We start from the raw sequence: 461,373 nt of genomic DNA on the forward strand, positions 1-461,373 counted from the left end.
AACCCAATACGCTCGTGACGTCGTTGACGGCAAGATTATTGCCAACAAGTATCACCGTTTGGCATGCCAACGTCATCTGGACGACCTGGTAAAGTCTGAGCACCCAGACTATCCGTATCAGTTTAACCCTGAGTTGATTGATATAAACGGTAAGGCCTACAGACCTGCACAACGGATTTGCGCCTTCGCCGAGCTTATGCCTCACGTCAAGGGGGATTGGGCGCTGCGAAATGAAACAATCACCCTTGGCGATTGGCAGATATTTTTCTTCGCAGTTGGCTTTGGTTGGGTTGAGAAAGAAACAGGCAAGCGCCGTTTTCGCGTATTTGACCTGGTAGTGCCGCGTAAAAATGGTAAGTCCATGGAAGCGGCCATTGTCGGGCTATATGCGCTTGGGCCTGATTATGAGTTTGGCGCCGAGGTATATAGCGGTGCGACCTCTAAGGGCCAGGCATATGAAGTATTCAGACCTGCATTGCTCATGGTGCGCAGTCTGCAGGAGTATCGCACTGTCTATGGGGCAGTGACGACAAAGTCAAATATTGCCATTCCAGACAAGAACAGCAAGTTTGAGCCGGTGATTGGCAAGCCTGGCGACGGCGCTTCACCCAGCTGCGCGATCGTGGATGAGTATCACGAGCATGATTCGGATGACCAGTATGAAACTATGCTGACCGGTATGGGTGCTCGTTCGCAGCCGATCATGCTGATGATCACGACGGCTGGCGTAAATATCAGCGGGCCATGCTACCAGCATCAGCTCGGCTTGCAGAAGATTCTTGAAGGTGTCATCGAGGATGACCGCCGGTTCGGCATCATATTCACCATTGACGCGGGTGATGACTGGACATCTGAAGATGCGTTGCGGAAGGCCAACCCGAACTTCGATGTTTCGGTAAGTGCAGAATTTTTGAGAAGCCAGCAAAAGGCTGCTATCGAGGATCCGCGCAAACAATCCACATTCAAGACAAAGCACTTGAATGTATGGGTGGCAAGCGCGACCCCGGCCTTCAACCTGGAGAAGCTGCTTAAATGTGGTGATGCGCCGCCCCTTGCCGACTTCCATGGTGAGGCCTGTTGGGCTGGCCTGGACTTAGCCAGCAAGCAAGACATCGCGTCTCGAGTGTTTGAGTTTAAGCGCGAAATCGATGGGAAGATCCATTACTACGTATATAGCAAAAACTACGCCCCCAGCCTGGCCGTGCAAAAGCCTGAGAATGCTCATTACCGTGGCTGGGTGATCAAGAAAGAGCTTGTTGAAACTGACGGGAACATGATCGACCTGGAGTTGATCCAGGATGACTTGCTCCATGACTCTGAGCCGTTTGCTCTTCAGGAAGTTGCAAAGGATCCCTGGGGCGGGCAGCAGCTCGGAGCAAATCTGGAAGCAGAGGGAATTGTCGTTGTCGACGTTCCTCAGCGGGTAGCGTTCCTCAGCGATCCGATGAAGGATATTGCCGCGCTGATTGATGATGGCAGATTCCACCATGATGGCAATGAATCCTTTATCTGGATGATGAGTAATGTCGAGTGTGTTCCCGATAAAAACGAGAATGTGTTCCCGCGTAAACAAAGTCCTGAAAAGAAAATTGACGCCGCTGTGGCGCTGATTATTGCCCATGGTAGAGCCATGCTGGGTGAGCAGGCTGATTCTGATTCACCAGGCATAGTTGTTTTATAAGGATACTCAATGAAACTCTCCTGGCCATGGGCTCGAAAGGAAATGTCCAGCACGCAGGACCTATACAAGGAATTGCTGCTTCAAGCTGGGTCAAAGTCCGGAGTGGCAGTTAATTGGAAAACTGCTTCGCAAGCCTCTGCGGCTATTGCCTGCGCCAGAGTGATTGCAGAAGGTATTGCTCAGGTTCCATTTAAGCTCTATCGCGAGAGGCCTGGTGGTGGCATGGATGCTGCCCGGACCCATGGGCTTTACGATTTGCTGGCATCAAAGCCAAACGACTGGCAAACGTCATTTGAGCTTCGCGAAATGATTGGGTTACATCTGGCATTTATGGGGCGTGCGCATCTGTACAAGGTACGCGGAACCCGAGGTGAAGTTTTGGAATTACTTCCCTTTGAGCCTCAGAATGTCGAGACAATTCGAACGGGCTGGGAAATAAGCTACCGTGTTCGCTTGAATGATGGACGAATGCTAGCAGTAGCCAAAGAAGATATGTGGCATTTGCGCGGCATTTCCTGGGACGGCGTGAATGGGTTGGAAGGTATTAAGCTGGCACGCGAAGCCATTGGGCTATCCCTGGCGATGGAAGAGCACGGCGCCCGGATGTTTAGCAATGGCGCTCGCCCCGCTGGCGCACTGATCGCTGATGGCAACCTAAAGGAAGATCAGATCAAGTTGATCAAACAATCCTGGGAGGATAGCTACGGCGGCAACGCAAATGCATTTAAAACGGCCGTACTCTTCGGCGGACTCAAGTGGAACCCGTTCTCAATGACTGGCGTTGATGCGCAGCATCTTGAGCAGCGGCGATTCCAGGTCGAGGAAATTTGTCGATATTTCCGAGTGCTGCCGAACATGGTAGGGCACTTTGACAAAGGCTCCACTTACGCCAGCTCTGAGCAAAATTTCCTTGCGCATGTCGTGCATACCTTGATGCCATGGTATGCACGCATTGAAGCATCAGCAGACGTCAATCTGCTGGATGATGCGGAGCGCCGAGAAGGCTACTATTTTAAGTTTACGGCCCAAGCGCTTATGCGTGGCGCCAGCAAAGATCGGGCTGAATACTTTGCAAAAGCCTTGGGGTCGGGTGGTAGCCCGGCCTGGATGACACAGGATGAAGTCCGTGCACTTGAGGAAATGAACCCAATGGGCGGCAGCGCAGGTGTGCTTCCCATCCCAACGAACGTAGGCGGTGCGCCATCAAAACCAACTGGAGAACCTGACAATGAAAACCCTGCGTAGCCTCATGGAGTTCAAAGCCCGATCTGAAGCTCAGCATCTGGACTGCGGTCTTCTGGAAGTTAAGCTCGCAGAGCCTGGTGCTGGTAATGAAACAGGCGAAATGCTGTTTAGTGGTTACGGTGCAGTGTTCGGTAACTTGGACAGCTACGGTGACGTGATCCTTAAAGGTGCTTTTCGCGACACACTCCGCGACGCCAAGAAAACTGGTATTTGGCCAGCGATGCTAATGCAGCATGGCGGGTGGGGCATGGGTGCTGATGACATGACTCCCGTTGGTATCTGGACCAGCATGGAAGAGGATGATGTCGGCTTGAAGGTTGAAGGCAAGCTTGCGGAAACCGCACGCGGCAAGGAGGCTTACGGCCTCCTGAAAATGACCCCTCGTCCAGCAATCACCGGCATGTCGATAGGCTACATCGCCAAAGAGTTTGTATTAGGCACCAAGCCAGAAGAGCCGCGACGGACACTCAAGAAAGTTGAATTAGTCGAAGTCTCCCTTGTGACATTCCCGGCCAATGGCAAAGCCAGGATCCAGGATGTTAAAAGCGAGCCTGATATACGAATTGCGGAACAAGCTCTGCGTGATGCTGGGTTTTCCCGTACTGAAGCTAAGGCCATCTTGGCTACAGGCTTTAAATCTTTGCCTCCGCGAGATGCTGACGGCTTGGATGAACTGGCAGCAATCATTACCCGCAATACGGCAATGTTTAGCTCCTAATCATTTTTAAATATCGTTAACCCACAGCCCGCTTACGCGGGCTTTTTATTTTCAGTTAAAGGAAAACACCATGAGCACTACAAGCAAACGCATTGCGCTGATGTTGACTACAGCATTGGCTTTTATCGCAGCACCAGTGGCCTATGCCGCCCAAACTGTTACCACACTCGCGCAAGAGTCTGCCTACGTGGCATTCGAGATGTTGACAAAATACATGGCCAGTGTCGGTTTTATTTTGTTCGACACGCCTCCTGATGAACTCAAGACACTGCTGGTTAAGCAAGGCGAGGCTTTCGAAAAGTTCAAGCAAGCCAACGACCAGCTGATGGCCGCAAAAGCTGAAGGCAAAGCGGTCTCCGATTTGAGTACGACTGTTGAAAAGATCAATGCCGAGATTACCGAGCTGACAAAACAGATGAACGATGTTGTGAAAAAGGCGAATCGTCCAGCCGTAGGTAATACGGAAAATGCTTTGACTGAAGATCAACTGGAACATCGCAATGCCTTTCTCAACTTTCTGCGCAAGGGTGATGCCAGCAGTCTTTCAAGTCTTGAACGTAAAGCATTGCAGCGCGGTAGCGATGTCGACGGCGGCTACTTGGTGCCTGTTGACCTGGCTGCAGAGATTGATCGTGTTGCAGGCACAATCTCTGTGCTTCGCGGACTTTCTGATGTCCGCAGCATTGGAACAAACAAGCATCAGTTTCGCGTAAAAACCAAAGGCCTGGCTGCTCGCTGGGTAGGTGAGGGCGAAACCGGTGGCGAGACAGAAAATGCAAAATACGCCCGCATTGAGATTGACGCCGAAGAGATGGAGGCTGAGCCTCACGTTTTTAACGACACTCTTGAGGATGCCGACTACAACCTGGAGATGGACGTTACCGAAGAAGCAGGCATTGCATTCGGCGAAGCAGAAGGCGCGGCTTTCATCAGTGGTAATGGTGTTAAAAAGCCACGCGGCATTCTGACTTACGACACTGTGGCAAATGGTAACTACGTCTGGGGCAAGCTGGGCTTCGTTGTTTCAGGTGCTGCGGGTGCTTTTGCTGCAGCCAATCCTGGTGACAATATTCTTAACCTGCTGCATTCCCTTCGTGCGCAGTACCGCAATGGCGCTACTTTGCTGATGGCAGATACGACGCTCGCTGAAGTTCGCAAGATTAAGGACGGCAGCGGCAATTTTTACCTGTTCAACCCAGACCCTACAGGCAATTTCGCGGGCTATGTCTTGGGCGCCCCGGTAGAAATCGATGACAACATGCCGGTCATTGGCGCTAACAGCTTCTCGATTGCTTTTGGCAACTTCAAGCGCGGCTACCGAATTGTTGACCGCAGTGGCATTGCCCTCATCCGCGACAACATTACCAGCAAGGGCACTACGAAGTTCAACTTTCGCAAACGTGTCGGCGGTGGCGTGCGTAATTTCGAAGCCATCAAGTTGATGAAATTTGCATAGTTTGTGAACCTGCAGGTTGACTTGAAATACTGAGCCCGATTCGTCGGGCTCATTCATTTACCGGATATTAAGGAGTTCCAAAATGCAAGATTTGCACAACAACATTAACCCCAAGCGGGTTATTTCACCTGTCAGCGTTGCTGACAACACCGCTCAAGTAGGCCAAATCATTGATTGCCAGGGTCACGCCTCCGTTGAGTACCTGATTCTTATTGGCTCAGTAGCCGATGCCGATGCCACCTTTACCGTTCTGCTGGAAGAAAGCGACGAGTCGGATATGACCGGTGCTGTTGCCGTGGCGGATAGCAGCCTGCTTGGCACTGAAACTTTGGCAGGCTTCCAGTTTGACGACGATAATAAAGTTCGCAAGCTGGGTTACAAAGGTTACAAACGTTATACCCGCTTGACCATCACTCCCGTTAACAACGCTAGCGCGGCCTTACTGGCGGCTGTTGCAGTGTTGGGGAGTCCATCCATTGCTCCAACAGTCAACCCACCTGTGTAACTGCAGCCTTTCATACCAAAAGGAAGGCTGGGGCCAATAACCCCAGCCTGATGACCGTATGTACAAAGTGATTAAGGACTTTAATGGCTCTCCAGATGGTGCCAATGTCATTGCGTTTAAGATAGGCGACAGCATGTCAATACAAAAGCACGGCGAAGATTTGATTAACGTCGCCTTGGCTGAAAAGTGGATTGTTGCCGATAAACCGCCTGCATCCCCCAAATCGCCTGAACAACTCAAGGCTGCAGCGCAAAAAAAAGTGGATGGCCTAACAAAGTCACTGAGCAAGGCCAAGCCTGAAAATAAGGCCAAGCTTCAGGAAGAGTTAGATAAAGCAGTCAAAGCCTTGGAGGCCTTCAAGTAATCATGGGGCTTAAGCAAATCACAGCGCCAGCTGTCGAGCCGATCACCCTGGCCGATATCAAGTCACGGGTGAACATGGATGACGACATCACCGAAAAGGATGCTGACATCGAGCAGCTGCTTATTCCTGCAGCACGCGCCCAGGCTGAAAGCCGAACTGGCCGGGCCATGATTACGCAAACTCTGCAGCTGACGCTGGATTGCTTCCCCCGTGCTGCCATCCGCCTGCTGAAGCCTCAGCTCCAGTCGGTTGATTGGATCAAGTACCTTGATGCAGATGGTGTTATACAAACCTTAGCGACATCAGATTATCTGGTCGTCAATGATGAGCTTTATGGCTACGTTGTCCCAGCCTATGGCAAATCCTGGCCAGTTGCCAGGCACCAAGTCAATGCAATCAGCATTCAGTACGTTGCTGGTTACGGTAGCGCTCCCGAGCAGGTCCCAGCTGACCTCCGTCTCTGGATGATGATGGCCGTGGCTACATGGCTGAACAATCCGGAAGCGTTGATTACTGGCATCACTGTTTCCGAGTTGCCTCGTGATTTCTGCCAGGCATTGCTTGACAGCCATATTGTGAACTGGGGTGTGTGATGGCTGGCACCGGATCTGGTCGCGCAAGAAAGAAAATCGATATCGAGCGCTTAGTTACCTCAAAAGGGTCTCAGGGCGGGCAAATTTCAAACTGGGAAGTTTTTCTTCCTAGAATTTGGGCAGGCGTATCCAACCTGTCAGGCAATGAGCGCCGCTCAACTAACTCCGGTGGCGAGGTTGCGGAGGCTCGAACAGAGTTCCGGATACGATACCGGATTGGTATTGATACGACTATGCGGATTCTCTACAGCGGCAAGGTGTATAACATCCGGCACATCAAGGATTATGAAGAAGAGCATAACTGGCTCATCCTAACTGCCGACACCGGCGTGAATGATGGCCGATAAGATAATTGGCTTAACGGATCTGGTCGCTACCTTTAAGGGCATGCGATCCGATGTTCGCGAAAAAGCCGCGCCACGCATTGTGGTCGCGGGTGGCAGGGTACTTGTTCGTGCTGCAAAAACAGAAGCACAACGTCTTGGGCTTCGCAGAACAGGTGCCCTCATCCGTAACCTCGCCATGAAACGCGAGCGAGACGCGCCACAGGGTACAACTGAGTATCACATTGGTGTTCGGCACGGTCGGGCATTGGGTAATGGGAAAAAGGTCAAGAAGTATCTTGCTGTAAGTAAGCAGGGTCGCATCGTGACCAAACGAGAAAATGATCCCTTCTACTGGCGCTTTCTGCAGTTTGGGACAAAGTACCGCAATGCAACGCCATATCTAGAAGCCGGGTTGGCAAAAGATGGTGGCCAGGCTGCAGTGACTGCTATGGAAGTCACTGCAAAAAAACTTCTACTTAAGGAATGATGTGGCTACAGGACAGCTAGGAACGTTTGCCAGCCGTCTTGGCTATATGCGCCTAGGTGCAGTGGAAACGGAAGAGCAGCCGGAGATACCTATGGCAATTGGTCAGGCAGTTTATAACGCGTTGAGCGGAGTGCTGGAAAATTCATGGGCGGTTGAACTCCCGCAAAACCCGACCTGGCCAGCAATTGTTTTTGATATTGAATCTGAGCCTGAGAGTCAGTGGACATTGCTGGCAGGCTATGAGCGCCATACGGTGAACGTGGTTATTCTGGCAAAAACCAAGGAGGAGATCACGACAAAGGTTACTGGTCTCCATGCGCGCATTGAGCAGGCACTTCAGGAGGTCGATGTTTACATGATGGCAGGTGAGCATGGTGATTCTGACTATGAAGACGATGCCAGCGTGTATGCCTATTTTTCAACCCACATTATCCGTACCCGGATCTAGGAGATCTCCATGACGAAAAAGACGCCTCAAGCGGACCATGTAGTAGTGCAGACGTCTGCACAACCTGACGCCACCCACCCAGATGGGCTGATCGAAAGTCTTACGGGTGATCAGTATGCGGGGCAGGGTGGCTCCTATGTTTATAACCCGGAAACGCAAACCCGAACCCGCGCTGAGTAAGGCGCTATCCCCCAGACAAACCCCGCTACATGCGGGGTTTTTTATTTGAAAGGCCTTCATCATGTCTAAGCTGTTCCGCAATACCTTGCTACTCGCGATCATTCAGCCCGTGCCGCTGACTGCTGCCTTACCAACTGCCGCCGATAATGCCATTCTTGCAAGTGTCGCGGATCCCAAGCCTGTGGTTGCTGAAACTGTTGAGCGCAACAACGTGCAACCTTTCCTGGGGAATAAGGGAAAGGTTGTGACTGCCGTTCACAGCGAAGTATCGTTTGAAGTTGAGCTGCAAGGTTCTGGTGTCGCTGGTACAGCCCCGAAGTTTGGGCCGCTGTTAAGGGGTTGTGCTTTGGGTGAAACCATTGTGGCCAGTACTAGCGTAGCTTACTCCCCGGTCACGACAGGTCATGAGGCTCTGACAATACATTGGTACATGGATGGCATCCGCCATCTTATGACAGATGCAAAAGGCACAGTGGCGTTCACCCTGAATGCCAAGGGTATTCCTGTGATGAAGTATACCTTTACCGGTTTGTACAGCACCCCGACTGATACCGCTATGCCATCTGGCGCGAACTTTGCTGGCTTCCTGGATCCTAAACCCGTCAACAAGCAGAACACCACCACATTTTCACTGCATGGCTATACGGCCTCAGTTGAATCGTTTGATCTGGATCTAGCTAACCAGGTGGTTTATACCAATCGACCCAATTCGGAAAGCATCCGTATTACTGAACGTACCTCTACAGGCCGGATCGTGATGGAGCACCCTGACACCATTGCCGCCAAAAACTGGGCGGATTCGGTGGTTAACAACATAGCTGGCGCGCTTTCGATCGTGCATGGTAGTGGCGCCGGAAAAATTGTTGAGTTCTCCGGGCCTAAGTTGATCCCGCGTTCGATGGACTTTTCTGACCAGGATGGCATTGCCATGGTCAGCCTCGACCTGGATGTGATGCCAAACGCTGGCAATGACGAGTTCATTGTCACCTTCAAGTAATCGTTATCTCCACCCCGCTTAGGCGGGGCTTTTTATTCTAGGAAAATGTTATGGCCTTTTGTCTCGCCGTCAATGAGTTTTACTTTCATCCTGTTGTCGTGTTTATGCAGGATGACAAAGGTGGATTTACTCCGTCCAAATTTGTTGTCAAATTCCGCCGTGTACCTCTCCCCGAAATGGAAAGCATCAAAGCGCTGACTGGGAAGGAGCTGGTTCAAAGCGTGGTGATCGGCTGGAAGGATCTGCATGATGAGGAAGGTAATGAAGTTGAGTTCTCGGAAGAGCATCTTGATCAGCTGATCAGTATTGGGCCTGCATTTTCTGCGGTCTATGACGCCTTTTGGGACAGCCAGTTTAAGGCAAAAGCAAAAAACTAGAAGCCGCTGCCCGGTACTGGGCCGGGGAGCGGACTCAACCCGTCGGCAACCTGGACGAGAACGTCGTCCAGGGGCTTATTAGCGCTGGCGCACCAGATGAAGTGATCGAGCTGGCCCGCTCAAAAATAAAGCGTGAGTCAACCGAGGAATTTGAAGTGTTTAAAGAGAACTGGGAAACCGTTCTCTTTTTTTTGGCCTTGAAAGGCCAGTGGCGTGTGATCGCAGGCATGTCCGTGATGTATCAAGACATCGATCACACCGCCATTTTCCACACGATGGAAATGCTGGAAACCCCAAAACGAAAGCGAAAGCAGCTCTTCCTTGATGTGAAGCTGATGGCTGCTGCCGCTCTTGAAATATTGAATGTACGCAAGGATTAACGATGTCCGCACTCGGCTCACTCATTGTCAAGCTCGCCCTGGAGCATGCGGAGTACACCCAAGGGCTCGATAAATCCAGCCAGCAAGCCCTTAAGTATGGGCAAAGTATTCAGCGCAGTGTTGACCAGGCTGAAGCGAAGGTATCGCAGCATTTCAGCAATACGATTCGGGGAGCAGCTGCAGCTACTGCCGCTTATCTTGGGGTTTCCTCTGCCGTTGATGCCTTCAATAACTCGGTCAATGATCTTGCTGCACTGGATGATCTGGCACAGAAGACTGGTGGCACGGTTGAAAATCTGTCGCGCATGCAAAAGGTGGCGGTGCAATTTGGTCAAGACTTTAGTGCCATCGACCCTCTCCTGATCAAATTCGCAAAGAACCTGAATGGTGTAGACGACGAGTCATCCAAAGCAGCCATGGCATTGCAGGCCTTGGGTATTTCTCAGGATTTCGTACGCAAGAATGATCCGTCAGCGGTATTCATCGAAGTTACCAAGCGTCTGCAAAACTATGCAGACGGCGCTCAAAAAGTTGACCTGGTTACCGATTTAATGGGCAAGTCGGCTGCTGATAGCCTCCCATACTTCAATGACCTGGCTGAGAATGTTGATAAATTTACCGGGGTATCAGCAGAGGCTGCGTCGAAAGCGGCAACCTTCCAGGATAATCTTGGAAAATTGAAAGTTGGCACACAGGAGCTGATACAAACTTTCACTATCGGCTTGCTGCCAAAGTTGACCGAAATCATCGACAAGTTGAATGATCTCGGCAATTCCAAAGGCATTCAGTCTGCACTTGTTTTGTATGGAACATCGAGTGAAGACTATGCTGCAAAGCTTGCGGAAACTGAATCTAAACTGCAAAACCTGATTAAGACTCGGGATGAGCTTTCAAAGCCAACTGCGGCCAATAAGATCAACGATTTTCTATTTGGCGATGTGCTGGACCTCAACAATCAAATTAAAGTCGCTCAAGACGTTATTGCTACCTTGAAACCGTTGGTCTCGGCTAAGGACAAGCTGGATACTGCCAGCCCATACGTCACCCCTAATTCTGATAAGCCACAGCTGAATTACGTATCTGCAGAAATTTCAGCACAGCGCCAAGCTGCCGCACAAAAACTTGCTGCATCTTACAATACCTTGATCGGCAAGTCCGGCGATTACATAACTGCGATGCAGTATGAGGCCTCGACCGACGAAAAGGTTACAGCTGGTCAAAAGCAGATTGCGGATCTGCAAACATTCCTCATCCAGAATTACGCCAGCCTTAGTGCAAACCAACGGGCAAAAATTGAAGCCGATATACGTGGAATCGCAACCGAGGATGCACTGGCCATCGTTCAGCAGAATCGATATGACCGGATCGCCCGTATGGCCGAGGTTGACCGTGAGGCGCTGGAGCTGCAGAAGACCCACACCGAAGGCCTGTCCGCCGCGCGTGCAGCCTATGAAGGTTTGGTGACATCTGAAGAAGATCAGATCAAATCCATTCAGGATCAGATCGATGTTCTGACACTGGGCCGTGAAGCTGCAAACAATATGAAAAGCGCTCGCTTGCTGGAAGCTGCTGCTGCGTTTGAGCAGAATGCAGCCTACGCTGAGCAAAACGGAGTCTCAGAAGAGAATATCAAGAGCATGCGCGATCGCGCCCAGGCACTGCGTGATTTAGCCGCTGCGAGAGACACGCTGGTTTCCAAGCAGGTCGAGTTTGACTATCTAACCAAAATCAAAAACTTTGCTGAATCCACATGGGATAGCATCGGTGATGGTCTAACCAACGCACTCTTCCGTGGTTTTGAAGATGGCAAATCATTTGCAGATAACTTCTTCGATACCCTGAAAAACACCGCAAAGACGACCGTGTTGAAATTCACTACGGAATTCATCATGGGGCCCTTAAAGAGTGTCATTACAAGCGCGGTTTTTGCTGCCAGCGGTACGGCGAATGCAGGTGGGTTATTGTCCGGGGTTGCTGGTCCAGATTCTATGGGGGGCAGTTCCAGCAATAGCCTTGGCAGCCTAGTATCGCTTGGAAAAAATCTATACAGCGCATTCACGACCGGCATGGACGGCCTGAATTCAGCCTTTGTTGGCAAGATAGGTGACCTAGGTACATTCCTGGTCGACAAAGGGTTCAACAATCTTGGCGGAATGATCGGGCAGTACAGCTCACAAATTGCCAATGTGTTGCCATACTCGGCCGCCATCTTGAAATTGGCCCAGGGGGATATGAAAGGTGCAGCCATTACTGGTATCACTACGGCTATCGGAAGTATGTGGGGGCCTGCAGGTGGGGCTATAGGCGCCGCGGTGGGCTCGCTCCTAAGTAACGCCTTTGGTAGTCGCAAGAAAAATCCACGTATTGGCGCCGCCACCTATGGCGTCTATGAGGATGGAGAATACACCTCGGCTGGCGCTGATAAAGGTGGCTCCAAAAAGATGGTACAGGCTTACGTCGAGCCTTTGGCAAACCTGAGTGAGCAGTTTGCAACCCAGCTGGGATCTTTTCTTGACTCCATGGGTGTAGCCTCGCGCATCACAACACGAGCCGAATTCGCAACTAAGAATAAGAAAGGCACCATTGCGAGTTTGATTGGTACCGTTAACGGGGTCAGCTTTGGCAATGGTAGTGAGTCATACAGCAAAGATCCATCACAAGCATGGAGCGACTTTGTATCGAATGCACTTGGTAAAACGCTTGTGCAAGCGATCCAGGCTTCCCAGCTGACAGATGGCATTAAGTCGCTCTTTAATGCCATCTCAGATAAAACCCAAGTGGTTAACATGATGAATGCCACTGTTAGCCTCAATACCGCACAGGCGCAACTCTCTGATCGATTCGGCTTGACCGTTGACGCTGCTGCGAAGGTGGCAAAGGCTTCGGACCTCACTGGAGATAGTCTGGTTGAATTTGTTAATAAATTGTCATCGACTGCACTTAGCTTCAAGAGCACAGGAAATGTACTAGTTGAAGCGGTCGAACAGATGCGAGACCGCATCAACGATATTATCGGTGATGTGGCATATCCAATTACTTTGGATCAATTTGACCAGTACCTAAAAAACATTGATACCACTACAAGTGAGGGCATTAAGAAATTTCAGGAGTTGTTCGATTTGCGCGATACATTCACGCAACTCACCACTTCTATCAATAGCATTAAGGATTCTGCCAAGAATGCAATTTATGATCTTCTGCCCGATGACCAGAAGCTTCAGCGCCAGGCGCAGGATATTCAGGATCTGTTCGCAAAGTACAGCTTGAGTGTTCCTACCTCTGCAGAAGAGTTGGTGGCCCTATACGATAGCTTGGATCTAGCCACTGCATCAGGCCTCGACTTAGCTGCAGCAATGCCATCTCTGGTTGAAGCATTCAAGCAAATGCAAGGTAGTGGCAATGAGCTGGTTACGAAGTACAAAGGGTATGCGGAAGAATTGAAAGCATTTGGTCAATCCCTCCTGAGCGGGGCCAATGCAGCGCTTTCGCCGGAAAGTCAGTATTCCTCTGCAAAGGCTGAGTACGAGCGAATCTCAGCGCTAGCTGCTTCAGGAAATGCCGATGCTCTGTCCAGCTTCACAACCGTCGCGCAACAGTTCCTGGATGCTTCAAAGGATTATTTTTCGACAAGCTCCGGCTACTTTGCTGATCTTGAAAATGTAAAACAGGCAACCGGCACTGCAGAGCTGAGTGCGCTCGCCAAATCAGATGTACTGTCGGTCACAGGCATGACGTCGGCGGTGGCTGCAGGCACTGCCCAGGCTAATACAGCTTTGGTGACGGAACTTCGTGCGCAGAATGATCACTTGGCTGCTTTGGTGGCATTACAGCAAGCCGCAAATCAAACCATGATTAAGAAGCTGGACGCAATTGAAGAGGCCTCTAAGGACGCCGCAAGCGCCGCTCAACTACAGGCTTCAGCATGAGCGTCTGGATTATGGATTTAAGCGCACTGGATCCGGATGATGTACCAGTGACTTTGCGGTTTGCTGACGGAGAGTATATCGATGCGGACCACCATTATTATGATCTGCGCCTGCAGCAGTCCGTATTGTTTATCAACCAGGCATTTTCTGGCGCTGTTCTACAGGGGTCTAGGTCGGGTTATGGGCAGGCGGTACTTGTAAATACCGATGGCGGGCTTAACTACTTGGCGGATTATGCTGTTGATGGCAGGGACCTATCAATTAGCCTGGTGGATGATGGGACCATTACACAATATGTACGTGGGACGGTGCAGAAGCTGGTATTTGATGGGACTCTGATCAGGATTATATTGCGTGATCCCCAAGCGATCATTGATGAAGTACATCCCCTTGATGTCTATGCCGGAGACAACGTTCTCCCAGCTGGGTTGGAGGGCACGACGAACGACATCAAGGGATCGAAGAAACCTAAAGTGTTTGGCAAGGTGCGGGCTGCAGCACCCATTCTGGTCAATACCTCAAAGCTGATTTATCAGGTGTCGAGCCTGGACGCGGACATCATCGCCGTTTATGACCGTGGAGCTGCCCTAACTTCAGGCACGGACTACGTTACGCTGAGTGAAATGCAAGCCGTTGCGCCAGCTTCAGGCGAGTATCGGGCTTTTCAAGGCTACTTTAGAGTTGGCTCTGCGCCAGCTGGCACCATTACTTGTGATGTCGATAGCCCAGCGGGTGCAGGGCAGGTATTTACCCAAATTGCTGGGGAGCGATCAATAGCCGTTTCGGTTGGCGATATGGCCGCTGCAGATGCCGTAGGCGAGGTTGGATTGTATGTCCAGGAGGATCTCACCACGGCTGCACTTCTAGACAGTATTGCGACCAGTATCGGCTTTTACTGGTTTTTCGATGTGGCTGGAGTGATCAGGCTGATTGAGCTTGCCGCACCGACTACCATCACTCATGTTTTAAATGACTATGAGGATCTGGAATTCAGTCGATCAGCGACTGGCGCCGGGAGTAATGGCCTGCCGGTTTACCAGGTGCGAATCCTCGCCGACAAGGTGCAGGAGGTGCAAACTGATTTAGCAGGTTCAGTGCCTGCTGAAAATGTTGCACGCCTGGCTTCGCAATATCGTGAGGTCAAATTCACCAATGCTGCTGTAAAGACCAGACACCCATTATCTGAGGAACTGGTAATTGAGTCCTGCCTTCGTCATTTAGCGGACGCACAAGCTGTTGCTGACCGCCTAGGTGCGTTGCTATCAGTCCGCAGGGATCGGCTGCAGGTTACTGCGCGAGTTACAACCCGTGTCGATATCGGTCAGGGCGTGTTGGTGAATGTGAAGCGCCTACTGTATAGCCCGCTTGGCCGACCAACAGTCGTACTTGGTCAAACCTATGATGGCAAGCGCCGTCGTGTCACTTTAGATCTCTGGGGGTAGTGTGTCAGCACAGTTAGGAACATCTGAATGCCGCCTGGGATTAATGCGTTTAGGATCTGTAGGCGAGGCGGAGGTGGTTATACCTCCAATTTCTCAGGAGTCATTGCTCCGAAAGGATGTGGTGACACTATGTTGGCCTAATCGTATCTCATCATCAGTGTTATCCGGAGGGGCCTGGCAACCAACGCTTCCTCTAGAAAATATTGCTAACAAAGTATTTGCCAAAAAGGCCCGATCTCTCAACCTGGAAGAATCGTCAACTCAATTCAGAATTGCCCTGGATAAAGGGCGGCCGATTGCAGTGGTAAGTTTGGCAGCGCACAACTTGAGTCAAGTTGCAGAGATTCGAGTAGTGGCATACGCCAATGTTGATGGGGCGGGCATGGTTTATGACAGTGGTTACCTCCCGGCCTGGCCAGCCTCATATTTGCCAGAAACGCTGGAGTGGGAAGATAACAATTTCTGGTTTGGTGACGCTGATCTTGATGTGGATTCAGAATATACCCCTTTAACGACGGTGTTCTTTGGGGATATTTACAATGCCGAAGCTGTTGATGTATTCATTCGAGATTTAAGCAATGTTGATGGATATGTCGATATTGGCCGTTGCTTTATCTCTGGTGCCTGGCAACCCGAAACCAATATGAGTTATGGCTTGGAATATGGACATTTAATTAAGACTTCGGTGGAAGAGGCCAATGACGGCACGGAATATTTTGATCGTAAGCGCGCCAAGCGCACCGTTTCTGTATCACTTGATTGGTTAACTCAATCTGAAGCTTTCTCACGCATCTATGCCATGCAGCGTGATCAGGGTATTGACCGGGAAATTTTATTCGCGCATGAGTTGAATGCCAGCGATGAGAGTTTTTATCGGACATTCATTGGACGCCTTCAACAGCCAGACCCAATTGCCAACCCGTATTTCGCTACACACACAAACCGAATCAATATCCAGGAGATAATTTAAATGGTGGATACCGTTACATTCCCAGTTGAGCTGGGAGGGGATGGCCAGAAGGTCACGAATGATAATGATTCTGTGACAGGTATGGGGAAGGGTGGCCACCGCAAAAATTTTGTTAGAGCCTGCAATAATGTGGTGGCCATTGCTGGATTGGTGGTCAATGCCACCACAAACCTTGCATCAAAAGCATCCCAGATAGCCCTTGATACTACCAATGCAGCTTTGGCATCCCTAACAACGACGGTCGGCACAAAGGCTGATGCCAGTTCGGTGAGTTCGTCAATCAGCACTATCAATAGCAGCTTGGCGCTGAAGGCTCCAATCAATAACGCAGCTTTTACTGGCACGCCAACGGCGCCAACCCCTGCAGCTGACGACTCATCAACGAAAATTGCTACTACAGCATTCGTCGATGCAAATGGGGTAAAGGTCGGGTCCATTATCATTTTGGGCGGAGAGGATGTGCCGACCGGATATCTTGCAATCCCGACTGCTGCAACGGAGCTGTCCAGGACGACCTACGCACGGTTATTTGCCAAACTCGGGACAAAATGGGGCGCAGGTAATGGTTCCACCACTTTCAATATACCGTTCATCCCACCTGACTATACGGTGCTCCAAGCGGCGGCATCGCTAAATATTGCCACTCAATCTGTAGGTGAAATTCTTGGTCACGCTCACGGAGGCGTTGTAAACGGCGTGCCTAACACGGGCAGCAACTATATAGGTGCTGGCACACCATTCTCTCCATCTTTCGGCAATACCGCGTCTACAGGCGGCTCTGCAAATAAAGCTGCTGGTATGCGTTTCCAATTCGCGATTAAGTATTAAGGATTCCCATGAAAATTTTCCATGTCTTTGACGAAAGCACGCGAGAATACTTGCACGACTACGAAGCTCAAGAGAGCCCTGAGGAGCCAGGCATATATATAAGGCCTACGTGCAGTAGCGACAAACCGCTACCTGATCCAGAGCCCGGTAAATACCGGGCTTTTTCTTTGGAGCTGGATGCTTTTGAGCTGGTCGAGGATCCACGAGGCTTTTGGTATACGCCAGAAGGTGAGCTTGTGAAAGTAGATTCCGTGCTTGAGGATGTCCCGGGCGCCTGGTCCCGCACGCAACCTGCCCCAACAGTTGAGCAGCAGGCAGTTGCAATACGGATTGAGCGTGATGCACGTATTAGTGCGGTCTCCTGGCGCTATGAGCGACACGCTCGTGAGGAACGGCTGGGCATTCCGTTAACTGATGACATTGCCGAGCTGGATGAATATATCCAGGACCTTGCCGAGGTCCCAGAGCAATCAGGCTTTCCGCAGAATGTTGAATGGCCTGACTCCATTTGATCGATTATTAACCCATGACCGCCTAGGCGGTCTTTTTTTTGGAAGTCGAAATGGAAAATATTGCCAATGATTTTACGACCACCCTTAGCTCTGGACTGACTGCGGGGGCGACGACGCTAAGTGTCGTCTCTTCCACGGGCAGTCCAGACGTGAACTTTAGGATCCGCATCGATGATGAGTTGATGCTCGTTACCAATAAAGGCGCTGGCGCTCAGCTTAACTGGACAGTTGAACGCAATATTGAGGGAACAATCCCTGCAGAGCATATAGCCGGTGCTAAGGTTAGCCAATTACTTACCGTAGGTGGATTTAAGCAAATATTGCAAGAGCAGCAATTAAATGATGTTGATCTCTTGGATGGAACTAGCCCAATACCAGGGACAGCATCCCCTAAGCAAATGAAAGATTCTGCTCAGAAGTGGGGAGGTGGCGCTACTGTTTGCAACACCATTGCTGCCTCAGGAGCTTCGCAGGCCTTGGCCTTTGCAACCAGCGGCGATAAAGCCTATGACGTCACACTGAATTCTAATTGCAATTTCACCTTTACTGGCGGGGTTGTTGGTCAGCTTCAAACCATCACCCTGATATTGCGGCAGAATGGATCTGGCGGGTTCATTCCCACTTTCCCGGCTGGGGTGAAATGGCCTGGTGGCGTTGCACCAATCCCCAATACATCCGCAGGTCGAATCGATGTCATCTCCATTCAATCGCCTGATGCAGGTGTGACATTGCTGGGGAGCTACTAACCATGACTTATTCCCAGAATTTTGACAGCCTGACCGCAGGAGCCAATGTAAATACCCTAGCAGGTTGGGTGAATGAAATCGGCTCTGGCCTCACCACATCCAGCTCGCAATTTTTAAGCAGCGGTATTTCGGCAACCGTCATTAGTAATTCGGCAAACAACGGTGATTCGATCATTTATAACGGTCTTGGCTCTCTGACCGATACTAAAATGAGATGTGCATTTTTTATGACGGGAGGGGCTGCAGGATCTATTCGGGCTCGATTTCATCTCCGTTCAAATGGCTCAAACCAATGGTATGAAGCCTTTGTCACGCTTGCACAAACACCATACGTCACCATTCGCAAGCGCCTGGCTGGGGTTGATCAATCCCCATTCACACTGGCCGGGGCAATTGCTCAATCGATAAGTTCTGGCAACTGGTATTACATTGAATGGGAGTGTGTAGGTTCTGGGCCAGTTACTATTCGGGCCAAAGTCTGGCTGGCAAGTGGTACTGAGCCCACAGACTGGGAAGTGGTAGCAACTGATACAAGTGATGTCATTGCAGCGGGCTATCCTGGTATTCGGCTTGAATATTCGACCAGCGCCAATAAGTCTTATGCAGATAATTTCACTGTGACTGATCTGTCAGCGGGCACGCTGGCGGCTGGGGGTGTCTCATTCTCCGGCACTACTTCAAGCGGTACCACAATCACTGCTGCTGCAGCCTCTGGCGGAACTGGCCCATACAACTATCAGTTCCAGCGTGCGCCAGACTCTTCAGGCTCGCCAGGGACTTTCGCCAATATTGGCTCAAATAGCACGGCCACCGTTTACAACGACACTGGCTTAAGCGCTTCGACAAAGTATCACTATCGAGTGATCGTAACGGATACGGTGTCAGCAACTGCAACGGGTGACAGCAATTCCGTCACAACGACTGGCGCTTCTGCTGTTGTAGCTGGAACCGCATCTGTATCTTCGGTTGGTGATACGACAGCATCGGTGACAAGCACTGCCCCTTCTGGCGGTGTTACGACTATCACAAATCAGTGGTATCGGTCCACTGTGCCCAATGTTTTGGGAGCGGCTGTACCAGGTGCAACTAGCCTGACTTTAAACGATACCGGCCTGACAAATGGGGTCGATTACTACTACACGCTGGTTTCGACGGATGGCACCACATCAGCAAATTCGAAACAAATATCTGCTGTACCTGCGAAGACGATTTTTATCGGCATAATTAGTGATAGTTGGGCCACCACTACATGTACTACTGGCTCAACTTCTGCGGCAACAACCACATCTGCAGCTGGAAATATCCTCAACCGTAAGCTTCAGGCCATGTTCAAAGACGGTACTAAGGTCACGGTTCTGAATCGGGGAATAGGCGGAACGAATGGTTCAAACTGGCAGGGAGGCGGTGCTAATTTGACGAATGCATTAGCTGCAATGGCCGCAATTGCCTCGCCCTCGAATTGGGATGTTACTGATCATCTAGGAGTAAACGATAGCTCTATGAGTTACTCAAGTCCGTTAGGAGGAGAGACCAAGGCGCAATACAAAGCTTTTCAACAAAATATTTGCAATGCCGTACTCGCATGGGGGGCAAGGAGAATGATCCTGCATAAACCACCATTTATCGGTGATATCAGCGCAAACCATAATGCACTTGGAATTGCATTGCTTAAGCAGTATGGCGACGCGATTGATGAGCTGGCCGCAGAAAATCCTGGAAAGGTGTTCGTTGGAGCTGATGAATATAAGTACTTCATCAATAACCAAGGTGATCTGGGGGGCGACAAAGTACATCCAACGCCTGCAGATGGAAATGGGGCAGGGGGTGCGCCGAATGTGGCGACCATGTGGGCCGAGGCGATTTACAACATTGTGTCTGGTAAAAAGACCCCGAATGTCCGGTATTAATTACCAGATTTTTTCGTGCTCTTCGATGGGTTCTTTTTCACCCTTGTAGAAGTATTCAAACCAGACAAGGCCGCCAATGATGATGGCAAGTATGGACAGCAGAATGAATTCTGACATTTTAAATCCCCGATTTCCTGACTCAATTATTAATTACGGCTCAATGGCCGTTTTGTGAAGTAATTGTGTCAGGATTATTGGAATTATCAATAGGACTTTGGTACTAGATAAGGAGCAGCAAATGAGAAAATTAACTGGCTTAGTGTTTATATTGATGAGCATTCAAGTGGCAGTAGCGGCGGAGTATGTCACGTGTGTCGGCACCTCTGGAAAAATGATCTATACCAACATGCCATACATGTGCGCAGATGCGGCAATCAAAGCCCAAGAGGCCACTAAGACGGTCTTGGCTGAACAGGAAGCAAATGAAGATGCCGCCAAAGAAGCTATAGCCATCAAAGCGAAAGGCCTGGTTACTGATGCAGTATTTTCTGCATCGAGCTTCTGGTACACGCCTATTCCCAAGGATGCCCAGCTGGCCAGCAACTCGGCTGAATTGGCCAAAGACCTGGTGCGCCAAAAGACGCAATACTATGGCAACGTGACGATCAACACGTCGCAGTACGCCAGCCCGGTATACACCGTAGATAGCGCCACGCCACGCGTGAAGGTCACCCAGTGGGACTGCCAAAAGAAAGGTTATCTGGATAGCGGCCTCAAGAAGCAATGGGCCAGCGTGCCCGTGCCTGCATACGCAAAACCATCTGCCGGCACGGACATGGAAATGACAATCTACTCGCCGTCGACCGATACCGTGTGGGAGTTCTGGAAAGCCCGTCAGGTTGATGGCCAGTGGCAGGCCTGCTGGGGTGGCCAGTTGGAGAATGTGTCAAAGAGCAATGGCGTATTCCCAAAGTTTTACGGAACCACTGCCACCAGTCTGCCTTTCCTGGGTGGTCAAATTACGGCCGAAGAGCTGACGCGAGGTGAGATCAAGCACGCGATCGGGATTGCCTTGGTGGACACGGACCATTGGAATGTCATCTCATGGCCAGCCAATCGCTCAGATGGATACAACCCCAGCAAGCAGCCCAACCGTATCGCTGAAGGTCAGCGCTTTCGCCTGGACCCTGCCATCGATGTCGACGCCCTGAAGATATCCCGCACGGCCAAGATTGTGGCCAAGGCCGCACAGATCTATGGCTTCGTCGTATGGGATAAGGCGGGCTCGGTCTCGCTGCGAGCCCAGAACGCTATGACTTACACCAGCCAAGGGCTGGCAAACCCATACCCAGCATTGTTTGAGAACAAGCCAAACTATGCGGTATTGAATGGCTTCCCTTGGGATCGCGTGCAGTTCCTGCCGATGAATTACGGCAAGCCAGGTAAATAAATCGAACCGCGCATTAAGTAGCACTTATTTCAGCCCGCATTTGCGGGCTTTTTATTTAGGGGAAATCCATGGCCGAGCCATCCACGTCGCTCATTTATTTATTTGGTGCATCCCTTACAGGGGCCATTACTTATATTTTTGCTGTTCAAGACTATGTGATGCTGGCGGCTTTGATGGGGACATTGATGGGGCTGGCGATCAGCCGCACTTCTCCATGGACCGGGTTGTTTCTCATGCTCCCATTTGGCTTGAGTTTGGGAGGTTTTCTAACCCCTTTCGTAATGTCCATGTGGGAGAACCCCGCACTGGAGAGGGCTGCTGGCTTGCTTATTCCACTGATCTGCATTGGCTTCAGGAAACCATTAATTGAAGGCATAACGGCTTTTATCGGTGGGCTTCCGAAATTGATATCGAAGTGGCTGGCTAAGTGGGCTGGAATTTCTGGAGGTGATCTCTAATGATGATTATTGGCGTACTACTAGGCGGTTATGTCTTGATTGAGGGGCTGGTAGCTTGCTGCCTCATGGAGCCTGGCCTTTCCAACTTATGCACAAAGGCAAAATACGTTTCGTCGGCCAGTGCTGCTCCTGCGCTTGCTGGGGTTCTTGTCTATTACACACTCCCGCGCTTTGTTGAGTGGGTCATCCTCCTGGCGCTGGTCGCTCTTGCTTTGTGCGTTTGGCCAAGGATGGTCTACAGGTATCACTCAGTCATGGATGCCATCAAGTTTTACTGGAGGCTCCATTGAAAATTTTTATTGCTCGACAAAAAATGGAGGGCTTCACTCCAGGGCGCCTTTATATCGATGGCGATCTGGAGTGCTTTACGCTTGAAGATCAGTTCCGTGAAAGCGAGGGTTGGTTAATTGATTCCTGGAAGATACATGGAAAGACGGCAATACCACGCGGCACTTACCAGGTTGTCATAACTTACAGTAACCGATTCAAACGCCAACTGCCTTTGCTACTGGACGTTCCGGGCTTTGAAGGTATACGTATTCATACTGGCAATACCACTGCCGATACTGAAGGCTGCATTCTAGTGGGTGCCGATGATGGCAACTGGCAGGATGCCTGGCTCGGCAGCAGCAAGATCGCGTTCAACAAACTGTTTCCGAAGATCCAGATGGCACTCGGTCGTGGTGAAAAAGTATGGCTCACGGTGGAGTAGGCAAATGAAAAAGTACATTTATCCCCTATTTATTGGCCTTCTCGTTGCAGGCCTTATTTTTTTGTATTTCTGGGCCAAAGCGTTCTACACGCCAACACAAATGGCTGAAAAAAAAGAAGCGGTACAGGCTAACCCCTCAACCGCTGTAAAAAATTCAGCCAAGACAGCGACAGCTGTTGCCAAGCCCGTGGTTGTATACAAAGGCGGTGCCGCTCTGAAGGATGGATTGAAGCTGCCGCAGGAAGTGGTGAATAACGAACCTGACCAGGTGCTATCGAGCATTACTGCGCCGGAGTCTGACCACAAGCAAACGGTGACCACGGTATTGAATACCGAGACAGGTGAATCGCAGACCTTTATTCGCCAGGAGTCTTTGCCGTGGGTGGCATTTGATCAGCGCGGCCAGGTGGGCATGTATGCCGGTGTGAAGAATGGCACGCCTACTGCCAGGCTGGAGCTGCAGCAAGGGCTGCTGCAGGTGAAGGCTGTACATATTGGCGCCGTGGCCACCGTGGACCAGCCCATGCAAGGACCGCTGCAGACTGAATATTACGTGGGGGTGGGGGCCTGGTACAGATGGTGAAGACTAGAAAATACCCCCAGTACAACTCAGAACTGGACGGCAATATTTTTGCCTGGATTATGCAGACGTCTGCACGTTTACGTTCAACATCCCTATTTCAACATTCAAAAGAAAAGTTTCTAGAAAAAACTAAGAAGTAATGAGGCAACTGTTGCAATATTAGCGGCATGAGGAAGTAAATTGATCATTGATTCGATTATTTTTTTGTTCGGCTTTTCTCGATTTATTTGCTGTTCAATTGCTTCCAATGAGGATTCATATAGCTCTGGGTCTTCGGGATTTTCAATATTTCGAACAGCCTCCTTCAGTTCTTCGAAGGCTTTTTGAACATTAGAGGCAAGGTTTATGTTGACGGAGTTGTCCGTCGAGTTGTGAAGCACGCGATTATTATCTCCACTAATGTGGTAATGAATCTGCTGCTTTTCGATTTCAAACTGAGCTCTTGAAAGGTTAATCACTTCCATTTGATAGTGAGCTGGAAATCCTCCCATGCGTTCATGGAATCCAGGATCAATGACTTTGTACGTTTGTTCTCCGCCGTTGGACATTTTTCTAATAATTAAATCTCCAGCCTCAATAAGAACATTGGTATTTGTATAGATGCCATTTTTTGTGACGATTGCAGGGATTGATAAAAATTCATACCCATCAGCTTTTTTTACATCTATACGGTCAGTCATTTTTGAGAACATTCCTAACTCCCACTTAATCAAGTGAATTTAAGAAGAGGCGACCAAGTAATGCGTCAACATCACCTGGCCACCTTCATTTCACAGACTAGACCTGTGAGCCGAAAGCCTAGGCCCCTTCACCACGTCGACGCGGCGGATGAAGCCTAGCACAAGATTTATCAACCGTGAAAGGCTCACACCTATGAAAGCACTACCTGTTATCCCCTGGATTGGTGGCAAGCGTCGTCTTGCTGACCGTCTTATTCCCCTGTTCCCACCACATACATGCTATGCCGAGGTATTTGCTGGCGGCGCGGCTTTGTACTTTCTCCGACCGGTCCCTGCAGAAACCGAAGTGCTGAATGATATAAATGGCGACTTGGTCACCCTATACCGTGTGCTAAAGCACCACCTGCAGGAGTTCATCAGGCAGTTTGAATTTGCCCTGACCAGCAGACAGATCTTCGAGTGGGAAAAAATGACCAGGCCGGAGACGCTGACCGATATACAACGCGCTGCGCGATTCTTTTACCTGCAGCATTTAGCATTTGGCGCCAAGGTTTCTGAGCAGAACTATGGCACGAGGGCTGACGGCGCTAACTTTGATATAACCCGCATCGGCGAAAACCTGACTGCAGCCTGGCGCCGTCTGGGCGGGACTAATATTGAAAACCTACCCTGGCGAGAATGCATCGAGCGCTACGATCGAACGCACACGTTTTTCTACATGGACCCACCTTACTGGCAAACCGAGGGCTATGGCGTGCCATTCCCGTTCCAGGAGTATGTTGATATGGCCAGCCTCATGCGCTCAATGAAAGGTAAGGCAATGGTCAGCATCAATGATCATCCGGAGATACGCCAGGCATTTGTAGGATTGCCCATGTTAGAGCTAGACATTAAATATTCTCTGGCCAATGTCAATGAGCACAAGTCGACAGGAGAATTGGTTATTGCAAATTTTGATCTGGGGAAATCCGGAGGTTTGTTTTAAAGCATTGCGTTGAGATGTCCAGCAACCTTATGTAATATTCTGATATAGAAAAACTAAATAAGAGTCAGTATGGAAAACTCAAAAAAACTAGAATTTGCAAAATGGACGCTGGAAAGAAACCTTGCTTGGATAGCTGCAGCAGAAATTAAAGTTGGTTACATTGTTGCAATAAATACCGCTTTGATTTCTGCTTTAGCTTCAATTTACACGAACGATTCCTCTAACCATGGCGCTTGGGCGATTTTATTTGTAAGCATAGCGATATTTATACATCTCCTATCAATAATATACTCTTCTGTTGCCGTTCTTCCTAAAACTGATGGTCCTGAGTCTAATATTTTCTTCGGGAAAATATCAAACATAAGCCGCGCAACTTATGAAAACAAGATGGCGAATATTACAGATGATATGTTGATTACTGATTGTATACATCAGATTCATAGAAATTCAGAGATTTCAAGAGACAAGTTTAAGGCGGTTAGGATTAGTATGGCGTTGGGCTTTTTAGCTCTGCCATTCTGGGTTGCCTCGATCCTAGCAATGATGGTGTAATTATGGGGTTGAGAGATAATTTAATTAATTTTGTTAAATCAATCGTCCTAGATACATGGAATGAAGATTTAGCAAGGGTTGTCCCTACTCCTACCTCTCTTGTGCTTAATGGTAATGATGCAAAATATCTTCCAGATGCAGTCGTGTTGTATGCGGATATTGATAATTCTACAGAGATGGTTGAGTTATATCCGTGGAATTTCTGCGCGGAAGTTTACAAAAACTATCTTCATTGTGCGTCTCAGATTATTAAGTCAGAGGGCGGTGTAATAACTGCTTATGATGGGGATAGGGTTATGGCTATTTATGTAGGTGATAATAGAGACACTCGAGCAGTCAGAACTGCAATGAAAATAAGCTCAGCAGTAAAGAATATAATCAATATCGAGACAGAAAAAATTTATGAAAGTGGATTTAAACTCCGACATAAAGTAGGCATTGATCGAAGTGATTTAAGAGCCGCTAGAGTTGGTGTTAAAGGTGACAATGATATTGTGTGGATTGGAACCGCTGCTAATACTGCTGCGAAATTGTGTGCTCTAAATGAAAAAACTATTTATATCACTGAAAAAGTTTATAAGGCTATGGATGAAGAAACTAAACTTCTTGGCACCATTCCTATGTGGGAAAAAATTACATGGAATGGACGTGTTATCTACCGTACAACATATTCATGGAAGATTCCTAACTAATATGTAGTAATTAGAGATTGCCAGTCTGTAGTATAACCGGGGCTTTTATTTTCCTGCCTCATTGCCCAAGGGGAATGATACCCTTGGGATGCCGGACGTAGCGCGCCATTCCCCATTTTTCTATTAACCGAATCTAAAGCAGCCATAAGCCGGGCCGACTTCCCCGCTTCAGCGGTAAATCCGAACAGGTCATTTTGCTGCCCGCCAGTCGGCACAATTTCCCCCAGCATAACCCCAGCTTTCTGATAACGAAAGCCTGGCTTGTATATACGCTTCAGGATCCAGAGTGCCACTCCGATCAGCTGCATGGTGTCGTCGGTCGGGGAGGGCAGTGGCACTGTCATGCTATTGCTGTACTTCGCGCCATCGCCGAATGGAGAGGTGTGGATGAATAGGTGCAGGGATCCAGCATATCCCTGTTGGGCGCGTAGTTTTTCTGCAGCCCGACTCACATACAGGCTGATTGCTTCAGCTATGCTCTGCTGGTCCGTGACAGGAAAACCAAAGGACCGGCTGGAGATGATCTGCTGCTTGTCGGGTACCACCTCTTCCAACTCCATGCAGGCATGCCCCTGCAGCTCGCGCACGGTCTTTTCCATGACCACGCTGAACTGCTGGCGCATGTACTCCGGATCCTGCCTGCGCAGGTCCAGCGCTGTCTTAATGCCAAGGTCTATCAGCCTGGCTGACAGCTTTCGACCGACGCCCCAGATATCGCTCACTTCGATCCTGGACATGGTTTGCTCCAGGATATCTGCCGGCAGCGCGTTGAAGTCGCACACGCCGCTTTCATCCAGTAGTTTCTTTTTCGCCGTGTGATTGGCCAGCTTGGCCAGCGTCTTGCTGGGGGCTATGCCGACACAAACCGGCAGCCCGGTCCATTGCAGGATCTTCGATCGCATATCTTTGGCGATATCGGCATGTGACTTGGGAAGCCCCGTCATGTCCAGGAAGGATTCATCGATGCTGTAGACCTCTTGCGTGGGGGCATATTGCCCGATGATCTGCATAACGCGGTTGCTCATATCCGCGTACAGGGCGTAATTGCTCGATAGAGCGATGATCTTATGGCGCCTGGCTTCCTCCTTCAGATGGAACCACGGAACCCCCATCTTGATGCCCAGCGCCTTGGCCTCGGCACTGCGGGCTACCACGCATCCGTCGTTATTAGAAAGGACCACCACAACTCGGCCTTTCAGAGCAGGGTTAAACACGCGCTCGCAGGATGCATAGAAGTTATTAACGTCGATCAACGCAATGGCACGCTTCATACAAAGCGGCGCATTGAGCCTGTGACCACGCCAATCACCTCGACAGTCTGGCCGTCCTTGAACTTGATCGGCTGATAGGCTGCATTGGCGGGCAGTAGCTGACCGCGTCCCAGATACTTCACGGTAAATTCCCCATCCACCTCGGCAAGCACGACCTGGCCAAGGCTGGGCTTAATCGAGCGATCGACCACAAGCACATCGCCGTCAAATATTCCGGCCTCGATCATGGAGTCGCCTTTTACGCGCACGAAGTACGTCGCCGTAGGGTTGTGTACCAGGTAATCGTCGGCGCTGAGTCTATCCTCGACGTGATCTGCAGCCGGGCTGGGGAATCCTGCTGCAACGGGGCTGTCGTAGAGAGGCAATGGCGGATAAACGCCTGGGTGATGTGCCATGATGGCGGTGACATTAGCTGGCTGAAGTGGAATTATGCTGGCTATCATGTTTTGTACGTCCGTACAGTTAATGGGCGAATCGTACGTTTTATCAAAGGAAAACGCAATGACAGATCCCGAGGTGCTGATTGAATTGGACCTGCTTACCAAGCGCTGGCAGGCTGCGAAGGTTGAAATGATTACTGCAGAAGACGAACTCGATGCAGAAGTGCGCATGGCGTTAGAGAAGGGCGGGCCCGCTCCGAGCCGCGACCTGCGCGAAAAGATGATGGATTACCGAAATAAAGAGTACGAAGCCCGATCGGCGCTCGATGAATTTATCGCGGAGCAGTTTGGCTGACAGCCATCAGCTCCGCTGGAAATTGCTTAAGGTATTGCCTGCAGTCGTCAGCTGGCGCTGCTAGCCACCCGTCATATTCTTCCTCCTGCAGAATCACCACCATGCGCTTTTCGTCGTCGGGCTTGTGGTAATTGCGCATGAAGGCGTGATCATCTGCATTCACTGTCAACATTGAGAAGCTGCGCAGGATCTCGCCATTTGCTGGATCCTTCCAGCCGGTCCATATACCGGCTATCCCCATCGGTTTTCCATCCGTCCGGATTATCCGGGTGGCCACTGCTTTTCCCGATCGCCAATCAGGCTCGAAGATCGCCTCTGCTGGGATGATGCAATGGCGATTCAGGCGCCATGAATCGCGAAATGCGGGTTTTTCGTGGACCGTTTCTGACCTGGCATTATAGGTCTGTCTGGCAATCTTGGTATCTTTTGACCAATGGGGGATAAGGCCAAAGGATCCAACCATCAATTCCTTGAAGGGTACGGCCTCATCGCCCACGTCGGCATGCTCATGCTTGCGGATAAAAGGCCCGACATAGGTTGGCCATAGGCTGGACTTTAAACCAGGTGGGATATCGTCGACACCGAAATACTGCTTCAGCTTCTTTGCATCGATTAAAGGATCATAGTGGGAACACATGGGACAAAGGTAAAAGCTACTGTGATTCTGGTCAAGATGCACGTGCGATGCCAAAACAGAAGTGGCAAAGCTATCGTCCATGATTGATATGGTAAAATGTACCGGATTTGTAAGGCAGGCCGTCACAGTTCCATGTGGTAAAAAATGTGGTAACTTTTTAAGACTGTTATTATTTAGCCATATAATTCAATACGTTTGGCGGCGAGTTGTAAGTTCACCTCTTCCGCCAAGGATACCCGTCAGCGGTGTTAAATTCATACCGATGCCATTCATTTAATTAAGGATTTAGACATGAGCCAAATCATTGTTGAGCACAACCCAAGCGAAGAAAAACTGAAGCAACTGGGCGTTTCCAGCTGGTCTATCTGGGAAAAAGAAGTTTCCAAGTTTCCACTGGATTTCGGCATCAAGGAAACCGCTTACGTACTGGAAGGTGAAATCATCGTTACTCCTAAGGGTGGCGAGCCAGTGCGTATCGTTCCTGGTGATCTGGTTGTGTTCCCAGCTGGTCTGGACACTAACTGGGAAGTGGTTAAGCCACTGCGCAAGCACTACAAGCACGGTTAATTCCGGCTGTTTTGCCTGTCCTGTAAAACCCGCGCAAGCGGGTTTTTTCTTGCCTATTCCTGCCACTTTTCATTCCATTGTCCAGTTTTGGCTGACAATCCTTCCTTCCAAAACATGCAATCCTGAGATTGAGTTCAGGTCACAATGGCATCTTTACATTAAGGGAATGGTTTTCATGCAACTCGAACTGGATAACAAACTCGCATTGGTAACGGCATCGTCTGGCGGCATTGGGCTGGAAATTTCCCGCAGTCTGGCAGCGGAAGGTGCCAGCGTCATTATTAACGGCCGCAGCGCGGCAGTCGTGGAGAAGGCGATTGCCGAGATTCAGCGTTCCCATCCTGCAGCAAAGCTGCACGCGTTGGTCAGCGACAATGGCACCCAGGCGGGCTGTGAAGCGACGATTGAGCAATTCCCCTCCGTGGATATTCTGGTAAACAACCTGGGAATTTATGAGGCTGTGGGATTTTTCGAGGAAAGTGATGCTGACTGGCAGCGCCTGTTCGAGGTGAATATCATGAGCGGCGTGCGCCTTGCCCGGCATTATCTGGCTGGCATGCTGCAACGCAATCAAGGTCGCATCGTATTTATCTCCAGCGAGTCTGGCCTTTCCCCTGCACCGGAGATGGCGCATTACAGTGCCACGAAAACCATGCAATTGGGTATCTCTCGCTCTCTGGCAGAGCTGACCAAAAATACGGCCGTGACCGTCAATGCCGTATTGCCAGGCCCAACCCGTACCGAAAGCGTAGAGAAATTCATACTGGACGTTTATCCCGGCTTGACTCTGGCAGAGGCCGAAAAGAAGTTCATGGTAGAAAACCGTCCAACCTCATTGATTTCACGCCTGATCAATCCGGCTGAAATTGGCAGTGTGGTGGCCTTTGTGTGCAGCCCGCGTGCGGCGGTGATCAATGGCTCCAATATTCGTGCGGAAGGCGGCTTGGTCAGGACGGCATTTTAAGCTTAGCCATGGAGAGTTTCAGGCTTCTTGTGAGCTTGGGCCTTTTGCGAGTTTTGCAACAAGTGGGTTTGTTACTCAAAAGGCAGGGCAGCTTGCTGATGTGTGGGGTGTTCGCCGTCTTCAATCGGCGTTAGCTGGCTGAGTTTTACGCCAAGCAGGCGTATCTTCTTGGTCAATGGCGCCCGTTTGAGGCATTCTCCTGCCGCTTTACGTATGGCAGCCGCATCGCCCACCGGCAAAGGCAGTGTCAGGTCTCGCGTGATGCTGCTGAAATCCTGATAGCGCAGCTTGATGCCGACGGTGCCTGCCAGGTAACGCTTGATTTTCAGGTCTTGAGCCACGCGCTCACACAGGCTGGTGAATATTTCCCCGAGTCGCGCACGGTCGTGCCTGACATGCAAATCGCGCTCAAAGGTGGTTTCCCGACTAATCGACTTGGGTTCCGAGTGGGTGGTGACCGGGCGATTGTCTTGCCCATTTGCCACATTGAGCAGCCATACGGCATAGCTACGGCCAAATGTGGATTGCAAAAGTCCCACGTCGGCTTGGGCCAGTTCCGCAATGGTACCGATCTGGATGGTTGCCAGTTTGGCGACGGCTTTCGGTCCTATACCATTGATTTTGCTCACTGAGAGTGGCCAGATGCGCGATTGCAGGGAGCTTTCGTCCAGCAGGGTCAGGCCATCCGGTTTATCCAGTTCCGAGCCTATCTTGGCCAGCAGCTTGTTAGGGGCGATGCAAATGGAGCAAGTGAGCCCGGTGGCATTGTAGACAGCATCCTTCAGGCGCTTTGCCAATGCTGGACTGGGCTCGGTGTGTTCGCTTAGATCGATGTATATCTCGTCTATGCCCCGGTCTTCCACATGAGGCGCAACGTCGCGTACGGCTTGCTTGAAAAGCCTGGAGTAATAGCGATAAGCATCAAAATTGGCAGGCAGGATAATCGCATCGGGAGCCTTGGCAGCGGCTTTCATCAAACCCATGGCGGAAAAAACGCCGAGCGCGCGGGCTTCGTACGTGGAGGTGGTCACCACGCCTCGACCCGCATAATCTCCCAGCCTGGCGAACTGCCAGCGGCCATATGCCAGCTGTCGGGGCGTATCAATGGCGCGTCCTCCGACCACGACAGGCAGTCCTTTTAGTTGAGGATAATGCAGCAGCTCCACCCCGGCAAAAAACATGTCCATATCCAGATGGGCAATCCGCCTGGGAGGCGTGGGAGGAAGAATTGTTGTTTCGATAGACACGGAGCAGGGCTGCCCTGATTAAAGCTGACTGCTGAGGTCTTCTTTGAGCTTTTGCAGGGCGTTATCCGTCAGCGGTTGGCCAGACTTGCCTGAGATGAGGAACGTATCTTCCGCACGGTTGCCCAGTGTGTTGATTTTGGCAGTATGCAGATGGATGCCATGGGCAAGGAAGGTATGCGCCAGCTGTGACAGCAATCCTGGTCTGTCGCCCGCCACAATATCCAGCAGGTGATAATTGGATTGTCCTTCGCGCTGCAAATGGATAGTAGCGCTGATGGGCATATGTTTGACTTGGCGATTGAGGCGACCCTGCAGAGGTGTTTCCAGTGGCTGTTCGGGCATCAGTTTCTGGGTCAGTTCATATTCGATGAAGTTGAGCAGGTCACGATAAACCACCGACTTGCTGCTTTGGTCTGCCACCAGAAAGCTATCCAGTGCATAGCCATGGCGGCTGGTATGAATACGGGCTTCCTGAATGTTATAGCTCATGCGGTCAAAAAAGCTGCAAATACGGGCAAACAAGTCATCGCGGTCACGCATGTAAATCATGGTCTGAATGCCATCGCCTGCCGGGCTCAAACGGGCACGGACGATCGGTTTTTCGCTATTGAGATGTGGCAGCAGCAAGCGGCTGTGCCAGGCAATCTCCTGGCTGGTGTGCTTGAGAAAGTAGCTGGGGCCGAGTTGATCCCATAGCGGCTGGTAACTGGGCTTCTTGATGCCGTAATAGCTGAGGGTTTCTTCTGCCTGCTGCTGACGCAGCTTGATCTCGATATTGCAGTCTGCATTGGCGCTGGCGTCCCGCATCAGGCGCTGGGCGGCGGTAAACAGGTTCTCCAGTAGCTTGGCTTTCCAGGCGTTCCATACCGCCGGACTGGTGCCACGGATATCGGCCACGGTGAGCAGGTAGAGGGCGGTCAGGCGACGCTCACTGCCCATCTGACGGGCGAAGTTCTCGATGACCAAGGGGTCGCTAAGGTCCGCTTTTTGGGCGGTGCTGGACATGATGAGATGGGCTTCCACCAGCCATGCTACCAGCTCGCTGTCTTCGCGATTGAGCCCATGTGCCTTGCAGAAGCGCTTGGCATCCACGGCACCCAGGGTTGAGTGGTCCCCGCCACGGCCTTTGGCAATGTCATGAAACAAGGCCCCCAGATAAAGCAGGTAGGGCTTGTCAAACTGCATGAAGAGCTGGCTGCACAGCGGAAACTCGTGCGCCAGCTCTGGCAGGGCAAAGCGGCGCAGATTGCGCAGCACATTCAGGATATGCTCATCCACCGTGTACACATGAAACAGGTCATGCTGCATTTGCCCGACGATGCGGCCAAAGGCGGGAATGTAATTGCCCAGAATGCCGTAGCGATTCATGCGGCGCAGGGCATTGGTTACCCCGTCTGGCTGTTTCAGGATATCCAGAAACAGCTGCTTGTTGACCGGATTTTGCCGGAAGTCGCGATTTACCAGCTTTTTAACCCTATACAGGGTGCGGAGCAGTGTGGGGCTCATGCCCGTTAATTCTGGATGCTGCTCCAGCAGTAAAAAGCTTTCCAGAATAGTGGTCGGATTTTTTTGCAAAAGGGCGCTATAACGCGCATCCAGCAGATTGTTTCTAGCCTCGAAGTGGTCATTGATCGGCAATGCGGGTGTCGCATTCGGGTAAATTTTTTCGCGTAGCAGTTGCAGCAGGATCTCGTTCATCAGGTGAATGAATTTGGCGCTGCGGTAGTAGTTATGCATTAGCTGTTCGCTGGCGCGTTTGCTACGGCTAGTGACATGATTGAGCTGCTTGGCCAGATCATTCTGAAAGTCAAAAATCAATCGGTCTTCGCGGCGCTTGGCAAGATAATGCAGGCGGATACGCAGCATCTGCAGGTATTGCTCGTGTCTGCGTACCTGGCGTGCCTCTTGTGGGCTAATCAGTCCGTGTTTGACCAACGTACTCCAGGCGCTGCCCAGCCCCAGGCTGCGCGTAATCCAGAGGATGGTTTGCAAATCGCGTAATCCGCCCGGACTTTCCTTGATGTTGGGTTCAAGATTGTAGGGCGTGTGATTGAACTTGGCATGTCGCTGGCGTTGCTCCAGCATTTTGGCTTCAAAAAACGCCTGCGTGTTCATGTTGGCGGCAAATGCAGCCTGAAACTGCTCGTAGAGGTCTTTATGGCCAGCCAGCCAACGCGATTCAAGTAGATTGGTCTGGACGGTGACATCCTTGGCTGCTTCGTCGGCACATTCACTGAGGGTTCGTACGCTGTGCCCTACAGCCAGGCCAATATCCCAGAAAGTGCCTACCAGCGCTTCAATCTGGCGATCCAGCGCCTTGTCGTAATGGTCGGGTAGCAGAATCAGCAGATCGACATCGGAATGTGGAAAAAGCTCGCCGCGCCCATAACCGCCGACGGCGATCAGGCAGACGGCATGGTTGAGGCCAGCATCCTGCCAAAGTGCTTGCAGGAGCTGGTCCACAAATCTGGAATGCCCCTTCAACAGGGCGCTGGTATTGCCGGACTGCTCAAAAGCCTGCTGCAGGGCTTGCTGACGCTCATGCAGTTTGTGACGCCAGTCTTTTGCCAGGCTGGCGTAATCAGTTTCCGGCAATGCTTGCGACATAGCTGCTAGATAAAGCTGGGAATGGCGGGCGAGCCGTCAGAAACGGTAAGGACCTCATACCCGGTGTCTGTAACCAGCACGGTGTGTTCCCATTGAGCCGACAGGCTGTGGTCTTTGGTGACGATTGTCCAGCCGTCGCCCAGTTGCTTGATGTCACGCTTGCCGGCATTGATCATGGGCTCAATGGTGAAAATCATGCCTTTTTGCAGCTTGACGCCAGCACCAGGTTTGCCGTAGTGCAATACCTGAGGATCTTCGTGGAATTTTTTGCCTATGCCATGGCCGCAGAATTCACGCACGACACTGTAACCACTTTTTTCAGCATAGACCTGAATGGCATGGCCGATATCGCCCAGCGTTGCACCTGGCTTCACCTGCTGGATTCCAAGCCACATGCACTCATATGTAATATCGCACAGGCGCTTGGCCTGAATGGAAGGCTCACCGACCATGAACATGCGGCTGGTGTCGCCATGGTAGCCATCCTTGATCACGGTGATATCCAGATTCACGATATCGCCGTTTTTCAGGACCTTGGGGCCAGGCACGCCATGGCAGATCTGGTGATTGATCGAGGTGCAAATGGATTTTGGGTAGGGCGTATGCCCATGGGGCGCATAATTGAGGGGCGCTGGGATGGTTTTTTGTTCATTTACCATGTAGTCATGGCAAAGTTTGTCGAGATATTCTGTGGTGACGCCAGCTTGGACATGCGGCGTGATAAAATCAAGCACTTCGGAGGCAAGGCGGCCTGCGATGCGCATTTTCTCGATATCGAGTTCATTCTTGATGGTAATTGCCATATTCACTGCGTTAAGCCGAAGCTTGTTTTTCCTTGAGTTCAGACAGTCGCTTATGTTAACATATTGCACCCGTTTAGCAGCTTAATTGGCTGTTGGCGGCCTTAACCAGCATGCGCTTGAATATTTTACTCGCATGCGAAATCTGCACACATGCCCCGTACAGGGTGTCCGTTATACGGATGTTGGTTGGGCGTGTGGAAGCAATTAACCCTTACTGGAGACTTTTATGTCCGTAACTATGCGTCAAATGCTGGAAGCCGGGGTTCACTTCGGCCATCAAACCCGCTACTGGAACCCCAAGATGGCACCGTTCATCTTCGGTGACCGCAACAAGATTCATATCGTCAACCTGGAAAAAACCCTGCCATTGTTCGAAGATGCACTGAAGTATGTGCGTCAACTGGCTGCTAACAAGGGCCGTATCCTGTTTGTTGGCACTAAACGTCAAGCACGCGACATCATGAAAGAAGAAGCTGACCGTGCTAACTGCGCTTACGTCAACCACCGCTGGCTGGGTGGCATGCTGACCAACTTCAAGACCGTCAAGCAATCCATCAAGCGCCTGAACGACTACGAAACCATGCTGCAAGATGGCAGCCTGGATAAGTTCGGCAAGAAAGAAGCTCTGGGCTACAAGCGTGAAGTTGAAAAGCTGCAACGCTCTATCGGTGGTATCAAGGAAATGGGCGGCCTGCCAGACGCGATTTTCATCGTGGACGTAGGTCACGAAAGCGGCGCTGTTACTGAAGCTGCCAAGCTGGGCATTCCTGTTATTGGTGTGGTTGATACCAACAACTCTCCAGATGGCGTGGCTTATGTTATTCCTGGTAACGATGACTCCAGCCGTGCGATTCGTCTGTATGCCCGCGGTATTGCTGATGCAGTGCTGGAAGGCCGTAGCCAAGCCATCACGGAAATCGTGAAGTCCGCTAGCGAAGAAGAATTCGTCGAGGTTGAAGAAACCGCGGCAGAGTAAGACCCTGATAAAAGGGGGCGAAAGCCCCCTTTTTTATATCTGTTATTTGGCCAAGTCTGGCCGAGATCATCATTGAAGGAGCAAATAATGGCTGAAATTACCGCAGGCATGGTAAAGGAATTGCGTGAGCGCACAGATGCGCCCATGATGGATTGCAAAAAAGCACTGACAGAAGCCGAAGGCGACATGACCCGTGCAGAAGAAATTCTGCGTGTACGTTTCGGTAACAAGGCTAGCAAGGCTGCTGGTCGTGTTGCTGCTGAAGGTACCGTTGGCATCAGCATCAGCGCTGATGGCAAGACCGGCGCCATGGTTGAAGTGAACTCCGAAACTGACTTCTGTGCCAAGAACCAGGATTTCGTTAACTTCGTTAACGAACTGGCATCCGTGATTTCCAGCAACAAGCCAGCCGATATCGCTGAGGTTGCAGGCCTGAAGATGGGTTCTGCCACTGTGGAAGAAAACCGCACTGTGCTGGTTGGCAAGATTGGTGAAAACATCACTCCACGTCGCTTCCTGCGTGCAGATGCACAAGGCAAGCTGTACAGCTATGTTCACGGCAGCAAGATCGGCGTTGTTGTTGATCTGGTTGGCGGTGACGAGACCCTGGGCAAGGATATTGCCATGCACATCGCTGCTGCCAAGCCTAAGTCGCTGGATGCCAGCGGTGTGGATGCAGCTCTGATCGAAGCCGAGCGCCGTGTTGCTATTGAAAAAGCCAAGGAAGCCGGCAAACCGGAAGCCATGCTGGAAAAGATCGCCGACGGTACCGTGCAGAAGTTCCTGAAGGAAGTTACGCTGCTGAGCCAGCCTTTCGTCAAGGATGACAAGCAGACCATCGAGCAATTGCTCAAATCCAAAAACGCCTCCGTTGCTTCTTTCACCATGTATGTAGTGGGTGAGGGTATTGAGAAGGTTGTTACCGACTTCGCAGCTGAAGTCGCTGCTGCAGCCAAGATCTAGGCTGCAGTTTCTCTGGTAGTAAAACCGTGGGGGGCTTCACCCCTGCGGCTGTAATGATGTACTCGCTGCAAAACGATAATGTGATTTAATAACGCATTGTCGTTTTGCACAACTCAGATAGGAGCCCCATGACATCCCCCGCCTTTAAACGCATCCTGCTTAAATTATCTGGTGAAGCCCTCATGGGTGATGATAGTTACGGCATTAATCGTGCGACCATTTCGCGTATCGTGAATGAAATCAAGGAAGTGGTGGATATGGGCGTGCAGGTGGCTGTGGTCATCGGTGGCGGTAATATCTTCCGCGGCGTAGCCCCAGCAGCAGAAGGCATGGACCGGGCAACGGCTGATTATATGGGCATGTTGGCGACGGTGATGAATGCGCTGGCACTGCAGGACGCCATGCGCCATGTAGGCCTAGTCAGTCGGGTGCAATCTGCACTCAATATCGAGCAGGTCGCAGAACCATATATCCGTGGCAAAGCAATCCGCTATCTGGAAGAAGGTCGTGTTGTCATTTTCGGTGCTGGCACCGGTAATCCATTTTTCACCACCGATACTGCAGCGGCATTACGCGGTATGGAAATGAATGCGGATATCGTGCTCAAGGCTACCAAAGTGGATGGTGTTTACACGGACGACCCCAAGACCAATCCGGATGCTATGCGCTATAAAACGCTGACCTTTGATGAGGCCATCATCAAGAATCTCAAGGTGATGGATGCGACGGCACTGACGCTGTGTCGCGATCAGAAATTACCTATTTCCGTATTCAGCATATTCAAGCAAGGCGCCCTCAAGCGTGTGGTGATGGGCGAAGATGAAGGTACACGTGTACTGCCTTAAGGCGTGTGCAAGGTTTAGGAGAGAGTGATGCTCAACGAAGTAAAGAAAAACGCAGAACAAAAGATGCAAAAATCGCTGGAGTCGCTGAAAAGTGACCTTGGCAAAGTTCGTACTGGCCGTGCACATACCGGTCTGCTGGATCATGTCATGGTCGAATACTATGGCTCCATGGTGGCGGTTAACCAAGTGGCTAACGTCACTCTGGGCGATGCGCGCACCATCAACGTGCAGCCTTATGAAAAGAATATGGTGGCCAAGATCGAGAAGGCCATTCGTGATGGCGACCTCGGTCTTAACCCGGCAACCAATGGCGACGTGATTCGTGTGCCGATGCCAATGCTGACTGAAGAACGTCGGCGCGATCTGATCAAGGTCGTGCGTACCGAAGGTGAAAATGCCAAGGTGGCGATTCGTAATGTGCGCCGTGATGCCAACGATCAGCTCAAGAAGCTGACTAAAGACAAAGAAATCAGTGAAGACGATGAGCGCCGCATGCAGGATGAAGTGCAAAAGCTGACTGACCGTTTTGTTACTGAGGTCGACAAGCTTCTGCAAGTCAAAGAAGCCGACCTCATGGCGGTGTAATCTGCCGTGTTTGATTTGTCCTTAGAAACGGAGTCTTGATTGGCGCTTTTTTTTAGCTCCACACAATCCATTCCCGACACCGCCGAGGTGCCACGCCACATTGCCGTCATCATGGACGGTAACGGGCGCTGGGCCAAGAAGCGGTTTTTACCGCGGGTAGCTGGTCACAAACGTGGTGTGGAAGTTGTTCGCGATATCGTCAAGCAATGCGCAAGTATTGGTGTTGAATATCTGACGCTGTTTGCCTTCAGCAGTGAAAATTGGCGCCGTCCGCAGGAGGAGGTTTCCTTCCTGATGGGGCTTTTCATGGAAGCCTTGCAGCAAGAGGTTTCCAAGCTTCACAAGAATAATATTCGCCTGGTGATGATAGGTGACCATGCGCGCTTTGATGCATCCCTGCGTGAGCAGATTGCGCGCGCCGAAGCCCTGACCCGGGATAACACAGGCTTGACCTTGACCATCGCTGCCAATTACGGTGGGCGCTGGGATATTCTGCAGGCGGTCAACCGCTTGCAGGCCGAGCGCCCGGAGCTTGCTGGGAATTACAATGAAGAGCATCTAGCTCCCTATCTTTCCATGCATTACGCCCCTGAACCCGATTTGTTTATTCGCACAGGAGGCGAGCAACGCATCAGCAACTTCCTTCTGTGGCAGCTGGCATATAGCGAGCTCTATTTCACGGATACCTTATGGCCGGATTTCGACTCGGCTGCTTTCGAACTTTCCATTGCATCCTATCGTCAGCGTGAGCGCCGTTTCGGTCGCACCAGCGAACAGTTGCAGCAATAAGCTATGCTAAAAGCGCGCATTCTTACTTCCCTGGTACTCATACCACTTTTTCTGGCTGCGCTGTTCTATCTTCCCGACATGTATTGGGCGTTGCTGATGCTGGTCATCATCACTGTCGGTGCCTCGGAGTGGGCAAGCATGAATCGGCTTGGCGGGGGGCGCTGGCTATATCCAGCCGTGACGTTCGCCATTGGTACGCTGGCTATTGCTGTCACCGATACAAGCTATGTGTTTGTTCAGCAGCATATTTTGTTCTGGGGCTTGCTCGCTTCTGCCATTTTTTGGACGTTCTTTGTACCTATCTGGCTCTCCGGTCGCTTTCGCATTCGAAACCAGGTAGGGGTTGCGATTATTGGGTGGGTGATTCTCATCCCGACCTGGCTGGCATTTGTCAGCCTGCACCGTATTAAGCCTGAGCTTTTGCTGGCCTTGCTGGTCGCGGTATGGATTGCCGATAGTGCAGCTTATTTTGCAGGCAAGCGTTTTGGACGCCACAAACTGGCACCAAAAATCAGCCCAGGCAAAACCTGGGAGGGCGTGCTGGGTGCTTGGCTGGCCGTCAGCGTATATGGACTCATACTTTGTAGCACATTGGGAATCACGCCTTGGATTATCCTGGGGCTTTGGGGGATTACTGTGCTGAGTATCATGGGCGATCTTCTGGAGTCGCTGGTGAAGCGGCATGCGGAAGTAAAAGATAGTGGGCGTTTGTTACCTGGGCATGGCGGCGTACTTGATCGTATCGATGGCTTGACCTCAAGCTTGCCGCTGGCAGCGTTCTTTATTTATTTCCCTTTGTATTTCCACTACGCCTATCCTTTATGGGCAAGTGTTTCCCAATAGCCCTGGGGGCGAAATTTGTTACAGTCATCACCACAAAACATTACCATCCTCGGTGCCACCGGCACCATCGGGCTCAATACGCTGGATGTGATTGCCCGTCACCCTGACAAATACCGTGCATATGCGTTAACGGCCAATGGTCGTGCCGAGGCCTTGTTTGATCTTTGCAAGCAATATCATCCTCGATATGCCGTGATGCTACAGGAAGCTGCGGCTGAGCGCCTTCGTGAGTTGCTTCGCAATGCTGGGGTGGAGACGGAAGTCCTGTTCGGCATGGATGCCCTGGAACAAGTAGCTTCCGCGCCTGAAGTGGATGCCGTGATGGCTGCCATTGTTGGTGCGGCCGGTCTCAGACCTGCCATGGCAGCCGCCCGTGCGGGCAAGCGCATCATGCTGGCCAACAAGGAAACGCTGGTGATGGCGGGCAGCTTGTTCATGCAAGCGGTGGAAGAGAGCGGCGCGACCTTGCTGCCTATTGATAGCGAGCACAATGCCATCTTTCAGGTCATGCCACCCAGAAAATACCCTGACCTTCACAGCGGCGGTGTGCGCAAGATATTGCTGACAGCCTCTGGTGGTCCATTTCGCAATGCAAGTCACGAGCAGTTGCTGCAAGTCACCTCGCAGCAGGCACTGAATCATCCGAATTGGGTCATGGGGCCAAAAATCACCATAGACTCTGCTACCTTGATGAATAAAGGTCTGGAAGTTATTGAGGCAAAATGGCTTTTTGATGCAACGCCTGAGCAGATTGAGGTGGTGGTGCATCCACAGAGCGTCATTCATTCCATGGTGGAGTATGTGGATGGCTCAGTGCTGGCGCAATTGGGCAATCCTGACATGCGCACGCCCATTGCCTATGCGCTGGCTTACCCTGAGCGTATTGATAGCGGGGTCGGCTCGCTCGACTTGTTCAAGATTGCCACATTGAATTTCGAACGTCCTGATACTGGCCGCTTCCCATGTTTGCGCCTAGCATTTGATGTATTGAAGCAAGGGGGAACAGCTCCAGCTATCCTGAATGCGGCCAACGAAGTAGCAGTGGAAGCTTTTCTGCAGTCTCGCATTAGGTTCATGGATATCCCCGCACTCATCGAGCGCGTGCTCTCACAATCCACCATCCAGCCCGTTACCGACATTCCCAACCTGATTGCGGCTGACCAGGCCGCCCGCGAGCTTGCACAGGAGTGGATGGTGCAATCAGCATGATTACCATCATTGCCTTTATCGTGACTCTTGGCATCCTGATTACCATTCATGAGTATGGGCATTTTCAGGTCGCGCGCTGGTGTGGCGTCAAAGTCTTGCGATTCTCACTTGGCTTTGGAACGCCTTTGCTGACAAAGCATATCGGCAAGGACAACACTGAGTTTGTGCTGGCTGCATTTCCTTTGGGTGGCTACGTGAAAATGCTCGATGAGCGTGAAGCTCCGGTGGCTGAGCATGAGTTGCATCGAGCCTTTAATCGGCAAGCCGTATGGAAGCGTATGCTTATCGTGCTGGCTGGGCCGATGGCTAACCTGTTGCTCGCCATCCTGCTTTATTGGGTGCTGTTCATGCATGGTGTCATGGGTATCAAGCCATTATTGGGAGATATCCCTGCGCAAACACCAGCTTCGATTGCCCAAATGCAGTTAGGCGAGCTGATTACCGACATCGCTGGTGAGCCTGTCGCCAGTTGGCAAGACGTGCGCTGGATACTGATGCGCCAGGCGCTCGCTAACTCGCCGGTGTCAGTGGAAGGACAACTGAACGATGTTTCCCTGCACCACAATTTGAATTTATCTGTGTTGGATAAAGATGATTTTGAAAGTGACTTCCTGCCAAAATTAGGCCTCGTACCTTATCGCCCAAGCATGCCACCTGTGGTGGGAGAGGTAATTGCGGGAAGCGCAGCAGAAAAGGCTGGCTTGCTGCCAGGGGATAACATCCGCGCCATCGATGGCGTTGCCATTACAGCGTGGGATCAGGTGGTGGATACCATACGTTTGCATCCACAAAAGCCATTGAAAGTCACTGTCACACGTGATGCTCAAGCTGTGGATTTACAGGTTATTCCCGACAGTGTTCGAGAGAATGGCAGGGAAATAGGTCGAATTGGGGCGGCTTACAAAGCAAACCAAAGCGAGCTGGATAAAATCATGACGACGGTGAGTTACTCGCCAGGTGTGGCAGCTAGTAAGGCGGTCACCAAAACATGGGAAACCTCGGTTTTCAGCCTTCAAATGCTGGGTGGCATGCTGACGGGCGATGTGTCTTGGCGAGGCATGAGTGGGCCAGTGACCATTGCCAGTTACGCTGGGCAAAGTGCGCAGATTGGCTGGAAAGCGTTTTTAGGCTTTCTGGCGCTCGTCAGCATTAGTCTTGGCGTGCTAAATCTGCTTCCTATCCCTGTGTTGGATGGGGGGCATTTGTTGTATTATATTGTTGAGGTTTTCAAGGGCAGCCCGGTTTCCGAGCGCGTCATGGAAATTGGTCAACGCATTGGACTGGCGCTGCTCGGATTGTTAATGGCATGCGCTTTTTATAACGATATAAATCGATTGATAACAGGCTGATCTGAATGAATTTAAGCATCAAGCTTAAGCATATACCGTTTGTGGTATTGGGTATGTATGCAACATCAGCAATGGCATTAGAGCCATTTGTAGTGAAGGATATCCGGGTAGATGGGATACAGCGTACCGAGGCCGGTACGGTATTTAACTACCTGCCGGTCAAAGTCGGTGAGACCATGGATGATGACAAGGCGACCCAAGCGATTAAAGCGCTGTATGGCACCGGATTCTTCAAGGATGTGCGGATTGAAGCTGATCAGGATGTGTTGGTCGTTGTTGTTCAGGAGCGAGCTGCGATAGCCCAGCTGAATTTCAGCGGCAATAAATCGTTCCCTAGTGACAAAATGAAGGAAGGCCTTAAGCAGATTGGTCTGGCAGAAGGCTTGATTTTTGACCGGTCCATGCTCGATCGCGCCGAACAGGAAATCAAACGCCAGTATCTCTCTCAAGGCAAGTACGGCGCCACTGTCAAAGCTGTTGTGACCCCTCTGGAACGAAACCGCGTAGCGGTGCAGTTCAATATTGAGGAAGGTGCCATCTCCAAAATTCGCAGTATTAATATTGTGGGTAATCAGGCATTTGACAGCAAAACCTTGCTTGAAACCATTTCGTTGACGACACCCGGCTGGATGACCTGGTGGAACAAGAACGATCAATACTCCAAACAGAAGCTCACAGCAGATCTGGAAGCCCTTCGTTCCTTTTACATGAATCAAGGCTTTCTCGAGTTCAATATCGAATCGACCCAGGTATCCATTACCCCTGACAAACGAGACATCTACATCACCATCAATATCACTGAAGGTGAAAAGTACACCGTGACCGATATCAAGCTGGCCGGCGAAATGCTGTTAGCTGAGGAGGAGGCACGCAAGCTGATTAGCCTGCAAACAGGTGAATACTTTAATCGTCAAAAAATTACAGAGTCCAGCAAGGCTATTGGTGATCGTCTGGGTAACGACGGTTATGCATTCGCCAATGTCAACGCTGTACCAGATGTCGATAAAGACAAGCATACCGTTGCCTTTACCTTCTTTATTGATCCAGGCCGCCGTGTGTATGTGCGCCGCATTAATTTGACTGGTAATACCCGGACACGTGATGAAGTGTTGCGTCGCGAAATGCGCCAGATGGAGTCTGCCTGGTACGGTGCGGATAAGATCAATCGTTCCAAACAGCGTCTGGAGCGTTTACAGTTCTTCTCGGATGTGAACGTAGAAACGCCTGCGGTGCCAGGAACGAATGATCAGGTGGACCTGAACATCAACGTTACCGAAAAATCGACGGGTAGCGTGATGTTTGGTGCCGGTTTATCCAGTGCTGAAGGCGTGGTATTCGGTGTGACCGTCAATCAGAGCAATTTCCTTGGTACCGGTAATCGTGTATCTGCTCAGGTGAATACCGGTAAGGTAAATACCATTTACTCGCTGAGTTACACTGACCCTTACTTTACGCCGGATGGTGTAAGCCGTACGTTCAATGCCTACCGTCGCGATATTGATACCTCGTATCTGAGTACTGGGAGTTACAAGACTTCTTCCTACGGTACAGGCGTAAGCTTTGGTATGCCGTTGAATGAACGTGACTCGGTAAGTGCTGGTCTTACCTTCGATTTTACGCAGGTAGACCTTACCTCTAGCAGCCCGATTCAATATCGCCGTTATTGTGGTGATGCGAATGCCAATGGTTGTGACAACACCAGCGTCTTGCTAAACCTCGGTTGGGCTCATGATACCCGCGACAATGTATTGTTCCCGAATAAAGGTGTCTACCAGCGGTTGAGCAGCGAAATTGGCTTGCCAGGACTGGACCTTCAGTATTACAAGGTTGAATACAAGCATTCTTGGTACAAGGACATTACACCTAATATTACCTTCATGCTGAATGGTGAAGCCGGGTATGGCGATACATATGGCGACAAGGACTTCCCGTTCTTCAAGAACTTCTATGTGGGTGGTGTAAACTCGGTACGGGGTTATCAGACCAGTTCGATTGGGCCGCGTCTCTATGACACGGTCAATGAACGCGGGTATGCTATTGGCGGTACCAAGCGCCTGCTGGGTAATGCTGAGTTGTATTTCCCCATTCCTGGCATGAAAGATTCCAAGCAGTTGCGTCTGAGCACCTTTATTGACGCAGGTAATGTTTACACGTCAGATGAGCGTATGGATCTGGGTGATTTGCGCTACTCTGCAGGTATTGGCGTGAGCTGGTACTCCCCATTCGGGCCGATCAAACTCGTATTGGCAAAGGCCTTGAATGCACAAAAAGATACCGTGCAGACCGATGGCAAAACGTTGTATAGCGATGACAAAACGCAAATCCTGCAATTCCAGATGGGTTCGCAGTTCTAAGCAGTTTGTATGATTAAGTGTTAAATATTGGAGAATGAATTGAGTAAATTATTGAAAAGCCTGGTCTTGACAGCATTTGCTGCTTTTACACTGAATGTGTCGGCTGCAGAGCTCAAGGTAGGTTACGTACAAGTGGACAAAATTCTGCAGGAAGCCCCACAAACGGCAGAAAGTGGCAAAAAGCTCGAGAAAGAATTCAGTCCTCGCACCCAAGAGCTGGATCGTCTTCAAAAGCAAATCAAAGATATTGAAACATCGTTGGACAAAGATAGCTTGACCTTGTCTGAGACGGATCGCCGCAATAAAGAGCGAGATGCATCCAACCTGAAAATCGAATTTCAGCGTAAACAACGCGAATTGCGTGAAGATGTAAATATGCGCAAGAATGAAGAGCTGGGCGCCTTGCAAGATCGTATCAATAAAGCGGTTACCTCTGTATCTGAAGCGGAAGGTTACGATCTGGTTGTTTACGGCGGCGTAGCTTATGCAAGCAAGAAAATCGATATTACCGACAAGGTACTGAAAGCCCTGGGCAAGAAGTAAACTCTGGTATTTGAAAGCGATCCTGGCCTGATGAAAGCGCAATACTCCTTAACGGAGATCGTATCCAGGCTGGGAGGCGAGCTGGTCGGTGACGGTGATATTGTCATTAGCCGTGTCGCCTCACTGGCCAATGCTCAGAATGGGCATATCAGCTTTATAACTGATTCCAAATATCGCACTCAGCTAGCCGAAACAGCAGCAAGTGCGATTATCATCAGTGAACAGCATCGTGAATTAACGACGCTGCCCCGCATAGTTACCGACAATCCCTATGCCTATTTTGCGCGTGTTTCGGATCTGCTGAATCCGCGAGTGGAGTATGTTCCCGGTATCAGTCCGAACGCCAGTGTGGCCTCGGATGCTATCGTACCTGCCTCGTGCACGATCATGGACTACGCCGTGATAGCTACCGGGGTTGAACTGGGCGAAGGCGTTGTCATAGGGGCAGGGTGTGTCGTTGGCCGAAATGTTCATATTGGAAGCCATACGGTACTGCAAGCGCATGTGACGATCTATGCAGATTGCCAGATAGGTCAGCGTTGCGTCATGGCGGCAGGCGTGGTCATTGGTGCCGATGGTTTCGGTTATGCCAATGATCAGGGGCGCTGGGTTAAAATCCCACAGGTTGGCAGAGTCATCATCGCGGATGATGTGGAAATTGGCGCCAATACCTCGGTCGATAGAGGCGCCTTGGACGATACGATTATTGAGCAGGGGGTTAAGCTTGATAATCTCATACAGATTGGACATAACTGCCGGATAGGCGCACATACTGTGATTGCAGGATGTGTAGGTATTGCCGGTAGCGCAATTGTCGGCAAGCATTGCCGCATAGGGGGTGCCGCCATGATTCTGGGGCATCTCGAGATTGCAGATGGAGTGACCATTTCGCCGGGCAGCATGATTACAAGATCATTGCTGAAATCGGATACTTACACAGCGCTGATGCCGTTCCAGACACATGGCGATTGGCTGAAGACGGCGGCAAACATACGCCGTCTTGGCGATATGTCCGAGCGGGTAAAGCAGTTGGAAAATGAGTTGGCGCAGATCAGGGCGCAGCTGGACATAACAAATAGAAATTGAGGAAATGCCATGAATGATCAGGCTGTTACCAGCATGGATATCCATGAAATATTAGAGCACCTGCCACACCGTTATCCTTTCTTGCTGGTCGACAAGGTATTATCGCTGGAGCTTGGCAAAGAGATCGTGGCTGTCAAAAACGTCAGTATGAACGAGCCATTTTTCCCAGGGCATTTTCCCTATCATCCCGTCATGCCAGGCGTTTTGATCGTTGAAGCCATGGCGCAGGCCGCTGCCATTCTGTCTTTCAAGACAATGGATACCAAGCCGAATGATGAGTCGGTCTATTACTTTGCCGGCATTGATAGTGCGCGTTTCAAAAAGCCGGTATCGCCTGGTGACCAGCTTATCCTGAAAGTAAGCATAGACCGTATCCTGCGCGGCATATGGAAATACAAAGGCCAGGCTCTGGTCGATGATGTGGTTGTGGCAGAGGCCGAAATGATGTGCATACTTAAGGCGATTGAGTAGGCCATCATGACGTCCCAGGTAAAAATCCATCCTACTGCCATTATCGATCCACGCGCTGAACTTGATAGCAGCGTTGAGGTAGGGGCTTATACCAGCATAGGTGCTGACGTTAAGATAGGTGCCGGCACACGGGTTGGTAACAATGTGGTGATTGCCGGACCAACTACCATTGGTCGAAACAATCATTTGTTTCATTTTTCCTCCCTAGGTGAAGCGCCGCAGGATAAAAAATACCGTGATGAGCCCACCAGGCTTGAAATCGGCGATAACAACACCATCCGTGAGTTCTGCACCTTGAATCGGGGGACCATTCAGGATAAAGGTGTAACCCGTATTGGCAACGATAACTGGATCATGGCCTACGTGCATATTGCGCATGATTGTCAGGTAGGCAACCACACCATTCTGGCTAACAACTCCTCCCTGGCTGGGCATGTCGATATGGATGACCATGCTATTCTGGGCGGCTTTACTCTGGTGCATCAATTCTGCAAAATTGGCTCGCATGTCATGACAGCCGTTGGCACTGTTGTATTCAAGGACATTCCTCCTTATGTCACAGCAGCAGGGTATGACGCAAAACCGCATGGGATTAATGCTGAAGGCTTGAAGCGGCGCGGGTTTAGTGCTGATAGCATTACGCGTATCAAGCGTGCTTACAAGACGCTTTATCGTCAGGGACTCACGCTGGAAGAAGCCAAAGAGCAGCTTTCTCAGCAACTTGCTGAATGCCAGGAACTTGGCATTTTGCTGGACTTTTTGAATATATCCACCCGCGGCATTGTCCGTTAAGAAAGACCTGTAGCATGCCCATCATCGGCATTGTGGCCGGAGAGTCGTCCGGCGATCTTCTTGGCAGTCATTTGATCCGAGCCTTGAAAAAACATAGGCCGGATTTGCAGTTTGTCGGTATTGCAGGGCCTAAAATGCAGGCCGAGGGGGCTCGTACCCTGTTCCCCATGGAGCGCTTATCCATTCGTGGCTACCTGGAAGTCTTGCGTCACTTGCCAGGGCTATTGAAGCTGCGCCGTCAACTTGCCCGAGATATTATTGATGCTCGCCCCGAGCTCTTTATAGGCATTGATGCGCCAGACTTCAACTTTGGCCTTGAACGTAAGCTTAAGCGTCGAGGCATCCCAACGGTTCATTATGTGAGCCCATCCATTTGGGCCTGGCGTCGTGGCAAGATGTCAAAAATCAAACGTGCAGTTTCCCATATGCTGGCGTTGTTTCCCTTTGAGCCCGACCTGTATAAACAGGCGGGTGTCCCTGTAAGTTATGTCGGGCATCCCCTGGCCGATATTTTGCCCTTGGAGCCAGACCAGCAGCAGGCGCGGCTAGATCTCAAGCTCAAAACGGGTCAGGTAGTGATTGCCATGTTGCCCGGCAGCCGTCAGAGTGAAGTGCGCCAGTTGGCCTCTCTGTATGTGCAGACTGCCCGAAAGATGTTGGAACAACAGCCAGACATCCAGTTTGTTGTCCCGCTGATCACCCGTGAAACCCGCCTGATTTTTGAGCAGGCCATTTACGATGAAAAAGCGGAAGAACTGCCGATCAAGATTTTGTTTGGGCATGCCCATATGGCCATGGAGGCTGCAGACGCTGTCATTGTGGCATCTGGTACGGCTACCTTGGAAGCAGCCTTGCTCAAGCGTCCCATGGTCATTACCTATCGCATGCCTTGGCTGAGCTGGCAAATCTTGAAGCGCATGCTTTATCTGCCCTATGTGGGGTTGCCCAATGTGCTGGCCGGCCGCTTTGTCGTTCCAGAGTTGCTGCAGCACAATGCTACGCCGGAAAAACTGTCCGAAGCGACACTGGCGATGGTCAACGATAAAACCCAGATGGAAGAAATCAAAGCCGAATTCACGCGCATTCACCATCTGCTGCGGCAAAATACCGAAGAAAAAGCGGCGCGCGCCATTCTGGCTTGCTTGCCATGAGTGAGCTGATCGTTTGTGGGGTGGATGAAGCCGGGCGGGGGCCTCTGGCTGGGGCCGTTTACGCCGCTGCAGTGATTCTGAATCCTGCCAGGCCTATCCCCGGTTTGGCTGACTCCAAAAAACTTTCCGAGAAAAAGCGTGATGCGTTGACGCTGGAAATCAAACAGCATGCGCTTGCCTGGGCGATTGCCAGCAGTACGGTGGAAGAGATCGATAGCATCAATATTCTACAGGCCAGTCTGCTTGCAATGCGGCGGGCGGTCGAGCAGCTTGCCATTCAGCCGCATAAATTACTGGTGGATGGATTGCATTGCCCCAAAGTTTCAATGCTCACAGAAGCAATTGTGGATGGGGACAGCAAGGTCGAGGCGATTTCTGCGGCTTCCATTCTGGCGAAAACCGCTCGTGACAAAGAGCTGTATGCACTTGATCAACAATATCCTCATTATGGATTTGCCAAGCACAAAGGCTATCCCACGGCAATGCATATGGCCATGCTGATTGAGCACGGTGTCTCGCCTGTGCACCGGCGCAGTTATGCGCCCGTCAGAAAACTGCTCTAACGCGCAACGGCAGCCAGCAACAGGAATACCGTAGGCTGACGCTGGATGTCAGGCAATTCTTGCCGTTTCCATTCAGACACTGTTTTGGTGACAATACGTTCACTCGTCAGGCTTATATTGGTAGCGACGCACAGTCTCGTTGTGCCTTGGCAGTGCGCCAGAATATCTTCCAGCATATGTTGATTGCGGTACGGCGTTTCGATGAAGAGCTGTGTCTGCTGACATTTCTGCGACTCCCGCTCCAATTCCTTCAAGCGTAGAACACGCGCGGCCTTATCGCTGGGCAGATAGCCATGAAAACTGAATCGCTGCCCATCGAGCCCGGATGCCATCAGACTCAACAAGATGGACGAAGGACCTACCAGGGGCACAACCCGAATACCTTTGCGGTGGGCAAGCTCAACCAAGCGAGCCCCCGGGTCTGCAATGCCCGGGCAACCGGCTTCTGACATGATGCCCACATGATGGCCTTGCAACAAAGGTTTCAAGAGGTCGGGCAGGGCTTTTTCTTCAGTGTGCTCATTCAGGGTCAATAGCGTCAGTTCGCGTACCGGCTTATCTGTTTTCATCAGGGATAAAAAGCGCCGCGCGGTTTTTTCATTCTCAACCACAAACGTATCCAGCGTTTTAGCAAGCTTGAGTACTTCAGCTGGCAATGCGCTATCCAGCCGGTCATCCCCCAGCGTGACCGGCAATAGATACAGCGTACCCACGGGAGATGATGCGGCTGAGGAAGAGGAGGTTGTGCTCATGTGATCAGTATTTCACCTGGGTGCGATAGGTGAGTACGGCTTGGCCTTCTGCCGGTATTTGTACCTTCCAGGCGTAGAGGTGGCTATTGAGCTTGTTGCCTGCCTGGCTTTCTTTCAGGATTTTCCAGTCACCGGGAATCGGCTCCTGCACGACGACAGTGACAGCTTCTTTTTTTGCATTGCGCAGGACAATTTCGTAAGCACTTTCTGTGGCCCTGCTGCCTTTGCCGGGATTGGGTAACTGCTTGAAGTCAGTTTGCTTCTTGTCCGCGTTGATATCGAACGCATCACCAAGCTTGAGTCTGACGGTTTCATTGCGCGCGGTATGGTCGACATTGTCTTCGCCAACAAACTGGGCGTTGCCCTGGCGGTCTTTTTTGTACACACGCAGCGTACCCTTGGGTAAGGGCATGCCCAGGCGATCTGCTTCCTTGTTGTCAAATTCGATAAAGACACCGACTTTGAGTTTCTGGCCTATTTCATCGAAGTTTGAACCATAGTAATAATCGGCGCCTTTGAGCAATAGCTCCTTGCGCACAGGTACCTGGCTTGCGCTAAGCAGCGCCACTTGCTTCGACTGGTTTTCGGCGAGTGTAGTAGGGCGATCCAGGCTGTAAAGGTGATACTCCAGCAAGGATTCTTCACTCACCGGAGCGGCGGCATCCACCGCCATTTCCGATCGGGCCATCTTCATTAGCATGGGTCTGGCTTGTGGTGCACGGTGCACATCGCCCGCTACCAGCTGCAGCTTGGCATTGCGATAGGTAGCGCCGCTGGTATTGTTAAGCGTGATCCAGGCTGACAGATCCAGCTTGTCTTCGGTGGCATTCAGTTCGGCGACATAGTCGGCTTTCCAGGATAGGCCACCTGTCAGGTAACTGAGCTCCACAGTTTGGTCGCCAGCCTGCTTGTTACTCAGATGCGTGAGCAGGGTGGGGCGATCACGCAGGTTGGCAGGCACATCCGGGTAGACAATCCGTCCAGCAATACCGGTTTCAATCCGGTTACCAATTTTGAGCACCGCACCGTTATTTGCTGACAGCACTTGCGCTTGCTCGCTGGTCTCCACTCCTGTGGCGGGGTTGACCCGTACGAGTTGTACTGTTTTTCCTACATATTTTTCCAGCAGCTTTTCCGGTGTCAGCAAGTCAAAGTCGAAATTCTGTTCAATAACGTTCAATGTATTGGGTGTGTTCAGGCTGCGCAAAAGGGCTGTTTCCGGGCGCAGCTGAGCGCTCACGTCACGCAAGGTCAGCACACTATTGCCTGTAGGAAGCCTGGTTTTTCGCTGGTCTTTGATGAGGGCAAGGTCATCGTTATAAATGGTGACGGCTACTTGGGTTTGATCCTGCAATGTACTTAGTATTTCTTCTGTATCAGCAGCCAGAACCTGACTGGCAAACAGGCTACTCAGACATAGAGCGAGAACACGGTTTTGCATGAAAATCTCCTTGGGGCTGTGCCCACTTAGATAATGGATAAGCCTTCGTTTTGCAGCATGCTGATGAGGCGGATCAATGGTAACCCGATCAGGGCATTCGGGTCTGCGCCCTCCATACGCGCAATGAGTGCAATGCCCAGCCCCTCTGATTTGGCACTACCAGCACAGTTGTATGGCTGCTCTTTGTGCAGATAGTTTTCAATCTGGGCATCGCTCAGCGCTCTGAACTCTACAATGTAAGGCACAACATCAGCTTGGATGGTGCCGGTGGCGGCATTGTATAAACATAGTGCGCTGTGAAAGGTCACTTCGCGCCCGCGCATGCGTTGTAATTGAACCACCGCATTGGCATGGGTGCCGGGCTTGCCAATTTGCAGCCCATCCAGTGTTGCCACCTGATCGCACCCAATAATCAGGGCTTGCGGATATTGCTCGGCGACTTTGCGCGCCTTTTCTTGAGACAACCTTAAAGCGGTTTGTTCTGGCTGCTCATCCGGCAAAGCGGATTCATCAATGTCGGGTGAGCAGCAGATGAACGGAATATCCAGCCTGGCCAGCAAGTCGCGGCGAAAGGGGGAGGAGGATGCGAGAATCAGTTCGACAGGCATAATTCTTTTACCAATAAAAAAGCCGACAGATATGAAAGCTGCCGGCTTGTTATGGATGACGCTGCGGTTAAGCGGGCTGAATTTCCAGCAAGGACTCATCGGGAGTCACGCTGTCACCCTTGACCACGTGAACGGCGACAACAATCCCGGATTTAGGCGCCTGGATTTCATTTTCCATTTTCATCGCCTCAATCACCAGCACTGCATCCCCGGCATTCACCTGGTCACCAGCCTTGACCTTCACTTCAACGATAGTACCCGGCATGGCTGTTGTTACACACCCGACATGGGAGGGGCGAGGACGGCCAGTCGTGTTGTTTGCAGTGCTGGAGGCCTTTTTACGGCCATTGCCGTTTGTGTTGCCATCGCTGACTTCAATTTCACTGAGGGTTTCTACGACAACTTCTTCCGCCACGCCATCTACGGATACATAGAATGGGCGCTGATCTTCACCAGCATGACCGCTACCCGTCAACTTGATGTGGAAGGTTTCACCGTGCAGGGTCACGTTGAATTCATGCGGAGCATAGCGAGCGGCCGAAGTTGAGGCAGCTTCTTTGGTCAGTAGCGCTTCTGGTTTCAGGGTGCCTGCATTACGTTCCTGTAGGAAGGTCTTGGCCAAGTCAGGGAACATGGCGTAGGTCAGCACATCTTCTTCAGTTTTTGCCAAACCTTCGGATTCGGCGCGCAATTTATCCATTTCAGCATTCAGCAGATCGGCAGGGCGGCAGGTAACGACAGCAGCATCACCTACGGCCAGGTGCTTCACATCAGAATTGACGGTGCTAGGTGCTTTACCATATTGGCCCAGCAAATAGTTTTTCACTTCATTAGTGATGGACTTATAACGTGCGCCGGTCATAACATTCAATACGGCCTGGGTACCCACGATTTGCGAGGTTGGCGTGACCAATGGAGGGAAGCCAAGATCTTCACGCACACGCGGAATTTCTGCCAATACTTCGTCCATACGGTCGAGTGCGCCTTGTTCTTTCAGCTGGTTCGAGAGATTGGATATCATGCCGCCTGGCACCTGATTGACCAGTACCCGGGTATCAACCCCAGTGAACGCGCTTTCGAACTGCCAATATTTTTTGCGAACCTCACGGAAGTAAGCGGCAATTTCTTGCAGCTTGCCCAAGTCAAGGCCGGTGTCGTATTCCGTACCTTGCAATGCAGCAACGATGCTTTCGGTTGTTGGCAAACTCGCGCCTTCAGCAAAGGAGGAAATAGCGCCATCCACAATCGCTACGCCGTTATCAACAGCACGCAGGATGGACATGCTGGCCAGGCCGGAAGTGGCGTGGGCATGGAGGTGAATTGGTAAATTGGTGGCAGCACGTAACTCTTTGACCAGTTCGCCGGTGACTTCAGGCGTCAGCAGGCTGGCCATGTCCTTGATGGCAATGGTGTCACAGCCGAAGGAAGCTAATTCTTTTGCCAGCTCAACGAAATAGGGAATGCCATGCACCGGACTGGTGGTGTAACTGATGGTACCTTCGGCATGCTTGCCAACCTTTTTGACGGCTTCGATAGAGGTGCGCAGATTGCGCAGATCATTCATCGCATCAAAAATACGGAAAACATCAACCCCGTTATCTGCAGACTTTTGCACGAACGCACGAACCACGTCGTCCGAATAATGACGGTAACCCAGAAGATTCTGACCGCGCAGCAGCATTTGAATTGGCGTAGATGGCAAGGCCTTGCGCAAGCTCTTCAGGCGCTCCCAAGGGTCTTCTTTCAGATAACGTACGCATGAATCAAACGTCGCGCCGCCCCATGCTTCCAATGACCAGAAGCCAATGGCATCAAGCTGAGGGCAGATGGGCAGCATGTCTTCGGTGCGCATGCGTGTTGCGATCAATGACTGGTGACCATCGCGTAAAACTACATCAGTAACATATACTTTTGCCATATTCTTAACTTATCGCTTCACTATTAATACGGGTTCTATTTAGATGCCTTCGTGCGCTGCAATGGCGGCTGAGATGGCGGCGGCGATCAATTCGCGTGGTAGCTTGGTCTCGTAATTAATCAGCTCAGGATGGGCTTCAACGAAGCTGGTATCAAACTTGCCACTGCGAAAATCAGGATGATTAAGGATCTCCTGATAGTAAGGGATCGTCGTTTTCACGCCATATACCACCATGTCATTCAGCGAGCGACGGCCACGCTCAATCACGCTTTCCCAATTAAGTGCCCACACAGTAAGCTTGGCACACATCGAGTCATAATAGGGAGGGATAACGTAACCACTGTACATCGCTGCATCCATGCGGACACCAGGGCCGCCAGGGGCATAATAACGCGTGATTTTGCCGAAGCTGGGTAAAAAGTCTTTCTTCGGATCTTCAGCATTGATGCGGAACTCCATTGCAAAACCGCGGTAGTGCACATCCTCTTGCTTGTATTGAAGTTTAAGACCATCCGCAATGCGAATCTGTTCCTGCACAATATCAATACCGGTGATAGTTTCGGTCACGGTATGTTCCACTTGCAGGCGGGTATTCATTTCCATGAAATAAAAGCTGTTGTCCGAATCGAGCAAAAACTCCACGGTCCCGGCATTCTTGTAGCCAACTGCCTTGGCTGCCTTGACGGCGAGCTTGCCGATATACTCGCGTTGCGCATTGCTCAACTGGGGAGATGGTGCAATTTCGATCAATTTCTGGTTGCGGCGCTGAATGGAGCAGTCGCGCTCGAACAAATGAATCACATTGCCATGGCTGTCTGCCATGATCTGTACTTCAATATGCTTTGGATTGACCACGCATTTTTCAAGGAATACTTCAGGCTTGCCAAACGCTTTGCTGGCTTCCGAAATGACGCGGTCATAGTTGCTCAGTAATTCCTTTTCGTCATTACAGCGACGAATGCCACGACCGCCACCACCGTTGGTGGCCTTCAGCATGATGGGGTAACCAATCTTGCTGGCGAGGGCGCGAGCTTCTTCAAGATCGGCCAAGTTGCCATTACTGCCTGGCACGCAAGGGATGCCCGCCTTGATCATGGCATTGCGTGCCTGGATCTTGTCACCCATTTGCCGAATGACTTTTGCATCCGGGCCAATGAATTTGATACCACGGCGTGCACATATTTCGGCTAGTTCAGGATTTTCGGACAAAAAGCCATAGCCTGGATGCAAGGCATCACAGCCTGAAGCAACGGCCAGATTAACAATGTTGTGTGCGTTCAAATAACCTACCACCGGGTCTGAGCCAATGTTATAGGCTTCGTCGGCTTTCTTGACATGTAATGCGTGGCGGTCGGCATCAGAGTAGATGGCGACTGACTTGATTCCCATTTCTGAACATGCGCGAACGATGCGGACTGCAATTTCACCGCGATTAGCTATAAGTATTTTTTTGATCACGCTTTGAGACCTGATTTTTTGACACAGAAACATGCAAATTATATCATGCGCCCCTATGGCTGCACAGAACATCATCAATAGCATTGAGTTTGCGCGAAAAGCGCTTGAAATTCATGGTACAATTTCGGTTTCGCAATTTCCGCGCCTCCAAGATGCCTATGCATCGGCTGATGGCGCGCTGAATTGGCGCTTGCTGGGGAATGTTAACGACGGCAAACCAACACTGCAGTTAAAGGTGTCCGGGGATCTGGGTTTAACATGTCAGCGTTGTCTGGAAGCCATGTCATACAACATCGATATTTCGACTTTGTATTATCTGGTGCCGGATGAGGATGCTATTCCGTCAGAAGAAGAGGATCTCGATGACAGGGATTACCTGGTTGCTGAAACGCATATGCAAGTGTCGGAATTGATAGAGGATGAGGTGTTGCTGGCGATGCCGCTGGCACCCAAGCACGAACAAGAGGATTGTGCCGTAAAAGGCGATCGTCTTGAGCTGGGAAAACCTAATCCATTTGCGGTGTTGCAGGGTTTGAAGCCCGGAAAACACCGGGATTAATTAGTTAACAGGAGTAGATCATGGCAGTTCAACAAAACAAGAAGTCCCCATCGAAGCGCGGTATGCATCGCTCACACGATTTTCTGACTAACCCTCCATTGGCTGTTGAGCCAACGACGGGTGAAACTCACCTGCGTCACCACGTAAGCCCTAGCGGTTACTACCGTGGTCGTAAGGTTCTGCCTGCCAAGGGCGAGTAAGTTAGTATCAAACAGATGCGCCGGTTCTGATAAAGAATCGGCGCTTTGTTTTTATATAAAAGCCAATTAGTACATGGATATCACAGTTGCTGTGGATGCCATGGGCGGCGACCACGGCCCTCATGTCACCGTTCCTGCTGCGCTGCAAGCGTTGAAGCAGGATGCTGAAATCAATATCGTTCTGGTTGGATTAGCCGAGGTAATCGAGGCTGAGCTGACTGCGCATCATGCGAAAGTCGGCCCCCGCTTGCGTATTCATCACGCGAGTGAAGTGGTCACCATGGACGAATCCCCGCAAAGCGCGTTGAAGAATAAAAAAGACTCTTCAATGCGTGTTGCCATCAATCTGGTCAAGAGCGGAGAAGCGCATGCTTGCGTAAGTGCTGGCAATACTGGCGCTCTGATGGCAACCGCTCGTTTCGTGCTGAAAACCTTGCCGGGTATCGACAGGCCCGCTATTGCGGCCACTTTGCCCAGTCGCAAAGGCCTCACCTATATGCTGGATCTTGGTGCCAATGCCGACTGTACCCCAGAGCACCTTCTCCAGTTTGCGATCATGGGTGCCATGCTGGTTTCCTGTGTTGAGCACAAGGAGCGGCCTACGGTTGGCCTGCTTAATATCGGGTCCGAGGATATCAAGGGCAATGAGGTGGTCAAACAGGCTGGTGAGTTGCTGCGGGCGAGCCATCTGAATTTTTATGGCAACATCGAAGGCAACGACATCTACAAGGGCACCACAGACTTGGTCGTTTGTGACGGCTTTGTCGGGAATGTGGCCTTGAAAACCTCTGAAGGGCTGGCTCAGATGATGGGTAGTTTCCTCGGGCAGGAATTCAAGCGCAATTGGCTGACCAAGATGATGGCGCTGGCTGCCATGCCAGTATTGAAGGCATTCAGGAAACGGCTGGATCATCGCCGTTACAATGGCGCCAGCTTCCTCGGTCTGCGCGGTATTGTGGTCAAGAGCCACGGCGGTGCTGACACGTTTGCCTTTTTGCATGCCATACAGGTGGCCAGCGAAGAATCCCGTAGTGGCGTATTGAAGCGCATTACCGAACAGCTGGAAATAGAACATATCAAGCCAGCCGCAGCGGCACAGCTACCTGCTGAGACTACGAAAGAATTAGCATGACATATTCCCGTATCGCCGGAACTGGCAGTTATCTGCCCGAGCGCATACTGACCAATGCGGAGCTTGAGCGCATGGTTGATACCAGTGATGAGTGGATTGTGACGCGCACTGGTATACGCCAGCGCCACATTGCCGCCGACGGCCAATTTACCAGTGATCTGGCTTACGAAGCTGCATTGCGTGCAATAGAAGCTGCTAGCATTACCCATGAAGATATCGATCTGGTCATTGTGGCGACGACCACGCCGGATCGCGTATTCCCCAGCACTGCCTGTCTGGTTCAGGCTCGCCTTGGGCTCGGACCTTGTCCTGCATTTGATATTCAGGCAGTGTGCAGCGGCTTTGTCTATGCGCTGGCAACCGCCGACAACTTTATCAAGTCTGGTGCAGCCAAAACCGCCCTGGTGATTGGCGCAGAAACCATGTCGCGTATTACCGACTGGACGGATCGCAGTAATTGCATTTTATGGGGTGACGGCGCAGGTGCTGTGATCCTTCGTGCTTCTGATGAAGTGGGCATCCTCTCTACGCATCTTCACGCAGATGGTCAGCATGCTCGATTGCTGAATGTGCCGACCGGCGTTTCGCAAAAAGAAGGCAGCAAGACCATTCACATGGAAGGCAATGCTGTTTTCAAGGTGGCGGTTAATACACTGGATGCCATCGTCGATGAAACATTGGAGGCCAATGGCCTGCAAAAGTCCGATGTTGACTGGCTGGTGCCGCACCAGGCCAATATCCGCATTCTCCAATCCACCGCCAAAAAGCTTGGCATGGGCATGGAAAAAGTCGTTGTTACCGTTGATCGCCATGGCAATACTTCGGCGGCCTCTATCCCTCTGGCGCTGGACGTGGCAGTGCGGGATGGCCGTATCAAGCGTGGCGAAACCATTCTGATGGAAGCCTTTGGTGGTGGATTCACCTGGGGTTCTGTATTGATGAAGTTCTAAAAGATAACTCACAGAGATAGACATGACATTTGCATTTTTCTTCCCTGGTCAAGGTTCGCAGTCCGTAGGCATGATGCAGGGCTTTGATGGTCTGGCCCTGATACGCGATACCTTTGTAGAAGCTTCCGATATTCTCGGTGAAGACTTCTGGAAAATGGCCACCGAGCCAAATGACCTGCTGAACCAGACTACGCATACGCAACCCTTGATGTTGACTGCCGGGATTGCCACATGGCGTGCCTGGCAGGCTCAGCATGGCCAAATGCCTGCTGTCATGGCAGGGCATAGCCTCGGTGAATATACCGCCTTGGTTGCTGCAGGGGCACTAAGTTTTGATGCGGCATTGCCATTAGTGCGTTATCGCGCCGAGGTTATGCAAAAAGCGGTTGCCGAAGGCGTAGGTGCTATGGCAGCGGTTCTCGGCTTGAGCGATGACGACGTGCGTGCGGCTTGTTCCGAAGCTGCCCAAGGCCAGGTTGTCGAAGCGGTTAACCTCAACTCCCCAGGTCAGGTGGTGATCGCAGGTCACCGCGAGGCAGTAGAGCGTGCCATGGAAGCGGCTAAAGCCAAGGGCGCCAAACGCGCTATTCTGCTGCCCGTCAGCGTGCCATCTCATTGTGCCCTGATGCAGCCAGCGGCGGCTGAGTTGAAAGACTACCTGCAAGATATCAACATTGCCTCATCGTTGACGCCAGTCATTCACAATGCAGATGTTGAATCCCATGACGATGCAGCCAACATCAAGGATGCCTTGGTTCGTCAGTTATACAGCCCGGTTCGCTGGGTGGAGACTGTCCAGAAGATCAGTCAGCAAGGCATCGTCCACAGCGCAGAATGTGGGCCAGGCAAGGTGCTGGCAGGACTCGCCAAGCGTATCGTCCCTGAGTTGGCCTGTGTGGCACTGATCGGTCAAGCCACGATTGACGAAGCTCAATCTCAATTTAAATCATAATTTATTCAGGAGTTGCAGATGCTTCAGAATCAAATCGCGCTGGTCACTGGCGCTAGCCGTGGTATCGGTGCTGCCATTGCCCAGGCCTTGGGCCGCAATGGGGCTGTTGTAATTGGCACCGCTACCAGTGAAGCTGGCGCTGAACAAATCACCAAGGCGCTGCAAGCTGCAGGCATTAAAGGGCAGGGGATAGCGCTGGATGTCAATAACACCGAGCAGATTGATGCCGTGATTGTGCAGATTGCGGCGTCTTATGGTGACGTTGGCATCCTCGTGAATAATGCAGGTATCACGCGTGACACTTTATTGATGCGCATGAAGGAGGATGACTGGAATGCGGTTATCTCCACCAATCTCTCTTCGGTGTATCGCCTCTCGCAAGCCGTGATGCGCCCGATGATGAAGGCCCGTCAAGGCCGCATCATCAGTATTTCATCTATTGTTGGACACACTGGCAATGCCGGCCAAGTGAACTATGCCGCTGCCAAAGCAGGTGTCAGCGGATTCACCAAGTCACTTGCTGCCGAACTTGGCAGTCGTGGTGTTACTGTGAATTGTGTGGCTCCCGGCTTCATTGATACTGACATGACACGCGAACTCCCCGAAAAAGTGCGGGACGATTTGCTGGGCAAGATTCCTTTGGGCAAGCTGGGTCATGTGGATGATATTGCAGCGGCAGTCGTGTTTTTAGCTTCTCCATCAGCGGCTTATATTACGGGCGAAACCTTGCACGTAAATGGCGGCATGTACATGGCGTGATCGCCAGGTTTTTTGTATCAAGCAGTTTTTTGAATTCCTCGGGACTTTTGCTAGAATAGCCCGAGCTTTTGTAAGCAACATAAACTTGAAAGGGGTATTTAGATGTCTGACATCGAACAACGCGTTAAAAAGATCGTTTCTGAGCAATTGGGTGCAAATGAAGCTGATGTAAAGAATGAGTCTTCCTTTGTAGATGACCTGGGTGCTGATTCGCTCGACACCGTTGAACTCGTGATGGCACTTGAAGAAGAATTTGATTGTGAAATTCCTGATGAAGAAGCAGAGAAGATCACAACCGTTCAGCAAGCGATTGACTACGTCAGCGCCAACCTCAAGTAATTTCCCCATCCATTCTTAAATTCTGGAGTTGCTTTTGTCCAAGCACAATCTGCAGAAGCGCAGAGTTGTCGTGACTGGCCTGGGCGTCGTATCACCGGTTGGTGTCGGTGTTCAGGCGTCCTGGTCTGATCTTCTGGCCGGGAAATCCGGCATCACCAGAATCACCAAGTTTGATCCTAGCCCCTTCGCCTCGCAAATTGCGGGTGAGGTTAAAGGATTCGACGTCTCCCAGTACCTGCCTGCCAAAGAAGCGCGTCGTATGGATACCTTTATCCAGTACGGCATGGCAGCGGGTATTGAGGCAGTGCGTGATTCAGGTATTGAAGTGACTGAAGAAAATGCCGAACGTATCGGTGTTTCGATTGGTTCCGGTATCGGCGGCTTGCAGCTTATTGAAGAGACGGATGAGACGTTCCACGCATCCGGTCCAAGAAAAATTTCGCCGTTCTTTATTCCCGGCACGATTATCAACATGATTTCCGGCAATCTCTCCATTATGTACGGCTTTAAGGGCCCGAACGTGGCGATTGTCACTGCCTGTACCACGGGTACGCACTCTATTGGTGATGCAGCCCGCATGATCGAATACGGCGATGCGGACGTCATGATTGCCGGTGGTGCAGAAGCAGCCATTACGCAATTGGGCGTTGGTGGTTTTGCTGCTGCCCGTGCATTGTCTACACGCAATGACGACCCGGCGACCGCAAGCCGTCCATGGGATCGCGATCGCGATGGCTTCGTGATTGGCGAAGGCGCTGGTGTCATGGTGCTGGAAGAGTACGAGTCTGCCAAGAAACGTGGTGCCAGGATCTATGCCGAGTTGGTCGGCTATGGAATGAGTGCCGATGCATATCATATGACCGCACCCAATATGGATGGTCCTCGTCGTTCCATGCGTAACGCATTGAACAATGCCGGCCTTAATCCAGATCAGGTGCAGTTCATTAATGCACACGGTACCTCAACTCCGCTGGGTGATACCAATGAAACGCATGCGATCAAGGCTGCATTTGGTGACCATGCCAAGAACTTGGTGGTGAATTCCACCAAGTCGATGACTGGTCACTTACTGGGTGGTGCCGGTGGCTTGGAATCGGTATTCACGGTTCTTTCCATCCATCATCAGGTATCGCCTCCCACTATTAACATCTTTAATCAGGATCCTGAATGTGATCTCGATTATTGCGCCAATGAGGCGCGTGATCTGAAGATTGATGTGGCGCTGAAAAACAACTTCGGCTTCGGTGGTACCAACGGTTCGCTGGTGTTTGCCAAAATCTGATCTCGCGATCAGGCTTGTATTACGCTCAAAACTGTGCATGGCCTTGATGGTTATGCACAGTTTTGTTGCATTTGACAGTCCCATGACAAAACACAAGACTCGGGATTGTTTTGTTTTTTCAAGTTTTTGATTTTTATACTAAATTTTTTTAGTGCTCTTTTTGAGGCAAAATCAAAAAATCTAATGCCCAGCAGGACTTAGCGGCATTATCCAGCAATCTTCCACAAATCTATCCACAGCTTTTGTGAATGCAAGACTCCTTTGTAATGACGTCAACATGCTTTAGGATAACGGTGTTTTTAACGAGCACATGAGCGCCCGATGACGTATCCCTTGCCGACACTGGTAAATGGTCGGCCCGACGCATTGATATCGCCTGTAGACCGCGGCCTGGCTTATGGCGATGGCGTATTTCGAACCTTGCCTGTTATCCATGGCAAACCTCAGGTATGGGCTTTGCATTATGCCAAGCTTAGCGAAGACTGCTTCCGATTAAGCTTGTCTTGCCCCTCAGCCAGCATTCTGCTGGAGGATATTCAGCAGCTTTATGCTGATCATGGAACTGGCGCTGCGAAAATCATCATCAGTCGTGGGGCAGGGGGGCGGGGCTATGCCATCAATCCCGAGATGCAATCCACCCGTATCGTCATGCGTACCGCCATGCCGACTTACCCGGCACATTATGGGGAAGCTGGGGTTTATCTGACGCTGTGCAACTTGCGCTTGGCCCACCAGCCAAGACTGGCTGGCATAAAGCATCTCAATCGGCTTGAAAATGTACTGGCCCGCATGGAGTGGCAAGACCCAGATATTTTTGACGGTGTGCTCCTTGATCAGCAGGGGTTTGTGATCGAAGGCACCATGTCCAACGTTCTGCTTCGATTTGGCTCCCGCTTGTTGACGCCAGACTTGAGAAACTGTGGGGTAGCGGGCGTCACCCGTGATCGCATTCTGCAATTGGCGCCTTCGCTAGGCATGCAAGCAGGGGTGGCGGACATTTCGCTGGATCAAATGGTGCAAGCGGATGAGATCATCATTTGCAACAGCCTGTTTGGTGCATGGCAAGTAACGCGCTTCAACGGAAAAATCTGGCAGCCTCAGCAACTGGCTGAGCAGTTAAGGTATTTATTGCAGGAACAACATGAAATTGATTAGGACTTTACTGTTACTTGCATGCCTGGGGCTGCTGGCGGCAGGGGCATGGCTATATTTCTACAGCACGACGCCGTTGGAGGCCCGTACCACCACAGAGGATGTCTCTTTGAAGGCGGGCAGCAGCTTGCGTAGCGTCGGGCTTCAACTGGTGCAGCAGGGCGTGCTGCAGGAGCCTTGGAGCTTTGAAGTGCTGGTGCGTCTTTTTGGCAAGGCGGGCGACATCAAGGCCGGAAATTATCAGATTGCGGCGGGTACCACGCCCTATCAATTGCTGGTTACCTTGACTAATGGCAATACCACGCAGGCCAGCATTACCTTTATTGAGGGGTGGACCTTTCAGCAAATGCGGGCAGCGCTCAATGCCCATGAATCCGTGCGCCATATGACCATGGCATTTACCGATCAGCAAATACTGGCTGAAGTTGGCGCCACCGAAGAGATTGCTGAAGGTTTATTCTTCCCGGATACCTACTACTTCACGCCGCAATCGAGTGACAAAGACATCCTCAAGCGGGCTTACACCACCATGCAGCAAAAGCTCGCCACCGCTTGGGTCGGGCGGGACGCGGGTTTACCTTATGCAACGCCATACCAGGCCTTGATCATGGCTTCTATTATTGAAAAGGAAACCGGTCGTGCTGTTGAACGTCCGCAAATTGCGGGCGTTTTTCTCAACCGCCTGCGCCTGGGCATGCGCCTGCAAACCGACCCTACCGTTATTTATGGCGTTGGTGAGCGGTTTGATGGCAATCTGCGTAAAAAAGACTTGCTGCTGGATACCCCATACAATACCTATACACGGGCTGGTTTGCCCCCCACGCCGATTGCCATGCCAGGTCTGGGCGCGATTGAAGCTGCACTGCACCCCATGAAAACACGCGCATTGTATTTCGTCGGCAAGGGCGATGGCAGTCATGCATTTTCTTCCACTCTGGCGGAACACAACCGTGCGGTGGTGCAGTATCAATTGAGGCCCAATCGTGCGCGGTAAATTCATCACACTTGAAGGCATGGATGGTGCGGGCAAAAGCACGCATATCCCGGATATCCTGACGCAATTGCAGGCGCGCGGCGTGGAGGTGGTGTCCACGCGCGAGCCGGGCGGTACAGAGTTGGGCGAGCAGCTGCGTGAAGTCCTGCTGCATACCCCCATGGCGGCTGAAACTGAAAGCCTGCTCATGTTTGCCGCACGTCAGGAGCATCTGTCCACGGTCATCCTGCCTGCGTTGGAACGCGGTGCCTATGTCTTGTCCGACCGCTTTACCGACGCTTCATTTGCATACCAGCATGGTGGCAGAGGGCTGGCCGCCGAACGCATTGCCCAGCTCGAGCAATGGGTGCAACAAGGGTTGCAGCCTGACCTGACCTTGCTGTTTGATGTGCCAGTGGAAGTCAGCGTGCAAAGGCTGGCCGCGGCCCGCACGCCAGATAAGTTTGAACGCGAATCTGCTGATTTTTTCCGGCGTATTCGCAGCGCCTATCTGGCGCGTGCGCAGCAATTTCCACAACGCTTCCGGATCATTGATTCCAACCAGCCGCTGGATCAGGTCAAGCTGGCCGTCAGCGCGGCATTGAGCGGGTTATGAGTCAGGAATCCACGATCTTTCCCTGGCAACAGGCGGTGTGGGCGGGCTTGATCGCCCAGAAGAAAACCCTGCCACATGCCATGCTGCTGCGTGGCCCTGCAGGCATAGGCAAGCTTCAGTTCGCGCAAGCACTGAGCAAGGCCTTGCTGTGCCAGCAGCCGCAAGCAGATGGTCATGCCTGTGGCGTTTGTGCGAGTTGTGGATGGTTTGCCCAAGGCAGCCACCCGGATTTTCGTCTGCTGGCGCCCGAGCAGGATCAAGCTGATGAGGACTCATCAGCGCCTGCCAAGACCACCTCAAAAAAAACACAGATATCCGTCGCACAGGTACGCGAGCTGGGTGGGTTCCTTGAATTATCCAGCCATCACAACGATGGCGTGCGCATCGCGCTGATATGTCCTGCTGAGGGGCTGAATATAGCCTCTGCCAATGCCTTGCTGAAAATGCTGGAAGAGCCGCCACCGGGCGTTGTATTCCTGTTGGTGGCCCATCAGCCCCAACGTTTGCTGCCGACCATTACCAGCCGCTGTCGCAAGGTCGATATGCCCGTGCCGGACATGCAGGGCGCTCTTGCTTGGCTAGGCGGGCAGGGCGTAGAGCAAGCAGTGGTCAGATTGGCATACGCGGGTGGTTCGCCGATGGTGGCACGTGATCAGGCCGAAGGCAGCAAGCCGCTGGAGTTGATACTGAATCAACTGGCCCGCGGGGCTGGTGCCGATGCTTACTCTCTGGTAACCATGCTTAATGCCCTGGGAATGGCGGAAGCCATGCGGGTATTGCAAAAATGGCTTTATGACTTGCTTGCCTGCCGGTTTGCTGTGCAGGCGCGATACCACATCCTGCACAATGCCGCTTTGCAAGGCTTGGCCAAAAGCGTAGACTTGGCTCAAATGCTTGAATTACAGCGTAAACTTGACGATGCCTACCGCAGTGCGACGCATCCATTGAACAATGAGCTGCAACTGGAAAGCCTGATGTTGCAGTATGTGCAGTTATTTTCCGTCAAAACCAGAACATGAGTACTAGCGCGCTCCCTAATGACCCCTTGATCAGCTCCCCCGCCAAGCCCGGGGTGTTGTCACTGGCTATAAAGGAAAAGGCAGCGCTCTACGCCTCGTATATGCCGTTCATCAAAGGCGGTGGCTTGTTCATTCCCACCAATAAACCTTATCGTATCGGGGATGAAGTCTTCATGCTGCTCAGCCTGCTGGATGATCCGATCAAGCTGAAAGTCGTGGGCCATGTGGTATGGATTACACCCGTGACACAAGGTAGCCGCCCGCAAGGAATTGGTGTCCGTTTTAGTGAAAAAGACGGCGGCATTGAGGTCAAGAACAAGATTGAAGGGTTACTGGGTGGTGCCATGAAATCCCCGCGGCCCACTTACACCATGTAGGTTGATGCCAGGTGAAGTGAAACCATATTCACCCTCAACGTATTCGTTTTATGTCGCAGCTTGTCCTGCGTATTGTTGTTAACCCGGCATGTTTGCCGTTATTGTGAATAATCTCCATGCTTGTCGACTCCCACTGCCATATCAATTTTCCTGACCTTGCCCGCAATATGCCCGCGCTGCGTGCCGCGATGGCTGAAAATGCAGTTGGCCATGCCCTGTGTGTTTCCGTCACCTTGAAAGATTTCCCCGCCGTGCTGGCAGTGGCAGAAGCCCATGACAACATCTTCGCATCGGTCGGCGTGCACCCAGACTATGAAGATGAGCCATTTTTCACTGCAGAAGATCTGGTCAGGCTGGCGCAGCACCCCAAGGTGATTGCCATCGGCGAGACCGGGCTGGATTACTTTCGCCTCACTGGCGATCTTGAGTGGCAGCGGGAACGCTTCCGCACCCATATCCGCGCGGCCATCGCCGCGGATCGGCCCTTGATCATCCATACGCGATCTGCGGCTGAAGACACCATACGCATCATGCGGGAAGAGGGCGCTGAGCGTATCGGCGGCGTCATGCATTGCTTTACTGAAAGCCAGGAAGTGGCTGAGCAGGCGATGGCGCTCGGCTTTTATATTTCTTTCTCCGGTATCGTGACTTTCAAGAACGCTGGCGCGCTGAAAGAAGTGGCGCGTCAAATCCCACTTGATCGTGTGCTGGTCGAGACGGACTCGCCTTACCTCGCCCCCATTCCGTTTCGTGGCAAAACCAATCAGCCTGCCTATGTGAAGCATGTGGCAGAAGAGGTGGCACATCTGCGTGGCATCTCGCTGGATGAACTCTCCGAGGCAACCACCCGTAATTTCTTCACCCTGTTCAGGCAGGCGCGTCCATGCAGCTGACCATGCTGGGTGTAGGCTCCAGCGCCGGCACGCCGGTAGTGGGCTGCCAATGTGCGACCTGCCGCTCAAGTGATGTGCGCAACAAGCGCACTCGCTGCTCCTCGGCTATTACCTTTCCTGCAAGTGAAGTGGTGCTGATTGATACCGGGCCGGACCTGCGTTTCCAGGCGCTACGAGAAGGCCTCAATCGCGTGGATGCGGTGCTCTATACGCATACGCATGCGGATCACTTGCACGGCATTGATGATCTGCGTGCGTTCTGCCAGATACAACGAAAACAAATTCCGCTCTACGCCAAAGCAGATGCTCTGACGCATATCGCCGACAAGTTTGGCTATACCATCCGCGAGCCGAGTGATTTCTGGGATTTGCCCGTACTGGGGCTCAATGAAGTAAAAGCACCATTTCAACTCTTCGGTCAGACCGTGACACCGATTCCAGTTAAGCATGGCTATAGCGATATCCTGGGCTTTCGCATCGGTAATCTGGCCTACCTGACCGATGTATCCGAAATCCCGGAAACCTCGCTTGCCTTGCTACAGGGGCTGGAATTTCTTCTGCTCGATTGCCTGCGTTACAAGCCGCACTACACGCATATCAACCTGGAACAAAGCCTCGAATATGCCGCCAGAATTGCGGCGGGCAATACCTATCTGATCCACATGACACACGAAATGGAATATACAGCGGTGACTGCTCTGCTGCCGCCGAATGTGCATGTCGGCTATGACGGTTTGCAATTACAATTTGAATGAACATGTAGTGAAACTATCCTGCTGCATGTGCTGCCTAAAAGTGCGATAATCGCCCCCTCAAACGTGTATCGGAACTCACTATGCAACTGAATACCATGCAATTGAACAAGACTTTTTCTGCCTCTGTGCTGCTGGCTGCGTTACTTGCCGTGGCTGCATTGCCTGCCATGGCTGCTGACACCGCGCCTGCCAAGGCAGCTACTGCAAAAAAAGGTAATTATTCAGAAACCGATTTCTTGCGTGCATTCAGCGGCAAGTCTCGCCAAGTGGTGACAGAGCGCCTGGGCAAGCCCGTGAAAAAAGAACAATCCGTCATGCCATCCAACGCCGGTGGCGTTGTGGGCAAGCAGCTCGATACCTCTAAGCCGGTTAATGTGGAAATGTGGTACTACAACAACCTGGTGGAATACTCCCCTAAAAAGACCTACAAGGTCACCGAGCTTACGTTCGTGAATGACCGTTGCATGAACATCGCTTTCTTCAACAATCGTTGATTTTTGCATGTTCAACAAAAAGGCTGCTTTGAGCAGCCTTTTTTATTGGGCCTTGAAAAGGCATTACAGCGTGGTCGGGAATACCAACTCATTGGCCAGCTGCTCTGCCAGGTAATCAAACACAATACGTACCCGAGGAGCGACCGGCCCACGTTGCGGTCGGTAGACATACAAGGTCCAGGGTTCGACGGTATAGTCCTCCAGCAGGGGGATCAAACGTCCCTCGCGTATGTATGGAATCGCCATACAACTCCCAATCTGGCCTATGCCTATCCCATCCAGCACTGCCTGTATTTCCAGTTGTGAGTCATTGGTCAGCAACACCTGGTTATTGATCTGTAACTGCTGGCCTCGCGCAAACATCCATGGCCAGGCCCGGCCACTGCTGGGGGCAATGAGCCCCGTGGTGGGCATATGGAGCAAATCCTGCGGCGTTAATGGTTTGCCTATGCGTTTAATCAGCGCCGGGGATGCCACATTCCAAAAGGCCACCAGGCTTGCCGCTTTGGCAATAAACCCATTGTCTTTAAGCGTGGCACCCACCCGTATGCCGATGTCGATCTGCTCATCAATGACGTCCGCAATATTGTCTGACAAACGAATATCAAACTGAATGCCGGGATAAGAGGATGAGAGGTCACGCAATAAAGGGAGTATGAAGGTGCGCCCTATACCCATGGGCACCGTGATGCGCACCAGCCCGCCAAATTCACTAGGTTTGCTGCCAGCGCCGGGAGTAAACAGATTATCGACATCGGCTAGCGCTTTTCTGGCTTCAAGAGCAAAGCCACGACCGAACTCGGTGATGCGGATTTGCCGCGTATTGCGGTGGAATAGCAGCTCGCCCAGAGCATACTCAAGATCCTTGATCGCGCGTGTTACCGCTTGCGGCGATATTCCCAGTCGCAAGGCAGCTTCCTTGAAACTGCTGGCATCCGCAGCGCCACAAAATATCCGCATCATTTCCAGTTTGTTCGACATGCGTGAATTCCTGATGGTAATGCTTGGCATTATTCCACAATATGGAATTCTAAAATCATGACTGTGTCATTTATCCTGAAGTCCCAAGCAGGCATAATGAAATTCTTACACGCAAGTTCGTTGTATATCTTGTCTTCACACCTATGCCATTAGCGGGGAGCGCCATGGATAGCGTCGATTTTTCAGTATTCACCACGGCCCTTGAGTGGGCTCGACAAAAGCAGCCATTGTGGCTCATGACCGTGGTTGAAACTTTTGGCTCCAGCCCAAGGCCCATAGGGGCCATGCTGGTTTTACGCGCGGATGGCCTGGTGGTCGGCTCAGTTTCCGGTGGCTGTATCGAAGACGATCTCGCCGATAAGGCGCGCCTCGGTCAACTTTCTCAACATCAGGCAGAAGTGCTCACCTATGGCGTAACGACTGAAGAGGCGCGCCGTTTTGGCTTGCCCTGCGGTGGTGTGCTCAGAGTACTTGCCGAGCCCATACGTGATGATCGCTGGTTGCAGCAAGTCCAGAGCCTGGTGGCTGAGCATCGTCTGGTATCCCGCACCTTGGCGCTGGATACCCTGAATGTGGTGGTGAGCGATGCCGCCCCTGATAGCCGGTTGCAGCTCAATACTACCCACTTGACCACGGTGCACGGCCCCCGCTGGCGCATGCTGATCATTGGCGCCGGGCAAACCTCGGTCTATCTCGCACAAATGGCGCAAGCGCTGGATTACGAAGTGATTGTGTGTGATCCGCGAGAAGAATTCAGGCAGACGTGGGCGGTGCCGGGTACGCACATCATTGGCGATATGCCGGACGATGCCATTTTGACGCAGCAAGTGGATAGCCGTACCGCCGTGATTGCGCTGACCCATGATCCCAAGCTGGATGACATGGCCTTGCTGGAAGCATTGAAGTCGCCGGCATTTTACGTGGGGGCGCTAGGTTCGCACCGCACCAACCAGCAACGCCGCGAGCGTCTGGCTTTGTTTGATCTCACACCTGAAGAAATTGACCGTCTGCATGGGCCGGTGGGTCTCAGCATAGGCAGCCGCACACCGCCGGAGATCGCCGTCGCGATAGTGGCCCACCTGGTGTCCGTTCGTAATCATCCCCAATTCAATGCCGCGTCGTTTGAACAGGCAGCGCTCAAGCAGCATGCCCCAAATCAGCATGCATAAAATCAGCGCGATTGTGTTGGCCGCTGGCATGTCCTCCCGGTTTGGCGGACCCAAGCTGATGCAGCCGCTGACTGGTGAAGGTGACTCCATGTGCTTGCTTTCACATGCTTTGCAGCCATGGCTGGCCAGCTTCTCCAGAGTCCATGTGGTGGTTCCCACCGAGCATATGGCCTTGCAGGCACAGGTCGAGGATGAGCTTGATATAGCCGATCACATTGACTGGCTGGCATGCGATCAGTCAGCTTTAGGCATGGGGCATAGTCTGGCTTTTGGCGTGGCGCAAACTCAGCATGCCAGAGGTTGGCTAATCGGCCTGGGAGATATGCCGGACATACAAGCCAGCACCTTGCAATTACTGGCAGCCAGCCTTGCCAGTGGCAACGCCATGGTCGCGCCTGCGTATGCCGGCAAGCGTGGACACCCCGTCGGGTTTGCTGCGCAGTTCCGCCAGTCGTTAATGGCGTGCATGGGTGATCAGGGCGCCAGAAAGATTTTGCAGGGCCATGCGGACCAACTGGTGACGCTTGATGTCGACGACAGCGGCGTGCTGTTTGATATTGATACCGTGGCTGACTGGCAGCGGCGCATGCTGGCTGTTGCCTCTCCGTAGTATTTGCCCAGAACAGATGTTTAATTTTCCCGCTTTGATTTTTAACTTTAACAAGATGAGGTAACCATGATCACCTTGAATGTAAACGGCGACCAGCACGATCTGGACGTGACCGATGACACCCCCATTCTCTGGGCTTTGCGCGATGTAGTCGGCCTGACTGGCACCAAGTTCGGGTGTGGCATGTCGCTTTGCGGTGCCTGTACCGTGCATCTCGATGGCAAACCCATACGCTCATGCGTAACGCCGTTATCTGCAGCCAGTGGCAAGGAAATCACCACGATTGAAGGCATAGGCGCCAGTGAACTTGGCAAACGCGTGCAGGATGCCTGGATTGAACAGGAAGTGGTGCAATGCGGCTACTGCCAGTCCGGCCAGATCATGTCCGCCGTTGCCTTGCTGAAGGAAAACGCGGCACCATCTGATCAGGACATCGACAATGCCATGTCCGGCAATATCTGCCGCTGCGCCACCTATGCTCGCATTCGTTCTGCCATCAAGCTGGCTGCTGGCCAGCCTGCCGCCAAGGAGGCGTAACATGCACATGCTGCCAGAAACGCAAACAGCCGACACAACCGCACGCGGTGATGTCAGCCGCCGTGATTTTCTTAAACTTTCTTCCGGCCTGGGCATAGGCCTGCTATTGGAATTCAGCCTGCTCGGCACCGCCTGCAGCAAGCTGGGCATTGGCAGCAAGCAGGAATTCACGCCCAATGCCTTTATTCACATCGATCAGGATGGCGTCGTGACCATCGTCGCGCACAAGGTGGAAATGGGGCAGGGGACGTATACCTCCATGCCCATGCTGATCGCCGAAGAGCTTGAAGTCGACGTCAGCAAGGTCAAGCTGCAACACGCACCACCCGATGACAAAGCCTATGGCGATGCTTTGCTGGGCGCGCAGATTACCGGTGGCTCCACCTCCGTGCGCGGTGCCTGGAAGCCCTTGCGTGAAGCAGGCGCCCGTGCACGCATGATGCTGATACAAGTGGCCGCAGATGAATGGAAAGTCCGCCCCGAGACCTGCTATGCCGAAAATGGCGAAGTCGTCCATCAGCCGACGGGGCGTCGCGTGCCGTATGGTGATCTGGTGGAGAAAGCCGCGCGCCTGCCCGCACCCACTGCCGTTACGCTCAAGGACCCCAAGGATTTCAAGATCATCGGCAAGCCTGTGCATCGCCTGGATGCGCCGTCCAAGGTGAATGGTACCGCCGAGTTTGGTATTGACGTCAAAGTGCCGGACATGAAAATCGCCACCGTCAGTGCCAGCCCGGTATTTGGCGGCAAGCTGGTGTCAGTCGATGACAGCGAAGCCAAAAAGATCCAAGGCTTTCAGCAGGTGATCAAGCTGGACAATGCCGTGGCCGTGATTGCCGACCACATGTGGGCTGCCAAGCAGGGTCTGGCTGCGCTGAAAATCACTTGGGATGATGGCGAACACGCCGGTTTCTCCAGCACCAGCCTGCGCGCAGATATTGCCAAGGCATCTGAAGCCAAGGGCGCTGTTGCCAAAAAGACGGGCAATGCCCCTGGCATCATCGCCGCTGCCGACAAGAAGCTGGAAGCGGTTTATGAACTGCCATTCCTGGCGCATGCCACCATGGAACCCATCAATTGCACTGTGCACGTTCAGGACGATGGTTGCGATATCTGGGTAGGCACGCAAGTACCCGTGGTGGCGCAGATGGTGGCTGCCCAATTGACGGGTCTGGCGCAAGACAAGGTGCGCATTCATAACCATCTCCTGGGCGGTGGCTTTGGCCGTCGGCTGGAAGTCGACTCCGTAGCGCAAGCCGTGTTGATTGCCAAGCAAGTCAACTTCCCGGTCAAGGTCGTATGGAGTCGTGAAGAAGATATCCAGCACGATATGTATCGTCCGTATTACTACGACCGTATTTCGGCCGCCATCGATGAGCATGGCAATCCGGAAGCCTGGCAGCATCACATCACCGGCTCATCCATCATGGCGCGCTTCTTCCCCGCAGCCGTGAAGGATGGCGTAGACCCGGATGCCGTCGAGGGCGCGACCGATCTGCAATATGCCGTGCCGAATGTGTATGTCGATTACGTGCGCCACGAGCCCCCCTTGCCAACCGCTTTCTGGCGCGGCGTGGGCCCTACCCATAATATTTTTGTGGTGGAGAGCTTTATTGACGAGCTGGCCGCGCATGCAGGCAAGGATCCGGTGGAGTATCGCCTCGCTTTGCTGAAAAACGCCCCGCGCGCCAAAGCGGTACTGGAGATGGCGGCAGAAAAAGCCAACTGGTTCAGCCCGCTGTCAGCCCCCGCCAAGGGCAAGGCTGGTAAAGGCGTCTCGGTGCTGTTTGCCTTTGGCACCTATATTGCGCAGGTGGTGGAGCTGGAAGTCGATGCCGATCAGCAGGTGCGAGTGAAAAAGGTGGTCTGCGTGGTGGACTGCGGCTACACCGTGAACCCTGACACCGTGCGTGCCCAGATGGAAGGCGGCATCATGTTTGGCATTACCGGTGCGCTGTGGGGTGAAATCCACTTTGATCAGGGCCGTGTGCAGGAAAGCAACTTCCATAACTACCGCATGATGCGCATGAACGAAGCGCCGGTGGTCGAGGTACATCTCGTGCCCAGCCAGGAAAACCCGGGCGGTATCGGCGAGCCAGGCACCTCTGCTGTGATGCCTGCGGTGGCGAATGCCGTGTTTGCCGCTACCGGCAAGCGTGTACGCAAGCTGCCGATTGCCACGGCACTCACCACCGCCTGAGCCCGCAGGCAAGTCTGAATCCCAGGCGTTCCCATTTCATATGGGGCAGCCTGGGTAACCTGGCAGCTTTGCAACTCTGGTGTATGGTCATTGAAGAGGCCGACCTTAACCGGGTCGGCCTTTTTCATGGAGCTTGCTTCAGGGCAGGTAAATTTCTACCATTCCCGTACATCACACTGTACCCATCAAATAGCGCCTGACTGTGCATTGCATAGTGTCATGCTTATCCTTAGGATTTAATTGGAAATTTATCTGGTGTTAGCAGGGTCATATGCCCAGACAGCCAGAAAACCTGAGGATGCATCATGTCAGTATTAGCGTTGGATCTTGCCCGCATACAATTCGGTTTTACCATCTCGTTTCACATCGTGTTTCCCGCCATTACCATCGGCATGGCGAGCTATCTTGCAGTGTTGGAGGGTCTGTGGCTTAAAACCAAACAGGCACATTACTTAGAGCTTTACCGTTACTGGTCGCGGATTTTCGCCCTGACGTTTGGCATGGGTGTGGTATCAGGCCTAGTGATGGCCTATCAGTTTGGCACCAACTGGTCGGGCTTTTCCAACTATGCCGGCAGCGTCACCGGCCCCTTGCTGGCCTATGAAGTACTGACAGCGTTCTTTCTCGAAGCAGGTTTTCTCGGCGTCATGCTCTTTGGCTGGAACAAAGTCGGGCCCGGCCTGCATTTTGTCTCCACACTCATGGTGGCCGTCGGTACCCTGATTTCCGCCACATGGATTCTCGCCTCCAACAGCTGGATGCATACGCCACAGGGTGTTGCCCTGGTGGATGGACGATTGATCCCGGTTGACTGGTGGCAGATTGTGTTCAATCCCTCGTTTCCTTATCGCTTGATGCACATGGTGGTGGCCGCTTATCTGGCAACCGCATTGCTAGTTGTCGCGGTGGGTGCCTGGCATCTGTTGCGGGGTACCGCCACCAAGGCAGTGCGTACCATGTTTTCCATGGGCATGTGGATGGCCTTGCTGGTCGCTCCGGTGCAGGCGGTCATTGGCGACTTCCATGGTCTGAATACGCTGGAATACCAGCCCGCCAAAATCGCGGCGATTGAAGGCCACTGGGAAAACAAACCCGGCGAAGCCACGCCGCTTATCCTGTTTGGCTGGCCTGACATGGCCGCTGAAAAAACGCATTTTGCGCTGGAGATCCCGCATCTGGGCAGCCTGGTCTTGCGCCACTCCTGGGATGCGCCTATACCCGCGCTGAAAGAGTTTGCGCCGGAAGATCGGCCCAATGCCACGATTGTGTTCTGGTCGTTCCGCATCATGGTGGGCTTGGGCATGCTGATGATATTACTAGGTGTTGTTTCTGCCTGGCTGCGCTGGCGCGGTCGTTTGTACGACACCAAGCCCTTTCTGCGCTTTGCCCTCTGTATGGGGCCTGCCGGGGTGCTGGCCATCCTGGCAGGCTGGTATACCACCGAAATAGGCCGTCAGCCCTGGGTGGTATATGGCATGCTGCGCACGGCGGATGCCGTCACGCCGCATAGTGCAGCCGAAGTCGGCCTCACCCTGGTGCTGTTTGTAGTGGTTTACCTGCTGGTGTTTGGCGCTGGTGTAGCTTATCTGCTCAGACTGATGCGCGTTGCACCTCAGCCTGACGAAACTCCGGCAAGCACGCCAGACCTGGAAGAAGATCATGTCTTTACCCTGGCGCCGGAATTCAGTGCCGACAAGCCCGGCTCAACAGAAGGAGGACGCTAGTCATGGAAGCCAATCTACCCCTGATCTGGGCCGGCATTATCCTGTTCGGCATCATGATGTACATCATCATGGATGGATTCGATCTTGGCATCGGGATTCTTTATCCCTTTTTCAGTGACCGGCATGACCGCGACGTGATGATGAATACGGTAGCGCCGGTGTGGGATGGCAATGAAACCTGGCTAGTGCTGGGTGGTGCAGGCTTGCTGGCGGCATTTCCACAAGCCTATTCCATCATCCTCAGCGCCTTGTATCTGCCGCTGATTTTCATGCTGATGGCGCTGATATTCAGAGGCGTCGCCTTCGAGTTTCGCTTCAAGGCGCGCGACCACGAGCGCCATTTCTGGGATAAAGCCTTCATAGGCGGTTCCATGACCGCGACCTTTTTCCAGGGCGTAACCTTGGGCGCCTATATCCGCGGTATTCCCGCGGTGAACGGTGTCTACACGGGTGGTGCGCTGGATTGGCTGACGCCATTTTCGCTGTTTACCGGGGTCGGCCTGCTGGCGACTTATGCCTTACTGGGTAGCACCTGGCTGGTAATGAAAACCTCGGGAGATCTACAGGCGACGTGTTATCGGCTGTCGCGCGTGCTCGGTCTGGTCTTGCTGGCGATTATTGCCATCATCAGCCTGTGGACACCTTTCATCGATAGCCGCATCGCCGCCCGCTGGTTCGGGCCCGATATGTGGACCTTGCTGCCTATTCCGCTACTGGTGCTGTTCTGTTTCTATCAGCTGCAAAGAGCGCTGGCACGCAAGGCCGAGGTATGGCCTTTCGTCTTTACGTTGGGCTTGGTATTTTTGGGCTATGTGGGACTGGGCATTAGCGTGTGGCCAAATATCGTACCGCCTGATATCAGCATACAGGCCGCCTCGGCACCGCCGCAGAGCCAGGGCTTTGCCTTGGTGGGCGCGGTTGTCATTATCCCCATCATCCTGATCTATACCGCCTGGGGCTATTACGTATTTCGCGGCAAAGTGCATGCTGGGGAGGGCTACCATTAATGGCGGAAAAATCTGAAAAGCGCTGGGGACAGCGCCTGGGATGGTTGTTTCTGATCTGGCTGGGCAGTGTGCTGGCACTGGCGGCGGTCAGCCTGCTGCTACGCTTTATCATGCGGGCAGTGGGGCTGACCTTGTAATTGCGCCGGGCGGCGGCTTTGTCTGTTTTGCCTAAGCCCGGCGTCCGGCATGGATATTTATTAATGTACCAATTGGCGGTTAAGCTTCTCCAGCATGCCTTTGCGATGCTTGTGCGCCAGCTCGTAATCGCGCAATCGACGGATTTGCGACAAGCTCAGCGACCCCAGTCGGGAGGTGACTTCCGGAATGGTGAGCCCGGCATACTCCTTGACGGAGAGACCAGGGTTGCTGGCATGGGCATTGGCAGATGTGCTTGCCGATGATGATTTGCTACTGGCTGAAGAGCCACGGCCTCCGGAATTTGCATGACCGCTTGATGAGTCGCTAGAAGACTTGATTTCACCAGCCTCTCTACGTTGTTTGTTCACAATGCGTGCCGCGACTTCCTCTTCACGTCCTGGGTAGCGATGATCATGCTGAAACTGGTGCTTGAGCTTTTCAAACTCATGTTCGCGCTTGGGAGATACGCCTCTAGGCATGATAAGACTCCTTTCATTATCGTAAAGTGAATCATAACAATGCATCTATTACGCATTGTTTATTATCAGGAATTCTCCGTAAGCACGGTAGGAAATAATTGAAGGTTTTGCGGTCATGCATACATGACCATCCCTATTTTAAGGATTAGCAATGGCGACATGGATACAGGGCAAGGTAGTGGAGCACAAACACTGGAATGCCTATCTGCATACCCTATACATTGAGGCAGATCTGGCTCCTTTTGCCGCCGGGCAGTTTGTAAAGCTGGGGCTGGAAATAGAGGGCGAGGTGGTGGCGCATCCCTATTCGCTGGTGAATCCACCGCAGCAGCGACCACTGGAGATTTTTTACATTGAAGTGCCAGATGGCAAGCTGAGCCCGCATCTGGTGCCGCTAAACCCGGGTGATGTCGTCCAGCTATCGCCCACCGCACATGGCTTCATGACGCTGGATGAAATCCCCGCAGCACGTGATCTGTGGCTGATCGCAAGTGGTACCGGCATAGGGCCGTTTCTTTCCATGCTGGGCACTGAGCGGCTGTGGCAGCAATACGAGCATGCCGTGCTGGTGTACTCGGTGCGCTATCAGCATGATCTCGCCTACTTGGAACGCATTCAGCAGTTGATGAAGCTCCATTCCGGCCGACTGCATTTTGTGCCGCTGGTCACGCGTGAAGCCTCCGACATCGGCTTGCCGTGCCGCATACCGCAGGCACTGGAAGATGGCCGCCTGGAAAAGCAAGCCCAGACCAAGCTCAGCCCCGAGCATAGTCAGGTGATCCTGTGCGGCAATCCGCAAATGGTGCAAGAGATGCAAGGCCTGCTTGCCACGCGCGGCCTCAAAAAGCACAGACGCCGCGAGCCCGGCCACATTACCACCGAGACATACTGGTAAATTCGCTCAGGGTGGCCACCCCGACGGCAACTTCCTACAGCGGAATGGCATCACACCTACAGCCACGGAAGAGCTGACGGCGTATGCTTGCTTTGAACGAATCTGCCTGCAGTTGCGGCAAAAGGAGGCTCAATGCACAGACACCATGTCATGCTGGTGAATGGCTACCGCGTCACGCGATACACACTGAGACAGCTGCTCGAAGCCACCGATGATTTCATGGTCACCGAAGCTGCCACCAGCGCAGAGGCAATGGCGCACGCTGACACTATCCCTGACTTGCTGCTGATCGACATCTCAGACCCGGCCAAGAACGGCCTGGAAACCCTCTGCGACCTCATGCACGACTTCCGCGGTTTGCCATGCCTGATAGTAGGCGGCCCGGACGATGACACATTGCGCACCCACTACACGCGCCTGGGTTGCCATACCTATCTTTCACGCGATGCCAGCGATCATGAAATATTGCAGGCGGCATGCAAACTCAGTTCCAGTAAACATGCTTCTGGTAACCATGTCGCTAGTCAGCATCGTCTGACTCGAAACGGCAATGACACCCCACATTTGCCCCACATCGAGCTTTCTGCGCGTGAACGCCAGGTTTTTTTCAAACTCACCTCGGGCAAATCCATTCCCTCTGTCGCGCGCGAACTCCTGATCAGCGCCAGCTCGGTCAGTGTTTTTCGCTGTAAAATTCTGCGCAAAATGCACTGCAGCAATAATGCCGAGCTTATCAGCTACGCGTTCCGCCACCGTCTAGTGAGCAACTGAACTGCTCTCCGGCACCGCCCGCTCGGCAGTTTGCGTCGTGGTGTTTTTCGTTGACCAGCTCAAATAAGGCCGCAATGCGCGCCTTTTCTGATTGATTCTGCGGAATCACGTAGGCCATTACCACATACACCATGACATTTACGATAAGCGCTACTGCCCCCGATGTCAGGCCATATGCCCATGGCAAGTTGCCGTGATACGTCAGCTCCAGTGTCACGGCCACGGCAAAGCCGATGGACATGCTGGCCATGGCGCCGTATTTGTTGCCGCGCTTCCAGAAAATGCCCATGAATTGTGGGACGGCGAGCTGGATAATGCCTTGGTATGCAAGGACAGCCAGCGAGAATAGGGCGGGTAATGCCATGCAGGAGAGCCAGGATGCCAGCAGGGTTAGCAGCAGCATGCCTATTTTGGAGATCACAATCAGTTGCCGGGTACTCAGCGGGAAGTAATTGCCCAGCAGGTCGTTGGCAATCTGCGCCCCTGTCGCCTGGATATTGCCATCGATATGGCCCATGGAGGCGGCCAGCAGCACTGTGCCCGCCAGCCCCAGCAGTATTATTCCCCCAGCCTCTTGCGATGCGATGAACCACACATCATTTGGATGACCGCTGGCCGAGGGCAGTATGCCAGCCAGCATGCCGAAAATCAGCAAGGCAAGACAAAAAATGAAGGATAGAGGAATTGCCAGGCCGGCTGATTTTTTCAGGCTGGTAACACCGTTAGCGGTAAAAAGACGCACAAAAATATAGGGCCAGCACCATCCGCCCAGAGCACCGGTCAATACCAGGCTGAACAGAAACAAAGGCCCTTCCTTGGAGCCAGGGCCCGGGAGCGAAAATCGGGCCGCATCCAGGCTGGAAAAACTGATGCCTTCAACCATGATCAGCCAGACAATCAACCCGATCAGCATAGCAGTGCCGACTATGTAAGCCACCATACCTTGGTAAAAATCGGAGATCACGACGCCACGCATGCCTATGCGCACTGTCCATATTTGCCGGAAGGCGATCACGACCACTCCCAGAATCACGGCCTGCGAAAACGTCAGCGTGCCTAGGGATAGGTAGCGGAACATTTCTCCGAGGGCCTGCATACCCAGGATCAGCCAGGGAATGCCCGAGATAATGCCGATCACGGCGGCAATGGTGCGGATATGGCGCGAGTTGTAACGCAAGGAAAAAAGATCGGGCTGCGTCTTCAGGTCAAAGACCTTGCCCCACATCCATACTGGCTTTGCCATCATGTACATCAGCATCACGGTCAAGAGGCTATAGCTCAGCACATAGAATGAAATAATGCCGCTTGCCGCCGCCATGCCGCCGAAGGCCGTGAACATGGCGCCCGGGTACCAGGTATTGAGAAACGACATGGCCTGGTAGCGTGCGCCAAACGAGCGGTTGCCAACGGCATAGTTGGAAAACGAGCTATCGTCCAGCCTGATACGCTGCAGTATGACAATCAGGCCTGCAAAGAACACCAGCATAATCCCGAACGTCATGATCATGATGTCAGCTCTCCGCTAATGGCATCCTGCCACCACGCATACAAGATACTCAAGGTAATCGAGAGACTGACTCCAGTGAAGTAGACAAAGGTCGCAGGCAGGCCGAGGATCAGTTCACGATGCTCGCTGGCGGCCCAATACAGGGGCGGGTAAAGCGCCACGAATACGTTCAGCAGGAACCAGGCGCGTACCACATAGACATGAATGGATTTTTTGGATGGCATTTTTTCTCCCGTTATCATTTGCCTGCGCGCTTGAGTAAGCATCAAGCTACATCCCTGCCGAAGTATGGCGGCGGACATCGGGCATGAACATCCTGCAAATGCAGGGGGGAGGGTAGGCCTGTTGCATCCTTGGTCATACATTGATTAAGCCCCGGGATTCAGGGATGATCTGCCAGAAGGAAAGGCTTTAACCACCTGCAGAGGGGAGTGTTTGAAGATGGAATTCGCACCTGAGAATACGCTATTGGCAGATTTGTATCAGATGGCCGTGACGGCTGGTCCACAGGTATTTCAGCAAGAGGCGCTCAAGCACTTGGAGCGCGTTATTGGGTTTGACCGCGCCTGGTGGGGCATCATGTCGCCTGGCAAGGCCGGATTCGATTTACTGAGCTCCTACCGCCATGAGCTTCCTCTGGCATTTGAAGAGCACTGGCATGCGGTCAAGAATGACGATGCGCTCGCGCACGATGTCCATATCCAGCCCAGAACCACGGTGCATTTCAATCGACAGGACTTGCACTCCACTCCGGGGCTCGCCGATCTCAATACCGGGCATGACCTCAGCCAGGCCCTTTGTACCTCGGTGTTCTTGCCCGACCGGGCATCCTTTCTGTTTATTTCCCTGTTTCGATCCGGGGTCAATGCCCGCCCATTCGAAGCTGGCGATATCAGACTCAAACAGTTGCTGACACCCCATTTGTATTCCTGCTGGCGCACCAATCTGCTGGCAGATATCGAGCGGACGCGCCTGTCAAACAAATGGCAGGATAAAGCCAGCGCGTTTGTCGATAGCCGGGGCACTATAGTGTATGCCGATGGCGCGTTTGCGGAGTTTGTCAGCCAAGCATGGCCAGCCTGGCGTGGAGGGCGTTTGCCACATGGTTTGATCGACATGCTGGCGAGTAAAGGCGCATCGTCCATCAAGCTTCCAATTGGCTTTTACGTCGACCAGCAGCAGGCAGGCGGCCTGACACGGCTGGATATCGGGCGTCCATCGCCACTGGACAAGCTGACCAAGCGTGAACGCGAGGTTGCACGAGGCTTTGCACAAGCGCATTCCTATAAAGAAATTGCGGCTGAGACTGGCCTGTCGCCCGCCACGGTGCGCCATTATCTGCGGGCAATTTACGCCAAGCTCGCCATTAACGACAAGGCTGAACTAGTGAGGCTGGTGGATAGACATGAGCTGGAGTTTGCGAGCCCGCTACCTGTAAATGGCGCGTTCAGCCATGGGCTGGATGTGGATTATCTGGGGAACGGGTAGGGGTGGCGGAGTAATTAAATAGCGCATAAAAAACCGGCAAATGCCGGTTTTTCTAAAATGTGAAAAGCTTGGATATCCTGAACCTCACTGGCGATAATCCGCTTTGGCTTTGTCCTTGCAGCCGGACTTCACATCGCCTGCGTAGCTATCGCATTTTTTCAGGGCGACTTCATAGTCAGATTCCATTTTCTTTTCAGCGGCTTCCTGACGGGCTTCCAGCGTTTTGCGAGTGGCATCTACATTGGCCATACCGGTGCTACGCTCCGCCTTGGCTTTGGTCAGGCACAGGTCTTTGGCATCGCCGTTGTAATCGTCACATTTTTCCTTGGCCACTTCGTACATGCCTTTGACCTTCTCTTCTTCTGCCGAGATACGGGCATCTAGTGTGCCTTTCAGGTTGGCATCCAGATCAGCCAGGCCCGCTTCACGTTTGGCTTTTGCTTCGGCTTTACAAACGTCTTCCTGATTGCCGGAAAGCTTGCCACAGGCTTTCTTCTCCTGTTCATAAACAGCGTTGACGCGGGTTTTACCATCCTCATATTCGGCTTTGGTAATAACCTGTGCCCAGGCTTGGCTGCTCATTAGCATGGCTAGCAAGCTACCCAATGCCATTTTGTTTGCGATATTCATAGTCGTGCTCCAGTGTTAAGGGATAACGCAATCGTTAGTTGTTGCGAAACTTTTCGATCTGGGCTTCGGCTTCTTCTTTTGAGATGCCGTAGAGTTCTTGCAGCTTGCCTGCAAGCATGTCCTTGTTGCCTTTGATCTCTTCAAGATGATCATCGGTGAGTTTTCCCCATTGCTGACGGACCTTGCCGGTCAGCTGCTTCCAGTTACCTTCGATTTGGTCCCAATTCATGATGATTCCTTTCGTTTATTTGATTTTTTTGCTGTTTTTGGATCAATTGATCACCTGTTCATAGTAGCCAGCGCAGGCGCGTCAGGATGTCCTAAAATGGCTGAAACCAGCGTCAGAATGGGCTGTCAGCGAAAAAAAGCCCCCTTTGAAAGATTTCTCCTACAGGCGATTCAGAAAAATCTGTATGGCAGAAGGGGCAATATGGCCTACACTGGCGGTGTAGTACGTTTTTATTTCATCCCATCGTCATCGTTTGGCGATGTTTTTATCAAGTGCAGGAGACAGCAAATGGCAACAGGTACCGTGAAGTGGTTTAACGATGCAAAAGGTTTTGGCTTTATTACCCCGGACGATGGAGGCGAAGACTTGTTTGCGCACTTCTCGGCCATTGCCAGCAATGGCTTCAAGAGTCTGAAGGAAAACGAGCGCGTGAGTTTCGACATCACGACTGGTCCTAAGGGCAAGCAGGCATCGAACATTCAGAAGGCGTAATAGCCCTGAATTGAGAAACGGCCCTTTCGGGCCGTTTTGCATTTGTAGACCTGTATCATCGCATCCACACGCATGAGTCCTGCATGCGTGAGTTTTGCTATCCACTTTTCCCGTAACAAAATCTCCGCAGTCCTCGGCAGCAAAGGTCGTCAGCACCGTTACCTGGGTGTATCCTTAAGGCAGGCGTCACGCCGTGTCCCATTTGTATGGAAAGTACCATGTCGGAAGCAAATACCCCTTTAACCGAGCTAGATGTCGCGATCGGCGGCATGACCTGCGCCTCATGCGTTGCGCGTGTGGAAAAGGCCATCCTGAAAGTGGAAGGCGTGAGCGCGGCCAGCGTGAACCTGGCAACGGAGCGAGCCCATATCCAATTTTCCACTCCGGCCAATGCCGAACGCCTGATGCAAGCGGTAAGCAAGGCCGGGTATGAGGCGACACTGCTCAAGGCCGAGGCAGCCTTTTCTGCGCCGCCGGAAATCCATAGTGGCTGGAAAGTAGCCACTGCTGCAGTGTTTACCCTGCCTTTGATATTGCCCATGTTGCTGATGGTGGTTGGTGTTCATTTCAATCTCCCCGGCTGGCTGCAATGGCTGCTCGCCACACCGGTGCAGCTCTGGCTGGGGGCATCGTTCTATCGTTCGGCATGGCAGGCGGTGCTCCATCGCAGTGGCAATATGGACCTATTGGTGGCACTGGGCACGACCGCGGCATATGGCTTGTCGGTCTACATGCTGCTGATGGGGCATGAGCATCTTTATTTTGAAGCCGCCAGCGCGGTGATTACGCTGGTATTGCTTGGCAAATGGCTGGAAAGCCGCGCCAAGCGCCAGACCACCGAGGCCATACGTGCTCTGCAGGCTTTGCGGCCAGATACCGCGATTGTGCGGCGCGATGATAAAGAGCTTAGCTTGCCACTGGCGCAGGTTCGCCTTGGCGATCTGGTGATTGTCAGGCCCGGCGAACGCATTGCCGTGGATGGCTTGGTGCAGGAGGGCGAAGGGCAGGTGGATGAAGCCCTGATCACGGGCGAAAGCATGCCTTTGCACAAGCGGGTGGGCGACCATGTGACTGGTGGCGCCTATAACCTGGATGGCCTGCTTTGCGTCAAAACCACGGCGATAGGTGCGGAATCCACTCTGGCGCGGATTATTCGGCTGGTGGAAGACGCCCAGGTGGCCAAACCTGATATTCAACGCCTGGTGGATAAGGTCAGCGCGGTGTTCGTGCCTGTCGTGCTGGTGATCGCGCTTGTTACCTTGCTGGGCTGGCTGCTGGCGGGCGCGAGCGGTGAGCAAGCTATCCTGAATGCGGTGGCGGTACTGGTGATTGCCTGCCCGTGTGCGCTTGGTCTGGCTACGCCGACCACTATCATGGTCGGGACTGGCATTGCCGCCAAACATGGCATTCTGATCAAAGATGCCCAGGTGCTAGAGCTCGCATATCAAATCACGGCGGTAGTGTTTGATAAAACCGGCACCCTGACCGAGGGCAAGCCGCGCTTGATGGCGGCCAAGGCAGTGGATGGCGATGATCCCCAGCACATCCAGGCACTGGTTAGGCTGGCCGCGAGCCTGGAGCAGGGGAGCCGGCATCCGTTAGGGGTTGCCTTGCTGACCGCAGCCGAGGAACAGCAGATCGCCCTGCCGGTGGTCACACAATTACAGGAAAAAGTCGGTCAGGGCTTGCAGGGTGAAGTGGAGGGCCGCACGGTGTATCTCGGCCATGGGCGCTGGATGCAGGCCTTGGGTGTGGATCTCGCACCATTGAAGGCGGGCGCGGATGCCTTGCAGGCACAAGGCCATACCGTATCCTGGCTGGCGACTGGGCATGTGGGACGGGTAGTGTTGCTAGGGCTGGTTGCGTTTGGCGACCAGATCAAAGCTGTCAGCCCGCAGGCGATTGCCAGCCTGCACCGCCTGCATGTCGCCAGCGTATTGCTGACGGGGGATAACCCCCGCAGTGCGCATTACGTGGCGGACCGTGTAGGCATACAAACCGTATTGGCCGAACAGACGCCGGAGACCAAGGCGGCATGCATTGCGGACCTTAAGAAACGCCATGCCGTGGTGGCCATGGTGGGCGATGGCATCAACGATGCGCCCGCGTTGGCAGCTGCGGATATCAGCTTTGCCATGTCCACGGGCACTGATGTGGCTATGCACGCGGCAGGCGTGACCCTGATGCGCGCGGATCCCGCGCTGGTGGCCGATACCATCGACATTTCACGCCGTACCTATGGCAAAATCAGGCAAAACCTGTTCTGGGCATTTATTTATAACGTGATAGGCATTCCGCTGGCGGCGTTTGGTCTGCTGAACCCGGTGATTGCTGGCGCTGCCATGGCGTTCAGCTCGGTGAGTGTCGTCAGCAATGCCCTGCTATTGCGCCGCTGGCGGCCACCGACGCCGCCAGGCCATTAACCCTTGGAAATTTCTGGCATGTATTTTCATACGCAAACCTTTCATGCGACGACCCCTGGACCCCGGCTGATTGTGCTGGGCGCAGTGCACGGCAATGAAACCTGCGGTACCCAGGCGATCCAGCGGGTGCTGGGCGAAATCGCTGCGGGCACCATCGCCATCCTGCGTGGCTCTGTGACCTTTGTGCCCATTACCAATCCTCTGGCATACCAGCATCACCGCCGCAGTGGTGATCGCAACCTCAACCGCAATTTGTTCCCCACCGCCAAGCCAGTAGAGTTTGAAGATCATATTGCCAACTGGCTGTGTCCCTTGCTCGCACAGCATGAGGTATTGCTCGACCTGCATTCGTTTCATACCGATGGCGAGCCGTTTGCCCTGATAGGCCCGCTGAACAATACCGGCCCGCTTGAGCCTTTTGCACATGCAGCAAAAGAAGAAGGGCTGGCACGGCACCTGGGCGTGCAGCGCTTTGTGGATGGCTGGCTGGATACCTATGCGCGTGGTGTGGCGCGTCGGCAAGCCGCCAACCCCCAAGCCACGCCTGCTGTCGAGAGTGATTTGCGCTATGGGGTAGGCACTACGGAGTACATGCGCACCGTGGGCGGCTATGGCTTGACCCTGGAATGCGGGCAGCATGATGACCCGGCAGCGCCTGAGGTGGCCTACCGCGCGATTCTCAATACCCTGGCTTATCTTGAAATATCCGGCGAGAGGCAGCCGCCTGCTGTTACTCAGGCGGAATCATTGCGCATTTACGAGGTCGTAGATCGTGCCAGTGATCAGGATACTTTCGTCAAGGTCTGGCGCAGCTTTGATGCTGTGCAGGCAGGCGAGCTGATTGGTACGCGCGGCGATGGCGAAGACGTGTATGCAGAGGAGGGGGGCTATATTGTGTTCCCCAATCCTGATGCGGCTAGCGGGCAAGAGTGGTTTTATCTGGCCAAGGCGCTAAAGCGTATCTGAAGCACGGTGTCTGATCGCAAGCATTACCCCATTCATCTGGTCGATCGGAGCCTTACATGTCAGTTGTTCACACCCGCTTTAGGTCTGCGCTTTTACCCCTTGCCTTGTTTTCCCTGGCCGCATTTTCACTGCCAGCGCAGGCGGATTGGATACTCAACCCGCAGGCCTCGGAACTTAGTTTTGTTTCCATCAAAAAAAACAGCATCGCCGAAACCCATCACTTCAAAGAGCTCAGCGGCAGCATCAGCGATGCCGGTGCCTTCAGCCTCAGCATCAAGCTAGCCAGCGTCGATACCGGCATCGCGATACGTGACGAACGCATGCGCAACATGCTGTTTGATATCGCCATGTTCCCCAGCGCCTCGGTCAGTGGCAAAACGCCCGCTAATGATTACAGCAGCCTGCCCGCTGGCACCAGCCGCATTGAGAGCCTGAAATTCACACTGGATCTGCATGGCAAGACGGTGGAGCTGAATAGCAAGGTGCGCGTTACCAGCCTCAGCAATAACAAGTTTTTGATCAGCACCGTGCAACCGGTGATTGTGGATGCCGCGAATTTTGAGCTGGTAGCCGGTATAGAAAAACTGCGCGAAGTCGCCCAGCTGCCTGCCATCAGCACCGCGGTACCCGTTACCCTCAATCTGGTGTTTGATCGGCAATAACGAGTAGAATGCCCTGCCGGTGCGGTGAATAAGGCAGTAAGTTTGCATGCGTGCAAACCGATGAGCCGTCATTGACCTAGTGTGACTCTGCCGATATGGATTAGGCGCACCGGCCCTTTTCTCATCGCAACTCATCAAGAGCGAGCCTTCCATGAGCATGGTGATTCCTGAGCCATTAAAACGTCGTCCCCGCCTGTTGATGGCGCTCATCGCGGGCGTTGCCATGGGCCTGTTGCTGCCCTATGACTGGGGTCTGGTGACCCGGCTGCTGGTGACGTGGAATGGCGTGGTGTGGTTTTATCTGATCCTGATCACCTGGCTGATATCGCACACCAGCCACGAAGACATTCGCGGTATTGCCGAGCAGGAAGATAAAGGTGCCATGGCAGTGCTGGCCTTGCTCTGCCTGGGCTCTATACTCAGTCTGGTAGCGATTGGCTTTGAGCTGGCATCTCTGGAGGATGTTACCCGTGCCGAGCGCGTGCTGCATTATGTGCTGACGGCGATCACGATTTTCGGCTCATGGCTGCTGGTCGGCATGGTGTTTACGCTGCATTACGCGCACTCCTATTACCTTTCGGACAAAAAACACAGGCCGCTGAAATTCCCGGATGACGCCGTGGAGCTGAGTTACTGGGATTTTCTTTATTTCGCCAGCACCATCGCCGTGGCGGCGCAAACCTCGGATGTAGCGGTGATGAACACCAGCACCCGTAAGGCCGTTACCGCGCAATCCATGCTCAGCTTCATCTTCAACGTGGCTTTTATCGGCTTGCTGATCAATGTGGCTGGCGGCATGATCAGCGGAAATTAACGCGTATGGCTTGCTGATGGCCCCGGCAAGCTTTTTTACAATGTCTGACTCCCAATTAGGACATGCGCTTATGCCGACATGACGCCTGACTCCCTAAGCTGAACCAACTCTTCTGTTTCGGAGGAGTGTTTTCAATCATCGCTTAAGGAGACACATCATGGCTCAAAACTCCAGCAACCGCGGCTTTGCCGCAATGGACGCCGCTAAACAGCGAGAGATCGCCAGCATGGGAGGCAAGGCTGCTCACCAGAAAGGCTCCGCGCACGAATTTACCTCGCAAGAGGCGCGTCTGGCCGGCCAGAAAGGCGGCCAAGCCGCACACCGCAAGGGCACTGCCCATCAATTTGACTCCCAGTCGGCCCGTGAGGCTGGCCGCAAGGGCGGTCAACATTAATTGACAAGCCTCGCCTTGTCTTCATTATTAACTTGTCCATAAGTTAAATCAGATACTTAACTACGAAACCAGCTATCGACGTTGAAGCTGGTAATTGAAGCCGAGTGTCGTAGAACCCTAACCCTGTGTAGTGAAACCTGTGAGAGAAAAGCAGGGCATATTGCCTTGCTTTTTTCATGTCCGCATAAAGAGAGTCCTACACTTGAATAAGGATTTCCTTATGCAGATGAGCTTGAATAGCGACTAGAGTAAAAGCTGTCTACACAACGTACATACAAGGTCTTATGAAACACATTATCGTCGTGGATGGTTTCTCTGGCACTCGTAAGCTGTTGTGCCAGCTCATCAGCAATACCCAGAAACAATATGCCGTGGATCAGGCCATGAATGTGGTTGATGCCGAGGCCATCATCCGCCAGAAGCGGGTGAATCTGGTGATTCTGGATATTTCCAAGCCCACCAAAAACGGCCTGGAAGCCTTGCTTGATCTCAAGCAGCTGTTTCCAAAGATACCAGTGCTGGTCATCAATGGGCCGGACCATGCCAAATATGCTGACCATTTCATGGATATCCGTTGCGAGGGCTACCTGACCAAGGACGCGGATTATGCCGAGCTGTGCAAGGCGATACAGGCGATTCTGGGTGGGGCCTCGTATTTCCCCTCCATTCGTCAGTCTAGCGCGCAACTGCCTGAAAAATCACGTTACCCCAAGCGCTTGTCGTCGCGCGAAATGCAGATATTTCTCAAGACAATCAAAGGCATGACGACAAAATCCATGTCCAATGAGCTGAAGATCAGTTCCAGCACCGTCAGCGTTACCAAATCGAACATCATGCGGAAAATGCAGTTGCACGACAGGCGTGAGCTGATTATGTATGCCTTGCGGCAAGAGTGGTTGCCACCCAATTATATTTTTCAGCCGCGCTAAGGCTGCACCCCCATATATTCTTACACGGGTTTGACCTGCATCCTGACAGCCAGCGTGGCAAGTCTGCATTAAGCTGAAAACTCCCATTCATTCAGTCAGCAGGAGATTTTGCCATGTCAACACACAAGCAAGCATTACCGGGCTCTCCGGGGCATGATCATCGCAACATGCAGCAGCCCCCGCAGCAACAACACCAGCAGCCAGGCCGTGAAGAGGACATGGAGCCACGTCCTCAGTACATAGACCCTGGCTACAAGGGCAGCGAAAAGCTGAAAGGGAAGGTCGCCATTATTACTGGCGGCGACAGTGGCATAGGGCGCGCAGTGGCGGTGCATTTTGCCGCAGAGGGCGCCAATGTGGCGATCATCTATTACACCGATGCTGAAGAAGACGATGCTTACAAGACACTGGATATCGTGAGCGATTACGGGGTATATGCCGAGGTGTTCCAGGGCGACATCAGCGATGTCAGCTTCTGTAACAACGTGGTGCATGAAGTCGTGAATAAATTCGGTCACCTGGATATTGTGGTCAACAACGCTGCTCAGCAGTTTGAGCAGAAAAGCCTGGTGGATATTGCACCATCGCAACTGGAGCAGACATTCAAGGTTAACGTGTTCGGCATGTTTTACCTGACACAGGCAGCGCTGCCGCACCTTAAGCAAGGCAGCCGTATTATCAACACCGCCTCAGTGACGGCTTACAAAGGCAACCCCGTATTGCTGGATTACTCGGCCACCAAGGGCGCGATCGTGGCCTTCACTCGCTCCTTAGCCCAGCAACTGAGCGAACAAGGGATTACCGTTAATGCTGTCGCTCCAGGCCCGATCTGGACGCCGTTGATTCCAGCCAGCTTCTCTGCAGAAAAGGTCGGAAAGTTTGGTCATGACACCCCGATGGGTCGTCCAGGCCAACCTAGTGAAGTGGCCCCCGCCTATGTATTTTTAGCCTCCAATGACGGCTCGTACATCAGCGGGCAGGTGATCCACCCTAATGGTGGAACTTCCATCAACGGCTGATATCAACTGCGGATCAGCACTGCTAAAATAAATAAAATAAAAGGGGCCATTGCCCCTTTTATTAATTTATAAATATATTATTAATCATATAACTATGATAGTTAGTTAATGTTTTGAATGACATTAATGCGGCGGCTCCTTAAGCGATATTTCCAGTCGTTTACCGGCTTCTAGGTGCTGCTTGAGCATGGGTAAATTCTGACTGGCGAATGCCTTCAACTCCGGATTTTCCACCTTGGCGGCCGCCCTTTCAAACAGCGCCACTTCATCCTGATGCGCTTCCACCGCAATATCCTCGATAAAGGCCAGATCAAACGGTTTGCCGTTCTTGGCAGACATCAGATGCAGCCTTACCTTTTCCACCAAGCTCGGTTCCTCCTGCAGATCCAGTTCCAGCTTCAAGGCCATGCGCTTTAGTCGGTCGCCACACTTTTCATGATCTTTCAACACACGCTGGGCATATGCCTTTACGGCGGGCGTTTTACTATGCACCACCGCTAGGCGATTAAACTCCATCTCCATGACGCTGGCTTTGGCTGCATTCTTGAGGAACATCTCATCCTGCATGGATAAAGTCGCGGAAAAACAGGGGTTTAGCGCCAAGCTAAAAGCCAGCATCGCCATAAAGCGCGTATAACGCATTTTTGGCGCGTGCCTATACATGAGGCTCACCCGGCACGAAATATTTGCCCATTAAAAACACGAAATCAGTGTTCAACCGCATTTTTGATCAAGGCATCGGCTTCAAGGCAACGTTCGGCACATTGGCGGCAAGCAGCGGCGCAATTGTGAAACGTCTCGTTATCCGAATGCTCGATTGCCTGCTGCTCACAGGCGGTAGCACAGGCATCGCAGATTTCAGCGCATACATGGCATGTCATAAAGAAATAGGGTGATTTGCGCGACATGAACTTGATCGCCATGAAACAGCTTTCCGCACAGTCCCGGCACAGTGCCGTCATGTGCGACATGCCCGGCATATCCATCTGTATGCATTCCGTTACACAAAGCTCGCACCAGCGCGCGCAGTGAAAGCAGTCCTCTGTACACGACTTGATGTGCATATCCAATGGATCCGTCTGACCAGATGTGGCTTTACCAAGAATGGAACCTAGCATGATGATGACCTCCGACGTAGATGATTACCTGAAGGATTCAAGCTAAACCACACAGGCCCAAGACGTTATAAGCAAACCTCGCATTGGCGGGTAGGACATCGTTGAGATGTTCATCACATAGCAGCTGCCGCCAAAGGGCAGGGTAGATGCCATGTGCCGGTACAAAAATAAAATTGTTCTTGCATTATGATGACCGTCATATATGATGATCGTCATGAAGAAAACAACGACACCGCGCAATACGATTAATCGCAAAGAAACAACACATAAGCGCATTGTGGAAACCGCAGCCCGTGCCATTCGCCGCAGTGGTTATGATGGAACTGGCGTGGCAGACATCATGAAAGAGGCGGGCCTGACGCATGGCGGCTTTTACGCGCATTTCTCCTCTCGGGATGCCATGCTGGCCGAGGCTGCAGACCTGGCAGGGGCCGACACCATTGCCATTGCTGAACGCATATTCGCAGAAGCACCCCGAGAGCAGGCTTTATTTGCCCTGATGAATGCCTATTTATCGAATGAGCATATGGCCAATATTGAATCAGGCTGCGCTTTAGCCTCCCTAGGCTCGGAAATGCCACGCCAAGCCCCCGAAGTAAGAAAGGCTGCTACGCGGCGCATCAAGGAAATGGTAGCCCTTGTCGAAAGTCGCTTCACTGGCCAGCCAAACGCGCATCAAAAAGCACTGGTCACCATCTCCACCATGGTCGGCACATTACTCTTGGCGCGAGCGGTCGATGAGCCTGAGCTGAGTCAGGAATTTCGCCAGGCAGCGTTAAAGCACCACAAAGCCATTGAATAATGAGTTTTTTAATTAAGCATTTGTTTTTTATGGCCTTTAAATATGACGATTATCATATTTAAAGCATATTGATAGATTTGAAAGGAATGGGGAAACATACATGGAAAAGAAAATCGCAATTGTCACAGGCGCATCATCTGGCATTGGTGAGGCAACAGCAGAGCTGCTCGCCAATTCTGGGTATAAGGTGTATGGCACCAGCCGCAAGGCCGCACAGTTGGCTCATCGTTCATACAAAATGATTGCGCTGGACGTAACCAGCGAGGCCTCCATTGAAGCCGCGCTCAAGCACGTCATGGAAACAGAAGGCCGCATAGATCTGCTGGTGAATAACGCAGGCTTTGGCGTAGCCCCGGGCGGCGCCGAAGAAAGCTCCATCGAACAAACCAAGCAGATATTCGATACCAACTTTTTTGGCATTGTCCGCATGACGCGTGCCGTTGTGCCGCATATGAGAAAACAGGGCGCGGGCCGCATCATCAATATCGGCTCCATCCTGGGGCTGATACCCGCGCCATACATGGCCACTTATGCAGCTACCAAACACGCAGTCGAAGGCTTTTCCGAATCAATCGATCATGAGCTCCGTACCAAAGGCATCCGCGTCTCCGTGATTGAGCCTGCTTACACCAACACGCAATTCGAGGCCAACACCCAGGAGGTCGATTCCAAATTGGAGGAATACAGCACGGCACGTAAAGCCCTCGCCAAACTGATTAAAACTGCCGTAGCCGCGGGGGACGATCCTGAAGTGGTTGCCGATGTTGTGTTAAAAGCAGCCAGCGCCAAAAAACCCAAATTGCGATATGCCGCTGGAAAGATGGCGCGCCAGTTGAGTCTGCTGAGAAGGTTTGCACCTGCAGCATTGGTGGATATGGGGATCCGTAAAGAAATGAAACTAGACTCACTGGACAGCATAGCCAGCCAGGCTTAAGGGATAAGGCTTGCAGTGCCTTGGTGGGCCATGCCAAAAGGACTCATTGAGGCGCGCTATGCCATTTATTGATTTTGCATTTTTATAGTTAAAGGTGTAACGGCTTAGAACCGCAAACATTCAGAGGAATACAGGAATCGTCCCTGACTGTGTACGACGATCGCCAGCAGCCTTTAATTTTTTACCCAACTCAGCTATACGACGTTCCCCCGCTTCAAGTGCCTGCTCATTTGTATGCACAGAGTAGTACCCAAGATGTAGCGGGTACTGGTGGGGTACAGCCGATCCTAAAACAAATACGGCATCTTCTGGACCGCATGCTTGCAAGTTTATGGATGCATCGCTGGAGTCGAAACTAACCATTTCACCAGCTTCGACAACATCTCCTGCATTCAACTTCCCTTGGGCTAGCGCGAGCCATCCAACATGGTGCCCAGCAGGGGGCTGATACGTCCAACTCTCGCCGGGTTTTAAAGTAACAAGCAAATAATTGATGTCCTTAGGCGCAGGCACAGGGCTTTGTACACCTTGATAGTTACCAAGTATGAGATGAAAAAGTTGAGCCTCATTCGCGCCCACTGAATCGAGGTAGCGACTTTCCGGTTCACCGTTTTCTAGCTCCGGCGGCAGCGCGATCCATAGTTGAAATCCCTGAATGCGAGGAACTTCTTCTGCTGTCAGCTCCTTGCCATGCCATATACCTCCGCCGGCCCGCATCCATTCAACGCCACCATAACCAATAGTACCTTCACCATTGTCCGGGTCGTTATAACGCACCCGGCCTTCGGTAAACACAGTCACTGTTGCTATACCCGAATGAGGATGCAGAGGCATATTCGACAACGCATGGATAGCATCGCCACTCACTTCAAAAATGTCGAGGAATACAAAAGGCTTGAGCATTTGTCCCAGATCAGAAGGGCTCATAAGACGTGTAATAGGTCCGTGGCCCTTTGCTCCTCGGGTGGAGTGCACAATACGTCGGGACAAATTCGCATCAGGACTGGTTGAGGATGTAGTCATCGTTTCGATTTCCGTTGAGTCAGGTTTGCGTGGGCGGATGAGCTTCAAAATGCTGGCATTGGAACGAGGACAGATTTATTGTCGATGCGACGCACCAATCAAAAAGTCTGTCCTCTTGCGCTAGATGTTTAAGCTGTAGCAGTCACTTCGCGGACAAAGTTTTCATAGGTGCGAAGAGGGTGCCCTATGATGCTCTCCAGCCGTGCTACCGTTCCTTCATCTGCGAGCATGCCGAACTTCTGGATATCCGCCATCATTAGGCTCATGTCATATGCCAACCATGTTGGGCCGTAGGAGGTCAGATTTTTCTCGAAAGCCGCTACATCGTCACCGCCGTAGGCAATCTCGCGTCCCAGGGCAGAACTCCAGGTTTTCGCCACCAAGTTACCGGTCAGTGCCTGGGGACCGACCAATTCCAGCGTTACCCGATCCAAGGCTGAAGATGCCCGGTCGCGTCGCAATAATTCAGCAACTGCGACATCGGCAATATCACGCGCATCGATCATCGCAACACCTGTTGAGCCAATAGGCATTGGGTAAACCGAGTAATTTTGAATCGTCTGCAGAACCATCAGTTCGTTTTGCATGAAGTAAGCCGGACGCAGAATGGTCGCTGACATATCGAGGCTTTCAATCATGCGTTCAACCGTATGCTTGCCAGTAAAGTGCGGAACATTGGTGAACTTGTCGGCATGAATTACGGACAGGTAGACGATGCGCTCGATGCCAGCCTCGCGGGCGAGGTTCAATGTGATGATGGCTTGCGTCACTTCATCGGGTGTAACCGCGTTAAGCAGAAAAAGCGTGCGCACCGAAGACAACGCGGCGCGCATCGATGGGACATCGGTCAGGTCTCCGACAACTTCGGTGACGCCTGCAGGGAAAGCCCTTTTGCCAAGCTGGCGCACGAGGGCTTTGACTTCGGCGCCAGAGTCGGCAAGGCCTTGAGTGATGAGTGAACCTATGGTGCCAGTGGCACCGATGACGAGAATGCTCATTTGAATCTCCTTCATGGGTTAAAAAAGTGAAATGAAAAGTGTGATTAGAGCGCGAAGTCAGCCACGACTTTCCCTGCGCGGGATGCGGTGCGATTGCGTTCGATCGCTTCAGAGATGTCGGCAAAACCGATTACTTCGCTAATGCGGGACTGGAGCTTGCCGCTAGCGACTTCCTCAGCCAGTCTCTCCAACAGCTCAGGGTCTGGCTTGTTCATGAACCAGAGTCCTCGTCGATTAGCAGGTGTACGGGCAAGAATGTCGGGCGAGACGGTGCTGACAACGACGCCGTTCTGCGTCAGTACCTGCCACGATCGATCCAGTATTTCTCCACCGACATAGTCGAGCACGAGATCAATGTCTCGAACTAGTTCCTCGAAAGACTGAGTTTGATAGTCGATCACATGGTCAGCGCCGAGACTGCGCACGTAATCGGTGTCAGCCGTTGCCGCAATTGCGAAGACCTCGGCGCCAGCGCGCTTTGCGAATTGCACGGCATATCCGCCCAGCCCACCTGCCGCGCCGTGAATAAGGATGCGCTGGCCAGACTGAATCGAGCCCGCATGGTTAAGGCTATTCCAAGCGGCTACCGCTGCTACCGGAATAGCCGCGGCACCAACATCATCAAGACCATCTGGCGTATGCGATAGGGTCGCGGCATTGACTGTAACGAATTCGGCGTAAGCACCAAGCCGGCCCATTGCGCCCATGACCCGATCGCCGACTTGCAGGTGAGAAACACCAGTCCCGACTGCATCTACGACACCCGCCAGTTCAGCGCCCAAAACGATAGGCAGCGGAAGCGGAAAAGCATTGCGTACATTGCCTTCCCTTACTTTCCAGTCGATGCCGTTCACACCAGCAGCGCGAACTCGCACCAGAACCTGGCCTTCTTTTGGTTCTGACTTCGGGATATCAGCCACCTCCACGGCGGCAGCGCCACCATATGACCGAATCAGTACAGCGCGTTGAATAGTGTTCATTGCATTTCCTCTTTATCATCTTACGATGATGAGAAGATATGCTGTTGCAATAATTAACGGAAGATGACAAGATTTACACACTACGTTTCAATAATGGAACACTATGAACCTGAACGCTCTGATCGATTTCACACTCGTTGCCTCCAACGAAGGGCTGGGAAAAGCAAGCCGTGTGAGCGGCATACCCAAAGCAACTTTGTCGCGCCGTATTTCCGAACTTGAAGAACAAATGGGGGTGAGGTTGGTTGAGCGCAGCGCACGCGGTCTCAAACTTACCGAAGCTGGCCAGATCCTGATGACTCGAACCGAAGGTCCATTGAGTGAGGTAGTCGAGGCAATGACCGCAGCACGTGACGGCGTATCAACGCCTAGAGGGCGATTGCGTATTGCTTCTCCCGTGTTGTTCTCGCAGCTCGCGATGGGCCGCATTGGAGCAGAATTTTGTGCGGTTTACCCTGAGGTGACTATAGAAGTTGTGGCGGAGGATCGCATGGTCGATCTCGTTGAGGAACAATTTGACGTCGCCATTCGAACCAATCCCAAACCAGACAGCAGTTTGGTCGGCCGATGCTTTGCCAAAGATAGACTGGTAGTTGTAGCGGCACCTGCGGTACCTATGCCTCAGCCCGGCGCGATCAGGCAAGTTGCCAGTATCGTGGCTTCGAGTTTCCAGCCCACCACATGGAAACTAGACGGGGGGCAATTGGTCCTGGAGCCTGTTCCAAAACTGCGCTTCTCATCATTCCTGATGATTCGCGATGCCGCTATCGCAGGTGGCGGTGCGGCGCTTATTCCTCAATCCATTGCTTGGGACCAGCTTGCTCGCGGAGAGTTGATTCAGTGGGGCACCTTATCAGGTGCAGAAGCTGAACTCTGGATATTGCACACGTCAAGGCGCCTGGTAGCTCCCAAGGTTCGCGCATTTGTCGATTTCATCTGCGCTCGCTATCCGGACATGTCTCTAGTGCTGAAGGGCTAGAGGCTATTGGAGATAGGGTAACGCTTTAAAAATGCACTTTGGCTTGAATTAAGCAACACTATGAAATTGCACATTACTGCGCATAATGTATATTATGTAAAATTGATGCAACAACACTCGATGCGGCAAACAGTGCAGATGCCTCATATCCAATCAGCTATATCAATGAAAAAAATAAGGCCGCAATCAGATAGCCGGCAAAAGATTTATATTCAATATGCTCCAGAGTTTCTTTTACACCATCTCGCACAGGTTCCTTATCAATGACATCTAAAAATTTACTGTTTAAAAATTTAGTAACATCTAAATTGAAAAATATAGGCCAGGAAATATTGTCAATGGTTTTAGATAGTGATTTGTTATAAATAGAAACAATTAAGAAATAGAGAAACTTAAAAATTACACCGCCTACGTAAGTAAAAAATGTGAAGTGGAAAGAGTGATGTGTAGCTATACCTAAAACTAAAACAATAAATGAAATTGTTAGAATAAAAGGGTCAAAAACAAAAAAATAAAAAAGATTATTTTTTTCTGATAAGTAAATTCCTATTGATAAAATATAAAGAATACCAATAGAAATAATAGCGATTGATAGCATACTGGTAAATGCAGTGTAGTAATTAACTTCTGCAAAAAAAAATGGAATATCAAAGTATGCTAAATATCCCCAGTCGAAAATGATGGAAAGAAGAAACCCTAAAACAGGGATTGCCCAAACAACAAATTGAATTTCTTTTAAAAATGATATTTTATTCATTACAATCTCCCCAATAAAAAACCATTTGAATTTTAGCTTCAAAAGATGCTATTTGCATTTTTTTACCATCCAATGCTTTCATTGTTGCCAAATATCTACATACCATAATAATTAGCTTTTGATCCACATAAGATTCTGCTAAGCGGAGTTTTTCTTTTTCGACCAATCGGTAAAACTTTCTTCTTTTTGCTTTATCCCGCCCCTCAACACGTATGTGCCAATAGTAGTTTCTTAAACTATGCGCCCAATCAGGTATTGGGTATTCCCCGCGATGATGAAATCCCTGCACTATCCGCGCCCTTTTCTTTTTATTGTGTCCTTGGCCGCAGGAATTCCGAATAGGAAAAAGTCACGCTGGTTGTATTGTGTCTGTAATATAAATCTAGACGGCGCTTCGCGCCGGACTGCCGTCTTACGAAGACCAAAAAAAGCCCATTACGGGTTTTGCTGCACCACGATCTACCGCTTCACCCTCATCTCTCTTTCTAAAAAACCTTTAAAAATAAGTCGCTTAAATGTGATTTGTCATAGCAGGGTCTGAATTTCAGGCCTATATTGAATGCTGGCTTCCGATGAAGGATGCTAAATAAGCTAACCAGTAAGCGTATTGTCGAAATTTATCCAGGCAGATCATTAGACCTGAGGCGTGAGCGTCGGGGTTTATCCAAATCTGCATAGCTTCATGATGAGCTGAGAATTTTGAAGGGTTCAATATTGCAGGGAGTGCTGGTCCTTAAATATGTTAAGGAAAGGTGGCTCTTATGAAAAATGAGAGACAAGCACGTGATTCAAATGGTACCCAGAAACAGAGCTGGGGGTTTGCTGGGCCGATTTTTCTTTTTATTGTTTTGTGCCTGATATTTTCACTTCGCTGGATTTATTAGCCGCATACCGCAGATGTACAAAAGCCCCATATTCTGGGGCTTTTGTTTTATGTATGCCCTGCTCTATCTGCAGGGTAATTAGCGTATTAGCCAGGTTTAATCATCCGTGCTGGCTTTGAGCTTTTTTGCTTCAGCCAGATGGTGTTTAAGAGCGGGCAGCATCTTGGCCGCAAACTGTTTTATATCGGCATCGTCCGCATTGGTGGCGGTTTTTTCAAACAGTTTGATGGTGTCTTTATGGGCGGCCACGCCTATGGATTCGGCATAGTCCTCGTCAAAATCCTTGCCATCCTTGGTGGAAAGCAGCTTGGCCTTGGCTTTTTGCATCAGGCTGGGCTCGGTGGGGATCTCCACGCCCTTGGTCTTGGCAAGTGCACTTAGCGCGGCGTATGCCTCGGTGTGGTCTTTGATCATCTGCTCGGCAAACTTTAATACCTGAGTGTTTTTGGATTTGGTCTTGGCCAGTTCACTGGCGGCAATTTCGGCTTTATTGGCTTGCGCGGCGTTTTCAAAGAAATTTTTATCACTCATTGATACATCAGCGGCACAGGCCTGGTGAATGACACTCAGGGTCATCAAGCCAACCAGCGTACAGACGGAAAGCAGTTTCATGCGGGTAAGGTTCATGATCTTCTCCTTGGTGATGTGGGGGCACGTTTACAAGGTAGGCGGCTTTTCAGTTGGGGGTGATCGGGGGTTGTCTGATTTCCCTGTGGGATAAATCCGCATTGTGAGGCGCATGGCGTAAACACATCACGCCACAAAGTTGTGTAAGGGAAAGATCATGGGGGCGACTAATGCATGTAACACCCTATCAATTCCTATATTTTGGAGATTTAAAAAATGAAAACATGTACAACTTCTGCCGGACTGATTGTCGCTACCCTGCTTGGTGCGTTATTCACCACGGCTGCCGTGGCTGCTGACCCCATGCTGAGCACCGGGGGATATGCGACTGAAATGCATCAGATGGAAATGATGAAAATGCTGGATGCGGATGGCAATCACATGGTCACCAAAAGTGAGTTTGATCGCTATTACGCCAGTATTTTTGATGAGCTGGACAAGAACAAGGATGGCAATATTGATGCTACTGAATGGGCTGGCACCAAGGCAACTGAGCAAATCAGCATTGCCACCGGGGGTTATAGTCGTGAGCTGCGGTCAATGAAGATGATGTCGATGGTAGATAAAAACAATGACCACAAAGTCTCCAAAGATGAGTTTATTGCTTATCACGGCATGTTATTCAAAGCCATGGATAAATCCGGAGACAACCAGATTGATGGTCAGGAATGGCTGGCAAAGCAGACTGGCAACTGATAGGTGTCACGTTTTCAGGGTGGCTATTCGCTCGTTGAACACTAACTGAAATTCATCAAGATGTAGATGGCGCAGGATACGCCTAGCGGCTATATCTGCGCCTCTTTCGAGAGCCGCTTTTTTCATCACTTGCCTGCTAATCAGGTTTGCTTTTCCGGCTAAGGTTCTGGCCACTCCAGTTCAATCACCACCGGCAAATGATCAGACAATCTGCGGATGTCTTTGCCATCGATGCGGTGCGCGGTGATCTTGATATCCGCCGCCTCGTACCACACACGATCCAGACGCAACACCGGGCACAGCGAGGGAAACGTAGCTTTGCACGGCACCGGCGTCAAATGGCTATCCAGAAAGCGCAGCAAGGCCGAGGGGCGCTGCCATTCGTTGATGTCGCCCATGAGCAGGAGCGGGCTTTTTACTTCTTCTTCCACCGCTTTTATCAGACGTATCAGGTTGCGCGCTTCGCTACGCCGTTCGTAAATGGAGAGTGAAAGATGGGTCCCGATCACACGCAGATTGCCATGCGGTCCTTCAATCAGCGCATCGGCTGCCATGCGTGGCTCCAGGCTGGGCTGGGTTTCCAGGTTATGCACCAATCCTCGCAGGATGGGGTAACGGCTGACGATGAGGTTGCCATACCAGCCCTGCCCTTCAAGCATGCTGGGGCAGACGAGGTGAAACGGGCGCTCAGGCCCGGCCAGGCTTTCAATGTCATCCTGCAGGCCGCCGCGCGAAGGGCGCGTTTCCATCTCCTGAATCACGCCAACATCAATATCCAGCCGCTGCATGAGGTGATGTATGCGCTTGAGATCGCGCTGACCATCCAGGCTGCGCCCGCCATGAATGTTGAAGCACAACAATCGCATGCGGCTCATGGTCGCCCCCTTAAGCCATATGCATGCAGATAAGGCCAACCGTATTGGCAGTGCCTGCGCCGTGCAAGTCCCCTCATTTAGCCGCAGTCTGCCAGTGTTTGGCGGCGAGATGACTCAATACGATGATCAGGATCCAGGCCAGCAGCCCGCCGCCCAGAAGCAGCATATTGTGCATGTCCGGATGTTTCCAGAATGAGAGCGCCGATTGCCCCAGCAACACGGATACTGCCGTGCCGGGCAGCATGCCCAGTGCCGTGGCCGCCATCAGCCGCCAGAAAGGCACATTCATCATGCCCAGCGCCAGATTGACCACGGTGTAAGGCGCAATCGGTACCAGCCGCAGCAGGGTCAGCCCTACCAGCCCGCCTTTGTCGGCGTAATGGGCAATTTTTTTTGCATAGCGGCCAGTGAGCGCGCGCAGCGCATCTTCACCCAGCTGCTTGCCCGCAAAAAACCCAATAATGCAGCTCACCAGCGAGCCCAGCATGGCGATCAAAAACGCCTCCAGCGGTGGAAATACAATCACCACCGTGGCGGTCATGATCACGTGTGGAAAGAAAATCAGCGTACCGATGACATAAGCCGCCATGCCAGCGGGGAACGCCCATGGCGTGTGCTTCACTTTTTCCAGCAAGGGGACAATTTTGTCCGGATTGGCGTATTCACTCAGTGGCGTGATTTTCCAGGCCAGCACCAGGGCAATCACCACCAGCACGGCGATCACCAGCTTGGGAGGAATCGAAGCGCGGAATTGTTTCCGCTGCCCGCGCGAAGTGACGAGGCGCGGCAGCAAAGGGTGGGCCGGGTCCGCCAGCCAGGTGGCGATTCCGGCAAAACGCTCGTGCCGATAGGCTTCGTCGTTGATGCGGCGCAAATGCTGGCGACTATGGGGGATATCGTCCAGAAAGGTATGCACACTGGCGCCGCTCTCAATCAACTCCTGTATGTCGTCTATCTCGCGGCCGGTATGCTCGCGTATCAGGTCATTGCGCATGGTGGCAATCCCCTGCTGCGTGGCATCGTCATGCGCTTCAAACATCAGGTCGCACTCGGTATCCAGCGTCATCGAGCGGCGGTTGATATTGCTGGACCCAACCCGCAGGTAAGTGTCATCCACCACCATCAGTTTGGAATGGATGCGGATGGCTTTTTCTTCGCCATGCTCATGACTCACAGGGTAGGCCATGAGCACGCGCCCCCCTACTCCGCCCGCTTCCAGCAGCTCCTTGAAGCGCACCCGGCCGGTGTACATGGATTTACGCTCCATAACACCTTGTGGCCTGTCGCAGCTGATGAGCAGTGCACGCAGGGCTGGCCGCTCTTTCAGCCGCTTGTTGAGCGCCCGCGCAATGTCCTTCTGCGTGAAAAACTGGTTTTCCATGTAAATGAACTGCTCGGCGCGGGCGATCATGTCCAGATAAAGCTGCTTGATGTGGGTACACATCGGCTGCTGCATAAAGGCTGGCTGCGTTAACGCTACAGCGGTTCGGATATTGGTCAGCGCAGGCTGGGCAAATGTGGGCCAGACCGGTGGCAAGGCATGGCTATCGGGCGTTCTGGTGGCAATGGCATGCTTGCCAGTGGCTTGTCGCCATCGGTCGCGCACCAGGATTGCCAGCGGTTGAACTACGGGGCCAGTCACCACGGCCTGGATATCATGGTAAGGCCCGAATTCCTTTTTAGCCCCCAGCTTGATGCTGCCATCCGGGTCTATGCGGCGGTCATCTTCGGTGTGGTGCTCGCGCTTGTCCCAGCGGGCGATCGCGACATCCATGCCGCCACAAAAGGCGATTTCATCATCCACCACCACGACTTTCTGGTGATGGCTGGCGCCCAAGGGTAGTTGGCCATCAAATACAAAGTGAATATTGTCCGCCTCCTGCCACTTCCATTTGAATTCGGAAAAGCTCTCACGCTCGGCGGCTAAAAACACCGAGTAATTCCAGCGGTTGAGGTAAATCTGGATGGCGGGATTTTGCCCGGCTTTCCAGGTCAGCAGCTCATACAGCATATGCGGGCAGCGGGCATTGGCGGCCTCCTCACCGCGTAGCAGCTCAATGCGGCTGTCGATATCCCAGCCCAGGATAAAGATGCTGTGGCGGGCTTTGCAAATGGCGTGATACAGCGCGCGGTAGTAGTTGGCACAATCGACCAGCAGCGCAGCGTGCGTGGCTTCAGCGGCATGCCAGCTGTTGGCGTCATTCAGCCGCATGGGCTGCGCTGATGTGGCTTGATCAGCATCCGGTAATTTGGTGTGCTCCTCCCAGGTATCCATGATCTTGTGCACTTATTGCTTGGTGGATGGGGTGGTCTGGTGGATGTCAGCGCCTGGCTTGATACTGCGATCAGGCTGGTCCTCTTGCGGCATGCGCGGCGGCACAATCACACTTTTGTGTTCTTGTGGGTGTGCAGGCGGAACGGTCACACTTTTGCTATCGGTGCTGCACGGAGGCTTGCTGGTAGCGGAGGATTGATCACAGGGGGGCAGCGAATTGCCTGCCGGGGTGGTATCTGCCTGACTGATGGAGATCATCGCCATCAGGCACAGCAATGCTGCAAACAAGCATAAACGAAGCATGGGCATGGTGGGCTCCAGTCAGGTGAATGTCTTCAAAAACATGCCTTATGGCAGAAGCCATGCCTGTATGAAAAGCCAGTGTGCCTACAGTTCCGCTTGCGCTTGTCAGACGATCTTTATGAAATCTCTCATGCAGCCCCTCTCAGCGCACGAAACGCCGATGACAGCACCTTGGCAGATGAGCTTATCAAGAGCACGGAGAGCGCCAATCCGACCACCAGATCTGGCCAGGCGGCGTTAAACACCCACACGGCACCTGCCGCCAGGATGACGGCAAGATTAGTGGCAATATCATTGCGCGAGCAGGCCCAGACGGAGGACATATTGATGTCATCACTGCGGTGCTTCCACAGTAGAAAAAGACAGAGACTATTGGCCAGCAGCGATAGCAAGCCTATGCCGCCCATGGTGTCAAACATCGGCAGCGCAGGGACAAATAGCCGATAAATCACCTGCCCCATCACAAACAGGCCCGCCACTAAAATCAGCCCGCCCTTGAACAGCGCCACCAAGGCTTTTTCGCGGGTGCTGCGTGAGACCACATACAGGCTTAACGCATATGTCAGCGCATCGCCAAGGTTATCGAGGCTATCGGAAAGCAAGGCGGTGGAGTGGGCCAGCAGCCCGGCGGCAAATACCACCACGAACATGATGGCGTTGATCGCCAGCACGATCTTGAGGGTTTTACTCTGGCGCTGCTTCAGCGCTTCAATGGCGCATGATGTGTTGTTACAACAATCTGCCATGAGAGCCTCCTGTTATTCCATTAACCGATTGCATCGTACCCTGCCCGCTCAAGCAGTTTTGGGCGCAAACATGATGATGGCCATGCCACACAGGGCTACGCCAGCGCCGAGCAGATCCCATCCACTCGGGCGTATGCCATCCACCTGCCATAGCCAGACGATGGCAACCGCGATATAGACCCCGCCATAAGCCGCATACACCCGCCCCGCTGCGGTGGGATGCAGCGATAGCAGCCAGGCAAACAATGCTAGCGAGATCGCCGCTGGCACCAGCAGCCAGATGCTTTTGCCTTTGCTTAAATATAAATATGGCAGATAACAGCCGACAATCTCGGCAATGGCGGTCAGCACAAACAGCAGAAACGTATTCAGCGGATGCATAAGGTTCTCGTGAAGTTAATCTTGAATATACCTGCATTTTGCCTGGCTTGCGGACAATAAAAAAGCGCCCGCAGGCGCTTTCAGGAGTTGCTCAACAAGCAGGGTTACTTGTTGTTGTTCTTGTTTTTGTGGAAGTTTTCGATAATGCCGGCTGCCCAATCCTTGCCGCCCAGGCCAAAAGCAATCGCCAGCGCCAGGAAAATGGCACCGAATACGATCACGAAGAGCGAGGTCAGCAGTTGCGTGCCGATATCCAGCTGTTCCAGTGCTACGAACATGGCGAGAATCTGGATGCCATACTCGGCCGAGGTGCTGATGGCCAGCGCGCCGCTGAACTTGATGCCGTGCAGCCATGCGAATACCAGGCGGTTAACGAAGCGGGCCAGCAAGGTACCAAACAGCAATACCAGGATGGCGATGATGATCTTGGGCAGATAGTTTGCCAGCTGGTGCAGCATCACGGCTACTTCGTTCAGGCCCAGGGCATTGGCGCCAGTGATGACGAACAGCAGGATAACCAGCCAGTAGACGACCTGGCTGATGACGCCGCTCAGGGTAAGGTCGAATTCACTATGCTTGAGGAAGGCTTCAAGGCCGGATTTGTCAGCGAATTTATCGAAATGGGTGAATTCAAGCACGCGCTTGACGCCGACACAGGCGATTTTTGCCAGTACCCAGCCGAAGAACAGAATGACCATGACGGCTAACAACTTTGGGAAAAATGTAGCGACCTGGCCCCAGAACTGATTGAGTGACGATAAAAAGATATCGATCTGAGTTTGCATTGGATCCTCCTAAATATGTATTGCGAGATACCTTGAATACCGCTAAGGCCGCAGCTGTGGAATGGATGTTGTGCTGCGTAGACTCAAAAAAGCCGAGCTGCATTTTGGCGCAATTAGTCCAATCTCGCAATAAACTTAGGGGTTATTTACTCGATATTACTTTAACTATCTAATTTATCCATTTGTAAATAATTGAAATAAAAATATTAATATAGCCTTATTTAAACAAGCGACGCACCAACAGGTGATCCAGACTCAAGCTGCCTGCCCCACGGAATAACAGCGGCAGGAACATGACGATATACAGCAAAGGCAGTTTGTAATTGCCCAGGCCATCGCCGGTTTCATCAATGATGCGGTAGCCGGTGAGCAACTGGCTGAGGCTATGCCATTCGGCAGGCCAATGTACCGCGGCAATCGCCACGATGGTCAGGATGATAAGGGAGAGGCTGACAAAGCGGGTGGCCAGCCCCAGCACCAGCAGCACGGCCCCGCCCAGCTCAAACCAGGTGGCTATCTGCCAGCTGACATCAGGCGGCAACAGGCTGAAAGGAAAAGGAAAGCTCACATCAGCAAACCAGTTGCTGCCCATGAGTTTTTCGTAGCCTGCTTCGCCAAACTCCCAGGCCAGGATCAGGCGCAGAACAAGTGGCGGCAAGGCATCGCCAATCCGGTTGCTAATATGCTGAAAAGGTTGGTAAAAGCGCATGATGTTCGACATTGGATTCCCCTTGTAAATAATGAGTGTTACAAGGCTTAGTCGCGGAGATGCGCTTATCCTTACACCAGCTGCCCTTTTCTTTTGCGCAGGGTGAATGCCACGCGTATTGCCAGCAGCACACTCAGCACCAGGGCATACAGCATGGGCTCGGTGATGTCTTTTTTCACCAGCCACCAGAAATGCAGTACGGCAAAAATCGCGACCAGATACACCAGCCGATGCAAGGGTTTCCAGCGCTGACGCAGGCGCTTGATCATGGCGTTGCTCGATGTCAGCGCCAGCGGAATGCTGAGCATGAAAGCGGCAAAGCCAACCAGCACATAGGGATGCTTGATGATGTCTTTGGCAATCTCCTGCCAATCAAACCAGTGGTCCAGCCAGACATAGGTGGTGATGTGCAGGCAGGCATAGAAAAACATGAAAAGCCCTGCCATGCGCCGCAATTGCACCGGCCACGCCGTACCGGTAAGCAGGCGCAAGGGCGTGAATGACAAGGTGACCAGCAGAATGACCAAGGCCCAGGTGCCGGTGGACCGCTCGATGAACTCGATGGGGTTGGCGCCAAGGTCATCGTGCATACCCAGCCACAGCAGGCGGGCCAGCGGAATGAGCGCGAGCAGGAACAAGCCGGCCTTGATCAGGCCCAGCTGTTGTCGATTGGGTGGGAGCATGATCAGAAGTTCTTGCGCAGATCCATGCCGCTATACAGGTGGGCAACCTGCTCGGCGTAGCCATTGAACATCTGGGTCTTGACGCGTGGTGAAAACACGCTGCCGCCGATGCGCCTTTCCGAGGCTTGCGTCCAGCGCGGATGATCCACCGTGGGGTTCACATTGGCATAAAAGCCATATTCCCGCGGCCCGGCTTTTACCCAGGTGGTTTGTGGCATGGTCTCGCGAAAGCGAATCTTGACGATGGCCTTGGCGCCTTTGAAGCCATATTTCCACGGCACCACTAGTCTGATGGGGGCGCCATTCTGATTAGGCAGCACCTCGCCATAGAGACCGACCGCGAGAATGGTGAGTGGGTTCATGGCTTCATCCATGCGCAGGCCTTCGGTATACGGCCAATCCAGAATAGGCACGCGGGCGCCGGGCATCCTCAGCGAATCATCCAGCGTGACAAATTCCACGAACTTGGCATTGGCAGTGGGCTCGGCCCATTTGATCAGTTGCGCCATTGGCAGGCCTACCCATGGAATGACCATGGACCAGCCCTCAACGCAGCGCATGCGATAGATGCGCTCTTCCAGCGGAGCGATTTTCAGGATGTCTTCCAGATTGACCGTGCGCGGATTTTTCACCTCGCCTTCAATGGCAACACTCCACGGCGTGGGCTTGAACAGCTTGGAGTGTTCAGATGGATCACTCTTGCTGGTGCCGAATTCGTAGTAATTGTTGTAGTTGGTGACATCGTCATACGGGGTGAGCTTTTCATCCGTCCCGTAGGCGGTTTTGCTGAAGCCGGTGATCTTTTTGCGCTGCTCGGCAGCGGCCCGGGCATGGTTAGGAATAAGGCCGTAACCCGCTGCCGCCGTTGCCAGCAGACCAAAACCAGCCGCCTTGATGAATTGCCGCCTGTCCTGATACACGCTTTGTGGTGTGATTTCGGAAGGGGTGATATCGGATTGTTTGCCTATCAGCATCATGATGCTCCTGCGTAAACCTGCCTGTGAGTCGGAATAAGTCCAGCAGCAAGCTGCCTGGCTTACCCCTTAGTCGTACAGAACGCGGCGGCCTTACATATTCACAGGCCGAACGTGAAAATTATTGGCGTGGCAAGCTTTGCTGACTACGGGCAATCTCGTCACCCAGGCTTTCTGCGCCGATATCCTGCGTAATATGCTGCGCGTCAGCCAGCAGCTGGCGGGCTTCATCCGGATGCTGGCTGGCTGCCTTGGCCAGCGCCAGATAGTAATAGCCTTTGGCTTCCCAATAGGCTCCACTTTGATCCTTGGCGATCTTGATGACTTTCTGAATGTATTTTTCGGCGTTGGGGTAATCCTGAGCCGAGGTGTAGATGCGACCAAGCTCAAGGTTGGCATGGCAGAACTGATCAAGATCCCCCGCCCGTTCCTGCATAAGTACGGCCTTGAGCTGGTATTCCACTGCCTGGTCGTGTTGCTGAAGGCTGCTGTAGGTGGAGGCTATGCGGGCAAAGCCATCGGCCCGCTCATTGTCATTCGCCGCCAGCGTACTGCCTTGCAAGTAGTGTTGCAGCCCGCCCTTGAGGTCACCCGAGGCCACCATGGTATCGCCGATCAGGTTAAGGTCTATGCGCTGAAAGTTGGAGTCGTTGGTGCTCTTGGCAAGTGCCAGGCTTTGCTGGTAGGCCGCGAGCGCTTCCGGATAATGCTGGGCGCTTTTTTGCACATTGCCGATCAGGGTGAGGGCGATGATGTGCTCCATGGGCGTGGACGATAGCTTTTCAGCAGCCATCAGGGCATTGATGGCCTGATCAAACTGGCCAGTACCGCCATGCGCGCGGCCTTTGCACAGCAAGGCCTGGCGGTTGGATTTATCCTGTTTCAATACCTGCTCGGCAAAGGCCAGCGCCTTGGAGGCATCGCCCTCGCCTATGGCGCGGTTACAGGCGGCAATTTTCTCCGCAAGATTGTCATCTCCGGCCTGTGCCAGCGTACTGGCGGCCACCATCACTGCAAACAAAAAGACTCTTAAACGCATCGTTATTCCAGATAAAGTTGCCAGGCATGCGGCGTGGCGCCACATGCGAAAAATTCAGGGTTCAGCAGGCTTTCTTTTTTGTTGTAGCGCAGCGGCCTGCCTGCCATATCCACCAGATGTCCGCCCGCCTGCTCCAGCACACACTGGCCTGCCGCGGTATCCCATTCCGAGGTGAGGCCCAGCCTGGGGTAAACATCCGCCCGCCCTTCTGCCACCAGGCAGATTTTAAGGGAGCTGCCCATAGAGATTACTTGCGGAGGCGAATAGTTCCGGCTGAGCTGCTCCATAAAATGCTGCATACGTGCCTGGCTGTGCGAACGGCTGCCGGCGATGGTGATATGGGGCAAGGCGAGCGCACGCGCATGAATCTGTCGTGGTGGGCTATCAGTTGTCTGGTGAAAGGCACCCGCGCCCTGCGATGCATAGTAAAGGTCACCCGTGACCGGCGCGTAGACGACGCCAAGCACCGAGATGCCTTCATGGATCAGCGCAATGTTGACGGTGAATTCGCCATTGCGTTTGATGAATTCACGCGTGCCATCGAGTGGATCGACCAGCCAGTAATGCTGCCATTGCTGCCTGACGAAGTAAGGCGCCAGCACCGACTCTTCCGACAGCACAGGCAGTTGCCAGGGCAAGGCCTGAAGGCCTTTTTCGATAACCTCGTGGGCTGACAGGTCGGCCGCAGTGACGGGCGATGCATCGGCTTTGCGTGTGACGGAAAACTCACCCTGATACACCTCCAGGATCGCCTTGCCCGCCTCTCGTGCGATGCGGATGACTTCCGGCAGGAGCGCCTGCAAAGCGATGGGCGTTTCAGTCGTCATGGCTCGCCTGATTGTCCTCCAGCAGTGCCAGAAGGCCGCTTTCATCAATCACGGCAACACCCAGCTCCTGCGCCTTGGTCAGCTTGCTGCCCGCTTCTTCACCGGCGACCACAAAATCGGTTTTCTTGGAAACGCTGCCTGCGACCTTGCCGCCCGCAGCTTCAATCAACGCTTTGGCCTGATCGCGCGACATAGTGGGTAGCGTGCCGGTGAGCACCAGGGTTTTGCCGGTGAGCACGCCTTGCTGGGTGCCTGCGCCATCGGACTCCGTCCAATGCAGACCCACATCCTGCAGGTCCTGAATGACTTGCTGGTTATGTGGCTCGGAGAGGAATTGACGTATGGATTCCGCGACGATGGGACCGACATCCGGCACTTGCTGCAATTGTTCAATGTCTGCCGCCAGCAGGGCCTGCAGGCCGCCAAAATAGCGCGCCAGGTCTTTGGCTGTGGCTTCCCCCACATTGCGTATGCCCAAGGCATAAATAAACCGGGCCAGCGTGGTGGATTTGCTGGCTTGCAGGGCATCGAGAATATTCTGGGCGGACTTTTCAGCCATGCGATCCAGCGCCGACAGCGTGGCAAGGTCGAGCCGGTAGATATCGGCCAGCGTATGAATATGCGCACCATCGACCAGTTGATCGACCAGCTTTTCGCCCAGACCTTCAATATCGATGGCGCGTCGCGAGGCAAAATGCAGCACGGCTTGCTTGCGCTGAGCAGAGCAAAAGAGCCCCCCCGTGCAGCGCGCTACGGCTTCATCTTCTTGCCTGATCACGTGCGAGCCGCATACCGGGCACTGGTGGTTGATCGCCTCCAGCAGGCGATAGGCAACGGTATTGGCCGGGCGTTTTTCCAGTAACACGGCGACCACTTCCGGAATCACATCCCCTGCCCTACGCACACTGACGGTATCGCCCACGCGCACGTCCTTGCGATCGATTTCATCCTGATTATGCAAGGTGGCATTGGTGACGGTGACGCCGCCGACAAATACCGGCTTCAGGCGCGCGACTGGGGTAATGGCGCCGGTGCGACCTACTTGAACATCAATGGCCTGTATTTCGGTGAGCGCCTCTTGAGCCGGGAATTTATGCGCTACCGCCCAGCGCGGGGCGCGTGAAACAAAGCCCAGTTCGTTTTGCTGGGCAATGCTGTTGACCTTGTAGACCACACCATCAATATCAAACGGCAGATTGGGGCGGGCTGCGCCTATGCGCGTGTAATAGTCCAGCAGCCCGGCCAGGCCTTGCACCGTATCCCGCTGGTCACTCACGGGCAGGCGTAGCGATGCCAGATAATTCATGGCAGCAGCATGCGTGGTGAGTAGAGGCACACCTTCGGCGATGCCCAGGCCATAGGCAAAAAACATCAAGGGACGCGTCGCGGTAATGGCCGGATCAAGCTGGCGCAGGCTGCCAGCCGCCGCATTGCGCGGGTTGGCAAATAGCTTTTCACCGCGCTCGGCCTGCTGGCGGTTCAATTTGTCGAAATCACGCTTCAGCATCAGCACTTCGCCGCGCACTTCAATCAGTGCCGGTGGATTTTCCACCGGCAAGCGCATGGGGATGGCGCGTATGGTGCGCAGGTTGGAGCTGACATCTTCACCGGTGTAGCCATCGCCACGGGTGGCACCCTGCACAAAGAGACCGTTTTCGTAGGTCAGCGTGATCGCCAGACCGTCAAACTTGGGCTCCACTGCGTATTCCACCTGGGCAATGCCCAGGGCATCACGGATGCGCTTGTCAAAGGCAGTAAGCTCGCTTTCTTCAAAGGCATTGTTGAGTGAGAGCATGGCTTGTCGGTGCTGCACGCTGGGAAAGGCCTTGAGCGGCGATGCGCCTACGCGTTGCGTGGGGGAATCCGGCGTGAGCAGCTCGGGATGGGCCTGCTCCAGCGCCTGCAGCTCGCGAAACAGTCTGTCGTATTCGCTATCCGGAACGCTGGGGTCGTCAAGCACATAGTATTGATAGTTGTAGAGATTGATCTGCTCGCGCAGCTGGCGGATCGTGACCTCTGGCGTGGCAGAGGTCACGGTAGCTGGTGCATTGTCAAACAATGCTCCCTGGCTGGGGTCTGGCTTGGTCATAGGCAGGGGGCAATAAAGGCAAAATCAGGAGAATAAACGGGCGGCCGTCTGGCCACCGGGCATGATGCCGCGGGTAATCATCTGCGCGTGCAGCATTTTCAGCTGCTGGCGAATCCGGTCTATTTGGGCATCAGTGAGCTGGCGGTAGTTGTCATCTACCAGGTTGGCACTCAGGCTGTTGGACATCTGGCGCGCCGCCAGCACCATCTGATTGAATACCTCGGTGCAGTTTTTGACGTGAGGGATATCCAGCTGGAACACCACGCCCTTGATCACGACTGTGCGCAGCATGTCGGCATTGAAGGGGTTGCTGTCCTGATTGATCAGCGAAAACGATGTGTGGCCCTGCTCATCGCGATAATGGAAAGCGCCATCGTTACCCAGCACCAAGCCGCTGGCCTCAGCCAGGCCACGGAATTTGGTGCCAGTGAACGGGCCATTGCTGCCTTGCACAATATGCAGGCTGACCAGTTTATCGACCTCGATACAAAACGCATCCAGCGCCTGGGCGTAGACCAGCGGATCAGCCGCACCTTGCCATTCCACCTGCGCGCCAAGATTAAGCGCAATATCTTCAGCGGCATTCTGAAAGCGGATCAGCATTTCACGCGACACCGCGCCTGAGCGATCAGCCAGCTGCAGGCTGCATACGCAGCGGGTAAACTCGCCCTGCTCCTGCTCGCGCGTCAGCAAATGCCACTCGCGGAAAGCATCCAGGCCAAAGGCATTCACCGGCTTGTCAATCTCGGAAAAATTCAGGAACTGCTGGCGCAAGGCGGCACCGCTATAGGGGCGCGGCAGATAAAGAATCGCGCTAAGGTCAATTTGCGCATCAACATCTGCAGGCAATGCCACGGATTCTGGCGCAGCAGCTGGCTGGGATTCTTCAGTGACAGGTTCATCCCAAGGGGCAGTTGTCGAGCCCAGGTTTATCGCAGGCTCTTCTGCCAGCACATGCTCAACGGGTTGTTCTGGAGGTAAATCAGCGACCGGGTTTTCGGTGTAGGCGGATGGTGCTGCTTCTGGCGCTTGCTCAGCGATTTCTTCCGTAACATCCAGATGGAGGGGAGCTTGGCTGATGGCGGGCTCTGGCTCTTCCCTTGCGTCGGGCTCTGCTGGCATGCTGAAACGCGGTTCAGCTTCATGGGAAGCCGCAACTTGCGGTGCCGGCTCGTCATCCTGTATGCGCACGCGAACCACGAACTCTTCTTCCTCGGGTTCTTCGCGTTTGTCACCGCGTAATACGGTGTGGGGGTCTATGCGAAAGTCTTCGTCCATCAGCACATCGGTTTCAGGCTCGACAAAACGGCTTTCGGTTTCCTTGTGCAGCTTACGCTCTTGCCACCAGTTGAAAAGCACGACTGCGAAGATGATCAGTGCGCCCAGGGCAATCAATGCTAGCTGTAAATCGGTCATGTGTTAATGCACTCTATTGGTGTTTACTTGTAAATAAGGCGGAATCTTTGATTTATGCGGCCGACTCGTGCATCTGCAGCGCCATTTGCATGTCAACTTCCACCACGCGAGAAACCCCCGACTCCTGCATAGTGACCCCTATCATTTGCTGGGCCATCTCCATTGTTATTTTATTATGACTTACAAACAGGAATTGCGTACGTTCCGACATTTTTTTTACCATCGCGCAAAAACGCTCGGTATTGCTGTCATCCAATGGCGCGTCCACTTCGTCCATCAGGCAGAACGGCGCCGGATTAAGCCGGAACAAGGCAAAGACCAGCGCCAGCGCCGTCAGGGCCTTTTCGCCACCAGACAACAAATGAATGGTGCTGTTTTTCTTGCCGGGTGGCTGGGCAAATACCTGCATGCCAGTATCCAGTATCTCATCGCCTAAAAGCTCCAGCCGCGCCTGCCCGCCACCAAACAATGAAGCAAATAGCTCGCCAAAGTGACGATTGGCTTCGTCAAAGGTCTGTTGCAGGCGGCTGCGGGTTTCGCGATCAATGCGGCGGATGGCGTCTTCCAGCGTCTGGATGGCCTGATCAAGATCGGTCGCCTGGCTGTCCAGATACTGTTTGCGCTCTTTTTCGCTTTCAAGCTCTTGCACAGCGGCAAGGTTGACCGGGCCTAAGGCCTCGATTTCTTCATTCAGCGTGCCCAGCTTGCGCTCCAGATCGCTTACCTTGATCTGCGCGGGCAGGCTTTCGCCCAGCACGGCTTCGTCAAGGCCAGTAGCCTCCAGCCCTTGCTGGCATTGCTCAAATTGCAACCGGGCCTGCTGCTCCGCCAGCCGCGCCTGTTCCAGCTTGTCGCGCATGGGGTGCATCGATTGCTCAATCTGCATGCGCTGCTGTTCCTGCACCTGCAGGCCCTGTTCGGCGACGGTCATGGCATCCCGCGCCGCGGCCAGCTCGGCTTCGCGTGCCTGTTTGGCATTGACGGCCTGCTCAAGGTTGGACTTCAAGGTATCCATTTTTGCCGCTGCCAGCATGGCTTCTGTCTCTTGCTGCCGGACTGCCAGCGCATCCATCTCTTCTGAGGTGGATTGAAGTCTGTTATTTAAATCATTGATATTGTTGGTGATTAATTTATTGTTAAATACCTGCTCTTGCGCTTCGCGTTCTGCTTTTTGCAGATTGGCGCGTGCCTGCGCCAGGGCGTTTTCGGCGGTAAAGCGTTGCTGCTGTGTATGCTGGCGTTCTTCCTGAAGCTGGGCCACGGAGGCTTGCAAGGCTTTTATGGCATCCTGTTTTTGCTGCAACTGGGCTTGCAACTCGGTGCGTCGCTCACGCAGCGTTTCCAGTTCACTCGCCAGTTGCTTGCCACGCTCCAGCGCATGCTGTCTTTGCTGCTGTAAACGCTGGATTTCAAGTTGCCGCTGGTGATGCTGCTGTGTTTGCACACGCAAGGCCTGCTGCTGTTGCTGATTATCCTGTCGCAGTGTTTGCAAGGTGGCTTCATGCGCAAGCAATGCTGCTTTTGCCTCGCTAACGCTGGTGGCCTGTTGCGGTAGCTCGCTGCTCAAGGCATCCAGTTCGCGCTGGCGCTCCAGCACGCCATTCAATTCAGACTTGGCCGCATGCAGGCTGAGACTGTGGTGTGTGTAGACGTCGCCGTGCCGGTTGATCAGCATTTCCCCGGAATTCAATTCCGCTTGCATGCGCTCAGCCTGGCCGTCGTCTTCCACGATATAGATCTGACTTAACCAATCAGCAAGAACACCGGCCGCCCTGGCATTCTTCAAATTAATGCGGTCCAGCAATCGTGGCCATGCACGTTGCGGTATCGCACTCGTTTGTGCCGTCGCTTCCGGCACCATCGCGCCCAGCGTCACCGCTGCTGGCGGTCTGGATGAGAGCGTCGGCGATCTGCCATTCTGCATCAGCGTATTCAGTCTGGCACCCAGTGCGGCTTCCACTGCAACTTCCCAGCCATCGGCAATTTTGAGTTGCTGCCACAGGCGCTCGCCTGATGCGATGCCGCTATTATTGAGCCATGACTCCAGCTGACTCTCGCGCCCCATGGATTGCTGGATTTTGCTGAGTGAGTTGACCTGGGCTTCTGTTTGCGCGAAAAGCCGCTCACTTGCCAATAAGGTCTCGCGCGCCAGCCGCAGCGCATCCTGCTGCTCTTGCTCACGCTGGCGGAGGTTCGCTATGCCCTGCTCAAGTGCAGAAATCGCCTGCTGCTCAGTTGCATGCGTAGCCTGCAATTGGGTAAGCACGTTTTCATCTGGGACACTCAGCTGTTGCCGATCTGTTTCCAGCTTGCGCTCGCGCTGGCTCAATTCAGCGAGGCTGCGCTCCATATGCTCAATGCCGGAGGCTTCCAGGCGTATGGATTGCTCGGCATCATTGAGGCTGCGCTGTGCAGCCGAATGCGTATGCAAGGCGGCCTGAAATGCACGCTCGATGTCCGGCATCGCCGCCTTGAATGCAGCAAGCGCAGCACTTGCCTCTGTCTCGCCAGTAGACGCTGTCAGCTGCTGCGCCTGCAGGGCGGCAAGCTGCTCCTTGAACGCTGCCTGCTGGCTTTCCAGCCGGGTGCGCTGTGCTTCAATCTGCTGCAGTTGTTGCTGCAGGCGGTCACGGGCCTCCTGCGTGTGTTTAACCTGCTGCTCCAGCCTGGCCAGCTCTGCATTGCTTTCGTAATACAAGGTCTGCACTTGCTGGGTGATGATGTTGGTTTCCTGATAGCGCTGGCGCAAGGTTTCAACTTCGCTCTCGCTATGGCGCAATGCCGCCATTTGCGCTTCCAGGTCGTTGACCATCTTTTCAACCTGGCGCTGGGTTTTCTCCCAGCCATTGCCTGCATCCCGTTTTTTGAGCAGCCATAGCTGTCCCTGACTCAGCTTCAGGGTTTTTTGCAGGTCATGGTATTGCAGCGTGACCACAGCCTGCGACTCCAGGCGGGTAATCTGCTTGACCATCTCCTGGCGGATATCATCCACCCGCAGCAGATTTTCGCGCGTATCACGCAAGCGCAGCTCGGTCTCCCGGCGACGTTCTTTGTATTTGGATATGCCAGCGGCCTCTTCCAGAAAGACGCGCATCTCTTCAGGCTTGGCTTCAATAATCCGGGAGATGGTGTTCTGGCCAATGATGGCGTAAGCCCGGCCGCCCAGACCTGTCCCCAGAAACAGGTCGGCAACATCGCGGCGCCTGACGGCACTGTTATTGATGTAGTAACTGGAACCCTTGTCGCGCTCGATGACGCGCTTGACGGAGATTTCGGCATATTGCGCCCACTCGCCGCCCGCGCCGCCCAGGCTGTTGTCGAAGATCAACTCTACGCTGGCGCGCGAGATAGGCTTGCGATTGGCCGAGCCATTGAAAATCACGGCATCCATGGAGTCGCCGCGCATTTCCTTGGCGCTGGATTCGCCCAGTACCCAGCGTATGGACTCCATGACATTGGATTTTCCACAGCCATTCGGACCGACAACCCCTACCCGCTGACCATGAATATGCAAGGTAGTGGGATCAACGAAGGATTTGAATCCGGCAAGTTTAAGATGGGTGAGGCGCACTTTATAATGTGTTTTATCGTGAAGGCGAGCTTGTATAATAAGCGATTGCGCGATGTGAACCGAACACTCGCTGGCGAGTCCACATCCAATCCATTCAATTTATACGGTAGCCCTTATGTCTAGTCAACCCACGAAAGCACTTGAAACCTTTGACAACCCACAGCCCGGCCGTGATTTTCACATCCACATGGAAATCCCCGAATTCACCTGCCTGTGCCCCAAAACCGGCCAACCGGATTTTGCGGTGCTGTATCTGGATTACATCCCTGATCAAAAGTGTGTGGAGTTGAAGAGCCTCAAGCTTTACATGTGGTCTTTCCGCGATGAAGGCTGCTTCCATGAAGCGGTGACCAACCGTATTCTGGACGACCTGGTTGCCGCGACCGACCCAAAATTCATGCGTCTGACTGCCAAGTTTTATGTGCGCGGCGGTATATTTACCAACGTCGTGGCAGAACATCGCAAACCGGGCTGGCAGCCATTGCCACGCGTCGAGTTGAGCCAGTTTGACGCGCAATCGAATATTCGCGGTTAACACCTTTCCAGCAGCAACATAATAAAGGCACGCCAAGCGTGCCTTTATTTATTGAGGGCGAGAGGTAACCCCCTCTTCATTCAGGCCATTACTAGCCCACTTCCGCCCGCGCAGCGTCGCGCAATTGTTTTACGCGATCATGGTTGCGCTGCACGCCTTCAAGCTGGCGCTGCACCACATTGCGCACGGTGGCAGGCAGTTCCTTCTGAATTGCCTTTTTGTAGCGGGCCAGGGCCACATCCTCACCGCGCTCAGTCTCATTCAACACAGCGACAGTGTCATTGCTGGTGAGCGCAGTTTTGAAATCCAGCCAGCGCCTGTGCAATGCACCTGAGACACTGGATTCAGTCTCAGGCTGACCGCCCAAGGTACGAACCAGATCCTGTAGCTCATGCACCGACGAAGCCACCTGTTGCGAGCGATCAAGGAAGTATTCTTTTAACGGGGTCACTTCGACGTTGTCCGCCGCATTCCGAAATCCCTCTTCGCCATCTTTGGAAATTTCGATCAGGTCATTCAATGTGGAAATCACTTCTTTATTATCCATAACATAACTCCTTGTTTTCCAATTACTGGATGAACCCACAGTTTCCATGCATCAAACCTGATCGCCTATAAGATAAAACAGCAAACCCATGTAAGAATTACCTTAATGATGACCTTCATCTGCAACGCATTCATTCGATTTCAGTGGATGCTGTCCAGATTCTTTGAAATGCAAACTCACTAGATCAATTCAAATAAATCCCCAACTACTTATGCAACCAGTCTATGGCTTTACACGTCACCATGAGCCGGACTATGGTGAGATGCAGTGCAAAAACTGCAAACTTCAATCCCTTTTCGCCCGAGTTCTTCATCGGGCTTTTTTTTTCGCAGCATATGGCTGATTTGCATATTCGAGAGCAAGGTTTCCTTCATGCAAAATCGGGCAAATTCAAATGCATCAGGGATTCATCTTTTTCATCATCGGCTTAGCTTTGATTTTGCTTCCTCATGATGTCGAAGGGCCAAAGTTTTTTAGGCCATCTCGCTAAAAGTCGTTGACAGGCGCGGCTTCGGTCATTAATATGGCGCAACTTTTTCGGGGGTATAGCTCAGCTGGGAGAGCGCTTGCATGGCATGCAAGAGGTCAGCGGTTCGATCCCGCTTACCTCCACCAGTCTTCACTGACTGGGTTACGGAAAGTAAAAAAATGCTTAATTTAGAAGTTTGAATTAATGCAAAAGTAGTGTAGAATACTGCCTCTCTTGTCCCCATCGTCTAGAGGCCTAGGACACCTCCCTTTCACGGAGGCGACCGGGGTTCGAATCCCCGTGGGGACGCCAATTTATCCCCTGTTTTAGGGATGAATCGACAGTGAAGTTGAAGCTGTCGAAGCGCGTCAAAAAAAAACAGGGTAGTAATAAAGCAAAAGGGCCTACAGAGATGTAGGCCCTTTTGCTTTTCTGTTATCCGCCTGCCCCATCTTTAAATTATGCGTATGCCACTTGCCTATAGAATGACCTGGAAAACTATCGACATCCCCGGGCTATCTCTTTTTGCTATGCCTCTTTAATTTGAGCTATCGTCAAAGTATTTCATGAGCACATCCCCTTTTTCAACGATCCAGTTTGGATTGAAATGATCAGTATCTTTGAAAATAGGCATATCCAACTCAGAATCATAGGTTTGGCAAATATCTTCGGTGCAGATTAGATTCGCCAAAGGCTCGTAAAAAATATGGGGATGGAATTTTTTTGAGGCTGACTCGAAAATTTGAACCAGCTCCTCATTGCCTTTAACAAAATTGTTAGCGCGAAGCGTGAGGAGAATTTCATTTGACCAATAAGCCTCTCTATACAAATATTCTGGTACAGAATGATCAAAGAAGGGGGTTGGCCCTAGTATCACTAATTTAATTTTTTTGTCATTGGCTTTACTTATAAGCCGCTCCAAGATCGTACGCGGATTATTTTCCGGATCTGACTCCTTGGAAACACAACGATCACCAACCACCCGGCACATGCCATGGCTGCTCGAATTAAAAGCTCTCCAGTTCATAGATACAAAAACAATTTTGTAATCTCCTGAAAATGCCTTTTTCCAAGCGGAATCGGCAAAATCATTACAGTAAAACCCCACACTAGTGCTATTAAATCCTGGAAGTGGGGGGCATCCGTTAGATATTAAGTAATCCGTAGTCAAGGGAGATTTTTCATAAAACCATGGGTAAAGGTGTCCGGCATGAGAATCACCAATAATCAACACCTTGGCTTGAGTGCCTTTGTTAATGGTGCATGTCTTGAGGTCTGCGGCGGGTGTTCTTATATTACCGCATGCTGATGGTATCTCTTTGACCTTGGGTAAGTTGATCAGGCTTGCATAATACGGATTGCCTGAGACCTTGAAGTTCAACCCGCCTAGGCTGATCAGGGCAACAGCTATGAATGCAGCACCGGCCATAACGGAAAGAGGTTTTCTAAGCGCCAGAATCTGTGATTTAGTACTTTTCAGACTGGATGTTTCAACAAACCTATAGGATAAATACCCTAAGGTCACCGACAGCAGAAATCCAATTATTTTGCTCGCCAGGTGGTAGTTTTCTTCAAAATGGGTTATGCCGAAAAGAACTACCAATGGCCAATGCCACAGATAAATTGAGTAGCTCCAAAGCCCTATGCTCTGCACCGCCTTATTATTGAAGATTCGACTATTACCAAATGCTGATGATAGGACCATTACTGCCCCAATGACGGGGAATAGCGCGTAATAACTTGGCCATAGTTTCTCCAGTTCCAAACGACCTATGACAAAGAAGGATCCTGCAATCACTGTGATCCCGAGGATGCTGATGATTTGTCGTTGGATATCAGATAGCTGAAGATGTCGGAAGGCAAAGAATGCCAATCCTCCCGCAATCATTTCCCATGCGCGTGTTGGCAAGATAAAAAATGCAATGGACGGATTTTTTGTTGAGAAATAAATGCAAATCCATAGCGATACTGCTCCTAAGCTGGCAAGTATCAGTATGTGCAGTTTCTCGACCCTGGCCTCAGACTCATGCCCAGCAATTTTGTTAACTAGCTTACGACTCGCCATCAAGATGAATGGGTAAATCATGTAAAACTGCCACTCCACCGATAACGACCATGTATGTAGAAGCCACCTACTGTCATTATCAGCAGTGAAGTAACCTGAAGTGCTCAAGTAAAAGTGATTGGAGATGAAGCCAGCGGCATACAGCACTTGGTTGGCAATGATGTTAGTGTCTAGCGGAGACATGAAGAAAATTGCTACAAGTAATAACGAGATAAGCATAACTCCCATTGCAGGCCAGATTCGCTTGATTCTTGATATTAAAAATTGGGAGTACTTAAACTTGCCTTCTCGCAACCCATTTTCAATTATCTGAGTCATCAAAAAGCCGGATATGACAAAAAATACGTCAACTCCTATAAATCCGCCTTTTGAATGAGAAAAATGGAAATGAAAAATAACCACCATCAGCACGCTGATTGCGCGCAAAAATGTGATGTCATCCCTGAATTTTTTGTAATTTTTCATGCTTATGTTTCGAATATTGTTGTAAGTTAATGAATGCTATTGTATTTTTATGACATTACACTATTACTTTATCGCATTTTTTCATGGTCGAGTCGCCGCCCCTTCTTGCTGATTACGTTTAAATATACTGCTTGCGGCGGGGACGCCAATTAAGCGTCCACTGGTTAACTGAAAAAGTTGACCGGTAGATTCAAAAAGACAGAGCCTCAAGTTGAAAAACTTGGGGCTCTGTCTTTTCTGCTGAACGAAGCCAGCACATCATCTTAAATACGATTAGTGACAAATTCTTGTTTCAAAAGCCTTCACTAGTACTAAGGTACTATATACCCTCCAGTTCCCCGCCATTAGAATGCGCCCATAACTTAAATAATCCGGGGAAATTCATCATGTTTAAGAAAATAACGCAGGCCGTTTTGGCACTCGCATTCATGACGCTGACTGTATCGGCAAATGCTGCAGTTGATTTGGGGGTTGCGGGCAAATTCAACGCATTCGTATTTTCTACTTTCAACAGCCAATATAGTGATACTGAAGGCGCAGTGGCGGTCGGCGGAAACACAACCGTCAACGGTTACAGTGTTAACGCCAACAACAAGCCTTACAACGGTTACGCTTTGGTGGTCGGTGGCAATCTCAACTACAGCAATGGCTCCATTAATAATGGCAATGCTTATGTGTCCGGCACCAGCACGACATCCAGCCTGGGTGGCGGCGCCACCATTAGCAGTGGTACGGCACCCTTTTCATTTTCCGATGAAAAAACTGAGCTGATTGCCCTGTCTTCCTCGCTTTCCCAGTTGAGCGCCAATGGCACAGCAACTTATCAATATGGCGGCGTTACCTTTACTGGCGATGGCACCAGTGCTGTGCAAGTATTTAACGTGAGCGGTGCGGATCTGTATTCCGTGAACTACTCCAACTTTGCCCAGCTGGCATCCAACCAGACCATTATCGTCAACGTGAGCGGTGCAGTGGCTGGTTTCCAGGGCGGTACACCTAATGGCTTCAGCAGCTACAATGTGTTGTTCAACTTCTATGAAGCAACCACATTGAATTTCAACAATGTCGGCGTTTATGGCTCCATTCTTGCGCCATTTGCGACGGTAGAAGGTGGTGGCGGTCAGATCAACGGCAACGTGATCGTGAATGCATGGAATTCAAATATTCAGATCAACGCCAACCATTACTTCACCGGTGCTGATATCACGATTCCAGTGTCGGCAGTACCTGAGCCACAGAGCTACATGATGTTGTTTGCAGGTTTGGGCCTGATTGGCTTCATGGCGACAAGACGCCGTTACTACGTTTAACTGGCAATGGCTGTAAAAAAGCCCCGCACTTGCGGGGCTTTTTCTTTTATGGGCATCGCATTCAATGCCCTATTGATATCGCCCTATGCATCTCTAGAAGGTCTGCCAATCATCGCCCTCCGTATTGATGGCAGCCAATACAGGCTTGCTGTTGGCTAGCGCCCTCACTGGCTGCGCGCGGGGCGTATTCTTCTTGCTCACGGCTGTCAGGCGAACTGCACCGCCAGATGCCGATTGATCCAGCTTGAATACGCTGACAGCCGACTTCAGCTCTTCCGCCTGCATCATGAGTGACTCTGCAGCGGCAGCCGCTTCTTCAACCAGGGCGGCGTTTTGCTGGGTGACTTCATCCATCTGTGTCACCGCTTTGTTAACCTGGGCAATACCTTCGCTCTGCTCTGAAGAGGCCGAGGCAATTTCGCTCATGATATCGCTGACCCGTTTTACCGAGTTGACCAGCTCGCTCATGGTGGTGCCGGCATGTTCAACCAACTGAGTGCCGGCCATGGTTTTATCCACCGAATCCGTAATCAGCTCCTTAATCTCCTTGGCTGCCGAAGCAGAGCGCTGCGCCAGTGTACGAACTTCACCAGCAACCACAGCAAAGCCTCTGCCCTGCTCGCCTGCCCTTGCTGCTTCTACGGCTGCATTGAGCGCCAGTATATTGGTCTGGAATGCGATGCCATCAATGACGGTAATAATCGCTTCGATCTTGTGTGCGCTTTCATTGATCGATGCCATGGTCTTGACGACATCGGCTACCACCGCACCGCCTTTGACCGCGACACCGGAAGCAGCCGTCGCCAGCGTATTGGCATGCATGGCGTTATCGGCGTTCTGCTTCACAGTAGCCGCCAGTTGCTCCATGCTGGATGCAGTCTCTTCCAGAGAGGCGGCCTGCTCTTCGGTGCGCTGCGACAAATCGACGTTGCCCTGCGCGATTTCCTGCGCAGCGGTGTTGATGGCCTCGGTGGCCTCTTTTACCGTGACGATAGGCGTCACTATCATTTCCAGCGTGGCATTCACCCCCTGCACAATTTTCCGGAAATCACCGGAGTGCTGGTTGGCATCTGCCCGCACGGTCACTTGGCCCTGCCGCGCAGCATCTGCCAGCATCTCGGCATCTTTGACCAGGTTGTTGATGGCGAGAACACAGGTATTGATGTTGTTTTTCAGGATGGCAAAGTCGCCTGCGTACTGCTCAATAATCACCGGAGGGATGTCTCCTTGCGCAATGCGTGCCACATAATCCGCGGCGACATTCAGCGGGCCAATCACGTTGTCCAGTGTGGCGTTAATGCCTTCGATGACCTTGCGATAATCGCCCTGATGCTGGCTGACATCGGCGCGGACTGACAGCTTGCCGTCCGCTGCAGCGTTGGCCAGCATGCTGGCATCGCGCACCAGTCCCTTCACCGCGTCAATACAGTCATTCAGATTGTTCTTGATGATATTGAAATCACCTTCATAAGCATCGGTAATCTTGGGTGGAAACTGCCCCTTGGCCAGATGGTCGACATACGTCGCAGCGACATTGAGTGGCGTAATCACGGCATCCAGCGTGGCATTAAAGCCCTCCACCACGCGACGGAACTCCCCCTGGTAACGCTTAAGATCGCCGCGAACAGACAGTTGTCCGGCAACGGCGGCACGCTCCAGATGGCCAGCTTCGCTCACCAGATTCTGGATGGCCTCGATACAGGTATTGAGGTTGTGCTTGATCTTGTTGAAATCACCGTTGTAATTGTCCGTAATAAGTGGCGGAATATCGCCATGCGAGATGCGGTCTACATAATTGGCCGCCACATTCAACGGGGTAATCACGGCATCCAGCGTGGCATTGACGCCTTCGACCACCTTGCGGAAATCCCCCTGGTGTTGCTGGCCATCCGCGCGGGTCGCCAGCTCTCCTTCAATCGCAGCCTGCGACAGCATGGTTGTATCACTGATCAACCGCTTGATGGAATCGGACATCCCCTGCATGGCGGTCATCAGTTGACCGGTCTCATCGCGGGTTTTTACCGACATGACGGCAGAAGTATCGCCTTGGGATAGCTTGCGTGCGGCATCAGCAGCATGGCGGATGGGACGGGAAATCGTACCCGCAGCGAACCACAAGAAAAGAATGCCTGCCAACGCCACCCCGACTCCCACAGCCACCTGGAGTATCGTGTTATGCGTGGCGCGTGAGGAGAGCTCCTGATCAAGCGCATGCGCCTTGGCCATCACCACCGCCGTTGGTACCTTGATCATCACAGCCCACGGTTTGCCGGTACGACCTAGGTTAATAGGAGCGAATGCCAGCATCTGACCGCTCTTGTCGTTGACGCTGACATTGGCTGCGCCAGACTGGATATTTGCCAACTGCTCAGCCGCGCCATCGCCTACCAGCGTGTTGAACGCCTGGCCAACCATGCCGGGGTTTTCGCTATCGCCGACGATCAAGCCCATGTTGCTGACAATGGCGACCTCGCCCTTGCCTTCAAACAATTGCTTGTCAGCCTCTTCAGCCAGTTTTTGCACGAATGCCAGATTGTAGTCGGTACCGGCGACGCCATAAAACTTGCCGCGCAAGCTGATGGGCACAGAAAGCGTGGTCAGCCATACCTGCTTGCCTTGGACGATGTAAGGGAAAGGGTCGAGCACGCTTTCAGTTCCGGTGTCATGTGGGCCTATGTACCAGCCGCCTTTCATGACGCCATTCGGGTGCTTGTCCAGGGTGTCGTACTCCACTAGCGGTTGCACGGCGATATTGCCCTTGGCATCGCGGTTCCAGTATGGCGTAAAGCGACCAGTGATCGCATTGTTGCCATTTTTACCCGTGCGGTGCTGGGCATCCTGCCCATCCAGCGCGTCAGGCTCCCAGCAGGAGTAGGTGCCGTTAAAGTCGGGATTGTTTTTCAACACACTCAGCAGAATGGCGTTGATTTGATCGCGGCCCAGCGGCAGGTTTTCGGCCGTGTCTTTTGATAGCACAAAGGTATGCGCCATGGTGCGTGCTGCATCCAGCGCCACATCAAATTTGGCCTGGATTTTGCCAGCTTCGGCTCCCGCCAGGTTTTTCAGACTCTCTCGTGTATTCTGGTCGACCAGACCGGACACTTGCTCTGACACCACTTGCTGGTTGTTTTTTGAAGAAATGAAGCCGAAGGTTACCAGGATGGCAGCACTTGCCAGCAATGAAATACCAGCAACAACGGCTATTTTTGTTTGTATGGATTTGAAATTTAACAGCATGTAAGCTCTCCCCTCGACCGGTGTCCGGACGGACGCCTTCTTGGGATAGCGCAAGACGCATGCCATATCACACAAAAAATAAATTACATCATTTAATCAATACCTTAATTTTTAATCACGCCAGACACTGCCATGGGGCGCCAAGACTGAGTTGTACCGTATCGAGACAGGTGTTCCATTGCTCTACACTATTGATCACCGTGTGAGCGATAAGCCCAGGCGTATTTGCGTATCGTTATTGCGGTTGTAACCAAGCAAGGTTTCGCCGTAGCCGGAAAACACCTGCAAGTGGATGAACGCACCTGTCCGGTTAAATATCTTGTCGCTGATGGGGTATGTCACATCGACTTGTCCCGTGCTGTATCCGGCGGTGCCCTGGCGGTAAAGGCCATTCAGCATCAAACCATCTTCACGGCCATAACGCACCTGCCAGTCAACATAACCGCGATAGCGCTGTATGTCGGAGTTGCCGTCTTCCTTGTCGAGGTACTGATAGATTTTGGGCATAAAACTCAGACTGCGGCCACTTGGCATGGCCCAATGCCAGGCTGGGCGTACAAAGGCGGTATTTATAGAGCGTGAATCCACGCCGCCTTGCCCGTTCGACTCGTGCTCGACGCCACCACGCCAGTCATCTGGCATCAGGCCGCGGCCACTTCCACCCCATTCGTAAAACAGGCTGGGGCGATACGATGTATCCCTGAACGGACTGGACTTCTCGCCAATATCCCAAATGGTGGTCTGGGTGTATCCAAAATAGAGATTGGTCAGGAAGGGGGCAAAATCAGCCACTGCGCCATCTGGGGCGAATGGGCGATATTTGAAGCTAATCTGGAAGCGGGCATCTTCGCCGCGCTCATCATTGGATCCCAGGAGAAAATAAATGGGATCATTCGCCGTCAGCGCTGGCTCTTCACCGGGCTTGGCAATCACCAGTTTGGGCGGGGCATCCGTCGCTGCAGGCTCCTTGGCCTGTGCGGCGCTGACCACTTGCATGGGCGGGCTGCTGTCGCCATCCGCGGCGACCAGCAGAATGCGGTTGGAGGTCGCATTCACCAGGTCAGCCCGCACGATCCCTTTATATGCGGAGCGAACCACGCCTGCGTACTGGCGACGTGCCTGGGCGCTGCTGTTAGAGGGCTGCAGGGTGAGGTCAACGGTTTCGCTGATGCCTCCTCCTGACAATTTTAACTGCAAGCTTTGCGGCCAAGCTGCCAAGCTGTCCGGCTTCACCACATCCAGAGTGAGGCTCTGGCCAGTGGTCAATGATTCACCCTGGCTGGCGAGTATCCAGGAATCCTCAGCAAACGCTGGCGTACTGAATGCCAGCGCCAAAGCTAGCGCCAGCGGGAAAGGTAATCTTGTCATGCAGGCCTTTCTTGTTGTCGTTATTAAAGCGGGTACTGGTCACAAGGAGAGGCCTGGCATTTATTTGCCTAATGCATACACAAGCACGCTGTCGCCTTGTTTGTACCCGAAAATCGCGTTGCCGCCAGCGGCCACCGCAATGTATTGAACACCATCGATTTCATAACTGATGGCGGGTGCATTCACGCCTGCCTCCGCCTTTGCCTGCCATAGCAGCTTACCGTTGGAGGCATCATACGCGGCAAAGTTTCCATTGCCCTCGCCGGTAAATACCAGTCCACCCGCGGTTGCCAGCACGCCGCCCACCAAAGGCTGGGCTGTTTTGTGCTGCCAGGCAATCTTGCCATTGGCAAGACTGATCGCCGACAGCAGACCCCAGCGTGGTTCTTCCGCAGGCTCGGATGAGGTGTAGCGCAAGGGCTTGCCATCGGCATCGACAGACTCATGCAGCGTATAGGTGATAGGCGCGTGTATGGCGGCTACGTAAACCTGCCCCGCAGTCGCGTCTAATGCTACAGGGGACCAATTGGCGCCCCCCAAAATGCCGGGGTAAAGCGTGGTGCCCTCCTTGCTGGCTTTATGAAAGAGGTTTTTTTGCGGCACAAAGGCTTCAGACTTGAACAGCAAACGCCCAGTAGCTCGGTCATGGGCATAAAACAAGCCAGTCTTGCTGGCCTGGCCTACCGCCGGGATGGTTTTGCCATCATGTTGCCACTCAAACAGCACTGGCGGGCTGGCAAGGTCGTAACCCCAGAGGTCATGCGGTACCTGCTGGTAATGCCAGCGCAGCTTGCCAGTCTCGATATCCAGCGCCACCAGGGAAACGGTATAGAGGTTATCGCCCGGCCGCTCAATATCATTCATTTGTGGCGATGGATTGCCCGTACCAAAATAAAGCAGGCCCAGTACCGGATCCAGCGCTGGTGTGCTCCAGGCCGAGCCGCCACCATAACGCCAGGCATCCGGATGCAGTTTGGCCTGGGCCTTTTCGGTCGCCACATCGCGATCCAGCGTAATGCCATCGGCGGTCTTGACGGCAAATTGGCCCAGCCAGTGTTCGGGCGAAATCGTATCAAACTGCCATACGCGCTTGCCGCTCTCGGCATCAAATGCCGCAATAAAGCCTGGACGGCCATAACGCCCTGCCAAGCCAATCACCGCGCCCAGCGGTGCATCCTCACGCGGATTATCAATGTGCAAGCCGTAACCGACCCCGGTGATGCCCACCAACACCTTGCCCTTGTAAACGATAGGCGCCATGGCAATGCCGATGCCGGTGCCGCCTGACACCTTGGCGCGGCTGTTGGGGTCTTTGCTATCCAGAGATGCCTGCCCCTCGGTTTCCACCGCCTGGTCGACCGCATCAATATCCCAGACCAGTTTGCCAGTTTTTGCATCGAGCGCGATCAGGCGTGCATCGACCGTGCCCATGAAGACCTTGCCATAAGCCACTGCCACCCCGCGGTTGGCCGGGCCACAACACATTTTCCACTCAGGGCGGCGCTGATGCTCATAGCGCCAGAGCTCCTTGCCCGTGCGCGCATCCAATGCCACCACGTGGTTGTATGGGAGGGAAAGATACATCACGCCATTCGCCACGATAGGCGTGGTTTGAAAGCTGCCCACCACTCCACTCTTGAAACGCCAGACTTCAGCGAGCTGGCTCACGTTCTGGCGATTGATGCTGGTGGAAGGTGCAAAACGTTGATTGGTGTAATCGCGACCGAAGCTTGGCCACTCGGCTTTTTGCGGGTGCTGAATCTGCTCGCTGCCACTAGCCGCTTGTGCGGTGGCCGTAACCAGCTGCATGCATAGAAAAATCAGTGAAACTAGTTGTGCAGCAAGGCTTTTGCCTGTTGTTGTCATATCCACCTCTTGATTAAAGCCGGGAGTGTTTCTAGCATGAGCCGGAGTATAAAGACTTATCAAATGCCATACCACCAACCAGACTAATAAGCATAATGGCCACCTCCCCGATATCTCCTGCCGAACTTTCCCTGCTGCTAGCCAAGACCTCGCAAGGAGACCGGCATGCATTCAGCAAACTCTACGATGCCACATCCGCGAAACTATTCAGCCTCGCAATACGTATATTGACCAGGCGTGATCTGGCTGAGGAGGCCCTACAGGATGCATTTGTCAGTATCTGGCACCATGCCGGCAGCTTTAATGAAGGCAGAGCCTCGGCCATGACGTGGATGACCACCATTATGCGCAATCGCTGCCTGGATCTGTTGCGCGCCATGCCTCATGAGCACGGCCTGGGGGAAGGACAGGATTTTGATCAATGGGCATCGGAAGATCTTAGCCCCATCGAACAGGCCATTTCAGGCCAGGAAGCCCATGTGCTGCTGAATTGTATGAAAGCCCTGGCACCACTTCAGCGCCAGGCGATTGCCATGAGTTACTTCCATGGGCTGGCACACGAACAACTCGCGCAGCAATTGATACAACCGCTAGGCACTATCAAGACCTGGATACGCCGTGGATTGCAGTCCCTGAAAAACTGCATTGCGAAGGCCTGAGAAATGAATTACGACAACGAAAAACTGAAAGACATGCTGACAGCCGAATATGTGCTCGGCACCCTGCGTGGCAGGGCAAGGCTGCGTTTTCTCCGGCTGGTTGAAACCCGGCCCGACTGGCAGGCCGCCATTGATTGGTGGCGGCATAGGCTTAATCTGCTAGCCGACATGGTCCCCGCCATTACTCCGCGAAAAGAGGTATGGCAACACATCGAGATTCGCCTGTATGGACAACGCCTGCGGTCCGCGCTTAACTGGTGGCGTGGTCTGGCACTTGCCGCTAGCAGTTTTGTCGTAGTCCTGGCCGTGTTCATGGTGTTACAGGCGCAGCAGCCAGCTGGTGTCACATCTCCCGCCCCGCCCAATGTCGCCGTATTGACCGATAGTGATGCCAAGGCCGGCTGGATGCTTAGCCTGACCCGTAGTGCCGATGGCAAAGCCGAGATGCATGCGGCCGCCTTGCCTTCGCTGCAAGCTTTCCCTGATAAATCCTTCGAACTCTGGATGTTGCCTGCCGATAAATCCGCCCCCGTCTCGCTTGGCATTCTGCCGCAGCAAGGCAAAGCCAGCATGCCCATCCCCCCAACGCTCCTCGCCGCGCTTGATAAGGGCGGACTGGCTGTCAGCCTTGAGCCACAGGGCGGTTCGCCTACGGGTTCGCCAACAGGCCCTGTACTTTACCAAGGCAAGCTCGCCCAAATTTAGCGTAAGGCTGGCACCTGGTTTCGGGTAAACCAGCCTTTCCCTCCAGCTTCTGGCCTAACGCTTGTGCACCAAGAGCTTATGCAGCTGATGGGCAAGGCACTCTTGCGAGCCCATGCCTGTCCACCTTGCGCACAGAATCAGTATTCGTACTCGGTGCAATGATTGAATCCAAATTTCAGGCCGCAACGTATATAGATCTATACCGGTTGTATACCTTTTTTGCAGGATTGAATAGGCCTTATTTGAATAAGTATTGAATAACTATTTATTGAATAAGTTATTGATGTATAAATAAATTAAACTTTTGCATAGGTTTTGAATCGAAATATAACAAGAGTCATGCAAGCAAAAAGTACTCACTATTAAAACAACAATATTTCCTTCTCAGGAGTCAGTAACATGCCTAATCCAGATGTAGATGCTTACCCCATACGTACCGTCTCGGCATTAACCGGGATCAACCCTGTCACCCTGCGAACCTGGGAACGGCGCTATAGGCTCATCGAGCCAGTGCGCACACCAAAAGGGCATCGCTTGTATACCAAAGACCAGATTGCCATTTTGCACAGGGTGGTGGATCTCCTGGACAAAGGCATCCCGATCAGCCGCATCAATTTTTCGCTGATTTCTGGCGAGGCCAATACCTACAGCAATCAAGAAGAAGAATTCTGGAACCGCTTGATCACCCGCATGACGGCGGCAGTTGCCAATTTTGATGAGGTGGTGCTTGAGAGCACCTACAACGAAGCGTTATCGCTCTATTCCATTGAAATTGTGACCGACATGCTGCTGATGCCGATGCTGATCCGCCTCGGCGAACGCTGGGAACGGGGCGATGGCACTGTGGCCGAGGAGCACTTCTTCGGTGTGTATCTGCGCAACAAGCTGGGCGCCCGCTTTCACCACCGCAAACGTCGCGATTATGGCCCTGCCCTGCTGACAGCTTGTATGCCGGGTGAACGTCACGAAGCTGGCATTCTGTTGTTTGCGCTGAGCGCCTACGACCATGGTTACCGCTGCATTCTGCTGGGCACCGATATGCCGATGGAAGAGCTGCCAGCCGCCGTGGTGCAATCCAAATCGCGCGGGATCGTCCTTTCTGCCTCGTTCATGACAGATGCATCTTTGATGAAACGCCAGCTGACACATTTGGTGAACGCAACCAATGTGCCCGTGTTTGTGGGTGGCCAATCCTCCGTCACCCTGCATGACGCCATCAAGGATGCAGGCGCCGTGCCGCTGGGCATGGACATTGAGCAAAGCTTCAAGCGCATTGCCGAGTCATTCAAGAACAAATTTGCGCAAAGCCTGAATGTGGCAAGCGTTTAACCAGCCGTATTTACTGAGGATTTTTCATGCAAGTGACCAAACTGGCGATTGACTGGTCTGAACGTGGACTGGTACCTGATTATGCAATACGCGCAGGTATCCGGCGCCTGCTGGAAGTGCGTCTGCAGGATATTGCAGCGACAGACTGCGCTGCCGCCGCTGATATTGAAACCGCTTTTGTCAGCAGCATGCGGCAGGCGCCGATTGCCTTGGTACCCGAGCTTGCCAATGCCCAGCATTACGAAGTGCCCGCCCAGTTTTTCCAGCACTGCCTGGGAAAACATCGCAAATACAGTTCGTGTTACTGGGACAAAAATACCCGCACGCTGGAAGAAGCAGAAGCGCTTGCTCTTCAGCTGAGCTGTGAGCATGCCGATCTGCAGGATGGGCAATCCATACTGGAGCTGGGCTGTGGCTGGGGCTCATTGACCTTGTGGATGGCCAAGCATTATCCCAATAGCCGGATCACCGCCGTCTCCAACTCCAAGTCGCAGCGTGAATACATTGTGGCTGAAGCCATGCGTCGTGGCCTGCCCAACATCCAGGTCATCACCTGCGATATGAACACCTTCAACCCTGGTGTGCAGTTTGACCGCATCGTCTCGGTCGAGATGTTTGAACACATGCGTAACTACCAGACCATGTTCAAGCAGGTGCATGACTGGCTGGTGCCAGGTGGGCGCTTCTTCATGCATATTTTCGTGCATAAATTGACACCATACGCCTTTGAAGTCGCGGGGGATGATGACTGGATGAGCCGCTTTTTCTTCTCTGGCGGCATGATGCCCAGTGACGATGTTCCCCTGCGTTTTCAGCAACATCTGCAATTGCGCCAGATGTGGCGCTGGGATGGCACGCACTATGAAAAAACGGCCAACGCATGGCTGGATAACATGGATAAGCATGGCGCCGCCATCGAGCCCATTCTGGCTGCTACGTATGGGGCGCAACAGGTTGAAATGTGGCGCAATCGCTGGCGCATTTTCTTCATGTCCTGCGCGGAGCTGTTCGGCTACAACCGCGGCCAGGAGTGGTGGGTCAGCCACTATCAGTTTGAGCGCCCTGCGGTTTGAGTTCGTTCCCACTCATGTCGTTAAAAGTGATCAACTTTGTGCTGTTTCAGCTGGGCTGGATGGCGTGCGTCTGGGGCGGAGGCCATGCGCTGCCCTGGTTGGGCGTGGCATGCACATTGCCCATTTTGTACTGGCATCTGCGTCAGGCACTGCTTCCCGGCCAAGAAATCAAGTTGCTCACGCTCGCCGTCATCATCGGTGGCCTTTGCGATCAGACCATGCTGACATTCAATCTGGTGAGCTATCCTGAAAGTGCATGGCCAGGCGGTTTGCTGCCCGCGTGGATGCTATGCCTCTGGCTGCTGTTTGCCTCCACGCTCAATGTCAGTCTGCGCTGGCTGCGAGCCTCCGTGCCGCTAGCGGCCGTATTCGGCTTGATAGGTGGTCCACTGGCCTATCTGGCGGCAAGCCGCCTTGGTGCCATCACCATTTCGCCCGGCTATGTCAGCTGGCTGGTGCTCGCCATCAGCTGGGCTTGCCTGATGCCACTGCTGTTATGGCTGGCGGCACGCTTTGATGGCTACGCGCCTGCATCCCATCATCAACAGGGGTGGTCACATGTTTGACAGCAGCATTTATTTGCAGGGGCTGGCCGCCATGGGCCTATTTGGGCTCGCAGGCTGGGGCATCAGTGTTTATAGGCATAACGTCACCATCGTCGACAGCATGTGGAGCCTGTTCTTCCTGCTGGCAGCATCTGTGTATGCCTGGCTGGGATCAAGCATGGAACCGCGCAGCTGGCTGGTTCTCGCCCTAGTCACCGTCTGGGCACTCCGTTTGACCATTTACCTCAGCTGGCGCAATCGCGGCCCGCATGAAGATCATCGCTATCAGGCCATACGGCGTAATAACGAACCGCATTTCTGGCTAAAAAGCCTTTACATCATTTTTGGTTTGCAGGCATTGCTGGCTTGGCTGGTTTCCTTGCCCTTGTTGGGCAGCCTGCTATCAAGTACTCCTCTCGGCTGGCTCGATGTGCTGGGGGTTGTGCTCTGGTTCACCGGGCTGACATGGGAAAGCCTTGCCGATTGGCAACTCGCCCGCTTCAAGGTAAGCGCGCCTGCCGGTGCCGTCATGGATCGTGGCGTGTGGCGTTACAGCCGCCATCCGAATTACTTCGGCGAGTTCTGCATCTGGTGGGGCTTCTATTTGCTGGCGCTCTCAGCAGGTGCCTGGTGGGCATTGCCCGGACCTTTGCTGATGACCCTGCTGCTGCTCAAGGTCAGTGGTGTGGCTCTGCTGGAAAAGGATATAGGGGAGCGGCGCCCCGCTTACGCCGAGTATGTAAAAACCACATCGGCATTCTTTCCCTGGTTTCCCAAGTCCAGCCTGCCCAAGGAGCAATGATATGAAACTCTGGCACGTCAGCGGGATTGCTTTGGCCTTTGTTTGCCACAGTGCGCAAGCGCAAGAGTGGCAATTCAATGTTTTTCTGGATGAAAAACCCATAGGCCAGCATCGCTTTGCGCTGGAAGAAAACGGCGCCCAACGCAGCCTCACCAGCGAGGCCAGCTTTGATGTGAAGTTTTTATTCGTCAATGCCTATCGCTATCGCCACACGGCCAAAGAGCAGTGGAATGGCAATTGCCTCGGTGCGATTGAGGCACGTACCGAAGAAAACCGCGAGACCACCATCGTCAAAGGTGCCTTGGACAAAAGTACAGATAAAACCGCCTTTGTGCTGCAATCTCCCAAGCCCAAAACGCTGGGCGATTGCGTGATGACCTTTGCCTACTGGAACCCGGCCATGCTGAAGCAGTCGCGCTTGCTGAATCCGCAGACCGGCGAGTACCTGGACACCAGAGTTACCGCGCTGGGCAAGGAAAGCATCCCCGTGAAAGGCCAGCCCACCGATGCCGAGCATTACCGGCTGGAGGCGCCCAAGCTCAAGATAGACCTGTGGTATTCCAGTGATCAGCAATGGCTGGCACTGCGCTCTACCACGCCGGAAGGCTACATCATCAACTACAGGCTACGCTAATCATGCAAAACTCCCGTTTCAAATCCCGCAGCCTGGCGTGTGTTGCCGCGTTTGTCGCCAGCCTGCTTGGCGGTTGTGCGACGCAACAGCTGCCACCCATCACGCCGGTACCCGAGGTTGATCTCGCCCGCTTCATGGGGCCATGGTATGTCATCGCCGTGATTCCCACCGCGATTGAAACCGAAGCCTATAACGCTGTGGAGTCTTACCAGCTGGACAAGGATGGCACCATTGCCACCACCTTCACCTTCAACAAGGGCGCGCTTGATGGCCCGCTCAAAACCTATAACCCACGCGGCTTTGTCCGCGAAGGCACGCATAATGCCGTATGGGGCATGCAGTTTATCTGGCCCATCAAAGCGGAATACCTGATTGCCTATCTGGATAGCGACTATCAGCACACCATCATTGCCCGCAATGCACGCGACTATGTCTGGATCATGGCGCGGCAGCCGCAGATCAGCGAAGACACTTACCAGAAGCTGGTCGCCGAGGTAATTGCGCTGGGCTACGATAGCCGCGCCTTGCGCAAAGTGCCGCAGCAAACCTTGCCCGCGACATCAACCAAGGGGGCGCACTAATGCCGCAAGCAAGACCCCTGCAGCAACGTCTGTTGCGCTGGCTGGATAGCTCTGCCATACCGGCAAGCGATGCCCCTCAGAGCAAGCAAGTAGACTGGCTGCGCGCCCTGCCCTTTGTCGGCTTGCACCTCGCCTGCCTGGCAGTGATCTGGGTAGGCTGGAGCCCGGTTGCCGTATTGGTGGCGGGCCTGCTTTATCTGGTGCGCATGTTTGCCATTACCGGGTTTTACCATCGCTATTTTTCGCATCGCGCTTTCAAGACCAGTCGCCTTATGCAATTCCTATTCGCGCTGCTGGGGGCGACGGCCGTGCAGCGCGGGCCCTTGTGGTGGGCATCCATGCACCGCCATCACCATGCCAATTCAGACCGGGTGGAAGATGCCCACTCCCCCGTTCATCATGGGTTTTTCTGGAGCCATGTAGGGTGGTTTTTATCTGACGCGCATTTTGCTACCCGCACCGAGCGTGTGAAGGAACTGGCCGCGCTTCCTGAGTTACGTTTTCTGGATCGGTTTGACATCGTGGTGCCCCTGCTGCTGGCCGTTGGCATTTATGCGCTGGGCGCTTGGCTGGAAAGCATCAGGCCCGAATGGGGCACCAATGGCTGGCAGATGCTGGTTTGGGGCTTTGTCATCTCTACCGTGTTGCTTTACCACGCCACCTTCAGCGTCAATTCACTGGCACACCACTGGGGGAGCCGCCGCTACCAGACCGCTGACCAGAGCCGCAACAATGCGCTGATTGCCCTGTTCACCCTGGGCGAAGGCTGGCACAACAACCATCATCATTATCCCGGGGCCGCGCGCCAGGGCTTTTACTGGTGGGAGATCGACATTACCTGGTATGGCCTGAAAGCCTTGCAGGCGCTGGGGTTGATTCGCGATTTGCGCAGCGTGCCTGCCGACATCCGCAATGCCCGCCGCGTAAATACTGAGAGCACATCATGAAAATCGCCATCATAGGCGCGGGGATTGCCGGCAACACGCTGGCTTATCATCTGCATCGCGAACATGACATCACCGTATTTGAAGCGGGAAGTTACATTGGCGGCCATACGCATACGCACAACATCCAGCATGAGGGCCAGTCTTATGCGGTGGACACTGGTTTTATCGTGTTCAATGACCGTACTTACCCCAACTTCATCCAGCTGCTGAATGAGATCGGCGTGGGCTGGCAGGATAGCGACATGAGTTTCAGCGTGCGCTGTGAAAAAACCGGGCTGGAGTATAACGGCACCACGCTAAACTCGCTATTTGCCCAGCGCCGCAATCTGCTGCGGCCTGCGTTCTATCGCATGATCAATGACATCCTGCGCTTCAACCGTGAATCCCTGGAGCTGCTGGAGGAAGGCGAAGAAATTCCGCTGGGTGAATATCTGGCGCGCCACGGCTACCGCCAGGATTTTATCGATTACTACATCATCCCCATGGGGTCGGCCATCTGGTCAACGGAGCCCCGCCAGATGCTGGCGTTTCCCGCCCGGTTTTTTGTGCGGTTTTTCCATCACCACGGCATGCTCACCGTCAACGACAGGCCGCAATGGCGCGTCATACGCGGCGGCTCGGCCCGCTATGCAGAGGAGCTGACCGCCGGGTTTGCAGATCGCATACGCCTCAATACGCCGGTAAGCCAGGTGCGACGCCTGGAAAACGCGGTCGCCATTACCCCGGCAGGTGGCACAGAAGAATTCTACGACTGGGTATTTTTTGCCTGTCACAGCGATCAGGCCCTGCGTTTGTTAGCGGATGCAACACCAGCTGAGCGCGAAGTGCTGGGGGCGATTCCCTATCAGGAAAACAGCATTGTCCTGCATAGTGACCGGCGTCTGCTGCCCAAGCGCAAGCTGGCATGGGCAGCCTGGAATTACCACGTGACCCCGACGCCGACAGACCGGGTGGCGGTCACCTACAACATGAATATCCTGCAGGGCTTGCAGTCCAGCGAGCCATTGCTGGTGACGCTGAACCATACCGCGGGTATTGCCGAAGACAAGGTCATCAAAAGGCTCACTTATCATCACCCGGTATACACCACTGCCGGGGCGGCAGCCCAGCTGCGCCATGCGGAGATCAGCGGCGTCAATCGCACCGCTTATGCAGGGGCCTACTGGCGCAATGGTTTTCATGAAGATGGCGTGGTCAGCGCCTTGCGTGCGCTGGAGCATTTCAAGCATGCCTGATGCACGTCATTCTGACACCTGCAACAGCCTGAAGACGCCAAAGAGTGCGATCTACAGCGGCATGGTCCGGCATCGCCGCTTTATGCCTGTCCTGCATGCCTTCCGCTACCGGCTGTTCATGATGTATCTCGATCTCGACGAGCTGCCCACGCTATTCAGGCAGCGCTGGTTATGGTCATCTGGCCGACGCAATCTGGCCTGGTTCAAGCGCAGTGATTATCTGGGCGACCCGACTGTGCCGCTCAAGACGGCGGTGCAGCAACGGGTGCATGAGAAAACCGGCATCACGCTGACCGGCCCTATCCGCCTGCTCACGCATATGCGCTACTTTGGCTATTGCTTCAATCCGGTCAGTTTTTATTATTGCTTTGATGCTGATGGCGAAACGCTGCGCGCCATCGTCGCCGACATTACCAACACGCCATGGGGCGAGCGCCACGCCTATGTATTGAACTGCGATGGCCCGCAAAAAGGTGGCTTTCGCTTTGCCATGCACAAGGATTTCCATGTGTCGCCGTTCATGCCCATGGATATTGAGTACGACTGGTTTTTTACGGCGCCTGGCGTCGAATTGAATGTGCACATGCGCAACCTGCATGCTGACGGCAATATGTTTGATGCCACCCTGCAATTGCAGCGGCAGCCTTTGAGCGGAGTTCGTCTTAACCTGCTGCTGCTGCAATATCCATTGATGACGCTGAATGTGATACGCGCGATTTACTGGCAAGCCCTGCGGCTGTGGCTGAAACGCGTGCCCTTTTTCAGTCATCCGCACCATGCCGATTCCCGACAACCATGATTCCCTGCAACCTTGATCTTAGCTGAGTCACCCATGAAAAACATGAGCCTGAAATCCATGCCATCCAAGCCCGCCCTGCCGACCGTTAGCCCGATCACCCGCTTGCCGCAAAAAGCGGGCTGGTTGCAATCGCTAGCCAGAAAGCTGGTGCTGCAACGCCTGGCCCGCCTGAACAAGGGCGAGCTTATCGTGAGCGAGCAGCAGGAAACGCTGCATTTTGGCAAACCGGGTTCAGGATTGCGTGTGCATCTCACTGTGCTGGATGCCCACTTCTATGCCGACATTGCCTTTGGCGGATCCATAGGTGCTGGCGAAGCGTACATGCAAGGCTACTGGCAGTGTGATGACCTCACCGGGCTGATTCGTCTCATGGCGGTCAACCAGTACGTGATGGATACGCTGGAAGGCGGCTTTGCCCGCTTGTTCAAACCCTTGCTGAAAGGCTTGCACTGGCTAAATCGCAATACCGAGCAAGGCAGCCGCAAGAATATTGCCGCGCATTATGATTTGGGCAACGACATGTTCCAGCTGTTTCTGGACCCCACCATGATGTATTCCTCTGCCGTATTCGCGCGGGATGACATGACACTGGAAGAAGCCTCCCTGCACAAGCTGGAGCGTATCTGCCAGAAGCTGCAGCTCAGCCCGGCGGATCATGTAGTCGAGATCGGCACCGGCTGGGGCGGCTTTGCCATGTATGCCGCCAGCCACTATGGCTGCAAGGTGACGACGACCACCATCTCGCAAGCACAATATGACCTGGCGCAACAGCGCGTGGCGGCAGCGGGGTTAGGCGACAAGATCAGCATCCTGCTGACGGATTATCGCGAGCTTGAAGGCCAATACGACAAATTGGTATCGATCGAGATGATCGAGGCCGTGGGCTATCAGTTTTACGATACCTACTTCGCGCAGTGTGCCCGTCTTTTAAAGCCGGAAGGCATGATGCTGCTGCAAGCCATTACCATCGCCGACCAGCGCTATGATGCGGCACGGCGTTCGGTGGATTTCATCCAGCGCTATATTTTCCCCGGCAGCTGCATTCCCTCGGTCACGGCCATGCTGCAAAGCATTACCCGGGCGAGCGATATGCGCCTGTTTGACCTGGAGGACATCGGCTCGCACTACGCCCGCACTCTGGCCGAGTGGCGCCATAATTTCTTCCACAATGAAACCGCCATCCGGGCCCTAGGCTATCCGGATGAGTTTATTCGCATGTGGGAGTTTTATCTGTGCTATTGCGAGGGCGGCTTTGCCGAGCGTGCGCTGGGCGATGTGCACATGCTACTGGTCAAGCCGGACAACCGCCGCGTGCCAGTGGCTGCCGCTTAAGCCTGAATCAGCCGGCCTGCTTGCGGGCGCAAATACGCTGCATCATCACGGGGGTCTGCTGCTTGAACAGCCCCTGTTCGAAAGCGAGCACCTCAAACCCTGGCGTGACTAATTGCCGCAGCTCATCTGGCTCCAGCAGAAAGTCAGGGTTCTGCGGTCGCCCCAGCAGCTCCTGCCCGCGCATAAAGGTCTCGTAGATCAAAAGACCGCCGGGCTTGATGCTGGATAACAGCGAAGGAAACAATGGCCGGTGCAGGTAGCGGCATACCACTACGGCATCGAAGCGGTGTTCCCCGTACGGCCAGGGGTCAGATTCCAGGTCTGCACACAGTGCTTCAACATTGGCGAGCTTGCTTAAGCCTATGCATGCAGTCGCATCAATATCCACGGCCTCGACGTGAAATCCCTGAGCTGCCAGCCAGCGCGTATTGCGGCCATAGCCCGCCGCCACATCCAGCACATAAGCACCGGCTGCCAGCCCGGTGAGATGCTGGCGCAACCACGCGGAAGCTTCATTGGTCGGTAGCGGCGTCATCTGGCAACACTAACGGGGAGATGGGGGATGTATAGGGTGCGCATATATCGTATTATACAGCGCAGTATTTTCAAGACAGCTACCCCAGAACTTACACCTCAGCATGCAAGCCCAAGCCAGATACTCTACACGCAGGCACGCCCATGATTGAATGGCGCGATGGCGAGCCCTACTCCACGGTCTACCAGGATGTCTATTTCTCGCGTGAGAGCGGGCCGGATGAAACACGCCATGTCTTTCTGCAGCACAACCAGCTGCGCGAGTGCTGGCTCGCCATGCATGCTCAGCCTCACCAGGAAAACACTGATGCGGCCATGCAGAATCAGGCACGCCATTTCACCATAGCCGAAACGGGTTTTGGCACCGGGCTCAACCTGCTCTGTGCCTGGCAACTGTGGGAAGAAACCGCCCCGCATGACGCCCGCCTGCATTTCATCAGTACCGAAAAGCACCCGCTCAGCCTAGCTGACATGCAGCAGGCCTGGGCCAGCTGGCCAGAGTTTTCCCGCTACAGCGCGGAATTGCTGGCCCACTATCAATGGCTGGCTCCCGGCATGCACAGGCTCTCGCTGGCGAATGGGCGCGTGGTGTTGACGCTGCTGATTGGCGATGTGGCGGACACATTGCCCACTCTGCGAGCTACTGTCGATGCCTGGTTTCTTGATGGCTTTGCGCCGTCGCGCAATCCGGAGATGTGGCAGGCGCCCCTGTTTACGCAGATGGCTCGCCTCTCGCATGCCGAGACCACCTTTGCCACCTTCACCAGCGCAGGCATCGTCAAACGCGGCTTGCAGGCGGCTGGCTTTGTGGTGCGCAAAGTACCCGGCTATGGCCGTAAACGCGAGATGCTTGCCGGACATTTTGGCGGCAAGCCGCTTGAGCAAAGCACTGGCGAATCCGTTAATCAAGCAACTGCGCAAGATGCCACAGCATCCGTCGCTATCTCAGGGTCAGCATCCACCGCCGGGCAAAGTCATTCAGCGCCTGTGCGCCCTGCCCCACCCTCAACAGGCAAAGCCATTGTCATTGGCGGCGGCATTGCCGGATGCGCGACCAGTCATGCCTTAGCCCAACGCGGCTGGCAAGTCACGCTGATCGAACGTCACCCGCAGATTGCCGAAGCCGCCTCCGGCAATCCACTGGGGGTGCTTTACCCGCGGCTGGCAGGGCAAGATATCATTCTGAGCCGCCTCGCCCAGCATGGGTTTTTACATAGCTTGCGCCTGTTGCAGCAATTGCAACTGAGCGCAGCCGACCATGCGCGCTGTGGTTTGCTGCAGCTGGCGTACGACACGCGCGAGCGCGAACGCTGCCTGGCGATAGCCGCGCGTGATTTGCCGCCGGATCTCGTGCAATGGCTTTCCAGTGCTGAAGCCAGTGCGCTTGCCGGACAGGCGGTAGCGCAGGATGCCCTGTATTTTCCAGCAGGCGGCTGGGTGCATCCCCCCGCCTTCTGCCGTGCATTGCTGAACCATGCCAACATTCGTCAGCGCATGTCTGCAGAGGCTATGACCATCCAGCATCAGCATGGCGAATGGCTGGTCATGGGCGCAGATGGTTTGCTGGAGACGGCACCCGTGCTGGTGATCGCTGCCGCCACCGATACCGCGCGCTTTGAGCTGACGGCCCATCTGCCCCTGCAAAATGTGCGTGGGCAGATCACCATGCTGCCAGCCGCTGCCACGAATCTGCCGCTGAACACCATTGTCTGCAGCGATGGCTACATCAGCCCCGCCGTGCAAGGCCGCCATTGCCTGGGCGCCACCTTTGATGCGGAAGATGCCGATACCAGCGTCAAGGCACAGGACCATGCCAGCAACCTTGCCATGCTGGCACGCACCCTGCCCGCCATGCACGCCAGCCTGCCACCGCTGGACCTTGATGCACTGGAAGGTCGCACCGCCTTCCGTGCCGCCACGCCGGATTACCTGCCCATGGCCGGCCCCATACTCGATGCAGCAGCCCTGCAAGCCCAGCCACCGCGCCACACGGCCAACCCGGCGGACTTGCCGTGGCTGCCGGGCTTGTATGTGAATACCGGGCATGGCTCCAAAGGGCTGATCAATGCTCCGCTGTGCGCCGAGATGCTGGCCAGTGCCATTGCCGACGAGCCTGCCCCCGTCGATAGCAAACTCCTCGCGGCACTGGACCCCAATCGTTTTCTGCTGCGCAGCATGGGGCTTAAGCGCCTGGTGCTTGGCCTCGCTGCCTATCCCTCGTAAAATCGGTTTATGTCACCCTCGCAACTTTACCAACAGGCCAGCGGCGCCCATCGTGAAGGCCGTTTTCAGCAGGCAGAACTTCTCTACCGTCAGTTGCTGCAACACGCCCCGCGCCATGCCGATGGCCTACATATGCTGGGCATCCTCTGCTATCAGACCGAGCGCGCCGCCGAGGCGGCTGAGCTGATCGCCCAAGCCATTGCACTGGAACCACGCAATGCGGATATGCTCATCAACCATGGCTTGACCCTGCGTGCGGCGGGCAAACCGCAAGAGGCCCTGAAAAGCTACGAGCGGGCCATGCTGCTGACGCCCAAGGATCTGGTGCTGCAAAACAATCTGGGCAACCTGTATCAGGAACTGGGGCGATTTGAAGATGCCGCCGCCTGTTATCGCCGCGTATTGCGCGTGCATCCGGGTGAAGCCGAGGTGCGTGATGCCCTCGGCCATAGCCTGCTGGCTTGGGGCAATGCCTGTCAGGATGCCGGACGCTATGCTGAGGCCGAACGCTGTTATGAAGAAGCGCTGACGCTGGCCCCCAACGATGCTGCCCTGCATTTCAATCTGGGCAATGCCAGGCGCGAGCTGGGCAAGACTGCCCAGGCTGCCGCCAGCTACCAGCGTGCCATCGCCTTGGCGCCGGATGATGCCGATGCTCACAACAATCTGGGTAACGCCTTGCGTGAGCTGGGTCAGCTGCCCGAGGCGATTGTCTGCTACCAGCGCGCGCTGGCACTGAAGCCTGATCTTTACCATGCCCGGGTTCACCTGATACACCAGCAGCAACATGCCGCCGACTGGCGCGGATTGATGCAGCAGATAAACGAAGTGCGGGGTTGGCTGCATAGCGCTCCGCACGCGCAGATTTCGCCCTTTGCTTTTCTCGCCATGCCGGGCACTACAGTCGCCGAGCAGCGCCTGTGCGCAGACCGCTGGCTGGAAAATCGCTATAGCAGTCTGGCAGTACAGGCTCCACAGCTGGCATTTACCCATATCCGCCATGAGAACAAGCACTTGCGCATAGGCTATCTGTCGGCCGATTTTCGGCGGCATCCACTGGCAGCGCTGGTGACTGAGTTGCTGGAACTGCATGATCGCGATCATCTGGAGGTGTTCGCTTATTCGTATGGCATGGATGACAACAGCCCCGAGCGGCAGCGCCTGCAGCACGCGGTGGATCACTTTGTCGATATTCGCGCGCTCTCGCTGGTTGAGGCTGCCCAACGCATACATGACGATGGCATTGATATTCTGGTAGACCTCACCGGCTTTACCCAAAGCAGCCGCACCGGCATCGTTGCCTTGCGCCCCGCACCTATCAACATCAATTGGCTAGGCTTTCCCGGCACCATGGGCAGCCTGCATGGCAAACCGCTGTTTGACTATGTGCTGAGTGATGCTTATATCACCCCAGGCGCCAGCCAGCCGGACTATGCCGAGCGCTTGCTGTTGCTGCCTGGCAGCTACCAGCCCAATGACAGGAACCGCCCCATCGGCAAAACCCCAGCCCGCGTGGACTATGGTTTGCCGGAGGAGGCCTTTGTCTACTGCTGCTTCAATCAGAGCTTCAAGATCACCCCCACAGTGTTCGCCTGCTGGATGCGGATATTGCAGCAAGCACCCAATAGCGTGTTGTGGCTGCTGGATAGCAATGCGACTGCTACCGCCAACCTGCAGCAGGCAGCCAAGGCAGCGGGCGTAGACCCGGCACGGCTGGTGTTTGCTCCACGCGTTGCCATGGCCGATCATCTCGCCCGCCATGCGCTGGCCGATCTATTCATCGACACCCTGCCTTACAACGCCCACACCACCGCCAGCGATGCCCTCTGGATGTGCCTGCCGGTGCTGACCTGCAGTGGCGACACCTTTGCCTCGCGCGTGGCGGGCAGCCTTTTGCATGCGGTGAACCTGCCCGAACTGATTGCGCCTGACATGGCGGCCTATGAAGCCATGGCCATCAGTCTGGCGCAAGACATGGAGGCCCTGGAGGGATTGCGCGAGCGCTTGCAGCAGGCCTCGGCAGACCTGCCACTGTTTGATACCCGTCACTTTGCCCAGAAGTTGGAAGCGGTATATCAGGACATCTGGCGGGCACAGCGCTAGCGGCTGACCAGATGCAAAAAAGCCGGGCGGCCCCTTGTGCAGAGTCCGCCCGGCTTTGGTTCAGATACGACTTTAGACGCTAGGTACTGCTCAGCATGGCCATGGCGGCGATGCTGATGTCGGCCACCAGGATGCCAGTCAAATGGCCACTGTCATCCAGCATCGGCAGCGATACCGTCAGGCAGAAATCTTCGGTGGCAGTCGACAGGTAAATGCTGGAGATATACGGCTTGAGGCTTTGCAGCACTACGTTGGCATAGGCTTGCGGGCTTCTGTCCACGCCCGCGCCACCTGCCTTGATCTTGCCGTACATATTGGGGTTGATCCAGTTGGGATAGCGCTGCACGCCCTTGTCATCCAGCTCAAACACCACTTCAAAAAACGGATATTCAGAGAAGCAGCTGTCCAGGCAGTGGGCATCCTCGCTGCGGTGCCATGCCAGCAACGAACGCAAGGCTTCCAGCGCCCGGCCCTGCCAGTCTGAATAATCTTCGGTTTCCGGCAGGATAAGCTGTGGCGGCTCATCTTCCACCACGATGATGCTGCCGATGTTGGACTTGCCGATTTTCTTCAGCGTCGCTGCGCGCTCGGCGGCGGCCACACTGTTGGACAAGCGACCTTGTCGGCCATTGACTACGGCAATCGACACGCTGGCGACCGGGTGCTCCTTGCCATCTTCGGTCGTGAAGAAGCCGCGCTGCAAATCGCTTTCGTCGTAAAGGTGTATTGCCAGTGTCTGGAAATGATGGATGACCGACAGCAGCGTTTGTGGCAACTCAGCATCGTAGTGATCCAGAATCAGCACAAAGTCATCGCCACCGATATGCCCGACCAGCATGCCGACACGGCCCTGGAATTCCTGGCGCACGATTTCGGACAGCAGGCGGATCATGGCATCGCCACGGATAAAGCCGTAGCGATCGTTGTACGCCTTGAAGTGATCAAGATCGATATACACCAGCTCGGTGGTTGGATTGTTGCGCAGGCTGATATCCAGTGACTGGCGCAGCGTAGGGCCGGTGGTCAGCTGGCTCAATGGGTGCAGGCTGCCGGTGCTTGTCTTGCGGCTGATCAGTTGCGACAGCACTTCCAGCGGCTGCAGCACGCCGATATAGGTACCATCTTCATGCACCATCACCCAGGGCTCCACTTCGCCGCGCTCCAGATACAAACCACGCGCCAGCATGCTGGTCGGCATGCGGTTGGTCACCATGCGGGGCAGCGGATCGCAGTAATTGCTGAGCGCCAGATTGCGATAACTGAAGGCTTTGCCGCGTTTCAGCAGGCCTATCGGGCGCTGTCCGTCCAGCACCACGGCCATCGACACATCCGGAAACTCCAGAAAGTTGCGGCGGGCCTGGTCTATCGGCGTATTGACATCCATGGTCATGCCACGAGTAACAAATTCGGTAATGCGGAATTCATCCGGGATATGCGAGCGGTGCGACTCATCGCGCGTGGGCAGCGAATTCACCGTGCTCACCGGCTTTTGCTGGGGCTTGGCGAAGTAATATCCTTGGGCATAAGTGAGGCCTAGATCCTGACAATAGGTGATATCTTCCACCCGCTCCAGACCTTCGGCCACCACGGTACAACCCAGGCGCTGGGCCATGGAGATAATCGCCTCCAGCAATACCGTACGTACACGACTGCCCTGCGCCTCGTGCACAATGGCCCGGTCAATCTTGATAAAGTCAGCGCGCACGGCGGCCAGTGCGCGCAGGCCGTTAAAGCCTGAGCCCATGTCATCCAGCGCAATGCGCAGGCCGTGGGTGCGGATAATGTCGCAATACTTGGCGAGGAGCTCGGGCGAGACATCTTCACTTTCGACGATCTCCACCACCACATCGCGCTGCTCGATGCCAAGCCGTGTCAGGTTTTCCAGCAAGGGTGGCAGCCAGTCGTCACGCATGATGGTTTGCGGCAGGACATTCACAAAAACCGGAACGCCTTTGGCAATGGAGTTGGCCTTGCCCGCCAGTGCGAGACGTTGGCAAACAATGTCCAGCTCCATGGTGCGGCGCACCTGTCTTGCCAGCTGGAAAGCTTCTTCACCATTCAATAGGTGACCGTCAGGATCGCGCAGGCGACACAGGGCTTCGTAGCCGAAAATCTTGCCATTCTGGCTGAAGTCGACAATGGGCTGAAAATGCATCTGCACATGCTGCTCAAGGTCACCCAGCAACCAGGGGTAACGACGGCGGGCGTAGAAGGTGCGGAATGGCATGATATCGGCCAGGGCAGCTTCCAGGTTTGCCGGGCTATCGCTTTCTGCCAGGTAAACCAGGGCCTCGTCCAACGCCGGGGCTGGGTATTCCTGCGTGATGGTTTCCAGTCGCGCCAGCAATGCGGCTTCGTCCGCACATTCAAAGGACGCAATGGTTTTGCCACCGGTGATGTTCAGGGTTTGAAAGTGTGTATTGAGATAAAGCTTCATAGGTGGGGTCGTTGTCAATTCCGGTTGGTTAATGCAAGCCTTGTGCCATGCCCTGCAGTTCATTAATGGCCGTTTCAGGGCACTCATGACAGCATGCCTGCCAACATCGCGTGCATGCCGAAGTATAGCGCACCATTATCGGGCAACTGCATTTTGTCATCTCGAATTTCGGCTGCTTCGGCTTATGGTAAAGTAGGCCGATTACAAGCTCAGGGGAGGTATATGGCAGCCATTGATATCACGCCGGTATTGCGCTTCATGGTCGATAAAAACGGATCAGATCTTTTCTTCAGCACCGGCACACCTATCCATATCGAAATCGAAGGCAAAACCCTGCCAGTGAACACGCAAGTGATGGCACCGGGCATGGTAAAGGAAGTCGCCTATGCCCTGATGTCGCCTGAGCAGATCAAGGAATTTGAAGCCACACTGGAAATGAATTTCGCCTACAGCGTAGATGAAATCGAAGACGCGCGTTTTCGCGTCAATATCTTTCGCCAGCGTGGCGATGTTGCTATCGTCATTCGCTGTATCAAGGCGTTGATTCCCACATTTGAAGCGCTGGGACTGCCGCCTATCCTGAAAGAGCTGATCATGAGGCCACGCGGCCTGGTGCTGGTGGTCGGCTCCACCGGTTCCGGCAAATCCACCACGCTGGCGTCCATGATTGATCATCGCAATGAGAATACCACCGGTCACATCTTGACGCTGGAAGACCCGATTGAATTCATCCATAAACACAAAAAGTCCATCGTGGACCAGCGCGAAATTGGCATTGATACGCTGTCTTTTGACAATGGCCTGAAAAACGCCATGCGGCAGGCGCCGGATGTCATTTTGATTGGTGAAATTCGCGACATGGAAACCATGAAGCACGCCATGGCTTACTCTGAAACCGGGCACTTGTGCCTGGCCACCCTGCATGCCAACAATGCCAACCAGGCCATTGAGCGCATCATTTCCTTCTTCCCGCCTGAAGGCAAAGCCGGGCTATTGCTGGGGCTTGCCATGAATCTGGTGGCGGTCGTTTCCCAGCGCCTGATTCCCGGCAAGCTGACCAAGCGCGCAGCGGCTATTGAGGTATTGATCAACACACCTTATATTTCCGAGCTGATTCAGAAATCCAAGCTGGAAGAAATCAAGGATGTGATGGCCGACAACAACGATATCGGCATGTGCACCTTCGACCAGTCACTGTTCCGCTTGTACAGCAACGACAGGATTACCGAGGAAAACGCGCTGGCGAATGCTGATTCACGCAATGACTTGTCCTTGCGCATACGTTTTGCGGATGAATCTGACGAGCCCTGAGCTTAGCGCCGGTTTTACATTTTTTTGCCAGTGAGATAACCGTCGGGGCAAGCGGGGCACGCTATAGTGGTGGCTTCCCGTAACCCCGGTTTTTCACGCATGTCCACTACCCGTTCGTTCTCCGGCTTACGCCGCAAACTGCTTGCTTTTATGTTGAGCGCGCCATTGGCGAGTCGTGCCATATGGGCGGGTGCTAATGCCAACGCGATGTGCATCGCCAAGCCCGAGCGCACGGAAGGCCCCTACTTTGTTGATCATCAGCTGAATCGTAACGATATCCGGCTTGATCCCGTCACGCATCTCTTCAGCCCTGGTGTGCCGCTGATATTGACCATGGACTTGCTGAATCTGGCAAAGCATAGCTGCGAACCGCTGGCAGGCGCCACCGTCGATGTATGGCATTGCGACGCACAAGGGGTGTATTCAGGGGTAAGTGACATGAATACGCTGGGCAAGAAGTTCTTGCGTGGGTATCAGGTGTCAGACCATGCTGGGAGAGTGACCTTCAAAACCATTTATCCCGGCTGGTATCCTGGCCGGGCCGTGCATATCCACTTCAAGGTGCGCACCCGGAACGACGCGGGGAAAAGCTACGAATTTACTTCGCAACTGTTTTTTGATGACCGGCTGAGCGATGCTGTATTCCTGCAAGCCCCTTACAAAAGGCCCGAGCCACGCGACACGCGCAATGCTCGTGACATGCTTTACGGCAAGGATGGTGGCCAGCTATTGCTGACGCCTGTAGAAAAGGCGGATGGTTATCATGCCCGGATATCGGTAGCACTGGACCTGAGTGATGACAAGGTCGGTGCTCCCGATGGATTCAGCATGCCACTGGGCGCCGATGGCCGTCCTATGCCGCCTCCGCCCGGGCCGCGGCCACCGCAGCGAGGATAATCAGCCCGCCCCCCAGCCACTCGTTCCACTGCATGGTTTCGCCTGCCCAGTAATACGACGCCACGGCCGCCACTACCAATTCAAACAGAAACAGCACCGAGGCACGGGTGACGGGAATATGGGTGATGCCATATTGCACGAACAGCGTCGCCGCCATCAGCAGTAGCGAAATCAGCCCCATGATCAGCCAGCTGGTGAGGCTGAAGGTTTCTGGCGTCGGAAATGCCAGCGGCTGAAACGGCAGAAATACCAGGCACATGCCGATCACCCCCACCCATACCGCCATCGACTTGGCGACGATACTCAAATGTGCCGACTTGCGTGTAATGACATTGGTCAGCGCAAAGCCAATGCCCGAAGACAACCCCAGCCAATCAGCGCGACTGCTGGGCAACGGCAACTCGCCGGGCTGCCAGAGCATGATGAATGCACCAGTCAGCGATACCGCGATCACTGCCAGCCGCTTGCCATCCACCCGCTCCTTCAACCAGAAATGCGCCAGAATCAGGGTCCACAGAGGGGAAAGATAAAACAGCAGCATGACGCGCATGACCTCGCCATCAATCACGGCCAGTACATAACTCAGATTGGTCCAGCCAGCGACCAGACATAACCAGAATATGCTGGCGGGTTGATTGAAAAGCCCGCGCCAGTGGCGACCGAACAGGAGCGCTGCCAGAAAAACAGTCAGGCTATAGGTGTAAAAGCTGGAAGCCACCCCCGAGACGCCAGCCTCCTGCATCAAGCGATAGGGATACCAGACCACGCCCCAGCAGAGGGCGCCAAACAGCAAGCCTGCGCTTGCAATGGTTTGCGTTGTTTTTTGCGATGCCACAAAACGTCTTTTCTTGAAGATGGCCCGCCATTCGGCCCGTTGCAACAGCCCGCGCCGTGCGGACTTGCGTTAAAATATGAAGATGAATCCAAACCTGAACAAATTACAGCCCTACCCTTTTCAGCGACTGCGCGACCTGTTTGCCGGCATCAAGCCCAACCCGGACTATAGCGCCGTCAACCTGTCTATCGGTGAGCCCAAGCATGCGACGCCAGCGCTGATTCAGCAAGCCCTGGTGGACAATCTGGCAGGGCTTGCCAATTATCCCACAACTCTGGGGGTGCCCGCCCTGCGTGAAGCCATTGCGGCCTGGTTAAGCCGTCGCTATGACATTCCGCTGATGAATCCCGAGACGGAAATCGTGCCCGTTAATGGCAGCCGCGAAGCCTTGTTTGCCTTTGCGCAGGCGGTGATCGATAACAGTCGGCCAGCCCCGATTGTGGTCTGCCCCAACCCGTTTTACCAGATTTATGAAGGGGCCGCCTTCTTGGCAGGCGCTGAACCGTATTTCCTGAATACGCTGCCCGAAAACGACTTTGCCATGGATCTGGAAAGCGTGCCGGAAAGCGTGTGGCTGCGTACCCAGCTGCTGTATTTGTGCTCGCCGGGCAACCCCACGGGCAAGGTGATGTCGCTGGAGCAATGGAAGCTAGCCTTCATGCTCTCGGATCGCTATGGCTTTACCATTGCGGCCGACGAGTGCTACTCCGAAATCTACTTCAAGGAAGGCGAAGCACCGCTGGGTGCCTTGCAGGCCGCCCATCTGCTGGGGCGTGATTTCAGCCGACTGGTGATTTTCAGCTCATTGTCCAAGCGCTCCAATGTGCCGGGCATGCGTTCGGGCTTTGTGGCGGGCGATGCCACTATTCTGGAGAAATTCCTGCTGTATCGCACCTACCATGGCTGCGCCATGAGCCCGGCTGTACAGGCCGCTAGCGTTGCCGCCTGGAATGACGAAGTGCATGTGCAGGAAAACCGCCGTTTATATGCAGAAAAGTTCGATCAGGTGACCCCGTTGCTACAAGGTGCCATGGAAACTTCGCGGCCGGACGCGGCGTTTTACTTGTGGGCAAAAACCGATGGCAGCGATACCGACCTGGCCATTCGCCTGTATCGTGACCTCAACATTACCGTGCTGCCTGGCAGCTTCCTGGCGCGCGAGGCGCACGGCATCAACCCCGGCAAGGGCTTCATTCGCATGGCGCTGGTGGCCTCTTTGCAAGAGTGCCTGGATGCGGCCAAGCGCATCCAATCACTGAGCTGAAGTCGTTTTTACATTACCTGATTCCGTATACTCGGGATCAGGTTTCCCCTGCAATAAACTGATTTATTGTAGAAAATACCTTTCCCTCAAGGTCAGGGGCAAGGCAATCAATTTCGACCGTATCCTGCATGCCACGCAACCAAGTGAGCTGGCGCTTGGCCAGTTGCCGGGTAGCAACAATCCCCTTTTCACGCATGGTCGCATGGTCAATCTGCTGATCCAGATATTCCCACACCTGACGATACCCCACGCATCGCATGGAAGGCAGCCCGAGATGCAAGGCCGGATATTTCTGGCGCAGATGCTCCACTTCGGCAATCAAGCCCTGTTGCAGCATCAGGTCAAAGCGCTCGGCAATACGCGCATGCAGCACGCTCCGATCTGACGGCACCAGCGCCAGTTTGAGCAGGCGGTAAGGGAAGGTGCTGCCATTATCATCGACAAACAAGGCCGACATCGGGCCACCGCTCAACTCGCAAACTTCCAGGGCACGCTGTATGCGCTGAGAATCGGTAGGTTTTAATCTAGCGGCGGTTTCCGGGTCCAAGGCAGCCAATCGCGCATGCATGGCAGGCCAGCCCACCTCGGCGGCCTCTTCATCCAGACGTTGCCTGAGATCGGCATCCGCTTGCGGCAGATTGTTAAGCCCTTCCTGCAAGGCCTTGAAATACAACATGGTGCCACCCACCAGCAGCGGTATGCGGCCACGTGCCGTAATATCCGCCATGAGTTGCAAGGCGTCATGGCGAAAATGCGCCGCGGAATACGATTGCAAGGGGGAAATGACATCAATCAGATGGTGCGGAGCCTGCTGCAAGGTAGCGGCATCCGGCTTGGCGCTGCCAATATCCATATCCTGATAAACCAGCGCCGAATCCACACTGATCAACTCCACCGGCAGCTGCTGGGCAAGGGCGACTGCCAGGCCGGTTTTGCCGCTGGCCGTAGGGCCCATCAGAAAGATGGCAGGTGGGAGCGCGAGCAGCTCACTCATGCCTAACATCCATCCATGCATGAGCATTGGTGAGGTCTGTCCAGAGTGAATACTTCGTTATAATCAACATGAATATAAATTCTTAAATTATTGTTATTTATCTAATTTTATTTTCATTTCAACAGGCGAAAATCCGTGATTCATGGGCCCGACACCTTGACCTATCTTTACTGCAGCACCTGCCGCAATCGCCTGCATCACGTAATCTCTGGCCGCGATCACGGCTTGCGGCAAGCTCTCCCCCAAGCCCAGAAATGCGGCAATCGCCGATGACAGCGTGCAGCCAGCGCCGTGCAGATTCAAGGTGACGATACGGGGCGAGCGCATGACCAGGGGCTCTCCGCCCTGTTCCTGAAAAATATCCACCACATCGTGCCCCGGCATATGGCCACCTTTGACCAGCACCGCGCGTGCACCTAGCTGCAAAAGATCGGAAGCCGCCTGCAGCATGTCATCCTGCGTCAGCAATGGGCGCCCGAGCAGCATGGCGGCTTCGTCCAGATTGGGCGTCACCACACTGGCGCGTGGAAATAACTCACGCACCAGGGTTTGCACCGCCTCATCACTAATCAGCCGGGCACCATTAGCCGCCGCCATCACTGGGTCGAGTACCACTCGCGGCAATGCGTGGTCATCCAGCGCCTGCGCCACCGTCATGACGACCTCAGGCGCATGCAGCATGCCGATCTTCACCGCATCCACGCCTATATCCTCCACCACCGCGTCGATTTGTGCCCGCAGGATATCCTGCGGCACGCCATGAATCGCGCGCACGCCACAGGTGTTTTGAGCGGTCAGTGCGGTGATGGCGGTCATGCCATAACAACCCAGCGCCGAAAATGTCTTGAGGTCGGCCTGTATGCCTGCCCCACCGCCGCTGTCGGAGCCAGCGATGGAGAGGATACGTGGGTAGGTGTAATGCGTTTTCAACATGACAGATTATCTTTTAGAGACTGAAGCTTGGATGTGGCTAAACATAGGCCACGGCGGCAGTCATTGATGACGAAGAAAGCATGATCAGCGCAAGCCAGCAAGGGAACATCCATGGTCTGGCTACTTGCCACGCATGAACATTTTATCGAGGTCGGCCATCGTGGCCTGAAACCAGGTGGGTCGACCATGGTTGCACTGGCCGGAACGCTCTGTCGCCTCCATGTCGCGCAGCAAGGCGTTCATTTCCTGGATGCTGAGAATACGGTTGGCGCGGACGGCGGCATGACAGGCCATGGTGGCCAGCAACTCGTTGCGGCGCTCGGTCAATACGCGGCTGCCACCGTATTCGCGCAGGTCGCGCAATACATCACGGGCCAGCGCCACCGCATCGGCATCCTGCAACATGGCAGGAATGGCGCGTACGGCCAAGGTCGATGGCGAAAGTTGCACAATTTCAAAACCAAGCTGGTGCAGGGTTTGTTGGCCTTCAGGCGTAGACAGCTGTTCCTGCACGGTGGCGACTTCAAACCGATCCGCATTGAAACTGACTGGCAACAGCAATGGCTGCATGGGAACCCTATCGCCATCCAGCGCATTTTTGAGGCGCTCGTACATGATGCGCTCGTGGGCAGCATGCATATCCACCACAATAAGGCCCAAGGCGTTTTGTGCCAGCACATAAACCCCATGCAACTGCGCCAGCGCAAAGCCCAGGGGATATTCCTGCGCGGCCTGCTCTGGGCTCAGGCTGGATGGTTGTTGCGAGGACGATGGAAGACTTTGCATGCCAGCGGACGTGACGCCAACGGAAGCAAAGGATGATGGCGATTCGACAGTCTCGCGAGGCAGGCCGCCAAACAGGGTCTGGTAAAACCCCGGCGCTTCATTGGCGCGCAGATCAAAGCTGCCTTGCTGCCTGGGATAAGGCTGACCCGCCGGGATACCGGAAGAATATGCAGGGACAGGTGCGGCGACCGGTGGCGGTACCAAACCATTGGCTGGCAGGCCGACGGGCGTCGCCAGTGCCTTGTGCAAGGCATGGAAAATGAACCGGTGCACTGCCTGCCCTTCGCGGAAACGCACCTCGGTTTTGCTGGGATGCACATTCACATCGACCAGCGTAGGATCCAGCTCCAGAAACAAGGCAAAGGCCGGGTGGCGATCATGATGCAATACATCCTGATAGGCCTGGCGAATGGCGTGGCTGATCAGCTTGTCGCGCACGAAGCGGCCGTTGACATACACATATTGCGTATCGCGAGCACTGCGTGAAAACGTCGACTTGGCGGCCATGCCCCACAGCCGCAAGCCACCGGCAGATTCATCTACCTCAAATGCTTCTGCCGAGAAATCCGGCCCCAGCACTTCGGTGAAACGACGCTTGGCCTCGCCTGGTGCGAGGCGCATCAAGGCCCGGCCATTATGCTGCAGCATGAAGCCTACGTCGGGGCGAGATAGCGCAATGCGCCGAAAAGCTTCTTCACAATGGCCGAATTCGGTTTGCTCGGTTTTCAGGAATTTGCGCCGGGCTGGCGTGTTGAAATAAATATCCTGGACTTCCACGATGGTGCCGCGATCCAGTGCCGCGGGTGACGCATCGGCCAGCAGGCCGCCATCGGCGGCAATACGCCAGGCATGGCTGGCTTCCGCGTGACGGCTGGTAATGGAGGTGCGCGAAATGGAAGCAATACTAGCCAGTGCCTCGCCACGGAAGCCTAGGCTGGCAACGCTTTCAAGATCATCGAGCGAGGCAATTTTGCTGGTGGCATGCCGCGTGAGCGCGAGAGTGAGATCACCATGCGGAATGCCATTGCCATCATCCGTCACGCGCAGCAACTTCACGCCGCCCTGCCCCAGTGTCACGGCTATATCGGTGCTGCCAGCATCCAGGCTGTTTTCAAGCAACTCTTTTAAGGCAGAGGCAGGACGCTCTACCACCTCGCCAGCCGCAATCTGGCTGATAAGCTGGTCTGGCAGAAGTTTAATCAGGGGCATGGATGAATGGGCGCAAAAGGGGCCGGGTAATCATGGAAAGCCTATTTTAACCGCAGCCTGCCATGATTACCTATGCGATTTTAGCCATCTAGGCGGCTAAAACCGGTGGGAGATTTGTTCCAATGCAGCGACCAGGCGCATTGGGACAAACAGCTTACAAACTGTCGATCTTACAAACCATCGATAAAGCGCAGGCCGTATTTCTTGGTGTTCACGCTCTGGGCACCCGCCACTTCGCTTTCCGCACCGATTTTGGACGCCAGCAAATCCACCGGGATGATCACGGGCTGTTCGGCCAGAAGATCGTCAGCGACAGCAAACAAAGCATCCGCCACTTTGCCTTTCAGATGGCTGTTACGGCCATCTTCGCTACTGAAGCTGTCAAAAATACCGTATGCCGTATCGGTGAACTTGAGGGCATACCAGGTAATGGTTTCACTCTCGGCCAACACCAGAGGCAGTGCATTTTTCAGGAATTCCTCTACCTCTTTCGCCTTTTCCGGTTTTGCCTCCAGGCGAACATATAACGCTGTTTTACTCATTTCCTATCCTTGGTCAGGTGTTACAAATAAACGATACAACTACATTACTCCTGGGTCGTGGCTATGGATCACAAATCCACGGACTCAAGATATTCAGGCACGGTCACATTCCATGCAAACCGTTCCTCAATGCGAAGTCTGAGGGCATCAGCCGCAATTGGTTCGCCGTGCGTGATAAAGGTACGCTTCGGCGGCGCGCTGAAATTATCCAGCCAATGCAATATCTCATTGTAATCCGCGTGTGCAGAAAAGCTTGAAATGAATTCCACCTCGGCATTAATGGGCACATAGCCTCCATGAATCTTGACGCTGGTAGCGCCGTTGATCATCGCCGCCCCGCGCGTGCCAGCGGCCTGATAACCCGCAAACAGAATGGTGTTGCGTGGGTCTGGCCCGAAAGCCTTGACATGGTGAACCACGCGCCCGCCTGAAGCCATGCCGCTTGCGGCCAGAATGATCACCGGATGGTTGATTTCATTCAGCGCCTGCGACTCTTCCACGCTATTGACCATGCGTGCGGTCTGCATGATCTCGCGGCACTCTGCGGCATTGAGTTTGTGTTCGCCCGCATGCCGCATGAAGATGTCCGTGGCATCCACCGCCATCGGGCTGTTCAGGTACACCGGAATATCCGGTATCAACCCCTGCTTTTTCAGCTTGTGGATGTAATACAGCAACTCTTGTGCACGACCCACGGCAAACACGGGCACCAGCAGCACACCACGACGACGTGCCGTCCGGTTGATGATCTCGGCCAGACGCTCATCCGGCGTGGATTGATCATGCAATCTATCGCCGTAGGTCGACTCCACCACCAGGTAGTCAGCCCCTGCGACAAGCGTTGGCGACAGCATGAGCGGATCATTCAAGCGCCCCAGGTCACCCGAGAACAGGATGGAAGTATCGCTATCCTTGAGCAGGACCAAGCTTGCGCCAAGAATGTGACCTGCGGGTGAAAGCTTGATGGTCACCCCGGACACTACTTCTACCGTTTCATCAAACTCCACCGGTGTCAGCAAGGCCAATGCATGGGCAGCATCCTCCTGAGTGTACAAAGGCAAGGCGGGGTTATGTTTGGAAAAACCGCGCTTATTGGCATAGCGGGCTTCTTCTTCCTGCAGGTGCGCAGAATCTGGCAGCATGATTTCGCATAAATCACGCGTGGCGCTGCTGCAATACACACGGCCATTGAAGCCATTCTTTACCAGCAAGGGCAGATAGCCGGTATGGTCGATGTGCGCATGAGTCAGCACGACGGCATCAATACTCGCAGGGTCTATCGGCAGCCTGGCCCAGTTTTTCAGGCGCAGCTGCTTTAAACCCTGAAACAGACCACAATCTACCAGCACACGCTTGCTGCCACTGTTGATCAGGTATTTTGAACCGGTCACGGTACCGGTGGCACCAAGGAATGTTATTTTCATCAGCAGGTTGGCCTGTTTTCAGTGCTTATTTTTCAGCCATTTTGGGCTTGGCCAGGGCTGGATTGCTGGCAAAGTATTTTTTGATGCCGGTCAAAATAGAGGCGACGAGCTTATCCTGATGATTTTCATCATTGAGCTTGCGCTCTTCTTCCGGGTTGGTAATGAAGGCCGTTTCCACCAGAATGGAGGGGATGTCCGGCGACTTAAGCACGGCGAAACCCGCCTGTTCCACACTTTGCTTGTGCAGGTTGTTGATTTTGCCCACGTTATCCAGCACGGATTTACCGAGCTTGAGACTGTCATTGATGGTGGCGGTTTGCGAGAGATCAAGCAAGGTACGGGCAAGGTACGGGTCTTTTACATCAAAGCTCACGCCGCCGATCAGGTCAGACTCGTTTTCGCGCTGGGCCAGCAAGCGTGCCATTGCACTGGTGGCGCCGTGCTCAGAGAGGGCAAATACCGATGAGCCCTTGGCTTGAGAACTCAATGCCGCATCGGCATGAATCGACACGAATAGATCGGCTTGCAGCTTGCGTGCCTTGACGACGCGGCCATGCAGCGGAATAAAGTAGTCACCATCACGCGTCAGCACGCCGCGCATATTGGGTTCAGCATCCACCGCCTGCTTAAGCTTCTTGGCAATGGCGAGCGTGATATTTTTCTCATATGACCCATTGGCGCCCTTGGCACCCGGGTCTTCGCCCCCATGCCCTGCATCAATGGCGATGGTAATGACACGTCCCCCCTCTCGGCTTTTGTTGGGTTCGGCCTTGAGTACGGGAGCCGCTTTTGCATTCTCAGGAGCTTTGGCAGCCTCAGGCATGGACTGCGCCATGGTTTGCTCGGGTTTTCCGGGCAGATTGATCTCCGGCGCCTTGCTCGTGTCCAGCGGGGCCGCAGTTTCTGGTTGCGCCAGCACCTTCACATCCGGCTTCATGACCTGCTCAGCACTGGAGGCAGGCGTTTCACGTTGCTCCAGCATGGCCATCAGCGGGTCAAGCGCAGGATAAATATCCAGCACCAGGCGATGCTGGTATTCACCGGCAGGCAGCAGCGTGGCGAGCTCAGGGCGGATGTCGGTTTTCAGGTCGATCACCATGCGCACGACCCCGTGTTTGAAATTGCCAACGCGTATCTGGCGGATATAGGGATCAGATGCCAGTACACGGTCGCTCAGGCTTTTGAGATTGGAACCGAGATCCACATCCTCAAGATCAACCACCAGCCGCTCGGGGTCTTTCAGGCGCAACAGGTTATAGCTGATGGGCTTGTTTGATTCCAGTGTGATACGGGTGTAATCGGGCGCTGGCCAGACGCGTGTTGCCGTCACGGTAGTCGCGGCGACAGCCTGGATACTGAAAAAGACCAGCAGGAATGAACATGCCAGTTTAAGCGTGCGAAAGCGATTCAACGACAGCTTCCCCTGTTTGACTGTTGGCGCTGACGGATATCTTGCGGCCGCCAGCGTTGGGTTTGAGATGAATATCAAGATCGGGCTGTGGAATGAGCTCGCCGGCTTTTTCCGGCCACTCCACCAGACAAATCGTGGCTGGATTGAAGTAATCGCGAAAGCCCGCCGCATCCCATTCCTCAGGATCAATAAAACGATACAGGTCAAAATGGTATACGGCTAGCGCATCCAGCACATAAGGCTCAACCAGAGTATACGTGGGACTTTTGACTTTGCCGGCATGGCCCAGGGCATGTAACAGGCCACGCACCAGTGTGGTTTTGCCCGCGCCCAGGTCGCCATGCAGGTATATGGTTAAGCCCGGGGTGACGGCCTTTGCCAGTTGCGCCCCGAAATGCAGGGTGGCAGCCTCATCGGCCAGGTCAAATGTAATATCATGTGCCATATGCAATTTACTTCAGACAGCCCTGTGTTGCCCATTGATCTGCCAGCCTTGGCGCGGGATATCAAGCGCTGGGCGCAAGAGCTGGGATTCAGCCAGCTCGGCATTACCGATACCGACCTCAGCGCTGCGGAGCCTGCCCATCAGGCCTGGCTGGAAAAAGGATTTCATGGTGCCATGGATTATATGGCAAAACATGGCAGCAAACGTACCCGCCCGCAGGAATTAGTCCCTGGCACCTTACGTATTTTGTCAGTCCGCATAAACTATCAGCCCCCCGCTACGCGCGACAGCTGGGAGGTCATGGCAGATGGGACGAGCGCCTTCATTTCGCGTTATGCGTTAGGACGTGATTATCACAAAGTATTGCGCAGCCGACTGCAGCAGCTGTGCGATCGCATCGCCGCCCACATTGCACCGCTGACCGACGATAGCTTTGATTACCGCGTGTTTACCGATAGCGCGCCGGTGCTGGAAGTTGAGCTGGCACAAAAAGCCGGACTGGGCTGGCGCGGCAAGCACACCCTGCTGCTGTCGCGTGATGCTGGCTCCTGGTTTTTTCTTGGCGAGATTTATACTAATCTGCCGTTACCTGTGGATACGCCGGGGCAGAACCATTGTGGTACTTGTCACGCCTGCATGGATATCTGCCCGACTCAGGCGATAGTCGCACCTTATGAAGTGGATGCCCGCCGCTGCATTTCATACCTGACCATTGAGCTGAAGGACAGCATTCCGGAAGCATTGCGGCCGCTGATAGGCAATCGTGTCTATGGCTGTGATGACTGTCAGCTGGCCTGTCCATGGAACAAGTTTGGTCAGCTGACCGCGCAGGAGGACTTTCATGTGCGCCACGGCCTGGACGATGCCAGCCTGGTGGAGCTATTCGGCTGGGATGAGGCCACGTTCAAGGATCGCATGGCTGGTAGCGCCATTTACCGTATTGGCCACGAACAATGGCTGCGCAATATTGCCGTGGGCCTGGGTAATGCACCATCCAGCCCAGAGGTCGTCAGCGCCCTGAAGAAAAGGCTGGATCATCCATCCTCACTGGTCAACGAGCATGTGCGCTGGGCGTTAAAACAGCATGAACATTTATCGGCGGCAGCGCTATAATGCCGCACCTCAACTAGTGCCATAAACTCAATTGTTTAATCCATCGGTTTTCCGTCGCCTGACGATTATTCTTCTGATAGCCCTCGGGCTCTTCATTCTGCTGACCTTTGAACAATACGGCATTAGTAATGATGAAGAGGTCCAGCATATTTATGGCCGCCTGTTGCTGGATTTCTACACCTCCGGCTTTACCGATCAGGATGCGTTCCACTATCGCAACCTCTACCTGTATGGCGGCTTCTTTGATCTGGTAGCTGCCGTGCTGGAAAAATTCGTTCCGGTATGGATATGGGATCTGCGCCATCTGCTTTCGGCTGCATTCGGCTTGTCGGGCATCATTGCCTCCTACAAGGCAGCTCGCCTGCTTGGCAATGAGCGTAGCGGGTTTATTGTGGCGGTCCTTCTTGCCATCACGGGCGCCTGGACCGGTGCCATGTTTACACATACCAAAGATGTCCCGTTTGCCACCTGCATGGTATGGGCGCTTTATTATTCCATGCGGCTTTCGCGCCAGCTGCCACGCCCGAGCCTGGGCTTATGCATCAAACTGGGCATTGCCGTGGGTTGCGCCCTTGGGCTGCGCATCGGCGGTGTGTTCTCGGTGTTTTACCTGCTGCTGGCGGTCTTCATTGGCGGTTGGCTCGCCGCTCCTGGCTTCAAGCAAAAATCGCAATACTGGCTCACCTCGGCCTGGCGCCTTTTGCCAGCCGGCATCACCGCCTTTGCCCTGATGGCATTATTCTGGCCTTGGGGGGTCATGTCCCCAGATCATCCTTTGCAAGCAGCAGAGGCCTTCTCGCACTTTGCCTTCAACATGCTCACCGTGATGGATGGCGAAGTGATGAAAATCGGCGAAGTGCCACGCGAGTACCTGCCCTCTTATTTGCTGGTGCGCCTGCCCGAAGTCTTCCTGCTGGGGCTGGTGGCGATGATCATCATAGGCGCAAGCCATATCCGCCAATGGCGCTTGCAGCACAAGCAATTCCTGCCCTGGCTGCTGGTGTGCGTTGCTGCACTGTTCCCGCTGATGTTCATCCTTCTGGATAAACCTGCGCTATATAACGGCGTACGCCACTTCACGTTCCTGATTCCACCGCTTGCCATACTCTCCGCGCTGGGCCTCAGCATGAGTTGGGATGCACTCGCAAACTTTCGCAAGCTGAGATGGCTGGGTGCCGGAATCGTTACAGCTCTCACAGCGGCCACCACCGTCACCATGGTGCAGTTGCATCCCTATGAATACATCTACTACAACCGTCTGGCAGGCACCATGCCTTATGCCGAAAGTCATTGGGAAGGCGATTACTGGTCAAGCAGCTTGCGCGAAGCAGCCGAGATACTGGAAGACAAACTTCCCGAGTTGCAAGCCGTTGATAAACAGGCCGGCGATGGCCTGAACCATGCGCCCTACAAGGTGGCAGTGTGCGCAGAGTCCATACAGGGCGATGCCTATCTGGACCATCGCTTCCAGATCACGAGTGATTGGGTCAGTGCGGACTTTTTTATTTCCAGCACCAATATGAACTGCGATAAAGTGTTGCAAGGCAAGATTATTGGCACGGTGGAACGCATGGGCGCCATTCTGGCGGTGGTCAAGGACAGGCGTAACCTGCATCCCAAGTATCGCTTCCCGCGCCCTGCCCCTCATTAACCCGGACTCATGAGTCGACAATTATGGTACTAGACCGCGCCTGCGCTAACCCACATATCACGGTAATCGTGCCCGCCTTCAATGAAGAGGCCGCGATACACCTGACACTGGAAAACATTGCCAATCAGCTGAACCAGCTGAGCCCCAACTGGGACATCGTGGTAATTGACGATGGCAGTCGCGATCGTACTGCGCAGATCGTGCGCAACATGCCCCCCTTCCTGAACACCACACTGGTACGTTTTTCGCGGAATTTTGGCAAGGAATACGCCATCAGCGCCGGGCTGGAATATGCCACGGGCGATATCGTCGTCTGCATGGATGCCGATGGCCAACACTCGTCGGACTTGGTGTCCGACATGCTGGCGCAATGGCGTGAGGGCTACGACATGGTGTATGCCGTGCGCAATGACCGCGCCGTGGAGTCGCGCTTCAAGCGCTGGGGCTCGCGCCTGTTTTATCGCGCCATCAGTCTCGGTGGGCAGATTCATATCCCGCGCGATGCCGGTGATTTCCGCCTGATGGATCGCAAAGTGGTGGATGCTTTGCGTGCATTGCCCGAGCGCAATCGTTTCATGAAGGGCATGTATGCCTGGGTAGGCTATAAATCCATTGGCATTCCCTACACGCCCCTGCCTCGCCTGCATGGCGAAAGCGCTTTTTCCCGTCTGCGCCTGATGAGTCTGGCATGGACCGGCATCACCAGTTTTTCCGTGATTCCCTTGCGCCTCGCCAGCGCCGTAGGTGGCATATTGGCGCTGCTGGCTTTTGTTTATGGCATCACCGTTATTGTGGACAAGCTATTCTTGCATGAGTCCATTCCCGGCTGGCCTACCACGATTGCCAGCATCATGTTCTTCTCGGGTGTGCAACTGCTGTTCATAGGCATTCTCGGGGAGTATCTGGCGCGTATTTACGATGAAGTCAAAGGGCGTCCACCTTATATCGTGGCCGAAGTGGCAAGCCCGCAAAAACCCCAGTCCGCCCCCATCGAGAGCGAGACTGCTGGCTCAGGCGAGTAAACGTTGGTGCATCCACTGGTCATCAGTGCCGATGATTATGCTTACCATCAGGCGGTAGATGATGGCATTCTGAATTTGATTCGCCAGGGCAGGCTCACGGCTACTTCGTGCATGGTGATGAGCCCGCGCTGGCCAGAGGCAGCAAAATTGTTGTCCAGTGATATCCGACAAAAAGCAGATATTGGCCTGCACCTCGACTTCACCGAGTTCGGCGATCCTGTGCGCCAGCCTCTTTCCCGACTTATTCTTCGCACCTTACTGCATAGTCTGTCGACTAGCGCAATTCGCCAGAACATCACCTTACAACTTACTCGGTTTGAAAATGCGCTTGGTACCCCGCCCGACTATATCGACGGTCACCAGCATGTGCACCAGCTTCCGCAGATCCGGGAGTCACTCCTCGATATCATCAAACAGCGCTACGGCGAGCATGGCCCCTGGTTGCGCATTTCCAACCCGCCATCTGCCGATGGCCTGAAAGGTCACATCATCCGTGGCCTGGGTGCGCAGGCACTTCAGCATCGCGCTATCAAGCAAGGTCTGCATTGCAGTAGCCGCCTGCTGGGCGTATATGACTTTAATGACACCACAATGCCTTATCTCGAACGGCTGCGTATCTGCCTGCTACAAGCGCAGGAAGCTGGCAGCATGCCCGTGCTGATGTGTCACCCCGCCCTGCCGGATAGCGCAGCACCCGCCAGCGACCCGATTGCCCATGCGCGTATCGCCGAGTTTACGGCGCTGGCTAGCCCTGATTTTGCGGCGCTGCTCAATGCGTTTGCGATTACGCCGATACGCGGAAGTAGATATCAGCCAGCATAGTTTCAAAACCCACAGCCAATAAAAAAGCCCGGATATACCGGGCTTCTTTATAAAGTCTTTATTAATCAGTCAGAATGCTGAGCTGATTATTTCTTTTTTTCATTGGGTTTTACTGTAGTTGCCAGCGGTGCTTTCAGCACGCAATTTTCACTACCGTAAACGCCGCCATTGTCATCACCTTCGTAATACAGACGGCGGAAAGTCCAGTGGCCTTGGGCATTCTTTTTCACCAGGGCAACACCCGTACTGTGATCCAGGTTTTTCTTTTCGGAGAAATTGAAACTGATGGCAAGACGGTTACCATCAGCTGCGACCTGACCGCGATACGTTACCGAATTCTCGGTTTCAACTTCGTAATGATATGCACCAAAGGTGCCAGCGCTGCTGACATTGTTGAGACGCAAGGTAGCGGTAACAGTGTAATCACCTACCTGATCATTATTACCCTTGCATTCATACACTCCACTATAATTTTTGCCGGAAAAAGGGATTTTTGCTTGCGCAACACTGGCAATGCCCAGTAATGCGATGGCCAAAATGGTTTTTTTCATTGGGTTGTTTCTCTACCAGTCATTTACAATTCTTTGCTATTGTAACGCGAAGCCACGCGATTCAGCAGGTATTTACAGGTTTCATTTTGTCATCGGCGGCCTCCTGCATTATTATTCGGGAGGATTTGCACGCCTTGGCGTCTATCTGCTTTATTTTCACCAAGAGTCTATACATCTTACCGCTCGGGAACCTATGCCTAACGTCAGCACTCCACGATTGTGGATATACAGTATATTCAATTTAAGCCTGCTTGTTCTACTCGGCGCATGGCTGTGGTCTCAAAACAAGCCGGTGAACCTGACTGAACCCACCCTGCCGGAAAGTGGCAAGCTGCAATGTGTGTCTTATGCCCCGTATTACGGTAAAGACCAGACGCCTTTCATCAAAGGCACCGTTATTAGCCGTCAACAAATTGACCGCGATCTGGAGTTGCTGGCAAAACGCTCTGAGTGTGTACGCATCTATTCGGTTAGCCAAGGCTTGGACTATGTCCCCGAGGCTGCAGCGCGTTTGGGCCTTAAAGTGTTGATGGGCGCCTGGATAGGTGCCGACAAGATCGAAAATGACCGCGAGGTCGCGCTGGCCATCAAGCTTGCCAATGAGTATCCGCAAGCCATCCGCGCCATGGTCATTGGCAATGAAGTACTGCTACGCAAAGAGCAAACGGCCGAGCAACTCAAGGCCTATTTTGATCAGGTAAAAGCCGCCACGCATGTGCCGATTACCTATGCCGATGTCTGGGAATTCTGGTTACGGCACAAGGAACTGGAAGCCTCGGTGGATTTTGTTACCGTGCATGTGTTGCCGTACTGGGAAGACGATCCGCAACCGATTGAGCGTGCCATCAGCCATGCTTCTGGCGTGATGCAGCGCCTGCAGGCAAGCTTTACCAAGCCACTGCTGATCGGTGAAACCGGTTGGCCCTCTGTGGGCCGTCAGCGTAATGGCTCGAAGCCTAGCCTGCTTAACCAGGCCGAATACATCCGTGCTTTTGTCAGCACCGCGCAACACAATGGCTGGCAATACAATGTGATTGAAGCCATGGACCAACCATGGAAACGCGAGCTGGAAGGCGCGGTAGGCGGCTACTGGGGGCTTTACACCACTGATCTTGAGCCCAAGTTTCCGTTCAATGGTCCGGTCAGCGAGCGTCATGACCAGCCCGCCGATCTTGCCATCTGGCTCGCGTCTGGCGCTGTTGTCCTGATTCTGTTTACCTTGCTGGCCGATGAACGTCGTCTGCCCGCACTGATTGGTTCCGGGCTGCTGGGCGCACTTGCCGGGCTATGCGCGAAGCTGCAGTGGCAATACCTGATTGAGGCCTGCCGCAACACTCTTGAGTGGAGTCTGCTCGGTGGCGTCACGATAGCAGGCATATTGCTGCTGATTGCGATCCCAACCCAGTTCAATCGACAGTCGGACAGTGGCAACAAGCTGATCAAGCTTTGCATGTGGCTGATTGCCATTGGCGTCTTTACCTGCTGCATGCTGAGCCTGCCGACATTGCAGATCGTGAATATTTTTGGGCTGACCGACCCATTTGCCACGCGCTGGCTGTTTGAGATCGATGGACGCTATCGTGATTTCCCGCTGCCGCTGTATGCGCTGCCGGTGATCCAGCTTGCCATTGGCCTGACCATATTGAACATCAGCCGCCGCAATACATGGCGGCCTTACAAGGCACTGAACTTGCTGGCACTAGCTGCCATGGTGGCCTGCATTGCCTTTGAAACCGAAAACCGTCAGGCTATTGCCTGGTTGCTGCTGGTGCTGGCGACGACCTATGCCACCTGGCCACGGACGACCCTTTTACACAAACTTAAAACGCTGAACGCCTAATGACTATTGCCAAACGTTTTGTCACACCGCTGCTATTTGCAGCCGCCATCGCCGCCGCGCATTTCGGATTATGGGCCGCCACCAATGGCACGCTTGAACTGATTGATGCCCCTCCACTGGTACGCGGCTTTGCCTACAGTGGCTATCAGCTCGACCAGAGTCCGCTGGATAAAAAGTATCCCAGCAGTGCCGAGTTGATGCGCGATCTGCGCATGCTGCACAACTACACCAATCGTATCCGTACCTATGGCTCACTGGAGCTGGCTGAAATCCCGGCGCTGGCTTCCCGCCTGGGCATGAAGGTAACGGCTGGCGCATGGCTGCAAGGGAACGACGGTGACAACCGTCGCGAAATTGCCGCGCTGGAAACGCAAGTTGCCACCTATCCGCAAATCGAGCGTGTGATTATCGGTAACGAAGCCATGTTGCGCGCCGACCTAACTGTGGATCAGATGATAGGCTACCTGGATGAAGTGCGTGAAAACGTCAATGTCCCGGTATCCACGGCCGAACCCTGGCACGTCTGGTTGAAAAACCCCGAGCTGGTGCGCCATGTGGATTTCATTACCGTGCACCTGCTGCCCTACCACGAGGGTGTGCCCGCGGACAAAGCCGTTGACTATGCTTTCCAGCGCTATCAGGAGCTGATGGAGAAGTACCCGCGCAAGAAAATTGTCATTGGCGAAATTGGCTGGCCTAGCGAAGGCCCTGCCATTGGCGCGGCCGTTGCCTCCAAGGTTAATCAAGCGCAATTTGTCCGCGAGTTCCTGGCAAAATCCGCTTACCAGAACTACGACTACTATCTGATGGAAGCCATCGACCAGCCATGGAAAGTCAAGGTAGAGGGCTGGGCTGGGGCGTATTGGGGTATGTTTGATGGCAAGCGCCAGATGAAATATTCGCTGCAAGGTGCCGTCCCTACCGATACCCGCTGGCTGATCAAAGCCAGCTGGGCCACCTTCCTGGGGTTCCTGCCCATCCTGTTCATTGCCTATCGCTTCCGCCATTGGGGCCTGGGTGGCCGCCTGTCCATGGCCTTATTGCTGCAAGCGTGTATCACCACCCTGGTGATCGCCTATAACCTGCCAAGCGATTACTACTACAGCCTGCGTGACTTTATTGTGCTGATCGGCCTCATCATCGGCATGGCACTGACGTCAGCTGTATTAATGATCTATGGCGTGGAATTCAGCGAGGTGATGTTCAAGGGTGGCTGGCTGCGCGCCTTCAAGCGTGCCAAGCCGCTACCTGCCGATCAGGAAAAATTCGTGTCCGTGCATCTGGCCTGTTACAACGAGCCACCGGAGATGGTGATCGCCACCATTGAAAGTCTGGGCAAGCTCGATTACACGCACTTTGAAGTCATCGTCGTAGACAACAACACCAAAGATGAAAGCAAGTGGAAGCCAGTGGAAGCCTATATGGCCAACATGCCGGACAACTTCAAGTTCTTCCATCTGCCACAATGGCCAGGGTTCAAGGCCGGTGCACTGAACTTTGCCTTGCAACAGACGGACCCTCGCACCGAAGTCATCGGCGTGGTGGATGCAGACTACGTCGTCACCCCAGACTGGCTGGGTGCGTTGGTACCACATTTCAGCGAAGATCAAGTGGCCGTGGTACAGGCGCCACAAGCTCACCGCGAGTGGGAGAACAATTTCTTCCGCCGCATGAGCAATTGGGAGTTCGAAGGCTTTTTCCGCATCGGTATGCACCATCGCCACGAACGCAATGCGCTGATCCAGCACGGCACCATGACACTCGTGCGTCATCAGGCTCTGACGGATGTGGGCGGCTGGTCCGAGTGGTGTATTTGTGAAGATACTGAGCTCGGTCTGCGTCTGCTTGAGCAGCAATACGAGTTGCGCTATATCGACGAAACCTTTGGTCGCGGCCTGACCCCTTCCGACTTTAACGCCCTTAAATCGCAGCGTTTCCGCTGGGCCTTTGGTGCGATGCAGATCCTGAAACGTCATATGCCCAAGCTGCTGGGGTCCTCTACCCTCAACTTTGGTCAGCGCTATCACTTCCTGACTGGCTGGTTTGGTTGGCTGGGTGATGCATTGCAACTGGTGTTCACGCTTAGCTCCATCGGCTGGACCATGGCCATGCTGGCGTTCCCCAAATCCTTCAGCCTGCCGGTGCCTATCATGTTGACGCCGATCTTGTGCTTCCTGGTGGTCAAGGGCGCCTTGGGACCCGTGCTGTATCGCAAGACCATGAAAGAATGCAAGTGGATGGATATTTTTGGTGCCTCACTGGCTAGCCTGGGCCTTTCGCATGCCATTGCCCGCGGCATTATTGCCGGCCTGGTGCAAAAACGTGGTGTTTTCAAGACCACTGCCAAGGGCAAGGGCACGGGCAAGCGCAGCCTGATCACGCCTATCCGTGAAGAAATCCTGCTGCTGCTCGCGCTTATCATTGCCGCGGCGGCCATGATTTACTCGCGAGGTATCGAGAATGCAGATGCGCAGTTATGGGTCACCATGCTGGCGCTGCAATCCCTACCTTACCTCAGCACCGTCGCCTGCCAGATTCTGGCGCAAATGCCTGATCGTAAAGACAAGGCAGCCCCACCGACAGAAGCTCTCCAGGCAAACTAAACACCTAAAGGCCCTTCGGGGCCTTTTTCATGCTGTATATTTCCATCCCGACTCAATATTTACCTACGTCCCTGTCAGAATCAGCTTATATCGAAGCTCAAAATTCCCTAGCCAAATTTAAGCGGCGCTCTGACAGGCGTTATTCGGTGCTGATCATAGAATGATCCCACTGCAAACACGGCGTGATATGTCGTTTGCATGAGGTGCGTGTCAGCATGCCATGCTGATCGTGCTTTTCAAGATCAACAATATTCAGCTGGAGGAATACCATGGCAACGACACAAACCTATGATGAAACCACCACGGTACGAAGCGGACTCAACCCTTACGCACCACCCCTTAAAACCATTTCCTGGTCCGCCATTTTTGCTGGCGTGGCCGTCACGCTGACTGTGCAGTTTTTATTGAGCATGCTGGGTGCCGGTGTCGGCCTGAGCACGCTTGACCCCTTGCAAGCCAATGGAACCCCTAGTGCAGAAGCCTTTGGCTTGGGCGCTGGCTTATGGTGGGTAGTGTCTTTCTTCTTGTCTCTGGTCATTGGCGGGATTGTGGCGGGCGAGATGGCAGGCCTGCCCGCCAAAATGGACGGCGCGCTGCATGGCATCGTAACCTGGGCTACTGCCACCCTGATTGGCGTTTACTTGGTGGGCAGCCTGATTGGCGGCACACTGGCTGGCGTGGGCAGTCTGGCAAGCTCGGCCGTAAGCGGTGCAGCGCATGGCGCCGCGGCTGCAGCACCGGACCTGATCAACAAGGGCAAACAAGAGGCTGCCAACAGCAACTTCTCCTGGGAAAGCGCTGAACGCGAATTGCAAGGCCTGCTGGCGCATGCTGCCAATCAAAGTGGTCAAGCTGCTGCCAATCAGGATGCAGCCAACCAAAGCGAATCTGCCGAGATTTACGCCAAGGTAAAAACCCTGGTCGATAAAGGCAGCAATGCCACACCGGAAGATCGCCAGGCCGTGGTTGACCTGATTGCTGAAAAAACCAGCATCAGCAAGGAAGAAGCTGCGCAAAAGCTGGATGCATGGGAAAAATCTGCCAAGGATGCCCAAGCTGCCATCAACCACACCGCTGAAGTAGCGGGTGACAAGGCTGCCGTCGCTGCGGACAAGACTGCCCGTGTAGGGGCACATCTGACCTTGTGGGGCTTTCTGGCCTTCTTGCTGGGTGCTGTAGCTGCCACTCTGGGTGGTATTGCCGGGAGCAATTGCCGTGCAAACCGCACTGTAGTCACTACGACTACCAGTTATTAAGCCCCTCGCCTGTTGGGCGGTGTGAACCGCTCAGGCAAAGGTCTTGATAAACAAACGCCCGAGGATCACCCACGGGCGTTTGTCTTTTATGAAACATCAGCGGGCATTATGCGATTGACTATTTCCCCCGGCGCTCAAGAAACAGGCTGTTACCACTGATTTTCTTGGCCTGCTTCTTGGCTACGGTCATTGCCGCTGCCACTTCGTGATGGCTTCTGAAGCCCACCGGGTCAGCCTTGACGCTGCCGACTGACATACTGACGAAAGGATAAAATAGCGGATTGCCCTGCCGGTCTTCTGCGGCAATGCCCCCACGCTGCCGGTCTGCCTCATCATAAAAAGCCGGAATGGCCTGCGCCAGAATCTGCAAAACATGCAGACACCGCTCTTCCCAATCCTCGCTCTGAAAAATCAGGATGAAGTCATCGCCGCCAATATGGCCGACAAAATCCAGCTCATTGGCGATGTGTTCGTTCAACAGCTTGCCCGTGTACTGGATCAGCTCATCACCGCGTCTGAAGCCATACACATCATTAAACGGCTTGAACGAATCAAGATCGCAATAACAGGCATGAAAAGTAATGCCTGCCTGCAACAGGCGATCCATATGCTCGTTGATCGGGACATTGCCGGGCAACATGGTCAAAGGGTTGGCATAACGCGCGGCATTGATCTGCATCTGGGTGATCTCGCGCAGCAGATCATGGCCGCTGCCCATGCCCAGGTAATTACCTGACTCCGTGATAATGAAGCCATTGGATAAATGATGTGGTTCCATGTTGATGATGAGATCACTCAACGCCTGCAGGCTCAGGCTGTTGTCAACAATCAGGGGCTGATTGTCCATGAAAATGCTGCAATAGCGTTTGCCATAGAGCTCGCGGGTATAGGGCCGCGCCAGATGGTCAATCATGTTATAGCGGCTGATCAGCCCCACTGGTCGTCCTTGTGCCACCACAGGCAGGGAATACAGCGTGGGCTGCTTTTCAAATATCTGATACACATCATCATTGCTTGTCTGCGGGCTTACTGGCGACACATAGCGTATCAGCTTGCTGATGTTTGAACGCGCCTGCACCGGCACGGCAGCACTCTGGTAAACATGTACGGCATTGCGCTGCATCAGCTCGGCTGCCACCGGACTTAATGCGGTATGCAAGGAAGCTTGCGGTCGATTGATCAGATAGCCTTGCCCATAAGGAATCTTCAGATCCTTCACGATCATGAGCTCGGCTTCGGTTTCTATGCCTTCGGCTATCACCTTGGTGCCCGAGTTGAGCGCGATCTGCTGAATGGAGCGCACAAAGTCGAGTTTCACCTGATCCCGATCAATATTACGGATGAAATGCTTGTCTATCTTGACGTAATCTGGGCGCAACTCGGACCACAAACGCAGGCTGGAGAAGCCCTCGCCGAGGTCATCCATGGCGATTTCAAAGCCCATGCTGCGGTAGTGCTCAGCGGCGTGGCGCAGGGTATCGTAATCAAAGGTAGGCGAGTTTTCCGTGAGCTCGATAATGACATCGTGCGGATCGAGCCCAAGCTGGTGTATGTAGGAAAGTGTGGCACCGCGGGCGACGTGGGGTTGCAACAGAGATGCCGGGCTCACATTGAGGAAAAGCTTGGCGCTAGCGGCTTGCTGGGCAAAGGATTCGAGCACCACCTGGCGACTGAGATGCTCCACTTCGAGCAGCAGATGGTGCTGCTCCGCCTCTTCAAACAGGGCAAGCGGCATGTGCAAGCGGGTGTCGACCGGACCGCGAATCAACCCTTCATGCCCAAAAATGCTGGCACTGCGCAAATCAGCAATGGGTTGAAAGACCGCTGTCAGCTGGCGGTGCTTGAGTATCTTGTGCAATTCCAGTGATGAAATGGCCGATTCATCCTGCGCTGCCGCGCGGATAGCAAGCGCGGGCTGCAGCACCACTCTGGCGCCCCAGCCGCTCAAATGCGATTGTTGTACATGAACTTGTCTCATGATGCCCCCTTTTCGGAGGCGAGCTTAACAGCGGTAGATGACAGTTTTGTGGCAGATTTGCGTAGTTTGGATGGTAGTTTGGCTGGCAGTTTTGAGGCAAATCGTGGTCAGGAAGATGACGCGAGAATGATCTCAGCCAACGCCGCCGCACCAATAATGCCAGCGCGGTCGCCACTGGTGGAACACTGCACGCTTAGCCGGTCTCTGAGCACGGGGATCATGTCCCGGTCCATCTGGGCAAAAAACGCGGGCGCCATGAGGTCCCAAGCTTGGCTTACACCGCCACCAATCACGATAAGCCCGACGTCTACGGTCTTGACCGCATGCGCCAGCGCTTGGGCCAGTGCGGCACCGGCATGGGAGAAAGCCTCCACCGCCGCCTGACCGCCTTCGCGCGCCGCCTGGGCAATGGCATTCACCTCCACCCGCTGCCCGGTAGCCTGGTGGTAGCTTTGCGCTATGCCACTGGCTGAGGCATATTGCTCCATGCAGCCACGATTGCCGCAGCCACACAAGCGGCCATCCGGCTCTACAATCACATGACCAATCTCCATGGCCACACCATGCTCTCCGGTAAATGGGCGGCCTGCATAAATCATCCCGCCACCCACACCGGTGCCCAGCCCTGCATACAAGAGACTGTGCGGTTTGGGATCACAGAGTACATATTCGCCATAAGCAGCAGCCAGGGCATCGTTTTCCACCACAACCGGCAGGCCGATGGCCTTCGAAAGATCGCCTGCCAGATCCACATTGCGTAAACCTGGCAGATTTGGCGATTGCGCCACAGTGCCATGCACGGGATCAATAAAGCCTGGGAAGCCGATGCCCACGGCCTTGGCTTGCGGGTATTGCGCCAGACATTCGCGCAAGGTGGCCGCGGTTGTTGCGATAATCTGGCGCCACGCCTCCTCCGGGCTGAGGCGTGCGCAAAGACCCGAGAAGTCAGCCAGCGCTCTTTGTTCATGAATAACTACAAGGTGTTGCACCACCCCGACCCGCAGATTGGTACCCCCAATATCAACGCCTAGAAACAAATCGCTATCCCCTGTTCAACAGCACCAAACGGTTATTTGACATTGAGATTGATCGTCAGCGGGCCATGCATCTGATTCATCGGCCAGCTCAGCTCCAGCGTTACCGCCTGCATGATTTTTTCAAACCCGGCTTCAGATTGCGAAACACTGAAGTGGGGAAAAGTATTCAGATGGCATGGAATATTGACCTCAAGCTCCAGGGAGCCGCCCATGACGGCATCCTCCAGAGTCAGGCGCCTAAGCTCAGGCCATTGCAAGGGCTGACCAAAGCCACCGGGAATATGATCTCCAATGACAAAGCGCCCAGCAGGACCATCGCAACTTGGCATGGCAAGGTTGATTTCGACCTTGAATACGCCATTGGCGCTCGATGTCACTTCATAGCCGACTTCAAGAGACTCGCCCTGCACGCTGATTTTCTTCTGGAACGTCAGGCCCTTGTATTCTGATTTGTAGTGCAAGGCGTTTTTAACGCCTGCAGCAGGCTTGTAGGTCAAGGGGCTGAAGCTATCAGCCTCGTGCATGACGAAGTCACAAAACAGCGCTTTGCGATAGCTATCAGTAGCAAGGTCAGCCTGCGTAATCTCGTGCTTGAGGCTTAAGCGTTCATGCGGGTTGGCGATCCCCTCGCCGCTATGCGCATGCTCAGGCTGGGCATGCACCTTGCGATGATAATGTTCCTCTTGCCGGGTCAAGGTGTCGCCAAAATTGTGGTGTAGCCGGTAACTGTCAAATTCGCAGACGGATGCTGTGCCATCCTGACGAATCACCGCCTGCACCTCTCCACTATGCAAGAACACCTCGTCGTGACCATCCAGGTCGAGGTCTGCCATGACTTTGGTAGGTCTGGCTGATACCTTGTCCAGCAGGCTTTCCAGTTTGAGCATGGCGTTATATACCGCCCGGCGCAAATGCGGCAGGTATAAGCCGCCAAACAAGCCATGCCAGTAAGCATCGTTAGCCTGCGATTCATATAGCGCTTGGCGCATGTCGGCGGTTTTCTTGTTGTCCGGCAGCTGGTTGAAGCGTTCCGACAAGGCCAGCATGCGTTTGTGCATCCAGTTCGATTCCGGATAGCGCATGAAGAAATTACGCCAGATACCACCGCGCACGTATGGCTTGGTGATTTCGTAGCGATTATTGTATTTTTCTTGCCCGACCAGATCGGCATAATGATGGGCCGCGGGCACTGGCAGCGTCCATTCATTCATTTCGATATACGAAGCGGTGGGCAGATAAACCACGCCACGGGTTTTTGCCATGGCATGGTAATCAATGTAGCGCATGGGTTTGATGATCGAAGAAGCCAGCACGCCCTCGATAAAGTTACGCAGCCAGCCGCGCTCATACACCCATTCATAGGTTTCAGGCCAGATACCAAACTTTTCAATGTCATCAAAATAAATGGCGGCAGCCTGCTTGCTGTCGTCAGCCAGGCTCTCCAGGTACCCCACTACTTCTTCGGCTGGTGAAAAAGGCAGGCGGTAGCGCAATGACTCGGAAATGGGAAAGAGATCGATCTGGCGACCGTCTTCTTCCGTGGTGTAATAGCCCTTGAGCGCGTCGCCGCCCCGACCTGTGCACATGAAGTGATAATCGTCGACCATGACGTAACGGATGCCGGAGTCCGACAGCGCAGGTACCACAGTGGCCTCCCAAACCCGCTCGGTCAGCCAGGCACCCTGCGGCGTCTGCCCCAGTTTTTTCTTGAGGCAGGTAGATAGCATGCCGATCTGGCCGACGCGGTCGCGGGCTGGAATGGAGGCCAGTACGGGCTCGGTAAAGCCTGCACCGACCAGCTCCGCCTGATCCCGCGTCACCATCTCCTTCAGCAGCGCCATGTCTTCCGGATATTTGTTCAGCATATACTCCAGCAGCCAGCCACTGATATGAATGGCAAATTTGAATGCTGGATATTCATGCATTACGCGCAAAAAAGGCCCATAGCAGCGTATATGGGCATCGTCGAGTACTCTCTCGAAATTGCCCACGGGTTGGTGCGCATGGACTCCCAGCAAAAGTGCAACGGTCTTGGCCAAATTACGCTCCTGTCGCTTCAATCGTTAATATGGTGTGTTTCATCTGGCTTACGCTTCCTGCCCGCGACGCATGGTGCCGCCAACCGCCGGGTCGCCTGCACCAACGCTGATGGGACGATTCAATACCTCCGGCACTGGCAGCTTGAGCAAATGATAGAGATTGCTCAGGTTGCGCCGGTAGAGTCGGTCAAAGCTGTCGACACTCATGGCCGAGTTGTAATCGCCAAACCACCAGAACCAATCCGAACCTTCGCAAATGGCTAGCTGCCGTTCACAGGCCACGATTTCCTCTTGGGTGAGCAGGCCATCCTGCATCACGCGGTCATAGCATTCCTTGGCATCACACAGCAGATCCCAGCCGCGATTTTTTTCGGCGGAACCTATCCAGGTACTGAAGCTGCCATATACCCAGCTGCCTGCAGCCACCTCGGGCAAGCTTTCCATGGCAACGGTATTGCCCGGCAGGGCGAGAATATCGCTGAAGGTCGCCATCTCGATATTTGGATGATCCACCAAGGCCGCATAAAGTTCGCTGAGAAAGTAATAGGCATTGTATGGATAGTATTCCCAGGCATTTTCGCCATCGAGAATCACGCTGACCACGGGGCACTGCGTACGCGTATTGGCCGCCTGGATATGTTCCAGCGAGCGGATGAAATCGCTCACCGCCTCGCTGGCGTAGAGCTTGGAATATTCAAAACCGATTTTGTCCGATAGTCCGTCATCGCGGAAAAAGCACAGAATGTCGTGATGACCATCGGTGATACGGTATGGCTGATACAAGTAATCCTGCTTGGCGAGGCCAAACCCTTCAAACGATTTGTAAAGACTATGCGTCAAGACACCTTCGCCTGTGGCTGCCCATTTGAGTCCGTGTTGCGCCATCAACGTGAGCGTGGCGTAAGACACCGCCCCTTCTGCCGGCCACATGCCGGTTGCCGGCTTACCAAACCGTTCAGCATGCGATGCTTGCGCCTGACGGATGTGCGCGCAGGCCCGCTCCTTTCCGCCGGGGTAGCGCGCAGTATGCGGCAAGGGTGCATAAGGCATGGCATCGCGGGTAGATTTGAAATCCAGCAGCAATGGCACAATCGGATGGTAATGCGGTGTGGTGGAGAGCTCGATGCGGCCCTGATCCTGCAAGGCTTTATACCGCGGGATCAGCCCGCTGATGAGCTCGCCGATCAGGCGAAACAAGGCACGGCGCTCTTCCAGGGTAAATTGCGTGCCCTTCTCCATCAACTGCTGAACAAAGGTATTGTTGCGGCGTATGCTCTCGCCGGTCCAGGCCAGGTGATACCAGACCAGCAGGTCAGCCTTGTACTGGGCAGAAAGATAATTAAAAGCGGCGCTGCCTTCGATTTGCAGGGCTTTGTAGATATTGTGCAGCCGCTGGTAATGCGCAAACGGCGCCAGCATTTTTTCGTGATGGCTCTTGAAGCAGCTATCAATAATGAGATTGCATTGCTCGGTGCTGATGTTGTCCAGTGATTCCTCTGCCAGCATGGCCAGCAAAGGGTCGCGAATGTCGCCTGACACAAACTGCTCCGTGTAGTCTTCGAGCTGGTCCAGCAACACAGGGACAAAGTTGAATGTCACGCGTGCCTGCGGGTTGGCCTCTAGGTGCCATGCCATATCGGTGTAATCCTTGATGGCATGCAGGTAGGTCCATGGCAGCACATATTGCCCGGTCAGCGTATCGCGATAGTCGGGCTGATGCATGTGCCAGTAAAGATTAAGGTAAAGCTTGGGGCGTTTATCCGTCATGTGGCCTCTCAAGACAGCAGGCAGGCTGCTGTACTGAACAATGAAAGTCCCCAGGCCAGTGCCCGGGAACGCCTATCTTGCTTGATGAATGGATTGCCCCAGCATATCCGGGGTGACCAGCGTGATACCTTTTTCCGACACGTAAAACCGCTTGCGGTCCTGCTCCGGGTTAACCCCGATCTCCATGCCATCGGGAATACGGGTGCCTTTGTCGACCACTACGCGCTTGAGCGTGACATAGCGTCCAATATCCACTTTCGGCAGGATCACCGAGTCTTCGATATTTGAATAGCTGTTGACACGAATGTCCGAAAACAGCACCGAGCGGCTGACCTTGGCGCCACTGATAATGCATCCGCCGGATACCAGAGAGTCGGTTGCCATGCCACAACGATCCGCATTGTCGAATACGAACTTAGCGGGGGGCAGTTGCTCCTGATAGGTCCAGATAGGCCAGTGACGGTCGTAAAGATTGAGCTCGGGAATCACTTTGGTCAGTTCCATATTCGCTTCCCAATAAGCATCAACCGTACCAACATCGCGCCAGTAGTAGTTGCCGTCGGAGGCGCCGACGCAACTTTCCGTAAAGCGATGGGCATAAACACGATATTTCTTGATCATGTAGGGAATGATGTCGCGACCAAAGTCATGCTGGGAATGCGGAGCATCAGCATCGCGGATCAACTGCTCGTAGAGAAACGATGCATTGAAAACATAAATACCCATGCTGGCCAGCACCTGGTCTGGATTATCGGGCAGCGGCTTGGGATTGTCTGGCTTCTCACTGAAGTCAATAACGCGGTCTTCATCGTCCACGCCCATGACTCCAAAGGCCTTGGCATCTTCCACGGGCACATTTACACAAGCCACTGTCATATCTGCTTTGTTCTTCACATGCGAAGCCAGCATCTGACCATAATCCATCTTGTAGATATGGTCGCCCGCCAGAATCAGCACATACTCGGCACCGGTATTGCGCAAAATATCCAGGTTCTGGAAGACGGCATCCGCCGTGCCCTTGTACCACTCTTCCTGAATGCGCTGCTGTGCGGGCAATAGCTCAACGAACTCATTGAACTCGCCACGCAGAAAGCCCCAGCCGCGCTGGATATGCTGCATCAGGCTATGTGATTTATATTGGGTGACGACGCCGATACGGCGCACACCGGAGTTCATGCAATTGGACAGTGGAAAATCGATAATACGGAACTTGCCGCCAAATGGCACCGCCGGCTTGGCGCGCCAATTGGTCAGGTCTTTCAGCCGGCTGCCTTTGCCGCCAGCAAGAATCAAAGCGACCGTATTTTTGGTCAGGGCACTAATGAAGCGTGTAGAGGTCAAATCCTGGTGCATTATTACTACTCCTGAATTATAGTTGTAATTAGTGCGTGAAGGCCGCCGTTGTGGACTCCGCAGCCTGTGTAGAGGCCGCTGTGACTCATTATAGTCACGATAATTGACGGATATCCAGTAGATTTAATTCCTTAATCCAGATATTTTTTTTCGATTGCTATTTTGCCAAAGCCCAATAAAAACGAAGAATTATCGCTAATACTTCAAGCGAAACATTACAACCCGCATAGCGTGCTTGGATTGCACGTGCATGACGGGCGGCACAGTTTTCGCGCATTTTTGCCGTTTGCCGACGAGGCGTGGCTCAAATTAGGGCAGACATGGCAGCCGCTGCTGCGTGGTGAGTCAGACGGGTTTTTTGAATGGTCAGGCGCCCAGCAGCCTGAAATGCCCTGTCAACTTCGCATCGCGCAGCATGGTCAGATTCATGAAACCTGGGACCCCTATTCCTTTAGCCCCATGCTCAGCAATGATGAGTTGTATCTGCTGGGCGAAGGCAAACTCAAGCTGGCATATCGCACACTGGGTGCGCATTTATGCACACATCAAGGAGTGACTGGCGTTCGCTTTGCCGTATGGGCACCAACCGCCGAACGTGTCAGCATCGTTGGCGATTTCAATCAATGGGATGGCCGTGTACATGCCATGCATTGCCATGGTGCCAGCGGCGTGTGGGAGCTCTTCATCCCGCAGCTCACGGAAAACCAGCTCTATAAATTCGAGATCCGCAATCGCAATACTGGTCAGCTCCATATCAAAACCGACCCTTATGGCTTCAGCTTTGAACAGCTGCCTGGCACAGCCAGCAAGATCACCAGGCTGGATGGCTACCAATGGCAGGACGAAGCTTGGCTGAAAGCACGCACTGAGCGGGATTGGCTACATGCCCCGCTCAACTGTTATGAAGTGCACCTGGGATCGTGGCGTCGTGATGAACATGGCCACTTTCTTGGTTACCGTCAGCTGGCCGAGCAGCTGATCCCCTATGTTCAGGACATGGGCTATACCCATATCGAGCTGTTACCCGTGTCAGAGCATCCGCTGAATGAGTCATGGGGCTATCAGACCACGGGTTATTTCGGCGTCACCAACCGCTTCGGCAATCCCGACGATTTCCGCTATTTCGTTGATCGTTGCCATCAGGCTGGCATTGGGGTGATTCTGGACTGGGTGCCAGGGCATTTCCCCAAGGATGACTGGGCGCTGGCACGCTTTGATGGCTCGGCACTTTTTGAGCACGAAGATCCGCGCCTGGGGGAACATCAGGATTGGGGCACGTATATTTTCAATTACGGCCGTAACGAGGTACGCAACTTTCTGATCAGCAATGCCTATTACTGGCTAAAAGAGTTGCATATTGATGGCTTGCGTGTGGATGCCGTGGCCTCCATGCTTTACCTTGACTACTCGCGCAAAGAAGGCGAATGGCTGCCCAACAAGTTTGGCGGTCGCGAAAATCTGGAAGTGATCGACTTTTTGCGGCAACTCAACATGATGGTGCATGAGGATTTTCCAGGCGCCCTCACCATCGCAGAGGAGTCCACCTCCTTCCCCATGGTTTCACGCCCGGTTTATCTGGGCGGCCTCGGTTTCTCCATGAAGTGGAACATGGGCTGGATGAACGACACGCTGTCTTACATGGCAAATGACCCCATCCACCGACGCTATCACCAGCAAAAGCTGACGTTTGGTCAGCTTTATGCCTATACCGAAAACTTCCTGCTGCCCTTCTCCCATGATGAAGTGGTGCATGGGAAGCGCTCATTACTGGAAAAAATGCCGGGCGATACCTGGCAAAAGTTTGCCAATCTGCGTTTGCTGATGACCTACCAGGCCACTATCTCGGGCAAAAAACTCAGCTTCATGGGCAATGAAATCGCCCAGAGCCGGGAATGGAATGTGAACGCCCCGTTGGATTGGCAATTACTTGGTAACCAATTGAACCAGGGCGTCCAGCATTTATGTCGCGATCTTAACCATACCTATAAAAACCATCCGGCATTGCATGCACTGGATTTTGAACAGACTGGATTCCGCTGGATAGACTGCAACGACGCCGAGCAATCCACCATCAGCTTTGCCCGCGTGGGCCAGAAAGGCGAGACCCTGCTTATATTGCTCAACTTCACGCCGGTGCCACGCACACGCTACCGTATTGGTGTTCCGCATGCCGGCGCATACCGCGAGCTGATCAATAGCGATGCAGAGTGTTACGGTGGCAGCAACATGGGCAATGGTGGCCTGTTACATAGTGAACCTGTGCCGTGGATGGGATGTCAGCACTCTATTGAACTCACCTTGCCCCCGCTCGCCGGACTGATATTGCAGCCCGAATCTGCATAAGGCCTGCACAACAATCGGTGATTTATTAATAAAATGTTAATTAAGCCAGTCTAGACTGGGCTGGCAGTATCGAAATATCGTAAAAATAGTTAGACTAGTAGCCAAATGCCACGCAGCAAGTGCGCATACCGCTAACAACACAACCCTCCAATACCGAATAAACTAAAAAACTGCATGAGTAATCCAACAAATTTGCCTGTATGGCAACAGCTGCAACGACACTTCCAAGACATATTCCCTCTGCAAATGCGCGACATGTTTGCGCAGGACGACAAGCGATTTGAGAAATTCTCGCTGCAACTGGGTGATCTGTTGCTGGACTATTCCAAGCATCGCATTAACGCTGAGACAATGTCTCTGCTGTTCACACTGGCGCGCGAGACGGATGTGGAGCAATGGCGTGAGCGCATGTTCAGCGGTGAAAAGATCAACTTCACCGAAAACCGCGCCGTCCTCCATACCGCCTTACGCAACCGCAGCAATACGCCCGTGCTGGTGGATGGCAAGGATGTCATGCCGGATGTGAATCGCGTGCTGGCGCAAATGCGCAGCTTCAGCGAGCAAGTGCGCTCCGGCGAATGGAAAGGCTATAGCGGCAAGCGCATTACCGATATCGTGAATATCGGCATCGGCGGCTCCGATCTTGGCCCGGTCATGGTCTGCACCGCCCTCAAGGCGTATGCCAGCCCGGAACTGAATGCCCATTTCGTTTCCAATATTGATGGCGCCCACTTGGCCCAGGTTCTGGAAAAATGCAATCCTGATACCACGCTTTTCATCGTGGCATCCAAGACCTTCACCACCCAGGAAACCATGACCAATGCGCGCTCAGCTCGCACCTGGTTCCTGCAGGCAGCTGGCGATGAAGCCCATGTCGCCAAGCATTTCGTTGCCCTTTCCACCAATGGCAAGGCTGTCAGTGATTTCGGTATTGATACCGCCAATATGTTCGAATTCTGGGACTGGGTGGGTGGCCGTTATTCGCTGTGGTCAGCCATCGGCTTGCCTATCGCGCTTTACATTGGCATGGACAATTTCGAGCAGCTGCTGGAAGGTGGTCACGAAATGGACCAGCACTTCCGCAGCGCACCGCTGGAAGAAAACCTGCCAGTGATCATGGCCATGCTGGGCATCTGGTACAACAACTTCTTTGAAGCGGAAACCCATGCCATCCTGCCTTACGATCAAGGCCTCTCGCGCTTTACTGCCTATCTGCAGCAAGCGGATATGGAGAGCAATGGCAAATTCGTTAATCGCGCTGGCGAGCGGATTAATTACACCACTGGCCCGATTATCTGGGGCGAGTCCGGCACCAATGGCCAGCATGCCTTCTATCAGTTGATTCATCAGGGCAACAAGTTAATCCCATGTGATTTCCTGATGCCGCTGCATAGCCATTACTCGATTGGCACAAACGGCGATGAGCATCACCACATCCTGATTGCCAACCTGCTCGCACAAACGCGCGCGCTGATGCAAGGCAAGTCTGCCAAAGAAGCCAAGATCGAGCTGGAAGAGCAAGGCCTGGATCATCACACCATCATGAATCTGCTGCCGCATCGCGTGTTCGGCGGCAACCGCCCGACCAGCACCATGCTGTTCGACACGCTTGATCCGAAAACCTTGGGCAAGCTGATTGCGCTTTATGAGCACAAGATCTTCGTGCAGGGCATCGTCTGGAACATCAACTCCTTCGACCAATGGGGTGTGGAATACGGTAAGCAGATTGCCCAGAAGATTCTGCCGCAACTCACCGATGGCAAGCTAACCTGCGATTACGATGAATCCACCAACAAGCTGATTGATTACATCAAATCGCAAAATATCTAGCACATAAACCAGCTAGTTGACCAAATAAAAAGCCCCGAAAAATATCGGGGCTTTTTTATTGCGGGTGACTCTTGCTCGGTCTGGCTGCCAAGCCAGACCGAGCTTCCAGGATCAATGCATCTTCATGCCATTGAACACGGTACCCAAGGCAGCATTGCCCATGGAGGCGCCAATACGCTTGGCAAACTTGTCTGCCAAGCCTTCACGTGCGGTGAAGTCAACGATTTTTTCTTGCTTGATGATTTCGCGCGCTACGTAATCCGAGCTGCCAAAGCCATCTGCCAAGCCCATTTGCACGCTGGTTTCACCACTCCAGAACAAGCCGCTGAACGTGTCATCGGTTTCCTTCAGGCGCTTGCCACGACCTTCACGCACAACTGCGATGAATTGCTGGTGAATCTGGTCAAGCATGCTTTGCGCATATTCTTTATGTTTGGGATTCACGGGAGAGAATGGGTCCAGAATCGCCTTGTTTACTCCCGCTGTCAGCAAGCGACGCTCTACCCCAACCTTGTCCATGATGCCGGTAAAGCCAAAGCCATCCATCAGCACGCCAATCGACCCGACGATGCTGGCCTTGTCGACAAAAATCTTGTCTGCCGCTACCGCAATGTAATAACCACCGGATGCGCAAATGTCTTCCACCACGGCGTATACCGGAATATTGGGGTGAAGTTTGCGCTGGCGATGAATTTCATCATTAATAATCCCCGCCTGAACCGGGCTGCCGCCTGGACTATTGATGCGCAGGATAATGCCCTTGGTATGCTTGTTGTCATAGGCCGAAGCAAGGCTGCCGACGACGTCATCGGCACTCACCTGATCATCACTGCCAATCACGCCATAAATATCAATGATCGCGGTATGGTCGGTATTGGAACTTCCATCGCCCCCTACCCAGTCCATCGCATAAAACAGCAGCATGAAAAGGTAAATAAAGGTGAGCGATTTGAACAGCACGCCCCAGAACCTGTTACGGCGTTGCTCCCGAATGGCAGAGAAGGCCAGCTTTTCCAGGGTTTGACGCTCCCAGTTCGGATCGTTTTGATTAATGTCAGACATGCTTCAGACTTTCAAGGTTAATGAAAACAAAGGACTCCCGTTCATATACCGGAAGCTGTTTCAGGCTGCGCCCCTTGCACGGCCCCATGACACAATACCCGTTATCAGGGATGAAATGGGCGCCGTGGGTGGCGCAGATAATATATTGCTGCGTCAGGTCAAAAAAATCGCCGGGGTTCCAGTCCAGCTCCACCGGCACATGGGCGCACTGATTAATAAAAGCACAGACCTTACCCCGATATCGCACCACGAATCCGGTCACGCGAGGCCCGAGTTCGGGTAGATCAAAGCGCACACCCTGCCCTTTTTCAAGCAGTAAGGCACTTTCACAGATCAGGCGTTCATTATCAGCCATTGATTTAGTTTAGTAAAATCATCGAAATGGGCGAGCGGAGCATGGGGTAGCAAACGCTCAAGAGGGTGCGCCCCATAGCTTACACCCAGGCTTCGCACACCTGCATTGCTTGCCATCTGCAGATCAAAACTGGTATCTCCAATCATCAATGTATGCTCGGGGCTGGCCCCCACTTCTTCCATCAGCTCATGGATCATTTGGGGGTGAGGCTTTGAATGGCATTCATCCACGCAACGTGTCGCATGAAAATAATGGCCTATGCCACTGTTTTTCAGGGCGCGATTCAATCCGGCACGTCCCTTTCCAGTCGCCACGGCCAATGCAATACCGCGACCATGCAACTCTGCAACAGCCTCCGCTGCGCCATCGAATAGGGGAATCTCGTTTTCGCCACTATTGTAGTAGAGCGCATATCGGGCCATCAGTTGCTGAATCTGCGATTCCTGCACCGAACCAAAGAGTTCGATCAGGGCTTCACGCAGGCCCAGGCCGATAATTCCGCTGGCGGCCTCTTGTGTAGGTAATGGCAAACCGACATCCACACTACCTTTGCAAATGGCGTCGACAATCAGTTGGGTGGAATTGGCCAGCGTGCCATCCCAGTCAAAAATAATAAGATCGAATTGATTACTGCGCATGGTGGACTCTTGCTTCTATTCAGGATTCTTGATGGGTAGCGGCTTTTTTTCGAGGGTAGCAAGAAAGGCTTGCAATGCCGCAGGCAATGGCGCAATCAATTTCAGCTTGTCACCCGATAGCGGATGGCGGATACCGGTTTCCGCCGAATGCAGGAACATGCGCTTCAAACCGCGCTTCTGCAGGGCTTTATTCAGCGCAAAGTCACCGTATTTGTCGTCCCCGGCAATCGGAAAGCCCAAATGCGCCAGCTGAACACGAAGCTGATGCGTGCGGCCGGTAATCAGCTGCGCCTCCAGCAGGGTGAATTCCCCGTAGGACTTTTTCAGATGGAAAATGGTTTCCGAATTCTGCCCCTCCTCCTCCACCGTGACCTTGCGCTCGCCATTGGCCGTTACATGCTTTTGCAAGGCCAGCACGACGCGCTTTTTCTTTTCTTTCCAATCACCACTGACCAGCATGAGGTAACGCTTGTCCATATGATTCGCGCGCATGGCTTCGTGCAATCCGACCAATGCGCTGCGCTTTTTCGCCAGCATCAGCACGCCCGAGGTTTCACGATCCAGTCTATGTACCAGCTCCAGAAACTTTGCATGTGGCCGCTCAAGACGCAATTGCTCGATCACCCCACGACTGACACCGCTGCCGCCATGCACGGCAAAGCCAGCTGGTTTATCGATAACCAGCATCGCTTCATCTTCAAAGATCACTGATTGTTCAAATTTGGCGGTGACTGGCCGGGAATCGTCTACCGTGGGTTGCGGCTGCACCCTGATCGGTGGTACACGAACCAGATCACCCAATTGCAGGCGGTATGTCGCGTCTATGCGCTTGCTGTTTACCCGCACTTCACCACTGCGCAATATGCGATACACATGGCTCTTGGGAACGCCCTTGAGCGTTTTGGTGAGGAAGTTATCAATGCGCTGACCTGCCGAACCTTCATCGACAGTCAGCATGGCTGCACTGTTGGGTCCGATGGTCGCGCCATTTGCATTACTTGCTTTGCTTAAATTAGTCATCTCACCTATACTACGAAAATCTCGAAATAGATGCGCTAAGCGCTTATTCGGGAATGAATTGATGTTTGAAAAAACACCTTGAAAAATACCTTGGTTAACTCGCTCGCCAAATAAAATATCGTAGCGATTTTCTGCAACATTACTAATTGCGCTCAAGCCGCTGCAAACCAAAATCGCTAATAAATGCGCGGCCAGGAATTGCTGGAACTAAAGAATTTTAGCCGATATGACGGCTAACCAGAGACAGAATTAAAGCACAGAGGTTTAAAGTAACCCGTTAACGAGATTTTTCGTCAACTAAATCAGTCTGATACATTAAAACGATCAGAATTCTTTTTTCCGCCATGCGACAGAATCGCAACCCGTGCGATGAAAAAAGCGGCCTAACCGCCTGGTTTTACCTCCTGCAGCAAACTCTGCTCACGCAGTAAAAGTGCACTCATATACACTGTGATTCACAGGAGCACTCCCTGCCGGACATCAGCAATCCTGCTTGTCGTTGAAGCGACAAGGTCTGCAAGACCGCTTAGAGCGCGGGAGCCTTACAATGAAACGCATGCTTTTCAATGCGACACAGTCGGAAGAACTACGTGTCGCCATCGTCGATGGTCAAAAACTGATCGACCTCGACATCGAATCCGCTGGCAAGGAACAACGCAAGAGCAACATCTACAAGGGCATCATCACCCGCATCGAGCCTTCTCTTGAGGCTGCATTTGTCAATTACGGCACTGACCGTCACGGTTTCCTCCCATTCAAGGAAGTGGCTCGCAGCTATTTCCAGAACGATAGCGATGGCCGCGCCCGCATTCAGGACGTACTGAAGGAAGGCCAGGAGCTCATCGTCCAGGTTGACAAGGACGAACGTGGCAACAAGGGCGCTGCCCTCACCACCTTTATTTCCCTGGCTGGCCGCTATCTAGTCCTGATGCCGAACAATCCTCGTGGCGGTGGCGTATCCCGTCGCATCGAGGGCGAGGACCGCAACGAACTGCGCGATCTGATGGCCCAGCTGGAAGTGCCCAACGGCATGAGCATCATTGCCCGTACCGCAGGTATCGGCCGTAATCTTGAAGAGCTGCAATGGGACATGAATTACCTCTTGCAACTGTGGACCGCCATTGAAGGCGCCTCCACCATGCAAAGTGGCCCTTTCCTGATCTATCAGGAAGGCAGCCTGGTCATTCGTGCCATCCGTGATTATTTCCAGCCAGATATTGGCGAAATCCTGATCGACACCGCCGACATTCACGAGCAAGCCGTGCAGTTCATGAACCACGTGATGCCGGGCAATGTATCGCGCGTGAAGCTGTATCGCGACGAGATTCCTTTGTTCTCCCGCTTCCAGATCGAGCACCAGATCGAAACCGCGTTTTCGCGTGAAGTGCGCCTGCCCTCCGGCGGTGCCATCGTGATTGACCACACAGAAGCCCTGGTATCAGTCGACGTTAACTCCGGCCGCTCCACCAAAGGCAGCGACATTGAGCACACTGCGTTCAATACCAACCTGGAAGCCGCCGATGAAGTTGCCCGCCAATTGCGTCTGCGCGACTTGGGTGGCTTGGTGGTGATCGACTTTATCGACATGGAAAACCAGCGCAATCAGCGCGAAGTTGAAAACCGCTTGCGCGATGCGCTGCATCATGACCGTGCACGCGTACAAACCGGCAAGATTTCCCGCTTCGGCCTGCTGGAGCTGTCACGCCAGCGCCTGCGTCCAAGCCTGGGTGAATCCAACCATATCCCATGCCCACGTTGCCATGGCACTGGCCATATCCGTGGCATTGAATCCACCGCGCTGCATATCCTGCGAATTACGCAGGAAGAAGCCATGAAGGAAAACAGCGCCATTATTCAGGTGCAACTGCCGGTTGAAGCAGCGACATTCCTGTTGAATGAAAAACGCGCAGAGATTCACAAGATCGAGCAACGCTCAGGCGTGCAGGTCGTACTGATCCCGAACATCCACATGGAAACACCGAACTACAACATCTCGCGTATCCGCAGTGATGATGTCAACGAGGAAACCAGTCGCGCCAGCTACCAGATGGTAGAAATGCCAACCGAAGGTGAATACAACCCGGCTGCGCAGCAAGAAGTCAAAGCCGTACGCGTTGAGGCTGCGGTCAAGGGCATTACCCCCGCATCCCCCGCCCCTATCGCAACTGAAAAAGCCGTTGAAGTGGCAGCAGCCCCTTCCCTGTTTGGCCGCTTCAAGAACTGGCTCAGCAAGATTACTGAAACCAAGGAAGAAGTGGTTGCGCCTGAAACAACCAAGCAACGCAGCGACAACAACCGTAACAATCGCAATCAGCCCCGCAACGCCCGTAACAACCGCAATGGCCGTAATGGCGAGCGTGGTGAACGCCCAGCGACGGAACGCAATGCTGAACGTGGTGGCGAACGCAATAACGAGCGCGCAGAACGCGGTGAGCGTCCAGCCAATGAGCGTAGCGAACGCCAGGAACGTGGCAACCGTCAGGAACCACGTCAACAGGAAGGCCGTGAACCACGCCAGCAGCAAAACCAGCCACGTACTGAGCGTGGCGAGCCGCGTGAAAAACCGGCCATCGCATCTCCAGCGCCTGCATCAGCTCAACAAGCAGCCAATGGCGAAGCTGGCAATGAGCCACGTAGCCGTCGAGGCCGTAATGGTCGCCGTGAGCGCCCAGCCCGCGAGCCACGTGAAAACCAGCCACGTAAGGCAGGTGATGACGCCGCTATTGGCGCCCCAGTAGCAGACGACGTTGCCCAACAAGTGACAGCGCCAGTAGCTTCAGTTGAAACCGCCGTGCAAAACACCGCTGTTAGCGAAGCGCCTACTGTCGTTGAAACAGTTGCTGCAGCCCCGGTGATTGAAGCAACCCCAACGACCGAGGCTGTGGCCAAGGTAGTGGAACCTCAACAAGCGGATCTGGCTCTGGTTAGTGACGTTGCGGCACCAGCATCCGTTGCCGCGGTTAGCGAATCAGCGCCAGCAGCAGAAGTCGTAGTGGATGCTGAACCAGCGGTGGTTGCAGCAAAAACCGAGACCACTGACAAGCCAGAGAAAAAGCCTCGCGCGCCCCGTCGTCGCAAGGCTGAGGCAGAAACCAAGCCGCTGGACCTTGCTGCAAGTGGGTTGCAACTGGTTGAAACCAAGGCGGATGCCCCTGTGGCAGCTGCTTCAGCTGAAGCTGAACCAGCCGCTCCACGTAGCCGTAAACCGGCCGCATGGCAGCAAAAGGCAGCGGCCGAAGAGGCCACTGCTGAAGCACCACTGGTGATGATCGAAACACAGAAGTAAGAGAAGTAGCGGCTAGCCGCTCTTCCCTCATAAAAAAACCCGTTCCATTTGGAACGGGTTTTTTTATGCCTGCTTCAGTTCAAGAGTGCACGAGAACAGCCTTGCTCCAGAACAGATGAGACTTTAATTATTATCAAGGCAGGATATCGGGCACATCCGTACCATAAAACTTGGCCTTGAGTTTTTTCAGCTGGTCCCGGAATTCTGCGGCTTTTTCAAACTCGAGGTTTTGTGCGCTGTCGTGCATGGATTTTTCCAGACGCTTCATTTCCTTGATGATCTGCTTTTCGCTCAGAGCTTCATAGCTGGCCTGATCCTGCGCGGCCTGACGCTCGCGTTTCGCATCATCCTTGTCGTATACGCCGTCGATAATGTCCTTGATGCGCTTGGTCACGCCCCTGGGGACAATCCCATTAGCTTCGTTGAATGCCATTTGCTTGGCACGACGGCGCAGGGTTTCATCCATGGCCAGCTTCATGGAGCGGGTAATATTGTTGGCGTAGAAAATCACCTTGCCATTGAGATTACGCGCGGCACGCCCTGCGGTTTGAATCAGCGATCGCTCTGAACGCAAGAAGCCTTCCTTGTCGGCATCCAGCACAGCAACGAGTGAAACTTCAGGAATATCCAGCCCCTCACGCAGCAAGTTGATGCCAACCAGCACATCAAACTCGCCAAGCCGCAAGTCGCGAATAATTTCCACCCGCTCCACGGTATCAATGTCCGAGTGCAGGTAACGTACCTTTACGCCGTGCTCAGACAGATAATCGGTCAAATCCTCCGCCATGCGCTTGGTCAGGGTCGTCGCCAGCACGCGTTCGCCTACCGCCACCCGCAGCTTGATTTCAGACAGCAGATCATCCACCTGGGTATCTGCCGGTTTTACGGTGATTTCAGGGTCAATCAGGCCTGTGGGGCGTGCCACCTGCTCAACCACTTGCTCCTGATGGGTAGCCTCGTAGTCGGCGGGCGTGGCGCTGACAAACACGCATTGCCGCATGATCTTCTCAAACTCTTCAAACCGTAGCGGACGGTTATCCAGCGCTGAAGGCAAGCGGAACCCATAGTCCACCAGGTTTTCCTTGCGCGCCCGGTCACCTTTGTACATGCCGCCAACCTGAGGAATGGTGACGTGACTTTCATCAATGATCATTAAGGCATTGTCAGGCAGGTAATCAATCAGCGTCGGCGGCGCATCCCCTGGTGAGCGGCCGGTAAGATGGCGGCTGTAGTTTTCAATGCCCTTGCAGAAACCGATTTCATTGAGCATTTCCAGGTCAAACCGCGTACGCTGCTCTATGCGTTGCGCCTCAACCAGCTTGTTATTCTTGATGAAGAAATCCACGCGATCGCGCAGTTCTTGCTTGATGGTTTCCATCGCCCGCACCGTCGCTTCCCGCGCCGTCACATAATGGCTGGAGGGGAAGATGCGGAAATTGTGGATCTTGTTAAATACCTGCCCGGTCAGGGGATCAAACAGCTGTATGGTTTCGATTTCATCGTCAAACAGGCTGATACGCACGGCAGTCTCGCTATTTTCCGATGGGAACACATCGACCACATCGCCGCGCACCCGAAAAGCACCTCGCGAGAAGTCAAAGTCATTACGGTCATATTGCATCGTGATCAGCTTGTTCACGATGTCGCGCTGACTTACCTTCATGCCCTGGTGGATATGCAGCACCATGCCATGGTACTCACCAGGATCACCAATGCCGTAAATCGCCGACACGGTGGCCACAATAATGCTGTCTTCACGCTCCAGTAGCGATTTGGTCGCTGAAAGCCGCATCTGCTCGATATGATCATTAATGCTGGAGTCTTTTTCGATAAACAGATCGCGCGAGGGCACATAAGCCTCAGGCTGGTAATAATCGTAATACGAGACGAAATACTCCACTGCATTGTTCGGGAAGAACTCGCGAAACTCCGAATACAGCTGGGCTGCCAATGTTTTGTTTGGTGCCATCACCATCGCAGGCCGACCGGTACGGGCAATGACGTTGGCCATGGTGTAGGTCTTACCCGAGCCGGTTACCCCCAGCAGGGTCTGGTAGCGCATGCCCTGCTCTATACCGGTAATGAGTTTTTCTATGGCGGCAGGCTGGTCGCCGGCGGGTGGGAAAGGCTGATGAAGCTGGTATCGACTATTCGGGAAAGTAACAATCACATCAAACACCTATAAAAGCGAATAGGTATTCTAGCAGTTCAAATCTATTACGCCGAACTCGATTATTAATTAAATGTCTTTCTGGCAGGCTCACGTACAAACAAGACGGCCATCAGCCGCAACAATAACGACATTATGGAGAATGACACATGCGCTACCTGCTGACCCTGCTCACGGCATTTACTTTGATCCCCACCGCGCATGCCTTTGACCGTGCCAAGCTGATGGATTCTTTTTTCTCGATTGTGATGATCCGCGGCTATAACCAGAACGGCAGCCTAGCCTATGGTTCCGGCGTGATTGTGGCGCCCAACAAGGTGCTGACCAACTGTCATATTTTCCGCCAGACAAAAGAACCCTGGGTTTCCCGCGGCGAAGATACTTACCCCATTGCCTCGATACAAGCGGATCGCTGGCATGACCTATGCCTGATCACGACAGATAACTTGCCATTCAAACCTGCCACGCTAGGCAAAGCCTCCGACATGAAAAAGGGCGAAGAGGTCATTGCTATTGGTCACTCCAGCGGGTCTCCCGCCCCCGTCACCTCTCTGGGCAGCGTGAAATCTGCATATCCGCTGGATGATGGCATTATCCTACGCAGCACTGCCCGCTTTGCCCTTGGCGCGAGCGGCAGTGGTTTGTTCAATGAAGAAGGCCAGTTGGTTGGCATCAACACATTCAAAACCATAGGTCGCGTCGCTTACTTCTATGCAGTCCCGATTGAATGGCTAGACAAGGTGGCTCAACACCCCGCAGAAAGCGTCATGCAAATTACCGGCAAAGCGTTCTGGGAAGAGGAAGAAGACACCAAGCCTTACTTTCTGCGTATCGCCGTCCCCGAACTGCAGGAGGACTGGTTGAAGCTGGAACAGATTGCCCAGGGTTGGACTCAGGCCGAGCCCAACAATACCGAGGCTTGGTACGAATTAGGTTGGGCTCAGGAAAAACTTTCACGCCTAGATGAGGCGGAAAAGCACTATCGCAAGTCGCTAATGCTGGACGCCAACAATACCGATGCCTTGTTCCGAATTGGCGTTATTGCCAACGAAAAAGGCGACAAGCAGGAAGTGCACAAAATCAGCTTGGCTTTACTCAGTCTGGATAAAAATATCGCAGAGGAATTCGGCAATACGGTTGGTTGCAAGCTTGAATGCTGAAAAGCTGAGCATGAATTTCATGACAAGCACATGAAGGAACCATCAAAAAAACGCGCTGCCAGTTCCGCAGGATGGGTTTTGTGAGTAAAATTAGCGCTTTATCACTCACCCCCATTCAAGGAAGTTACTTTGGAGCCCTTAGCTTTACCGCTCTCGCAGCGCGTTCAAACCATCAAAGAATCCCCCACTCTGGCTGTGACAGCACGTGCCGCCAAGCTAAAAGCTGAAGGCCGCGACATTATTGGTCTCGGCGCTGGCGAACCTGATTTCGATACGCCGCAGCATATCAAGGATGCTGCCAAGAAAGCCATCGACAGTGGCTTTACCAAGTACACACCGGTCAGTGGAATTCCTGGGCTGAAAAAAGCCATCGTCGCGAAATTCAAAAATGAAAACGGCTTTGACTACACCGAAAAGGAAGTGATTGTCGGGGTGGGCGGCAAGCAATGTATTTTCAACCTGGCGCTGGCTGTGCTCAATCCAGGCGATGAGGTCATTGTGCCTGCGCCTTACTGGGTGTCGTATGCCGACATCGCCATGGTGGCAGGTGCCAAGCCAGTGATTATCGAGTGCGGCATTGAACAAGGCTTCAAGCTGACCCCTGCGCAACTCGAAGCCGCCATCACGCCGCAGACGCGCATGTTCATGATCAACTCACCATCCAACCCAACCGGCTCGGTATACACCCTGGCCGAGCTGCAGGCGCTGGGCGAAGTGCTCAAGAAGCATCCGCAGATTCTGGTCGCCACCGATGATATGTACGAACACGTTAACCTCACCGGCGAAAAATTTCATAACATCCTCAATGCCACTCCTGAGCTGAAGAGTCGCTGCGTAGTGCTGAATGGTGTGTCCAAAGCCTACTCCATGACTGGCTGGCGCATTGGCTATGCCGCTGGACCTGCTCACATCATCAAGGCCATGGAGATTTTGCAATCGCAATCCACCTCCAACCCAACCTCCATCTCGCAAGTCGCTGCGCAAGCCGCGCTTGAAGGCCCACAGGAATGCATCACCCCCATGGTAGAAGCTTTCCGCGAACGTCATGAATACGTGGTGAACCGCTTTAACCAGATGCCTGGCCTCAAGTGTATCAAGGCCGGTGGCGCGTTTTACGCCTTCCCCGATGCTCGCGTCGCCATCGCCAACCTGCACAAAGCCGGCGTCATCAGCGACACCACCGATATGGCGTTGTCAGAATACCTGCTGGAAAAAGTCGGCGTCGCCGTGGTTCCCGGCTCTGCATTCGGTGCTGAGGGGTATTTCCGCATCTCGTTTGCCACTTCCATGGAAAACCTGAGAAACGCCCTCGATCGGATTGAAAAGGCACTTACTGTTTGATTATAAAAGCATAAGACAAGGCGGTTTTTAGCCACATTTTTCAGCAAAAAAACAGTCCGTTTTACACGCTGTTTTTTGCACAAAAATGTTGACCGAAGCCCGCCGAGTCTTTATAGTAGCGCCTTCATCGATTCCCCGATAGCTCAGTCGGTAGAGCAACGGACTGTTAATCCGTGTGTCCCTGGTTCGAGCCCAGGTCGGGGAGCCAAATATGAAAAAGCCCACAGTCTTGTGGGCTTTTTTTCCGATGAATTTAACCGATATTCCCCGATAGCTCAGTCGGTAGAGCAACGGACTGTTAATCCGTGTGTCCCTGGTTCGAGCCCAGGTCGGGGAGCCAAATATGAAAAAGCCCACAGTCTTGTGGGCTTTTTTTATATCTGAGCCTTCACTTAAAACCCGAATTTCCCATTCTGATTCTTCCAGTCTGGCTTCGCAGGTATCGTTTCCATGGTGTCCCAGTGTTCAGCGATCTTGCCATTCTGCACGCGAAACAGATCGTAGAAGGATGTCGGCTTGCCAGCGAACTCCCCTTCACTGATTACCAGCACAAAATTGCCCTCGCCCAATACCTTATGGACCTGGGTATATTTCATGGTGATGCCCTGCTCCGCCAGGTATTTAAGCGCAGCACCCAAGCCTGACAAGCCATCCGCAATCGCAGGGTTATGCTGGATGTAATGATCACCGTCAAAGTAAGACGCCAGTTTTTCCAGCTTGCCGTTTACAAGGACATCGTCAACAAAATCGGAAACAAGTTTTTTGTTAGACGCTGTTTTTTCAACATCCTTGATGGTGTTATCACCATCGGTCATGCTGTGGCCGCTAGGATTGGGGGTTGACGGTGTTTCCTGCAAATTATCCCAGTGCTCGACTATCTTTCCATTCTCAAAGCGGAATACATCAAAACCGATCTTGGGCCCGAAAAAATTGTATTCGGTGTGGGTAACGACAAAGTCACCATCCTGCAAAACCCGGATGGTATTTACTTTGGCGCTGCCAACTGGCAATTGCTGCAAAACAGCACCAAACCCCGCCAGGCCATCGCCGACACTGAGGTTATGCTGGATATACTTTTCGGCATTGATGTAAGCCACTGGCTTCATGTCGCCAGTCTCTATGCTCTTGAGTAATTGAACGACCTGTTCTTTGATGGGTACTTGCATAGCGGTTTCCTTTTTTCCAGATGGTGAGGCGGCGTAAGCGTTCGGCGCCAACATTAATAAGCACGCCGCGACAAGCGGCGTTATCTTGCCAACATACATATTCATAAAAAACTCCAGGATAGACTTGAACACGCAAAAGAAGATGCGAGGTAATATTAGGAAATATAAGGCAGTAACCCTAGGTAGTTTTTGGCTTATTTATGGTAAATAAAAGACATTTCATGATGGCAGCAACAAAAGACAGGGGTATATCACGTCAGGCGCTGGAACGCGTTTCCTTCACCCCTCCGACGTCTTATGGCCTGGACATCGAAGTCATTTCATTTGCCGACTTGAGAAAACGCATCCTGGAAAACAGGTTCCGGCAGGCTCATCAGATCAATTTTTACCTGCTGATGCTGATCACCCAGGGGCACTGCATGCCGGTGGTGGATTATCTGCCGATTGCATGCACTGCTGGTTCACTGGTATTGATGAGCCCGAACCAGGCTTTGCAGTTTGATCTGAATGATGGTTGCGATGGGTGGATCGTCATTTTTCGGGCAGAGTATCTGGCATCCACTAATGAAGATGCAGGCGGAAGCGTTTTCCTGACAGACGCCATACAAGGCATGCCCGCCTGCCTGAGCCTGACGGAGTCGTCCCTGAAAACCATCTGCTCATGCTTGGCGCAAATGGCGATGGACGCACAGACCCTGAATGCGAAAGCAATGACCAATGCTATGCTAAGGTTCACCTTGAAAGCCCTGCTGCTGCGCTTGCTGATGCTGGGCGAGCAGGCAATGGATGCGGAACCCGATGCAGCGCACTTTTCCCGTTTCAGGCGATTCAGAAAACTGGTTGAAGAAAAGTTTTCCCATCAACACGCTGTAGCTGATTACGCTGCAGAGCTTGGCTGCACAGTAAAAAGTCTGACCAGGGCAAGCCAGGCAGCGGTGGCCATGGGGGCAAAAGAATATATTGCGGCCAGAATCAGCCTGGAGGCCAAACGCTTGCTAAGCCATACGCAAATGCAGATCTACACCATTGCGGATCAGCTTGGATTTGACGAACCCACCAATTTCGTCAAGTTTTTCAAACGCAATAGCGGGATGGCGCCGAACGCATTCAGAAAACAGAATTACTCTATTTATAACTAACAGCCAGCGCCAGGAGTGTTGATGAATGCTCACGCGGGCCAGCACTTGCCCTTATGGCACCTTGCTGCTTGAAAGCGCGCCGACATCAGGATTTTTGAATAGCCACGCATCTTTTGCCGTACATGTCTCGGTCTTCATTTCAAAGGCGATCAACAAACCACAGAACAGATCATCATGACTTAATGGCGCATTCTCATAGAGTTTTAACATGCTGACCGGGTAATCAAAGTTCTTGCCGGCCCAGAACACGGCTGGAACGTGCGTTTGCTCAACCGGTGCCGTGGCGTAAGGTGCCGCATGCAGGTATACGCCCTTTTCGCCTAATGACTCCCCATGGTCGCTGACATAGAACATGGCGGTGGCATGGGTATTGTCGTATTTCTTCAAGAAGTCGATGATGCTGGCCAGGAAGTAATCGGTATACCGAACGGCATTGTCATACCCGTTGTTGATTTCCTCGGGTGTACAGCTACGCAGTTCGCCTGTCATGCATACGGGTTTGAAGTACTCAAAAGCCTTTGGATAGCGCCGGTAGTATTCAGGTCCATGGTTGCCCATCTGGTGCAGCACAATCAGGATATCCTTCCCCTTGTGCCCCTCAATATATTTGTCAAGTCCAGACAACATGCCGATATCGCGACATTCTGTATCACATGCAGGATTGAAGGTGGGACTCTTGAAGTCTTCGTATTGGACGCGGGTGGCCACGCCTTTCGAGTCGGAGTTATTATCCCGCCATAGAACTTCCACCCCCTCTTCCGACAACACATCCAGGGCGTTCTTATATTGCCCTGCCTTCTGTCGAGTGAAATGCTCACGGCCTAATGCTGAAAACATGCAGGGAACTGACTCACCGGTGGACGTACCACAGGAAGTAACATCTTTGAAACTGATGACGTCGCGTTTTGCCAGCTCAGGATTAGTCGGCCGATGGTAGCCATTAAGTGAAAAACGATCAGCTCTGGCAGTTTCGCCCACCACCAGAATGACAAGCTCACTCTCGCGATGGGTGCCTACCTCCTGGGTATCTGCAGCACTGTCTTGCAGCGTGGTTTTCATCGTTGCCGCTTTTGCAAATTGGCTGATATATGAAAATGCGGAGTAGGTCCAACCGGTAGGGTTGGCATATAGACGCGTGATTTTATGTTCTTTAACGAAATTGGTGAAATTGGCGGGGGCAATGGCAATTGCCAGCGCCATTACAATCACAAGCCATAAGGTGAGTTTTAGCCTGGAGACCAATTCTGGCTTACGCCCGGCAGAGAGCGGCCAATAACGAACGATGAGGATAAGCGGCAACGCACCAAAGGCAAACAGCCGTAGCAACATGCTGGGGCTTATCAAGCCTGCCATTTCCTGCGGATTGGTCTCAAAAATGTTGTTGATCATAACCACATCGATCACCACCCCGTAATGATCCATGTAGTAAGCCGCAAGAGATGAGACAAACACAAAAGCAGCCAATATCCACTTGCCAATCTTGCCGTGGCATACCCATAGCATGAAAAGCACGATGCTTAAGGCAAAAAACAATGCAATGCTGATGAAATGCAAAGCGTTGCTGCTAAAGGCAGTACCCAGCGGATATATCTCAAGCAATCTTGCCCACAGAGAAAGATTGGCTGTCGCGAAAAGGAACAGAGAAGCAATTGCGATAAAGCGGGTTTGGCGGGTAAAAATGGTCATCACCTTATATTGTTATACTGAAGCTACCCAACGCCTGACACGTTGAGGGATACACTCCAAATCCTGGCTTACGCTCAGGCATTAGCTTCAAGGCGGAACTAAACAAAAAGCCTGCATATTGCAGGCTCTCTTTATTATGTTGAGTCAGATTAAATCGTTTTACTCAGCAGCAATTTGTTGCTTGTGCATCAACCGCTCAAGATAAGCAATATAACGCATCAGGCGGGCTTGGGTTTGCGGCTTGACGTCAACATACGAGAATCCAGCGCGAAAATGCCGTAGTGAGGTGCCCTCGTTCATTTCCAGTACATTTCTTACCAGCATGGTGACATTGATTTCACCAAACTCGGGAACAACAAAATTACATTCATGATACGTTGCGCCAACTTCCAGCGTACTGTGCTTACTTTTGGGTAATACCAACGCCAACCCTGCGATGCTGATATCAAGCACCGGGAATGAAGGTGCGCTTTCCGTCATGGGGATGGTGCAGAGCAGCCCCGGTGGCGGGATGCGGAAAAACTCACGCTGATTGTGTTCTGGATGAATCATGGTTTTTTATCATTGAATTAAAGTTATTACAAAACCGAAAGTCGTTTTCCGGCACGCCCTGACGCATCTGAAAACGATAACCCTTGAATAGGATTCTATCAGGTATTTTTCGTGCTTGAATGAAAAATGCCACGCGAATATCTCGCGTGGCATGTCTTTTACATTTCGACTTCAGTTGTTACTGAGCTTTGCGAAACTCGGCAGCCCCCTCTTGTGCCGCCTGTTGGATTCGCTCTTGCACAGGAACCAGCAATTTCTGGCTTTCCAGAATAATTTGCTGGGTGACCGCAGGCATTTTATTCATGGAAGATTTTCCTGCCGGCGTTTTATAAAATGCCGTCAGCGCATTTACTTCCTCCTGGCTGAAGTTCTTTTTATAGAGACTGGTATAAATACTCTGGAAATTTTCCCAGGTCATGACTTCGGCCATGATGTTGGAGATTTTTTCCGACGTCGCATTCAACACTTTTTCTTGTTGCGGATTCAGCTGTCGCCCGCCCAATTGCCCAAGAATCGACGCTTTCACCGAGGTAGCATTCTGTGCCCGGATTTTTTCGAGCATCTGTTTGGCGTTCATGGCGTCCAACAAGTTTTTAATAGACTCATCGGTGGGTGCACTTTCTGCTGCCAGCGATTGCAGAGAGATGAACAAAGCAAAGATACATACGATAATACGTGTCACGTGACCTCCTCTAGAGTATGTCGGTTAGATCGCAAAAAGCCCGATGCAGGCCACAATCGAACATAAATCATACTCTAATGCGTACCACTGGGGTATGCACTTGATGAGGAGATCTGGACATCACGCCGACAGCTGTTTCTTTGAAGATGCTTTAAGGCCTTGAACTTGAAACCATGAAGTCACTTGCCATGCGGTTCAGCGTTTCTGGTTTTTTCACTACCAGTCGCATGCTTTCCTTTTCTACGACCCCTTCACTCACCAACAAGCCAAGCGCACGAGAGACGGTTTCTCGACTGGTGTTCACCATGATGGCTACTTGCTGATGCGATGGAAAGTGCTCGACATAGGACTGATTGCTGGCCATGCGCGAAATCAGTAAAAAAACCCGACTATACGCATTGGGTACCCCTAGCAAACAACGAAAATCCGTCACCACTCGCATGCGATGACACATGTCTTTCAACATGCGCTCTGCGACTTTCGGTACATGGTTGACCAATGTGTTGACCTTGCTTTTGGGTAACGCCGCAATCAGCGACTCAGAGACGGCGAGAATGGAAGCCGCTCGCGGCAAATCGTCCAATACAGAAAGCTCACCGAAGTAATCGCCGGGGGAAATGAAACTTAGCCCGGTCTGTCGGCCTTCTGCCGAGATGTCTACCACCATCAGTCGACCACTCAGCAAAAAGAACAGTTCGCCCGCCTCGTCCCCTTTGTGGCAGACGAAGTTCTTTTTCTCAATCCGGAACATCCTGAAATATCGATAATACTCTTCCAGTAATGGCTGGGGCAGCCCTTGAAGTAAAGGCAGCGCTTTAACTTGTGTAATACTCATGTGAACCCCTATAGACGCTTGGTAACCTGCTTTATAGTTATTTGCGTATCCAACCAGCACGATTGCCACTGGCGAATGCACAACCCGGTAAAACGTTGCTTCATCGATTTTCTTATTGTGGGTTTGCCATACATTTGCCTAAGCAACCCAGCCGTTGTGACGCTCGGCAGCGTTGCTTAGGCAAATGTAAGGCTAGCAGCAGATTTGCACCTCAGCTATTGGCTCAAGGTGCTATATGAGAGAGTTACAAGAAAGAGTTATCCCGCAGCGGGATGAAGAAAAAAACACGGAAACATACGAAGACCAGGCAACCTAAAATATTAATCAAGCATATGATTTTAAATATTTAATATACATTCACATTTCAAAATTTCATTATTTCGCGCGTAAAAAGGCAGTTAGTAGTCAGAGTTAATCCACCATGGAAAAAATCTGGTGGGATGAAAAATTTGGCGAATTAATTACGGGATATTCAGCGCTTGATCGCGCCAAAGAAGGGGAAGCATTAGCCCAGATAAGGCAGCTGGACCGAGATTTCAAACCCGACAGGAGAAATATTGCGAGCGGATATTTTGCCGCCATGCATCTCGACCACCTGCTTGGCCAAGGCAAGTCCGATACCGTGACCATCGGACCCGAGTCCAGAATTCGCACGGTAAAATGGCTGAAAGATCGTTTCCAACTCATGGGGTGCAACGCCCATGCCCTGATCACGTATACGGATTAGTACCATACGTAAAGCAGGGTCACTCGTGACATCAATATCCACATCACTACCATCTGGACCATACTTGAGGGCATTGCGCACGATGTTTTCGAGCGCACGATGCAGCAAATCCGGCTGCGCCTCCAGCACAAAATCGTCGTGTGGCAGCAATCGCACTTCTATCTTGCGATCCTTGGCTTCAAATTGGGCATCTTCCGCCAAGGTAAACAGCAGATCGCTAAGATCAATCCGCTCTTTATGGATGTTGGTGACGCCGGATTCCAGGCGCGAAAATGCAAGCAGCTCACCTACCAGCTTATCCATGCGTATGGACTCGCGCTCAATACGCTCCAGCGAGCTAGTGACCTTTTCCGGGCTTTGCCGGGCAAGGCCAATCGCCATCTGCATGCGTGCCAGCGGCGAGCGCAATTCATGCGAAACATGATGCAATAGCCGTGATTGCCCTTGCAGCAGGGCTCCCAAGCGAGATGCCATCGTATCAAAATCGCGCCCAAGATCGCTCAGTTCATCGCGGCGGTGGCCCATAGAACCTGCCACACGCACTTCCAGATCCCCCTCCGTCGCGGTAATAAACGCCTGCCGCAAACTACGTATGGGTTTGGAAAAATACCATGCCAGCAAGGCAGCAAACACCAGACTGGCGATCACCCCGGCAGACAGGGGTACCAGTGGAAATACACGCCAGAAGCGTGAGCGCATGCCACCATTGGGCGGCGGCGGCCTGTCATCAGCGCGCTCGCTTGGAGGTGGCTGATGCATGTCGGAGGGGTCGTGCATGTCGGGAGGTGGTCCGTCCGGACCGCCCATTCCCTCATTGGGTTGAGGTTGTCCGCCGCGAGAACGCGCGGGTACAAATAGCATATATTGATGCCCATCATCTGCACGAATACTGCGCACAGCCTCGTCTTTATCAAGTTGCGAGATGGCAAGTTGCAATAACTCGGGAGAAACCCTGCGCTGTAACAGATCTTCACCTGCTTCATTAACCACATAAATCTGCGGCATGCGGCGCTGTGGCCAGCCTTCCAGCATTTTGCGTGCTGCACCCACGCCACCATGCTCCAGCGTGGCCGACACTGCAGCCAATACCGACATGGCAGGTGGACTTGCTTCAATCAGCGACCGGGAATTTTCCAGACTGCGGTTGTGTGCCCACACGGCCAGACCAACACCAAATACCGATGTCAGCTGTGCGAACAGGAAAAAGAAAAAGAACTTCCAGTAAAGCCGCCCCATAATTATTCGCGGACGAGCTGATAACCCATACGGTAAACCGTTTGTATGTAGTGGCGGCCATTGGCATAGGCGTCAATTTTCTGGCGGATACTACTGAGATGCACATCAATGCTGCGATCAAACCGGGCGAGAGGACGGCCTAGACCTTGCAGGGAAAGATCGCTCTTGCTGACCACGCGCCCGGCATGGCGCACCAGCACCTCCAGCAGGTTGAACTCGGTGCTGGTGAGCTCCAGCAGGTTACCGGACCACTCAGCGCGACGCTGTTCCGGCCATAGCGTCAATGCCCCAACCGTAATCTGCACTGGCTGTGCATTATCCGCAGGCTGGGTACGACGTAAAATAGCGCGGACTCGCGCAACAATCTCCCTGGGCGTGCATGGTTTTGGCACATAATCATCAGCCCCCAATTCGAGCCCCACGATACGGTCAGCATCCTCGCCTTTGGCCGTCAGCATCAATACCGGCGTATTCTTTTCAGCGCGAATGGCACGCAAGGTATCAATGCCATTCATCTTGGGCATCATCACATCCAGCAAGATCAGATCATAGGTATCGCGCAAGGCTTGCTGCGAGCCAGACTCCCCATCGTAAGCGACGGTTGGCTCAAAGCCCTCCTGCTCAAGGTATTCCTTCAGCATTCCTACCAATTCAACGTCGTCGTCAATCAGCAAGACTTTATTCATGGCGTAAACATCATTCCTATTTTTGATCATTCGATGATGATAACGAGCGAAGCAGGCTTGAGACAACGGCACACCCAGTCTTTTACCTATTTTTACATACAAAACACAGCAAGGGTTTACCTAATTTAACCTCTATTTAACAGAGGTTTACAGGCAAGTTCGGCAGAATGGCTACGCACTTGCCGGTCATCATGGCCGACATGACTATCAGCTCAGGAGAGATCATGAACACTAGCACATTATACAAACTCACTCTGGCCTTAGGCTTGATGGGCCTCAGCCTGCCACTATTGCTTCAAGCACAACCCTTGCTGCAGGATCGCCCTGCCCCTGCGCTTGAACGCCTGAACGCGGCGCCCCTGCCAGACAGCAAGCTATCCCCCGGCTTGCCACCCTATCTGCGCGGCCTGGATCTTAGCGAAGCGCAGGAAGATCAAATATTCGCCTTGATGCATGATCAGATTCCCGCTCTGCGCGAACAGCAGAAACAACGCCGTCATGCGCTGGATGATCTTGAAGCCCTATCCAAGGCCAATACATTTGATGAGCGCAAGGCGCAGCAACTGGCAGAAAAGCTGAGCGAGATTGAAAAGCAATTTATATTGTCCCGCGTGCACAATGACTTCAAGATCAATGGCATATTGACTGCAGAACAACGGAAACAACTGGAAGAAACCAAAGCACAATTCGGCAAACACAAGCCAAAAGAGCCAGTAAAATTCACACCTCAGAACAGCAAAAAACCAGCTTTGACCTTGATGTAAATTCAAACTCAATGCTACGCAATCCCGCTTTATCATGCTGATTTAGCGGGACTTTATCCTTAACATTGTTTTACCAAACTTAACACTTGCAAGTCGAAAAAACAGAGCACTTTGGCCGATACTAGTCCATGTGGACACGGTATGGCCCGCCATATCCTTGTTTCCACATTGTTCCGGGGGGAGCAGTAAAAACAACAAGGAGAACAATGATGATATCTAGCGTTTCTACATCACAAATTGCCAGTAGCCTGTTTTCAAAACTGGACACCAAAAGTCAGGGCTATATAGAAAAAACCGATCTTGAGTCGGCGTTTTCTTCCATTAGCTCGGATAGCAGCAGCAATGTTGACGATCTTTTCAGCGCGCTCGATAGCGACAGCGATGGCAAAGTTACCAAAGACGAAATGACCTCTGGCATCGACAATCTGTTGAGCGGGCTGAATAGCCAGTTTGACAGTATGCGCATGCAAGGCGGCATGGGCGGTTCAGGTGGCCCGCAAGGTATGCCGCCACCTCCACCACCTCAGGGCGGCGAAGGCACGGAAGACACAGGCCTCACCAAGGATGAGGTGACCAGCATTGCATCCAGTACCGATGACAGCAAGCTTTCGAGCCTGATGACGGATATTTCCGAAAATTTTGAGGCGGCAGACACCAATGAGGATGGCAAGGTCAGCATGCAGGAAGCCATGGCTTACAAGGAGTCTAGTGACAAAGCCAATGGAAGCAGTACGGATAGCACCGAATCCACGAGCACTTCTTCCAGCAACTCAGCCATGAGTCAGATAACGCGACAAATTCAGCAATTGATTTCTGCGTATGGACTCAACGAAAGCACCTCGTCCAGCTTGTCTTATTCGGCATAAGCAGGAGTTAAAGCCCTGAAAATAAAAAGGCGCGGTTATCTCACCGCGCCTTTTTTATGCCTGCTATAGCGTGGGATTGCCAGGCGAAATCAGAGACTTTCAAATGCTTCGCACAGCATACTCAGCATGGTTCCGAAGATAGGCAGAATATCCTCTTGGCTGAATGGTGCATTTTCATCGGTACCTGCTACCACAAACGCCACAACGGCTTTGTCCAGATCCTGCCGATAGTTCATCCAGTGCTCAGCCTCAGCATCGCCGATGAGTTGGTATTTATGCTGACCGGACTCGATAATTTCCAGCCACTCATCTTCAGCAAGTTCGACAAACAGTGATTTGGCAATGGTCACGGCCGTTTTCTGGAAGTCCGGCTGTACCCCTTCATCCCCCAGTGGCAATACAAGATAGGTGTATACCAGCATGGCGTATGCCTGATAGACACTCAGCATGTCAAAATTTTCAACGCGCTCATCCGCGGGGGAGCGCTCTGCCAGCTGGATCGCCTTGACCGTCAGATAACAGGCCAGAAAATGTGCAGCATCCTGCACATTCCCGTCGTCCACGCTGATGGACCCGGCATCGCCGCCCATTTCATGCAGCGCAATGCCGTAGAGCAGATTCAATCGTTGAGAGTATTGCATGGTGTTTTTCCGTTATTTCAATAAATAATAGGTCCGCCAGGGCTTATGCCGCTGGCATGCTTTCCAGCTGGGCCATGACGTCCAGCCAGCGTTCTTCGGCGGCCTCTATCTGTTGGGTCAGCTCGGCCTGCCTTTTCAATAATTGCTGTAGCTCGCTCTTGTCGCTGGCACTATAAAGCTCGCCATCGGCCAGACGCGCCTCCAGAGCCACTTTTTGCTCCTGCCATTCCGCCATGTGACTTTCCAGCTGCTCGGCTTCTTTGGTGAGTGGACGGCGCTCAGCCAGTCTTGCCTGACGCTCAGCCTTGTTCTGGGCCTTGTCGTTCTTTTTCGCAAGTTCGGTTTGGGGCGGCTGCGCACGCAATTTGTCCTGCGCTTTTTGCTCAGCGAGCCAGATGCGGTAATCCTCCAGATCGCCATCAAACGTTTGCGCCTTGCCATCAGCGACCAGGATAAAGCGATCACAGCTTGCTCGCAGCAACGCACGATCATGAGAAACCAGCACCACGCCGCCCTCATAAGCCTGCAAGGCCACCGTCAGGGCATGGCGCATTTCGAGATCAAGATGGTTGGTCGGCTCATCCAGCAGCAAAAGATTCGGGCGAGTCCAGATCAAAAGTGCCAGCGCCAGCCGTGACTTTTCACCGCCGGAAAACATCCCGCAAGGTGCACTGGCCATGTCGCCGCGAAAGTCAAAGCCACCCAGATAATTGCGGTGCTCTTGCTCACGTGTTTGCGGATCAAGCCTCAGCATGTGCTGCAGCGGAGATTCATCGGCACGTAGTTGCTCAAGCTGGTGCTGGGCAAAATAGCCGATACTGAGGTCTTTACCTTCCACCCGCTTGCCAGCCAGAGCGGGCATGCTGTTGGAAAGAAGTTTGATCAGCGTCGACTTACCCGCGCCATTGCGCCCCAGCAGGCCAATACGCTCACCAGGCCGTATGGTCAGGGCAATATTATCCAAGACGGTCTTGCCTGCGTAACCAGCTGCCATGTCGTCCAGCACCAGTAGCGGATCCGGCGTCGCCAGCAGTGGCCGGAACTCGAAGCCAAACGGACTATCGGCATGGGCTGCACTGATAAGCTCCATGCGCTCAAGTGCCTTGATGCGGCTCTGAGCCTGCCGGGCTTTGGTAGCCTTGGCGCGAAATCGGTCAATATAGCTTTGCAGATGGGCGACTTCACGTTGCTGGCGTTCATACACTGATTGCTGTTGCGCCAGGCGCTCGGCACGCTGCCGTTCAAAATCCGAATAGCCACCGCGATAGAGCGTGAATTTCTGCTGCTCGATATGCGCAATGTGATTAACAATGGCATCCAGAAAATCGCGGTCATGCGAGATCAGCAACAACGTGCCCGGATAGCTTTTCAGCCAGCTCTCCAGCCAGATGACGGCATCCAGATCCAGATGGTTGGTGGGCTCATCAAGCAGGAGCAAATCAGATCGGCACATCAGGGCACGTGCCACATTCAGCCGCACGCGCCAGCCGCCAGAGAAATCCGATACCGGGCGCTCAATATCCGCCGAGGTAAAGCCAAGGCCATCCATCAACTCAGCCGCACGGGCACGCGCCGCATAGGCACCAATTTCACCCAGACGCGCATGCAGCTCGCCCAGGCGCACACCGTCCTGGGCTTCTTCAGCCGCTTTAACCTCATGCTCCAGGCGCCGCAATTCAGCATCCCCATCGAGGACAAATTCAATCGCTGCATCAGGCAAGGCGGGGGTTTCCTGCGCTACATGCGCGATCACCCAGTGCGGGGGAATATCAAGATCACCCGACTCGGGGTGCAACTCACCCCGCAACATGGCAAACACACTGGACTTGCCCGCGCCATTGGCGCCTGTCAAACCTACTTTATGGCCGGGATGCAGCTGAAAGCTGGCATCTTCAATCAGCACTTTTACGCCACGTGCAAGGTGGAGATTCTTGAATTGAATCAAACTGGTCTCTTCATCCGCTATGCCTTGTTACAAGGCCAAAGGCGACATTTTAAATGAATCGGCGTATTCCCGCTTCCGCCATATCCAACAAAAGTGGCGCAAACCCGCTTCCGACAGCCAATTTAATCGCCTAAAACGTTGACCAATCTGCATCGAAAATGAAATACTCACAGGTTGTTAGCATTGCGACGCACCGCTCCCTCTATACGTACCGGCTAACAGGGTACGGCTTTGAAAGATTATGGTCAAAAAGTCTCTGTTTTGGGTTTACCGATTTACCCTGCTCACCCTGTGGCTCGCCATCTTTGTATTTGCGGCTGCGGTACTGAGCATGCGTTATCTGGTGTTACCCAACATAGACAAATACCGGGCAGATATCGAAACACGCGCCACCGCTGCCCTTGGACAAAAAGTCAGCATCGGCGAAATCAAGGCCAGTTGGGATGGGCTCAACCCTCACCTCAGTCTTTATCGCGTCGACATTCATGATGCGGAAGAACGCCCTGCCCTTAGCCTGGGGCATGTAGAGGCGAGCCTGTCCTGGCTGAGCGTTCCGCTGCTTGAGCCCAGGCTTTCCAGCATCGAAATTTACCAGCCTGAACTGACCATACGCCGCGACGCGCAAGGCACCCTGTATGTCGCAGGGATCGCCATGGGCGGCCCTTCTCGTCCACAATTTGCCAACTGGGCATTGCGCCAGTCTCGGATTGATGTGCTGGATGCCAGCGTGATCTGGGAAGATGAATTGCGCAAAGCGCCTCCGCTGAGTCTGACTCAACTGAATCTGCGCGTGGTAAGCCCTGCCTGGAAAGGGTTGATAGGCCATCACATGTTTGGCCTGCGCGCCTTGCCTTCAGCAGGCTCATCGGCGCCTATCGATATTCGCGGCAACCTGTATGGCAAAGACATCAGCCAGCCTGAAGACTGGAATGGCACCGTTTACGCCAAGCTGGAAGGCACGGACATCTCGGCCTGGCGCAAATGGATTTCATACCCGTTTGATCTTTATGAAGGCTACGGCGCAGCCCGATTCTGGCTGCAGCTGGACGAAGGCAAGCCCAGCAATATTGTCAGTGACGTCATCCTGAGTGATGTTAAAACGCGTTTATCGGCAACCAGCCCGCAAGCCACGCTCAACCATCTGTCCGGGCGCCTGAGCTGGGACAAGCATAAAGACGGTCAGGAATTCACCGCGGAAAACATCAAGTTGAACACGCCTGATGGGCTGGATATGCAAAACGGCAATGTCAGCCTGCGTGAGCGCTGGATCAAGGACAAGCAATGGATTGAGGGGCGCGTTCGCCTGGACGAGATTTTGCTGGACACCTTGAATACGTTCGCGGGTTACATTCCGCTGCCAAAAAATCTCAAGCAAAACCTGCAGGACATCAGTCCTACCGGCAAGCTGGAAAATGTCGATATCAGCTGGCGTGGCAGCGAGACCATTCCACAGGAATACAGCTTGCGTAGCAAATTCAGCAATCTCGGCATGCGGCCGTTCAGGCAGTTCCCTGGCTTCAGCAATCTCAGCGGTAGCGTGGATGCGGATGAAGACAACGGCACACTGTCGCTGAATGCGCGCAATGCCTCGCTTGAGCTGGAAAACATCATGCGCTGGCCGATTCCGGCTGACCGCCTGAGCGGCGAAGTGAAGTGGACTCAACGCAAAAACGGCCTGGATATTCGCGTCAAGAATTTCGCGATTGCCAATCCGCATCTGGCTGGAACCATCAATGCCAACTACCTGATGAACGGCATCAAGGGCGGCTATCTGGACCTGAACGCCAAGTTTGGCCAGGCCGACGCGCAATACGCACGCTTCTACTACCCCAAGATTTTGGGCGAGCATACGCTGGCTTGGCTGGATAGTGCGATCCTGAAAGGACGTGGTCAGGATATCAATGTGACGGTCAAGGGCAGCCTGCATGATTTCCCTTACCCGAATAACAAAACCGGCCTGTTTCGCGTGACAGCCAAGATCAATGACGGGGAGCTGGACTATGCACCAGGCTGGCCCAAAATCCTGGGAATCAAGCTAGACATGCTGTTTGAGGGCAATCGCATGGAATTGAATGCTACCGATGGCACGATATTGGGAACGCGCATCACGAAAGCCAATATTGCCATTCCTGGCCTGCATGTCCCTGAGCCTGTCCTCAACATCACAGGCGAAGCCAATGGACTGGTGAGCGATGGCATACGCTTCATCAACAATAGCCCCTTGCTGCATCTGGCAGAAGGGTTCACGCCCACATTGGTGACATCTGGAGATGGTAAGCTCAACCTGCAACTGAACATCCCCTTGCATGACCCCAACAATACCAAGGTAAAAGGGTCGTACACCATCAAGAATGGCAGCATGAGCGATAAGGAAATCCCCGAGATCACCCGCATCAATGGCAAGCTGGAGTTCACAGAAAACGGACTGCATGCACAGAATGTCAGTCACTGGATTTATGGCGGTCCCGCCGTGCTCAATCTGGTCACCAACAAGGATCATTCTGTTCATATCACTGCACGTGGCCGCATCAATGATGCCGGTCTGCGCCTGGCGTTTGGCCCCGGAATGGCAGACCGCATTTCAGGCAGTGCAGACTGGAATGGCGATATTCATATCCAGAACAAAATGCTGAATCTGACCATAGATTCCAGCCTCGTAGGCATTACCTCTTCCCTGCCGCCGCCGCTGAACAAATCCCCCGCGGACATCATGCCTTTGCACGTTGAGAAACGCCAAACGACGCCATCGCAAGATAGCTTCAATGTTGCGCTGGGCAACTTCATCACCGCTAAAATCCTGCGATCCGAGCTGAACGGGAAAATGAAGATAGATCATGGCGATATCGCCGTAAATGCGCCAGCCGAGTCGCCAAGCCAGAGTGCGCAACCGGGCATTACGGTACGCGCCGTACTGGAACAGCTGGATGCTGACGAGTGGCGTAATCTGGCAGACAAAGCCACTGCAAACACGGCCACAAGCAATACCCCTAGCCTGAATGGCGACGCTGCGCCAGCTGCCAGCGTGACAAGCAGCAATAGAAGCTCAGCCCTGCCACCGATTGCCAAGGTCGACCTGACCGTTAATCGCCTGGATATTTTTGACAAGCGCATCAACAGTCTCAAGCTGAATGCGCGTCCCATCAATGGCGGCTGGCAGCTTAATGTACAGAGTCATGAAATGAATGGGGACATTCAATGGTTGAGCGCAGGCAATGGCAAGGTGATTGCGCGACTGAAAAACCTGATTTCGCCCAGCTCCACACCGAATACCGCTGAGCTGCGCACTCAAGGCGATTTCAAGCAGCAGGCGCAGCAATACCCGGCCTTGGACATCGTGGCGGAAAACTACGAAATGGGGAACAAAAAGCTTGGTCGACTGGAGCTGCAGGCCAGCGAGCAGAATGATGACTGGAGCATAGAAAAACTCAAGATCATCAATCCGGATAGCACCTTGACGGCCGAGGGCGAGTGGCATAACTGGAAGCGTAACCCCAACACCCGTATTACCCTGAGCTGGGATATCAAGGATCTGGGCAAGACGCTGGAACGCTTTGGTTATCCGGGTACCGTCAAGGGTGGCGATGCAGATCTGACCGGCCAGCTGAAATGGCCAGGCAGCCCACACGAATTCAATACCGCCGGCTTGAGCGGCAATCTGCAACTGGATGCGCGCCACGGGCAGATTCTGAAGATTCAGCCTGGAGTTGGGCGTTTGTTCAGTATGCTCAGCCTGCAAAATCTGCCGCGCCGACTAACATTTGATTTCCGCGATGTCTTTAGCAGCGGCTTTACCTTCGATAAAATTGGCGGTAGCGTCAAGATCGACAAAGGCGTGATGCGCAGCGATGATTTCCGCATGGAAGGCCCAACCGCGCGCGTGGATATGCGCGGCGAAACGGATCTGCAAAAGGAAACACAACATCTTTACATCAAGGTTACGCCTTACCTGAGCGACAGCCTCTCCATTGCTGCGCTGGCAGGCGGCCCCGTGGTAGGCGCGGCAGCGTATGTGGCACAAAAACTGTTGAAAGACCCGCTGAACCAATTGGCGGCTGACGAGTACGAAATCGGCGGAACATGGGATAACCCGCAAGAGCTCAAAGGGGATAGCCGGACACGTGCTCCCGCTACTCCTGCTGTGAGCCCGCTCGGCAAATAATCAGGCTGTATGGATTACGTCCATCATGGATGGGCGTATCCTGTGCACTACCCATACAAAAGCAGCACCCATAAAGTATCATCCATAAAAAACGATAATATTGTTCGGAATCAAGATGGCTATCAAATCTCGCGCAAAAGTAGTGAAATCCAGCAAACCTTCTGCTCCAGCTCCCGGTAACGTCCGGGTGGCGGCCATCCAGATGGCGTCGGGCCCGAATGTATCAGCCAACCTCAGCGAAGCAGAACGACTGATTGAAATCGCCGTCGGCCAGGGTGCCAAACTGGTGGCCTTACCGGAGTACTTTGCCATTATGGGCATTCGCGATACCGACAAGGTTGCCGCACGTGAAAAAGAAGGCACCGGTCCGATACAGCGCTTTTTATCCAAAATTGCCAAGAAACATGAAATCTGGCTGATCGGCGGCTCCATTCCGTTGGAGTCCTCCACCGAAGATAAAGTCCGCAACGCCTGCCTGGTATTTGATGACAAAGGCAAGCAAATCGCACGCTACGACAAGATTCACCTGTTCGGGCTCGATCTCGGCAATGAGCATTACCGTGAAGAGACGACCATCGAAGCAGGCGATAAAGTCGTGGTGCTGGACTCCCCCTTCGGCAAAATCGGCCTCTCCATCTGCTACGACCTACGCTTCCCTGAGCTTTATCGGGCAATGAAGGATGTCGACATCATCGTGGTGCCATCGGCGTTTACCGAAACCACCGGTAAAGCCCACTGGGAAAGCCTGGTACGCGCGCGCGCCATTGAAAACCTGAGCTACGTCATCGCCCCGGCGCAAGGTGGCTACCATGCCTCCGGCCGCGAAACCCACGGAAACAGCATGATTGTCGACCCTTGGGGTGTCGTGCTCGACCGCTTGCCACGTGGCTCCGGTGTGGTGATTGCCTCGGTGAATGCCGGGTATCAGGCTAGCCTGCGTGGTAGCCTGCCAGCACTTAAGCATCGTACCTTGTAAAACAGCCTTCCCATCCTCAGGCTGTGCCGGGTGATGGACAGCTAGATATAGAACTGGATTTTCAGCCTGAGCACAGGCTTTAATTAGCCACAATTGCAGAAAATACGTAACAGGGGAACTCTGCTCCCCTGTTATATTCTGACCTATAGTCCCTTAGAGAGTAACGGCCATGAAGCCTGACCAGATACCCAGCAGTTCCAGCCCGTTAGCCGGCAGCCATTTTGATACCGCCACCGAGACGCTATTGCAGCCAAGCGGACTCGATGTCGCCGCCCTGCAAGGCGTGCTTGGCAATATGATGTCGCACAAGGTGGATTATGCCGACCTCTACTTTCAATACAGCCGTGCCGAAAGCTGGGGCCTAGAAGAAGGCCAGGTCAAGTCCGGCAACTTCAGCATTGACCAGGGCGTAGGCGTACGCGCCGTCAGTGGTGAAAAAACTGCCTTTGCCTACTCGGATGACATCAATCTGCCCGCCCTGCAGCAAGCCGCCAACGCCACCAAGGCCATTGCCGCGATAGGCGCCGAGCAAACCAGCAGCGCCATCCAGCGCATTGATGCGCCGCAGCTCTATATTCCGCATGACCCCATCGCCTCACTGAGCGCCGAAGCCAAAGTAAAGCTGCTGGAGCGCCTGGAAGGCTATGCGCGCAAAGCCGATCCGCGTATTACCCAGGTCATGGCATCGATTGCAGGCGAATATGAAGTGATCATGATCGCCCGTCACGATGGCATGATGGCTGCCGATGTTCGCCCCTTGGTGCGTCTCTCCATCCAGGTCATCGCTGAAGCCAACGGCCGGCGCGAGCAAGGCTCGGCTGGCGGCGGTGGTCGCTTTGACTATGCCTATTTTACCGATGAGGTATTGCAGGATTACGCGCAGAAAGCCGTGCATCAAGCCCTGGTTAATCTGGAAGCGCGCCCTGCTCCCGCTGGCAGCATGACCGTGGTCCTGGGTTCAGGCTGGCCCGGCATTTTGCTGCATGAAGCGATTGGTCACGGCCTGGAGGGCGACTTCAACCGCAAAGGCAGCTCTGCCTTCAGCAATGCGATTGGTCAGCAAGTGGCAGCGCGTGGCGTGACGGTGGTGGATGACGGCACGATTTCCAATCGCCGCGGCTCGCTCAATATTGACGATGAAGGCAATCCTACCCAGCGCACGGTATTGATTGAAGACGGCTACCTGCGTGGCTACATTCAGGACAGCCTGAATGCGCGCCTGATGGGCATGCCGATGACGGGCAATGCCCGCCGGGAATCCTATGCCCACATCCCCATGCCGCGCATGACCAACACCTACATGCTGAATGGCAACATGGCGCCTGAGGAGATTATCAAGTCGGTGAAAAAAGGCTTGTATGCGGCCAACTTTGGTGGCGGTCAGGTCGACATTACCAGTGGCAAATTCGTGTTCTCGGCCGCTGAAGCCTGGATGATCGAAGACGGCAAGCTGACTTACCCGGTCAAGGGCGCAACCCTGATCGGCAATGGCCCGGAGGTGCTTAAGCGCGTATCCATGATAGGCAATGACATGGCGCTCGACAGCGGCGTCGGCACCTGCGGCAAGGAGGGCCAGAGCGTACCGGTAGGTGTCGGCCAACCCACCCTGCGCATCGACGGCTTGACGGTAGGCGGAACGCTTTAATATGATGGAGGCAAGGACCCGCCTTGCCCCCCAACGCAGCGCAAACGCTGCATGCATCATGGAAGTCCCTCTTAACGAAAGGAACGGAAATGGCTGTATCGAAATCAAGCGAAGAAAAGAAACCTGCCGTAAAAAAAGCGACTGCTGCCAAAACAGCAGAGACGGCGGTAAAAAAAACCACCCCTAAAAAAACCGCCTCAGCCAAACCTGCTGCTTCGGCAAAAACCAAATCCTCCCCACGCAAGATCAGCGCCGAAGAGCGCTACAAAATGACCGAGGTTGCCGCCTATTTTCTGGCGGAGCGCAATGGCTTCAAGGGCAACCCTGTCGAATACTGGGAACAGGCGGAAGCACAGATCAGTCAATTGCTGGGCTAATTTTCAGCCTGACTGGCTTTAACCAGCAGGCTGGTTTCTTGATACATGAACTGGAATAGCTGCGACAACGTGCGCCGCAGCATTCCCTTCTTTTTGAATCTGCTCTCTGATGCATAAGCCTTAAGGCATTGTTCTGATCTGGCTATGACCGGCCTAAGTCCTTGTATAGTGCCGCTTGCATAGCCGCAGCTTGCCGCAAGCGGCTATAATGCGTTTGTTATTCATTCATTTGCGGTTTTTTCATGCAGTTTTCCCTGCCCACCCCGGCATCTGGCTCCTCCGAACGTATCAAACCTTTGCCAACCGGCCTCGACAGTCTGGCCTTGGCACAACTCGCGCGCCAGCTTAAGCAAAAGCCTGAGCGCACCCCGCTGGTGATCCTGTGTGCGAGCGCATTTGAGGCTCAACGCCTGCTGGAAGAGCTGCCCTGGTTCGCTGCCGACCTCAGCGTACACATGATGCCGGACTGGGAAACGCTGCCATATGATCACTTCTCACCGCATCCCGACCTGATTTCAGAGCGCCTGGCGACGCTGTACCAAATCAGCCAGAACACCTGCGATGTCATTATCGTGCCGGTATCTACGGCCCTGATCCGTGTACCACCGAATGCCTATCTGGCTGCGCATACCTTTATGCTGAAGAAAAACCAGCGGCTGGATCTGGAAGCCTTGCGCACCCAATGTGCAGAAGCGGGCTACCACCATGTCAGCCAGGTCATGAGCCCGGGCGAATTCAGCGTGCGTGGCGGGCTGGTTGATCTGTTTCCGATGGGGAGCAGCCTGCCCTACCGTCTTGATTTATTCGATGATGAAATCGAGACCATCCGCACCTTTGATGTCGACACCCAGCGCAGTGTTTACCCGGTCAGCGAGATACGCCTGCTGCCGGCCCGCGAATTTCCATTGGACGAAGCCGGCATCAGCCGCTTCAGACAAAATTTCCGCGAAACCTTTGAAGGCGACCCTTCACGTAGCCGCATTTACAAAGATGTGAGCAAGGGCATCGCCAGCGGCGGCATTGAGTGGTATCTGCCGCTGTTTTTTGAGGAAACGGCGACGGTACTGGATTATTTGCCGAGCTCTGCCATTCTCTGCATGCACGGCAATATTGACCATGCCGCCCAGGGCTTCTGGCGCGATGCACAATCACGCTACCGCCAGCTGGCACATGATCCTGAGCGGCCTATCCTCCAGCCTGAGGTCTTGCTGCTCAAAACCGAAGATTTCTTTGCGCGCACCCATGTCTGGGGCCGAATTCAGCTCACCACAGAAACCGCCAGCGGTTTGCCAGCGCTGGAGATTGAGCGCCGCGCCGATCATCCGTTGCACAAGCTGCAGGAATTCATCAAGAAATACAAAGGCCGCATCCTGATTGCCGCTGAAAGCTTGGGCCGCCGCGAGACCATGGCCCAGCTATTCAGCGATCACCAGATTCCGTTTTCCGCCTGTGGCGATGGCCATGGCAATTCCTGGGAAGAATTCCAGCAAGGGGAAGCACGCGTCATGCTCGGCGTGGCGGCTTTGCATGGCGGCTTTGTCGCGGATAAATTCTGCATCATCACCGAAGCAGAGCTCTATGCGGCCACCGTCCGCCAGCAGCGTCGCCGCGAAAAGGAAAAATCACGCAATACCGAAGGCATGCTCAAGGATTTATCCGAGTTGCGCGAGCAAGACCCCGTGGTGCACGAACAACATGGCGTGGGACGCTACAAGGGCCTGGTCAATCTCGACTTCGGTGAGGGCGAAACCGAATTCCTGCTGCTGGAATATGCAGGCGATGACAAACTTTACGTGCCGGTTTCTCAGTTATTCCTGATCTCGCGCTACTCGGGCGGACCACCGGAATCCGCACCACTGCACAGACTGGGTAGCGGCCAATGGGAAAAAGCCAAGAAAAAGGCCCTCAAGCAAATCCGTGATACTGCGGCTGAATTACTTAACCTGTATGCCCAACGTGCAGCGCGCAAGGGCCATGCATTCACCCTAACCCTGCAGGATTACGAAGCCTTCGCCGAAGGCTTCCCGTTTGAAGAAACACCGGATCAACTCTCCGCCATTGAGGCAGTCATCAGCGACATGCAATCCGGCCGGCCGATGGATCGGCTGGTGTGCGGCGATGTGGGCTTTGGCAAAACCGAGGTCGCATTGCGTGCCGCGTTTGTTGCTGTCATGGGCGGGCGCCAGGTAGCGGTGCTGGTGCCAACCACGCTATTGGCGGAACAGCATTACAACAACTTTGCCGATCGCTTTGCCGACTGGCCGATCAAGATCGCCGAAATCTCCCGCTTCCGCACCGCAAAAGAGCAAGCAGAAGCGATCAAGGGGCTGGAAAATGGCAACATAGACATCATCATCGGCACGCACCGCCTGATCCAGAAAGATGTGAAGTTCAAGAACCTAGGTCTCGTCATCCTCGATGAGGAGCACCGTTTTGGCGTGCGCCAAAAAGAGCAACTCAAAGCCATGCGCGCCGAAGTGGATGTGCTGACGCTGACCGCCACCCCTATTCCCCGCACGCTATCGATGGCGATGGAAGGCCTGCGCGAGTTTTCGGTTATCACTACTCCGCCGCAAAAGCGTCTGGCGATCAAGACCTTTGCCACGCATTATTCCGAAGGCATCATCCGCGAAGCCGCCATGCGCGAATTCAAGCGCGGCGGGCAGGTGTACTTCCTGCACAATGAAGTCGACACCATTTTCGTGATGAAAGAAAAGCTGGAGCGCATCCTGCCCGAAGCCCGCATTGGCATTGCCCACGGCCAGCTTCGCGAACGCGAACTCGAGCACGTCATGCGCGACTTCTACCAGCAGCGCTTCAACCTGCTGCTCTGCACTACCATTATTGAAACCGGCATTGATGTGCCCACCGCCAACACCATCATCATGAACCGGGCCGACATGTTCGGCCTGGCGCAGCTGCATCAGCTGCGTGGCCGCGTCGGCCGCTCACACCATCAGGCCTATGCCTATCTGCTGACGGATCCCGACCGCAACATTACCCCGCAAGCGCAAAAGCGCCTGGATGCGATTCAACTGCTGGAAGATCTTGGCGCTGGTTTCCACCTGGCCATGCATGACCTGGAAATCCGCGGCGCTGGGGAACTGTTGGGCGACTCACAAAGCGGTGAAATGCAAGAGATTGGATTTTCACTCTACTCCGATATGCTGAACCACGCGGTAAAGCAGTTAAAGGCAGGCAAGGAACCGGACATCAATGCCCCGCTGGGCGTTACCACCGAAATCAACCTGCACACCCCCGCCCTGCTGCCCAATGATTACTGCCCCGATGTGCATGAGCGGCTAGTCCTGTACAAACGCCTCGCCAACTGCGACGACGACGACGACCTCGACTCCATGCAGGAAGAGCTGATAGACCGTTTTGGCATACTTCCCGAACAAGGCGAAGCCCTGATCGCCTGCCATCGACTGCGTATTGCCGCCAAACCGCTTGGCATTACGAAAATTGATGCCAGCGATAGCGCCATCCAGCTTACATTCAGCCAGACCAGCGAGCTTGACCCCACCAAACTGGTCAACCTGCTACAGCGCGACCGCCGCTACCGCATGAATGGACCTGACAAGCTAAGGATGACGGTGGAAACGCTCACGATTAAACAACGGAGTGATTTTGTTGAAACACTGATCAAGGATCTGAGTTAAAGCATAACCGGCTCCATACCAACCTTGATAGCCCAATAAAACGCTACAGGCCGCAATTGCGGCCTGTAGCGTTTTTACCTCATGAGGAGTCGTCGGAAGATCACAGCCTGCTTTTAAACTGCTTGTAGCCAAGAATCATCAGTATCCCCATTATGAGAAGGATCACGGCGTTAGGCTCAGGAACAGCGCTGACGGCGGGGCTAGCCATCTCGAAAGAAGAGAACGCGCGATTGCTCACTGCAAGGGAGTTGCTCCAGCTGTTGGCTACCGCGGTGCCAATGAAGCTGCCGCCGCTGCCGGTGATGGTGGCATCTGTGGCGAGAATGCTGGCGGCAAAGCTGATATTGTTGAGGTTCACCGTCGTCGCGTCGTAAAAGTTGAACAGCACGTTATAGCCGCTGAAGCCTGACCAACCGCCACTCAGGCTGATGTTGCTGCCGGAAACGTTGATGATCAATGTGGCGTTGGCGAGGACATTGGCAAAGCTCCAGTTGGAGATATTGGTAAGGTCACTGCCATTCACAGAGAAGTATTCGACGCTTGAGCCAGTACCAGTTAGGTTACCAGTGCTGCCATAGCTATAGCTCACGGTGCCGGTAGAGGCGGTCGCAGCAAGTTTGTCGGATAAGGCTGAAAACGATGTTTTGGCAGCGGCGAAGTCCATCGGGTCGGCACTGCTTGAGTAGTTGTTGTAGTAATCCCATTGGGGCTTACTGACTGTACCCCCTACCCAGGTGGTTCCATTGACACCGCCATAGGATTTGGTGAGGTTTCCTCCTACGACTAATCCATAGACGTTATTGGCAGAATTGCTGATGGTGGATGTGCTGATATCCGCATTGCCTCCAACCGCGAGAGCGCCGGCAATCGAGCTCCAGCCTGTACTGTTGTAGCTATCAAATACGAAAACGTTGTAGTTGCTCGCTACACCCAGATCCACTGTTTCGGCGACTGCATGTTGTGAGAAAAGCGCAGCGGCCATGACGACCATACTTACAAACTTCATTTTTGCTCCCTTTAGCGATGGGCTAATACATGTACACATGATGGAAAAAGCAATTACCAGACCAGATTTGATTAGTAAATTTTATACATAATCCATTCATACGTTACCGGTATGATACAAGCTCCAAATTTAAATTGATGTTAAGGCCCTCACACGATGCTCGAAAAAATTATTGCCATGGTGGCGTCATGGATCATTTTGGTCATTTCAACCTTGGGCTACGGCGGCGTCGCGCTGCTGATGGCCATTGAATCTGCATGCATTCCGCTACCCTCAGAAATCATCATGCCTTTTGCGGGATATCTGGTTTATACCGGGGAGCTGACCCTGTGGGGCGTTGCGCTGGCAGGCGCAGTGGGATGTGTAATTGGCTCCATCCCTGCTTATTATCTGGGGATGTACGGTGGCCGTCCGCTGGTGCACAAATATGGCAAATGGCTGCTGATTTCGCACCATGATCTGGCATTGGCCGATCGCTGGTTTGAAAAGCACGGTGAAATCACGATTTTCATCGGTCGCCTGCTACCGGCTGTGCGGACGTTTATTGCTTTCCCGGCGGGGATTGCCCGCATGAATATGGGTAAATTCATTTTCTACACCTTTACCGGCTCCGTGCTTTGGTGCGGCCTTTTGGCCTATGCCGGCATGAAATTTGGTCAGCACTGGGATCAGCTCAAGGTGTACTTCCACGAATTTCATATCGTACTGGTGATCGCCGGGGTTATTTTTCTGGTGTGGTATGTACGTCGCCATTTCAAGGCTCTGCAGCGTGGGCACCATCATCATGATTAAGGCCTGAATGCCCTTTTGCAGATCAGAGCGTGGGGAACTTCAACCACATTCTGATCTGGCCGACTCCAACTTGGTATGAACAGCTTAATTTAGAAAAGCTGATTCTCAGCAGCCAGCTCCACTAGCCTCCCCAGCGCCAGGAAGAAAATAGCCTTGCGCACCAAAATACCTTGATCAGCAAACAGACCAGCGTAGTTATCCAGTTGCAAACGATAGCGCGCCACTTGGGCTCTTAACTGTGCATCACTGATGTCAGCCGGCAGCGCTACAGACTTGTAATCGATAATCCAGCGCACGCCATTTTCCATGAATGTCCGGTCCACCACATAGCGCTTCAACTCGCTGGCATCGGCATAGGTCCAGGCCACTTCAGCATCCGCGCCCTCGCGTGCCTGCAATACCCACTGACCATCTACGCTGCATAAAGTCGTCAGCAGTAATTGCACCACCACAGCAGCGGCATCACGTGCCTGTTTTTCGGCATGGCCTTGCTGTTGCAACCAGCGCTGCATGGCAGGCATGGCCTGGTGTATGCGCGCCTCCGGCCAGGCAGGCAAGCCTTGGCGCGCCATCAGCTCAAGATAACGGTGGGCCAGTGTGCCGATATCGGCCTCCAGGCTGGCAGCAAGACTAAGCGATTCGCTGGCTTCGCCGGGATTCCACAGTGGCGTAAATGGCGTGGCGGTTTGCAAAATGGCGGGCATCTGCGGCTGTTGCAAGCGAACCAGCGGCGGCACAAAATCGGCAAGCGTGAGTTCGGCTTGCGGGCTGGTCTCGCTAACGCCTTCTGTTGCCAAGGCCTCGGCAAACTGCAGGGCCACTTGCGGCCACAGCAATTGCAAAAAGCTGCAAGATGCCGGGCGTGGCTCGCCCTTGGCATTGATGGTGGCCGTAGCAATCAGATGCAAGCGGCGCTCGGTACGCGTGGCAGCCACATATAGAACCCGAGCATCTTCGTGTTCAGCGCGCTCTTTTTCCAGCAGCCGCAGATAATCATAAGGCGTTGGGCCGTCATCCAGCCTCGCGCCTTTAGGTACAAAAGGCGCCGCTACCAGCTCAACGCTACTCCCCTGCTCTTCATCTGCAATCGCCACTTCTTCCCACAGCAGCAAGGGACTATCCTGATTACCCGTCTTGCGCTCAAGGCCAGGCAATATCACGGCATCAAACTCCAGGCCCTTGGATTTGTGGATGGTCATCAGCTGCAAGCGACCATCAGCCGCTTCGTCAGCGGCGGCATAGAGCTTCTCGACTTCTTCCGCCAAGCGTGTCGGGGTGAATTGCCCCTGATTGTCCAGCTTGTCTACCAAGGCAAAAAACGCCTGCACGTCCTGCACATCGCCCGGCTCCCAGAGGCACCATGGCCCGCCCAGCATCAGCCAGGCACTATGTAACCAGCGGCTTACGGGTAGCCGTCCCTGCTGTGCCAGCACTTCCTGCAAAATGCCGCGTACATGCAGCGCGCGCTGGCGGCCATCTTCGCTCATGGCAGCTAGGCGCGCATCCTGCTGTAACAAGCGCCAGATAGTGCTGCGGTGATCACTCGCCGCCAGCGCATGCAAATCAGCCAATGTCAGCCCGCACCACGGCGCACGCAAAATAGCCAGCCAGTTCACGCGGTCCGCGCGATGATGCAAGGCATGCGTGAGCGCGAGCATATCCTGAATGATCTGGCGCCCGGCCAGGGCCTCAATTTCCACGGCCTGAAAACGGATATCGCGATGATGACGGCGAATGCCCGCCACCAGATGCTCCAGATGGCTGCGAGCTCGCACTAAAACCGCGATGCGACGCTGCGGGTGGGCGGCCCACTCTTCGCGAATCAGCTTGACCATCAGCGATGCTTCGCGCGTGCGCAACTGCTCATTGCTCTCATCTGCGCCCTGAATGAGCGGATGCATGACCACACCGGTATCGACCTCGTCCGCACGCGTAGCCACAAACGGGCGATAGCGAATGGCGCCACGCGCGATGCTGTCCTCCCGCGGGAATACATGCGCAAATGCATGGTTGATCCAGTCAACCACCGGCGGGCAGGAGCGGTTATTGCGACACAGTTGCAGTGGCGTCAGGTGAATGTCGCCTATGCCCTCGCGCGCCACTTCCAGGAAAAGGCCGACATTGGCCTTACGAAAGCGGTAAATGGATTGCATGGGATCTCCCACGGCAAACAGGGTACGGCCATCTCCCGCTTCCCAGCCGCGCGTGAGGCGCTGCAGCAGATGCACCTGCCCCGGGCTGGTGTCCTGAAACTCATCAACCAGTAGGTGCTGAATACGATAATCCAGTCGCAAGGCAAGATCGCTGGGTGCATCGGCATCATCGGCCAATGCATTCAAGGCACGCTGCGATATCTCGACAAAATCAACTTCCCGCGCCTCCTGAAATACAAACCAGAGCTGGGCGACGGCCAGATTGAGCAATTGCGCCAGGGCGGATACCACCTGCCAGCTTTCCTCCCCTGCGCGCAGCACGGGCAGGCAACGCAAGCGGCACAGGGCTGCATCGGCCCCCGCTGTGGCTTGCAGGGCGGCGATCAGCTCCGCCAACTGCTCTTTATAAGGCTTGGATTCAGGGACCGCGGGGAAGCCGGTATTGACGTTGACGGTTTTGCGCCAGCTATCCTGTCCGGTGAACAACAGCTCGCAGGCAGCCAGCCACATCGGCAAGGTATTTGGAGTGGCTGGCATGGGGGTTTCCCAATCGCGCAGCAGGGCAATCGGCGCTTCACATGGCAAGTTTGTAGCGGCATAGCGCGCGATCGGCATCAGCACCTGCTGCAAGCGAACCGGAAAGGCGGCCAGCGCTTCCTGCATATCCTGCGCGATCAGATGTTGCAAGGCGGCCTCGGCCAGCTCGCGGGTATCCGTGCGATTGGCATACGGCAGCCATTGATCGCGCTTGGCCAGCATGTCAGCCAGCAACTGGGTGAGCCGCAGACTATCGTTATCCACATAGCGCAAGGCTTGCGTCACCGCATCGCTGCTGCCATCCGCCAGATCCAGCGTGCGCTCGGCCGCCAGCTGGTAATAGGCGGAGGCATCTTCCGTGACCGCAGGTTGCGCGCCAAAGCGGCTCATCAGCGGCATCTGCCGCGCAAGATGGCTGCTCAGCGAATCAATGGTAAAGATACGCAGGCGCGCCGGATTTTCCAGCAGATGCCAGCCGCGCTGCGCCGCATGTTCCAAGGCATCCTGACCCAGTGCAAAGGTCATCTGCTTGTGAGGTTGGGGCGGACGTTCGCCACTGGCCGCCATCAGCAGGCTATCGAGAATACGCGCCCGCATCTCGGCTGCCGCTTTGTTGGTAAAGGTAATGGCGATGATTTCTTCCGGCTCGCGCACGGTAGTCAGCAGCTTGAGGTAGCGCTGGGTCAGCAGCTCGGTTTTACCGGCGCCTGCCGGGGCCTCGACGATAAAACTTTCCAGTTCCAGTGCACGACGACGGCTCTCATCATCCTGCGCGAGCAGATGGTCTTGTAGCGCGGCTTCATCAGTCAGCATATTGTCACTCATGCGCGGCTCCCGTCTTGCTGAGCCTGCAGGCGTTCAAACTGCAATTGCCGCTCGGGCAGACGCAGCAAGGGCAATACTTCGCAATACTTGAGAAGCTGAGGATCAGCTACCCGCACCGCGGCCTCGCCGGATTTGAGCTCGCGGGCAATCGCTTGCAGGCTTTCGCGCCAGTGGTCGAGCAAGGTGTGCCAGTCAGCAAAGCGCTCGGCAGCAAAAATATCGCGTGCCTTGCGATCATCCAGCGTCATCAGCGCAGGCAGGAGCTCCTCACCGGCAATACCGGAAAACGCGTGCTCCTCGGTGCGCACCATGGCAAAGCTGACGGCTGCCACCTCGCCATCGTCGAGGCTGAATGCGGCATAGGCCGGCAGTTGCGGCTCGGTGATGCGCGACTCTGCCCAGTTGCGGATATCCGGCTTTTGCCCGGTTTTATAGTCCATGATGAGCACGCGCCCATCCGGCAGCTGGTCAATCCGGTCCAGTACCAGCCGGATTTCCACGCCTTCAATCATTACCTTGGTGTCGCGTTCGCAATCCAGCACACTGAAATCCACTTCGCGCGTTTTTTCAAAGGCCAGCCAGGCGCTGACCAGTTTGATCAGGCGCTCCTGCTCCAGTTGGCAAAACGCTGTCGACAGCGTTTCGTCACGTTCGGCTGCAAAGTCCTGCAAAGCCTGTTGCGCGGCTTCTGCCAGCGCCATATTCAGTTCTTCGGCATCCAGCGCCTGCAAGTAAGCCAGGTCGCGCCCCTGCCAGAAATGTTGCAGCACACCGTGCACCAGCGTGCCGCGTTCGGCGGGCTCAAGCCCATTCACCGGGGCTTTCAGCTCACGTGCGCCAAGACGATACTGGTAATACGCCCATGCCGGGCAGATCGCCTGCGCTTTCAGGAGACCCGTGCCGCCAGACACATGCTCGCCCTCGCTCACGGCTGGTGCCATGTGGTCATCCAGCACTTGCAGGGCCGCGTGTTCACCATGCGCCAGTTGCTCGGCCAGGGTCTGGGCTTGGGCCCAGTCACCATCGAACACGGGTATATCGCTCAATATCGGGCTCGCGCGCAATTGCCGTTCGCCATCTTTCCATGCGCTGGAAAACACAATCGACGGTGCGGTATGCAACAAGCGCTGGTGAAGAATGCGGGCAAACGCCGTTTGCACGGCACTGTCAGCATTCGGCACGCCGGCGGCGCGCTGTACTGTGGCTGGAATAAGCGGGTTAGGTCTGGGTGGTGGTGGCCAGACATGATCATTCATGCCCATCACCCACAGTGCATCCAGCGGGGCTGCAGCGCCTTCCAGCATGCCCATCACCTGCACGGGGGGATCGCCACTGACTTCGGGCTGGAATATCTGCTCGCGGCAGAGCTCGCCCAAGCGCTGCAGGGCCTGCATGCCATTCAGCATGTCGCCAAAGACATCCAGCCGCGCCAGGGCTTGCAAGCTGCGCGAAAAAGCCCGCTGGGCCTGGAACTCATGGCTGGAGATACTGCGCTCGCCCGGCCATTGCAGGGCAGCCAGCAATTGTTCAAATGCAGCGGCCCACAGCGAAGGCAATTGCCGACGTGGCTGCGCCTCACGTACTGCCCAGCCTGCCCGCAAATCTTGCAGCAGCTGGCTTATAGGTAGCGGCGTTTCGCCTTCCTGCAGGCGCTCAATCAGGCGTAACAAACGCATCATGCTGACGGTTTGCGGCAGCCATTGCCGCATGCGACTATCCAGCTGGGCGCGGGCATCCGCCTCGCCCAGGCTGGCCGACCAATAGGGATTAAGCAGCAACACGGAAAAATCCTGTTGCTCAATGCGCTGCTGCCAGAAGATACGCAGCAAGGCCAAGGCCGCATGCACCACCGGCTGCGTATTCAACGGCAAGCCCAAGGAAAAGTCATAGGCGCGATCTGCCTCCACCAGGCCGGGGCGCACAGTAACAGGGTGCAGCACCTCATCCAGCAAGGCGGCAAGCCGCGTGCGCAATTTGCCAAGCTCAGGCACCACCAGCCCCAGCCGCGCTTGCGGATGTTCATTTAGCTGCTGCGCGACCCAGGCAACGGCAGCGCGGCATTCGGCTTCCTGAGTATCCAATATGGCATGCTGGGCGTTCCCGGGCTGCGGCAGCAAGGTGGCGTAATTGCTCAATGCCACGTCGCGCTGCTGCAACAAATGTTGCAAACGCTGCTCCTGCGGGCCCAGCCGGTCAAATCCGGCAAACGCCATACTGGTAAGCAAAGGCAGCTGGCCGCGCTCCAGGCAATCCAGCTGCCAAGCCATATAGCGCACAGGCTCCAGCCAGCCGGATTGGCGGCAACGCTGTATAAAATGCTCGCGCCAGCTCAAGAACTGGCGACTTTCTTCCGTATGGCCGCCCGGTGGAATCTGCAGCTGCCATTCAAACATCAGGCGGTGCGCCTCCATGGCGGATTGTGCCATGCCGGGCACATCAAACAAGGCGGCGGCATTGTCGTTCGCCAGCGCCTCTTCAATCACTTGCTCCCACAGCATGCGCTCCTGCAATTCGCTGAGTACGCCCAGCGGCGCCGTGGCAATATCCACCTCGCCACTGAGGATGGCTTGTTCGGTGACATCATCCAGCCATTGCTTGAGCGTGAGGGTAGGCAGAGGCTGCCATGCCGACAATCCGCTGGCATGCTGGCGGCGGTCATGATGCAAACGCAAGCTGCGTGCGAGGCGGGCCGTGGAGCAAAGGATCAGGGCGGGAGAATCGGGCATATAAAGATGGAATCAGATGGGCAATTAACCGGACTCAAGGTTAACATATAGGCCACTCAGATGGCGCGAAGCGATATGGCAGACCAGAAAAATTACATTACGCCGGAAGGCTACGCCACCCTCAAGGCGGAATTCGAACAGCTCTACAAGATTGAGCGCCCCAAGGTTGTGAGCGATGTCTCGTGGGCGGCGAGCAATGGCGACCGCAGCGAAAATGGCGATTATATCTATGGCAAAAGACGCCTGCGCCAGATCGATTCGCGGCTGCGTTTTCTGATGAAAAGCATGGACCTGGCCGTAATCGTCGACCCCAAAGAGCAGCAGTCGCTGGAGAAGGTATTTTTTGGTGCCTGGGTATCGCTTTACTCACTGCAGCGCGACATCGAGCACCATTACCGCATCGTTGGTCAGAATGAGCTCGACCCGACCCGTGGCTATATCAGCTGGATTTCGCCGCTCGCCCGCGCCATGCTGGGCAAACAGATCGGGGATGTGGTCCGGGCGCAAACGCCCGCCGGTGAGGAGAGCTACGAAATCATTGATATCCGTTACAGCCCGCCCGAAAGCTGAACGGACACTGGACGCACGCATGACGGACAAGCGACAACGCTGGGATATCTTCTGCCGCATCGTCGATAACTACGGCGACATCGGCGTTTGCTGGCGCCTGGCCCGCCAACTGGCCCATGAGTATTCACTGGATGTCAGGCTGTGGGTCGATACCTTGCCGGTGGCACAACGTCTGCTACCAGCGCTGGATACGCAGCTGTCCGAGCAGGTGCTGGATGGGGTCACCATCGCTCACTGGTCGCCGGAATTTCAATTTGACCGGATAGCCGATGTCGTGATCGAGGCATTTGCCTGCGAGTTGCCCGAGCCCTACATCAACGCCATGGTCGCGCATGCGCCGGTATGGATCAACCTGGAATATCTCAGTGCAGAGGCCTGGGTGGAAGAGTTTCACCTGCAGCCCTCCCCTCACCCCCGACTAGCGCTCAAGAAAACATTTTTCTTCCCAGGCTTTACGGAAAACACGGGGGGGCTATTGCGCGAACGCCGCTTGATGGAAGACAGAGATACCGCGCCAGCATTGTCCACCGCCGCTTTCAGCATGGCGGTGACGCCTGCCAATGCCTTGCGGGTTTCGCTGTTTGCCTATCCGCAAGCGAGCCTCGCCGCCTTGTTCACCGCCATGGCGAATGGCGACAGACCGGTGGCGTGCCTGATACCGGAAAGCAGCCTGCTGGCCCCTGTCAGCCAGTTTTTTGGCACAGAAAAACTCCTGCCCGGTGATCATTATTCGCAAGGTACGCTAAGCATCCATATCCTGCCATTTCTCAGCCAGGCGCAGTATGACCAGCTCTTGTGGTCGTGCGATCTCAATTTTGTGCGGGGGGAAGACAGTTGGATCCGCGCCATCTGGGCAGGACGCCCTTTTATATGGCAACCCTATATTCAGAGCGAGGATACGCACCTGGTCAAGCTGGAAGCGTTTTTGCAACGCTACCTGCCGCCACTGCAAACGGAAGCCGCCGATGTCTGGAGATCGTTTCATCGGCAATGGGCGCAACTGCAACTGGCAGCCGAGAGCTGGCCCCAACTGGTGCATGCCTTGCCCGCCATTCAGCAGCATGCAAAGCAGCAATCGCAAGCCCTTGCTGCACAAGACGATCTGGCGGCCAAGCTAGTGATTTTTGTGAGAAATTTTCAATAATCTAGGGTATAATTCGCGGCTTTTTACACTTCACCCTTTTTAAGGTCGCAGGACAACACAATGAAAACAGCTCAGGAACTTCGCGTAGGCAACGTATTTATGGTGGGTAACGATCCCATGGTCGTACTCAAAGCCGAATACAGCAAATCGGGCCGCAACTCTTCCGTGGTCAAGATGAAATTCAAGAATCTGCTCACCGAATCCCCGAGCGAAGCGGTTTACAAAGCCGATGACAAGTTTGATGTTGTCGTGCTGGAAAAGAAGGAAGTGAGCTACTCCTACTTTGCTGACCCGATGTACGTGTTCATGGATACCGAATACAACCAGTACGAAATCGAAGCCGAAACCATGGCCGATGCCCTGAGCTTCCTGGAAGACGGCATGCAATGTGAAGTGGTGTTCTACAACGGCAAGCCTATCTCCGTTGAACTGCCAAACTCGGTGGTTCGCGAAATCACCTACACCGAGCCAGCGGTCAAGGGCGACACCTCCGGCAAGGTAATGAAGCCTGCCCGTATCTCCACCGGTTTTGAACTGCCAGTACCTTTGTTCTGCGACATCGGCGACAAGATCGAAATCGATACCCGCACGCTGGAATACAAGAACCGCGTCAAGTAAGCGATACACTGCATTTCATGGTGGCACTCACCATGCAAAAAGGGAGCTTCGGCTCCCTTTTTTATTTGCGCCCCTACTCGATGATTCCATCATCAGGTTTCCGCTTGTAGCCAACTATTTTCCGCTTGGGCACTTCTGGGTGCCTATCCAGCATGGCCTGGGTACGCGCTCCTGCCTCGGCAATCAACTCTTCAATCAGCTCGGCTTCGGGCAGATTGTGCCAGTATTTTTTCGGCATTTCCTTTTGCATGGCCTTGAGTTTGAGCCGTGCCGGATTGAAAATATGCCGGTAGTAACTCAGCCACAGCGCCTCACTGGCATCCTCTTCCTGCAAGGCTTCCGGCTTGCCGCCCGGCAAGAAGTGCAAGGATTTGCCATCCCAACGCATGCCCATGCGCGGGCTCATGATGGTCCAATCCATCGTGGTGAATCTGCCAATAAAAAAAGGCGCAATCTCCGCCATGATGTGATGCTCAGGCTCAAACCAGGCCAGGTAGCGTGGATGCCCGTCCAGAACGGTTTCACGAAAGCGCACAAAGGCTTTCATCTTGTGCTTGTCGCGCCCCACCGCTTTCGCCATAGCATGCAGGCGGGCAACATCGGCATCGCCGGTCAGCCGCATCAGCCCGCGCTCAAGCTGGCAACGCCATAGCACCCGGTAGAGCAAGCCAAACCGCTCTGCCGATGAATGCAAAATGACAGCGCGAGCAAGCTCGACAAACTGCCGTGACACCATCAGCCGCTGGCCTTCCATGGGTGGTGGTGCCTGCCCGGCTGAGTCAGGCACGGACTCCGCGGATGCCATGGAAAAAATATCGCGCTGGACTATACAATTTTGAGTAGCGTTTTCAATAGACTCCTCGGCCGGCCTGACACACCAGTACACATCGTGCGGGGCCACGCCTGACAGAATCAGGCGGCGTGCCGCATCGCGCCAGCCTTCCATATCGGTTTCATGCTGGAGATAAACCGTTTCCATATCGACTACAGGAATAATCCCAATTGCTGCGGCATGGTTGGCGTTTCTTTCAGCTGGGCAGGCAGGCTGGCTGCATCCAGCGTGGCGCCGGGGTGATGGTCAGGCAGTTGAATGAACGGCAGCATGCGGTTGACCGGCGCCCGCATGCGCACCAGATCATCCAGCCGCACTGCCCTTACGCGGCGTGCCGAGAGAATACGCTGCACATTACGTACGCCCAGGCCTGGAACCCTTAGCAGTGTGGCTTTAGGGGCACGGTTGATATCAACCGGGAACATGGCGCGATTCTGCAAGGCCCAAGCGGTCTTCGGATCCATGTCCAAGGCCAGCATGCCTTGCTCACCGGTGATGATTTCATGGGACTCAAAACCGTAAAACCGCATTAGCCAATCGGCCTGATACAGCCTGTGCTCGCGCACCAGCGGCGGTGATTGTAAGGGCAACACCGGGCTTGCATCCGGAATGGGGCTGAACGCCGAGTAATACACGCGCCGCAAACGATACTGGCCATAGAGGTCGGCGCTGGTGCTGAGGATGGTTCTGTCATCCGTGGCATCGGCCCCGACGATCATCTGGGTGCTTTGACCTCCGGGGGAAAAGCGCGGCGGGCGCTTGCCCGTGAGGGTTTTATCTTTGCTCGCATCAATGCGCTCACGCAATCGGGCCATGGAAACACGAATCGCCACGCCATCTTTTTCTGGTGCCAGGGTCGACAGGCTCGCCGCCGTGGGCAGCTCAATATTGATACTTAGCCGGTCTGCATAACGCCCGGCACGCGCCAGTAGCTCAGGGCTGGCATCGGGGATGGTTTTCAGATGGATATAACCGCGAAAATCATGCTCTTCACGCAGCACGCGCGCCACTTCCACCACCTGCTCCATGGTGTAATCCGGGCTCTGGATAATGCCGGAGCTGAGAAACAGGCCTTCGATATAGTTACGGCGATAAAACGACAAGGTCAGCTGTACCACCTCATCAATGCTGAAGCGCGCCCGTGGCACATTGCTGGTGACCCGGTTAACGCAGTAAACGCAGTCATACAGACAAAAATTCGTCAGTAGAATTTTCAGTAGCGAAATGCAACGACCATCCGGCGCATAGCTATGGCAAATGCCCATGCCTGTGGTGGAGCCTATGCCTTTGCCATCGCGCGAGTTGCGTTGCTCGGTACCGCTCGAGGCACACGAGGCATCGTATTTGGCGGCATCTGCCAATATTTCCAACTTCTGTTTTAGCTGCATGAATCTATTGTACGTTCGTTCACTCCAGCTGCCTAGCAAGTGAAAATTTGCATCGCATTGTGCTTCGGCAACTACCGATTTGTTGGTGCTAATGGCAGAAAAAACAACGCTGGAGAGCGCTGGTTATAGCAATAACACCCCTGTCAACATCAACGGGCACAAGTTTTGCTATATATTTCTACGCGCCGTACCCATACAAGAAAGTGAGCCTTCTATGCCTACCGATCAAATCCCTAGCAGCCACTGTCACATGATAGACAGCATGGTCAGTCTTAACCGTTATCGGGATGGCCTACACCAATTGCAGAATGTATGGGACAACCTCTCCTTGCTGAGCCAGCTTTCGGGCACCGGCACCGACATGACGGAAACCCGGCAGGCCTTCAGCCAGGTCACCAACGATGTGCTGAATAGCCTGGCGGAAGAAACGCTGGACAAGACAGTGACCTCTCTCACATCCAAAGCCCAGGTAACGGTCGACATCGTGGTGCGCAATCTTTTCGAGCGCACCGCAGATATCGGCTTCCTGGCGACGGATGACGATATTCGTGCGTTTCTGGACAAGCATTTCAGTGGTGCGGCCTACCCCTCGGACGTGGATGCCCTGCGCCACCGCTTTCGCGAATACGTCAAAAAATACTCGGTCTATTCCAACATCATCCTGCTCGATACCGATGGCAATGTGCTGGTGCAACTGGATGAGAAAAACCCCGTGTCGCAAAGTCAGGATGCCCTGATTGCTGAAGCGCTGGAAACTACGGAAGCCTATGTGGAGGTGTTCCGCAAAACCGATCTGCTCCCCGAGCAGAATACCAGCTTGATATATGCCTACCGCGTTACCACCAGCAACCAGCGCGTGGCTGGCGTGCTGTGCCTGTGTTTCCGTTTTGAAAATGAAATGGAAGGTGTATTTGGTGACTTAATCTCGCACCAGGATTGGGCCGTGGGCCTATTGCTGGATCAAAAAGGGTGCGTCGTCGCCAGTAGCGACAAGTACCAGATCCCCATTGGCGCCCCGCTTGAAGTGGCTGCCGACAAGGATTACCTACTCACCCGTTTTGCCGGGCGTGAATATATCGCCGTCACCTGCCAGACCAAGGGCTACCAGGGTTACATGGGGCCGGGCTGGATAGGTCACGCCATGATTCCGCTGGAGCATGCGTTTGATGGCGATATCGCGACCTCCGTAGCAGGCATCGACAAAAAGCTGCTCGCCAAGGTCATGCGCAGCCCGCTGCTTTTCTCGCAAACCCTGCTGGGCATTCCCAAGCAGGCATCCACCATTCAAAACCGGCTCAACCAGTCGGTGTGGAATGGCAATATCTGGCAAAAGCGCGAATCTGGTCAGACCGCGCATCAATCTAGCTTTTCCAAGACCTTGTTATGGGAAATCAGCAATACCGGTTTCAAGACACAAAATGTGATTGAGACCACGGTATCCGACCTCTATCAAACCGTGGTATCGGTCATGCTGGAAAATTCGCGCTTCTTTGCTTCACTTGCCGTCGACATCATGGATCGAAACCTCTATGAGCGCGCCAACGACTGTCGCTGGTGGGCACTGACGACGACGTTCCGTCAATTGCTGAGCCGCAGCAACCGCTCCCGCAGCGATGTCGCCGCCATCGAAAAAGTACTGTCGTATATCAACGGCTTGTACACAGTGTATGCCAACCTGGTGGTGTTTGATCGCCAGGGTGAGATCATCGCCGTCTCCAACCCGGCTTATAACGAATGCGTGGGCAGTTTTATCGAAGCCGAATGGATGTCGCGCCTGAGAGGGCTGCGCAGTTCGCAGGATTACGTGGTATCGCGCTTTGAGGCCACACCGCTGTACAAAAACAAGCCGACTTACATTTACGCCGCCGCCATTCGATCCGAGGATGACGTGGGCATCGTGGGCGGCATTGGTATTGTCTTCGACAGCACCCCGCAGTTTTCTGCCATGCTGACAGATGCCCTGCCGCGCGACACAGCAGGCGAGCCTATTCCCGGCAGCTTCACGCTTTATGTGGACGGCGATTTGCAGGTCATCTCTTCCACCCTGCCCGCATTCAGCGTGGGCAGCACGTTCACCATCCAGCCCTCCTTGTGCAAGCTGGCACCGGGCGAAGCCGCGTTCGATATCGTACTGCATGAAGGTCGCTATTACGCAGTTGGCTCGCGAGCATCCTCTGGCTATCGCGAGTTCAAAGGACCGAATGACCCCTACCAGAATCCGGTCACGGCGCTGATCTTCATTCCACTGGGCAACGCAGCGGATATTGATGCCATGATCACCTCCGACAACGCCTACCAGCACACGCAATTCAAGCCCACCTCGAGCAGCACGCCGGTAGCGGGCGCCGAAGAATATGCCACCTTCTATGTCGGTAATGAGTGGATGGCGCTGCCCGCTGGCCAGGTACTGGAAGCGGTGCAGCCAGAAAACATCAAGCAGCTGCCGGAAAGTGCGCATATCCTGGAGGGCGTCATGCAGCATAGAGGCGGCGTCATCCCGGTGCTCAATCTGGCAAAACTGATCAATACCGAGTGCCACACCGCGCCTGAAAATCGACAAGTGATTGTGATCGAAGCGACGGATGAATCTCCACGTTTTGGCATCCTGGTCAGCGCACTGGGCGAGATTCCATCGATCGTGCCTTCGAATATTGAGCTTATCGCAACCATCTTCTCCATCGGCAATACGCCTGCCGAAGGCGTCACCCGGGTTAAATCCGATAGTGGCAAGGACAATCTGCTGATCGTGCTATCCACGCAAAGCCTGTGGAAGAAGATACATAACTACCAGCAGGCGCTGGAAAACAATGTCGTGCAGATAGCGGCTTGATTGCCATCGGCGCATATAGCAAGACACCGCGCACAAGCGAGTATGATGGCGGCTTGAAATCCGCGCGAGATCATGAACATGCCTAAGGAATACTCCACGCCTGGCGTGTATGTAGAAGAAACAGCAACAACTCCGCCCGCCATCGAGGCTATGGCGAGCGGAGTACCGGTATTTATTGGGTATACAGAGATCGCTGGGACATCCCAGGAACCACTCACGCTCATACCTCGCCGTATCAGCCATCAATGGGAATTCATTCAGCTATTTGGTAGCGCGTATCCGGAAAGCGGGTTTGCAGTCACCATTCATGCAGACGGTACAGCCGCAGCCGTCGTGCAATCAAGCAGTCCGCACGTTCTGCATGACAGCCTCGAGCTGTTTTTTGCCAATGGCGGACAGGATTGCTGGGTTATTTCTACCGGCAGATTCAAATCCCCCGGCGAGCCTTTACAGCTGGCGGAGCTACAGGCGGGGCTTGACGTGGCAGCCACCATGCAGGGCATCGACCTGATCATCATTCCCGAGATGCAGGCGCTCAGCCTTGCCGATTATCGCAACTTGGCTGATGCGACCTTATCCCACGCTGCCACCTGCCATGACCGTTTCGCCATTCTTGACATGGTGATCAAGCCTGCCACGGGCAATACCCCTAGCTTGGCGCAACATTTTCACGAGGGCGTAGAAATATTTCGTGAGCAAGCCATCGGTCAACAGCATCTGGCCTGGGGCTCGGTCTACGCCCCCCATCTTATGGTCAGCTTGCCGCGCCGCCTGGACGAAACCAATATCTGCGTCACCCTTGCAGATGGCACCGTCGCTTCCCTTGCAAATCTCTTCGCGCATCAGCGCGCCTTGTATACTGCCGTGATTGCTGCCATTCATGCACAGCCGCGCGCCCTGCCACCCTCAGGCGCCATCGCCGGATGTTATGCCGCACAGGATCGCAACCGCGGCATCTGGAAAGCCCCCGCCAACATGACACTGGCATTGGTGAACGCTCCCGCTGTGGAACTGCCGGTGGCAGACTACGAAACCATGAATGTGGATGTCACGCGTGGGAAGTCTATCAACCCTATCCGGCTTTTCACGCACAAAGGCACGCTGGTATGGGGTGCCCGCACCCTCGCGGGCAATGATAATGAATGGCGCTATGTGCCCACCAGGCGCTTGTGCACCTGGATTGAAACCTGCGTTCGGCGCAGTGTTGGCTGGCTGACGTTTGAAGAAAATACGGCAGCCACCTGGCAAAAACTGCAATCCAGTGTCGAAATATTTCTGATGATGCTGTGGCGCAACAGTGTTTTTTTGGGGGATAAGCCCGAGCAGGCTTTTTTTGTTCGCGTGGGTCAGGGCATTACCATGACCCTGCAGGATGTGGTGGATGGGCGTGTACGGCTGGAGATCGGTCTTGCTACACAGCGCCCATCAGAGTTTGTTCACATGCAACTCAGCTTCATGCTGCGCCCACCTGCCTGAAGCAGGCCATAGGCCAATCAGGCCTGCGATTTCACGTGACGTTTCATGAGTGAACTCTGCTCCATCTTCCAGTCGCGCTCTTTCTCGGTCTGACGCTTGTCGTACTGTTTCTTGCCCTTGGCCAGCCCGATTTGCAGCTTGATGCGCCCGCGTGTGAAATGCAAATCAAGCGGCACCAGCGTATAGCCGGCGCGTTCCACCTTGCCGATCAGCTTGGCAATTTCTTCAGAATGCAGAAGCAACTTGCGGGTGCGAATGGCATCCGGCCGAACGTGCGTTGAAGCAGAGCCCAATGGCGTCACATGGCAGCCGATCAGGTAAATCTCCCCGCGCTGGATGATGACGTAGGCTTCTTTCAGCTGGATACGGTTATCCCGTATGGCCTTGACCTCCCAGCCCTCCAGCACGATGCCCGCTTCGTATTTTTCCTCGATAAAATAATCGTGAAATGCTTTTTTGTTCTGTGCAATGCTCATGTCTATCCGTTCCGGTGATACATCCATGCATGACCATGCAAGCCTGGTCAAAGTTTATGGTGTCTCACCGGGAATATGGCTTAAAATTGCCATTTTACTCCAGTTGCAAAGCTCCGATGGCTCAGGTTGAAAAAACAGTATTGGTCCCGCACTCCTGCGAGCGCATGTATGCGCTGGTAGATGCCGTTGAAAACTACCCCGCATTTTTACCTTGGTGCGGCGGCACTGAAGTCATCCAGCGCGACGAGGTATCGACCACCGCCACCTTGCGCATTGATTACCACGGCATCAAGCAGCACTTCACTACCCAGAATATCAAGACCTACCCTACCATCATGGAAATACGCCTGAAGGACGGGCCTTTTCGCCATCTGGAAGGTGTATGGCGTTTTATTCCCTTGGCAGAGGAAGCATGCAAGATCGAGTTTCGCCTGAGCTATGAATTTTCAAATGGCTTGCTGGAGAAACTGATTTCGCCGGTATTCAGCCACATTGCCAATACCTTCGTCGATGCTTTCGTAGTACGGGCAGACGAGGTTTACCGCTAGACTCACACCCCGCATGGACTCCCCGCAAATACTGGTTGAAGTTGCCTACGCCGAACCCGACAGGCAGCGCATTATTCCGCTCATGGTGGAAAATGGCGCAACCGCAGAGCAGGCGATTGTCCGCTCCGGCATCTTGACTGAATTTCCCCAGATTGACCTCAGCACAAACAAGATTGGCATTTTCGGCAAGGCTGCCAGCTTGCAAACGCCCTTACGCGCCTGGGACCGAGTCGAGATTTACCGCCCACTGCTGGCAGACCCAAAAGCGATCCGCAGAAAGCGTGCTGCCGAGGGCCGGGACATGAAAAAGCGTTAAAAAAGCGGGGGTCATATCACACACCGCTTAGTCATAGATTAAAACCCGTGTTCTCTACTTGCAGTATTTATCGACCTGCTTCTGGGCATCCTCCAGCCCTTTATCAATCGCATTGTCATCCAGATACTCGCGCTCGCCATCGGCATTCATCTTGTAGATACGGCCGCCTTGCTGATAGTTGGCAAGATTGCCGCGTGCTGTCGCGCAATTCTCCTGTTTCTGTTTGTCAGCAGCTTGCTTTTGCTGATCCTGTTTTTTGGATCTTTCCGCATCATCCCGCCGACGCTGGGCATCAATTTCTTTCGCCAGTTTGGGATCCTTGTTGGAGGCGCCTTCTTCGACGGGGGCCTTGGCGGGGCTTGGCGCAGGTGCGGCTATCTTGCCCCCACCTACAGTTTCATATGGAAGGTTATTGGGGGGAATATCCGAGTAACGCGTGGTGCCATTGGTGTCTTTCCATTTATAAACATCGGCTATCGCCGCCAGTGGCAACAGCAATAGAGCGATAGCGAGCAAGCGCGAATGCATCATGGAAATTCCTTGGCTAAGATTCAAGCTAGCGTAAAACCAGTGGCGTCTCTAGTCAATGCACACCTGACCAATGCTGCTTGGAGGCCTGCGGTTTATCTCGTTACAGGGTCAATAAAGCAGGGGCTGGCAAAGGTGCTTTGTGAAAAATGGGGTAGGTTGCTTACAACAACACATGATGGTCGTTTACCGAAATACGGCAAATCGGTATAATTAGCTTTTGTCGGAAAGAAATTATATGCGTCTGTTGCAACAAGCGCTTACCTTCGATGACGTATTACTGGTACCGGCACACTCCAATGTGCTGCCACGCGAAGTAAGCCTCGCCACCCAGCTCACCCGCTCCATCCGTCTCAACATTCCTCTTGTGTCCGCTGCCATGGATACCGTGACGGAAGCCCCACTGGCGATTGCGCTCGCCCAGGAAGGCGGCATGGGCATCATCCACAAGAACATGAATATCCAGACGCAAGCTTCGCATGTGGCTCGCGTCAAGCGTTTTGAATCCGGCGTGGTCAACGACCCTGTCACCATTCAACCGCACATGACCGTACGTGATGTACTGGCGCTTACCCGCCAACACAAGATATCCGGCTTGCCTGTCGTCGATGGCACCAAGGTGGTCGGCATCGTCACCAACCGTGACTTGCGCTTTGAAACCAACCTTGACCAGCCGATCGTCAACATCATGACGCCGCGCGAGCGTCTGGTGACGGTGCCGGAAGGTGCTGCTCGTGAAGCCGTCATGGCGCTTTTGCACAAGCACCGCCTAGAGCGCGTGCTGGTCGTGAATGACGCTTTTGATCTCAAGGGCCTGATCACCGTCAAGGATATTCAGAAATCGACTGATCACCCTCTGGCCTGTAAAGATGCCCATGGCCGCTTGCGCGTAGGCGCTGCGGTCGGCGTGGGCGAAGGCACCGAAGAGCGCGTAGCCGCGCTGGTAGAAGCTGGTGTTGATGCCATCGTGGTCGACACGGCACATGGTCACTCCCAGGGCGTGCTGGATCGCGTCAAATGGGTTAAACAGAACTTCCCGCAAGTGCAGGTCATCGGCGGCAATATTGCGACCGCTTCCGCTGCGCTGGCATTGGTGGATGCTGGCGCTGACGGCGTCAAGGTCGGTATCGGCCCAGGCTCCATCTGCACCACACGTATTGTGGCTGGCGTGGGTGTTCCGCAAATCAGCGCGGTATCCAACGTTGAAGAAGCTCTGCGTGGCACCGGCGTTCCGTTTATTGCCGACGGTGGCATTCGCTACTCTGGCGATATCTCCAAGGCGATCGCCGCTGGTGCTTACTCGGTGATGCTGGGCGGCATGTTTGCCGGTACAGAAGAAGCCCCTGGCGAAATCGAACTGTTCCAAGGCCGCTCTTACAAGTCCTACCGTGGCATGGGTTCGGTGGGCGCGATGCAAAAAGGCTCCAGCGACCGCTACTTCCAGGACAACGAAGGCAATGCCGACAAGCTGGTACCGGAAGGCATTGAGGGCCGCGTGCCATACAAAGGCAGTGTGATTGCCGTCATTCACCAGTTGATGGGCGGCCTGCGTGCCTCCATGGGCTATGTTGGCTGCAAGAGCATCAACGAAATGCGTGAAAAAGCCGAATTTGTGCAGATCACATCGGCCGGCATGCGCGAATCGCATGTACACGATGTGCAGATCACCAAAGAAGCGCCGAACTATCATATCGAATAACATCAACCTGCATTGATGCATGGGCAAACCGCTTTGATACTGATTAAAGCCGTTTGCCCTTCATCATTTTAATGGCACTCAATACCATGGCTCACCAGAAAATCCTTATCCTCGACTTTGGCTCCCAGGTCACCCAGCTGATTGCACGTCGCGTGCGTGAAGCGCATGTTTATTGCGAAATTCATCCATGCGATGTTTCTGATGATTTCGTGCGCGACTTTGGCGCCAACGGCATCATTCTCTCCGGCAGCCATGCCAGCGTGTACGAAGAAGAAACCGACCGCGCACCGCAGGCAGTATTTGAGCTGGGCGTGCCTGTGCTCGGCATCTGCTATGGCATGCAAACCATGGCCCAGCAGCTCGGGGGCAAGGTAGAAGCTGGCACCAAGCGCGAATTCGGCTTTGCCGAAGTACGCGCACGTGGCCACTCAGCCCTGTTCAATGCGATTCAGGACCGCACCAACAGCGAAGGCCACGGCCTGCTGGAGGTATGGATGAGCCACGGCGACAAGGTGACCGAATTGCCACCTGGCTTCAAGGTCATTGCCAGCAACGACACCACGCCGATTGCCGCCATGGCCGATGAAGAGCGCAAATTCTACGCGGTGCAGTTCCACCCCGAGGTCACGCATACCCGCCAGGGCCAGGCCATGCTAAACCGCTTTGTACTGGATATCTGCCAGACCCGCGCTGACTGGATCATGGGTGATTACATCAGCGAAGCCGTCGAGCGTATTCGTCAGCAAGTGGGCGATGAAGAAGTCATTCTGGGCCTGTCCGGCGGCGTGGACTCCAGCGTTGCAGCAGCATTGATCCACCGCGCTATCGGCGACCAGTTGACCTGTGTGTTTGTTGACCATGGCCTATTACGCCTCAACGAAGGCAAGATGGTCATGGAAATGTTTGCAGGCCAGCTGCATGCCCGCGTGATCCATGTGGATGCTACTGCGCAATTCATGGGGCAACTCACTGGCGTGAGTGACCCCGAAGCCAAGCGAAAGATCATCGGCCGTGAATTCGTAGAAGTCTTCAAGGCCGAAGCTGCCAAGCTCAAGGCGGGCACAGGTGGCCACAAAGGCGCCACTTTCCTCGCGCAAGGCACCATTTACCCCGATGTCATTGAATCCGGCGGCGCAAAGTCCAAAAAAGCCGTTACCATCAAGAGCCACCACAACGTAGGTGGCCTGCCAGAGCAATTGGGCCTGAAGCTGCTGGAACCCCTGCGCGACCTGTTCAAGGATGAAGTTCGCCAGCTGGGCGTGGCCCTCGGTCTGCCGCCTGACATGGTGTATCGTCACCCCTTCCCAGGCCCCGGCCTCGGCGTGCGGATCCTGGGTGAAGTGAAGCAGGAATTCGCCGATCTGCTGCGTCAGGCAGATGCGATTTTCATCGAAGAATTGCGTAGCACCATAGACGACGTCAGCGGCAAAAGCTGGTACGACCTCACCAGCCAGGCCTTCACCGTCTTCCTGCCAGTGAAATCCGTCGGCGTCATGGGCGACGGCCGCACCTACGACTACGTCGTCTCCCTGCGCGCCGTCATCACCAGCGACTTCATGACCGCGCACTGGGCCGAACTCCCCTACAGCCTGCTCGGCCGCGTCTCCAACCGTATCATCAACGAAGTCCGTGGCATCAACCGCGTCGTCTATGACATCTCCGGCAAACCACCAGCAACGATTGAGTGGGAGTGAAATCAGGTCACCTTCTGATTTCGTACTATCTAGGCTGGAGTGTGATTAGCATCCAATCACACTCCAGTATCTAAGCAGCATGCCCAATGCCTGGCCAAGCGGCATGACCGAATGTATTCGCCCCAGCTCTTCCAAGCTCCCCAACTCGTCTGCGTCTTAACCTCCTCCAAATTAAATTCCCCAACTAAAGCCCTGACAGACAAATCTCCCATCGAGTGATGTCCATATTGCTATTGCGTATAAATTAACTGCGACAATATAATAATGATTCTCAATTGCAACATGACCCCATCCAGGAACTCCTCGTGTCGAAGCCGGACCTTACCCTGCATCAAGAAGTCCATGCCTTATACCTTGACCATTATGGCTGGCTGCAAGGCTGGATACGCCGTAAATTGGGCAATGCATTTGATGCCAATGACATGGCGCAGGATGTATTCATGCGCCTGCTATTACGCAAGCAACCCGTTCAGGCTCATCAGCCTCGCGCTTTTCTATCGACGATTGCCCACGGTTTTGTGGTCGAGCACTGGCGTCGACGGGAACTGGAACTGGCATGGCAGGAAACGCTGGCCAGCTGGCCAGCTCCGGAAGTGCCGCCCCCTGAAAGCCGCCTGATATTCCTGGAAATACTCATTGAGATTGACCGCATGCTGGACGCCCTGAAGCCCGCGGTACGCAGTGCTTTTCTGATGGCGCAGCTTGATGGCTTAACCTGCCCGCAGATTGCTGAACGCATCGGGGTATCACTGGCAACCGTAGAGCGCTACATAGCGAAAGCATTACGGCATTGCTATACCTTGCGTTTTGAGCCATGAGCACACCAAAGCACTCCGCATGTGCTGCCGATATTCAATCGCAGGATCACAACCTGGACGTACCATCACCTGCCGCTCTGCCAGACGATATCGTTGACGCCGCCATCACGTGGTCGATCAAACTCGACTACAACGAAGCCAACGCTGACATAAAGCGCAGATTTGAACATTGGCTGCAGGCCAACCCCATGCATGCCATTGCCTGGGAACGCATCCATTCATTGCGCCATTCTTTTTCCGGCACAAGTGCTTCTTCTGCTCTGGTGATTTCCACCATGGAGCATGCCGATCAGCTTCGTCATCAAAGCTTGCTAAAACGGCGCAAAACAATACAACTATTATCACTGGCCAACCTTGCCATCGGCACGGGCTGGCTGGTGCGAGCGCAATTGCCGTGGCAACGCCTTACCGCTGATACCAGCACCGGCATAGGCGAGCAACGCACATTGCAGCTTGCCGATGGCACCGAGCTGATACTGAATACCGACACGGCCATTCGCACAGACCTGTCGGGAGAAAACCGCATTATCCTGTTGCTACGTGGCGAAATCATGGTAAAAACCGGCGCAGATATGCAGCATGCAGAAAAGCGGCCTTTTTTGGTATATACGTCGTTTGGCAAAATGCAGGCGTTGGGAACACGCTTCACGGTCAGGCTGGCGTCACAAGGCGCGCTCATTAGCGTGCAGGAACATGCTGTAGCACTATACCCAGCGCAAAGCCAGGCATCCTATGTGGTAAAAGTTAATGAAAGTCGCTGGTTACGGGAAAACGGCACGGAGCCCGCCAACTTGCATGGCATGGATGCTGGCAGCTGGGCTCATGGCGTCATCTCAGGCAATAATATTCGGCTGGCGGATCTATTGGCAGAGCTCGCCCGTTATCGCATGGGGCATATCAGTTGCGCGCCAGAGATTGCTGATTTACGAGTGTCAGGGCTATTCCATATCAAGGACACGGACAAAACATTGCAGTTTCTGGCCGACACCCAGCCTATACGTCTCAGTTTTAGAACACGGCTATGGGTATCCGTCGGGCCTGCACACACAAATAGCGACGCCCTGTTATAGGGTCTCGTAAAATCCTCATAAATAATTTCAAAAAAGTTGAGGGGATTTTCCATCTCAATCGGCCTACTTGGTAGAAGCATTTAACCTACCTCATAGAAAGACCGATATGACACTTGATCATTGCCATCGACCAAAGAACGCATACTCTCTGCGATCAAAGCCCTCACGCACCACACTCAGCCTTGCTGTTCAGGGCGCCCTCTTCAGTATCGCTATAGGCATGACCACGCTGCCACAGATCGCATGGGCAGCCGAAGAGCCTGGCGAGCAGTTGCCGCAACATGCGAGTGAATTCAACATCGCCCCTGGACCACTTGATGCCGCCCTGATTCAGTTTGCCACGGCTGCAGATATCAATCTATCCTACGATGCAGCAACGCTGGAAAAGCAGATCACAAAAGGACTGAAAGGTCGTTATACCGCGGCGGCTGGCCTCGCCGTATTACTGCAAGGCAGCGGGCTGGAGGCAACGCCCAAAACAGGAGGAGGCTATGCGCTACGCAAGGCAGCTGTTAGCCAAAGCAAGCCTGATGAAACCACGCTTCCCGAGGTAAAGGTAACAGCCGCCTCGGACACCACCTCATCCAGCACACTATCCAAAGACTATGCAGGTGGCCAGGTTGCGCGCGGTGGGCGGGTTGGCTTGCTAGGCAATAAAGACATGCAGGATACCCCCTTCAGTGCAACCCAATACACAGCCAAACTGATTGAAGACCAGCAGGCAAGGAGCATCGGCGACATACTCATCAATGACCCCTCCATTCGCAATACTTACTCGCGCAGTTCGGGACGCGATGAATTCAATATCCGCGGCTTGACCCTGTTTAATTACGATGTGATGTTCAATGGCCTCTATGGGGTGTCTCCACGCAACACCAGCTCCCTTATCGGGATAGAACGCGTTGAAGTCTTGAGAGGCCCCAATGCGTTGCTGAATGGCATGGCGCCGGCAGGCTCGGTTGGCGGATCGATCAATCTGGTCCCCAAGCGCGCAGGCGCTACCCCACTTAACCGCCTGACACTCTCTTACATGGGCGATAGCGTATTGGGAGCCCACATGGACGTGGCCCGCCGCTTCGGCGCAGAACAACAGCTGGGTATACGACTGAATGCCATCACCAGCTCCGGCGAAACGTCTGTGAATAATGTCAGAGACAATCTGGATGCCATTGCGATTGGCATGGACTTTCAGGGGGAGCGCCTGCGCCTGGAAGGCGACTTTAATTATCAGCACCGCGTTACACGAGGTCGAGGTGGACTACTATTCCCCCCGGCAAGCGGTGTGAAGATTGGCTCAGCCCCGGACGCAGACAAGAACTTCATCCCCAAGTGGACATACTGGGCAAGCAATGAGACTTCAGGCGCTCTGCGGGCTGAGTTTGATTTGAACAAGGACTGGGTCGTCTACGGCGCCCTTGGCGGCAAAGAATACGATTTCAATAGCTTGCAAGCCAGCATGCTGCTGCAGAACCCTCAAGGCAGAATGCTCATAAGGCCTTCCCGCCTGAACGAGTCCATCAGCGCGCTATCGGTCGAAACCGGCATCAGGGGCAAGTTCAGTACCGGCCCGCTTGAGCACGAGGTCGTGCTGAGTAACAGTACATTTTCCCAGGAAAACAGATTGCTAAGACTGAACGGCAGTGTCAGCGCTTCCAGCATTTACTCTCCTGTCAATTTTGCTGAGCCGAGCCTGACACTGAGCGGCCACCTGCCCAAGGTAAGTGAGGCTAGACTGAACAGCCTGGCCCTAGCAGATACCATTTCGATGATGGATCGCAAGGTGCAACTCACTCTGGGGGCAAGACGCCAACAAGTTGAAACATCGAACTTCAACGGTACGACAGGGGCCAGGACAGACCATTACGACAAATCCGATGTCACTCCTGCCGTCGCCCTCGTCATCAAGCCCGGCGAGCAGCTGTCTTTTTATGGCAACTACATTGAGGCGCTAAGCCAAGGTGACACCGCACCAAGTGGTGCCAGCAATGCTGGACAAATGTTCGCGCCACAGGTATCCAAGCAACGCGAAGCTGGTCTGAAGTATGACTTCGGGCGCTTTGCCTCGACCCTGAGCGTATTTCAAATCGAGCGCCCTGCAGGCTTTATCAATCCAGCCACAAGCCGCTATGGCATGGATGGCGAGCAACGCAACCGTGGTATTGAGTTGATTACCCAGGGGGAAGCCACCGATCACGTTCGTGTACTGGGTGGCCTGGCATGGACGCAAGGCAAACTGACCAAAACAGAGGCGGGTACCAATGATGGCAACACAGCCCCCGCCGTGCCCAAGCTCCAACTCAACCTTGCTGGGGAATGGGACCCCTTGTTCTTGCAAGGGCTGACGCTAACAGCCCGCATGGTACAGACCAGCCCGCAATATGTGGATGCCAGCAATACGCAACGCATCCCGACCTGGACTCGTTATGACCTGGGCGCCCGCTACGCATTCATGGCCGGGAAAACGCCCATAACGGTCAGAGGCTCCATTGAAAACGTGTTCGACAAAAACTACTGGCTATCTGCGGCACGCGAAGGGCTGACTGTCGGCGCACCTCGCACCCTCCTGCTGTCGGTCTCAGCGGATTTCTAGGGCCACTGCCGTGCTGATAACGGCCGCTCAAAATGACATCGTAGCGGCCGTTATCACCCCCTTTCAAATTACCCCTCCCTCACGCTTCATCTCCTTGCGGAATCACTTGTCGAATTATCAGATAAGCCGCCTCAGACTCCCCACCCAGCTTCAGAGCCAAAGCACCTCTAGTTGAGTTATAATTCAAGGTTTTATGGGTCATGCGCCATGAGCCGTGGATTTGTAAAAGAGGATGACCTGGAGCACGCTGGCACGGATTTGCCGGAACGTCCGCTTAGCCCTCATCCCAATTACGTTACGCCAAACGGCCTCAAGCAACTGAAGCAACAGGCAGATCAACTCGACAAAGAGCGCCTGCCGCTTGTCCCGCGCAAAGAGGATCCCATCGCACAGCAACCGCTGGCGATGATAGATCGCGACCTGCGTTATCTGCATGCCCGACTCGAATCTGCCATCCTGGTTGATCCGGCAAAACAGCCCACGGATACCGTGTTGTTTGGTGCCACTGTAAAAGTGGAAGATGAAGTCGGTGAAACCCATGCATTTATGATCGTGGGTGAGGATGAGGCCGATATCGCCAGCAATCGCGTGAGCTGGGTATCACCTCTTGCTAACGCATTGATCGGGCAAAAGGTTGGGGACAGTGTCACATGGCACCGCCCAGCAGGTAATCTTGAGCTGGAAATTATTGCCATCCACTATTAAGGATTTTGTAACATGAACGTAAGCCAAGCCATTGAAACCCGTCGCTCGATCAAGGCATTTGACTCGCAACACACGATGAGCGAAGCCGAGATCGAACAACTGATGTCGCTGGCACTGCTCTCCCCGACCGCGTTCAATATTCAGAACTGGCGTTTTGTACTGGTGCAATCCCCAGAGCTGCGCAAGCAGGTGCGCGCAGCCAGCTGGGATCAGGCACAGGTGACCGATGCTTCGTTGCTGGTCGTTCTGGTGGCGGACTTGCAATCCTGGAACAAGCAGCCCGAACGTTACTGGGCGAATGCGCCAGAAGCCGTGAGGAATTATCTGGTACCTGCCATCGGTCAATACTACGCTGGCAATGAGCAAGTGCAGCGCGATGAAGGCATGCGTTCATGTGGCATGGCTGCCATGACACTGATGCTGGCCGCCAGGGAAATGGGCTACGACAGCTGTCCTATGGATGGTTTTGATTTTGATGCTGTGGCTAAACTGCTGAACCTGCCCGCGGACCATGTGCCAGCCATGTTTGTCGCCATCGGCAAAGGGATCCAAGAACCATGGCCACGTGGCGGTCAGCTGCCCATGAGCGAAGTGGTTATCCGCGACACATTTTAAGTTGCCACGCAACCGGACATGCCACAAGAAGAAAAATAATTAAACACATTAACAAAATTACCCAATCCATTGTTTATTAATTAGACAATGAATTGAAAGATTCAACTTTCTGGACTTATACGTAATGCTTATAGCAAACAATATCACCATGCAGTTTGGCGCCAAGCCACTGTTTGAAAATGTCTCTGTCAAATTTGGCGACGGTAACCGCTACGGCCTGATCGGGGCCAATGGCTGCGGAAAATCAACCTTCATGAAGATTCTGGCCGGCGTACTGGAACCCACCGCAGGCAATATCTCGCTGGACAGCAATGAGCGCATGGCGTTTCTGCGTCAGGACCAGTTTGCCTACGAAGACCAGCGCGTCATCGATGTGGTGATGATGGGTCACGAGCAGATGTGGAAGGCAAATGTAGAAAAGAACGAAATCTACATGAACCCGGAAGCCACCGAAGAGGACTACATGCGTGCGGCCGAGCTCGAAGGTGTCTATGCCGAGTATGACGGCTACACCGCCGAAGCGCGCGCAGGCGAGCTGCTGCTAGGCGTGGGCATCCCGATCGAACAACACAGCGGCCCGATGAGCGCAGTGGCCCCAGGCTGGAAACTGCGTGTGCTGCTGGTGCAGGCCCTGTTTGCCAATCCTGACATCCTGCTGCTGGATGAACCGACCAACAACCTGGATATCAACACCATCCGCTGGTTGGAAGATGTGCTGAACAATCGTGACTGCACAATGATCATCATTTCGCATGATCGACACTTCCTGAATCAAGTATGTACCCATACGGCCGACATGGATTATGCCAAGCTGACGGTTTACCCCGGCAACTACGACGACTACATGGAAGCCTCAGCCCAGGCACGTGCCCAACAAGCCAAAGACAATGCCAAGGCCAAACAGCAGATCGCCGACCTGCAGGAATTCGTTCGCCGCTTCTCGGCCAACGCCTCCAAGGCCAAGCAGGCCACCAGCCGCGCCAAGCAGATCGACAAGATCAAAATTGAGGAATTCAAACCATCCAGCCGTCAGTATCCTTTCATCCGTTTTGAATACGATGAGAGAGAAAAGCTGCACCGTAATGCCGTTGAGTTGAAAAAACTCAGCCACAGTTTTGACCGTCCACTGTTCAATGACATCGACCTGATTTTTGAAGCAGGCGAAAAAGTGGCCATCATCGGTGAAAACGGTATTGGTAAAACCACTTTACTGCGCTGCCTGGCAGGGGACCTTACGCCTACCCATGGCGAAGTGAAATGGGCTGAGAAAGCCAAGCTTGGCTACTTTGCACAAGATCACGAATACGAGTTTGAAAAAGACCTCAACCTGTTCGACTGGATGTCCCAGTTCACCCAGGAAGGTGACGATGACAACTCGGTGCGCAGCATGCTGGGCCGCCTGTTGTTCTCGGGCGAAGATACCAAGAAGTCCGTCAAGGTACTTTCCGGCGGTGAAAAGGGCCGCATGCTTTACGGCAAACTAATGCTGGCCCGCACCAATGTCTTGCTGATGGATGAACCGACCAACCACATGGACATGGAATCCATCGAAGCGCTGAATACTGCGCTGGACAAGTACAAGGGCACGCTGTTTTTCGTGAGCCATGACCGTGAGTTCGTGAGTTCGCTGGCTACCCGCATCATCGAAATCAAGGCCGATGGCATCAGCGATTACACTGGCAATTACGAGGATTACCTGGCAAGCCAGGGCGTCGAATAACCCGTTAATCTCACTAAAAAAACGAGCTAAAACAGGCCATTGCATGGCAGCCTCAGCGCTGTTATTCAATGGCCTGTTAAATTTTGTAAATTCAGCAGCAATTTTTGAACGGCTTGCGTGCCTTTACGTCCATATCAGCGATAATTGTGTCCAACCACCATAAAGCGCTGAAAGTAACAGACCACATGTCGCCCCTTGTACGATCCGGTTTTACCGTCTCGCCATACGCTGCACTGCCTCTCTGCATAAGCCTGATCGCCCTCACAACCGCCCTGCCCGCACAGGCCGAGAGTTCCGTATGGTACAAAGATGGCAATCCGCTTGATGTGACAGTTCCCGCCGCGATTCCCAGCGGCTATGTGGGCAATACCGCATGTGCTGCCCCCAACTTAAAAAATGCACTCACGCTGGGCGAAGTTGCTGATGCAGCACTCTGCAATAACCCGCAAACCCGTGAAGCCTGGGCCAATGCGCGCGTGCAGGCGGCGCAAGTGGGCATTGCCCGCTCGGCTTACCTGCCCAGCGTCACGGATACCGCAGGCACCAATCTCAACGTGACCAGCCCGGAACTGGCCACGCGCAATAACGCCTACAGCAACCTGAGCAACAGCATTGTGGCGTCTTACCTGCTGTATGACTTTGGCAATCGCGATGCCACGCTGGAAAGCGCGCGTCAGCTGCTGCAAGCGGCCAGCGCCACCCAGGATGTCACCGTGCAGACACTGCTGCTGTCTGCGGTGCAGGCCTATTATCAAGTGCAAGCCAATATTGCTGCGCTGGATGCCAGCCGCGAAGCCGAGCGTGCCAGTGAGGAGAGCTTCAAGGCTGCGGATGCTCGCTACAAAGCTGGCGTTGCCACCCCTGCCGATAAACTGCAGGCGCAAACCGCGTACGCCCAAGCCACGCTCTCTCGCATTACTGCCGAGGGCAACCTCAAAACCGCCTATGGCACGCTCGCCAATGTCATGGGAATACAGGCCAACCAACCCATTCAGCTGGTCAACAACACCAACTACTCTACCCTGCAGCCAGTGAGCGATGATATTGACGGCCTGATCGAACAGGCCCGCAACCGCCGTCCCGACCTGATGGCGAGCGAGGCGCAGGTAAAAGCGGCGCAAGCCAGCATTGATGCCTCGAAAGCTGCTGCCAAGCCTACAGTGTCGATTGCCATGAGCAATAGCCAGCAAGATGGCAGCAGCTTCACTTCCGCCAATACTTCGACGTTAGGACTAACGGTTTCCATTCCATTGTTCAGCGGCTATGCACCGACGTATCGCATACGCTCGGCCGAGGCCACGCGCGAAGTGCGGGCAGCCCAGCGTGACCGTATCCGCCTGCAAATCTCGCTGGATGTATGGAATGCCTACCAGAACCTGCGCACTGCAAATGAATCGGTGATTGCCGCCCAAGTACTGGTCCAAAGTGCCGAGGAGTCCTCACGCGTCGCCCTTGGCCGCTACAAGGCAGGCGTGGGCAATATCATCGATACCCTGAATGCACAAAGCGCCCTTGCCTCAGCCAGACAGCAATTAATACAGGCCTACCTGAATGGGAATGTGGCCCGGGCGACCCTGGCACAGGCCGTTGGGGTGCTGGACAACGCCATGATCCAGACCTTGCCAGACCAGAACAACCCATAATTAACCTTATGCATGCATTTATGCTGAAAGCACGCTCATGAGCACCTCCTTCAAAAAAATCGGACTTGGCCTGGTACTGCTTGCGGTAGCAGGCGGCGGTTACTACTTCTACGATAAAAGCCATCAACCCAAACCTGATGAGCTTTATCGCTTCAAGGAAGTGACGCAGGGCGATGTGGAGCAATCCGTCTCAGCCAACGGCACCCTGAACCCCGTGACACTGGTAAACGTCGGTACGCAGGTGTCAGGCCGCATCAGCAAGATGTATGTGGACTTTAATGACAAAGTGGAAAAAGGCCAGGTATTGCTTGAGCTTGACGATGCGCTGTTCTCCGCCCAAATTGCGCAATCAGAAGGCAATGTCCGCAATGCTCAGGCATCGCTTGACCTTGCCAAGGCCAATGAGGCCCGCATACGTTCGCTGTTTCAGCAGGAATACGTATCCCGTCAGGAGCTCGATCAGGCCGTGCAGGCGCTGAAGTCCGCCCAGGCCAATCTGTACACCATCCAGGCACAACTTCGACGTGACCAAACCAATCTGGGTTATTCGATCATTCGGTCTCCGGTTTCCGGGGTGGTGGTGGATCGCGCAGTCGACGTCGGCCAGACCGTGGCGGCCAGCCTGCAAACACCTACCCTGATCACGATTGCGCAGGACCTTTCCAAGATGCAGATCAACACCAGTTTTGCCGAGGCAGACATAGGCAACATCAAGGAAGGCCAGGCAGCAAAATTCGCAGTAGATGCTTTCCCCAATCGCAATTTTGAAGGCGTGGTCAAGCAGTTGCGCCTGAACCCGACGACAACCTCCAATGTGGTCACCTACAACGTCGTCATCTCCGTGGATAATCCTGATCAAACCCTGCTCCCAGGCATGACGGCATACGTCAACATCGGGGTCGCCAAGCACGACAATGTCCTGCTGGTACCTAATGCCGCGTTGCGCTACAAGCCCAAACTGGATGATGACGATCCCAGCAACATGCCTCCGGACGGCGCAAAAGCTGAAGGTGGCAAAGGTCCAGGGGAACGCAAACATCGTGGCGGACCAGATGGTAAAAAGCCGCGTGGCGACATGGCCAAAGGCAAGGTCTATGTGTTGAACGGCGACAAACCAGAAGCGGTGAATGTCCTGCTTGGCATCACCGATGGCAAGCAGACCGAAATCAAGAGCCGTCATCTGAAGCCGGGAGACAAGGTTATTGTGGGTGATCTGCAAGGTCAGAATAATCCACAGCAAAACACACCTGGCCCCAAGATGCGGATGTTCTAGCCATGTCAGGCCACGTGATCGAGGTTAAAAGCCTCTACAAGGATTACCAGACCGCGGCAGGAAAATTCCCGGTGCTGAAGGACGTCAACCTGGAAATAGATGCAGGCGACTTTGTGGCCATCATGGGGCCCTCAGGCTCAGGAAAATCGACTTTCATGAATATCCTGGGCTGCCTGGATCAACCCAGCAGCGGCGAGTACATGCTGAATGACCAGCCCGTAGCACGTCTGCAGGGTGATCGCCTGGCAAAAGTCCGCAACCAGACCATTGGTTTTGTTTTTCAGGGCTTCAACCTGCTGGCGCGCTCCAGCCTGCTGGACAATGTTGCCTTGCCACTGGTGTATGCCGGCATAGACAAAGCCGAGCGGCATGCCCGCGCCCGGGTATTGCTTGAAAAAGTCGGCCTGGCCAAGCACGTGAACTCGCACCCCAACCAGATCTCCGGCGGCCAGCAGCAACGCGTGGCCATCGCACGCGCCCTCATCAATCGTCCCAGCTTGATCCTGGCCGACGAGCCGACGGGCAATCTCGACAGCAAAACCAGTGAAGAAATCATGGCCCTGTTTGGCGAACTCAACCGCGAAGGCATCACCATCGTGCTGGTCACCCATGAGCCGGATATTGCCGAACACGCCAGCCGTCAGGTGCGCTTCCTCGATGGTCGTATCGTGGAAGATATCCTTACCGGCTCAGTCACCGAGCATGGAGAGAAGCATGTTTAGCGCCATGCTGGGAGAAGCCTGGCATGCCATGGGCGCCAATCGCCTGCGCACTTTTCTTACCATGCTGGGCATGGTGATCGGCGTGGGTGCGGTGGTGCTGATGATGGCGATTGGTCAGGGGGCCGAGCAAGCGGTCAAGAAATCCATCCAGTCCATGGGCAGCAATCTCTTTATCGTGCTGGCTGGCCCACCCAACATGGGTGGCGCCCGCTCCGCCACGGGCAATGCCCCTTCGCTTAACGTCAAGGATGCTACCGCCATGGAAGATCTGGAGGGCGTGAGCAATGTGGCCCCGATCAACATGGGCAGCGCCCAGGTGATTTATGCAGGGAACAACTGGAACACCAGCATCATCGGTACCACACCCAGCTATCTGGATGTGCGCTCATGGAACCTGAGCGACGGCTATGTATTTTCAGATTCCGATATCCGCTCGGCAACCCGCGTAGCGCTTATCGGCAAAACCGTGGTGCAGAATCTGTTTGGCGATGACGACCCGGTGGGCAAGACTATCCGCATCAAGGATAGCCCATTTATCATACTGGGCGTGCTGGATAACAAAGGGCAAAGCCTGGATGGCCGCGATCAGGATGACACCATCATCATCCCGCTCACGACCTCGCAAAGGCGCGTCTTTGGCGCGCAATTTTCTGGCAGCGTGCGCCAGATTATCGTGCAGGCAGACTCGGATAAAGTGATGCCCATGGTGGAAGACAGCCTCAATAGTCTGCTGCGTCAACGCCATCGCATCCGCGAAGGCATGGATAACGACTTTTCCGTCCGCAACCTCACAGCCCTGGCCAACTCGGCAGCCGAAACCACCAAAACCATGTCCTTGCTGCTTGGCGCCATCGCCTCGGTGTCACTGCTGGTCGGCGGCATAGGCATCATGAATATCATGCTGGTATCCGTCACCGAGCGTACCCGCGAGATAGGCATCCGCATGGCGATTGGCGCCCGCGAGCGCGATATCCTGATGCAGTTTTTGTTGGAAGCCATCGTCATTTCCATTGTAGGCTGCCTGATCGGCATCGGCATTGGCGTGGGTGGCGCACTCCTTGTCAGCCACCTCACCCAGGCCCCGATTGTTGTCTCCAGCCAGTCCATTCTGACGGCCTTTATCGTCGCTGCCAGTGTGGGGGTATTTTTTGGTTTCTATCCTGCACGCAAAGCAGCACAGCTAAACCCGATCGAAGCTTTACGCTTTCAATAGCCCTTCTTTTCCCCGACGTTCGCTACATATTGACGGGCCTTGCATGCATATACATGCAAGGCCCGTCAGGCATTTTCCAGCGATGCCTGTCTTACCACCTGCGCATACCTCATTAAAATTTATACAGATCAGTATTTTCAATGACTTAGAATAGCCCTCGCAAGCTATTGATCGGAATGCTTTCTTTCTCCAATCAGTTAGGCGTATAGTGCAACGCACGGGTATTCCCATCAACTGCGCAGGAGGATACAAGATGCATCCGCTGACGTTATTCAAGTTGTTTTTCACCCCCGTGGCTGGCTGGCAATCCTTGCTTCAAGGCCAACCATCCATACACCGCCTCTATCTGTTACACGTCATTCCGTTTTCGCTGATTCCCGCCGCCATGCTCTACATCGCAGGCTCCGCTCATAGCTTTGCCTTTCTTGAGCTCATGCCCGGCAACAAGCTGTTACTGGTGTCGATTGCCTTTTTCATTGTGCAACTCGTGGTCGTCCCCATCATGGCCAGCATCGTCCGGCAACTGGCAGAAGTGGCCGACATCCACCCGACTTACCGTGAAAGCTTCATTCTGGCCGCTGTGGCTCCAACCCCGTTGTGGATGGCGCCCATCTTTTTGCTGGTGCCGGATATTTACGTCAACCTGGCCATTGCCACCCTCGCGATGATGGCGTCTGCCGGATTTATTTATTTCGGCATTCCCACCATTTTCAATATCCGCGATAGCGGACAGTCGGCGTTGTTTTTCGGTGCCGTCTTCATGGCAGGCGTGATTGCATGGGGCTTTCTCATGATTTGCACGCTGGTTGTCTGGGGCAGCATACAGAATCTGCTGGTGAATTAAGCCCAGCGTTTTTTGATTTCTGTCCGGCGGCTTTTTCTTCACAGGGCTACGCAAGCAAGAATTTTTTATGTAGACTCGCCCTGATTCGTATTCAAAAAGTTCACTTGAGTACGAATCAGGCAAGTCAATCAAGGTGATACGTTTTACAAGTTTCAAGATCGTCCAAGTAGTCTTCGCATCAAAAACCGTTCATCAGAAACGGGGCAATTTGAGGAGAAGCAAGATGGCATCGAACTTTGTAGAAGTAAGCTTTATTGCACGTCCCAACTGCGCCTTGTCCCTCAAGGGCAAGTTCAGCGTTGTTGCGTCCATCGCTCTCCTCTCCCTCGTTATCGCAATCGTATTCACCATGGCTGGTGCATGGCTGGTATTGCCCTTTGCTGGGCTGGAACTGATCGCTGTCGCCTATGCGTTCTATTTCATCCATCTCCATGCGCAAGACTATGAATCGATCGTGATCAACGAAACCCACCTAGCGATTGAAACACACGACATCCACACGCACCGCCAGATCGTCATGCAGCGTTACTGGGCCCAGGTCCAGTTGCGCAACCGGCCTCATGGCGAGCAGGCGCTGTTTGTCAGATCGCATGGAAAGGAAGTCGAGCTCGGGCGCCGCTTCATGAGCAATGAACAGCGCCTGCAGCTCGCCCACCAACTACAGCAAGCCATTCAGGATGGCCGCTAATACAATGGGAGCAGGCATGGCAAGGTTACGCATAACAAGAATCTGGCAATGTTTACTGGGCGCTCTTTTGCCCCTGACAGCACATGCGGACTACGCATGGAATTTTCCAAAACCTGTCACACCGATGGCGCTGGACACTTTGCAGGTACACAACAAGTTCATGATCATCGTCATGGTGATCTTCGTTGTCGTACTGGCGATCATGATCTACTCCATCGTCATGCACCGCAAAAGCCGCGATTACCAGCCCGCCGGCTTTACCGGCCCCAGTACCCGCGCGCAACTTTTCTGGACGCTGGTGCCGTTTGCCATCCTGCTTTACATCGACTTCATTCTGATGGGTATCCCCGCATTTCATAGCGTGGTCGCCATGGAAGATACCCGCACCGACGCCGACATGGTGATCAAGGTGACGGGGTCGCAGTGGCGCTGGCAATATGAATATCTGGACGGCCCGGCCAAAGGCATCAGCTTTGTCAGCAACATGACCACACCGCAAGAGCAGATCAACAATCAGGCCGCCAAAAACCCAGAGTATCTGCTGGAAGTGGACAACCCGCTGGTGTTGCCCACCGACAAGAAAGTGCGTGTCTTGCTCACCTCCAGCGATGTCATTCACAACTGGTGGATTCCCGCCTTTGGCGCGGCGCGCGATGCTATCCCCGGCTTTCTGCGTGAGACCTGGGTCAAGATCGAAGAACCCGGTACCTTCCGTGGCCAGTGCAAGGAGCTGTGCGGCAAGGGCCATGGTTTCATGCCTGCGGTCGTGATTGCGAAGAATGAGCAGGACTTCACCGCCTGGGCCACCAGCAAAAAAGCCGAGCTGCAAGCCGCCGCCGCTGGCGCTGACAAGGAATGGACCAAGGAAGACCTGGTTGCCAATGGCAAGGGTATCTACGAGAAAAACTGCGCTGTTTGCCATCAGGTAGGCGGCCAGGGCCTGCCACCGGCCTTCCCCGCTCTCACCGGCAGCAAGATTGCCACCGGCCCGGTTCTGGACAAGGACAACAAGATGGTCAAAGACGGGCATCTTGACAGGGTGATGAATGGCAAGGGCGTGATGCCTGCCTGGAAAGGCATTTTGAACGATACCGAAATTGCTTCCGTGATCACCTATGAGCGCAATGCGCTGGGCAATAGTGTGGGCGATATGTTGCAGCCAGCCCAAGTAAAGGCCATGCGTTAAGCCATATCCCATCTGCATCAAGGATTAAAGGAGTTCGAAAATGAGTTACAGCACCACAGTCGACCATGAAGAACATCACGATCATCCAAGCGGAATGCTGCGCTGGCTGACCACCACCAACCACAAAGACATCGGCACCATGTACCTGACCTTCTCGCTCATCATGTTCATGGTGGGCGGGGCGATGATCATGGCGGTGCGCGCCGAGCTGTTTCAGCCTGGCCTGCAGTTGATGCACCCCGAGTTTTACAACCAGCTGATCGGCGTACATGCCCTGGTGATGATTTTTGCGGCGCTCATGCCTGCCGCCACTGGCTTCGCCAACTGGATGCTGCCCTTGCAGATAGGTGCACCGGACATGGCTTTGCCGCGGCTCAATAACTGGGGTTTCTGGTTGCTGCCCCCGGCCGCCATTCTGCTTACGCTGCCCTTTACCCTGGCCTTGTTTGGCATAGGCGATGGCGCCATTGCCACGGGCTGGACCTTTTATGCCCCGCTCTCGGTGCAAGGCGGCATAGGCGTGGATTTTGCGATTTTCGCCGTGCACTTGCTGGGTATTTCATCGGTCATGGGATCGATCAACATCATCGTCACCATCTTCAATATGCGCGCACCCGGCATGACGCTGATGAAACTGCCGCTCTTTGCCTGGGGCTGGCTGATCACCGCCTTCCTCCTCATCGCCACTATTCCCGTGCTGGCTGGGGCGGTGACCATGCTGCTGACTGACCGCCACTTCGGCACTCACTTCTTTGATGCCGCTGGCGGTGGCGACCCTATCCTGTTCCAGCACCTGTTCTGGTTCTTTGGCCATCCTGAGGTGTATATCCTGCTGCTACCTGTGTGGGGCTTTATTCCACAGATCCTTTCCACCTTTGCCCGCAAGCCGATCTATGGCTACAAAGCGCAGGTGTATTCGCTCTGTGCCATCGGCGTTCTCTCGGTCGTGGTATGGGCGCACCACTTCTTCACTGCTGGCATGCCAGTGCCTGCGCTGCTTTACTTCATGTACAGCACCATGGCGATTTCCCTGCCACTGGCCGTGTTGTTTTACTGCTGGATCGCCACTATCTGGCGTGGCTCCATGACCTTTGAAACCCCCATGCTGTTTGCCATCGGCTGGATCATCCTGTTTGGCATCGGCGGTCTCACCGGCCTGGTACTGGCCGATGTGGCGGCCGATGCGCAATACCACCACACCTATTTCGTGGTGGCGCATTTCCACTACACGCTGTTTGCAGGCGGCATCATGGGCATCATGGCTGGCGTGTACTACTGGCTGCCGAAGATGACCGGCCACATGTACAACGAAAAACTTGGCAAGCTGCATTTCTGGCTGACGGCCATTTCATTCAACCTCACCTTCATTCCGCAGTTTTTCCTGGGGCTGGCAGGCATGCCACGCCGCATTCCGGACTACGCCCTGCAGTTCTCGGAGTTCAACATGATCTCCTCCATTGCAGCGTTTACCCTGGGGCTCACGCAGCTGCTGTTTGTATACAACATCGTGAGTTGCGCGCGCGGCGGCAAAAAAGCCACCGACAAGGTGTGGGAAGGCTCCAACGGGCTGGAGTGGACATTGCCCTCGCCACCGCCCTATCACACTTTCAATGAACAACCAGTCATCCGGTAAGCCATGTCGCTCATCCCTATGGCAGATGATATGAAAAACGCCCAGGACAAACGCCGCCGCAGCCGGATGATCGCCCTGCTGCTGGCCGCGTTTGCCCTGTTCTGGTATGGCCTGGGCATGTGGATGTTATGGAAAAGATAAGCGCCATCGCGAGCCTTAGTCAGCTTAATCGCCAGCTGGGTTACAAGCTGCTGGTGATTGTGGCCATGGCACTCGCATTTGCCTATGGGCTGGTACCGCTTTACGACGTGCTTTGCCGCGTCACCGGCCTCAATGGCAAGACAGAAAATGTGGCGGTAAGTGCGCAATCGCGGGTGGATAGCACGCGCTGGGTGGAGGTGACGTTCACCAGCAATGTCATGCCCGGTCTGGCATGGAGCTTTCACCCTGTGCAATCCAGCATACGCGTGCATCCCGGCAAGATAGAAACCGTGACCTTCATTGCCCGCAACATGGCCAATGAAACCGTCGCCGGGCAGGCCGTGCCCAGCGTAAGTCCGGGCAAGGCATCGGAGTATTTCAAAAAAATCGAGTGTTTTTGTTTTCAGCGGCAGGATCTGAAGGCGGGCGAATCCCGTGAGATGCCCTTGCGCTTTTATGTCAGCCCCGATATTCCGGACGATGTAAAAGCCCTCACCCTGTCGTACGCGTTTTACAGCGCGATCAAATAGCAGCCAAGGTCAGAAGCACAAAAAGAGAATCAGGCAAAAAACAGAAGGATCCACCAAACCAATAACACAGCATCATCTGGCTAACAGGAGCATATGGATGTCCACTCAAACGCATGACAAATACTTTGTCCCCACCCCCAGCCTCTATCCGGTGGTCTTGTCCGGCGGGCTATTGCTGCTCACCATGGGCTTTATTTTCAGCACCAACAGCTATGCTGCTGGCAAGTGGCTGATGCTGCTTGGCCTGGTGCTCATGCTCAGCATGATCTTCCGCTGGTTTGCCAAAATCATCGCCGAAAGCCAGAGCGGCATGTACCGCACATGGGAGGACAAGTCGTTCCGCTGGGGCATGATTGCCTTCATCTGCTCCGAGATTGCCTTCTTTGCCGCGTTTTTTGGGGCGCTGTTTTTTGCGCGCATTATCTCGGTGCCTGAGCTCGCAAGCTTTGATCCGGCCTTTACCCTGTACAAGGATTTTGTCGCCACCTGGCCTTCAGCCGGGCCTGGTGGTCACGTGCTGGGTCGCGATTACCAGCCAGCGCAATTCACCCCCATGGGGGCATGGGGTATTCCCGCCATCAACACCCTGATCCTGCTCAGCTCCGGCGTCACCGTCACCTGGGCGCATTGGGGCCTGCTAAAAAACAACCGGCGCCAGCTGGTCTGGGGCTTGTTCTTCACCATCGTGCTGGGGCTGGCCTTTATCAGCCTGCAGGCCTTCGAGTATCACCATGCCTACACCGAGCTGGGGCTGACCCTTGGCGCCGGTGTCTATGGCAGCACCTTTTTCATGCTGACCGGGTTTCACGGCTTTCACGTCACGCTGGGGACACTCATGCTGATCGTGATCTGGCTGCGCAGTATCAAGGGGCACTTCACGCCTGAGCATCACTTTGGCTTTGAAGGCGTTGCCTGGTACTGGCACTTTGTAGATGTGGTGTGGCTGGGGCTGTTCGTGTTTGTTTACTGGCTTTAATACGGCCTGGTTTTACTACCGGCTGGGCTTAATGGCCGATGACGCCGGTATAAAACCCCAGCATCAGCAAGAGAAACAAACCCAGGGAAAGGGCAATACGCAGGGTGAGTGCCTTGATGGTGGCCTGCCCTTGCCCCTTGTTTCTCACCATTGAAAACAGGGCATAAAACAGGCTGCCAACGATAAGTACCAGCATGACAACGATAGCGAGCTTAATCAACATGGCGATGTCCAGGTCAGGTTTTAATCAGTATGGATGGGGTCAGCTTATTTTGCAATTTCCAATAAAAACAAGGCAGCGCTATCGTTTTTCTCCGCGCATTCCCGGCGCATTGATTACCCTTATCTGCATGGCGGTGTGTATCAAACTCGGGCTGTGGCAATACGATAAAGCGCAGCAAAAACAGACATTGCAGGCTTTGTACTCGCAATACCTACATGCCGAGCCTACGCCCCTGCCCCTGGAACTGAAGAATGCCGAGGCATGGCGGTATCGCCGGGTCACGGTAGAGGGCGAATACGAGCCGCGCTATCAGGTGTTTCTGGATAATCAGGTGAGCCATGACCAAGCGGGCTACCATGTCATCACGCCATTGCGCATACACAATACTCAGCAATACGTGCTGGTGAACCGCGGCTGGGTCCCGGCGATGCCCGACCACCGTGACTTGCCACAGGTAAACACGCCCACTGGCCCGCAACGGATGACCGGGCAAGTATGGCTGCCCCCCAGCCGGTATTACACGCTGGGGAAAAGCGACCCTAGCCAATGGAATCCCTTGTGGCAAAACATGGACATGCAACGCTATGCCGACCTGGTGCCGTTTGCGATCAGCCCGGTCATCGTCCGGCTAGATGCCGATAGCCAGGCTGGCGGATTTGACCGCGACTGGCCGCAACCGGCAGAGCGCATCGGCATGCATTTAAGTTATGCCTATCAATGGTTTGGCTTTGCATTCGCAGCCTTGGCCATTTATCTCTACCTCAGTGTAGTACCTGCAAACTCACAAACCCCTCAACATGAAAAACCCGCCTCATGACCATGGCCAAGACCTCGCTCGACTCTTCGGTAGCCCATGCCCCCACCCTTACTGATTCAGGCTGGTCGCAAGGCCGCAAGATGCTGCTCTGGATGCTGGTATTTTTCACCCTGCCCCTGCTCGTGGTGGCCGCCATGTATGGGCTGGACTGGCATCCGAATGGTCGCAGCCATGGCACTCTGGTCTCGCCACTAAAACCGTTGCCGCCCCTCGCTGGCATAAAGGATATGCGCGAGGCTCCCGTGCCAGCCAATCTGTGGCGCGATAAATGGAGCATGGTCTACATTGCCGAACAATGCCGCGAAGCATGCGAAGAGCGCTTGCATCTGATGCGGCAAATTCATGTTTCCATGGATAAAAACATGGGCCGGGTGCAGCGCATCCTGATTTCCAGCGACGGCAATTTGCAGGCGATGCAGGAACGCTACCCCGACCTGATCATTCTGCATGCGCCTTCCCGCGATATTCAGTCCTACGCGCAGCACTTTCAGGTGCCTGGAAGCCCATCGGCAGATCGAGCCGGGCTAACCAATGAGGCCAATACCATTTACCTGGTCGACCCGCTGGCGAACCTGATGATGTATTTCCCCTCCAGCCTGGCGCCACGGGATATTCGGGCTGATGTCGCCCGCCTGCTCAACTATGCCTGGGCGGGCTAAGGCATGGCTGCCGCGCTCTGGTTCAAACGCTTGATATTGCTGGCCCCACTGCTGGCGCTCACCGTGGTCGGTCTCGGCGCCTACGTTAGGCTGTCAGATGCCGGGCTTGGTTGCCCGGACTGGCCCGGCTGCTATGGGCAATTAAGCGTGCCGCAACACCCCGCCGATGTCGCTGCAGCCGCCAGCGCCTATCCAGACAAGCCGCTGGAGCAGCACAAAGCCTGGAAAGAAATGCTGCATCGCTACCTGGCAGGCACATTGGGGCTGGTGATATTGGGTCTCTGCATTCTGGGCTGGCGCGGTCGACGCTTTTTGCCCATCTCGCCCTGGCTCCCCACACTGACGACCGGACTGGTTGCGCTGCAAGCCATGCTGGGCATGTGGACAGTCACCTTGTTGCTCAAGCCTGCGGTAGTCTCCGCCCATTTGCTCGGAGGCATGCTGACCTTGGCGCTATTGGTGTGGATGGCGCATCGGCATTGGGGACATATCGCCAGCTCCCAGGTCACGGGCTCCTATCGCCTTTGGATCAGGGCGGCCCTGCTGGTCGCACTCGTGCAGATTGTCCTTGGCGGATGGACCAGCGCCAACTATGCCGCGCTGGCGTGTACGGATTTCCCCACATGCCAGGTCAGCTGGATACCGCCGCTCAACTATGCAGATGCCTACCATGTGCTGCGCGAGCTCGGCCAGGGGCCAGATGGACGCCCATTGTCCGCGGATGCGCTAATGACCATACAGTGGACGCACCGGCTGGGAGCCATTGGCACGCTGCTGGTCTGCGGCACGCTGGCGCTGAGCCTGATAAATAAAGGCACACTAACGAAAATCGCATTGATACTGCTGCTTTTGCTGGCCTGCCAGATCAGCCTGGGCATTGCTAATGTGCTGCTGCGGCTGCCCTTGGTACTGGCGGTCGGCCATAACGTATTCGCAGCCTTGCTGCTCAGCACGCTGGTCGTGCTCAATTCCACCATCACCCCACTTAAACAGCCTGAGGAGACATGATATGGCCCATGCTATTGCGTTGAATATCCAGGAAATCCGCGTCAGCCTGCGAAGTTTCTTCATGATGTGCAAGCCGCGGGTGAGTGCGCTGATTGTGTTCACCGCCATGATCGGCATGTTCATGGCAACGCCGCATTTGCCGCCGCTGGACTTGCTCATCGCCGCCACACTGGGCATCGCCATGACATCGGGGGCGGCGGCGGCCTTCAACTGCATCATCGAGCAGAAGATAGATGCCCGCATGGCCCGTACCCGGCATCGACCATTGCCCACCGGGCAGGTCAGCACGCGGCAAACGCTGCTGCTCGCCACGCTGCTCGGACTTGCTGGGCTGGGCCTGCTCTACAGCATGGTCAACCCGCTGACCATGTGGCTGACCTTTGCCACATTGCTCGGTTACGCCGTGATTTATACCGTGTTTCTGAAGCCCGCCACGCCGCTCAACATCGTCATCGGCGGTGCATCTGGCGCCATGCCGCCCATTCTGGGCTGGGCCGCCATCAACAATGTCATTTCACCCGAAGCGCTGATCATGTTCCTCATCATCTTCGCCTGGACGCCACCCCACTTCTGGGCGCTGGCGCTATATCGCCGCGAGGAATACGCCAAGGTCGGAATTCCCATGCTGCCGGTGACGCATGGCGTGCAGTTCACCCTGCTGCACATCGTGCTCTACACCATCATCCTGGTCACTATCACCTTCATCCCCTATAGCATGGGCATGAGCCACCTGATCTACCTCATCTCTGCTCTGGTACTCAATCTGGTGTTCATGGTGTATGTGGTGGCGCTGTATGCGGATTACTCAGATGCACTTGCCAAGCGCACGTTCCGTTACTCAATTACGTATCTGACGTTGCTGTTTGCCGCGCTCATGCTCGACCATTACTGGGTGCTAGAATGGTAAATTACCTGTTTTGAGGAAGTCGCCAATGCTGGTCAGAGTCTTGATGCTGTGCCTGATGCTGGCATGCCTGAGTGCATGCAAACCGCAGCCAAAAGAAGCCTTTGAGGCGACGGATATCACGGGTGCCGACTTTGCATCCGGCCTCAGTTTGACTGACCACCACGGCAAACCGACCAGCCTCAAGGACTTCAAAGGCAAAATCGTTGTGCTGTTTTTTGGGTATACCCACTGCCCGGATGTGTGCCCCACCACCATGTCGGATCTGGCGCAGGCCATGAAACAGCTGGGCAAAGATGCAGACGATGTGCAAGTGCTGTTTGTGACGCTGGACCCGGCACGCGACACCCCGGATGTACTGGCCAAATATGTGCCGTATTTTGACCCGCGCTTTTTAGGGCTGTATGGGACTGAAGCCGAGACTGCCGAGACCGCCCACAACTTCAAGATCAGCGCCAGCAAGCAGCCGCCGGATGCCCGCGGCAACTACAGCATAGACCATAGCGCTGGCACCTATGTGTATGACAAACAAGGAAAGATAAGACTGTACTTCAACTACGGCGCATCGCCAGCCACAATGGCGCACGATCTCCGCCTCTTGATGTAAACCCGCTGGCTTCGAAAAGGGCTGCTTCAAGCCCGGCTGATCAAGGCCGCACCATGCGCCTCACCTGACACGTCAGCGTGCCCACCTTGTAACCAGCAGACTGCGGCGCCACCGGTAAAAACGCATCCTCACCCTTGCCCTTGTTCAATAGCTCGCCCTTGGCACCGTAATACATGAACTCGCGCAAGCGGAAGGCATGTTTTACACAATCAAACTCAAACCGCGCCCGCTTTTCCACGTACTTGGTACCCGCCGCAGCACCCGGCAGCTGTAGCGCAGGCTTGTACAGTGTCTTGGTCCATATCGACGAATACACATCGTCATCGGCATACGAATCCGTATCCACCCACAGCTCACTCGCCCCCGTCTTGGCGATGGACTCCCAATCAGCCGCATGTGCCATGCCCGTAAACATTGTCAGTATTACAACAAGCAGCTTCCAATTATCTTTATTCATATCACTATTTCATCCAACTTTTTTCTAGTCTACAGGCCTCAAAACCACGATTTATCTCTCTTAAAAACGTGCAATCCCATGATAGTCCATTGTGAGCCTCAAACCCTGAGGCCTGCACCTTAGGGAGATATCAGCCATATTAAGTTAAAGCTACATTAGAAAGGAAACCCTCACGATGAAAAACATATGACATTCTGCGGACACTTAAAAAAACACCCTCTTTTTTTATTACTGATCGGGATCAGACTTGCCAGCTTTCCCTCAAGCTGCAGTGCCGATATCGATATAAGCGACCTCATTAATTCAAAGCTTCCTTCATCGGTTTCTGGCAACGGCGATGTTTTAACCGGTACTGATACTGCCGGGACGGCCAAAGCGTTCATCAGGAGCTCGTCTGGTGGCATCACCTACCTTGGCAGTCTTGTCAGCGGTGGAAGTTCGTTCGCTAATGGAATATCTCGCGATGGCAGTATCGTGGTAGGTGGAGCTACTGATGCATCAGGCGGACAGCAGGCTTTTCGCTGGTCATCATCCACCGGAATGGTAGGGTTAGCATTCTTGAATGCAGGAGATCAGGCCGCCGCCAACGCCATATCCGCCGATGGCAGCCGGATTGTGGGTTGGAATTACAACAATCAAACGGGGTATATCACCGCTGTTTTTTGGTCAGGCACCAATACCATCACCGACCTCGGTCGTTTAAATAATGGCAGTTACTCTGCTGCCAATGGCGTATCGGCAGATGGTAGCGTAATTGTAGGCAGGGCCTTTGATGGGAATGCCATGGATGTAAGCCGGGCATTTCGCTGGACCCAATCCACCGGCATGGTCAGCTTGGGACTGCTGTCAGGCGATGACATCTCGATGTCCACCGGCATTTCTGGCGATGGCAACGTAGTCGTTGGCGATAGCATCAATAGCAATACAAATGCTTCAAGAGGATTTCGCTGGACGAGCGCCGTTGGCATGCAAACCATCGAGCAGTGGCTCATCGACAAGGGTAGCAATGTCAATCTTGGCGGCATATCCGTCGCCTCCACCACCGCCACAAATGAAGATGGTACCGTCGTAGTGGGCAAGCTTAGTAACGGCGATGGCTATATTGCCCGTGCCACGGATGGGATCATCGACACAACGGATTATTCAAAAACGATAGGCGATACCGCCATATTGCTGCCCACGCTGGCGAACTATCAGTCAGACCTCGTCATGCACGGCGCACATGGTAGCCCGATTCAGAACCTGCTAAACAAGGACGCCCAAAGCTTTGGCATTGCTGGCGATATTGGACGGCAAGATCATAAAGAAGCAGACGGCAATATGGGGGTGGGTGAAGCAAGCTATGCAAGGGGGCTGACGAATAACGCGACGTTCAAAATAGCCCTGGGTACTACCTACACTGCCAACAATACGGCATGGGATGGCAAAACTTCGTTGCGGGGTATCTATGTGATTCCGGAATTAACCTTCAGGTTGCCTAACTCCCCCCTCTACTCCACCTTAAGTGCTTATTACAACGAAGGAAATGCGGATATACGCCGCAACTACCTCAATGGTGGACAAGTAGCTTCTTCAGCTGGCTCGTCCGATGTCAGGCAGGCGGCACTTCGCCTGCGCCTCGACTGGCAAAATGCATTTATCCTCCAAAACACATCCTTCACACCCTATACCAGCCTGACCTACTCGCGTAGCGATATGGAAGGCTACACAGAACATGGAGGTGGATTTCCCATCCGCTGGGATAAACGCAAAGACGACTCAACGCAACTGCGCCTGGGATTGGATGCTACACATCGAATGAATGATCGCTTTACCCTGCTTGCGCGTATCGAAGCTGTGCATCGTATGGAGACTGAGGGCTCCACAGCCTCGGGCCAGATCATTGGGTTACAAAGTTTCGAGTTACCCGGCATTGCCTATCAGCAAAACTGGTTGCGAGCCTACGTAGGCGCCGAAGGGGCAGCCGGTCCAGGGCGTGCTTCCATTACATTAAATGGAAGCACTGAAGGTAGCACCCCTAATGCATGGCTGTATGGTAGCTATCGTTGGATTTTCTAAGACATTCATAACATGCAGATGGCGCACTCCATGCGTCATCCGCAGATATATCAAAAGCATAATCGCCCAATAGGCGCTTATGCTTTTTTCACTTTAATCGCCACTTCTTCCAGCTTATTCCTCCTGCTCATGCTGAATAACCGCCGTAAGGCTCAAGTAAGCATACCGCATCAAACTAGCTTCCATAGCAAAGCCTGATCGCCATTTAATACGCAAAAAAGCGCATTCAAATCAGCAGGCTGGCGATGGTTCTGCAGATATGCAAGTGCATGGCCTTCGCATAACGAATATCAAACGGACGCCTGAATAATGCTGTTTATTGTTGATTTTGACGGCACGATCTCGAAGAAGGACACGATCGATGCCTTGCTGGAAAAATTCGCCCCAGCCAGCTGGGAGGAGATCGAGCAATCCTGGTTACGCGGCGAAATAGATGCCGTGGAGTGCATGTCACGGCAGATCGCCATGGTGCGCGGTGACCGCGATGCGCTGGATGCTTTTTTCAGGCAGATCGAGCTGGACCAGGGCTTTGTGCCTTTTTATGAATATGCCTCGCGCTTTGGCGAGGTCATTGTCGCCAGTGATGGTATCGATCATGCCATCCACATGGCGTTCCGCCAGTCGGCGTTTCCTGCGGTGCAGGTATTTTCCAATCATCTCGAGTTTGTGCCCAACGGCATCGCCATCCGCTTTCCTAATCGTCGGGCTGATTGCCAGGGCGGCAACGGCAATTGCAAATGTGCCATTGCCCGTGAGCAGTCCGCCATCTCGGGCGGCCCGGTGATCCTGATCGGCGATGGCAAATCGGATGCCTGCATTGCGCGGCAAGCCGATGTGGTTTTCGCCAAGGGCAAGCTGATTGATTACTGTCAGCAGCAGGATATCCCCTATCACCCTTTCTCCACTTTCAAGGACGTTCTGGAGGCCCTTCGTACCTGGCCGCTGGAGCACAACGCATTCCCAACCGCCATTCACGTTAAAGGATAAATACGGCAATCATGGAAACCAAGATCATCGAAATCCTGGATAAAAACAGCAAATACTGCTCGCACGGCGACACGGTCAACTATGCCGATCCGCCTAAAGTCTTCGAGGGCTGTGACGGCAGCTTTTTGTTTGATGAGCGGGGCACGCCCTATCTCGATTGGCAGATGTGGTACTCCGCCGTCAACTTTGGCTACAAGAACAAACGCATTGCCGACACCCTGAAAAAGCAGATTGATACGCTGCCTCAACTCGCCAGCCAGTATCTGCACCGCGAGAAAGTCGAGCTTGCCGAAATCGTATGCAAATACATGGAAGACAAATACGGCGTTAAAGGCCGGGTGCATTTCAATGTGGGTGGTGCGCAGGCGATTGAAGATTCGCTCAAGGTTGTGCGCAACCATACTGGCAAAACCCACCAGTTTGCTTTCATGGGCGGCTATCACGGCCGCACCCTGGGCGCCTCGGCCATTACCTCCAGCTATCGCTATCGCCGCCGCTTTGGCAACTTTGCCGACCGCGCGCACTTCGTGCCCTACCCTTACTGCTTCCGCTGCCCGTATGACCTGAAAGTGGAAAGCTGCGACACCTATTGCCACAAGGAATTTGAAAAACTGTTTGATACCGAATACCAGTCGGTGTGGGATGAAAAAGCCCAGCAGTGCGAATTCGGCGCCTTTTACATCGAGCCCATGCAAGGTACTGGCGGTTATATCATCCCGCCTGAGGGCTACATGAAAAAGCTGCAGGAATCGCTGAAGAAACGCAATGTGCTGCTGGTGGCGGATGAAATTCAGATGGGCGTCTATCGCACCGGCAAACTGTGGTCGTGGGAAAACTTCGACATCGTTCCCGACATCTTTGTATTCGGCAAAGCCATTACCAATGGCCTGAATCCACTCTCCGGCATCTGGGCACGTGAGGAATTGATCTCCCCCGAGAAATTCCCGCCTGGCTCCACCCACTCCACGTTTGCTTCCAACCCGCTCGGCACCTCGGTGGCGCTGGAAGTATTGAAGATGACGCAGGAGGCTGACTTTGAGCCGCATGTACGGCAACGCGGCGCGTATTTCCTCAAGCGCCTGCATGAGCTCAAGGCGCGCTGGAAAGTGGTGGGCGATGTCAGCGGCATGGGCCTGGCGCTGCGTATCGAGCTGTGTGAGAAAGATGGCTTTACCGCCAGTCGCGCCCTTGCCGACCGCATGTTCAACGAAGGCCTGAAGGGCGATCTGATGGTAGAGGGCAAGCGCTATGGCTTGGTGCTGGATATTGGCGGCTACGAGAAAAACGTCATTACCCTGGCGCCATCTCTCCTGATTACCGAGGAAGAAATCGACCTCGGCATTCAGCTGTTCGAGCAGTTGCTGCATCGTTGCGGAGCCGAATAAGTGCAGCGCGGCCGCCACATGCATTGCGCCATGCCAACCACCGCCAGCACCTTCGCCGGAGTCAATGCAGCATGAGTCTTGAGCAATTGATCGGTGAAAACGGCTTTATCGAAGGCAAAGGGCAGGACGCCGTGCTGCTGGTGCATGGCCTTACTGGCACTCCCGCTGAGATGAAGCACTACGGCAAAGTGCTCGCCCGCAAAGGCCTCACCGCCGTATGCCCGGTGCTGGCCGGGCACTGCGCCTCGATAAAAACCCTGAAAGCCACCACCTGGCTTGATTGGGTCCACTCGATCGAGGTGGTGTTTCTGGAAATGCGCAAGCGCTACCGCAAGGTGTTTATTGCCGGGCTTTCCATGGGCGCCCTCATCGCGCTGCTGGTGGCGGCCCGCTATAAAGAGGCCGTCGCGGGCGTCATTCTGCTATCGGTCACGCTGTTTTATGACGGCTGGAACATGCCGCCATTCAAACAACGCTTCCTGCTACCCATCGTGTTGTATACCCCGCTCAAGCATGTGGTGCATTGGGAAGAAACCGCGCCCTACGGCATCAAGTGCGAGCGCACCCGGGCGCTGGTAGCGGCGATTCTGAATAACAAGGATGCCCAGACCTCCGAAAAAATCGGCTATTTCAAAACCCCCGCCACGGTGATTCTGGAAAGCGTGCGCCTGATCCGCCAGGCCAAAAAACAGCTGGCGGAAGTGGTATCACCAGTGCTGATCGTGCACTCCACCGAGGATGACATGGCAAGCATCAAAAACGCCTATTATGTGGAAAAGCGCCTGGGCTCGCGCGATATCCAGACCATGTATATCAGCAATACCTACCACGTATTAACCCTGGACAAACGCAAGGACGACGTTGCGAAGCGCAGCGCCGAGTTTTGCCTTGCCCTCGCTCACTGAACCGATAAGGACCATCATGGAAAACACCTTTGAAACCGTCAGAACGCTGATCGCCGAAAAACTCGAAATCGACAAATCGACGATTACACCGGATAGCGTACTGACCGACCTCGGGCTGGATTCGCTCGACACCTTTGACATCATTTTTGAGGCGGAAGATACATTCGGCATCAAAGTGCCCACGCCCAAAGAAGAAATCAAAACCGTGCAGGATGTAGCAAACTTGCTGGACCAGCTGCTGCAGGAACAAGCGCCCAGCCTGCAGGTGCAGAAGTAAGCATCATGGCAAACACCCGTCGCGTCGTCATTACCGGCATGGGCATCGTCTCGCCGCTGGGCAATACCGTAGAGACATTTGGGCTGAACCTGATGCAAGGCGTATCAGGCATCAAACGTCTGGAGACCGACTTCAGCGATCAGCTGGAAATCAACATCGCCGCCAGCGCCGACTTTGATGGCACCCAGCACTTTTCCAAAAAAGAGCTGACCGTGCTTGATCGTGTGAGCCAGTTTGCGCTCTATGCCACCCAGCAGGCACTGGACAATGCCGGGCTGGACGCTGACAGCATAGCCACCGACAAAACCGGCTGTTACCTCGGCACCGGCATGGGCGGTGCGGCCTCCACCGAAGAAGGCTACCACCGGCTTTTTAAAGAAGGCCAAAGCCGCCTCAAACCGTTTACCGTGCTGATGGCGATGAACAACGCCGCCGCCTCGCACATTGCCATGCATTACGGTCTTGGTGGCCCCAACCTCACCTACACCACCGCGTGCTCATCGTCTGCCATTGCCATTGGTGAAGCGAGCCGCCAGATAGCTTACGGACACTGCGATTACATGCTGGCCGGCGGTAGCGAAGCGCTGCTCACCTACGGCACCATCAAAGCCTGGGAAGCATTGCGCACGCTGGCAAAGGTAGATGAACAAAACCCGGCCGCCTCCTGCAAACCATTCTCGGCTGACCGCAGCGGGCTGGTGCTGGGCGAAGGTTGTGCCATGTTTGTGCTGGAAAGCTACGACTCCGCCATGGCGCGCGGCACCACCATCCATGCCGAAATCGCAGGCTACGGCACCGCCAACGACGCCAGCCATATCACGCAGCCCTCCGTCGCTGGTCAAGCACGCGCTATGCAGGCCGCGCTGGATAATGCCGGGCTGGCGCCGGAGCAGATTGACTACATCAATGCGCATGGCACCGGCACGCCGCTGAATGACGCCACCGAAACCGCCGCCATCAAGCAGGTATTCGGCCCCCACGCTTACCAACTCGCGGTCAGCTCCACCAAGTCCATGCATGGTCACCTCATGGGCGCCGCAGGTGCGGTTGAGCTGGTGGCCACCACGCTGGCCCTGCAAGCGCAATTGCTCCCGCCCACCATGCACCTGCAGCAGCCCGACCCCGAATGTGACCTCCACTATGTCGCCAACCACGCCACACCAGAGCAAGTGCGGTACGCCATGAGCAATTCGTTTGCTTTTGGCGGCACCGGTGGCGTCATCATCCTGAAAAAGAGCTAACGCCATGCAACCTGATTTAAGCCATTACCAGCCCGACACCCTTTCCGCCTTTGAGGTCGAAACCGGCTTCAGCGCCGCCAAGTTCCTCGAAGAAAACTGGAAAGCCCTGCTGCAGGACGACATTGAGGGCTATCGCCTGCATCTGGCTTTTGATACCGGCCACACCCCCGGCTTCAAAACCGGCTACATCGGCATTCGCAAAAACCAGGTGCTGCTCTGCATCGCGCCCTACTTCGTCACGCAATATGCGCTCGAAAGCAGCCTCAAAGGCACCATGCAAAACATCCTCTCGCAGGTAAAAGAGCAACTGCCCAGCCTCATGACCATCAAGATGCTGTGCGTAGGCTCGCCGGTCACGGACTCCTGCAAGCTCGCCATCAGCCGCGAGTACCCTTTCGACCCCGCACTGATTCAGGTGCTGAACCGCACGCTGGCCACCATTGCCAAAAAAGAAAACGCCACCTTGATCGCCTTCAAGGATGTCAAAGACGCGGATTACCAGCTATATGGCCCAGCGCTCAAAGACCTGGGCTACAACGCCCTGCCCAGCATGCCGCTCGCCATCAACAAAATCACGCATGGCTCTGTGCAAGACTACCTGGCCAGCCTGAGCGCAAAGCTACGCACGGACATCCAGCAAAAACTCAGCACAGCCCGCGACATTCGCATAGAAGAGCACCAAGGCATACCGCCGCATCTGGACGACATCTACAATCTTTACCTTGAATCCCACGCAGGCCAACAGTCGCAATCCGAGCTACTGACCAAGAAATTCTTTGAGTACGTCGCTGGTCTCATGCCCGAGCAAACGCGCTTTGTGCTGTATTTCAAGCAAAACACCCTCATCGCCTTCAACCTCCTGCTGCATCATCAAGGTGTCGTGCTGGACAAATACATCGGCATCAACCCAGCCGCCAATGCCCAGCACCATATTGATTGCTTAAGCTGGATACACAACATCGAGATGTGCATACGCGATGGCTTTCACACCTACCAAAGCAGCCGCGAGGTATACCACACTCGCAACACCATGCCCGCCAAGCTGCACGACACACACACCCTGCTCAAGCTGGCCTGATCGCAAGGCTGGTGAACCAGGATAGTGATGGGGCCATGGTAGAGGGTTGTTTCAGCAACACACCCTGCCTGGCCCGCAAGCGAGTGCCCCACAAAAAGTACAGCATCAAAAGCCGATAATGGTAGAATAGCGCCCTCATTAGCTGGGCAATCCAGCAACCGAGTCGCGGAGAGGTGGCAGAGTGGTTGAATGTACCTGACTCGAAATCAGGCATACGTGCAAGCGTATCGAGGGTTCGAATCCCTCCCTCTCCGCCAGAACACCTCAACATCCTCCTATCAAACAAGCACTCTTGGCGGCAAATGCCAAGAAAGAGTTGGGTTAACTCGCCTCAGCTTTATCCTTTTTTCATGTATTAAAAGATCTGCAATCCAGTCTGGAATGTAGCGCTGCCTTCGATTGTTAGTTATATTCCTTTTGATAGGGAATTATGATGCTCCACTTTAAAAGCTGATCCGAAAATAGCTCACAAAAAAGCAAATAACTAAAATGGAACTAATTGACAACATCAACCGATTACTGGGCGACGATTTAAAGAAATCACTTACTCCAGGCGCGCGGTTGAAAGTTGCAGCCTCGTGCTTCTCGATGTACGCCTACGAGGCTCTCAAAGCTGAGCTGGAGCAAATCGAGTCGGTCGAGTTTATCTTCACCTCACCCGCTTTCGTACCTGATGAAGTCACAGATAAATTACGGCGTGAGCATCGAGAGTTTCACATACCAAAGCTTGATCGCGAACGCAGCCTCTATGGCAGTGAGTTTGAAATCCAGCTTCGCAATAAGCTCACCCAACGAGCTGTCGCAAAGGAATGCGCTGACTGGCTAAGGCGCAAGACGACATTTCGCTCAAACAAAACCAAGTCTCCCATGCAGCACTTTGCGGGCGTTCAAGCTGACGAAGCCAGGGTCGCGTACGTTCCTCTGCATGGCTTTACTGCAGTTGATCTGGGATATCAACGAGGCAATGCCGTATCCAATTTTGTCCACCGCATGGACGAACCGACGGTTACGGCACAGTACCTCAATCTCTTCGATCAAATCTGGAGCGATGAAGAGAAACTCGAGGACGTGACTGCGCAGATATGCGAGCACATCGCATCGGTCTACCAGGAAAACTCTCCTGAGCGCATCTACTTCCTGATGCTCTACAACATTTTTAATGAGTTTCTTGAAGACATCAGTGAAGATGTATTGCCGAATGATCGGACTGGCTATCAAGAAACGCTTGTATGGCAGAAGCTCTTCAACTATCAGCGTGATGCCGCCACAGGCATCATCAACAAGCTGGAAACATACAACGGCTGCATCCTGGCGGATAGCGTAGGCTTGGGCAAAACATTCACCGCACTGGCTGTTATCAAATATTACGAGCTGCGAAATAAATCTGTACTGAAAGTGCATTAATTAAAGTGGCCGGTGACCTCAAGCGGTGCATCATGATGAATGGAACCGCCCATGATTATGGCAACCTGCCGGAGTCTGACAAGGCGGACATGGCTTTCTTTATGGACCAGATCCGCATTGTGCTCCCCGTGCTCGGTTTCGACTTTTTGCGCGAATCCCCTCGCCCCTCTTCCCCATTGGTGGAACAAAATATTAGCAGCACACCTGGTTCGATAAGTTCTCCACGTTTTACCATTGAGAGCGGCAAGCTGGGGGTTAAGGCGTATGGACAGGAGATTGATGGGCTATTTGTGGTCATGAGCGGTTCTAAAACGCGCGGCGAATGGATCACAACCAACACCGGAAACTATAAAGGTTTATACGATCGATTAGTTGCTACCAAAGTGCTTATTCATGATGCCGATGGACAGCTGACTTTTGCCGAGGATTATGCGTTTGATAGCCCTAGCGCTGCAGCTGCCGTTATTTATGGTCGAAACGCAAACGGCCGAACCTCGTGGCGCATTGAGAGCACTGGCCAATCTTATGCAGACTGGCAAGACCAGCAACTTGTGAACCTTACTCCAAAAGCTGAAATAGACTAACTTCTTTCTTCACCGGCTCAACTTTCCAACTGGACAAACCCTAAAAACTTGGCGAAACTTGGGCCGATGCGCAAATTCCTGACCATACTGCTGGCCCTTCTTTGCTCGGCCTGCGAGCAATCTGGCGACAGCCCCGCCCACAGGCCGCTTACCAAAGCGTTGATTGTGGTAACGCACAACGGGCCGAATACCTATTATGTAGATGGCGAGAACCAGAACGCGGGGTTTGAGTATGATCTGGTGCAGATGTTTATGAAGGATCTGGGGCCGGAGTACAGCGCGAAGTTTTTGGTGGTGGGGAATATTTCGCAGGTGATCCCTACCCTGGTGAAGGGGCAGGCGCATTTTGCGGCGGCGGATTTGAGTATTACCAAGCTGCGCCAGCATCTGGTGAAGTTCAGTGTGCCCTACCAAACCACCCAGCAAAAAGTCATCTACAACGATTCGCAAAGCAAGCCGCCAAGAACCATCAAAGACCTTATCGGCAAACGTATTGCGGTGCCTGCGGGAACAAGCTATGCCGAGCGCCTGCGTGAGCTGAAGGAGCGTGCGCCTGCCCTGCAATGGGAGGAGCTGAAGAGAGCCAGTGCGGATGAGCTGATGGAACAGGTGGCGGATGGCTCGCTCGATTTCACGGTGGCGGATTCGCATCTGGCGAATATGCTCAAGAATTACTACCCCAACCTGGCGGATGGCATGAGTGTCGGCAAACCGGAGCAGGTGGCTTGGGCGTTCCCCAAACGCGGGCAGAGCTGGATTTACCAGCGGGCAAATGTGTTTATGGAGAAGATCAAGAAAGATGGGCGGCTGCGCAACCTGATTGACCGGTATTACGGACATAGCGAGCGGCTGAACCCCATGGACGTGACAAACTTTCTGGTGCGCACGCGCAATGTACTGCCGCAGTATGTGGGGCTTTTCAAGCAGGCGCAGGAAATCACCGGGCTGGATTGGCGTTTGCTGGCGGGGGTGAGTTATCAGGAGTCGCATTGGGATAGGTTCAACACGTCACCCACCAATGTGCGCGGCATGATGATGCTCACCGAAGACACAGCGGACCGCCTGGGCGTAACTGACCGGCTGGATGCGCGGCAAAGCATTTTGGGTGGCGCGCGCTACATTGTGATGCTGAAAGACATGCTGCCGGAGCGCATACAGGATCCGGACCGCACCTGGCTGGCGCTGGCGGCGTACAACATCGGCTTTGCCCACCTGGAAGATGCGCGCATTTTGACCAAGCGCCTGAAGCTAAACCCGGATAGCTGGGCGGATGTGAAAAAAACGCTGCCCTTGCTTAATCGTGCAGAGCATTACTCCACGCTAAAATATGGCTATGCCAGCGGCGGTGCGCCGGTGGTGTTTGTGGAGTCCATCCGCACGTATCACAAGATTCTGGAGCGCTACGAACCCAAGCATCAGCCAGTGTTGCCGGATTTCAATCTGGTGAATGCGGGCATGACAACGGGGATAGCGCCCTACCAACCTGTACCGTAATGTTCGACCAGTCAGAGTAACCATGCACGCACTCTCTTTCATTCAGGATCTCGCTGTCATCATGCTGGTGGCGGGGTTTGTGACGGTCGTCTTCCAGCGCATCAAGCAGCCGGTGGTGCTGGGTTATATCCTCGCCGGGCTCATCATCGGGCCGCATACGCCGCCATGGCCTCTGATTCATAACCAGGAGACGGTGGAAACCCTGGCCGAGCTGGGTATTGTCTTTCTGATGTTTTCGCTGGGGCTGGAATTCAACCTGCGCAAGCTGCAAAAGGTGGGCGCCACGGCCTTTGTGGCAGCCATTACCGAGATTGTGGTGATGGTGTGCATAGGCTATGAAATCGGCCAGTATTTTGGCTGGAAAGTCATGGACTCGATTTTTCTGGGTGCCATGCTAGCGATCTCGTCGACCACTATTATCGTCAAGGCTCTGGAAGAGCTGGGCATGAAGCGGGAACGCTTTGCGCAGCTGATTTTCGGCATTCTGATCGTGGAAGATATTCTCGCCATCGGCATCATCGCCCTGCTCTCCGGCATGGCGGCTACGGGCACCGTCAGCACGGGCGAGGCAGTGGGCACCATAGGCAAGCTGGTGCTGTTTATGGTGGTGTCGCTGGTGGTAGGCATCCTGGTAGTGCCGCGCCTGCTGGATTATGTGGCTTCGTTCAAGCGGCATGAAACCCTGCTGGTGAGCGTGTTGGGCCTGCTGTTTGGCTTTTGCCTGCTGGTAATTAAAATGGATTACAGCATCGCCCTGGGCGCGTTCATGATCGGCGCCATTATGGCCGAAGCCAAGCAGATACGCGCCATCGAACGGCTGATTGAGCCGGTGCGCGATATGTTCAGCGCCATCTTTTTCGTCACCATCGGCCTGATGCTGGACCCCAACGCCATCGTCGAGTATGCCGTGCCCATCATGGTGATTTCAGCAGCCGTCATCCTCGGCAAAATCATCTCCTGCGGCACCGGCACCCTGCTGGCTGGCAACGATGGCCGCACTTCATTGCGCGTGGGCATGGGGCTGGCGCAGATCGGCGAATTCTCCTTCATTATTGCCACGCTTGGCCTCACGCTGAATGTCACCAGCCATTTTCTGTATCCGATTGCCGTGGCCACATCGGTGGTCACCACACTACTGACGCCTTACCTTATCCGCGCGGCTGACCCGCTTTCCAATCGGTTGACGCAACGGGTTCCTGGCAAGATCGCCCGCTTTTTTGACTGGTACCAAGGCTGGCTGCAAGGCGAAGGCAACGCCGAAGACCGGGCATTGCTCGCCAGCCTCTATCGCAAACTCATATTGCAGATATTCGTGAATGTATGTCTGGTGGCGGCGCTGTTTGTTGCGGGGCGCCATTTGCTGGCGAGCCCGCTCTTGCACTTGCCCGCCTGGGCCGGAGAAATCGATTTGAAAAAATCGCTGATCTGGGGCAGCACCCTGCTGCTTTCAGCGCCTTTTCTGATTGCTGCTTTTCGCAAGCTGCAAGCGTTCAGCCTGCTGCTGGCTGACCATGCCACGCAGACGCTGGCCAGCGCGCAGGCTGATAAAGTCCGGCGCATCATCTCACGCGGCATACCGGCCATCTCGCTTGCTTTCATGACCATCCTGCTATTGATGCTGAGCTGGCCGCTGATCCCCAGCCTGAAGCTGACATTGGCCGTGGCGGTGATTGTGGGCTTGCTGTTCATTATTCTGCGCCGCTGGTTTGTGCGCATGCATTACCTGCTGCAAATCTCGCTGCTGGAGACGCTGAACCAGAAGAAAGACGAGCACTAGCCATTAAAAAGCGGGTAAGGCTTGGAGCACTGCACTGCCATGCCCGACCAAACAACAAGCGCTATTCTGCGCATAAAAAAACCACCTGATCCGGTGGTTTTTTATTTGGCGTTGAGAGTTATCGCCAGCCTGGTATCAGCCCAAGCTTGCCACGCTCCCCATGCCGGCCTTATGCGCCCAATCGTTCCAGACCGCCCATGTAAGCCCGCAACACCTCGGGCACCACCACACTGCCATCAGCCTCTTGATAGTTTTCCAGCACGGCGACCAGGGTGCGGCCCACGGCCAAACCGGAGCCATTCAGGGTATGCACCAGCTCGGGCTTGCCGCCTTCATTGCGGAAACGCGCTTGCAAACGGCGCGCCTGGAAGGCCTCGCAGTTGGATACGGATGAAATCTCGCGGTAGGTATTCTGTGCGGGCAGCCAGACTTCCAGATCGTAGGTCTTGGCGGCGCCGAAGCCCATGTCGCCAGTGCACAAAGACACCACGCGATACGGCAGGCCCAGCGCCTGCAGAACATGCTCAGCGTGGCCGACCATCTCTTCCAGTGCCTCGTAGCTTTTTTCCGGATGCACAATTTGCACCATTTCCACTTTGTCGAACTGGTGCTGGCGTATCATGCCGCGTGTGTCGCGGCCATACGAGCCTGCCTCGGAGCGGAAACATGGCGTATGCGCAGTGAGTTTCACTGGCAGGCTTTCCGCCGCAAGAATCTCGTCGCGCACGGTGTTGGTCAGGGTCACTTCCGAGGTCGGGATCAGGTACAGCGCTTCGCCCTCGCCTTCTTGTCCGCCTTTTTGCGCGGCAAACAGATCAGCCTCGAACTTGGGCAGCTGGCCGGTACCGCGCAGGCTGTCGGCATTCACAATATACGGCGTGTAGCACTCGGTGTAGCCGTGGCGCTCGGTTTGCGTATCCAGCATGAACTGGGCAAGCGCACGGTGCAGGCGCGCGATCTGGCCGCGCATCAGCGTAAAGCGGGCACCTGCCAGCTTGGCACCAGTATCAAAATCCAGCCCCAGCGGCATGCCAACATCAGTGTGGTCCTTGATCTCGAAGTCAAAACTGCGTGGCGTGCCGACCTTGCGCACTTCCACGTTGTCTTCTTCCGACTTGCCCTGTGGCACGCTGGCGTGCGGCAGATTGGGGATATTGAGCAGAAACTGCTGCAGCTCGGCTTGAATCACGCCCAGGCGCTCTTCATCCGCCTTGAGCTGCTCGCCCAGCCCGGCCACTTCAGCCATGATGCTGCTGACATCTTCGCCCTTGGACTTGGCAATGCCGATCTGCTTGGAAGTGGCGTTGCGCTTGGCCTGCAAATCCTGCGTGCGCGTCTGCACAAGCTTGCGATCACTCTCCAACGCTTCAAATCTGGCGGTATCCAGCGCAAAGCCACGGCTCGCCAGGCGGCTCACCACGGTATCCAGTTCATTGCGTAATTGTTGTATGTCTAACATAAGGCTTCCTGATCGTTATTTCTGCTTGATAGTTTATTTCTTCTTGGGGGCACGCAGGGCTTGCGCATCCAGCTCGCGCAGCCTTGCCATTTTTTCGGCAATCTTGCCTTCGAGTCCGCGCGGCGTGGGCACGTAAAACTGAATGGCCTCAAGATCATCGGGGAAATACTGTTCGCCCGCAGCATAGGCATCCGGCTCGTTGTGCGCGTAGCGGTATTCCTTGCCGTAATCCAGCTCTTTCATCAGCTTGGTCGGCGCGTTGCGCAGGTGCAAGGGCACATTGCGCGATTTATCCTGCGCGACAAAGGCTTTGGCCTGATTATAGGCCATATAGGCGGCGTTGCTCTTGGGTGCCACGGCGCAGTAGATCACCGCATTCGACAATGCCAGCTCACCCTCGGGCGAGCCCAGCCGCTCGTATATCTGGCAGGCTTCTAGCGTCATGGTCTGCGCACGGGGGTCGGCAATGCCGATGTCTTCCACCGCCATGCGAATCAGGCGGCGGCCCAGGTAAAGCGGGTCGGCCCCGCCATCAATCATGCGCAGAAACCAGTACAACGCCGCATCAGGGTTGGAGCCGCGCACCGATTTATGCAAGGCGGATATCTGGTCGTAAAACGCTTCGCCGCCCTTATCAAAGCGGCGCAGCTTGCTCGCCATGGTGCTTTGCAAAAACTCGGCATTGATCTCGGTCAGACCACTGGTCAACGCCGCATTGAACAAACCTTCGACAAAATTGAGCAGGCGGCGCGCATCACCATCAGCATAAGCCAGCACCTGCTCTTTCACCTCATCGCTCAGCACCATATCGGGGGCCATATTGGCGCGGGCACGTTCCAGCAGTTCGGCAAGGTCCGCTTCGGACAAGGCTTGCAGCACAAACACGCGCGCCCGGCTCAGCAAAGCGCTGTTGACTTCAAACGATGGGTTTTCAGTCGTGGCGCCGATAAAGGTGATCAGGCCACTTTCAACAAACGGCAAAAATGCATCCTGCTGGCCTTTGTTGAAGCGATGCACCTCATCGACAAACAGAATGGTGCGGCGGCCGGATTGCTGCAAGGTGTGCTGGGCGCGTTCAACGGCTTCACGGATATCCTTGATGCCAGAAAGCACCGCCGACAGAGGAATGAATTCAGCATCGGCCGTATTGGCAATCAGGCGTGCCAGCGTGGTTTTGCCGACGCCCGGCGGCCCCCACAAAATCATCGAAGGCAGCTTGCCGGACTGGAACGCCAGCCGCAGCGGCTTGCCCTCACCCAGCAGATGCTTTTGGCCGACCACATCATCCAGCGTGGCTGGGCGCAAACGCTCGGCTAAGGGGGCATCGGGGGTATTCGGCTGAAAAAGATCGCTCAAAACAGTGTCCGCAGGGAAAAGGCTATTCGCCTACGACGTCCGCACCGGCAGGCGGCACAAAACGAAACGCCTGTGCGGCCAGTGTGGGGTTGCGCTCAATCTGGCTGAACTCGATGAGCGTGCGGTGACCAAAGCTATCCAGCAATTCCATCTGCGCCAGTTGATCGCCCTTGAAGCCGATCATGATCTGCTCGAAGCCGCTTTCTTTTTCGCGTGGCGTGGCCTTCACCCATTCCAGCCCGCTCTGGTTGCCGCCATCCTGCAGGGCAAAGCTTTTTTCCATTTCCTTGCTGCCGGCCAGCATGGCAGCCGGGCTGGAGCCTATCGCCTTGCTCAGCGAGCGCACGGTCACCTGATTCAGCTCGGGGTCATACAGCCAGACCTTTTGGCCATCGCCGACGATCTGCTGCACATAAGGCTTCTGGTAATCCCAGCGAAACTTGCCGGGGCGCTGCAATTGCATGTCGCCAGTGACTTCCTGCACCTTGCGGCCTTGTGCATCGGAGACGGTCTGCTTGAATTGCGCCTTAAGCCCTACCGTATTCTGGTAAAAGGCCTTGAGCCGCTCGGGGCCATCGGCCTGTGCCAAAGCGGGGGCCAGCATGCTGGCGCTGGAGAAAGCCAGCAGAAGGGTCTTCAGAAAAAATCGCATCAGTTACTCGCTATGGCTGTTAGGGGCTAAAACTTCACGGTTACCGTTGCTCTGCATGGCAGAGACCAGGCCCGCACGTTCCATATCTTCAATCAGGCGGGCAGCGCGGTTGTAGCCTATGCGCAACTGGCGCTGCACCGAGGAAATGGAGGCACGACGCGACTTGAGCACAATCGCCACGGCCTCATCGTACAGCGGATCAGCTTCACCACCGCCGCCACCTTCAGCACTCTCGCCAGCTTCGCCACCTTCTTCGGTGGCACCGGTGAGGATGCCTTCAATATAGTTGGGCTCGCCCAGAGTCTTGATGTGCTCGACCACGCGATGCACTTCCTGATCGGACACAAACGCACCATGCACGCGCTGCGGATCGCTGGTACCAGGCGGTTGATACAGCATGTCACCCTGCCCCAGCAAGGCTTCGGCGCCCATCTGGTCAAGAATGGTACGCGAGTCGATCTTGCTGGATACCTGGAAGGCAACCCGGGTGGGGATATTGGCCTTGATCAGGCCGGTAATCACATCGACTGACGGACGCTGCGTCGCCACGACCAGGTGGATGCCGCAGGCACGGGCTTTCTGCGCCAGACGGGCAATCGGCTCTTCCACCTTCTTGCCTACGACCATCATCAGATCGGCCAGTTCGTCGATGATGACGACAATCACCGGCAGCTCTTCCAGCGGCTCGGGGCTATCTGGCGTGAGCGTGAATGGATGTGGAATGCTCTTGCCATCTTTGGCGGCATCGCGGACTTTCTGGTTGTAGCCTGCGAGGTTACGCACGCCCAGCACCGACATCAGCTTGTAGCGCCGCTCCATCTCGGCTACGCCCCAGTTCAGCGCATTGCCTGCCTGGCGCATGTCGGTAATCACCGGCGCCAGCAAATGCGGAATACCGTCATACACGGACAGTTCCAGCATCTTGGGGTCAATCAGAATCAGGCGCACCTTGCTGGGCTCAGCCTTGTAAAGCAGGCTCAGAATCATGGCATTGATGGCGACGGACTTACCCGAACCAGTCGTACCCGCGACCAGCACGTGCGGCATCTTGGCAAGATCAGCCACCACCGGCTTGCCGGAGATATCCTTGCCCATGGCGATGGCCAGCGGCGAATTCATGTCGGCATACACCTGCGAGCCGAGAATCTCGGACAGGAACACCACCTGACGTTTGGGATTCGGAATCTCCAGGCCCATATAGGTTTTGCCGGGGATGGTTTCCACCACGCGCACGCTGATCACCGACAAGGCGCGTGCCAGATCCTTGGAGAGATTGGCCACCTGGCTGCCCTTGACGCCAGCGGCAGGGTCGATTTCATACCGGGTAATCACCGGGCCGGGCAAGGCTGCAATCACCTTGACCTCAATACCGAAGTCCATCAGCTTGCGCTCGATTAGGCGCGAGGTGAATTCCAGGGTTTCGGCAGATTGCACTTCCACCACGCCACTGGGCTCATCCAGCAAATGCAATGGTGGCAAGGGTGAATCCGGCAAGGTTTCAAACAAGGGCGACTGGCGCTCTTTTTCAATACGGTCGCTCTTGGGAATCTCCAGTGCGGGCGCCTGAATCTGGATAGGCGGCCGATCTTCGGTGCGCTTGCGCTGGTTATCAACAAATTCGGTACGCAGCTGCTCGGCCACCTTGCCCAGCTTGCGGTCCTGCCGGTCCTGCCATTTGTTGCGCACATAGGCATACGCCCACTCCAGGGCGCCACCCAGCTTTTCCGTCATCATGATCCACGACCAGCCGGTAAACAGGCTGAAGCCGACCGCCATCATGAGCAGCAGCGCCATGGTCGAGCCCGCAAAGCCGAGCATGCCGCGCAACAAGCCATCGACGACGGTACCAAGCATACCGCCAGGGCCCTGCGGCAGCTGTGCTGGCAGGGTCGCAACATGTCCAAACTCCAAGCTTGCAGACGCCACAAGCAACAAACCAAAACCAATAAAATTGAGGAGCAGCAATGGTTTGCGGCTGGCCGCGACAACTTCCAGGCGCAAATACACCAGCCAAATGGCATAAAAGGCAAACACCGCCAGCCACCACGCCGAGAAACCAAACAGATAAAGCAGGATATCCGACAGCCAGGCGCCCACCGTGCCACCTGCGTTATGAGTCACCGCGGCATCACTGGCGGTGTGTGACCAGGAAGGGTCATCGCGCTGGTAAGTCACCAGGATAATGGTGAGATAGAGGCCGACAACCACGAGTCCAAGCCACCAGGCCTCCTTGACGATACCAGAGGTCTCCGGACGGGGCGTCTCGCGCTTGCTGTTTAATGGAAGATTTTTTTTCTGGAAGAACAAGATGATCAGGCTATCCGGACAATGGTTAAGCAACAATAAATCGTTAACGGTTATTATATGAACAACGAGCGAATTATATCAGCTATGGCTGGTACTGCTCGCATTCCTCACGCACCGCTTAGCGATACTTATCAGGCAAATTTACAGAATCAATTTGCACTATTAATTTCGAGAACCTACCATACATAAAAATTGTCTGGCATAACGTTAACCACAACAAAAGAAAAGGATGGATAAACCTCATGGATATTGGCATCAACGAAAAAGATCGCAAAAAGATCGCTGAAGGCCTCTCCCGTTTTCTGGCAGATACTTACACCCTCTACCTCAAAACCCATTTCTTCCACTGGAACGTCACAGGTCCGCAATTCCGCACCTTGCATTTGATGTTCGAGGAACAATATAACGAATTGTGGCTGGCGGTAGATCTGGTCGCCGAGCGCATTCGCTCACTGGATGTCTACGCACCGGGCACCTACAAGGACTTCGCCAAGCTGACTTCCATCAAGGAAACCGATGGCGTGCCTAATGCGCAGGACATGATCCGCGAACTGGTCGCTGGCCACGAAACCGTGGTCCGCACTGCCCGCTCCATTTTCCCGGTCGTGGAAAAAGCATCGGACGAAGCCAGTGCAGACCTGCTGACCCAGCGCCTGCAGTTGCACGAAAAAACCGCATGGATGCTGCGCAGCCTGCTGGAAAAATAAGCCTTATCGCAATATCGACCTATAGAAAAATCGTACTCAGGAGTCTTAACATCATGGCAACAAAACACGCCCACCTGCTCATTCTGGGCTCTGGCCCAGCGGGCTACTCAGCCGCCGTTTACGCGGCGCGCGCCAACCTGAAACCCGTGCTGGTCACGGGGATCGCCCAGGGTGGCCAGCTGATGACCACGACCGAGGTGGACAACTGGCCCGCGGATGCTGATGGCGTGCAAGGCCCCGAGCTGATGGCGCGTTTTCAGAAGCATGCCGAGCGTTTCAATACGGAAATGATCTTTGATCACATTCATACCGCCAAGCTCACCGAAAAGCCTATCCGGCTGATCGGTGATTCCGGCGAATACACCTGTGATGCCTTGATCATTGCCACGGGTGCTTCGGCACAGTATCTGGGCTTGCCCTCTGAAGAAAAATTCTCCGGCAAAGGGGTTTCTGCCTGCGCCACGTGTGACGGTTTTTTCTATCGCAATCAGGAAGTGGCCGTTATCGGTGGTGGCAACACCGCCGTGGAAGAGGCTCTTTATCTCGCCAATATCGCCAGCAAGGTAACGCTGGTGCACAGACGCGACAAGTTCAAAGCCGAAGCCATTCTGGTGGACAAGGTCATGGAGCGCGTGAAAGAAGGCAAGATCGTGCTGGAACTGCATTCCGTGCTGGAAGAAGTGCTGGGCGATGATAGCGGTGTGACTGGCATGCGCATCAAGAACAATGAAACCGGCGCCACCAAGGATATTCCTTTGCAAGGCGTGTTCATTGCGATTGGTCACAAGCCCAACACCGACATCTTTGCCGATCAGCTGGAAATGGAAGGCGGTTACATCGTCACCAAGGCAGGTCGCAATGGCAATGCTACGGCCACCAGTGTGCCCGGCGTATTTGCAGCAGGCGATGTACAGGATCATATCTATCGTCAGGCCGTGACCAGCGCGGGTAGCGGTTGTATGGCGGCTCTGGATGCCGAGCGCTACCTGGATCAACTGAAGTAAGGCATCGTGGCGGAAGCCAGCATGCGCGCACGGCAATAGGCAAACGCCCTGCCGTGCGTTTTTGTTTGCGATGTTGCTGCTTGAGCATTAAAGCGGCTATTGTTTAACTGATTCAGTTGCTTAACTGGTAAATTTTCGTGACTGACAAACCAGAGCATGACCCATTGGACGAAGATGAGCTGCTTTTTCGCGAGGCAGTGAAAGGTGCTCGTCCCCTGCAATCGTCCAAGGTTGCGTTTACACCGCCACGCCCCAAACCCATCCCCAAGCAATTCATTCGCGATGAGCGTCAAGCCCTGATGGACTCGCTCAGCGATCACTACATCCCCGCTCACGAACTCGAGAGCGGCGAAGAGCTTTTGTACCTTCGTGAAGGCCAGTCACCAGCCATCCTCAGTAAGCTACGACGCGGCCACTGGGTGGTGCAGGCAGGTATTGATCTGCATGGTCTGGTGGTGGATGAAGCCCGGCTTTATGTGGCGGAGTTTCTCGCGGACTGCAAGAAACGCGGCATACGTTGCGTGCGCATTGTGCATGGCAAAGGGCTGGGGTCGCGCAACCGCGAGCCCGTGCTCAAGCACAAGCTGCGCAACTGGCTGATGCAAAAGGACGAAGTGCTTGCCTATGCCCAGGCACGCGCCACCGATGGCGGCAGCGGTGCCGTGATTGTATTGCTCAAGGCTTGATTTCTCAGCCAGAGCGTTCTGCCCCAAATCTTCAGAGCATTCACATATCGCAATGAGGCCCTCAACTCAGACCAAGGCATATAGCCAACCGCTGAGGGTTTTTCACATGTTTAAAAGTATTTTTCAGTTGTAAGCAAACCATAAGGTTGGGTGCTTAGCATGCGCACCATGCCATCATAAACAGGTGGCAAAATTTGACCTTTCGAATAGCTGCAGGAAAGTGCCCATGAAACACCGCTACATCGTATTGCTGCTTTGCACGCTAGGCTTGGCATCGATTGCCCATGCGGACGCGTTATCAGACTTACAACCATCCGATTTGCAACATTTGAGCCTCTCTCAAGCCGAGCGACTGCTGCAGGCCAATAATCGCGAAGTCCTCTTTGCCCGCCGCGCGCTGGAAGGTTCGCAAGCCGACAAACTCAGTGCCGGTCAGAAACCCAACCCAGTGCTCAGCCTCAGCAGTACCAATTTCAAACTGCATGGCAGCAATGGCAATGGCGGCCTGCAGGATAAAACCCTGGACAGCATTGTGCGGGTTGACCAGCTGATAGAACGCGGCGGCAAACGGGAGCTGCGCACCGCCGTGGCCGAAGACGCTATCAAGGCCTCCCGGTTTGATCTGCAAGACAGCATGCGCCAGCAAACCCTCAACCTGCGCTCGAGTTATTACGATCTCCTGCTCGCCCAGCAAGCCGAGCTCCTGCAGCAGGAAAACCAGGCCATTTTTGACAAGGTATTGCAATCCGCCGAGCTACGCCTCAAAGCTGGCGATATATCGGCGACGGATGTTGCCCGTATTCGGGTAGATGCCTTGCGTGCCAAAAACGATGTCCGCCAAGCCCAGGCGGATCGCGAGAAGGCACAAGCCATCCTGGCGTACATGATAGGGCAGGAAAGAAATGCCTCCAGCCTGCGCCTGACCGATGAATGGCCTACGCTGACCAGTGCGCCAGATACCCAGAATACCGATGTGACATTGCTGGACCAGCGTGCCGATATCCAGGCCGCCGCCGCCCGCACCGCCCAAGCCATGGAAGCGCGCAAGCTTGCCGAGTCGCTGCAGACGCGTGACATTACCGTGGGGGTGCAATATGAACATTACCCAGACGACAGCCGCAATACGGTAGGTGCAGCCGTCAGCATCCCGCTGTTTACCAATTACCAATACCAGGGCGAAATCGCCAGGGCCGAGGTCAACCTGACAACCGCCGAGGAAGCCCGGCAGCAAACCCAGGCCATTGCCCTGGGTGAAATCTCACGTGCCCGTGCTGATCTCAATGCCGCCATCGACAAGGTGCGTCGCTACGATGAGCAAATGCTGGCTGAAGCCAAGACCGCTGCCGATGCCGCCGAATTTGCCTATCAGCATGGCGCCATGGGCGTGACCGATCTGCTGGATGCACGCCGTGTTTACCGAACCTTGCAACTGGACGCCGCCAATGCGCGCGCTGACTATGCAAAATCCCTGGCTGCCTGGCAGGCAGCCACCCAACCACAGGAAGCTCCGTAACATGAACCGCAGCATTATCTCTCTCAGCCTGATCTGCCTCAGCGTCGCATCTCCTGGATGGGCCGCCGACAAGCCGCGTAGCGCCCCCCCTGCCCCTGCCTCACAGGAGGTGGTGTTGAAACCAGGGTCAACCCAGTTCTCCAGCCTGAAAATGGAAGCTGTCACCGCGATCCCCGCGCCTGCCAGCGAGCCACTGAACGGCAAGATTGCCTTTGATGAAAACCATACTGTACGCATCAGTTCCCCCGTCATCGGCCGCGTGGTCAGCATCAGCGCGCAGCTCGGTGATAGTGTGAAGTCCGGGCAGGCACTGGCGGTGCTCGATTCCCCCGATTTGGGCACCGCCTTGGCGGATCACCGTAAGGCGCAAGCCGACTTGCAACTCAAGAAACAGGCGCTGGAACGCAGCCGCCTCTTGCTGGAAGGTGGCGTCATTGCCCGCAAGGAATTTGAAAACAGCCAGGCCGACATGGCCGAATCGCAGGCAGAAGCCGCCCGCACATCGGCCATGCTGAGCAACCTAGGCACCCACGGCAGTGTGAATGGCGAGAGCTTCAGCTTGCGCAGCCCGATCAACGGCATGATTGTGGATCGTCAGATCAACCCCGGCAGCCAAGTACGTCCGGATGCTGCCAGTCCCCTGTTCATCATCAGCGATCCGAACTCCCTGTGGGCATCGATTGATCTGCCGGAGCGTGACTTGTCCAAGGTATCTGTAGGGCAAGCGCTGACGATTGAGGTGGATGCTTATCCTGGCGAAACATTCAGCGGTCGCGTATTGACCATCGGTGGCATGGTGGACCCAGCCACCCGCCGCATCCAGGTGCGTTGCAGTGTAGATGGCAAGGGCCGCCTCAAGCCTGAGATGTATGCCCGTATCACCCCATTGCAAAGCTCACAAGATAAGGTCATTCGCCTGCCTAACAGCGCGCTCATCACCGAGGGCTTGTATAGCTATGTGTTTGTGGAGACATCCCCCGGTCATCTGCAAAAACGCCGCGTAGAGCTGGCCACACAAGCCCGCGACTTTGCCACCGTCAAAAGCGGCCTGGCATTGGGCGAGCGTGTGGTGACCTCGGGTGCCATTCTGCTCAATTCCGAGCTGGCCGCAGGCAAATAAGGCGATCCCACCATGTTGGAAAAACTGATTACATTCTCCCTCCAGCAGCGCGTGTTTGTGCTGCTGGGCACCTTGGCCGTGATTATTTCGGGCTATTTTGCCGTTCAAAACCTGCCGATTGAGGCATTCCCGGATGTAGAAGATGTACACGTAGGCATCGTCACCCAGGCTGCCGGGCTTGCCCCGGAAGAAGTCGAACGCGTGGTAACCCTGCCGATTGAGCATGAGATGAGCGGCGTGCCGCATCTGATGCAAATGCGCTCGGTCTCCATTACCGGCCTGTCTGTGGTCACCCTGACTTTTTCCGAACACACGGATGACTATTTTGCTCGTCAGCAAGTGCTTGAGCGCTTGCAGGGCGTTGGTTTGCCTGCGGCTTACCAGCCCACCCTTGCGCCGCTGACCACCGCGGTAGGCGAAATCTACCGCTATCTGGTCGAGGCGCCCAAGGATATGCCACAGCGGGAAATCCGGGCGATTCAGGACTGGCAGATCATCCCCATGCTGCGCACGGTGCCCGGCGTAGCCGACATCACCAGCTTTGGTGGTGCGGTCAAGGAATACCAAGTCCAACTCGACCCTTACCTGCTGAAGAAATTTGATATCAGCATTGATCAGGTCAACCAAGCCTTGGGCAATAACAGCAGCAACGTCGGCGGTGGCCTCATGCACCGTGGCGATGAAGCGTTGGTAGTGCGCGGCATAGGCCTCTTCAAGAGTATTGATGATATTGGCCAGACCGTGATCACCTCGCGTGATGGTCGCCCGATTGTGGTCAGCGACGTCGGCCAGGCCGTGATTGGTGACAAGACCCGCTCGGGCATTGTGTCCTATAACGATCGCGATGACGTGATCGAGGGCATTGTGCTCATGAACAAGGGCCAGAACCCGGCCAAGGTGATTGAAGCGCTGCGCGAAAAAGCCAAGGAAGTGAACGCCAAGCTGCCACCCGGCGTGCGTATCGCACCCTTCTATGACCGTACCAGCCTGATCGATCATACCGTGCATACCGTCACGGAAAACCTCATCGTCGGTGCACTGCTGGTGGTGGCAATTCTGATCGTGTTCCTGCGCAATTGGCGCGCGGCGCTGATTGTCGCCAGCGTCATTCCCTTGTCACTGCTGTTCGCCTTCATCATCATGGATATTCGTGGTGTATCGGCCAACCTGATTTCGCTGGGCGCGGTGGACTTCGGCATCATCATCGATAGTGCCGTGGTGCTAGTTGAAGCGCTGATGGTGCGGCTGGCGGTGACCGAGCTGGATAAATTCCCGCAGCAGGCCAGCTATGGCTGGCGCATCCACACACTCAAGCAGACCGCCATTGAGATGGGGCGCCCTATCCTGTTTTCCAAGCTCATCATCATTTTGGCGTTCTTGCCCATCTTCACCTTCCAGCGCGTGGAGGGCAAAATCTTCTCGCCCATGGCGTTTACCCTGAGCTTTGCCTTGCTCGGCGCCATTTTGCTGACGCTCACGCTGGTACCTGCCCTGCTCTCTTACACCATGCGTCGTGAAGATATGGCCGAGAGCCATAGCCCATGGCTGGAAAAAGTGCAGCAAGGTTACCGCAACTTTCTGGTACGCATGGGCACCATGCGCAAGCGGGTGGTGCTGGTTTCTGTTGGCTTGCTGGCCATCTCGGTCCTGCTGGCACCGCGGCTGGGTTCCGAGTTTCTGCCACGGCTGGATGAAGGCAATATCTGGCTCACCATCAGCCTGCCACCCTCCACCAGTCTGGAAAAAACCAAGGAAGTGGAACGGCATGTGCGCAAGATATTGCTGGGCTATCAGGAAGTACATCTCGTAGTGAGTCACGTTGGCCGCCCAGACGATGGCACCGACCCCAAAGGCCCTAACAATATCGAGATCCTGGCTGACCTGAAACCCAAGGACACCTGGAAATTCGCCAGCAAGGAAGCGCTGATCAAGGATATGTCGGCCAAGATACACACTATCCCCGGCATTCCTACCAACTTCTCGCAGGTGATTCAAGACAGCGTGGAGGAAGCCTTGTCCGGCGTGAAAGGGGAAATTTCCGTCAAGATCTTCGGGCCAGACCTGGGGATTCTGGAATCCAAGGCCGACGAGGTGGTGGATGTATTGAACAGCATAAAGGGTGCAACCGATGTTGCTGCGATCCGTATCTCAGGCAACTCGGAGCTGGATATTCAGCTGGATCGGGCACGCATGGCGCGCTATGGCCTGCAGGTAGGCGACGTCAATAGCACCGTGCAAACGGCGCTGGCTGGCAATGCGGCCAATACCTTTTACGATGGTGATCGCCGCTTTGATGTCACGTTGCGTCTGGACAAGGAATATCGCGATGCTGTCGATGATATTGCTGAACTGCCGATCGCCTTGCCCAACAATGCAGGCAGCATTCCCTTGAGTGAGATTGCCGACATTCAGGTGAAGCAAGGTGCATCCCGCGTGGGGCGTGAAGGTGTATCGCGGATAGTCGCGATCAAGGCCAACCTGATTGACCGCGACCAGGGCAGTTTTGTGCAGGAAGCCATGGCCAAGGTCAAACAGCAAGTGCCATTGCCACCCGGCTATAACATCACCTGGGGCGGCCAGTTTGAGAATCAGCAACGCGCCATGCAGCGGCTGGAAGTGATTGTGCCTTTATCCCTGATGCTGATCTTTGTGCTGCTGTTTACCGCATTCAAGTCGGTACGCAATGCGCTGCTGGTACTGATGATGATTCCATTCACGCTCATCGGCGGCTTGGGCGGCTTGTGGCTGGCGGGCTTGCATTTGTCGGTGTCGGCTGCAGTGGGCTTTATCGCCCTCGCCGGTATCTCGGTGCAAAACGGCGTGATCATGGTGGAGCAGATCAAGCGCATGATACTGGATGGCGTGAGCGTCAAGGATGCCGTGCTGGATGGCGCCGTGGCCCGCTTGCGGCCTATCCTGATGACGGCGCTGATGGCAGGCCTGGGCTTGCTGCCTGCGGCGCTGTCGCACAGCATAGGCTCTGAAACGCAACGCCCGTTTGCCGTGGTGATTGTGGGCGGTCTGGTGACAGCCACCTTCTTCACCCTGCTGTTGCTGCCCTTGCTATTCCCTACGTTCTCGGATGAGGCGCGCAGCAAACCCTGGCGCAAAGAGCAATAAGCGCGACGTTGCCAGCCCTGGCAATAGGGCTGGTCACCGCAATAAAAACGCCCGGACAACGATGCCCGGGCGTTTTTTATTGATGCGATCGACATAATCGCTGATGCTGAATAATTAAATCTGGAAACGTTGCAGCAGACAGACTGCCTCGGCCGCAATGCCCTCTTCACGGCCGACAAAACCCAGCTTCTCGGTAGTCGTGGCCTTTACGTTGATCGCATCGCGCAACAGGTTGCAATCCTCGGCAATGTTGGCGCACATCTGGTCGATATGGGCAGACAGGCGCGGCGCCTGCGCCATGACGGTGGCATCGATATTGACAATAGCGTAGTGCTTGGCGCGTATGAGCTTGACGACGTGACGCAACAGCTCGCGCGAATCAATGCCCTTGTAGCGCACATCGGTATCCGGGAAGTGTTTACCAATATCGCCCAGCGCCGCCGCGCCCAGCATGGCATCGCAGATGGCATGCAGCAGCACATCGGCATCCGAATGCCCGAGCAGGCCTTTGCTGTGCGGAATATCCACCCCGCCGATAATGCAGCGACGCCCTTCAATCAATTGATGCACATCAAAGCCATGGCCTATACGTATCATGCTTGCTCTCCTTGGGTCTGGTCAGCCCGCAGGATGGCTTCAGCCAGCCAGAGATCCTGCGGATAGGTAATTTTAATATTGCGCAATTCGCCTTGCACCAGCAGCGGTTTAAGGCCGAGCGCCTCAATCGCTTGTGCTTCATCGGTGGGAATATAGTCTGCCAGTTGCCGCGTGTGCTCCAGCGCGCGTTTCAACAAGCCATGCGGAAACATTTGCGGCGTCTGCGCCTGCCACAGCGCATCGCGGGGTTCAGTACGCTGTACTCGCTGCTCAGGGTCAGAGCGTTTCAGCGTATCAGCCAGCGGAATCGCCAAAAGCCCGCCTACGCTATCCTGCTGCACGGCATCAATAAGGCGTTCCAGCAACTGAGGAGTCAGCATCGGGCGGGCGGCATCGTGCACCAGCACCCAGTCATGCTCATCTACCAACTCCTGCATGGCATGGAGGCCATTCAGTACCGACTCAGAACGCGTATTGCCGCCCTGGTAATGCACGTGCAGACGGTCAGATATCGGGAGATCAGCCTGGTTAGCCCAGATATCATCTTCGGGATTCAGCACCACATGCACACTGCTGATACAGGGACTGGCGAGAAAAAGATGAACGGTTCGCAGCACCACGGCTTGCCCGAGCAAGGGTAGATACTGTTTGGGAAGAGAGGCCTGCATGCGGCTACCAGAGCCACTTGCCGGGATCAGGACATGACTTTTTTGCATGCCTCGATTCTAGCATGCCGACTTGGCGGGAACAGATGAAGGTTGAAACAGGAGAAGACTATTGGCTGAGAGAAGCATGATCCCCGACAGCCAAACGCCGCGCTTCAAACAGCAGGCAAACAGGTTAAATCAGTTGTCCCACATGCTGGCGTACAGCGTCGGTGACTATCGCATCTAGGCCCTGGCCTTGCTTGTCATTCACATGGCTGACCAGTTGCTGGCGCATGTTGTGCGCCCAGAAGCGTTTGATATGGCTAACAATTTCATTTTTTGCCAGCTCGCGATCAGGGTATGCAGAAAAAAACGTGCCAATCTGGTTGGCCATGGTAATCAGATGCTCAATGTTCATGTCGACTCTTCAAAAATCCCCGTAAATAATCTTTTCTGCGCCTGCATACACCACGTGCTGGTGACTGCGGGTAAACCCGACCAGTGCAATTCCGCTGTTTTCTGCCACGCGGATGGCTAGGCCAGTAGGTGCCGAAATCGCCACCAGCATGGAAATCCCGGCTGTCACGGTTTTTTGCACCATTTCATAACTCGCACGGCTGGTCGTTAACACAAAGCCTCGCCTGTCATCACCGGCGCGGGCAATCGCCCCTATCAACTTATCAAGCGCATTGTGCCGTCCCACGTCTTCGCGCACCATGCGTATCTCGCCTTCGGGGCTCACCCAGGCACTGGCATGGGTAGCGCCCGTCAGCGCTTGCAGCGGCTGGCTTTTTTGTATGCTTTCCTGCGCCCGCAAAATCGCGCGGTAATCAAACTTCAGGTCCGACGCCACCACTTTATCGGGGATACGCAGCGCCTGTTCCAGGCTCTCCGCCCCGCACAAACCACAGCCGGTACGCCCTGCCATGCTGCGCCGCCGCTCCTTGAGATTGGCAAAGCATTCGCTGGCAATCTCCATGCGCAATTCAACGCCTTTTTCCTGCGGCACGATATCCAGCCCGTAAAGATCATTGGGCTCGCGCAAGATGCCTTCGCACAGCGAAAACCCCAGTGCAAAATCTGCCAAGTCATCCGGCGTTGCCAGCATCACTGCATGCGAAATATCGTTGTAAATCATGGCGACTGGCATTTCTTCAGCCACGCGATCCTGCAATGCCGTTACGCCATTTCCTTCTTCATCAGCACGCCATTTTCTGACGGGATAGAGACCGGTAATGTCCAACCCGGTCTCTGCATTGACTAATTTTTCACTCACACATCTCTACTCAATCCGCGCCTCTTTAGCTGTGTTATGCGCAAAAGCAATCTGCTCTTCACTGAACTGCCGATAGCTGCGCTGCCAGTCGGAAAGTTGTGAAACACGGGTCACCTGCACCGCGGTTACCTTGAACTCAGGGCAATTGGTCGCCCAATCAGAGTTATCGGTGGTAATCACGTTGGCCCCGGACTCAGGATGGTGGAAGGTGGTGTAAATGACGCCAGGCTGCACGCGCTCGGTAATCTTGGCGCGTAGCACCGTTTCACCGGCGCGGCTGGCGATTCCCACCCAGTCACCTTCGCTGATACCGCGATCTTCAGCATCGTGCGGATGGATCTCGACCATATCCTCAGGATGCCAGGCCACATTCTCGGTACGTCGTGTCTGCGCGCCTACATTATATTGCGAAAGGATACGGCCAGTGGTCAGGATCAATGGATACTTGGCGTTGACCTTTTCCGTGGTGGGCACGTACTGGGTAATGAAGAACTTGCCCTTGCCACGTACAAACTCGTCTATGTGCATGGTCGGCGTGCCATTCGGGAATTCATCCGTGCAAGGCCATTGCACGCTGCCCAGCTCGTCCAGCTTCTTGAAGCTGACGCCGGAGAACGTCGGCGTTAGCGCCGCAATTTCATCCAGAATGTCCGAGGCATGCTTGTAATGCATGGGGTAGCCCAGCGCCGTGGACAGCTTGGCGGTGATTTCCCAGTCCTCATAGCCATTTTTCGGGGTCATGACGCGACGAACAGGCGAGATACGACGCTCGGCATTGGTAAAGGTGCCGGTCTTCTCCAGGAAAGATGCGCCTGGCAGGAACACATGGGCATACATCGCGGTTTCATTCAGGAACAGATCCTGCACGATGACGCACTCCATGGACTCCAGCGCGTGGGTAACGTGTTGGGTATCCGGGTCAGACTGGGCGATATCCTCGCCATTGCAATACAGCGCCTTGAAGCTACCTTCAATCGCCTGATCCAGCATATTGGGAATGCGCAGACCCGGGTCAGCCGACAGTGGACGGCCCCAGGCCGACTCGAACAAGGCGCGCGTGGCATCGTCCGACACATGGCGATAGCCAGTGAACTCGTGCGGCATGGAGCCCATGTCGCAGGAACCCTGCACATTGTTCTGGCCGCGCAATGGGTTAACGCCTACGCCTTCACGCCCGATATTGCCTGTGGCCATCGCCAGATTGGCAATCCCCATGACCGTGGTCGAGCCTTGGCTATGCTCAGTCACGCCCAAACCGTAATAGATCGCGGCATTGCCACCCGTCGCAAACAAGCGCGCGGCTGCACGCACCTCGGCTGCCTTGATGCCCAGCTCGCTTTCAAGGGCTTCAGGGGAATTTTCTGGCTTGGCGACAAAGTCGCGCCACATTTCAAAGGAATCCCACTCGCAGCGGGCTTTTACGAATTCTTCGTCTACTAGTCCTTCGGTCACCACCACATGGGCCATGGCCGAGATCAGCGCCACATTGGTACCCGGGCGCAGCTTGAGGTGGTGATCTGCCTTGACGTGTGGGGACGATACCAAGTCAATCGCACGTGGATCCGCCACGATCAGTTTGGCGCCCTCACGCAGGCGACGCTTCATTTGCGAACCGAATACCGGGTGGCCATCGGTGGGGTTGGCGCCTATCACCATGATGACGTCTGACTTCATTACCGAATCAAACGTCTGGGTGCCAGCAGACTCACCGAGGGTTTGCTTCAGGCCATAACCCGTTGGCGAATGGCACACGCGAGCGCAGGTATCGACGTTATTGCTGCCGAATACGGCTCGCACCAGCTTTTGCACGACATAGACTTCTTCATTGGTGCAGCGCGAAGAGGTAATGGCGCCAACCGATTCCTTGCCATATTTGCCCTGAATACGCTGAATCTCACTGGCGGCATACGAAATTGCCTCGTCCCAGGACACTTCCGTCCACGGATCGGTAATGCTCTTTCGGATCATGGGTTTGGTAATACGATCCTTATGCGTGGCGTAACCCCAAGCGAAACGCCCTTTTACACAGGAGTGTCCATGATTGGCGCCGCCATCTTTGTTGGGCACCATGCGGATCAACTCTTCGCCTTTCATCTCGGCATTAAACGAGCAGCCAACGCCGCAGTAGGCGCAAGTGGTCGTCACGCTATGCTCGGGCTGGCCATGCTGTATCACCGACTTTTCCATCAGGGTAGCGGTCGGGCAAGCCTGCACACAGGCACCACAAGACACACATTCGGATTCCAGGAAATTATTCACACCAGAGGCGACCTTGGATTCAAAGCCACGGCCCTGAATGGTGAGCGCAAACGTGCCCTGGGTTTCTTCACAAGCCCGCACACAGCGTGAGCAAACGATGCACTTGGAAGGATCAAACGTGAAATATGGATTGGAGGTGTCTTTTTCGGCGCGCAGGTGGTTTTCACCTTCGTAGCCATAGCGCACTTCGCGCAGGCCCACAGCGCCTGCCATGTCCTGCAGTTCGCAATCACCATTGGCGGCACAGGTCAGGCAATCCAGCGGGTGGTCGGAGATGTAAAGCTCCATCACACCGCGGCGGATATCCGCCAGCTTGGGACTTTGCGTACGGACTTTCAGCCCGTTATCGACCGGTGTGGTACACGATGCAGGATATCCGCGACGGCCTTCAATCTCGACCAGGCACAAACGGCAGGAGCCGAATGGGTCCAGACTGTCTGTTGCACATAATTTCGGAACGCTGACGCCAGCGACCATGGCCGCATGCATGATGGAAGTGCCAGCAGGCACCGTGACCTCTGTGCCATCAATATTGAGGGTCACTTGCTGATCAGAATGGCTGGCTGGGGTACCGTAATCTTTTTGGTGTTCCATGGCTATCTCCTAAATACTGCTCAGGCCGCTTGTGCTTTTTTATTAAGGCCGAAATCTTCTGGAAAATGGTTGATTGCACTCAACACCGGGTATGGCGTCATGCCGCCCAGTGCGCAGAGGGAACCATTCAGCATCGTGTCGCTGAGATCGCGCACCAGGGCAATGTTCTGCGCGTGGTCGCGACCTTGCATGATCTTGTCCATGACTTCCACGCCACGGGTTGAACCGATGCGGCATGGCGTGCATTTGCCGCAGGACTCAATGGCACAGAACTCAAAGGCGTAGCGGGCCATTTTGGCCATGTCCACTGTGTCGTCAAACGCCACAATGCCACCATGACCGAGCACCGCCCACAATTTGGAAAACTCTTCGTAATCCAGCGGCGTATCAAACTGCGATTCCGGCAGATAGGCACCCAGCGGGCCACCAACCTGCACGGCACGGATAGGACGCCCCGTGGCCGAACCACCGCCAAAGTCATACAGCAACTGACGCAAGGTAACGCCGAAGGCTTTTTCCACCAAGCCACCATGCTTGATATTGCCTGCAAGCTGGATAGGCAATGTGCCGCGGGAACGCCCCATGCCGTAGTCACGGTAGAAGGCGCCGCCTTTATCCAGAATAATCGGCACACTGGCAAAGGAAATCACGTTGTTGACCACAGTCGGCTTGCCGAACAAGCCTTCAATCGCGGGCAATGGTGGTTTGAAACGCACCAGACCGCGCTTGCCTTCCAGGCTTTCCAGCAGCGAGGTTTCTTCACCACAGACATACGCCCCGGCTGCGCGACGCACCTCAAGCTCAAAGGCATGGCCACTACCGAGAATATTCGGCCCCAGGTAATGCTTTTCACGAGCATGCTGAATAGCTTCGTTGAGCACGGCCAGCGCATGCGGATACTCGGAGCGCAGGTAGATATACCCTTGCGTTGCCCCCACTGCCAGCGCAGCAATCGTCATGCCTTCAATCAGGACAAACGGGTCACCTTCCATGATCATGCGATCTGAATAGGTGCCGGAATCCCCCTCATCGGCATTACAGACGATGTATTTCTGGTCGGCTTTGCAATCGTGCACGGTTTTCCACTTGATACCTGTCGGGAAAGCCGCGCCACCCCGGCCACGCAGGCCAGAATCTGTCACCTCTTGCACAATCTCGGCAGGCTGCAGTGCCAGTGCGTTTTGCAAACCACGATAGCCATCATGCGCCAAATAGTCGGTGAGGGATACAGGGTCGGTAATGCCGACACGGGCAAAAGTCAGCCGCTCCTGCTGCTTGAGCCATGGCAACTCATCGGTAAGGCCCAGACGTAGCGCATGAGCGCCGCCTTCCAGAAAACCTGCAGCGAACAAGCCGGGCACATCACTTACCTCAACCGGGCCATAGGCAATGCGGCCAGCAGGCGTTTCCACTTCTACCAGCGGCTCAAGCCAGAACATGCCGCGCGAGCCATTACGAATGATTTCAACCGCCACATTATTGCGCGCTGCGTGCTCGGCAATCGCCTTGGCTACTTTTTCCGCCCCCAGTGACAAAGCACTGGAGTCACGGGGAACATAGATACGGGTCATCACGCCACTCCCTTCGCTTCGGCAATAATCGCATCCAGCCGGTTGGGGCTGACGCGGCCATAGACTTCTTCATCCACCGTAATCGCCGGTGAGCAGGCGCAGTTGCCCAGACAATACACTGGCTCAAGGGTGATGCTGCCATCAGACGTCGTCTGGTGATAATCAATGCCCAATGTGGCTTTGGCATGCGCCTCGAGTTCGGTAGAGCCCATGGACTGGCAGGATTCGGCGCGGCATATCTGAATGACATGACGTCCTGGTGGATGGGTGCGGAAGTGGTGGTAAAAGGTGACGACGCCGTGAATTTCGGCCACCGAAAGATTCAAGGCTTTGGATATGCTGCCATAGCTCTCCTCCGGCACATATCCCACGTCGTCCTGTATGGCATGCAGTAAAGGCAACAACCCGCCAGGCAGCGCCTTGTGTGCAGTAATGTGCGCGTCAATACGCGCTGCTTGCTCAGGTAACACAACATCTCCTCTACTACAAAACAACTTGGTTTTTATTATTCGAGTTCGTTGAGACTGCCTGTTTACATTTTGATACAATTTTAGAAACCATGTCAAATCACAAGTTCATTAATTTTTCATGGTGGCGCAGGGTTTAAACAGGGGGTTGGAATTTAGCATGCACAATCGCAGTCTCATGCTTGCATCATTTCAGATTGGCTGAAAAATGATCTATGCAGGATATATATAGCCAGAAGCAATGGATTGTGCCTACACTAGTCAATTAACCCCACAAAAATCGGGGTAATTACACATGCTGATCCTAACCGCATGAGCTGTACAGTGATTTATAAGTCGTTATAAAAATATGTTTCATGTTGTTGTTTTTTAGTATTTTTCAATAACTCTTGGAGGAGTTGCTATGAGTCTGGAAAGCTTGAAGGGCCTGGGTGTTGAGATTCCATATCAGGCCAAATATGACAATTACATTGGCGGCAAGTGGGTAGCTCCAGTGGATGGCGAGTATTTCGATAACATCAGCCCGGTCACTGGCAAAGTGTTCTGCAAGATCGCCCGCTCCACCGATAAGGATGTCAACCTGGCACTGGATGCTGCACATGCAGCCAAGGACGCTTGGGGCAAGACCTCCACAACAGCTCGCTCCAATATCCTGCTGAAAATCGCCGACGCGATGGAAGCCAACCTGGAAAAAATTGCGATTGCCGAAACCATCGATAACGGCAAGCCCATCCGCGAAACCATGGCGGCAGATATTCCTCTCGCCATTGATCACTTCCGTTACTTTGCCGGTGCTGTGCGCGCTCAGGAAGGTGGCATCAGCGAAATCGACCACGACACCGTGGCCTATCATTTCCATGAACCACTAGGTGTTGTCGGCCAGATCATTCCCTGGAACTTCCCTATCTTGATGGCCGCATGGAAACTGGCACCAGCTCTGGCTGCAGGCAACTGTATTGTCATGAAGCCTGCCGAACAAACCCCGGCTTCCATTCTAATCGTCATGGAGATCATCGGTCACCTGCTGCCGCCTGGTGTATTGAATGTGGTCAACGGCTTTGGCGTAGAAGCAGGCAAGGCACTGGCTACCAGCCCACGCATCGCCAAGATTGCGTTTACCGGTTCCACCTCCGTGGGTCGCCTGATCATGCAATATGCATCGCAAAACCTGATTCCAGTGACGCTGGAACTGGGTGGCAAATCCCCCAACGTCTTCTTTGAAGACATCATGGATGCCGACGACGCCTACTTCGACAAGTGTCTGGAAGGCTTTGCCCTGTTTGCACTGAACCAGGGCGAAGTCTGTACCTGTCCTTCGCGTGCATTGATTCAGGAATCGATCTACGAAAAATTCATGGAACGCGCATTGAAGCGTGTCAAGGCAATCAAGCAGGGCAATCCGCTGGATGCTTCGACCATGATCGGCGCGCAAGCATCGAGCGAACAGGTCGAGATCATCATGTCTTATATCAAGCTGGGCCGCGAAGAAGGTGCGGAAGTGCTGACCGGCGGCAATGTGACCAAGCTGACTGGCGAATTGAGCGAAGGCTATTACATCGAGCCTACCGTGTTCAAGGGCCACAACAAGATGCGCATTTTCCAGGAAGAAATTTTCGGCCCAGTATTGTCGGTCACCACCTTCAAGGATGAAGCCGAAGCGCTGGCCATTGCCAATGACACCATGTACGGCCTGGGCGCCGGTGTATGGACACGTGATGGCAGCCGCGCATTCCGCATGGGCCGTGGCATTCAGGCTGGTCGCGTCTGGACCAACTGCTACCACCTCTACCCTGCGCATGCCGCCTTTGGTGGTTACAAACAGTCGGGCATCGGTCGTGAAAACCACAAGATGATGCTGGACCACTACCAGCAAACCAAGAACCTCTTGGTCAGCTACAGCCCGAACGCCTTGGGCTTTTTCTAAACCCCTGCTGTTTTAAGGGGTCATAACAGCGAGAGCGACGGAGCCATTCCCCGTCCTCTCGCTTTTTCATTTTTGATTTATGCTACGCTCAGTGGCGCTTGAACAGGAGTTACCTATGACAGCAGCACGCATTGTGGCCACCCCCGCAGCAGAAGCGCTCATTGATGAGCTTAAGGCCAGGCATGGCAATCTCATGTTCCACCAGTCCGGTGGTTGCTGCGAAGGCAGCGCCCCCATGTGCCTCCAGGAAGGGGAATTCATGATAGGTGGCTCGGATGTGAAATTGGGCGATGTGCATGGCGTGCCTTTTTATATGGCGAAATTCCAGTTTCAGTACTGGGAGCACACGCATATGACACTGGATGTAATCCCCGGACATGGCGGCATGTTTTCGCTGGAGCAGGCGACCGGCAAGCATTTCATTATACGATCCCGGCTGTTTACTGACGAAGAATGGCACCAGCTCGCGCCGATTGAAACGTGTAGTTAGTCACAGCAGGAATTAACCGTTACCCTACTCATAAAATAGCGCTTTCAAAAACTTTGGCACAAAAGCAAACTGCTTATTTCGACTAACCACACTTGCATGCGGTCTTATTTAAAGACGGCCCAGCTACCTTTAATCCTGTTTAAAGCAGCCAAGCCTATGGAAACCCATGAAACTCTTTAACCGAAAATTACGCTATGCAGCCATTCGCATCCCGCTGATCTATTGCGTATTTGCGGTCCTTTGGATTATGGCCTCCGACCAAGTGCTGGCATTACTCCTTCCCGAAGCCACCAGAATCACGCATTTCCAGACCATCAAAGGCTTGCTGTTCATCCTCCTAACGGCGGGCCTCCTGTATCTTCTGATCAGCCGCCAGCAATTGCTGGCATCGCGCTATAACAGCCTGACTGTACATGCCAACGACAGCATTTTGCTGTTCGATCACACTGGCAAACTGGTAGACGCCAATGCCCGGGCATTGCGCATGTACGGATATACGCGCACGGAAATGCAGCAAATACATGCCCGCCAGTTGTTACCAGATGAAGCGAGTGATTGGCGCAGCTGCTTGCTGGCGGAATCTCAACACGATGGCATTATTTTCGAGACAGAGCACAAGCGTGCAGATGGCATTGCATTCCCGGTGGAAGTCAGCGCCTGCCTGCTGAGAATTGGCGGTCATGATTACATTCAGGCCATTGTCCGCGATATTACCGAGCGCTTGCGCGTACTCGAAAAGCTACGCGATAGCGAACAATTGCTGACGGATATGTCCGCTATCGCGCATATTGGTGGCTGGGAATTTGACGTTGAAACGGGCATTGGAAGCTGGACACGGGAAGTCGCCCATATTCACGGCGTGGAATTCAAGGACAACATTTCTGTCGAGTTCGGGCTAGGCTTTTATGAGTATGAATCTCACAAGAAAATTGACGCCGCCGTCAAAAATGCCATTGAACATGGAACACCTTACGATCTGGAACTAGAGCTGGTCACAGCGCGCGGTATTCGCAAATGGGTGCGCACCGTATGTACGCCAAAAATCACCGATGGCCGCGTAGTCAAGCTGCAAGGTTCTTTTCAGGATATTAGCGACCGCAAAGTGGCTGAGGACAAGATGCGTCTCGCCACCCTGGTGTTTGAAAACAGCAGTGAAGCCATCATGGTAGTAGATGGCGATAGTCAGATTTTGTCGGTGAACCCGGCATTTACTGAAATGACAGGCTATACCGCGCAGGAAGTGGTCGGGAAAACCCCGAAAATCCTCGCTTCCGGAAAGCAGGATCGAAAGTTTTATGAAGAGATGTGGCATCTGCTGGATAGCAATGGCAAATGGCAAGGCGAGGTGTGGAACCGCCGCAAGAATGGGGAGAGCTATGCCGAGTGGCTGACAATAGATACCATTTACAATGAAAATGGCGAAGTCATCCGCCGTGTAGCCCTATTCTCGGACATCACAAAGAACAAGCAGAATCAGGAAGTTATCTGGCGACAGGCCAACTTTGATCAGTTAACGGGCCTGCCTAATCGGCGCATGTTGCACGACAGGCTCAATCAGGAAATCCTCAAGGCGGATCGTAACAAGCAAAGGCTGGCGGTGCTGTTCCTGGATCTAGACCGATTCAAGGAAGTGAACGATACCTATGGCCACCTGATGGGCGACCAACTGTTGCAAGACTCCGCACTACGATTGCTACACTCGGTACGTGAGTGCGACACAGTGGCGCGATTGGGCGGTGATGAATTTGTAGTGATTTTGTCCGGGCTTGACGATAAAGATGTCGTGCAGGACATCGCTCAATCCATCCTGAAAAAGTTTGAGGCGCCCTTCCAGTTGGACAACGACCTCACGCATGTCTCGGTCAGCATAGGCATCACGATTTATCCGGAAGATGGCAACATCGGCGAGGTGTTATTCAAAAATGCGGATCAAGCCATGTACGTGGCAAAAAGTAATGGACGCAATCGCTATTCGTATTTCACCGCCTCCATGCAGGCACATGCCCAAAACCGCATGCGCCTTAGCAACGACTTGCATCTGGCGCTCCCTGGGCAGCAATTTGAGCTGTATTACCAGCCGATCATTGACCTCGCGTCTGGGCAAGTGCTTAAGGCCGAAGCCTTGCTACGCTGGCAACATCCCACACGCGGCATGATTCCCCCGGATCAATTCATTCCTCTGGCAGAAGAAACCGGGCTGATTGTGGATATAGGCAATTGGGTATTTTACGAGGCGGCACGCCAGGCAAAACGCTTGCAATCGCTACATCATGCTGGTTTTCAGATCAGCATCAACAAATCCCCTGTGCAGTTTCATAACGAAACCAATGGGCATCAAGCCTGGATAGAATTTCTGCTGATGAACGGTCTCCCCCGGCAAAGTATCGTGGTAGAAATTACCGAGGGGCTGCTGATGCATACCGACGAAAGTATTTCTGCCCAGCTGCTGGGGTTCCGCGATGCAGGGGTGCAGGTGGCACTGGATGATTTTGGCACGGGCTATTCATCCTTGTCATATCTCAAGAAATTTGACATTGATTACCTCAAGATAGACCGGATTTTTGTGCGCAATCTCAGCCGCAACTCCAGCGACATGGCTTTGTGCGAGGCGATCATCATCATGGCGCACAAGCTGGATATCAAAGTGGTGGCGGAAGGCATTGAAACGGAAGAGCAACGCGAGCTATTGCAGCAGATAGGCTGTGATTTCGGGCAAGGTTATCTCTTCTCCCCGCCGCTGCCGGCTCCAGCATTTGAGGCTTATCTCAAACATTGAAGCGCTAACCCACACCAGTACACTGACTATGATGGCAGTGATACCAGGTAGCGACCACGTTGCGTAAGATTGCATATACAGATCACTGCATTCATCACAAACGATGGGCAAAAAAATACCCGCCATCGGGGATAACAGCGGGTATAACAGGCTCACTCATCAGAGAGAGTCACAACATTAAGAGTCAGGAAATGTTGTGAGTTCATAATAGAGGCCTTCTGGTTTTCGATCTGTCGGCATTTGTCTGATATGCATGTCAGACATCCGGTTCACCCGCATGGCGAGCGCGGAGGCTCTTGAATTCCTTATCCGCTCGGCATACCCTTTCAAAAAACACAGAACGAACCCCTTCATCAGGCATTAGCTGCCTTCAGGTCTTGCTGGCATTGGTATTGCCAGGAACTGAGTGGGCCCATGGAGTTCTGATTTCTGTATCGTCCCCATCCTCTTCGCTGTGACTCAGGGGAAAAACGCGTTCATCCGGTTCTTGTCGATGCTTAACAGTGGTGCCCACACGCCACTTTAGTCATGGGAGTGAATGGTTGTGCACAAGCTAACAGAAACAACGCCGTTTTTTCGTCAGCCATCGCGACCACAACCCGAGCCGCCGCGGGTAATCAGTGATCTCCTGGCTGATGTCGGGCTTACCATCAATGGCACCCAGCCTTGGGATATCCAGATTTACGATGAAAAAGTCTACCAAATGATCCTATATAAAGGCTCGCTGGGGTTTGGCGTGGCGTACATGGAAGGCTTGTGGGAAGCCGAACAGCTTGATGAAACCTTTCACCGCTTGCTGAGCGCTGATCTGGATCGCAAGTTAAAAGGCTGGGCTCGTTTCCGCTTGTTGGCTGAAGCCGTGCGGCATCGCCTCTTCAATTTGCAGTCACAAGAGCGCGCATTTACCGTGGCCCACAAGCACTACGATATTGGCAACGATGTCTTCGAGGCTATGCTCGACTCTTCCATGAGTTACTCCTGCGCCTACTGGGAGCATGCCGACAATCTGGAACAAGCCCAGCAGCACAAGCTCGACATGATCTGCCGCAAACTGGCTCTCAAGCCCGGTGAACACCTGCTGGAAATCGGTTGCGGCTGGGGCGGTCTGGCTCGCTACGCGGCTGAGCATTACGGCGTCAATGTCACGGGGATCACCGTTTCCAGGGAGCAGCAAAAGCTGGCCCAACAGCGTTGTGCGCACCTGCCAGTCGACATTGTGCTGATGGACTATCGGGATTTGCGTGGCCAATACGACAAAATTGTTTCCGTCGGCATGTTTGAGCATGTGGGGCCAAAAAATTATCCTGTTTACTTCCAACAGGCGCACGATCTACTCAAGAAGGATGGCCTTTTTTTGCTGCATACCATAGGCAATTACGTCACAGCCCCCAACACCGATGCATGGATAGACAATTACATCTTCCCCAATGGCAAGATTCCGTCAGCGACCGAAATTACACAAGCCATTGAAGACAAATTCATTCTGGAAGACTGGCACAACTTTGGCCAGGATTACGACCGCACGCTGATGAGCTGGTGGCAGAATTTCAACGAGGCATGGCCAACGCTTTCAGCGCAATATGGCGAACGGTTTTATCGCATGTGGCGCTATTACCTGATGTGTTGCGCAGGATACTTTCGCTCCCGGCAGGGCCAGCTATGGCAGCTGGTATTGAGCAAACGTGAAAAGAGGCAGGTTTATCGCTCTGTCCGCTGACCCATTCTTTGAAAAAACCATTAGAATCAGTAGACAAAAAAATACCCGCCGTTGGGGAAACGACGGGTATATAACGAAGGGTTGTGCAATACTTCTATTAGGGAATGAAAATATTGCAGAACCAATGGTATAGATTTCTTATTCATGCTCTCAGACGAGTTTGTCTGTCGACTTTGTAGGATTAGTCCTACAAGCTTCGACGGGTAACCAGACGCCGTTTGAGAGCATTTGTTTTTTTATGGATTATCAATCACTTAATAAGTAATGCTTACTGTCCACGTTGGGTTTGATAGCTAATCGCGCAAATGTAACAGTTTGTAAAAGTTTCCCGGATGGCGATTTTCACCAACCTCTCTTGTATTTCCCCCTTTAAAACCACCTGCTCCATTGCACCGAGATAATATTGACATTGCTATCGTAGCTGCCGGTTATACGCCCATTAAAGCCTGCAGATGCGCTGCTTTGGTTGTCATCAATATGAGCATCCCGCAAAAACAAATGCGCATAGCCAACATCGAGTCGGTCTCTATCTGATATATCCCAGCCAGCCCCCAGCGTAAGCCAGAGCCTGTCGTTGCCGGGGATGCGCGTTGTACGGTCACGTTCGCTCATGGCTTCTTCATCATAGGCCACACCGGCACGCAGCTTCCATTGCGGGTTGTAGCGATAACTTACGCCCAGCGAATACCGCATGGTGTTTTGCCAATTTTCGGGAGTCAGGCTAAGGACAGTGCCGTTGCTATTGAGGATTCTCAATTCGTTGAACTGGCTCCAGCGCGTCCAGCTGATATCCCCCAGCAGCTCCCATTGCGCATTCAAATGATGGATAGCACTCAGCGAGAAGGATTCCGGCAAGTCCAGATTGGCGCTGATCTTGCCGTTATTGGCCGCCAGTGCCTGACCAAACTTTACCGTGCCTTCCAGATGCTGCACAACGCGGGAACGGTAAGCGAGGCCAATGCGGGTATCGCTGGCAAGTTGATAGATGGCGCCCAGATTAAACCCATAGCCCCAATCATCACCTGAGATATTGGCAGTACTCTCGCTCGTGACGAGATTCACCGCACGCGTCAGCTCGGCATCCGCATACATCACGGAGACCCCCAGCCCCAGTGACAGGCGATCACTTACCCGAAACGCAATCGCGGGGTTGATGTTGTAGGTTTTTAGCTCGGATTTCACCGCCTGAAAGCGCCCTATCCAGCCCTTGTCATATTCGGTCTTGAGGCCGAATGGCGCATTCACCGAAATACCCAGTCGTATATCCGGCGTTACCACATGCGAGTAGTAAAAATTGGGCACCACCGCCCAGTCGCCGATGTTCCCGCCTTCATCTGTGCCAGGCCGACCCAAGGCACTCACCGAGCCCTCGTTATTGAAATGCCCCGATGGACGAATGGCATGCGCGCCTACGACCAGTTGTGATTGCGGTAAATACACCATGCCAGCCGGGTTGAAATACACCGTGGAGGCATCCTCAGCGCTGGCGGCAGCGCCTGCATAGGCGTTGCCCATGGCACTGACACTTTGCTCAATGAGGGAAAACCCTGCGCCATGCGCCGTTGAGGGCAGGATAATGGAGATGGCTAGTACCGAAAGTGCTCTGAACAGCAGACTTGCCACAATATGGTCATTCCGCATAATCCCCCCGCTTTTTTATTTTAGTAAGGTGTCTGTTTTTTTAAAGTGTGTGCTCAAATACCGATAGCTCCGTAGGCCTGCCATACAGATACCCCTGATACGCATGGCATCCCACCTGTTCAAGAAACACTTGCTGATACGGCTCCTCAATTCCCTCTGCAATCACATCCAGCCCCAGGTTTTTGCTCATGGCGATAATGGTTTGCACAATCACGGCGCTGTCATTTTTGGGTGCGTTATCCTGGATCTCACGCACAAAGCTCTGGTCTATCTTCAAGGAATCCAGCGGCAAGCGCAGCAATAGCGAAAGCGAAGAATAGCCAAGCCCAAAGTCATCCATGGAAAGCGAAACGCCTATGCTTTTAAGCGCCTGCATCTTGCTGACAATGTCATCAATATTCTGAATCACCAGGCTTTCTGTCAGCTCTAGCACCAGCAATTTTTCGTTGCAACCGCTTTCGAGCAGGGCATGGCGCACCTGCTCAACGAAGTCAGTCTGGCCAAACTGCATGGCACTGACATTGACCGCAAGCCGCAAGTGACTGGTTTTGGCATGGTGACTCCACTTGCCCAGTTGCATGCACGCCTGCTGCAACACCCAGTTGCCAATGGGGATAATCAGACCAGACTCCTCTGCCAATGGAATAAACTCCGCAGGCGAGACCATGCCGCGCTCCGGGTGATGCCAGCGTAGCAATACCTCCGCCCCTGTGGTCTGCAACTGACCATCGACTTGGGGCTGGTAATAAAGCTCAAACTGGCCTAGCGAAAGCGCAAAACGCAGATCATTTTTGAGGCTGGCACGCAAATCGATCACCGGCAGCATGCTTTCATCAAAGAAGCGGTAATTGTTGCGGCCCGCCCGTTTGGTTTCATACATGGCAGCATCTGCCCGCTTCAGCACTTCTTCCACATGCATGCCTTGGCGCTGGAATATGCAGATTCCAATACTGGCGGAGCATTGATGCTTGTAGTTTCCCAAATCAACCGGCAAGGCGATATCCCCAAGAATTTTTCCCGCAATTTGGCTGGCCGTCTGGATGGCTGCTTCTTCATCCCGCCCAATATCTTCCAGCAGCAGCACAAACTCATCCCCGCCAATGCGCGCTACGGTATCGTGGTTTCTCACCGCCCGTAGCAGACGCGTCGCCACCTCTTTCAGCAGCAAATCACCAAACGCATGGCCGCGACTGTCGTTCAGTGTCTTGAAGTTATCCAGATCAATAAACATCAACCCGCCAATGCGTAGTGAACTGCGGCTATTGTTGAGTGCCTGCGAAAGCCGCTCCATCAATAGCCGTCTATTCGGCAGATTGGTCAAAGCATCAAAATACGCTAGGCGCTCAATCTCATCCTGCGCCTTCTTGTAGGCCGTCTCATCTTGAATCAGCGAGGCAAACCCAATAATGCGGTTCTGGTCGTTCTTGATCGCGGTATTAAACCATTCGCAATGAATCACCCGGCCATCGCGCCGCACATTGTCATGCTGCCAATGCTGGCCACCGGCCTCATGCGCCAGCTTGTTCATGATCTCCTGAGCCATCAATCGCCCCTCTACAGGCACAATAAAACTCATGTGCTGCCCCATCGCTTCCGAAGGCGGATAACCGAAAATATGCTCCGCAGCCGCATTCCAAGAGGTCACCCTGAAGCCTACATCCCACTCGATGACCGCCAGCGGCGTATGATCGATATGCAGCTTTTGTCGCTGCGCCATAGCATTTATCGCCTCCTGACGTTGGTGAGCCGTAATGCGCAAGACGATGTTTTCGCGTAAACGATTGGCCAATTTAAAGCTGGCAATCGAGACGTATAAAATGAAAAGCAGCAGATTCACTGCCATGAGCATGGAAAAGTGATTGCCATCCCAGAAAAACCGCGGCAGCCCCAGCAGCACCAGTCCACCAGCAAAAGCAAACGCAGTAGGCTTATCAGTCGCATAAGCCATGACCGCCCCGCCACACACCCCCGCCAGCGCGAGCGTCAAAAATGCCTGATGCGCCGTATCGTCAGGATAAAAAAGAAAAATGCCAGACAAACCCCAGGCAACCCCGCACAGGCCGGACAACGCGCGGAACCAGTTAAGCCAGAAAACAGGATGATAGGAATGCGCGGGCGTGCGCAGGTAAACCCAGACCAAGGCCTTGCGCAGGATGTAGGCAATCAGAAAAAAAGTAATCCAGGCCAGGCTGACGGACAATGGAATCACGTCCGACTGCACATACACCAGCAAGCTTGCCACAATAGTCGCAAATACAAATGAACGTGTGCTGCTGGCGTAGAGCATCTCTACAATTTCCAGTGTCAGATCTGCATGGTTGCCCGAATACAGAAAATCCCCTGGCGACGGCTGATATCCATTCCCTGACATATCCTCTCCGTGCTGCTCTTATTATTTTTTACCCTTCATTAAGGTATCGTCGCATGCACTTTTTTCTTTAATTTTCCTCATGCAGACAAGTACATGCTACTCCTCTGCCGGCAATACAGCACGTTATTGCGCTCGCAGGAAAATCTGCACAACATGGTTTGCATAAGCACACGAGCAAGCGCAATTGCACTACCATACGGATGCGTCGCAATACGAATCACGAAACCAGACAGGACATCACAAGCACATGAGCAAGATCATCGTTGAACACAATCCCTCAAAAGACCATCTGGCCGCATTGAGCGTTACCAAATGGCCTACCTGGAAAAAAGAAGTCTCCGTATTTCCATGGGTATTTCCTGAGCAAGAAATCGCCTACCTACTGGAGGGCGAATGCATCGCCACCCTGGAGAACGGCGAAACAGTGAAATTCGGCAAAGGGGATCTCGTCACCTTCCCCGCGGGCCTTAAAATTGAGTGGGAAGTAAAACAACCGCTGTACAAACACTACAAGCTCGACGGCAATGCCCTGACACAGGTATTCAGAAGAATCCTTCTTAAAATCAAAGGCTAAATTAGGGTTTTCCAGCCAGCCTGGCACCAGCCCCAAATAAAAAAGCCCCACGCTTAATCAGCATGGGGCTTTTTTATTTGACTCAAGTTGAGGTAGCGCAACCATGCGCACAGCCTGGTTGCAGAGTCATCACTACGCAGCATTAACTCAACTTAATGCTTTCTTCTTGGTGCCAGGCTTCTTGGCAGGCGCCTCAGCCTTTGGCAACTCAGGCTGTACCACCTCTTTTTTCTCAGGCGCTTTCTTGGCTGCAGCTTTTACTACAGCAGGCGCATCCTCAGCCACGTGCTTGGCTGACTTTGCCTTTGCCTTGGGCTCAGTATCTGCCTTGTTTTTCGCCTTGATCGCATACATGCGCTCGCGCCACTCATGCAATTGCTCATCCTCAATTTCCAGCTGAATCGCCAGAGCTTCCTCTTTACTGAGCTTGTCCTTTTGCAGACGACGCGGCAATTTACCCGCCATTCTGGAAAGCAACCGCTCCTGCTCTTCAGCATTCAGTTTCTTGGCCTGCTCCAAATACTCCGGACTACTCATCTTCATAATTACCCCCGATTTACATCATTAATTCAAGGGCTCAAGTCTATAGCAAGCCGCCATAGGCATGCGTTACAGTTTTGCGTCACTTTCATGACAATGCGATTGACCGCCAGCGGCACTGTCCCCAACAAAAAACCTGATGTTCGCAAGCAACAAGGTAAAATCGACATATGAATGGAACCACCCTACAAGCACTTCGCCTGTCGCTGGGCTACACCCCGCAAGAAGCCGCCTACATGGTCGCAGCCGTCCCTCTCGCCACCTGGAAAAACTGGGAAAGCAACGCCCAGCCCATCCCCGACGAAATAGAAAACACCCTGCGCAACCTCGTCAGCTACAAACGCCAGCTGATCGAAGAAGCCCGCGGCCAACTTCTGCACATCTGCAATGTGCAAGGCATGCCAGAGTCGATCTCACTCACTTACTACGGCACCGAAACCGACTGGCTCACGCAACAAGACGCCACCGCCGTGCAATGGAAACCCCACTGTATGGCCATGGCCGCCCTCGCTGAAGAATTCCCCGTGATTGAGCTCGTGCTGTTTGACAACAACGCCTACCAAAGCTGGCTCAATGGCCGACTGGATAGCCAAGTGATGCGTGATCAGTGGGCGTCGGTGGTGACTCGGTAAGGTTGAGATGAGAGCAAGGCTGGCGTCTCAGAGGATTTTTCCTCTTTCGAGCTAACCTTGCTATCCCGCAGAGAAACTCAATTGGCGCACATTGGAAGATTGAGCTGGATCGGTTTTAAATTTTTTGACAGCCCCGACAAGATTATCCGCTTGCTCCATTAATGATTCGGCGGCAGCCGCAGCTTCTTCAACTAAGGCGGCATTTTGCTGCGTGACCTGATCCATTAACGTGATCGCGTTATTAACTTGATTGATCCCAGAACTCTGTTCAGCGGATGCAGAGGCAATCTCCCCAATAATCTGGGCCACGCGTTTAAAAGCAGTTGCTGTTTCATCTATCGTTTTTCCCGCGGCTTCTACTTGCCTTGTTCCATCAATCGTTTTGGACACAGACGCTGTTATCAGCTCTTTGATTTCTTTTGCGGCGGTGGATGATCGTTGTGCCAAGTTACGCACCTCTTCTGCGACCACGGCAAAACCTCGGCCATTTTCCCCGGCCCGTGCCGCTTCCACAGCGGCATTCAATGCCAGGATATTGGTTTGAAATGAAATGCCATTAATGACACTGATGATTTCTTCAATCTGGTGCGCGCTGGCGTTAATGTCACTCATGGTGTTAATCACCTCGCTCATGGCCTCGCCGCCCTTGACCGCGATACTGGAGGCTTCATTGGCGAGTTCGTTGGCGTGCCTTGCGTTGTCGGCATTCTGCTTCACCGTAGAGGCTAGCTCCTCCATGCTGCTGGCAGTCTCTTCAAGCGAACTTGCCTGCTCTTCCGTTCGTTGGGACAGGTCATTGTTTCCATTGGATATTTCACTGGCGCCTTGATTGATTGTTTCGGCAGCCAGCTTCACGACCACAATCGGGTCCGCAATTAATTGCAGGGTTTGATTAATTCCCTCCACAATTTTCTTGAAGTCCCCTTCATGCTGACTAGAGTCTGCTCTCACATAAATGCGGCCGTCCTCAGCGGCATCGACCAATACCTTGGTATCTTGAATAAGGCGATTAATGGCGAGAATACATGTATTCAAATTGGATTTAATGATGTTGAAATCACCTTTAAACTCCTCATCAATCGACTTGGGTATTGAGCCTTTGGATATCTGACTTATGTAGGAGGCTGCAATATTCAATGGGCCTACGACGCCATCCAGAGTGGAATTCACACCATCGACAATTTTTCTATATTCGCCAAAATGCTTCTGAGCATCGGCTCTAATCGCCAAATTACCTTCTGCCGCACTGGCCGCCAGTAAAGAGGCATCTTCAACCAGGCCATTGATGGCATCTATACACTGGTTGATATTGAGTTTCAGGCGCTCGAAATCCCCATGGAATGATTGATCAATCTTCTTGGGAATACTTCCCTTGGATAGATCATCGATATATTGGGCGGCCAGGTTCAAAGGCCCGATCACCGCATCCAGTGTATGGTTGAACCCATCGACAATCCTCTTGAAATCTCCTTGATGCTTCGTGGCATCCACGCGGACAGACAGGTTTCCTTCTTGAGCGGCTTTCGCCAGGGTATCAACATCGACAATCAGATGTTTCAGGTTATTTCGCACCTGCTCAATGGTGTCGTTTATAAAGGCTTGCTTGCCGGGGAAGAGCTCTAATGGAGCGTTGAAATTCCCCTCTCCAAACTCCAGTACTACCTTTAACGCTCGCCGATTCAGGTCAATATGATCGGCGACCATATTGTTCACCCCTGCGACCATGGATTTGTAAGAGCCCTGGAATTTTTCCGTTGCGACATGCACATCAATGTCGCCAGCCTTGTGCGCAAAAGACATTTGCTGAACATCCGAGATAAACGTGTTAATTGTTCTTGCCATGGATTGCATCTCGATCAGCAGCTGCCCCGTTTCATCCCGATGCACTGGAATGGACGTCTCTTCCAACTGCCCATGTGAAATGTTTTTTGCCATTTGGAGTGCTTTGTTTAATGGCTTGGTAATGGAATGGGTCAATATCCAGGCGATCAAGAACCCCATGATTAATATAATCACCGACAGTATGATGACCCACTTGATGGCGGCGCTTACCGTCGCTTTCATATGGGCGGAAGCAATCGAAGTATTGCGATGGTTGAGCTCCAGCAGCTCGCCAAGCGCAGCATTCACCGGCTTGTCCGCGCCTTTGACGGATTTATCCAACGTGGCAATATCCGTCCCCGCAAGCTTGAGCTGCATGACCTGAGCCTGTGCCACTTTGTAATCAGCAACACCTTTTGAGATCTTCTCGAGTAAGAGAGACTCCTCCTCTGACATGGTGCCCAAGCGTTTATAGCTTTCCATGCCTTTTTCAATATTCGCCATGCTTTGCGCAAACTTATCCGCGTACTCCCCGCCACGCAGAACATAATTTTTAAAATAATGAATCCCATCTGCCAGGCCTTTCGACGCGGTGTCGATGGCATCGCGCTTTTGCAGGGTAATGGATTCAAAACTCTCCCATGTTCGGCTCACATCATTCACCTGAAGCACGGCGAACACTGAGCTGCCAATCATTAATGTCATGATGACGACAAAGCCTATGGATAGCCTGGTACCCACACGAAAGTTCTGTAGTTTGGATAGCATATGGAAACCTCTAGGGTTAATAGGTAAGACTGACGCACAGAAACTAAAAGGATCAATTACTTATCGTCAGCTTATAGATAAACCTTAGATGAACTATTTATGACAAATTTATGAAATTACGCCGGGCTAGCAGAGGGAAAGACCTGCCACTGTTCTGAAACGAGCATACAGCGCCTTCGCCATTGAACGAGAGATCATTAGTTAACCAATAGAACCCTACTGTTTGAACACCAATAGCGGCTATGGTGTTCGAGGCTAACTTTGTGCGAGGCGAAAGACGCTAATTGAGAAATCAGCAAAGCGAGTGTACTGGGACAATAGGTCAGTAAAGGTGGATACGAGCGTTAACCCAGATTTCAGGGATAGTCCTCCTCCGACAAAAACAATCCAACGCATGATCATTCACCATACCTACGGCTTGCATCCAGGCATATACAATCGTGGGCCCACGAACTTGAAGCCTTTTCTTGAGTTCCTTTGAGATTCGTTCAGAGAGTGGTGAATTCGCTACCCAGCATTGTCCATCACCCTCGATCACCTTGCCGCCAGTGATCGACCAGCAAAAATCACGGAAGCTTCACCACGGCTTTCCATTTCGCAGTAAATCTGCGCGCCCCGAATAGTCGCCTCTATTTTGGCCCGGGCGCGGATGATGCCAGGTCGGATATGGAATATTTAATCATCCCCCAGCGCACTTAAATGTGAAGTTGCAGGTATTTTATGGATGCTCAGATCAGCGCCCATGTATTCTTCCTCCTGCGTCAGCCGGATACCAACCACAGCCTTGAGCACGCCATAAACCAGCAATCCTCCAGCCAATGCGATCACCACGCCCAGCGTTGTGCCAATGAGTTGCGAAACGATGTTGACGCCGCCCATGCCGCCTAGAGCTTGTGAGCCAAAAATACCGGCGGCGACACCGCCCCAGGCGCCGCACAGGCCATGCAGTGGCCATACGCCGAGGACGTCGTCGATTTTCCAGCGGTTTTGCACGTAGGTGAAGGTCCATACGAATAGCAGGCCAGCGACGCCACCGGTGACCAGGGCGCCCAGCGGATGCATGACGTCAGAGCCTGCGCAGACGGCGACCAGGCCAGCGAGCGGGCCATTGTGTACAAAGCCGGGGTCGTTGCGACCGAGGATGACGGCGGCGATGGTGCCACCGACCAGTGCCATGAGGGAATTCAATGCGACCAGGCCGCTTACGGCATTGAGGGTTTGGGCGGACATGACGTTGAAGCCAAACCAGCCGACGGTGAGTATCCATGCACCCAATGCCAGGAATGGGATATTGGATGGCGGAAATGCATGCAGACGGCCATCTTTGCTGTAGCGGCCGTGGCGGGCGCCTAGCATGATGACGGCGCCGAGGGCGATCCAGCCGCCCATGGCGTGTACCACCACGGAACCGGCAAAGTCATGGAAGGCGAAGCCGAATTGCTGCGTGAGCCAGGCTTGAATACCGTAATGGCCGTTCCAGGCGATGCCTTCAAAGAAGGGATACACCAGCCCGACCAGGGCAAATGTCGCGGCTATTTGCGGATTGAATTTGGCACGTTCGGCTATGCCGCCAGAGATGATGGCGGGAATCGCAGCGGCAAAGGTCAGCAGGAAGAAAAACTTGACCAGCTCATAGCCATTCTTCGCGGCCAGCACATCGGCGCCGTGCATGAAATCTACGCCATAGGCAATGCCATAGCCGATGAAAAAATAGGCAATGGTGGATACCGAAAAATCCACCATGATCTTGACCAGCGCATTTACCTGGTTTTTGCTGCGCACCGTGCCCACTTCAAGGAAGGCAAACCCGGCGTGCATGGCAAGCACCATAATCGCCCCGAGCAATATAAAAACAACATCATTTGCTGACTGCACCGACTCCATTGCGTACTCTCCTGTGAAATTTTTGTTTGGCTCAAAAGAGCAAAATTCAAGCCAATACAGCAAGTTATTGTTTATTCAGGATTTCGGTATTTGGTTCGTTGAGACTTTGCACATTTAAAGTGCATTTGTCAGTGCAGCGCACGTTAAGTGTGCATTAGGTGGATTAAACGGCGGAATTTATGACTTCTGCCAGGATATTGCGCCTGAAAATGGGGCATCAGCGCTTTGTCTGGTACCAACCCTGACTGCGATTCACCAGTTGCACGATGAGCAGCATGACGGGCACCTCGATCAGCACACCAACCACAGTAGCCAGCGCCGCGCCGGAATGAAAACCGAACAGACTGATGGCGGTGGCCACGGCCAGCTCGAAAAAATTGCTGGCGCCAATGAGGGAAGAAGGTCCGGCAATCGCATGCGACTCGCCCACTTGCCGATTCAGCCAGTAAGCCAGCCCAAAATTGAAGAAGACCTGCACCAGAATCGGCACCGCGAGCAGCAGGATCACCAGCGGCTGCGTCATGATCGCCTGCCCCTGAAACGCAAACAGCAGCACCAGCATGAGCAGCAATGCCAGCATGGACCATGGCCCGGTTTTCTCCAGCACGGCATTGAGGCGGGGCGTGCCTTGTTGCAGCAGATGTTTGCGCCAGCCCTGGGCGATGATCACGGGGATCACGATGTAAAACAGCACCGACACCATCAGGGTGGTCCACGGCACATGAATGGACGATAACCCCAGCAACAGCGCCACGATGGGCGCAAAGGCGATGACCATGATGCTGTCATTGAGCGCCACCTGCGAAAGCGTAAACAGCGGATTGCCATTCACCAGTCGGCTCCAGACAAACACCATGGCGGTACAGGGTGCGGCGGCCAGCAGAATCAGCCCGGCGACATAACTATCCAGCTGCTCTGCCGGTAAATACGAGGAAAATACCTGATGGATGAACAGCCATGCCAGTAACGCCATGGAAAAAGGCTTGACCGCCCAGTTGATGAAAAGCGTGACGGAGATGCCTTTCCAGTGCGATTTCACTTCGCTCAAGGAACGAAAATCCACTTTCATGAGCATGGGAATGATCATGACCCAGATCAGCAGGCCCACCAGCAGATTGATCCCCGCCCACTCCAGGCCAGCAACGGCTTCAAACCACGCGGGCAGCCATTGCCCGAGCATGACGCCGACCACAATGCACAAGCCCACCCATAGCGAAAGATAGCGCTCGAATATATTCACAACGCCTGTTCCTGTTGTGTTTGCACTATCGCTTGCATGTGCTGCCGAATGGCATCAGGGTCCAGCTGGTTCAGGGGTAAAGCCATCAGCTGGGCAACGCAGCCTTCTATCTGCTGAAAAATGCGCTTAAACGCAGCACGCTTTTCATCATCCGTGCCCTGCACGGCCGCCGGATCTTCAAATCCCCAGTGCGCGGCGATGGGCTTACCGGGCCATACCGGGCAAAGCTCGCCTGCGGCGTTGTCACATACGGTAATGATGAAGTCCATCTGCGGCGCATCCGCCTGGGCAAACTCATCCCAGCTCTTGCTGCGCAAGGCGCTGGTGTCATAGCCTATCGCGGCCACTTGCTCGATGGCATACGGGTTCACCTTGCCATTGGGGTGGCTGCCCGCGCTGTAAGCCTTGAAGCGGCCCTGCCCCAGCATATTGAACAAAGCTTCCGCCATAATGCTGCGGGCGGAGTTTCCCGTGCATAAAATCAGTACCTTAACCACGTTCTCGCTCATGTTTGTGCCGTCCAGATAATCAGCAACAGCCGGGTTTGGCGTCTGCCGGTTTTGTTGCTTTGCCTATCATGGTGATCGGCACACAGCACTCACCTTGCGCAGCAGGCTCCGCCGCCGACGCACCAAACACGGGGATGGCTTCCAGCGTGTGATAGGTTTCCCATGGCACACCCTGGGGATCGGTAACCCAGTATTTGTCGGACTTGGCATAACAACAGGCCGCGCCCAGTTCAGGCTTCACCTGCGCTGCTGTCTGCTGCTCTATCGCCTGCAGGCGAGTGTGCATCTCCGTCAGTTCACCTTCGTTTTCGACTTGTATGCCCAGATGATTCAGGCCAGCGGGCGCGTTGCGCATGGAGATGGCAAAGTTGATGCGAGGATCATCCAGCATCCACTTGGCGTAATCGGGCTTGAGCACCGCCGGAGCCGCGTTGAACAGCGCCGAATAAAACTGGATATTGGCGTCAAGGTCGTCCACCGCAATATGGATATGCATGCGTTTCATGGTTAAGCTCCTTTGCTTGCGCAATCGAGTGAGATGCAGGCGGTTCCGCCGCAACAGTTTTCAGTGAGGAATGCCAGCAGATCATTCATGCGGGCAAAGTTGGCCGAGTAAATGACAAAGCGCCCTTCTGTCCTGGCGCTCACCAGCTCGGCATGCGCCAGCTCCTTGAGGTGGAACGACAGCGATGAGGGCGGGATAGAAGCGAGTTCGCTGATCTTGCCAGCCGCCAGCCCCTCTGGCCCGGCCTGAACCAGCAGACGAAATACCCCCAGGCGCGATTCCTGGGCCAATGCTGCGAGTGCTTTTACTGCTGATGTATTTTCCATATTTCTATAATAGTCGAAATATGGAAATGGTCAACCTGTTTTTCTTAATCTGTTTTTCTTAATAGGCGAAGCTGATATTGCGAGCCTGAGTCATCGAACTTGTGTTTGCCCATTTGTCGCTGCGCGCCATGCAGCCCCGCACCCACACATCAGAAAATTCAATGATAAGAAGCGGAGTGCAGGCAGGGAGGCAACGCGCTAGATTGCCGCTCATCCTTTTGATTGAGCGTAAAATTATGTGCAGTTTCTTAACAAGTGCGCCCTACCCCATGCCCTTGACTGATCCCCGTTGGCAACAGATTCAGCAGCGTAACCCGGCGGCCGAGGGCTGCTTTTTGTATGGCGTTCGGACCACAGGCATCTATTGCCGCCCGACCTGTGGCGCGCGCACGCCCAAGCCGGAGAATGTGCAGTATTTCCGCTCGGCGGCGGAGGCCGAGCATGCGGGGTTTCGCGCATGCAAACGCTGCAAGCCAGCCCTGGCAACTGCAGATGCTCAAGCACCTCATGTTGAAAGCATTACCCAGGCATGCCGCCACATTGAGCAGGCAGAGCACGTGCCCAGCCTGCAGGCTTTGGCAGAGATGGCCGGGCTCAGTGTTTCGCATTTTCATCGCCTTTTCAAAGCGGCCACTGGACTGACCCCCAAGGCGTATGCCATGGCACACCGCAGCCAGCAGCTACGGGAGCATCTGCAAGCCAGCCGCAGCGTCACTGATGCCATGTTGGAGGCAGGCTTTAACAGCAGCAGCCGTTTTTATACGCAATCTGGCCGCCTGCTGGGTATGACGCCCACGCGCTACCAGCAAGGCGGGCGCGGCATGCTGATTCGTGCGGGAATATCGCCATGCAGCCTGGGCACCTTGCTGGTCGCCGCCAGCGAGCGCGGCGTGTGCGCCATTGCCATGGGCGATGATGCCGCCAAGCTGCTGCAGGAATTACATGCCCGATTCCCCCATGCCAAGATCGTGGAACAGGATGCGGTGCTGGAACAGCAGCTGGCATCGGTATTGCGCTTTATCGAGACGCCGGCGCTTGGCCTGGATTTACCGCTGGATATCCAGGGCACGGCCTTTCAGCAGCGGGTGTGGCAGGCCTTGCGGGATATTCCTCGCGGCAGCACCATCAGCTACCGCCAGCTCGCCGAGCGCATAGGCAAACCCAAGGCTATCCGCGCGGTGGCAAGCGCCTGCGCGGCCAATAGGCTGGCAATGGCGATCCCATGTCACCGGGTAGTGGGCAGCGATGGCCGTTTAACAGGCTATCGCTGGGGAATTGCGCGCAAGCAGGAATTATTGAAGCGCGAAGCCAGTCAATGAAGAGGTGCCCATGTCATACGCCTGTCGACTTCGCGGGTATACACTGGAGCCCTCACCCTTAACACACCGCCATGGCTGCCAGCACCATGGCCTTATCACCGGAGCCACTTAGCCATGTTTGAATCCGCCGAAATTGGCCACAAGATAGACCGGGAGGAATACAAGAAACGCCTGCCAGCATTGCGCGAAGCCCTGCTCGATGCGCAATACGATATGCTGCAAAGCCGCAAATTTCCGGTGATCGTGCTGATCGGTGGCGTCAATGGCGGTGGCAAGGGAGAAACCGCCAATATCCTCAACGAATGGTTTGATCCGCGGCACATCAATACCTTTGCCTTTGGCCCGGCCACCAGTGAGGAAAGCCAGCGTCCGCCCATGTGGCGTTTCTGGCAATCGCTGCCACCCCAGGGCGAAATCGGCATTCTGTTTGGCTCCTGGTATAACGACCCCATCACGGACAAATCCCACGGCAAGATCAAGAAAAATGCGCTGGATAAAGCAATAGAGGACATCGTGCGGCTGGAGCGCATGCTAACCGATGAAGGCACCTTGCTGATCAAGCTGTGGTTTCACTTGAGCAAGGACCAACAGAAAACCCGCATCAAAAGCCTGCAAAAAGACCCAGCCACGCGCTGGCGCATTACCGACCAGGATATGGCCGAGCTGAAACTCTACGACAAGATCAAGAATGTCAGCGGTCATGTCATCCGCGAAACCAGCACCGCGTTTGCCCCATGGGTGATTGTGGAAGGCTATGACGCCAATTATCGCAATCTGACGGCGGGCCAGGTAATCCTCGAGGCCATACGCAACCGGCTGGATAACAAGCCGCGTCCGCCCAGCGCACTGGCGGCGCCTTTCATGCCGCCATTGGACCAGTTACGCATAGTTGACACCCTGAATCTTGATCAGTCACTGGGCAAGGAAGAATACAGTCTGCAACTGGAGAAAACCCAGGGCAAACTGAACCAGCTGACCCGCCACCCCGCCTTCAGAAAACTCTCGGTTGTGATTGTGTTTGAAGGCGTGGATGCCGCAGGCAAGGGCGGCAGCATACGGCGCATCACACAGGCGCTGGACGCCCGCAGCTACAACGTGGTGCCGATTGCCGCGCCCACGGAAGAAGAGCGCCAGCATCCCTACCTGTGGCGTTTCTGGCGGCATCTGCCTCGCCGCAGGCGCATCACCATTTTTGATCGCAGCTGGTATGGCCGGGTATTGGTGGAACGCGTGGAAGGCTTGTGCGCCGATGCCGACTGGCAACGCGCATATGCCGAGATCAATGACTTTGAAGAGCAGATCGCCGAACACAACACCCTGGTGGTGAAATTCTGGCTGCAGATCAGTCCGGAAGAGCAGCTGGCCCGGTTTGAAGCACGAGAAAAAACCGCCTTCAAACGTTTCAAGATCACCGAAGAAGACTGGCGCAACCGCAGCAAATGGGATGCTTACCAGGACGCCGTGTGCGACATGATAGACCGCACCAGCACCGGCCAGGCACCGTGGACATTGATCGAGGCAAATGACAAATATTTTGCGCGCATCAAGATACTGAAAACGCTGTGCGCGCGTCTGGAAGAGGCGCTGGAACAACAGGAAAAGCTGGAAGGCAACAAAACGTAAAGGCTGAACGTGACTAAACCCGGCTCGTATTCTCTAGCCGGCATCGCCCTCAGAGAAAAGCTAACTCAGCACAATATGCTCAAGCGCTTCGGGATCGCCTATCCAGAAGTAATAAAACTCGCGCACCACCACCAGAAACAGACGCCGGGTTTCTTTCATGTCAAACAGCGGCAAGGTATTGTCCACCGCCAGACGATAAAGCTTGGCATCTTGCGCGGGGGCATCGCGCAGCCTCACCAGCAGCAGCTTCACCAGCTTGATACGGGTTTCCACCACCTCTAGCTCCGCGCCCTCTTGGCGCAAGGCATGGCGGTAGGCCTTGAGCGGCCAGTTTTCAGCGGTGCTGAACTGAGTTTGATCGAGGCTATCCCACAAGGCTTGCAGGTTTTGGGACAGCGGCTGCCAGGCCACGGCAGGCGGCGCAAAGCCCGCATCGGCATTCATGGCCGCCACCGCCTTGATATCCTGAATCCAGAAAGGGAAGTATTCACGCGCCACTGCCAGCAGCAAAGGCCACTCGGCTCGCGGCAGTTGTTCCAGATGCTTTTCCACAACATCGCGGTAGATGGCGCTATCGGCTGCCTGATTCGCCAGATCGACCGCCAGCGCCTGTAAAAAACGTTCGCGATGCTGCAGGGTCGCGGCATCAGCGCCTTTGGCTTTCAACAAATTGAGGTAGGCTTGACGGGCCTCTTGCTCACGACTATTGCTCATACATGTACTTGAAATGGAAAGCCTGAATTCTGACGAATCACTATAACTGATAAGGGCGGAAGAATGAAAGGTGCATGCACATGCGCTGGACATCAACACGCTTTACGCACCACGGCTCTTTAAAAGCGGGGCGGTCAGCCCCATCTTTAATTTGCTTTTCAGGGCATGGTCTCCGTGCAAAAATGGGCAGGGCCGCCATTCAGCATGCATATCACCATGCCACTGGCGTGCATAAAGCCTTGTTCACTGTAAAAATAGTGAAGTTAGAAAAATAGTGAAGTTAGAAAAATAGTCAACTTAGAAAAATAACCAACCTAAAAGTCCTGACCGTGGAAATTTTATTGATCGTTATTCTGCTCGCCAGCGCCTGGTTCTGGCTGGACAGCATTGGCAGCCGCGAGGCTGCCATCCAGCATGGCAGCGCCCTGGTGGAACGCACCAACCTGCAATTGCTGGATGAATCCGTGGCCTGCACACGCATACGCGTGGGCCGCAACAGTCGTGGCCGTGTGCAATTGCTGCGGACTTATGAGTTTGATGTGAGCGCCCATGGCAGTGACCGCATGGCCTGCCAGCTGCAGATGCTGGGGCGCCAGCTGCATTCCTGGCATATTCCGCCCTATCTGCAGGCGGTGCATTAGGTCATTATCCGCATGCCCTATCGTGGCCGTTTTGCCCCCTCACCTACCGGGCCCTTGCATTTCGGCTCGCTGATCGCCGCCACCGCAAGCTACCTGCAGGCGCATGCCATGCAAGGCGAATGGCTGGTCCGCATGGAAGACCTGGATACCCCACGCACGCTGCCCGGCGCCGCTGACCATATTCTGCGCACGCTGGAACACTATGGCTTTGAGTGGCATGGCCCGGTGATCTATCAAAGCCAGCGCCAGGAGGCGTATGCAGCAGCGCTGGCCCAGCTGCAAGAGCAGGGCGCGATCTACGGCTGCGGTTGCTCGCGCAAGGAAATTGCCGACTCGGGGTACCACGGCATTGACGGTCTGGTCTACCCCGGCACCTGCCGCGATGGGCTGGCACCGGGGAAATCCGCCCGGGCATGGCGCATCCGGGTGGGCGATCAAGCCATCCATTTTGAAGATGAAATTCAAGGGCCACAGCAGCAACAGCTGGCTGACGACATCGGCGATTTTGTACTGAAACGCGCCGATGGCCTGTTTGCCTACCAGCTCGCCGTGGTGGTGGATGACGGCTGGCAAGGTATCACCCATGTGCTGCGCGGCGCCGACCTGCTGGACTCGACGCCCAGGCAGATTTTTTTGCAGCAAGCGCTCCAGCTGCCGCAGCCCGGCTATGCGCATGTGCCCGTTGCCACCAATGCCGCAGGCGAAAAACTCAGCAAACAGACATTAGCCCCCGCGCTGGAATGGCAGCATGCCAGCGAACAACTCTGGCAGGTATTGCAGTTTTTGCAGCAATCCCCGCCGGATAGCTTGCGGCAGGCACCGCTCGCGGAGCTCTGGGCCTGGGCCGGTGAACACTGGCAGCTGCAGGTTATTCCGAAAACCCGCCATATTCCCTACCCCATCTAGACCTTGCAGCACTTTGCGCAAGCCTGCTTGCAAAGCACCGGCTTAGCCTCCATGTTAAAATGAGACCATGAATACACTATCTATCCAGCATCAAGATCTGTTGCATCGCTTCGTTTTCGACAACACCCCGATTCGCGGCAATACCGTGCATCTGGACCGTACCCTGCAAAGCGCCTTGCAGCATCAGCAATGCCCGCCTGTGCTGAGAAGCGCCCTGGGCGAGCTGATGGCCGCCAGCGCCTTGCTTTCTGCCACCCTCAAGATGCAGGGCGGCGCTCTGGTCCTGCAGATTCAGGGGCAAGGCCCGGTAAATCTGCTCGTGGTGGAGTGCACTGCGGAACTTGGGCTGCGCGCCACGGCCAAATGGACAGGCGACCTGGAAGGCATGCGCTTTACCGAACTGGTCGGCAATGGTCATTTTGTCATTACCCTGGACCCCAAGGATGGCGGCCAGACCTACCAGGGCATTGTGCCGCTGGAAGGCGACAACATCAGCGAAATCCTGCAGAACTACATGCAGCGCTCCGAGCAGATTGCCACGCGCATCTGGCTGTCGGCCAATGAAAACAGTGCCGCCGGCATGCTGCTGCAAAAGCTGCCAGACCAGCCTGAGCAAGACCTGGACGCCTGGGATCGCATGGGCTTTCTGGCCGATACGGTCAAGCCCGAGGAGTTGCTAGGATTATCCGCCGAGCAGATGCTGCAGCGCTTGTTTCATCAGGAAGATGTGCGCCTGTTTGAGCCGCAGGCAGTGAATTTCCATTGCAGCTGCTCCCGCACCAGCGTGGGAAACATGCTGAAAATGCTGGGTCCGCAGGAAGTGGCCGAGATACTGGAGGAACAAAGCACCATTGAAATACATTGCGATTTCTGTAACGCCGAATACACCTTCGACAAGGTCGACACCGAGCAGCTGTTCAGCCCGGACATTGTTATGCCTGCCACGCAAAGCCGTCACTAGGCGGCGTGGCCTGGGGCCGAGCGGATCATCAAACTGTCACGAGGGCCGTGCTAATCTGCACGCCCTCTCAGCCTTGGCGTAAGCATGGCCTTTTCATTCAAGCGGTTCCAGCAGCACATTCCAACCCGGGATACCATCCTGGCTTCGCGCTGGCTCAGTCCATTCCGCAAGCAATTGCAGGATAGACGGCTGTGGCGCCTTGAGCGCAAGGCCGTGGCGCGCGGCGCGGCCATCGGCATCTTCTTTGCCTTTATCATTCCCTTCGGGCAATTCTTCGCCGCCGCGCTCACCGCGCTATTCATGCGTGCCAACATCAGCATTGCCATGCTGGCGACACTGGTCACCAACCCATTCACCTTTCCTCCGGTGTACTGGCTGGCGTACAGCATAGGCTCGCTATTGATCGGCCAGCAGGAGATAGCGCCACTGCTGGAGCATGCCATCGAAGCTGAACCCATGATGGTGGATATGCACTGGATAGACAGCAGCCTGGCGTGGCTGAAAAGTGCAGGCTTGCCGCTGGTGACAGGCTTAGCCACGCTGGCCGTGGTCGGCTCAACCGTGACCTATGTGGGGACACTGGTGATCTGGAAATGGCGGCAGGATCAGCGCCGCGCTAAACGACGCAAATCTGCGGCCTGATAGCGCGGTTCGGTCCAGCCAGCATCACCAACCAGACCCGGGAGATTACCCCTAGTTCAGATTCTGCCGCAGACGCTCAAACACACAGATAGACGTGGCCGCAGCCGCATTGAGTGACTCCACCTGCCCCTGCATGGGAATATGAATCTTGCGGCTGGCCGCCGCTTGCAGTTTCAGGCTGAGGCCCGCGCCTTCATTGCCAATCAGGAATGCCACGGGCTGGCGCAGATCCTGCGCATACAAGGATTCCCCCTGCATGACCGTCGCCAGCGTCTCCCCTGAAAAATTCTCGGTCAATGCCAGCAAGTCCGACCGCTCCACCACCGGCAACACAAACTGCGCGCCCTGCCCGCCACGTAGTGCCTTGGGCGACCATGCTTCGGCACAGCCTTCCGACAAGTAGACCACCTGCACGCCCGCAGCTGCCGCGGAGCGCAACATGCTGCCCAGATTGCCCGGGTCCTGAATATCTTCCAGCATCAGCACAAACTCCAGCGTTTCAGGGATGGCTAGCTGGGGCGTATCTACCAGCGCCAGGATGCCAGTTGGCGTTGTCACCGGCGATAACTCGGCAAACATCAGCGTCGTCACCATCAGTGTCGGGATATCCGCCAGTTCCTGTATCAGGCCATTCACCTCATTGGTGGACTGCCCTTCGGCAATAATGAGCTGGCGCGGCATGCCAAATACCGCCATGTAATCCCGCAGCAAATGCGGGCCATCCAGCAGGGTCTGGCCCAGGCGGCGGCGCTCGCGGGAAGATTCCGCCAGCTTTTTAAGTTGCTTGAAGACAGGGTTGTCGCGCGAGGTAATATGTTTGAAGCTCATGGCAGGTTCCAGGGGGGAGTGCCGGCATTTTACCCGATTACGCCAACGGGCCGTAGGCAATGCCGAGACGAGGTTTGCAAAAGATGGCGTTCGGGGTAATACTTTTGCACCCGGACCTGTCGCCGGCATGGCATGTGATCATCACTGATCGACACCATAAGCCATCCGGCTACGCCAGCACCAGCCGAAGGAGTATCCAACACGTGAATACTGATTTTATTCTGGCGGCAATTGATGCCGTCAATTCCGCCATCCTCAGCCATGAGGCCGATATCGAGGGCCTGGACCGCGACATTGGCGATGGTGATCATTACATCAACATCAAGCGCGGTTGCGCGGCAGCCGCCGCCATGCGGCCAGAGCTGGTAAGCCTGCCTACCGATGCCGCCCTGCAAAAAATCGGCATGAAAGTGCTGTCCAGCATAGGCGGCGCTTCCGGCCCGCTGGTTGCCAGCTTTTTTCTGGAGATGGCAAAAGCCATCAAGCTCAAGGCACCCGTTTCGCTCGCCGATCATGCCGCGCTGTTTGCGGTTGGCGTAGACGGCATTCAGCATCGTGGCAAAGCCCAGGTGGGCGAAAAGACCATGATGGATGTCCTGATACCGGTATCTACCCTTTTCACCCAGCTTGCGAGCACGCATGCCGAGCTTGATGCAGTCCTCCTGAATGCCATCAAGGCTGAAGCAGAAAAAGGCATGCTGGCCACGCGCGACATGCTGGCGACCAAAGGCCGGGCTGCCGGGCTGGGAGAACGCGCCATCGGTCATATCGACCCCGGTGCAAAAAGCTGCCAGGTGATGATCCATGCCGTGTGCGACATGCTGCTGGGCCAAGCCCATTAAGGCATCGCCCAAGCATTGCCCTGACTCAAATAATAGCCATCACAAAAAGCAGGAGGAGACCCCATGAAAAAATTCATGAACCAGCCCGACACCATGCTCACCGAGAGCCTGCAAGGGTTTGCCGCCGCGCATGCGGACCTAGTGACGCTGCATCTTGATCCCAACTACCTGGTGCGTGCCCAAAAAGCCCAGAACAAGGTAGCCGTGATTTCGGGCGGCGGCTCTGGCCACGAGCCCCTGCATAGCGGTTTCTTGGGATATGGCATGCTGGATGCGGTGTGCCCCGGCTTTGTGTTTACCTCGCCCAGCCCGGACCAGATGCTGGCCGCCGCCGAGGCGGTGGAATGCGGCAAGGGCGTGCTCTTCATCGTCAAGAATTACGCGGGCGATGTCATGAACTTTGAAATGGCAGCAGAAATGCTGTCCTGTGAAAGCGCCACCGTGCTGACCAGCGATGATGTGGCGGTAGAAAATTCCACCTACACCACGGGGCGTCGCGGCGTCGCGGGCACCGTGATCGTGGAAAAAGTGGTCGGCAGCCTGGCAGAAACCGGAGCCGACCTGGCCACCTGCAAGGCGCTGGGCGACAGAGTCAACCGGCGCACAGCCTCCATGGGTGTGGCACTCACCAGCTGTACGGTACCGGCCGCAGGCAAACCCACCTTTGAGCTGGGCGAGCAGGAGCTGGAAATGGGCGTCGGCATTCATGGTGAACCCGGCCGCCGCCGCGAAGCCATGCGCCCCGCGGATGAGATTGTGGCAGACCTGGTCAAGGCGATACTGCATGATCTGGCCCCCGCCTCTGGCAGTGAAATCCTGCTGCTGGTCAATGGCTTTGCCGCTACACCGCTGATGGAGCTTTACCTCTTGTACAACAGCGCCGCACGTTTGCTGCAATCCCATGGTCTCATCATCAGCCGCTCGCTGGTCGGCAACTACACCACCGCGCTGGATATGGCAGGCGCCTCGATCACAGTGTGCCTGCTTGATGACGAGATCAAGCAGCACTGGGATAGCCCAGTACATACCGCCGCCCTGCGTCGGGGCATGTAACCTTGTCTGCACGTCCGAATAACCGCCTCATCACGCTCACGCGAAAAGGAGCAGCATCATGAACGACAAACAACTGGTAGCCGAGCATGCCGCCAGCCTGGTGGAAGACAGCATGATCGTCGGCCTAGGCACCGGCTCCACCGCCAATTACTTCATCGAAGCGCTCAGCCGTCGCCAGCGTGACGAGGGCCTGCGCATCACCACCGTGGCCAGCTCCACCATCAGCGCCATCAAGGCAGCCGAGCATGGCCTTTCACTGCTGGATATCTCGCAACTGGGGCATTTTGACCTTTATGTGGATGGTGCCGATGAAATCACGCCGGGGCTGACCCTGCTGAAAGGCCGCGGCCAGGACCTGGTCATGGAAAAACTGCTGGCGCGTGCCGCCGAGCGCTTTGTGGTGGTGGCGGACAAGAGCAAGCAAGTCAGCCGCATAGGCGAGAAATTCGTGATTCCCGTTGAAGTAATGCCAGCCGCCTGGAAGATCGTCCGCCACGCGCTGGAAAAAGCCAACGGCGAGGCCGAGCTACGCCTGAATGCCACCAAGGATAACGTCGCCGTCACCGCCCACGGCAGCTATGTGCTGGATGTGCGCTTCCCCGATTGGCTGGACGATGCCGAGCTGGATATTCTGCTCAACAACACACCCGGCGTGGTTGAGCATGGCGTATTTCGTGGCCTCGCCAGCCTGGTGTTGATTGCCGACCAGGGGCAGGTGGAAGTGGTGTCTGCATGAGGGGATTTTTTTCAGGAGCAGATTTGTTAAGGGCTAGATTGCTACATACTGCATCTTCAATGAAGTCACCGCGTCCGCGGTTTGTCATAGCGCAACTCGGCGCGGGCTTGTGGCTCTGCGCGGGCCTTATCGGCAGCCATCCCGCACTTGCCGCCGACGCCTTGCGGCCGGGGTTATGGGAAACCAGCATCAAGCTCAAGCTGCACAATATGCCGCAGATTCCTGACGAACAGCTGCAGCAGCTGGAAATGCTGGGCATACAGCTGCCGGTGGGCAATCAGCCCATGACCGTGCTGCAATGCCTGACACCCGAACAGGCCAGGCTCGAAAAGCCCATCGTACCCGCCAATGACCAGGGCTGCGTCATCCGCAATTACCGCCATGCCGGTAAACAGGTGAATGGTGATGTGGTATGCTCCGGCAGCTTGCAGGGTACCGGCAAATTTACGATGCAGTTGCAGAGCGACACCGCATTCAAAGGCCAATTGACGGCGCAGGGCACCAGCAATGAGCTGGGGCCTATCGACCAGACCACCGACTTTAGTGGCCGCTGGGTACAGGCTGCCTGCAATGCAGACACCCCTACCTTTCCATGATGTCGGTGCACCCTTTGCTGCCCCGGCATCTGATGACCCTAACCCGAGCTTTTAACCCGCTTATCACTGAGTCTTTATTTCATGCATCTTGAACGTATCCTCCACGCACAGGGCTTCGGCTCCCGCAAAAACTGCCGCATCCTGGTCCGCCACCATGCGGTGACAGTCAATGGCGAGCCTTGCGATAACCCCTTTGCCGATTTTGACACTGACAAGCTGGCATTCACGGTGAACGATGAGCCATGGGAGTATCGGGAAAAGGCTTACCTGATGCTGAACAAGCCTGCCAACTACGAGTGCTCGCACAAGCCTCAGCATCACCCCAGCGTGTTTGCCCTGCTGCCGCACCCGCTGCTGGAACGCGGCGTGCAATGCATAGGGCGGCTGGATGAAGACACGACCGGCCTGATTCTGATGTCGGACGATGGTCAGTTCATACACCGCATGAGCTCGCCAAAATGGAAAGTGCCCAAGATATACGAAGTTGGCGCCAAGCACGCGGTGGATGCTGAACAGATACGCCAATTGCTGGAAGGCGTGCAACTGGTGGATGAGCCTGCTCCCATCGTAGCCCTGGCCTGCAAGCAGATCAGTGATCAGGTGCTGCATCTGACATTGGCAGAAGGCAAATACCACCAGGTGAAGCGCATGCTGGCCGCCGTGGGCAATCGGGTGGAAAGCCTGAAGCGTATTCGTATTGGCGAGCTGGTATTGCCAGACGACCTGGCGGAAGGCGAATGGCGCTGGCTTACCGAAAGCCAGCTGGCCTTGTTGAATGGCGCAGCCCGCGCCTGATGATCCTAAGCACGGTGGGGAAAGTAGCCGATAACATCGCTATGCCACCGCTGCAAAAACCATCGATGCCGCATCCGCCACAGCTCAGCACCAAGGCCGGATGGGCAAGATTGGGCATGGAACCGAATCTCATACCCGCAAGTCACAGGCATTACCGTATAATGCGGGTTCCTGCGCTTCACCAATGACCGCAGCATCCCTCACATCACCCCATCTCGTTGCCTGAATTGGTATGCTCACAAAGCAATAGGCAGCTGCAGGAGTTTTAACCTTGTCTACCGTTGTTGAAAACGCCGCTGGCTTTGCCCAGCTCGGCCTTGCCGAACCCATTTTGCGTGCTATTGTCGATGCTGGCTACACCACGCCCACCCCTATTCAGTTGCAGGCCATCCCTCAGGTATTAACCGGGGGAGATCTGCTCGCTGGCGCACAGACCGGCACCGGCAAAACTGCGGGTTTCACTCTGCCGCTGCTGCATCTGCTGCAAGGCCGCCCCGCCAAGAACAAAGCCGGGCAGCCGCGCTGCCTGATCCTGACACCCACGCGCGAGCTGGCCGCACAGGTGGAAGAATCCGTACAAACCTATGGCAAATACCTGCCGCTGAAATCCATGGTGATGTTCGGCGGCGTGGGCATCAACCCGCAGGTCGCCCAACTGAAAAAGCCGCTGGATATTCTGGTGGCAACCCCTGGCCGATTACTGGATCACGCCAACCAGAAAACCGTCGACTTGTCTGCCGTGGAAATCCTGGTGCTGGACGAAGCCGACCGCATGCTAGACATGGGCTTTATTCGCGACATCAAGCGCGTGCTTGCATTGTTGCCCAAACAGCGTCAGAACCTGCTCTTCTCGGCGACTTTTTCCGATGAAATCAAGGCACTGGCCGATGGCCTGCTGCATAACCCGGGCTTTGTTGAAGTGGCGCGCCGCAACACCGCATCAGAACTGGTGGAGCAAACCGTGCATCTGGTGCGCCAGAGCCACAAGCGCGACATGGTCAGCCACCTGATCAAGCAGAACAACTGGCAGCAGGTGCTGATTTTCACCCGCACCAAGCATGGCGCCAATCGCCTGGCCGACAAACTGGTCAAGGATGGCATCCCCGCCGCCGCCATTCACGGCAACAAGAGCCAGTCCGCCCGCACCAAGGCACTGGCGCAATTCAAGGATGGCAGCCTGCCGGTGCTGGTCGCGACCGATATTGCCGCGCGCGGACTGGATATTGACCAGCTGCCGCAAGTAGTGAACTTTGAGCTGCCCAATGTGGCGGAAGACTATGTGCATCGCATTGGCCGTACAGGGCGCGCGGGTAGTAGCGGCGCCGCTGTATCGCTGGTAGATGAAGAAGAAATCAAGCTGCTGAAAGGCATTGAACGCCTGATCAAGCGCGAAATTCCGCGCGTGGAAGTTGAAGGCTTTGTACCATCGCCGGTAGACAAATCTGCCGCGAGCGAAGAGCGTGAGCCACGCGCTCCACGTCCACGCCAGGGGCAAGGCCAGCCTCGTCAGGGCCAACCACGCCAGAATCCAGCCCGCCAAAGCCAGCCTCGTGATTCGCAAGCATCGCCCTCGCAACCCCGTCAGGCCCGGGAAAATCCTGCCCGCCCAGGCGGTCAGCCACGCCAAGGCAAACCGGCGGCTGCCAATGCGAATGGGTCACGCAATGGCGCCCAGCCGCAAGGCCAGCGCCGCCCGCAGTCTGGCAAGGCTAACGGCGCCAATGGTGCCGCGCAAGGGAACCGCAAACCACAGGATGCCGCTGCCGCAGGCAAGCCATTGTCAGAAGCAGCCCGTCATCAGGCCCTGCCACAGACGCCGATATTTGCCCCCAAGCCAGGCCCACGCCACATGCCCAAAGGGCCACGTAACGGTAGTGGCGGCGGAGGTGGTCGCGGCAGATGAAGATATGGGTAGACGCCGACGCCTGCCCGGTCGTCATCAAGGAAATACTCTACCGCGCAGCGGAGCGTTGTCGCCTGCCCACTGTTTTTGTTGCCAACAAGCTGCTACGCCTGCCGCCCTCACCCTATCTGCAAGCCATGCAGGTACCGGGTGGGTTTGACGTGGCGGACAATGAAATTGTCGAAAAACTGGAAGCGGGCGATCTGGTCATTACGGCCGATATTCCGCTGGCCGCCGCGGTGATTGCCAAGGATGGGCATGCACTTAATCCGCGTGGGGAAATGTACGACAAGGCCAATATCCACGAGCGGCTGAGCATGCGCAACCTGATGGAAACCCTGCGCAGCAGCGGCGTGGAACTCTCGGGACCTGCCACACTCAACCAGCAGGACAGGCAGACTTTTGCCGCATCGCTGGATCGTTTTCTGGCGCGCCTGCCCAAAACCACCCAATAACAGGAAAAAACACCATGCTGCACAGACTGTTTGCGCTTGCCCTTTTCTGCCTGCTGACCGCCTGTATGGGCGTGCCGCCCGGCGCCGAACCTGTCACCAAGGTAGACGCACAGCGCTATCTGGGGAAATGGTATGAAATCGCTCGCCTTGACCATAGCTTCGAGCGTGGTCTGGAGCAGGTATCCGCCACCTACTCTCCGCGTGAGGATGGGGGTATCAAGGTGATTAATCGTGGCTATGATCCAGCAAAAGCCCAATGGCAGGAAGCCGAAGGCAAAGCCTATTTCCTGAAGCCAGCCGATGCCGACGGTCGCTACCCCGGCATGTTGAAAGTATCTTTTTTCGGGCCGTTTTACGGTGCCTATAATATTCTGGCGCTAGACCCGGAGTACCAGCATGTACTGGTCAGCGGGCCAGATACCTCTTATCTCTGGATATTGTCCCGCACCCCGCAACTCCCTCAAAAAACACTGGAGCCCCTGCTGGCAAAAGCAAAGAGCCTGGGCTTTGCCACCGACAAGCTGATCTACCCGCATCAACCTGAAAAGCCATAAGCGGCGCACAGACACGCAGGTAATAAAAAAGCCGGAGGCCATGCTCCGGCTTTTTTTACGCCTTGCGTTTGAAAGCTAGCGTTTCACGATCAGGCTGTTCTTGACCGATTTAACACCTGTAGTTTCCCTGGCCAGTCGCTCGGCCGTATTCGCCTGCGCCTGCGCATCGACAAAACCACTCAAGAGCACGACCCCACGATGCGTTTCCACGCTGATCTGCAAGCCCTTGAAGCCCTCCTCCTTCACAATCGCCGCCTTGATACTGGCGGTAATCACGCTGTCATCGGCAATCCGCTCCACCTCTTTGTTTTGTTCGGCAGATTTGTAATCCATGTATTCCTGCTGATCCAGCGTGCCGCTTTTGTTGATATCGGCCTTGGCAAAGTGGGTGGTATTGAACAGGGAATCTTTAGTGGCCTCTTTCACACTGAGTACACCATCCTTGTTCACATCCAGCTTTTTAAACGCCTCTATTTGCGGATTTTCCGTGATGTCGTCGGGCCTCGCCATGGCAGGCTGGCTGACTAGCACCCCTGTCATCCAGGTCGCCGCCAGGAGACGGTTCATCAATGATAATGTGTGCATATAAACTCCCTTCAATGTCTGATGGATATGCGTTCAGTCTACAAGCGCAGCGCCAGCTCAGCCGTCGGCAATCGGCACTTTTTAGTGTCGGCTCCAGCCTACACGCAGGCATGTGCATGGATTCATGCACATTTAATGCCAGCTAAATCAACCAGACCACTAAACCGGCACAATAAAAAAGCGCCACAAGGGCGCTTTGGGGGCAATGGCCGAAGAGTAATTCAGGCCGTCACTTTTTTCACGCGCGTGAAGGCATTGCTCTCAGTCTTAGGGTTGATATTCAGAATTTCTCTATCAGGGCTGGCTTGATGCAGATAGCTGCGATCAAACTCATCCTGCCGGATCGTGTTGACATACGCCTCAGGCGTGATAGCCGACTGCTTGAGCTCAGGGACGAATAAGGACAAGCTACCCACCACCGCAAACAAGATCAGGCTGGATGCAGCGAGATTGACTAACCAGTGGTATTGACCGTGGTGTTGGATATTCTGATTTTTTTTCATGATTCGTCTCCCTGCTTTTTTGGTAAAGATGGCGTGCATTGCTTAGGCTTGCTTTAACGTTTAGTGGCATTCTAGGAGTTAGTTCCCATGTTGTCCGTCCGACCAGTTCCTGAATTTGAGTAGGAAAAGGCCTACATGCATTGCCTAGTGATAATTCATTCTTAGTGATAATTGCACACTAGGCCGTTATACACAGCCTTCACACCCGGGACAGTCACCGCAAGTCGATAGGCGCAAGCAATCTGGTCATAACTGCCCAGTACTCCTTTGAGTACGACGATGCAACGCTTGGACTCCACCTCAATATCAAACCCCTTGAAATAAGGGTCTGCAAGCAATCGCTGCATGACTGCCTCTCGAATCTGCTCATCCTGCGTCGGTGCTACGGGTTGCGCGCGTTCACTGGATCTCGCCAAGTTATCGGGCATACCGGCCACTGGTGACAAGGTAAAGCTTTCCGCAACGTAGTCTGACATCATGAGTTCGGCTGACAGGTCATCCATGATTAACTCTCTTTCTGTTTAACGCTGGAAGAACGCCGATGCACCCTCCACGGCGGCCTCCATAAATAGGGTTTGATGAAGTAAGTGCATGATAATCAAGGCAGGAAAACCCAACAGTCGGAAGCATGCTGATTGTGATGTCAGCAAGTTCCGACGTGCATATGGGATAAATTCACAAAGGCATGCGGGGCATCGAGATGATGAAATATCAGGGGATTCATGGAGCGCTGGCGCGTAAGCCATGAAAATGAAAAAGCCCGCGTACAGGCTTTGGAATGATCAATCCATGTGAGGGATTGCCCTGACAAAACAGTGGCATTGATAGCGAAAAATCAGATGAGAGAATGACCCCGGTAGCCGGAGGCAACTCCTCGGCAGGCAAATGCGGCTCGCTTTTCTCCAACGATGGCTCACGCTGGTGTCTCGCCTCCAGAGAGGGGCTATCAGCCGCGATATGGGGCTGTTTGATAAACCAACCGACCATGATAATGCTGGAAGTAAACGCAAATACGATGACACTTAGTGCCGCCATATTGATCAGCCGTTCATGCTTCCTAACCTGCTTCATGTCAAAGCGCATCGTAAAAAGGATCTAGTGAAAAAGGGGTTTCGGGATTGCTCATCACGCATGGCGCAACTGGCAGCCATTCTGCACTGAGCGCACGCCAGATACCCCGCGCGCAATTTCCATGGCCGCAGCAATATCGCCATAAGAGGCAATCTTGCCGCTCAGGTATACCACGCCATGGCGGGTCGCCACGCCAAGAGTGATTCCCAGAAAACCCGCCTCTCGCAGCAGGCTGGTTTTAACGCGTAATGTCGTCATCATATCGTCCAGCATGCTCGAGAGGTTCATGACCTAGCCCTTTACAATCAAACTGTTATGTACGGATTTTACACCTTCGGTAGCGGCCGCAATTTCCTTGGCACGCTCAATCTGGGCCTTGTTCTCTACAAAACCGCTCAGCTGTACTACGCCATTGTGCGTTTCCACCGAGATTTCCAGCCCCTTGAAGCCTTCATCCTTCAGGATATTGGCTTTGATCTTGCTGGTAATCACGCTATCGTTGATCACACGTTTGGCATTCTTTTGCTGGTTTTTTGACTTATATTCAGAGTATTCCTTCTGATCCAGTGTTCCATCGCCGTCTACATCCGCCGCCTTAAAGTGCTTTTTGGTGAAGAGCTTGTCTTTGGAGGCTTCAGCTGGGGTCAGCAGGTCATTGCTGTTGGTATCCAGATTGCGAAATTCGGTCGCCAGAGGCGTCTGGTCGATAGTATCGGCAGTGCCGAAGGCAAATACCGAGCTGGAGCCGAGCCCGATGCTTGCAAGCAGTGCCAGGGTTGCGATATTGGTTGTACGGATTGTTTTCATGATTTCTCCTTGTTCTTGTCCGGCATCGAAACGTGCCGGAGACAAATTTGCCAACAGTAGCTCTACTGGCATTGGAGGCATGCTACGGGATGCGTGACGGGTAAGCAGTCAGCGCTACTCTGTAATTGATGTCAGATGAAGACTACAGCTGGAAACGCCCTGTTTGCAGGCATGCAAACAGGGCGTTTCGATGTTGATCCGAGAAGGAAATATCCACTATGTTTGATTGATATCCAGTGGGATGAGGGCGCGGGTAAGCATGCCATGTCCAGGCGAAGACTGGATTTCGAGATTGCCACCAATCGCCATGACGCGGTGACGCATGCCGGATAAGCCGTGGGTAGTACCGCCGCTGACGCTGAGATCCGCCCCGACACCATTGTCTTCAATTTCAAGCTTGACGAAGGCCAGCTCGGCCATGAGGTGTATCGATACTTTGCTCGCCTTGGCGTACTTGCTGGCGTTATTCAGTGTTTCCTGCACGACGCGGTACACAATCAAGCCGATGGTATCGCCAAACTTGACGCTCTCGTCCGGCAAAACAAGGTTAAGCTCCCACTGATTGCGCTCGGCCATATCCGAAATCAGCGAACGCAAGGCCGCCCAGAAACCGAAGGTGGCCAGCATGGAGGGATGCAGGTCCTGCACCACCTGGCGCTTGAACTGGATACCCTGGTCAATGTAACGCATGGTTTTTGCGAGCTTGTCCGCCACATCGGGGAAGGTATCGCGGGTTTTACGCGTCACCCAGGAAATGTCCATCTTGGTCGCCGTCAGGATCGACCCCAGTTCATCATGCAGCTCACGCGCAAGCTTCTCGCGCTCACGCTCCACGTCTGACTGATACCCTAGGGCCAGCGTGCGCAGCAACTGTGTACGCGAGTTGAGCTGGCTCTCATAGGTATGGACCTCTTCTTCAAGACGCTGGCGCAATTTGTCGCGCATGGACATTTCGCTCAGCAATTGCCGGATAACCAGAATTACCAGCACCAGCAAGACCAGCGAAGTACCGACAATGGCAATGCGGGTGTAGAGCACGCTGTTACGGCGTTTCATCACAAGCTTGTTGAGGGCATCATTTTGCTGGGTAAGCAAGGTAGCAATATAACCATTCAGCTTGAGCATCTCCTGCACGCCCTGATCGAGGTCAACTACACTATTGGCTTCGAGAGTGCGATTGGCATGCGCCAGCGCCATGGTGAGCTTCATTTCTGCGGCTTTTGCCTCCAGCGTACCGCTCACCGTCATCAACCAGTCTTTTTCATTATTGACCGGCATGCGACTGCTATCCTCTGTCACAAGACCACGCAGCCTGCGTATATCCAGCCGCGCAGCCGCCACCGCATCGTTGAAGGTGGTGGCATACATATCCTTTTTGGTCAGCAGATAGCCCCGCTGGGCACTTTCAGCTTCCGTCACGCGATAGCGCAAGTCTGATAGCGTGGAGATATTGTTGCGGATGACAAAGATATCTTCCGCCAACCGGCTGATCGACACGATCCAGCCATCGGCAATCACTACCGCCAGCAAGGTCAGTGTCATCGCGGCAATCAGGGTAGCCACCACACGGCCACCCAGCTTTTCAATCACACGTTCCGTCTGGGTCCAGATTTTTTTCATTAAAGTCATATTTGAATTTGTAAGCGCTCTCTTACAAGCGTTTCAGAGTATCCCCTCTCATGGGGAAACGCCCAAGCCATTAAGCTGGGATCACTATTTAGCCAAGCAAGGAAAACGCAATGCTTAACTATTCTATCGTGTTTTTGGTCATCGCCCTGATTGCAGCCTTATTCGGGTTTAGTGGCATCGCTGCAGGTGCGGCCGAAATTGCAAAAATCCTGTTCTACATCTTTCTGGTGATCTTTGTGATCTCATTATTGACAGGATTTTTCTCAAAGTAATCAATTATTTCAATTAATTTTTTAAAACAAGGGAAACACTATGTTTGGTACATCCAAAACGGAAGATCTGAAACAAAAAGCCGAATCGACTGCGGAAAACGTTAAAGACAATGTCACGGACATTGCACAGGATGCAAAAGTTGCCGCTGAAAAACTGAAAGACAAGCTGCAGGATAAATCGAATGCCTCCAAGGATGAAATTCTGGCGTTGCTGGAAAATGTAAAAGCCTTGCTGGAATCCAACGATCCCGGCGAGAAACTGGAAACCCTCAAAGACCAGCTGAGCACGCAGCTTAGCGACTGGAGCAATACCTTGCGCGGAGAAGTCCAGCAAGCCTTCAAAGTGGGTGAAACACGCTCCAAGCAGATTGTGCGCAAGCGTACCCTGCTAAGCCTGTCTGTGGTCTTCGGTACAGGTGCCGCTCTCGGCTATCTGCTCGGCAGTCACCATAACGAAGAGTAATCGCAACATTGCCAGCTTGAATTTGCCAGCCAACGAGATAAGGAAATTGATCATGGATGAAGTAATAACGCCCCCCGCGAGCGCCGACCAGTTGTTTAAACTGGACATGGCCACCATACGCAAAAACGCCCGCAAGAGCGTTGAGGATGGGGCCGAGACCCCCGGCTATGAAGCCAATCGGGAAGAAGTGATCAGGCACCTTAACTCGGCGCTGGCGACAGAGCTGGTATGCAGCTTGCGCTACAAGCGCCATTACTTTACCGCCAAGGGCTTGAATTCCGAGGGCATAGCCAAGGAGTTCAATGTGCATGCGCAGGAAGAACTGGAGCACGCTGACCAGATCGCCGCCCGTATCGTCCAGTTAGGTGGAGAGCCGGATTTCTCTCCAGATGGGCTTGCAGGCCGTAGCCATGCCGATTATGTGCCCTGTCTGGACCTGCGTGAGATGATCAAGGAAAACCTGGTGGCAGAGCGTATCGCTATCGACACCTACCATGAACTCATCCATTATATTGGCGACAAAGACCCAACAACCCGCCGCTTGCTTGAAGGCATTCTGGCGACCGAGGAAGAGCACGCCGATGAGTTATCGGACTGGTTGGCTCGCTCCTGACAGTATTCAATTACCCTAAGAGCAGACATATAAAAATCATGAAAAAAATATTATTGGTGGACGATCACAGCATTGTGCGGCAAGGCCTGCGCAATCTGATCGAACTGGAGTCGGACCTGGAAGTAGCGGGTGAAGCTGCTTCTGGCGTCGAAGCGATCAAACTGGTGCGTAACAACACCTATGACGTGGTGGTGATGGATATCTCGATGCCGGATAAAAACGGCGTAGATACCTTGCATGACCTGAAGCATGTGAATGCAGATCTCCCGGTATTGATACTGAGTGGTTATGCAGAGGAACAATATGCACTCAACCTGATGCGGAACGGTTGCAAAGGCTATTTATCGAAAGATGCAGAGCCTGAGGAAATCATTTCGGCGATTCGGGCGATTGCCAATGGCAAACGTTATATTTCGTCCGAACTGGCCGAACTGATGACCAATGAACTCAGCCATCCCACCGAGAAGCTATTGCATGAAACCTTGTCAGACCGCGAGTTTCAGGTGTTTTTCAAACTGGCTGGCGGCTTGAGTGCCACCGAAATTGCAGACGAGCTTTGTATCAGCGTAAAAACCGTCAGCACCTACCGGACACGCATTCTGGAAAAAATGAGTTTGAAAACCAATGCAGATTTAACGTATTACGCTATCAAGAACGGCTTGATTACATGAAGCGGAACCGCGACCTCATCAGCGTTATGTCAGTGCTTGTAGGACAAGTGCGGATAGGAGCGATGTGCGCATTTCATTATCATGCCACGAGTTTAACCAAGGAAAACAATCCTTCCAGCAGTATGGATTAACAATGTCTGTAGCCAATGCACAACTTTCTACACAGCACCCCTATATGAGAGTCTTGCTCATTGAAGACTCCGCCCTGTTGCGGGAAACCATCATGGAGACCTTGTCATCGTGCGATGGCTTGGTATTCGATGGGGTCGCTGCTACACAGTCGGAAGCCTTCAAAATTCTGCGAGACCGCCCATTCGACCTTTTACTGGTCGACATAGAGCTGGCTGAAGGGAATGGGTTTGAAGTCATTCGCATGACCCAGCGCGAAGACTTCCCCTACCCGCGCCCCAAATACATGATCCTGACTAACCATGCCCACGCGCATTATCGTCAGGAAGCCAAAGCCTTGGGGGTGGATTATTTCTTTGACAAGTCGATGGACTTTGATAAAGCCATTGATACGCTAGAAGCGGAAGTCAAAAAGTTTGTGCCTGAAAACGATTAGACTGCCGCCCGGCATTTAGCCGTCACTACTTCGTTATCGTTATATAATTCGAACTAACATTCTTCCAGCTTGGGGACGACCCTGAGCTTGCATTTATTATCGGGACGACCCGGCAAAGGGGTCATATGTCCTGGATATTACTCATACTGGCAGGCTTGTTTGAAATCGGCTTTACTACCTGCCTCAAACTCTCCGATACGTTCAGCAAACCATGGCCTAGCCTGGGGTTTATCGTATGCGCCGGCATCAGCTTCTGGCTACTGATGCAAGCCACACGCGATATTCCCCTGGGAACCGCCTACGCCGTGTGGACGGGCATTGGCGTACTCGGCACCGTCATTATTGGCATCGTCATGTTCAACGATCCGTTAAGCCCACTGCGCCTGGTGTTTCTTGTATTATTGATTGCGGCCGTGATCGGCCTCAAGGCGGTATCCTGAGGTTGATTGACCACACGCCAGATTCTTTACTTTAGTGCTTAAACGATTGATTTATTAAATTAACACTCGCCAACGCTGGACACACCATGTCATTGGAAACCTGGGAATTATTGAGTTACGTCGTCACTGTTTTCGGCTTGCCGCTGGCGATCTTTTCCTTTGTGCTGGAACAGCGCAAGGAACGTGAAAACGAAGAGGAAGAGGTCTATCAGGAGCTATCAGACGCGTATACCGACTTTCTCAAGCTGGTCATGGCGAATCCCGACCTCAAGCTGCGCTCACAGAGTGCCAGCCAGGAGCTGAACGAGGAGCAACGCGAACGCATGCTGGTGTTGTTTGAAATCCTGGTATCGCTGTTCGAGCGGGCCTACCTGCTGGCGTACGAAGAAAAGATGGTTGGCAAGCAGTTGCGCCGCTGGCGCTCGTGGGATGACTACATGCGCGAATGGTGCCGCCGCGATGACTTCCGAAACACCCTGCCGCGCCTGCTGCATGGCGAGGATCCGGATTTTGCTACCTATATCCGCAATCTGGCCCTGCAGGAAACGACGCGCTTGCCGGAAACCACCGTTTCTACTTAAGCATTTTCTACCTGAGGCGTTTCAGCTTGTAGCCTGCCTGTTGCAGTTGGGTCAGCAAGCCGCGCTTGCCCGCCAGATGCGCCGCACCGACTGCTACAAATACCGATTTATCCCTTGCTTCGGCATCGATACGCGGCGCCATGAGATCATTTCGATCATCAAGCAACTTCACGCGCAGCTTGGCCCACAGCGCCGGAGGCAACAGATTGCCGGTCATGCGCGTATCAATATCGGCAATGCGCGCAGGGTCGCCTTTCAGATAGGCGTTCACCAGCATCTCGTAATCACGCTCCTTGTCGCGCTGGCTGCGCTTTAATACAGCTCGCAGCATGCCTAGCTGCTCTTCCTGGCGCAGGCTGTCCAGCAGGCCGAAGTGCTCTTCCGACGTTTCCAGGCCTTTGACATCACGCCCCAGATCACGCGCTTTGGCATAGAGCTGAATGTCCTGGGTATAGGGGCCCTGCGGCCGGGGCAGATCAAACACCACGGCCAGTAGCCACGGCTTCATCTGCATGGCGATACTGCCTATGGCGTGCACTTCTGCTAGCGCCTTTACCTGATCCAGTTCGCTGGCAGTCAGGACCTCCTGCAACTGCTGATCAGGATTGAGATAGACGTTTTGATCCTTGGGCGGCAGGGTTTCCATCATGAACACATCCACCTCGCCCAGCGCCTTCAACACCGCCGGGGCGAAATCATTGACCCTCGCATCATCGGTATGCACGGTACCAAACAGGTAGCTGACTTTGCCACCGGGCACCTGCATTTGCCATAGCAAGGGGCGATCAGCCGCCTGGGCTGATACGACAGCCAGCAGACTTAGTCCAAGCAGCAACCGGACCGTGAGAGAAATGGAATACGATGTGAGCGACATGGTGAAACACCTGAACCAATGGTAAACAGGTGTCCATTCTCGCATTGATATGGCTTGGGGAGCACCCTGCATTGCTTTGAGCATTTGCAGGGTGCTTAAGACCAAGAGACTAAGAGATCGAAGGATTCAGGCGCATGCCTGAATCACTGCGGAATTAACGAGCGGTCTGCTTTTGCTTGAAAGGCGTTTTCTTGGCGGGCAAGGCACGGCCTTTCATCTCGGGCCGACGGGATTTATTGACCGCAGGCACGATAGGCTGAAAAGCAGGCACCAGGTGTTTCTTGCCATTGCCAATCAGGTCTGCCCGGCCCATTTTCTTCAAGGCTTCACGTAGCATCGGCCAGTTATTGGGGTCGTGGTAGCGGATAAACGCTTTGTGCAAGCGCCGCACACCACCCGCCTTGGGGATAGGTACCGCTTCACTGTCCGCCGTGACCTTGCGCAGCGGGTTTTTGCCGGAGTGATACATGGCGGTGGCCATCGCCATGGGCGTGGGGGTGAAGGTCTGCACCTGATCCAGCTTGAAGTCGTATTTCTTGAGCCACAACGCCAGATTCAGCATGTCTTCATCCGTGGTTCCAGGATGCGCGGCAATGAAATACGGGATCAGGTATTGCTGCTTGCCCGCTTCCTTGGAGAAGCGCTCAAACATTTCCTTGAACTTGTCATACGCCCCCATGCCCGGCTTCATCATCTTGGACAGTACGTTTTCTTCGCTGTGCTCAGGCGCAATCTTGAGATAACCGCCCACGTGATGCTGCACCAGCTCCTTGACGTACTCAGGGGATGTCACCGCCAGATCGTAGCGCAGGCCGGAGCCAACCAGTATCTTCTTCACGCCCTTGATATCGCGCGCCTTGCGGTAAAGCTGAATCAGGGCCGAATGGTCGGTATTGAGGTTTTCGCAGATGCCGGGATACACGCAGGACAGCTTTCGGCAGGATTGCTCGATTTTTTCGCTCTTGCAGGCCATGCGGTACATATTGGCGGTCGGGCCACCCAGGTCGGAAATAATGCCGGTAAAGCCTTCGACCTTGTCCCGGATTTCCACAATCTCGTTGAGGATGGATTCCTCGGAGCGGCTTTGAATGATGCGGCCTTCGTGCTCGGTAATCGAGCAGAAGGTACAGCCGCCAAAGCAGCCGCGCATGATGTTGACGGAGAAACGGATCATCTCCCAGGCCGGGATGCGGGCATCCTGATACACCGGGTGCGGCTTGCGCGCATAGGGCAAGTCGTAAACATAATCCATTTCTTTGGTCGTGAGCGGAATGGGCGGTGGATTAAGCCAGACCTCGCGATCGCCATGGCGCTGCACCAGCGCACGGGCATTGCCGGGATTAGCTTCCAGATGCAGCACGCGCGATGCATGGGCATACAGCACCGGATCCTTGATCACATCTTCATAGGCGGGCAAACGCACCACCTGCTTGCTGCGGTCGGCCTTGGGCTTGCGCACGATCTGAATGGCACTCACGCCTTCAGGCAAGGCAGGCTTGGCATCGATCTTGTCGTCGGTTTCGCAACTGGAACCCGCGCCCATTTTCATTTCATAGGGGTCCACATGCACGTCGACCTTGCCGGGACGATCCAGATTGGTCGACGCAATTTCATCCCACCCTTCGGGGATGCGCTTGCGTAGGAAAGCTGTGCCGCGAATATCCGTGATATCCAGAATATTATCGCCACGGGCGATGCGGTGACTCAGCTCGACCAGTGCGCGTTCGGCATTGCCGTAAAGCAGGATATCGGCTTTTGAATCCACCAGAATGGAGCGGCGCACCTTGTCAGACCAGTAATCGTAATGCGCAATGCGGCGCAGGCTAGCCTCAATGCTGCCGATGACCAGTGGCACATCAGGATATGCCTCGCGGCAGCGCTGCGAGTAAACCAGCACCGCGCGGTCCGGGCGCTTGCCGGCCTCGGCGTTGGGGGTATAGGCATCGTCCGAACGAATCTTGCGGTCCGCCGTATAGCGGTTGACCATGGAATCCATATTGCCAGCAGTCACGCCGAAATACAGATTAGGCTTACCTAAAGTTTTAAAGGCATCGGCCGATAACCAGTCAGGCTGGGCGAGAATGCCCACCCGGAAGCCTTGTGCTTCCAAGAGACGTCCGACCAGTGCCATACCGAAACTCGGGTGATCAATGTAGGCATCGCCCGTCACCAGAATAATGTCGCAACTATCCCAGCCGCGGGCATCCATTTCAGCACGGGTCATGGGGAGTACAGGGGCAGTACCGAAGCGTTTTGCCCAGTACGGGCGATAAGCGTTGATTGAGCGTGGTGTTTCCATAGTTGACTATTTTACTCTGGAAACAAAAAATCGTCGCTACTGTATAACTATAAGCCACTGTTTTCGGCCAAACTATCAATTAGACAAACACCGGAAAACCGGGAACAACGGGACAAACAAATGGGAGCATCTCAATTTAAAGGAGGTCGCCGAGCGGCCATGGTGATTCTGGCAACATGCAGTCTGCCAGCATATGCCACCAATGGATTCAACCTGATCGGATTTGGCGCCGAATCAACCTTAATGGGGGGAGCCGATGTTGCGGTGGCACGCGATCCTTCCGCACTCAATACCAACCCGGCGGGCCTCGCGCAAATTCAGGGCCGCATGTTCAACGGTTTTGCCTCGCTGCTGCGCACCACCGATTTGCGCCATGAAGACCAGTTTGGCAATGACGAACACGCCTCCAATCGCTATACCGGCCTAGGCGGCGGTGGCTATGCCCAGTCGCTGGACAGCCTGCCCTGTACCGCGGGTGTTGGCATGTTTGCCCAAGGCGGCGCCGGAGGAGTGTTCAAGAACATCACCACCCCGGCAGGGAATGAAGACAAGTTTTCTGCGCTGTTTGGCATTGCCAAGTTTACGGGTGGCTTGGGCTGCCAGGTGACGGATGATCTGGCGCTGGGTGGCAGCTTTGGGCTGGTGTATGCCAGTCTGGAGCAGAATCTCTACGGCAATACGCCTAACAATGCAAAAATTGAGGACGTCAGCACCATACGCCCGACCTTCAAGCTGGGCATGCAATACAAGCTGACGCCACGCATTGTGCTGGCGGCAGCTTATACCGGTAAAACTGAATTGCCCATGACCGATGGCGAGATGAAATTCAACACGGGTTCCGGGTACGTCACCTATCACGATGTCAGCTTCAAGGGCTTTGCGCTGCCACGCGAGATTGCCGTGGGCGCTGCCTTCCGTCCCAATGATGACTGGCTGCTCTCGGTCAAGCTGAACTGGATCGAATGGTCAGATGCCCTGACCTCCAGCACGCTACGCGCCAGCAACCCGGATAATCCAGCATTTCCCAATATCACCCAAACCAATACCTTGGACTGGAAAAACCAGTGGGTGATCGCCACCGGCGCCGCCTACACGCTGGATGATCGCACCACCTTGTATGCCGGCTATAACTATGGGCGCAACCCTATTCCGCGCGGCAATACCACGCCATTCATCGCTGGTATTCTTGAGCACCATTACACCGTGGGCGCTGCTTACAAATGGAATGAGGAATGGACGGTGACAGGCGGTCTCGAATATGACGCCCGCATCCGCGTCAAATACAACAACGATGAGTTGCCGTTTGGTAACTCCGCGCTCAGCAACGAAGCGGTATTTTTCCACTTTATGCTGACGCGCAAGTGGTGATAAACAAGTGGTAACAAAAAGGGCTCCCGTGGGAGCCCTTTTTTAATTTAGAAACATGGCTATTTCTTGGTATTCGGTGTCAACTCGATATCCGTATTGAAGCCAAACAACTGTCCCGCCCAGATAAATACCACCCAGACCAGCACGCCAAACGGCAGATAGCCAAAGTAACCCAGCAAAGGCATTTCGGCAAAGATGTGGATGACATTCACGTAGGGAATCTCATAGATCCAGTAATTCGGATTGGTCTGTAATTCCGGCATGGGATGCGCACTGCCGTAATTCCAGACCTCCCAGAAAAAGCCATTGAACAGCGATGCCAGCGCCACCAACAGCAGGGGATTCCAGTTGCCCTGCGCCAACGCGGTGAATGGGCTGCTCACCTGCTTGCGTATCAGCTGGCCGCTCAAGATCACCAGCGGGCCTATCCACACCACCCAGAACAAGGGGTATGGCAGAAACACCATGGCAAAAATCGAGATATAGCCTGCCAGCATCATGAGGTTGCCGGGCAATGGCAGTTTGGGGCCGTTGCTATAGCGGTTTGCCAGCTTGGGGCAGGTCTTCAGCAAGGTATACCACTCAAAAATGGCGGGCCACACGGTGGTATAGGCAATCAGGAACAGCGCGACGATCATGGTATGGCTGAGTTCGGGCATGGTGCCGTTGGGGTAATACCAGTTAGCCAGTACGAAATAATCGTAATACTCAAAGAAGAGCCAGCCGAAGACCGATACCAAAGCGCTGATCGCCAGCGTCTTGGGTTTGGAAGACAGCAGGGATACCCCGTTATTGCGACTGTATACCAGCCCATCCAGTGCAAGGATAAAGCCCCACCACAAAGGTGAGAATGCATAGTAAGCCCATGGCACCACCCTGCCCCACATCAACCCCAGGAATACGACAGTAAAGGCCAGACCAATCCAGAACCAGACCGGCAATGCCGCTTTGGGCACAGGGGGTGGCGGAGCAACAGGTTTGAACCCGAACCATTGTGGAAACAGCAGAAACGCCAGAAATACCAATTCAACAGCCAGTACAGCCAGAAAAACAAGTAAATTGAAGCCGGGATCCGGCTGAACGTATTGCGGTGGAAAGACACCGAAGCCGGGTGGCAGGTGATCAGGATAGGCGAACCACGCCGCGACTAACGGCAAGGCCAGACACAACAGGATAGGCCAGATAAAACTCCACTTCTTGGACATTGCGAACTTCCCCCTTGGGTTGATGAAACAACATATTTTTATTTGTGTTATTTGTTGACAGCACTTGCGGACGCGGCAACCCGCGGTCAGGACGACAAGCTACGCTTCTTGCGCTGGCGTTTGTGCTCATACATGCGGGTATCTGCCAGATGCTTGAGTACATTCCTGTCCGCACTCTCACTCACCATTGCTATGCCGTAGCTAATACCGGAAAAATCAAACCCCTGGGCATGGACTGCCTGCATGGCCGCATGCAGCTTGGTCTCAATGGACGTCAGATCGCCGCTGGGAAAGGTAATGGCAAATTCGTCACCGCCTATGCGGTGTAGTACCCCGTACTTCATGAGCTCGCTGCGCATGGCAGAAGCAAACGCGCACAGCAACTCATCGCCACGCTTATGGCCAAAGTTATCGTTGTAAAATTTGAGACCATCCATGTCCACAAACACCAGGAGACCGCTTTGCGGCAGATGTTCCAGCTCCTTGTCCAGTGCGTAGCGGTTGGACAAGCCCGTGAGAGCATCGGTATATGCGATCTGCAGGTTATGTTCGGATTGGTTGAGTGCGTACTCTTTTTCATAATGCAACTGGGCAAACTGCCGTGCCAGCACCAAGGCCAGCAATACCATTTCCACGGTGACCGCGAGCAGGCCGATATGCTCGATGTAAATGGTATAAATCCCTTCCAGCCCGGAGTTGGTAATGGCATAAGCGCCGATCGCAAAAAAAGCCACAATCGCCACCAAATACATTCGCGCCGTGCGGTTGCCACGGTATGAGCAGACAATACCCGCCAGCAGGCCATACGACATGATGACGCCTACCCCATAGCGGTCCATTTCCATCGACCAGTTGGGAAACAGCAAGGCAACCAGCAGAAAGATACCCAGCAACGCCAGTGACCAGCGCCTCAAGGCATGTAGCTTGCGGTAGACATGGCGCTTGATGCCCAGCAGGCTGGATACAAACAGCACATAGGCAAAATTGGAAAACAGGATGGGAATGCTGACCAGATAGAACCAGTGGACACCAAACAGATCAGGCGCCACCAGCATGGCCATGCTGTTGTAGACCAGGTTCCCGGCAATAAAAAGCGCATACATGGTATCGGTGCGCTGTCCGCGCACATAGCCAAGCACCGAGTAATACACCATCAGGATCAACATGGCTCCGACGCAAATAAGCACAATGGCATCGCCGGGTTTGATCGCCTGGCGATAATCATCGAGCGTGTCGATATAGGGTTGGGGCTGCGCCAGGTAAAAGGAAGAATACAGTTCGCTGATGATGCGGTAGTGCCCAGCAGGCAATTTGATTTCGCGCCCATGGCGCAGCATGAAGGGATTATCCGTGGACGAGGCGATACCGCCCGTCAGCTTGAGTACCAGATCGCCATTATCATCAAACACATAATGGGTAAAACGCTCGATAACGCTGGAGTTCTTGAAATCCACGACATACGTGGTGTTGCCGTCCAGATTAATATCCGCTTGGTGCAGGAAGACACCGCCCGTATTTTTCGTATGCGATACCTTGGGCAGGCCGGTTTCCGACATGTCGTATTGCAGCTGATAATCCCAAACTTCAGCGGCCTGATACCAATCTCCCTTGAGTTCAAGAGGGGTTGCCGATACCGGCATTGCCAGCACTAACAGCCAGATGCATAAGCAGAGGTTTACAACCATGCGAAACGTCATATTAGTTTTATGCAATTTTCTTGAGCCTGACAAACCTTGAATCAAAGCTGAAACTCCCCCCTCAGCTCCCTGAACCTCCGGGGCATTAGACCACATCATAATACATAAAACCTATCTGACAACGCCCGACGATTTATACCAGCGGGTATAGGCTGCCCAGCCTTGTCTGCCATGCGGGATATTATTTGTTACTGCTTGCCATGGCGCATGTCAGCAGTGATATGATTTGTACAACACTGTGCGTGAATCAACATCTGAATATATAAATTCACTCCATGAAGAGAATCAGTACCGTACAGAGGTTTCTGCTGCCGATCGCCATTTTGATTATCCTGGCGGCGATCCTGCAGGCATATTTCGAATACCGCAGCAAACTAGCCACCGTTGAGCAGGATGCACAAGCCCAGACTCGGGCCAGCATACAACTGCTTCAAACCACCGAAAACCTGGTGCACTCCCAAGTCATCGCCTCCATGCGGCTGCTGCGCCAGAATGCGCTGAACCTTGGCCTGCCTGCCATCAGCAGCAGCACCCTGCTCAATGGCAAACGCATTCCCAATCTGGTCTTTGGCAATCACGCGCAAACTGGCAATTTCAGCGTGGTGGATGAAGTCACCCGCATAAATGGCGGGACAGCCACCCTGTTTGTCCGGGCGGGCGATGACTTCATTCGCATATCGACCAATGTGCACCAGCTGGATGGCAGCCGGGCCATTGGCACCGTGCTCGACCCCAAAGGCCGCGCCATTGAGGCGCTGCGTGAAGGCAAGCCTTTCTATGGCGTAGTGGATATTCTTGGCAATCCTTATATCACCGGGTATGAACCCATGTTTGATGCCGAAGGAAAACTGATCGGCATCTGGTATGTAGGCTTTCAGGCAGACATGGATGCCCTGCGCACTACCATGGAAAGCACACGTTTTCTTGAAACAGGCTTTGCCGCCATGCTGGACAGCCACCACCATATTCGCTTCCTGTCATCGCATATCAAAACCGCCGCCGCAGAACGACTGATCGCCGAGCGGCCTGCCACCTGGCGACTGATAAGTCAGGATGTGCCAAGCTGGGGCTTTAATGTGGTGTACGCCTACCCGAAAAAGGAAGCAGCCGTCCAGGGGATGCTCAAGGCACTGTATGTGCTGCTAAGTGGGCTGGTTGGCTTGGGCGTGTTGGCATTGATTGTGCAATCGCAACTGACGCGGCTCGTTATCAAGCCGATCGGTGGCGATCCTGAGCTGGCAGTGGCCCTGGTACGCAAGATTGCCAGCGGCAATCTGCAGGATGACGGACTGACCGGGCAGCCAAATACGCTGATTGCTCATATGATCACCATGCGTAATAGCTTGCGCAGGATGATGGATACGCTGCGCTCCAACAGCGAAAACCTGAGCCTTGCCGCCAGTGTATTCGAGCATGCGGGCGATGGCATTTTCATTGCCGATGCTCGCCTGTGCATCGTGCAAGTCAACCCGTCTTTCGTGAAAATTACCGGCTTCAGTGCGGAGGAAGCCAAAGGCAAAAACCCGCAAGAGCTATCGTTTGCCATTCATGATCCCAAATCTCTGCTGGAGATGATCTATTGCGTGAAAAAAGACGGGCAATGGCGAGGCGAGTTGCAGAATATCAACAAACGAGGCGAAACCTATCTGATCTCGATTGATGTCTCCAGCGTCACCAATCAGGATGGCCTGATCAGCCATTACGTGGGTACTTTTTCCGACATTACCCTGATGAAACGCCAGCAGGAGAGCCTGCAACACATGGCGTATCACGATACGCTCACGCAACTGCCTAATCGGGCACTGTTTGCTGATCGGTTACGACAAGCGTTGGCCCGCACCTCCCGCACCGAAGAAACGATCGCAGTGTGCTATATGGACCTGGATGGATTCAAACCGATTAACGACACCCTTGGGCACGAAGCCGGAGACGAACTCCTGATCAAGTTGTCAGAGCGCGTCAAGGAAAGCCTGCGCTCAGGCGACACCATCGCACGGATGGGGGGCGATGAATTCGCTCTGCTGCTGTGCAACCTGCGTTCAGGTGCCGAAGCCCGCGATACGCTGGATCGCATTCTGCAGAACATCAAACACTCTTTTCAGGTCAAAAACCACGAAGTGCGCATCAGCGCGAGTGCCGGCATGTTCCTGAATCCGTCTCCAGACCATGATCTCGACTTCATATTGAGCCGCGCAGATCATTGCATGTACCTGGCAAAAACCAACGCAGAGCTGGATTTTTATGTTTATGACCCGACCATGGAGCCATTGAGGCCAGTTTGAACCCACTCAACATGATCGCGGAAGTAAGGTTTTACCACAGGCATTTGACCCATCAAGATGAGTAACGCTTATTACCAGCTTCCCGGCGGCCGCGTGGCCGCGCTGGACCTCGACTCGCCCTTCCCTGCCGCTGATTGTGCGCTGGCAGAACCAAACGGGCTGCTTGCAATTGGCGGCGACTTGTCCGCAGAGCGGCTGCTAAGTGCTTATCAGCAAGGCATTTTTCCGTGGTTCAGTGAAGGAGAGCCCGTGCTCTGGTGGAGCCCGAATCCGCGGATGGTGCTTTTCCCTGATGAATTGAACGTATCCCGCTCGCTGGAAAAACGGTTACGCAAGCCAGACTATGAAGTGCGCTACAACACCCGCTTTCTGGAGGTGATGCGCCGCTGTGCAGAAATTCCTCGCGCGCACCAGGAAGGCACATGGATTACCGAGGAAATTGTGGCGGGCTACCATGCCTTGCATCAAACGGGGCATGCCATGAGCGCGGAAACCTGGATGGATGGCGAGCTGGTCGGCGGCTTGTATGGCGTGCGGCTAGGATGCATGTTTTATGGTGAATCGATGTTTCATGCCCGAACCGATGCGTCGAAAATTGCCTTTGTACATCTGGTACGGGACTTGCAGCGCCAGGGAGTAAGAATGATAGACTGCCAGATGAAAACCGCCCATCTGGCCTCGCTAGGCGCCCGCGAGATTCCCCGTGCGGAATTTTTGTCACGCTTGACTGGACTCATCGCCTCATGACCTTGCCTAATGACATCCCGCTGCAGAACATCCAGTTCTACACAACCACGGCCTACCCATGTGGTTATCTCGAGAACAGATCGGCGCAATCCCTGATCGCGGCTCCGCATCACCTGATTAATGCCAATATCTATAGCGGCCTGATACAGCTGGGTTTCAGGCGTAGCGGCAAGTTTGCCTATCGCCCACAATGTGGCGAGTGCCAGGCCTGCATCCCGGTGCGACTACTGGTCGAGAAATTCAAGCCAAACCGCAGTCAGAAGCGCGCATTCAAACAGTACCTGTCCCTGCAGGTCACCATACAGGATCTGCATTTCAGCGAAGAGCACTTCCAGCTATATCAGGCCTATCAGATAGCCCGCCATAGCGGCCAGCAGGATGGCGAAACGGAGACGGAAACCCAGGACCAATACCGTAACTTTCTGGTGCAGAGCAACGTCAACAGTCGGCTGATCGAGTTTCGGCAAGATGGCATCCTCAAAATGGTCAGCGTGGTGGATATCGTCCACGACGGTATTTCCGCGGTGTATACCTTTTATGATGCCAGCGAAAAAGGCAGCAGCTACGGCACCTTCAATGTCATCTGGTTGAGCGCATGGTGCCACTCGCTCGAACTGCCATACCTCTATCTCGGTTACTGGATCAAACAAAGCCAAAAAATGGCCTATAAACAGAACTTTTTACCGCAGCAAGCCTTGATCAATGGTGAATGGCAGGACATGAACTTTGACTAATACATTTTAATTGCACAGGCTCTGAACTTTTTGCATAGGCCCAGCTCTTATTCAATGTCATCTCCATCGCAAGCGGCATCCCACATGAATTGAGCCTTATGTCGGGATGCCGTTTTTGCATTCAGGCCCCCGCTTCATGCCGCATGTTACAATGCGCGCTTTAATAAACTTCGGCATTTCCCCTTGAACAAGCTGGTTATTTTCGGTGTTGGCCTGATCGGTGGCTCGGTCGCATTGGCCCTTAAACAGGCACAGGCCGTCAAGCACATTGTGGGCATAGGCCGCGACGGCGATCACCTGCAAACCGCCTTGGAGCTTGGCGTGATTGATGAGGCACAAACCAGCCTCGCAAGCGCGCTGGATCAGGCTGACATGGTGCTGATTGCCGCGCCTGTCGCCCAGACATTCCCCATTCTGCAGGCCATTGCACTGCATTTGTCGCCCGACACTATCGTCACCGATGCCGGCAGCACCAAGTCCGATATCGTCGCTTACGCAGAAACCGCACTAGGTGACCGCCATCATCAGTTTGTGCCCGGCCACCCCATTGCTGGCGCAGAAAAAAGTGGCGTGACTGCCGCGCGTGCTGATCTCTTCAGTCATAAAAATGTGGTTCTCACCCCATTCAGCAACACACCAGCATCCGATATCACCAAAGTGCAAACCATGTGGAAAGCGTGTGGCGCCAATGTCATCAAGATGACGGCCGCCGAACATGACCGCATTTTTGCCGCCGTCAGCCATCTGCCTCATTTACTGGCATTTGCCCTGGTCAATGAGCTGGCCAGCCGCCCAAATGCGGATCAGCTATTTGATTTTGCCGCCAGCGGCTTCCGAGATTTCAGCCGCATTGCGGGTAGCCACCCTGAAATGTGGCGCGACATCAGCTTGGCAAATCAGTCGGCCCTGCTCGATGAACTCGATGCTTACCAGGCCCAACTCAGCCACGTGCGAGAGCTGTTGCAAACGCAGGATGGCGCAGGCTTGCAGCAGTTGTTTGAACGCGCCAGCCATGCCCGCAATGCCTGGGCACGTCATAAAAAATATTAAGGCTATCGTCATGCACACCCTGGACCTTGCTCCTATCCACCATGCCCGTGGCGATATTGTATTGCCGGGCTCAAAAAGCATTTCCAACCGTTGCCTATTGCTTGCTGCCCTCGCGGATGGCACCACCGACATTCGGGATCTTCTCGACTCGGATGACACCGCCCGCATGCTGGAAGCCCTGCAAGCGCTGGGCGTTGAGATGGAACAGCTGGCAGAGCATGACTGGCGCATTACAGGTTGCCGTGGGCAATGGCCGACACGCAATGCCGATCTTTTCCTGGGCAATGCCGGTACTGCATTCCGTCCACTGACGGCTGCGCTCGCGTTCTCGCAAGGCCAATACCGCCTGTCAGGCGTGCCTCGCATGCATGAGCGGCCGATTGGCGATCTGGTGGATGCACTCCGGCAAGCAGGCGCCGACATTGAATATGAAGGCAACGCCGGTTTTCCTCCGCTGCATATCCGGCCAGGCAGCACTTCCGCGCAAACAACCCTGCAAATACGCGGGAATGTCTCCAGCCAGTTCCTGACCGCATTGTTGATGGCATTGCCACTACTAAAAGAGCAAACGCGGATTGAAGTGGTCGGGGAGTTGATCTCGAAGCCTTATATCGAAATCACCCTGAATCTGATAGCGAAATTTGGCGTCAAGGTTGAGCGGGACGGCTGGCAGGCATTTACCATCCCCGCGGCCAGTCACTACTCCAGCCCTGGCGAACTCTATGTGGAGGGCGATGCTTCTTCTGCCTCCTACTTCCTGGCAGCTGGCGCTATTGCACATGGTCCGGTGAAGGTTCATGGCATAGGCCTTGATAGTATTCAAGGCGATGTACGTTTTGTGGATGCCCTGCGCGAAATGGGCGCGGTGATTGAACACGGGGATAACTGGATCAGCGCTTCCGCCCCGGCCTCGGGCAAGCTGAAGGCACTGGATATGGATTGCAACCATATTCCCGATGCCGCCATGACCTTAGCCACTGCCGCGCTATTTGCCGATGGCACCACCCGCCTGCGCAATATTGCCAGCTGGCGGGTAAAGGAAACCGACCGCCTGCATGCGATGGCAACCGAATTACGCAAAGTAGGCGCGACCGTGGAAGAAGGGCAAGACTATATCTGCATTACGCCGCCTGCCAGCCTGACGCCCCATGCGACGATTGATACCTATGATGATCACCGCATGGCGATGTGTTTTTCACTGGTTGCCCTAGGGCAAACCCCGGTCACGATCAACGACCCGGGGTGTGTTGCCAAGACATTCCCGGATTACTTTGAACGATTTGCCGACATAAGCAGCGCTGGCGCATAAACATCAAGCCAGCGCCGTTTAAACTAATAAGCGTTATAAAGCTCGATTTCGGGCCCGTTGTTCTGCTCAATGCGCTGCCAGACTTTTTCATGGAAAAAGAAAGCCACCGTATTGCAGGCCGGCTCAACCAACGCAATCGCACTGCCAAGCGCCCAGCTGCCGGTCAAGGCGTAACCCACGGAAAAGGCCACCGTGAAGTGAATAATGGCAAAAGTAAATGTTTTGGTCATGATGCGATCCCCCTGGGCTGATAATATTGTTACGGCATCATCGCGCAAGGCATTGAATCAATCCAATTGATTATAAAAACCAGTTTGATAAGTTAATTAAATATGATTATTCCCGTAATTGCCATTGATGGTCCCTCCGCTTCCGGCAAAGGCACCGTTGCCCAGCGCGTTGCAGATAAACTGGGCTTTCACTACCTTGATTCTGGCGCGCTTTATCGCATCGTGGCCTACGCAGGCAAGCAATACAACATTGCCTGGAATCAGGGGGAAACACTGGCAGAGATGGCAGCAAAACTTGAAATCCGGTTTGAAGACGGCCAGATTTACCTGAATGGCAACATCATTACTGAAGAAGTTCGGTCTGAAGAAATCAGCCGCGGTGCGTCTGAGGTCGCCGTGCATCCGGCCGTGCGCATGGCCTTGCTAGCCTTGCAGCATAGCTTTCGCCAGGCCCCTGGGTTAGTGGCAGATGGACGTGACATGGCAACGGTGGTTTTCCCGGATGCCATTGCCAAAGTCTATTTAACAGCGAGCGCTGAAGTACGCGCGGAGAGACGCTATAAGCAGTTGATGGAAAAAGAAATCCATGCTAATCTACAGGATATTTTACAGGATCTGCAAAACCGCGACACTCGCGACCAGCAACGCGCTACGGCGCCCCTGCAAAAGACAGATGATGCCATGCTTTTAGTCACTGATCAGCTCACCATAGACCAGGCGGTTGAAAAAGTTCTCCAGCATTATCGACAGGCGTCGCAAGACCTGGCGCCACAAGCGTAAAAGCAACACCCTTAATTATGCAGCACCCGCGCTATGAACCTCGTGGTTCATGGCTTTTTTAACTTTACCCCGCTGCCCGGCGGGTTTAATCAGGTAATTTTATTAATGGCTAACCTTTCCACCCCTACCTTTACCGAAAGCTTTGCAGCTCTTTTCGAAGAAAGCCTGGCTCGCCAGGAAATGCGCTCCGGTGAAGTGATTACTGCAGAAGTAGTTTCCATCGACGACGACTTTGTTATCGTCAACGCCGGCCTCAAGTCGGAAAGCGTCATCGCAACCAGCGAATTCCGTAACGACCGCGGCGAACTCGAAGTGGCTGTTGGCGACTTCGTACAAGTTGCTATCGAAACCCTGGAAGACGGCTACGGTTCCACCAAGCTTTCCCGCGAGAAGGCGAAGCGTCTTGCTGCATGGCTGGATCTGGAAAACGCCATGAACGAATCCCGCATCATCAAGGGCATGATCAATGGTCGCGTCAAGGGTGGTTTGACTGTTATGGTTAACAGCATCCGCGCCTTCCTGCCAGGCTCCCTGGTTGATCTGCGTCCTGTTAAAGACACCACGCCTTTCGAAGGCAAAGAGTGGGACTTCAAGGTTATCAAGCTGGATCGCAAGCGCAACAACGTTGTGGTATCGCGCCGCGCTGTTCTCGAAGAGAGCATGGGTGCCGATCGCGAAGCTCTGCTGGGTTCACTGAAAGAAGGCGCAGTTGTTAAGGGTATCGTCAAGAACATTACCGATTACGGCGCATTCGTTGACCTGGGCGGTATTGACGGCCTGCTGCATATCACTGATCTGGCATGGCGTCGTGTTAAGCACCCATCCGAAGTGCTGACCGTAGGCGAAGAAGTTGAAGCCAAGATCCTGAAGTTTGATCAAGAAAAGAACCGCGTATCGCTGGGTATCAAGCAACTGGGCGACGACCCATGGGTTGCACTGACCCGCCGTTACCCAGTAGGCACCCGCCTGTTCGGCAAGGTAACCAACCTGACCGACTACGGCGCATTCGTTGAAATCGAACCAGGCATTGAAGGTCTGGTACACGTTTCCGAAATGGATTGGACCAACAAGAACGTACATCCTGCCAAGATCGCCCAACTGGGTGACGAAGTAGAAGTCATGATTCTGGAAATCGACGAAGACCGTCGCCGTCTGTCCTTGGGCATGAAGCAATGCCAAGTTAATCCATGGGATGAGTTCGCTGCCACCCACAAGAAGGGTGACAAGGTTAGCGGTCAGATCAAGTCCATCACTGACTTCGGCGTATTCATTGGTTTGCCTGGTGGCATCGACGGCCTGGTTCACCTGTCCGATCTGTCCTGGAATCAAACTGGCGAAGAAGCTATCCGCAACTTCAAAAAGGGTGACGAAGTCGCTGCTGTTGTTCTGGCTATCGACGTTGAAAAAGAACGCATCTCTCTCGGCGTTAAGCAACTGGACAACGATCCATTCAGCGCTTACACCACCACCAATGACAAGGGCGCCATCGTTACTGGTACCGTGAAGTCTGTGGATGCCAAGGGTGCTGTTATTACCCTGGACGGTGAAGTTGAAGGCTACCTGCGTGCATCTGAAATCGCTCGCGAGAAGATCGAAGACGCCACCACCGCCCTGAAAGAAGGCCAGGAAGTTGAAGCGCGTATTCTGAACATCGACCGCAAAAACCGCTCCATCAACCTGTCTATCAAGGCTAAGGACATCGCTGAAGAAGCGGATGCCATGCAGAAGTACAGCAATGATGCTGGCGCTGCAGGCACCACCAACCTGGGCGCATTGCTTAAAGCGAAACTTGACGGCAAAAACAACGAGTAAGGCAGTCACGCCATGACCAAATCTGAGCTGATTGCCAATCTGGCTGCGCGTTTTCCGCAACTGGTCGTCAAAGATGCCGAGCTTTCTGTGAAGGCCATCATTGACTCCATGGCGGATAACCTGGCCAGTGGAGAGCGCATCGAGATTAGAGGGTTCGGTAGCTTCAGTCTGAACTACCGCCCACCTCGTCTCGGACGCAACCCCAAGACTGGCTCAAAAGTGCAGGTACCTGAAAAATACGTACCTCACTTCAAGGCCGGTAAGGAATTGCGTGAACGCGTAGACCTCATTGAGTAAAACTTGACGTTAATAGCAGTACAAAAAGCAGCATCTTCGGATGCTGCTTTTTTTTGCTTTCCATCCCCTGGACAAGTCGTTCTCGGCCAGGCTGTATTTAAATTCGCCACATCAGGGCGGCTTAGGTAAAATCCTTACCATGCGCTATATATACATACCCTTAGGCACCCTGCTCTTCATCATGTTGCTGGGTTTTGCCCTCAAAAACTCCCAGCCAGCCGAGTTGCACTACTATCTCGGCCTGATATGGCAAGCTCCGCTTTCACTCATGCTGCTGATCACCTTCTCGATAGGGGTATTGGCTGGCATCCTCGCCTGCGTTGGGGTGATGATCAAACAAAAGCGCCAGATGATGAGTCTGCGTAAAGAACTTAAAACTCTAAACAAAAATATCCCGCAGGAACCCTGAATTAATGATGGAATTTGAATATTGGTGGCTACTGGCCCTGCCTCTGTTTTTTGCTTTGGGCTGGGTAGCTGCCCGAGTAGATATCAACCAGCTGCTTTCTGAATCAACCACCCTCCCGGCCGCCTACTTCAAGGGCCTGAACTTCCTGATTACTGACCAGCACGACAAAGCCATAGAAGCCTTTGTCGAGGCGGTTGAAGCCAATGCGGACTCGCTAGAACTGCATTTCGCACTGGGCAGCCTGTTCAGACGTCGTGGCGAAGTGGATCGGGCAATTCACTTGCACCTGAATCTTCTGGATCGCAAAGAACTGCCGGAGCAGCAAAAACTGGCCGTGATGGCAGAGCTGGCTCAGGATTACCTCAAAGCCGGCCTGCTGGATCGTGCCGAAGAACTCTTCAAATCGCTCGATGGTAGCCGCTACAAACAACCGGCATTGCGTTCACTGCTTGAAATTTATGTACGCGAACGCGAGTGGGAACGCGCCATCAAATGCGCGACCGAACTGGAACGCATTTCCGGCATCCCTTTCCGCAAGGAAGTCGCCCAGTACTACTGTGAAATGGCGGTCAAATCTATTCTCAACAATGACGCCCACACAGCGCGATATGAGCTGGATATGGCGCTGGATGCGAACAAGGCCTGCGTACGCGCCACGATCATGCTGGGCGACATGGAAGCCGCTGCGGGAGATCATAAAGCCGCCATTGCCATATGGAAACGCATTGAATATCAGGATGCAGAGCGTATCAGCCTGGTGGCGACAAAACTATTGAAGAGCTACCGCGCACTTGGCCAGAGCGAAGAAGGCCTGAATCTGCTCGCCAGCTATCTGGAAAACTACAAGCTGCCCACTCTGCAAACAGTGGTGTATGAGGCGACCATGGCAGAAAAAGGCCCAGAGCCGGCGGCAAAGCTAGCTCGCACCGAGTTAGCCAGGAAGCCCAGCCTGCAGACGCTGGACCAACTACTACAGGCAAGAATCGCACTGGAACCTCAAGATCAACAAGAAACCTTGTTGATGCAGCAGACCATACGTCGCGCCATTGGCAATCGTAATGTGTATTGCTGCGACCAGTGCGGCTTCAAGGCCAAAAACTACCACTGGCAATGCCCGGCATGTAATGCATGGGAATCGCTCCCCTCAGAACCGACCGAAGCACTATAAATGACCACGCACGACCCCAAGATCGTAGTTGCCCTTGATTACGCCGATGCCCCAAGCGCACTCGCCTTGGCAAATCAGCTCGACCCCAGCCAGTGCCGCCTCAAGGTAGGCAAAGAACTTTTCACTGCAGCAGGTCCGCAGCTGGTAGAGACACTTGTTGATAAAGGCTATGGCGTATTTCTTGACCTGAAATTCCACGATATTCCCAACACCGTGGCCAAGGCTTGCGAGGCTGCCGCCAGACTTGGCGTGTGGATGCTCAATGTGCACGCCTCGGGCGGACAACCCATGATGGAGGCTGCCAAAGAAGGCGTCGCCAAAAGCGGGCATCATCCGTTGCTGATCGCCGTTACCATACTCACCAGCATGGACCAGCAAGTCATGCAGAGCCTGGGCATTCCCGGCAATTTACAGGATCAGGTTTTACGGCTTGCGCGCCTCACGCAAGCAGCAGGACTGGATGGCGTGGTGTGCTCGGCGCAGGAAGCGCCCGTTTTACGTAGCGCCCTGGGCGAAAACTTCTGCCTCGTCACCCCTGGCATACGCCCACGCAATGCCAGTTTGGATGATCAATCCCGTGTGGTCACCCCTGCCGATGCATTACGTCAAGGCTCAAGCTACCTGGTGATTGGTCGCCCCATCACGCGCGCAGCAGACCCGCTGCAAGCACTCCGTGACATAAATCACGAGATCAGTTTGATTTAAAAAGGCTTTTCCAGCGCCAGAGTAATATCCCATGAGGTCACCGCAGCGTGACCGGATTTCATCAATATCATCATGGGAGTTAAGTAATGAAAAAGAGTTTGCTAATCGCTCTGGCCGCCCTTTCTTTTGCTTTGAGCGCGCATGCTGCGGTCAACATCAACACAGCCTCCAAGGACGAGCTGGAAAGCCTGAACGGCGTTGGTCCGGCAAAAGCCCAAGCTATTATTGATTACCGCAAGAAAAACGGCGGCTTCAAGACAGTGGATGACTTGAACAACGTACCCGGCTTTGGTGACAAATCCCTGGTTAAGCTCAAAGGCCAGATCTCCGTCAGCGGTAAGTCAGCAGAGGCTGCACCTGCTGCCAAGACGGATAAAAAATAATGCGAGTGCTCAGCTGATCTCATGCTGGCAATAAAAAAGCCCCGACCTATCGGGGCTTTTTTATTGCCAGTTATCCCGGCTTTTCAAATATGGCTTACTACTTGACGCGCATACCTGGCGCAGCGCCACTATCCGGGCTCAGGATATAAGGCCCGCCACGCTCATCCGAGGCCGCCAGCACCATGCCTTCTGACATACCGAACTTCATCTTGCGTGGCGCAAGATTGGCCACCATCACCGTCAGGCGGCCTTGCAAGGTCGCAGGGTCATAAGCCGATTTGATACCGGCAAACACCTGACGTGGTTTGTCTTCGCCAATATCCAGCGAAAGACGCAGCAGCTTCTCGGCTCCCTCAACATGCTCAGCCGTCACAATGCGGGCGATACGCAAATCCACCTTGGCAAAGTCATCGATACTGATGTACTCAGCTTCAGCAGGCGCGCTGGCTGCAACTGGCGCCGCGGCGGGAGGTGCAGCAGCAGGTGTTGCCTGCAGGGATTCTTTATTGGCTTCTATCATGGCTTCTATCTGTTTGGGGTCAATGCGGGTAATCAGATGCTGATATGTGGCGATCGCATGGCCAGCAGTCAAGGCATTATCTACCTGTGTCCAATCCAGCACGGCAATATTCAGGAAGGCTTCAATCTGGCCTGCCAGCTTGGGCAATACCGGCTTAAGGTAAAGCGTGAGCAGGCGGAACATTTCCAGCGCTGCCGTGCACACCTGATGCAGCTCAGCTTCCCGGCCAGCCTGCTTCGCCATATCCCACGGCGCGTGCTCGGCAACATAGCCATTGGCTTTGTCGGCCAGCGCCATGATTTCGCGCAAGGCACGGCCGTAGTCGCGCGTGTTGTAGCACTCGGCGATGCTGCTTGCCGCCTGACGCAACTCACTGATGACGGCATTATCCGCCAGGGCAGCCAGCTTGCCGTCAAAGCGCTTGCTGATAAAGCCCGCCGTGCGGCTCGCGATATTAATGTATTTGCCGACCAGGTCGCTGTTCACGCGCGCAGTGAAATCGTCCAGATTGAGGTCGATATCTTCCATCGAGCCATTCAACTTGGCGGCATAGTAATAGCGCAGGTATTCCGGGTTTTTCACATGCTGCAAATAACTGCCAGCGGTGATGAAGGTGCCGCGCGACTTGGACATTTTCTCGCCATTCACCGTCAAAAAGCCGTGCGCAAAAATCTGCGTAGGCTGACGATGACCCGAATACTTCAGGGTCGCAGGCCAGAACAGCGCGTGGAAATACAAAATATCTTTGCCAATGAAATGATAAAGCTCGGTCTTGCTGTCGGCTTTCCAGTATTCGTCAAAATCGAGGCCTAAGCGGCTGCACAGATTCTTGAAGCTGGCCATGTAGCCGATAGGCGCATCTAGCCAGACATAGAAATACTTGCCGGGGGCATCGGGAATCTCAAAGCCGAAATACGGCGCGTCGCGTGAAATATCCCAATCCGACAAACCAGAGGCAAACCACTCGCCCATTTTGTTGGCGGCTTCAGCCTGCAGGGTGCCAGAGCGAGTCCACTGCTGCAAAAATTCGCCGCATTCGGAAAGCTTGAAGAAATAGTGCTCGGTTTCCTTGCGCACTGGCGCCGCACCAGACACGGCCGAGTATGGATTGATAAGCTCAGTCGGGCTGTAAGTCGTGCCGCACACTTCACAGGAATCGCCATACTGATCCTTGGCGTGGCATTTTGGACATTCACCCTTGATAAAGCGATCCGGCAAGAACATCTGTTTGACCGGGTCAAAAAACTGCTCAATGGTTTTGGTGGCAATCTTGCCGTTTTTCTTGAGCTCCAGGTAGATATTGCTGGCAAGCTCGCGGTTTTCCGGGGCATTGGTCGAGTAGTAGTTATCAAACTCCACCAGAAATCCCGAGAAATCCGCATAGTGTTCGGTGTGCACTTTAGCAATCAGCTGCTCAGGCGTGATCCCCTCTTTTTCAGCGCGCAGCATGATGGGGGTGCCATGCGTATCATCGGCACAGACATAATGCACGGTATGGCCCTGCATTTTCTGGAAACGCACCCAGATATCGGTCTGGATATACTCAACCAGATGCCCAAGGTGAATGCTGCCGTTGGCGTACGGCAAGGCGGAAGTAACCAGGATTTTGCGGGATGATGCGGACATAGTGTTTTTGTAATCGGCCTGAATGCTTGAATAGACCTGCATTTTAACAAATCGGCCCGGCTTTCACATGCGTTAACTTGGCGCATGCGTTAAAATTTGTTCTTTCAGATGCCCACCCGCAGGAAGCTTCGCCATGGCCTTGACCGAATCCGATATCCAGAATGTCCTGAAAACCATCACCGACCCCAATACCGGCAAGGATTACGTCAGCAGCAAATCCGCTCGCAATATCCAGCTCAAGGGCAATGACCTGTCACTGGACATCGTGCTGGGGTATCCAGCCAAAAGCGTGTACGGCGAGATTCAAACCCAGGTAAAAAGCGCGCTGGAGCATATCCCCGGCATCGGCAGTGTCACCGTCAATGTGGGCAGCCGCATCGTGTCGCATAGCGTTCAGCGCGGCGTGCAGCTGCTACCTGGCGTCAAGAACATCATTGCTGTCGCCTCCGGCAAGGGCGGCGTAGGCAAATCCACCACCGCCGTCAACCTGGCACTGGCACTGGCCGCCGAAGGTGCCAGCGTAGGGATACTGGATGCCGACATCTACGGCCCATCGCAACCGCAAATGCTGGGCATCAGCGGCCGTCCTGACAGCGCCGATGGCAAAAGCATAGAACCCATGCAAAGCCATGGCATACAAGCCATGTCGATTGGTTTCCTGGTGGATGTGGATACGCCCATGGTCTGGCGCGGGCCCATGGTTACAGGCGCATTGGAGCAACTGCTGCGCGATACGCGCTGGAAAGACCTGGATTACCTGGTGATTGACCTGCCGCCTGGCACTGGCGATATTCAGCTTACCCTCTCGCAAAAAGTCCCGGTCACTGGCGCCATCATCGTCACCACGCCGCAAGACATTGCCCTGCTCGATGCCCGCAAGGGATTGAAAATGTTTGAAAAAGTCGGCATTCCCATCCTCGGCATTGTAGAAAACATGAGCACGCACATCTGCTCAAATTGCGGTCACGAAGAGCATATTTTCGGCGCAGGCGGCGGCGCGTCCATGAGCAAGGATTACAACGTCGACCTGCTCGGCAGCCTGCCGCTGGATATCCGCATACGCGAACAGGCCGACGGCGGCACGCCCACTGTAGTGGCCGACCCCGACAGCAAGATCGCGGCAACCTATCGCAGCATCGCGCGTACCACGGCCATCAAGATCGCCCAGCTGGGGCTGGATCACAGCAGCAAATTCCCCAGCATCGTCATCCAGAACACCTAGCGCATCGGATCGCCCCATGGACAACACGCTACCCTGCCCGGTTTGCAATAACCAGGCCACTTTCTTCGATACAGCCGATTTTAATAAATCCTGCGAGGAACGCCGGGGGATAGCGCTGCAACCCACTGGCGTGATGATTCAGTATTTTCGATGCCTGGGATGCGGCTTCTGCTTTGCGCCAGAGTTTGGACAGTGGACGCTGGAGGACTTCTCCACGCACATCTACAACGAAGATTATGTCGCGGTAGACCCTGACTATCTCAGCATACGGCCCCATGACAATGCCGATCTGCTCTCGCGCAACTTCGGCAAGAACAAAGCGCGCATTCGACATCTCGATTACGGCGGCGGCAATGGCATGATGAGCGAGCTATTGCAGGCCGAGGGCTGGAACTCTAAAAGCTATGACCCGTTCAATGACCCGGATATGCAAATCAGCTCGCTGGGCAAATTCAACTGCATTACGGCGTTTGAGGTATTTGAGCATGTACCCGATGTCTCGGTGTTGATGCAAAACCTGAATACCTTACTGGAAGACCAGGGCGGCATCCTGTTCAGCACCCTGCTTTCGGATGGTCAGTTGGACGACGGCACCCTGGGCTGGTGGTACGCCGCCCCGCGCAACGGCCATATCAGCCTGTTTTCAGCGCAAAGCCTTAAATGGCTGGGCCAGCGTTACGGGCTGCAATTGCGCAGCCTCACCAACGGTACGCATTTGTTTTATCGGGATGCACTGCCTGACTGGTTAAGCTAAAAAACAAGCCAGCCACTGGTAAAAAATAAAGCCGGAATTGGCAAATGCCATTCCGGCTTTATTTTTTACTGGCTTGCCCTGACAACTAATCCAGCGCAACCCCAAACACATACACATCCACGCCATTCGCTGGCTTGATCACCGTGGCAGGGATCGCCACCCCACTGCGCCAGTTATTCACGGCCTCCTGCTTGCCAGCCCCCGTCACCAGAAAAATCACCGCCCGTGTATTACTCAGGCGACGCGCACTGATAGAAACGCGCTCCGCAGGTGGCTTAGGGGAATTGTAGACGGGGAAAACATCCACGCTATCGTCCCACACATGGCCGGGAAACAGACTCGCCGTATGGCCATCTTCGCCCAGACCCAGCAGCACCAGGTCAAACTCGCCCACGCCTTGCAGGGTTTTGGCATACTCGGCGGCACCTTCCACAGGGCCACGCTCAGCTGGAATATCGTGTATCTGATCGGCAGGAATCGTCACATGATCCAGCCATGCCTGACGCGCCATCAGGCTGTTGCGCTCTGGGTGATCCGCAGGCAGGCAGCGGTCATCATTATGGAAAACATGCCACTTGCTCCAGTCAGCCTTGGCATGACGCAGCAATTCATACACCTGCTTGGGGGTGTTACCGCCCGCCAGCACAATGGTAAACGCTCCGCGTGCGGCTATCGATTCTTCTGCCAGCGATAAAATCCGCTGCAGCGTTGCTTCATTAATCGCCTGCTGCGAAGAAAATGTGTGCCAACGACTGATTTGTCCATTTAACACTAAACTTTGGGTGGAGTTTTTCGTCATACCTGAAACCTTTGCTATACAATAATGGCCACATACAAGAGCCCATAAAGCGCTCGTATGTAAGTAACATATCTCAACAAGAGATGATGACACATCATCCCGATCAAGGAAAATCAAATGAAAATTGCAATGCTAGGTTTGGGCAAAATGGGCGGCAACATGACACGTCGCCTTCTGAAGAGCGGTATTCAAGTTGTGGGCTTTGACTTCAGCCAAGAAACCGTCAATCAGATTGCCTCAGTCAATGGCATGATCCCCTCTACCTCGGTAGCAGACGCCATTGCCAAACTGGACGGTGAATCTCCTAAAATCGTATGGCTCATGCTGCCAAGCGGCGACCCTACTGAAAATCAGATCAAGGACCTGGTCCCCCTGCTGAACAAAGGCGACATCATCGTCGACGGCGGCAATTCGAATTACAAGCACAGTCAGCGCCGCGGTGCCTGGCTGGCTGAGCAAGGCATTGGCTTCATGGACTGTGGTACTTCCGGCGGCATCTGGGGCCTGGACAATGGCTACTGCCTGATGACCGGCGCAACCCCTGAAGTTGCCAAGACGGTAGAGCCACTCATGAAGGCTCTGGCGCATGAAGACCACGGCTGGGCACACGTAGGCCCCATCGGCTCTGGCCACTTTACCAAGATGCTGCACAACGGTATTGAATACGGCATGATGCAAGCCATGGCCGAAGGCCTGGACCTGCTGAAAGGCAAAGAAGAATTCAACCTGGATCTGGCTCAAATCACCGAACTGTGGCGTCATGGTTCCGTGGTGCGCAGCTGGCTGCTGGATCTGACCGCTGAATCCCTGAAGGTTGACCAGACCCTGGAAAACATCGCCCCTTACGTGGCTGACTCCGGCGAAGGCCGCTGGACCGTGGTAGAAGCGGTTGAGCAAGGTGTAGCAGCCCCGGTATTGACCGTGGCACTGCAAGCGCGCTTCAGAAGCCAGGACTCCAAGGGCTATAGCTACAAACTGCTGTCACTGATGCGTAATGCATTTGGCGGCCACGCTGTTAAAACCAAGTAATCGGTTTTAACCAGCACGACAAAAGGTGCGCCCGCCATAAGCGGCGCACCTTTTGTTTTTTTGCCGCTTGCCCGCCTAGCGCGGGACAAAAAAGCCGCAATCACGGTAAAATCACGGTAATTCATTAATTTGCTATCAACGGAAGCTTTGAACACATGAAACAAATCGATCCTTGTACCCTGGTTCTGTTTGGTGCCAGCGGCAATCTTTCCCGTGTCAAACTCATGCCCGGTCTTTTCCGCCTCGATGCCCTCGGTCGCCTGCCTGAAAAAATGGCGATTTTTTCCGTTGGCCGTGGCGAAGTCAGCCAGGAAGCCTGGCGTGCCGACATCAAGGGCATGCTGGATGCCAAATTCAAAAAAGGTTATGACCAAAAGGTGTTCGAGCGTTTCATAGCCCGTAACTTCTACCACGCCAATCCGCCTACCGACCCCAATGCCTTCGCCAAGATGAAGGACAAGCTGTCGGACGAAGCCACCTTCCCGCAGAACCTCGCGTTCTTCCTGTCGGTGCGCCCTTCTGACTTTGCGCAAGTGGTAGACCAGCTGGCCGAAGTCGGCCTGACCAATGAAGACAAATACTGGCGCCGTGTAGTGATTGAGAAGCCATTTGGCACCAACCTGCCCTCCGCCAAGGAGCTGCAAGCCTCCATCAGCAAGCACCTCAAGGAAAGCCAGATCTACCGTATCGACCACTACCTCGGCAAATCCGCCCTGCAAAACATCCTGCTGCAGCGCTTTGCCAACACCGTGCTCGAGCCAATCTGGAACAGCGAATACATCGACCACGTGCAGATCACCAACACCGAAATGCTGGGCGTGGGCGACCGCACCCAGTTTTACGATGCCACCGGCGCCCTGCGCGACATGATCCAGAGCCACGTGCTGCAAACCCTGGCGCTGACCACCATGGAGCAGCCAAAAGACCTAAGCCCCGACGCCGTGCGCGCCGAGAAGATCAAGGTACTCGAAGCCATTCGCCCTATCCCGGTAAACGACATTGAGCACCACGCCTTCCGTGCCCAGTATTCAACTGGCGAAATCAACGGCGAAAAAGTCCCCGGCTATCTGGAAGAGCTGGGCGACAGCAGCAGCGTGGTGGAAACCTACGCCGCGCTCAAGCTGTTTATCGACAACCCGCGCTGGAAAGGTGTGCCGTTCTACATCCGCACCGCCAAGCGCCTGCACGAAGCCGACACCCGCATCTGCATCCGCTTCAAAAAAGCCCCGCTGCAAATCGGCAATGGCCAGCATCAAAACTGGCTCATCATCGGCATCCAGCCACGCGAGTCCATCAAGCTTGAAATCGAATCCAAGATTCCAGGCCTCGACATCAACACCCGCACCATTGAGCTCGATGCCGCCAACCGCCAGGACGGCGACGAAACCGTGGACGCCTACGAGGCCCTGCTGCTCAATCTGATGGAAGGCGACAACTCGCAATACCTGCACATCAGCGAAGTAGAAGCCCAATGGCGCCTGGTAGACCCCGTGATTGAAGCCTGGGCCAAAGACCGCAAGCCCGTACACCAATACCCCGCTGGCAGCAGCGATCCAGAAGCCTCCAAGGTCATCTTCGAACACGAAGACCAGTTCTGGCGTTACTCCATCCAGCTGGGCGGCGACACGCACTAATCCCTATTAACGAAACAAAGCGGAGCCCCGGCTCCGCTTTTTATATATTCAAGAGAACCCTATGAGCATCAAATCCGATAAATGGATACGCCGCATGGCAGCAGAGCACGGGATGATCGAGCCCTTCGAACCCCAACTGGTCCGCGAACAGAACGGTGAAAAAATCGTCTCCTTCGGCACCTCAAGCTACGGCTACGATATCCGCTGCGCCGACGAATTCCGCGTATTCACCAACATCAACAGCACCGTAGTCGACCCTAAGAATTTCGACCCGCAATCCTTCGTCGAAGTCTCCGGCAAAGGCTACTGCGTCATCCCCCCCAACTCATTCGCCCTCGCCCGCACCGTGGAGTATTTCCGCATCCCCCGCAGCGTACTCACCGTCTGCCTGGGCAAATCCACCTACGCCCGCTGCGGCATCATCGTCAACGTCACCCCCTTCGAACCCGAGTGGGAAGGCTACGTGACCCTGGAATTCAGCAACACCACCCCGCTCCCCGCCAAGATTTACGCCGGCGAAGGCTGCGCCCAGGTGCTGTTCTTTGAGTCCGATGAAATCTGCGAGACCTCGTATAAGGATCGTGGTGGGAAGTATCAAGGGCAAGTTGGGGTTACGTTGCCGAAGATTTGATTTAAAAAAACCAGCTCCCAAGTCACATCCACCAGTCTAGCTTTAAAAACGGGAGCATATAGCTCCCGTTTTTATTGACGAGCACATCACACTTAAGTGCTCAGGGGCGAACGCATATTAAAGAATTCGTAGCGCTATTAAAAAAAAAGCGCACTTAAATTGTGTGAGTTAATGACATTAAAGTATTAGTTATAAGCGGTTGCAATTGCCTACCACGACTATGACTTTGTGAGATATGGCAGTCAATAAAATTCTTATCCAAAGAATATTGAATAAACTGAATGAATGAATAAGGCAGCGGAAAGAAACCGGCAGGAATTCGTAAATCATTGAGACCACTAAATTGCATATGTGCTGGCTCATGTGTATTTACATCGCGATCGTAGTCGAATCGTATATGTGAAGTATTCGTAGGGTAAATCGATTTTAATTCAATTTCCTCAACGACATTTAGCAAATGCTCAGCAAGCAGGTTTTCCTCCATATCTTGCGCACTCTCTGCTGCATGAAAATGATCATCCAAAGTATCTCGAGTATCCAGAGGCTTAGGATAATAGGCTAACTTTGCCATCTTAAGACCTTGTTCTTCAAATAAATAGTAGAATTGAAAGAATGACTGATCATTAAGCAATAGAGAGTATTGCTGATTATCAATTAACCATTGGTACTCTAATGGGTAATATACATTTTTAAAAATTCCGGATTTGTAATTAGTCCAGGAAATTTCGTTTCCATCCTCTTGAATTCTATTGGATTGAATTTTTTTTGACAGAAAAGTCTCGATCAATCTAAGATTTTGTTTTGCTTCGGCTAAGTTCAATTTTTCCCCTCTTTCTCTAAAGCCTCCAGAAAAATACGTTTAAGGTCTTCATTCTTCATCAGCTCGTTCATAGTTCTCTGAATTTCATCTAGCTCCTTATCTGACTTACGTATCAAGCTTCGACTACTCTTAACGGCATCCTCGCTTGGGCAGAAAAATTCAAATCTAGGAAACTTTGATTTTATTGTATTAATTTCTTTTATCAGCTCGTCTATTCCACTCCCATTTCCAGATATGTAGCACCATCCTCTAGAACGAGTCACTGCAACAAAGAAAGCATTTCTTGCACGAAGTGTAAAATCATTTGAAACGACTTGCGAATTTATGACAAAAACTATATTAGCTTCATTACCTTTAGCTCTAAAAGGTGTGGAAATTGTGACATTACCTTGTGGTCTAAATATGTCCGAGCTTTCAACATATCCTGGCAAGACGGAAGAAACACCGACATTAGTTAATGCTTGCTGCATTCGCAGCATTGATACTTTATTTTGGTAAGATTTCAAATTAACAATAACTATTTCTTCAGGTTTGACACCCTCATCATTAATCAATGTGGCAACTTTGCTAGCAACCCTTTCAAACTCAATATCTTCATCAGGGTATTGCTCGCACTCTACTAACAATAATGGATCGATATCTTGCGTTCTCAATAGCTGTTCTAGAGTATTCTTACTAGTCTCATCTGCGCGCTCCAACGCAACTCGATCACCTGCATCTATAAACAATTTTTGCGGCTCGAGTAAGTTATATCCAATTGCTCGCCAGTCCTCCCGGCTGTACCACATGTGAATTGGCTTGCTGTAAATGCCCAAAGCAACCCCATGCGCAACCATTAGCACAGGTCGTGGCGTCCTGTAACATACCGGAAGAATAAAGTCTTTTTTATACCTCCAGCATATTCACCTTCGAGAACAGAGTTAGGCATATTGGGTTGCCCATCTTTTTTTCCAAAAAGATCAGCTGGCTCTTTTATCATAACTTCTTTTAATGATTGAAACTCATCATATGCCCAAACGATTCTTTTCTTTCCGTTAATAGATTTTGTTATTTTAAATACGACCTCAAATACCTCTTCAGGGAAATCTTGCGCTTCATCGATCAAAACTAAATCGTATATTGGCTCAAGCTTATCCCCAACCTTATTTAACAGATCTTTATATATAACTTTCAACGGGTCTGTTGTATATCGCATCTGAGTGAAGTTCATCGGAGTCAATCCAAATTGATTACACAATTCAGAATATAAGCCAGGCTTCGATCTTCCACCCCAAGCGTGAAGAATATGAAGTTTATTGCTAAAGTCTGGACTTTTTTTAGCCTCTGATGAATAGTATTTCGTAATCAATGAACTTACAGCGCCATACAAGCTTTGAGTATTAAACAGATAAAGAATTTTGAATTCACTCAACCGCTTGTGTGTTATTGCGGCCTTTAGCGATAAAACAATTGTTTTCCCCGTCCCTGCCAAGCCTCTAATTCTCTGAGGGCCGTCTGGAAGCTGCATTGAAACTGCTCTTTGCAAATCATCTTGTTTAAAAGTGGATTTTAAAGAAAGTTGTATAAAGTCATTAATAGTTTGTGGGGGAGAATCTTCTTTGTAAGTTACTTTATCTTGATATACAAATGTCCCTTCAAGCAAAGAAATAACTTTATCTAAATGCGTCGTCGACAAAGGCTCATCTAGCTCAGCTTGCATTAACACATCCTCAAATGTATCGATATCAAGCATTGTCGCCCCATAACCCTCAATCGGAAGAGAATACTGTTGCAGATCATTAATTTGATTTTCACAAAATAAGATATAACTGCGTATTGGTATAAGCAGTTGCCTAGCAGCTCGACTATATAGAGTTATGTCGTTTCTTATACGCCCCTTAACGTCCTCCTCATAAATCTGGAGATCTATTGATTTAGATTGTATATATTCATCGCCAATAAGCCAAAATTCCGTTTCATCTTTTTCCTGAATATCATTAAGCAGCTCCTCCACCACATCGAGCAGTATCACTCCGTGTTCTTGAGTTACTATTATAAAGGATGGCACCTGATCAGCATCAGCTCTCCCAAGATTAGTCATTTTATATGCCAAATAACCATTAGCATTTACAAAAAGACTTTGAAGTCTATTCGCTATCTGAAGATGATAGGTTTTGTTCTCCAGTTCTAAAGAACCTGGCCAAAATTTGAAAGAGTCTTTAGGCATTTGATTACCGATTTTCCATTTTTACTAAATTTTTTAGGTTTTTTTTACATGACCTCATTGAGAAAACTATATGCGTCATCCCTTCAATATGCAGCGCCATACCACGCAGGCAATAAAAGAGTGAGGTATATCACTCTCTGCTAGATACTGTCTTAGTTAGTATAATTATTTAATATTAATAGATATACCTAAAGATATACAAAAAATTACTAACCATCCATCTAACCAAAAATTTTCTTGCAAACCAGCAGCTACAGTAATAATTGACACTACATTTAGCTATAGTCAGGAATATCTAACTAATCCCAACTCAACGCCCCACCCGTCTGATACTCCGTCACTCTAGTCTCAAAGAAATTCTTCTCTTTCTTCAAATCCATCATTTCGCTCATCCAGGGGAAGGGGTTGCTGGCGCCGGGGTATAGGGCGTCGATGCCGATTTGTTGCATGCGGCGGTTGGCGATGAAGCGGAGGTATTCCTTGAACATGGCGGCGTTGAGGCCGAGCACGCCGCGGGGCATGGTGTCTTCGGCGTAGCGGTATTCAAGCTCGACGGCTTGTTGCATCAGGCGTTTGATTTCTTCGCGGAATTCGGGGGTCCACAGGTGCGGGTTTTCGAGCTTGAGGGTGTTGATGAGGTCGATGCCGAAATTGCAGTGCATGGATTCATCGCGCAGGATGTATTGGTATTGCTCAGCGGCGCCTTGCATTTTGTTCTGGCGGCCGAGGGCGAGTATCTGCACAAAGCCAACGTAGAAAAACAGGCCTTCCATGATGCAGGCGAAGACGATGAGCGAGCGTAGCAGCTGCTGGTCGGTTTGCATGGTGCCGGTTTTGAATTCGGGGTCGGTCAGGGTATTGATGAAGGGGATGAGGAAGTCGTCTTTATCGCGGATGCTGGAGACTTCTTGATAGGCGTTGAAGATTTCGCTTTCGTCCAGGCCCAGGCTTTCCACGATGTATTGGTAGGCGTGAGTGTGGATGGCTTCTTCAAAGGCCTGGCGCAGCAGGTATTGGCGGCACTCGGGCGCGGTGATGTGGCGATAGGTGCCGAGCACGATGTTGTTGGCGGCCAATGAATCGGCAGTGGTGAAAAAGCCGAGGTTGCGCTTGACGATCAGGCGTTCGTCTTCGGTGAGCGCGCTGCTGTCTTTCCACTGGGCAATGTCGCGGCTCATGGAGATTTCTTGCGGCATCCAGTGGTTGGCGCAGCCTGCCAGGTATTTGTCCCACGCCCAGTGGTATTTGAATGGTACGAGCTGGTTAACGTCGGTTTGTCCGTTAATCACGCGCTTGTCTACCGCTTGCACGCGGCCCGTGGCGCTGGGCTGGTTGGCGGGCTGGCTGGAAATGCTTTGCGCGGCTGTGATGGCGGCGGCAGATGGCATGGCGGGTGCTGCGCTTGGGGTGGCGACAGACGCTGCAGCTGGGGCAGTCAGGATATCTTCTTCAAAATTCAGCATGGTGTTTCCTTAAAATTCGGCGTTGAAGGTGCGACCCACCCTGGTAGCAAGGCACATCATGTGCAGCCAGCGTGGGTGAGTCGCAGACAATCAGAGGGTTATTGGCAGGCTTCGCAGTCCGGGTCGTCGATCAGGCATTGCTTGGGCTCAGGCTCGGCGCTGGGGCTTGCCGCAGACACGGGCAAGCCGGACGACACCGCATTGAGCTCCCCGCCCTGCCCGGTCGATTTCTCGGCCGAGGTGGCGCCTAGCGAGCGCAGGTAATACGTGGTTTTAAGGCCACGCAGCCAGGCCAGCATATAAACGTCATTGAGCTTTTTTCCGGAGGGCGCGGCGAAGTAGAGGTTGAGCGATTGCGCCTGGTCTATCCATTTCTGGCGGCGGGCAGCGGCTTCGACCAGCCACACCGGGTCTACCTCAAACGCGGTGGCGTACAGCTGCTTGAGGTCCGCCGGTACGCGTTCGATGGCGGCCAGCGAACCGTCGTAATACTTGATGTCGGCAATCATCACTTCATCCCACAGGCCACGCGCTTTCAGGTCTTGCACCAGTTGCTCGTTCACCACGGTAAATTCACCTGAGAGGTTGGATTTCACATACAGGTTCTGGTATTCCGGCTCTATGCTGGCGGAGACGCCAACGATATTGGAGATAGTCGCTGTGGGTGCAATCGCCACGCAGTTGGAGTTGCGCATGCCCACGCGCTGTATGCGCTGGCGCAGGCTATCCCAATCCAGCGTGGAGCTACGGTCCACTTCCACCTGGCCACCACGTGCTTCGGATAGCAGATTAAGCGTATCCAGCGGCAAAATGCCTTGATCCCACAGGCTGCCACGGAAGGACGAATACGCGCCGCGCTCTTCCGCCAGATAGCTGGAGGCGAGGTAGGCGTTGTAGCACACGGCTTCCATGGCGCGGTCGGCGAATTCCACTGCGGCGGATGAGGCATACGGCACGCGCATGGCGTGCAAGGCATCCTGAAAACCCATGATACCGAGGCCCACCGGGCGGTGACGGTAATTGGAATTGCGCGCCTTGCCCACGGCGTAGAAGTTAATGTCGACCACGTTATCCAGCATGCGCATCGCCACGCGGATGGTGGCGGCGAGCTTGGTCTGGTCCAGCACATAGCTGTCGCCTTCAGGCATCAAGTGCGCCATCAGGTTTACCGAGCCCAGGTTGCATACGGCGATTTCCGTCTCGGAGGTATTCAGCGTGATCTCGGTGCAGAGGTTGGAGCTATGCACCACGCCCACGTGCTGCTGCGGCGAGCGGATATTGCACGGGTCTTTGAAGGTGATCCACGGATGGCCGGTTTCAAACAGCATGGAGAGCATCTTGCGCCACAGCTGCACCGCGGGCACGCGCTTGAACAGCTTGATCTCGCCATTGTCGGCGCGGCGCTCGTAGTTGGTATAGGCAGTTTCGAAAGCCTTGCCATACAGATCATGCAGATCCGGCACGTCAGACGGTGAAAACAGCGTCCAATCCGCATTGGCCTGCACGCGCTGCATAAAGAGGTCAGGAATCCAGTTGGCGGTGTTCATGTCGTGCGTGCGGCGGCGGTCGTCGCCGGTGTTCTTGCGCAGGTCCAGAAACTCTTCCAGGTCCAGATGCCAGCTTTCCAGATAGCCACATACCGCGCCCTTGCGCTTGCCGCCCTGGTTCACCGCCACGGCGGTGTCGTTGACCACTTTCAGGAAAGGAATCACGCCCTGGCTTTTGCCATTGGTGCCCTTGATACGCGAGCCGAGCGCCCGCACTGGCGTCCAGTCGTTGCCCAGGCCACCGGCAAATTTTTGCAGCAGCGCGTTTTCCTTGATCGCCTGGTAAATGCCATCCAGATCATCGCTCACAGTGGTGAGGTAGCACGACGACAGCTGCGAATGGCGCGTGCCGCTGTTGAACAAGGTGGGCGTGGAGCTCATGAAATCAAAGCTGGACAGCACATGGTAAAACTCAATGGCGCGGCTTTCGCGGTCAATCTCGTTGATCGCCAGGCCCATGGCCACGCGCATGAAAAACACCTGCGGTAGCTCGATGCGGCGCTCTTCAATATGCAAAAAGTAGCGGTCATACAGCGTCTGTAAACCCAGGTAGCCAAACTGCAGATCGCGGTCGGCCACCAGCACACTGGCAAGGCGGGCGAGATCAAACTGTGCCAGGCGTTCATCCAGCAATTCGGCGGCAATGCCGGTCTTGATGTACTGCGGAAAATATTCGGCATAGCGCTGCGCCATGGCGGTATGGCTCACGGCTTCGCCCAGCACCTCGGCCCGCACCAGGTCCAGCTGCAGGCGGGCGGTGACGTAGTTATAGGCAGGCTCGCGCTCAATCAGGCTGCGTGCCGAGAGGATCAGCGCGCGGCGCACTTCATCAAACGGCATACCGTCGTAAAGGTCGCGCATGGCCTGCTCCACAATCACGGTGGGTTGCACCGCATCGCCCAGATTCACGCAGGCCTCGGTCACCATACTGAGCAGCAACTGCTGGTCCAGCGGCACGCGCTTGCCATTCTGCAGCACATGCAGCGTGGGCGCAGGCGCTTGCTGGGCGGCACGCTCGGCGGCGCGCTTCTCGCGGTACAGCACATAGGCGCGCGCCACGTCATGCTCGCCCGAACGCATCAGCGCCAGCTCCACCTGATCCTGAATATCTTCAATATGTATGGAACCACCGGCTGGCTTGCGGCGGACGAGTGCGGCCACCACGGTATCGGTCAGCGCCTGCACCTCGGCACGCATGTGGCTGGAAATGGTCGAGTGTTCGCCCGCCACCGCCAAAAACGCCTTGGTCAGCGCAATGGAAATCTTGTCGGCAGCAAACGGCACGGCGGCACCATCACGGCGTATGACTTGCAAACTTGGGAGTGCAGCATTTAAAACCGGCTGTGCGGTATTGATATCATCCATCTACATAGCTCCTATCAGGAGCGGGAGTCGGCAACCGACATACGCAGGCGCAATGAGATTGCATCGCCGCTGTATATCCACCACCAGGACCAGCAAGGGAGAAGGCGCAAACCTTCCATCTGCCGAGGACACCCCGCCTCAAACGCGTTGAAAAAATCCACGGCAGGTCTCCTGGCTCCCGGCCTTACGCTTGGCGCCTTCCCGAACCCCGGCAGGTTCAGTGGCTTCAGATGCCTTGCGCTACCAGACTGACATGGCGTCAGCCCGATGGCTGGTTACAGTTGCGGGGGCAGCCCCGGCGTTGCATATCGGCGAGATAACATCTGCAGACACACGCACCGGATTCCCTTTTAACTCGCGGTTTGAATCAAACCTTGAGGACCGTAGTGATCGCAATGTAACACAATAGGGAGTGGTATCGTCAACAGGTAAATACAAAATATGGGAATATCACCCCATGCGGCCTGCGCAAACTTTACGGCCAGCCCAGCCGCCCCGGCACGCGTAAATGCCCGCTGGCAAAGGCATTCTCGACAAATATTTCAATCGCATGACATCCACCCGCATAATGTCGGTTGTTGCCCTTCCCTGGCATTTCATCCCCCAAAAATTAGAAAGTCGTTGTTCGTGGAAATCGCGTTCGTATTTGGCAGGCTGGTGTTTTCCATCCTCGCCAATGTCTATCAGAAAAAACTGTCGCAGCATCCGCTGCATCCCTTCTTTATGGTGGCAACCAGCTATGTGGTGCTGAGTGTGCTGGCGCTGCCATTTGTGCCTGTGGTGCATGCTGCCAGCCTGCCGCAGGCGTTCTGGGTGAATGTCTTGCTGGCAGCCGTGCTGGATGTGGGTGGCTGGATGTTCATGGTGATGTCGCTCGCCAAAACCGATCTGTCGGTGTTCGGGCCGCTGAATGCCTACAAGGTGGTGATTTCCATGCTGCTCGCCATTGTGTTTCTGGGTGAAGTGCCTACACTGCAAGGCTTTGCCGGGGTAGCCATCATCGTGGCAGGCAGCTTCTTTCTGATGCCTGCCAGCGGTCAACGCGAGGCCAACCGCATGCTGCTATTGCTGAAGGAGCGCGGCGTGCAGGCGCGTTTTCTGTCCATACTGCTGTTCTCCATCGGCACGCTGTTCCTGAAAAACGCGGTGACGGATGGCGGGCCGCTGGCCACGCTGGTGTTCTGGTCGCTACTGGGTTTGCCCCTGGTGATGCTGGCGAATCTGCTCTTCATTCCGGCGGATGTTAAAAAAAGCACCAAAACCTCGCTATCGCATTTGCCCACGATTGCCAGCATAGGCGTCATGATTTTCATCATGCAGTACTGCACGCTGGTGCTGCTGTCGCACATGCTGGTGGCGTATACCTTGGCGCTGTTTCAGATGAGCATGGTGCTGCAGGTGCTGGTGGGCTATCAGGTGTTCAAGGAAAAAGACATTCTGCGCAAGCTGACCGCCGCCATCGTCATGATGCTGGGCAGCCTGCTGGTGATTACCGCCTGACCCAAACCAGGCATTAAAAATGCCAGTGGCCCACGCATGCATTCAATACGTGGGCCACTGGGCAAGGTTTAAACAACCGCCAAGGGCTAAGCGACCATGAGACGCGGAATCACGCCGCCTTGTGATTGAGCTTCTCGTGCCGCAGCTCCCGCGCCGCAGCGACCATGTGTTGCAGAGCAGCGATGGTTTCCGGCCAGCCGCGGGTTTTGAGGCCGCAATCCGGATTCACCCACAGGCGCTCTACCGGGATCACCTCAATCGCACGCTTCAGCAAGGCAGTCATGGCTTCCACACTCGGCACTCGTGGCGAGTGGATGTCATACACACCAGGGCCGATGTCGTTGGGGTAATCAAACTCGCCAAAGCCATCCAGCAGCTCCATCGCAGAGCGCGACGTCTCAATGGTAATCACGTCGGCATCCATGGCGGCAATCGACGGCAGAATGTCGTTGAACTCCGAATAACACATGTGGGTGTGTATCTGTGTGCTGTCTTCCGCCACACTGGCCGATAGCTTAAATGCCCGCACCGCCCATGCCAGATACTGCGCCCACTTGGCCTGCTGCAAAGGCAGCCCCTCGCGGAAGGCGGGCTCGTCAATCTGGATGATGGCAATGCCTGCCTGCTGCAAGTCGGCCACTTCATCGCGTATCGCCAGCGCCAGTTGCAAGGCGGTGGTTTCGCGCGGCTGATCATCGCGCACAAACGACCATTGCAGCATGGTCACCGGGCCTGTGAGCATGCCCTTGACTGGCTTAGTGGTGAGCGACTGCGCGTAGCGGGCCTCCGCCACGGTCATCGCCAGCGGGCGGTGCACATCGCCGTAAATAATCGGCGGCTTGACACAGCGCGAGCCGTAACTCTGCACCCAGCCGTATTGGCTGAACACATAGCCTGCCAGCTGCTCGCCAAAGTATTCCACCATGTCGTTGCGCTCGGCTTCGCCGTGCACCAGCACATCCAGATCCAGCGCCAGCTGTTGGTCGATGGCATGCCGGATGTTCTGCTGCATGGCCAGCGTGTAATCCTCCGCGTTCAGATCACCACGGCGAAACGCCGCCCGGCTCGCCCGAATATCCGACGTTTGCGGAAAGGAGCCTATGGTGGTAGTCGGCAGCAAAGGCAGCCGCAAGCGCTTTTGCTGCGCCAGCCGACGCTCGGCAAACGGGCTGCCGCGCTCAGCGGATAACTGCGGCAGATGCTGCAAGCGCTGCTGCACGCTCTCGTTGTGCACGCGTGGCGATGCGCCGCGAGAAGCAATGGCCTTGCGTGCCGCCTGAAACTCGGCGGCCACGCTATCCACACCGTGATTCAGGGCCTGCTGCAATAGCTGCAACTCGTGCAGTTTTTCATCGGCAAAAGCCAGCCAGGAGCGTATTTCGGCATCCATCGCCGACTCCTGCGCCAGTGAAACCGGCACATGCAACAGCGAGCACGATGGCGCGATCCACAAGCGATCCCCCAACTGCTGCGCCACTGGCTGCAACAGCTGCAAGGTCTTGTCGAGATCATTGCGCCAAACATTGCGGCCATCCACAACCCCGGCAGAGAGCACCCAGTGGCTGGGCAAGGCCGCCAGCCAAGCGGCAAGCTGTTCCGGCGCCCGCACCAGGTCAATATGCAGACCATCCACTGGCAAAGCGGTGACCGCGCCCACATAGCGGGCCACGCTTTCAAAATACGTCGTCAGCAACAGCTTGGGCCTGTGGTCGCGGATGCGGGCATAAGCATCGGCAAATGCCGCCAGCCAGCGCGCATCCAGATCCAACGCCAGCACGGGCTCATCGATCTGCACCCAGGCAATGCCGCGCAGCTTGAGCTCGCTCAGCAAGGCAGCATATTGCGCGCACAAGGCTGGCAACAGGGTTAGACGGTCAAACCCGGCATCGCGACTCTTGCCCAAGTATAACCATGACACCGGGCCCAGCAATACGGGCTTGAGCTCGGCGCCGGTGGTCAGTGCCTGGTCTATCTGCAGCAGAAACGCATGCGCGTTGATGGAAAATTCGGTGTCGGCGCTCAGCTCGGGCACCAAGTAGTGGTAGTTGGTATCAAACCATTTGGTCATTTCCAGCGCGGGCTGCTCGGCATTGCCGCGGGCCAGGGCAAAGTAGTCCTGCGCCTGCAACGGCCGCCCGGCAAAGCCGAAACGCGCCGGGGTGGCGCCAAACAGCATGCTGTGGTCCAGCACATGGTCATAGCATGAAAAATCATTCACGCTGATAAAGGCCAGGCCAGCATCTATCTGCTTTTGCCAATGCGTCTCGCGCAACTGGCGCGCGGTCTGCTCCAGCGCCGCTTCATGGCGGGCTTCTTCGCCGGGCGCACTTTTCCAGAACGCCTCCAGCGCAACTTTCAGTTCACGGTTGGCCCCGACACGCGGGTACCCCAGGATATGGGCTTTGATCATGACAACTCACCTCTGAATAACGAAGGCCGCAGTTTGCGTGCTATCATCGAATTAATAAAGCGAGTTTTTTTCCATTAAACTTGAATTAAATTCATATCATGATCGAAATCCGACATCTCAAATCCTTCAAGGCCATCGCCGAAAGCGGCAAGCTGGCACTGGCCGCCGAGCGCGTTTACCTGACGCAATCGGCGCTCTCGCACCAGATACGCTCGGTAGAGCAGTATTACCAGATCACCCTGTTTCAGCGCACCGCGCACGGCTTGCGCTTTACGCCTGCGGGAGAACGCCTGCTCAAGCTGGCAGACATCGTGCTGGAAGCCACCGCGCAGGCGGAACGCGATCTGGAGCGGCTGAAATCCGATCAATCAGGCGAGCTGCGCATTGTGCTGGAATGCCACACCTGCTTTGACTGGCTGACACCGGTGATGGATGCCTTTCGGCGTGCGTGGCCCGAGGTGGAGCTGGACCTGGTGGCCGGGTTTCATAGCGACCCCTGGAGCCTGATCAAGGAAGGCAAGGCGGATTTTGTCATTGGCGGCCTGCCAGGCAAGATGAAAATGCTGCAGCATGTGCCGCTTTTCACCTTTGAAATCATGGCGGTATTGCCGACGGACCATCCCCTGCATACCCGGCCATTTTTGCAGGCCGAGGATTTCAGCGGCAGCACGCTGATCACCTACCCGGTGCCGGAAGAACGCATTGATCTGATACGCGAAGTCCTGCACCCGGCCAATGTGGCGTTTGACCGCCGCACGGCCGAGCTTACTGTCGCCATCATGCAGTTGGTGGCGAGCCGTCGCGGGCTGGCGGCGCTGCCCAGCTGGGGCATACAGAGCTATCTGGAGCATGAGTATGTGATCGCCAAACCCATCACGCGCAAAGGCCTGTGGTCGGAGCTGTATGCCACCGGCAATACCGAAATCATGGCGCGGCCTTATGCGGTGGATCTGGTACGGATTATTCGCGAAACCTGCCTGGATACGCTGGCGGGCATACGGCTGCTGTGAAACAAATCCTTGATTTAATTTGACTAAATTGAGGTCACATAACAGCGCAAATGGCAATTTAACCGAACTTAAGCCAACACATGGGGTTCTAACCGGGACAAGCAAGCCCAAATGAAAATGACCAAAGGAGAATAATCAATGATGAAATCATGGCCGAGTTCCCTTATTACCATTGCAATGACCGCTGCATTGATGACCGCCTGCTCGAAGCCTGAGCCCGCGACGCCGGAAACCGCAGAAGCCCCTGCTGCCACAACCCCGCCACCCGCTGCCGCACCTGAGGCTGCACCTGCTGCCCCTGCCGCAACGGGCAAGGCAGAACCCGGTGGCTATGTGCCCGCTGAACACGAGAAAGTCGCTCCCGCGCCTGAAGGCACCGCGCCTCACACGGCTGGACCAGACGAGACCAAGACCGAATAAGTCTGGGCGTTTTTTGACTTAAGTCTTTCTATCACCTGGCTTTTATAAGCTACCCCGTGGGTGACCAGCATTGCGCTGGTCACCCACGTTGCTTTTGGCTTTTCACATTTAGCTTTTTACTTTGGCCGATGGTTTGACCACCACCGAGCATGTCATGCCAGCCACCAGTGTCAGACCATCAGGAATCGCATCGATATGGATACGTACCGGCACCCGCTGCGACAGCCGTACCCAGTTGAAGCTGGGGTTCACATTGGCAAGCAGCCGCACGTCAGTGGGGTTATCGCGATCGGTAATGCCCATGGAGATGCTTTCCACATGCCCTTGCAGTTTCAACCCTGAGCCTAGCAGCTGGATCTCGGCGGTATCCCCCACATGAAACATCTGCAGCTTGTGTTCTTCAAAGTAGCCGTAAACCCAGAAGGAATGCTGATCAATGACCGCCAGCTTGGGCGCGCCTACCTGGGCATAATCACCTGGCCGCACCAGCAGGTTGGATACCCAGCCATCCACCGGCGAGCGCACCACGCTGCGCACCATATCGAGCTGGGCTTTTTCCAGGCTGGCAAGTGCGGCCTCGTAATCCGCCTTAGCACCAGCGGCTGCGAGGTCGGTATCCTCGCGGTTTTCACGCGAGATCACTTCATCATCCAGACTGGCGCGCCGCAATGCCTGGCTACGTTTCATGGCGAGCGATGCCTTGCGCTGATCCACCACTGCGCGCGCTTCAGCCAGGGCATGGCGATAATGCTCAGGGTCGATCTGAAACAGCACATCGCCACGATGCACAAACTGGTTATCGCGCACCGCGACCTTCACCACAAGCCCGGCTACATCCGGCGCAATATTCACCACGTCGGCGCGCACCCGCCCATCGCGCGTCCATGGCGAATCCATGTAGCGCACCCATAGTTTCTGGGCAAGGAACACCGCCGCGCCCGCAATGGCCAGCGTGATCAATATCCTGAAAATACGTTTCAGATAAAATTTCATGGCAACTTTCCTTCACAAATTCTGCGCGTGACTTCCATGGCATGGGAGCCAGCGCGCTTCACAATGCCTGCATCATCACTGGTAAATCCACAGCCCCAGGCCTGCAAACAAACAACCAAACACCGATAGCCGAAACAGCGCGGGGTACCAGATCACGCGATAGGCCCCCAGCCAGGCAAACAAGCGGTCAAGCACCAACGTGCCTATCGCCGCCACGATAAAGGCGAGCAACAAGGTGGGCACCAGTGCATCCAGCAAGGCAAATTCACGTGGCATGATCAGACACCTCCCGCGGGGCTGGTACGCGCAAACATGGTGGGGCTAAAGGCCAGCACCGACGCTTCATCCAGCAAGGTGCTGTGCACAAAATGCAGGGTGGTCAGCAACTGGTGGCGCACATGCAGCGGCATCTCGCTGCCTGCAGTCGGCGCGGCCAAGACCAGCGCCTGATCAACCGCGCTGACAGCCTTTGCAATCGCGGCCTTGCCGGGGGATTCGTAAAGGCTGGCAACCTGGTGAATGGCGTTCTGCAAGGCTTGCGCCATGACAAGAGGCACATGCGGCAACTGCTCGCGCAGGGCAATCACCGCATGGCCGATCTCCAGCGCTGAAAACAGCCATTCGACCACGGCCTGGTCTTGCACTTCGCCCACTCGCTGTATGCTGCCCGAGCGCTGCACCAGATCCCGCGCGCTGGCTTCAAAGCGGGCCCGCCGCAATGGGATGGACTCGCGGCAGGCGGCCACCACCAGGCTGCGCAAGGCATTGGAAACCCGCTGCCTGGACCATGCGCTGCCACTGAGGTCGATCAGGCCGTACATGGTGCCCGAGATCAGAATCGCTAGCAGATCCGCCACCGCATCGTTGAGGAATGTCACCGGGTTGGCGCTGAATACCGTATTGAAGCCGATATGCAACAGGTAAACCACGGAAGTCCCCGCCCCGATCAGCGCGGTGGAGGGCCTGCAGCCCAGCCAGCTGGCGAGCAGGATGCCGGGGCTGATGGCGATGATCAGCGTCCAGAAATCATGCGCTTGCGTCAGCCACCAGAAATTGCTGAAGTACGCGAGCACAGTGCCGATGACGGCGCCCGCCATGAAGTGGCGTATGGTTTTGCTGGGCGACGGACTGGTGGCAAACAGCGTGCTGGTGATGACACCAATGGTGATGGCCTCGATGCCCGAACGCCAGTCGGTGAATATCCAGAGTCCCGCCAGGATCAGCAGCGTGATGCTGCCGCGCAGGGCGGCCAACAGGACGGCCAGCGGGTCAAAATGCATCTCCAGTTGCGCAGGCAATTCGCCCGTGTGCCCTTGATCTGAGGTATCAGGCGTCGCTATCGACCCATAGGTGCGGCTATACACATACAGCTCCTCGGCAAGCCGCAGCAGATAGGCAGCACCGGTATCAAAATCCAGCAGGTCCTTCGCTTGTAATGAGGCAGGCAGCCGATGGCGAGCCGCTTGCAGGCGCAGGTCAAAATCATCGCGGAAGGCCTTGAGCCGCTGCACAATCTCCAGCGTTTCCTGCTCGGTATGCGCGCTGCGGTTGTGTACCGACACGGCGTCTGCGAGCAATTGATACAGCTGCAGCAAGGCCTCACGCACTTCGACACGGCTGTTGTTGCGCTGCCGCTGCAATAGTCGATTGAAGGCATGAAAGGTCGTGGAGACCTCCATGAATTCATTATTGAGATGACTCAGGCGATGGCGGTGGCCACGCGATTCGTCCGTCTCCAGGCCTGAAGATGCACGAAAGGATTCCAGGCTGAAAATATCGCCGATAAACCGCAGCATGTGTGCTTGCAACGTGGCATGGGCTACCCCTTCGCGCGCGCTGATGCGTAACAGATCACAAAAATCGGTGTACCGCCGCCGCACGGTCTGCAAGGTCACATTCCACATGCGTTGCGGAAACACCAGATCACTCACCACCGTGGCGCACAGCAAGCCCACCAGGATTTCTGACAGGCGGGTGACACCGATATTGAAGGTGAGCTCGGGCGCCAGCGTGGCGGGCAAACCCACAATACACAAGGTGTACCCTGCCAGCACAAAGGCATAGGACTGGTGATTGCGAAAGATGACCGAGCCCGCCGTGCACATGCCTATCCAGATGGTCATGCACAGCAGGAACAGCACGCGCTCCTGCGCAAACATGGCGACCAGCAGAAAGGAGGCAATGATGCCAAAAATGGTGCCGATCAGGCGGTAATAGCTTTTGGTCAGCACCATGCCGGAACGAAACTGCATGACAATCGCCACCGTCAGCAAGGCCGTACGTGGCTGGTCAAACTCCAGACGCAGCGAAATCCACACTGCCAGCACACTCGCCAGCAGTGCCTTGAAAACATAGGCGATGACAGGGGCATCCAGCTTCCACCATTCGCGAGCGCCCAGGGTAGCCCCCATGCCCAGCGCACGCGCCATTGCCGATATGCCATGCGCCACTCGGCCAATGTGCCGCGAGCACATCAAGGCGCACAGACGCAGATGCAAGTGGGCGCGCAGCAGCGGCCGCCTCATGCTCGCGGATGACCATGCGTTCATGGTGTGCTCCCTGCCCTGCCTTCTTTCGTGGCATCGGAAATCGCCTGGCTGGCCTTGTCATCATTCAACCCACCGCCCAGCGCCAGCATCAGGCCCGCATGGGCATCCAGCTTGTCGGCTTCCAGCTGCACCATGGTTTCGCGCTGCATCAGCACCACTTCATGCGTCACCAGTACATGCTCGTAATTGGTCAGGCCCGCCTGGTAATGCCTGAGCGAAAGCGCATGGGCTTTTTCCGCCGTTGCCATGGCTTCTTCGGCATTTTTCATTTCACGTTCATTGGCATTGAGCAACACCAGCTGATTCGAGATGTTTTCCAGCGCTTTCAGTACGCTGGCGTTGTAATGCTCCACGGCAATGTCATAGCTGGCGGTTTGGGCACTGAGATTGGCACGGCGGCGCCCGCCATCAAATATGGGCAGCGAGATGGCCGGGCCCACGCCAGCAATGGTAGCGGCATTGCTGAAAAGGCGGCCAAAGCCAAGCGCCTGAAACCCGGCAAACGCCAGCAGATTGATATTGGGGTAAAAGCTGGCCTTGGCGCTGGCGATGTATTCACGCGAGGCCTCAATGCGCCAGCGACTTGCCAGAATATCCGGACGGCGGCCGATCAGGTTGGCTGGCAACTGGTCAGGCAGGCCTATGCTGGCGTCATAGTGCATGGCGGGCCGATGGATTTTCTCGCCGCCGCCCGAAGCCTGACCTGATAGCGCCGCCAGCTGATTCTGAATCAGCGCGATACGCGCCTCGATCTGCTGCACCTTCATACGGGCGACTGGCAAGGGCACTTCGGCCTCGGCAACGGCCAATTCTGTCGCCAGACCCGCTGCCCGCGCACGCCGGACAATAGCCACGCGGTGTTCGACTTCATGCACATGCTCTTCGGCAATACCGTGCAGCTGAAACTCAAACGCCAGGCGGATGTAGCTGCGCACCACGGCATTCACCAGCTCCAGCCGCACCTGCTGCATCTCGGCGGCCGATACATGGGTTTCGTCCAGGGCGGCCGCCCATATGCCCTTCTGCCTGCCCCACAGATCAAGGTCGTACGCCAGTGTCAGCGCGGCACGGTTATTCCAGTCCGTATGCCCGGCCGATGGCGACGGGATGAACTGCAGCTCGGTAAACTTTTCGCGCGTCATCGTGGTGTCACCACTCAGGGTGGGCAAGGTCTGCGCATGCATGCTGTCGGCATAGGCCTGGGCCAGGCCGATACGCGCCTGGGCAGCCTTGAGATCAGGGTTGTCGGAGATGGTCCGGGCGACCAGCGCATCCAGCTGGGCATCATGATAGTCCTGCCACCAAGCGGCTGTCGGCCATTCGATTTTTGCCGCACTCATCACGGTGTTGCCAAGATCAAGCTGGCTGGCCTGCACCGGCTTGGCCTGCGGTTCTATGCCCCGCATGCTTATACAGCCGGGGAGCATGGCGAGACTGCATGCCAGCAGCGCGGAAAACAGGTGTCGAGATGGCAGGTGCTGGCCGTTAACGGCGGCATCAGGGTGCGCTAAGGCATTCGTATTTCGCGGTGTGGTGTCAGGCAGCATGGCATTCAATTAAAACTATGGAACCATAAAGTATGGATTCAAACTAAATGTGCAAAAAAATGTAAGCGGCTTATTTCATGACATCCACATGCTCGGCCAGGGTTCTGGCATGCGTGATCAGCACATCGCGTTCCGGCTTGCTCAAGACATCCATCAAGAGCTTGACCTTGTCTATGTAGTCCGGCATCACTTCGTCCAGCTTTTGCAGGCCGGCAGCGCTCAGGCGTATCAAAAATTTGCGCCTGTCATCGTTATTGATCAGCCGCGTGACCAGACCTTCACGCTCCAGCCCGTCAATAAAGCCTGTCATGGTGCCTTTGGTGACACCGGCTTTGTCCGCCAGATCAGAAGGCGATGACGTAAAGTCTTCCTGACGCATGAGCAATACCAGCACCCACCAGCGGCCTTGCAGCAGATCATGCTTGCCCAGCAGCTTGTCCAGCGCATCGGAAATATCCGAAGCGGCGCGCAGCAAGGCGACAAAATCCGAGATGGCTGATATGTCGGTTTGCGGGTAGCGCTGGACGAAACGTTCCAGACTTTTGGAGGTAGGAAGTTCTTTGAGAAGTAACATGGAATTATATTAGTATGGCTCCATATTAAATGCAATAAAATTCTTTTTGATGCCGAATTAATAGCTACTGTGAATGATGACCTTACCCGTACACATGGGGATTAATGTTGTGTCTGGGCGAATGAAAAAACTGACGATCGGGCGAAAGTCGATGCCTGCGACAAGCTTTGCTCATCTGCTTGCAGAGACCCACGCCCGGCATGCAGATGCCTCAGGAAAGATCAGCCCAGGTTTTATCCAGGCGTTTGACCGACACCGGGAACGGCGTTTTCAGCTCTTGCGCAAACAATGAAATACGCAGCTCTTCGATCAGCCAGCGATACTCCTGCAGGGCGGGCGGCACGGGCTGGCCGCTCTTGCGCAGGCTGACCACGCGCTCTTCCCAGCGCTGCCAGACCTGTTGCACCGCTTGCGCATTGCGCGTGTCGCGCTCGATACCGCCGGGGTATTTCTCCAGCCGCAGGCGCAAGCCCTTGAGATAACGCGGCACATGCTGCAGGCGCTCCCATGGCGTCTGGCTGAAAAAGCGCTTGTATAACAGGCGCCCCAGTTGCTCTTCCACTTCTTTTTTGAGGCGTGCCATGGGGCCAGGCAGGCTGCCCAGCTTTTGCATCAGCGGCTGGTATTCGGCGGCGATGGCGGCGGCCAGCCGACTGGCGCCCTCCACCACCGCAGGTAGCCGGGTGCGGGCGCGCTGCTTGAGGTTCATGAAGTCGGCATTGCTGCGCGGCAAGTCGTCCTCGCCGATAAAAGCGCGGTCGGCAATCGCTGTCAGCATGTCGTCGCGCAGTTCGTCTGGCGTCATCAGGTTGCGCAGCAGCAATGCGTATTGGGTAAAGCCCGGCAGGCCTTTCTCCAGCTGCTTCATCTGTTCTTTAAGCTCAAAGCGCATCAGGCGGCGCACGCCAGCTCGGTGCGCATCTTCGGCAGCAGCGGCCGTATCAAACAGCTTGACTGCCACACTATCCTGCTCGTCTTCAATCGCCGGGTAGCCGGTGAGCTGGCGACCATCACGGCTGAAGGTCAGGGTCTTGGGCAGGTCGCCAAAGTCCCATTGCTTGAGCCCGCTCTTCTCGATGGAAGGCGAACTGCTGCGGAAGGTGAGCTGGGCGGCCTGCCCCAGCTGTTGTTTAAGCGCGGTCCAGTCGCGGCTCATGCCCAGCTCGCGGCCCTTTTCATCCACCACGCGGAAATTCATGTGCAAGTGCGCAGGCAAGGCCTCCACATTCAGCTCATCGGCTGACATCTTTAGCCCGGTGCGCTGCTGAATGTAAGTAATGAGCGCAGGAATCAGGGGCGAAGCACCAATCTGCGCCTGCTCCAGAAAGCCCGTCACAAACTCCGGCACCGGCACGCACACGCGGCGTAGCGTCTTGGGCAGGGCCTTGATCAGCGCGGTGAGTTTCTCGCGCAACATGCCAGGCACCAGCCACTCGGTGGCGGTCGGGTCCAGCTGATTCAGTAGCGCCAGCGGCACGGTGGCGGTCACGCCATCCAGCGGATGCCCCGGTTCAAAGCGGTACTTGAGGACGATCTCGGTGCCATCCAGCGGCATGGATTCGGGGAACTGCGCTTCGGTGACGCCTGCCGCGCCGTGGCGCATCAAGGCATCACGCGTCAGATAAAGCAGGCGCGGATTTTCACGCTCGGCCTCTTCACGCCACTTTTCAAAGCCCGCGCCATTGATGATGCCCGTCGGGATAATCGCATCGTAAAACGCGAACAGCGCATGCTCATCCACCAGCACATCCTGGCGGCGCGCCTTGTGTTCCAGCTCTTCGATGTCGGCAATCAGGCGGCGGTTGGCCTCAAAGAACGGCGCGCGCGTGTCGAATTCCATATTCGCCAACGCTTCACGTACAAAGATTTCGCGCGCCTCCTGCGGGTTGATCGGCCCATAATGCACACGCCGCTTGGGGATCACCGTCAGGCCATATAGGCTCACGCGCTCCCACGCCACCACCTGCGCCGGTTTGCGATCCCAGCGCGGATCGGTGTAATGGCTTTGCGTCAGGCTACGCGCCAGCGGCTCTATCCAGTCCGGCTCGATTTTGGCAACACAGCGCGCATAGAGCTTGGTGGTTTCCATCAGCTCAGCGGCCATCACCCACTTGGGGCGCTGTTTTTTCAGGGCCGAGCCGGGGGCGATATTGAAGCGGATGCCGCGCGCACCCTGATAGCTTTCCGATTCGCCGTCCTTGAAGCCGATATTGCCCAGCAGGCCGGACAGCAGCGCCCGGTGTACCTGCTCATAGGAGGCTTCTTTGTCGTTGAGCTTGAATTCCATGTCTTCGGCGATTTCCAGCAGCTGGAAATACAGCTCGCGCCATTCCTTCATGCGCAGGAAAGACAGGAAATTCTGATGACACTTGCCCAGCAATTCCTTGTTGGATTTCTTGGTTTTCAACGCTTCGTCGTAAAACGCCCACAGCTTGAGGAAGCTCATGAAATCAGACTGCTCGCCCGCAAACTTGGCGTGCGCCTGGTCGGCCGCTTCCCGTTTGTCCATGGGCCGTTCGCGCGGGTCCTGGATCGCCAGCGCACTGGCGATAATCAGCATCTCCTGCAGGCAACTTTCTTTTTTGGCGGCCAATATCATGCGGCCCACCCGCGGGTCCAGCGGCAAGCGTGCCAGCTGGTTGCCCAGCTCGGTAATCTGCCGGTCGGCATCCACCGCGCCCAGCTCCTGCAACAGCAGGTAGCCATCGGCGATCAGGCGCGAACTCGGCGCCTCGATAAACGGAAAGTCATTCACATCGCCCAGCCGCAGGGCGGCCATGCGCAAGATCACCGAAGCCAGTGAGGAGCGCAGAATCTCGGGGTCGGTAAACTCGGAGCGGTTATTAAAATCCTCTTCGTCGTAAAGGCGCACGCAGATACCACTCGACACCCGGCCGCAACGCCCTGCGCGCTGGCGTGCAGCGGCCTGCGAGATTTTCTCGATCTGCAGCTGCTCGACCTTGGCGCGGGAGCTGTAACGGTTGACCCGCGCCAGGCCGGTATCGATCACGTATTTGATGCCGGGCACGGTGAGCGAGGTTTCGGCCACATTGGTCGCCAGCACGATGCGGCGGGCGCCGCCAGTACGGAAAATCTTCTGCTGGTCCTCTATCGACAGCCGGGCAAACAACGGGAGGATTTCCACATGTTTAAGCTTGGGCGAACGGCCCTGATATTTGCGCAGATGGTCTGCGGTGTCACGAATCTCGCGCTCGCCCGGCAAAAACACCAGGATATCGCCCTCGCCCAGCCGCATCAGGTCATCGGCCACATCCAGAATGGCTTCTTCCATGGCCTCTTCGGCATCGTCTTCTTCCAGCCAGCGCGATTCCACACGCGGCTTGCGCTTGATGCCCATGAGGTCCTGCCCCAAGAGCTCCAGATCATCCTCGTCTTCCGGCTCGGGCGTATTTTCCTTGGAACTGAAGCCAGCCTTGCCCAATGGCCGGTAGCGAATGTCCACCGGATAGGTGCGTCCGGATACCTCGATCACCGGCGCTCCGTCAAAATGCCGCGAGAAACGGTCGGCATCAATGGTGGCCGAGGTGACAATCACTTTCAGATCAGGGCGTTTGGGCAATAGTTGCTTGAGATAGCCCAGCAGGAAATCGATATTCAGGCTGCGTTCGTGCGCCTCATCGATGATGATGGTGTCATAGGCATTGAGAAACCGGTCGCCCTGCGTCTCTGCCAGCAAAATGCCGTCCGTCATCAGCTTGATATAACTGCTTTCGGAGAGCTTGTCGTTAAAACGCACCTTGTAGCCCACCGCCTGGCCCAGCGACGAATTCAGCTCCTGCGCAATGCGCGAGGCCACCGAGCGGGCGGCAATACGCCGCGGCTGGGTATGGCCGATCAGGCCGCTGATGCCACGACCCAGCTCCAGGCAAATCTTGGGCAGCTGGGTGGTTTTACCGGAGCCGGTTTCCCCGCAGACGATCACCACCTGATGTTTCTGAATGGCGGCGGCAATATCGTCCTTTTTTCCGGATACCGGCAGCTCGGCTGGATAATCCGGCTTGGGTAACCCCGCTTTACGCGCTTGCAGGCGCGCGACAGAATCACGCACGCGATTGGCCAGCTCGGCCAGCAGCTTGTCGGGAGATTTCTGCTCAGGCTTCTGCTGATCCAGCTGCGCTCGCGCCTGCTGCAAGCGTCGACGCAAAGGAAAACGGTCGGCCAGCATGCACTCCGGCAGCAGTTTCTCCAGCTGGGTAATGACGTGACGGGGGTTGGTGGTGGTATTCATGGCGGTGTTCATAGGTTGGCGCGATTTTAACATGCACGCCCGCTACCCGGCCGCTCAAGATCGCCGCGCAGGTTTCGCTTTCGGACTTGGCATGGCCTCGCGCAGCATGGCGCCCCGCACTTCAAAGCGTGCCGACTCACGCAACTTGCCGCTGGCATCGTGCAGGCTCAGCACATGGCGGCCGGGCATGGGGAACCAGGCGTAGCGCAGGTCTGCTACCGGTGTATTGGCGGCCTGTGTGTTGGCAGCTTGAGTATTGATCCCCGGCAAGGGGCGCGGCGATGGCATCTTGACCGGTGCCACCCGTTTGCCATCCAGCCGCCAATGCCAGCCTGCAGGCAAGGCCGGGCTTGCCTTGAACACCACCCGCTGCAGCGCGGGCGGTATTTCAGGGTCGAGCGCGATAATCGAGCCCTGGGCGGGGTATGCAATGCTCACCAGTTGATTATCCGCCTGGGCATACCCGCGCTGCTTGTTCTGGCCCGACATACTCGGGCGCACGTCATCCCCATCATTGCTCGCCCGCACCAGCGCAAGCTCGGTGCCTTTCAGAAAGAATTCCTGCCGGGGCGGCTCAATTGCAGGCTGAAAGCGCACCTGTTGCTGCAGCAGTCCAGCTGGCAGCGGGCGCACGACCGGCGCCAGCAAGCGGCCATCGGGATGGGTGTGCAGATAATCCATCACGGCACGCCAGACCGGCGCCGCGCCGCTCACGCCTGACACATCATGCATGGGCGCGCCATTGGCGTTGCCCACCCACACGCCCACCGTGTAACGCGCCGTGTAGCCCACGCACCAGTTATCGCGCATGTCCTTGCTGGTGCCGGTTTTCACTGCGCTCCAGTAGCGCGTCGCCAGCGCCGAATCCATGCCGAAGGTATGCGCACGGGCATTGTTATCGGCCAGGATGTCACTCACCACATAACTCGCGGCGGGCGAAAACACTTGCATGGGCTTATGCGCGTTGCCTTTGCTGGCGGATTTGGCCCATTGCATGCGCACCCCACTGTAACGGCCCTGATTGGCCAGCGCCCGATAGGCATTGGTGAGATCGAGCAGGCGCACATCGGCCGCGCCCAGCGCCAGGCTGTAGCCGTAATAGTCCACCGATTCCGTCAGCGTGCTGAAACGCAATTGCTGCAGGCGCGCAAAAAAGCGATCCGGCGTGATATGCAGCAGGCTGCGCACGGCAGGCACATTCAGCGAGCTGCCAAGTGCCGTGCGCAGGCTGACCGGGCCCATGAACTGCTTGTCGTAATTCTGCGGAATGTAATCGCCATTGCCGGTACGTATGCGCACCGGGCTATCGTCCAGCAGCGAGGCGGCGGTCAGCGCCCGCATATCCAGCGCCGTGGCATACAAAAACGGCTTGAGGGTAGAGCCCGCCTGGCGTTGCGCCAGCACGCCATCCACCGCGGGCGCGCTCGACAAGGTATCGCTGGAACCCACCCAGGCCAGCACTTCCCCTGTGCGATTATCCAGCACCAGTACCGCGCCATCCTGCACATTCTGGTTTTCCAGTTGCAGCAGGTTGGCGCGCAATTGCCGGGCAGCGTATTGCTGCAAGCGCACGTCCAGCGTGCTGCGCAGGCGCTGCCCGGGCTGCTGCAATAATTGCCGCGCCAGATGCGGCGCCAGGTTGGGCATGGCAGGCTCGAATGGCGCCACCAGTTTGAGGCTGGCAAAGCCTTCCAGATCAGCACACGCACGCGCCTGCTGCATCTGCTTTAGAAGCTGGCAGGCACGCTCGGCCACGCGGGCCGGTTTGGCATTGGGCGCGCGCAGCAGCACGACGGCAACGGCGGCTTCCCGCGCATCCAGCGCCTCGGGGCCCTTGCCAAACAGGCCCTGGCTCATGGCGGCAACGCCTTGCAGCTCGCCACGAAACGGCACCAGGTTGAGATAGGCTTCGAGAATGTCGGATTTTTTCCAGGCATGGTCCAGCTGCAGGGCATCGGCCGATTGCCCGAGCTTTTGCACCAGGCTGCGGCGGCCATGCACGGCATCCTGCTCCAGCAGGCCAGCCAGCTGCATGGTGATGGTGCTGGCGCCGCGCGTGCGGCTATCCCACAGATTGCGCCAGCTGGCCGAAGCCACCGCCAGCCAATCTATGCCCGCATGCTGGTAAAAGCGCTGGTCTTCGGAATACAGCAGCGCTTGCAGCAAGGCGGGCGACATGGCTTCCAGCGGTGTCCACTGCAAACGGCGCACCTGATGATCCAGCCGCAATTGCTGCAACACCTGCCCATCGCGCGCCAGCAGCCAGGCATCGGAGGCCCGGTATTGCGCCTTGACTTCAGCATAGCCGGGCACGGCCGCCGCCATGCCCGGCAGCAGGCCAAGCAGCAAGCCTAGCGTGGCAAGCAGTACCCGCTGGCGGGTCTGTCGCTGCGGCTTCGTCTTTTGCCCGGTCAGGTTTTGCATCGTCGCGGCCAATGTCCTGCGGCCCTAGCGCACATCCAGCCTGGCATTGGGCAGCTGACCAAACACCTCGGGCGCATACATGGCCTCTACCCGCGTCGGCGGCAGGCTGAACGTGCCGGGGTTATTGAGCCGCACGGTGTATTCGTACCAGAAGTGCCCCTGAGGTGCGAACGCGTAATACGCCCGGAAAAACGCCAGTCCGCGCTCGGTGTAGCTCGGTGCCAGGGTATCTTCATTGGCCTGGTTTTCACCGGCCTGGGCAATGCGCGAATCCCGGGCGGTATTGCCCAGAATGCTGGCGCCTGCCGGGATCGGATCGGTCAGTACCACCCAGCTGAGGTCATGCTGGCTGTCGACATCCACCCGGATGCGCATCAGGTCGCCACGACTCCACTGCCCCGGCACCTTCTGCTCAATCGCCGTCACCCGACGCTGGATGCGGTAGCCATTGCTGGCCGGTTTATCGGGGATAGCCGCCGTCACCAGCAGATTGAGCCAGGGTTTGCCGGTGCCAGTATGGGTCACTTGCAGAGGCGTGGTCGGTGAAGACGCCCATGGCAGGAACAGGCTGGCCGCCGTGGCATCTGGGCCGGTAGTCGCGGACTGGGCGGGCCAGTCGTAACGTTTTTGCTGCGCGCCCAGCGTGGCTTCGGTCAGCCCGCTTACCGGCTCGGACTCAAACTGCTGGCTGAATTTATGCAAGCCCAGACGGCCCCAGGCATTGGACAGCGTGGTATGCCAGTGGCCCTTCTGCTGGCGCATGAGCGCACCGCGCAGCATGGCAGGCATATCGGCCTTCCAAGCCGGATCATCCATCAGCAAGGCGGTAAGGCGCGTGGCATTCACTTCGCCATCCACCATGGCCCACCACCACTGGTCATTCTCTTCGCCGTCAAAGCTCAGGCGGCCACCCACGTTCTGCAGGCGGTTGCGCAACTCGCGCGACACCTGCTGCAGGCGCTCATCGCGCTGGCTGGCATCCGGCACGTGGCGCAAGATGGCATACCAGTCGATCAGACTGGTTGTCGGCATCTGGATGGGCTTGAACTCAAACGCATCGAGCGAACGGCCATGCACACTGCCGGTATACGACAGGGCCGCCAGCGCCGACAGCCGACGCTCGTTCAGGTAACGATTATTGCCGCCATACCAGCCATGCGGCTGGCTGCGCCCCTCGACAAAATCCAGCAATGCCGTGCGCATGCCCTGCTCCACCGAGGGCGGCAAGGTCACACCATTTTCATACGCCATGGTCAGCACATAGGCCGTGAGCGCATCGCTGCCGTATGGCATGCCGGGGAAATACGCCAGATAGCCCTGCGCATCCTGATAGCCCGCCAGCTGTTTGGCGATGGTTTGCCAGCGCGTGGCGTCCATGAGGCCAGTGGCTATCGAGGTCTGCTGCTCCAGGCAGCTGAAGGGATAAGCATTGAAGTAGCGCTCGATGCCTGCGGTCTGCTGCCCGAGGCTGGCACTGAGCTTGAGCTGCAGCCCGCCCTTGCCGGGGATGGCCCCGGCAGGCAAGGTCGTCGGTAGATTCAAGGCCTGCTCCAGCTGCATGAAGCTGGCCTGCTGCACGGTGACCGGCACGCGCGGCAATACCTTCTGCGGAATCTCCAGCCTGTCCAGCAGCTTGCCCTGATCATCCAGCGCTTCTATGGTCCAGCGCTGCGAGGTGCTGTTATCCGGCACCTCCACCGGCCAGCGCAGCTCCTGAGCGGCCCCGGCAGCCAGCATCACCGCTTGCGATGTCCATGGCTTTTGCTCGGTGCGCGCATTGAGTTTCAGCGACACCGGCTTGGCAGTGGTGTTGCGCAGCGTGATGATGGCCTGATAACGATCGCCTTCACGCACCATGGGCGGCAGGCCGGAGGTCAGCTGCATGGCCTGCCGGCTGACGATTTCCGCCTGCCCGGTGCCAAAATAGCCCTGGTCCACATCGGCAATCGCCACTACCTTGAATGCCGTCAGCGCATCATTGACGCGGAAACGCACCGTCGCCATGCCCTGATTATCCAGCTTGACGCGCGGGTTCCAGTACAACAGCGTGTTGAACAGCTCGCGCGTAGCGAACTTGCCGCCACCGCCGCCTGCAGGCAGCGCCTTCTTGCCATAGTGCCGTTTGCCGACCACCTGCATCTGCGCGCTAGCGGTGTTGATGAGGTAGGCCCGCTCGTCCATCATGTTGTCGAGCAGGTTCCAGCTGCTATTGGGAGATAACTCCAGCAAGGCCCTGTCCACTGCCACCAGCGCCACCTCGGCGCCAGCGGGCGCCGGTTTGCCATTGGGCAGCCGCACCTTGATCTTGGCGGTGACCATGTCGCGTGGGCGATATTCCTGCCTGTCAGTCTGCACCTCCACCTTGAGGCGGGCACCATCCGTCCCCACCGCGATATGGGTCAGGCCGAACTTGAAGGCAGGCTTGCCGAGATCAACCAGCGCCGTGGGCTGTGGCATGCCATCGCGCCAGGCCTGCCACCAGTCCACCGGGCTATGCCAGCCCCACTGGAAGAAGCTGTACCACGGCACCTCGGTCAGGCGCCCGCGCACCGCCAGCACCGAGACATACACATTCGGCCCCCAGCTGTCTTCAATCGGAATCTCCACCACGGCGTTGCGCCGGTATAGCGGACGCACCATGGTCTTGATAATGCCTTCGCGCTCGACGGCGATCAGCGCCGTGGCCTGATGGAATGGGGTATGCACCTGCAACCGGGCGGTTTCCCCGACCTTGTATTTGCGTTTTTCGGGGATCACTTCCATGCGGTCCTGATCGCCCTGCGCATACCAGATATCGGCGGCATCGCTCACCCAGAAGCCGCTCTCGGCCACCATGGGCCGCCCGGCATCATCCACACCGCGCGCCGTCAGGGCAATCTGCCCGCTGCCCTTGATATCCACCTGGCATTGCACCAGGCCCTGAGCATCAGTCACACCTTGGCATAGCATGCCAAGGTCTTCGCTGCCCTGCTCGGTTTCGTAGCTATAAAAGCCGCCGAGAATGCGCTTGCGATGCACAAAATCCCACTTGCGCTCGCCCTGCAAGGTGACCTTGACGCCGGCTTTTGGCTTGCCTGCGGTATCCAGCACCACGGCCTGCACCTTGCGCCTGGCTTGCATGCCCGCCCAATCCTTTACCTGCAGGCCCAGCGCCAGACTGGCTGGCCAGATATCGGTACTGCCCGCCAGCGTCTGTATCTCGCCATTGGGATCAGTAAAGGTCATTTCCGTCTGCAATTGCAGTGGCTGCCCGGCGGCGTTGCCCACGCCACTCACAGGCACTTGCAGGCGACCGTTGCCGAGGCGGTCCAGTTTGACCGCTTGCCGGTCCAGCATCAGTTTCTGTAGCGGCTCGCCGCGCACCTGCGCACCAAAATTGAAGTCCGGATACGCTGCAAAGCTGTACTGCCCTGAGCGCAGCATGGCAGATACCTGCACCTGTTGGCCGCTGGCCGCACCGCCACTCAGGTAATTGAGCGATAGCCGCACCGGAATGGCACTGGCGCCGGCATAACGCATTTTTTCGGATTGCACGCTGCCCTTGTAGGCAGGCAGGCGGAATTCGGACACACGAAACTGCGCAACATAATCCCATTGCCCGGCCATCTTGATGCCATAGCTGCCCATGGGGGCATCCTGCGGAATCTGCCATTGCGTGATGGCATTGCCGCGAGTATCCCATTCCAGCGGAATATCTACCGAGTAGTCGCCACCAATCAGCTCCAGGGTCACGCTGTCAGGCAATGCCTCTTGCGGATAGCGGAAGCCACGGAAATCCTCATCACGGGCAATATGCTTCATCGATACCGTTTCGCCCGCGCGCAGCATGGTGCGGTCGAGGATGGTCTGCATTTTGAGGCCTTGCTGCGGGGCCCAGGTGCGCACATTGAAGCGCCATGGCTCTATGCCACGATCCCAGTCTGACTGCACAAAGGAAAAGTCCTCGCCCAATTTGGCAGTGGCAAAGTACACCCAGTTGCCGGGGCATTTGCGCTGCTCCGGCAGGGCCTCGGGGTAGCTGGCGATGCCTTGTGCATCGGTTTTCCCCTGCCAGAAGCGGTGACCCTGGCAATCGTGCAGGGTAACGTCGGCGCCCGCCACCGGCTTGCCACTTGAGAGTGAAGTCACCCAGACCAGGCTGTTGTCTCGACCAGTCTTGAGGTGCACTGCCATGTCCGTCACCAGCGCCTGGCTGCGGACATACATGGGCTTGGCCTCGCTCAGCAGCGCATTACCCAGCACCTGGCTACGAATCTCCACCACGTAAAAGCCCGGCTTTTGCAGCGGAATACCCACGACTTCAAACGCCTTGCCATTCGCTGGTCTGGGCATGGCACGCTCGGGCTGGCTATCCGGGCGCCCCTGCAGGAATGACAGCTCGCGTGGATACAGCACATCTACATAAGGACGAAACTCTTCCACCGTATCGCCATCCAGGCTGCGCTGCTGCATGCGCGGTGTTGGCCTGTCCACCTGACGGGTCTGGCGTTCAAAGCGGTTGAGATCCGCCATCAGCGACAGCACCTGCTCCGGGTCCTGCTGGCGCAGCACACGCATGCCGATACGACTTTCCATATTGCGGATGGTGACGGGCAGGACGCCGCCCTCTTTCAGCTCCAGCACGCCAAAGTTGGCGGCAAATTTGGCCAACGGCGGCAGTGGCGCCGTGCGCAACCTGAGCGGAAAGCTGCTGGCATTGCTGAGCGTGCGGCCACTGGCATCGCGCAGATTCTTGGGCAGGATCAACTGATAGGCCGCATCTGGCTTGAATGGGCCTTTGAACAGCGCGCTGCTGAGCTGATCCTGGTCTGCCACGCGGTATGAAGCCGCCGCGCCGGGGCGCTGGGCATTGAGTGCCTTGGCACGTGCCGGGCTGATCTCCATTGGCGCTTGCGATTTGCCAGCGCCGTCCAGCCGTATCTTCTCCAGCTGTGCCAGGCTCAAGGATTCACTGAAGCGCAGCTCGATATCGGACAAAGGCGAGCATGGCGCGCTCGGCTTTTCGCGCGTGCAACTCAGCTCGGCACGAAACACCGGCCGCACCTGGTAGGTGACCGACTCGCGTTGCGTGGACTTGCCGCCCGCCATGCTTTCAATGCCGGCATCCCACACCAACTGCATGCGGCTACCCGGCGCCAGGGGACGTTGGCAACGCAGGCCCAGCGCGTTTGACGACACGCCCAGTTGCAATGTTTGGAGCGCCGTCTTCAGCTGCGCGGCAGACAATACCCGCACGGGAATGCGCTCGCTCACGCCTTCCGGTGCGCACCAGGCATGCTGCTCCACGCTTTGCGGCTTGATGGCAAACGGCGTCTCGACGATGAACACCTGATCTTCTTCAATTGGGTTGTAAGACTCCGGCAGCACATGCTTCAACCACGGGCCAGCCATGAAAAAGCGAAACGGTGTCGTCCCGGTGTATGCCTCGCCATCCAGCGACTTGAGATCGCGACGCGGGGTGAACTGGCACTGGGCACCGGCGTCCAGCTTGCCGCTCAGGCGATACACCCAGGTGCGGCTATCCTGCCAGCGCCCTTCTCCCGACACCGGGCAGTCAATGTCAAATGGAGCGGCCGCCTCCGCATCGCCCATCTTCACCATGTCTACATTGAAAATCGCGGTGGCCTGGTTAACCTTGCGCACTTCGCCCTGCGGCGAAAAGTCCCGCACCTCAACAGCGGCAGAGGCTAGCCCGTGCATGAGCAAGCCACTGAGCAGAACGAACATGGAGGAAAATTTCAGCATGAGCAGTGCTCTCCCGGCATAAATACAATACGGCAATAACAAGCCGTTATTGCACAGGGTTAAGGTAAATCTGGTGAATGATCAAACGAGATTAATGGGCATTGCCGCGGCGTTACCTGATCACGCAGTCTTCAAGCCCGGTGTTGCCACCCTTGAATTCCGGCTCGAAATAGAATTTGTGAAAGCGCCATTTGCCTGCCTTGGTTTTTTTTATGACGGCAATCCCCGTGCCATAGTCATGTGTGGTCGGGTCCTGCAGGCCAAAATGCATGGCGACATGGCGTCCATTCGCGGCAGCGTGACCGAGGTAAGTACCGTAATCCGGTACTTCGAGCTTGAAATCATAACTGGCATAAGGCGCACGGCTGTGCTCGGGCTTGAGGGTCATGGTCACGGTGCCGGTATAAGCACCTTCGTGCGCATCCTGCCCGGTGCATTGATAAACTCCACTGAAATCCTCGCCGGTAAATTTTGCTTGCGCCTGCAGTGGCAACAACGCGATCAGGATAGTCAGACAACCCAACGTAAAGCGCGGCATAAAGCTCCCCTTCATAATGGCAATGCGTGATAGTGATGGTAATGGCTGGCCGCGGCGACAATGAACGCACTGGAACTCACTGGCCTGGGCATTATCGAATTATCATACCTCTACCTGCATGAATAATCTGTAGCAAAAAACGGGAGTCCTCTTTGCATTCTGCCTTTAAACCTGTCGCCTCCGCCCTGCGCTATCTCAATTGCATGCGCCAGCTTTTCACCAGCGCCGTTGTCGCCTGGTTTGCCCACCGCGCCACCAGCAAGGGGGCTGCCCTGGCGTTTTATACGATTTTTTCGCTGACCCCCATCCTGGTGCTGGTGATTGCCGTGACGGGTTATTTTCTGGGAGAACAAGCCGCCCAGGGCCATGTCATCGACGAGCTTGCCATGCTGGTCGGTGAAAGCGGCGCCCGCGTGATCAGCTCGCTGCTAGCAGCCTCCAGCAATCACACGTCGGGCATCATTGCCTCGGTGGTCGCGGCATTGTTGATTTTCATCGGTGCTACCACGGTATTTGCCGAGCTTAAGGCCAGCCTGGATGAAATCTGGGAAGTGGAGAAAGCCGTCGTCAGCAATAAACGCGCATTCAAGCAACTGCTGATCACGCGCCTGACCTCGTTCGGCCTGATCATCATCCTCTCGGCATTGCTGATGAGCTCATTGCTGGCGAGCGCCGGGCTGGGGCTCATCGAGCATTACGCCAACTATTTCCTGGGGGGCTATCTGGATTTCCTGCTGAAGCACATGGCGATTTTCAAATACCTGTCTGCCCTGCTGTCGTTTGCGGTGATCACCGCCATGTTTGCCGTGGTCTACAAGATGCTGCCGGATGTGCGGCTGTCGTGGTCGGATGTGGTGGTGGGAGCCGTGCTGACGGCGCTGCTGTTTGGCCTGGGTAAATTGCTGATAGGCATGTATTTGAGCCGCAGCGGAATTTCATCCAGCTTTGGCGCCGCGGGTTCGCTGATCGCGTTGTTACTGTGGATTTATTACTCCGCGCAGATCTTCTTTTTCGGCGCCGAGGTTACCCGGCAATTTGCCCTCACCTACGGCAGCCTGAAAGAGCAAACCAGCACGCCCTAAACTTCAGCCGGCATGAAGCGGGGGCGCAAATCTTCCAGATTAAGCTCCTGTAGAATCTGCTGCAGCCGCTCGCGCGCATTGCGTCGTGGATTGTTTTTATAACGAGCGATGATTAGCTCGTTTTTCATGGAATGCTCCCAGCCAACCAGCTCGGTCACCGTTACCTGATAGCCATGCGCTTCGAGCTGCAGGCAGCGCAGCACATTGGTGATCTGGCTGCCAAATTCGCGGGTATGAATCGGGTGGCGCCAGATTTCTGATAGCGGCGTTTTGCCGAAGGACTCGTTCTTTCGCTTGCGCAGCACTTCCGCCACTTCGGCCTGACAGCACGGCACTAGCACCATGAATTGCGCCTGCTTTTGCAAGCCGAACTGTATGGCATCATCCGTGGCGGTATTGCAGGCATGCAGCGCCGTCACGATTTCGACCTTGGCAGGCAAGGCCGCAGACTGCATGGCTTCTTCCACCGACAAATGATGGAACTGCATGCGCTCAAATCCCAGCTCCGATGCCAGCTGGCGCGACTTATCCACCAGCTCGGCGCGGGTCTCCACCCCCACGACCTGCCCGGCCGCCTGCTGCTTCATGAAGAGATCGTAAAGAATAAACCCCAGATAGGATTTGCCCGCCCCGTGGTCCACCAGCATGGGCGAAGGATTGCCCTGCATGACCTCCTGCAGCAAAGGCTCAATGAACTGGTAGAGGTGATACACCTGCTTCAGCTTGCGGCGCGTGTCCTGGTTGAGCTTGCCGTCGCGCGTCAGGATGTGCAGCTCCTTGAGCAGGGCGATGGATTGATTAGGGTGAATTTCGGGGATGAGCGTCATGGCGGCATTTTACCACCGTCGCAGATGAAGGCCTGAGGCCTCCGGGTGATAAAAAGCCGGGAAAGGCCAACTCAATGATAAAATACGGGAATTGCAGCACTTTCCTTATTCAGCGCTTACCCCAGCTCAGCGCATCTCATGTACATCGGTGGTTTTAAATAATGGCAATACAGTGGTTTCCCGGACATATGACCTCGGCAAAGAAAAAAGCAGCCGAGACCATGGAGCATATCGATATCGTGATCGAGGTGCTGGATGCACGGGTGCCGGAAGCCAGCCATAACCCCATGATTGAAGAGCTGCGCCTGTTCAGGCAGCGGCCCAATCTCAAGATTCTCAACAAGGCCGACCTGGCCGACCCTGCCGTCACCCAGGCCTGGCTCAATTACTTCAACAAGCAGCCTGGCGTAAAAGCCGTGGCGCTCTCCTGTAAAAAACCGGGTGACGCCGGCAAGATTCCAGGGCTGTGCAAAGCCCTCGCGCCGCATCGCGGCACTAACCTCAAGCCCTTGCGCATGATGATCATGGGCATCCCCAACGTCGGCAAATCCACGCTAATGAATGCCCTGCTCAATCGCCGCATTGCCAAGGTAGGCGACGAGCCTGCCGTGACCAAAAGCCAGCAGCGGTTTGACCTGAATGACCAGATGAGCATCACCGATACGCCCGGCATGATGTGGCCCAAGATTCAGTATGAGTCTGACGGCTACATGCTGGCTGCCAGCCATGCCATCGGCCGCAATGCGGTGATTGATGAGGATGTGGCGGTGTTTTTGGCTGGATTGTTGCTGGAACGCTACCCCACCCTGCTCAACGCCCGCTACAAGATCGATGTCAGCGGCATGGATGCGGTGGATGTGCTGGAAGCTGTGGCCAAGCGCCGGGCTTACCGCTTGAAGGGTGGCGAGTTTGACATGGAAAAAACCGCCATGGCCTTCCTGGTGGACTACCGTTCAGGTGCCTTGGGCCGTATCAGCCTGGAAACGCCAGACACCCGTCAGCACATGATGCAGGCGGCAAAGCAGGCAATAGAAGATGCCGCGGAAGAAGCTGCGCAAGCCAAGGCCCTGCGTTTGCAACAAGACGAACAAGCCGGGAACGACAGTCCAGAACATTAAGTCCTGATCGGCAGGTGGGTCCCGCGCTCAACTCTGGGCAAACACCAGCCGGTTCTTGCCGTTTTTCTTGGCCTGGTACATGGCACGGTCTGCGGCATCCAGCAACTCATCCGCCTCCTGACCGTCCATGGGATAACAGCTGATACCAATGCTGACGCCCAGCAACTGGTGCTGGCCATCAATCGTGAATGGCTGGTTGATGTAGCGAATGATGCGATTGCCCAGGCCGCCTATTTCACTGACCGAACGGTAGTTGTGCACCAGCACGACAAACTCGTCGCCGCCCAGCCGGGCGATAAAATCAGACTCACGCAGGGCATTCCTGAAACGCTCGGTGGCAAACTTCAGTGCAAGGTCGCCGCCATCGTGCCCATGCTTGTCGTTGATTTCCTTGAAGCCATCAAGATCAAGATAGAACAGCGAAAATGGCTGGCCACTGCGTTTGGAAAGAAAAATCTGGCGCCGGAAATAGCTTTCAAAATAGCGGCGATTGGGCAAGCCAGTCAGCGAATCATGATAGGCATCGTGGCTCATCTCTTCCGCGGTGGTTTGCGATGTGGCGGCAATTTCAAACAGCTTGACTGTCTTGTAATAGGCCCCGGTAAACAGGCCGATCACTATCAGCAACAGCAAGGCTGCACCCCCCATGGTCTGCTTGAGGGCGCGCCGCGAATCATCACTCAACTCGGATTTACGGTGCTGTAACAGGACATCAATATCCTCAAGCTGGGCGTCTATTCTTTCCATGATGTTGACGCCGATCTTGGCCGAGTTGAGGTGCGGCGCATACGCCCCTTCATTGATTTCCGTCTGGATAGACGCTTCCGTCACCCGGAGCTTGATCTCGACCATGCGGCTGACTTCATCAAAGCGATGCTTGATGTCGGGCAGCCCGGTCATTTGCTGATTCAGCGTATTGGTGATGCGCTTGATATCCGCCTTGCCCTTACGGTAATGCTCCAGAAAGCGCACATTCTGTGTAAGCAGGTAGCCACGCTGCCCGGTTTCAACCTGGACAATCGCCTTATGCAGCTTGATTGCCTCGATACGCAGCACGTCGGTCTGTTCGGCCATCCGCGAAATATGTACCAGATGGATGGCAGCAAACAGCAATGCGGCCAAGGCTGCACTGAGCAGCACTGACGCCAGGATAAAGGGCCGAATAATCTGTTTTTTATAATCGAGCACGTTGAATATGTCTGCCGTTATGGTTTGCTCTGCTGCGTGTCACTGACTGCTACTCCACGGGAAAATAATGACATTCACATCATAAGGTTGGATACATGATGATCTGATATTGCATTAATATCGGCTGCATCCTCTATAAACTTGATGCCGACAGGCATGCTAAAGCAGATACCAGTCGTGTATGCAAGCTGCCTGCCCTTGATACCCCCCGGCATCGTCATGCAAATTCCATACGGTTGCACGGGTAATCATGAAGCGTCGGCCGTCGCGTGCAATACGAACCCCGGAATAATCATCAACAAACCCATCGCGCGCAACGCGCGCCAACAGGGCTGCACGCGCATCGCGCAACAGAGGCTCTGCCGATAACCTGGAAGGCAGACGGACAAAGCTTTCCCAGTCATAGCCAAACAAGGCCTGGGCTTGCAGATTGGCATAGTTGAATACCGGATCGGCTGCCGTATCGTGCGAAAGTATCGCCACTTCTGCACGATATAGTGATTCAGCCAATAACATCTCATCCGCCTGCTGGGCCTGCGAATCATTTATTAACGGCTTGCCCGTCAACTGCTGATAGCTGGCACACAGCAAGCGGCTTTGGGCGAGAGTAAATGGCGTGTTAATCAAGACTGACATCCGGTCACGCTGCCTGCAGATTAAGCCCTGACAAACTGGAGTACGACACCCCCTGGTTACGCCCGGCTTTTTTGGCGGCATACAGAGCAGCATCGGCAGAGGCCAGCAAGCTGCGGAAATCATATCCCGCCAGCTTGGCGCAGGTAATGCCCACACTCACAGTGAACTGGAGGGTGTTATCCCCGTGCGCGATGCGCAGCGCTTCGACCGACTGCCTGATACGTTCGGCGCACTGAATTCCCTCCTGCTCGGTTTTAGCAGGCAATAGCAGGCAAAATTCCTCGCCACCATAGCGGGCCAGGATATCTTCCTGCCGAGTAAGGGTTTTGATTTGCTGAGTCAGCTGGCGTAATACTTCATCCCCCACCGGATGGCCCCAGCGATCATTGATATGCTTGAAGAGATCGATATCCAGCAGCAGCATGACCAGGCCACTATCGTTGCGGCGCCCAAAGCTGGACAGGCGACGGGCGGCCTCTTCCAGTCCGCGCCGGTTCAGTATCCCCGTGAGTACGTCGTAATGGGCGTACTGCTCAAGCTCGGCGGATTTGCGATAGCTCACCATCATCACCAGGCCAAAGGTCACAAACATCTGCAACATGCTGCCGACCAGCAAGGTCAGCACGTTGGGATACCAGCCCATGGGATGATCGAGGATAGCGCCATGGGAAAAAAGAGCGGTAATGGCACGGTAGATCATCAGGAGCGCCATGCTGGAGAAAATGAACGCCGTGACCTGGCATGCCGTACGCTCGGCCGAAGCACGCTCAGGCTTGATGGAAAACTGGTTGAGCAACCATGCCGAGCCGATATGCAGACAGGCGATGCCCATGGAATTAACAAACACGGTGAGCGGCTGATTCTTGAGGATAGCCAGCGTAAATACATTCACCAGCAACAGGCCGCCGACGGTCAGAAACGGAAAGTAATAGCGGACCTTGTGCCCGATGTAACGTCGTATCCCCAGCAGGCGTATCGATTGGCCGAACACCATCAGCGACAGGATCAGGGAAACCCAATGCTCAACATCTTCATAGTGGAACACCACGAACAGCATGGAAAAACTGATGAAGAGATTGCCAGTAGCCCAGTATTCGGGACCTCGGATACCATGAAAACGCATGAAAATAAGCAGCGCCGACATGCAGAATGTCAGCAAGGTGGCCATGACAACCATGGTCTTGAAATCCAGGCCTAACATTACGGATTCAGTGTCCTTTAATAATTATTTTTTATGTAGATGACACTATGCCACAAGCAATGCTGGCTGGCATCAAAACCCGGTTAAAGCTAAACTTATGCATCTTTGGAAGTACGCGCTGCCCGTTATCAACGGCATCCTCATTCCCCCTGAACCGAATCCACCTGGTGCATGTTAAGCAAACTCAATTCCCCGCAACGTGAAGCGGTCAAATATCTGGATGGCCCCCTGCTGGTGCTCGCTGGTGCGGGTAGCGGCAAGACACGCGTCATCACCCAGAAAATCGCCTACCTGATCGAGCAATGTGGCTACCAGCCGCGTGAAATCGCGGCCATCACCTTTACCAACAAGGCGGCGCGTGAGATGCAGGAGCGTGTGGGTCATTTGCTGGAAGGCAAATCGGCCAAGGGGCTGACCATTGCCACCTTCCACTCGCTGGGCTTGCAGATGCTGCGGCAAGAGGCTGCTCTGCTCGGCTACAAGCCGCAGTTTTCCATTCTGGACTCTTCCGACAGCTACAAGATACTGGCCGATGTGCTGGCCACCACTGACAAGCAGCTGCTGCGCCGCACGCAATCGCAGATTTCGCAGTGGAAGAATGCCTTTATCAACCCTGACCAGGCCAAGGCACAGGCTGACGAAGAGCTGACGCACGCTGCCGCCAAGGTCTACCAGCTTTACCAGCAAACACTCAAGGCCTATCAGGCTGTGGATTTTGATGACCTGATCAAGCTGCCAGTAGAGCTGTTTGAACAGCACCGCGAAGCGCTGGAAAAATGGCAGCGCAAACTCAAATATCTGCTGATTGATGAATACCAGGATACCAATGCCTGCCAGTACAAGCTGGTCAAGCTGCTGACAGGTGTCGAGGGCCGCTTTACCGCCGTGGGCGACGATGACCAGGCGATTTACGGCTGGCGCGGTGCCGACGTGGAAAACCTGCGGCAACTGACCGAGGATTTCTCGCGGCTCAAGGTGATCAAGCTGGAACAGAACTACCGCTCCACCGTACGGATCCTGCGCGCGGCCAACCAGGTGATCGCCAACAACCCCAAGCTGTTTGATAAAAAGCTGTGGAGCGAACTGGGGACTGGCGATCTTATCCAGGTCAGCGCCGCCCGCGATGAAGACCACGAAGCAGAGTCGGTGGTCATGAAGCTGATGGCGCACAAGTTCGAGCACCGCACGCAGTTTTCCGATTACGCGATTCTGTATCGCGGCAATCACCAGGCGCGCATTTTCGAGCAGCAATTGCGCAACCACAAGGTGCCTTATACCGTTTCCGGCGGCCAGTCGTTCTTTGACAAAGCCGAGATCAAGGATCTGGTGGCCTATCTGCGGCTGATCGCCAATGAGGACGATGATCCCGCGTTTATCCGCGCCGCCACCACCCCGAAAAAAGGCATAGGCAACACCACGCTGGAACGCCTGGGCGAATATGCCCGCGACCATCATTTATCCCTGTTTGCCGCCGCGTTTGAGGGCGATTTTCAGCGCGAGCTGGGCGCCCGCCAGCTGGAAGACCTGCTGACCTTCTGCCAGTACATCAACCGGGTACAAGATAGGGCCACGCGCGATCCGGCGGGCGAAATGTTGAATGACATGCTGAATGCCATCCAGTACGAGGCTTTTCTCTACGATAGTGAAGAGCCGCGCGCCGCCGAAAGCAAATGGAAAAACGTGCTGGACTTTACCGGCTGGCTCACCAAAAAGGCCAACGAAGACGAGAAAAACCTGCTGGAACTGACGCAGATGATCTCGCTCATGAGCATGCTGGAAGGCCGCGAAAACGGCGAGCCGGACGCGGTCAAGCTATCGACACTGCATGCGGCCAAGGGCCTGGAGTTCGGCCATGTGTTCCTGATCGGCTGTGAAGAAGGCATATTGCCGCATCGCGAGAGCATAGACACCGACCGCATCGAGGAAGAGCGTCGGCTCATGTACGTGGGCATTACCCGCGCGCAAAAGTCGCTGAACATCTCATGGTGCCGCAAGCGCAAGCGCGCCGGTGAAACCGAGAGCTGCGAACCCAGCCGTTTCATTGCCGAGCTGCCGCACGATGACGTCAAGCATTTCGGCATGCCAGCCAGCGACCCGGCAGCCGCCAAGGAAAACGGCCGCGAACGCATGGCACAAATCCGTGCCATGCTGGCTCAGGCCAAGGAATAGCCGCTAGCCAACTCAATACCGGCCAGCCAGTATGGCCGCAAGCAAGCCGGCAAGCCGGAACATACGCGGGGATAAGCGCCAAGCGGCGCTATCCCTTGATTTGAACACGCATTCATTAATGGCAGGAAACCACCTCATGGGTCTTTGGATGATGGCGCTGGCCGCCGGTGCATTTTGTATAGGCATGACCGAATTTCTGCCCATGGGGCTGTTGCCGGATATCGCGCGCGACTTGCAGGTATCCATTCCAGCCGCGGGTAATCTGGTCACTGTATATGCCATGGGGGTGGTCGTAGGCGGCCCGCTGGTGGTGGCGCTCACCATGCGCTGGCCGCGCAAGGCGACATTGATCGGGCTGATGGGCATATTTACCCTGGGCAACGCCCTGTGCGCGCTGGCACCTAACTATGAATTGCTGGCCTTCGCCCGCATTTTCAGCGCCCTGAGTCATGGTTCATTCTTTGGCATAGGCGCCGTGGTCGCCATTTACCTGGCGCCACCGGGGCAAAGCTCGCGCGCGCTGGCCTTGATGTTCAGCGGCCTGACGCTCGCCAATGTCCTCGGCGTGCCCCTCGGCACCCTGCTGGGCCAGCTCACCAACTGGCGCCTGCCATTCTGGACCGTGGCCGCCTGCGGCCTGGTTGCCATGGCGGCCGTGTGGCGCTTTATCCCCGACATCACCGCCATGCCACGCGCGAACATCCGCGATGAAATGAAAGCCTTGCTGCACCCACAGACCCTGCTGGCAATGGCGATTACTGCAGTAGGGTTTGCTGGCGTATTCACCATCTTTACCTACATCACGCCCATCCTCGAAGATCAATCCGGCCTCAGTCCGCATGCGGTCAGCCTGGTGCTGGTGTTGCTCGGTATCGCCGCCACATTGGGTCTCAATATCGGCGGCAAGCTGGCTGACCGCTGGCTGTTGCCGACCATTGCCGGTTCATTGCTGGGCATGGCGCTCCTCAGCCTGCTGTTTGCCTGGAGCATGCAGTTCACGCTGCTATCTGTCGCCACGGCGTTTATCTGGGGCATGATTGCCTTTGCCGTGGGGCCGGGGTTGCAGACCAATGCCATGCGCCAAGCGGGCGAAGCGCCGCTCATGGCCTCCACCGTTAACCAGAGCGCCTTTAACCTGGGCAATGCCGTCGGTGCGTTTCTCGGTGGTGCCGTGATTCATTTTGGCTTGGGCCTGCAAGCGGTGCCCTTGGCCGCCGCCGTGGTCGCCATTGCCGGTTGCCTGCTTACGCTGTTCAGCATGCGCCGCGGCTGATCCCGCCCCCCTCTAATTAACCGCCTGCGGGTGGTGACCACAAACGCTTAGGCACTGGCGCCCTGCCGGTGCCTAAGCGCTGCGTTTTTACAGCATTTTTACACCCCTCTCCCGCTTCATTACGCCATCTTTACATCGGCCTCAGTAAGCTCACGCCATTCACTGGATCAGGCTGATGACTCCGATGGACATTTTCAACACCTTGCTGATTCTGCTGTACCTGCTGACCAGTTATCTGGTGGCCGCGTACTGCATTTACCTGGGAGCAAAACCATGAACTGGCTTTATGTACTGAGCGGCGCACTTGCCTTGCTGCTGCTTGCTTATCTTTTGTACGCCTTATGCAAACCGGAGAAATTCTGATGAATGCGAATGCCTTGCTACAAGTGGCAATCTATCTGGCAGCGCTGATGCTGCTGACCAAACCCATGGGCCTGTATCTGCATCGCGCCATGGAAGGCCGCCTGCCGGTGCTGGGAAAACTGCTGGGCCCGCTGGAGCGGTTGTTGTATCGCATATCCGGGGTCAACCCGCAGCAGGAGATGGGCTGGAAATCGTATACCGTCGCTCTGCTGCTGTTCAATGGTATCGGCGTGCTGGCGGTATTTTTTCTGCAACGCTTGCAAGGCAGCCTGCCGCTGAACCCGGCGGGGATGGGCGAGATCAGCCTGGACTCGGCATTCAACACCGCCGTGAGCTTTGTCACCAATACCAACTGGCAAGGCTATGCCGGTGAAAGCACCATGAGCTACCTCACGCAAATGCTGGCGCTGGCGGTGCAAAACTTCCTCTCCGCCGCCACCGGCATTGCCGTGGTCATCGCGCTGATTCGCGGCTTTGCCCGTCACTCGGTCGCCACCATCGGCAATTTCTGGGTCGACATGACACGCAGCACGCTGTATGTGTTGCTGCCGTTGTCCGTCTTGCTCGCGGTGCTGCTCATGGGGCAAGGCGTGATCCAGAATTTCAGCCCCTACCAACAGGTGAATACGCTGGAAAGCATCACCTACAGCCAGCCCGCGCTGGATGCTCAGGGCCAGCCTAAGCTGGATAGCGATGGCAACCCAGCGCAGGAAACCATCACCAGCCACACCCAGACGCTGGCCATGGGCCCGGTCGCCTCGCAGGAAGCGATCAAGATGCTGGGCACCAATGGCGGTGGCTTTTTCAATGCCAACTCGGCGCATCCGTTTGAGAACCCGACACCGTTCAGCAATTTCCTGCAAATGCTGGCGATTTTCCTGATCCCGGCCGGGCTCTGCTACGCCTTTGGCCTGATGGTGGGTGACCGCCGCCAGGGCTGGGCGATCTGGACGGCGATGGCACTGCTGTTCGTAGCCATGACCACCGTCAGCCTGTGGGCGGAGCAAGATGGCAACCCCATATTAACAACCCTGGGCGTGGACCAGAGCAGCAGCCCCCTGCAATCCGGCGGCAATATGGAGGGCAAGGAAACGCGCTTCGGTATTACCGCGTCGGCCCTGTTTGCCACCATCACCACGGCCGCCTCCTGTGGCGCGGTCAATGCGATGCATGACTCGCTGACGCCGCTGGGCGGACTGGTACCGCTGTGGCTAATGCAGCTGGGCGAGGTGGTGTTTGGCGGCGTGGGTTCCGGGCTCTATACCATGTTGATCTATGCCGTGATTGCCGTGTTTGTGGCCGGGTTGATGATAGGCCGCACGCCAGAATACCTGGGCAAGAAGATAGAAATCTTTGAAATGAAAATGTCGGCGGTCATCCTGCTGGTCACGCCTATCCTGGTGCTGCTGGGCACCGCGATCGCCGTGATGCTGCCCGCAGGGCTCGCCGGCATTGCCAACCCCGGCGCACATGGCTTCAGCGAGATTCTCTATGCCTTGTCGTCCGCGGCCAATAACAACGGCAGCGCCTTTGCTGGCTTGTCTGCCAACACCCCGTTTTACAACCTATTGCTGGCGGTGGCGATGGCAGTGGGACGCTTCGGCATCATCATCCCCATCCTCGCGATTGCCGGTGCGCTCGCCGCCAAAAAACGCATCACCCCTGGCCTCGGCACCCTGCCTACGCATGGCCCGCTGTTCATTGCCCTGCTGATTGGCACGGTGGTGCTGGTCGGCGCCCTGACCTACGTACCCGCGCTGGCGTTGGGACCGGTCATCGAGCATCTGCAAATGGTGGCTGGCCACTAATGGTTATGCCTTCCTACCCTACTCAGGAGTCTTTACGCATGCATTCCCCCAAAGGCCTTTCCATGTTCGATACGCGGCTGATTCTGCCTGCCATCGCACTTTCCTTCAAAAAACTGGCGCCGCAGGTGCAGTGGCGCAACCCGGTCATGTTCGTGGTGTATCTGGGCAGCATGCTCACCACGCTCATGTTCATACAGGCGCTGGTGCTCGAATCGCATGGCAGCCATGGCGAAGCTCCGGCAGGCTTTATCCTGGCGATCAGCATCTGGCTGTGGTTTACCGTGCTGTTTGCCAACTTTTCCGAAGCCCTGGCTGAGGGCCGCAGCAAAGCCCAGGCGGCCGCCCTGCGCAGTGCCAAGCAGAATGTGCCCGCCAAAAAACTGGCCAGCGCCTCACGTCAGGCGACCATCAGCATCACCGATAGCCAGAGCCTGCGCAAAGGCGACATTGTGCTGGTAGAAGCCGGGGACATGATCCCGGCCGATGGTGAGGTGCTGGAAGGCATCGCCTCAGTGAATGAAGCCGCCATCACGGGTGAGTCAGCCCCGGTGATCCGCGAATCCGGCGGCGATTTCAGCGCAGTCACCGGCGGCACCCAGGTGCTGTCGGACTGGCTGGTGGTGCGCATCAGCGTCAATCCCGGTGAAGCTTTTCTGGATCGCATGATCGCCATGGTGGAAGGCGCCAAACGCCAGAAAACCCCCAATGAAATCGCGCTCACCATTTTGCTGGTAGCGCTGACCATTGTGTTTCTGCTGGCCACCGTCACCCTGCTGCCGTTCTCCCTCTTCGGCGTGCATGCGGCCGGGGCAGGCGCACCTGCCAGCATTACCGTGCTGGTAGCACTGGTAGTCTGCCTGATTCCCACCACGATTGCCGGTTTGCTCTCGGCGATTGGCGTGGCGGGCATGAGCCGCATGATGCAGGCCAATGTGATCGCCACCTCGGGCCGCGCCGTCGAGGCCGCCGGTGATGTGGATGTGCTGCTGCTGGACAAGACCGGCACCATCACGCTGGGTAATCGTCAGGCATCCATGTTTCAGCCTGCGCCCGGCATCAGCGAGCAACAGCTGGCCGATAGCGCGCAACTGGCCTCGCTGGCCGACGAAACGCCGGAGGGCCGCAGCATTGTCGTGCTGGCGAAAAACCGCTTTGCCCTGCGCGAACGTGACCTGCAGGGCCTGCAAGCCGAGTTCGTGCCATTCTCCGCGCAAACCCGCATGAGCGGCGTCAACCTGGGCATAAGGCAGATTCGCAAAGGCGCCGCCTCGGCGATTCGCAGCTGGGTGGAATCGCAGGGCGGAAAATTTGCCAATGAAGTCAACCAGATGGTGGACGACATCGCCCGCCGTGGCAGTACCCCGCTGGTGGTGGCTGACGACGCCCGTGTGATGGGCGTGGTTGAGCTGAAGGATGTGGTGAAAGGCGGCATCAAGGAACGCTTTGCCGAGCTGCGCAACATGGGCATCAAAACCGTGATGATCACGGGCGATAACCGCCTCACGGCAGCGGCCATTGCCGCTGAAGCAGGTGTGGATGACTTTCTGGCCGAAGCCACGCCGGAAGCCAAGCTCAAGCTGATACGCGAGCATCAGTCGGCGGGCAAGCTGGTCGCCATGACCGGCGATGGCACCAATGATGCCCCAGCACTGGCACAGGCCGATGTTGCCGTCGCCATGAATACCGGCACCCAGGCCGCCAAGGAAGCCGGCAATATGGTAGATCTCGACTCCAACCCAACCAAACTGATTGAGATTGTAGAGATCGGCAAGCAGATGCTGATGACGCGTGGCTCGCTCACTACCTTCAGCATTGCCAACGATATCGCCAAGTATTTCGCCATCATCCCGGCCGCGTTTGCCAGCACATATCCGCAGCTCAACACGCTGAATGTCATGCAACTCGCCAGCCCGGAATCGGCCATTTTATCGGCGGTGATCTTCAATGCGCTGGTCATCATGTTTCTGATTCCGCTGGCGCTGAAAGGCGTGCCCTATCGCGCCGCCAGTGCCGCCAGCCTGCTGCGTGGCAATCTGCTGATCTATGGCCTGGGCGGTGTGCTGGTGCCCTTCGTCGGCATCAAGCTAATCGACCTGCTGCTGCAATTGCTCTAGCCCACCCCCATGCCAGGTATTACATTTTTCGAGGAAACATCATCATGAAACAGCATTTACGCCCTGCCATTTTCCTGTTCGTCGGCCTCAGTATGTTGACCGGACTCGTTTATCCGCTGCTGGTCAGCGCCATCGGCCAGACCGCCTTTCCCCAGCAGGCGGGGGGCTCATTGATCACGAGTGATGGTGGGATTGTTGGCTCGCGCCTGATCGGCCAGCACTTCAGCAGCCCGGGCTATTTCTGGAGCCGCCCTTCAGCCACGGCACCCTATCCCAATAATGCCGCTGCCTCGTCTGGCTCCAATCTGGGGCCGCTCAACCCGGCGTTGAGCGATGCCGTCCAACAGCGCGTGGCCGCATTGCAGACCAGCCCCGCATCGCCTTCTGCGGTGCCAGTAGACCTGGTCACCAGTTCCGCCAGTGGGCTGGACCCCGACATCAGCCCGGCCGCCGCCTACTTTCAGGTAGCGCGTATCGCCCAGGCGCGGCATCTGACAGCAGATCAGCTGAATGCGCTGGTCACTGCGCATATTGAAGGGCGTCAGTTCGGTGTGCTGGGCGAGCCACGCGTCAATGTACTGGCACTCAATCTGGCGCTGGACGCCCAGCAGCCACAGCACCATGGGAGTGAATAAGATGGGAGTGCGTGACATGGACATAAGCAACCATTCAGGCCTGCGATGCCTTGCACGCTGCCCTGCCGACGACGCCACGAAATCGCCTATACTGCGCACATGAGCCATACGCGCCCTGACCCCGATGCGCTGCTGGAAAAACTGCAGCAGGAAGATGCCCGTCAACAACGCGGCAGGCTCAAGATTTTCTTCGGCAGCTGCGCCGGTGTGGGCAAGACCTTTGCCATGCTGACCGCCGCGCATGCCCGCATGCAGGAAGGTGAGGATGTGCTGGTGGGCGTGATCGAAACCCATGGCCGCCGTGACACCGAATCGCGCCTGCAAGGCCTGCCGCAACTGCCGCTCAAAGCCCTGAGCTACCGGGATAAAACCCTGCACGAGTTTGATCTGGATGCCGCGCTGGCGCGCCGCCCCGGCCTGCTACTGGTGGATGAGCTGGCGCACTCCAATGCCGAGGGCTCCCGCCACCGCAAACGCTGGCAGGATGTGGAAGAACTCTGCTCGGCGGGCATCGACGTCTACACCACGCTCAACGTGCAGCACCTGGAAAGCCTGAATGATGTGGTAGGCCAGATTACCGGCATCCGGGTATCGGAAACGGTACCGGACAAGGTGTTTGACCTGGCCGATGAGGTGACGCTGGTGGACCTGCCCCCCGAAGAGCTGCTGCAACGGCTACAGGAAGGCAAGGTCTACATGTCGCAGCAGGCCGAACGGGCGCGGCGGCATTTTTTCCGCAAGGGCAACCTGATTGCCTTGCGCGAGATGGCGCTACGTCGCACCGCAGACCGCGTGGATGCGCAGATGCGCGAGTACCGCAGCGACCAGAGCATCCAGCACGTCTGGCAAACCCATGAGCGCATACTGGTCGGCCTTGGGCCGGGCCCGGAGGCCGAGCAACTGGTGAGAACCGCCGCCCGCCTTGCTACCAGCATGAAAGCCGAATGGCTGGCCGCTTATGTGGAAACGCCCACCCTGCAAAAATTGGGACACGCCGAGCGGCAGGCCATCCTCGACAACCTGCGGCTGGCGCAAACACTGGGCGCAACCACCACCGCCACCCTGAGCGGCGATGAGGTCAGCACCGTGCTGCTGGATTACGCGCGCAGCCGCAATGTTTCGCGCCTGGTGGTAGGTAAGCCGAGACGACCATTGCTGATGCGCCTGTTTATCCCCAGCGTGACCGATCAACTGGCCAAGGAAGCCATCGACATTGACTTGCATGTGGTGGTGCGCCAGCCCAAACCACGGCACAAGCCAACACCGCAACACAGTCTGCAAATGGCGGCCAATGCGCATTTATCCGACCTGAAAAAACGCGGCTATCTGTGGGCGCTAGCGATCAGTGCGACCACCTCCGTCATTGCGGGCATGCTGCTGCAATATTTCGAGTTATCGAATGTCATCATGCTTTACCTGCTGGGCGTCATGCTGATCTCGATACGCTATGGGCGTGGGCCCGGCATTCTGGCGTCCATCCTCAGCGTATCGGCGTTTGATTTCTTTTTTGTGCCGCCCAAGCTGTCATTTACCGTCTCCGACACGCAATATCTGCTGACCTTTGGCATCATGCTGTCGGTAGCGCTGGTCATCAGCAACCTCACCTCCAGCTTGCGCTACCAAGCCGTGATCGCCAATTACCGTGAGCGTCGTAGCCTGGCGCTCTACGAGATCGGCAAGGAGCTGGCCTCCACCATGACCACGCAGCATATTGTCGAGGTCAGCGTGCACCACATCGCCAGCCTGTTCCAGAGCCGAGCGGCCATTTTGCTGCCGGATGCCGATGACAAGCTGCAGGCACCCGAGGCGGATGCCATGCATGGGCAGACTCTGGCGGATGTTGACCTCGGCATCGCCCAGTGGACTTACGATCATCAGGAACACGCAGGCTTGGGCACAAACACCCTGCCCTCCAGCCCCGTACTGTATGTGCCGCTCAAGGCGCCGATGCGCACCCGTGGCGTGCTGGCTATCGTCCCGGAAAACCATGCCGCCATCTTTTTGCCGGAACAACGCCAGCTGCTGGATACCTTTGCCGCGCAGATTGCCCTGGCGCTGGAGCGCAAGCATTACGTCGAAGTAGCGCGCGATGCCCTGATTTCCATGGAGTCGGAACGCTTGCGCAATTCGCTGTTAAGCGCGATTTCCCATGACCTGCGCACGCCGCTGACCTCGTTGCTGGGCATCGCCGACCAGTTGCGACAGGCCCCCGACATGCCCTCTGACCGGCATGCCCAGCTGGAAACCCTGTATGACCAGGCGTTTCGCATGCAGCAACTGGTGGTGAACCTGCTGGACATGGCACGCCTGCAGGCCGGTGGCGTGCAACTCAACAGCCAGTGGCAGATGCTGGAAGAAGTGCTGGGCAGCGCCTTGCGCGCCATGCAACCGGTCAGCCAGCAGCACCATATTGAGGTCACGCTGCCGCCCGACTTGCCCCTGCTGCAGTTTGATGCCGTGCTGCTGGAACGGGTGTTTTGCAATCTGCTGGATAATGCCTGCAAATACAGCCCGGCCCACACCATCATCCGCATTACGGCCCAGCAGCACGAGGAAGAGGTGTGGGTCACCGTTGCGGATGAAGGTCAGGGGCTTCCACCGGGCATGGAAACCCAGATATTCCAGAAATTCACCCGGGGGGAGGTCGAGTCCCCCCAGCCCGGTGTTGGCCTGGGCTTATCCATCTGCCGCGCGATTATTCAGGCCCACGGTGGGCACCTATGGGCAGAAGCGCAGCAACCACGTGGCACCCGTTTCATTTTTTCCTTACCATTGGGCGAGCCGCCCGCCCCACCCCTTGCCGAGGATAGCCCTGCATGACCAGCACTGCCACCATCATCCTGATTGAAGATGAAATCCAGATTCAGCGCTTTGTGCAGGCGGCACTGGAAGATGCAGGGTTTACCGTATACAGCACCCCAAGCGGCAAGCAGGGCGTGATTGATAGCGGCACGCGCAAGCCGGATGCCATCATCCTCGACCTCGGCCTGCCGGATATGGATGGCATAGACGTCATTCACCAGGTACGCAGCTGGAGCAATGTGCCGATAATTGTGCTCTCGGCCCGCACGCAGGAGGCGCAAAAGGTCAGCGCGCTGGATGCCGGGGCGGATGATTACCTGACCAAGCCGTTTGGCACGGCCGAGTTGCTGGCGCGTATAAGAGCTCAGTTGCGGCGCCACACCCAGGCTGGCAATGCCACGCAAGAGAGTATTTTTACCATGGGCGACATTCAGGTGGATCTGGCGAATCGCCAGGTGCATCGCGGCGATGCGCTCATCAGCCTCACGCCCATCGAGTTCCGGCTATTGGCGGCGCTGATACGCTATGCCGGGCGCGTGGTCACGCAACGCCAGTTGCTGAAGGAAGTCTGGGGCCCCAGCCATATCGACAGCGGGCATTATGTGCGCATCTACATGGGCCACCTGCGGCACAAGCTGGAAGCTGATCCGGCGCAACCGCGCTACCTGCTGACCGAAACCGGTGTGGGCTATCGCCTGCTGGCAGACGGGGACTGAAGGCGTGTAATCTGGCAGTGACTGGCCGTTGGCAGATTGCGGCCGCGCCTCAATACTCACATTGGATTCACCTTGCTTCCATGGGCATTTGCGCCCAGACTCGGGCCTGGATTCCATCGCCAGACTTCTCGCCTTGCAACACACAGCGGTGAACTTGTCGGCGTTTATGCTTTCCATTTAATCATCAACCACTGAATAAGACTTGCATGCCACCGCTATTTTCACGCCCGCTGTTTCGTACTTTCTGGATAACGCTGCTTCTGCTGCTGATTGCGCTGGGCGCATGCGAGCTGGCGGGCTGGCCGTTTCTGCGAGCTCCGGCACAACAGTTTCTGAGTGAAAAACTGGAGCGCAAGATCGTCATCACGGCGCCGTTTGAACTGCATCTTCTGGGCGGGCTTTATCTGCGCGCAGGTGGCCTGAATGTCTCGGCACCAGAGGCATTCAAGGTGCCGCATTTTGTGGATGTCAAAGAAGCCGAGCTGCGGCTGCGCTATCGTGACCTGCTTACGCTAAAACCTGGCGATGCCTACCGCATCAAAAGCCTGCGGGTGCAAGAGATTGATGCCCGGGTGCTGCGCAATCGGGATGGTGTATCCACCTGGCAATTCAAGCAGGATGATCAGGAACCGCCTCGCCCCTTCCCCATCTTTGAAAATCTGGTGATCCATAACGGCAGCGCCATCGTGCGCGATGCACTGGCTGAAGCGGATCTGGATCTGCATTTCAATACACAGGAAGGCACGGAGCAAACAGCCACCAAGCCTGCCAGCGCCGCCATGCAATCGAATGTCGATATCGAAGGCAAGCTGCGCAAACAGGCGCTGCGCGGGCATCTTTCCACCAGCGGCTTTTTGCCGATTGCCAGCCTCAAAGAAAGCAACGACACCGTGCGCTCCAAAGGCTGGGTGGAATACGGCGGCCTGCGCGCTGACTTTGATGGTCAAGTGGCCGATGCACTGGGCGAGCAATCCATCAAGGGCACCCTGACGGTAAAAGGTCCATCGCTGAGCCTGTTTGGCAATCTGGTCAGCACCGTATTGCCCACCACGGCGCCGTTTACCCTGACCACCACTCTGCAAAAAGAAGGTGGTCTGTGGCTGGCGGATGTCACCTCGGCCCATATCGGCAGCAGTGATCTCACGGGAAAATTCAAATATGACCTGCGGCCAACCACACCATTACTCACGGGCGATATTCGCGGCAAGCGTTTTGTGCTGGCGGATCTGGGTCCAGCCTTTGGTACCGCCACTGAAGCAGAAGCTGGCGAGAATGCGCCCCGCACGCGCGCCATCCCTGATAAGCCCCTGAATCTGCCCGCGCTGAACAAGATGGACGCCCGCATCAGCATCCTGATGGATTATGTGGACCTGGGCTCGGCTTTCCAGCGGCCGATTGCACCGCTCAAAGCCACACTGCAACTGGAAAAAGGCAAGCTTGGCTTGGCCGATATAGACGCCAACACGGCGGATGGCAGCCTGTCCGGCATGATCTCGGTCGACGCGAGCAAGCTTAATGGTCTGGAAGCCGAGGTGAAGAAGCTGCCACCCGAGGCGATTCCCGTCTGGCGCGCAGAGCTCACCTGGAAAAACATCGATCTCTACAAATGGCTGAAAATATCGCAAACCCAGCGCGAGACCGCCAAAAAAGAAAACCAGCCTGAACCGCAACCCTATCTCACCGGCAGCTTAAACGGTAAAGCCAAACTGGATGGCAAAGGCCAAACCACCGCCGAGCTGTTGGGTTCGCTGAATGGCAATGTCTTCATGACCGTACGCGATGGCTCGGTCTCGCACCTTATCGTTGAGGCACTCGGGCTGGATATTGCCCAGGCGCTGGGCGTGATGATACAGGGCGACAGCCCGGTACCCCTGCAATGCGCCGTGATCGACATGCAGGCAACGCACGGCATACTCAGTCCGCGGGTAGGCTTGATGGATACGCCAGTGACGCGCGTACTGACCGATGGCCATATCGACATGGGTAAAGAGCAGCTCGATCTGCGCCTGGTGGCCAAACCGAAGAACGTATCGCCGCTGACCGTGCGCTCGCCCATCCACGTGCAGGGTAGCTTTCTGCAGCCGGAAGTAACGATCGAAAAAACGCCGATAGCCCTGCGCGTGATTGGCGGCATTGCCCTGGGGCTGATCAATCCACTGGCGGCGATCCTGCCGTTTGTCGACCCGGGCAATGGCAAGCAGGCAAGCTGCGCCGAGGTCCTGCAGCAGCTCAAACAGGAAGCCACGTCAGCTAAAACCCAGCATTAAGCAATGCACACAGGCAAGGCGCGATGAATCCGGCAGTCCATGTCGGCGAGAAAAATCCGTCCAGCAAGGCCAGGTTTTATTCGTCTACTCTTTTGCCAGCAGCGGCGATGAGCGCTTGTCCAGTGCCGCGCTGTAGACGGCGAGCAGCAACCCCACCAGGGCCATCAGCGCGGCGGCATAATGCAGCCCTGGCAAGCCATTACCATAGTCGATCACCAAGCCACCCAGCCAGGCACCAATCGCATTGCCCAGGTTAAAAGCACCAATATTAAGGGCAGCAGCCAGATTAGGCGCTGCACTTGCCTTTTCAAGTACGCGCATCTGCAAGGCGGGAACGGTCGCGAATGACACCACTCCTAGCAACGCGACGCCGATCACGGCCATCACCTGAGATTGCATAGCCCATCCAAACCCAAACAGGCACACCATCAATAAGGCAATAGTGCCGATTAATGTCGGCATCAATCGATGATCCGCGGCTTTACCGCCCGCCCAGTTGCCCAGTACCAGCCCCACGCCAAATACCAGCAAAATGGGAGAGACCGCCTGCGCAGAAAACCCCGCCAGACCGGTGAGAACAGGTGCAATATAAGTAAACACCGCAAACAGGCCACCAAAGCCAAAGACCGTCATGCCCAAGCCGAGCAGCACCTGACGTTGCCTGAGGACGCGCAACTCACTGGCAAAGCTTGGGGCAGCGCTGGGCCGGGAATCTCGCGGTAACAGCAGCCCTATTGTCATCACTGCCAGCACGCCCACGACCGTTACCAGAACAAAGGTCGTGCGCCATCCATAGAGCTGTCCCACCCAAGTGCCAAGTGGCACGCCGAGCACATTCGCGAGGGTGAGTCCGGTAAACATGAGGGCAATGGCTGACGCCTGCTTTTCACGCGGCACCAGACTGGTGGCCACCACAGAGCCTATGCCGAAGAAGGCCCCATGCGCGAAGGAAGTAACGACACGTGCCAATAGCAGACTCCAATATTCAGGTGCCATGGCACAAGCCAGGTTACCGATGGTAAAAATCACCATCAGCCACAGCAATACCTGTTTGCGTGCCATGCTGCCGGTAGCACCAATCATCAAAGGGGCACCGATCATCACGCCGAGCGCGTAGCCGCTAACCAGATAACCCGCCTGCGATAGCGTTACTCCCATGTCGCTCCCGACCTCAGGCAATAAGCCCATAATCACAAATTCGGTAATGCCTATTCCGAAAGACCCAATAGTGAGGGCGTAAATAGCTAAAGGCATGCTGCATCTCCTGCTTAAACTTGATTAGCAGAATGGTGCGTGAAAACCCGGCCCGCCAGTAGACAAGCAAGATGACAATCTGTTATGAATTAATTTCACAGATAACCCTGCCACTGAATGGTTTACTTCATCCATGAATGTTAATCGCTGGAAAGAAATGCTAGTGTTTGCCCAAGTCGTACAGTCGGGCAGTTTTTCTGCCGCCGCTCGCCAACTGGATTTGACGCCATCAGCCGTCGCCAAGCTTATCGCCCGGCTAGAACAGCGTGTCGCTATCCGCCTGCTCAACCGCACGACGCGTCAACTGCACCCGACGCCAGAAGGTCGGCTGTTTCATGAAAGCTGCTTAAAGCTGCTGGCCGACATGGAAGAAGCCGAGAACCGCATCGCGCCGCAAAACGATGCCCCACGTGGGCATCTCCGGGTAAATGCCTCACTTTCTTTCGGTCACCATGTACTGATACCCGCGCTGCCAGCATTTTTTAAATGCTATCCGGAAGTCACTATAGACCTCACACTGACTGATACATTGATCGACTTACTGGAAGAACGCACCGACATTGCCATCCGCCACGGCGCACTCAAGGATTCCGGACTGGTGGCGCGCAAGCTGGGAGATAGTCGGCATTTGCTGGTGGCCTCCCCAGCTTATCTTGCGCGCCATGGCACACCACAAACGCCTGCTGATCTCGTTCGCCATAACTGCCTGGATTTCAACTTTAGCCATAGTCTTAGCGAGTGGCGCTTTCGCCTGCCCGATGGCAGCCAGCAAAGCGTGGCTGTGCGCGGCAACCTCCAGGCCAATAATGGCGAGACGTTGCTACAAATGGCACTGGCAGATATGGGCATTAGCCGCATGAGTTATTTCCATGTGGCCGAAGCCCTGCGTGCCGGCCGCTTGGTTGAAATTCTTGCTGGTTGCCATGTAGCTGACAGCAAACCATTGAATGCCATCTATCACAGCCGTTGCCATATCCCGGCCCGCATCCGCCTGTTTGTCGATTTTTTAGCCGAGCAACTGCACGGCAAGCTGTAAATTACCGTGGCAAACATCGTCTTGGCAGGCGCATGCACGCCGCAACCTGTTAAAATGCGGCATGCCTTATATCACGCTCGACCAAGCCAGCCTGGCTTATGGACATTACCCTCTTCTTGATCACGCCGACTTTCAGCTGGACCCCGGTGAACGTGTCGGCCTGATTGGCCGCAACGGGGCTGGCAAATCCAGCCTGCTGAAAGTCATTGCCGGTGACAGCAAACTGGACGACGGCACTCTCTGGCGCGCTCCCAATGCGCGCGTGGCCTATGTGCCGCAGGAACCGGTACTGGAGCCAACCCACACCGTGTTTGAGGCGGTGGCCGAAGGCCTGGGCGACCTGCAGAAAATCCTGCTGGAATACCACCAGATATCGCACAGCATGGGCAACCCCGATGCCGACCTGGACCAGTTGATGGCCCGCATGCAAGTCTTGCAGCACGAACTCGACGCCCGCCAGGGCTGGCAGTCGCAGAGCAAGGTGGATGCTGCGCTGAGCCGCCTGGAATTAGACCCCGATGCCTTGATCTCCACCCTCTCCGGCGGCTGGCGCAAGCGCGTGGCCTTGGGCCGCGCACTGGTCGCGGAGCCGGAAGTGCTGCTGCTGGACGAACCGACCAACCACCTGGATTTTGCCGCGATTGAGTGGCTGGAAGAGTTGCTGCTCGGCTTTCAGGGCAGCGTCTTGTTCATTACCCACGATCGCCGCTTTCTGGACCGCCTGGCGACCCGCATTGTCGAGCTGGACCGCGGCCATCTCACCGATTTCATCGGCAATTACACCCAGTATCTGGTGAAGAAAGAAGAATTGCTGGCGGTAGAAGCCACACATGCTGCCAAATTTGACAAGGTACTGGCGCAGGAAGAAGCCTGGATACGCCAGGGCATCAAAGCGCGCCGTACACGCAACGAAGGCCGGGTGCGACGTCTGGAGCAGTTGCGTCTGGATCGCGCGGCACGTCGCGAACGCCAGGGCAACGTCAAGCTGACGCTGGATAGCGGCGAGCGCTCAGGCAAGCTGGTGGCCGAGCTGGAGCATGTGAACAAAGCCTATGGCGACAAGGTGCTGGTCAAGGATTTCAGCACGCGCATTCTGCGTGGCGACCGCATCGGCCTGCTGGGGCCGAATGGCGCGGGTAAATCCACCCTGCTCAAGATGATACTGGGCGAGCTGGAACCCGATAGCGGCACCATACAGCGCGGTACCAATCTCAATGTGGCGTATTTTGACCAGATGCGCGAGCAGCTGGACGAAGAAGCCACGCTGGCGGACACCATCAGCCCCGGCTCCGAATTCGTGCAGATTGGCAATGAGCGCAAGCATGTCATCAGTTATCTTGAGGACTTCCTGTTCCCGCCGCAGCGCTCGCGCTCGCCGGTGAAATCGCTCTCCGGTGGTGAGCGCAACCGTCTGCTGCTGGCGCGCCTGTTTGCGCGCCCGGCCAATGTGCTGGTGCTGGACGAGCCGACCAACGATCTGGATATCGACACGTTGGAGCTGCTGGAAAACCTGCTGCAGGAGTTTGAAGGTACGCTGTTCCTGGTCAGCCATGACAGAGCCTTCCTTGAAAACACCGTCACCCAAGTGATTGCGTTTGAAGGCCACGGCGTACTGGATGAGTTTGGCGGCGGCTATGACGACTGGTATCGCTACAAGCAACAGCAAGCGGCCAATCTGGCTGCCGAGAAAACCCGGGCAGCCAGTGCACCTGCCCCGGCCAAACCAGCAGCGGCCAAACCGGCGGCCAATCGCCTGAGCTTCAAGGAAAACCGCGAACTGGAAGAGCTGCCCGGCCGTATTGAACAGCTGGAAAAGGAACAGGCCGAGATCAATGTGTCACTCGCCAACCCTGATCTTTACCGCGAGAACCCCGAGCAGGTAAAAACCCTGCAAGCGCGGCTGGATGAGCTGGCTTCAGCCATCGATGCCGCCATGCAGCGCTGGGAAGAGCTGGAAAGCAAGCGCTAAACTCAACTCAGCTCAAGGCAACAAAAAAGCACACGTTGAAAAGCGTGTGCTTTTTTTATTGGCAGGCCATCACGCCTGCCAGAACGGAATACCTGATCAGAAATTGTAGATCAGGGTGGCGCGTGCAGCCGTGGGAGAACCCGGCGTGATGTTGTTATTGTTGTGGGCGTAGAGGTAATACTCCTTGTTCAGGATATTCTCGATATTGACCTGCAGGCGAAGGTTTTTATCGAGCTTGGCGTATACCGCGCCATCGAAGCGTGTGTAACCAGGCAGCTGCACTGTGTTGTCAAACGAGGTATACATCTCGCTGCGGCTGATGGCACCCAGCGCGACACCCCATGTTTCATTAATGTCGTAGCGGTTCCATAAGGAGAAGGTATTGCGTGGCGTATTGGGTGCGCTGGCACCATTCGCACCGACGCTGGTGGTGTCAACCAGCTCGGCTTTTTGCAGGGTATAGGCGCCAATCACATTCCACTTGTCAGTAATGCGGCCCAAGGCACTCAGTTCAAAGCCCTTGGTATCCTGACCATCAACCAGGGCTGATGTGGTAGCACTGGTCGAGACCGCGACATTGGTACGCTCCAGCTTGAACAGGGCGGCATTGATCTCTAGGCCTGGTTTTACTTCCCACTTGGCACCGACTTCAGTGTTCTTGAATTTTTCCGGATCAAACGTGCTGGTCACCACCGTCAGCGAGGTCAGCTGGTCGCCAGCGCGTGGCACATACGACTGGCTGTAACTGGCATACAGCGACAAAGGCTCAACAGGCTTGTAGATCAGGCCTGCGCGTGGCGAAAAAAGATCATCATCTGATTTGATTTTCTGGCCGGATATCTGATTCTTGAAATCTACATCGAATTTATCCAGACGCGCGCCGACAATCACCTGCCACTGCGGATTCAGAATGATCTGGTCTTGCAGGTAATACGCGGCCACATCCACCTGGCTGCGGTTGCGGGTTTGCAGATTGGTAAAGGTTATTGGACCAGTGAAGACAGGATTCTGCGCCGACTGGGTGTTGGTCAGTGTGCCGGTGGAGTTGGGTCTATAGCGCACGTTATCCGTATCCTGCCGGCCAAGCTCCATGCCGACCAGCAGCTTGTGGGTGACGGAGCCCTGCTTGAGGGTATAGAGCAGATCGGTCTGGTTGAAGAGATTTTCGCGTTGCGTATCATCGCGATAGGCACCCACGGTGTAATTGCCAGTGGCATTCACCGCGCTGTTGGCAAATACGTTCTGGTAGTACTTGTCAAAGTCGGAATAGCGCGTGCGATTTCTCAGCAGCACGCCATTGTCAAAGCTGTGCTCGATCAGTGCGCTGTAGTTCTGGGCTTCAATTTCCGTGGGACTCTTGGCGGCATTACCGAAGAAAGTGGATTCGTTGGTGGCAAAAGGCCGGCCATTTTGCGAAGGAATACCCCGGTCCGCCGTGCGGTGGTCGGTGAAATATTCCGCACTCAGCACGACTTTGGTTTTTTCGGTGGGGAACAAGGTCACGGTCGGATTGATACCATAGCGGCGCAATGACACACCATCGCGATAACTATCCGCATTTTCAACCATTGCATTCAAGCGGAAAGCCGCCGCTTCATTAATAGCCTGCCCGATATCTATGCTGCCGCGACGTTGGTCATACGAACCAGCTTGCAGCGAAATCTCGCGCACAGTATCCCAACCAGCCTCCTTGCTGACGCGATTGACCACGCCACCTGCGCCGCCACGACCAAAGATCATGCCATTGGCACCGCGCAATACTTCCACGCTTTCAATGTTGTAGAAATCACGATAGTACTGAACATCATCCCTTACGCCATCAAGGAAAAAGTCCCCGGTACTGGCATTGCCGCGGAACACGACCGTATCGCGGTTACCCTCGCCCTGTGCCATGCCAACCCCTGGCGTATAGCGTATCGCATCTTCCATGCTGCGTATGGCCTGATCCTTGATTTGCGACTGGCTCACCACGGTAACGGCCTGCGGTACGTCTTTCAGCGGTGTGTTGGTTTTAGTGGCCGTGGTGGTGGACTTGGTGACATAGCCATCGGTCTTGGCAGGCTCGGTGACTTTGCTGGACGTCACCTCCACCTGTGGCAGTGTCGTGGTAGCTTCTTCTGCAAAGGACATAACAGGCAATGCAGCCAACATCAAACAGATGGTTTTAACGGGGAAGGAGTGAGGAGCGTGAGGATGCATAATATTTAAAATCTTTACCTGTCTCGATATTGAGAATTATTTACAATTGTAAATTATAGTAAAGACGCCTCACTACTGGCAATTCTTAAATACCTTGCATCGTATTTCTTGCACATGCTGATAGTGACGCTGAGCGCGGCATAAAAAAAGCACACATCCGCAGGTTGTGTGCTTTTTTAGTAGGCTGCGGCGACAGCCCGAAAATCTAGCGTGCTTTACAACATACCAAGTGCAGCCCAGATGGTCAGCACGATAGAAGCGCCGATCAGCCCAGTCATGACCAGACGTGATTGCCGCATTTTAGTCCATAGCAATACACCAGTAATCGACAGTACGATCATGGCTCCGGCAATGGTATCTGCCAGTAACACCCAGGCCACATTGGCGCCCACGCCTTTGTGCATATTCATGAGGTAAGCCCAGACATTTGCATCTTCGCGATGAATAGTCGCGAACTGATTACCTGCAATATATTCCGCACGAATACGTACCTGCGGCATACGGAATTCAACCTCCCACTTGGCTGGCTGGGGCATCTCGCGCCCCATAAAACGGGCATCGTGCTCGCGCTTCTCCTTCATCACGGCACCTTGAGCGCCCTTTTCCTTATCGCCCTTGCGCGGCTTGCGTTCAAGAGGGGTATGCTGAATATCCAGTACCTGCTGCACAAATGCCGTAAATGCCTTGGCGTCCTGCGGATAAGGCTGTGGCACGCTGAGCTGGATTTCACTCTCTTCCATCTGGGCCGCAGGGATCTTCATGACAGCACGATGGTTAAGCAAAAACCCCGTCAAACCGAACAAAAGTCCCAATACGGCACCCCACAGCCCCAGCCAACCATGGATTTTTCTTAACAGACGCAGCGTACGGCCACGTTGAGCATTTTGTTGCGCGGGTGTTTTTTGCATATTGAACAAATCTGTAAAAAAAAAGATATTTAAAGCAGCTGGCTGACAGACAATCCGCGAGCGTGTTCTGCGGCATGGCAAGACGTGGTTTTACAATTATTTGCGCACAATCATGGTTTTGATGAGATTCTTTCCCTGAACTCTGGACATCACTACCACCCCCACCAAGTGAATAAATACAATCTCTTGCAGTAAAGAGGACAGGCCCGTATGCAGGGACACCGGCCACTCTTCGCCCCAATAGGCATCTGTTCTGCTTAGCCATCCGGTAAAAGCGAGCAAGATCACCAGTAGCCACATGATGTAAACCGCCAACTGCCCCAAAGGATTATGGCCGACATGATGCTCGGGGTGTCCGTGCAGTACAGATTTCAGGTGCGCTACCAGCTGACGGGGCGATGGCCAGTAAAACTGCACTGCCGGGCAGGTAGAAAGCATGCCATAGACAACTCTGCTTACCACAATGGCTACTCCCATATACCCCAGCATACGGTGCCACTCGCCTGTATCGTTAAACCAGTTAACAATGACTATCGCGGCCAACAACCAGTGAGTGAGTCTTACAAACCAGGGCCACATGACCTATGCCTAACGACTAGCGTTCCACTTCCGCTTTGATGATGGCGAAGGTTTTCATATCGAAATAGATTTCGACCTTTTTACCCTGCTTGTTCCAGCCGTAGATTTCGTAGCAATTTCCATCTACCTTGAATTTCTTGATCTTGTAACCCTCTTGGGCCAACGCATCCTTCAAGGTATCCTCCGAGGCCCATTCCTCTTTGGGATAAGCAGGGCAATCTGCCGCCGCATGCACATTCAGCACGGATAACAGCAAGAGAGCACCCAGGCTCCAGCTACGCAACTTCATGGTGTATTGACTCCTCAAGTATCGGCCCACATCCGGATCAGGTTGTGGTAATTGCCGGTTAATCGTATGACCGCCGCATTATCGCCCACCTGCTCACGCAGGGTGGCAATCGCCGCATCCATATCAAACAGCAGCGTCCGCTGAGCATCCTCGCGGATCATGCTTTGTATCCAGAAAAAACTCGCCAGGCGCGCGCCCTGTGTAACGGGCCGTACATGATGCAAACTGGTGCCTGGATAAAGCACCATATCGCCCGCCGGCAGCTTGACCATCTGATGCCCATAGGTATCCTCCACCACCAGCTCGCCACCGTCATAACTTTCCGGGTCAGCAAGAAACAGCGTGCATGAAATATCGGTACGTACATGCATGCCCGAGATAGCGTGCGTTCTCACCGAGTTATCGATATGCGCACCAAAATCCATGCCTTCGCGGTATTGGTTAAATAATGGAGGGTAGATTTTCTTGGGCAACGCCGCTGAAAAAAACAGGGCATTGCGACTTAATGCCCGAAGAACAATCTGCCGCGCCTGCTCCGCTTCGGCAGAGGTTTCAGGCAGCTGGATATTGCGTTTGACTTGCTCGGATTGCGTACCCGCAGTCACTTTGCCGTCCGCCCAATTGGCAGAGGAAAGCAGCTTGCGCAATTCAAGCAGCTCAGCAGAATTCAGCACCTGAGGAATATGTAATAGCATGATGTCCGCTCAATACAAAAAAGGCCAGGCCATGATACCCATGACCTGACCCACATTCAAACAACGACTATTTAGAACTTGATTTCAGTCGTCAGGATCGCAATACGACGATTGCCGGGAACCACCAAGCCACCGTTATCATACAAGGCATCATAATATTCCTTGTTGAAGAGATTCTTCACGTTCAGGCGGACATTCCAGCGCTTTTCTTCGTAGCTCACCATCGCATCCCAGCGGGTGTATCCGGGAATAGTGTTGGGCTGGAAATCACCATTAACAAACGGTCCAACGGCGTTGCTTGGCACGTAGCCATAACGTTCACCCTTGGCTTCGAAACCGCCACCCACGCGCCAATTGCCGAGGAAGCTATAGGTTGTCCACATATTGGCCGTCATGGGCGGGGTATTACGGGAACGCTCGCCTTCGAATCGCGGATCAGCATACGTCACGACGCCCGACACCGGATCGGTATTGTTGGCGACCTTGAGTATGCGTGAGTCCATAAACGCCACGCCGGCAAAAACTTCCCAGTTACTGGTAATACGGCCGGCAAGCTCAAACTCCAAGCCGTCAGTACGGCGCTTACGTGTCAAAATGGACGCTGATGACTCTAAGTCGGTATTACGCTCCCAGTCTTTGTCTGCCCGGTACAGCGCAGTACGGAATGCCAGGTCACCATCAAAAAACAGCCATTTTGCACCCAACTCCGTTGTTTTACTTTTTTCAGCAGGATAGGGGGTGGTCGTCAGTTGATAAAGGTCAGCAGTTGGGCTGAAAGAATCACTGTAACTGAGGTAGTAATGTGCCGTCGGGCTGGGTTGCCAGGATAGGCCCGTACGATAGCTATTCTCACTGTATGTCAGATCAGAATCGAGATCTGCATAGGTTGCCGGATTAACCGTGGCAGCGTTTGTACGTGTTGTACGGAAATAGTCTGCGTCCATGCGATCTCGACGCACACCAAGCAACAGTTTCCAGTCAGGAACAAATTCGATCGAGTCCTGGATATAAACAGCCTGGCTATCACTCTTGAATTTATTCAGGCCTTTATTGCCGGTCTGAACCACAGCACTGGAACGATAATAAGGATTGCCATTTGCATCGACCAGGCCCTGCAAGCTTTGGCGATAGGAATCTTCGTGCAAATATTCGACACCGAAGATGACTTCATGCTTCATTCCAGCGAGGTTTAACTCGGTAGAAAAATCAGACTGTACGGTAAACGTCTGATAATCCAAGGTGCGTGCGATATTGCCACCCACGCTGGCGTTCGCAGATGGGAGTGCCGGACTGAGACCGTTAGGCGGGGTTTTTACCCAATATGCGCGCTGATATGACCCTTGACGCACTTGAGTACGCCATTGTGTCTTTTCGTTAAATTTATGGGTAAAAATAGCCGTGGACACACGCGTGTCACTGTCGTCAAAGTTGGCGTTGGTTCCCCAGAAAGTTCCATAGTACTGGCTCACAGGTTTGCCATTGGCAAAACGGATACCAAAATCCGGGACATCACGGGTTTGGGTATAAACATGATTGAGGTAAAGCTCGTTATCCGTACCTATCCCCATGCCTAAACTGAGTGCAATTCCCTTACGATTCAATTCGGGTCTATCGCCAGCAGCCTTATTCTGGCGAGTAGCTTCCTCGGTACGATCCATGACATTTACGCGCAATGCCACCGTTTCACCCAGTGTCTTATTAAGATCAGCGGTGTATTGTTGGTAGCCATAATCGCCAAGACTTGCTGAAACTTTATTAGCATCTTCCAGCTTAGCCATTTTGCTGACCTGATTGATCACACCACCTGCTTGCCCACGACCAAAAAGCATAGCTGCTGAGCCGCGCAACACATCGACCTGCTCAAGATTGAATGTCTCGCGGTTGTATTGCGCTGTATCGCGAATGCCATCCAGATAAATATCACCAAAGGTATAGAACCCACGCAGCATCATATTATCGCCAGCGCGACCACCCTCGCCTGCGTTAAAGGTCAAACCTGAAACGTTACGCAATGCTTCACGCAGAGAGCCGACCTGCTGATCCGTCATCAGGCTACGCGTTACTGTCGTTATGGCTTGAGGGACATCTTGCGGATCCTGCAACACCTTGCCGACCCGAGTCTTGGTTGCTTGGTAACCATCTGCTTTTTCTTTTTCCTTGGAGGCGTTGACAGCAACCTCTGGCAATACCTGCTGCTCTTCTGAAGATTTTTCTTTTGTTACTGGGGTATCAGAAGGAGAAGCGTCAGCTGCATAAGCACCAGTACTTAAAAACAAGGCAGCAACGATAGCGCCAACAGGGAAAATTTGAGACGCGGCACACGGCGATGCAGCGGTTTTAGTTTTAGCCAAGTGCGACAAGATCGGCTCTTTGAACGAACGCATGGATTCAAATCCTAAAATATAGTTTTTTTATGGAAGGTCATCGCTGGCTTTAATATCTTGGCTTGCAATTTATCGCTAATGATAACGATTACCATTTGTTAAATAAAGTAAAGAGTTTCACGTGTTGCAAAAAAACAACGGCGATTGCGCCCTGCCAGTGCTCTACATCACACCTCACGATAGAGAGACTTGTTGTCTAAACGCCACAAAAAGGGTGTCCTTTTCTGTCCTACAAAGACATAGGATAGAAGCCGATAGGCGCCACATGGGCTTGCGCTTATGATGACTAGCACCAACACATACAAAAAAAGGGGAAGTGAATGAGCAGCATCATCGGATTACTGATTTTGATCGCCGACATTTTTGCCATCATCAAGATTGCGCAAAGCTCGGCGGATACCGTCGCAAAAATACTGTGGATTCTTGGGGTGCTGGTATTCCCGGTACTAGGCCTGATCGTATGGTATCTGGCTGGCCCTGGCGGCAAAAAAGTTTAAAATCCCAACCTCATAAGCCATAAAAAAACCGGAGAAATGTCTCTGGTTTTTTTATGGCCAACCCGTATGGTGGCTATCGCTTACACAACGTATCTCAGTGAAACCACGCCAACCTCAAGGATGTCGGCAAACGTCATCGCCATCCATGCGACGGTCATCGTGACCGCTGCGCCGACCTTGGCCATGCGAGGTTTTATATCAAATGCCACGCAAATGCGCTCTTCATTGGAATTAAACGGGATGGTGCGATGAAAGAGGGAAGACGGGAATAGCACGATATCGCCCACCTGCGGCGCGATCACTTTCACCGGAAAATCATCATGCTGGCGTGGATATTCATCACCATCAGTACTGAACTCGATGCTGCCGTCATTCTCACCCTGCTTGTCTTTGGGGATCGCCAGGTAAACACAGCCGCTGAGCCAACCGATCTCGTGGATGTGCGAGGTCAGATGCCCCCCTTTTTGCATTTTCACGTACCAGGAACTGGTGAACTCTATGTCGTCGGGGAATCCATCAATCAGTTCGCAATCCTGTCCGGCGTAGTGCGCGCGGAATGCCTGCACTTGCTGTTTGATCAGCTGTGCCAGGGTTTTGAAAGAGGCCTCGGAACGTTTGAACAGATTACCCGCAGACTGTATGCCATGATGCAATCTGCCCTGCTTGCGCTCGGCAATTTCGGTGAGGGTAATATCTTTCAGCAGCGAACTAAGTAAACTGCTGTCCTGCTCGGCCAAAGGGGCAATGCGACTATGAAACACATAATTCATAGGCTGGGGGCAAAACCGATAGGGATCGGGCACGCCAAAGTTGGTCGCGTAATGGGTAGACAAGGTTGCCAGAAAAGGCGAAGCATGGGTATCGCCCATGACCTGGGGCAAGCGCGCCTTGAATGCATCAAACTGCTCGGATTTATAAAGGCAGTAAAGGATGCGCTCTTGCCAATCGCCTAATTGCGAGCGTTCAAAATGCGGAATTGCCTGCGCGTATTCACGCGCAAGATAAAGGAATTCGGCGAGATTATAGTTGGCGGCAGGATGCGCAGCATCCAGCTGCAAAGCGTGCTGATAGGCTTTGACCGCATCATCCATATTGCCCTGATCTCGCAATGCTTCCCCCAGATTGTTCAAGGCATCTGCATAATCAGGCTGCATGCGTAGCGCAGCACGATATGCCGTCACCGCATCTTCCAGCTGCCCATGGTCGCGTAGCGCAGTAGCGAGATTAAAGTAGCCACGTGGGTCGGCATGGATTTCCAGCGCCTTGCGGTAGCTGGCAATGGCGTCTTCCATTTTGCCCTGCTTTTGCAGCACCGTACCCAGGTTGCCATGTGCCTCATAAAACGTGGGTTGCATGGCCGCGGCCTTGCGATAACTGGGAATGGCCTCTTCATAGCGCCCTAGGGTTTGCAAGGCAAAACCAAGATTGAAGTAAGCGACCGCCAGATCAGGCTTGAGCGAAATGGCTTTGCGATAAGAGGCGATGGCCTCATCTACACGGCCCAGATGCCCCAGCACCACGCCGAGGTTGAAGTGTATTTCAGCGATTTTGGGCTCAAGCGCAATCGCGTTTCGATAACTGGCCGCCGCATCAGCATACTTTTGCTGCGACTCCAACGCGATGCCTAGCACATTGTGCAGCATGAGCGTCTGCGGATATTGGCGCAGCATGGCTCTTGCTGTCGCTTCCGCCTGCGGCATCTGCCCCGCATTCAAAAGCCCGATTAACGCATGCATCTCACTCTGTCCAGGCTGTCTCGCCTGTTGAAATCCGGTTTTCATTATCTCATTCCCTTGTACTTGCCACGTCATGCACTGGGTAAACCGTCCAAAGATTAGCGCAATGCTGTCGTTTAGTCTAGACAGTATAGTCTAGTCGGTACAAAGGGGATGACGCTAAGACAAGCCGCTTATTAAGCACGCTTGAAGAAATGATATTTCAAGGATTAAACGAGGCTGGCAACCACTGGAAAAACTAGCGCCACATCACATTGCTATTGTTTTGTTGTGCGGATTCAAATAGCGCAATCAACGGCAATGCTCGCATCTTCAGACTAACGCCAGCACTCTCGCCACTGTCATCCCCATCATCACTGCCAGCTATCACCTCGGTATCCGACTCACTGGCTTGCTTCAAGCGCTGCAAGGCGGCAGGTACATCCCCAGCCAATATGGCACCGGGGACCGTGCCGCTGTGGCCTATGACACCCAAGAGTTGTTGGGCAACCTCGTTAAACATGCTGATATCACTATAACGATCTGTCGAAAAAGTTATCATCCAGCTTTACCTTTTTAAAAATTTTTGTTTCTGCAGACCGGCAGCGAATGCGCCCCGCGGTCAGAATTATCGGTATCTTCTTTAGAATAGCCTGTCAGGCTTATAACGATGCAGCTGAAACCTTAGCATGTACGCGTTGCCTGGATGGCGCTGCCATTTGCGATCGGGTACTCAACACCAGCGCGCCCGCCACGGTTACCTCAACCGCAACCTTGGAAGCCACCGCCCGCGAACTCCATTGGCCCAGCACTTCCATCACATAGGCGCAAGGCGCCACGTCCAGATCGATCAATATGCATTTTTGTTTGGTTGCCGCTTCGGGGTAAATCCTCAACAACCGTGGATCAGTCGCCAAGCGCAGGTAGTGTGCCATCTTTCTTTGTACAGCAAACACATCCAGTTCATCGAGGCGCTTTTTCTCGTAAATACCCAGTCGAAAGACATTTTCGCAACTCATTACAAAATCAATGACATCCTCGCGCGCAATCCCGGACTTTGACATGCTAACCCCTAGTAAATGTGGATGAATCAGCCGACACATGGCGCGAGCCATTATCTGGACTGGTTGCATAGATTATTACTTATGCACCCCTGGCTGAATAATCGGTCAAGCCCTGATTGTGTTGTCAGAAAGCACTGACACAAAAGCGCCCCGACAATAATTCCTACATGGAATTAAGCCATTAGCGGATGCTGATACTAGGGTCGGTAACGTAACGTGAAGATGCACCAAGCAATAATTACAAACAACCAAGGAGATCGTCATGAAATTTATAGTGAGCACGTTGTGTAGCCTGATGCTGGTATTTACCAGCACGATATCTTTCGCAGAATCCACTCAAGGCAATTCCACCACCACACCACCGGAGCAAATGGAAAAGCCGCACAATTCCCAGCAAAACTCCAAGCAGCACTCGCCTGATGGAGCCACTACAGGCAGCGAAAATGATATCCAGAAGCTGAAAAAGAAATCTGAAACGGAAAGCAAAGCCAACAAGTCGCGCGACATGCAAAAAGAAAATACTGGCAGCAGCTATTAATCACGCCACGTTGGCATGATTTTTTGCATGGATTCGTTTGAATAAAAAAAGGCTCCACTTGGGAGCCTTTTTTATATATGGCATTCAGCCTGATTAAGCTTGCTTTTTAGCCTTGCGACGAGCACTGAAGCCTACTGCTGCAATACCTGCCATCATCATGGCGTAGGTTTCTGGCTCTGGTACTGCCGAGATGCAATGCAGAACGTAGTCAGACTGGTTGTTGCATTTGCCGCTACCACACAGACCCGTCACTGCAGTGAAAGACAGGCCGCTCACTTGCTTGTTGCCGAATGGATTGGCAATCGCCCACAGTGCGCCTTCGCCGTAGCTGGCTTCGCTGATGTTGCTGACGGTGCCGCTAGTGCCAGACCAGACGGCTGTCTTGAGGCCGGTGGCGGTCAGGAAGTAATCAGCTTTAGTACCGTCCATGAAGGTGGCGGTGATCTTCGCGGTTTCATTCACATCGCCGTACTCAGGACCATCAAACAGCAGACCCAGAGTAATGTTGGTGATGATGATGTTCTTGGTGAACGATACATCGATACGCTCGCCGATATCGATTTCGCCACCCGTCTTGCCAGAGATACCTACACCTGTGTAGCCGTCTTGTGTTTTCTTCTCGAACTTGCCGCCAACCGCTGTGAATGTCGCGTCGGTTTCAGGAATGAAGTCCTTGAAGGTTTGCGTGGTTTTGCCATCCTTGAAATCAGAACCAAAAATGCTGTTGTCAGGATCACAAACAGCGCAACCATCGTGCGAAGTGCTGTACTTGCCATCGCGGTCATGGTTATCGCCCTTGCCATACTTGAAGCTGGTAGCAGATGCGTTCAGGCTGAATACCGCCAGAGCCACCATGACGCCGATTTTGAATTTATTCATGATTTTCGTTCCCCGTGTTGTTGAATGATTGTTGGAAGCCATTCTAGGGAACGAGCGATGCAGCAACCATTGTACCGTGGTACACCTGTACTTCAGTACAATACAGCTCGGTTAGAGATACTCTTGGGCACGCCCGAAGGCGCGGTGCAGCCTACTTCGTACCATCCAGTTTCAAGAGACGATCTTTGACGACTTGAGCGAGATTCGCCGCCGTGCGAATAGTGGTATTGCGATCCGTCCAGGAACTTTCCAGTTGCGAGGATTTGGACATGAGAACTTTACGGGTTTTGATATCCACCAGCAGCAAGCGCGGGTAAACAAAGAGATACGTAGGCTTCAAGGCAACCCCTATCAGCAGATAGTCCGCCCCGCTCCCCTCCGCCAGCTGCGCTGCGTTCTCAACATTACTGTAAAGATAGGTGGCCGACTGGCTTGCCATGGCCGCCTTGATCGCCTCATTCGGCGCGATAAGCTCAATATCTTTCTCGGCAAGCTTCTGATGAAACGCCGACGATAAAAGCGCAATCCGCTCGAGCTCTTCCGGGGCATTCGGGATATCCGTCATATCATTCAACTGAAAATCCAGCGCCATGACCTTGGGGCGAGGCTCTGCGTGTACGCTGGTAACAAACAGGCTGATGCAAAAGCATACGCCGAGGACCATCAAAAAACGCTTCATGTGGGAATACCTTAAGTAACTGCTATGGACATGCTGGGAGACTGCGGCTTGTCTGGTTACGACTGCACCGGAAGATATAGGTTGCGACTATTGGCTACAAAAGCCCCGCGGAAAGCGCCAGCAAAAGCATCAGGACAAGGTGAGCTTGAGGCACATGCCAAACAGGCCCGATACCAGAATGACCGGTATGACGCCTACCTTGAACCGAAAAATGGCGATAACAGCTGCCAGCGCCAGCATCACTGCAACCCAATCCACCGCCGCCTCCAGCCCTTGTGGCCACATCACATGATACGCAAAAAACACAGCCAGATTGACAATCACTCCGACCACCGCCGCCGTAATCGCAGAGAGCGGCGCAGTAAATTTCAGCTTGCCATGGGTGGTCTCGATAAACGGCCCACCCAGCAGGATGAACACAAAGCTGGGCAAAAAAGTAAAGAAGGTCACAATGCCCGCCGCCACAAAGGCAGAAGCCACGGTGGCGCCAGCCCCGAACACCTCGCTAACCCATCCCCCCACAAAGCCGACAAAGGTCACCACCATGATGAGCGGCCCTGGCGTTGTCTCGCCCAATGCCAAGCCATCCATCATCTGCGGGGCCGTGAGCCAGTGATAATGCTCCACTGCCCCCTGATACACATAAGGCAAGGCCGCATACGCCCCACCAAAGGTCAGCAAGGCCGCCTTGGTAAAGAACCAGCCCATCTGCGTGTATGCCCCATACCAGCCATACGCAGCAATGAGCCCGCCCATGGCCAAGAGCCAGATCGCCACCCCTGTCAGCGCCACCTTCCATAATCTGGCCCAGCTGAATATCGCATGTGCAGGCGTAGGCGTATGGTCATCAATCAATGCGGGACCCAAACTTTCGCCGCCAGCGCCATGGCCACCACCCACCTTGAAATAAACGGGAAAGTATTTTCCGCCCAGATAGCCGATCAAACCGGCTGAAATAATAATCAAAGGGAAGGCCAGCTTGAACACAAATATCGCCAGAAACGCCAGTACGGCAATGCTCCATAGCACCCGATTTTTAAGGGTGCGCAGCCCTATGCGATACGCCGCAAACATCACAATCGCCACCACTGCAGGCTTGATACCGTAGAGCACCCCTGCCACCACGGGAATAGATCCATACGCCATGTAGATCCAGGCTAGGCCAGTCAGTATGAAAAACGATGGCAGCACAAACAAACCGCCAGCGACAATGCCGCCCCAGCTGCGATGCATCAACCAGCCGATATACGTCACCAACTGTTGTGCCTCCGGGCCAGGCAACACCATGCAGTAATTCAATGCATGCAAAAAACGCTGATCAGAAATCCATCGCTTTTTCTCCACCAGATCGTGATGCATGATGGCAATCTGCCCCGCGGGCCCGCCAAAACTGATAAAACCCAACTTGAGCCAATACCAGAAGGCCTGCGCCAGGGAGACTGGCTGAGGAGCGGGAGTTGTTGGGTATGCAGGCGTAGTTTTAGTGCTCATGAAACATCAAGCCAGAGTCAAGCGGGGGAATGTAGCTGAAATATGGAATCAATTTTGTAGTTTGTCAGTGAGAAAATCTGGCGGCAAACATCAATCCACATTCTGCCCAATACGCCAGAGAACGCCAGAGGGGTCTGTCAGGCAAAAATCCCGCATTCCCCACGACTGCGTCTCCATCGGCCAAATTTTAACTGCATATTTTTTCACGACACCGCTATCCTCAATATGGCGCCACCAGGCCTCCACATCATCCACCAGAATATGCATCATGAAATTTTCAGCAAACCCTTCCGCACAATAATCCTGCAGCAGAAAACTCACCCCTCCAAAATGAAAATAGGCAACGCCGCCACCTTCGGAAGCCATGGTGAACCCCATATCGGTATAAAACTGCTTCGACAAGGTAAAGTCTTTGGAAGGGACGAAGGCTTTGATTTCGGTAATGTGTAGATTGCACATGGGGTCACCTGAAATTGAGATGGAGCAGGATGCCGAAGGCACGCCAAAAAGAAATGGTGTTTCTATCTCTTTCCCAGAACGAGTCTTAATGATAACGAAACCCGATAAGTCATACCCTCGACAGGCATTGAAACATCAACGCAAGCCTTTATTGGAAACACACTATAAAAATATCATTATTTCTTATACATATTTTTATACAAAAAATTCAAATATTTTCGGATCACGCCCACTTATTTAAATGTATTGGCATTTGAGAATTTTTTCTTTTCAAAAGCTTTAATTGCTAACTTCCCAATGTCAATACCTCTCTTTTCCACCTTATTAAACAGAACCCAAGAGGTAAAATATATAAATGGTATTGTTAAAGCTAGACACAATCCAAAACGCACACTTCCTGGCAACTCAACATAAAATGTCTGTGTAGAAAGCCAACCAGCTATTGGTATCACAAATAGCAAATGAACTAAATAAGAGGCATATGACGTTTCGCCTAAAAATACGCTGATCCTGGATGAGAGTGTAACCCTTGCCCATTCAACTACTTTAGTTAAATATTTGGATGCCGGCATTGTTCCATTATCCATCAAGTAAAACATAAGAACTACAATTACGATGCGACCAAATGCCAACCCAGAGCGATCCATGACAAAGTATGCAATTGCAATACCCAATGCCACAGCAAACCCTCTCTTCATTTCCCCATCATCTCTCGCGAGCGCAATCCAAATCCCAATACTAAATACATAAAGCTTAAGAAGTAAGAACGATGGCATTTGAAACTGATGAAAAAATCCTGGGAATACATTTTGTAGAAACAAACACCCCAATAATGTTGCAAATGTAATTTTAACCGGACCAAACTTGTACATCAAAAACATTAATAAAGGGAACACTAAATAGAATTGCATTTCCAAGCCGATGGACCAATCTGGTAGTGGACTACGGAAAGAATAAGTAGGAGAGAATCCAAAATAAAATGTGAAGTGAGCAATAATATTTTGAATGCTCTGATCAAAGTATCGCTCAGGATCAGTTGCTGTGTTTGGCCAAACAGCAGCTATGGAATGACGACTTTCTCCTAAATAATCCCCCATAAAAAGAGCAATCACCAAGAGAACATAATAAAGGGGGGCTATTCGGAAGAATCGGCGAAGCCAGAATTTACCGGCTGTAGAAAGGCGCTCCCATGGCTCTTTGTTTTTTCGTAAAATGTAGTGATGTGTCATTAAAAAACCTGACAACATCATAAACAAATCCACCGCCAGGCTTCCCCATGACAAAACGGGTATTGTCCTAAAGCCAGATAAAATCTGCACATGGGAAAGCAAAACCCATAATGCTGCAATTCCTCTTAATCCATCAAGCCATGGTAGATGTTCTATATTATTTTTTTGTATGACCATTTCTTCACATCCCATAAGATATGGGATGCATTAGACAGGAATCCTTCAGTTATCAATATAGGCCGCATGGACTACAAAGTAATTTCTCAGGCTTGATATTTACCGCTCCCGCCCACCCTTTATAGGTTTACTCCCTAAGCTGTATTCCGAAATTTACGGCTTGACATGCTGATCTAATTACCATCTGGATCTTTAACATTGGCAAAGCTATACCCATTAGCTTGATGCACAGGCCCAAACTCCAACCCGTTTACTCGCGCATTTAAAATAAAATTGTTTGTGTCTTCCACGTCAAAAGACAGCTTAATCGCGGCCTGCCCCAGCTTAACCGACTTGGCAGCTTGATGAACTAATATGCTAGCACCCCCACTAGGATTGATAAGTTCGATTAAACCATCAACACCTCCCCATTCGAATGGAAGCCGAAATATTTACTGTAGAAGGCTGCGCTGCCATCATATCTCGGGCATAAATAATGATGGTTCCCAGTACAGGCGTCATAACTTTTTCTTAATTAATGAATAAGCAGATTAGGAGTATGCATTCCAGATATCGACCAGAGCCAGACTGAAGATATCAGCTTCAAGACAGAGGCGAGCTTTAACGCAGGCCGTTATGGTTACCCTTGCTCCGGCAAAAGCACGTCGCCGCATGATCGTTGACGATCCCCACTGCTTGCATCCAGGCATACACAATCGTTGGGCCCACGAACTTGAACCCTTTTTTCTTCAATTCTTTTGAGATGTGCTCGGAGAGGGGTGAACTCGCGATCCAGCTTTGTCCATCACCCTCGATAACGTTGCCGTCAGTGAACGACCAGCAAAACTCACTGAAGCTTTCACCACGGCTTTCCATTTCGCAGTAAATCTGCGCGCCCCGAATCGTCGCCTCAATCTTGGCCCTGGCACGGATAATTCCGGCGTCTGCCATCAACCGCAAAATATCACTTTCACCGTAGCTCGCGACCTTCGCCGGATCAAAGTTATCAAATGCCTTGCGGAATGACTCACGCTTGCGGAGCACAATGATCCAGGCCAAGCCTGCCTGGAACCCCTCAAGCATCAGTGTTTCCCACAACAGGCGTGAGTCTCGGATCGGAATAGCCCACTCGGTGTCGTGATAGGTTTGCATCAGCGGGTCGTCTTCAGCCCACGAGCACCTGGTGATTAGTCCTTTATCGGTCATATTTGCAACATCCAGATGTTCTATCCCTTTGCCAGATCATGTTTCATTTGAACATATTTCTTGAACACATTTAAAGACACAGTGGCATTTCAAAGAACCGCACCCAAATTTAATGAAATGATGGGAAGAGGATGATCCATTGGAGCATCTTCCTCAGCATTCGCCGCGATGCGTTGGTTGGATGACAATAGACAACATGGAACAGCAATCCCAGTAACTTATTATTTTACTAGGGTTACTGGACCATAAATGGATGCCAGGGGATGATCAGATGGTGCCCTCGACAGGAGTTGAACCTGTGACCCTTCGCTTAGGAGGCGAATGCTCTATCCACTGAGCTACGAGGGCAAGGCCGTTATTTTCGCATAAAAAACGCTGCAGGAAATTTGCAAATACAAAATCCCGGCCAGGCTTGTTATGATGAATATCTTTGTTCCGCGGGCTTTATCAATGAAAATCCTTCTTGCCTCTGCTTTTGTGTTTCTCGGCTTTCTGCTTTATCGCTCGTTTGCCATGGCGAGCCCTTTGCCGCAGGTGGGTCAGGCCGCGCCGCCTTTTTCGCTCACGGGTATCAAGGGCGATGCGCATCGCTTGCAGGATTATCAGGGGAGCTGGCTGGTGCTGTACTTCTACCCCAAAGATGACACACCTGGCTGCACCAAGGAGGCGTGTAGCTTTCGCGATGACATGGTGCAGCTGGAAAAACTGGGGGCGAAGATTGTAGGCATTAGCGTGGATGACACCGAGTCGCACGCTAAATTTGCCAAAAAGTACAACCTGCCGTTTCCGCTGCTGTCGGATACCGATGGCAAAGTGGCTGCGAGTTATGGCGCCCTGACCAATCTGGGCATCATCAAAATCGCCAAGCGCTATACCTTTTTGATTAACCCTGAGGGCCAGATTGCCAAGGTCTACCAAAGCGTGGATACTTCGCGCCACTCACAGGAAATTATCGATGACTTGCGCCAACTCAGCGCACGGTAACAGATTTGCTCACTCAAGCTAAAAGGACTCACCACTCATGAAAAAATTGCTATTGATCGCCATGCTGGCATCGCTCTCGGCATGCAGCACACCGAACTCAAAACCCAGCCGCGAATGGATCAGCGTGAACTGTAACGGCTTCTCGTCCTGGGACAAATGCAATGAAAAAGCCAAGGCTTATTGCCCGAACGGCTTTGACGTTGGCAGCAGGGAAGAAAGCCTGATCGAGCAGAAACGCATCATGCAGTTTGCCTGCAAGCCATAACGGGCAGGCCTGAAATGCAAAAGAGCCATCGACGATGGCTCTTTTTTTATGCCTGGCAATCCCGCTTTATTTTTTGATGGGCGCCGGTACGCTACAAGCGCTATAGGTATTTTCCGGTGTCACAATCAAGGTTGCCTCTTGCCCTTGTATGGTCAGGGTCGAGACACCGTTGCTGAACGTGCTGCCAGATTTTGCCAGGGCAAATTCGCGCTCAGGCAATATCACCCAGGCAGTGGCGCCGTTATCCAGCATGCGCACAAAGAATTTCTTGTTCTTTTCGCAGAAATAGGCGGTTGAGTTGGCGGGCGCACCGGGCACCGTGACAACTTCATCGGCGCCAAATGGCCAGACCTTCACGCTGCTGCACGCGCTCAGCATCATGACCACAGAAACGGCTGCCAAACATCGGTAATTCAGATTATTCATAAACCCCACCAATACCTTAAAACCAAAGTGTGCCATATTGCCAGTTGCACTCCGGCCTTACAAGCCAAGTACACGCCAGCGGTAGTAGTGATATGGGGAGCAAACGAGATTGCGGCCAGCAACAAACAGTCTGCCGGCCGCCGCTTTTGTGAGAAAGCTGATTCATCATAGGGGCGAAAAACACGCCTAACAATCGACGGTGACAAGAATTGTCGCCCGGGGCATACATCGGCTGAGGTCAGCCCGCTGCCGCGTTTGGTCATGATCCCCATGGTTGCCGCCATGCATGTCATCAATCCTTCATGCTGGGTTCGTATGCTGGCGCCATGCCCCACTACGCTATTTGCATGTATCTGCTTCTGTTGTTGATGCCCTGCTTTGCCCAGGCCGATATCTACATGCAGAAAAATGACACTCAGGAAATCCGCCTTACCAATCTGGAAGAGCAAGCGGCAGACCCCGCTAATACTTATGTGGTACTGGTCGCCGAGGCAACGACAAATCAGATAAAGGCCTCTGCAAGCCATGCAGCAAGCTCTCCCACGCCCGCCCTGCCCTTTGCCGCAAGCGTCAGTCATGCCGCAAGGCTTACCTCGCTGGAGCCTGCCCTGCTGCATGCAGTCATGCATGTGGAATCAAACGGCAACCGCCTGGCGATATCGCCCAAAGGCGCCAGAGGCTTGATGCAGCTGATGCCTGCGACCGCCAGACGTTACGGCGTCACCGACAGTCTGGACCCGACGCAGAATGTGCTGGCGGCCGCGCAATACCTGCAATGGCTGAAGCAGCAATTTCATGGCGATACCTCCCTGATGCTGGCCGCCTACAATGCGGGGCCGCAAGCGGTCATCCGCCATGGCTACCGCGTGCCGCCTTATGCCGAAACCCAGCGTTATGTTCCCAGGGTATTGCGCAAATATCGCCAGTTGCAATATAGCCTAGGCAATTGAACATCCCACACTGCGCTGCCAGGAGACATTCACCCGCGCCATGATCGCGGGATCACGGCTTGGAAAATCCGATTTGCGGCGTCTCCGGTTCCAGCAGTTCCTGACCGAACACCCATTTGCGATAGCTGCTGGCGCCTTTGAACCCTCTGTCATCCGGCGCAAACCCGCCCTGCTTGACAGGTTTATCGCGCGACAGGCTGTATATGCCGATAATGCGGCCCTGCTGCCGGATCAGCCCCCACTCGGCGCTGCCCGTGATGGGATCATCGTACAGCTTGCGCAAGTGACGCTTGATGTTGGGGTAACGTTTATCCCGCAAAAGGTCTTCCAGGCTGGCCGGATAGACTGGCGGGCCATTCGGATTGGCCGCCTGGTAGCTGGCAATCGCCGCGCGGTACTGATGTCCCACAAACAGCAGCTGTTTTTCCTTTTCCGCGCGCAACTGCTGATGCCAGCGCATGCCAACTGCGGCCAGCCCCACACCCGCAATCGCGATCATCAGCAGCAAGCCGATATAACTGAATCCGCGCTGACAAGGCATCCCGTCCCGCCTACCAATCCGCATAGGCCGTTCCGTCGCGCGCGGTGCCCGGCGCGCCACTCCTGATGTCATACACGGCGCTGCCACTGTTCGCCTCCACGCCATTCACATTTAGCTCGGGCGCAATAAGCACCCAGGTCTCGCGAGAACCAGTGATCGGGTCTGGTGGCACGGCGCGAATGTAATGCAGGCTGACCAGTTCCTCCAGCGAACGGGGATAGCGCTCATGATCCCCGTAAAACTTGTCGATGGCTTCGCGCATCACGTTGAGATCATGCTTCAGCGTCGATTCCCGGGCCTTGTCCACACTATGGAAATAACGTGGCACCGCCACCGCAATCAGCAAGGCCACGATGGTCATCACCACCATGAGCTCGATCAGGGTAAAGCCCTTGCCAGGCTTGCCGCTACCAAGGCGTTTACCAGTCACGGTACCAGCTTCCATTGATGGCCTGCTCCGGGCTTTTGGAATACACATCGTAGACATCCACGCCTTCGCTGGGCGCATCGGCCTCGCTCTGGTAGCTGCGCTTGCCCCAAGTGTCGGCCGGGGCCAGGGTCAGATCATGATTGAGTGGATCGCGTGGAATCTTGCGGATGAAGCGGATAATTTTCTTGTCTGGCCGGGTCTGATCCTGCACGCCGCGCTCCAGCACGTCCAGGCTGGGCGGATAGCCGGACTGATCGAGCCCACGCTTGATCTTGCCCTCGTCATAGGCTTGCTTGTAGGCATCAAGAGCCTCGCGCATCTGGCGCAGACAGGTACGCAACTCGGCCTCCTTGTTACGCTTGAGCGTCAGCTGCATCACCGGCATGGCCGCCGCCGCGAGGATGGACACGATGACCACCGTGACCACCATCTCGATCAGCGTAAACCCGGCACGGGATTTCATCGCGACAGATCCACGCCTTCTACCGCAGGTGGCGGTGCAGGCACTGGGGATGTGGCGGCTGGTGCTGGCGGGTTGGTGTTGGCGGCGGGCGGCGTAATGACAGCATCTTCCGCCGATACACCATTGGCATCCGCAGCAGAGGGAGCTTCGACAGCAGATTCCACGGTGGCGGCACTGACGGTTGGGCTGCTGTTAGCCGTTGGCGCGGCGATCTGCGGTTTATCGGAAATACCGCTTTCGGTGCCCGACCAGTATTCGGATATTTCGGCATCCGGCCGACTGATATTGCCCAGGATGCGTGGCGTAATCGCCAGCACGATCTCGGTCTTGTTCTTGCGATCCTCCTGGTTGGAAAACAGCCGCCCGAGGATGGGAATATCGCCCAGCGCAGGCAACTTGCTCGCATTCTTGCGCTCGTCATCCAGGATCAGCCCGGCCAGTATCTGCATCTCGCCATCCTTCAGCCGCAACAGCGTGCTGGCATTGCGCGTGCCTATGGTATACACCGTGGCGCCATTACGGGTGGTAGTGCGGTCGCCCAGCGAGCTCACCTCCAGGCCGATCTTGATATTGACGAAATCATCCAGCGTGATGCGCGGCTCCACATCCAGCTTGAGGCCGACATCGATATAGGTCACGTTTTCCGAAATACCGACATTGGCGGTCGAGGTGGTGGTGATAATCGGCACCTTGTCGCCCACCAGTATCTTGGCTTTTTCATTGTTGCGCACCCGTATGCGCGGGTTGGAGATGAGATTGACGTCGCCCGTGGTTTTGCGGAAGTTGACTGAGGGATTAGGCGAGACATCAAAGCGGCTGGAATTGAGATTGAGCAAGCCCTCCAGCGTCAGCGGCGCATCCGTCGCTACCGTCGAGCTGACCGCAATGCCCGAGCCTGCGGTGGAAGTCGTCACTGGAATGCGGCTATTGACCGAAATCTGGTTGGGGTAGGCAATGCCCAGCTCCTGCAGGCGGCTGCGGCTGATTTCCAGCACCTCGATCTCCAGCATGACTTCGGGGTCCGCCAGGTCATTCGCCGCCACCAGTTTCTCGGCGATATGAATCACCTCCGGCGTATCGCGCATGACGATCATATTGAGCCGCTCGTCCACCACCACATCCTTGGTCTTGAGCACGGTTTTCAGGGTAGACGCCACCTGCTTGGCCGAAGCATTGGTCAAGTAAAAGCTGCGTATCATCAGCTCTTTGTAGTCTTTTACCTTCTGCGGCGTGTTGGGGAAAATCAGCGCGCTCGTCTCGGTCAGCGCTTTTTTCTGCAAGCCATTGGTGGCCAGCACCATCTCGATGGCATCTTCAATCGAGGCCTTGCGGATGTAGACCGTGGCCTTGGCATCGGCGCGGATATCCTTATCCAGAATGAAATTGATCCCCGTCGCGCGCGACAGCGCCTCAAACACCATCTTGATATTGGCATCGCGAAACTCCAGGCTCACCGGTTTCTGAAATGGCGGCTTGAGCCGCGGTGGCTCAGACTGCGCCACATCGCGGCTGGCGCGTATGCTCGCTTGCAGTTGCAGCGCCTCCTTGTTATCAGGGTTTTCCATCAGAATCGTGCGGAGAATGGACCACGCCGCCTCGCTATTGTGGTTATCCAGCATGGCCCTGGCCTGATCCAGCCGTTTGCTGTGGGCATACTCGCGGGTGATGCTGGCCTTGCCAGCGATGGCACGCACATTGTTGGGGGCGAGCGTGATCACGCGGTCATACAGCGCATTGGCCTCGATAAAATGCCCGGCGGTGCGCTGCTTTTCAGCCTCGGCCAGCAACTCCTTCACCGCCTGCTCCTGCGTGATAAAAAGATCCTTGCGCGGGATGGCGGACTCCGGTTTGGCATGCAGATTTTCTTGTGCGCTGCTTACCCGCGCCTCAGGGGTATCGCCTTTGACATCGGACTTGGGCCATGGCGCAAAAGCGCAGGCACTCAGCTCGCTGAGCAATAGCAGGCTGCACAATGTGGTGAGGGGAATGGACTTCATCTTGAACCAGGTTTCATGGGTATGGGCCAGTATGGCTAACGGTCAGTCGGTTGATCTTCCGTGCCGACGCTATGCGCCGCCACGACTTGTTTTGCAGTCTTGCTCAGCACCACGGTGGTATTGAGCGGCAGGTAGGTCAGGTAAAGGGCCTGCGCATCCAGCTTGTCCAGGCGCCAGACTTGCTCCACGATCTGTCCGGGGCTGACGCTGAATACCCGGTTGCGCGAGGTCAGAAATACCAGATTGCCGCCGGGTGCATCATCCATTTGCCCCATGTACTGATAAGGCAAGGGCGGCACCACCGGCAGCGCGGCTTCGGCTGACTCGGCATGGCTGGCAATGCTCGATGGCTGGGCCACAGGCTCAAGCTTGGCTTGCCATAAATCGACGCCAGCATGCGTATGCCCCTGGGCATCACCCTGGCGGGCAACCGCTATTTGCCGGGCGCGACTGCGCGCGAGGTCCGGCAAGGCTTGTTCACCAGTTGGCGCAAGCTGGGTGGTATCCGGCCGGTCAGAAGGCAAACGCAGGCTGGGCTTGCGTGGAGTAGCGCGTGGCATGGTCAGGTCTTCATCGCTATCAGGCGTGTCCACCAGATACATCGCCGCCAGCGTCAGCAGCAAGGCGCCAGCAAGCAACAGTCTGCGCGGCTGCATCACGTTCATGCGCCCTCCCCCTTCAGCAGCCATACATACATCAGCCTGACCTCGGCCTCGCCTTCATTCACGGCATCACGCTTGATGCTGATCTCGCTCAAGCCCAGCGTGGGAAAACGCAAGGCGGCCTGATCAAGAAAACGGCGCAACTCCCCATAGTGTGCCTTGACCGGCAAGATGATCTCGTAGCGCTGCAAGGCCGAGGCATTGCGCTCATGCGACAGCTTGTATTCGCCCAGCACCAGCTCAACTCCGCACTCCTGCGCCAATTGGTGCAGTGCCCGCAACAATTCGGATAAAGCGGCCCGTGGTGGAAACTGCGCATAAAACTCTTGCAACTGCTGGGTCTCAGGCAAGACTGGCTCTGGCTTGGCCGCCGCGTTGGGCTGCGCTTGCAGCCATGCCAATTGATCGCGCTGGGCGTGCAGGTCGTGTTGCGCAGGCAGAATGATCGCCAGGCTGAACAGCGCTATCGCCAGCATCAGCAAGACACCGGATTGACCAGCCATGCCCAGCCAGTAGCGTGCCATTTCCAGCACTCGCAGCAGGCGCATCATGGGGCCGACTCCGGCAAAGGCTCTTGCCAGGTGGCGGTGAGTACCACGCGCCAGGGCTGCTCAGGGGCATCCTGCTGTTTTTCGTGTTTGAGCAGCACTACCTCGCTGAACTGGGGCGTGGCTTCCAGACGTTGCATGTAATCAAACACCGCATCGCGACTGCTGGCTTCCGCGGTGAGCTTGAGCTGCCGTTTGCGCGCATCCGGCTCTATGCTCAACAAAGCAAGCCCGGGGCCGGTAGCGGCTTCCAGCCCAGCGAATAGCGAGCTCCATGGAATCTGCAAAAACGCAGCCGTGCTACGTGCATGTTGCATGGCCTCCTGCGTCGCCGGGCTTGCAGGCACACGTGCGTGCCGCGGCTGATCGAGCCCGACCTGTTTTCTGGCCTGCTGCAGTTGCGCTTGCACAGCTTGCGTCTGCGCTTGCATGGCGGACTGCCACTGCCACGCCACCATCGCCAGCCCTATGGCGCCCGCCAATAGCAGCCGGCCTGGCAAGCTGGGCTGGTTGGCGGCAACAAAATCGACCCGGAGCATAGGCATGGTTCAGCGCCCCCACGCCGGTGTGGCAAAGGATGTTGCCGCAGAGGGCGCTGGTGCATGGGTGAAGATAGGCGACGCCTGCCAGCCCATCTCGGCCAGTGTGCCTTGCAACGCGGGCCATGCAGTGGATAAGGAAATGGACGAGGCTGCATGCAGGAACAGGCTGCCGGGCAGCTGGGGCGCATCGCCCAATCGCAAGGTTTCGCGCTGCAGCAATGCCACGAGATGGCGCGGCCAATCCTGCGCCTGACTGGCACAGGCACTAAGCCCCAGCCAGTGACCATCGCGCAGCATGGCCAGGTGAATGCGGCCGGGCTCCACCTGCACCAGGCAGCTCAAGCCGCGCTGCTGACGGTAGATCAGGTTATAGGCGTGCATCATGGCAGGCTGCACCGATACCAGACGGCAACCGGACTGCTCCGCCATGGAGCCAATCGCCTCCAGCAAGGCCTCATCCATGGCGCAGGCAAACTGGCTATCTCCCTGTGGCAATGGGGCAAGCTGGATGCGCCATTGGCTGGCGGCATCGCCATAGGTTTCCATGAACATTTCACGGGCAATCGCCAGACTTGCCGCCTGCGATTGCATGGGCGGCATGGCAGGCAACAGCTTGTATCGTAGCCATTGATTGCTGACCACCACCGTGAGCTTGCTCCCGGCGGGCAGCTCGGCCAGCAAAGGCTGGCTCGCTTGCATGGCCGCCTGCCAGGGATATCCATGGGCACGCTCGGCGCCCTCCGCCATGTCCCCTTCCTCCAGCTCGCGCATCGCCAGGCACTGAGCCGGGCTAACGAGAGTGGATGTGGTGCGCGCAAACCGCTGCTTCCAGCTGGCCAAGCTCCATGCAGAATGCGGCTGGCAGAGCGTAACGCTGCCTGGCAACAGGCTCAGGCTGTAACTAGGCCGTGACGAAGGTAACACGATTGATTTCTTCCAGAGTGGTTTTGCCCTCGGCCACGGCTTCAACGGCGGCCTGACGCAGCAGGCGCAAGCCCTTGCGGCGGGCGGTATCCTTGAGCTGGCGTATAGGCTGGCGCGAGACAATCATCTCGCGGATTTCATCATCCAGGATCAACAGTTCCGCCACTGCCATACGGCCCTTGTAACCGCTGCCACGGCAATGGCCGCAGCCCTGGCCCTTGCGAAACTGCATGCTGGCAGCCTCGGTCTGGCTGATCATGGAGGCCTGCAGCAACTCGGCATCCGGCTGGTCATCGACCAGGCAATGCGTGCAATTCAGGCGCACCAGCCGCTGCGCCAGAATGCCATTGAGCGCGGAGACAAAACTGTAGGTATCGACGTCCATATTGATAAAGCGGCCGATGACATCAAACACGTTATTGGCGTGCACGGTGGTGAATACCAGATGGCCGGTCAAGGCCGACTGCACGGCAATCTGCGCGGTTTCCGAATCACGGATTTCGCCCACCATGATCTTGTCCGGGTCATGCCGCAGGATGGAGCGCAAGCCACGGGCAAAGGTAAGGCCCTTTTTTTCATTGACAGGTATCTGCAGCACGCCGGGCAAGTTGTACTCCACCGGGTCTTCGATGGTGATGATCTTGTCGCGGCCGGTATTCACTTCCGAAATCGCCGCATACAGCGTGGTGGTCTTGCCGCTGCCAGTGGGGCCGGTGACCAGCACCATGCCGTAAGGCTCGCGGGCCAGGGCACGAAACTGCTGGCGCGTCAGGGCATCGAGGCCGACATTTTCCAGCGTGAGTCCGCGCGACTGCTCGGTGAGTGATTTCCGATCCAATATACGCAGCACCGCATCTTCGCCATACACGCTGGGCATGATGGACACGCGCAGATCCACCTCGCGCTGCTGAATATGCACCTTGAAGCGACCATCCTGCGGGATGCGGCGCTCGGCAATATCCAGCTCGGCCATGACCTTGATGCGCGACACGATCTGTTCGGCCATGTCCACACCCTGAATTTGGCCCACTGCATCCAGCACACCATCAATGCGGTATTTGAGCGCGAGCCCGGTCAGCGTGGTTTCAAGGTGTATATCGCTGGCACCTATCTTCATGGCGTCATACAGGGTGGAATTCACCATGCGGATGACCGGGCTGCTGTCTTCCGAAATGCGGCTGAGCGAAAGCTGTTCTATCCCATTGTCAGGCCCATTCCCCTGCATGTCATCCGCTTCGGCGGATGACTGGCTGCCGAGCACCCTGTCCATGGCTTTCAGCGTTTCTTCGTGGCGCGAGAGAAAGGCGCTGACATCGGCATAATGCGCGAGATACAGCTCAAATGGCTCTGGCACTACCTCCAGCAACCAGTCCTGCACATCCGCCGCAAACGGGTCGGCTATCGCGATCAGTAGCTGACCATCCTCGCGGCGCAGAGGAATGCACTCGCGGCGATAAGCCTGGGCAAACGGCATGACCTCAAAATCGGTGCTGAGCTCGTGCATGGCGCGGTTATCCAGCACCGGATAATGAAAGGCACGCGACAGCTCGGCCACAAACGCCTCATGCGGCATGGCGCTCTGGTCTTGCAGCACCTCAATCAGGCGGCGGCTGGACTGGGCCGCCAGCTGCCGGGCGCTACTGATGTGCTGGGCGTTGATCAGGCTCATTGGATACTGCCTGCCAGATCAAAAATCGGCATGTACAACATCAGCACCACAAAGCCGATGACAAAGCCGATCACCAGCATCAGCAAGGGCTCAAACAGCTTGGTAAACCAGTCAACCCAGCGGGCGGTTTCCTCGTCATAAAAAGCGGCAATGCGCTCCATCATCTCCCCCATCATGCCGCTGCGCTCGCCAACGCGCAGCATGCGCAAGGCCACTGGCGTCGATAGTTCATTGGTTTCCATGGCCGTCGAGATGGACTGGCCCTGGCGTATCTGCTCGCTGGCCAGTTGCATGCGCGTGCGCAAGGCCGGGGCCAGCAGCCCAGATACCATGGACAGCGCGTTAAGAATGGGGATACCGGCAATCAGCAACATGCCCAGCGACCGGTAAAACCGTGATAGCTGGTAAATGCGCATGCGCTCGCCTATGGTCGGCAGGCGCCACAGCCATTGCATCATCGCTGCCCGCACCCGGCGCAAGCTGAACAGATAACCCAGCGCAGCCGTGAGGCCAAGGCCCGCCAGCAGCAAGTGCATGCCATGGGTTTCGATAAAGCCGCCCAGTGCCAACAACACTTGCGACATCAAGGGCATGTCGCCATTCATGTCTTCATAAATATGCGCAAACTTGGGCACCACAAAGCCCATCAGGAACATCACCACCAGACCGCCGACGATGATCAGCATGGCCGGGTAAATCGAGGCTGAGATGACCTTTTTTTTGACTTCTTCGACCTGGGATTGGTAGTCGATATAGCGCCGTAACGCCTCCGACATGCCGCCGGTTTTTTCGCTGGCGCGCAGGGCCGCGACATATAAAGGGGGGAATGCCCGAGGGTGGGCTTCCATGGCCAGCGAGAGCGGCTGGCCTTCATTGAGCAGTCGCAAGGTCCCTTTTAGTGTTTCGCGTACCTGCGGGCGCTGCTCTTTTTCGGAAAGCGCCTCAATGGCTTCGATAAGGTTTAGCCCCGCCTGCAGCAGGGCCAGCAGCTCCTGACTGAACAGCATCAGCGGAAAGCGCTCCGTCCGCGTCCATTGCAGTTGCCAGCCACGGGCCGCGGTCGCCACCGAAAACACGGTATACCCCTGCGACTTGGCGGCCTGTGCCGCTGCCTTTTCATTGGCCGCTTCCAGGCGCAATGAGCTGTATTGTTTGTCGCGCAGTACGCTGAGTTTGTAAAGCATGCCTACCAGCTGACGATGTCAGCCATCTCATTGGTCCCGCCGGGCTGGCCGTCCTTACCCAGCGAATAAAGATCATATTCGCCGTGTTCGCCGGGCGCTTTGTATTGATAAGGATGCCCCCACGGATCGTCAGGCACGTTCTTCTTGAGATAGGGCCCATCCCAGCGGGCGTCGTTGTCCGGCTTCGCGGTCAACGCTGTCAGGCCTTGTTCGGTAGAGGGGTAATGACCAGTATCCAGGCGATATTGATCCAGTGCTTTTTCCAGCGAATCCAGCTGGGCGCGGGTGGCCTTGACCTCGGATTTGCCGATCTGTGCAAAGTACTTGGGGCCGACATAGCCTGCCAGCAAACCGATGATGACCATGACGACCAGCAGTTCCAGCAAGGTAAAGCCGGAATAACGGGCACGTTGCCTGCCAGAATCATGAATCGAGGCCGGACGCGGGAGATAAGGAGCAAGAGAGGATGTATTCACAGGGCAGATCATAGGCGCTGTTTTTTACAGTAATGTTGCATTTCCAAGACACACCCTACTTTTGTGACAACAACACTTGCATGCCCGGCGCGGGTTTCATCATTTCGCCGCATTAACATCTTTTAACGTTCATCAATCTGAAATTTTTGCTGCCTATAGTGCACGCACTTGCTGATAGCACACGCACTTGCTGCAGTCCCGACAAAGAGGAAGATAACAATGCACTACTCCCGCACCATCATCACCAGCCTTCTATTTGCCCAACTCGCCCTGCCACAATTGGTACAGACAGCCTCTGCCCACGAAGCCGGACACGAGCATGCCCAGCCTCCCATGAGCTCTGCCTTGCAGGTCAATGGCCCGCTGCCCGCCCTGCCTGCCGGCGTGACCGAGCTCAAGTTCAGTGAAATTTACACGCTGCCCGTTGGCCCGCGCGGCCTGGAGCCATCGGCCAAACTGTTAAGCCTGAATGGCAAGCAGATACGCCTGGTGGGCTATATGGCCAAACAGGATGAGGCCACACCAGGCGTCTTCATCCTTTCGCCGTTGCCAGTGCTGATGGGCCATGAAGATGAGAGCTTTGCCGACGACATGCCAGCCACGTCGGTGTTTGTGCATTTGCATGATGCCCAGCAGATCAATGGCTATGTGCCTGGCCTGATCAACCTCAGCGGCGTGCTGAGCGTGGGCGAGTGGCATGAAGCCGATGGCCGGATCTCTTATGTGCGCCTGCAGCTGGATGCTGCGCAGAGCGCCCAGCTGGTGCGGCCGGAGACCACTGCATCCCTGCACTCAACGATCAAGTAGTTCATGTTTTAGCGTCACCGTTTTAGGTGCACTGTTTTAGCGTCACCTGTGCCCGCTTTGTTTCACTGTTTTATTACTGTTACCAACCTTTTGTATCTATCGATCAGGAGCTTTTTCAAATGAAGTCACCCCGTTTTGCACTTAACTGCGTACGTGCCGTTGTGGCCGCTACGCTGGGTGTTGTCGCCAGCGTGAGCGTTGCCGCGCCGACCGTCACACGCCTGACACCCCCTAGCGAACGCTTCGCCACTGGCGTCAATGATCCGACTGCGCCCATGATTGCGCGCTTTCTGCCAGGTCAGCGCTTTGACCTGCAAGCGACCATCCGTCCGGATGCTGGTGCCACGATTACCGGCTTCCAGTTTGCCGTAGATGGCATTACCGTGCCTGTTACCGCCAGCACTTCCGGCATTGTAACCACGGGCCTGAACGCTGGCCTGGCTGCCAATACAGCGGTTGTTTCCAAACGCGCTTACTCCAGCAATGTGCCTGGCATCCATACCCTGACAGTCAAAGCCACGCAGAGCGATGGTCAGACCGTCACCGCCACTGGCAGCTTTGAAGTCGTTGGCATCACCAGCCAGGGCCGCCCTGCCAAGAACATCATCATCATGCTGGGTGATGGCATGGGTGCCGCGCACCGCACTGCCGCCCGCATCATGGCCAAGGGCTATGCCCAGGGCAAGGCCAAGGGCCGCCTCGCCATGGATACTTTCCCCTATACCGGCATGGTCATGACTTCATCGCTTGACACCATCGTGACTGACTCCGCACCTGGTATGGCAAACTATGTGAATGGCAACAAGCAGGCTTCCGGTCAGGAAGGCGTATGGCCAGATGACACCAGCGACGCATTCGACAATCCACGCATGGAATACCTGTCGGAATACCTGCACCGCACCCAGGGCAAATCGCTTGGTATCGTCACCACCGCCGATGTGTTTGATGCGACGCCTGCTGCCAACGCCGTGCACACCTCCAACCGTGGCAACGGTACCGGCATTGCCGACCAATACTTGGATGACCGCAAGCTGACCGGCCTGACCGTGCTGATGGGTGGCGGCCGCAAGTGGTTCCTGCCTAATGCCTCCAATAGCGTCAGCCCGCAACCAGCCAATGGTTCGCAACGCCGTGCTGCCAATGATTACGTGCTGACCAGCGACATCGTCAGCGGCTGGGGTGCCGCCGTCGGTGCCAAGGATCCAGCGCGTGACCTGATCAGCGACTTCAGCACTGCCGGTTACACCTATGTTTCCGACAAATCTGCCCTGCAAAGCGCCGGCGTGCCAGACAAGCTGCTGGGCCTGTTTGCCTACTCCAACATGAACGTGGCGTTTGACAAGATCAACGGCCGTCGTGGTGTTTCCACCGTGGTGAATGACTACGGCTTCCCTGACCAGCCCATGCTGGAAGAGATGACCGACAAGGCCATCAAGGTGCTCGCCAAGAACCCGGCTGGCTTTGTGCTGACCGTGGAAGGCGCTTCCATCGACAAGCAGGCGCACTTGATGGATAGCGATCGCTGGATTGAAGAAGTCATCGAGTTTGACCGTGCTGTACAGGTTGCCAAGAATTTTGCGACGGCCAACCCGGACACACTGGTGATTGTGACGGCCGACCACGAAACTGGTGGCGCTTCCATCCTCGGTGCTTCCAAGGTGACCAATGCCGAGTTGCAAGGCAAGGCCAACACCGTGGCCAGCATGCGTAATGAAGTGGTGGGTACTTATCAGGATGCGAAATTCCCCAAGTACACCATTGCCGCGGATGGCTACCCAGCGACTACCGATATCGACAACAAGATGCTGATCGGTTACGGCGCCAATGCTGACCGCTACGAAGCCTGGATTGCCAATGCGCAACCTACGCAGGATAGCCAGCAGCCTTTCGTTGGCACCGCACCGCTGAACACCTACCCAGCCAACCCGGGCGTACGTAATGCCAGCACCGGTTACCTCGTGACTGGTCAGGTATCAGGCGATCAGGCTGTGCACACCGCCACTGACATTCCATTGTCAGCCTTCGGTCGCGGCGCTGCCCTGTTCACTGGCGTCATGGATAACACCGATGTGTTCTTCAAGTTTGGTCAGGCTGCCATCGGCGGCGTGAAGTAAAGATAGCCCACAACACCGGCGCTGCGGCTTATGCCGTGGCGCCCGGTTTGATGACGAAAGCGAGATACCATGAATTCTGTAAAACTTCTGATGAATGCCGCCGTGATTGGCCTGGCAAGCTTTGCTGCCAATGCCTACGCTGGCTATAACTTCAACTTTGACAACGCGGCCAGCGGCACCTCTGCTAATGATGCCGCCGTTAACCCCTACAGCAATGTGCAGTTCCTGAGTGGCTTTGTCACCGCCGACCTCGACAGCGACGGCTTTGAAATTCTGGATCCTAACGGCCAGACCATCCCTGGCTATACCCACTGGGAAGCCTATTCGGATAGCGATATTCGCGTACGCAACCCGGAAGATTACAGCCACGGTACGGCTCCATCGCCCTCCAATGCACTCGATGCCATGTTTGACCAAGTGCTGATCAGCTTCAGCAGCGCCCAAAACCTGTCATCCTTCTCGGTGCAACTGGATAACAGCAACTTTGGCGGCTTCAATTCCTCCATCCTGTTCCTGGATGCGGCTGGCAAAACCTTGTCGACCATCTCGTTCGACCAGTTCGCCAACCCCGGCGCCATCATCACTGGCGGCCCAGTATTGGGCGTGTACGGCATCGTGCTGGGTGCAGGCAAGCTGTATGACAACCTCAATATCACCACGGTTAGCGCCGTTCCTGAAGCCGACAGCTACGCCATGATGCTGGCAGGCCTGGGCATGATGGGCTTTGTGGCCTCACGCCGCCGTCGTTAATCTCCCCCTCGCCTCATGTTTGCGGGCACGCTACCCGCAAACTTCCCCCACAAAAAAAGCACATCTTCATGTGCTTTTTTTGCGTCTTCAACACGCCATTAGAAAAACAAGCTATTGCCCGGAAAACCGGGCCAGCTCCATCAGGCGAATGGCCTAATGGAAACTTGCTTAAGCATTAGCTCTTTTTATGGCTTTGGCTGCCCGCTTTCACATGCTGCTCATGCGAGCCGCCACGGGCGCCGCCTTGCTGGCTTTTGCTGGGGCTGCCAGCCTGCTCCTGCTGCTTGTTGGAGCCTGTTTGCGCCCCGCCTTGCTGCTGGTTTTTATGGCTTTGCGAGCCTGCCTGTGCATGCTGCTGAGAGGTACCACCACGCGTGCTTCCTTGTTGTGTAGCCATCATAATCTCCTTGTATGGAATGAATGTTAGCGTTACGTAAGGTAACGACTTCATTGTGCAAGCCATCAACGGGCCTCGGCAGCCAGAGGGTTCTGAAAAGCATGTAGGAGATATGCTAGAAGCTGCCTGAATAAAAGGAGTCAAAATAATGGCCGATGAAGCAGCCAGCTCAGGTCAGAAAGAAAGCCAGCTTGTCCGCCTTTGCCAGTTTTTTAAGCCTGGCCTCGGCAATGGAAGCCGCCGACCGATCTGCATATAGCCTGCTGGCGAGGATTCTGAGTGGCGGATTAGCGCGGGTATAGCGCGCGCCCTTGCCTTCGACATGTGCTTTGAAGCGCGCTTCAAGATTATTGGTGATGCCGGCGTAATAGCTGCCGCCTTTGCACTCCAGCAAATAGAGATGCCAATGCAATGTCGGGTTTTCTTCGCTCACTGATGATCCTTAATCCTTTGCATTGCCCATGATGGTCGTCATTTTTAGTGTGAGGGCAACTCGTGAATTCAAGCGCGCATGGTATAGGAAACCAGCAACGAATACTTTACAGGGACTCGCTTTGTGCAAGTGTTTGTTCCGCCTGTTGGCGCAAGGCCTGCTGGGCCTCGGCAGACATCTTGTCCCAATTGCGATACACCATGCTCAGGCGATGATTGCTACGCAAACGGCTGTCGTGCCGGGCAAAAAAATCCCAGTAAAGCGCATTGAATGGACAGGCACGATCGCCTGTTTTAGTGGACTTGCTGTAGTGGCAACCCTTGCAATGGTCGCCCATGCGATCAATGTAGGCAGCACTGGAGAAAAAGTTTCGCCCTAATGAGCTGGAGCACGAGGCTACCGACTATCCAACTAAAAAATTTAAACGTAATAGAACTAGCATTGATTAGATGGCATGAACCGTTCCATCCTTTAAGAGTTGCACACAACTAAACGCTGGTAATTAGTAGTAAAGCCTGGTTGACCATTATAAAATCGATGAATAACTCATGATTAACAGAGAGGTTCTTGAATGCGTTTTTTTATACTGGCTGTATTGTTGTTGACTGTAGTTGGCTGCGCTTCAAGTGGCGCAAAATATCAGGATGCTCCAAAACCTGATACATCTACTTCTACAGTATATCTTTATCGTCCCGGGAAATTTCTTCTGGGTGCTTTCGATGCCCAATTCACCGTGGATGGGAAGAAAACTGCAAATCTAAGTGGTGGCAGCTATACATACATTCATGTAAATGAAGGTTGTCACCACATCCATCAGTTCTGGCCCTACTATGCCAATTTTGGTAGTTCAACAAATTTTGATTTTTGCTCGAAGGCTGGGGAAGACTATTACATACTATTAGATGGAATAAATGTAGTGACATGGCGACTTACGGAGATAGAAAAATCGAATGCACTTTCTGATATTAGCAATTGCGATTACATACCATCAATCGCGTCCCCGCTGTTAAGATCACAGCAATAACAAAAACCACCTTAATATCGTGAGTCATTCTCACAATTAAGGACACGTAACTTATTCAACTTTAAGTGAGGGGGTTACTCTAAGACTTTAATTATTTTTGTGGGAGATCGTCATAAGTTACAACTAAAGCCACAAAAACCTTCACATAAAATCCCCTAACAAATCTGCTAGCGGGATGAGAAGTTATAAAGTGTTTATTGATTTTTATGGTGCCCGGAGCCGGGGTCGAACCGGCACACCATTACTGGCGAGAGATTTTAAGTCTCTTGTGTCTACCAATTTCACCATCCGGGCAGAAGCGAGACGCTTGGGGATGCGGACGAGGTCCGACGAGCGAAGGGCGCTATTCTACCATCCATAGAGGCAGAATTGCCACTTAAACTACCCGCATTCCCCCACTACTGGCGGAGTGCAAGAAAAATTTTGTCTCGACAACTCAACACGTGGGAATAATCAATCGGGCGCGATTCAAGGCCGCCAGATGCTGAAAACCCGACAGTGTTGTCGGGTTTTCATGGGTTTGCTTGCTGGCTTACTTGCTGCTTTCCTTGGTAATCAACCAGCGATTGTTGGTCTTTTCCAGCGTCAGATATTTCATCGTATCGTCGCTGTATTTACCTGAGGAGTAATGCTGCATAAAGGAAACCGAGGCTTGGGCTTGAGTGCCATCCAGACTGACTTTCACATCCTTCAGCTCCACCACAATCGGCGTAGGCGCGGCAAGGCGTTGCTTGCGTTGCTGCAGCCAGGCGGCTCGAGTGCCCTTTTCAGGTACAAAGCTGTCGGCGTAGAAGCTGACGTAGCGGTTGTAATCCTTGGCTTGCCAGGCAGATGCCCAGTCATTGACTGTCGTCTTCACGAGATCAGCCTCACCGAATTTCACTTCTGCTGGCTTCATTGGTTCGGTATTAAGCGGACGTGCCTTGGCGAGCAGGGCTACCTTGTCGATCTTGAGCACTTCTGGCGCCACGGCTTGGCATGTGGTGTAGTTGTTGTAATCGGTAGCTGTCAGCTCAGGCACATCGGCACGGGTCACATTGAGCTTTTTCAAGAGCTCGCCCTGGCTTGCATAGGTGCGAGCGTAGGCGTTATACAGATCACGCTCGGTGATGGTGTAAGTGCGACGGGCCTGGAAATATTCGTTTTCCGTATCCAGCAAGTCGAGCAGCGTACGTTGACCAATATCAAATTGGCGGCGGTAGGCTTCGCGGGCTTTTTCAATCGCGAGTTGATGCTGGTCGCGGAAATCGAGCTGGCCTTTCAGCTGGCTGATATCGTTATAAGCGATCACCAGTTGCTGGCGGGTATCCACACAGGCCTTGTCGCGCAGGTCTTGCGAGGTGTTCAGCTTTTCAACGGATTGGCTGATCAGCGATTTGTCGGTAAGGCCATTAAACAGATTAAATGTCAGCGTCAATTCAAGGTAGTCGGCAGCTGCAGTGCTGTTACGGCCGTCGGAGCTGACATCCAGACTCTTTTTGCCTTGCAGGTCCAGACGTGGGCTGTAGCGCGCTTTCTTGGTTTTGACTTCGTCTTCAGTAGCCATGATATTTTCAATCGAGGCCAGCAAATCAGGGTTCTGGTTGTACGCGAGTTTCAGGGCATCGGAGGGGCTCTGCTCTACACCTGCCTTGAAGTAATCTACATCTGACAGCGTATCTGCAGGCAAATCCCCCACCAGACGCTGGAAGCGGGCTGTCACGTCATGCAGGTTGGTGGTTTCGGTCAGCAGATTGGCTTCCGCCAGTGCCAGACGGCCGTTGGCTTGTTCCAGATCCACGCGGCGACCAACACCGGCGCCTACGCGCTCTTCAATCTTGTCAAACAGCTGCTTGTGTACGATGTAGTTGTCTTCGGCATACGACACGAGCTGGCGATAGCGCAAAACATCGTTATAGGCCTTCACGGTTTCCAGCGCGGTGTTCTGCATGGAGCCCAGAAGCTCGTAATAGCGTACACGGGCGGCATGGCCCAGGCGGCTCACTTCATTACTGGTAGCAAAACCGTCAAACAACATCTGCTTCAGTACCAGTTGGGTCTGACGGTCAGGGATGTTGGTATTGTTGGTGTTGGAAAATACTTTTTCCTGGGTGCGGATACTGCTGATCAGATCTACCTTGGGAAGAAAACCACCGCGCGCTGCATTTTGCTCTTGCTCAGCGGCTTTGTAGTTGTGGTATCGGCTCTGCACTTCTGGATTGTTCGTCACAGCGCTTTCGACGATCTCCTGCAGAGTAGTTGGTGCTGCCATCCCTGGAGTTGCAGCGGCAATAGCAGCCGCTACAACCATACTTTTATAGATTGCTTTCATTCACTTCACCCCGGCTTGTTATTTAATTATATTTTATGTCCTCAATAATACCTTATCTTTAAGCGATAAGTTATTATAGATATGAGGTTTTTCCCGGCGTATGAATTTAAAATTTAAATCATTCGCCAAATTTACAATAAGTTGTGCACGCAAATCCTGTGCCAAAACCCGTAGGTTAGAGTCATCATTGCTCATTCGCTAACATCTCGCTTTAATCGCAAATGCCTGTGGATCATCTGCACGATGGCATGTTTGCTTTTGGGGATATGGATTCCTGGCATTCAGGCAGCGACGGATTTCAGCAAGTTGCGCCTGCTCGCTGAGCAGCGTTATGGCGACCGGGCAAAAAACACCATTATTGAGCTGGAGGCCCTGCTCAATACCTTGCGAGACGCCCCTGATCAGGAAAAGCTGGAGAAGATCAACCTCTTCGTCAACGACAAAATCCGGCGCTTTGATGACGACATCAATATCTGGGGGCAATCCGATTACTGGGCAACACCGCTGGAATCGCTTGGCCGTGAAGCGGGCGACTGTGAGGATTACAGCATTGCCAAATACGTGTTTTTGCGCGAGTTGGGCATTCCCAATGAAAAACTGCGGCTCACCTATGTACGCGCCAAGATCGGCGGACCCAACAGCCGCATTTCGCAAGCGCACATGATCTTGAGCTACTACCCCACGCCGAATGCAGAGCCGTTGATTCTGGACAACCTCGTCATTTCCATCCGCCCGGCGTCGCGTCGGCCGGATCTGGTACCTATTTTCAGTTTTAACAGCGAAGGGCTGTGGACCGGCACATCGACCACACCAAGTAGCGACTCGTTGAGCCATTTGTCACGCTGGCGCAACGTCCTGGCAAGAATGCAAGCCGATGGTATTGAATAAAAGATTAGGTCAAGGGGGAACACTATGTCGTTGATTAAACAGTTATGGATCGCTATCAGTCTGCTCATGCTGCTGGTTTTTGCGGCCTGCGTCATTGCCAGCATTGAGTCCAGCAAGCACACACTGGAGCAGCAGTTGCAGATGAAGAATATCGACAATGCCACATCGCTCGCTCTCTCGCTGTCGCAGATTGATAAGGAGGACCCGGTCAATGTTGCCTTGCTGTTATCCGCCCAATTCGACAACGGGCATTACCAGCGCATCAAACTGGTAGACCCTGAAGGCAAGCTGATTTCCGAACATAATAACCCAGACATTCAACCCAACACTCCGGGGTGGTTCAATCATCTCTTCAGTATTGAAGTCCACCCGGGGGTCGCCCAGGTACAAAACGGCTGGTCCCAATATGGCACGCTATCGCTGGAAAGCGATGCCACCTTCGCCTATCAGGCATTGTGGGATGGCTCAAAGAAAATGCTGCTGTGGAGCGTGGGTATTGCCTTGCTGGCTGGCGTGCTGGGCTCGTGGCTGCTACGTATCATCACCCGCCCCTTGAGTGAGATGGCCAACATGGCAGAGGCCATTGGCGATCAACGTTTCATTACCATCGCCGAGCCCCGTGTCACCGAATTCAAATCGCTGGCGCAAGCCATGAACCGCTTGTCCAACCGCATCAGGAAAATGCTCACCGAGCAATCGCAACTGCTGGAACAACTGCGTTTTGAAGCCAACTATGAGCCCATATCCGGCCTGATGAACCGCAAGTATTTCACCAGCCGTGTATCGGCCTATCTGGATAATGAAGATAATTTTGAAGAAGGCGTGCTGGTTGTCTCGCATATTGCGGAGCTGGCCGAGATCAATGCCAAGTTTGGCGGCACTGGCACCGACCAGATACTGAAACGTATAGGTCACGCATTAACCGAGCTATGCAAGCCGGAAAATGCCATGTTTGCCGGACGCCTGAGCGGCGCTGACTTTGCGGTTTTCAGTGGCAGCCCGCTCAATCGCGAGCTGTTATGCCAGCAGGTGAAAGACGCGATCATCAGCGCTGCCGCCATTGAGGGCAGCTTCCCTGAGTTCGGCCCACGCACCATCGCCAGCAACATAGGCAGATCGCACCAGCTGGATAGCCTGAAAGACCTGCTTGCCGTGATTCGCGAACGCAACGATCTCACGCAATTGCAGCTGGAAATTGATGACCTGGCCCAACAGGCCGCATCGCAGTTGACCACCACCCGCACCGAGAGCGAATGGCGCGCCCGCCTGGATAACGCCATCATGTCCAAGCGCCTGCGCCTGGCCAGCTTCCCGGTGATCAGCCCGGCCAATACCCTGATTCACAATGAAGGCCCGATGCGCCTGCAGCTGGAGCCCAACGGCCCATGGCTGCCTGCCGCCGAGTTTATCGGCTGGGCGATCAAGCTGGACCTGATTACCGAAATGGACGACTTGCTGGTGCAAATTGCCATTGATGACCTCAAGAATGGCAAGCCAGCCATTGGCCTGAATATCTCCTCGCGCGCCGTGAGCAACCCCGCT

416 protein-coding genes, 7 tRNA genes and 1 riboswitch (2 of these 424 cut by a window edge) are annotated in these 461,373 nt (G+C 54.5%); of the genes, 251 read left to right on the forward strand and 172 right to left on the reverse strand.

From position 1 onward, the window contains the following. The 24 genes from LG204_RS10180 to LG204_RS10295 all read left to right on the forward strand — a co-directional run. Nucleotides 1-1,681 carry the 3' portion of a terminase large subunit gene (locus tag LG204_RS10180; RefSeq protein WP_230337163.1) on the forward strand. 26 nt of this gene lie to the left of the window's left edge, so only the last 1,681 of its 1,707 coding nucleotides appear in the window; its start codon lies off the left edge, out of view; it ends in the stop codon at nucleotides 1,679-1,681. A gap of 9 nt (nucleotides 1,682-1,690) precedes the next feature. Continuing rightward, nucleotides 1,691-2,926 (forward strand): phage portal protein, encoded by a 1,236-nt coding sequence (locus tag LG204_RS10185; protein WP_230337164.1) that lies wholly within the window; start codon nucleotides 1,691-1,693, stop codon nucleotides 2,924-2,926. Continuing rightward, the gene (locus LG204_RS10190; protein ID WP_230337165.1) at nucleotides 2,910-3,644 is read left to right on the forward strand and encodes an HK97 family phage prohead protease; all 735 of its coding nucleotides are present in this window, start codon (nucleotides 2,910-2,912) and stop codon (nucleotides 3,642-3,644) included. Before LG204_RS10185 ends, LG204_RS10190 begins: the two co-directional genes overlap by 17 nt. A gap of 100 nt (nucleotides 3,645-3,744) precedes the next feature. After that, on the forward strand, nucleotides 3,745-5,100 hold the full coding sequence (locus LG204_RS10195; RefSeq protein ID WP_230337166.1) for a phage major capsid protein: 1,356 nt from the start codon (nucleotides 3,745-3,747) through the stop codon (nucleotides 5,098-5,100). Nucleotides 5,101-5,182: 82 nt separating this feature from the next. Continuing rightward, nucleotides 5,183-5,605 carry a hypothetical protein gene (locus LG204_RS10200; protein ID WP_230337167.1) on the forward strand — a complete coding sequence of 141 codons (423 nt, stop codon included), beginning with the start codon at nucleotides 5,183-5,185 and terminating at the stop codon, nucleotides 5,603-5,605. 58 nt (nucleotides 5,606-5,663) lie between these two features. After that, on the forward strand, nucleotides 5,664-5,969 hold the full coding sequence (locus tag LG204_RS10205) for a cytochrome P450 (protein WP_230337168.1): 306 nt from the start codon (nucleotides 5,664-5,666) through the stop codon (nucleotides 5,967-5,969). Between the two features lie 2 nt (nucleotides 5,970-5,971). Then, nucleotides 5,972-6,562 (forward strand): head-tail connector protein, encoded by a 591-nt coding sequence (locus tag LG204_RS10210; RefSeq protein WP_230337169.1) that lies wholly within the window; start codon nucleotides 5,972-5,974, stop codon nucleotides 6,560-6,562. Beyond that, nucleotides 6,562-6,909 carry a phage head closure protein gene (locus LG204_RS10215; RefSeq protein WP_230337170.1) on the forward strand — a complete coding sequence of 116 codons (348 nt, stop codon included), beginning with the start codon at nucleotides 6,562-6,564 and terminating at the stop codon, nucleotides 6,907-6,909. The genes LG204_RS10210 and LG204_RS10215 overlap by 1 nt, the downstream gene beginning before the upstream one ends. Continuing rightward, a complete protein-coding gene (locus LG204_RS10220; RefSeq protein WP_230337171.1) occupies nucleotides 6,896-7,375 on the forward strand; it encodes an HK97-gp10 family putative phage morphogenesis protein in 480 nt (159 codons plus the stop codon). Before LG204_RS10215 ends, LG204_RS10220 begins: the two co-directional genes overlap by 14 nt. A 1-nt stretch (nucleotide 7,376) precedes the next feature. Next, nucleotides 7,377-7,823, forward strand: a complete 447-nt coding sequence (locus LG204_RS10225; RefSeq protein ID WP_230337172.1) for a hypothetical protein — start codon at nucleotides 7,377-7,379, stop codon at nucleotides 7,821-7,823. A 241-nt stretch (nucleotides 7,824-8,064) separates the two neighbouring features. Then, nucleotides 8,065-9,000, forward strand: a complete 936-nt coding sequence (locus tag LG204_RS10230; RefSeq protein ID WP_230337173.1) for a phage tail tube protein — start codon at nucleotides 8,065-8,067, stop codon at nucleotides 8,998-9,000. Between the two features lie 50 nt (nucleotides 9,001-9,050). After that, the gene (locus tag LG204_RS10235; RefSeq protein ID WP_230337174.1) at nucleotides 9,051-9,377 is read left to right on the forward strand and encodes a hypothetical protein; all 327 of its coding nucleotides are present in this window, start codon (nucleotides 9,051-9,053) and stop codon (nucleotides 9,375-9,377) included. A 101-nt stretch (nucleotides 9,378-9,478) separates the two neighbouring features. Further along, nucleotides 9,479-9,757: a DUF1799 domain-containing protein gene (locus LG204_RS10240; RefSeq protein WP_230337175.1), complete on the forward strand. Its 279-nt coding sequence runs from the start codon at nucleotides 9,479-9,481 to the stop codon at nucleotides 9,755-9,757. 2 nt (nucleotides 9,758-9,759) lie between these two features. Beyond that, on the forward strand, nucleotides 9,760-13,683 hold the full coding sequence (locus LG204_RS10245; RefSeq protein ID WP_230337176.1) for a hypothetical protein: 3,924 nt from the start codon (nucleotides 9,760-9,762) through the stop codon (nucleotides 13,681-13,683). Beyond that, nucleotides 13,680-15,125, forward strand: coding sequence for a hypothetical protein (locus tag LG204_RS10250; RefSeq protein ID WP_230337177.1), 1,446 nt, complete (start codon nucleotides 13,680-13,682; stop codon nucleotides 15,123-15,125). Before LG204_RS10245 ends, LG204_RS10250 begins: the two co-directional genes overlap by 4 nt. Nucleotide 15,126: 1 nt before the next feature. Then, nucleotides 15,127-16,095: a hypothetical protein gene (locus tag LG204_RS10255; protein ID WP_230337178.1), complete on the forward strand. Its 969-nt coding sequence runs from the start codon at nucleotides 15,127-15,129 to the stop codon at nucleotides 16,093-16,095. After that, nucleotides 16,096-16,923: a phage tail protein gene (locus LG204_RS10260; protein ID WP_230337179.1), complete on the forward strand. Its 828-nt coding sequence runs from the start codon at nucleotides 16,096-16,098 to the stop codon at nucleotides 16,921-16,923. A gap of 8 nt (nucleotides 16,924-16,931) precedes the next feature. Next, entirely contained in the window at nucleotides 16,932-17,435 is a 504-nt protein-coding gene (locus LG204_RS10265) for a phage tail assembly chaperone (RefSeq protein ID WP_230337180.1), read from the forward strand. 50 nt (nucleotides 17,436-17,485) lie between these two features. Then, entirely contained in the window at nucleotides 17,486-18,181 is a 696-nt protein-coding gene (locus LG204_RS10270) for a hypothetical protein (RefSeq protein WP_230337181.1), read from the forward strand. A 2-nt stretch (nucleotides 18,182-18,183) separates the two neighbouring features. Beyond that, nucleotides 18,184-20,088: a hypothetical protein gene (locus LG204_RS10275; protein WP_230337182.1), complete on the forward strand. Its 1,905-nt coding sequence runs from the start codon at nucleotides 18,184-18,186 to the stop codon at nucleotides 20,086-20,088. A 238-nt stretch (nucleotides 20,089-20,326) separates the two neighbouring features. Further along, nucleotides 20,327-21,478 carry a DUF4124 domain-containing protein gene (locus LG204_RS10280; protein ID WP_230337183.1) on the forward strand — a complete coding sequence of 384 codons (1,152 nt, stop codon included), beginning with the start codon at nucleotides 20,327-20,329 and terminating at the stop codon, nucleotides 21,476-21,478. A 68-nt stretch (nucleotides 21,479-21,546) separates the two neighbouring features. After that, the gene (locus LG204_RS10285) at nucleotides 21,547-21,936 is read left to right on the forward strand and encodes a hypothetical protein (RefSeq protein WP_230337184.1); all 390 of its coding nucleotides are present in this window, start codon (nucleotides 21,547-21,549) and stop codon (nucleotides 21,934-21,936) included. A gap of 286 nt (nucleotides 21,937-22,222) precedes the next feature. Continuing rightward, nucleotides 22,223-22,648, forward strand: a complete 426-nt coding sequence (locus LG204_RS10290) for a DUF5675 family protein (RefSeq protein ID WP_230337185.1) — start codon at nucleotides 22,223-22,225, stop codon at nucleotides 22,646-22,648. Nucleotides 22,649-22,652: 4 nt separating this feature from the next. Next, on the forward strand, nucleotides 22,653-23,231 hold the full coding sequence (locus LG204_RS10295) for a hypothetical protein (protein WP_230337186.1): 579 nt from the start codon (nucleotides 22,653-22,655) through the stop codon (nucleotides 23,229-23,231). 119 nt (nucleotides 23,232-23,350) lie between these two features. Here the strand turns inward: LG204_RS10295 and LG204_RS10300 are convergent, their stop codons facing one another. Further along, a complete protein-coding gene (locus LG204_RS10300; RefSeq protein WP_230337187.1) occupies nucleotides 23,351-23,911 on the reverse strand; it encodes a hypothetical protein in 561 nt (186 codons plus the stop codon). A gap of 193 nt (nucleotides 23,912-24,104) precedes the next feature. Between LG204_RS10300 and LG204_RS10305 the strand changes: the two genes are divergently transcribed. The 3 genes from LG204_RS10305 (at nucleotide 24,105) to LG204_RS10315 (ending at nucleotide 26,140) form a co-directional block, all read left to right on the forward strand. Beyond that, a complete protein-coding gene (locus LG204_RS10305; RefSeq protein ID WP_230337188.1) occupies nucleotides 24,105-24,896 on the forward strand; it encodes a DNA adenine methylase in 792 nt (263 codons plus the stop codon). Nucleotides 24,897-24,965: 69 nt separating this feature from the next. Next, complete coding sequence (locus LG204_RS10310; protein ID WP_230337189.1) at nucleotides 24,966-25,448, forward strand: Pycsar system effector family protein; 483 nt, start codon at nucleotides 24,966-24,968, stop codon at nucleotides 25,446-25,448. Nucleotides 25,449-25,450: 2 nt separating this feature from the next. Continuing rightward, nucleotides 25,451-26,140: an adenylate/guanylate cyclase domain-containing protein gene (locus tag LG204_RS10315; protein WP_230337190.1), complete on the forward strand. Its 690-nt coding sequence runs from the start codon at nucleotides 25,451-25,453 to the stop codon at nucleotides 26,138-26,140. Here LG204_RS10315 and LG204_RS10320 read toward each other — a convergent pair. Beyond that, nucleotides 26,137-27,411 (reverse strand): Y-family DNA polymerase, encoded by a 1,275-nt coding sequence (locus LG204_RS10320; RefSeq protein ID WP_230337191.1) that lies wholly within the window; start codon nucleotides 27,409-27,411, stop codon nucleotides 26,137-26,139. The genes LG204_RS10315 and LG204_RS10320 overlap by 4 nt on opposite strands. Further along, nucleotides 27,408-27,854 (reverse strand): LexA family protein, encoded by a 447-nt coding sequence (locus LG204_RS10325; RefSeq protein ID WP_230337192.1) that lies wholly within the window; start codon nucleotides 27,852-27,854, stop codon nucleotides 27,408-27,410. Before LG204_RS10325 ends, LG204_RS10320 begins: the two co-directional genes overlap by 4 nt. 58 nt (nucleotides 27,855-27,912) lie before the next feature. Between LG204_RS10325 and LG204_RS10330 the strand changes: the two genes are divergently transcribed. Continuing rightward, nucleotides 27,913-28,146 (forward strand): hypothetical protein, encoded by a 234-nt coding sequence (locus tag LG204_RS10330; protein ID WP_230337193.1) that lies wholly within the window; start codon nucleotides 27,913-27,915, stop codon nucleotides 28,144-28,146. Here LG204_RS10330 and LG204_RS10335 read toward each other — a convergent pair. Next, nucleotides 28,124-28,864 (reverse strand): SOS response-associated peptidase, encoded by a 741-nt coding sequence (locus LG204_RS10335; RefSeq protein WP_230337194.1) that lies wholly within the window; start codon nucleotides 28,862-28,864, stop codon nucleotides 28,124-28,126. The two genes, LG204_RS10330 and LG204_RS10335, sit on opposite strands and share 23 nt — an antisense overlap. A 210-nt stretch (nucleotides 28,865-29,074) precedes the next feature. Here LG204_RS10335 and LG204_RS10340 point away from each other — a divergent pair, with 210 nt between their 5' ends. Beyond that, nucleotides 29,075-29,350 (forward strand): cupin domain-containing protein, encoded by a 276-nt coding sequence (locus LG204_RS10340; protein WP_013442271.1) that lies wholly within the window; start codon nucleotides 29,075-29,077, stop codon nucleotides 29,348-29,350. 175 nt (nucleotides 29,351-29,525) lie between these two features. Continuing rightward, nucleotides 29,526-30,314 carry an SDR family NAD(P)-dependent oxidoreductase gene (locus tag LG204_RS10345; RefSeq protein WP_230337195.1) on the forward strand — a complete coding sequence of 263 codons (789 nt, stop codon included), beginning with the start codon at nucleotides 29,526-29,528 and terminating at the stop codon, nucleotides 30,312-30,314. A 71-nt stretch (nucleotides 30,315-30,385) separates the two neighbouring features. On the opposite strand, the gene LG204_RS10350 is transcribed toward LG204_RS10345, so the two are convergent. Genes LG204_RS10350 through map form a run of 3 tightly spaced genes read right to left on the reverse strand, consistent with a single transcriptional unit; the run spans nucleotide 30,386 to nucleotide 35,013 of the window. Further along, nucleotides 30,386-31,561: a DNA polymerase Y family protein gene (locus tag LG204_RS10350; RefSeq protein ID WP_456085626.1), complete on the reverse strand. Its 1,176-nt coding sequence runs from the start codon at nucleotides 31,559-31,561 to the stop codon at nucleotides 30,386-30,388. A gap of 18 nt (nucleotides 31,562-31,579) precedes the next feature. Next, nucleotides 31,580-34,168 (reverse strand): [protein-PII] uridylyltransferase, encoded by a 2,589-nt coding sequence (locus tag LG204_RS10355; RefSeq protein ID WP_230337196.1) that lies wholly within the window; start codon nucleotides 34,166-34,168, stop codon nucleotides 31,580-31,582. Nucleotides 34,169-34,173: 5 nt separating this feature from the next. Beyond that, nucleotides 34,174-35,013 carry a type I methionyl aminopeptidase gene (gene map / locus LG204_RS10360; protein ID WP_268868076.1) on the reverse strand — a complete coding sequence of 280 codons (840 nt, stop codon included), beginning with the start codon at nucleotides 35,011-35,013 and terminating at the stop codon, nucleotides 34,174-34,176. Between the two features lie 184 nt (nucleotides 35,014-35,197). On the opposite strand from map, the gene rpsB reads away from it, so the two are divergent. From rpsB to rnhB, 15 genes are all read left to right on the forward strand, one after another. Further along, nucleotides 35,198-35,947 carry a 30S ribosomal protein S2 gene (gene rpsB / locus LG204_RS10365; protein WP_230337198.1) on the forward strand — a complete coding sequence of 250 codons (750 nt, stop codon included), beginning with the start codon at nucleotides 35,198-35,200 and terminating at the stop codon, nucleotides 35,945-35,947. 87 nt (nucleotides 35,948-36,034) lie between these two features. Then, the gene (tsf, locus tag LG204_RS10370) at nucleotides 36,035-36,910 is read left to right on the forward strand and encodes a translation elongation factor Ts (RefSeq protein ID WP_230337199.1); all 876 of its coding nucleotides are present in this window, start codon (nucleotides 36,035-36,037) and stop codon (nucleotides 36,908-36,910) included. A 128-nt stretch (nucleotides 36,911-37,038) separates the two neighbouring features. Then, entirely contained in the window at nucleotides 37,039-37,755 is a 717-nt protein-coding gene (gene pyrH, locus LG204_RS10375; protein WP_230337200.1) for a UMP kinase, read from the forward strand. A gap of 27 nt (nucleotides 37,756-37,782) precedes the next feature. Beyond that, a complete protein-coding gene (gene frr, locus LG204_RS10380; protein WP_230337201.1) occupies nucleotides 37,783-38,340 on the forward strand; it encodes a ribosome recycling factor in 558 nt (185 codons plus the stop codon). Between the two features lie 39 nt (nucleotides 38,341-38,379). Further along, on the forward strand, nucleotides 38,380-39,129 hold the full coding sequence (locus LG204_RS10385; RefSeq protein ID WP_230337202.1) for an isoprenyl transferase: 750 nt from the start codon (nucleotides 38,380-38,382) through the stop codon (nucleotides 39,127-39,129). Between the two features lie 3 nt (nucleotides 39,130-39,132). Beyond that, on the forward strand, nucleotides 39,133-39,972 hold the full coding sequence (locus tag LG204_RS10390) for a phosphatidate cytidylyltransferase (RefSeq protein WP_230337203.1): 840 nt from the start codon (nucleotides 39,133-39,135) through the stop codon (nucleotides 39,970-39,972). 15 nt (nucleotides 39,973-39,987) lie between these two features. After that, complete coding sequence (gene ispC / locus LG204_RS10395) at nucleotides 39,988-41,181, forward strand: 1-deoxy-D-xylulose-5-phosphate reductoisomerase (protein ID WP_230337204.1); 1,194 nt, start codon at nucleotides 39,988-39,990, stop codon at nucleotides 41,179-41,181. Next, a complete protein-coding gene (gene rseP, locus LG204_RS10400) occupies nucleotides 41,178-42,530 on the forward strand; it encodes an RIP metalloprotease RseP (RefSeq protein ID WP_230337205.1) in 1,353 nt (450 codons plus the stop codon). The genes ispC and rseP overlap by 4 nt, the downstream gene beginning before the upstream one ends. A gap of 5 nt (nucleotides 42,531-42,535) precedes the next feature. After that, nucleotides 42,536-44,884: an outer membrane protein assembly factor BamA gene (gene bamA / locus LG204_RS10405; RefSeq protein WP_230337206.1), complete on the forward strand. Its 2,349-nt coding sequence runs from the start codon at nucleotides 42,536-42,538 to the stop codon at nucleotides 44,882-44,884. A 39-nt stretch (nucleotides 44,885-44,923) separates the two neighbouring features. Then, nucleotides 44,924-45,427, forward strand: a complete 504-nt coding sequence (locus LG204_RS10410; protein ID WP_015830106.1) for an OmpH family outer membrane protein — start codon at nucleotides 44,924-44,926, stop codon at nucleotides 45,425-45,427. Between the two features lie 30 nt (nucleotides 45,428-45,457). Then, complete coding sequence (gene lpxD / locus LG204_RS10415) at nucleotides 45,458-46,513, forward strand: UDP-3-O-(3-hydroxymyristoyl)glucosamine N-acyltransferase (protein WP_230337207.1); 1,056 nt, start codon at nucleotides 45,458-45,460, stop codon at nucleotides 46,511-46,513. A gap of 9 nt (nucleotides 46,514-46,522) precedes the next feature. Continuing rightward, entirely contained in the window at nucleotides 46,523-46,984 is a 462-nt protein-coding gene (gene fabZ / locus LG204_RS10420) for a 3-hydroxyacyl-ACP dehydratase FabZ (protein ID WP_013442255.1), read from the forward strand. Nucleotides 46,985-46,990: 6 nt separating this feature from the next. After that, nucleotides 46,991-47,776 (forward strand): acyl-ACP--UDP-N-acetylglucosamine O-acyltransferase, encoded by a 786-nt coding sequence (lpxA, locus tag LG204_RS10425; RefSeq protein ID WP_230337208.1) that lies wholly within the window; start codon nucleotides 46,991-46,993, stop codon nucleotides 47,774-47,776. A gap of 14 nt (nucleotides 47,777-47,790) precedes the next feature. Further along, nucleotides 47,791-48,927, forward strand: coding sequence for a lipid-A-disaccharide synthase (lpxB, locus tag LG204_RS10430; protein ID WP_230337209.1), 1,137 nt, complete (start codon nucleotides 47,791-47,793; stop codon nucleotides 48,925-48,927). Then, complete coding sequence (rnhB, locus tag LG204_RS10435; protein WP_230337210.1) at nucleotides 48,924-49,490, forward strand: ribonuclease HII; 567 nt, start codon at nucleotides 48,924-48,926, stop codon at nucleotides 49,488-49,490. Before lpxB ends, rnhB begins: the two co-directional genes overlap by 4 nt. Here the strand turns inward: rnhB and LG204_RS10440 are convergent. From LG204_RS10440 to LG204_RS10460, 5 genes are all read right to left on the reverse strand, one after another. Next, nucleotides 49,487-50,242: an SAM-dependent methyltransferase gene (locus tag LG204_RS10440; protein WP_230337211.1), complete on the reverse strand. Its 756-nt coding sequence runs from the start codon at nucleotides 50,240-50,242 to the stop codon at nucleotides 49,487-49,489. The two genes, rnhB and LG204_RS10440, sit on opposite strands and share 4 nt — an antisense overlap. Before the next feature lie 4 nt (nucleotides 50,243-50,246). Next, the gene (locus tag LG204_RS10445) at nucleotides 50,247-51,683 is read right to left on the reverse strand and encodes a DUF4139 domain-containing protein (protein ID WP_230337212.1); all 1,437 of its coding nucleotides are present in this window, start codon (nucleotides 51,681-51,683) and stop codon (nucleotides 50,247-50,249) included. A 26-nt stretch (nucleotides 51,684-51,709) separates the two neighbouring features. Further along, nucleotides 51,710-52,291 carry a Maf family nucleotide pyrophosphatase gene (locus LG204_RS10450; protein ID WP_230337213.1) on the reverse strand — a complete coding sequence of 194 codons (582 nt, stop codon included), beginning with the start codon at nucleotides 52,289-52,291 and terminating at the stop codon, nucleotides 51,710-51,712. A 67-nt stretch (nucleotides 52,292-52,358) separates the two neighbouring features. Beyond that, nucleotides 52,359-54,209, reverse strand: a complete 1,851-nt coding sequence (gene oadA, locus LG204_RS10455) for a sodium-extruding oxaloacetate decarboxylase subunit alpha (RefSeq protein ID WP_230337214.1) — start codon at nucleotides 54,207-54,209, stop codon at nucleotides 52,359-52,361. Nucleotides 54,210-54,248: 39 nt separating this feature from the next. Then, nucleotides 54,249-55,667 carry an acetyl-CoA carboxylase biotin carboxylase subunit gene (locus LG204_RS10460; RefSeq protein WP_230337215.1) on the reverse strand — a complete coding sequence of 473 codons (1,419 nt, stop codon included), beginning with the start codon at nucleotides 55,665-55,667 and terminating at the stop codon, nucleotides 54,249-54,251. Between the two features lie 55 nt (nucleotides 55,668-55,722). Here LG204_RS10460 and LG204_RS10465 point away from each other — a divergent pair, with 55 nt between their 5' ends. From LG204_RS10465 to LG204_RS10540, 16 genes are all read left to right on the forward strand, one after another. Then, nucleotides 55,723-56,226 carry a YceD family protein gene (locus tag LG204_RS10465; protein WP_230337216.1) on the forward strand — a complete coding sequence of 168 codons (504 nt, stop codon included), beginning with the start codon at nucleotides 55,723-55,725 and terminating at the stop codon, nucleotides 56,224-56,226. Between the two features lie 20 nt (nucleotides 56,227-56,246). After that, complete coding sequence (gene rpmF, locus LG204_RS10470; protein WP_015830096.1) at nucleotides 56,247-56,426, forward strand: 50S ribosomal protein L32; 180 nt, start codon at nucleotides 56,247-56,249, stop codon at nucleotides 56,424-56,426. Between the two features lie 73 nt (nucleotides 56,427-56,499). Next, on the forward strand, nucleotides 56,500-57,558 hold the full coding sequence (gene plsX, locus LG204_RS10475; protein WP_230337217.1) for a phosphate acyltransferase PlsX: 1,059 nt from the start codon (nucleotides 56,500-56,502) through the stop codon (nucleotides 57,556-57,558). Beyond that, complete coding sequence (locus LG204_RS10480; RefSeq protein WP_230337218.1) at nucleotides 57,555-58,508, forward strand: beta-ketoacyl-ACP synthase III; 954 nt, start codon at nucleotides 57,555-57,557, stop codon at nucleotides 58,506-58,508. The genes plsX and LG204_RS10480 overlap by 4 nt, the downstream gene beginning before the upstream one ends. Nucleotides 58,509-58,530: 22 nt before the next feature. Beyond that, on the forward strand, nucleotides 58,531-59,460 hold the full coding sequence (fabD, locus tag LG204_RS10485; protein ID WP_230337219.1) for an ACP S-malonyltransferase: 930 nt from the start codon (nucleotides 58,531-58,533) through the stop codon (nucleotides 59,458-59,460). An 18-nt stretch (nucleotides 59,461-59,478) separates the two neighbouring features. Continuing rightward, entirely contained in the window at nucleotides 59,479-60,219 is a 741-nt protein-coding gene (gene fabG / locus LG204_RS10490) for a 3-oxoacyl-ACP reductase FabG (protein ID WP_230337220.1), read from the forward strand. A 102-nt stretch (nucleotides 60,220-60,321) separates the two neighbouring features. Further along, nucleotides 60,322-60,558 (forward strand): acyl carrier protein, encoded by a 237-nt coding sequence (acpP, locus tag LG204_RS10495; protein WP_013442241.1) that lies wholly within the window; start codon nucleotides 60,322-60,324, stop codon nucleotides 60,556-60,558. Nucleotides 60,559-60,607: 49 nt separating this feature from the next. Beyond that, nucleotides 60,608-61,840: a beta-ketoacyl-ACP synthase II gene (fabF, locus tag LG204_RS10500; RefSeq protein WP_230337883.1), complete on the forward strand. Its 1,233-nt coding sequence runs from the start codon at nucleotides 60,608-60,610 to the stop codon at nucleotides 61,838-61,840. Between the two features lie 321 nt (nucleotides 61,841-62,161). Then, nucleotides 62,162-62,995: an aminodeoxychorismate lyase gene (pabC, locus tag LG204_RS10505; RefSeq protein WP_230337221.1), complete on the forward strand. Its 834-nt coding sequence runs from the start codon at nucleotides 62,162-62,164 to the stop codon at nucleotides 62,993-62,995. Further along, entirely contained in the window at nucleotides 62,982-63,986 is a 1,005-nt protein-coding gene (gene mltG, locus LG204_RS10510) for an endolytic transglycosylase MltG (RefSeq protein WP_230337222.1), read from the forward strand. Before pabC ends, mltG begins: the two co-directional genes overlap by 14 nt. Then, entirely contained in the window at nucleotides 63,976-64,581 is a 606-nt protein-coding gene (gene tmk, locus LG204_RS10515; protein WP_230337223.1) for a dTMP kinase, read from the forward strand. The genes mltG and tmk overlap by 11 nt, the downstream gene beginning before the upstream one ends. Beyond that, nucleotides 64,578-65,600 carry a DNA polymerase III subunit delta' gene (holB, locus tag LG204_RS10520; protein ID WP_230337224.1) on the forward strand — a complete coding sequence of 341 codons (1,023 nt, stop codon included), beginning with the start codon at nucleotides 64,578-64,580 and terminating at the stop codon, nucleotides 65,598-65,600. Before tmk ends, holB begins: the two co-directional genes overlap by 4 nt. Further along, the gene (locus LG204_RS10525) at nucleotides 65,597-65,977 is read left to right on the forward strand and encodes a PilZ domain-containing protein (protein WP_230337225.1); all 381 of its coding nucleotides are present in this window, start codon (nucleotides 65,597-65,599) and stop codon (nucleotides 65,975-65,977) included. Before holB ends, LG204_RS10525 begins: the two co-directional genes overlap by 4 nt. 116 nt (nucleotides 65,978-66,093) lie before the next feature. Continuing rightward, on the forward strand, nucleotides 66,094-66,870 hold the full coding sequence (locus LG204_RS10530) for a TatD family hydrolase (RefSeq protein ID WP_230337226.1): 777 nt from the start codon (nucleotides 66,094-66,096) through the stop codon (nucleotides 66,868-66,870). Further along, on the forward strand, nucleotides 66,861-67,625 hold the full coding sequence (locus LG204_RS10535; RefSeq protein WP_230337227.1) for an MBL fold metallo-hydrolase: 765 nt from the start codon (nucleotides 66,861-66,863) through the stop codon (nucleotides 67,623-67,625). Before LG204_RS10530 ends, LG204_RS10535 begins: the two co-directional genes overlap by 10 nt. 80 nt (nucleotides 67,626-67,705) lie before the next feature. Next, a complete protein-coding gene (locus tag LG204_RS10540; protein WP_230337228.1) occupies nucleotides 67,706-68,119 on the forward strand; it encodes a hypothetical protein in 414 nt (137 codons plus the stop codon). 63 nt (nucleotides 68,120-68,182) lie between these two features. Here LG204_RS10540 and LG204_RS10545 read toward each other — a convergent pair whose 3' ends face one another. Continuing rightward, nucleotides 68,183-69,100, reverse strand: coding sequence for a LysR family transcriptional regulator (locus tag LG204_RS10545; protein WP_230337229.1), 918 nt, complete (start codon nucleotides 69,098-69,100; stop codon nucleotides 68,183-68,185). A 164-nt stretch (nucleotides 69,101-69,264) separates the two neighbouring features. On the opposite strand from LG204_RS10545, the gene LG204_RS10550 reads away from it, so the two are divergent. The 7 genes from LG204_RS10550 (at nucleotide 69,265) to LG204_RS10580 (ending at nucleotide 76,484) form a co-directional block, all read left to right on the forward strand. After that, the gene (locus tag LG204_RS10550) at nucleotides 69,265-70,269 is read left to right on the forward strand and encodes an XdhC family protein (RefSeq protein WP_230337230.1); all 1,005 of its coding nucleotides are present in this window, start codon (nucleotides 69,265-69,267) and stop codon (nucleotides 70,267-70,269) included. Continuing rightward, nucleotides 70,262-70,879 carry a nucleotidyltransferase family protein gene (locus tag LG204_RS10555; protein WP_230337231.1) on the forward strand — a complete coding sequence of 206 codons (618 nt, stop codon included), beginning with the start codon at nucleotides 70,262-70,264 and terminating at the stop codon, nucleotides 70,877-70,879. Before LG204_RS10550 ends, LG204_RS10555 begins: the two co-directional genes overlap by 8 nt. A 66-nt stretch (nucleotides 70,880-70,945) precedes the next feature. Further along, entirely contained in the window at nucleotides 70,946-71,416 is a 471-nt protein-coding gene (locus tag LG204_RS10560) for a (2Fe-2S)-binding protein (RefSeq protein ID WP_230337232.1), read from the forward strand. Nucleotide 71,417: 1 nt separating this feature from the next. Next, on the forward strand, nucleotides 71,418-73,616 hold the full coding sequence (locus tag LG204_RS10565; RefSeq protein WP_230337233.1) for a xanthine dehydrogenase family protein molybdopterin-binding subunit: 2,199 nt from the start codon (nucleotides 71,418-71,420) through the stop codon (nucleotides 73,614-73,616). 305 nt (nucleotides 73,617-73,921) lie between these two features. After that, nucleotides 73,922-75,340 carry a cytochrome ubiquinol oxidase subunit I gene (locus tag LG204_RS10570; RefSeq protein WP_268868033.1) on the forward strand — a complete coding sequence of 473 codons (1,419 nt, stop codon included), beginning with the start codon at nucleotides 73,922-73,924 and terminating at the stop codon, nucleotides 75,338-75,340. A 2-nt stretch (nucleotides 75,341-75,342) separates the two neighbouring features. Then, a complete protein-coding gene (gene cydB, locus LG204_RS10575; protein WP_230337234.1) occupies nucleotides 75,343-76,347 on the forward strand; it encodes a cytochrome d ubiquinol oxidase subunit II in 1,005 nt (334 codons plus the stop codon). Further along, nucleotides 76,347-76,484 carry a DUF2474 family protein gene (locus tag LG204_RS10580; RefSeq protein ID WP_230337235.1) on the forward strand — a complete coding sequence of 46 codons (138 nt, stop codon included), beginning with the start codon at nucleotides 76,347-76,349 and terminating at the stop codon, nucleotides 76,482-76,484. The genes cydB and LG204_RS10580 overlap by 1 nt, the downstream gene beginning before the upstream one ends. Nucleotides 76,485-76,544: 60 nt before the next feature. Here the strand turns inward: LG204_RS10580 and LG204_RS10585 are convergent, their stop codons facing one another. Further along, nucleotides 76,545-76,964 (reverse strand): hypothetical protein, encoded by a 420-nt coding sequence (locus LG204_RS10585; protein WP_230337236.1) that lies wholly within the window; start codon nucleotides 76,962-76,964, stop codon nucleotides 76,545-76,547. Nucleotides 76,965-77,115: 151 nt separating this feature from the next. Between LG204_RS10585 and LG204_RS10590 the strand changes: the two genes are divergently transcribed. Then, complete coding sequence (locus tag LG204_RS10590) at nucleotides 77,116-77,859, forward strand: ferredoxin--NADP reductase (RefSeq protein ID WP_230337237.1); 744 nt, start codon at nucleotides 77,116-77,118, stop codon at nucleotides 77,857-77,859. Between the two features lie 132 nt (nucleotides 77,860-77,991). Beyond that, a complete protein-coding gene (locus LG204_RS10595) occupies nucleotides 77,992-78,630 on the forward strand; it encodes a LuxR C-terminal-related transcriptional regulator (protein ID WP_230337238.1) in 639 nt (212 codons plus the stop codon). Here the strand turns inward: LG204_RS10595 and LG204_RS10600 are convergent. Further along, entirely contained in the window at nucleotides 78,593-80,137 is a 1,545-nt protein-coding gene (locus LG204_RS10600) for a sodium:solute symporter family protein (protein WP_230337239.1), read from the reverse strand. The two genes, LG204_RS10595 and LG204_RS10600, sit on opposite strands and share 38 nt — an antisense overlap. Further along, nucleotides 80,134-80,361, reverse strand: coding sequence for a hypothetical protein (locus tag LG204_RS10605; RefSeq protein WP_230337240.1), 228 nt, complete (start codon nucleotides 80,359-80,361; stop codon nucleotides 80,134-80,136). Before LG204_RS10605 ends, LG204_RS10600 begins: the two co-directional genes overlap by 4 nt. A 217-nt stretch (nucleotides 80,362-80,578) precedes the next feature. Between LG204_RS10605 and LG204_RS10610 the strand changes: the two genes are divergently transcribed. Further along, entirely contained in the window at nucleotides 80,579-81,625 is a 1,047-nt protein-coding gene (locus LG204_RS10610) for a response regulator transcription factor (RefSeq protein WP_230337241.1), read from the forward strand. Nucleotides 81,626-81,709: 84 nt separating this feature from the next. Here the strand turns inward: LG204_RS10610 and LG204_RS10615 are convergent, their stop codons facing one another. Together LG204_RS10615 and LG204_RS10620 are read right to left on the reverse strand one after the other, a co-directional pair. Beyond that, entirely contained in the window at nucleotides 81,710-82,255 is a 546-nt protein-coding gene (locus LG204_RS10615) for a hypothetical protein (RefSeq protein WP_230337242.1), read from the reverse strand. A gap of 34 nt (nucleotides 82,256-82,289) precedes the next feature. After that, nucleotides 82,290-82,484 carry a CsbD family protein gene (locus tag LG204_RS10620; RefSeq protein WP_013442211.1) on the reverse strand — a complete coding sequence of 65 codons (195 nt, stop codon included), beginning with the start codon at nucleotides 82,482-82,484 and terminating at the stop codon, nucleotides 82,290-82,292. Between the two features lie 288 nt (nucleotides 82,485-82,772). On the opposite strand from LG204_RS10620, the gene LG204_RS10625 reads away from it, so the two are divergent. The 8 genes from LG204_RS10625 to LG204_RS10660 all read left to right on the forward strand — a co-directional run bounded on the left by LG204_RS10625 (nucleotide 82,773) and on the right by LG204_RS10660 (nucleotide 90,183). After that, on the forward strand, nucleotides 82,773-82,976 hold the full coding sequence (locus LG204_RS10625; protein WP_013442210.1) for a cold-shock protein: 204 nt from the start codon (nucleotides 82,773-82,775) through the stop codon (nucleotides 82,974-82,976). A 218-nt stretch (nucleotides 82,977-83,194) separates the two neighbouring features. After that, nucleotides 83,195-85,399 (forward strand): heavy metal translocating P-type ATPase, encoded by a 2,205-nt coding sequence (locus LG204_RS10630; RefSeq protein ID WP_230337243.1) that lies wholly within the window; start codon nucleotides 83,195-83,197, stop codon nucleotides 85,397-85,399. Nucleotides 85,400-85,417: 18 nt separating this feature from the next. Continuing rightward, entirely contained in the window at nucleotides 85,418-86,365 is a 948-nt protein-coding gene (locus tag LG204_RS10635; RefSeq protein WP_230337244.1) for a succinylglutamate desuccinylase/aspartoacylase family protein, read from the forward strand. A gap of 56 nt (nucleotides 86,366-86,421) precedes the next feature. Continuing rightward, nucleotides 86,422-87,027 carry a YceI family protein gene (locus LG204_RS10640; RefSeq protein WP_230337245.1) on the forward strand — a complete coding sequence of 202 codons (606 nt, stop codon included), beginning with the start codon at nucleotides 86,422-86,424 and terminating at the stop codon, nucleotides 87,025-87,027. Nucleotides 87,028-87,178: 151 nt separating this feature from the next. Continuing rightward, a complete protein-coding gene (locus tag LG204_RS10645) occupies nucleotides 87,179-87,841 on the forward strand; it encodes a DUF1345 domain-containing protein (RefSeq protein WP_230337246.1) in 663 nt (220 codons plus the stop codon). Nucleotides 87,842-87,998: 157 nt separating this feature from the next. Further along, a complete protein-coding gene (locus tag LG204_RS10650; protein ID WP_230337247.1) occupies nucleotides 87,999-88,235 on the forward strand; it encodes a KGG domain-containing protein in 237 nt (78 codons plus the stop codon). Nucleotides 88,236-88,519: 284 nt separating this feature from the next. Further along, nucleotides 88,520-89,164 (forward strand): response regulator, encoded by a 645-nt coding sequence (locus LG204_RS10655; protein WP_230337248.1) that lies wholly within the window; start codon nucleotides 88,520-88,522, stop codon nucleotides 89,162-89,164. Nucleotides 89,165-89,277: 113 nt separating this feature from the next. Continuing rightward, complete coding sequence (locus LG204_RS10660; protein ID WP_230337249.1) at nucleotides 89,278-90,183, forward strand: SDR family oxidoreductase; 906 nt, start codon at nucleotides 89,278-89,280, stop codon at nucleotides 90,181-90,183. 123 nt (nucleotides 90,184-90,306) lie between these two features. Here the strand turns inward: LG204_RS10660 and LG204_RS10665 are convergent, their stop codons facing one another. Continuing rightward, entirely contained in the window at nucleotides 90,307-90,825 is a 519-nt protein-coding gene (locus LG204_RS10665; protein WP_230337250.1) for a DUF4142 domain-containing protein, read from the reverse strand. Nucleotides 90,826-90,869: 44 nt separating this feature from the next. Here LG204_RS10665 and LG204_RS10670 point away from each other — a divergent pair, with 44 nt between their 5' ends. The 3 genes from LG204_RS10670 (at nucleotide 90,870) to LG204_RS10680 (ending at nucleotide 93,037) form a co-directional block, all read left to right on the forward strand. Beyond that, nucleotides 90,870-91,079: a hypothetical protein gene (locus tag LG204_RS10670; protein ID WP_230337251.1), complete on the forward strand. Its 210-nt coding sequence runs from the start codon at nucleotides 90,870-90,872 to the stop codon at nucleotides 91,077-91,079. Nucleotides 91,080-91,515: 436 nt separating this feature from the next. Further along, the gene (locus tag LG204_RS10675; RefSeq protein ID WP_230337252.1) at nucleotides 91,516-92,103 is read left to right on the forward strand and encodes a TetR/AcrR family transcriptional regulator; all 588 of its coding nucleotides are present in this window, start codon (nucleotides 91,516-91,518) and stop codon (nucleotides 92,101-92,103) included. A gap of 100 nt (nucleotides 92,104-92,203) precedes the next feature. Continuing rightward, nucleotides 92,204-93,037: an oxidoreductase gene (locus tag LG204_RS10680; protein WP_230337253.1), complete on the forward strand. Its 834-nt coding sequence runs from the start codon at nucleotides 92,204-92,206 to the stop codon at nucleotides 93,035-93,037. Nucleotides 93,038-93,157: 120 nt separating this feature from the next. On the opposite strand, the gene LG204_RS10685 is transcribed toward LG204_RS10680, so the two are convergent. The 3 genes from LG204_RS10685 to LG204_RS10695 all read right to left on the reverse strand — a co-directional run bounded on the left by LG204_RS10685 (nucleotide 93,158) and on the right by LG204_RS10695 (nucleotide 96,038). Next, entirely contained in the window at nucleotides 93,158-93,964 is an 807-nt protein-coding gene (locus LG204_RS10685) for a pirin family protein (RefSeq protein WP_230337254.1), read from the reverse strand. Nucleotides 93,965-94,188: 224 nt separating this feature from the next. Next, nucleotides 94,189-95,058 (reverse strand): NmrA/HSCARG family protein, encoded by an 870-nt coding sequence (locus LG204_RS10690; RefSeq protein ID WP_230337255.1) that lies wholly within the window; start codon nucleotides 95,056-95,058, stop codon nucleotides 94,189-94,191. Between the two features lie 44 nt (nucleotides 95,059-95,102). After that, entirely contained in the window at nucleotides 95,103-96,038 is a 936-nt protein-coding gene (locus LG204_RS10695) for an NADP-dependent oxidoreductase (RefSeq protein ID WP_230337256.1), read from the reverse strand. A gap of 103 nt (nucleotides 96,039-96,141) precedes the next feature. Between LG204_RS10695 and LG204_RS10700 the strand changes: the two genes are divergently transcribed. Further along, entirely contained in the window at nucleotides 96,142-97,017 is an 876-nt protein-coding gene (locus LG204_RS10700) for a LysR family transcriptional regulator (protein ID WP_230337257.1), read from the forward strand. A gap of 157 nt (nucleotides 97,018-97,174) precedes the next feature. Here the strand turns inward: LG204_RS10700 and LG204_RS10705 are convergent, their stop codons facing one another. From LG204_RS10705 to LG204_RS10715, 3 genes are all read right to left on the reverse strand, one after another. Beyond that, nucleotides 97,175-97,774, reverse strand: coding sequence for a hypothetical protein (locus LG204_RS10705; protein ID WP_230337258.1), 600 nt, complete (start codon nucleotides 97,772-97,774; stop codon nucleotides 97,175-97,177). Then, on the reverse strand, nucleotides 97,767-98,063 hold the full coding sequence (locus LG204_RS10710) for a hypothetical protein (protein WP_230337259.1): 297 nt from the start codon (nucleotides 98,061-98,063) through the stop codon (nucleotides 97,767-97,769). Before LG204_RS10710 ends, LG204_RS10705 begins: the two co-directional genes overlap by 8 nt. A 691-nt stretch (nucleotides 98,064-98,754) precedes the next feature. Next, complete coding sequence (locus tag LG204_RS10715) at nucleotides 98,755-99,285, reverse strand: DUF4142 domain-containing protein (protein ID WP_230337260.1); 531 nt, start codon at nucleotides 99,283-99,285, stop codon at nucleotides 98,755-98,757. A gap of 216 nt (nucleotides 99,286-99,501) precedes the next feature. Here LG204_RS10715 and LG204_RS10720 point away from each other — a divergent pair, with 216 nt between their 5' ends. Beyond that, nucleotides 99,502-99,981, forward strand: a complete 480-nt coding sequence (locus LG204_RS10720) for an EF-hand domain-containing protein (protein ID WP_230337261.1) — start codon at nucleotides 99,502-99,504, stop codon at nucleotides 99,979-99,981. Nucleotides 99,982-100,139: 158 nt separating this feature from the next. Here LG204_RS10720 and LG204_RS10725 read toward each other — a convergent pair whose 3' ends face one another. From LG204_RS10725 to smc, 14 genes are all read right to left on the reverse strand, one after another. Beyond that, nucleotides 100,140-100,856 carry an endonuclease/exonuclease/phosphatase family protein gene (locus LG204_RS10725; protein ID WP_230337262.1) on the reverse strand — a complete coding sequence of 239 codons (717 nt, stop codon included), beginning with the start codon at nucleotides 100,854-100,856 and terminating at the stop codon, nucleotides 100,140-100,142. A gap of 73 nt (nucleotides 100,857-100,929) precedes the next feature. Then, the gene (locus LG204_RS10730; RefSeq protein ID WP_230337263.1) at nucleotides 100,930-103,131 is read right to left on the reverse strand and encodes a VTT domain-containing protein; all 2,202 of its coding nucleotides are present in this window, start codon (nucleotides 103,129-103,131) and stop codon (nucleotides 100,930-100,932) included. 12 nt (nucleotides 103,132-103,143) lie between these two features. Further along, nucleotides 103,144-103,440, reverse strand: coding sequence for a hypothetical protein (locus LG204_RS10735; protein ID WP_230337264.1), 297 nt, complete (start codon nucleotides 103,438-103,440; stop codon nucleotides 103,144-103,146). Nucleotides 103,441-103,562: 122 nt separating this feature from the next. Then, the gene (locus tag LG204_RS10740; protein WP_230337265.1) at nucleotides 103,563-104,180 is read right to left on the reverse strand and encodes a cation transporter; all 618 of its coding nucleotides are present in this window, start codon (nucleotides 104,178-104,180) and stop codon (nucleotides 103,563-103,565) included. Between the two features lie 48 nt (nucleotides 104,181-104,228). Continuing rightward, entirely contained in the window at nucleotides 104,229-104,561 is a 333-nt protein-coding gene (locus LG204_RS10745) for a YnfA family protein (protein WP_230337266.1), read from the reverse strand. Nucleotides 104,562-104,665: 104 nt separating this feature from the next. After that, nucleotides 104,666-105,346 carry a mechanosensitive ion channel family protein gene (locus LG204_RS10750; protein WP_230337267.1) on the reverse strand — a complete coding sequence of 227 codons (681 nt, stop codon included), beginning with the start codon at nucleotides 105,344-105,346 and terminating at the stop codon, nucleotides 104,666-104,668. A gap of 217 nt (nucleotides 105,347-105,563) precedes the next feature. After that, entirely contained in the window at nucleotides 105,564-106,067 is a 504-nt protein-coding gene (locus LG204_RS10755; protein WP_230337268.1) for an HvfX family Cu-binding RiPP maturation protein, read from the reverse strand. A 59-nt stretch (nucleotides 106,068-106,126) separates the two neighbouring features. Continuing rightward, on the reverse strand, nucleotides 106,127-106,738 hold the full coding sequence (locus tag LG204_RS10760) for a protein-methionine-sulfoxide reductase heme-binding subunit MsrQ (protein ID WP_230337269.1): 612 nt from the start codon (nucleotides 106,736-106,738) through the stop codon (nucleotides 106,127-106,129). A 2-nt stretch (nucleotides 106,739-106,740) separates the two neighbouring features. Continuing rightward, the gene (msrP, locus tag LG204_RS10765) at nucleotides 106,741-107,715 is read right to left on the reverse strand and encodes a protein-methionine-sulfoxide reductase catalytic subunit MsrP (RefSeq protein ID WP_230337270.1); all 975 of its coding nucleotides are present in this window, start codon (nucleotides 107,713-107,715) and stop codon (nucleotides 106,741-106,743) included. Nucleotides 107,716-107,833: 118 nt separating this feature from the next. Continuing rightward, a complete protein-coding gene (locus tag LG204_RS10770) occupies nucleotides 107,834-108,751 on the reverse strand; it encodes a tetratricopeptide repeat protein (RefSeq protein ID WP_230337271.1) in 918 nt (305 codons plus the stop codon). Nucleotides 108,752-108,753: 2 nt separating this feature from the next. Then, a complete protein-coding gene (gene cysQ, locus LG204_RS10775) occupies nucleotides 108,754-109,578 on the reverse strand; it encodes a 3'(2'),5'-bisphosphate nucleotidase CysQ (protein WP_230337272.1) in 825 nt (274 codons plus the stop codon). Then, nucleotides 109,568-111,667, reverse strand: a complete 2,100-nt coding sequence (gene ligA / locus LG204_RS10780; protein ID WP_230337273.1) for an NAD-dependent DNA ligase LigA — start codon at nucleotides 111,665-111,667, stop codon at nucleotides 109,568-109,570. Before ligA ends, cysQ begins: the two co-directional genes overlap by 11 nt. A gap of 24 nt (nucleotides 111,668-111,691) precedes the next feature. Beyond that, entirely contained in the window at nucleotides 111,692-113,083 is a 1,392-nt protein-coding gene (locus LG204_RS10785) for a cell division protein ZipA C-terminal FtsZ-binding domain-containing protein (RefSeq protein ID WP_230337274.1), read from the reverse strand. A gap of 52 nt (nucleotides 113,084-113,135) precedes the next feature. Further along, the gene (gene smc / locus LG204_RS10790; protein ID WP_230337275.1) at nucleotides 113,136-116,654 is read right to left on the reverse strand and encodes a chromosome segregation protein SMC; all 3,519 of its coding nucleotides are present in this window, start codon (nucleotides 116,652-116,654) and stop codon (nucleotides 113,136-113,138) included. A 115-nt stretch (nucleotides 116,655-116,769) separates the two neighbouring features. On the opposite strand from smc, the gene queF reads away from it, so the two are divergent. Next, entirely contained in the window at nucleotides 116,770-117,189 is a 420-nt protein-coding gene (gene queF / locus LG204_RS10795; RefSeq protein WP_013442178.1) for a preQ(1) synthase, read from the forward strand. Nucleotides 117,190-117,280: 91 nt separating this feature from the next. On the opposite strand, the gene LG204_RS10800 is transcribed toward queF, so the two are convergent. Beyond that, nucleotides 117,281-117,736, reverse strand: a complete 456-nt coding sequence (locus LG204_RS10800) for a PA2169 family four-helix-bundle protein (RefSeq protein WP_230337276.1) — start codon at nucleotides 117,734-117,736, stop codon at nucleotides 117,281-117,283. Nucleotides 117,737-118,275: 539 nt separating this feature from the next. On the opposite strand from LG204_RS10800, the gene LG204_RS10805 reads away from it, so the two are divergent. Together LG204_RS10805 and LG204_RS10810 are read left to right on the forward strand one after the other, a co-directional pair. Continuing rightward, nucleotides 118,276-118,351, forward strand: a tRNA-Ala gene (locus LG204_RS10805). 90 nt (nucleotides 118,352-118,441) lie between these two features. Beyond that, nucleotides 118,442-118,517, forward strand: a tRNA-Glu gene (locus LG204_RS10810). Between the two features lie 226 nt (nucleotides 118,518-118,743). Here LG204_RS10810 and LG204_RS10815 read toward each other — a convergent pair. Continuing rightward, nucleotides 118,744-120,735, reverse strand: coding sequence for an acyltransferase family protein (locus LG204_RS10815; RefSeq protein ID WP_230337277.1), 1,992 nt, complete (start codon nucleotides 120,733-120,735; stop codon nucleotides 118,744-118,746). 386 nt (nucleotides 120,736-121,121) lie between these two features. Here LG204_RS10815 and LG204_RS10820 point away from each other — a divergent pair, with 386 nt between their 5' ends. After that, nucleotides 121,122-122,045: a choice-of-anchor A family protein gene (locus tag LG204_RS10820; protein ID WP_230337278.1), complete on the forward strand. Its 924-nt coding sequence runs from the start codon at nucleotides 121,122-121,124 to the stop codon at nucleotides 122,043-122,045. A gap of 93 nt (nucleotides 122,046-122,138) precedes the next feature. Here LG204_RS10820 and LG204_RS10825 read toward each other — a convergent pair whose 3' ends face one another. The 3 genes from LG204_RS10825 to LG204_RS10835 all read right to left on the reverse strand — a co-directional run bounded on the left by LG204_RS10825 (nucleotide 122,139) and on the right by LG204_RS10835 (nucleotide 128,516). Next, complete coding sequence (locus LG204_RS10825; protein ID WP_230337279.1) at nucleotides 122,139-125,282, reverse strand: methyl-accepting chemotaxis protein; 3,144 nt, start codon at nucleotides 125,280-125,282, stop codon at nucleotides 122,139-122,141. 195 nt (nucleotides 125,283-125,477) lie between these two features. Beyond that, nucleotides 125,478-126,650, reverse strand: a complete 1,173-nt coding sequence (locus LG204_RS10830) for a phospholipase A (RefSeq protein WP_230337280.1) — start codon at nucleotides 126,648-126,650, stop codon at nucleotides 125,478-125,480. 60 nt (nucleotides 126,651-126,710) lie between these two features. Continuing rightward, on the reverse strand, nucleotides 126,711-128,516 hold the full coding sequence (locus tag LG204_RS10835) for a pyrroloquinoline quinone-dependent dehydrogenase (RefSeq protein WP_230337281.1): 1,806 nt from the start codon (nucleotides 128,514-128,516) through the stop codon (nucleotides 126,711-126,713). 95 nt (nucleotides 128,517-128,611) lie between these two features. Between LG204_RS10835 and LG204_RS10840 the strand changes: the two genes are divergently transcribed. From LG204_RS10840 to LG204_RS10895, 12 genes are all read left to right on the forward strand, one after another. After that, a complete protein-coding gene (locus LG204_RS10840) occupies nucleotides 128,612-129,175 on the forward strand; it encodes a sigma-70 family RNA polymerase sigma factor (RefSeq protein ID WP_230337282.1) in 564 nt (187 codons plus the stop codon). Between the two features lie 3 nt (nucleotides 129,176-129,178). Next, the gene (locus LG204_RS10845) at nucleotides 129,179-129,880 is read left to right on the forward strand and encodes an anti-sigma factor (RefSeq protein ID WP_230337283.1); all 702 of its coding nucleotides are present in this window, start codon (nucleotides 129,179-129,181) and stop codon (nucleotides 129,878-129,880) included. Between the two features lie 399 nt (nucleotides 129,881-130,279). Next, entirely contained in the window at nucleotides 130,280-131,209 is a 930-nt protein-coding gene (locus LG204_RS10850) for a MerR family transcriptional regulator (protein ID WP_230337284.1), read from the forward strand. Nucleotides 131,210-131,235: 26 nt separating this feature from the next. After that, complete coding sequence (locus LG204_RS10855; protein ID WP_230337285.1) at nucleotides 131,236-132,282, forward strand: SAM-dependent methyltransferase; 1,047 nt, start codon at nucleotides 131,236-131,238, stop codon at nucleotides 132,280-132,282. A 14-nt stretch (nucleotides 132,283-132,296) separates the two neighbouring features. After that, on the forward strand, nucleotides 132,297-132,848 hold the full coding sequence (locus tag LG204_RS10860) for a DUF2878 domain-containing protein (RefSeq protein ID WP_230337286.1): 552 nt from the start codon (nucleotides 132,297-132,299) through the stop codon (nucleotides 132,846-132,848). Further along, nucleotides 132,841-133,629, forward strand: coding sequence for a DUF1295 domain-containing protein (locus LG204_RS10865; RefSeq protein ID WP_230337287.1), 789 nt, complete (start codon nucleotides 132,841-132,843; stop codon nucleotides 133,627-133,629). Before LG204_RS10860 ends, LG204_RS10865 begins: the two co-directional genes overlap by 8 nt. 1 nt (nucleotide 133,630) lies before the next feature. Then, nucleotides 133,631-134,263, forward strand: a complete 633-nt coding sequence (locus tag LG204_RS10870) for a DUF6134 family protein (RefSeq protein WP_230337288.1) — start codon at nucleotides 133,631-133,633, stop codon at nucleotides 134,261-134,263. A 2-nt stretch (nucleotides 134,264-134,265) separates the two neighbouring features. Continuing rightward, entirely contained in the window at nucleotides 134,266-134,844 is a 579-nt protein-coding gene (locus tag LG204_RS10875; protein WP_230337289.1) for a lipocalin family protein, read from the forward strand. After that, nucleotides 134,844-135,791, forward strand: a complete 948-nt coding sequence (locus LG204_RS10880; protein ID WP_230337290.1) for an acyl-CoA desaturase — start codon at nucleotides 134,844-134,846, stop codon at nucleotides 135,789-135,791. The genes LG204_RS10875 and LG204_RS10880 overlap by 1 nt, the downstream gene beginning before the upstream one ends. Next, nucleotides 135,788-137,026: an NAD(P)/FAD-dependent oxidoreductase gene (locus LG204_RS10885; protein WP_230337291.1), complete on the forward strand. Its 1,239-nt coding sequence runs from the start codon at nucleotides 135,788-135,790 to the stop codon at nucleotides 137,024-137,026. The genes LG204_RS10880 and LG204_RS10885 overlap by 4 nt, the downstream gene beginning before the upstream one ends. After that, complete coding sequence (locus LG204_RS10890; RefSeq protein ID WP_230337292.1) at nucleotides 137,019-137,825, forward strand: DUF1365 domain-containing protein; 807 nt, start codon at nucleotides 137,019-137,021, stop codon at nucleotides 137,823-137,825. Before LG204_RS10885 ends, LG204_RS10890 begins: the two co-directional genes overlap by 8 nt. Before the next feature lie 42 nt (nucleotides 137,826-137,867). Continuing rightward, nucleotides 137,868-139,157: an SAM-dependent methyltransferase gene (locus LG204_RS10895; protein ID WP_230337885.1), complete on the forward strand. Its 1,290-nt coding sequence runs from the start codon at nucleotides 137,868-137,870 to the stop codon at nucleotides 139,155-139,157. Nucleotides 139,158-139,164: 7 nt separating this feature from the next. On the opposite strand, the gene LG204_RS10900 is transcribed toward LG204_RS10895, so the two are convergent. Beyond that, on the reverse strand, nucleotides 139,165-139,692 hold the full coding sequence (locus LG204_RS10900; protein ID WP_230337293.1) for a class I SAM-dependent methyltransferase: 528 nt from the start codon (nucleotides 139,690-139,692) through the stop codon (nucleotides 139,165-139,167). A 143-nt stretch (nucleotides 139,693-139,835) separates the two neighbouring features. Between LG204_RS10900 and mnmC the strand changes: the two genes are divergently transcribed. Next, nucleotides 139,836-141,914: a bifunctional tRNA (5-methylaminomethyl-2-thiouridine)(34)-methyltransferase MnmD/FAD-dependent 5-carboxymethylaminomethyl-2-thiouridine(34) oxidoreductase MnmC gene (mnmC, locus tag LG204_RS10905; RefSeq protein WP_230337294.1), complete on the forward strand. Its 2,079-nt coding sequence runs from the start codon at nucleotides 139,836-139,838 to the stop codon at nucleotides 141,912-141,914. A 9-nt stretch (nucleotides 141,915-141,923) separates the two neighbouring features. Beyond that, nucleotides 141,924-144,017: an O-linked N-acetylglucosamine transferase, SPINDLY family protein gene (locus tag LG204_RS10910; protein ID WP_230337295.1), complete on the forward strand. Its 2,094-nt coding sequence runs from the start codon at nucleotides 141,924-141,926 to the stop codon at nucleotides 144,015-144,017. A 79-nt stretch (nucleotides 144,018-144,096) separates the two neighbouring features. On the opposite strand, the gene LG204_RS10915 is transcribed toward LG204_RS10910, so the two are convergent. Continuing rightward, nucleotides 144,097-146,454 carry an EAL domain-containing protein gene (locus tag LG204_RS10915; RefSeq protein WP_230337296.1) on the reverse strand — a complete coding sequence of 786 codons (2,358 nt, stop codon included), beginning with the start codon at nucleotides 146,452-146,454 and terminating at the stop codon, nucleotides 144,097-144,099. 222 nt (nucleotides 146,455-146,676) lie between these two features. Between LG204_RS10915 and LG204_RS10920 the strand changes: the two genes are divergently transcribed. After that, entirely contained in the window at nucleotides 146,677-147,765 is a 1,089-nt protein-coding gene (locus LG204_RS10920) for a PilT/PilU family type 4a pilus ATPase (RefSeq protein WP_230337297.1), read from the forward strand. Between the two features lie 99 nt (nucleotides 147,766-147,864). Then, nucleotides 147,865-148,662: an intradiol ring-cleavage dioxygenase gene (locus LG204_RS10925; protein ID WP_230337298.1), complete on the forward strand. Its 798-nt coding sequence runs from the start codon at nucleotides 147,865-147,867 to the stop codon at nucleotides 148,660-148,662. On the opposite strand, the gene LG204_RS10930 is transcribed toward LG204_RS10925, so the two are convergent. Then, nucleotides 148,619-149,497, reverse strand: a complete 879-nt coding sequence (locus tag LG204_RS10930; RefSeq protein WP_230337299.1) for a DMT family transporter — start codon at nucleotides 149,495-149,497, stop codon at nucleotides 148,619-148,621. The genes LG204_RS10925 and LG204_RS10930 overlap by 44 nt on opposite strands. Nucleotides 149,498-149,579: 82 nt before the next feature. Between LG204_RS10930 and dapC the strand changes: the two genes are divergently transcribed. Beyond that, on the forward strand, nucleotides 149,580-150,761 hold the full coding sequence (gene dapC / locus LG204_RS10935; RefSeq protein WP_230337886.1) for a succinyldiaminopimelate transaminase: 1,182 nt from the start codon (nucleotides 149,580-149,582) through the stop codon (nucleotides 150,759-150,761). A 37-nt stretch (nucleotides 150,762-150,798) separates the two neighbouring features. On the opposite strand, the gene miaA is transcribed toward dapC, so the two are convergent. From miaA to tsaE, 7 genes are all read right to left on the reverse strand, one after another. Then, on the reverse strand, nucleotides 150,799-151,755 hold the full coding sequence (miaA, locus tag LG204_RS10940; RefSeq protein ID WP_230337300.1) for a tRNA (adenosine(37)-N6)-dimethylallyltransferase MiaA: 957 nt from the start codon (nucleotides 151,753-151,755) through the stop codon (nucleotides 150,799-150,801). A gap of 93 nt (nucleotides 151,756-151,848) precedes the next feature. Continuing rightward, a complete protein-coding gene (gene thiD / locus LG204_RS10945; RefSeq protein WP_230337301.1) occupies nucleotides 151,849-152,688 on the reverse strand; it encodes a bifunctional hydroxymethylpyrimidine kinase/phosphomethylpyrimidine kinase in 840 nt (279 codons plus the stop codon). A gap of 120 nt (nucleotides 152,689-152,808) precedes the next feature. Continuing rightward, complete coding sequence (mutL, locus tag LG204_RS10950) at nucleotides 152,809-154,683, reverse strand: DNA mismatch repair endonuclease MutL (protein ID WP_230337302.1); 1,875 nt, start codon at nucleotides 154,681-154,683, stop codon at nucleotides 152,809-152,811. A 170-nt stretch (nucleotides 154,684-154,853) separates the two neighbouring features. After that, entirely contained in the window at nucleotides 154,854-155,225 is a 372-nt protein-coding gene (locus LG204_RS10955) for an antibiotic biosynthesis monooxygenase (RefSeq protein WP_230337303.1), read from the reverse strand. Between the two features lie 68 nt (nucleotides 155,226-155,293). Further along, nucleotides 155,294-156,649: an MBL fold metallo-hydrolase gene (locus LG204_RS10960; RefSeq protein ID WP_230337304.1), complete on the reverse strand. Its 1,356-nt coding sequence runs from the start codon at nucleotides 156,647-156,649 to the stop codon at nucleotides 155,294-155,296. Nucleotides 156,650-156,674: 25 nt separating this feature from the next. Beyond that, a complete protein-coding gene (locus LG204_RS10965; protein WP_230337305.1) occupies nucleotides 156,675-158,060 on the reverse strand; it encodes an N-acetylmuramoyl-L-alanine amidase in 1,386 nt (461 codons plus the stop codon). Next, entirely contained in the window at nucleotides 158,038-158,505 is a 468-nt protein-coding gene (tsaE, locus tag LG204_RS10970) for a tRNA (adenosine(37)-N6)-threonylcarbamoyltransferase complex ATPase subunit type 1 TsaE (protein ID WP_230337306.1), read from the reverse strand. The genes LG204_RS10965 and tsaE overlap by 23 nt, the downstream gene beginning before the upstream one ends. On the opposite strand from tsaE, the gene queG reads away from it, so the two are divergent. From queG to LG204_RS10990, 4 genes are read left to right on the forward strand one after another with little or no spacing between them, the layout of a single operon-like run. Further along, nucleotides 158,506-159,618 carry a tRNA epoxyqueuosine(34) reductase QueG gene (queG, locus tag LG204_RS10975; protein ID WP_230337307.1) on the forward strand — a complete coding sequence of 371 codons (1,113 nt, stop codon included), beginning with the start codon at nucleotides 158,506-158,508 and terminating at the stop codon, nucleotides 159,616-159,618. Between the two features lie 31 nt (nucleotides 159,619-159,649). Beyond that, nucleotides 159,650-161,269 carry an ArnT family glycosyltransferase gene (locus tag LG204_RS10980; RefSeq protein WP_230337308.1) on the forward strand — a complete coding sequence of 540 codons (1,620 nt, stop codon included), beginning with the start codon at nucleotides 159,650-159,652 and terminating at the stop codon, nucleotides 161,267-161,269. 23 nt (nucleotides 161,270-161,292) lie between these two features. Next, nucleotides 161,293-162,291 (forward strand): glycosyltransferase family 2 protein, encoded by a 999-nt coding sequence (locus LG204_RS10985; protein WP_230337309.1) that lies wholly within the window; start codon nucleotides 161,293-161,295, stop codon nucleotides 162,289-162,291. A 6-nt stretch (nucleotides 162,292-162,297) separates the two neighbouring features. Then, on the forward strand, nucleotides 162,298-163,113 hold the full coding sequence (locus LG204_RS10990; protein WP_230337887.1) for a ChbG/HpnK family deacetylase: 816 nt from the start codon (nucleotides 162,298-162,300) through the stop codon (nucleotides 163,111-163,113). Between the two features lie 86 nt (nucleotides 163,114-163,199). On the opposite strand, the gene LG204_RS10995 is transcribed toward LG204_RS10990, so the two are convergent. Further along, on the reverse strand, nucleotides 163,200-163,664 hold the full coding sequence (locus LG204_RS10995; RefSeq protein WP_230337310.1) for a hypothetical protein: 465 nt from the start codon (nucleotides 163,662-163,664) through the stop codon (nucleotides 163,200-163,202). A 193-nt stretch (nucleotides 163,665-163,857) separates the two neighbouring features. Here LG204_RS10995 and LG204_RS11000 point away from each other — a divergent pair, with 193 nt between their 5' ends. The 3 genes from LG204_RS11000 to LG204_RS11010 all read left to right on the forward strand — a co-directional run bounded on the left by LG204_RS11000 (nucleotide 163,858) and on the right by LG204_RS11010 (nucleotide 169,363). Continuing rightward, nucleotides 163,858-165,504, forward strand: coding sequence for a glycoside hydrolase family 17 protein (locus LG204_RS11000; RefSeq protein WP_230337311.1), 1,647 nt, complete (start codon nucleotides 163,858-163,860; stop codon nucleotides 165,502-165,504). After that, nucleotides 165,504-168,107 carry a glycosyltransferase gene (locus tag LG204_RS11005; protein ID WP_230337312.1) on the forward strand — a complete coding sequence of 868 codons (2,604 nt, stop codon included), beginning with the start codon at nucleotides 165,504-165,506 and terminating at the stop codon, nucleotides 168,105-168,107. The genes LG204_RS11000 and LG204_RS11005 overlap by 1 nt, the downstream gene beginning before the upstream one ends. Before the next feature lie 269 nt (nucleotides 168,108-168,376). After that, nucleotides 168,377-169,363, forward strand: a complete 987-nt coding sequence (locus tag LG204_RS11010; protein WP_230337313.1) for a hypothetical protein — start codon at nucleotides 168,377-168,379, stop codon at nucleotides 169,361-169,363. A gap of 118 nt (nucleotides 169,364-169,481) precedes the next feature. On the opposite strand, the gene LG204_RS11015 is transcribed toward LG204_RS11010, so the two are convergent. The 5 genes from LG204_RS11015 to glgC all read right to left on the reverse strand — a co-directional run bounded on the left by LG204_RS11015 (nucleotide 169,482) and on the right by glgC (nucleotide 177,537). Further along, complete coding sequence (locus LG204_RS11015; protein ID WP_230337314.1) at nucleotides 169,482-171,341, reverse strand: GGDEF domain-containing protein; 1,860 nt, start codon at nucleotides 171,339-171,341, stop codon at nucleotides 169,482-169,484. A gap of 107 nt (nucleotides 171,342-171,448) precedes the next feature. Next, complete coding sequence (locus LG204_RS11020) at nucleotides 171,449-172,378, reverse strand: ROK family protein (RefSeq protein ID WP_230337315.1); 930 nt, start codon at nucleotides 172,376-172,378, stop codon at nucleotides 171,449-171,451. Nucleotides 172,379-172,410: 32 nt separating this feature from the next. Then, nucleotides 172,411-174,417 (reverse strand): alpha-amylase/4-alpha-glucanotransferase domain-containing protein, encoded by a 2,007-nt coding sequence (locus tag LG204_RS11025; protein WP_230337316.1) that lies wholly within the window; start codon nucleotides 174,415-174,417, stop codon nucleotides 172,411-172,413. 48 nt (nucleotides 174,418-174,465) lie between these two features. After that, on the reverse strand, nucleotides 174,466-176,184 hold the full coding sequence (locus tag LG204_RS11030) for a glycoside hydrolase family 57 protein (RefSeq protein WP_230337317.1): 1,719 nt from the start codon (nucleotides 176,182-176,184) through the stop codon (nucleotides 174,466-174,468). 72 nt (nucleotides 176,185-176,256) lie between these two features. After that, complete coding sequence (gene glgC / locus LG204_RS11035) at nucleotides 176,257-177,537, reverse strand: glucose-1-phosphate adenylyltransferase (protein ID WP_013442130.1); 1,281 nt, start codon at nucleotides 177,535-177,537, stop codon at nucleotides 176,257-176,259. A 162-nt stretch (nucleotides 177,538-177,699) separates the two neighbouring features. Between glgC and glgB the strand changes: the two genes are divergently transcribed. Together glgB and pgi are read left to right on the forward strand one after the other, a co-directional pair. Continuing rightward, nucleotides 177,700-179,880, forward strand: a complete 2,181-nt coding sequence (glgB, locus tag LG204_RS11040) for a 1,4-alpha-glucan branching protein GlgB (RefSeq protein WP_230337318.1) — start codon at nucleotides 177,700-177,702, stop codon at nucleotides 179,878-179,880. A gap of 174 nt (nucleotides 179,881-180,054) precedes the next feature. Continuing rightward, a complete protein-coding gene (gene pgi, locus LG204_RS11045; protein WP_230337319.1) occupies nucleotides 180,055-181,710 on the forward strand; it encodes a glucose-6-phosphate isomerase in 1,656 nt (551 codons plus the stop codon). A 111-nt stretch (nucleotides 181,711-181,821) separates the two neighbouring features. On the opposite strand, the gene LG204_RS11050 is transcribed toward pgi, so the two are convergent. Genes LG204_RS11050 through LG204_RS11065 form a run of 4 tightly spaced genes read right to left on the reverse strand, consistent with a single transcriptional unit; the run spans nucleotide 181,822 to nucleotide 184,785 of the window. Beyond that, nucleotides 181,822-182,772 (reverse strand): S49 family peptidase, encoded by a 951-nt coding sequence (locus tag LG204_RS11050; RefSeq protein WP_230337320.1) that lies wholly within the window; start codon nucleotides 182,770-182,772, stop codon nucleotides 181,822-181,824. Beyond that, nucleotides 182,765-183,127 (reverse strand): Rieske (2Fe-2S) protein, encoded by a 363-nt coding sequence (locus LG204_RS11055; protein WP_230337321.1) that lies wholly within the window; start codon nucleotides 183,125-183,127, stop codon nucleotides 182,765-182,767. The genes LG204_RS11050 and LG204_RS11055 overlap by 8 nt, the downstream gene beginning before the upstream one ends. Continuing rightward, on the reverse strand, nucleotides 183,106-183,765 hold the full coding sequence (locus LG204_RS11060) for an HAD-IA family hydrolase (RefSeq protein WP_230337322.1): 660 nt from the start codon (nucleotides 183,763-183,765) through the stop codon (nucleotides 183,106-183,108). The genes LG204_RS11055 and LG204_RS11060 overlap by 22 nt, the downstream gene beginning before the upstream one ends. Before the next feature lie 15 nt (nucleotides 183,766-183,780). Beyond that, on the reverse strand, nucleotides 183,781-184,785 hold the full coding sequence (locus LG204_RS11065) for an RluA family pseudouridine synthase (protein WP_407664205.1): 1,005 nt from the start codon (nucleotides 184,783-184,785) through the stop codon (nucleotides 183,781-183,783). Nucleotides 184,786-185,332: 547 nt separating this feature from the next. Here LG204_RS11065 and LG204_RS11070 point away from each other — a divergent pair. Next, nucleotides 185,333-188,071, forward strand: coding sequence for an Rne/Rng family ribonuclease (locus LG204_RS11070; RefSeq protein ID WP_230337324.1), 2,739 nt, complete (start codon nucleotides 185,333-185,335; stop codon nucleotides 188,069-188,071). 133 nt (nucleotides 188,072-188,204) lie between these two features. Here the strand turns inward: LG204_RS11070 and uvrB are convergent, their stop codons facing one another. Further along, on the reverse strand, nucleotides 188,205-190,241 hold the full coding sequence (uvrB, locus tag LG204_RS11075) for an excinuclease ABC subunit UvrB (RefSeq protein ID WP_230337325.1): 2,037 nt from the start codon (nucleotides 190,239-190,241) through the stop codon (nucleotides 188,205-188,207). Nucleotides 190,242-190,390: 149 nt separating this feature from the next. Between uvrB and LG204_RS11080 the strand changes: the two genes are divergently transcribed. From LG204_RS11080 to LG204_RS11095, 4 genes are all read left to right on the forward strand, one after another. Then, nucleotides 190,391-191,401 carry a trypsin-like peptidase domain-containing protein gene (locus tag LG204_RS11080; RefSeq protein WP_230337326.1) on the forward strand — a complete coding sequence of 337 codons (1,011 nt, stop codon included), beginning with the start codon at nucleotides 190,391-190,393 and terminating at the stop codon, nucleotides 191,399-191,401. Between the two features lie 129 nt (nucleotides 191,402-191,530). Continuing rightward, entirely contained in the window at nucleotides 191,531-192,742 is a 1,212-nt protein-coding gene (locus LG204_RS11085; RefSeq protein WP_230337327.1) for a pyridoxal phosphate-dependent aminotransferase, read from the forward strand. A gap of 132 nt (nucleotides 192,743-192,874) precedes the next feature. Next, a tRNA-Asn gene (locus tag LG204_RS11090) sits at nucleotides 192,875-192,950 on the forward strand. Between the two features lie 56 nt (nucleotides 192,951-193,006). Beyond that, nucleotides 193,007-193,082: transfer RNA gene (locus LG204_RS11095), tRNA-Asn, on the forward strand. A gap of 52 nt (nucleotides 193,083-193,134) precedes the next feature. On the opposite strand, the gene LG204_RS11100 is transcribed toward LG204_RS11095, so the two are convergent. After that, nucleotides 193,135-193,908 (reverse strand): nuclear transport factor 2 family protein, encoded by a 774-nt coding sequence (locus LG204_RS11100; protein ID WP_230337328.1) that lies wholly within the window; start codon nucleotides 193,906-193,908, stop codon nucleotides 193,135-193,137. Between the two features lie 221 nt (nucleotides 193,909-194,129). Between LG204_RS11100 and LG204_RS11105 the strand changes: the two genes are divergently transcribed. After that, nucleotides 194,130-195,047: a helix-turn-helix domain-containing protein gene (locus LG204_RS11105; protein WP_230337329.1), complete on the forward strand. Its 918-nt coding sequence runs from the start codon at nucleotides 194,130-194,132 to the stop codon at nucleotides 195,045-195,047. A 51-nt stretch (nucleotides 195,048-195,098) separates the two neighbouring features. On the opposite strand, the gene LG204_RS11110 is transcribed toward LG204_RS11105, so the two are convergent. The 6 genes from LG204_RS11110 to LG204_RS11135 form a co-directional block, all read right to left on the reverse strand. After that, entirely contained in the window at nucleotides 195,099-196,733 is a 1,635-nt protein-coding gene (locus tag LG204_RS11110; protein ID WP_230337330.1) for a phosphoethanolamine transferase, read from the reverse strand. A 159-nt stretch (nucleotides 196,734-196,892) separates the two neighbouring features. After that, the gene (locus LG204_RS11115) at nucleotides 196,893-197,285 is read right to left on the reverse strand and encodes a flagellar brake protein (RefSeq protein ID WP_230337331.1); all 393 of its coding nucleotides are present in this window, start codon (nucleotides 197,283-197,285) and stop codon (nucleotides 196,893-196,895) included. A gap of 178 nt (nucleotides 197,286-197,463) precedes the next feature. Further along, nucleotides 197,464-197,967: a DUF2059 domain-containing protein gene (locus LG204_RS11120; RefSeq protein WP_230337332.1), complete on the reverse strand. Its 504-nt coding sequence runs from the start codon at nucleotides 197,965-197,967 to the stop codon at nucleotides 197,464-197,466. Nucleotides 197,968-198,118: 151 nt separating this feature from the next. Then, nucleotides 198,119-198,802, reverse strand: coding sequence for a Crp/Fnr family transcriptional regulator (locus LG204_RS11125; RefSeq protein ID WP_230337333.1), 684 nt, complete (start codon nucleotides 198,800-198,802; stop codon nucleotides 198,119-198,121). Nucleotides 198,803-199,307: 505 nt separating this feature from the next. Further along, complete coding sequence (locus LG204_RS11130; protein ID WP_230337334.1) at nucleotides 199,308-200,765, reverse strand: HAMP domain-containing sensor histidine kinase; 1,458 nt, start codon at nucleotides 200,763-200,765, stop codon at nucleotides 199,308-199,310. Between the two features lie 2 nt (nucleotides 200,766-200,767). After that, on the reverse strand, nucleotides 200,768-201,451 hold the full coding sequence (locus LG204_RS11135) for a response regulator transcription factor (RefSeq protein ID WP_230337335.1): 684 nt from the start codon (nucleotides 201,449-201,451) through the stop codon (nucleotides 200,768-200,770). 224 nt (nucleotides 201,452-201,675) lie between these two features. Here LG204_RS11135 and LG204_RS11140 point away from each other — a divergent pair, with 224 nt between their 5' ends. Further along, on the forward strand, nucleotides 201,676-202,215 hold the full coding sequence (locus LG204_RS11140; protein ID WP_230337336.1) for a Spy/CpxP family protein refolding chaperone: 540 nt from the start codon (nucleotides 201,676-201,678) through the stop codon (nucleotides 202,213-202,215). A gap of 206 nt (nucleotides 202,216-202,421) precedes the next feature. Beyond that, entirely contained in the window at nucleotides 202,422-203,081 is a 660-nt protein-coding gene (locus LG204_RS11145; RefSeq protein ID WP_230337337.1) for an EF-hand domain-containing protein, read from the forward strand. Between the two features lie 89 nt (nucleotides 203,082-203,170). Here the strand turns inward: LG204_RS11145 and LG204_RS11150 are convergent, their stop codons facing one another. Both LG204_RS11150 and LG204_RS11155 read right to left on the reverse strand, forming a co-directional pair. Beyond that, nucleotides 203,171-203,722, reverse strand: coding sequence for a hypothetical protein (locus LG204_RS11150; RefSeq protein ID WP_230337338.1), 552 nt, complete (start codon nucleotides 203,720-203,722; stop codon nucleotides 203,171-203,173). 43 nt (nucleotides 203,723-203,765) lie between these two features. Continuing rightward, a complete protein-coding gene (locus LG204_RS11155; protein WP_230337339.1) occupies nucleotides 203,766-205,667 on the reverse strand; it encodes an ATP-binding cassette domain-containing protein in 1,902 nt (633 codons plus the stop codon). 241 nt (nucleotides 205,668-205,908) lie between these two features. On the opposite strand from LG204_RS11155, the gene LG204_RS11160 reads away from it, so the two are divergent. From LG204_RS11160 to mfd, 5 genes are all read left to right on the forward strand, one after another. After that, nucleotides 205,909-209,826 carry a YhdP family protein gene (locus LG204_RS11160; protein WP_230337340.1) on the forward strand — a complete coding sequence of 1,306 codons (3,918 nt, stop codon included), beginning with the start codon at nucleotides 205,909-205,911 and terminating at the stop codon, nucleotides 209,824-209,826. A gap of 115 nt (nucleotides 209,827-209,941) precedes the next feature. Then, nucleotides 209,942-210,802 (forward strand): carbon-nitrogen hydrolase family protein, encoded by an 861-nt coding sequence (locus tag LG204_RS11165; RefSeq protein WP_230337341.1) that lies wholly within the window; start codon nucleotides 209,942-209,944, stop codon nucleotides 210,800-210,802. A 169-nt stretch (nucleotides 210,803-210,971) separates the two neighbouring features. Further along, on the forward strand, nucleotides 210,972-212,447 hold the full coding sequence (gene tldD / locus LG204_RS11170) for a metalloprotease TldD (RefSeq protein ID WP_230337342.1): 1,476 nt from the start codon (nucleotides 210,972-210,974) through the stop codon (nucleotides 212,445-212,447). An 89-nt stretch (nucleotides 212,448-212,536) separates the two neighbouring features. Further along, a complete protein-coding gene (locus LG204_RS11175; protein WP_230337343.1) occupies nucleotides 212,537-212,824 on the forward strand; it encodes a DUF2934 domain-containing protein in 288 nt (95 codons plus the stop codon). A 242-nt stretch (nucleotides 212,825-213,066) separates the two neighbouring features. Beyond that, nucleotides 213,067-216,486 (forward strand): transcription-repair coupling factor, encoded by a 3,420-nt coding sequence (mfd, locus tag LG204_RS11180; protein ID WP_230337344.1) that lies wholly within the window; start codon nucleotides 213,067-213,069, stop codon nucleotides 216,484-216,486. Between the two features lie 100 nt (nucleotides 216,487-216,586). On the opposite strand, the gene LG204_RS11185 is transcribed toward mfd, so the two are convergent. Then, a complete protein-coding gene (locus LG204_RS11185) occupies nucleotides 216,587-217,492 on the reverse strand; it encodes a choice-of-anchor A family protein (RefSeq protein ID WP_230337345.1) in 906 nt (301 codons plus the stop codon). Nucleotides 217,493-217,648: 156 nt separating this feature from the next. On the opposite strand from LG204_RS11185, the gene LG204_RS11190 reads away from it, so the two are divergent. Next, entirely contained in the window at nucleotides 217,649-218,284 is a 636-nt protein-coding gene (locus LG204_RS11190; RefSeq protein WP_230337346.1) for a DedA family protein, read from the forward strand. Between the two features lie 89 nt (nucleotides 218,285-218,373). Here the strand turns inward: LG204_RS11190 and LG204_RS11195 are convergent, their stop codons facing one another. Together LG204_RS11195 and LG204_RS11200 are read right to left on the reverse strand one after the other, a co-directional pair. After that, a complete protein-coding gene (locus LG204_RS11195) occupies nucleotides 218,374-221,799 on the reverse strand; it encodes a UvrD-helicase domain-containing protein (RefSeq protein WP_230337347.1) in 3,426 nt (1,141 codons plus the stop codon). Further along, nucleotides 221,796-224,525 (reverse strand): PD-(D/E)XK nuclease family protein, encoded by a 2,730-nt coding sequence (locus tag LG204_RS11200; RefSeq protein WP_230337348.1) that lies wholly within the window; start codon nucleotides 224,523-224,525, stop codon nucleotides 221,796-221,798. The genes LG204_RS11195 and LG204_RS11200 overlap by 4 nt, the downstream gene beginning before the upstream one ends. A 75-nt stretch (nucleotides 224,526-224,600) precedes the next feature. On the opposite strand from LG204_RS11200, the gene greB reads away from it, so the two are divergent. The 3 genes from greB to efp are packed head-to-tail and all read left to right on the forward strand — an operon-like array spanning nucleotide 224,601 to nucleotide 226,857. After that, nucleotides 224,601-225,095 carry a transcription elongation factor GreB gene (gene greB / locus LG204_RS11205; RefSeq protein ID WP_230337349.1) on the forward strand — a complete coding sequence of 165 codons (495 nt, stop codon included), beginning with the start codon at nucleotides 224,601-224,603 and terminating at the stop codon, nucleotides 225,093-225,095. Between the two features lie 19 nt (nucleotides 225,096-225,114). Then, complete coding sequence (gene earP, locus LG204_RS11210; protein ID WP_230337350.1) at nucleotides 225,115-226,239, forward strand: elongation factor P maturation arginine rhamnosyltransferase EarP; 1,125 nt, start codon at nucleotides 225,115-225,117, stop codon at nucleotides 226,237-226,239. 60 nt (nucleotides 226,240-226,299) lie between these two features. Continuing rightward, nucleotides 226,300-226,857: an elongation factor P gene (efp, locus tag LG204_RS11215; RefSeq protein WP_230337351.1), complete on the forward strand. Its 558-nt coding sequence runs from the start codon at nucleotides 226,300-226,302 to the stop codon at nucleotides 226,855-226,857. Nucleotides 226,858-226,930: 73 nt separating this feature from the next. Here efp and LG204_RS11220 read toward each other — a convergent pair whose 3' ends face one another. Next, nucleotides 226,931-227,836, reverse strand: a complete 906-nt coding sequence (locus LG204_RS11220) for a TIGR03915 family putative DNA repair protein (RefSeq protein ID WP_230337352.1) — start codon at nucleotides 227,834-227,836, stop codon at nucleotides 226,931-226,933. A 5-nt stretch (nucleotides 227,837-227,841) separates the two neighbouring features. Continuing rightward, a complete protein-coding gene (locus LG204_RS11225; protein WP_230337353.1) occupies nucleotides 227,842-229,077 on the reverse strand; it encodes a putative DNA modification/repair radical SAM protein in 1,236 nt (411 codons plus the stop codon). A 214-nt stretch (nucleotides 229,078-229,291) separates the two neighbouring features. On the opposite strand from LG204_RS11225, the gene LG204_RS11230 reads away from it, so the two are divergent. Together LG204_RS11230 and LG204_RS11235 are read left to right on the forward strand one after the other, a co-directional pair. Then, a complete protein-coding gene (locus tag LG204_RS11230) occupies nucleotides 229,292-231,907 on the forward strand; it encodes a chemotaxis protein CheW (protein ID WP_230337354.1) in 2,616 nt (871 codons plus the stop codon). Nucleotides 231,908-231,979: 72 nt separating this feature from the next. After that, on the forward strand, nucleotides 231,980-233,383 hold the full coding sequence (locus tag LG204_RS11235) for a phage tail sheath family protein (protein WP_230337355.1): 1,404 nt from the start codon (nucleotides 231,980-231,982) through the stop codon (nucleotides 233,381-233,383). Nucleotides 233,384-233,400: 17 nt separating this feature from the next. Here LG204_RS11235 and smpB read toward each other — a convergent pair whose 3' ends face one another. Further along, entirely contained in the window at nucleotides 233,401-233,859 is a 459-nt protein-coding gene (gene smpB / locus LG204_RS11240) for an SsrA-binding protein SmpB (RefSeq protein ID WP_230337356.1), read from the reverse strand. Between the two features lie 116 nt (nucleotides 233,860-233,975). Here smpB and LG204_RS11245 point away from each other — a divergent pair, with 116 nt between their 5' ends. Together LG204_RS11245 and LG204_RS11250 are read left to right on the forward strand one after the other, a co-directional pair. Further along, nucleotides 233,976-234,407, forward strand: coding sequence for a type II toxin-antitoxin system RatA family toxin (locus tag LG204_RS11245; protein WP_230337357.1), 432 nt, complete (start codon nucleotides 233,976-233,978; stop codon nucleotides 234,405-234,407). 13 nt (nucleotides 234,408-234,420) lie between these two features. Beyond that, complete coding sequence (locus tag LG204_RS11250; RefSeq protein ID WP_230337358.1) at nucleotides 234,421-234,723, forward strand: RnfH family protein; 303 nt, start codon at nucleotides 234,421-234,423, stop codon at nucleotides 234,721-234,723. Between the two features lie 54 nt (nucleotides 234,724-234,777). Here LG204_RS11250 and LG204_RS11255 read toward each other — a convergent pair whose 3' ends face one another. Continuing rightward, nucleotides 234,778-235,254, reverse strand: a complete 477-nt coding sequence (locus LG204_RS11255) for a DUF4124 domain-containing protein (RefSeq protein ID WP_230337359.1) — start codon at nucleotides 235,252-235,254, stop codon at nucleotides 234,778-234,780. A 9-nt stretch (nucleotides 235,255-235,263) separates the two neighbouring features. On the opposite strand from LG204_RS11255, the gene LG204_RS11260 reads away from it, so the two are divergent. From LG204_RS11260 to LG204_RS11350, 19 genes are all read left to right on the forward strand, one after another. Then, nucleotides 235,264-235,464 carry a hypothetical protein gene (locus tag LG204_RS11260; protein ID WP_230337360.1) on the forward strand — a complete coding sequence of 67 codons (201 nt, stop codon included), beginning with the start codon at nucleotides 235,264-235,266 and terminating at the stop codon, nucleotides 235,462-235,464. 25 nt (nucleotides 235,465-235,489) lie between these two features. Continuing rightward, nucleotides 235,490-236,950 carry an IMP dehydrogenase gene (guaB, locus tag LG204_RS11265; RefSeq protein ID WP_230337361.1) on the forward strand — a complete coding sequence of 487 codons (1,461 nt, stop codon included), beginning with the start codon at nucleotides 235,490-235,492 and terminating at the stop codon, nucleotides 236,948-236,950. 86 nt (nucleotides 236,951-237,036) lie between these two features. Continuing rightward, nucleotides 237,037-238,644 (forward strand): glutamine-hydrolyzing GMP synthase, encoded by a 1,608-nt coding sequence (gene guaA, locus LG204_RS11270; protein WP_230337888.1) that lies wholly within the window; start codon nucleotides 237,037-237,039, stop codon nucleotides 238,642-238,644. Between the two features lie 305 nt (nucleotides 238,645-238,949). Then, nucleotides 238,950-239,462 carry a sigma-70 family RNA polymerase sigma factor gene (locus tag LG204_RS11275; RefSeq protein WP_230337362.1) on the forward strand — a complete coding sequence of 171 codons (513 nt, stop codon included), beginning with the start codon at nucleotides 238,950-238,952 and terminating at the stop codon, nucleotides 239,460-239,462. After that, nucleotides 239,459-240,532: a FecR domain-containing protein gene (locus LG204_RS11280; RefSeq protein ID WP_230337363.1), complete on the forward strand. Its 1,074-nt coding sequence runs from the start codon at nucleotides 239,459-239,461 to the stop codon at nucleotides 240,530-240,532. The genes LG204_RS11275 and LG204_RS11280 overlap by 4 nt, the downstream gene beginning before the upstream one ends. Before the next feature lie 220 nt (nucleotides 240,533-240,752). Then, nucleotides 240,753-243,122, forward strand: coding sequence for a TonB-dependent receptor (locus LG204_RS11285; protein WP_230337364.1), 2,370 nt, complete (start codon nucleotides 240,753-240,755; stop codon nucleotides 243,120-243,122). Nucleotides 243,123-243,329: 207 nt separating this feature from the next. Beyond that, nucleotides 243,330-243,827 carry a GreA/GreB family elongation factor gene (locus LG204_RS11290; RefSeq protein WP_230337365.1) on the forward strand — a complete coding sequence of 166 codons (498 nt, stop codon included), beginning with the start codon at nucleotides 243,330-243,332 and terminating at the stop codon, nucleotides 243,825-243,827. 12 nt (nucleotides 243,828-243,839) lie between these two features. Further along, complete coding sequence (locus tag LG204_RS11295) at nucleotides 243,840-244,442, forward strand: nitroreductase family protein (RefSeq protein WP_230337366.1); 603 nt, start codon at nucleotides 243,840-243,842, stop codon at nucleotides 244,440-244,442. A 124-nt stretch (nucleotides 244,443-244,566) separates the two neighbouring features. Continuing rightward, complete coding sequence (locus LG204_RS11300) at nucleotides 244,567-246,162, forward strand: ABC-F family ATPase (RefSeq protein WP_230337367.1); 1,596 nt, start codon at nucleotides 244,567-244,569, stop codon at nucleotides 246,160-246,162. 185 nt (nucleotides 246,163-246,347) lie between these two features. Further along, nucleotides 246,348-247,805, forward strand: coding sequence for a TolC family protein (locus LG204_RS11305; protein WP_230337368.1), 1,458 nt, complete (start codon nucleotides 246,348-246,350; stop codon nucleotides 247,803-247,805). A 37-nt stretch (nucleotides 247,806-247,842) separates the two neighbouring features. Next, nucleotides 247,843-249,078, forward strand: coding sequence for an efflux RND transporter periplasmic adaptor subunit (locus tag LG204_RS11310; protein ID WP_230337369.1), 1,236 nt, complete (start codon nucleotides 247,843-247,845; stop codon nucleotides 249,076-249,078). Nucleotides 249,079-249,080: 2 nt separating this feature from the next. Continuing rightward, nucleotides 249,081-249,800 carry an ABC transporter ATP-binding protein gene (locus LG204_RS11315; protein ID WP_268868035.1) on the forward strand — a complete coding sequence of 240 codons (720 nt, stop codon included), beginning with the start codon at nucleotides 249,081-249,083 and terminating at the stop codon, nucleotides 249,798-249,800. Continuing rightward, nucleotides 249,793-251,013 (forward strand): ABC transporter permease, encoded by a 1,221-nt coding sequence (locus tag LG204_RS11320; RefSeq protein ID WP_230337370.1) that lies wholly within the window; start codon nucleotides 249,793-249,795, stop codon nucleotides 251,011-251,013. The genes LG204_RS11315 and LG204_RS11320 overlap by 8 nt, the downstream gene beginning before the upstream one ends. A 253-nt stretch (nucleotides 251,014-251,266) precedes the next feature. Beyond that, the gene (locus LG204_RS11325) at nucleotides 251,267-251,857 is read left to right on the forward strand and encodes a Yip1 family protein (RefSeq protein ID WP_230337371.1); all 591 of its coding nucleotides are present in this window, start codon (nucleotides 251,267-251,269) and stop codon (nucleotides 251,855-251,857) included. Nucleotides 251,858-252,080: 223 nt separating this feature from the next. Next, nucleotides 252,081-252,545: a DUF2244 domain-containing protein gene (locus tag LG204_RS11330; RefSeq protein WP_230337372.1), complete on the forward strand. Its 465-nt coding sequence runs from the start codon at nucleotides 252,081-252,083 to the stop codon at nucleotides 252,543-252,545. A gap of 16 nt (nucleotides 252,546-252,561) precedes the next feature. Then, entirely contained in the window at nucleotides 252,562-253,731 is a 1,170-nt protein-coding gene (gene coxB / locus LG204_RS11335; RefSeq protein ID WP_230337373.1) for a cytochrome c oxidase subunit II, read from the forward strand. 40 nt (nucleotides 253,732-253,771) lie between these two features. Then, nucleotides 253,772-255,364 carry a cytochrome c oxidase subunit I gene (gene ctaD / locus LG204_RS11340; protein ID WP_159355727.1) on the forward strand — a complete coding sequence of 531 codons (1,593 nt, stop codon included), beginning with the start codon at nucleotides 253,772-253,774 and terminating at the stop codon, nucleotides 255,362-255,364. Nucleotides 255,365-255,492: 128 nt separating this feature from the next. After that, entirely contained in the window at nucleotides 255,493-256,035 is a 543-nt protein-coding gene (locus LG204_RS11345; protein WP_230337374.1) for a cytochrome c oxidase assembly protein, read from the forward strand. A 97-nt stretch (nucleotides 256,036-256,132) separates the two neighbouring features. After that, nucleotides 256,133-257,011 (forward strand): cytochrome c oxidase subunit 3, encoded by an 879-nt coding sequence (locus tag LG204_RS11350; RefSeq protein ID WP_230337375.1) that lies wholly within the window; start codon nucleotides 256,133-256,135, stop codon nucleotides 257,009-257,011. 28 nt (nucleotides 257,012-257,039) lie between these two features. On the opposite strand, the gene LG204_RS11355 is transcribed toward LG204_RS11350, so the two are convergent. After that, nucleotides 257,040-257,234, reverse strand: coding sequence for a twin transmembrane helix small protein (locus LG204_RS11355; protein WP_013442068.1), 195 nt, complete (start codon nucleotides 257,232-257,234; stop codon nucleotides 257,040-257,042). A gap of 49 nt (nucleotides 257,235-257,283) precedes the next feature. On the opposite strand from LG204_RS11355, the gene LG204_RS11360 reads away from it, so the two are divergent. Genes LG204_RS11360 through LG204_RS11380 form a run of 5 tightly spaced genes read left to right on the forward strand, consistent with a single transcriptional unit; the run spans nucleotide 257,284 to nucleotide 261,229 of the window. Next, nucleotides 257,284-258,051 carry an SURF1 family protein gene (locus tag LG204_RS11360; protein WP_230337376.1) on the forward strand — a complete coding sequence of 256 codons (768 nt, stop codon included), beginning with the start codon at nucleotides 257,284-257,286 and terminating at the stop codon, nucleotides 258,049-258,051. Further along, nucleotides 258,048-258,710 carry an SCO family protein gene (locus LG204_RS11365; protein ID WP_230337377.1) on the forward strand — a complete coding sequence of 221 codons (663 nt, stop codon included), beginning with the start codon at nucleotides 258,048-258,050 and terminating at the stop codon, nucleotides 258,708-258,710. The genes LG204_RS11360 and LG204_RS11365 overlap by 4 nt, the downstream gene beginning before the upstream one ends. A 3-nt stretch (nucleotides 258,711-258,713) precedes the next feature. Next, nucleotides 258,714-259,718, forward strand: coding sequence for a COX15/CtaA family protein (locus LG204_RS11370; RefSeq protein ID WP_230337378.1), 1,005 nt, complete (start codon nucleotides 258,714-258,716; stop codon nucleotides 259,716-259,718). 1 nt (nucleotide 259,719) lies between these two features. Then, on the forward strand, nucleotides 259,720-260,625 hold the full coding sequence (cyoE, locus tag LG204_RS11375) for a heme o synthase (RefSeq protein ID WP_230337379.1): 906 nt from the start codon (nucleotides 259,720-259,722) through the stop codon (nucleotides 260,623-260,625). Between the two features lie 28 nt (nucleotides 260,626-260,653). Beyond that, the gene (locus tag LG204_RS11380) at nucleotides 260,654-261,229 is read left to right on the forward strand and encodes an SCO family protein (RefSeq protein WP_230337890.1); all 576 of its coding nucleotides are present in this window, start codon (nucleotides 260,654-260,656) and stop codon (nucleotides 261,227-261,229) included. 40 nt (nucleotides 261,230-261,269) lie between these two features. Here LG204_RS11380 and LG204_RS11385 read toward each other — a convergent pair whose 3' ends face one another. Continuing rightward, the gene (locus LG204_RS11385; RefSeq protein WP_230337380.1) at nucleotides 261,270-261,686 is read right to left on the reverse strand and encodes a surface-adhesin E family protein; all 417 of its coding nucleotides are present in this window, start codon (nucleotides 261,684-261,686) and stop codon (nucleotides 261,270-261,272) included. A 186-nt stretch (nucleotides 261,687-261,872) separates the two neighbouring features. On the opposite strand from LG204_RS11385, the gene LG204_RS11390 reads away from it, so the two are divergent. The 12 genes from LG204_RS11390 (at nucleotide 261,873) to LG204_RS11445 (ending at nucleotide 274,876) form a co-directional block, all read left to right on the forward strand. Continuing rightward, the gene (locus LG204_RS11390; protein ID WP_230337381.1) at nucleotides 261,873-263,744 is read left to right on the forward strand and encodes an autotransporter domain-containing protein; all 1,872 of its coding nucleotides are present in this window, start codon (nucleotides 261,873-261,875) and stop codon (nucleotides 263,742-263,744) included. A gap of 309 nt (nucleotides 263,745-264,053) precedes the next feature. Then, nucleotides 264,054-264,731: an MtnX-like HAD-IB family phosphatase gene (locus tag LG204_RS11395; RefSeq protein WP_230337382.1), complete on the forward strand. Its 678-nt coding sequence runs from the start codon at nucleotides 264,054-264,056 to the stop codon at nucleotides 264,729-264,731. Nucleotides 264,732-264,742: 11 nt separating this feature from the next. Beyond that, nucleotides 264,743-266,116 carry an aspartate aminotransferase family protein gene (locus tag LG204_RS11400; protein ID WP_230337383.1) on the forward strand — a complete coding sequence of 458 codons (1,374 nt, stop codon included), beginning with the start codon at nucleotides 264,743-264,745 and terminating at the stop codon, nucleotides 266,114-266,116. 71 nt (nucleotides 266,117-266,187) lie between these two features. After that, complete coding sequence (locus LG204_RS11405; RefSeq protein WP_230337384.1) at nucleotides 266,188-267,021, forward strand: alpha/beta hydrolase; 834 nt, start codon at nucleotides 266,188-266,190, stop codon at nucleotides 267,019-267,021. Nucleotides 267,022-267,037: 16 nt separating this feature from the next. Then, a complete protein-coding gene (locus tag LG204_RS11410) occupies nucleotides 267,038-267,298 on the forward strand; it encodes an acyl carrier protein (protein WP_230337385.1) in 261 nt (86 codons plus the stop codon). Between the two features lie 5 nt (nucleotides 267,299-267,303). Continuing rightward, nucleotides 267,304-268,539, forward strand: a complete 1,236-nt coding sequence (locus LG204_RS11415) for a beta-ketoacyl-[acyl-carrier-protein] synthase family protein (protein ID WP_230337386.1) — start codon at nucleotides 267,304-267,306, stop codon at nucleotides 268,537-268,539. Nucleotides 268,540-268,543: 4 nt separating this feature from the next. Further along, nucleotides 268,544-269,617, forward strand: coding sequence for a GNAT family N-acetyltransferase (locus LG204_RS11420; protein WP_230337387.1), 1,074 nt, complete (start codon nucleotides 268,544-268,546; stop codon nucleotides 269,615-269,617). A gap of 167 nt (nucleotides 269,618-269,784) precedes the next feature. Next, nucleotides 269,785-269,874, forward strand: a tRNA-Ser gene (locus LG204_RS11425). 232 nt (nucleotides 269,875-270,106) lie between these two features. Further along, nucleotides 270,107-271,021: a hypothetical protein gene (locus tag LG204_RS11430; protein WP_230337388.1), complete on the forward strand. Its 915-nt coding sequence runs from the start codon at nucleotides 270,107-270,109 to the stop codon at nucleotides 271,019-271,021. 32 nt (nucleotides 271,022-271,053) lie between these two features. Continuing rightward, nucleotides 271,054-271,605, forward strand: a complete 552-nt coding sequence (locus LG204_RS11435) for a DUF4357 domain-containing protein (protein WP_230337389.1) — start codon at nucleotides 271,054-271,056, stop codon at nucleotides 271,603-271,605. A 66-nt stretch (nucleotides 271,606-271,671) separates the two neighbouring features. After that, nucleotides 271,672-273,099 carry a membrane-bound lytic murein transglycosylase MltF gene (gene mltF / locus LG204_RS11440; RefSeq protein WP_230337390.1) on the forward strand — a complete coding sequence of 476 codons (1,428 nt, stop codon included), beginning with the start codon at nucleotides 271,672-271,674 and terminating at the stop codon, nucleotides 273,097-273,099. Nucleotides 273,100-273,121: 22 nt separating this feature from the next. Further along, the gene (locus LG204_RS11445) at nucleotides 273,122-274,876 is read left to right on the forward strand and encodes a cation:proton antiporter (protein WP_230337391.1); all 1,755 of its coding nucleotides are present in this window, start codon (nucleotides 273,122-273,124) and stop codon (nucleotides 274,874-274,876) included. Nucleotides 274,877-275,045: 169 nt separating this feature from the next. Here LG204_RS11445 and serS read toward each other — a convergent pair whose 3' ends face one another. Genes serS through LG204_RS11465 form a run of 4 tightly spaced genes read right to left on the reverse strand, consistent with a single transcriptional unit; the run spans nucleotide 275,046 to nucleotide 280,650 of the window. Then, entirely contained in the window at nucleotides 275,046-276,335 is a 1,290-nt protein-coding gene (gene serS, locus LG204_RS11450; RefSeq protein WP_230337392.1) for a serine--tRNA ligase, read from the reverse strand. Nucleotides 276,336-276,368: 33 nt separating this feature from the next. Next, nucleotides 276,369-277,691 (reverse strand): replication-associated recombination protein A, encoded by a 1,323-nt coding sequence (locus tag LG204_RS11455; protein ID WP_230337393.1) that lies wholly within the window; start codon nucleotides 277,689-277,691, stop codon nucleotides 276,369-276,371. 22 nt (nucleotides 277,692-277,713) lie between these two features. After that, entirely contained in the window at nucleotides 277,714-278,343 is a 630-nt protein-coding gene (gene lolA / locus LG204_RS11460; RefSeq protein ID WP_230337394.1) for an outer membrane lipoprotein chaperone LolA, read from the reverse strand. Nucleotides 278,344-278,346: 3 nt separating this feature from the next. Beyond that, entirely contained in the window at nucleotides 278,347-280,650 is a 2,304-nt protein-coding gene (locus LG204_RS11465; protein ID WP_407664215.1) for a DNA translocase FtsK, read from the reverse strand. A 242-nt stretch (nucleotides 280,651-280,892) separates the two neighbouring features. Here LG204_RS11465 and LG204_RS11475 point away from each other — a divergent pair, with 242 nt between their 5' ends. From LG204_RS11475 to LG204_RS11500, 6 genes are all read left to right on the forward strand, one after another. Further along, nucleotides 280,893-281,357: a Dps family protein gene (locus tag LG204_RS11475; RefSeq protein ID WP_013442045.1), complete on the forward strand. Its 465-nt coding sequence runs from the start codon at nucleotides 280,893-280,895 to the stop codon at nucleotides 281,355-281,357. 53 nt (nucleotides 281,358-281,410) lie between these two features. Next, complete coding sequence (trxB, locus tag LG204_RS11480; protein WP_230337395.1) at nucleotides 281,411-282,361, forward strand: thioredoxin-disulfide reductase; 951 nt, start codon at nucleotides 281,411-281,413, stop codon at nucleotides 282,359-282,361. 164 nt (nucleotides 282,362-282,525) lie between these two features. Continuing rightward, nucleotides 282,526-283,047, forward strand: a complete 522-nt coding sequence (locus LG204_RS11485) for a Smr/MutS family protein (protein ID WP_230337892.1) — start codon at nucleotides 282,526-282,528, stop codon at nucleotides 283,045-283,047. A gap of 226 nt (nucleotides 283,048-283,273) precedes the next feature. Further along, nucleotides 283,274-284,560 (forward strand): TolC family protein, encoded by a 1,287-nt coding sequence (locus LG204_RS11490; protein ID WP_230337396.1) that lies wholly within the window; start codon nucleotides 283,274-283,276, stop codon nucleotides 284,558-284,560. Between the two features lies 1 nt (nucleotide 284,561). Further along, the gene (locus LG204_RS11495; protein WP_230337397.1) at nucleotides 284,562-285,680 is read left to right on the forward strand and encodes an efflux RND transporter periplasmic adaptor subunit; all 1,119 of its coding nucleotides are present in this window, start codon (nucleotides 284,562-284,564) and stop codon (nucleotides 285,678-285,680) included. A gap of 12 nt (nucleotides 285,681-285,692) precedes the next feature. Then, nucleotides 285,693-288,800 carry an efflux RND transporter permease subunit gene (locus LG204_RS11500; RefSeq protein ID WP_230337398.1) on the forward strand — a complete coding sequence of 1,036 codons (3,108 nt, stop codon included), beginning with the start codon at nucleotides 285,693-285,695 and terminating at the stop codon, nucleotides 288,798-288,800. A 114-nt stretch (nucleotides 288,801-288,914) separates the two neighbouring features. Here LG204_RS11500 and ispF read toward each other — a convergent pair whose 3' ends face one another. From ispF to LG204_RS11535, 7 genes are all read right to left on the reverse strand, one after another. After that, nucleotides 288,915-289,397: a 2-C-methyl-D-erythritol 2,4-cyclodiphosphate synthase gene (gene ispF / locus LG204_RS11505; RefSeq protein WP_013442038.1), complete on the reverse strand. Its 483-nt coding sequence runs from the start codon at nucleotides 289,395-289,397 to the stop codon at nucleotides 288,915-288,917. Beyond that, the gene (gene ispD, locus LG204_RS11510) at nucleotides 289,394-290,113 is read right to left on the reverse strand and encodes a 2-C-methyl-D-erythritol 4-phosphate cytidylyltransferase (RefSeq protein ID WP_230337399.1); all 720 of its coding nucleotides are present in this window, start codon (nucleotides 290,111-290,113) and stop codon (nucleotides 289,394-289,396) included. Before ispD ends, ispF begins: the two co-directional genes overlap by 4 nt. A gap of 124 nt (nucleotides 290,114-290,237) precedes the next feature. Further along, a complete protein-coding gene (locus LG204_RS11515) occupies nucleotides 290,238-290,462 on the reverse strand; it encodes a formate dehydrogenase subunit delta (protein WP_230337400.1) in 225 nt (74 codons plus the stop codon). Between the two features lie 9 nt (nucleotides 290,463-290,471). Next, nucleotides 290,472-291,320, reverse strand: coding sequence for a formate dehydrogenase accessory sulfurtransferase FdhD (fdhD, locus tag LG204_RS11520; RefSeq protein WP_230337401.1), 849 nt, complete (start codon nucleotides 291,318-291,320; stop codon nucleotides 290,472-290,474). A gap of 6 nt (nucleotides 291,321-291,326) precedes the next feature. Next, complete coding sequence (fdhF, locus tag LG204_RS11525) at nucleotides 291,327-294,173, reverse strand: formate dehydrogenase subunit alpha (RefSeq protein WP_230337402.1); 2,847 nt, start codon at nucleotides 294,171-294,173, stop codon at nucleotides 291,327-291,329. A gap of 20 nt (nucleotides 294,174-294,193) precedes the next feature. Then, nucleotides 294,194-295,744, reverse strand: coding sequence for a formate dehydrogenase beta subunit (locus tag LG204_RS11530; protein WP_230337403.1), 1,551 nt, complete (start codon nucleotides 295,742-295,744; stop codon nucleotides 294,194-294,196). Beyond that, nucleotides 295,744-296,214: a formate dehydrogenase subunit gamma gene (locus LG204_RS11535; protein WP_230337404.1), complete on the reverse strand. Its 471-nt coding sequence runs from the start codon at nucleotides 296,212-296,214 to the stop codon at nucleotides 295,744-295,746. Before LG204_RS11535 ends, LG204_RS11530 begins: the two co-directional genes overlap by 1 nt. Before the next feature lie 400 nt (nucleotides 296,215-296,614). Here LG204_RS11535 and adh point away from each other — a divergent pair, with 400 nt between their 5' ends. From adh to cfa, 4 genes are all read left to right on the forward strand, one after another. Then, the gene (gene adh / locus LG204_RS11540) at nucleotides 296,615-298,135 is read left to right on the forward strand and encodes an aldehyde dehydrogenase (RefSeq protein ID WP_230337405.1); all 1,521 of its coding nucleotides are present in this window, start codon (nucleotides 296,615-296,617) and stop codon (nucleotides 298,133-298,135) included. 115 nt (nucleotides 298,136-298,250) lie between these two features. Further along, complete coding sequence (locus LG204_RS11545) at nucleotides 298,251-298,625, forward strand: DUF779 domain-containing protein (protein ID WP_230337406.1); 375 nt, start codon at nucleotides 298,251-298,253, stop codon at nucleotides 298,623-298,625. A gap of 166 nt (nucleotides 298,626-298,791) precedes the next feature. Continuing rightward, a complete protein-coding gene (locus LG204_RS11550; RefSeq protein WP_230337407.1) occupies nucleotides 298,792-301,401 on the forward strand; it encodes a sensor domain-containing protein in 2,610 nt (869 codons plus the stop codon). 538 nt (nucleotides 301,402-301,939) lie between these two features. Then, entirely contained in the window at nucleotides 301,940-303,118 is a 1,179-nt protein-coding gene (gene cfa / locus LG204_RS11555; protein ID WP_230337408.1) for a cyclopropane fatty acyl phospholipid synthase, read from the forward strand. Nucleotides 303,119-303,487: 369 nt separating this feature from the next. Here cfa and LG204_RS11560 read toward each other — a convergent pair whose 3' ends face one another. Together LG204_RS11560 and LG204_RS11565 are read right to left on the reverse strand one after the other, a co-directional pair. Then, entirely contained in the window at nucleotides 303,488-304,759 is a 1,272-nt protein-coding gene (locus tag LG204_RS11560) for an OmpP1/FadL family transporter (protein WP_230337409.1), read from the reverse strand. A gap of 40 nt (nucleotides 304,760-304,799) precedes the next feature. Then, nucleotides 304,800-307,130: a putative bifunctional diguanylate cyclase/phosphodiesterase gene (locus LG204_RS11565; RefSeq protein ID WP_230337410.1), complete on the reverse strand. Its 2,331-nt coding sequence runs from the start codon at nucleotides 307,128-307,130 to the stop codon at nucleotides 304,800-304,802. A 247-nt stretch (nucleotides 307,131-307,377) separates the two neighbouring features. Here LG204_RS11565 and LG204_RS11570 point away from each other — a divergent pair, with 247 nt between their 5' ends. Further along, nucleotides 307,378-307,704, forward strand: a complete 327-nt coding sequence (locus LG204_RS11570) for a cupin domain-containing protein (RefSeq protein ID WP_230337411.1) — start codon at nucleotides 307,378-307,380, stop codon at nucleotides 307,702-307,704. 147 nt (nucleotides 307,705-307,851) lie between these two features. Here the strand turns inward: LG204_RS11570 and LG204_RS14105 are convergent, their stop codons facing one another. Next, complete coding sequence (locus LG204_RS14105) at nucleotides 307,852-308,247, reverse strand: hypothetical protein (protein ID WP_328441785.1); 396 nt, start codon at nucleotides 308,245-308,247, stop codon at nucleotides 307,852-307,854. A 167-nt stretch (nucleotides 308,248-308,414) separates the two neighbouring features. Here LG204_RS14105 and LG204_RS11580 point away from each other — a divergent pair, with 167 nt between their 5' ends. After that, nucleotides 308,415-308,876 carry an Aca2/YdiL-like domain-containing protein gene (locus LG204_RS11580; protein ID WP_230337412.1) on the forward strand — a complete coding sequence of 154 codons (462 nt, stop codon included), beginning with the start codon at nucleotides 308,415-308,417 and terminating at the stop codon, nucleotides 308,874-308,876. 60 nt (nucleotides 308,877-308,936) lie between these two features. On the opposite strand, the gene LG204_RS11585 is transcribed toward LG204_RS11580, so the two are convergent. From LG204_RS11585 to LG204_RS11615, 7 genes are all read right to left on the reverse strand, one after another. Beyond that, nucleotides 308,937-311,465, reverse strand: coding sequence for a methyl-accepting chemotaxis protein (locus LG204_RS11585; RefSeq protein WP_230337413.1), 2,529 nt, complete (start codon nucleotides 311,463-311,465; stop codon nucleotides 308,937-308,939). A gap of 322 nt (nucleotides 311,466-311,787) precedes the next feature. Beyond that, nucleotides 311,788-312,003: a DNA-3-methyladenine glycosylase I gene (locus tag LG204_RS11590; RefSeq protein WP_230337414.1), complete on the reverse strand. Its 216-nt coding sequence runs from the start codon at nucleotides 312,001-312,003 to the stop codon at nucleotides 311,788-311,790. 137 nt (nucleotides 312,004-312,140) lie between these two features. Then, complete coding sequence (locus LG204_RS11595) at nucleotides 312,141-313,349, reverse strand: ammonium transporter (RefSeq protein WP_230337415.1); 1,209 nt, start codon at nucleotides 313,347-313,349, stop codon at nucleotides 312,141-312,143. Between the two features lie 217 nt (nucleotides 313,350-313,566). Next, nucleotides 313,567-314,589 carry an ACR3 family arsenite efflux transporter gene (arsB, locus tag LG204_RS11600; RefSeq protein ID WP_328441789.1) on the reverse strand — a complete coding sequence of 341 codons (1,023 nt, stop codon included), beginning with the start codon at nucleotides 314,587-314,589 and terminating at the stop codon, nucleotides 313,567-313,569. Further along, a complete protein-coding gene (locus LG204_RS11605) occupies nucleotides 314,586-315,098 on the reverse strand; it encodes an arsenate reductase ArsC (protein WP_230337416.1) in 513 nt (170 codons plus the stop codon). Before LG204_RS11605 ends, arsB begins: the two co-directional genes overlap by 4 nt. A gap of 19 nt (nucleotides 315,099-315,117) precedes the next feature. Then, nucleotides 315,118-315,603, reverse strand: a complete 486-nt coding sequence (locus tag LG204_RS11610; protein ID WP_230337417.1) for an ArsI/CadI family heavy metal resistance metalloenzyme — start codon at nucleotides 315,601-315,603, stop codon at nucleotides 315,118-315,120. A gap of 2 nt (nucleotides 315,604-315,605) precedes the next feature. Continuing rightward, entirely contained in the window at nucleotides 315,606-315,929 is a 324-nt protein-coding gene (locus LG204_RS11615; RefSeq protein WP_230337418.1) for an ArsR/SmtB family transcription factor, read from the reverse strand. Between the two features lie 236 nt (nucleotides 315,930-316,165). Here LG204_RS11615 and ada point away from each other — a divergent pair, with 236 nt between their 5' ends. Then, nucleotides 316,166-317,248 (forward strand): bifunctional DNA-binding transcriptional regulator/O6-methylguanine-DNA methyltransferase Ada, encoded by a 1,083-nt coding sequence (ada, locus tag LG204_RS11620; RefSeq protein WP_230337419.1) that lies wholly within the window; start codon nucleotides 316,166-316,168, stop codon nucleotides 317,246-317,248. 114 nt (nucleotides 317,249-317,362) lie between these two features. After that, complete coding sequence (gene pap / locus LG204_RS11625; protein WP_230337420.1) at nucleotides 317,363-318,871, forward strand: polyphosphate:AMP phosphotransferase; 1,509 nt, start codon at nucleotides 317,363-317,365, stop codon at nucleotides 318,869-318,871. Between the two features lie 60 nt (nucleotides 318,872-318,931). On the opposite strand, the gene LG204_RS11630 is transcribed toward pap, so the two are convergent. Continuing rightward, nucleotides 318,932-319,585: a hypothetical protein gene (locus LG204_RS11630; RefSeq protein WP_230337421.1), complete on the reverse strand. Its 654-nt coding sequence runs from the start codon at nucleotides 319,583-319,585 to the stop codon at nucleotides 318,932-318,934. Between the two features lie 329 nt (nucleotides 319,586-319,914). Here LG204_RS11630 and LG204_RS11635 point away from each other — a divergent pair, with 329 nt between their 5' ends. The 4 genes from LG204_RS11635 (at nucleotide 319,915) to LG204_RS11650 (ending at nucleotide 322,735) form a co-directional block, all read left to right on the forward strand. Continuing rightward, nucleotides 319,915-320,226: a DUF3301 domain-containing protein gene (locus LG204_RS11635; RefSeq protein ID WP_230337422.1), complete on the forward strand. Its 312-nt coding sequence runs from the start codon at nucleotides 319,915-319,917 to the stop codon at nucleotides 320,224-320,226. 12 nt (nucleotides 320,227-320,238) lie between these two features. Next, on the forward strand, nucleotides 320,239-321,132 hold the full coding sequence (gluQRS, locus tag LG204_RS11640) for a tRNA glutamyl-Q(34) synthetase GluQRS (protein WP_230337423.1): 894 nt from the start codon (nucleotides 320,239-320,241) through the stop codon (nucleotides 321,130-321,132). Nucleotides 321,133-321,199: 67 nt separating this feature from the next. Then, the gene (gene hslO, locus LG204_RS11645; protein ID WP_230337424.1) at nucleotides 321,200-322,093 is read left to right on the forward strand and encodes an Hsp33 family molecular chaperone HslO; all 894 of its coding nucleotides are present in this window, start codon (nucleotides 321,200-321,202) and stop codon (nucleotides 322,091-322,093) included. An 84-nt stretch (nucleotides 322,094-322,177) separates the two neighbouring features. Beyond that, nucleotides 322,178-322,735, forward strand: a complete 558-nt coding sequence (locus tag LG204_RS11650) for a DUF2062 domain-containing protein (RefSeq protein ID WP_230337425.1) — start codon at nucleotides 322,178-322,180, stop codon at nucleotides 322,733-322,735. A 51-nt stretch (nucleotides 322,736-322,786) separates the two neighbouring features. Here the strand turns inward: LG204_RS11650 and LG204_RS11655 are convergent, their stop codons facing one another. Continuing rightward, a complete protein-coding gene (locus tag LG204_RS11655; protein ID WP_230337426.1) occupies nucleotides 322,787-323,563 on the reverse strand; it encodes a TrmH family RNA methyltransferase in 777 nt (258 codons plus the stop codon). Nucleotides 323,564-323,766: 203 nt separating this feature from the next. Here LG204_RS11655 and dhaL point away from each other — a divergent pair, with 203 nt between their 5' ends. From dhaL to LG204_RS11695, 8 genes are all read left to right on the forward strand, one after another. After that, entirely contained in the window at nucleotides 323,767-324,405 is a 639-nt protein-coding gene (gene dhaL / locus LG204_RS11660; RefSeq protein WP_230337427.1) for a dihydroxyacetone kinase subunit DhaL, read from the forward strand. A gap of 63 nt (nucleotides 324,406-324,468) precedes the next feature. Beyond that, nucleotides 324,469-325,458, forward strand: coding sequence for a dihydroxyacetone kinase subunit DhaK (dhaK, locus tag LG204_RS11665; protein ID WP_230337428.1), 990 nt, complete (start codon nucleotides 324,469-324,471; stop codon nucleotides 325,456-325,458). Between the two features lie 58 nt (nucleotides 325,459-325,516). Then, a complete protein-coding gene (gene rpiA / locus LG204_RS11670) occupies nucleotides 325,517-326,194 on the forward strand; it encodes a ribose-5-phosphate isomerase RpiA (protein WP_230337429.1) in 678 nt (225 codons plus the stop codon). 59 nt (nucleotides 326,195-326,253) lie between these two features. Next, a complete protein-coding gene (locus tag LG204_RS11675; RefSeq protein ID WP_230337430.1) occupies nucleotides 326,254-326,790 on the forward strand; it encodes a DUF3617 domain-containing protein in 537 nt (178 codons plus the stop codon). Between the two features lie 81 nt (nucleotides 326,791-326,871). Continuing rightward, on the forward strand, nucleotides 326,872-327,585 hold the full coding sequence (locus LG204_RS11680; protein ID WP_230337431.1) for a pseudouridine synthase: 714 nt from the start codon (nucleotides 326,872-326,874) through the stop codon (nucleotides 327,583-327,585). Nucleotides 327,586-327,856: 271 nt separating this feature from the next. Then, a complete protein-coding gene (locus tag LG204_RS11685) occupies nucleotides 327,857-329,488 on the forward strand; it encodes a DEAD/DEAH box helicase (protein WP_230337432.1) in 1,632 nt (543 codons plus the stop codon). Further along, nucleotides 329,485-329,943 (forward strand): YaiI/YqxD family protein, encoded by a 459-nt coding sequence (locus tag LG204_RS11690; RefSeq protein WP_230337433.1) that lies wholly within the window; start codon nucleotides 329,485-329,487, stop codon nucleotides 329,941-329,943. Before LG204_RS11685 ends, LG204_RS11690 begins: the two co-directional genes overlap by 4 nt. Nucleotides 329,944-329,957: 14 nt before the next feature. Next, nucleotides 329,958-330,497: a lipocalin family protein gene (locus LG204_RS11695; RefSeq protein ID WP_328441798.1), complete on the forward strand. Its 540-nt coding sequence runs from the start codon at nucleotides 329,958-329,960 to the stop codon at nucleotides 330,495-330,497. 75 nt (nucleotides 330,498-330,572) lie between these two features. Here LG204_RS11695 and LG204_RS11700 read toward each other — a convergent pair whose 3' ends face one another. The 7 genes from LG204_RS11700 to LG204_RS11730 form a co-directional block, all read right to left on the reverse strand. Continuing rightward, entirely contained in the window at nucleotides 330,573-331,082 is a 510-nt protein-coding gene (locus LG204_RS11700) for a BON domain-containing protein (protein ID WP_230337434.1), read from the reverse strand. Between the two features lie 221 nt (nucleotides 331,083-331,303). Beyond that, nucleotides 331,304-331,585 carry a hypothetical protein gene (locus LG204_RS11705; RefSeq protein WP_230337435.1) on the reverse strand — a complete coding sequence of 94 codons (282 nt, stop codon included), beginning with the start codon at nucleotides 331,583-331,585 and terminating at the stop codon, nucleotides 331,304-331,306. 161 nt (nucleotides 331,586-331,746) lie between these two features. Beyond that, entirely contained in the window at nucleotides 331,747-332,088 is a 342-nt protein-coding gene (locus LG204_RS11710; RefSeq protein WP_230337436.1) for a BON domain-containing protein, read from the reverse strand. Nucleotides 332,089-332,305: 217 nt separating this feature from the next. Continuing rightward, on the reverse strand, nucleotides 332,306-332,668 hold the full coding sequence (locus tag LG204_RS11715) for a hypothetical protein (protein WP_230337437.1): 363 nt from the start codon (nucleotides 332,666-332,668) through the stop codon (nucleotides 332,306-332,308). Nucleotides 332,669-332,710: 42 nt separating this feature from the next. Continuing rightward, on the reverse strand, nucleotides 332,711-332,944 hold the full coding sequence (locus LG204_RS11720; RefSeq protein WP_230337438.1) for a BON domain-containing protein: 234 nt from the start codon (nucleotides 332,942-332,944) through the stop codon (nucleotides 332,711-332,713). 3 nt (nucleotides 332,945-332,947) lie between these two features. After that, on the reverse strand, nucleotides 332,948-333,463 hold the full coding sequence (locus tag LG204_RS11725) for a BON domain-containing protein (protein ID WP_230337439.1): 516 nt from the start codon (nucleotides 333,461-333,463) through the stop codon (nucleotides 332,948-332,950). A gap of 216 nt (nucleotides 333,464-333,679) precedes the next feature. After that, nucleotides 333,680-335,083 (reverse strand): sensor histidine kinase, encoded by a 1,404-nt coding sequence (locus LG204_RS11730; protein ID WP_230337440.1) that lies wholly within the window; start codon nucleotides 335,081-335,083, stop codon nucleotides 333,680-333,682. 119 nt (nucleotides 335,084-335,202) lie between these two features. Here LG204_RS11730 and LG204_RS11735 point away from each other — a divergent pair, with 119 nt between their 5' ends. The 7 genes from LG204_RS11735 (at nucleotide 335,203) to LG204_RS11765 (ending at nucleotide 338,697) form a co-directional block, all read left to right on the forward strand. Beyond that, nucleotides 335,203-335,364, forward strand: a complete 162-nt coding sequence (locus LG204_RS11735) for a DUF1328 domain-containing protein (RefSeq protein ID WP_013441969.1) — start codon at nucleotides 335,203-335,205, stop codon at nucleotides 335,362-335,364. A 40-nt stretch (nucleotides 335,365-335,404) separates the two neighbouring features. After that, nucleotides 335,405-335,827, forward strand: a complete 423-nt coding sequence (locus tag LG204_RS11740) for a hypothetical protein (RefSeq protein WP_230337441.1) — start codon at nucleotides 335,405-335,407, stop codon at nucleotides 335,825-335,827. Nucleotides 335,828-335,879: 52 nt separating this feature from the next. Beyond that, on the forward strand, nucleotides 335,880-336,440 hold the full coding sequence (locus LG204_RS11745; protein WP_230337442.1) for a ferritin-like domain-containing protein: 561 nt from the start codon (nucleotides 335,880-335,882) through the stop codon (nucleotides 336,438-336,440). A gap of 38 nt (nucleotides 336,441-336,478) precedes the next feature. Further along, nucleotides 336,479-337,111, forward strand: coding sequence for a response regulator (locus LG204_RS11750; protein WP_230337443.1), 633 nt, complete (start codon nucleotides 336,479-336,481; stop codon nucleotides 337,109-337,111). Between the two features lie 175 nt (nucleotides 337,112-337,286). Further along, nucleotides 337,287-337,676 carry a response regulator gene (locus LG204_RS11755; RefSeq protein WP_230337444.1) on the forward strand — a complete coding sequence of 130 codons (390 nt, stop codon included), beginning with the start codon at nucleotides 337,287-337,289 and terminating at the stop codon, nucleotides 337,674-337,676. A 125-nt stretch (nucleotides 337,677-337,801) separates the two neighbouring features. Beyond that, complete coding sequence (locus LG204_RS11760; RefSeq protein WP_230337445.1) at nucleotides 337,802-338,116, forward strand: DMT family transporter; 315 nt, start codon at nucleotides 337,802-337,804, stop codon at nucleotides 338,114-338,116. Nucleotides 338,117-338,202: 86 nt separating this feature from the next. Further along, on the forward strand, nucleotides 338,203-338,697 hold the full coding sequence (locus LG204_RS11765) for a hypothetical protein (protein WP_230337446.1): 495 nt from the start codon (nucleotides 338,203-338,205) through the stop codon (nucleotides 338,695-338,697). 7 nt (nucleotides 338,698-338,704) lie between these two features. Here the strand turns inward: LG204_RS11765 and LG204_RS11770 are convergent, their stop codons facing one another. Then, nucleotides 338,705-339,571 carry a TraB/GumN family protein gene (locus tag LG204_RS11770; RefSeq protein ID WP_230337447.1) on the reverse strand — a complete coding sequence of 289 codons (867 nt, stop codon included), beginning with the start codon at nucleotides 339,569-339,571 and terminating at the stop codon, nucleotides 338,705-338,707. A gap of 154 nt (nucleotides 339,572-339,725) precedes the next feature. After that, nucleotides 339,726-341,870, reverse strand: a complete 2,145-nt coding sequence (locus tag LG204_RS11775; RefSeq protein ID WP_230337448.1) for a YgiQ family radical SAM protein — start codon at nucleotides 341,868-341,870, stop codon at nucleotides 339,726-339,728. 159 nt (nucleotides 341,871-342,029) lie between these two features. On the opposite strand from LG204_RS11775, the gene LG204_RS11780 reads away from it, so the two are divergent. After that, nucleotides 342,030-343,238 carry an OmpP1/FadL family transporter gene (locus LG204_RS11780; RefSeq protein ID WP_230337449.1) on the forward strand — a complete coding sequence of 403 codons (1,209 nt, stop codon included), beginning with the start codon at nucleotides 342,030-342,032 and terminating at the stop codon, nucleotides 343,236-343,238. A 59-nt stretch (nucleotides 343,239-343,297) separates the two neighbouring features. On the opposite strand, the gene LG204_RS11785 is transcribed toward LG204_RS11780, so the two are convergent. Both LG204_RS11785 and LG204_RS11790 read right to left on the reverse strand, forming a co-directional pair. Next, on the reverse strand, nucleotides 343,298-344,443 hold the full coding sequence (locus LG204_RS11785) for a mechanosensitive ion channel protein MscS (protein WP_230337450.1): 1,146 nt from the start codon (nucleotides 344,441-344,443) through the stop codon (nucleotides 343,298-343,300). 86 nt (nucleotides 344,444-344,529) lie between these two features. Further along, on the reverse strand, nucleotides 344,530-346,083 hold the full coding sequence (locus LG204_RS11790; protein ID WP_230337451.1) for a diguanylate cyclase domain-containing protein: 1,554 nt from the start codon (nucleotides 346,081-346,083) through the stop codon (nucleotides 344,530-344,532). Between the two features lie 332 nt (nucleotides 346,084-346,415). Between LG204_RS11790 and LG204_RS11795 the strand changes: the two genes are divergently transcribed. The 5 genes from LG204_RS11795 (at nucleotide 346,416) to aroA (ending at nucleotide 352,262) form a co-directional block, all read left to right on the forward strand. After that, on the forward strand, nucleotides 346,416-348,422 hold the full coding sequence (locus tag LG204_RS11795) for a Cache 3/Cache 2 fusion domain-containing protein (protein ID WP_230337452.1): 2,007 nt from the start codon (nucleotides 346,416-346,418) through the stop codon (nucleotides 348,420-348,422). Nucleotides 348,423-348,479: 57 nt separating this feature from the next. After that, entirely contained in the window at nucleotides 348,480-349,169 is a 690-nt protein-coding gene (aat, locus tag LG204_RS11800; RefSeq protein ID WP_230337453.1) for a leucyl/phenylalanyl-tRNA--protein transferase, read from the forward strand. Beyond that, on the forward strand, nucleotides 349,166-349,903 hold the full coding sequence (locus LG204_RS11805; protein ID WP_230337454.1) for an arginyltransferase: 738 nt from the start codon (nucleotides 349,166-349,168) through the stop codon (nucleotides 349,901-349,903). The genes aat and LG204_RS11805 overlap by 4 nt, the downstream gene beginning before the upstream one ends. 183 nt (nucleotides 349,904-350,086) lie before the next feature. After that, nucleotides 350,087-350,953 carry a prephenate dehydrogenase gene (locus LG204_RS11810; protein WP_230337455.1) on the forward strand — a complete coding sequence of 289 codons (867 nt, stop codon included), beginning with the start codon at nucleotides 350,087-350,089 and terminating at the stop codon, nucleotides 350,951-350,953. Between the two features lie 10 nt (nucleotides 350,954-350,963). Further along, nucleotides 350,964-352,262 carry a 3-phosphoshikimate 1-carboxyvinyltransferase gene (gene aroA / locus LG204_RS11815; protein WP_230337456.1) on the forward strand — a complete coding sequence of 433 codons (1,299 nt, stop codon included), beginning with the start codon at nucleotides 350,964-350,966 and terminating at the stop codon, nucleotides 352,260-352,262. Between the two features lie 23 nt (nucleotides 352,263-352,285). On the opposite strand, the gene LG204_RS11820 is transcribed toward aroA, so the two are convergent. Next, nucleotides 352,286-352,492: a DUF2061 domain-containing protein gene (locus LG204_RS11820; RefSeq protein ID WP_230337457.1), complete on the reverse strand. Its 207-nt coding sequence runs from the start codon at nucleotides 352,490-352,492 to the stop codon at nucleotides 352,286-352,288. A 102-nt stretch (nucleotides 352,493-352,594) separates the two neighbouring features. On the opposite strand from LG204_RS11820, the gene cmk reads away from it, so the two are divergent. The 7 genes from cmk to LG204_RS11855 all read left to right on the forward strand — a co-directional run bounded on the left by cmk (nucleotide 352,595) and on the right by LG204_RS11855 (nucleotide 358,046). Continuing rightward, nucleotides 352,595-353,272, forward strand: coding sequence for a (d)CMP kinase (cmk, locus tag LG204_RS11825; protein ID WP_230337458.1), 678 nt, complete (start codon nucleotides 352,595-352,597; stop codon nucleotides 353,270-353,272). Nucleotides 353,273-353,377: 105 nt separating this feature from the next. Next, nucleotides 353,378-355,084 carry a 30S ribosomal protein S1 gene (rpsA, locus tag LG204_RS11830; protein WP_041362646.1) on the forward strand — a complete coding sequence of 569 codons (1,707 nt, stop codon included), beginning with the start codon at nucleotides 353,378-353,380 and terminating at the stop codon, nucleotides 355,082-355,084. A gap of 12 nt (nucleotides 355,085-355,096) precedes the next feature. Further along, nucleotides 355,097-355,381 (forward strand): integration host factor subunit beta, encoded by a 285-nt coding sequence (locus LG204_RS11835; RefSeq protein ID WP_230337459.1) that lies wholly within the window; start codon nucleotides 355,097-355,099, stop codon nucleotides 355,379-355,381. A gap of 40 nt (nucleotides 355,382-355,421) precedes the next feature. Continuing rightward, a complete protein-coding gene (locus tag LG204_RS11840; protein WP_230337460.1) occupies nucleotides 355,422-355,790 on the forward strand; it encodes a LapA family protein in 369 nt (122 codons plus the stop codon). A 4-nt stretch (nucleotides 355,791-355,794) separates the two neighbouring features. Beyond that, nucleotides 355,795-356,958 carry a lipopolysaccharide assembly protein LapB gene (gene lapB / locus LG204_RS11845; RefSeq protein ID WP_230337461.1) on the forward strand — a complete coding sequence of 388 codons (1,164 nt, stop codon included), beginning with the start codon at nucleotides 355,795-355,797 and terminating at the stop codon, nucleotides 356,956-356,958. Further along, nucleotides 356,959-357,663: an orotidine-5'-phosphate decarboxylase gene (pyrF, locus tag LG204_RS11850; RefSeq protein ID WP_230337462.1), complete on the forward strand. Its 705-nt coding sequence runs from the start codon at nucleotides 356,959-356,961 to the stop codon at nucleotides 357,661-357,663. Between the two features lie 86 nt (nucleotides 357,664-357,749). Further along, nucleotides 357,750-358,046: a ComEA family DNA-binding protein gene (locus LG204_RS11855; RefSeq protein ID WP_230337463.1), complete on the forward strand. Its 297-nt coding sequence runs from the start codon at nucleotides 357,750-357,752 to the stop codon at nucleotides 358,044-358,046. A 97-nt stretch (nucleotides 358,047-358,143) separates the two neighbouring features. On the opposite strand, the gene metG is transcribed toward LG204_RS11855, so the two are convergent. After that, a complete protein-coding gene (gene metG, locus LG204_RS11860; protein ID WP_230337464.1) occupies nucleotides 358,144-360,192 on the reverse strand; it encodes a methionine--tRNA ligase in 2,049 nt (682 codons plus the stop codon). Nucleotides 360,193-360,325: 133 nt separating this feature from the next. Here metG and apbC point away from each other — a divergent pair, with 133 nt between their 5' ends. Both apbC and LG204_RS11870 read left to right on the forward strand, forming a co-directional pair. Next, entirely contained in the window at nucleotides 360,326-361,414 is a 1,089-nt protein-coding gene (apbC, locus tag LG204_RS11865) for an iron-sulfur cluster carrier protein ApbC (RefSeq protein ID WP_230337465.1), read from the forward strand. Between the two features lie 16 nt (nucleotides 361,415-361,430). Then, nucleotides 361,431-362,168 (forward strand): class I SAM-dependent methyltransferase, encoded by a 738-nt coding sequence (locus tag LG204_RS11870; protein ID WP_230337466.1) that lies wholly within the window; start codon nucleotides 361,431-361,433, stop codon nucleotides 362,166-362,168. Between the two features lie 85 nt (nucleotides 362,169-362,253). Here the strand turns inward: LG204_RS11870 and pgl are convergent, their stop codons facing one another. After that, nucleotides 362,254-362,967, reverse strand: a complete 714-nt coding sequence (gene pgl, locus LG204_RS11875; protein WP_230337467.1) for a 6-phosphogluconolactonase — start codon at nucleotides 362,965-362,967, stop codon at nucleotides 362,254-362,256. Between the two features lie 117 nt (nucleotides 362,968-363,084). Here pgl and gnd point away from each other — a divergent pair, with 117 nt between their 5' ends. From gnd to dcd, 3 genes are all read left to right on the forward strand, one after another. After that, the gene (gene gnd, locus LG204_RS11880) at nucleotides 363,085-363,996 is read left to right on the forward strand and encodes a phosphogluconate dehydrogenase (NAD(+)-dependent, decarboxylating) (RefSeq protein ID WP_230337468.1); all 912 of its coding nucleotides are present in this window, start codon (nucleotides 363,085-363,087) and stop codon (nucleotides 363,994-363,996) included. A gap of 155 nt (nucleotides 363,997-364,151) precedes the next feature. Beyond that, nucleotides 364,152-365,630, forward strand: a complete 1,479-nt coding sequence (gene zwf / locus LG204_RS11885) for a glucose-6-phosphate dehydrogenase (protein WP_230337469.1) — start codon at nucleotides 364,152-364,154, stop codon at nucleotides 365,628-365,630. A gap of 61 nt (nucleotides 365,631-365,691) precedes the next feature. Continuing rightward, complete coding sequence (gene dcd, locus LG204_RS11890; RefSeq protein ID WP_230337470.1) at nucleotides 365,692-366,261, forward strand: dCTP deaminase; 570 nt, start codon at nucleotides 365,692-365,694, stop codon at nucleotides 366,259-366,261. A gap of 154 nt (nucleotides 366,262-366,415) precedes the next feature. Here dcd and LG204_RS11895 read toward each other — a convergent pair whose 3' ends face one another. The 5 genes from LG204_RS11895 to LG204_RS11915 form a co-directional block, all read right to left on the reverse strand. Then, a complete protein-coding gene (locus LG204_RS11895) occupies nucleotides 366,416-367,081 on the reverse strand; it encodes a DUF2290 domain-containing protein (protein ID WP_230337471.1) in 666 nt (221 codons plus the stop codon). Continuing rightward, nucleotides 367,078-367,869 carry an ATP-binding domain-containing protein gene (locus LG204_RS11900; protein WP_230337472.1) on the reverse strand — a complete coding sequence of 264 codons (792 nt, stop codon included), beginning with the start codon at nucleotides 367,867-367,869 and terminating at the stop codon, nucleotides 367,078-367,080. The genes LG204_RS11895 and LG204_RS11900 overlap by 4 nt, the downstream gene beginning before the upstream one ends. Nucleotides 367,870-367,916: 47 nt before the next feature. Beyond that, on the reverse strand, nucleotides 367,917-369,287 hold the full coding sequence (locus tag LG204_RS11905; RefSeq protein WP_230337473.1) for a DEAD/DEAH box helicase: 1,371 nt from the start codon (nucleotides 369,285-369,287) through the stop codon (nucleotides 367,917-367,919). 299 nt (nucleotides 369,288-369,586) lie between these two features. Further along, entirely contained in the window at nucleotides 369,587-370,750 is a 1,164-nt protein-coding gene (locus tag LG204_RS11910) for a ribonucleotide-diphosphate reductase subunit beta (protein ID WP_230337474.1), read from the reverse strand. Between the two features lie 98 nt (nucleotides 370,751-370,848). Continuing rightward, complete coding sequence (locus LG204_RS11915) at nucleotides 370,849-373,662, reverse strand: ribonucleoside-diphosphate reductase subunit alpha (protein ID WP_230337475.1); 2,814 nt, start codon at nucleotides 373,660-373,662, stop codon at nucleotides 370,849-370,851. A 144-nt stretch (nucleotides 373,663-373,806) separates the two neighbouring features. Next, nucleotides 373,807-374,063, reverse strand: a riboswitch (cobalamin riboswitch). Nucleotides 374,064-374,289: 226 nt separating this feature from the next. On the opposite strand from LG204_RS11915, the gene LG204_RS11920 reads away from it, so the two are divergent. Beyond that, nucleotides 374,290-375,162, forward strand: coding sequence for an EamA family transporter (locus tag LG204_RS11920; protein ID WP_230337476.1), 873 nt, complete (start codon nucleotides 374,290-374,292; stop codon nucleotides 375,160-375,162). Nucleotides 375,163-375,271: 109 nt separating this feature from the next. Here the strand turns inward: LG204_RS11920 and metE are convergent, their stop codons facing one another. Further along, complete coding sequence (gene metE / locus LG204_RS11925; RefSeq protein ID WP_230337477.1) at nucleotides 375,272-377,572, reverse strand: 5-methyltetrahydropteroyltriglutamate--homocysteine S-methyltransferase; 2,301 nt, start codon at nucleotides 377,570-377,572, stop codon at nucleotides 375,272-375,274. Between the two features lie 98 nt (nucleotides 377,573-377,670). Between metE and LG204_RS11930 the strand changes: the two genes are divergently transcribed. Further along, nucleotides 377,671-378,582, forward strand: coding sequence for a LysR family transcriptional regulator (locus LG204_RS11930; protein WP_013441927.1), 912 nt, complete (start codon nucleotides 377,671-377,673; stop codon nucleotides 378,580-378,582). A 138-nt stretch (nucleotides 378,583-378,720) separates the two neighbouring features. Continuing rightward, nucleotides 378,721-379,002, forward strand: a complete 282-nt coding sequence (locus LG204_RS11935; protein WP_230337478.1) for a hypothetical protein — start codon at nucleotides 378,721-378,723, stop codon at nucleotides 379,000-379,002. A 108-nt stretch (nucleotides 379,003-379,110) separates the two neighbouring features. Here the strand turns inward: LG204_RS11935 and LG204_RS11940 are convergent, their stop codons facing one another. From LG204_RS11940 to LG204_RS11980, 9 genes are all read right to left on the reverse strand, one after another. Further along, nucleotides 379,111-379,995: an efflux RND transporter periplasmic adaptor subunit gene (locus tag LG204_RS11940; RefSeq protein WP_230337479.1), complete on the reverse strand. Its 885-nt coding sequence runs from the start codon at nucleotides 379,993-379,995 to the stop codon at nucleotides 379,111-379,113. 75 nt (nucleotides 379,996-380,070) lie between these two features. Then, a complete protein-coding gene (locus LG204_RS11945) occupies nucleotides 380,071-380,271 on the reverse strand; it encodes a DUF1656 domain-containing protein (RefSeq protein WP_230337480.1) in 201 nt (66 codons plus the stop codon). A 2-nt stretch (nucleotides 380,272-380,273) separates the two neighbouring features. Beyond that, the gene (locus LG204_RS11950; RefSeq protein ID WP_230337481.1) at nucleotides 380,274-382,544 is read right to left on the reverse strand and encodes an FUSC family protein; all 2,271 of its coding nucleotides are present in this window, start codon (nucleotides 382,542-382,544) and stop codon (nucleotides 380,274-380,276) included. Beyond that, nucleotides 382,541-384,091, reverse strand: coding sequence for an efflux transporter outer membrane subunit (locus LG204_RS11955; protein WP_230337482.1), 1,551 nt, complete (start codon nucleotides 384,089-384,091; stop codon nucleotides 382,541-382,543). Before LG204_RS11955 ends, LG204_RS11950 begins: the two co-directional genes overlap by 4 nt. Before the next feature lie 70 nt (nucleotides 384,092-384,161). Then, nucleotides 384,162-384,665, reverse strand: a complete 504-nt coding sequence (locus LG204_RS11960; protein ID WP_230337483.1) for a MarR family winged helix-turn-helix transcriptional regulator — start codon at nucleotides 384,663-384,665, stop codon at nucleotides 384,162-384,164. Between the two features lie 211 nt (nucleotides 384,666-384,876). Beyond that, the gene (hrpA, locus tag LG204_RS11965) at nucleotides 384,877-388,914 is read right to left on the reverse strand and encodes an ATP-dependent RNA helicase HrpA (RefSeq protein WP_230337484.1); all 4,038 of its coding nucleotides are present in this window, start codon (nucleotides 388,912-388,914) and stop codon (nucleotides 384,877-384,879) included. Nucleotides 388,915-388,968: 54 nt separating this feature from the next. After that, the gene (pbpC, locus tag LG204_RS11970; protein WP_230337485.1) at nucleotides 388,969-391,338 is read right to left on the reverse strand and encodes a penicillin-binding protein 1C; all 2,370 of its coding nucleotides are present in this window, start codon (nucleotides 391,336-391,338) and stop codon (nucleotides 388,969-388,971) included. Nucleotides 391,339-391,362: 24 nt separating this feature from the next. Next, a complete protein-coding gene (locus LG204_RS11975) occupies nucleotides 391,363-397,083 on the reverse strand; it encodes an alpha-2-macroglobulin family protein (RefSeq protein WP_230337486.1) in 5,721 nt (1,906 codons plus the stop codon). A 112-nt stretch (nucleotides 397,084-397,195) separates the two neighbouring features. Beyond that, a complete protein-coding gene (locus tag LG204_RS11980; RefSeq protein WP_230337487.1) occupies nucleotides 397,196-397,621 on the reverse strand; it encodes a hypothetical protein in 426 nt (141 codons plus the stop codon). Nucleotides 397,622-397,773: 152 nt separating this feature from the next. Here LG204_RS11980 and LG204_RS11985 point away from each other — a divergent pair, with 152 nt between their 5' ends. After that, nucleotides 397,774-398,703 carry a YihY/virulence factor BrkB family protein gene (locus LG204_RS11985; RefSeq protein ID WP_230337488.1) on the forward strand — a complete coding sequence of 310 codons (930 nt, stop codon included), beginning with the start codon at nucleotides 397,774-397,776 and terminating at the stop codon, nucleotides 398,701-398,703. Here LG204_RS11985 and LG204_RS11990 read toward each other — a convergent pair. Continuing rightward, nucleotides 398,700-399,530, reverse strand: a complete 831-nt coding sequence (locus LG204_RS11990) for a class I SAM-dependent methyltransferase (RefSeq protein ID WP_230337489.1) — start codon at nucleotides 399,528-399,530, stop codon at nucleotides 398,700-398,702. The genes LG204_RS11985 and LG204_RS11990 overlap by 4 nt on opposite strands. A 161-nt stretch (nucleotides 399,531-399,691) precedes the next feature. On the opposite strand from LG204_RS11990, the gene ylqF reads away from it, so the two are divergent. After that, entirely contained in the window at nucleotides 399,692-400,648 is a 957-nt protein-coding gene (ylqF, locus tag LG204_RS11995; protein ID WP_230337490.1) for a ribosome biogenesis GTPase YlqF, read from the forward strand. A 27-nt stretch (nucleotides 400,649-400,675) separates the two neighbouring features. Here the strand turns inward: ylqF and LG204_RS12000 are convergent, their stop codons facing one another. From LG204_RS12000 to LG204_RS12010, 3 genes are all read right to left on the reverse strand, one after another. Beyond that, nucleotides 400,676-401,836: a diguanylate cyclase domain-containing protein gene (locus LG204_RS12000; protein ID WP_230337491.1), complete on the reverse strand. Its 1,161-nt coding sequence runs from the start codon at nucleotides 401,834-401,836 to the stop codon at nucleotides 400,676-400,678. Nucleotides 401,837-401,995: 159 nt separating this feature from the next. Beyond that, a complete protein-coding gene (locus LG204_RS12005; protein WP_230337492.1) occupies nucleotides 401,996-402,472 on the reverse strand; it encodes an MEKHLA domain-containing protein in 477 nt (158 codons plus the stop codon). Between the two features lie 4 nt (nucleotides 402,473-402,476). Then, nucleotides 402,477-403,673 (reverse strand): GGDEF domain-containing protein, encoded by a 1,197-nt coding sequence (locus tag LG204_RS12010; RefSeq protein WP_230337493.1) that lies wholly within the window; start codon nucleotides 403,671-403,673, stop codon nucleotides 402,477-402,479. Between the two features lie 171 nt (nucleotides 403,674-403,844). Between LG204_RS12010 and LG204_RS12015 the strand changes: the two genes are divergently transcribed. The 9 genes from LG204_RS12015 (at nucleotide 403,845) to LG204_RS12050 (ending at nucleotide 417,820) form a co-directional block, all read left to right on the forward strand. After that, a complete protein-coding gene (locus tag LG204_RS12015) occupies nucleotides 403,845-405,842 on the forward strand; it encodes a UvrD-helicase domain-containing protein (protein WP_230337494.1) in 1,998 nt (665 codons plus the stop codon). Nucleotides 405,843-405,978: 136 nt separating this feature from the next. Further along, on the forward strand, nucleotides 405,979-407,115 hold the full coding sequence (locus LG204_RS12020) for an MFS transporter (RefSeq protein WP_230337495.1): 1,137 nt from the start codon (nucleotides 405,979-405,981) through the stop codon (nucleotides 407,113-407,115). Nucleotides 407,116-407,388: 273 nt separating this feature from the next. Next, nucleotides 407,389-407,478 carry a K(+)-transporting ATPase subunit F gene (gene kdpF / locus LG204_RS14155; RefSeq protein WP_041362091.1) on the forward strand — a complete coding sequence of 30 codons (90 nt, stop codon included), beginning with the start codon at nucleotides 407,389-407,391 and terminating at the stop codon, nucleotides 407,476-407,478. Further along, nucleotides 407,478-409,286 (forward strand): potassium-transporting ATPase subunit KdpA, encoded by a 1,809-nt coding sequence (gene kdpA, locus LG204_RS12025; RefSeq protein ID WP_230337895.1) that lies wholly within the window; start codon nucleotides 407,478-407,480, stop codon nucleotides 409,284-409,286. Before kdpF ends, kdpA begins: the two co-directional genes overlap by 1 nt. Before the next feature lie 38 nt (nucleotides 409,287-409,324). Continuing rightward, nucleotides 409,325-411,400, forward strand: coding sequence for a potassium-transporting ATPase subunit KdpB (gene kdpB / locus LG204_RS12030; RefSeq protein WP_230337496.1), 2,076 nt, complete (start codon nucleotides 409,325-409,327; stop codon nucleotides 411,398-411,400). Nucleotides 411,401-411,444: 44 nt separating this feature from the next. After that, the gene (kdpC, locus tag LG204_RS12035) at nucleotides 411,445-412,035 is read left to right on the forward strand and encodes a potassium-transporting ATPase subunit KdpC (protein ID WP_230337497.1); all 591 of its coding nucleotides are present in this window, start codon (nucleotides 411,445-411,447) and stop codon (nucleotides 412,033-412,035) included. A gap of 99 nt (nucleotides 412,036-412,134) precedes the next feature. Then, entirely contained in the window at nucleotides 412,135-414,855 is a 2,721-nt protein-coding gene (locus tag LG204_RS12040; RefSeq protein ID WP_230337498.1) for a sensor histidine kinase, read from the forward strand. Next, nucleotides 414,852-415,553, forward strand: a complete 702-nt coding sequence (locus LG204_RS12045) for a response regulator (protein WP_230337499.1) — start codon at nucleotides 414,852-414,854, stop codon at nucleotides 415,551-415,553. Before LG204_RS12040 ends, LG204_RS12045 begins: the two co-directional genes overlap by 4 nt. 206 nt (nucleotides 415,554-415,759) lie before the next feature. Beyond that, nucleotides 415,760-417,820: an AsmA family protein gene (locus tag LG204_RS12050; RefSeq protein WP_230337500.1), complete on the forward strand. Its 2,061-nt coding sequence runs from the start codon at nucleotides 415,760-415,762 to the stop codon at nucleotides 417,818-417,820. Nucleotides 417,821-417,904: 84 nt separating this feature from the next. Here the strand turns inward: LG204_RS12050 and LG204_RS12055 are convergent, their stop codons facing one another. Beyond that, nucleotides 417,905-419,074: an MFS transporter gene (locus tag LG204_RS12055; RefSeq protein ID WP_230337501.1), complete on the reverse strand. Its 1,170-nt coding sequence runs from the start codon at nucleotides 419,072-419,074 to the stop codon at nucleotides 417,905-417,907. Nucleotides 419,075-419,207: 133 nt separating this feature from the next. On the opposite strand from LG204_RS12055, the gene LG204_RS12060 reads away from it, so the two are divergent. Together LG204_RS12060 and LG204_RS12065 are read left to right on the forward strand one after the other, a co-directional pair. Further along, the gene (locus LG204_RS12060; protein WP_230337502.1) at nucleotides 419,208-420,110 is read left to right on the forward strand and encodes a LysR family transcriptional regulator; all 903 of its coding nucleotides are present in this window, start codon (nucleotides 419,208-419,210) and stop codon (nucleotides 420,108-420,110) included. 61 nt (nucleotides 420,111-420,171) lie between these two features. Beyond that, entirely contained in the window at nucleotides 420,172-422,079 is a 1,908-nt protein-coding gene (locus LG204_RS12065; RefSeq protein WP_230337503.1) for an ATP-binding cassette domain-containing protein, read from the forward strand. Nucleotides 422,080-422,175: 96 nt separating this feature from the next. Here LG204_RS12065 and LG204_RS12070 read toward each other — a convergent pair whose 3' ends face one another. From LG204_RS12070 to LG204_RS12095, 6 genes are all read right to left on the reverse strand, one after another. Further along, nucleotides 422,176-424,209 (reverse strand): TonB-dependent receptor, encoded by a 2,034-nt coding sequence (locus LG204_RS12070; RefSeq protein WP_230337504.1) that lies wholly within the window; start codon nucleotides 424,207-424,209, stop codon nucleotides 422,176-422,178. A 284-nt stretch (nucleotides 424,210-424,493) separates the two neighbouring features. Further along, a complete protein-coding gene (locus tag LG204_RS12075; protein WP_230337505.1) occupies nucleotides 424,494-425,186 on the reverse strand; it encodes a PepSY-associated TM helix domain-containing protein in 693 nt (230 codons plus the stop codon). 96 nt (nucleotides 425,187-425,282) lie between these two features. Next, the gene (locus tag LG204_RS12080; protein ID WP_230337506.1) at nucleotides 425,283-425,765 is read right to left on the reverse strand and encodes a cytochrome b/b6 domain-containing protein; all 483 of its coding nucleotides are present in this window, start codon (nucleotides 425,763-425,765) and stop codon (nucleotides 425,283-425,285) included. A gap of 16 nt (nucleotides 425,766-425,781) precedes the next feature. After that, nucleotides 425,782-426,054, reverse strand: a complete 273-nt coding sequence (locus tag LG204_RS12085) for a PepSY domain-containing protein (RefSeq protein ID WP_230337507.1) — start codon at nucleotides 426,052-426,054, stop codon at nucleotides 425,782-425,784. 14 nt (nucleotides 426,055-426,068) lie between these two features. After that, nucleotides 426,069-426,749, reverse strand: coding sequence for a Fe2+-dependent dioxygenase (locus LG204_RS12090; RefSeq protein WP_230337508.1), 681 nt, complete (start codon nucleotides 426,747-426,749; stop codon nucleotides 426,069-426,071). Between the two features lie 71 nt (nucleotides 426,750-426,820). Next, nucleotides 426,821-429,133, reverse strand: coding sequence for a TonB-dependent receptor (locus tag LG204_RS12095; protein ID WP_230337509.1), 2,313 nt, complete (start codon nucleotides 429,131-429,133; stop codon nucleotides 426,821-426,823). A 320-nt stretch (nucleotides 429,134-429,453) separates the two neighbouring features. On the opposite strand from LG204_RS12095, the gene LG204_RS12100 reads away from it, so the two are divergent. After that, nucleotides 429,454-429,630 (forward strand): PLD nuclease N-terminal domain-containing protein, encoded by a 177-nt coding sequence (locus LG204_RS12100; protein ID WP_230337510.1) that lies wholly within the window; start codon nucleotides 429,454-429,456, stop codon nucleotides 429,628-429,630. 80 nt (nucleotides 429,631-429,710) lie between these two features. Here the strand turns inward: LG204_RS12100 and LG204_RS12105 are convergent, their stop codons facing one another. From LG204_RS12105 to LG204_RS12115, 3 genes are all read right to left on the reverse strand, one after another. Next, nucleotides 429,711-431,411 (reverse strand): tetratricopeptide repeat protein, encoded by a 1,701-nt coding sequence (locus tag LG204_RS12105; RefSeq protein WP_230337511.1) that lies wholly within the window; start codon nucleotides 431,409-431,411, stop codon nucleotides 429,711-429,713. Between the two features lie 193 nt (nucleotides 431,412-431,604). Further along, nucleotides 431,605-431,868 carry a DUF1840 domain-containing protein gene (locus LG204_RS12110; protein ID WP_230337512.1) on the reverse strand — a complete coding sequence of 88 codons (264 nt, stop codon included), beginning with the start codon at nucleotides 431,866-431,868 and terminating at the stop codon, nucleotides 431,605-431,607. 139 nt (nucleotides 431,869-432,007) lie between these two features. Then, nucleotides 432,008-432,409, reverse strand: a complete 402-nt coding sequence (locus LG204_RS12115) for a hypothetical protein (RefSeq protein ID WP_230337513.1) — start codon at nucleotides 432,407-432,409, stop codon at nucleotides 432,008-432,010. Between the two features lie 262 nt (nucleotides 432,410-432,671). Between LG204_RS12115 and LG204_RS12120 the strand changes: the two genes are divergently transcribed. Next, complete coding sequence (locus LG204_RS12120) at nucleotides 432,672-432,947, forward strand: hypothetical protein (RefSeq protein ID WP_230337514.1); 276 nt, start codon at nucleotides 432,672-432,674, stop codon at nucleotides 432,945-432,947. A 93-nt stretch (nucleotides 432,948-433,040) separates the two neighbouring features. On the opposite strand, the gene LG204_RS12125 is transcribed toward LG204_RS12120, so the two are convergent. The 4 genes from LG204_RS12125 to LG204_RS12140 all read right to left on the reverse strand — a co-directional run bounded on the left by LG204_RS12125 (nucleotide 433,041) and on the right by LG204_RS12140 (nucleotide 436,455). Next, nucleotides 433,041-433,826 carry a PEP-CTERM sorting domain-containing protein gene (locus LG204_RS12125; RefSeq protein ID WP_230337515.1) on the reverse strand — a complete coding sequence of 262 codons (786 nt, stop codon included), beginning with the start codon at nucleotides 433,824-433,826 and terminating at the stop codon, nucleotides 433,041-433,043. Nucleotides 433,827-433,977: 151 nt separating this feature from the next. Continuing rightward, nucleotides 433,978-434,505, reverse strand: a complete 528-nt coding sequence (locus LG204_RS12130; RefSeq protein ID WP_230337516.1) for a DUF2380 domain-containing protein — start codon at nucleotides 434,503-434,505, stop codon at nucleotides 433,978-433,980. Between the two features lie 129 nt (nucleotides 434,506-434,634). Beyond that, the gene (gene chrA / locus LG204_RS12135; protein WP_230337517.1) at nucleotides 434,635-435,996 is read right to left on the reverse strand and encodes a chromate efflux transporter; all 1,362 of its coding nucleotides are present in this window, start codon (nucleotides 435,994-435,996) and stop codon (nucleotides 434,635-434,637) included. Nucleotides 435,997-436,086: 90 nt separating this feature from the next. Next, the gene (locus tag LG204_RS12140; RefSeq protein WP_230337518.1) at nucleotides 436,087-436,455 is read right to left on the reverse strand and encodes a VOC family protein; all 369 of its coding nucleotides are present in this window, start codon (nucleotides 436,453-436,455) and stop codon (nucleotides 436,087-436,089) included. On the opposite strand from LG204_RS12140, the gene LG204_RS12145 reads away from it, so the two are divergent. Then, nucleotides 436,454-436,696: a hypothetical protein gene (locus LG204_RS12145; protein WP_230337519.1), complete on the forward strand. Its 243-nt coding sequence runs from the start codon at nucleotides 436,454-436,456 to the stop codon at nucleotides 436,694-436,696. The two genes, LG204_RS12140 and LG204_RS12145, sit on opposite strands and share 2 nt — an antisense overlap. Here LG204_RS12145 and LG204_RS12150 read toward each other — a convergent pair. From LG204_RS12150 to LG204_RS12160, 3 genes are all read right to left on the reverse strand, one after another. After that, nucleotides 436,689-437,861 carry an acyltransferase family protein gene (locus LG204_RS12150; protein WP_230337520.1) on the reverse strand — a complete coding sequence of 391 codons (1,173 nt, stop codon included), beginning with the start codon at nucleotides 437,859-437,861 and terminating at the stop codon, nucleotides 436,689-436,691. The two genes, LG204_RS12145 and LG204_RS12150, sit on opposite strands and share 8 nt — an antisense overlap. Before the next feature lie 600 nt (nucleotides 437,862-438,461). After that, nucleotides 438,462-439,046 (reverse strand): DNA-3-methyladenine glycosylase I, encoded by a 585-nt coding sequence (locus LG204_RS12155; RefSeq protein WP_230337521.1) that lies wholly within the window; start codon nucleotides 439,044-439,046, stop codon nucleotides 438,462-438,464. 272 nt (nucleotides 439,047-439,318) lie between these two features. Further along, nucleotides 439,319-439,394: transfer RNA gene (locus tag LG204_RS12160), tRNA-Arg, on the reverse strand. Nucleotides 439,395-439,463: 69 nt separating this feature from the next. On the opposite strand from LG204_RS12160, the gene LG204_RS12165 reads away from it, so the two are divergent. Both LG204_RS12165 and LG204_RS12170 read left to right on the forward strand, forming a co-directional pair. Further along, entirely contained in the window at nucleotides 439,464-440,030 is a 567-nt protein-coding gene (locus LG204_RS12165) for a peroxiredoxin (RefSeq protein WP_230337522.1), read from the forward strand. A gap of 37 nt (nucleotides 440,031-440,067) precedes the next feature. Continuing rightward, nucleotides 440,068-440,295: a hypothetical protein gene (locus LG204_RS12170; RefSeq protein WP_230337523.1), complete on the forward strand. Its 228-nt coding sequence runs from the start codon at nucleotides 440,068-440,070 to the stop codon at nucleotides 440,293-440,295. Between the two features lie 66 nt (nucleotides 440,296-440,361). On the opposite strand, the gene LG204_RS12175 is transcribed toward LG204_RS12170, so the two are convergent. Beyond that, nucleotides 440,362-440,721, reverse strand: coding sequence for a hypothetical protein (locus LG204_RS12175; RefSeq protein ID WP_230337524.1), 360 nt, complete (start codon nucleotides 440,719-440,721; stop codon nucleotides 440,362-440,364). A gap of 302 nt (nucleotides 440,722-441,023) precedes the next feature. Here LG204_RS12175 and LG204_RS12180 point away from each other — a divergent pair, with 302 nt between their 5' ends. Further along, nucleotides 441,024-441,671, forward strand: a complete 648-nt coding sequence (locus tag LG204_RS12180) for a lytic transglycosylase domain-containing protein (RefSeq protein ID WP_230337525.1) — start codon at nucleotides 441,024-441,026, stop codon at nucleotides 441,669-441,671. 52 nt (nucleotides 441,672-441,723) lie between these two features. Here the strand turns inward: LG204_RS12180 and LG204_RS12185 are convergent, their stop codons facing one another. From LG204_RS12185 to gspG, 11 genes are read right to left on the reverse strand one after another with little or no spacing between them, the layout of a single operon-like run. Beyond that, nucleotides 441,724-442,212 (reverse strand): type II secretion system protein, encoded by a 489-nt coding sequence (locus LG204_RS12185; RefSeq protein WP_230337526.1) that lies wholly within the window; start codon nucleotides 442,210-442,212, stop codon nucleotides 441,724-441,726. 10 nt (nucleotides 442,213-442,222) lie between these two features. Continuing rightward, nucleotides 442,223-442,657: a type II secretion system protein gene (locus LG204_RS12190; protein WP_230337527.1), complete on the reverse strand. Its 435-nt coding sequence runs from the start codon at nucleotides 442,655-442,657 to the stop codon at nucleotides 442,223-442,225. Beyond that, entirely contained in the window at nucleotides 442,632-443,105 is a 474-nt protein-coding gene (locus tag LG204_RS12195; protein ID WP_230337528.1) for a type II secretion system protein, read from the reverse strand. Before LG204_RS12195 ends, LG204_RS12190 begins: the two co-directional genes overlap by 26 nt. Beyond that, nucleotides 443,102-445,102 (reverse strand): secretin N-terminal domain-containing protein, encoded by a 2,001-nt coding sequence (locus LG204_RS12200; RefSeq protein ID WP_230337529.1) that lies wholly within the window; start codon nucleotides 445,100-445,102, stop codon nucleotides 443,102-443,104. The genes LG204_RS12195 and LG204_RS12200 overlap by 4 nt, the downstream gene beginning before the upstream one ends. Before the next feature lie 35 nt (nucleotides 445,103-445,137). Continuing rightward, on the reverse strand, nucleotides 445,138-445,767 hold the full coding sequence (locus LG204_RS12205; protein ID WP_230337530.1) for a hypothetical protein: 630 nt from the start codon (nucleotides 445,765-445,767) through the stop codon (nucleotides 445,138-445,140). Beyond that, entirely contained in the window at nucleotides 445,764-446,315 is a 552-nt protein-coding gene (locus tag LG204_RS12210; RefSeq protein ID WP_230337531.1) for a hypothetical protein, read from the reverse strand. The genes LG204_RS12205 and LG204_RS12210 overlap by 4 nt, the downstream gene beginning before the upstream one ends. After that, the gene (locus tag LG204_RS12215) at nucleotides 446,312-446,857 is read right to left on the reverse strand and encodes a PilN domain-containing protein (RefSeq protein ID WP_230337532.1); all 546 of its coding nucleotides are present in this window, start codon (nucleotides 446,855-446,857) and stop codon (nucleotides 446,312-446,314) included. Before LG204_RS12215 ends, LG204_RS12210 begins: the two co-directional genes overlap by 4 nt. Nucleotides 446,858-446,860: 3 nt before the next feature. Then, nucleotides 446,861-447,778 (reverse strand): hypothetical protein, encoded by a 918-nt coding sequence (locus LG204_RS12220; protein ID WP_230337533.1) that lies wholly within the window; start codon nucleotides 447,776-447,778, stop codon nucleotides 446,861-446,863. Further along, complete coding sequence (locus LG204_RS12225; RefSeq protein ID WP_230337534.1) at nucleotides 447,756-449,447, reverse strand: GspE/PulE family protein; 1,692 nt, start codon at nucleotides 449,445-449,447, stop codon at nucleotides 447,756-447,758. The genes LG204_RS12220 and LG204_RS12225 overlap by 23 nt, the downstream gene beginning before the upstream one ends. Further along, nucleotides 449,444-450,631, reverse strand: a complete 1,188-nt coding sequence (locus tag LG204_RS12230; RefSeq protein WP_230337535.1) for a type II secretion system F family protein — start codon at nucleotides 450,629-450,631, stop codon at nucleotides 449,444-449,446. The genes LG204_RS12225 and LG204_RS12230 overlap by 4 nt, the downstream gene beginning before the upstream one ends. A 2-nt stretch (nucleotides 450,632-450,633) precedes the next feature. Then, nucleotides 450,634-451,119 (reverse strand): type II secretion system major pseudopilin GspG, encoded by a 486-nt coding sequence (gspG, locus tag LG204_RS12235; RefSeq protein ID WP_268868040.1) that lies wholly within the window; start codon nucleotides 451,117-451,119, stop codon nucleotides 450,634-450,636. Between the two features lie 207 nt (nucleotides 451,120-451,326). Between gspG and LG204_RS12240 the strand changes: the two genes are divergently transcribed. The 3 genes from LG204_RS12240 (at nucleotide 451,327) to LG204_RS12250 (ending at nucleotide 454,778) form a co-directional block, all read left to right on the forward strand. Beyond that, nucleotides 451,327-451,914 (forward strand): hypothetical protein, encoded by a 588-nt coding sequence (locus LG204_RS12240; RefSeq protein ID WP_230337536.1) that lies wholly within the window; start codon nucleotides 451,327-451,329, stop codon nucleotides 451,912-451,914. 119 nt (nucleotides 451,915-452,033) lie between these two features. Next, on the forward strand, nucleotides 452,034-454,028 hold the full coding sequence (locus tag LG204_RS12245) for an alkaline phosphatase (RefSeq protein WP_230337537.1): 1,995 nt from the start codon (nucleotides 452,034-452,036) through the stop codon (nucleotides 454,026-454,028). Nucleotides 454,029-454,097: 69 nt separating this feature from the next. Continuing rightward, the gene (locus LG204_RS12250; protein ID WP_230337538.1) at nucleotides 454,098-454,778 is read left to right on the forward strand and encodes an FxDxF family PEP-CTERM protein; all 681 of its coding nucleotides are present in this window, start codon (nucleotides 454,098-454,100) and stop codon (nucleotides 454,776-454,778) included. A gap of 175 nt (nucleotides 454,779-454,953) precedes the next feature. Here the strand turns inward: LG204_RS12250 and LG204_RS12255 are convergent, their stop codons facing one another. Beyond that, on the reverse strand, nucleotides 454,954-455,175 hold the full coding sequence (locus LG204_RS12255; protein ID WP_230337539.1) for a hypothetical protein: 222 nt from the start codon (nucleotides 455,173-455,175) through the stop codon (nucleotides 454,954-454,956). A gap of 169 nt (nucleotides 455,176-455,344) precedes the next feature. Beyond that, nucleotides 455,345-455,608, reverse strand: a complete 264-nt coding sequence (locus LG204_RS12260) for a GIY-YIG nuclease family protein (protein WP_230337540.1) — start codon at nucleotides 455,606-455,608, stop codon at nucleotides 455,345-455,347. Nucleotides 455,609-455,636: 28 nt separating this feature from the next. Between LG204_RS12260 and LG204_RS12265 the strand changes: the two genes are divergently transcribed. Then, complete coding sequence (locus LG204_RS12265) at nucleotides 455,637-455,987, forward strand: hypothetical protein (protein WP_230337541.1); 351 nt, start codon at nucleotides 455,637-455,639, stop codon at nucleotides 455,985-455,987. A gap of 192 nt (nucleotides 455,988-456,179) precedes the next feature. Further along, the gene (locus LG204_RS12270) at nucleotides 456,180-456,632 is read left to right on the forward strand and encodes a DUF2846 domain-containing protein (protein ID WP_230337542.1); all 453 of its coding nucleotides are present in this window, start codon (nucleotides 456,180-456,182) and stop codon (nucleotides 456,630-456,632) included. 207 nt (nucleotides 456,633-456,839) lie between these two features. Here LG204_RS12270 and LG204_RS12275 read toward each other — a convergent pair. Next, a tRNA-Leu gene (locus LG204_RS12275) sits at nucleotides 456,840-456,926 on the reverse strand. Between the two features lie 238 nt (nucleotides 456,927-457,164). Next, complete coding sequence (locus tag LG204_RS12280; RefSeq protein WP_230337543.1) at nucleotides 457,165-458,883, reverse strand: TolC family outer membrane protein; 1,719 nt, start codon at nucleotides 458,881-458,883, stop codon at nucleotides 457,165-457,167. Between the two features lie 303 nt (nucleotides 458,884-459,186). On the opposite strand from LG204_RS12280, the gene LG204_RS12285 reads away from it, so the two are divergent. Both LG204_RS12285 and LG204_RS12290 read left to right on the forward strand, forming a co-directional pair. Continuing rightward, the gene (locus LG204_RS12285) at nucleotides 459,187-459,831 is read left to right on the forward strand and encodes a transglutaminase-like cysteine peptidase (RefSeq protein WP_230337544.1); all 645 of its coding nucleotides are present in this window, start codon (nucleotides 459,187-459,189) and stop codon (nucleotides 459,829-459,831) included. Nucleotides 459,832-459,855: 24 nt separating this feature from the next. Continuing rightward, on the forward strand, nucleotides 459,856-461,373 hold the 5' portion of the coding sequence (locus tag LG204_RS12290; protein WP_230337545.1) for a bifunctional diguanylate cyclase/phosphodiesterase. It continues 417 nt past the right edge of the window; 1,518 of the gene's 1,935 nt are visible here — the first part of the coding sequence; its start codon is at nucleotides 459,856-459,858; its stop codon lies off the right edge, out of view.

This window comes from Methylovorus menthalis (assembly GCF_020523625.1).
GTDB classification, from domain to species: Bacteria; Pseudomonadota; Gammaproteobacteria; order Burkholderiales; family Methylophilaceae; genus Methylovorus; species Methylovorus menthalis.

Coding starts and splice junctions, on each gene's coding strand:
- LG204_RS10185 (WP_230337164.1), top strand. CDS start 1,691: ATGAAACTCTCCTGGCCATGGGCTCGAAAGGAAATGTCCAGCACGCAG.
- LG204_RS10190 (WP_230337165.1), top strand. CDS start 2,910: ATGAAAACCCTGCGTAGCCTCATGGAGTTCAAAGCCCGATCTGAAGCT.
- LG204_RS10195 (WP_230337166.1), top strand. CDS start 3,745: ATGTTGACTACAGCATTGGCTTTTATCGCAGCACCAGTGGCCTATGCC.
- LG204_RS10200 (WP_230337167.1), top strand. CDS start 5,183: ATGCAAGATTTGCACAACAACATTAACCCCAAGCGGGTTATTTCACCT.
- LG204_RS10205 (WP_230337168.1), top strand. CDS start 5,664: ATGTACAAAGTGATTAAGGACTTTAATGGCTCTCCAGATGGTGCCAAT.
- LG204_RS10210 (WP_230337169.1), top strand. CDS start 5,972: ATGGGGCTTAAGCAAATCACAGCGCCAGCTGTCGAGCCGATCACCCTG.
- LG204_RS10215 (WP_230337170.1), top strand. CDS start 6,562: ATGGCTGGCACCGGATCTGGTCGCGCAAGAAAGAAAATCGATATCGAG.
- LG204_RS10220 (WP_230337171.1), top strand. CDS start 6,896: ATGATGGCCGATAAGATAATTGGCTTAACGGATCTGGTCGCTACCTTT.
- LG204_RS10230 (WP_230337173.1), top strand. CDS start 8,065: ATGTCTAAGCTGTTCCGCAATACCTTGCTACTCGCGATCATTCAGCCC.
- LG204_RS10235 (WP_230337174.1), top strand. CDS start 9,051: ATGGCCTTTTGTCTCGCCGTCAATGAGTTTTACTTTCATCCTGTTGTC.
- LG204_RS10245 (WP_230337176.1), top strand. CDS start 9,760: ATGTCCGCACTCGGCTCACTCATTGTCAAGCTCGCCCTGGAGCATGCG.
- LG204_RS10250 (WP_230337177.1), top strand. CDS start 13,680: ATGAGCGTCTGGATTATGGATTTAAGCGCACTGGATCCGGATGATGTA.
- LG204_RS10260 (WP_230337179.1), top strand. CDS start 16,096: ATGGTGGATACCGTTACATTCCCAGTTGAGCTGGGAGGGGATGGCCAG.
- LG204_RS10265 (WP_230337180.1), top strand. CDS start 16,932: ATGAAAATTTTCCATGTCTTTGACGAAAGCACGCGAGAATACTTGCAC.
- LG204_RS10270 (WP_230337181.1), top strand. CDS start 17,486: ATGGAAAATATTGCCAATGATTTTACGACCACCCTTAGCTCTGGACTG.
- LG204_RS10275 (WP_230337182.1), top strand. CDS start 18,184: ATGACTTATTCCCAGAATTTTGACAGCCTGACCGCAGGAGCCAATGTA.
- LG204_RS10280 (WP_230337183.1), top strand. CDS start 20,327: ATGAGAAAATTAACTGGCTTAGTGTTTATATTGATGAGCATTCAAGTG.
- LG204_RS10285 (WP_230337184.1), top strand. CDS start 21,547: ATGGCCGAGCCATCCACGTCGCTCATTTATTTATTTGGTGCATCCCTT.
- LG204_RS10295 (WP_230337186.1), top strand. CDS start 22,653: ATGAAAAAGTACATTTATCCCCTATTTATTGGCCTTCTCGTTGCAGGC.
- LG204_RS10300 (WP_230337187.1), bottom strand. CDS start 23,911: ATGACTGACCGTATAGATGTAAAAAAAGCTGATGGGTATGAATTTTTA.
- LG204_RS10305 (WP_230337188.1), top strand. CDS start 24,105: ATGAAAGCACTACCTGTTATCCCCTGGATTGGTGGCAAGCGTCGTCTT.
- LG204_RS10310 (WP_230337189.1), top strand. CDS start 24,966: ATGGAAAACTCAAAAAAACTAGAATTTGCAAAATGGACGCTGGAAAGA.
- LG204_RS10315 (WP_230337190.1), top strand. CDS start 25,451: ATGGGGTTGAGAGATAATTTAATTAATTTTGTTAAATCAATCGTCCTA.
- LG204_RS10320 (WP_230337191.1), bottom strand. CDS start 27,411: ATGAAGCGTGCCATTGCGTTGATCGACGTTAATAACTTCTATGCATCC.
- LG204_RS10325 (WP_230337192.1), bottom strand. CDS start 27,854: ATGATAGCCAGCATAATTCCACTTCAGCCAGCTAATGTCACCGCCATC.
- LG204_RS10330 (WP_230337193.1), top strand. CDS start 27,913: ATGACAGATCCCGAGGTGCTGATTGAATTGGACCTGCTTACCAAGCGC.
- LG204_RS10335 (WP_230337194.1), bottom strand. CDS start 28,864: ATGGACGATAGCTTTGCCACTTCTGTTTTGGCATCGCACGTGCATCTT.
- LG204_RS10340 (WP_013442271.1), top strand. CDS start 29,075: ATGAGCCAAATCATTGTTGAGCACAACCCAAGCGAAGAAAAACTGAAG.
- LG204_RS10345 (WP_230337195.1), top strand. CDS start 29,526: ATGCAACTCGAACTGGATAACAAACTCGCATTGGTAACGGCATCGTCT.
- LG204_RS10355 (WP_230337196.1), bottom strand. CDS start 34,168: ATGTCGCAAGCATTGCCGGAAACTGATTACGCCAGCCTGGCAAAAGAC.
- rpsB (WP_230337198.1), top strand. CDS start 35,198: ATGTCCGTAACTATGCGTCAAATGCTGGAAGCCGGGGTTCACTTCGGC.
- tsf (WP_230337199.1), top strand. CDS start 36,035: ATGGCTGAAATTACCGCAGGCATGGTAAAGGAATTGCGTGAGCGCACA.
- pyrH (WP_230337200.1), top strand. CDS start 37,039: ATGACATCCCCCGCCTTTAAACGCATCCTGCTTAAATTATCTGGTGAA.
- frr (WP_230337201.1), top strand. CDS start 37,783: ATGCTCAACGAAGTAAAGAAAAACGCAGAACAAAAGATGCAAAAATCG.
- LG204_RS10390 (WP_230337203.1), top strand. CDS start 39,133: ATGCTAAAAGCGCGCATTCTTACTTCCCTGGTACTCATACCACTTTTT.
- rseP (WP_230337205.1), top strand. CDS start 41,178: ATGATTACCATCATTGCCTTTATCGTGACTCTTGGCATCCTGATTACC.
- bamA (WP_230337206.1), top strand. CDS start 42,536: ATGAATTTAAGCATCAAGCTTAAGCATATACCGTTTGTGGTATTGGGT.
- lpxD (WP_230337207.1), top strand. CDS start 45,458: ATGAAAGCGCAATACTCCTTAACGGAGATCGTATCCAGGCTGGGAGGC.
- fabZ (WP_013442255.1), top strand. CDS start 46,523: ATGAATGATCAGGCTGTTACCAGCATGGATATCCATGAAATATTAGAG.
- lpxA (WP_230337208.1), top strand. CDS start 46,991: ATGACGTCCCAGGTAAAAATCCATCCTACTGCCATTATCGATCCACGC.
- lpxB (WP_230337209.1), top strand. CDS start 47,791: ATGCCCATCATCGGCATTGTGGCCGGAGAGTCGTCCGGCGATCTTCTT.
- rnhB (WP_230337210.1), top strand. CDS start 48,924: ATGAGTGAGCTGATCGTTTGTGGGGTGGATGAAGCCGGGCGGGGGCCT.
- LG204_RS10440 (WP_230337211.1), bottom strand. CDS start 50,242: ATGAGCACAACCTCCTCTTCCTCAGCCGCATCATCTCCCGTGGGTACG.
- LG204_RS10445 (WP_230337212.1), bottom strand. CDS start 51,683: ATGCAAAACCGTGTTCTCGCTCTATGTCTGAGTAGCCTGTTTGCCAGT.
- LG204_RS10450 (WP_230337213.1), bottom strand. CDS start 52,291: ATGCCTGTCGAACTGATTCTCGCATCCTCCTCCCCCTTTCGCCGCGAC.
- oadA (WP_230337214.1), bottom strand. CDS start 54,209: ATGGCAAAAGTATATGTTACTGATGTAGTTTTACGCGATGGTCACCAG.
- LG204_RS10465 (WP_230337216.1), top strand. CDS start 55,723: ATGGCTGCACAGAACATCATCAATAGCATTGAGTTTGCGCGAAAAGCG.
- rpmF (WP_015830096.1), top strand. CDS start 56,247: ATGGCAGTTCAACAAAACAAGAAGTCCCCATCGAAGCGCGGTATGCAT.
- plsX (WP_230337217.1), top strand. CDS start 56,500: ATGGATATCACAGTTGCTGTGGATGCCATGGGCGGCGACCACGGCCCT.
- LG204_RS10480 (WP_230337218.1), top strand. CDS start 57,555: ATGACATATTCCCGTATCGCCGGAACTGGCAGTTATCTGCCCGAGCGC.
- fabD (WP_230337219.1), top strand. CDS start 58,531: ATGACATTTGCATTTTTCTTCCCTGGTCAAGGTTCGCAGTCCGTAGGC.
- fabG (WP_230337220.1), top strand. CDS start 59,479: ATGCTTCAGAATCAAATCGCGCTGGTCACTGGCGCTAGCCGTGGTATC.
- acpP (WP_013442241.1), top strand. CDS start 60,322: ATGTCTGACATCGAACAACGCGTTAAAAAGATCGTTTCTGAGCAATTG.
- pabC (WP_230337221.1), top strand. CDS start 62,162: ATGACGTATCCCTTGCCGACACTGGTAAATGGTCGGCCCGACGCATTG.
- mltG (WP_230337222.1), top strand. CDS start 62,982: ATGAAATTGATTAGGACTTTACTGTTACTTGCATGCCTGGGGCTGCTG.
- holB (WP_230337224.1), top strand. CDS start 64,578: ATGAGTCAGGAATCCACGATCTTTCCCTGGCAACAGGCGGTGTGGGCG.
- LG204_RS10525 (WP_230337225.1), top strand. CDS start 65,597: ATGAGTACTAGCGCGCTCCCTAATGACCCCTTGATCAGCTCCCCCGCC.
- LG204_RS10530 (WP_230337226.1), top strand. CDS start 66,094: ATGCTTGTCGACTCCCACTGCCATATCAATTTTCCTGACCTTGCCCGC.
- LG204_RS10535 (WP_230337227.1), top strand. CDS start 66,861: ATGCAGCTGACCATGCTGGGTGTAGGCTCCAGCGCCGGCACGCCGGTA.
- LG204_RS10540 (WP_230337228.1), top strand. CDS start 67,706: ATGCAACTGAATACCATGCAATTGAACAAGACTTTTTCTGCCTCTGTG.
- LG204_RS10545 (WP_230337229.1), bottom strand. CDS start 69,100: ATGTCGAACAAACTGGAAATGATGCGGATATTTTGTGGCGCTGCGGAT.
- LG204_RS10550 (WP_230337230.1), top strand. CDS start 69,265: ATGGATAGCGTCGATTTTTCAGTATTCACCACGGCCCTTGAGTGGGCT.
- LG204_RS10555 (WP_230337231.1), top strand. CDS start 70,262: ATGCATAAAATCAGCGCGATTGTGTTGGCCGCTGGCATGTCCTCCCGG.
- LG204_RS10560 (WP_230337232.1), top strand. CDS start 70,946: ATGATCACCTTGAATGTAAACGGCGACCAGCACGATCTGGACGTGACC.
- LG204_RS10565 (WP_230337233.1), top strand. CDS start 71,418: ATGCACATGCTGCCAGAAACGCAAACAGCCGACACAACCGCACGCGGT.
- LG204_RS10570 (WP_268868033.1), top strand. CDS start 73,922: ATGTCAGTATTAGCGTTGGATCTTGCCCGCATACAATTCGGTTTTACC.
- cydB (WP_230337234.1), top strand. CDS start 75,343: ATGGAAGCCAATCTACCCCTGATCTGGGCCGGCATTATCCTGTTCGGC.
- LG204_RS10580 (WP_230337235.1), top strand. CDS start 76,347: ATGGCGGAAAAATCTGAAAAGCGCTGGGGACAGCGCCTGGGATGGTTG.
- LG204_RS10585 (WP_230337236.1), bottom strand. CDS start 76,964: ATGCCTAGAGGCGTATCTCCCAAGCGCGAACATGAGTTTGAAAAGCTC.
- LG204_RS10590 (WP_230337237.1), top strand. CDS start 77,116: ATGGCGACATGGATACAGGGCAAGGTAGTGGAGCACAAACACTGGAAT.
- LG204_RS10595 (WP_230337238.1), top strand. CDS start 77,992: ATGCACAGACACCATGTCATGCTGGTGAATGGCTACCGCGTCACGCGA.
- LG204_RS10600 (WP_230337239.1), bottom strand. CDS start 80,137: ATGATCATGACGTTCGGGATTATGCTGGTGTTCTTTGCAGGCCTGATT.
- LG204_RS10605 (WP_230337240.1), bottom strand. CDS start 80,361: ATGCCATCCAAAAAATCCATTCATGTCTATGTGGTACGCGCCTGGTTC.
- LG204_RS10610 (WP_230337241.1), top strand. CDS start 80,579: ATGGAATTCGCACCTGAGAATACGCTATTGGCAGATTTGTATCAGATG.
- LG204_RS10615 (WP_230337242.1), bottom strand. CDS start 82,255: ATGAATATCGCAAACAAAATGGCATTGGGTAGCTTGCTAGCCATGCTA.
- LG204_RS10620 (WP_013442211.1), bottom strand. CDS start 82,484: ATGAATTGGGACCAAATCGAAGGTAACTGGAAGCAGCTGACCGGCAAG.
- LG204_RS10625 (WP_013442210.1), top strand. CDS start 82,773: ATGGCAACAGGTACCGTGAAGTGGTTTAACGATGCAAAAGGTTTTGGC.
- LG204_RS10630 (WP_230337243.1), top strand. CDS start 83,195: ATGTCGGAAGCAAATACCCCTTTAACCGAGCTAGATGTCGCGATCGGC.
- LG204_RS10635 (WP_230337244.1), top strand. CDS start 85,418: ATGTATTTTCATACGCAAACCTTTCATGCGACGACCCCTGGACCCCGG.
- LG204_RS10640 (WP_230337245.1), top strand. CDS start 86,422: ATGTCAGTTGTTCACACCCGCTTTAGGTCTGCGCTTTTACCCCTTGCC.
- LG204_RS10645 (WP_230337246.1), top strand. CDS start 87,179: ATGAGCATGGTGATTCCTGAGCCATTAAAACGTCGTCCCCGCCTGTTG.
- LG204_RS10650 (WP_230337247.1), top strand. CDS start 87,999: ATGGCTCAAAACTCCAGCAACCGCGGCTTTGCCGCAATGGACGCCGCT.
- LG204_RS10655 (WP_230337248.1), top strand. CDS start 88,520: ATGAAACACATTATCGTCGTGGATGGTTTCTCTGGCACTCGTAAGCTG.
- LG204_RS10660 (WP_230337249.1), top strand. CDS start 89,278: ATGTCAACACACAAGCAAGCATTACCGGGCTCTCCGGGGCATGATCAT.
- LG204_RS10665 (WP_230337250.1), bottom strand. CDS start 90,825: ATGCGTTATACGCGCTTTATGGCGATGCTGGCTTTTAGCTTGGCGCTA.
- LG204_RS10675 (WP_230337252.1), top strand. CDS start 91,516: ATGAAGAAAACAACGACACCGCGCAATACGATTAATCGCAAAGAAACA.
- LG204_RS10680 (WP_230337253.1), top strand. CDS start 92,204: ATGGAAAAGAAAATCGCAATTGTCACAGGCGCATCATCTGGCATTGGT.
- LG204_RS10685 (WP_230337254.1), bottom strand. CDS start 93,964: ATGAGCCCTTCTGATCTGGGACAAATGCTCAAGCCTTTTGTATTCCTC.
- LG204_RS10690 (WP_230337255.1), bottom strand. CDS start 95,058: ATGAGCATTCTCGTCATCGGTGCCACTGGCACCATAGGTTCACTCATC.
- LG204_RS10695 (WP_230337256.1), bottom strand. CDS start 96,038: ATGAACACTATTCAACGCGCTGTACTGATTCGGTCATATGGTGGCGCT.
- LG204_RS10700 (WP_230337257.1), top strand. CDS start 96,142: ATGAACCTGAACGCTCTGATCGATTTCACACTCGTTGCCTCCAACGAA.
- LG204_RS10705 (WP_230337258.1), bottom strand. CDS start 97,774: ATGAATAAAATATCATTTTTAAAAGAAATTCAATTTGTTGTTTGGGCA.
- LG204_RS10715 (WP_230337260.1), bottom strand. CDS start 99,285: ATGAACCTTACCCGCATGAAACTGCTTTCCGTCTGTACGCTGGTTGGC.
- LG204_RS10720 (WP_230337261.1), top strand. CDS start 99,502: ATGAAAACATGTACAACTTCTGCCGGACTGATTGTCGCTACCCTGCTT.
- LG204_RS10725 (WP_230337262.1), bottom strand. CDS start 100,856: ATGAGCCGCATGCGATTGTTGTGCTTCAACATTCATGGCGGGCGCAGC.
- LG204_RS10730 (WP_230337263.1), bottom strand. CDS start 103,131: ATGGATACCTGGGAGGAGCACACCAAATTACCGGATGCTGATCAAGCC.
- LG204_RS10735 (WP_230337264.1), bottom strand. CDS start 103,440: ATGCCCATGCTTCGTTTATGCTTGTTTGCAGCATTGCTGTGCCTGATG.
- LG204_RS10740 (WP_230337265.1), bottom strand. CDS start 104,180: ATGGCAGATTGTTGTAACAACACATCATGCGCCATTGAAGCGCTGAAG.
- LG204_RS10745 (WP_230337266.1), bottom strand. CDS start 104,561: ATGCATCCGCTGAATACGTTTCTGCTGTTTGTGCTGACCGCCATTGCC.
- LG204_RS10750 (WP_230337267.1), bottom strand. CDS start 105,346: ATGCAAACTCAGATCGATATCTTTTTATCGTCACTCAATCAGTTCTGG.
- LG204_RS10755 (WP_230337268.1), bottom strand. CDS start 106,067: ATGTCGAACATCATGCGCTTTTACCAACCTTTTCAGCATATTAGCAAC.
- LG204_RS10760 (WP_230337269.1), bottom strand. CDS start 106,738: ATGCTCCCACCCAATCGACAACAGCTGGGCCTGATCAAGGCCGGCTTG.
- msrP (WP_230337270.1), bottom strand. CDS start 107,715: ATGATGCTGATAGGCAAACAATCCGATATCACCCCTTCCGAAATCACA.
- LG204_RS10770 (WP_230337271.1), bottom strand. CDS start 108,751: ATGCGTTTAAGAGTCTTTTTGTTTGCAGTGATGGTGGCCGCCAGTACG.
- cysQ (WP_230337272.1), bottom strand. CDS start 109,578: ATGACGACTGAAACGCCCATCGCTTTGCAGGCGCTCCTGCCGGAAGTC.
- ligA (WP_230337273.1), bottom strand. CDS start 111,667: ATGACCAAGCCAGACCCCAGCCAGGGAGCATTGTTTGACAATGCACCA.
- LG204_RS10785 (WP_230337274.1), bottom strand. CDS start 113,083: ATGACCGATTTACAGCTAGCATTGATTGCCCTGGGCGCACTGATCATC.
- queF (WP_013442178.1), top strand. CDS start 116,770: ATGTCTAGTCAACCCACGAAAGCACTTGAAACCTTTGACAACCCACAG.
- LG204_RS10800 (WP_230337276.1), bottom strand. CDS start 117,736: ATGGATAATAAAGAAGTGATTTCCACATTGAATGACCTGATCGAAATT.
- LG204_RS10815 (WP_230337277.1), bottom strand. CDS start 120,735: ATGAAAAATTACAAAAAATTCAGGGATGACATCACATTTTTGCGCGCA.
- LG204_RS10820 (WP_230337278.1), top strand. CDS start 121,122: ATGTTTAAGAAAATAACGCAGGCCGTTTTGGCACTCGCATTCATGACG.
- LG204_RS10825 (WP_230337279.1), bottom strand. CDS start 125,282: ATGCTGTTAAATTTCAAATCCATACAAACAAAAATAGCCGTTGTTGCT.
- LG204_RS10830 (WP_230337280.1), bottom strand. CDS start 126,650: ATGACAAGATTACCTTTCCCGCTGGCGCTAGCTTTGGCGCTGGCATTC.
- LG204_RS10835 (WP_230337281.1), bottom strand. CDS start 128,516: ATGACAACAACAGGCAAAAGCCTTGCTGCACAACTAGTTTCACTGATT.
- LG204_RS10840 (WP_230337282.1), top strand. CDS start 128,612: ATGGCCACCTCCCCGATATCTCCTGCCGAACTTTCCCTGCTGCTAGCC.
- LG204_RS10845 (WP_230337283.1), top strand. CDS start 129,179: ATGAATTACGACAACGAAAAACTGAAAGACATGCTGACAGCCGAATAT.
- LG204_RS10850 (WP_230337284.1), top strand. CDS start 130,280: ATGCCTAATCCAGATGTAGATGCTTACCCCATACGTACCGTCTCGGCA.
- LG204_RS10855 (WP_230337285.1), top strand. CDS start 131,236: ATGCAAGTGACCAAACTGGCGATTGACTGGTCTGAACGTGGACTGGTA.
- LG204_RS10860 (WP_230337286.1), top strand. CDS start 132,297: ATGTCGTTAAAAGTGATCAACTTTGTGCTGTTTCAGCTGGGCTGGATG.
- LG204_RS10865 (WP_230337287.1), top strand. CDS start 132,841: ATGTTTGACAGCAGCATTTATTTGCAGGGGCTGGCCGCCATGGGCCTA.
- LG204_RS10870 (WP_230337288.1), top strand. CDS start 133,631: ATGAAACTCTGGCACGTCAGCGGGATTGCTTTGGCCTTTGTTTGCCAC.
- LG204_RS10875 (WP_230337289.1), top strand. CDS start 134,266: ATGCAAAACTCCCGTTTCAAATCCCGCAGCCTGGCGTGTGTTGCCGCG.
- LG204_RS10880 (WP_230337290.1), top strand. CDS start 134,844: ATGCCGCAAGCAAGACCCCTGCAGCAACGTCTGTTGCGCTGGCTGGAT.
- LG204_RS10885 (WP_230337291.1), top strand. CDS start 135,788: ATGAAAATCGCCATCATAGGCGCGGGGATTGCCGGCAACACGCTGGCT.
- LG204_RS10890 (WP_230337292.1), top strand. CDS start 137,019: ATGCCTGATGCACGTCATTCTGACACCTGCAACAGCCTGAAGACGCCA.
- LG204_RS10895 (WP_230337885.1), top strand. CDS start 137,868: ATGAGCCTGAAATCCATGCCATCCAAGCCCGCCCTGCCGACCGTTAGC.
- LG204_RS10900 (WP_230337293.1), bottom strand. CDS start 139,692: ATGACGCCGCTACCGACCAATGAAGCTTCCGCGTGGTTGCGCCAGCAT.
- mnmC (WP_230337294.1), top strand. CDS start 139,836: ATGATTGAATGGCGCGATGGCGAGCCCTACTCCACGGTCTACCAGGAT.
- LG204_RS10910 (WP_230337295.1), top strand. CDS start 141,924: ATGTCACCCTCGCAACTTTACCAACAGGCCAGCGGCGCCCATCGTGAA.
- LG204_RS10915 (WP_230337296.1), bottom strand. CDS start 146,454: ATGAAGCTTTATCTCAATACACACTTTCAAACCCTGAACATCACCGGT.
- LG204_RS10920 (WP_230337297.1), top strand. CDS start 146,677: ATGGCAGCCATTGATATCACGCCGGTATTGCGCTTCATGGTCGATAAA.
- LG204_RS10925 (WP_230337298.1), top strand. CDS start 147,865: ATGTCCACTACCCGTTCGTTCTCCGGCTTACGCCGCAAACTGCTTGCT.
- dapC (WP_230337886.1), top strand. CDS start 149,580: ATGAATCCAAACCTGAACAAATTACAGCCCTACCCTTTTCAGCGACTG.
- miaA (WP_230337300.1), bottom strand. CDS start 151,755: ATGAGTGAGCTGCTCGCGCTCCCACCTGCCATCTTTCTGATGGGCCCT.
- thiD (WP_230337301.1), bottom strand. CDS start 152,688: ATGTTGAAAACGCATTACACCTACCCACGTATCCTCTCCATCGCTGGC.
- mutL (WP_230337302.1), bottom strand. CDS start 154,683: ATGCCCCTGATTAAACTTCTGCCAGACCAGCTTATCAGCCAGATTGCG.
- LG204_RS10955 (WP_230337303.1), bottom strand. CDS start 155,225: ATGAGTAAAACAGCGTTATATGTTCGCCTGGAGGCAAAACCGGAAAAG.
- LG204_RS10960 (WP_230337304.1), bottom strand. CDS start 156,649: ATGAAAATAACATTCCTTGGTGCCACCGGTACCGTGACCGGTTCAAAA.
- tsaE (WP_230337306.1), bottom strand. CDS start 158,505: ATGGCACATGATATTACATTTGACCTGGCCGATGAGGCTGCCACCCTG.
- queG (WP_230337307.1), top strand. CDS start 158,506: ATGCAATTTACTTCAGACAGCCCTGTGTTGCCCATTGATCTGCCAGCC.
- LG204_RS10985 (WP_230337309.1), top strand. CDS start 161,293: ATGGTACTAGACCGCGCCTGCGCTAACCCACATATCACGGTAATCGTG.
- LG204_RS10995 (WP_230337310.1), bottom strand. CDS start 163,664: ATGAAAAAAACCATTTTGGCCATCGCATTACTGGGCATTGCCAGTGTT.
- LG204_RS11000 (WP_230337311.1), top strand. CDS start 163,858: ATGCCTAACGTCAGCACTCCACGATTGTGGATATACAGTATATTCAAT.
- LG204_RS11005 (WP_230337312.1), top strand. CDS start 165,504: ATGACTATTGCCAAACGTTTTGTCACACCGCTGCTATTTGCAGCCGCC.
- LG204_RS11010 (WP_230337313.1), top strand. CDS start 168,377: ATGGCAACGACACAAACCTATGATGAAACCACCACGGTACGAAGCGGA.
- LG204_RS11015 (WP_230337314.1), bottom strand. CDS start 171,341: ATGAGACAAGTTCATGTACAACAATCGCATTTGAGCGGCTGGGGCGCC.
- LG204_RS11030 (WP_230337317.1), bottom strand. CDS start 176,184: ATGACGGATAAACGCCCCAAGCTTTACCTTAATCTTTACTGGCACATG.
- glgC (WP_013442130.1), bottom strand. CDS start 177,537: ATGCACCAGGATTTGACCTCTACACGCTTCATTAGTGCCCTGACCAAA.
- pgi (WP_230337319.1), top strand. CDS start 180,055: ATGAGTAATCCAACAAATTTGCCTGTATGGCAACAGCTGCAACGACAC.
- LG204_RS11050 (WP_230337320.1), bottom strand. CDS start 182,772: ATGTCTGACATTAATCAAAACGATCCGAACTGGGAGCGTCAAACCCTG.
- LG204_RS11055 (WP_230337321.1), bottom strand. CDS start 183,127: ATGGCTGATAATGAACGCCTGATCTGTGAAAGTGCCTTACTGCTTGAA.
- LG204_RS11060 (WP_230337322.1), bottom strand. CDS start 183,765: ATGCGCAGTAATCAATTCGATCTTATTATTTTTGACTGGGATGGCACG.
- LG204_RS11065 (WP_407664205.1), bottom strand. CDS start 184,785: ATGACTAATTTAAGCAAAGCAAGTAATGCAAATGGCGCGACCATCGGA.
- LG204_RS11070 (WP_230337324.1), top strand. CDS start 185,333: ATGAAACGCATGCTTTTCAATGCGACACAGTCGGAAGAACTACGTGTC.
- LG204_RS11080 (WP_230337326.1), top strand. CDS start 190,391: ATGCGCTACCTGCTGACCCTGCTCACGGCATTTACTTTGATCCCCACC.
- LG204_RS11100 (WP_230337328.1), bottom strand. CDS start 193,908: ATGCAAGTACCCATCAAAGAACAGGTCGTTCAATTACTCAAGAGCATA.
- LG204_RS11105 (WP_230337329.1), top strand. CDS start 194,130: ATGATGGCAGCAACAAAAGACAGGGGTATATCACGTCAGGCGCTGGAA.
- LG204_RS11110 (WP_230337330.1), bottom strand. CDS start 196,733: ATGACCATTTTTACCCGCCAAACCCGCTTTATCGCAATTGCTTCTCTG.
- LG204_RS11115 (WP_230337331.1), bottom strand. CDS start 197,285: ATGATTCATCCAGAACACAATCAGCGTGAGTTTTTCCGCATCCCGCCA.
- LG204_RS11125 (WP_230337333.1), bottom strand. CDS start 198,802: ATGAGTATTACACAAGTTAAAGCGCTGCCTTTACTTCAAGGGCTGCCC.
- LG204_RS11130 (WP_230337334.1), bottom strand. CDS start 200,765: ATGGGGCGGCTTTACTGGAAGTTCTTTTTCTTTTTCCTGTTCGCACAG.
- LG204_RS11135 (WP_230337335.1), bottom strand. CDS start 201,451: ATGAATAAAGTCTTGCTGATTGACGACGACGTTGAATTGGTAGGAATG.
- LG204_RS11140 (WP_230337336.1), top strand. CDS start 201,676: ATGAACACTAGCACATTATACAAACTCACTCTGGCCTTAGGCTTGATG.
- LG204_RS11145 (WP_230337337.1), top strand. CDS start 202,422: ATGATGATATCTAGCGTTTCTACATCACAAATTGCCAGTAGCCTGTTT.
- LG204_RS11150 (WP_230337338.1), bottom strand. CDS start 203,722: ATGCAATACTCTCAACGATTGAATCTGCTCTACGGCATTGCGCTGCAT.
- LG204_RS11160 (WP_230337340.1), top strand. CDS start 205,909: ATGGTCAAAAAGTCTCTGTTTTGGGTTTACCGATTTACCCTGCTCACC.
- LG204_RS11165 (WP_230337341.1), top strand. CDS start 209,942: ATGGCTATCAAATCTCGCGCAAAAGTAGTGAAATCCAGCAAACCTTCT.
- tldD (WP_230337342.1), top strand. CDS start 210,972: ATGAAGCCTGACCAGATACCCAGCAGTTCCAGCCCGTTAGCCGGCAGC.
- LG204_RS11175 (WP_230337343.1), top strand. CDS start 212,537: ATGGCTGTATCGAAATCAAGCGAAGAAAAGAAACCTGCCGTAAAAAAA.
- mfd (WP_230337344.1), top strand. CDS start 213,067: ATGCAGTTTTCCCTGCCCACCCCGGCATCTGGCTCCTCCGAACGTATC.
- LG204_RS11185 (WP_230337345.1), bottom strand. CDS start 217,492: ATGAAGTTTGTAAGTATGGTCGTCATGGCCGCTGCGCTTTTCTCACAA.
- LG204_RS11190 (WP_230337346.1), top strand. CDS start 217,649: ATGCTCGAAAAAATTATTGCCATGGTGGCGTCATGGATCATTTTGGTC.
- LG204_RS11195 (WP_230337347.1), bottom strand. CDS start 221,799: ATGAGTGACAATATGCTGACTGATGAAGCCGCGCTACAAGACCATCTG.
- LG204_RS11200 (WP_230337348.1), bottom strand. CDS start 224,525: ATGCCCGATTCTCCCGCCCTGATCCTTTGCTCCACGGCCCGCCTCGCA.
- greB (WP_230337349.1), top strand. CDS start 224,601: ATGGCAGACCAGAAAAATTACATTACGCCGGAAGGCTACGCCACCCTC.
- earP (WP_230337350.1), top strand. CDS start 225,115: ATGACGGACAAGCGACAACGCTGGGATATCTTCTGCCGCATCGTCGAT.
- efp (WP_230337351.1), top strand. CDS start 226,300: ATGAAAACAGCTCAGGAACTTCGCGTAGGCAACGTATTTATGGTGGGT.
- LG204_RS11220 (WP_230337352.1), bottom strand. CDS start 227,836: ATGGAAACGGTTTATCTCCAGCATGAAACCGATATGGAAGGCTGGCGC.
- LG204_RS11225 (WP_230337353.1), bottom strand. CDS start 229,077: ATGCAGCTAAAACAGAAGTTGGAAATATTGGCAGATGCCGCCAAATAC.
- LG204_RS11230 (WP_230337354.1), top strand. CDS start 229,292: ATGCCTACCGATCAAATCCCTAGCAGCCACTGTCACATGATAGACAGC.
- LG204_RS11235 (WP_230337355.1), top strand. CDS start 231,980: ATGAACATGCCTAAGGAATACTCCACGCCTGGCGTGTATGTAGAAGAA.
- smpB (WP_230337356.1), bottom strand. CDS start 233,859: ATGAGCATTGCACAGAACAAAAAAGCATTTCACGATTATTTTATCGAG.
- LG204_RS11245 (WP_230337357.1), top strand. CDS start 233,976: ATGGCTCAGGTTGAAAAAACAGTATTGGTCCCGCACTCCTGCGAGCGC.
- LG204_RS11250 (WP_230337358.1), top strand. CDS start 234,421: ATGGACTCCCCGCAAATACTGGTTGAAGTTGCCTACGCCGAACCCGAC.
- LG204_RS11255 (WP_230337359.1), bottom strand. CDS start 235,254: ATGATGCATTCGCGCTTGCTCGCTATCGCTCTATTGCTGTTGCCACTG.
- guaB (WP_230337361.1), top strand. CDS start 235,490: ATGCGTCTGTTGCAACAAGCGCTTACCTTCGATGACGTATTACTGGTA.
- guaA (WP_230337888.1), top strand. CDS start 237,037: ATGGCTCACCAGAAAATCCTTATCCTCGACTTTGGCTCCCAGGTCACC.
- LG204_RS11280 (WP_230337363.1), top strand. CDS start 239,459: ATGAGCACACCAAAGCACTCCGCATGTGCTGCCGATATTCAATCGCAG.
- LG204_RS11285 (WP_230337364.1), top strand. CDS start 240,753: ATGACCACGCTGCCACAGATCGCATGGGCAGCCGAAGAGCCTGGCGAG.
- LG204_RS11290 (WP_230337365.1), top strand. CDS start 243,330: ATGAGCCGTGGATTTGTAAAAGAGGATGACCTGGAGCACGCTGGCACG.
- LG204_RS11295 (WP_230337366.1), top strand. CDS start 243,840: ATGAACGTAAGCCAAGCCATTGAAACCCGTCGCTCGATCAAGGCATTT.
- LG204_RS11300 (WP_230337367.1), top strand. CDS start 244,567: ATGCTTATAGCAAACAATATCACCATGCAGTTTGGCGCCAAGCCACTG.
- LG204_RS11305 (WP_230337368.1), top strand. CDS start 246,348: ATGTCGCCCCTTGTACGATCCGGTTTTACCGTCTCGCCATACGCTGCA.
- LG204_RS11310 (WP_230337369.1), top strand. CDS start 247,843: ATGAGCACCTCCTTCAAAAAAATCGGACTTGGCCTGGTACTGCTTGCG.
- LG204_RS11315 (WP_268868035.1), top strand. CDS start 249,081: ATGTCAGGCCACGTGATCGAGGTTAAAAGCCTCTACAAGGATTACCAG.
- LG204_RS11320 (WP_230337370.1), top strand. CDS start 249,793: ATGTTTAGCGCCATGCTGGGAGAAGCCTGGCATGCCATGGGCGCCAAT.
- LG204_RS11325 (WP_230337371.1), top strand. CDS start 251,267: ATGCATCCGCTGACGTTATTCAAGTTGTTTTTCACCCCCGTGGCTGGC.
- LG204_RS11330 (WP_230337372.1), top strand. CDS start 252,081: ATGGCATCGAACTTTGTAGAAGTAAGCTTTATTGCACGTCCCAACTGC.
- coxB (WP_230337373.1), top strand. CDS start 252,562: ATGGCAAGGTTACGCATAACAAGAATCTGGCAATGTTTACTGGGCGCT.
- ctaD (WP_159355727.1), top strand. CDS start 253,772: ATGAGTTACAGCACCACAGTCGACCATGAAGAACATCACGATCATCCA.
- LG204_RS11345 (WP_230337374.1), top strand. CDS start 255,493: ATGGAAAAGATAAGCGCCATCGCGAGCCTTAGTCAGCTTAATCGCCAG.
- LG204_RS11350 (WP_230337375.1), top strand. CDS start 256,133: ATGTCCACTCAAACGCATGACAAATACTTTGTCCCCACCCCCAGCCTC.
- LG204_RS11355 (WP_013442068.1), bottom strand. CDS start 257,234: ATGTTGATTAAGCTCGCTATCGTTGTCATGCTGGTACTTATCGTTGGC.
- LG204_RS11365 (WP_230337377.1), top strand. CDS start 258,048: ATGACCATGGCCAAGACCTCGCTCGACTCTTCGGTAGCCCATGCCCCC.
- LG204_RS11370 (WP_230337378.1), top strand. CDS start 258,714: ATGGCTGCCGCGCTCTGGTTCAAACGCTTGATATTGCTGGCCCCACTG.
- cyoE (WP_230337379.1), top strand. CDS start 259,720: ATGGCCCATGCTATTGCGTTGAATATCCAGGAAATCCGCGTCAGCCTG.
- LG204_RS11385 (WP_230337380.1), bottom strand. CDS start 261,686: ATGAATAAAGATAATTGGAAGCTGCTTGTTGTAATACTGACAATGTTT.
- LG204_RS11390 (WP_230337381.1), top strand. CDS start 261,873: ATGACATTCTGCGGACACTTAAAAAAACACCCTCTTTTTTTATTACTG.
- LG204_RS11395 (WP_230337382.1), top strand. CDS start 264,054: ATGCTGTTTATTGTTGATTTTGACGGCACGATCTCGAAGAAGGACACG.
- LG204_RS11400 (WP_230337383.1), top strand. CDS start 264,743: ATGGAAACCAAGATCATCGAAATCCTGGATAAAAACAGCAAATACTGC.
- LG204_RS11405 (WP_230337384.1), top strand. CDS start 266,188: ATGAGTCTTGAGCAATTGATCGGTGAAAACGGCTTTATCGAAGGCAAA.
- LG204_RS11410 (WP_230337385.1), top strand. CDS start 267,038: ATGGAAAACACCTTTGAAACCGTCAGAACGCTGATCGCCGAAAAACTC.
- LG204_RS11415 (WP_230337386.1), top strand. CDS start 267,304: ATGGCAAACACCCGTCGCGTCGTCATTACCGGCATGGGCATCGTCTCG.
- LG204_RS11420 (WP_230337387.1), top strand. CDS start 268,544: ATGCAACCTGATTTAAGCCATTACCAGCCCGACACCCTTTCCGCCTTT.
- LG204_RS11430 (WP_230337388.1), top strand. CDS start 270,107: ATGGAACTAATTGACAACATCAACCGATTACTGGGCGACGATTTAAAG.
- LG204_RS11435 (WP_230337389.1), top strand. CDS start 271,054: ATGATGAATGGAACCGCCCATGATTATGGCAACCTGCCGGAGTCTGAC.
- mltF (WP_230337390.1), top strand. CDS start 271,672: ATGCGCAAATTCCTGACCATACTGCTGGCCCTTCTTTGCTCGGCCTGC.
- LG204_RS11445 (WP_230337391.1), top strand. CDS start 273,122: ATGCACGCACTCTCTTTCATTCAGGATCTCGCTGTCATCATGCTGGTG.
- serS (WP_230337392.1), bottom strand. CDS start 276,335: ATGTTAGACATACAACAATTACGCAATGAACTGGATACCGTGGTGAGC.
- lolA (WP_230337394.1), bottom strand. CDS start 278,343: ATGCGATTTTTTCTGAAGACCCTTCTGCTGGCTTTCTCCAGCGCCAGC.
- LG204_RS11475 (WP_013442045.1), top strand. CDS start 280,893: ATGGATATTGGCATCAACGAAAAAGATCGCAAAAAGATCGCTGAAGGC.
- trxB (WP_230337395.1), top strand. CDS start 281,411: ATGGCAACAAAACACGCCCACCTGCTCATTCTGGGCTCTGGCCCAGCG.
- LG204_RS11490 (WP_230337396.1), top strand. CDS start 283,274: ATGAAACACCGCTACATCGTATTGCTGCTTTGCACGCTAGGCTTGGCA.
- LG204_RS11495 (WP_230337397.1), top strand. CDS start 284,562: ATGAACCGCAGCATTATCTCTCTCAGCCTGATCTGCCTCAGCGTCGCA.
- LG204_RS11500 (WP_230337398.1), top strand. CDS start 285,693: ATGTTGGAAAAACTGATTACATTCTCCCTCCAGCAGCGCGTGTTTGTG.
- ispF (WP_013442038.1), bottom strand. CDS start 289,397: ATGATACGTATAGGCCATGGCTTTGATGTGCATCAATTGATTGAAGGG.
- ispD (WP_230337399.1), bottom strand. CDS start 290,113: ATGCAAAAAAGTCATGTCCTGATCCCGGCAAGTGGCTCTGGTAGCCGC.
- LG204_RS11515 (WP_230337400.1), bottom strand. CDS start 290,462: ATGAACATTGAGCATCTGATTACCATGGCCAACCAGATTGGCACGTTT.
- fdhF (WP_230337402.1), bottom strand. CDS start 294,173: ATGGAACACCAAAAAGATTACGGTACCCCAGCCAGCCATTCTGATCAG.
- LG204_RS11530 (WP_230337403.1), bottom strand. CDS start 295,744: ATGACCCGTATCTATGTTCCCCGTGACTCCAGTGCTTTGTCACTGGGG.
- adh (WP_230337405.1), top strand. CDS start 296,615: ATGAGTCTGGAAAGCTTGAAGGGCCTGGGTGTTGAGATTCCATATCAG.
- LG204_RS11545 (WP_230337406.1), top strand. CDS start 298,251: ATGACAGCAGCACGCATTGTGGCCACCCCCGCAGCAGAAGCGCTCATT.
- LG204_RS11550 (WP_230337407.1), top strand. CDS start 298,792: ATGAAACTCTTTAACCGAAAATTACGCTATGCAGCCATTCGCATCCCG.
- cfa (WP_230337408.1), top strand. CDS start 301,940: ATGGTTGTGCACAAGCTAACAGAAACAACGCCGTTTTTTCGTCAGCCA.
- LG204_RS11560 (WP_230337409.1), bottom strand. CDS start 304,759: ATGCGGAATGACCATATTGTGGCAAGTCTGCTGTTCAGAGCACTTTCG.
- LG204_RS11565 (WP_230337410.1), bottom strand. CDS start 307,130: ATGTCAGGGAATGGATATCAGCCGTCGCCAGGGGATTTTCTGTATTCG.
- LG204_RS11570 (WP_230337411.1), top strand. CDS start 307,378: ATGAGCAAGATCATCGTTGAACACAATCCCTCAAAAGACCATCTGGCC.
- LG204_RS14105 (WP_328441785.1), bottom strand. CDS start 308,247: ATGAAGATGAGTAGTCCGGAGTATTTGGAGCAGGCCAAGAAACTGAAT.
- LG204_RS11580 (WP_230337412.1), top strand. CDS start 308,415: ATGAATGGAACCACCCTACAAGCACTTCGCCTGTCGCTGGGCTACACC.
- LG204_RS11585 (WP_230337413.1), bottom strand. CDS start 311,465: ATGCTATCCAAACTACAGAACTTTCGTGTGGGTACCAGGCTATCCATA.
- LG204_RS11595 (WP_230337415.1), bottom strand. CDS start 313,349: ATGGAGTCGGTGCAGTCAGCAAATGATGTTGTTTTTATATTGCTCGGG.
- LG204_RS11605 (WP_230337416.1), bottom strand. CDS start 315,098: ATGAGCGAGAACGTGGTTAAGGTACTGATTTTATGCACGGGAAACTCC.
- LG204_RS11610 (WP_230337417.1), bottom strand. CDS start 315,603: ATGAAACGCATGCATATCCATATTGCGGTGGACGACCTTGACGCCAAT.
- LG204_RS11615 (WP_230337418.1), bottom strand. CDS start 315,929: ATGGAAAATACATCAGCAGTAAAAGCACTCGCAGCATTGGCCCAGGAA.
- ada (WP_230337419.1), top strand. CDS start 316,166: ATGTGCAGTTTCTTAACAAGTGCGCCCTACCCCATGCCCTTGACTGAT.
- pap (WP_230337420.1), top strand. CDS start 317,363: ATGTTTGAATCCGCCGAAATTGGCCACAAGATAGACCGGGAGGAATAC.
- LG204_RS11630 (WP_230337421.1), bottom strand. CDS start 319,585: ATGAGCAATAGTCGTGAGCAAGAGGCCCGTCAAGCCTACCTCAATTTG.
- gluQRS (WP_230337423.1), top strand. CDS start 320,239: ATGCCCTATCGTGGCCGTTTTGCCCCCTCACCTACCGGGCCCTTGCAT.
- hslO (WP_230337424.1), top strand. CDS start 321,200: ATGAATACACTATCTATCCAGCATCAAGATCTGTTGCATCGCTTCGTT.
- LG204_RS11650 (WP_230337425.1), top strand. CDS start 322,178: ATGGCCTTTTCATTCAAGCGGTTCCAGCAGCACATTCCAACCCGGGAT.
- LG204_RS11655 (WP_230337426.1), bottom strand. CDS start 323,563: ATGAGCTTCAAACATATTACCTCGCGCGACAACCCTGTCTTCAAGCAA.
- dhaK (WP_230337428.1), top strand. CDS start 324,469: ATGAAAAAATTCATGAACCAGCCCGACACCATGCTCACCGAGAGCCTG.
- rpiA (WP_230337429.1), top strand. CDS start 325,517: ATGAACGACAAACAACTGGTAGCCGAGCATGCCGCCAGCCTGGTGGAA.
- LG204_RS11675 (WP_230337430.1), top strand. CDS start 326,254: ATGAAGTCACCGCGTCCGCGGTTTGTCATAGCGCAACTCGGCGCGGGC.
- LG204_RS11680 (WP_230337431.1), top strand. CDS start 326,872: ATGCATCTTGAACGTATCCTCCACGCACAGGGCTTCGGCTCCCGCAAA.
- LG204_RS11690 (WP_230337433.1), top strand. CDS start 329,485: ATGAAGATATGGGTAGACGCCGACGCCTGCCCGGTCGTCATCAAGGAA.
- LG204_RS11695 (WP_328441798.1), top strand. CDS start 329,958: ATGCTGCACAGACTGTTTGCGCTTGCCCTTTTCTGCCTGCTGACCGCC.
- LG204_RS11700 (WP_230337434.1), bottom strand. CDS start 331,082: ATGCACACATTATCATTGATGAACCGTCTCCTGGCGGCGACCTGGATG.
- LG204_RS11705 (WP_230337435.1), bottom strand. CDS start 331,585: ATGAAAAAAAATCAGAATATCCAACACCACGGTCAATACCACTGGTTA.
- LG204_RS11710 (WP_230337436.1), bottom strand. CDS start 332,088: ATGGATGACCTGTCAGCCGAACTCATGATGTCAGACTACGTTGCGGAA.
- LG204_RS11715 (WP_230337437.1), bottom strand. CDS start 332,668: ATGCGCTTTGACATGAAGCAGGTTAGGAAGCATGAACGGCTGATCAAT.
- LG204_RS11720 (WP_230337438.1), bottom strand. CDS start 332,944: ATGAACCTCTCGAGCATGCTGGACGATATGATGACGACATTACGCGTT.
- LG204_RS11725 (WP_230337439.1), bottom strand. CDS start 333,463: ATGAAAACAATCCGTACAACCAATATCGCAACCCTGGCACTGCTTGCA.
- LG204_RS11730 (WP_230337440.1), bottom strand. CDS start 335,083: ATGAAAAAAATCTGGACCCAGACGGAACGTGTGATTGAAAAGCTGGGT.
- LG204_RS11735 (WP_013441969.1), top strand. CDS start 335,203: ATGCTTAACTATTCTATCGTGTTTTTGGTCATCGCCCTGATTGCAGCC.
- LG204_RS11740 (WP_230337441.1), top strand. CDS start 335,405: ATGTTTGGTACATCCAAAACGGAAGATCTGAAACAAAAAGCCGAATCG.
- LG204_RS11745 (WP_230337442.1), top strand. CDS start 335,880: ATGGATGAAGTAATAACGCCCCCCGCGAGCGCCGACCAGTTGTTTAAA.
- LG204_RS11750 (WP_230337443.1), top strand. CDS start 336,479: ATGAAAAAAATATTATTGGTGGACGATCACAGCATTGTGCGGCAAGGC.
- LG204_RS11755 (WP_230337444.1), top strand. CDS start 337,287: ATGAGAGTCTTGCTCATTGAAGACTCCGCCCTGTTGCGGGAAACCATC.
- LG204_RS11760 (WP_230337445.1), top strand. CDS start 337,802: ATGTCCTGGATATTACTCATACTGGCAGGCTTGTTTGAAATCGGCTTT.
- LG204_RS11765 (WP_230337446.1), top strand. CDS start 338,203: ATGTCATTGGAAACCTGGGAATTATTGAGTTACGTCGTCACTGTTTTC.
- LG204_RS11770 (WP_230337447.1), bottom strand. CDS start 339,571: ATGTCGCTCACATCGTATTCCATTTCTCTCACGGTCCGGTTGCTGCTT.
- LG204_RS11775 (WP_230337448.1), bottom strand. CDS start 341,870: ATGGAAACACCACGCTCAATCAACGCTTATCGCCCGTACTGGGCAAAA.
- LG204_RS11780 (WP_230337449.1), top strand. CDS start 342,030: ATGGTGATTCTGGCAACATGCAGTCTGCCAGCATATGCCACCAATGGA.
- LG204_RS11785 (WP_230337450.1), bottom strand. CDS start 344,443: ATGTCCAAGAAGTGGAGTTTTATCTGGCCTATCCTGTTGTGTCTGGCC.
- LG204_RS11790 (WP_230337451.1), bottom strand. CDS start 346,083: ATGCCGGTATCGGCAACCCCTCTTGAACTCAAGGGAGATTGGTATCAG.
- LG204_RS11795 (WP_230337452.1), top strand. CDS start 346,416: ATGAAGAGAATCAGTACCGTACAGAGGTTTCTGCTGCCGATCGCCATT.
- aat (WP_230337453.1), top strand. CDS start 348,480: ATGAGTAACGCTTATTACCAGCTTCCCGGCGGCCGCGTGGCCGCGCTG.
- LG204_RS11805 (WP_230337454.1), top strand. CDS start 349,166: ATGACCTTGCCTAATGACATCCCGCTGCAGAACATCCAGTTCTACACA.
- aroA (WP_230337456.1), top strand. CDS start 350,964: ATGCACACCCTGGACCTTGCTCCTATCCACCATGCCCGTGGCGATATT.
- LG204_RS11820 (WP_230337457.1), bottom strand. CDS start 352,492: ATGACCAAAACATTTACTTTTGCCATTATTCACTTCACGGTGGCCTTT.
- cmk (WP_230337458.1), top strand. CDS start 352,595: ATGATTATTCCCGTAATTGCCATTGATGGTCCCTCCGCTTCCGGCAAA.
- rpsA (WP_041362646.1), top strand. CDS start 353,378: ATGGCTAACCTTTCCACCCCTACCTTTACCGAAAGCTTTGCAGCTCTT.
- LG204_RS11835 (WP_230337459.1), top strand. CDS start 355,097: ATGACCAAATCTGAGCTGATTGCCAATCTGGCTGCGCGTTTTCCGCAA.
- LG204_RS11840 (WP_230337460.1), top strand. CDS start 355,422: ATGCTGCTTTTTTTTGCTTTCCATCCCCTGGACAAGTCGTTCTCGGCC.
- lapB (WP_230337461.1), top strand. CDS start 355,795: ATGATGGAATTTGAATATTGGTGGCTACTGGCCCTGCCTCTGTTTTTT.
- pyrF (WP_230337462.1), top strand. CDS start 356,959: ATGACCACGCACGACCCCAAGATCGTAGTTGCCCTTGATTACGCCGAT.
- LG204_RS11855 (WP_230337463.1), top strand. CDS start 357,750: ATGAAAAAGAGTTTGCTAATCGCTCTGGCCGCCCTTTCTTTTGCTTTG.
- metG (WP_230337464.1), bottom strand. CDS start 360,192: ATGTCCGCATCATCCCGCAAAATCCTGGTTACTTCCGCCTTGCCGTAC.
- apbC (WP_230337465.1), top strand. CDS start 360,326: ATGGCCTTGACCGAATCCGATATCCAGAATGTCCTGAAAACCATCACC.
- LG204_RS11870 (WP_230337466.1), top strand. CDS start 361,431: ATGGACAACACGCTACCCTGCCCGGTTTGCAATAACCAGGCCACTTTC.
- pgl (WP_230337467.1), bottom strand. CDS start 362,967: ATGACGAAAAACTCCACCCAAAGTTTAGTGTTAAATGGACAAATCAGT.
- gnd (WP_230337468.1), top strand. CDS start 363,085: ATGAAAATTGCAATGCTAGGTTTGGGCAAAATGGGCGGCAACATGACA.
- zwf (WP_230337469.1), top strand. CDS start 364,152: ATGAAACAAATCGATCCTTGTACCCTGGTTCTGTTTGGTGCCAGCGGC.
- dcd (WP_230337470.1), top strand. CDS start 365,692: ATGAGCATCAAATCCGATAAATGGATACGCCGCATGGCAGCAGAGCAC.
- LG204_RS11900 (WP_230337472.1), bottom strand. CDS start 367,869: ATGTGGTACAGCCGGGAGGACTGGCGAGCAATTGGATATAACTTACTC.
- LG204_RS11905 (WP_230337473.1), bottom strand. CDS start 369,287: ATGCCTAAAGACTCTTTCAAATTTTGGCCAGGTTCTTTAGAACTGGAG.
- LG204_RS11910 (WP_230337474.1), bottom strand. CDS start 370,750: ATGCTGAATTTTGAAGAAGATATCCTGACTGCCCCAGCTGCAGCGTCT.
- LG204_RS11915 (WP_230337475.1), bottom strand. CDS start 373,662: ATGGATGATATCAATACCGCACAGCCGGTTTTAAATGCTGCACTCCCA.
- metE (WP_230337477.1), bottom strand. CDS start 377,572: ATGATCAAAGCCCATATCCTGGGGTACCCGCGTGTCGGGGCCAACCGT.
- LG204_RS11930 (WP_013441927.1), top strand. CDS start 377,671: ATGATCGAAATCCGACATCTCAAATCCTTCAAGGCCATCGCCGAAAGC.
- LG204_RS11935 (WP_230337478.1), top strand. CDS start 378,721: ATGATGAAATCATGGCCGAGTTCCCTTATTACCATTGCAATGACCGCT.
- LG204_RS11940 (WP_230337479.1), bottom strand. CDS start 379,995: ATGAAATTTTATCTGAAACGTATTTTCAGGATATTGATCACGCTGGCC.
- LG204_RS11945 (WP_230337480.1), bottom strand. CDS start 380,271: ATGCCACGTGAATTTGCCTTGCTGGATGCACTGGTGCCCACCTTGTTG.
- LG204_RS11950 (WP_230337481.1), bottom strand. CDS start 382,544: ATGAACGCATGGTCATCCGCGAGCATGAGGCGGCCGCTGCTGCGCGCC.
- LG204_RS11955 (WP_230337482.1), bottom strand. CDS start 384,091: ATGCTGCCTGACACCACACCGCGAAATACGAATGCCTTAGCGCACCCT.
- LG204_RS11960 (WP_230337483.1), bottom strand. CDS start 384,665: ATGTTACTTCTCAAAGAACTTCCTACCTCCAAAAGTCTGGAACGTTTC.
- hrpA (WP_230337484.1), bottom strand. CDS start 388,914: ATGAATACCACCACCAACCCCCGTCACGTCATTACCCAGCTGGAGAAA.
- pbpC (WP_230337485.1), bottom strand. CDS start 391,338: ATGCAAAACCTGACCGGGCAAAAGACGAAGCCGCAGCGACAGACCCGC.
- LG204_RS11975 (WP_230337486.1), bottom strand. CDS start 397,083: ATGCTGAAATTTTCCTCCATGTTCGTTCTGCTCAGTGGCTTGCTCATG.
- LG204_RS11980 (WP_230337487.1), bottom strand. CDS start 397,621: ATGCCGCGCTTTACGTTGGGTTGTCTGACTATCCTGATCGCGTTGTTG.
- LG204_RS11990 (WP_230337489.1), bottom strand. CDS start 399,530: ATGACGCTCATCCCCGAAATTCACCCTAATCAATCCATCGCCCTGCTC.
- ylqF (WP_230337490.1), top strand. CDS start 399,692: ATGGCAATACAGTGGTTTCCCGGACATATGACCTCGGCAAAGAAAAAA.
- LG204_RS12005 (WP_230337492.1), bottom strand. CDS start 402,472: ATGTCAGTCTTGATTAACACGCCATTTACTCTCGCCCAAAGCCGCTTG.
- LG204_RS12010 (WP_230337493.1), bottom strand. CDS start 403,673: ATGTTAGGCCTGGATTTCAAGACCATGGTTGTCATGGCCACCTTGCTG.
- LG204_RS12015 (WP_230337494.1), top strand. CDS start 403,845: ATGTTAAGCAAACTCAATTCCCCGCAACGTGAAGCGGTCAAATATCTG.
- LG204_RS12020 (WP_230337495.1), top strand. CDS start 405,979: ATGGGTCTTTGGATGATGGCGCTGGCCGCCGGTGCATTTTGTATAGGC.
- kdpF (WP_041362091.1), top strand. CDS start 407,389: ATGAACTGGCTTTATGTACTGAGCGGCGCACTTGCCTTGCTGCTGCTT.
- kdpA (WP_230337895.1), top strand. CDS start 407,478: ATGAATGCGAATGCCTTGCTACAAGTGGCAATCTATCTGGCAGCGCTG.
- kdpB (WP_230337496.1), top strand. CDS start 409,325: ATGCATTCCCCCAAAGGCCTTTCCATGTTCGATACGCGGCTGATTCTG.
- kdpC (WP_230337497.1), top strand. CDS start 411,445: ATGAAACAGCATTTACGCCCTGCCATTTTCCTGTTCGTCGGCCTCAGT.
- LG204_RS12040 (WP_230337498.1), top strand. CDS start 412,135: ATGAGCCATACGCGCCCTGACCCCGATGCGCTGCTGGAAAAACTGCAG.
- LG204_RS12045 (WP_230337499.1), top strand. CDS start 414,852: ATGACCAGCACTGCCACCATCATCCTGATTGAAGATGAAATCCAGATT.
- LG204_RS12050 (WP_230337500.1), top strand. CDS start 415,760: ATGCCACCGCTATTTTCACGCCCGCTGTTTCGTACTTTCTGGATAACG.
- LG204_RS12055 (WP_230337501.1), bottom strand. CDS start 419,074: ATGCCTTTAGCTATTTACGCCCTCACTATTGGGTCTTTCGGAATAGGC.
- LG204_RS12060 (WP_230337502.1), top strand. CDS start 419,208: ATGAATGTTAATCGCTGGAAAGAAATGCTAGTGTTTGCCCAAGTCGTA.
- LG204_RS12065 (WP_230337503.1), top strand. CDS start 420,172: ATGCCTTATATCACGCTCGACCAAGCCAGCCTGGCTTATGGACATTAC.
- LG204_RS12070 (WP_230337504.1), bottom strand. CDS start 424,209: ATGTCCTTTGCAGAAGAAGCTACCACGACACTGCCACAGGTGGAGGTG.
- LG204_RS12075 (WP_230337505.1), bottom strand. CDS start 425,186: ATGCAAAAAACACCCGCGCAACAAAATGCTCAACGTGGCCGTACGCTG.
- LG204_RS12080 (WP_230337506.1), bottom strand. CDS start 425,765: ATGTGGCCCTGGTTTGTAAGACTCACTCACTGGTTGTTGGCCGCGATA.
- LG204_RS12085 (WP_230337507.1), bottom strand. CDS start 426,054: ATGAAGTTGCGTAGCTGGAGCCTGGGTGCTCTCTTGCTGTTATCCGTG.
- LG204_RS12090 (WP_230337508.1), bottom strand. CDS start 426,749: ATGCTATTACATATTCCTCAGGTGCTGAATTCTGCTGAGCTGCTTGAA.
- LG204_RS12095 (WP_230337509.1), bottom strand. CDS start 429,133: ATGCGTTCGTTCAAAGAGCCGATCTTGTCGCACTTGGCTAAAACTAAA.
- LG204_RS12100 (WP_230337510.1), top strand. CDS start 429,454: ATGAGCAGCATCATCGGATTACTGATTTTGATCGCCGACATTTTTGCC.
- LG204_RS12105 (WP_230337511.1), bottom strand. CDS start 431,411: ATGAAAACCGGATTTCAACAGGCGAGACAGCCTGGACAGAGTGAGATG.
- LG204_RS12110 (WP_230337512.1), bottom strand. CDS start 431,868: ATGTTTAACGAGGTTGCCCAACAACTCTTGGGTGTCATAGGCCACAGC.
- LG204_RS12115 (WP_230337513.1), bottom strand. CDS start 432,409: ATGTCAAAGTCCGGGATTGCGCGCGAGGATGTCATTGATTTTGTAATG.
- LG204_RS12120 (WP_230337514.1), top strand. CDS start 432,672: ATGAAATTTATAGTGAGCACGTTGTGTAGCCTGATGCTGGTATTTACC.
- LG204_RS12125 (WP_230337515.1), bottom strand. CDS start 433,826: ATGAATAAATTCAAAATCGGCGTCATGGTGGCTCTGGCGGTATTCAGC.
- LG204_RS12130 (WP_230337516.1), bottom strand. CDS start 434,505: ATGAAGCGTTTTTTGATGGTCCTCGGCGTATGCTTTTGCATCAGCCTG.
- chrA (WP_230337517.1), bottom strand. CDS start 435,996: ATGAGCACTAAAACTACGCCTGCATACCCAACAACTCCCGCTCCTCAG.
- LG204_RS12145 (WP_230337519.1), top strand. CDS start 436,454: ATGGGGTCACCTGAAATTGAGATGGAGCAGGATGCCGAAGGCACGCCA.
- LG204_RS12140 (WP_230337518.1), bottom strand. CDS start 436,455: ATGTGCAATCTACACATTACCGAAATCAAAGCCTTCGTCCCTTCCAAA.
- LG204_RS12150 (WP_230337520.1), bottom strand. CDS start 437,861: ATGGTCATACAAAAAAATAATATAGAACATCTACCATGGCTTGATGGA.
- LG204_RS12155 (WP_230337521.1), bottom strand. CDS start 439,046: ATGACCGATAAAGGACTAATCACCAGGTGCTCGTGGGCTGAAGACGAC.
- LG204_RS12165 (WP_230337522.1), top strand. CDS start 439,464: ATGATGAATATCTTTGTTCCGCGGGCTTTATCAATGAAAATCCTTCTT.
- LG204_RS12170 (WP_230337523.1), top strand. CDS start 440,068: ATGAAAAAATTGCTATTGATCGCCATGCTGGCATCGCTCTCGGCATGC.
- LG204_RS12175 (WP_230337524.1), bottom strand. CDS start 440,721: ATGAATAATCTGAATTACCGATGTTTGGCAGCCGTTTCTGTGGTCATG.
- LG204_RS12180 (WP_230337525.1), top strand. CDS start 441,024: ATGCTGGGTTCGTATGCTGGCGCCATGCCCCACTACGCTATTTGCATG.
- LG204_RS12185 (WP_230337526.1), bottom strand. CDS start 442,212: ATGCCTTGTCAGCGCGGATTCAGTTATATCGGCTTGCTGCTGATGATC.
- LG204_RS12190 (WP_230337527.1), bottom strand. CDS start 442,657: ATGGAAGCTGGTACCGTGACTGGTAAACGCCTTGGTAGCGGCAAGCCT.
- LG204_RS12195 (WP_230337528.1), bottom strand. CDS start 443,105: ATGAAATCCCGTGCCGGGTTTACGCTGATCGAGATGGTGGTCACGGTG.
- LG204_RS12200 (WP_230337529.1), bottom strand. CDS start 445,102: ATGAAGTCCATTCCCCTCACCACATTGTGCAGCCTGCTATTGCTCAGC.
- LG204_RS12205 (WP_230337530.1), bottom strand. CDS start 445,767: ATGAACGTGATGCAGCCGCGCAGACTGTTGCTTGCTGGCGCCTTGCTG.
- LG204_RS12210 (WP_230337531.1), bottom strand. CDS start 446,315: ATGATGCGCCTGCTGCGAGTGCTGGAAATGGCACGCTACTGGCTGGGC.
- LG204_RS12215 (WP_230337532.1), bottom strand. CDS start 446,857: ATGCCTATGCTCCGGGTCGATTTTGTTGCCGCCAACCAGCCCAGCTTG.
- LG204_RS12225 (WP_230337534.1), bottom strand. CDS start 449,447: ATGAGCCTGATCAACGCCCAGCACATCAGTAGCGCCCGGCAGCTGGCG.
- LG204_RS12230 (WP_230337535.1), bottom strand. CDS start 450,631: ATGCTTTACAAACTCAGCGTACTGCGCGACAAACAATACAGCTCATTG.
- gspG (WP_268868040.1), bottom strand. CDS start 451,119: ATGATCTGCCCTGTGAATACATCCTCTCTTGCTCCTTATCTCCCGCGT.
- LG204_RS12240 (WP_230337536.1), top strand. CDS start 451,327: ATGCACTACTCCCGCACCATCATCACCAGCCTTCTATTTGCCCAACTC.
- LG204_RS12245 (WP_230337537.1), top strand. CDS start 452,034: ATGAAGTCACCCCGTTTTGCACTTAACTGCGTACGTGCCGTTGTGGCC.
- LG204_RS12250 (WP_230337538.1), top strand. CDS start 454,098: ATGAATTCTGTAAAACTTCTGATGAATGCCGCCGTGATTGGCCTGGCA.
- LG204_RS12255 (WP_230337539.1), bottom strand. CDS start 455,175: ATGGCTACACAACAAGGAAGCACGCGTGGTGGTACCTCTCAGCAGCAT.
- LG204_RS12265 (WP_230337541.1), top strand. CDS start 455,637: ATGATGGTCGTCATTTTTAGTGTGAGGGCAACTCGTGAATTCAAGCGC.
- LG204_RS12270 (WP_230337542.1), top strand. CDS start 456,180: ATGCGTTTTTTTATACTGGCTGTATTGTTGTTGACTGTAGTTGGCTGC.
- LG204_RS12280 (WP_230337543.1), bottom strand. CDS start 458,883: ATGGCAGCACCAACTACTCTGCAGGAGATCGTCGAAAGCGCTGTGACG.
- LG204_RS12285 (WP_230337544.1), top strand. CDS start 459,187: ATGGCATGTTTGCTTTTGGGGATATGGATTCCTGGCATTCAGGCAGCG.